This window comes from Rummeliibacillus sp. SL167 (assembly GCF_007896505.1).
Taxonomy (GTDB): Bacteria; Bacillota; Bacilli; order Bacillales_A; family Planococcaceae; genus Rummeliibacillus; species Rummeliibacillus suwonensis.
Window position 1 is genome coordinate 1 of the sequence record NZ_VCBM01000002.1, and the last position, 430751, is coordinate 430751.

The 430751-nt window shown below is 36.2% G+C and carries 381 protein-coding genes, 7 tRNA genes, 1 other RNA gene, 3 pseudogenes and 8 riboswitches; of the genes and pseudogenes, 286 read left to right on the top strand and 106 right to left on the bottom strand.

The features are described 5' to 3' along the window. The first annotated feature begins 120 nt into the window (after positions 1 to 120). The 9 genes from FEZ13_RS11485 to FEZ13_RS11520 all read left to right on the top strand — a co-directional run bounded on the left by FEZ13_RS11485 (position 121) and on the right by FEZ13_RS11520 (position 1913). Positions 121 to 197 (top strand) — tRNA-Asp (locus tag FEZ13_RS11485). 26 nt (positions 198 to 223) lie between these two features. Further along, positions 224 to 299: transfer RNA gene (locus tag FEZ13_RS11490), tRNA-Phe, on the top strand. 7 nt (positions 300 to 306) lie between these two features. Next, positions 307 to 379, top strand: a tRNA-Thr gene (locus tag FEZ13_RS11495). 9 nt (positions 380 to 388) lie between these two features. Further along, positions 389 to 472, top strand: a tRNA-Tyr gene (locus FEZ13_RS11500). 8 nt (positions 473 to 480) lie between these two features. After that, positions 481 to 557, top strand: a tRNA-Ile gene (locus tag FEZ13_RS11505). 9 nt (positions 558 to 566) lie between these two features. Beyond that, positions 567 to 643: transfer RNA gene (locus FEZ13_RS11510), tRNA-Asn, on the top strand. A 1-nt stretch (position 644) separates the two neighbouring features. Then, a tRNA-Glu gene (locus FEZ13_RS11515) sits at positions 645 to 716 on the top strand. A 678-nt stretch (positions 717 to 1394) separates the two neighbouring features. Further along, positions 1395 to 1553 (top strand): hypothetical protein, encoded by a 159-nt coding sequence (locus tag FEZ13_RS19560; protein ID WP_186725887.1) that lies wholly within the window; start codon positions 1395 to 1397, stop codon positions 1551 to 1553. Between the two features lie 63 nt (positions 1554 to 1616). Beyond that, a complete protein-coding gene (locus FEZ13_RS11520; protein WP_146552823.1) occupies positions 1617 to 1913 on the top strand; it encodes a hypothetical protein in 297 nt (98 codons plus the stop codon). Positions 1914 to 2019: 106 nt separating this feature from the next. Here the strand turns inward: FEZ13_RS11520 and FEZ13_RS19565 are convergent, their stop codons facing one another. Further along, positions 2020 to 2160, bottom strand: coding sequence for a hypothetical protein (locus FEZ13_RS19565; protein ID WP_186725888.1), 141 nt, complete (start codon positions 2158 to 2160; stop codon positions 2020 to 2022). Positions 2161 to 2455: 295 nt separating this feature from the next. Between FEZ13_RS19565 and FEZ13_RS20495 the strand changes: the two genes are divergently transcribed. From FEZ13_RS20495 to FEZ13_RS20500, 3 genes are all read left to right on the top strand, one after another. Continuing rightward, positions 2456 to 2656, top strand: coding sequence for a hemolysin III family protein (locus FEZ13_RS20495; RefSeq protein WP_146552824.1), 201 nt, complete (start codon positions 2456 to 2458; stop codon positions 2654 to 2656). Between the two features lie 442 nt (positions 2657 to 3098). Next, positions 3099 to 4346 (top strand): MFS transporter, encoded by a 1248-nt coding sequence (locus FEZ13_RS11530; RefSeq protein WP_146552825.1) that lies wholly within the window; start codon positions 3099 to 3101, stop codon positions 4344 to 4346. A 220-nt stretch (positions 4347 to 4566) separates the two neighbouring features. Beyond that, on the top strand, positions 4567 to 4923 hold the full coding sequence (locus FEZ13_RS20500; RefSeq protein ID WP_222434424.1) for a GNAT family N-acetyltransferase: 357 nt from the start codon (positions 4567 to 4569) through the stop codon (positions 4921 to 4923). 395 nt (positions 4924 to 5318) lie between these two features. Here the strand turns inward: FEZ13_RS20500 and FEZ13_RS11535 are convergent, their stop codons facing one another. Next, entirely contained in the window at positions 5319 to 6203 is an 885-nt protein-coding gene (locus FEZ13_RS11535; protein ID WP_146552826.1) for a LysR family transcriptional regulator, read from the bottom strand. 132 nt (positions 6204 to 6335) lie between these two features. On the opposite strand from FEZ13_RS11535, the gene FEZ13_RS11540 reads away from it, so the two are divergent. From FEZ13_RS11540 to FEZ13_RS11645, 23 genes are all read left to right on the top strand, one after another. Next, the gene (locus FEZ13_RS11540; protein WP_146552827.1) at positions 6336 to 7037 is read left to right on the top strand and encodes a CoA transferase subunit A; all 702 of its coding nucleotides are present in this window, start codon (positions 6336 to 6338) and stop codon (positions 7035 to 7037) included. Positions 7038 to 7060: 23 nt separating this feature from the next. Further along, a complete protein-coding gene (locus FEZ13_RS11545; RefSeq protein ID WP_146552828.1) occupies positions 7061 to 7714 on the top strand; it encodes a 3-oxoacid CoA-transferase subunit B in 654 nt (217 codons plus the stop codon). A gap of 130 nt (positions 7715 to 7844) precedes the next feature. Continuing rightward, positions 7845 to 9029 (top strand): acetyl-CoA C-acetyltransferase, encoded by a 1185-nt coding sequence (locus tag FEZ13_RS11550; RefSeq protein WP_146552829.1) that lies wholly within the window; start codon positions 7845 to 7847, stop codon positions 9027 to 9029. Between the two features lie 295 nt (positions 9030 to 9324). Next, positions 9325 to 10755, top strand: coding sequence for a GntP family permease (locus FEZ13_RS11555; protein ID WP_146552830.1), 1431 nt, complete (start codon positions 9325 to 9327; stop codon positions 10753 to 10755). Positions 10756 to 10796: 41 nt separating this feature from the next. Further along, positions 10797 to 11582 (top strand): 3-hydroxybutyrate dehydrogenase, encoded by a 786-nt coding sequence (locus FEZ13_RS11560; protein WP_146552831.1) that lies wholly within the window; start codon positions 10797 to 10799, stop codon positions 11580 to 11582. Positions 11583 to 11629: 47 nt separating this feature from the next. Continuing rightward, positions 11630 to 12571: a 3-hydroxyacyl-CoA dehydrogenase family protein gene (locus FEZ13_RS11565; RefSeq protein WP_146552832.1), complete on the top strand. Its 942-nt coding sequence runs from the start codon at positions 11630 to 11632 to the stop codon at positions 12569 to 12571. 390 nt (positions 12572 to 12961) lie between these two features. Beyond that, positions 12962 to 13147, top strand: coding sequence for a hypothetical protein (locus FEZ13_RS11570; protein ID WP_146552833.1), 186 nt, complete (start codon positions 12962 to 12964; stop codon positions 13145 to 13147). A 506-nt stretch (positions 13148 to 13653) separates the two neighbouring features. Next, the gene (locus tag FEZ13_RS19570; protein ID WP_186725889.1) at positions 13654 to 13818 is read left to right on the top strand and encodes a hypothetical protein; all 165 of its coding nucleotides are present in this window, start codon (positions 13654 to 13656) and stop codon (positions 13816 to 13818) included. A gap of 946 nt (positions 13819 to 14764) precedes the next feature. Next, positions 14765 to 15649 carry a LysR family transcriptional regulator gene (locus FEZ13_RS11575; RefSeq protein ID WP_146552834.1) on the top strand — a complete coding sequence of 295 codons (885 nt, stop codon included), beginning with the start codon at positions 14765 to 14767 and terminating at the stop codon, positions 15647 to 15649. A gap of 152 nt (positions 15650 to 15801) precedes the next feature. Then, positions 15802 to 17130 carry an LLM class flavin-dependent oxidoreductase gene (locus FEZ13_RS11580; protein ID WP_146552835.1) on the top strand — a complete coding sequence of 443 codons (1329 nt, stop codon included), beginning with the start codon at positions 15802 to 15804 and terminating at the stop codon, positions 17128 to 17130. 60 nt (positions 17131 to 17190) lie between these two features. Further along, positions 17191 to 18204 carry an LLM class flavin-dependent oxidoreductase gene (locus tag FEZ13_RS11585; protein ID WP_146552836.1) on the top strand — a complete coding sequence of 338 codons (1014 nt, stop codon included), beginning with the start codon at positions 17191 to 17193 and terminating at the stop codon, positions 18202 to 18204. Positions 18205 to 18391: 187 nt separating this feature from the next. Then, positions 18392 to 18664 (top strand): glutaredoxin family protein, encoded by a 273-nt coding sequence (locus FEZ13_RS11590; RefSeq protein WP_146552837.1) that lies wholly within the window; start codon positions 18392 to 18394, stop codon positions 18662 to 18664. 391 nt (positions 18665 to 19055) lie between these two features. Further along, complete coding sequence (locus tag FEZ13_RS11595; RefSeq protein WP_146552838.1) at positions 19056 to 19808, top strand: amino acid ABC transporter ATP-binding protein; 753 nt, start codon at positions 19056 to 19058, stop codon at positions 19806 to 19808. A gap of 98 nt (positions 19809 to 19906) precedes the next feature. Next, the gene (locus FEZ13_RS11600; protein WP_146552839.1) at positions 19907 to 20725 is read left to right on the top strand and encodes a transporter substrate-binding domain-containing protein; all 819 of its coding nucleotides are present in this window, start codon (positions 19907 to 19909) and stop codon (positions 20723 to 20725) included. Positions 20726 to 20758: 33 nt separating this feature from the next. Beyond that, complete coding sequence (locus FEZ13_RS11605; RefSeq protein WP_146552840.1) at positions 20759 to 21463, top strand: amino acid ABC transporter permease; 705 nt, start codon at positions 20759 to 20761, stop codon at positions 21461 to 21463. Between the two features lie 12 nt (positions 21464 to 21475). Then, positions 21476 to 22183, top strand: a complete 708-nt coding sequence (locus tag FEZ13_RS11610; RefSeq protein WP_146552841.1) for an amino acid ABC transporter permease — start codon at positions 21476 to 21478, stop codon at positions 22181 to 22183. Between the two features lie 176 nt (positions 22184 to 22359). After that, positions 22360 to 22638, top strand: a complete 279-nt coding sequence (locus FEZ13_RS11615; RefSeq protein ID WP_146552842.1) for a glutaredoxin family protein — start codon at positions 22360 to 22362, stop codon at positions 22636 to 22638. Positions 22639 to 22721: 83 nt separating this feature from the next. Beyond that, complete coding sequence (locus tag FEZ13_RS11620) at positions 22722 to 23654, top strand: ABC transporter permease (protein WP_146552843.1); 933 nt, start codon at positions 22722 to 22724, stop codon at positions 23652 to 23654. A gap of 3 nt (positions 23655 to 23657) precedes the next feature. After that, a complete protein-coding gene (locus FEZ13_RS11625) occupies positions 23658 to 24551 on the top strand; it encodes an ABC transporter permease (protein ID WP_146552844.1) in 894 nt (297 codons plus the stop codon). Positions 24552 to 24563: 12 nt separating this feature from the next. Beyond that, positions 24564 to 26588 carry an ABC transporter ATP-binding protein gene (locus tag FEZ13_RS11630; RefSeq protein WP_146552845.1) on the top strand — a complete coding sequence of 675 codons (2025 nt, stop codon included), beginning with the start codon at positions 24564 to 24566 and terminating at the stop codon, positions 26586 to 26588. Positions 26589 to 26614: 26 nt separating this feature from the next. After that, positions 26615 to 28279, top strand: coding sequence for an ABC transporter substrate-binding protein (locus FEZ13_RS11635; protein ID WP_146552846.1), 1665 nt, complete (start codon positions 26615 to 26617; stop codon positions 28277 to 28279). Between the two features lie 67 nt (positions 28280 to 28346). Then, a complete protein-coding gene (locus tag FEZ13_RS11640) occupies positions 28347 to 29402 on the top strand; it encodes an LLM class flavin-dependent oxidoreductase (protein WP_146552847.1) in 1056 nt (351 codons plus the stop codon). 571 nt (positions 29403 to 29973) lie between these two features. Then, a complete protein-coding gene (locus tag FEZ13_RS11645) occupies positions 29974 to 30420 on the top strand; it encodes a hypothetical protein (RefSeq protein WP_146552848.1) in 447 nt (148 codons plus the stop codon). Between the two features lie 293 nt (positions 30421 to 30713). On the opposite strand, the gene ssrS is transcribed toward FEZ13_RS11645, so the two are convergent. Beyond that, a non-coding RNA gene (ssrS, locus tag FEZ13_RS11650) (6S RNA) lies at positions 30714 to 30906 on the bottom strand. Positions 30907 to 31466: 560 nt separating this feature from the next. On the opposite strand from ssrS, the gene FEZ13_RS11655 reads away from it, so the two are divergent. Further along, positions 31467 to 32066, top strand: a complete 600-nt coding sequence (locus tag FEZ13_RS11655; protein WP_146552849.1) for a nitroreductase family protein — start codon at positions 31467 to 31469, stop codon at positions 32064 to 32066. 21 nt (positions 32067 to 32087) lie between these two features. Continuing rightward, positions 32088 to 32582, top strand: coding sequence for a flavin reductase family protein (locus FEZ13_RS11660; RefSeq protein ID WP_146552850.1), 495 nt, complete (start codon positions 32088 to 32090; stop codon positions 32580 to 32582). Between the two features lie 88 nt (positions 32583 to 32670). Here FEZ13_RS11660 and FEZ13_RS11665 read toward each other — a convergent pair whose 3' ends face one another. Then, positions 32671 to 33309, bottom strand: coding sequence for a YfbR-like 5'-deoxynucleotidase (locus FEZ13_RS11665; RefSeq protein WP_186725890.1), 639 nt, complete (start codon positions 33307 to 33309; stop codon positions 32671 to 32673). 417 nt (positions 33310 to 33726) lie between these two features. On the opposite strand from FEZ13_RS11665, the gene FEZ13_RS11670 reads away from it, so the two are divergent. From FEZ13_RS11670 to FEZ13_RS11680, 3 genes are all read left to right on the top strand, one after another. Then, positions 33727 to 34164 (top strand): hypothetical protein, encoded by a 438-nt coding sequence (locus FEZ13_RS11670; RefSeq protein ID WP_146552851.1) that lies wholly within the window; start codon positions 33727 to 33729, stop codon positions 34162 to 34164. Between the two features lie 1609 nt (positions 34165 to 35773). Beyond that, on the top strand, positions 35774 to 36007 hold the full coding sequence (locus FEZ13_RS11675; protein ID WP_146552852.1) for a hypothetical protein: 234 nt from the start codon (positions 35774 to 35776) through the stop codon (positions 36005 to 36007). A gap of 211 nt (positions 36008 to 36218) precedes the next feature. Beyond that, complete coding sequence (locus tag FEZ13_RS11680; protein ID WP_146552853.1) at positions 36219 to 36476, top strand: hypothetical protein; 258 nt, start codon at positions 36219 to 36221, stop codon at positions 36474 to 36476. 301 nt (positions 36477 to 36777) lie between these two features. On the opposite strand, the gene FEZ13_RS19575 is transcribed toward FEZ13_RS11680, so the two are convergent. Beyond that, positions 36778 to 36939 (bottom strand): hypothetical protein, encoded by a 162-nt coding sequence (locus FEZ13_RS19575; protein ID WP_186725891.1) that lies wholly within the window; start codon positions 36937 to 36939, stop codon positions 36778 to 36780. A gap of 785 nt (positions 36940 to 37724) precedes the next feature. On the opposite strand from FEZ13_RS19575, the gene FEZ13_RS11685 reads away from it, so the two are divergent. Further along, complete coding sequence (locus FEZ13_RS11685) at positions 37725 to 38252, top strand: thioredoxin domain-containing protein (RefSeq protein WP_146550333.1); 528 nt, start codon at positions 37725 to 37727, stop codon at positions 38250 to 38252. A gap of 98 nt (positions 38253 to 38350) precedes the next feature. Here FEZ13_RS11685 and pbp4 read toward each other — a convergent pair whose 3' ends face one another. Beyond that, entirely contained in the window at positions 38351 to 40348 is a 1998-nt protein-coding gene (gene pbp4, locus FEZ13_RS11690) for a penicillin-binding protein PBP4(5) (RefSeq protein ID WP_146552854.1), read from the bottom strand. A gap of 121 nt (positions 40349 to 40469) precedes the next feature. Between pbp4 and FEZ13_RS11695 the strand changes: the two genes are divergently transcribed. Next, positions 40470 to 40946: a hypothetical protein gene (locus tag FEZ13_RS11695; protein ID WP_146552855.1), complete on the top strand. Its 477-nt coding sequence runs from the start codon at positions 40470 to 40472 to the stop codon at positions 40944 to 40946. A 306-nt stretch (positions 40947 to 41252) separates the two neighbouring features. Here FEZ13_RS11695 and FEZ13_RS11700 read toward each other — a convergent pair whose 3' ends face one another. Beyond that, positions 41253 to 42242 (bottom strand): S66 family peptidase, encoded by a 990-nt coding sequence (locus FEZ13_RS11700; RefSeq protein ID WP_146552856.1) that lies wholly within the window; start codon positions 42240 to 42242, stop codon positions 41253 to 41255. Positions 42243 to 42652: 410 nt separating this feature from the next. Here FEZ13_RS11700 and FEZ13_RS11705 point away from each other — a divergent pair, with 410 nt between their 5' ends. After that, on the top strand, positions 42653 to 43078 hold the full coding sequence (locus tag FEZ13_RS11705) for a hypothetical protein (RefSeq protein ID WP_146552857.1): 426 nt from the start codon (positions 42653 to 42655) through the stop codon (positions 43076 to 43078). 192 nt (positions 43079 to 43270) lie between these two features. Here FEZ13_RS11705 and FEZ13_RS11710 read toward each other — a convergent pair whose 3' ends face one another. After that, positions 43271 to 43780 (bottom strand): ferritin, encoded by a 510-nt coding sequence (locus FEZ13_RS11710; protein ID WP_146552858.1) that lies wholly within the window; start codon positions 43778 to 43780, stop codon positions 43271 to 43273. 1250 nt (positions 43781 to 45030) lie between these two features. On the opposite strand from FEZ13_RS11710, the gene FEZ13_RS11715 reads away from it, so the two are divergent. The 5 genes from FEZ13_RS11715 (at position 45031) to nrdF (ending at position 49938) form a co-directional block, all read left to right on the top strand. Continuing rightward, positions 45031 to 45558 carry a hypothetical protein gene (locus FEZ13_RS11715; RefSeq protein WP_146552859.1) on the top strand — a complete coding sequence of 176 codons (528 nt, stop codon included), beginning with the start codon at positions 45031 to 45033 and terminating at the stop codon, positions 45556 to 45558. A gap of 382 nt (positions 45559 to 45940) precedes the next feature. Next, a riboswitch (cobalamin riboswitch) is annotated at positions 45941 to 46123 on the top strand. Between the two features lie 158 nt (positions 46124 to 46281). Next, complete coding sequence (locus FEZ13_RS11720) at positions 46282 to 46512, top strand: glutaredoxin family protein (RefSeq protein ID WP_146552860.1); 231 nt, start codon at positions 46282 to 46284, stop codon at positions 46510 to 46512. After that, on the top strand, positions 46509 to 46880 hold the full coding sequence (gene nrdI / locus FEZ13_RS11725) for a class Ib ribonucleoside-diphosphate reductase assembly flavoprotein NrdI (protein ID WP_146552861.1): 372 nt from the start codon (positions 46509 to 46511) through the stop codon (positions 46878 to 46880). Before FEZ13_RS11720 ends, nrdI begins: the two co-directional genes overlap by 4 nt. Further along, positions 46877 to 48970 (top strand): class 1b ribonucleoside-diphosphate reductase subunit alpha, encoded by a 2094-nt coding sequence (gene nrdE, locus FEZ13_RS11730; protein ID WP_146552862.1) that lies wholly within the window; start codon positions 46877 to 46879, stop codon positions 48968 to 48970. Before nrdI ends, nrdE begins: the two co-directional genes overlap by 4 nt. After that, positions 48958 to 49938 (top strand): class 1b ribonucleoside-diphosphate reductase subunit beta, encoded by a 981-nt coding sequence (gene nrdF, locus FEZ13_RS11735; RefSeq protein ID WP_146552863.1) that lies wholly within the window; start codon positions 48958 to 48960, stop codon positions 49936 to 49938. Before nrdE ends, nrdF begins: the two co-directional genes overlap by 13 nt. Before the next feature lie 373 nt (positions 49939 to 50311). Here the strand turns inward: nrdF and FEZ13_RS11740 are convergent, their stop codons facing one another. After that, a complete protein-coding gene (locus FEZ13_RS11740) occupies positions 50312 to 51109 on the bottom strand; it encodes an HAD family hydrolase (RefSeq protein WP_146552864.1) in 798 nt (265 codons plus the stop codon). 363 nt (positions 51110 to 51472) lie between these two features. Here FEZ13_RS11740 and FEZ13_RS11745 point away from each other — a divergent pair, with 363 nt between their 5' ends. The 5 genes from FEZ13_RS11745 (at position 51473) to mprF (ending at position 57980) form a co-directional block, all read left to right on the top strand. Continuing rightward, complete coding sequence (locus FEZ13_RS11745; RefSeq protein WP_255473151.1) at positions 51473 to 52594, top strand: sensor histidine kinase; 1122 nt, start codon at positions 51473 to 51475, stop codon at positions 52592 to 52594. 326 nt (positions 52595 to 52920) lie between these two features. After that, entirely contained in the window at positions 52921 to 53124 is a 204-nt protein-coding gene (locus FEZ13_RS11750; RefSeq protein WP_146552865.1) for a hypothetical protein, read from the top strand. A gap of 163 nt (positions 53125 to 53287) precedes the next feature. Continuing rightward, the gene (locus FEZ13_RS11755) at positions 53288 to 53713 is read left to right on the top strand and encodes a helix-turn-helix domain-containing protein (protein ID WP_146552866.1); all 426 of its coding nucleotides are present in this window, start codon (positions 53288 to 53290) and stop codon (positions 53711 to 53713) included. 583 nt (positions 53714 to 54296) lie between these two features. Further along, on the top strand, positions 54297 to 55088 hold the full coding sequence (locus FEZ13_RS11760; RefSeq protein ID WP_146552867.1) for a LysM peptidoglycan-binding and 3D domain-containing protein: 792 nt from the start codon (positions 54297 to 54299) through the stop codon (positions 55086 to 55088). Between the two features lie 312 nt (positions 55089 to 55400). Beyond that, entirely contained in the window at positions 55401 to 57980 is a 2580-nt protein-coding gene (gene mprF / locus FEZ13_RS11765; RefSeq protein ID WP_146552868.1) for a bifunctional lysylphosphatidylglycerol flippase/synthetase MprF, read from the top strand. A 321-nt stretch (positions 57981 to 58301) separates the two neighbouring features. On the opposite strand, the gene FEZ13_RS11770 is transcribed toward mprF, so the two are convergent. Further along, a complete protein-coding gene (locus tag FEZ13_RS11770) occupies positions 58302 to 58625 on the bottom strand; it encodes a hypothetical protein (protein WP_146552869.1) in 324 nt (107 codons plus the stop codon). A 599-nt stretch (positions 58626 to 59224) separates the two neighbouring features. Between FEZ13_RS11770 and FEZ13_RS11775 the strand changes: the two genes are divergently transcribed. Beyond that, positions 59225 to 60340: an amidohydrolase gene (locus FEZ13_RS11775; RefSeq protein ID WP_146552870.1), complete on the top strand. Its 1116-nt coding sequence runs from the start codon at positions 59225 to 59227 to the stop codon at positions 60338 to 60340. A gap of 246 nt (positions 60341 to 60586) precedes the next feature. Here the strand turns inward: FEZ13_RS11775 and FEZ13_RS11780 are convergent, their stop codons facing one another. Beyond that, positions 60587 to 61831, bottom strand: a complete 1245-nt coding sequence (locus tag FEZ13_RS11780; protein ID WP_146552871.1) for a hypothetical protein — start codon at positions 61829 to 61831, stop codon at positions 60587 to 60589. Positions 61832 to 61929: 98 nt separating this feature from the next. Here FEZ13_RS11780 and FEZ13_RS11785 point away from each other — a divergent pair, with 98 nt between their 5' ends. Both FEZ13_RS11785 and FEZ13_RS11790 read left to right on the top strand, forming a co-directional pair. Next, positions 61930 to 63039, top strand: coding sequence for a mandelate racemase/muconate lactonizing enzyme family protein (locus tag FEZ13_RS11785; RefSeq protein ID WP_146552872.1), 1110 nt, complete (start codon positions 61930 to 61932; stop codon positions 63037 to 63039). Between the two features lie 15 nt (positions 63040 to 63054). Beyond that, entirely contained in the window at positions 63055 to 63735 is a 681-nt protein-coding gene (locus FEZ13_RS11790; RefSeq protein WP_146552873.1) for a GNAT family N-acetyltransferase, read from the top strand. 285 nt (positions 63736 to 64020) lie between these two features. Here FEZ13_RS11790 and FEZ13_RS11795 read toward each other — a convergent pair whose 3' ends face one another. The 5 genes from FEZ13_RS11795 to pepT all read right to left on the bottom strand — a co-directional run bounded on the left by FEZ13_RS11795 (position 64021) and on the right by pepT (position 70184). Then, on the bottom strand, positions 64021 to 64230 hold the full coding sequence (locus FEZ13_RS11795; RefSeq protein ID WP_146550315.1) for a hypothetical protein: 210 nt from the start codon (positions 64228 to 64230) through the stop codon (positions 64021 to 64023). Positions 64231 to 64275: 45 nt separating this feature from the next. Beyond that, positions 64276 to 65556, bottom strand: coding sequence for an Nramp family divalent metal transporter (locus FEZ13_RS11800; protein WP_146552874.1), 1281 nt, complete (start codon positions 65554 to 65556; stop codon positions 64276 to 64278). 948 nt (positions 65557 to 66504) lie between these two features. After that, positions 66505 to 67215, bottom strand: a complete 711-nt coding sequence (locus FEZ13_RS11805) for a hypothetical protein (protein WP_146552875.1) — start codon at positions 67213 to 67215, stop codon at positions 66505 to 66507. 725 nt (positions 67216 to 67940) lie between these two features. Continuing rightward, entirely contained in the window at positions 67941 to 68930 is a 990-nt protein-coding gene (locus tag FEZ13_RS11810) for a DMT family transporter (protein WP_146552876.1), read from the bottom strand. Between the two features lie 27 nt (positions 68931 to 68957). Then, entirely contained in the window at positions 68958 to 70184 is a 1227-nt protein-coding gene (gene pepT / locus FEZ13_RS11815; RefSeq protein WP_146552877.1) for a peptidase T, read from the bottom strand. A 498-nt stretch (positions 70185 to 70682) separates the two neighbouring features. Between pepT and FEZ13_RS11820 the strand changes: the two genes are divergently transcribed. After that, complete coding sequence (locus FEZ13_RS11820) at positions 70683 to 72371, top strand: MFS transporter (protein ID WP_146552878.1); 1689 nt, start codon at positions 70683 to 70685, stop codon at positions 72369 to 72371. Positions 72372 to 72786: 415 nt separating this feature from the next. On the opposite strand, the gene nfsA is transcribed toward FEZ13_RS11820, so the two are convergent. Both nfsA and FEZ13_RS11830 read right to left on the bottom strand, forming a co-directional pair. Continuing rightward, positions 72787 to 73518, bottom strand: coding sequence for an oxygen-insensitive NADPH nitroreductase (nfsA, locus tag FEZ13_RS11825; protein ID WP_146550309.1), 732 nt, complete (start codon positions 73516 to 73518; stop codon positions 72787 to 72789). Between the two features lie 259 nt (positions 73519 to 73777). Next, on the bottom strand, positions 73778 to 75250 hold the full coding sequence (locus tag FEZ13_RS11830; protein WP_370467693.1) for a DASS family sodium-coupled anion symporter: 1473 nt from the start codon (positions 75248 to 75250) through the stop codon (positions 73778 to 73780). A gap of 417 nt (positions 75251 to 75667) precedes the next feature. Next, a riboswitch (SAM riboswitch) is annotated at positions 75668 to 75783 on the top strand. Positions 75784 to 75945: 162 nt separating this feature from the next. Here FEZ13_RS11830 and FEZ13_RS11835 point away from each other — a divergent pair. Together FEZ13_RS11835 and FEZ13_RS11840 are read left to right on the top strand one after the other, a co-directional pair. Then, positions 75946 to 76585 (top strand): annotated as a pseudogene (locus FEZ13_RS11835) (PLP-dependent transferase); the annotation flags it as partial. 373 nt (positions 76586 to 76958) lie between these two features. After that, the gene (locus FEZ13_RS11840) at positions 76959 to 77945 is read left to right on the top strand and encodes a homoserine dehydrogenase (RefSeq protein WP_146552880.1); all 987 of its coding nucleotides are present in this window, start codon (positions 76959 to 76961) and stop codon (positions 77943 to 77945) included. Positions 77946 to 78103: 158 nt separating this feature from the next. Here the strand turns inward: FEZ13_RS11840 and FEZ13_RS11845 are convergent, their stop codons facing one another. Continuing rightward, entirely contained in the window at positions 78104 to 78334 is a 231-nt protein-coding gene (locus tag FEZ13_RS11845; RefSeq protein WP_146550305.1) for a MerR family transcriptional regulator, read from the bottom strand. Positions 78335 to 78616: 282 nt separating this feature from the next. Between FEZ13_RS11845 and FEZ13_RS11850 the strand changes: the two genes are divergently transcribed. After that, positions 78617 to 79318 (top strand): response regulator transcription factor, encoded by a 702-nt coding sequence (locus tag FEZ13_RS11850; RefSeq protein WP_146552881.1) that lies wholly within the window; start codon positions 78617 to 78619, stop codon positions 79316 to 79318. Between the two features lie 143 nt (positions 79319 to 79461). Then, the gene (locus FEZ13_RS11855; protein WP_146552882.1) at positions 79462 to 81669 is read left to right on the top strand and encodes a sensor histidine kinase; all 2208 of its coding nucleotides are present in this window, start codon (positions 79462 to 79464) and stop codon (positions 81667 to 81669) included. A gap of 220 nt (positions 81670 to 81889) precedes the next feature. Here FEZ13_RS11855 and FEZ13_RS11860 read toward each other — a convergent pair whose 3' ends face one another. After that, a complete protein-coding gene (locus FEZ13_RS11860; RefSeq protein ID WP_146552883.1) occupies positions 81890 to 83182 on the bottom strand; it encodes a helix-turn-helix domain-containing protein in 1293 nt (430 codons plus the stop codon). A gap of 587 nt (positions 83183 to 83769) precedes the next feature. Here FEZ13_RS11860 and FEZ13_RS11865 point away from each other — a divergent pair. From FEZ13_RS11865 to FEZ13_RS11930, 14 genes are all read left to right on the top strand, one after another. Beyond that, entirely contained in the window at positions 83770 to 84123 is a 354-nt protein-coding gene (locus FEZ13_RS11865) for a lmo0954 family membrane protein (protein ID WP_146552884.1), read from the top strand. 15 nt (positions 84124 to 84138) lie between these two features. Beyond that, complete coding sequence (locus tag FEZ13_RS11870) at positions 84139 to 84795, top strand: PspA/IM30 family protein (protein WP_146550300.1); 657 nt, start codon at positions 84139 to 84141, stop codon at positions 84793 to 84795. Positions 84796 to 85032: 237 nt separating this feature from the next. Further along, entirely contained in the window at positions 85033 to 85728 is a 696-nt protein-coding gene (gene liaF / locus FEZ13_RS11875) for a cell wall-active antibiotics response protein LiaF (protein ID WP_146552885.1), read from the top strand. Then, positions 85725 to 86774: a sensor histidine kinase gene (locus FEZ13_RS11880; RefSeq protein ID WP_146552886.1), complete on the top strand. Its 1050-nt coding sequence runs from the start codon at positions 85725 to 85727 to the stop codon at positions 86772 to 86774. The genes liaF and FEZ13_RS11880 overlap by 4 nt, the downstream gene beginning before the upstream one ends. Continuing rightward, a complete protein-coding gene (locus FEZ13_RS11885) occupies positions 86752 to 87384 on the top strand; it encodes a response regulator transcription factor (RefSeq protein WP_146550297.1) in 633 nt (210 codons plus the stop codon). The genes FEZ13_RS11880 and FEZ13_RS11885 overlap by 23 nt, the downstream gene beginning before the upstream one ends. Before the next feature lie 90 nt (positions 87385 to 87474). Then, the gene (locus tag FEZ13_RS11890) at positions 87475 to 88566 is read left to right on the top strand and encodes a metallophosphoesterase (RefSeq protein WP_146552887.1); all 1092 of its coding nucleotides are present in this window, start codon (positions 87475 to 87477) and stop codon (positions 88564 to 88566) included. 401 nt (positions 88567 to 88967) lie between these two features. Then, positions 88968 to 89795: an undecaprenyl-diphosphate phosphatase gene (locus tag FEZ13_RS11895; protein WP_146550295.1), complete on the top strand. Its 828-nt coding sequence runs from the start codon at positions 88968 to 88970 to the stop codon at positions 89793 to 89795. 685 nt (positions 89796 to 90480) lie between these two features. After that, the gene (locus tag FEZ13_RS11900; protein ID WP_146552888.1) at positions 90481 to 91383 is read left to right on the top strand and encodes a hypothetical protein; all 903 of its coding nucleotides are present in this window, start codon (positions 90481 to 90483) and stop codon (positions 91381 to 91383) included. A gap of 189 nt (positions 91384 to 91572) precedes the next feature. Further along, a complete protein-coding gene (locus FEZ13_RS11905; RefSeq protein WP_146552889.1) occupies positions 91573 to 92370 on the top strand; it encodes a retropepsin-like aspartic protease in 798 nt (265 codons plus the stop codon). Positions 92371 to 92380: 10 nt separating this feature from the next. Further along, positions 92381 to 93634: an MFS transporter gene (locus FEZ13_RS11910; RefSeq protein WP_146552890.1), complete on the top strand. Its 1254-nt coding sequence runs from the start codon at positions 92381 to 92383 to the stop codon at positions 93632 to 93634. A gap of 375 nt (positions 93635 to 94009) precedes the next feature. After that, on the top strand, positions 94010 to 94735 hold the full coding sequence (locus FEZ13_RS11915; RefSeq protein ID WP_146552891.1) for a response regulator transcription factor: 726 nt from the start codon (positions 94010 to 94012) through the stop codon (positions 94733 to 94735). After that, complete coding sequence (locus tag FEZ13_RS11920; RefSeq protein ID WP_146552892.1) at positions 94725 to 96083, top strand: sensor histidine kinase; 1359 nt, start codon at positions 94725 to 94727, stop codon at positions 96081 to 96083. The genes FEZ13_RS11915 and FEZ13_RS11920 overlap by 11 nt, the downstream gene beginning before the upstream one ends. Positions 96084 to 96156: 73 nt before the next feature. Further along, positions 96157 to 96759, top strand: a complete 603-nt coding sequence (locus FEZ13_RS11925; RefSeq protein ID WP_186725892.1) for a PepSY domain-containing protein — start codon at positions 96157 to 96159, stop codon at positions 96757 to 96759. A gap of 81 nt (positions 96760 to 96840) precedes the next feature. Next, positions 96841 to 98163, top strand: a complete 1323-nt coding sequence (locus tag FEZ13_RS11930) for a PepSY domain-containing protein (RefSeq protein WP_146552894.1) — start codon at positions 96841 to 96843, stop codon at positions 98161 to 98163. Positions 98164 to 98330: 167 nt separating this feature from the next. Here FEZ13_RS11930 and FEZ13_RS11935 read toward each other — a convergent pair whose 3' ends face one another. The 4 genes from FEZ13_RS11935 to FEZ13_RS11950 form a co-directional block, all read right to left on the bottom strand. After that, the gene (locus tag FEZ13_RS11935; RefSeq protein ID WP_146552895.1) at positions 98331 to 100022 is read right to left on the bottom strand and encodes a b(o/a)3-type cytochrome-c oxidase subunit 1; all 1692 of its coding nucleotides are present in this window, start codon (positions 100020 to 100022) and stop codon (positions 98331 to 98333) included. Next, a complete protein-coding gene (locus tag FEZ13_RS11940; protein ID WP_146552896.1) occupies positions 100019 to 100501 on the bottom strand; it encodes a cytochrome c oxidase subunit II in 483 nt (160 codons plus the stop codon). Before FEZ13_RS11940 ends, FEZ13_RS11935 begins: the two co-directional genes overlap by 4 nt. A gap of 24 nt (positions 100502 to 100525) precedes the next feature. Beyond that, positions 100526 to 100648: a cytochrome c oxidase subunit 2A gene (locus FEZ13_RS11945; RefSeq protein WP_146550288.1), complete on the bottom strand. Its 123-nt coding sequence runs from the start codon at positions 100646 to 100648 to the stop codon at positions 100526 to 100528. A 698-nt stretch (positions 100649 to 101346) separates the two neighbouring features. After that, positions 101347 to 102138 carry a TIGR00266 family protein gene (locus tag FEZ13_RS11950; protein WP_146552897.1) on the bottom strand — a complete coding sequence of 264 codons (792 nt, stop codon included), beginning with the start codon at positions 102136 to 102138 and terminating at the stop codon, positions 101347 to 101349. Positions 102139 to 102635: 497 nt separating this feature from the next. Between FEZ13_RS11950 and FEZ13_RS11955 the strand changes: the two genes are divergently transcribed. Further along, positions 102636 to 103808 (top strand): saccharopine dehydrogenase family protein, encoded by a 1173-nt coding sequence (locus tag FEZ13_RS11955; protein WP_146552898.1) that lies wholly within the window; start codon positions 102636 to 102638, stop codon positions 103806 to 103808. A gap of 57 nt (positions 103809 to 103865) precedes the next feature. Here FEZ13_RS11955 and FEZ13_RS11960 read toward each other — a convergent pair whose 3' ends face one another. Beyond that, on the bottom strand, positions 103866 to 105266 hold the full coding sequence (locus FEZ13_RS11960; RefSeq protein WP_146552899.1) for a polysaccharide deacetylase family protein: 1401 nt from the start codon (positions 105264 to 105266) through the stop codon (positions 103866 to 103868). Between the two features lie 139 nt (positions 105267 to 105405). Here FEZ13_RS11960 and FEZ13_RS11965 point away from each other — a divergent pair, with 139 nt between their 5' ends. Then, the gene (locus FEZ13_RS11965; protein ID WP_146552900.1) at positions 105406 to 106155 is read left to right on the top strand and encodes a threonine/serine exporter family protein; all 750 of its coding nucleotides are present in this window, start codon (positions 105406 to 105408) and stop codon (positions 106153 to 106155) included. A gap of 10 nt (positions 106156 to 106165) precedes the next feature. Continuing rightward, positions 106166 to 106630, top strand: coding sequence for a threonine/serine exporter family protein (locus FEZ13_RS11970; protein WP_146550283.1), 465 nt, complete (start codon positions 106166 to 106168; stop codon positions 106628 to 106630). Positions 106631 to 106825: 195 nt separating this feature from the next. On the opposite strand, the gene FEZ13_RS11975 is transcribed toward FEZ13_RS11970, so the two are convergent. Beyond that, the gene (locus tag FEZ13_RS11975) at positions 106826 to 108838 is read right to left on the bottom strand and encodes a bifunctional diguanylate cyclase/phosphodiesterase (RefSeq protein WP_146552901.1); all 2013 of its coding nucleotides are present in this window, start codon (positions 108836 to 108838) and stop codon (positions 106826 to 106828) included. 203 nt (positions 108839 to 109041) lie between these two features. On the opposite strand from FEZ13_RS11975, the gene FEZ13_RS11980 reads away from it, so the two are divergent. The 3 genes from FEZ13_RS11980 (at position 109042) to FEZ13_RS11990 (ending at position 113842) form a co-directional block, all read left to right on the top strand. Beyond that, positions 109042 to 109956 (top strand): DMT family transporter, encoded by a 915-nt coding sequence (locus tag FEZ13_RS11980; protein WP_255473174.1) that lies wholly within the window; start codon positions 109042 to 109044, stop codon positions 109954 to 109956. A 336-nt stretch (positions 109957 to 110292) separates the two neighbouring features. Further along, positions 110293 to 112026 (top strand): ABC transporter ATP-binding protein, encoded by a 1734-nt coding sequence (locus FEZ13_RS11985; RefSeq protein ID WP_146552903.1) that lies wholly within the window; start codon positions 110293 to 110295, stop codon positions 112024 to 112026. After that, entirely contained in the window at positions 112019 to 113842 is a 1824-nt protein-coding gene (locus FEZ13_RS11990; RefSeq protein WP_186725893.1) for an ABC transporter ATP-binding protein, read from the top strand. Before FEZ13_RS11985 ends, FEZ13_RS11990 begins: the two co-directional genes overlap by 8 nt. A 266-nt stretch (positions 113843 to 114108) precedes the next feature. On the opposite strand, the gene FEZ13_RS11995 is transcribed toward FEZ13_RS11990, so the two are convergent. Beyond that, positions 114109 to 115161 carry an acyltransferase family protein gene (locus FEZ13_RS11995; RefSeq protein ID WP_146552904.1) on the bottom strand — a complete coding sequence of 351 codons (1053 nt, stop codon included), beginning with the start codon at positions 115159 to 115161 and terminating at the stop codon, positions 114109 to 114111. 116 nt (positions 115162 to 115277) lie between these two features. Here FEZ13_RS11995 and FEZ13_RS12000 point away from each other — a divergent pair, with 116 nt between their 5' ends. Continuing rightward, positions 115278 to 116141, top strand: coding sequence for a GNAT family N-acetyltransferase (locus tag FEZ13_RS12000; RefSeq protein ID WP_186725894.1), 864 nt, complete (start codon positions 115278 to 115280; stop codon positions 116139 to 116141). Between the two features lie 263 nt (positions 116142 to 116404). After that, complete coding sequence (locus FEZ13_RS19580) at positions 116405 to 116545, top strand: hypothetical protein (protein ID WP_186725895.1); 141 nt, start codon at positions 116405 to 116407, stop codon at positions 116543 to 116545. A gap of 194 nt (positions 116546 to 116739) precedes the next feature. Here FEZ13_RS19580 and helD read toward each other — a convergent pair whose 3' ends face one another. After that, positions 116740 to 118971 (bottom strand): RNA polymerase recycling motor HelD, encoded by a 2232-nt coding sequence (gene helD / locus FEZ13_RS12005; RefSeq protein ID WP_186725896.1) that lies wholly within the window; start codon positions 118969 to 118971, stop codon positions 116740 to 116742. Positions 118972 to 119110: 139 nt separating this feature from the next. Here helD and FEZ13_RS12010 point away from each other — a divergent pair, with 139 nt between their 5' ends. Beyond that, positions 119111 to 119845 (top strand): glycerophosphodiester phosphodiesterase, encoded by a 735-nt coding sequence (locus FEZ13_RS12010; RefSeq protein ID WP_146550277.1) that lies wholly within the window; start codon positions 119111 to 119113, stop codon positions 119843 to 119845. A 424-nt stretch (positions 119846 to 120269) separates the two neighbouring features. On the opposite strand, the gene FEZ13_RS12015 is transcribed toward FEZ13_RS12010, so the two are convergent. Then, positions 120270 to 121292, bottom strand: a complete 1023-nt coding sequence (locus FEZ13_RS12015; RefSeq protein WP_146552907.1) for a DUF2804 domain-containing protein — start codon at positions 121290 to 121292, stop codon at positions 120270 to 120272. Between the two features lie 180 nt (positions 121293 to 121472). On the opposite strand from FEZ13_RS12015, the gene FEZ13_RS12020 reads away from it, so the two are divergent. Continuing rightward, entirely contained in the window at positions 121473 to 121952 is a 480-nt protein-coding gene (locus FEZ13_RS12020; RefSeq protein ID WP_146550271.1) for an amidase domain-containing protein, read from the top strand. Positions 121953 to 122070: 118 nt separating this feature from the next. Next, positions 122071 to 122649, top strand: coding sequence for a nitroreductase family protein (locus FEZ13_RS12025; protein ID WP_146552908.1), 579 nt, complete (start codon positions 122071 to 122073; stop codon positions 122647 to 122649). 282 nt (positions 122650 to 122931) lie between these two features. On the opposite strand, the gene FEZ13_RS12030 is transcribed toward FEZ13_RS12025, so the two are convergent. Continuing rightward, complete coding sequence (locus tag FEZ13_RS12030; protein WP_146552909.1) at positions 122932 to 124314, bottom strand: dipeptidase; 1383 nt, start codon at positions 124312 to 124314, stop codon at positions 122932 to 122934. Positions 124315 to 124474: 160 nt separating this feature from the next. Between FEZ13_RS12030 and FEZ13_RS12035 the strand changes: the two genes are divergently transcribed. The 3 genes from FEZ13_RS12035 to FEZ13_RS12040 all read left to right on the top strand — a co-directional run bounded on the left by FEZ13_RS12035 (position 124475) and on the right by FEZ13_RS12040 (position 127035). Then, the gene (locus FEZ13_RS12035) at positions 124475 to 125710 is read left to right on the top strand and encodes a hemolysin family protein (RefSeq protein WP_146552910.1); all 1236 of its coding nucleotides are present in this window, start codon (positions 124475 to 124477) and stop codon (positions 125708 to 125710) included. Between the two features lie 207 nt (positions 125711 to 125917). Further along, complete coding sequence (locus FEZ13_RS19585) at positions 125918 to 126076, top strand: hypothetical protein (protein ID WP_186725897.1); 159 nt, start codon at positions 125918 to 125920, stop codon at positions 126074 to 126076. Between the two features lie 410 nt (positions 126077 to 126486). Next, entirely contained in the window at positions 126487 to 127035 is a 549-nt protein-coding gene (locus FEZ13_RS12040; RefSeq protein ID WP_146550267.1) for an RNA polymerase sigma factor, read from the top strand. A gap of 603 nt (positions 127036 to 127638) precedes the next feature. Here the strand turns inward: FEZ13_RS12040 and FEZ13_RS12045 are convergent. The 6 genes from FEZ13_RS12045 to FEZ13_RS12070 form a co-directional block, all read right to left on the bottom strand. After that, on the bottom strand, positions 127639 to 128064 hold the full coding sequence (locus tag FEZ13_RS12045; RefSeq protein WP_146552911.1) for a MarR family winged helix-turn-helix transcriptional regulator: 426 nt from the start codon (positions 128062 to 128064) through the stop codon (positions 127639 to 127641). A gap of 24 nt (positions 128065 to 128088) precedes the next feature. Beyond that, positions 128089 to 128493 carry a transcriptional regulator Spx gene (gene spx, locus FEZ13_RS12050; protein ID WP_146550265.1) on the bottom strand — a complete coding sequence of 135 codons (405 nt, stop codon included), beginning with the start codon at positions 128491 to 128493 and terminating at the stop codon, positions 128089 to 128091. Positions 128494 to 128744: 251 nt separating this feature from the next. Next, positions 128745 to 129632 (bottom strand): YitT family protein, encoded by an 888-nt coding sequence (locus tag FEZ13_RS12055; protein WP_146550264.1) that lies wholly within the window; start codon positions 129630 to 129632, stop codon positions 128745 to 128747. Between the two features lie 345 nt (positions 129633 to 129977). Continuing rightward, positions 129978 to 131540 (bottom strand): ABC-F family ATP-binding cassette domain-containing protein, encoded by a 1563-nt coding sequence (locus FEZ13_RS12060; RefSeq protein WP_146552912.1) that lies wholly within the window; start codon positions 131538 to 131540, stop codon positions 129978 to 129980. Between the two features lie 285 nt (positions 131541 to 131825). Then, a complete protein-coding gene (locus FEZ13_RS12065; RefSeq protein WP_146550262.1) occupies positions 131826 to 132014 on the bottom strand; it encodes an SE1832 family protein in 189 nt (62 codons plus the stop codon). Positions 132015 to 132061: 47 nt separating this feature from the next. After that, positions 132062 to 133138, bottom strand: coding sequence for a PseG/SpsG family protein (locus FEZ13_RS12070; protein ID WP_146552913.1), 1077 nt, complete (start codon positions 133136 to 133138; stop codon positions 132062 to 132064). Between the two features lie 278 nt (positions 133139 to 133416). Between FEZ13_RS12070 and FEZ13_RS12075 the strand changes: the two genes are divergently transcribed. The 3 genes from FEZ13_RS12075 to abc-f all read left to right on the top strand — a co-directional run bounded on the left by FEZ13_RS12075 (position 133417) and on the right by abc-f (position 135877). After that, complete coding sequence (locus FEZ13_RS12075; RefSeq protein WP_146552914.1) at positions 133417 to 133980, top strand: NADPH-dependent FMN reductase; 564 nt, start codon at positions 133417 to 133419, stop codon at positions 133978 to 133980. Between the two features lie 116 nt (positions 133981 to 134096). Then, complete coding sequence (locus FEZ13_RS19590) at positions 134097 to 134237, top strand: RAxF-45 family protein (protein WP_186725898.1); 141 nt, start codon at positions 134097 to 134099, stop codon at positions 134235 to 134237. 101 nt (positions 134238 to 134338) lie between these two features. Next, positions 134339 to 135877 carry a ribosomal protection-like ABC-F family protein gene (gene abc-f / locus FEZ13_RS12080; protein WP_255473152.1) on the top strand — a complete coding sequence of 513 codons (1539 nt, stop codon included), beginning with the start codon at positions 134339 to 134341 and terminating at the stop codon, positions 135875 to 135877. Positions 135878 to 136265: 388 nt separating this feature from the next. Here abc-f and FEZ13_RS12085 read toward each other — a convergent pair whose 3' ends face one another. Continuing rightward, positions 136266 to 138455 (bottom strand): DNA topoisomerase III, encoded by a 2190-nt coding sequence (locus FEZ13_RS12085; RefSeq protein ID WP_146552915.1) that lies wholly within the window; start codon positions 138453 to 138455, stop codon positions 136266 to 136268. Between the two features lie 1046 nt (positions 138456 to 139501). Here FEZ13_RS12085 and FEZ13_RS12090 point away from each other — a divergent pair. Together FEZ13_RS12090 and ybaK are read left to right on the top strand one after the other, a co-directional pair. Beyond that, on the top strand, positions 139502 to 140155 hold the full coding sequence (locus FEZ13_RS12090) for a hypothetical protein (protein ID WP_146552916.1): 654 nt from the start codon (positions 139502 to 139504) through the stop codon (positions 140153 to 140155). 15 nt (positions 140156 to 140170) lie between these two features. Next, positions 140171 to 140653: a Cys-tRNA(Pro) deacylase gene (ybaK, locus tag FEZ13_RS12095; protein ID WP_146552917.1), complete on the top strand. Its 483-nt coding sequence runs from the start codon at positions 140171 to 140173 to the stop codon at positions 140651 to 140653. 293 nt (positions 140654 to 140946) lie between these two features. On the opposite strand, the gene FEZ13_RS19595 is transcribed toward ybaK, so the two are convergent. Further along, positions 140947 to 141120: a hypothetical protein gene (locus tag FEZ13_RS19595; protein ID WP_186725899.1), complete on the bottom strand. Its 174-nt coding sequence runs from the start codon at positions 141118 to 141120 to the stop codon at positions 140947 to 140949. 274 nt (positions 141121 to 141394) lie between these two features. Between FEZ13_RS19595 and FEZ13_RS12100 the strand changes: the two genes are divergently transcribed. From FEZ13_RS12100 to FEZ13_RS12110, 3 genes are all read left to right on the top strand, one after another. Beyond that, positions 141395 to 142591, top strand: coding sequence for a glycine C-acetyltransferase (locus FEZ13_RS12100; RefSeq protein WP_186725918.1), 1197 nt, complete (start codon positions 141395 to 141397; stop codon positions 142589 to 142591). 556 nt (positions 142592 to 143147) lie between these two features. Beyond that, complete coding sequence (locus FEZ13_RS12105; RefSeq protein WP_186725900.1) at positions 143148 to 144833, top strand: methyl-accepting chemotaxis protein; 1686 nt, start codon at positions 143148 to 143150, stop codon at positions 144831 to 144833. Between the two features lie 530 nt (positions 144834 to 145363). Further along, complete coding sequence (locus tag FEZ13_RS12110; protein WP_146550240.1) at positions 145364 to 145525, top strand: YezD family protein; 162 nt, start codon at positions 145364 to 145366, stop codon at positions 145523 to 145525. A 123-nt stretch (positions 145526 to 145648) separates the two neighbouring features. Next, positions 145649 to 145759: riboswitch (SAM riboswitch) on the bottom strand. A 123-nt stretch (positions 145760 to 145882) separates the two neighbouring features. Here FEZ13_RS12110 and FEZ13_RS12115 read toward each other — a convergent pair. Further along, complete coding sequence (locus tag FEZ13_RS12115) at positions 145883 to 147058, bottom strand: pyridoxal phosphate-dependent aminotransferase (RefSeq protein WP_146552920.1); 1176 nt, start codon at positions 147056 to 147058, stop codon at positions 145883 to 145885. Positions 147059 to 147221: 163 nt separating this feature from the next. Here FEZ13_RS12115 and FEZ13_RS12120 point away from each other — a divergent pair, with 163 nt between their 5' ends. The 4 genes from FEZ13_RS12120 to FEZ13_RS12135 all read left to right on the top strand — a co-directional run bounded on the left by FEZ13_RS12120 (position 147222) and on the right by FEZ13_RS12135 (position 151075). Then, the gene (locus FEZ13_RS12120; protein WP_146552921.1) at positions 147222 to 148019 is read left to right on the top strand and encodes a carbon-nitrogen family hydrolase; all 798 of its coding nucleotides are present in this window, start codon (positions 147222 to 147224) and stop codon (positions 148017 to 148019) included. Between the two features lie 150 nt (positions 148020 to 148169). Beyond that, a riboswitch (SAM riboswitch) is annotated at positions 148170 to 148269 on the top strand. A gap of 124 nt (positions 148270 to 148393) precedes the next feature. After that, positions 148394 to 149407: a methionine ABC transporter ATP-binding protein gene (locus FEZ13_RS12125; RefSeq protein WP_146552922.1), complete on the top strand. Its 1014-nt coding sequence runs from the start codon at positions 148394 to 148396 to the stop codon at positions 149405 to 149407. Continuing rightward, on the top strand, positions 149397 to 150089 hold the full coding sequence (locus FEZ13_RS12130; protein WP_146552923.1) for a methionine ABC transporter permease: 693 nt from the start codon (positions 149397 to 149399) through the stop codon (positions 150087 to 150089). Before FEZ13_RS12125 ends, FEZ13_RS12130 begins: the two co-directional genes overlap by 11 nt. Positions 150090 to 150235: 146 nt before the next feature. Then, positions 150236 to 151075: a MetQ/NlpA family ABC transporter substrate-binding protein gene (locus FEZ13_RS12135; RefSeq protein ID WP_146550235.1), complete on the top strand. Its 840-nt coding sequence runs from the start codon at positions 150236 to 150238 to the stop codon at positions 151073 to 151075. Between the two features lie 163 nt (positions 151076 to 151238). Here FEZ13_RS12135 and FEZ13_RS12140 read toward each other — a convergent pair whose 3' ends face one another. Further along, a complete protein-coding gene (locus tag FEZ13_RS12140) occupies positions 151239 to 151874 on the bottom strand; it encodes a hypothetical protein (RefSeq protein ID WP_146552924.1) in 636 nt (211 codons plus the stop codon). A 243-nt stretch (positions 151875 to 152117) separates the two neighbouring features. On the opposite strand from FEZ13_RS12140, the gene FEZ13_RS12145 reads away from it, so the two are divergent. Then, positions 152118 to 153065: an L-threonine 3-dehydrogenase gene (locus FEZ13_RS12145; RefSeq protein ID WP_146552925.1), complete on the top strand. Its 948-nt coding sequence runs from the start codon at positions 152118 to 152120 to the stop codon at positions 153063 to 153065. Between the two features lie 492 nt (positions 153066 to 153557). Here FEZ13_RS12145 and FEZ13_RS12150 read toward each other — a convergent pair whose 3' ends face one another. Then, positions 153558 to 153884, bottom strand: coding sequence for a YflT domain-containing protein (locus FEZ13_RS12150; protein ID WP_146552926.1), 327 nt, complete (start codon positions 153882 to 153884; stop codon positions 153558 to 153560). 240 nt (positions 153885 to 154124) lie between these two features. On the opposite strand from FEZ13_RS12150, the gene FEZ13_RS12155 reads away from it, so the two are divergent. After that, entirely contained in the window at positions 154125 to 155729 is a 1605-nt protein-coding gene (locus FEZ13_RS12155) for a long-chain fatty acid--CoA ligase (RefSeq protein WP_146552927.1), read from the top strand. A 217-nt stretch (positions 155730 to 155946) separates the two neighbouring features. Here the strand turns inward: FEZ13_RS12155 and FEZ13_RS12160 are convergent, their stop codons facing one another. Further along, the gene (locus FEZ13_RS12160) at positions 155947 to 156435 is read right to left on the bottom strand and encodes a QueT transporter family protein (protein WP_370467706.1); all 489 of its coding nucleotides are present in this window, start codon (positions 156433 to 156435) and stop codon (positions 155947 to 155949) included. Positions 156436 to 156457: 22 nt separating this feature from the next. Beyond that, positions 156458 to 156502, bottom strand: a riboswitch (PreQ1 riboswitch). Positions 156503 to 156799: 297 nt separating this feature from the next. Between FEZ13_RS12160 and FEZ13_RS12165 the strand changes: the two genes are divergently transcribed. The 3 genes from FEZ13_RS12165 to FEZ13_RS12175 are packed head-to-tail and all read left to right on the top strand — an operon-like array spanning position 156800 to position 159631. Continuing rightward, positions 156800 to 157801, top strand: a complete 1002-nt coding sequence (locus FEZ13_RS12165) for an ABC transporter substrate-binding protein (RefSeq protein ID WP_146552929.1) — start codon at positions 156800 to 156802, stop codon at positions 157799 to 157801. A gap of 17 nt (positions 157802 to 157818) precedes the next feature. After that, positions 157819 to 158841, top strand: a complete 1023-nt coding sequence (locus FEZ13_RS12170; protein ID WP_146550228.1) for an ABC transporter permease — start codon at positions 157819 to 157821, stop codon at positions 158839 to 158841. Next, the gene (locus FEZ13_RS12175) at positions 158834 to 159631 is read left to right on the top strand and encodes an ABC transporter ATP-binding protein (protein ID WP_146550227.1); all 798 of its coding nucleotides are present in this window, start codon (positions 158834 to 158836) and stop codon (positions 159629 to 159631) included. Before FEZ13_RS12170 ends, FEZ13_RS12175 begins: the two co-directional genes overlap by 8 nt. 298 nt (positions 159632 to 159929) lie before the next feature. Here FEZ13_RS12175 and FEZ13_RS12180 read toward each other — a convergent pair whose 3' ends face one another. Further along, positions 159930 to 160730, bottom strand: a complete 801-nt coding sequence (locus FEZ13_RS12180; protein WP_146552930.1) for an SMI1/KNR4 family protein — start codon at positions 160728 to 160730, stop codon at positions 159930 to 159932. A gap of 180 nt (positions 160731 to 160910) precedes the next feature. Here FEZ13_RS12180 and FEZ13_RS12185 point away from each other — a divergent pair, with 180 nt between their 5' ends. Together FEZ13_RS12185 and FEZ13_RS12190 are read left to right on the top strand one after the other, a co-directional pair. Then, entirely contained in the window at positions 160911 to 161747 is an 837-nt protein-coding gene (locus tag FEZ13_RS12185; RefSeq protein WP_146552931.1) for an HNH endonuclease, read from the top strand. Positions 161748 to 162653: 906 nt separating this feature from the next. After that, on the top strand, positions 162654 to 163184 hold the full coding sequence (locus FEZ13_RS12190; RefSeq protein WP_146552932.1) for a hypothetical protein: 531 nt from the start codon (positions 162654 to 162656) through the stop codon (positions 163182 to 163184). Positions 163185 to 163304: 120 nt separating this feature from the next. Here the strand turns inward: FEZ13_RS12190 and ilvA are convergent, their stop codons facing one another. The 3 genes from ilvA to FEZ13_RS12205 all read right to left on the bottom strand — a co-directional run bounded on the left by ilvA (position 163305) and on the right by FEZ13_RS12205 (position 165975). Next, positions 163305 to 164567 carry a threonine ammonia-lyase IlvA gene (gene ilvA, locus FEZ13_RS12195; RefSeq protein ID WP_146552933.1) on the bottom strand — a complete coding sequence of 421 codons (1263 nt, stop codon included), beginning with the start codon at positions 164565 to 164567 and terminating at the stop codon, positions 163305 to 163307. A gap of 346 nt (positions 164568 to 164913) precedes the next feature. After that, positions 164914 to 165606, bottom strand: a complete 693-nt coding sequence (gene bshB2, locus FEZ13_RS12200; protein WP_146552934.1) for a bacillithiol biosynthesis deacetylase BshB2 — start codon at positions 165604 to 165606, stop codon at positions 164914 to 164916. A gap of 15 nt (positions 165607 to 165621) precedes the next feature. Continuing rightward, on the bottom strand, positions 165622 to 165975 hold the full coding sequence (locus tag FEZ13_RS12205; protein ID WP_146550223.1) for a YojF family protein: 354 nt from the start codon (positions 165973 to 165975) through the stop codon (positions 165622 to 165624). Between the two features lie 709 nt (positions 165976 to 166684). Here FEZ13_RS12205 and FEZ13_RS12210 point away from each other — a divergent pair. After that, positions 166685 to 168130 carry a magnesium transporter CorA family protein gene (locus FEZ13_RS12210; protein WP_146552935.1) on the top strand — a complete coding sequence of 482 codons (1446 nt, stop codon included), beginning with the start codon at positions 166685 to 166687 and terminating at the stop codon, positions 168128 to 168130. Between the two features lie 106 nt (positions 168131 to 168236). On the opposite strand, the gene thiD is transcribed toward FEZ13_RS12210, so the two are convergent. Further along, positions 168237 to 169070 carry a bifunctional hydroxymethylpyrimidine kinase/phosphomethylpyrimidine kinase gene (thiD, locus tag FEZ13_RS12215; protein ID WP_146552936.1) on the bottom strand — a complete coding sequence of 278 codons (834 nt, stop codon included), beginning with the start codon at positions 169068 to 169070 and terminating at the stop codon, positions 168237 to 168239. A gap of 622 nt (positions 169071 to 169692) precedes the next feature. Between thiD and FEZ13_RS12220 the strand changes: the two genes are divergently transcribed. The 4 genes from FEZ13_RS12220 (at position 169693) to FEZ13_RS12240 (ending at position 172893) form a co-directional block, all read left to right on the top strand. Further along, positions 169693 to 170427 (top strand): DUF4230 domain-containing protein, encoded by a 735-nt coding sequence (locus tag FEZ13_RS12220; protein ID WP_146552937.1) that lies wholly within the window; start codon positions 169693 to 169695, stop codon positions 170425 to 170427. 6 nt (positions 170428 to 170433) lie between these two features. Then, positions 170434 to 171111 (top strand): uracil-DNA glycosylase, encoded by a 678-nt coding sequence (locus FEZ13_RS12225; RefSeq protein WP_146552938.1) that lies wholly within the window; start codon positions 170434 to 170436, stop codon positions 171109 to 171111. Between the two features lie 1097 nt (positions 171112 to 172208). Beyond that, positions 172209 to 172499, top strand: a complete 291-nt coding sequence (locus tag FEZ13_RS12235; RefSeq protein ID WP_146552939.1) for a YwdI family protein — start codon at positions 172209 to 172211, stop codon at positions 172497 to 172499. A 19-nt stretch (positions 172500 to 172518) separates the two neighbouring features. After that, positions 172519 to 172893: a DUF423 domain-containing protein gene (locus FEZ13_RS12240; RefSeq protein ID WP_146552940.1), complete on the top strand. Its 375-nt coding sequence runs from the start codon at positions 172519 to 172521 to the stop codon at positions 172891 to 172893. A 211-nt stretch (positions 172894 to 173104) separates the two neighbouring features. Here FEZ13_RS12240 and gerQ read toward each other — a convergent pair whose 3' ends face one another. Then, positions 173105 to 173503 carry a spore coat protein GerQ gene (gene gerQ / locus FEZ13_RS12245; protein ID WP_146552941.1) on the bottom strand — a complete coding sequence of 133 codons (399 nt, stop codon included), beginning with the start codon at positions 173501 to 173503 and terminating at the stop codon, positions 173105 to 173107. A gap of 20 nt (positions 173504 to 173523) precedes the next feature. Further along, the gene (locus FEZ13_RS20505; RefSeq protein ID WP_370467700.1) at positions 173524 to 173673 is read right to left on the bottom strand and encodes a hypothetical protein; all 150 of its coding nucleotides are present in this window, start codon (positions 173671 to 173673) and stop codon (positions 173524 to 173526) included. Positions 173674 to 174142: 469 nt separating this feature from the next. Between FEZ13_RS20505 and FEZ13_RS12255 the strand changes: the two genes are divergently transcribed. Further along, entirely contained in the window at positions 174143 to 174907 is a 765-nt protein-coding gene (locus FEZ13_RS12255; RefSeq protein WP_146552942.1) for an HAD-IIB family hydrolase, read from the top strand. Positions 174908 to 175094: 187 nt separating this feature from the next. Here FEZ13_RS12255 and hemQ read toward each other — a convergent pair whose 3' ends face one another. Continuing rightward, on the bottom strand, positions 175095 to 175862 hold the full coding sequence (gene hemQ, locus FEZ13_RS12260; RefSeq protein WP_146552943.1) for a hydrogen peroxide-dependent heme synthase: 768 nt from the start codon (positions 175860 to 175862) through the stop codon (positions 175095 to 175097). 367 nt (positions 175863 to 176229) lie between these two features. On the opposite strand from hemQ, the gene lipL reads away from it, so the two are divergent. Next, positions 176230 to 177063: an octanoyl-[GcvH]:protein N-octanoyltransferase gene (lipL, locus tag FEZ13_RS12265; protein WP_146552944.1), complete on the top strand. Its 834-nt coding sequence runs from the start codon at positions 176230 to 176232 to the stop codon at positions 177061 to 177063. A 109-nt stretch (positions 177064 to 177172) separates the two neighbouring features. On the opposite strand, the gene FEZ13_RS12270 is transcribed toward lipL, so the two are convergent. Next, positions 177173 to 177814, bottom strand: a complete 642-nt coding sequence (locus tag FEZ13_RS12270; RefSeq protein WP_146550211.1) for an RsfA family transcriptional regulator — start codon at positions 177812 to 177814, stop codon at positions 177173 to 177175. Between the two features lie 171 nt (positions 177815 to 177985). Here FEZ13_RS12270 and FEZ13_RS12275 point away from each other — a divergent pair, with 171 nt between their 5' ends. The 3 genes from FEZ13_RS12275 (at position 177986) to FEZ13_RS12285 (ending at position 180205) form a co-directional block, all read left to right on the top strand. Beyond that, a complete protein-coding gene (locus FEZ13_RS12275) occupies positions 177986 to 178246 on the top strand; it encodes a YuzB family protein (protein WP_146550210.1) in 261 nt (86 codons plus the stop codon). Between the two features lie 131 nt (positions 178247 to 178377). Next, on the top strand, positions 178378 to 179676 hold the full coding sequence (locus FEZ13_RS12280; protein WP_146552945.1) for an HD domain-containing protein: 1299 nt from the start codon (positions 178378 to 178380) through the stop codon (positions 179674 to 179676). Between the two features lie 22 nt (positions 179677 to 179698). After that, a complete protein-coding gene (locus FEZ13_RS12285) occupies positions 179699 to 180205 on the top strand; it encodes a YwgA family protein (protein WP_146552946.1) in 507 nt (168 codons plus the stop codon). Between the two features lie 299 nt (positions 180206 to 180504). Here FEZ13_RS12285 and FEZ13_RS12290 read toward each other — a convergent pair whose 3' ends face one another. Continuing rightward, the gene (locus FEZ13_RS12290) at positions 180505 to 180690 is read right to left on the bottom strand and encodes a 2-hydroxymuconate tautomerase (RefSeq protein WP_146550207.1); all 186 of its coding nucleotides are present in this window, start codon (positions 180688 to 180690) and stop codon (positions 180505 to 180507) included. A gap of 67 nt (positions 180691 to 180757) precedes the next feature. Between FEZ13_RS12290 and FEZ13_RS12295 the strand changes: the two genes are divergently transcribed. Further along, positions 180758 to 181270, top strand: coding sequence for a YwhD family protein (locus tag FEZ13_RS12295; RefSeq protein ID WP_146550206.1), 513 nt, complete (start codon positions 180758 to 180760; stop codon positions 181268 to 181270). Between the two features lie 421 nt (positions 181271 to 181691). Here FEZ13_RS12295 and FEZ13_RS12300 read toward each other — a convergent pair whose 3' ends face one another. Then, on the bottom strand, positions 181692 to 183746 hold the full coding sequence (locus tag FEZ13_RS12300; RefSeq protein ID WP_146552947.1) for a transglycosylase domain-containing protein: 2055 nt from the start codon (positions 183744 to 183746) through the stop codon (positions 181692 to 181694). Between the two features lie 614 nt (positions 183747 to 184360). Here FEZ13_RS12300 and FEZ13_RS12305 point away from each other — a divergent pair. The 23 genes from FEZ13_RS12305 to FEZ13_RS12410 all read left to right on the top strand — a co-directional run bounded on the left by FEZ13_RS12305 (position 184361) and on the right by FEZ13_RS12410 (position 213290). Continuing rightward, on the top strand, positions 184361 to 184798 hold the full coding sequence (locus FEZ13_RS12305; protein ID WP_186725901.1) for a YwiB family protein: 438 nt from the start codon (positions 184361 to 184363) through the stop codon (positions 184796 to 184798). Beyond that, positions 184798 to 186465 carry an arginine--tRNA ligase gene (argS, locus tag FEZ13_RS12310; protein ID WP_146552949.1) on the top strand — a complete coding sequence of 556 codons (1668 nt, stop codon included), beginning with the start codon at positions 184798 to 184800 and terminating at the stop codon, positions 186463 to 186465. The genes FEZ13_RS12305 and argS overlap by 1 nt, the downstream gene beginning before the upstream one ends. A gap of 679 nt (positions 186466 to 187144) precedes the next feature. Next, positions 187145 to 187332: riboswitch (cobalamin riboswitch) on the top strand. Positions 187333 to 187440: 108 nt separating this feature from the next. Then, entirely contained in the window at positions 187441 to 188406 is a 966-nt protein-coding gene (locus FEZ13_RS12315; protein WP_146552950.1) for an ABC transporter substrate-binding protein, read from the top strand. After that, positions 188403 to 189398 (top strand): FecCD family ABC transporter permease, encoded by a 996-nt coding sequence (locus FEZ13_RS12320; RefSeq protein WP_146552951.1) that lies wholly within the window; start codon positions 188403 to 188405, stop codon positions 189396 to 189398. The genes FEZ13_RS12315 and FEZ13_RS12320 overlap by 4 nt, the downstream gene beginning before the upstream one ends. A gap of 2 nt (positions 189399 to 189400) precedes the next feature. Further along, positions 189401 to 190876 (top strand): adenosylcobinamide amidohydrolase, encoded by a 1476-nt coding sequence (locus FEZ13_RS12325; RefSeq protein WP_146552952.1) that lies wholly within the window; start codon positions 189401 to 189403, stop codon positions 190874 to 190876. A gap of 1 nt (position 190877) precedes the next feature. Further along, positions 190878 to 191852, top strand: coding sequence for an adenosylcobinamide-phosphate synthase CbiB (cbiB, locus tag FEZ13_RS12330; RefSeq protein ID WP_146552953.1), 975 nt, complete (start codon positions 190878 to 190880; stop codon positions 191850 to 191852). Continuing rightward, a complete protein-coding gene (cobD, locus tag FEZ13_RS12335; RefSeq protein WP_146552954.1) occupies positions 191827 to 192906 on the top strand; it encodes a threonine-phosphate decarboxylase CobD in 1080 nt (359 codons plus the stop codon). Before cbiB ends, cobD begins: the two co-directional genes overlap by 26 nt. Further along, positions 192888 to 193466 carry a bifunctional adenosylcobinamide kinase/adenosylcobinamide-phosphate guanylyltransferase gene (locus FEZ13_RS12340; RefSeq protein WP_146552955.1) on the top strand — a complete coding sequence of 193 codons (579 nt, stop codon included), beginning with the start codon at positions 192888 to 192890 and terminating at the stop codon, positions 193464 to 193466. Before cobD ends, FEZ13_RS12340 begins: the two co-directional genes overlap by 19 nt. 15 nt (positions 193467 to 193481) lie before the next feature. Continuing rightward, a complete protein-coding gene (cobS, locus tag FEZ13_RS12345) occupies positions 193482 to 194258 on the top strand; it encodes an adenosylcobinamide-GDP ribazoletransferase (protein ID WP_146552956.1) in 777 nt (258 codons plus the stop codon). After that, positions 194231 to 194830, top strand: a complete 600-nt coding sequence (locus tag FEZ13_RS12350; protein WP_146552957.1) for a histidine phosphatase family protein — start codon at positions 194231 to 194233, stop codon at positions 194828 to 194830. The genes cobS and FEZ13_RS12350 overlap by 28 nt, the downstream gene beginning before the upstream one ends. Next, complete coding sequence (locus tag FEZ13_RS12355) at positions 194782 to 195180, top strand: bifunctional adenosylcobinamide kinase/adenosylcobinamide-phosphate guanylyltransferase (protein ID WP_146552958.1); 399 nt, start codon at positions 194782 to 194784, stop codon at positions 195178 to 195180. Before FEZ13_RS12350 ends, FEZ13_RS12355 begins: the two co-directional genes overlap by 49 nt. Positions 195181 to 195615: 435 nt before the next feature. Beyond that, a complete protein-coding gene (locus FEZ13_RS12360; protein ID WP_146552959.1) occupies positions 195616 to 196212 on the top strand; it encodes a cob(I)yrinic acid a,c-diamide adenosyltransferase in 597 nt (198 codons plus the stop codon). A gap of 352 nt (positions 196213 to 196564) precedes the next feature. Next, positions 196565 to 197767: a macrolide family glycosyltransferase gene (locus tag FEZ13_RS12365; protein ID WP_146552960.1), complete on the top strand. Its 1203-nt coding sequence runs from the start codon at positions 196565 to 196567 to the stop codon at positions 197765 to 197767. A 789-nt stretch (positions 197768 to 198556) separates the two neighbouring features. Then, positions 198557 to 200704, top strand: coding sequence for a (Fe-S)-binding protein (locus FEZ13_RS12370; protein WP_146552961.1), 2148 nt, complete (start codon positions 198557 to 198559; stop codon positions 200702 to 200704). A 325-nt stretch (positions 200705 to 201029) separates the two neighbouring features. Next, entirely contained in the window at positions 201030 to 202238 is a 1209-nt protein-coding gene (locus FEZ13_RS12375; protein WP_146552962.1) for an acetyl-CoA C-acetyltransferase, read from the top strand. Continuing rightward, complete coding sequence (locus FEZ13_RS12380; protein ID WP_146552963.1) at positions 202235 to 203086, top strand: 3-hydroxybutyryl-CoA dehydrogenase; 852 nt, start codon at positions 202235 to 202237, stop codon at positions 203084 to 203086. The genes FEZ13_RS12375 and FEZ13_RS12380 overlap by 4 nt, the downstream gene beginning before the upstream one ends. Before the next feature lie 406 nt (positions 203087 to 203492). After that, positions 203493 to 204626, top strand: coding sequence for an acyl-CoA dehydrogenase (locus FEZ13_RS12385; RefSeq protein ID WP_146552964.1), 1134 nt, complete (start codon positions 203493 to 203495; stop codon positions 204624 to 204626). A gap of 79 nt (positions 204627 to 204705) precedes the next feature. Next, positions 204706 to 205842: an acyl-CoA dehydrogenase gene (locus FEZ13_RS12390; protein WP_146552965.1), complete on the top strand. Its 1137-nt coding sequence runs from the start codon at positions 204706 to 204708 to the stop codon at positions 205840 to 205842. A gap of 78 nt (positions 205843 to 205920) precedes the next feature. Next, positions 205921 to 206472, top strand: coding sequence for a TetR/AcrR family transcriptional regulator (locus FEZ13_RS12395; RefSeq protein ID WP_255473154.1), 552 nt, complete (start codon positions 205921 to 205923; stop codon positions 206470 to 206472). A gap of 255 nt (positions 206473 to 206727) precedes the next feature. After that, positions 206728 to 209985 (top strand): fused isobutyryl-CoA mutase/GTPase IcmF, encoded by a 3258-nt coding sequence (icmF, locus tag FEZ13_RS12400; protein WP_146552967.1) that lies wholly within the window; start codon positions 206728 to 206730, stop codon positions 209983 to 209985. Positions 209986 to 210420: 435 nt separating this feature from the next. Beyond that, positions 210421 to 210579, top strand: a complete 159-nt coding sequence (locus FEZ13_RS19600; protein WP_186725921.1) for a hypothetical protein — start codon at positions 210421 to 210423, stop codon at positions 210577 to 210579. A gap of 378 nt (positions 210580 to 210957) precedes the next feature. Then, a complete protein-coding gene (rpoE, locus tag FEZ13_RS12405) occupies positions 210958 to 211527 on the top strand; it encodes a DNA-directed RNA polymerase subunit delta (protein WP_146552968.1) in 570 nt (189 codons plus the stop codon). Between the two features lie 170 nt (positions 211528 to 211697). After that, on the top strand, positions 211698 to 213290 hold the full coding sequence (locus FEZ13_RS12410; protein ID WP_146552969.1) for a CTP synthase: 1593 nt from the start codon (positions 211698 to 211700) through the stop codon (positions 213288 to 213290). Positions 213291 to 213969: 679 nt separating this feature from the next. Here the strand turns inward: FEZ13_RS12410 and FEZ13_RS12415 are convergent. Next, positions 213970 to 214488 (bottom strand): DUF2529 family protein, encoded by a 519-nt coding sequence (locus tag FEZ13_RS12415; protein ID WP_146552970.1) that lies wholly within the window; start codon positions 214486 to 214488, stop codon positions 213970 to 213972. Positions 214489 to 214646: 158 nt separating this feature from the next. Here FEZ13_RS12415 and FEZ13_RS12420 point away from each other — a divergent pair, with 158 nt between their 5' ends. The 14 genes from FEZ13_RS12420 (at position 214647) to FEZ13_RS12485 (ending at position 227345) form a co-directional block, all read left to right on the top strand. Then, positions 214647 to 215006, top strand: coding sequence for a response regulator (locus tag FEZ13_RS12420; RefSeq protein ID WP_255473156.1), 360 nt, complete (start codon positions 214647 to 214649; stop codon positions 215004 to 215006). Between the two features lie 94 nt (positions 215007 to 215100). Next, the gene (locus FEZ13_RS12425) at positions 215101 to 215955 is read left to right on the top strand and encodes a class II fructose-bisphosphate aldolase (RefSeq protein ID WP_146550180.1); all 855 of its coding nucleotides are present in this window, start codon (positions 215101 to 215103) and stop codon (positions 215953 to 215955) included. 89 nt (positions 215956 to 216044) lie between these two features. Then, complete coding sequence (gene fsa / locus FEZ13_RS12430; RefSeq protein WP_146550179.1) at positions 216045 to 216692, top strand: fructose-6-phosphate aldolase; 648 nt, start codon at positions 216045 to 216047, stop codon at positions 216690 to 216692. Positions 216693 to 216707: 15 nt separating this feature from the next. Then, positions 216708 to 218000 (top strand): UDP-N-acetylglucosamine 1-carboxyvinyltransferase, encoded by a 1293-nt coding sequence (locus tag FEZ13_RS12435; RefSeq protein WP_146550178.1) that lies wholly within the window; start codon positions 216708 to 216710, stop codon positions 217998 to 218000. A 93-nt stretch (positions 218001 to 218093) separates the two neighbouring features. Next, positions 218094 to 219062 (top strand): class II fructose-bisphosphatase, encoded by a 969-nt coding sequence (glpX, locus tag FEZ13_RS12440; protein ID WP_146550177.1) that lies wholly within the window; start codon positions 218094 to 218096, stop codon positions 219060 to 219062. A gap of 134 nt (positions 219063 to 219196) precedes the next feature. Beyond that, positions 219197 to 220480 carry a transcription termination factor Rho gene (gene rho / locus FEZ13_RS12445; RefSeq protein ID WP_146550176.1) on the top strand — a complete coding sequence of 428 codons (1284 nt, stop codon included), beginning with the start codon at positions 219197 to 219199 and terminating at the stop codon, positions 220478 to 220480. 196 nt (positions 220481 to 220676) lie between these two features. Further along, positions 220677 to 220877: a 50S ribosomal protein L31 gene (gene rpmE / locus FEZ13_RS12450; RefSeq protein ID WP_119414086.1), complete on the top strand. Its 201-nt coding sequence runs from the start codon at positions 220677 to 220679 to the stop codon at positions 220875 to 220877. Positions 220878 to 221076: 199 nt separating this feature from the next. Continuing rightward, positions 221077 to 221673, top strand: a complete 597-nt coding sequence (locus FEZ13_RS12455) for a thymidine kinase (protein ID WP_146552972.1) — start codon at positions 221077 to 221079, stop codon at positions 221671 to 221673. Between the two features lie 527 nt (positions 221674 to 222200). Then, entirely contained in the window at positions 222201 to 223280 is a 1080-nt protein-coding gene (prfA, locus tag FEZ13_RS12460; RefSeq protein WP_146550174.1) for a peptide chain release factor 1, read from the top strand. Further along, positions 223264 to 224130, top strand: a complete 867-nt coding sequence (prmC, locus tag FEZ13_RS12465; RefSeq protein WP_146552973.1) for a peptide chain release factor N(5)-glutamine methyltransferase — start codon at positions 223264 to 223266, stop codon at positions 224128 to 224130. Before prfA ends, prmC begins: the two co-directional genes overlap by 17 nt. A gap of 45 nt (positions 224131 to 224175) precedes the next feature. Further along, positions 224176 to 224796: a stage II sporulation protein R gene (locus tag FEZ13_RS12470; RefSeq protein WP_186725903.1), complete on the top strand. Its 621-nt coding sequence runs from the start codon at positions 224176 to 224178 to the stop codon at positions 224794 to 224796. A gap of 114 nt (positions 224797 to 224910) precedes the next feature. Further along, positions 224911 to 225948 (top strand): L-threonylcarbamoyladenylate synthase, encoded by a 1038-nt coding sequence (locus FEZ13_RS12475; RefSeq protein ID WP_146552975.1) that lies wholly within the window; start codon positions 224911 to 224913, stop codon positions 225946 to 225948. 203 nt (positions 225949 to 226151) lie between these two features. After that, positions 226152 to 227051 carry an anti sigma factor C-terminal domain-containing protein gene (locus tag FEZ13_RS12480; RefSeq protein WP_146552976.1) on the top strand — a complete coding sequence of 300 codons (900 nt, stop codon included), beginning with the start codon at positions 226152 to 226154 and terminating at the stop codon, positions 227049 to 227051. A gap of 12 nt (positions 227052 to 227063) precedes the next feature. Beyond that, a complete protein-coding gene (locus tag FEZ13_RS12485) occupies positions 227064 to 227345 on the top strand; it encodes a hypothetical protein (RefSeq protein WP_146552977.1) in 282 nt (93 codons plus the stop codon). 493 nt (positions 227346 to 227838) lie between these two features. Here the strand turns inward: FEZ13_RS12485 and FEZ13_RS12490 are convergent. Then, positions 227839 to 228406, bottom strand: a pseudogene (locus FEZ13_RS12490) (GNAT family N-acetyltransferase). Between the two features lie 201 nt (positions 228407 to 228607). On the opposite strand from FEZ13_RS12490, the gene FEZ13_RS12495 reads away from it, so the two are divergent. The 28 genes from FEZ13_RS12495 (at position 228608) to fabZ (ending at position 253920) form a co-directional block, all read left to right on the top strand. Then, positions 228608 to 229105 carry a manganese efflux pump gene (locus tag FEZ13_RS12495; protein WP_146552978.1) on the top strand — a complete coding sequence of 166 codons (498 nt, stop codon included), beginning with the start codon at positions 228608 to 228610 and terminating at the stop codon, positions 229103 to 229105. A gap of 56 nt (positions 229106 to 229161) precedes the next feature. After that, on the top strand, positions 229162 to 229602 hold the full coding sequence (locus FEZ13_RS12500) for a low molecular weight protein arginine phosphatase (protein ID WP_146550168.1): 441 nt from the start codon (positions 229162 to 229164) through the stop codon (positions 229600 to 229602). 2 nt (positions 229603 to 229604) lie between these two features. Beyond that, a complete protein-coding gene (locus FEZ13_RS12505) occupies positions 229605 to 230897 on the top strand; it encodes a methyl-accepting chemotaxis protein (protein WP_146552979.1) in 1293 nt (430 codons plus the stop codon). A gap of 415 nt (positions 230898 to 231312) precedes the next feature. Further along, complete coding sequence (rpiB, locus tag FEZ13_RS12510; RefSeq protein WP_146550166.1) at positions 231313 to 231756, top strand: ribose 5-phosphate isomerase B; 444 nt, start codon at positions 231313 to 231315, stop codon at positions 231754 to 231756. 25 nt (positions 231757 to 231781) lie between these two features. After that, a complete protein-coding gene (locus tag FEZ13_RS12515) occupies positions 231782 to 232330 on the top strand; it encodes a TIGR01440 family protein (protein ID WP_146552980.1) in 549 nt (182 codons plus the stop codon). Between the two features lie 21 nt (positions 232331 to 232351). Continuing rightward, positions 232352 to 233614, top strand: a complete 1263-nt coding sequence (gene glyA / locus FEZ13_RS12520) for a serine hydroxymethyltransferase (RefSeq protein WP_146552981.1) — start codon at positions 232352 to 232354, stop codon at positions 233612 to 233614. 124 nt (positions 233615 to 233738) lie between these two features. Next, on the top strand, positions 233739 to 235922 hold the full coding sequence (locus FEZ13_RS12525) for an EAL domain-containing protein (RefSeq protein WP_255473175.1): 2184 nt from the start codon (positions 233739 to 233741) through the stop codon (positions 235920 to 235922). 86 nt (positions 235923 to 236008) lie between these two features. Next, on the top strand, positions 236009 to 236638 hold the full coding sequence (gene upp, locus FEZ13_RS12530; protein ID WP_146552983.1) for a uracil phosphoribosyltransferase: 630 nt from the start codon (positions 236009 to 236011) through the stop codon (positions 236636 to 236638). Positions 236639 to 236654: 16 nt separating this feature from the next. Then, positions 236655 to 237779 (top strand): non-hydrolyzing UDP-N-acetylglucosamine 2-epimerase, encoded by a 1125-nt coding sequence (gene wecB, locus FEZ13_RS12535; protein ID WP_146552984.1) that lies wholly within the window; start codon positions 236655 to 236657, stop codon positions 237777 to 237779. A gap of 580 nt (positions 237780 to 238359) precedes the next feature. After that, the gene (locus FEZ13_RS12540; RefSeq protein WP_146550160.1) at positions 238360 to 238731 is read left to right on the top strand and encodes an ATP synthase subunit I; all 372 of its coding nucleotides are present in this window, start codon (positions 238360 to 238362) and stop codon (positions 238729 to 238731) included. Positions 238732 to 238759: 28 nt separating this feature from the next. Continuing rightward, a complete protein-coding gene (gene atpB / locus FEZ13_RS12545) occupies positions 238760 to 239473 on the top strand; it encodes a F0F1 ATP synthase subunit A (protein WP_146552985.1) in 714 nt (237 codons plus the stop codon). Positions 239474 to 239549: 76 nt separating this feature from the next. Continuing rightward, positions 239550 to 239762, top strand: a complete 213-nt coding sequence (atpE, locus tag FEZ13_RS12550; protein WP_066791746.1) for a F0F1 ATP synthase subunit C — start codon at positions 239550 to 239552, stop codon at positions 239760 to 239762. Positions 239763 to 239931: 169 nt separating this feature from the next. Continuing rightward, complete coding sequence (gene atpF / locus FEZ13_RS12555) at positions 239932 to 240456, top strand: F0F1 ATP synthase subunit B (protein WP_146552986.1); 525 nt, start codon at positions 239932 to 239934, stop codon at positions 240454 to 240456. Next, complete coding sequence (locus tag FEZ13_RS12560; RefSeq protein ID WP_146552987.1) at positions 240453 to 240989, top strand: F0F1 ATP synthase subunit delta; 537 nt, start codon at positions 240453 to 240455, stop codon at positions 240987 to 240989. Before atpF ends, FEZ13_RS12560 begins: the two co-directional genes overlap by 4 nt. Positions 240990 to 241017: 28 nt before the next feature. Next, entirely contained in the window at positions 241018 to 242538 is a 1521-nt protein-coding gene (gene atpA, locus FEZ13_RS12565; RefSeq protein ID WP_146552988.1) for a F0F1 ATP synthase subunit alpha, read from the top strand. Between the two features lie 53 nt (positions 242539 to 242591). Beyond that, positions 242592 to 243452: an ATP synthase F1 subunit gamma gene (gene atpG / locus FEZ13_RS12570; RefSeq protein WP_146552989.1), complete on the top strand. Its 861-nt coding sequence runs from the start codon at positions 242592 to 242594 to the stop codon at positions 243450 to 243452. Between the two features lie 48 nt (positions 243453 to 243500). Continuing rightward, a complete protein-coding gene (atpD, locus tag FEZ13_RS12575) occupies positions 243501 to 244916 on the top strand; it encodes a F0F1 ATP synthase subunit beta (RefSeq protein WP_146552990.1) in 1416 nt (471 codons plus the stop codon). Positions 244917 to 244940: 24 nt separating this feature from the next. Continuing rightward, a complete protein-coding gene (locus tag FEZ13_RS12580) occupies positions 244941 to 245345 on the top strand; it encodes a F0F1 ATP synthase subunit epsilon (RefSeq protein ID WP_146550153.1) in 405 nt (134 codons plus the stop codon). 162 nt (positions 245346 to 245507) lie between these two features. Further along, a complete protein-coding gene (locus FEZ13_RS12585) occupies positions 245508 to 245753 on the top strand; it encodes a DUF1146 family protein (RefSeq protein ID WP_146550152.1) in 246 nt (81 codons plus the stop codon). Positions 245754 to 246210: 457 nt separating this feature from the next. Then, positions 246211 to 247509 carry a UDP-N-acetylglucosamine 1-carboxyvinyltransferase gene (gene murA / locus FEZ13_RS12590; protein ID WP_146550151.1) on the top strand — a complete coding sequence of 433 codons (1299 nt, stop codon included), beginning with the start codon at positions 246211 to 246213 and terminating at the stop codon, positions 247507 to 247509. A 155-nt stretch (positions 247510 to 247664) separates the two neighbouring features. Beyond that, entirely contained in the window at positions 247665 to 248675 is a 1011-nt protein-coding gene (spoIID, locus tag FEZ13_RS12595; protein WP_146552991.1) for a stage II sporulation protein D, read from the top strand. Positions 248676 to 248685: 10 nt separating this feature from the next. Next, a complete protein-coding gene (locus tag FEZ13_RS12600; RefSeq protein ID WP_255473157.1) occupies positions 248686 to 249351 on the top strand; it encodes a M23 family metallopeptidase in 666 nt (221 codons plus the stop codon). Positions 249352 to 249434: 83 nt separating this feature from the next. After that, positions 249435 to 249716: a sporulation transcriptional regulator SpoIIID gene (locus FEZ13_RS12605; RefSeq protein WP_146550148.1), complete on the top strand. Its 282-nt coding sequence runs from the start codon at positions 249435 to 249437 to the stop codon at positions 249714 to 249716. A 246-nt stretch (positions 249717 to 249962) separates the two neighbouring features. Beyond that, complete coding sequence (mreB, locus tag FEZ13_RS12610) at positions 249963 to 250964, top strand: rod shape-determining protein (protein WP_146550147.1); 1002 nt, start codon at positions 249963 to 249965, stop codon at positions 250962 to 250964. Positions 250965 to 251338: 374 nt separating this feature from the next. Continuing rightward, a complete protein-coding gene (locus FEZ13_RS12615) occupies positions 251339 to 252178 on the top strand; it encodes a flagellar hook-basal body protein (RefSeq protein ID WP_146552993.1) in 840 nt (279 codons plus the stop codon). A gap of 114 nt (positions 252179 to 252292) precedes the next feature. Next, positions 252293 to 253132, top strand: a complete 840-nt coding sequence (locus FEZ13_RS12620) for a flagellar hook-basal body protein (protein WP_146552994.1) — start codon at positions 252293 to 252295, stop codon at positions 253130 to 253132. A 27-nt stretch (positions 253133 to 253159) separates the two neighbouring features. Continuing rightward, positions 253160 to 253447, top strand: coding sequence for a DNA-directed RNA polymerase subunit beta (locus tag FEZ13_RS20130; RefSeq protein ID WP_255473158.1), 288 nt, complete (start codon positions 253160 to 253162; stop codon positions 253445 to 253447). Between the two features lie 26 nt (positions 253448 to 253473). Beyond that, positions 253474 to 253920, top strand: a complete 447-nt coding sequence (gene fabZ / locus FEZ13_RS12630) for a 3-hydroxyacyl-ACP dehydratase FabZ (protein WP_146552995.1) — start codon at positions 253474 to 253476, stop codon at positions 253918 to 253920. 318 nt (positions 253921 to 254238) lie between these two features. On the opposite strand, the gene FEZ13_RS19605 is transcribed toward fabZ, so the two are convergent. Beyond that, complete coding sequence (locus tag FEZ13_RS19605) at positions 254239 to 254412, bottom strand: hypothetical protein (protein WP_186725904.1); 174 nt, start codon at positions 254410 to 254412, stop codon at positions 254239 to 254241. Positions 254413 to 254599: 187 nt separating this feature from the next. Here FEZ13_RS19605 and FEZ13_RS12635 point away from each other — a divergent pair, with 187 nt between their 5' ends. Both FEZ13_RS12635 and FEZ13_RS20135 read left to right on the top strand, forming a co-directional pair. Then, positions 254600 to 254974, top strand: coding sequence for a hypothetical protein (locus FEZ13_RS12635; protein WP_146550142.1), 375 nt, complete (start codon positions 254600 to 254602; stop codon positions 254972 to 254974). Between the two features lie 122 nt (positions 254975 to 255096). Continuing rightward, positions 255097 to 255228 carry a hypothetical protein gene (locus FEZ13_RS20135; protein ID WP_255473159.1) on the top strand — a complete coding sequence of 44 codons (132 nt, stop codon included), beginning with the start codon at positions 255097 to 255099 and terminating at the stop codon, positions 255226 to 255228. 123 nt (positions 255229 to 255351) lie between these two features. On the opposite strand, the gene FEZ13_RS12640 is transcribed toward FEZ13_RS20135, so the two are convergent. Further along, a complete protein-coding gene (locus tag FEZ13_RS12640) occupies positions 255352 to 255789 on the bottom strand; it encodes a YwpF family protein (RefSeq protein ID WP_146552996.1) in 438 nt (145 codons plus the stop codon). 251 nt (positions 255790 to 256040) lie between these two features. On the opposite strand from FEZ13_RS12640, the gene FEZ13_RS12645 reads away from it, so the two are divergent. Further along, the gene (locus tag FEZ13_RS12645; protein WP_146552997.1) at positions 256041 to 256502 is read left to right on the top strand and encodes a single-stranded DNA-binding protein; all 462 of its coding nucleotides are present in this window, start codon (positions 256041 to 256043) and stop codon (positions 256500 to 256502) included. 610 nt (positions 256503 to 257112) lie between these two features. Here FEZ13_RS12645 and FEZ13_RS12650 read toward each other — a convergent pair. Then, positions 257113 to 259887: a DEAD/DEAH box helicase gene (locus FEZ13_RS12650; RefSeq protein WP_255473160.1), complete on the bottom strand. Its 2775-nt coding sequence runs from the start codon at positions 259885 to 259887 to the stop codon at positions 257113 to 257115. Then, the gene (locus tag FEZ13_RS12655; protein ID WP_146552998.1) at positions 259884 to 261455 is read right to left on the bottom strand and encodes a hypothetical protein; all 1572 of its coding nucleotides are present in this window, start codon (positions 261453 to 261455) and stop codon (positions 259884 to 259886) included. Before FEZ13_RS12655 ends, FEZ13_RS12650 begins: the two co-directional genes overlap by 4 nt. A gap of 367 nt (positions 261456 to 261822) precedes the next feature. Between FEZ13_RS12655 and FEZ13_RS12660 the strand changes: the two genes are divergently transcribed. The 9 genes from FEZ13_RS12660 to FEZ13_RS12700 all read left to right on the top strand — a co-directional run bounded on the left by FEZ13_RS12660 (position 261823) and on the right by FEZ13_RS12700 (position 274084). After that, complete coding sequence (locus FEZ13_RS12660; RefSeq protein ID WP_146552999.1) at positions 261823 to 262287, top strand: IDEAL domain-containing protein; 465 nt, start codon at positions 261823 to 261825, stop codon at positions 262285 to 262287. Between the two features lie 926 nt (positions 262288 to 263213). Further along, positions 263214 to 267614, top strand: a complete 4401-nt coding sequence (locus tag FEZ13_RS12665) for a S8 family peptidase (RefSeq protein WP_146553000.1) — start codon at positions 263214 to 263216, stop codon at positions 267612 to 267614. 480 nt (positions 267615 to 268094) lie between these two features. Further along, the gene (locus tag FEZ13_RS12670; RefSeq protein ID WP_146553001.1) at positions 268095 to 268844 is read left to right on the top strand and encodes a hypothetical protein; all 750 of its coding nucleotides are present in this window, start codon (positions 268095 to 268097) and stop codon (positions 268842 to 268844) included. Between the two features lie 60 nt (positions 268845 to 268904). After that, positions 268905 to 269014, top strand: a riboswitch (TPP riboswitch). 108 nt (positions 269015 to 269122) lie between these two features. Then, complete coding sequence (locus FEZ13_RS12675; protein WP_255473161.1) at positions 269123 to 270118, top strand: ABC transporter substrate-binding protein; 996 nt, start codon at positions 269123 to 269125, stop codon at positions 270116 to 270118. Between the two features lie 236 nt (positions 270119 to 270354). Further along, positions 270355 to 270648 carry a thiamine-binding protein gene (locus FEZ13_RS12680; protein WP_146550133.1) on the top strand — a complete coding sequence of 98 codons (294 nt, stop codon included), beginning with the start codon at positions 270355 to 270357 and terminating at the stop codon, positions 270646 to 270648. Then, entirely contained in the window at positions 270645 to 271397 is a 753-nt protein-coding gene (locus FEZ13_RS12685; protein ID WP_146550132.1) for an ABC transporter permease, read from the top strand. Before FEZ13_RS12680 ends, FEZ13_RS12685 begins: the two co-directional genes overlap by 4 nt. Before the next feature lie 4 nt (positions 271398 to 271401). Then, a complete protein-coding gene (locus FEZ13_RS12690) occupies positions 271402 to 272148 on the top strand; it encodes an ABC transporter ATP-binding protein (RefSeq protein WP_146553003.1) in 747 nt (248 codons plus the stop codon). 18 nt (positions 272149 to 272166) lie between these two features. After that, positions 272167 to 272931: a TatD family hydrolase gene (locus FEZ13_RS12695; RefSeq protein WP_146553004.1), complete on the top strand. Its 765-nt coding sequence runs from the start codon at positions 272167 to 272169 to the stop codon at positions 272929 to 272931. A gap of 445 nt (positions 272932 to 273376) precedes the next feature. Beyond that, positions 273377 to 274084 carry a YqjF family protein gene (locus tag FEZ13_RS12700; RefSeq protein WP_146553005.1) on the top strand — a complete coding sequence of 236 codons (708 nt, stop codon included), beginning with the start codon at positions 273377 to 273379 and terminating at the stop codon, positions 274082 to 274084. A 135-nt stretch (positions 274085 to 274219) separates the two neighbouring features. Here FEZ13_RS12700 and sda read toward each other — a convergent pair whose 3' ends face one another. Next, positions 274220 to 274429, bottom strand: coding sequence for a sporulation histidine kinase inhibitor Sda (gene sda / locus FEZ13_RS20510; protein ID WP_146553006.1), 210 nt, complete (start codon positions 274427 to 274429; stop codon positions 274220 to 274222). Between the two features lie 1001 nt (positions 274430 to 275430). On the opposite strand from sda, the gene FEZ13_RS12710 reads away from it, so the two are divergent. Further along, the gene (locus tag FEZ13_RS12710) at positions 275431 to 276591 is read left to right on the top strand and encodes an aminotransferase class I/II-fold pyridoxal phosphate-dependent enzyme (RefSeq protein ID WP_146553007.1); all 1161 of its coding nucleotides are present in this window, start codon (positions 275431 to 275433) and stop codon (positions 276589 to 276591) included. 376 nt (positions 276592 to 276967) lie between these two features. Here FEZ13_RS12710 and tagD read toward each other — a convergent pair whose 3' ends face one another. Both tagD and FEZ13_RS12720 read right to left on the bottom strand, forming a co-directional pair. Then, the gene (gene tagD, locus FEZ13_RS12715) at positions 276968 to 277357 is read right to left on the bottom strand and encodes a glycerol-3-phosphate cytidylyltransferase (RefSeq protein WP_146550126.1); all 390 of its coding nucleotides are present in this window, start codon (positions 277355 to 277357) and stop codon (positions 276968 to 276970) included. A gap of 231 nt (positions 277358 to 277588) precedes the next feature. Then, positions 277589 to 278749 (bottom strand): CDP-glycerol glycerophosphotransferase family protein, encoded by a 1161-nt coding sequence (locus FEZ13_RS12720; protein WP_146553008.1) that lies wholly within the window; start codon positions 278747 to 278749, stop codon positions 277589 to 277591. A 510-nt stretch (positions 278750 to 279259) separates the two neighbouring features. Between FEZ13_RS12720 and FEZ13_RS12725 the strand changes: the two genes are divergently transcribed. After that, positions 279260 to 281401, top strand: a complete 2142-nt coding sequence (locus tag FEZ13_RS12725; RefSeq protein ID WP_146553009.1) for a bifunctional glycosyltransferase/CDP-glycerol:glycerophosphate glycerophosphotransferase — start codon at positions 279260 to 279262, stop codon at positions 281399 to 281401. Between the two features lie 117 nt (positions 281402 to 281518). After that, positions 281519 to 282538: a UDP-glucose 4-epimerase GalE gene (galE, locus tag FEZ13_RS12730; RefSeq protein ID WP_255473162.1), complete on the top strand. Its 1020-nt coding sequence runs from the start codon at positions 281519 to 281521 to the stop codon at positions 282536 to 282538. A 575-nt stretch (positions 282539 to 283113) separates the two neighbouring features. On the opposite strand, the gene FEZ13_RS12735 is transcribed toward galE, so the two are convergent. Then, positions 283114 to 284337 (bottom strand): MFS transporter, encoded by a 1224-nt coding sequence (locus FEZ13_RS12735; protein ID WP_146553010.1) that lies wholly within the window; start codon positions 284335 to 284337, stop codon positions 283114 to 283116. An 808-nt stretch (positions 284338 to 285145) separates the two neighbouring features. Here FEZ13_RS12735 and dinD point away from each other — a divergent pair. The 3 genes from dinD (at position 285146) to FEZ13_RS12750 (ending at position 288194) form a co-directional block, all read left to right on the top strand. Beyond that, on the top strand, positions 285146 to 285991 hold the full coding sequence (gene dinD / locus FEZ13_RS12740; protein WP_146553011.1) for a DNA damage-inducible protein D: 846 nt from the start codon (positions 285146 to 285148) through the stop codon (positions 285989 to 285991). Between the two features lie 187 nt (positions 285992 to 286178). Further along, on the top strand, positions 286179 to 287147 hold the full coding sequence (locus tag FEZ13_RS12745; RefSeq protein ID WP_146550115.1) for an L-lactate dehydrogenase: 969 nt from the start codon (positions 286179 to 286181) through the stop codon (positions 287145 to 287147). Between the two features lie 798 nt (positions 287148 to 287945). Then, positions 287946 to 288194, top strand: coding sequence for a hypothetical protein (locus FEZ13_RS12750; protein WP_146553012.1), 249 nt, complete (start codon positions 287946 to 287948; stop codon positions 288192 to 288194). A gap of 214 nt (positions 288195 to 288408) precedes the next feature. Here FEZ13_RS12750 and FEZ13_RS12755 read toward each other — a convergent pair whose 3' ends face one another. From FEZ13_RS12755 to FEZ13_RS12770, 4 genes are all read right to left on the bottom strand, one after another. Further along, positions 288409 to 289623, bottom strand: a complete 1215-nt coding sequence (locus FEZ13_RS12755) for an MFS transporter (RefSeq protein ID WP_146553013.1) — start codon at positions 289621 to 289623, stop codon at positions 288409 to 288411. Beyond that, positions 289620 to 291554, bottom strand: a complete 1935-nt coding sequence (locus FEZ13_RS12760; protein WP_146553014.1) for an FAD/NAD(P)-binding protein — start codon at positions 291552 to 291554, stop codon at positions 289620 to 289622. The genes FEZ13_RS12755 and FEZ13_RS12760 overlap by 4 nt, the downstream gene beginning before the upstream one ends. A 351-nt stretch (positions 291555 to 291905) precedes the next feature. Continuing rightward, positions 291906 to 292109: a tautomerase family protein gene (locus tag FEZ13_RS12765; RefSeq protein WP_146553015.1), complete on the bottom strand. Its 204-nt coding sequence runs from the start codon at positions 292107 to 292109 to the stop codon at positions 291906 to 291908. Positions 292110 to 292111: 2 nt separating this feature from the next. Then, a complete protein-coding gene (locus FEZ13_RS12770; RefSeq protein WP_186725905.1) occupies positions 292112 to 293326 on the bottom strand; it encodes a YbfB/YjiJ family MFS transporter in 1215 nt (404 codons plus the stop codon). A gap of 122 nt (positions 293327 to 293448) precedes the next feature. Here FEZ13_RS12770 and FEZ13_RS12775 point away from each other — a divergent pair, with 122 nt between their 5' ends. The 11 genes from FEZ13_RS12775 to thpR all read left to right on the top strand — a co-directional run bounded on the left by FEZ13_RS12775 (position 293449) and on the right by thpR (position 302633). Further along, positions 293449 to 294339, top strand: coding sequence for a LysR family transcriptional regulator (locus FEZ13_RS12775; protein WP_146553016.1), 891 nt, complete (start codon positions 293449 to 293451; stop codon positions 294337 to 294339). 301 nt (positions 294340 to 294640) lie between these two features. Then, positions 294641 to 295690: an FMNH2-dependent alkanesulfonate monooxygenase gene (gene ssuD / locus FEZ13_RS12780; RefSeq protein WP_146553017.1), complete on the top strand. Its 1050-nt coding sequence runs from the start codon at positions 294641 to 294643 to the stop codon at positions 295688 to 295690. A gap of 227 nt (positions 295691 to 295917) precedes the next feature. Then, positions 295918 to 296340, top strand: coding sequence for a GNAT family N-acetyltransferase (locus FEZ13_RS12785; RefSeq protein ID WP_186725906.1), 423 nt, complete (start codon positions 295918 to 295920; stop codon positions 296338 to 296340). 14 nt (positions 296341 to 296354) lie between these two features. Next, on the top strand, positions 296355 to 297131 hold the full coding sequence (locus tag FEZ13_RS12790) for an ABC transporter permease (RefSeq protein WP_146550106.1): 777 nt from the start codon (positions 296355 to 296357) through the stop codon (positions 297129 to 297131). 11 nt (positions 297132 to 297142) lie between these two features. Beyond that, positions 297143 to 298177, top strand: a complete 1035-nt coding sequence (locus tag FEZ13_RS12795; protein ID WP_146553019.1) for a taurine ABC transporter substrate-binding protein — start codon at positions 297143 to 297145, stop codon at positions 298175 to 298177. A 15-nt stretch (positions 298178 to 298192) separates the two neighbouring features. Continuing rightward, positions 298193 to 298996: an ABC transporter ATP-binding protein gene (locus tag FEZ13_RS12800; RefSeq protein ID WP_146553020.1), complete on the top strand. Its 804-nt coding sequence runs from the start codon at positions 298193 to 298195 to the stop codon at positions 298994 to 298996. A 278-nt stretch (positions 298997 to 299274) separates the two neighbouring features. After that, positions 299275 to 299550: a hypothetical protein gene (locus FEZ13_RS12805; RefSeq protein ID WP_146550103.1), complete on the top strand. Its 276-nt coding sequence runs from the start codon at positions 299275 to 299277 to the stop codon at positions 299548 to 299550. Continuing rightward, positions 299531 to 299914 (top strand): retropepsin-like aspartic protease, encoded by a 384-nt coding sequence (locus tag FEZ13_RS12810; RefSeq protein ID WP_146553021.1) that lies wholly within the window; start codon positions 299531 to 299533, stop codon positions 299912 to 299914. The genes FEZ13_RS12805 and FEZ13_RS12810 overlap by 20 nt, the downstream gene beginning before the upstream one ends. Before the next feature lie 241 nt (positions 299915 to 300155). Further along, positions 300156 to 300488 (top strand): hypothetical protein, encoded by a 333-nt coding sequence (locus FEZ13_RS12815; RefSeq protein WP_146553022.1) that lies wholly within the window; start codon positions 300156 to 300158, stop codon positions 300486 to 300488. A gap of 306 nt (positions 300489 to 300794) precedes the next feature. Next, positions 300795 to 301388: a TetR/AcrR family transcriptional regulator gene (locus tag FEZ13_RS12825; RefSeq protein ID WP_146553023.1), complete on the top strand. Its 594-nt coding sequence runs from the start codon at positions 300795 to 300797 to the stop codon at positions 301386 to 301388. Positions 301389 to 302063: 675 nt separating this feature from the next. Beyond that, complete coding sequence (thpR, locus tag FEZ13_RS12830; protein WP_255473163.1) at positions 302064 to 302633, top strand: RNA 2',3'-cyclic phosphodiesterase; 570 nt, start codon at positions 302064 to 302066, stop codon at positions 302631 to 302633. 250 nt (positions 302634 to 302883) lie between these two features. Here thpR and FEZ13_RS12835 read toward each other — a convergent pair whose 3' ends face one another. Beyond that, positions 302884 to 303519: a PepSY-associated TM helix domain-containing protein gene (locus tag FEZ13_RS12835; protein ID WP_146553024.1), complete on the bottom strand. Its 636-nt coding sequence runs from the start codon at positions 303517 to 303519 to the stop codon at positions 302884 to 302886. A 783-nt stretch (positions 303520 to 304302) separates the two neighbouring features. Here FEZ13_RS12835 and yidC point away from each other — a divergent pair. Then, a complete protein-coding gene (gene yidC / locus FEZ13_RS12840; RefSeq protein WP_146553025.1) occupies positions 304303 to 305067 on the top strand; it encodes a membrane protein insertase YidC in 765 nt (254 codons plus the stop codon). Positions 305068 to 305507: 440 nt separating this feature from the next. Here the strand turns inward: yidC and FEZ13_RS12845 are convergent, their stop codons facing one another. Then, on the bottom strand, positions 305508 to 305687 hold the full coding sequence (locus tag FEZ13_RS12845; protein WP_146553026.1) for a hypothetical protein: 180 nt from the start codon (positions 305685 to 305687) through the stop codon (positions 305508 to 305510). Positions 305688 to 305925: 238 nt separating this feature from the next. Here FEZ13_RS12845 and FEZ13_RS12850 point away from each other — a divergent pair, with 238 nt between their 5' ends. Further along, positions 305926 to 307005, top strand: coding sequence for an NAD(P)/FAD-dependent oxidoreductase (locus FEZ13_RS12850; RefSeq protein WP_146553027.1), 1080 nt, complete (start codon positions 305926 to 305928; stop codon positions 307003 to 307005). A gap of 335 nt (positions 307006 to 307340) precedes the next feature. On the opposite strand, the gene FEZ13_RS12855 is transcribed toward FEZ13_RS12850, so the two are convergent. The 4 genes from FEZ13_RS12855 to FEZ13_RS12870 all read right to left on the bottom strand — a co-directional run bounded on the left by FEZ13_RS12855 (position 307341) and on the right by FEZ13_RS12870 (position 310656). Next, a complete protein-coding gene (locus tag FEZ13_RS12855) occupies positions 307341 to 307757 on the bottom strand; it encodes a DUF1284 domain-containing protein (protein ID WP_146553028.1) in 417 nt (138 codons plus the stop codon). Positions 307758 to 307920: 163 nt separating this feature from the next. Beyond that, positions 307921 to 308166: a ferredoxin gene (locus FEZ13_RS12860; protein ID WP_146550095.1), complete on the bottom strand. Its 246-nt coding sequence runs from the start codon at positions 308164 to 308166 to the stop codon at positions 307921 to 307923. 173 nt (positions 308167 to 308339) lie between these two features. Beyond that, on the bottom strand, positions 308340 to 309350 hold the full coding sequence (locus tag FEZ13_RS12865) for an NAD(P)/FAD-dependent oxidoreductase (RefSeq protein ID WP_146553029.1): 1011 nt from the start codon (positions 309348 to 309350) through the stop codon (positions 308340 to 308342). 514 nt (positions 309351 to 309864) lie between these two features. Further along, entirely contained in the window at positions 309865 to 310656 is a 792-nt protein-coding gene (locus FEZ13_RS12870; protein ID WP_146553030.1) for a TatD family hydrolase, read from the bottom strand. 413 nt (positions 310657 to 311069) lie between these two features. Between FEZ13_RS12870 and FEZ13_RS12875 the strand changes: the two genes are divergently transcribed. Together FEZ13_RS12875 and FEZ13_RS12880 are read left to right on the top strand one after the other, a co-directional pair. After that, entirely contained in the window at positions 311070 to 311585 is a 516-nt protein-coding gene (locus FEZ13_RS12875) for a YehS family protein (RefSeq protein WP_146553031.1), read from the top strand. 95 nt (positions 311586 to 311680) lie between these two features. Further along, positions 311681 to 312742, top strand: a complete 1062-nt coding sequence (locus tag FEZ13_RS12880) for an LLM class flavin-dependent oxidoreductase (RefSeq protein WP_146553032.1) — start codon at positions 311681 to 311683, stop codon at positions 312740 to 312742. Between the two features lie 166 nt (positions 312743 to 312908). Here FEZ13_RS12880 and FEZ13_RS12885 read toward each other — a convergent pair whose 3' ends face one another. Next, positions 312909 to 313481 carry a cupin domain-containing protein gene (locus tag FEZ13_RS12885; RefSeq protein ID WP_146553033.1) on the bottom strand — a complete coding sequence of 191 codons (573 nt, stop codon included), beginning with the start codon at positions 313479 to 313481 and terminating at the stop codon, positions 312909 to 312911. 481 nt (positions 313482 to 313962) lie between these two features. On the opposite strand from FEZ13_RS12885, the gene FEZ13_RS12890 reads away from it, so the two are divergent. From FEZ13_RS12890 to FEZ13_RS12905, 4 genes are all read left to right on the top strand, one after another. Then, positions 313963 to 314847, top strand: coding sequence for a phosphate ABC transporter substrate-binding protein PstS family protein (locus FEZ13_RS12890; protein WP_146553107.1), 885 nt, complete (start codon positions 313963 to 313965; stop codon positions 314845 to 314847). A gap of 94 nt (positions 314848 to 314941) precedes the next feature. Beyond that, positions 314942 to 315847, top strand: coding sequence for a phosphate ABC transporter permease subunit PstC (gene pstC / locus FEZ13_RS12895; protein WP_146553034.1), 906 nt, complete (start codon positions 314942 to 314944; stop codon positions 315845 to 315847). After that, positions 315837 to 316784: a phosphate ABC transporter permease PstA gene (pstA, locus tag FEZ13_RS12900; RefSeq protein ID WP_146550086.1), complete on the top strand. Its 948-nt coding sequence runs from the start codon at positions 315837 to 315839 to the stop codon at positions 316782 to 316784. The genes pstC and pstA overlap by 11 nt, the downstream gene beginning before the upstream one ends. A gap of 514 nt (positions 316785 to 317298) precedes the next feature. Further along, on the top strand, positions 317299 to 318954 hold the full coding sequence (locus FEZ13_RS12905) for a methyl-accepting chemotaxis protein (RefSeq protein ID WP_146553035.1): 1656 nt from the start codon (positions 317299 to 317301) through the stop codon (positions 318952 to 318954). 158 nt (positions 318955 to 319112) lie between these two features. Here the strand turns inward: FEZ13_RS12905 and dapA are convergent, their stop codons facing one another. Both dapA and FEZ13_RS12915 read right to left on the bottom strand, forming a co-directional pair. Continuing rightward, a complete protein-coding gene (gene dapA / locus FEZ13_RS12910; protein WP_146550084.1) occupies positions 319113 to 320006 on the bottom strand; it encodes a 4-hydroxy-tetrahydrodipicolinate synthase in 894 nt (297 codons plus the stop codon). A 124-nt stretch (positions 320007 to 320130) separates the two neighbouring features. Continuing rightward, a riboswitch (Lysine riboswitch) is annotated at positions 320131 to 320313 on the bottom strand. Between the two features lie 381 nt (positions 320314 to 320694). Beyond that, positions 320695 to 321495, bottom strand: a pseudogene (locus tag FEZ13_RS12915) (IS4 family transposase); the annotation flags it as partial. A 234-nt stretch (positions 321496 to 321729) separates the two neighbouring features. On the opposite strand from FEZ13_RS12915, the gene FEZ13_RS12920 reads away from it, so the two are divergent. Together FEZ13_RS12920 and FEZ13_RS12925 are read left to right on the top strand one after the other, a co-directional pair. Next, a complete protein-coding gene (locus FEZ13_RS12920) occupies positions 321730 to 322281 on the top strand; it encodes a hypothetical protein (RefSeq protein ID WP_146553036.1) in 552 nt (183 codons plus the stop codon). Between the two features lie 61 nt (positions 322282 to 322342). Further along, positions 322343 to 323293, top strand: coding sequence for a hypothetical protein (locus FEZ13_RS12925; protein WP_146553037.1), 951 nt, complete (start codon positions 322343 to 322345; stop codon positions 323291 to 323293). A 182-nt stretch (positions 323294 to 323475) separates the two neighbouring features. On the opposite strand, the gene FEZ13_RS19610 is transcribed toward FEZ13_RS12925, so the two are convergent. From FEZ13_RS19610 to FEZ13_RS12935, 3 genes are all read right to left on the bottom strand, one after another. After that, positions 323476 to 323643: a hypothetical protein gene (locus FEZ13_RS19610; RefSeq protein WP_186725907.1), complete on the bottom strand. Its 168-nt coding sequence runs from the start codon at positions 323641 to 323643 to the stop codon at positions 323476 to 323478. Between the two features lie 489 nt (positions 323644 to 324132). Continuing rightward, entirely contained in the window at positions 324133 to 324849 is a 717-nt protein-coding gene (locus FEZ13_RS12930; RefSeq protein WP_146553038.1) for a 4'-phosphopantetheinyl transferase family protein, read from the bottom strand. Between the two features lie 4 nt (positions 324850 to 324853). Continuing rightward, positions 324854 to 327871 (bottom strand): non-ribosomal peptide synthetase, encoded by a 3018-nt coding sequence (locus tag FEZ13_RS12935; protein ID WP_146553039.1) that lies wholly within the window; start codon positions 327869 to 327871, stop codon positions 324854 to 324856. A gap of 154 nt (positions 327872 to 328025) precedes the next feature. On the opposite strand from FEZ13_RS12935, the gene FEZ13_RS12940 reads away from it, so the two are divergent. Next, positions 328026 to 329768 (top strand): methyl-accepting chemotaxis protein, encoded by a 1743-nt coding sequence (locus FEZ13_RS12940; RefSeq protein WP_146553040.1) that lies wholly within the window; start codon positions 328026 to 328028, stop codon positions 329766 to 329768. Between the two features lie 647 nt (positions 329769 to 330415). Further along, positions 330416 to 331756, top strand: a complete 1341-nt coding sequence (locus tag FEZ13_RS12945; RefSeq protein WP_146553041.1) for a radical SAM/SPASM domain-containing protein — start codon at positions 330416 to 330418, stop codon at positions 331754 to 331756. Between the two features lie 277 nt (positions 331757 to 332033). Here the strand turns inward: FEZ13_RS12945 and FEZ13_RS12950 are convergent, their stop codons facing one another. Next, positions 332034 to 333482 carry an aminotransferase class I/II-fold pyridoxal phosphate-dependent enzyme gene (locus tag FEZ13_RS12950; protein ID WP_146553042.1) on the bottom strand — a complete coding sequence of 483 codons (1449 nt, stop codon included), beginning with the start codon at positions 333480 to 333482 and terminating at the stop codon, positions 332034 to 332036. Positions 333483 to 333929: 447 nt separating this feature from the next. On the opposite strand from FEZ13_RS12950, the gene FEZ13_RS20145 reads away from it, so the two are divergent. From FEZ13_RS20145 to FEZ13_RS12960, 3 genes are all read left to right on the top strand, one after another. Next, positions 333930 to 334052, top strand: a complete 123-nt coding sequence (locus tag FEZ13_RS20145) for a hypothetical protein (protein ID WP_255473164.1) — start codon at positions 333930 to 333932, stop codon at positions 334050 to 334052. A 40-nt stretch (positions 334053 to 334092) separates the two neighbouring features. Next, a complete protein-coding gene (locus FEZ13_RS12955) occupies positions 334093 to 334641 on the top strand; it encodes a D-glycero-alpha-D-manno-heptose-1,7-bisphosphate 7-phosphatase (protein WP_146553108.1) in 549 nt (182 codons plus the stop codon). Positions 334642 to 334897: 256 nt separating this feature from the next. Beyond that, positions 334898 to 335998, top strand: coding sequence for an NADH-dependent flavin oxidoreductase (locus FEZ13_RS12960; RefSeq protein WP_146553043.1), 1101 nt, complete (start codon positions 334898 to 334900; stop codon positions 335996 to 335998). On the opposite strand, the gene FEZ13_RS12965 is transcribed toward FEZ13_RS12960, so the two are convergent. After that, positions 335940 to 336134 (bottom strand): hypothetical protein, encoded by a 195-nt coding sequence (locus FEZ13_RS12965; protein WP_146553044.1) that lies wholly within the window; start codon positions 336132 to 336134, stop codon positions 335940 to 335942. The two genes, FEZ13_RS12960 and FEZ13_RS12965, sit on opposite strands and share 59 nt — an antisense overlap. Before the next feature lie 285 nt (positions 336135 to 336419). Here FEZ13_RS12965 and FEZ13_RS12975 point away from each other — a divergent pair, with 285 nt between their 5' ends. The 5 genes from FEZ13_RS12975 to FEZ13_RS12990 all read left to right on the top strand — a co-directional run bounded on the left by FEZ13_RS12975 (position 336420) and on the right by FEZ13_RS12990 (position 342097). Further along, positions 336420 to 336575 (top strand): DUF1540 domain-containing protein, encoded by a 156-nt coding sequence (locus tag FEZ13_RS12975; protein WP_146553045.1) that lies wholly within the window; start codon positions 336420 to 336422, stop codon positions 336573 to 336575. A gap of 196 nt (positions 336576 to 336771) precedes the next feature. Next, on the top strand, positions 336772 to 336906 hold the full coding sequence (locus FEZ13_RS20150) for a hypothetical protein (protein ID WP_255473166.1): 135 nt from the start codon (positions 336772 to 336774) through the stop codon (positions 336904 to 336906). Between the two features lie 602 nt (positions 336907 to 337508). Continuing rightward, on the top strand, positions 337509 to 339041 hold the full coding sequence (locus FEZ13_RS12980; RefSeq protein WP_146553046.1) for an NADH dehydrogenase subunit 5: 1533 nt from the start codon (positions 337509 to 337511) through the stop codon (positions 339039 to 339041). A 2-nt stretch (positions 339042 to 339043) separates the two neighbouring features. Next, entirely contained in the window at positions 339044 to 341650 is a 2607-nt protein-coding gene (locus tag FEZ13_RS12985; protein WP_146553109.1) for a DUF2309 domain-containing protein, read from the top strand. 81 nt (positions 341651 to 341731) lie between these two features. After that, positions 341732 to 342097, top strand: coding sequence for a Na-translocating system protein MpsC family protein (locus tag FEZ13_RS12990; RefSeq protein ID WP_146550073.1), 366 nt, complete (start codon positions 341732 to 341734; stop codon positions 342095 to 342097). Between the two features lie 131 nt (positions 342098 to 342228). Here FEZ13_RS12990 and FEZ13_RS12995 read toward each other — a convergent pair whose 3' ends face one another. After that, on the bottom strand, positions 342229 to 343230 hold the full coding sequence (locus FEZ13_RS12995; RefSeq protein WP_370467705.1) for a M23 family metallopeptidase: 1002 nt from the start codon (positions 343228 to 343230) through the stop codon (positions 342229 to 342231). 362 nt (positions 343231 to 343592) lie between these two features. Between FEZ13_RS12995 and FEZ13_RS13000 the strand changes: the two genes are divergently transcribed. From FEZ13_RS13000 to ssuD (FEZ13_RS13040), 10 genes are all read left to right on the top strand, one after another. Then, the gene (locus FEZ13_RS13000; protein ID WP_146550368.1) at positions 343593 to 345488 is read left to right on the top strand and encodes a PrkA family serine protein kinase; all 1896 of its coding nucleotides are present in this window, start codon (positions 343593 to 343595) and stop codon (positions 345486 to 345488) included. A gap of 192 nt (positions 345489 to 345680) precedes the next feature. Beyond that, on the top strand, positions 345681 to 346856 hold the full coding sequence (gene yhbH / locus FEZ13_RS13005) for a sporulation protein YhbH (RefSeq protein ID WP_146553047.1): 1176 nt from the start codon (positions 345681 to 345683) through the stop codon (positions 346854 to 346856). Positions 346857 to 347540: 684 nt separating this feature from the next. Further along, on the top strand, positions 347541 to 348941 hold the full coding sequence (locus FEZ13_RS13010; protein ID WP_146553048.1) for a SpoVR family protein: 1401 nt from the start codon (positions 347541 to 347543) through the stop codon (positions 348939 to 348941). 696 nt (positions 348942 to 349637) lie between these two features. Then, positions 349638 to 350036: a riboflavin kinase gene (locus FEZ13_RS13015; protein ID WP_146553049.1), complete on the top strand. Its 399-nt coding sequence runs from the start codon at positions 349638 to 349640 to the stop codon at positions 350034 to 350036. A 17-nt stretch (positions 350037 to 350053) separates the two neighbouring features. After that, positions 350054 to 350329, top strand: a complete 276-nt coding sequence (locus tag FEZ13_RS13020) for a hypothetical protein (RefSeq protein ID WP_146550069.1) — start codon at positions 350054 to 350056, stop codon at positions 350327 to 350329. 168 nt (positions 350330 to 350497) lie between these two features. Then, positions 350498 to 350641, top strand: a complete 144-nt coding sequence (locus FEZ13_RS19615; protein WP_186725908.1) for a hypothetical protein — start codon at positions 350498 to 350500, stop codon at positions 350639 to 350641. Between the two features lie 487 nt (positions 350642 to 351128). Beyond that, on the top strand, positions 351129 to 351896 hold the full coding sequence (locus FEZ13_RS13025) for an ABC transporter ATP-binding protein (RefSeq protein ID WP_243881190.1): 768 nt from the start codon (positions 351129 to 351131) through the stop codon (positions 351894 to 351896). A 22-nt stretch (positions 351897 to 351918) separates the two neighbouring features. Further along, complete coding sequence (locus tag FEZ13_RS13030) at positions 351919 to 352908, top strand: aliphatic sulfonate ABC transporter substrate-binding protein (protein WP_146553050.1); 990 nt, start codon at positions 351919 to 351921, stop codon at positions 352906 to 352908. 3 nt (positions 352909 to 352911) lie between these two features. Then, positions 352912 to 353742, top strand: a complete 831-nt coding sequence (locus FEZ13_RS13035) for an ABC transporter permease (RefSeq protein ID WP_146553051.1) — start codon at positions 352912 to 352914, stop codon at positions 353740 to 353742. A gap of 102 nt (positions 353743 to 353844) precedes the next feature. Further along, positions 353845 to 354978, top strand: coding sequence for an FMNH2-dependent alkanesulfonate monooxygenase (gene ssuD / locus FEZ13_RS13040; RefSeq protein WP_146550064.1), 1134 nt, complete (start codon positions 353845 to 353847; stop codon positions 354976 to 354978). Positions 354979 to 355244: 266 nt separating this feature from the next. Here the strand turns inward: ssuD (FEZ13_RS13040) and FEZ13_RS13045 are convergent, their stop codons facing one another. Beyond that, positions 355245 to 356168, bottom strand: coding sequence for a DMT family transporter (locus FEZ13_RS13045; protein ID WP_146553052.1), 924 nt, complete (start codon positions 356166 to 356168; stop codon positions 355245 to 355247). Between the two features lie 145 nt (positions 356169 to 356313). Between FEZ13_RS13045 and FEZ13_RS13050 the strand changes: the two genes are divergently transcribed. From FEZ13_RS13050 to FEZ13_RS13065, 4 genes are all read left to right on the top strand, one after another. Further along, entirely contained in the window at positions 356314 to 357180 is an 867-nt protein-coding gene (locus tag FEZ13_RS13050) for a LysR family transcriptional regulator (protein ID WP_146553053.1), read from the top strand. Positions 357181 to 357235: 55 nt separating this feature from the next. Next, positions 357236 to 357757 carry a hypothetical protein gene (locus FEZ13_RS13055; protein ID WP_146553054.1) on the top strand — a complete coding sequence of 174 codons (522 nt, stop codon included), beginning with the start codon at positions 357236 to 357238 and terminating at the stop codon, positions 357755 to 357757. 621 nt (positions 357758 to 358378) lie between these two features. Next, positions 358379 to 361372 (top strand): S8 family peptidase, encoded by a 2994-nt coding sequence (locus tag FEZ13_RS13060; protein WP_146553055.1) that lies wholly within the window; start codon positions 358379 to 358381, stop codon positions 361370 to 361372. Between the two features lie 662 nt (positions 361373 to 362034). Beyond that, complete coding sequence (locus tag FEZ13_RS13065) at positions 362035 to 362226, top strand: cysteine-rich CWC family protein (RefSeq protein WP_146553056.1); 192 nt, start codon at positions 362035 to 362037, stop codon at positions 362224 to 362226. A 48-nt stretch (positions 362227 to 362274) separates the two neighbouring features. Here the strand turns inward: FEZ13_RS13065 and FEZ13_RS13070 are convergent, their stop codons facing one another. Continuing rightward, positions 362275 to 363948 (bottom strand): ribonuclease J, encoded by a 1674-nt coding sequence (locus tag FEZ13_RS13070; RefSeq protein ID WP_146553057.1) that lies wholly within the window; start codon positions 363946 to 363948, stop codon positions 362275 to 362277. A gap of 664 nt (positions 363949 to 364612) precedes the next feature. Then, on the bottom strand, positions 364613 to 368068 hold the full coding sequence (locus FEZ13_RS13075) for a S8 family peptidase (RefSeq protein WP_186725909.1): 3456 nt from the start codon (positions 368066 to 368068) through the stop codon (positions 364613 to 364615). 249 nt (positions 368069 to 368317) lie between these two features. Here FEZ13_RS13075 and FEZ13_RS13080 point away from each other — a divergent pair, with 249 nt between their 5' ends. Next, positions 368318 to 368767, top strand: coding sequence for a universal stress protein (locus FEZ13_RS13080; protein ID WP_146553059.1), 450 nt, complete (start codon positions 368318 to 368320; stop codon positions 368765 to 368767). Between the two features lie 410 nt (positions 368768 to 369177). Next, a complete protein-coding gene (locus FEZ13_RS13085; RefSeq protein ID WP_146553060.1) occupies positions 369178 to 369654 on the top strand; it encodes a flavin reductase family protein in 477 nt (158 codons plus the stop codon). A gap of 190 nt (positions 369655 to 369844) precedes the next feature. Here the strand turns inward: FEZ13_RS13085 and FEZ13_RS13090 are convergent, their stop codons facing one another. The 3 genes from FEZ13_RS13090 to FEZ13_RS13100 form a co-directional block, all read right to left on the bottom strand. After that, positions 369845 to 370591, bottom strand: coding sequence for an amino acid ABC transporter ATP-binding protein (locus FEZ13_RS13090; RefSeq protein ID WP_146553061.1), 747 nt, complete (start codon positions 370589 to 370591; stop codon positions 369845 to 369847). 15 nt (positions 370592 to 370606) lie between these two features. Beyond that, complete coding sequence (locus tag FEZ13_RS13095) at positions 370607 to 371266, bottom strand: amino acid ABC transporter permease (protein ID WP_146553062.1); 660 nt, start codon at positions 371264 to 371266, stop codon at positions 370607 to 370609. A 122-nt stretch (positions 371267 to 371388) separates the two neighbouring features. Further along, positions 371389 to 372168, bottom strand: a complete 780-nt coding sequence (locus tag FEZ13_RS13100; protein ID WP_146553063.1) for an amino acid ABC transporter substrate-binding protein — start codon at positions 372166 to 372168, stop codon at positions 371389 to 371391. 569 nt (positions 372169 to 372737) lie between these two features. Between FEZ13_RS13100 and FEZ13_RS13105 the strand changes: the two genes are divergently transcribed. Further along, positions 372738 to 373907: an aminotransferase-like domain-containing protein gene (locus tag FEZ13_RS13105; RefSeq protein WP_146553064.1), complete on the top strand. Its 1170-nt coding sequence runs from the start codon at positions 372738 to 372740 to the stop codon at positions 373905 to 373907. 131 nt (positions 373908 to 374038) lie between these two features. On the opposite strand, the gene FEZ13_RS13110 is transcribed toward FEZ13_RS13105, so the two are convergent. Beyond that, complete coding sequence (locus FEZ13_RS13110) at positions 374039 to 374482, bottom strand: hypothetical protein (protein ID WP_146553065.1); 444 nt, start codon at positions 374480 to 374482, stop codon at positions 374039 to 374041. A gap of 193 nt (positions 374483 to 374675) precedes the next feature. After that, positions 374676 to 375599: a cysteine synthase A gene (gene cysK / locus FEZ13_RS13115; protein WP_146553066.1), complete on the bottom strand. Its 924-nt coding sequence runs from the start codon at positions 375597 to 375599 to the stop codon at positions 374676 to 374678. Positions 375600 to 376438: 839 nt separating this feature from the next. Here cysK and FEZ13_RS13120 point away from each other — a divergent pair. The 12 genes from FEZ13_RS13120 to FEZ13_RS13175 all read left to right on the top strand — a co-directional run bounded on the left by FEZ13_RS13120 (position 376439) and on the right by FEZ13_RS13175 (position 389677). Beyond that, positions 376439 to 376909, top strand: coding sequence for a YbaK/EbsC family protein (locus FEZ13_RS13120; protein WP_146553067.1), 471 nt, complete (start codon positions 376439 to 376441; stop codon positions 376907 to 376909). 154 nt (positions 376910 to 377063) lie between these two features. After that, complete coding sequence (locus FEZ13_RS13125; RefSeq protein WP_146553068.1) at positions 377064 to 377846, top strand: alpha/beta fold hydrolase; 783 nt, start codon at positions 377064 to 377066, stop codon at positions 377844 to 377846. A 738-nt stretch (positions 377847 to 378584) separates the two neighbouring features. Beyond that, positions 378585 to 378998: a protoglobin domain-containing protein gene (locus FEZ13_RS20155; protein ID WP_255473167.1), complete on the top strand. Its 414-nt coding sequence runs from the start codon at positions 378585 to 378587 to the stop codon at positions 378996 to 378998. Positions 378999 to 379014: 16 nt separating this feature from the next. Next, complete coding sequence (locus tag FEZ13_RS13135) at positions 379015 to 380310, top strand: methyl-accepting chemotaxis protein (RefSeq protein ID WP_255473168.1); 1296 nt, start codon at positions 379015 to 379017, stop codon at positions 380308 to 380310. Between the two features lie 349 nt (positions 380311 to 380659). Then, positions 380660 to 381265, top strand: a complete 606-nt coding sequence (locus tag FEZ13_RS13140) for a VanZ family protein (RefSeq protein WP_255473169.1) — start codon at positions 380660 to 380662, stop codon at positions 381263 to 381265. A gap of 51 nt (positions 381266 to 381316) precedes the next feature. After that, on the top strand, positions 381317 to 381469 hold the full coding sequence (locus FEZ13_RS13145) for a Fur-regulated basic protein FbpA (RefSeq protein ID WP_146550042.1): 153 nt from the start codon (positions 381317 to 381319) through the stop codon (positions 381467 to 381469). 137 nt (positions 381470 to 381606) lie between these two features. Continuing rightward, positions 381607 to 383433: an asparagine synthase (glutamine-hydrolyzing) gene (asnB, locus tag FEZ13_RS13150; protein ID WP_146550041.1), complete on the top strand. Its 1827-nt coding sequence runs from the start codon at positions 381607 to 381609 to the stop codon at positions 383431 to 383433. A 33-nt stretch (positions 383434 to 383466) separates the two neighbouring features. After that, entirely contained in the window at positions 383467 to 384474 is a 1008-nt protein-coding gene (locus tag FEZ13_RS13155; protein ID WP_146553070.1) for a C39 family peptidase, read from the top strand. Positions 384475 to 384616: 142 nt separating this feature from the next. Beyond that, on the top strand, positions 384617 to 385831 hold the full coding sequence (locus FEZ13_RS13160; RefSeq protein ID WP_146553071.1) for a carboxylate--amine ligase: 1215 nt from the start codon (positions 384617 to 384619) through the stop codon (positions 385829 to 385831). A gap of 2 nt (positions 385832 to 385833) precedes the next feature. Then, positions 385834 to 386538, top strand: a complete 705-nt coding sequence (cuyB, locus tag FEZ13_RS13165; protein WP_146553072.1) for a cysteate racemase — start codon at positions 385834 to 385836, stop codon at positions 386536 to 386538. A 623-nt stretch (positions 386539 to 387161) separates the two neighbouring features. Further along, the gene (locus tag FEZ13_RS13170) at positions 387162 to 388445 is read left to right on the top strand and encodes a DEAD/DEAH box helicase (RefSeq protein ID WP_146553073.1); all 1284 of its coding nucleotides are present in this window, start codon (positions 387162 to 387164) and stop codon (positions 388443 to 388445) included. 2 nt (positions 388446 to 388447) lie between these two features. Next, a complete protein-coding gene (locus FEZ13_RS13175; protein ID WP_146553112.1) occupies positions 388448 to 389677 on the top strand; it encodes an aminopeptidase in 1230 nt (409 codons plus the stop codon). A 336-nt stretch (positions 389678 to 390013) separates the two neighbouring features. On the opposite strand, the gene FEZ13_RS13180 is transcribed toward FEZ13_RS13175, so the two are convergent. Continuing rightward, positions 390014 to 390367, bottom strand: a complete 354-nt coding sequence (locus tag FEZ13_RS13180) for a magnetosome magnetite crystal formation protein family (protein WP_186725910.1) — start codon at positions 390365 to 390367, stop codon at positions 390014 to 390016. A gap of 1002 nt (positions 390368 to 391369) precedes the next feature. Here FEZ13_RS13180 and map point away from each other — a divergent pair. Further along, positions 391370 to 392122: a type I methionyl aminopeptidase gene (gene map, locus FEZ13_RS13190; RefSeq protein WP_146550034.1), complete on the top strand. Its 753-nt coding sequence runs from the start codon at positions 391370 to 391372 to the stop codon at positions 392120 to 392122. A gap of 82 nt (positions 392123 to 392204) precedes the next feature. On the opposite strand, the gene FEZ13_RS13195 is transcribed toward map, so the two are convergent. After that, complete coding sequence (locus FEZ13_RS13195; protein WP_146553076.1) at positions 392205 to 392933, bottom strand: tryptophan-rich sensory protein; 729 nt, start codon at positions 392931 to 392933, stop codon at positions 392205 to 392207. 154 nt (positions 392934 to 393087) lie between these two features. On the opposite strand from FEZ13_RS13195, the gene FEZ13_RS13200 reads away from it, so the two are divergent. Then, positions 393088 to 393858 (top strand): polyphosphate kinase 2 family protein, encoded by a 771-nt coding sequence (locus FEZ13_RS13200; RefSeq protein WP_146553077.1) that lies wholly within the window; start codon positions 393088 to 393090, stop codon positions 393856 to 393858. A gap of 72 nt (positions 393859 to 393930) precedes the next feature. Then, positions 393931 to 394476 (top strand): GNAT family N-acetyltransferase, encoded by a 546-nt coding sequence (locus FEZ13_RS13205; RefSeq protein ID WP_146553078.1) that lies wholly within the window; start codon positions 393931 to 393933, stop codon positions 394474 to 394476. Positions 394477 to 395040: 564 nt separating this feature from the next. On the opposite strand, the gene FEZ13_RS13210 is transcribed toward FEZ13_RS13205, so the two are convergent. The 3 genes from FEZ13_RS13210 to FEZ13_RS19620 all read right to left on the bottom strand — a co-directional run bounded on the left by FEZ13_RS13210 (position 395041) and on the right by FEZ13_RS19620 (position 397071). After that, complete coding sequence (locus FEZ13_RS13210; protein WP_146550030.1) at positions 395041 to 395604, bottom strand: beta-class carbonic anhydrase; 564 nt, start codon at positions 395602 to 395604, stop codon at positions 395041 to 395043. Positions 395605 to 395673: 69 nt separating this feature from the next. Then, a complete protein-coding gene (mreBH, locus tag FEZ13_RS13215) occupies positions 395674 to 396672 on the bottom strand; it encodes a rod-share determining protein MreBH (protein WP_146553079.1) in 999 nt (332 codons plus the stop codon). A gap of 258 nt (positions 396673 to 396930) precedes the next feature. Beyond that, positions 396931 to 397071, bottom strand: coding sequence for a hypothetical protein (locus FEZ13_RS19620; protein WP_186725911.1), 141 nt, complete (start codon positions 397069 to 397071; stop codon positions 396931 to 396933). Positions 397072 to 397652: 581 nt separating this feature from the next. Between FEZ13_RS19620 and motA the strand changes: the two genes are divergently transcribed. Both motA and motB read left to right on the top strand, forming a co-directional pair. Further along, positions 397653 to 398456, top strand: coding sequence for a flagellar motor stator protein MotA (motA, locus tag FEZ13_RS13220; RefSeq protein WP_146550028.1), 804 nt, complete (start codon positions 397653 to 397655; stop codon positions 398454 to 398456). Beyond that, positions 398440 to 399252: a flagellar motor protein MotB gene (motB, locus tag FEZ13_RS13225; protein ID WP_146550027.1), complete on the top strand. Its 813-nt coding sequence runs from the start codon at positions 398440 to 398442 to the stop codon at positions 399250 to 399252. The genes motA and motB overlap by 17 nt, the downstream gene beginning before the upstream one ends. Before the next feature lie 140 nt (positions 399253 to 399392). Here motB and FEZ13_RS13230 read toward each other — a convergent pair whose 3' ends face one another. Then, positions 399393 to 399614 (bottom strand): DUF1128 domain-containing protein, encoded by a 222-nt coding sequence (locus FEZ13_RS13230; protein WP_146550026.1) that lies wholly within the window; start codon positions 399612 to 399614, stop codon positions 399393 to 399395. 655 nt (positions 399615 to 400269) lie between these two features. Here FEZ13_RS13230 and FEZ13_RS13235 point away from each other — a divergent pair. Together FEZ13_RS13235 and FEZ13_RS13240 are read left to right on the top strand one after the other, a co-directional pair. Then, a complete protein-coding gene (locus tag FEZ13_RS13235) occupies positions 400270 to 400641 on the top strand; it encodes a YtxH domain-containing protein (protein ID WP_186725912.1) in 372 nt (123 codons plus the stop codon). Positions 400642 to 400666: 25 nt separating this feature from the next. Further along, positions 400667 to 401686, top strand: a complete 1020-nt coding sequence (locus tag FEZ13_RS13240; protein WP_255473171.1) for a YihY/virulence factor BrkB family protein — start codon at positions 400667 to 400669, stop codon at positions 401684 to 401686. A gap of 255 nt (positions 401687 to 401941) precedes the next feature. Here the strand turns inward: FEZ13_RS13240 and FEZ13_RS13245 are convergent, their stop codons facing one another. Together FEZ13_RS13245 and FEZ13_RS13250 are read right to left on the bottom strand one after the other, a co-directional pair. Then, on the bottom strand, positions 401942 to 403852 hold the full coding sequence (locus tag FEZ13_RS13245) for a heavy metal translocating P-type ATPase (protein WP_146553080.1): 1911 nt from the start codon (positions 403850 to 403852) through the stop codon (positions 401942 to 401944). A gap of 562 nt (positions 403853 to 404414) precedes the next feature. Next, complete coding sequence (locus tag FEZ13_RS13250; RefSeq protein ID WP_146550024.1) at positions 404415 to 404609, bottom strand: SE1561 family protein; 195 nt, start codon at positions 404607 to 404609, stop codon at positions 404415 to 404417. 615 nt (positions 404610 to 405224) lie between these two features. Here FEZ13_RS13250 and FEZ13_RS13260 point away from each other — a divergent pair. After that, entirely contained in the window at positions 405225 to 406412 is a 1188-nt protein-coding gene (locus tag FEZ13_RS13260) for an MFS transporter (RefSeq protein ID WP_255473172.1), read from the top strand. 274 nt (positions 406413 to 406686) lie between these two features. On the opposite strand, the gene FEZ13_RS13265 is transcribed toward FEZ13_RS13260, so the two are convergent. Further along, positions 406687 to 407349 (bottom strand): DUF1129 domain-containing protein, encoded by a 663-nt coding sequence (locus tag FEZ13_RS13265; RefSeq protein ID WP_146553082.1) that lies wholly within the window; start codon positions 407347 to 407349, stop codon positions 406687 to 406689. Then, complete coding sequence (locus FEZ13_RS13270; RefSeq protein ID WP_207893689.1) at positions 407342 to 407671, bottom strand: PadR family transcriptional regulator; 330 nt, start codon at positions 407669 to 407671, stop codon at positions 407342 to 407344. The genes FEZ13_RS13265 and FEZ13_RS13270 overlap by 8 nt, the downstream gene beginning before the upstream one ends. A gap of 742 nt (positions 407672 to 408413) precedes the next feature. On the opposite strand from FEZ13_RS13270, the gene FEZ13_RS13275 reads away from it, so the two are divergent. Continuing rightward, positions 408414 to 408773 carry a hypothetical protein gene (locus FEZ13_RS13275; RefSeq protein ID WP_146553083.1) on the top strand — a complete coding sequence of 120 codons (360 nt, stop codon included), beginning with the start codon at positions 408414 to 408416 and terminating at the stop codon, positions 408771 to 408773. A gap of 225 nt (positions 408774 to 408998) precedes the next feature. Here the strand turns inward: FEZ13_RS13275 and rlmD are convergent, their stop codons facing one another. Next, positions 408999 to 410378: a 23S rRNA (uracil(1939)-C(5))-methyltransferase RlmD gene (gene rlmD / locus FEZ13_RS13280; RefSeq protein WP_186725913.1), complete on the bottom strand. Its 1380-nt coding sequence runs from the start codon at positions 410376 to 410378 to the stop codon at positions 408999 to 409001. A gap of 70 nt (positions 410379 to 410448) precedes the next feature. Further along, positions 410449 to 411258, bottom strand: coding sequence for a polysaccharide deacetylase family protein (locus tag FEZ13_RS13285; RefSeq protein ID WP_146553084.1), 810 nt, complete (start codon positions 411256 to 411258; stop codon positions 410449 to 410451). 385 nt (positions 411259 to 411643) lie between these two features. Here FEZ13_RS13285 and recX point away from each other — a divergent pair, with 385 nt between their 5' ends. The 3 genes from recX to FEZ13_RS20515 all read left to right on the top strand — a co-directional run bounded on the left by recX (position 411644) and on the right by FEZ13_RS20515 (position 413027). Continuing rightward, positions 411644 to 412441, top strand: a complete 798-nt coding sequence (gene recX / locus FEZ13_RS13290; protein ID WP_146550021.1) for a recombination regulator RecX — start codon at positions 411644 to 411646, stop codon at positions 412439 to 412441. A 4-nt stretch (positions 412442 to 412445) separates the two neighbouring features. Then, positions 412446 to 412769 (top strand): YfhH family protein, encoded by a 324-nt coding sequence (locus FEZ13_RS13295; RefSeq protein WP_243881194.1) that lies wholly within the window; start codon positions 412446 to 412448, stop codon positions 412767 to 412769. 147 nt (positions 412770 to 412916) lie between these two features. Beyond that, positions 412917 to 413027 carry a hypothetical protein gene (locus FEZ13_RS20515; RefSeq protein WP_312755472.1) on the top strand — a complete coding sequence of 37 codons (111 nt, stop codon included), beginning with the start codon at positions 412917 to 412919 and terminating at the stop codon, positions 413025 to 413027. Between the two features lie 299 nt (positions 413028 to 413326). On the opposite strand, the gene FEZ13_RS13305 is transcribed toward FEZ13_RS20515, so the two are convergent. After that, positions 413327 to 414301, bottom strand: coding sequence for a metal-dependent hydrolase (locus FEZ13_RS13305; protein WP_146553085.1), 975 nt, complete (start codon positions 414299 to 414301; stop codon positions 413327 to 413329). A 121-nt stretch (positions 414302 to 414422) separates the two neighbouring features. Here FEZ13_RS13305 and mutY point away from each other — a divergent pair, with 121 nt between their 5' ends. The 4 genes from mutY (at position 414423) to FEZ13_RS13325 (ending at position 418479) form a co-directional block, all read left to right on the top strand. Then, entirely contained in the window at positions 414423 to 415502 is a 1080-nt protein-coding gene (gene mutY / locus FEZ13_RS13310) for an A/G-specific adenine glycosylase (protein WP_146553086.1), read from the top strand. Positions 415503 to 415706: 204 nt separating this feature from the next. Beyond that, positions 415707 to 415919, top strand: coding sequence for a gamma-type small acid-soluble spore protein (locus FEZ13_RS13315; protein ID WP_146550018.1), 213 nt, complete (start codon positions 415707 to 415709; stop codon positions 415917 to 415919). Positions 415920 to 416063: 144 nt separating this feature from the next. Continuing rightward, complete coding sequence (gene ntdP, locus FEZ13_RS13320) at positions 416064 to 416615, top strand: nucleoside tri-diphosphate phosphatase (RefSeq protein WP_146550017.1); 552 nt, start codon at positions 416064 to 416066, stop codon at positions 416613 to 416615. Between the two features lie 127 nt (positions 416616 to 416742). Beyond that, complete coding sequence (locus FEZ13_RS13325; protein WP_186725914.1) at positions 416743 to 418479, top strand: ABC transporter ATP-binding protein; 1737 nt, start codon at positions 416743 to 416745, stop codon at positions 418477 to 418479. Positions 418480 to 418983: 504 nt separating this feature from the next. Here the strand turns inward: FEZ13_RS13325 and FEZ13_RS19625 are convergent. Then, positions 418984 to 419145: a hypothetical protein gene (locus tag FEZ13_RS19625; protein WP_186725915.1), complete on the bottom strand. Its 162-nt coding sequence runs from the start codon at positions 419143 to 419145 to the stop codon at positions 418984 to 418986. 255 nt (positions 419146 to 419400) lie between these two features. Here FEZ13_RS19625 and FEZ13_RS13330 point away from each other — a divergent pair, with 255 nt between their 5' ends. From FEZ13_RS13330 to FEZ13_RS13350, 5 genes are all read left to right on the top strand, one after another. Next, a complete protein-coding gene (locus FEZ13_RS13330) occupies positions 419401 to 420429 on the top strand; it encodes an ABC transporter ATP-binding protein (protein WP_146553088.1) in 1029 nt (342 codons plus the stop codon). Next, the gene (locus FEZ13_RS13335) at positions 420395 to 421381 is read left to right on the top strand and encodes an ABC transporter ATP-binding protein (protein WP_146553089.1); all 987 of its coding nucleotides are present in this window, start codon (positions 420395 to 420397) and stop codon (positions 421379 to 421381) included. The genes FEZ13_RS13330 and FEZ13_RS13335 overlap by 35 nt, the downstream gene beginning before the upstream one ends. A 25-nt stretch (positions 421382 to 421406) precedes the next feature. Next, a complete protein-coding gene (locus tag FEZ13_RS13340; RefSeq protein ID WP_146553090.1) occupies positions 421407 to 423005 on the top strand; it encodes an ABC transporter substrate-binding protein in 1599 nt (532 codons plus the stop codon). A gap of 71 nt (positions 423006 to 423076) precedes the next feature. Further along, positions 423077 to 424081 (top strand): ABC transporter permease, encoded by a 1005-nt coding sequence (locus FEZ13_RS13345; protein WP_146553091.1) that lies wholly within the window; start codon positions 423077 to 423079, stop codon positions 424079 to 424081. Between the two features lie 13 nt (positions 424082 to 424094). After that, positions 424095 to 424985 (top strand): ABC transporter permease, encoded by an 891-nt coding sequence (locus tag FEZ13_RS13350; RefSeq protein WP_146553092.1) that lies wholly within the window; start codon positions 424095 to 424097, stop codon positions 424983 to 424985. Between the two features lie 280 nt (positions 424986 to 425265). On the opposite strand, the gene FEZ13_RS13355 is transcribed toward FEZ13_RS13350, so the two are convergent. After that, positions 425266 to 426360, bottom strand: a complete 1095-nt coding sequence (locus FEZ13_RS13355) for an FUSC family protein (RefSeq protein WP_146553093.1) — start codon at positions 426358 to 426360, stop codon at positions 425266 to 425268. Between the two features lie 897 nt (positions 426361 to 427257). On the opposite strand from FEZ13_RS13355, the gene bcp reads away from it, so the two are divergent. Together bcp and perR are read left to right on the top strand one after the other, a co-directional pair. Further along, a complete protein-coding gene (bcp, locus tag FEZ13_RS13360) occupies positions 427258 to 427731 on the top strand; it encodes a thioredoxin-dependent thiol peroxidase (protein ID WP_146553094.1) in 474 nt (157 codons plus the stop codon). A 429-nt stretch (positions 427732 to 428160) separates the two neighbouring features. Then, positions 428161 to 428607 carry a peroxide-responsive transcriptional repressor PerR gene (gene perR, locus FEZ13_RS13365; RefSeq protein ID WP_186725916.1) on the top strand — a complete coding sequence of 149 codons (447 nt, stop codon included), beginning with the start codon at positions 428161 to 428163 and terminating at the stop codon, positions 428605 to 428607. A 386-nt stretch (positions 428608 to 428993) separates the two neighbouring features. Here the strand turns inward: perR and FEZ13_RS13370 are convergent, their stop codons facing one another. After that, entirely contained in the window at positions 428994 to 429377 is a 384-nt protein-coding gene (locus FEZ13_RS13370; protein WP_146553096.1) for a YgzB family protein, read from the bottom strand. Between the two features lie 135 nt (positions 429378 to 429512). Between FEZ13_RS13370 and FEZ13_RS13375 the strand changes: the two genes are divergently transcribed. Beyond that, complete coding sequence (locus FEZ13_RS13375) at positions 429513 to 430388, top strand: nucleotidyltransferase-like protein (protein ID WP_146553097.1); 876 nt, start codon at positions 429513 to 429515, stop codon at positions 430386 to 430388. Positions 430389 to 430751 lie beyond the last annotated feature (363 nt).

Genomic DNA, 430751 nt, shown 5'->3' on the forward strand with positions numbered 1-430751 from the left:
GGAATACCCAAGTCTGGCTGAAGGGATCGGTCTTGAAAACCGACAGGCGGGTCAAACCGCGCGGGGGTTCGAATCCCTCTTCCTCCTCCATTTTGTTTAGATGTTTCTACATAAATAATTGGTTCGGTAGTTCAGCTGGTTAGAATGCCTGCCTGTCACGCAGGAGGTCGCGGGTTCGAGTCCCGTCCGAACCGCCATTTTTTATAATGTATAAATTTATAGTGGGTCGGTAGCTCAGTTGGTAGAGCATTAGATTGAAGCTCTAAGTGTCGGCAGTTCGATTCTGTCCCGACCCACCATAATTATGCCGGTGTAGCTCAGTTGGTAGAGCAACTGACTTGTAATCAGTAGGTCGAGGGTTCGACTCCTTTCGCCGGCATCGTCAGTTGGAGGGGTAGCGAAGAGGCTAAACGCGGCGGACTGTAAATCCGCTCCTTCGGGTTCGGCAGTTCGAATCTGCCCCCCTCCACCAAAGTATATGGGCCTATAGCTCAGCTGGTTAGAGCGCACGCCTGATAAGCGTGAGGTCGATGGTTCAAGTCCATTTAGGCCCACCATAATATGATTCCGAAGTAGCTCAGTTGGTAGTAGCATCTGACTGTTAATCAGAGGGTCGCAGGTTCGAGTCCTGCCTTCGGAGCCATGGCCCCTTGGTCAAGCGGTTAAGACACCTCCCTTTCACGGAGGTAACATGGGTTCGAATCCCGTAGGGGTCATATTAAATCCTTTAGAACTTTTAGTTCTAAAGGATTTTTTTGCGTGCACCCGGCATGGATGATTACTTGGTGGTGAAAGTCCATTATAGACTTGGCAGTAGTAGGAACTGTTAGTGAATGGCAAGGTGCTCATGGTGATATGGAACCTGAAGGAAGCCGGACGAAAATTCTCGAACTGACGAACAGAAATTATATACAAGGCTGAATGGGAATGGACGAGTTTACTAAACAAAACCAAGTTCAATACTGCCCGAACTCCATACAGTAAATATAGCAGTTACGTGAGAAGAAGGTAACCATTCTTACCTGGGGAGGAGGTCTCATGAGGGCTATTCCATTAGCCATTAAGTTAGAGATAACCTAATAATCATGAAAAATCAGCAGAGATCATAGTAGTTCTTAGAATGAAGGGCCGAATAATCTTTAATCTTGGAAAGCAAGGAAGGGTAGATATTCCGATTAAATGCAGCCGACATCGTAGTAAAGGCCGAAAGATGGCTACCTATGGGATGGATAAGTTGGAAACGGAAGAGTAAATAGGAGCTCATAGGGATATTGACATAGATATGAAAGAACAAGATGGTAGCCACTTGATGGATAAAGTCATCACAAACAATAATCTTTGGAGTGCATACAAGAAAGTGAAACAAAACAATGGTGTCACCCGGAGTGAATAGGATGACAGTGACACACTTAAAGTCACATATGAAGAAATACTACAAACCACTCCAAGAAAAATTAAAAGATGGATCTTATCAACCTCAACCAGTAAAAGAGTGGTTATTCCTAAACCTGATGGAACTAAAAGATATTTGGGAATACCATATGTCAGAGTAGTGCAACAAGCAATACTCTAAGTTATCGAACCAATCATTGACCCGCATTTTTCGGAGAAAAGTTTTGGTTTCCGAAAAGGAAGAAGTGCACATCAAGCAATCAAACAAGCAAGCAGAACACTATTATGAAGAGGGTTACCGAATAGTAGTGGACTGTGATTTGGAAAGCTACTTCGATGATCCATCATCAAAGATTAAGAGCCTATTTAGAAGAATTCATAACAGACAAAATGGTTCTAAAACTAATCTGGAAGTTCTTGGCTCAGGCATATTGGATAAAGATATCTATATTGAAACATCAGAAGGAGGCACTCCAAGGAGGGCCTTTATCTCACGTTCTAGCAAGTATCTACTTAAATAAGCTAGACAGAGAATAGAAAAATGAGTACATCGTTTCATAAGATACGTGGATGATTTCATCATTTATGTGAAAAGTAAGCGAGCCAGTGAAAGGATGATGAAAAGTGTTACCAAATATCAGGCGTGTTGATTATCCAATTTAATGCATAAAAATAGGGTGATTCGTTGATTTCCACTACGGCTTGCTCGCTTTCCTGCGGGCGAATGCTGAGGACAACATCTTGTTGGCCCGAACCAATTGGACGCATGCGGCAGTTGATCCCCTCTATCTTTCTCCGTTTCTCTCTATATCTTGAGAAGGGATCTTATGGCCCGTTAATGCGGGATAAATGATCCTAAAAATACAGAGCTTTTCAAAAATTACACTAAGTGGAGACCCTGATTTTTGTAAAATTAACACGCGTGATCAAATATATTGAAAAAGATTTACGTCTGGTAATCAATCAGCAGAAAAGTATTAACTCATGGCGTATCATTTTTGTTAGCAATTCCAGGATTAATATTCCTTATCGAAAAGGCGAATGAGAACGGTTCAAAATTGAATTGTTTAGTTATATTGTTTTTGGTTTATTAATAATGTTGTTGTTTTTATGTTCTGCGCTTTATCATAGCATTCCTACTCATAAGAGCTTTTTAAAAAAGATGGATCATTGTTCAACTTTCTTTTTAATATTGGGTACATATACTCCGAAAAAGTTGATAAAAGATATCAGAGAAGTTAATCTCATGTTAAGCAAATACTAAACGTTCAGAAAAAAATTTACAGTTGAGTAATAATAAAGTAATATAGTGCTAAGTAATATTAAGCGTTCAAAAAAAGTTGACAAGCGAAAATGTTACTAAGTATGATAACATCAAGCAAGGTCTAGGGTTTAAAAAGATTAACAGGAGAAGTTCATTAATAACACAGAAGATTAACTATGAACTATGGAAGAAGTAAAGTACAAGTATATCAAAGATATAGATTCATTAAAGAGCATAAGTGAACATACAAAAGGGTTAATATTCTATTAATTTTAAAAGTGATTCAAAATCTGCACAAGATATAGCAAAGGACACAGGAATTAATCGATCTAAAGTGAAAAATGGAATTATACAAAAATTCTATCTCCTGTTTTTATTTAAATTTAATATTCATACTTTTCTGTAATATATGAAAAACATGCACGTTCAATAATAATAGGCGGTGATTGAAATAATTAAAAACAGAGATTTTAATATTCTTTTTATCGGACGTTTAATCGCAAATTTTGGAGACAGTTTATACGCGATCGCTACAATGTTATTGGTTTATCAACTAACAGAATCCACATTATATTCGGGATTAGCTTTATTTTTAACTTCTTCGGTTGGAGTTATTCAAGTATTTCTTAGTCCAATATTTAATAAGATCAACATAAAAAAATTGTTGATTATGCTACAGATGGTTCAATCTATCTTACTCCTTTACATTCCTATTCAGCATATGTTACATGAATTGACCGTTCTGAAAATCTTAATTATTATGCCAATCGTCACATTACTGAACCAATTAATTTATCCAAGTCAAATCACATTACTTCCAAGAATTTTAAAAAGCAATGAAGATCTTTTAAAGGGAAATACATTATTCACTTTTGCTTACCAAGGAAGTGATGCTTTATTTAATGCATTAGCAGGTGTGATTATTAGTGGGATGGGTATTTATGCGGTTTATTTTCTGAATAGTTCGACTTTTATGGTGAACGCAATATTATTTATTTACTTATCTACCCAAATTTCTTCACCAAGTCAGACGGATATATCCACTCAAAAAAATGTTCTAAAGCAATATAAAAAGGATTTTAATGAGGGATTATCAGTATGGAATGATAAGATTTTACTACCACTTTTAATTGGAGTAATGGTCATCAACTTTGCGACAACTAGCATTTATGCAAATTTACCAGCATTTTCTCAAAATAATACACACTACAGTTTTCTGATGGCTTCTTCTGGAGTGGGAATTTTAATAGGTGGTTTGCTTTTAAATAAGTTCAAGTTAAACAAATTCAAATTAAATAAAATTTATATTATTTCTGTCTTTTTCATCGGAATATTCTGGGGTGCGACTACCTTCATAACAGATACTTCCCTTATAGGGCAACTGTCTATGGTCATACTTTTCTTACTAGGATGGATTCCTGTAGGTTCTTTAAATATTTTATCTCAAACAGTCATTCAATTGATGGTTCCACAAGAAAAAATGGGAAGTGCAATGAGTTCAATGATTGGATTATCAATTATGTTTTCTCCAATAGGAGCTTTATTTGGCGGTTATTTAGGTCAACAATTTGGTCCTTCTTTAGCAATACTTGTTAGTGGCATGTTTTTTATGGTAATAGGGAGTTTTTGGATTACTCAAAAGTCCATTCGCAGCCTTTCTAGCATTGAAAATATTTCAAATGGAGTGTAATAGAGATTGTAACAGAAGAATTAAGATTAAATAATCATGTTTATTTAAGAGAAGCTACTCTAAACGATGCATCTTTTCTACAAACTCTTTACCAAGATGCTGACATTCAATATTTAGCTTTAGAAGAGGAAGAACATATAGAAATTCATCTTGAAAGCATGCAAAAAACAATTTCATATTTTTTAGAAACCAACAATTCATTGTTTATCATTGAAAAAGATTGCACCTCAATAGGAATATTTATGATTTTGAAATTGAAAAGAAAATATTAAAAATCGGTTTAGTGTTAGATCAGGCTTATCAAAGCTCTAAGTTAGCTACTTTAATTATTAGTATGATGAAAAAGTACCTTTTTGATAACTATCCTATTACCCAAATCATTGGTGAGGTATTCGATTTTAATGTTAAAGCCATTGGTCTGATGAACAAATTAGATTTCAAAAAAATAGAGATCATTAAACATAAATTACTGAAAAGAAATAAGTACATTGATATGTATATTTTCAGCTTCCATAAAAGTCAACTTACACAAAATGGTTCTATTTTTTATGGAGGTGATTTCCATGAAAGAACGTAATATTATTATCATCATAAAATAATTAATTAATGAACATTTATTCCGTAATGGAGGTGATTTCCATGAAAGAACGTAATATTATTATCATCATAAAATAATTGATTAATGAACATTTATTCCGTAATGGAGGTGATTTCCATGAAAGAGCGCAATATTATTATCATTATTAAGTAACTGATTCACAGGATAAACCTATAATTCTCTTTAAAATTAAAAGGTTTTATAGGTTTATCTTAGCTTTAAGGTAATGATTTGGAATAAATCACTACTCTAAAAACTTCTTTCCAAAAATAAAGAATAAATAGAGAATAGGATGGCAACCAACTATAGAACACCATGTTTATTCTTTTTGCATGCCTATTGGATGCTTAATCTCAAAGAATCTTACATCCTACTCATTCGGATGGATTTTCTATAAGCATTTTTAGGAGTTCTCTCGTTGCAAAGGAGTGATAGGTGTCCTTTTTAGTGATAATGCCAAGTCTCCAATGAAAAACAGAATCTTTGATTGGAATCATTTTAACCTTTGGATGATTTTGTTTATAAAAGATTGATTTTGGCAAAAGGGCAATGCCCATCTTAGCTGAGACTAGTTCAGTGATTAAATCCCATTGAGAAGTCTTGTATGAAACATTTGGTTCAAATCCATTAGCTTTACAAGCATTTATGACTGAATCATGTATGGTGAAATCATCCGAAAACAGGATGAATTTTTCATCTTTTAATTCATTAATGGACAATTTTTCTCTGTTTGCAAGTGGATGCTCATCGTAAATAAATACTACAAATTCATCTGAAATAAAGGGATAAACGTTCAACTTTTCTTCACCCACTGGTAGTACACAAATCGCCAAATCAACCTCGCTATTTTCTACAAGCTGAACAATTCTTTTAGCACCTAATTCAACAAGTTGAAGCCATACTTTTGGATATTTTGCATGAAATTTAAGGGCCATATCGGGGAAAACAAGGGTACCTACTAATGGTGGTATGCCTATTTTGATTTTCCCTGTTTTAACATTTCTTAGTTCGTCTAATAGGATCTTTAGTTCTGAAAGAGATTCTAAAGATTTTTGACCTTGTTGATAGACAATTTTGCCGGCATCTGTTAACGAAAGGTGTCGTGTAGAGCGATCAAATAGTTCTACCTGCAATTCCTCTTCTAGCCTTTTGACAATTTTACTGAGGGAAGGTTGGGATAGGAATGTATGCTCGGCTGCTTTTGTAAAACTTTGCTGGTCTGCTACCTCCATAAATAACTGTATCTGTCGTAGATCCATGATATGTCCCCTCCATTTATTCACTGTATTCATACTATTTATTCTATTTATGAATTTTACTTATAAAAGGCTAAATTGTAAACTAATTTATGTAGTAATAAGAAGCTAGTATCCATGCAAAGGGGTAATTATATGAAGAAAAGTAAAGTGATGAATTCATTTGTGGAAGCGGTTTCTGATATTGAAGACGGATCTACTTTAATTGTTGGCGGTTTTGGACTTTCAGGGATTCCTGAATTTTCTATACAAGCACTTAAAGAAAAGGGCACAAAAGATTTAACTGTTGTGAGTAATAATTGCGGAGTAGATGATTGGGGATTGGGGTTATTACTTGCTAATCGTCAAATTAAAAAAATGATTTCTTCTTATGTAGGAGAAAATAAAACATTTGAACAGCAATTTTTAAGCGGTGAATTAGAAGTTGAGCTAGTCCCACAAGGTACTCTTGCAGAAAGAATTCGTGCTGGTGGAGCTGGAATCCCAGGCTTTTATACAGCAACAGGAATGGGGACGCCAATTGCTGAAGGGAAGGAAACCAAGGATTTTGATGGTAAAGCATATCTTCTTGAACGTGGAATTGTAGGAGATTTTGCACTAGTAAAGGCTTGGAAAGCAGATACACTTGGAAACTTAGTATTTCGAAAGACAGCTCGTAATTTTAATCCACTTGCAGCTATGGCGGGAAAAATAACGATTGCAGAAGTGGAGGAAATCGTTGAACCAGGAGAATTAGATCCTGATGAAATTCATTTACCAGGCATTTATGTACAACGACTTTTACTTGGAACGGATTATCAAAAACGAATTGAGAAACTCACAGTTGTGAAAGCTTAATTTAATAGAATGGAGTGTCGGAAATGAAAGATACACATCTTAAAATTGTGAAGAGAGCCGTTAAAGAAGTTGAAGATGGTATGAATGTCAATCTTGGTATTGGTATACCTACGCTTGTCGCAAATGAAATTCCTACTGATTTTAACGTTTTACTTCAGTCGGAAAATGGACTATTAGGTATTGGGGCTTATCCGTTAGAAGGAATGGAAGATCCAGATCTCATCAACGCTGGTAAGGAAACCGTTACAGCGGTACCGGGTGCATCCTTTTTTGATAGTGCAGAATCATTTGCCATGATTCGAGGAGGGCATATAGATTTAGCGATTCTTGGTGGTATGGAAGTATCTGAACAAGGGGATTTAGCAAACTGGATGATTCCAGGAAAAATGGTAAAAGGGATGGGCGGAGCCATGGATCTTGTGAATGGTGCCAAAAAAGTGATTGTTCTAATGGAGCATGTTAATAAACATGGTGAATCAAAGATTAAAAAAGAATGTACATTACCTCTTACTGGAAAACAAGTTGTACAACGATTAATCACTGATTTAGCAGTTTTTGATTTTACTCCGAATGGAATGCTTCTAATCGAAATACAAGAAGGGGTATCGATGGAAGAAGTGAAAACGAAAACAGAAGCTTCATTTACAGTATCGCCTGAGTTAGTTTCTACACGATGATCTTTATATAGACAGAACAAAGGGTGTTCAATAAAACAAGTCTAAAAGATTAGTATATTTTTTAGAAGAGAACGGCATATGACGGAGAAAAATAGCGTTTTAAACATGAAGAAATAAAGGGGATAACTATATGCGTGATGTTGTTATTGCAAGTGCTGTTAGAACACCAATTGGTAGTTTTATGGGTGCTTTACATAATACACCTGCTACAGAGCTAGGGGCAATTGTTATTAGAGAATCTTTAATTCGTGCAGGTATTCAAGGGGAACAAGTGGATGAAGTCATCATGGGGAATGTTCTTCAGGCTGGTCTCGGTCAAGGACCTGCGCGACAAGCCGCACTTAAAGCGGGATTACCAATTGAAGTAACTGCTATGGCCATTAATAAATTATGTGGTTCTGGATTGAAGGCTGTCCATCTTGCTACACAAGCTATCCAGACAGGTGATGCTGAAGTTATAGTGGCAGGTGGAATGGAAAATATGAGTATGGCACCTTACTTGTTGACAGAAGGACGTTCGGGGTATCGTATGGGCGACGGGAAAATATACGACAGTATGATTTTAGACGGTTTACAATGTTCTATTAATTCTTATCATATGGGAATCACTGCTGAAAATATAGCAGAAAAATACAATATTAGTAGAGAAGAACAAGACGAGTTTGCAGCTTGGAGCCAACAAAAAACAGAGGTAGCTATTAAGACAGGAAAATTCAAAAATGAGATTGTGCCAATAGAAATTCCTCAACGTAAGGGTAATCCAATTGTTTTTGATACAGATGAATTTCCACGTGAAGGAGTCACTTCTGAAAAGCTCGCTAAATTAAAACCAGCTTTTAAGAAAGACGGTACTGTAACTGCAGGTAATGCATCTGGTATTAATGATGGAGCAGCTGCATTGGTATTAATGAGTCGGGAAAAGGCAAAAGAACTGGGCGTTAAACCACTCGCGATCATTCGTGGCAATAGTTCAGCAGGTGTAGATCCAAAAATTATGGGGATTGGGCCAGTACCTGCAACAAAAAAGGCACTAAAAAAAGCAGGGCTAACGATGGATGCAATAGATCTTGTTGAAGCAAACGAAGCATTTGCTTCACAATCACTGGCAGTAGGGAAAGAATTAAACATTCCAAGAGAAATACTGAATGTCAACGGTGGTGCGGTTGCATTAGGCCATCCTATAGGTGCTAGTGGTGCACGTATACTGGTCACTTTGCTATATGAAATGCAACGTCGTCATGCTCACTACGGATTGGCTACCTTATGCATTGGAGGCGGCCAAGGAGTTGCGACTATTATTGAAATTGAAAAATAAAGTGAAACTCCATCAGTGGGGGTTTTCTTCATCCCCCACTGAACTAGAGGAACTCAGGTTAAAAGCGCCACGTCCTGTGGCAACACCTGAGGAACCAACATCTTGTTGGCCCAAACCAATCGGACGCATGCGGCAGTTGATCCCCCATCTATCTTTTTCGTTTCTCCCTAAATCTTGAGATGGGGTCTTACTGCTCGTTAAAGCGGGATAAATAGAGGCGCAGTATGAAAAGATAAGGGTTAAAAGTCTACTTGGATGGGGTTCATATGATGTTCAATTTTAAAGGGGGATCCTTATGGATTTATTGATTATTCTACTTGCGCTAGGACTTTTAATATTTTTTGCCTACTGGGGATATTCAGTTATATTAATGGCACCTATTTTTGCGTTACTAGCAGTTTTATGTATAGATCCAGCAAATATTTTGCCATTCTTTTCTGGCATATATATGGAAAAAATGGTGGGGTTCATTAAAAATTATTTCCCTGTTTTCTTATTAGGGGCGATATTCGGGAAAATCATTGAAATGTCTGGAATTGCTGAATCTATTGCAAAAACGATTATTCGTTTGATAGGAAAAAAGCAAGCGATGTTAACCATTGTCCTTTTAGGTGCCATTTTAACTTATAGTGGGGTTAGCTTATTTGTAGCAGTTTTTGCCATCTATCCGTTTGCTGTCCAATTATTTAAAGAGGCAGATATACCAAAAAGACTTATGCCAGCAACCATTGCACTTGGAGCATTTACATTTACAATGGATGCTTTACCTGGAACACCACAAATTCAAAACGTTATCCCTACTACTTTCTTTGGGACAGATATTTATGCTGCACCTGTTCTAGGAATACTTGGGGCCATTGTTGTCTTAGGTGGTGGCCTAGCTTATCTAGAGTTTAGAAGGAGACAGGCTAAAAAAGCAGGGGAAGGTTATTCTGGAATTGTAGATGAAACTGCTGCAACAGCTGAAGTGCCTATAAATGAAGAAAATTCTATTACGATAAACTCAAATCCATCTGTATTTCGACAAATCTTTGCGTTTATACCGCTTGTTCTCGTAGCAGTGATGAATAGATATCTGACTACGGCTATACCAAGATGGTATCCGGATGGCTTTGATTTTGCTGCTATTGGATTAGATAACTATACAGTGGATGTAAAGGCAAATGCTGCAATTTGGGCAGTTGAAATTGCATTAGTTGTCGGAATCGTTACGGCTCTTGCTTTTGGGTGGAATCGAGTAACGACAACGGTGAAAGAAGGGCTTAATACTAGTATTGGTGGTTCATTACTAGCGGTTATGAATACTGGATCTGAATATGGTTTTGGTGGAATTATCGCTGCACTTCCTGGATTTGCTCAAATCAATCATGCATTATCAGGTACTTTTTCCAACCCTTTAGTTAACGGAGCTGTTACGACTAGTGCTCTTGCTGGTGTTACGGGTTCTGCATCAGGAGGTATGGGGATTGCATTAAGTGCAATGGCCGAAACATACAATAAAGCAATTACTGCGGCTCATATTCCACCGGAAGTCATGCACCGTATTGTGGCAATGGCATCAGGGGGAATGGATACACTTCCACATAACGGGGCAGTTATTACTTTGCTTGCGGTAACAGGATTAACTCATAAACAATCATATGGTGATATTTTCATGATTACAGTTATTAAATCATTGGCTGTGTTCGTCGCTATAGCTCTTTACACTTGGTTTGGTATTGTATAAAAAATATATTCAGAGACATCCTTTATAAAGGAGGAGAAATAATGAGTGGAACATTAGAAGGAAAAGTAGCATTTATTACCGGATCGGCAAGTGGGATCGGGTTAGAAATTGCTAAAACTTTTGCAAAAGAGGGAGCAAAGGTTGCTATTTCAGATATGAATAAAGAAAAAAGTGATCAAATAGCATTAGAATTAAAGGAACAGGGATTTGAAGCTTTATCGGCTCCTTGTGATGTTACAGATGAAGAAGTCTATAAAAATAGTCTGGAACTTGCATATGAAACCTTTGGTAAACTTGATATTTTAGTCAATAATGCAGGACTTCAGCATGTAGCGCCAATCGAGGAATTTCCGACTGATAAATTCGAATTATTAGTAAAGGTCATGTTAACGGCACCATTTATAGGGATTAAATATGTGTTTCCAATGATGAAAAAACAAGGCTTTGGAAGGGTTATTAATATGGCTTCTATAAATGGAGTAGTTGGTTTTGCTGGGAAAGCTGCCTATAATAGCGCCAAACATGGAGTGATTGGATTAACAAAGGTTGCAGCTTTAGAGGGAGCTGAACATGGAATTACAGTGAATGCCTTGTGTCCAGGCTATGTTGATACACCACTTGTACAAAATCAACTCAAAGATATAGCAAAGACAAGAAATATTAGTGTGGATAAAGTTGTTGAGGAAGTATTTTTCCCGCTTGTCCCTCAAAAAAGATTATTAGATGTATCTGAGATTGCTGACTACGCTGTGTTCTTGGCAAGTGACAAAGCAAGAGGTATCACAGGACAAGCAGTCATTCTAGATGGCGGTTATACTGCTCAATAGTTTTCATATTAATTTTTTTGATCCGGGTAATTAGGAGGTTATATTAGATGAAAGCACAAGATATTCAAAACGTTGTTTGTGTTGGCGGAGGAACGATAGGAGCAAGTTGGGCAACCTACTATCTTTGGAAAGGGCTAAATGTAACCATTCAAGATATTAATGAAGAGGCATTAGCGAGAGCGAAAACTTTAATAGATTCTAACCTGGATTTCTTAGTTGAAAAAGATATTATAACAACTGAAGTGAGTAATGATGCTAAAGAACGAGCAGTTTACACTGTTGATATGGAGAAAGCGTTTACTAATGCTCAATTTGTTCAAGAATCAGCTTATGAAAGCTATGAAGTCAAGCAAAAAATTGTTAGTGAAGTGGATAAATACGCTCCTAAAGCTATCTATGCAAGCAGTTCTTCGGGTCTATTAATCAGTAAAATCCAAAAATTTTCTCAGTACCCAGAAAGATGTATAATAGCCCATCCCTTTAACCCACCACATCTTATCCCTTTAGTTGAGATTGTTAAAGGGAAGAAAACAAGCGATGAATTTGTATCAGTAGCCTATGATTTCTTTAAATCCATTGATAAAGAACCCATTATTCTTCATAAAGAAGTTCCAGGTCATGTGGCAAATCGTATTTCGATGGCAGTATGGAGAGAAGCTACTGATTTAGTTTTAAATGGCGTATGCTCAGTAAAGGATGTAGACAGAGCCGTTTGTTATGGTCCAGGGTTACGATACGCATTAATGGGACCACATTTAATTTATGAACTTGCCAATCCCGATGGTATTATTGGAACGATCCGTCATCTTGGTCCATCTATGAATTCTTGGTTAGAAGATATGAATGATTGGAAAAAAATACCTGATAATGCTGAAACAATCATTAATGAAGGACTTCAAGATGAAATGAAAAACATTTCTACACAAGAATTAATGGCATGGCGTGATGATAAGCTGATCGAAATCTTAAAGCAAGTAGGTAAACTTTAATTATATTGTTCAGCATTTTTATAGAAGAGGCTGTCCTAAAATGGACAGCCTCTTTTTGAATATGAATTAATACACTTTTACATATATGTTACGAGGAAATCTATACTGAAAAATATCACACAGGCTTTTAGGTTGAAAAGCCTTAATTGAACATAACATGCAAGCAGTTAGTTATAATGTAGATAATAACGATTTTGAATTTAAAACAACAGCTTTCCTATAATAAATGGAGCTGGAAATACCTATTTTTCTTAATCAATACTTCTGATAAAGTGAAACTCCATCAGTGGGGGTCTTACTGCTCGTTAACGCCGGATAAATTATAAAACTAAGTAAGAGAATAATTTGATAAGCATAACATTTCAATATCAATTATTATGGGGGGATTTAATGAATAAACTAGTATCATTAGCTATTGCGGCTCTAATTTTTTCGGTAATATTAGGAATTGCATTATTAATTGATTTTATTCATGAGGGAACTTTTAATAGACTATTAACAACCAATTCTATTTTATTATTCATTATAGGTATTATTTATCTTTTTTTAGGCAAAAGGCAGAAGAATAAAACTTGATAGAGGGTGAGCTTTAGGATTTTGATAATTTACAATGTTAAGTTTTAAAGTATTTTATTAATAGAATAAATGGAGATAATAATATACGAAACAAACCTAATAATATCCCCTCATTCATTAACTCAACTTCTCTGTACAAAGTGAAAGGATATTTCAATATCTTTGACCATTCTTAAATGTATATAAATTAAGATCTGCATTATAGTATTCTTTAAAGATGTCTTTTACAACTTTCGGTTGGTCACCAAAATCAATATTATTAATTTCAGAATATTGGACAGGAAAATAGGGGAATTCTCTAAAGTGTTGACCGCATTTTTAGCGGATGCATTAAAGGTAAACAGAGAAACAGATGAAATCAAGAAAGCACATAAAATAATTGCGATTTTTTTCATGTCTATATCTCCTCATTATTTGTATTTATTATTACAAAGCACTATTATATATAATGATAAGTATAGTTTACTACTTAACTAAAATATGTAATATAAAGGATGATATAGACCATGATGGATGTTATTATATTTTTTACATTAGGTGCGACATTTTTAGTAATAATATTGGTCTTATTTGTCATTTCTTTATTAAAAAGAAATAGTCAAAAAGAGGATTCTGAAATTTATAAAGAATTAAGAAAAATTCAAGATACTCTAGAAAAAAAATTAAAATAAATTTCTAATATTTATATTTGAATCAATTTTATAAATCATTTTCTTTTTAAAAAATACAAACATTTAACAATAACTAATTTTGATAGTTGTGGAGCGGAGGACGGCAACTTTTCGAAAACGCATGCGCATTTCCTTCGTGCGGTGTTAGTTCAAGGAGGATTATTCAAAGTCCTACGGGAAAAGCTTGAGTTAAAAAGCACCGCAGTAACCTTTTGAAGGACAAAGCTTAAGTTCGCCACGTCCTATGACAATGACTTCGAGGTCAACATCGTATCGATCCGAGGAGATTGAAGTCAAGCACGTGGAAAGCGCCGTCTGGAGCGGAACAAAAATTTCTGAATATTAATGTTTATATTGAATTGAAATGCTCACATTTTTTATCTAAATTTTGTATTATGAAATTGATTCATTTATATTTAAATCAAATATCTCGATAAATAAAAGATTAGCTCTTGACTCTACGCGACTTCATTTTGGAGCAGTTTCCATTTCTAGTAGCTTTGTTCTTACTTAGAATGTGGAGTAAATCAATTGTAAAGATTGTTTCTAAAAATATAGAGTGGAAATATACATGAGGCATCATTGATAAAGTAAAAAGCAGAACTAGGTAAAAGAAAACAAAGCGTGAAAAATGTAGTACAACACATTTTTCACGCTTTTGTTTTGCTTATTTTTAAGGGATTGTTCAAAAAAAGGGTGGTGGGATTCTTTAAAACTTATCCCGCATGAACGGGTAGTAAGTAGTACTCCTCCCTCAAGCTTCAGCGAAAGGAAAGAAGGTAGGAGGGAGAATGACTGCCGCATGCGCCCGATTGGTTCCATGGCATACCTATAGTGGTGAGAAAAAGAAGTCTCAACTGGATGAAATTTCATGCTATGAACATTGCAAAAAGGAAGTGAACATCGTAATGTTAAATAAAATCTAAAAAAAGAAAGGAGATAGACTATGAATATCGATCACCTAGAAGCATTTATGTATGTAGTTCATTTAAAAAGTGTCCATAAAGCATCTAAAGCGCTATTTTTATCTCAACCGACAGTGACTGCGCGTATTAAAACGTTAGAACGAGAATTGAGTACGAATTTATTTATCCGACAAGGGAAAAATTTAATCTTAACGTCACAAGGCAAGGAATTTATTCCATATGCTCAACAGATATTGAAGACATTAAGAGAAGGAAAGCTTCAACTAAAGCAGCAAACTGCTCAAAATGAAATTGTCATTGGTTCCAATGTTATTACTTCACAATATTTTATCCCGCATGCCATTACTTTATGGAAAAGGGCTCATCCTCAACTGCGCTTTAAACTTACGGCAACTACAAATGATGATTTGATTACTAAATTATTAAATCATCAAGTAGATTTTGCTTTTATGAGATTGATGGGGAATGAGGGAATTCATCAAGAAGCATTATTAGATAATTCAGTACGACTAATTGTTTATCCGGATCATCCATTTTTAAAGCATCAAAAAGTGACAGTAAAAGAATTAGCAAAAGAATCACTCGTTTTTTTTGAGTGTGGTGCATTCGATTGGGACTTAATTTATAAATTGTTTGAAGTGGAAGGGATAGAACCAAATATTGATTTCAAAGTAGATTATCTGGAGGTCGCTAAATCTTTAATCAAACATAAGCAAAGTATTGGTTTTTTACCTTATTTATGTGTGAAAGAAGAATTAGAAAAGGGTGAGTTATTTGAAATTGATACAACTCATTTACTTCAAATTAAACAGCACATCTATTTATCCTATATAGAACAGGATGCTGTCAGTCTACTGAAAGATAGTATTAAAGAGTCTGTTCAACAATTTAATCAATTGGATTGATAGAATTTTTTTATTGATCTAAAAATTTTTCTATCATAAAAGGTATTGTCATATGTCTCTTATAAATGTTAGGATTATTTTCAACAATAATTTCTTATAATTCTTATAAATATACTTAGAATTATAGGAAAATAAAAAATGGAGGGATTTATATGGCTGGACAAAGAAAGATTAAATTTGGCGCAATCATTCATGGGGTAGGGGGCAATATTTCTGGATGGAGACATCCAAAGGCATTAACAAATGCAAGTGTCAACATAGACTTTTATAAACAGCAGGCTTTAAAAGCAGAAGAAGGCAAATTTGATTTGGTCTTTATTGCAGATGGGTTATATATAAATGAACAATCGATACCGCACTTTTTAAATCGTTTTGAACCAATCACGATTTTGTCAGCTTTGGCAACGGTAACTTCTCATATTGGTCTCGTAGGGACAGTATCTACTTCTTATAGTGAACCTTTTACCATTGCTCGTCAGTTTGCTTCTTTAGATCAGATTAGTCATGGTCGTGCAGGATGGAATGTTGTGACAACACCACTTGAAAAAACAGCTCTAAATTATAACAAGACAGTTGAAGAACATCCTAATCATGCGAAGCGTTATCGAATAGCTGAAGAATATTTAGAAGTCGCAAAAGGTCTATGGGATTCTTGGGATGATGATGCTTTTGTAGCAGATAAAGAAAATGATATCTTTTTTGATCCTAAAAAATTGCATCATTTAGATCATCAGGGTGAATTCTTTTCCGTTGCTGGTCCCTTAAATATTGCACGCAGCAAACAAGGACAACCAGTTGTTTTCCAAGCGGGATCTTCAGATGCAGGAAAACGTTTAGCAGCGAAAGAGGCCGATGCTGTGTTTACAGGTCACCCAACGTTAGAAGAAGCACAAAGTTTTTATCAGGATGTTAAACAAAGAGCTGTTGAGTTTGGACGGAATCCAGATGAAATCGTGATTTTACCAGGCATAGCACCAATTATCGGTGATACAGAAGAAGCAGCAGAGCAAAAATACGAGGAATTAGCAAATTTGGTTTCAATTGATAGAGCCATCGCTTATTTAGGTCGTTATTTTGATCATCATGATTTTTCGCAGTATCCATTAGACGAACCTTTCCCAGAATTAGGCGAAATCGGTTCAAATAGTTTCAAAAGTCATACAGATCGCATTAAGAAAGAGGCAAAAGAGCAACATTTGACATTACGCCAAGTAGCTTTAAGAGAAGCAACACCACATACTGATTTTATCGGAACACCTGAAAAAATTGCAGATTTGGTACAAGAATGGTTTGAAAAACTTGGTGCAGATGGTTTTATTGTTGGCTCTACGCTTCCTGGTGGACTAGATGATTTTGTGGATAAGGTGGTACCTATTTTGCAACAACGAGGTATTTATCGAGAAGATTATGAAGCAGATACATTAAGAGGAAATTTAGGATTGCCCTTTAAAGAGAGTCGCTACGTGAAAGAAACTGTGTAAAATTTTTTATCGATAAAACCTAGTTAACAAATAGATATAGTAAATAAGGAGGGAATCTTAATGGGGTATAAAATCGGCATTTTAGATCAAAGTCCGGTAATTGAAGGCTTATCAAATCACGACATTCTACAGAGAACCGTCCAATTAGCGCAAAAAGCTGAAAAGTGGGGGTATGAAAGATTTTGGGTGTCTGAACATCATAACTCACAAGATGTACTTGGATCGGCCCCTGAAGTATTAATTCCTTATCTTTTGGCTAAGACAAATACGATTCGCATTGGATCGGGTGGCGTGATGCTGCAGCATTATAGTCCATATAAAGTGGCTGAGGCTTTTCAAGTATTGGCCACATTAGAACCGGGACGTGTGGATTTGGGTGTTGGTAAAGGACCTGGCGGATTACCATTATCAACGAGAGCATTACAATATGGTACAGTCAATACAGGTAAAGACTTTGAGGAACGTCTAACATTTTTGCAGCAAGTATTAAACGGCAATATACCAGCTGATCATCCGTTAGCAGGTATTCAAGCCATACCCAAACCGCCTAAACAGCAAGAGCTTATTTTATTGGGTGCAAGTCCAAATAGTTCTCGTCTGGCAAGCAAGTTAGGCTTAACATTTTCGTTTGCTCGTTTCTTTAATAGTGATGATCGTAGTCTAATAGAAGCGGCTAAAGACTATCGAGAAAATCATAAAGATGGCCATTTTATCTTAGCCGTTTCAGTTATTGCTGCGCCTACAACCGAGGAAGCAAAACAGCTTGCCGGCATTCAACAACTTGTTAAGATCCATTTGGCTAGTGGTCGAGTCTTAACACTTCAAAATGAAGAAGCAGCAGAAAAGTTCGGCAAAGAATCTGGAGAGGAATACGAAGTGAAAGTGCATGAGGCAAACTTCATTGCGGGCACGCCTGCTGAGGTGAAAGAAGAACTGGATCGCTTACATCAACAGCTTAATGTGGATGAATTTATCATTCATACGCCTGTCAAAGATGACAAAGCAAGACTCCGTTCATTTGAATTATTAAGCCCGCTTTCACTTTTTAAGGAAAAAGAATCTGTTACACTTTAAATTTTTCTCACATTACCGGATTGTAACAAATATTTCAAGACTTAAAGAAAAAACAGTGGGAGACTAATTGCCATAAAAGACGATTAGTTCAGCGTACACCCAGTGAGGGACGAGGAAAACCAACATTGGATGGGGCTCCACTTTAAATAATAAAAAAGATTTTTTACACATTAGGAGGAATAGGAACATGGCAGAAAATTTATCAATCGTCGTTTGGGCAAAAAAAGGTTGCAGTTATTGCAATGAGGTAAAGGAATATTTAACGGCAGAAAAGCAAGATTTTAAGGTAGTTGATGTAACAGATCATGATGAATTCCGAGATATTTTAGATATTAAATATGGTGTACGACATGTACCTGTTGTAGAGATCGGGCATAATGATACGTATCAAGCTGTCACAGAAGTAGGAATTGAACATTTACAAAAGGCTTTGCAAGAAGCAGATTTGGCAGTTCATTAGTTGTACCCCTATTAATAGGCACTAAGATTCCCTATCAAGAACCCAATAAAAAACAGGAGAATAGGTGGGGGAATTAGTTACTAGAAAAGTACGGTCAGTTCAACAAACACACAGTGGGGATCGGGAAAACTTTTCCACTGTGTGAAGTTTTATTTTATCCCGCGTTAACGGGCAGTAAGCCCCCCACCTCAAGGTTTAGAGAGAAACGAGAAAGATAGGTGGGAGATCAACTGCCCGTAAAAGCCCGATTGGTTTAGCTAACCATCAGTGGGGGATGAAGAAAACCCCCCACTAATGGAGGCTTCACTTTATCTGACATATAAGTGAACAATACTAGGTTTTCGGTTCAGGGTTACTTAAGCAAAAAATATTCAAGAGAGGGAGGGGTACAATGATTGATATTGTAGGGCTGAAGAAGAGTTTTGGACATAACGAAGTATTAAAGGGAATCAATATACACGTTGAAAAGGGTGAGATCATCTCGATTTTAGGGCCGAGTGGCTCAGGGAAAACAACGCTTTTGAGATGTCTGAATTATCTAGAAAGTCCAGATGAAGGGGAAATCATAATTGACGATGTTTCGATCAACGCACGAAAAGTAAATAAAAAGGAAGTCTATCAATTACGAAAAAAATCTGCAATGGTCTTCCAAGGTTATAATTTATTTCAACATAAAACGGCATTACAAAATGTAATGGAAGGGCTTGTTGTGGTGCAAAAAAAGAGTGTCAGTGAAGCTAAAAAGAAGGCACTTGAAGTTTTGCAAAAAGTAGGACTGAAAAATAAAATCGATGCTTACCCTAGTCAGTTATCAGGCGGGCAACAGCAACGCGTGGGAATTGCTAGAGCACTTGCCTTGAATCCAGAAGTTATCTTATTTGATGAACCAACTTCAGCTCTCGATCCTGAATTAGTAGGAGAAGTATTAGCGGTCATTGCTAAAATCGCTCGAGAAGGAAAAACAATGATTATCGTTACTCATGAGATGAATTTTGCGAGAGAAATATCTAATAGAATCATCTTTATGGATGGCGGTGTAGTGGTTGAAGAAGGTATTCCACAACAAATCTTTACAGAACAAAAAGAAGAACGAACGAAGCAGTTTTTAAAACGAATGACACCTGAATTGGATTATTCAATCTAAAATGGCATGGTCATGACCATTTTGTGCATAAATATATTACGTTTTCACTATAAATCATAGTAAACAAATTAGAATAATATAAATAAGGAGATGAATGGATGAAACATATAAAAAAACTTTGGATTGGAGTCATGATCTCCTCAATCGCTTTATTAGGTGCATGTTCTTCTAAAGCGCAATCAGATGAAAAGGAAAATGGAAGTTCTTCTAAGGTCAAAACCATTATTGTTGGGACAGGTACACAATTTCCAAATGTTTGCTTTATCGATAAAAACGGCAAGCTGACAGGGTATGATGTTGAAATTGTACGAGCAATCGATAAAAAGCTTCCAGAATATAAATTCAAGTTCAAAACGATGGAATTTTCAAACTTGTTATTAAGCCTACAAACCAAAAAAATTGATCTAATCGCACATCAAATGGAAGTCAATAAGGAAAGGCAAGAAAAGTTTCTATTCAACAAAGAACCGTATAATGTTTTCCCACTAAAAGTAACGGTTTTTAAGGGAAACAATGAAATAAAATCGATTAATGATTTAAAAGGTAAGAAAGTAAGTGTCACAGCAACTAGTAACTCCGCTGTGTTTATAGAAGATTACAATAAAAAACATCATTTAGGAGCCAAAATCGTGTATGGTTCTAGTTCAGCTGATAGTAATGAACAGTTGAAAAAGGGAAGAATTGATGCGCTTATTTCAACGCCATTTGCAGTGGATTTCAACAATGAGCAAGTAGATGCACAACAAAAGGTCGTTGGCGATACATTATTAAATTCTAAAGTATATTTCTTATTAAATAAAGATGAAACAACGCTTTCCGATCGAATCGATGAGGCATTAAAAGAGTTAAAAAAAGAAGGAGTCGTTAGTGAATTGAGTAAAAAATGGCTTGGGGCAGATTACTCGGTAGATTTTTAATATTGTTGAGAAAGCCCTAAAGGAGGTGAGTGGATGGGGAAAGCATTTGATCCCGCGCTAATCATTGAGTTTATTCCTATGCTCGTAAAATACTTAGGTGTGACCTTAGAAATTTTATGTTTCTCAATCCTATTCGGAACGATCATTGGAATAATCGTAGCTTTACCAAAACTCTTTCATGTTCCAATAGCAAGGCAGATCGTTACAGTATACATTTCATTCATAAGAGGAACCCCCATCCTTATTCAACTTTTTCTAGTCTATTACGGTTTGCCAGCATTTTTGAGTATATGGGATATTGATATCACTAGGATGGATGCTCTTTATTTTGTTATCATTACGTATTCATTAAGTCACGGTGCTATTTTTGCAGAGATTTTTCGAAGCGCTATTCAAGCAATTGACGTTGGGCAGACCGAAGCGGCCTATTCCGTTGGCATGAAACCTATCCAAAGTTTTTTTAGAATTGTATTTCCACAAGCGATTCGAATTGCCTTTCCGAATATGGCCAATTCGATTATTGGTTCTTTGAAAGATACTTCGTTAGCTTTCACTATTGGTGTGATGGATATGATGGGTAGAGGTGAAACGTTAATTGCATCTACAGCACATGCTTTAGAGGTATATATTTCATTATCAATCGTGTATTACGTAATAGTGCTGCTATTCGAAAAAATGTTCAGTGTTTCTGAGAGATATTTGAATCGTTATCATTCTCAGGGCATTTCTTCTTTTTGAGGGGGAAACAGTATGGTTATTGATTTTTCTTTTGTATGGATTGCTTTCAAAGAAATTTTAAAGGCGGTTCCTTTAACTCTAATACTTACATTTGTACCTATTGTGGTTGGGTTTTTGATTGGTTTAGCTGTAGCTTTGATAAGAGCTCATAACATAAAATTTTTAAGCCCAATAGCTAATTTCTATGTTTCCTTTTTTAGAGGTACGCCTGCAATTATGCACATTATGGTGATCTATTTTGGATTTCCTATTCTTTTAGATTCTGTCATCAAGAAATTCAATTTACCTTTCCAATCAAATCATGTGCCAATTGTAGTATTTGTGATAACAGCATTATCTTTGACTGCCGGATCTTACTTATCTGAAATTATTCGATCGGGGATCTCAAGCGTTTCAAAAGGTCAAATCGAAGCGGCTTATACAATTGGTATGAATACATTCCAAGTTGTAAAAAGGATTATCTTACCACAGGCACTCGCTCAATCTGTTCCGAATATAACGAATCTTATCATTGGCTTTTTGCATACGACATCCATTGCTTTTCTTGTTTCGCAAAAGGAAATTACTGGCGCCGCTAATATAGTTGCTTCAAAGAATTTAAAGTTTCTAGAAGCTTTTATAGCTGCTGGGATTATTTATTGGGCGATTACGCTGATCATTGAAACCATTGCTTATTTTCTTGAAAAGAAGGCAAAGTCCTATAGTAGAAGCGCATTTTAAAAGGCAAAGTCTAGATATTATTTGGCGGAAAAAAGGGATTTTATGGAGAGCATTATCACGATCGGTTCCTTGTCACAAAGGGCTATGCGATATTCTAGTTGCTAGCCATGGACATAAAGATAGTTACAAAAAATAGAAGATTGAGATAAACAAAATTTTGAACGGAGGAATTTTGAATGGCACAACAATTATCAATCGTCGTTTGGGCAAAAAAGGGCTGCAGTTATTGCAATGACGTAAAGGATTATTTAAAGAAACATCATTTGGCATACCAAATGGTCGATGTAACAGATCACGATGAATTTCGTGATATTTTAGATGTTAAATACGGCGTTCGCCATGTACCAGTCGTAGAACTTGGCGTTAACAACCAATATCAAGGTGTAACAGAAATAGGAATCGAACATTTAGAAAATGCATTACAAGCAGCAAGTGAAGTTGCCCCATCTAAATAGAGGGTCAATCCAAAACAGCATTTAGGATAAGGAATACGCAAATACTTTCTGCTGTACCTTGGTGGAAGAAAGGATAGTGGAAGATGTTAAAATTATTGATTAATCGTTGTTGTACCGCTCTATTTGTATTATTTGGTTCATTGCTCGCTGTTTTTTCTATCAATTATTTTTTACCAACGGATGTCGTGGATTCACTATCAGCATCCAATGCCTCGAATCCAGAGATAGCAGAAAATTTAAGAAAAGAATTGGGACTGAATCAGCCCTTTTATACACAATTTTCCCATTATATCATTGGTATTTTACATGGTGACTTTGGGGCATCCGCAATTGATGGAGAACCTGTTATCGATAAAATCATCACACAGTTTCCGGCAACTCTTTCGCTTACACTAACAAGCATTTTAATTGCTCTGATTGTTGGACTGACATTAGGTGTACTAGCAGCAGTACATCAAAATACAGTCATTGATTATGTGGCAAGAGTGATCGGTTTATTTGGTATTTCAATGCCAACATTTTGGTCTGGTATATTACTTATTCTTATTTTTTCAATTTCTTTAGGATGGTTTCCAGCAATGGGGTCTGAGGGCTTTTCCACTTTAGTTCTTCCATCCATTACTCTGGGGCTTGTAGGGGCAGGGTTCATCGTTCGAGTTGTTCGTAATAGTATGCTGGAAATTATTAGCGAGAATTTTATCCAGACTCTACGCGCAAAAGGGCTTTCTGAAAGAATGGTTATCTATAGACATGCATTACGTAATGCACTCATTCCGGCTATTACGATTATTGGTGTAATTATCGGCGATTTTTTAGGAGGAACTGTAGTCATCGAAACAGTATTTGCTAGAAAAGGGATTGGCCGTTTAGTAGCAGACGCTATCATCGCAAAAGATTTGCCAATTGTTCAGGGAGTCGTATTCTTCACAGCTATATTTTATGTTGTCATAAACTTATTGGTCGATATTTCTTACTCAGTTATAGATCCACGGATTCGTAGACAGATAGGGAGGTAATGTATGAGACAGGTTATTTCAGAGTATAAGAATCACAAGGATGTCACGATATTAAAGAAAAAGCCTATGATATTACATTCACCGAAGTTCAGCAATATATTCCTATGGTTGTCCATTCTCGTTATTATTTTTTTAGGTAGTTGTTCAATTATACCAGGATGGATCACATCATATACACCTACAACGATGCAGGCTGATCAAATTTTACAAGCACCATCGTTCAAGCATTTATTTGGTACAGATTATTTTGGTAGGGATGTTTTTAGTTTAGTTGTCTATGGTAGTAGGGCTTCTTTGTTAGTCGGCATTTGTGCAGTATTAGTAAGTAGTTTAGTTGGTAGTGCGTTAGGCATGATTGTAGGATATATTGGTGGATTTATGGATGTGATTTTCATGCGTATTGTGGAAATCATTCAAACCATCCCAAGTATTTTGTTAGCATTAGCTCTGGCTGCAGCAATGGGACCTAGCTTTATAAATTTGGTCATAGCTATTACAATATCAGCTATTCCCGGTTATGCAAGAGTCATGAGAGGACAGATATTGAGTGTTAAAAATCGCCCTTTTATATTAGCTTCTCGATCCATCGGTACACCGAGCTATATTATTTTTTTAAAACATATTTTGCCTAATTCTTATTCACCATTGATCGTAATGGCAACAAATGGTTTAGGAACTGCTATTTTAACCAGTGCAGGATTAAGTTTTTTAGGGTTGGGTGTGATAAGGGATATACCAGATTGGGGGCTTCTGCTCTCACAAGGCCGAAACTATTTAACTGCTGGTTGGTGGATCGCTACTTTCCCAGGACTTGCGATTGCTCTATTTGTGTTAGCTGTCAACATCATTGGTGATAGTTTAAGGGATTATTTTGATCCGAAAAAAAGAATAGAGTAGAGGGGATGCACCTTGGGGAAACCATTATTAAATGTAAGCGAGTTAACAGTAGATTTTAAAACAAAAAGAGGCTTATTAACAGCCATTTCTAATATTTCTTTAACCATTAAACCTAGTGAAACAATATGCATAGTTGGAGAATCGGGAAGCGGCAAATCCGTAACTTCAAAAGCGATCATGCGCTTAATAGATGATGAAAATGGTGTGATTTCGAAAGGATCTATTCAACTGGAAGATCAAGATTTAAACCTATTAACTAAGAGAGATTTAAATCGTATTCGAGGCAAAAAAATCGCTATGATTTTTCAAGAACCTTCATCGGCTTTTGATCCTGTTTTTACAATAGGCGATCAGATTGTTGAAACGATTGTGAAGCACTTGAAACTTTCGAAAAAGGAAGCTTGGCAAAGAGGCATCGAATTATTAAAAAAAGTTGGGTTATCTGAGCCTGTAATCAGGATGAAGCAATACCCAAACGAGTTATCGGGTGGAATGCTACAACGCGCTATGATCGCTATGGCTCTATCCTGTAATCCTGATTTGCTGATTGCGGATGAGCCGACTACTGCCTTAGATGTGACCATTCAATCGCAAATTATTGAATTATTAAATTCTTTAAAAAAGGAATTTCATATGGCTGTGCTATTGATCACACATGATTTAGGAGTGGCTGCACAGTTGGCCGACCGAATTGTTGTGATGTATGCTGGCACAATTGTAGAAGAGGGAAAGGTTGAACAAATTTTCTCGCAACCACATCATCCATATACAAGCGGATTGCTGCAATCCATTCCAAAACTAGATGCTAAAAAGGAAACCAAATTATTCTCTATAGAAGGAACGATTCCTAGTTTATCAAATATGCCGAGCGGTTGTCGTTTCCATCCAAGATGTCCCTTTGCAACGGAAAAATGTCGTTTAGAAAGTCCGCCGTTAAAAAATATTGATGGGCAACAGAGTGCATGTTGGCATACGAGTGAACTGATCAATCATGAAAATAAGTTTCACAATGAATCACAACTGGGGTTAACGCAAGAAACGATCCCTATTCAACAAGAAGTCACTGAACAGGAGCCATTGTTCGAGGTTCGCGAGCTAAGTAAGTATTATCCTATCAAACATTCTCATAAAACAATTAAAGCAGTTGATCATGTTTCCCTAAAGATTTATAAAGGAGAAACATTTGGATTGGTAGGGGAATCGGGCAGTGGTAAATCGACATTTGGCCGAACACTTTTACAATTGGAAAAACCTTCAGACGGTGAAGTGTTATTCGATGGCCAATCTCTAGCTGCATTCAATCATCGTGAATTACGCCAAAAGCGCCGAGAAATGCAAGTGATTTTTCAAGATCCGTATGGCTCTCTTGATCCGAAATGGACAATCGGCAGTATTATTGCGGAGCCTTTAAAAACGCATTTAAAAAAACAAAGTAAAAAGGAAATTATAGCGGCTGTAAAGGAACTTATGGTGAAAGTAGGCCTAGAACCAGAATGGATTGACCGACATCCGCATGAGTTTTCTGGTGGGCAACGGCAAAGAATTGGTATTGCCAGAGCCATGGCAGCTAATCCCTCATTTGTGTTAGCGGATGAAGCTGTTTCTGCTTTAGATGTTTCGGTACAAGCACAAATTATTAATCTTTTAAAAGAATTACAGCAATCATCAGGATTGACCTATCTGTTTATCGGGCACAACTTAAATGTCGTTCGGCATATTTCGGATCGTATTGGTGTGATGTATTTAGGGAAAATAGTTGAAATTGCTTCAAGCGATGAATTATTTGAAAACCCTTTACACCCATACACATCAGGTTTGATCAAATCTATTCCAAGTATTGAAAAGATCGGTACACATCAAATAGATACATTGAAGGGCGAAATACCATCACCCTCTGATCCACCATCTGGCTGTGCGTTTCGTACAAGATGTCCATTTGCTACAGAATTATGTCATAAAGAAGTACCTACGTTAAAGGAATATCAAACAGCCCATTTTGCGGCATGTCATTATGCAGAAAAAAGGAAGATCGATTGAAAAGATCGTTGAGAGGATGAATAGTTATGTTGAAAACAAGAAAGTCTTTATTATCCATATTTTTATTGACCCTGAGTCTAGCGCTCTTACTAGCGGGATGTTCTTCTAATGGAGATGCAGGATCAAAGACCTCTAGTTCTAATAATACACAGGCTGATGAAAAAGAAAAGGCTCCAAAAGAAGGGGGAGAACTTACTTACGCTTTAGCGACTGCACCGGATACTTTAGATCCTCACGTCAGCGGTATGGCGGTTGCAACGCGTGTCATTAAGAGCATTTTCGAATCACTTGTTTATAAAGATGAAAATAATGAAATCCAACCATGGCTTGCTACTGAGTGGAATGTGTCTAATGACAAAAAGACCTATACTTTAAAATTAAGAAAAGATGTAAAGTTCCAAGATGGAGAGCCATTTAATGCAGAGGCAGTAAAATATAATTTTGAGCGAATTGCTGATCCAGCTACGAAAGCACTTACTGCTAGTGTTTATACAGAGCCAGTGAAGTCAGTAAAAGTAGTAGATGATTACACAGTGAAAATCGAACTGAAACATCCATCTGCTAGTTTCTTAGCTATATTAGCTCATTCTAATTTATCCATCGTATCACCTAAAGCTGCCAAAAAATATGGAAGTCAGTTTGGCTTGCATCCTGTAGGAACAGGTCCATTCAAGTTTGAAGAGCTTTCAGCAAATAACAAAATCGTACTATCTAAGTTTAAAGATTACCACGGACAATACCCTCTTGCTCAACATGAAGGTGCAGCTTATTTAGATAAATTGACATTTAAAATTGTATCAGAAGAGGCAACACGTATTGGTAGTGTACAGAGTGGGCAAATAAAGGCTGCAGAAACAGTACCGCCACAAGATATTGTTTCGATTAAAAAAGGCAAACAATTAAAGCTATGGGAGGCTGAAGCAGCTGGGTTATCTTATACACTTTTTGTCAATAACACGGCCGCTCCTTGGAATGATATAAAAGCTCGCCAAGCATTAAAACAAAGTATTGATGTTGATCGTATTGTTAAAACGCTCTATTTGGGTACCTACAAAAGAGCTTGGTCTGTTATTACACCTGCAACTCTTGGTTATGACAATACTTTAGAAAATCAAAAGACTTATGATGTTGAACAAGCCAATAAAGCATTTGATGAATTGGGCTGGAAAAAGGATTCAGATGGATTTCGTAAAAAAGACGGTAAAACTTTAACATTGAGAATTCTTGATGATGCGGTAAACCGAGAAAAACGCCAAGATATTTCATTGATGGTGAAAGAACAATTGAAAGAAGTAGGGGTTGATGTGAAGATTCAAACTTCTACAGAGGTTCAAGCGCTTCTTGCTGATAAGACAGCATACGATTTACGAGGCAATAGCCGCGTAGCTCTTGATCCAGAAGATTTGACGCTATTCTATCATTCTAAACAAATATACGGCAAAGGCGGTATTAATATAGGATGGTATAAAAATAAAGAAGTTGATCATTTGCTTGAACAAGCATCCGTTGAATTTGATGTAGAAAAACGAAAAGAACTTTATAAGAAGGTTCAAAAGATATTGATTGATGATGTGGCAAGTATTCCAGTATATGTATTCCCATATACAGTGGCGACAACTCCAGATGTACAAGGTCTTCAATTCGATTCAATTGGTTATCCATCATTCTATGATGTTAATTTAACCAAATAAGATGATAGATGATTAATCTTTTTAGAATCGTTCTTCAAGTTACATTAAAAAATGGAGGTTATTAAAAATGAAATTTGTTCTATTTAACTTGCTTCAGAATATTCCCAATAAGTTAACAGGCGAAACAATCACAACGCAACAATTTCTTCAAAACACAATCCAACAAGCTAAATTAGCTGAAAGTCTTGGATATGATGGTTATGGCGTAGGGGAAAGACATGGTACACCGTTTCTTTCTTCTTCACCAGCTGTTTTGCTAACAGCTATTGCAGCTAATACATCAAAAATTCGTCTATTAACGACTGTTACAGTATTGAGCATACTCGATCCAGTTCGTGTGGCTGAGGATTATGCCACACTTGATCATCTGGCTGGTGGACGATTGGATTTGATGATTGGAAAGGGAAATGATCCACGCCACTATCCTCTATTTGGTATTAAAGAGGAAGAACAATGGGAAGCATTGGCTGAAAAGTATGATCTATTCAAGAGACTATGGCATGAAGAAAATGTGACTTGGGAAGGGAAATTCCGGACACCTTTAACGCAGGTAACAACCGAACCTAGACCATTGCAAAAAAATATCCGCATTTGGCATGGCAGTGCATCAAGTAAGCTTTCTACGGAGCTTGCTGCCAAAAATGGCGACCCTATTTTTTCATCCAACACATTCCATCCACAAGCGAAGTATAAAGCGTTAATCGATCATTATCGTGAACGTTTAGACTTTTATGGTTATGATGCTAAAAATGCTATTGTCGGGGCAGGAGCTAGAGGGTTATATCTAGCAAATACTTCAGAAGAAGCTATAAAGCGTTATCGCCCATACTATAATGCGTATATGAATACAGAGGCTTCTAAATTTAATGAATCACCATTTAAAGATTTAGAAGATCATATTCAAAACGGATCGGCATTAGTAGGTAGTGCTGATCAGGTTATCGAAAAAATATTGAATTATTATGAAGCTTTTGGTCACCAAGTTCAAGCAATCAGTGTGGAAGGTCTAACTGCAGAAGAACAGCAAGAACAACTTGAAAGATTCGCCACGGAGGTCATCCCTGTTTTAAAACGTGAAATCCCAAGTACAGTTTGGGATGAAAAGAGCCCAATTTTAACTTAAAGGGCGCTAAATGTTCTGAAAGTTACTACATGAGCATTATCTACGATCCGTTACAAAAGCCTGCTATATTTTTGAAATAGCAGGTTTTTGTTTATTTCACAATATATAATTTTTGTAATAAAAAGGATCATGAATCATGCTATTATTTAAAATAATATTAAGAAATGTCAGGCATGTTGATTATCCAATTTTCTCCATAAAGTATTTATTCGCCCTTTGAGATAATTTATTTGCTCTCTCAGGGATTTTATTCGCTCTTTCAAAAGATTTATTCGCCCTTTGAAACAATTTATTTGCTCTCTCAAAAGATTTATTTGCTCTTTTAAAGACTTTATTCGCTCTTTCTGCAGGATATTGGATTGTTTTTTATCGAATATGTGCTGCACAAAAGGAACGAGCAAGCCGCAGCGAAGATCTATATAAATGGTCCGAAAAATGCAGGTTTTCTCAAAAATCGTGCCACAGACGGCCTAATTTTTGTCAAATCAACACGCGTGAAGAAATGTATTATTATGTAGGAGATAGAGAGGATGTAATTTAAATAAAAAAGGTCACAATTTTAAGCTTTATCATGATTTTAAGCATTGTTGTTGTGGGTTGTATTGGTGAAAGATACGAATTTAAACCTCCGAAAGCGACAATTGGTGATAATAGCCAAGCATTAGTTGAAGCAAACGTATCTTGGACTGGTGAAGATAATAAGGAAATAGAGCATAAAGTGGACGATCCTCAACAGTTAGCTCTTTCCCAAAAACCGATGAACGTTTCATCAAACGCTGACAATACTTTAAATTTTTCTGTACATGATTCTAATAAGTCTCTTAGCTATGAACCCCAAAAAGTAACCATCACATTTTGGAAAGATGGCCATAAGATAGCATCGAATGATATGGATGTAAGTGATATGAATTCATTTCAATTTAAAAATCCTTCTGGGCCAGGGAGTTATGTAATTGAAGTCAATCTAGATACAGATAATGGAAAGGCCCAATATGTAGGTAATCTTATAGTAGAGTAGGGAATAAAAAAGCGACCATATTAACGGATTGTTCACATGAATGAAGTCCTACTCACAATCCTAATATTAATAGCAATTTATGCCTAAAATAAGTTAAGGTAAGATGATCTCACCAATAAAGAGCATTTTCTCAACCTCCAAAATTAACGATCTGAAAAGTTTATATTCATAACATTATTCTCAATAATTATCATATAATATGGTGAATTTTAACCCCAATTTAACCCCACCATCAAAAATGCACCTACCATAAAGGTAAGTGCAAAGTATGATAAATACTTATATGACGCTGTTTAGAAGCCGCTTTTGCCGTAATTTTTAATATCGAAAGTTTTAAACCACCACTCCTCAAAGTGGGTGTTCGCAGAGTCTTTCATGTTCGTCCACATCAAAGTGGATGTGGCATACCAATCCGTACTCAATTAAAACTCCCTATTACAGTTCAAAGGTTAAAACTTAATATTATTACGCACAACGCAGCTTGTATTCATATATTACTGCATAAGTGAATGATCTGCAAGGAATCATACTTTATTTATAATAGGTGAAAGAAATATCTGTTAGCAAGTATGTGCGGAAGTATGAAAAAACCTATATTTTATGCTCGCAAAATATTATAAATTTTTACCTTGTGTGCCTTGTAAAGTATATGCACCGATGTTAAAATGTACATATATTTTATTATTCATATTGATTAACTATGTTTTAACTTCTAATTAGCATTATATGTTGATTGGAGTATAGTAGGATATTATTGATGATTCAAGGCTTTATTTAAAAGTGTGATGGACATTATTTTGCTGAAGACAGGTATTTCTGTAGGCGAACGGATGGGTTTCCTTTGTTGCGCTAAATTCATATAAAAAAATTTATTTCTTCGTTATTGTACTGGTTCCTTAGTGGAGCAGTTTTTTCAATGCTGTACGTAGAGTTTCCTACAAGGCCTCATCTGACAGAAGCTTTGTCCTTCGCTTGATAAGAAGATCCATATATCCAATCACAAGGGTATTCAGAAAAAACTTGAGTAAAAACAGGGAGGAATAAATATGACAAAGAATTTTTATGAAGCAGTTGAAAATAGACATTCGATCTATGGATTATCCGATGAATTTGTTATTTCCGATGAACGCTTACAAGAGGTATTACATATAGCAGTAAAGCATGCACCATCTGCTTTCAATTCCCAAACAGCACGTTTAGTGGTGTTATTAGAAGATCAAAATCAAGAGTTCTGGAAACAAGTTTTTGATGGGATTAAAGATGGTCTAAGCGAAGAACGATATGAACGAAATAAAAAGCGCTTTGAAGGTTTTGCGAGTGGTCATGGAACCGTTCTTGTTTTCGAAGACGAAAAGGAAATCGCTACCTACCAAGAAAAATTCTCTGATTTAGCAGATGTATTTCCTATTTTTTCACAACAATCATCTGGTATGTTGCAATATCTCGTTTGGACGACACTTGAAAATGAAGGATTTGGTGCTAGCCTACAGCACTACTATCCACAATTATCTGAGGAATTAAAGAAACAATGGGGCATTCAAGAAGGATGGAAACTGATTTCGGAAATACCGTTTGGTGCACCTACAGAATCGCCAAAGCCAAAAGAATATAAACCAGCAGAAGATATGGTGTCCATCGTAAAATAACAAGGGAAAGGTAGATGTGAAGTGGTACAAAAACAAGATGATTTTAAAAAAGCATTAGGAAATTATCCAACAGGTGTAACAGTTGTTACAACATTTGATAAAGAAAATCATCCAGTCGGTCTTACGGTTAATTCATTTGCTTCTGTATCATTAGATCCATTATTAATTCTCTGGTCAATTGATAAAAAGTCGAAGTCCTTATCTGATTTTACAAACAGCAGAAAATTTGCAGTCAATATTTTGGCTAGCGATCAAGAAAAAATATGTTTCCTTTTTTCAAGCAAGGAAGTAGATCGTTTTGGACAATGTGAATGGCAGCGTTCAGAAAATAATTTACCGGTTTTGGGGGATGTCGCATCCGTCTTAGAATGTGAAACAGTTCAACAAATAGAAGCTGGAGATCATATTATATTGATAGGGCAAGTTCATCATATAGTGAATGCGGATAAAGCACCTTTACTTTATCATCAACGAAATGTGGGAGAAATTCCGAGAACATTTTATCAAACAATATAAACGGGTAAACTGCAGGCAATGGATGAAATAGATTGTTTGCGGTTTATTTTTGAGTAAAATAAAAAAGCATATGCCTTAGTTGTAAGGCTTAAGCTTCTGATAGTACTTCCTTGGTCAATGCAGTAATATCAACGGATGTTTTTTCCGTTATAACGTCTGCCAGAATGACGTTTTTGAAGTAATCTACACTTGAAGGTAGGGGAATGACGAGTAATTTTTTTAATGCTTCTTGATACATGCTGATAAACTCATTGTCGGAATTGCCTCGTTTCAGCTCTGCAAATGCCTCGTAAAATAAATCCAGTTTATCTGCAAATTCCAGTAAACGCCCTTCTACCGTAGCATCCTTTCCTTCTTTCATACGTTCAAAGAAAATTTCTTGGAACTCCTCTGGAATTTCATTGAAGATAAATTTTTCCATCATTTTTTCTTCTACATGAGAAATCATCTGCTTTAGTTCTGGCGATGCATGTTTGACAGGTGTTTTAATATCTCCGATAAATACTTCAGCAAAATCATGATTGATGGTTTTTTCATATAATGATTTCCAATTAATAATGGATCCATTCATTTCTTCAATCGTTCCAAAAAACAAGGCGTATTGTGATACTTTCCATGAGTGGGCTGCTACATTATGTTCTTCGAATTTGAAGCGGCCTGGACAACGTATGATACGCTCTAAATCATTGAGACTAGTAAAAAATTTATGAATACCTATAGCAATCATCTCCTTTAGATTATATAGCTAAATTGACCGTTTCGTCATGATCATAAGGAACAGAAAACTGCCAATAAAAGCTTAGTGTGTTTAGAAATACAGACATTGTCAAAGAAAGTGTTGTCTGAATTTCTGCGGACATCAATAGTAAAGAGAAAGGTTTTTGGGTGAAAGGTTTGTTTATTTATTGTATGTTACTTTATCAAGAATGTGATTAGGATGTCCACTAATTCCTCCTTGATACAGATATTATTATATAATATTATTTGTGTTGCATTTGCTTATTTACAAAGAAAACAAGTTATCTTTACACTGTGTTACAAAGTGCCAAGTCGTCAAAACATGTTCATTTTTTTGTCCATTGCTTGTATGTGTTATTTCCTATATTGTTGAGGTAAGAATTATATATGCAAAGGAAGCTTATTTATGCTCTATTCAACAGTATTATTTATACATGTATTTAGTGCAGTATTATCGATTGGTCCTTTTTTTGTACTCATTCCTATGTTAAAGAAGATGAAAATCGCTAAAACTCATGAAGAAATGACCGCTTATGTTACAACATTTTCACTTGCGGTTCAAATCGTAAAACATGCAGGACATATTCTCATATTATCGGGTATTTATCTTTTATGGAGTGGAGGCTACTCTATCACTTCACCATTTATTGTTATGACCATTGTCTTACTCATGGCATCCATTGTATTTTTAGCTAGAGCGTTTAAGCCAACGATAAGAACTTTTAATACACCAGAGTATCATCAACAATTATTTGTCGCAAAACTTAAAAAGGCTGTTTGGATTTATACGATTTTGTTGCTGATTATGCTATGGTTTATGGTAACAAAGCCGCCTTTATGGTAAATTCTTATAGAGGCGTTCATCCTTTTGTATAAAGTAGAATGGTGGATTTAGAGGTTAATGCAAAAAGCCTCCTGCATGTTGATCTGGTAACATGCAGGAGGCTTTTTAGGTAGCATCATCAAGAACGATAAATGTCATCGCAGCATCGCTTGAAAAAGGGCGTTTGAGAGGTGCGAATTTTAACAGCTATGAAATGAATACAGTGTTGGAGGATTTAAGAAAAATAAGTGAGTGAAAAAAGATCAAGGGTAAAACGATAGTATATGGTAATGTGAGTTTTCAAGATGAACCAATAAGCTCATCAGTTTACAATTGATAAAGACTCAGATTCTAAAGAGTTATTTGGTTTAAATGGGTACAAACAGCATCTTAAATATAGCTCGTACAGCACAATGAAAAATACGGTTTTATGTTAAAATTGAAATAATAGGTGTGGTGTTAAATATAAAGAAAATATACTTTATAAAATTGCCGGGAGTGTATATATATTACTTTCATTAATGTACTTGGGGGTAATCTTATTTTTTATTCAAAGACGAACAAATTTATTTTAATAGGTTTATTATTTTTATTTTTTCATTTATACCCTTAAATTTTGTAGTAGGTGCGTACTATTTTAAACTCCATACTATTGATTACGTTAGATTAAATGATAATGAGCTTTCCATTTATAAAAGCTTGATTTTGCCTAGAAAAAAACTCAATATCTCAGAAATTGAACAAGGTAGAATCATTGGTGAAAAACTTATCTTAATTTTAAAGAATGGTAAAGAAGTCGCGATAAGTTTCAAATTATTAACTATTACAGATTCTGAAAATTTGTTAATTAAATTAAAAGAATTCTTTTTAGTTGAACAAGCATTTGTAAAATAATGTATTATTAAGTAAACATTTACTCGCAATAACGGGCAGTAAGACCCATCTCAAGATTTAGAGAGAAGCGAAAAAGATAGGTGGGGGATGAACTGCTCGTAAAAGCCCAATTGGTTCAGGTCAACAAGTTATTGGTCACTCAGGTGTTATCATAGGATATGGCGTCTTTCACTTCCGTTCCTCTAATTCAGTGGGGGATGAAGAAGACCTCCACTGATGGAGTTTCACTTTATCATATATCACTTATCACACAGAAAAATAAGTACCTTCATAAGCCGCTCCTATGTTTCACTTTATCATATATCACTTATCACTCTTCAGCAGTCCTAAATTCACTTAATAATTGTAATAGATAATGAACAGTGAAAAAAGGCATAATTACTTTTTGAAAATTTTTAACAAAAGTGAAAAAAGTAAGTAAAAAAGTGCGATGTTAAGTAACAAACCTAACCACATAAAACTGAATGTTCCATCAGAATATAAACCTAACCATTCGGCAGGAAAACCATAAAAGCGTGATTTATCATCATCAATTCTGTAGCCGAAGTCAAAAATGAAAGAAAAGATGAGAACTAGTATAATACTCAAACTCAATAAATATATTTTTTTAGTTTTCAAAAAAAAATCTAACTCCTATCTAGTATTTTGGAATCTTTAAAAGTATGATACAATATATATTAAAAAATATATAAAAAGGATAATTTTACATAAAAAGTATATTTTTATCTGGTGTTTTTTGATTGGTAGCAGTGTTTTTGCCTTTAGTAATACCGCTTATACAAATTCTGAAACACCTACAATTATCAATGATACCACATCTGTTAATCCAGAAAAATCTAAAGTCACAATGAATGATATACATAATGTTGTAAATCAAACAGATGCTTTAGAACTAATAGATGTAAAAGATTTACCTGAAGAAGCACCCTTTGTTGAATTTGATAGCCTTGAAGAGTTCCAAAAGCAGTAACAGATTTAGAAGAAGAAAATAATAATACGTTAATTTCTGATGAATTACCTACAGGATTTAATACGATTTCTAGTAGTTCTAACAGCTTAGCAAGCGGGGAATCAACTACTTAGCTGTTGCTAAGAGTAGAACGGATGTCTTAATTGTATTTGTAAAGCCTTCATGGAATCCTTTAAAATCAGTTACACAACCAGCTAGTATTACTGTTAATTTGACATATAAATATAAGAGTGGAGCATTTACTAAATTAAGTAAAATAACATCTCACAGTTTAGGTATTCCTACGAGTTGGGTTCAAGAAAATTATAATTATAAATTTTATTCCTCTAAAAAAGGAATTGACGTAGAACTTAATGGATATAACGTGGTGGGTGTTGCTATTAAAGGACAAGCAATAGGCGCAAAAATAAATGATACTGTTACTTTTAAATATGAACTCGGCGGTAATAAGAGAATAGCTGAATATTAATCTGAAAAAACAGATAAGAAAACAATCTCTCTTTGGACTAACCTAATAAGACAACATAAAACACCTTCGAATAGGGCGTATCGGGAAATATGACCTATCGAAGGTGTTTTTTGCATAGGCAAAAATAGATATACATCAGATCACGCGTGTTGATTTGACAAAAATTAGAAGTGTCTGTTTAACATAGTTTTTGAAAAACTCTGTATTTTCAAGACCATTTATATAGATCTTCGCTGCGGCTTGCTCGAGTCCTCGAAAATGCAAGCATTTCCTTCGTGCGGTGTGATTCGAGGAAGAAAATTCAACGTCTCGCGGGAAAAGCGAATAGATGAGACCCCGCAGCGCAAGCGATTAAGGAACGGAGTTGTAGTGCGCCACGTCCTGTGGCAACGACTCCGTGACCAACATCCTGTTGCCCCCAGTATTCGCCCGCATGAGTCGTGCAAGCCGTAGCGGAAATCAACGAATACACTATATTTTGTAGGAAAAATTGGATAATCAACACGCTTGATATAGCATAAACTAATTTATCTATATGGAAATATAATCATTATATATATACTTTACTATCCTTATTTTAACAGGCGAAGCTCTCATAACTAAAACTTTGTCGTGACATTATAATAATTGATCACAAACGTTAAACGGAAATATGGATTGTAACGTTTATGATGAAAAATCTAACGTTAAGTATATAGACGACTAAAAATAAATGGATTTCTTTACGAGGACACAGAATGGGGAATCGTCAATCGAATCCTTGTTATTTTAAATAAGTCAAAGGTACAATTCACTCCGATGAATGAATCATTTATATCGATTGTATGATGAGCATTTGAATCGTCTTTTTTGTGGAAATGGTATTGAATCGATGATCATACAGTAGTATATTAAATTTATATAAATGGATAGGAATAATAAGGAATAGAAATGAACAGATGTGTATTTTTAGTTGTATGATTAATCCCGCTTTAACTGGCAGTAAGACCCCCATCTCAAGATTTAGAGAGAAACGAAAAGATAGATGGGGGACTAACTGCCCGTAAAAAGTCCGATTGGTTCCACTAACTATCAGTGGGGAATGAAGAAAACCACCGCTGATGGAGTTTCACTTTATCAGAGTTCTTTCCTATTATATTGTTTACAATATGTTCAAAAGATTTGCTATGGCAGTTTGAAAGATATGGTCTTTTCGTTTTTAAAGTTCCTATCTTTTTTAGAGAATAAATATGGAAAGGATGATTACACATGACAGCGATAAAAAATAAGTATTTAACAAAAGGGAGCGAGGATGCACCTTTAAAACTAGAGGCCTTTTTAAATTTAGCTTGTCCGGGAAGTGCAGCTTTTTATAATTATGCAAAGGAAATACTGCCTACGTATATTGAAAACGGGCAAATTCAGTACATTGTAAAATTGTATGATAAACCACGTGAAGAATTATTACCAGGTACGCTTGTCCATCTTGCATTGGATTATTCAAAACCTGAGGAAACATTCCAAATCATTGACAAATTATATGCAACACAACCTGAGTGGCGCGATTTGCCAGATAAAGAGATTAAAGCATTGCTGATCCGCGAATATAATCAACAACAAGAAGAACGAAAAGAAAATACAGCAATCAGTTTGTCTATTACGGGTGAAGCTATTGAAAGAGATGTACAAGGCGTTCCGACGATCTTCATCAATGGTGAACGTAAAGCTTTAACATTCCCATTACAAGAAGAACAAGTCAAAACAATTATCGAAGAAGAAGTAGCAAAATTAAAATAAGCATTTATAAAAAGAAGAACAAGGCAGATCTTTGTAAGGATCCGTTTTGTTCTTCTTTCATCATGTAGTCGTTAAGGATTACATGGACTGCAGTGTCATTATTTTTCCAATTCTTTGATTAAAGGTTTTGCTAGTTCGGTTGCTGTTTTGCCGATTTTTTGATGGTCCTCTATGACAGATAACACTAAGAATTCTTGGTTCTTTTTCGTGTCAAAGGCTACGATGAAGCTATTTTCTTGTCCTTTTGTTCCTTGTGTTTGTTTCAGTTCAGCCGTTCCAGTTTTGGCAGCTAAAGTAGAGCTGATACCATTTAAAATATGTGCCGTTCCGTTTGGATTTTGGATGACCTGTGTCATTGCCTGATGGACGATTTCAGCAGATTTTGAGCTAACAGCATCTTTTGCCTTTGTTTTTTCATTTGCTAATAGATGTCCATAAATGATTTTACCGTTGTTAGCAAAAGCACTATAGGTAATGGCCTGTTGAATTGGAGACATTAATACTTGACCTTGCCCATAAGCAGTATCTGCTAATAGAATTTGCGATTTAAATGATGTTTTATTGGAAATTTGAGCAGGTTCCATTGAAAAAGGTAAGTCTAATTTTTCACCAAAGATAAACTGATTGAATCCTTTACGTAATACCTTTTCGCCCATTTCAAGCCCTGTTTGAGCAAAGAAAATATTATCAGAATAGATGAAGGCTGTTTCTAAATTGACTTTAGGAACGTTGGAAACACGTGTGATATAATAATTGCCCCATGATTTATCTTTTTGCCATTTCAATCCGCTGATCGTTCGTGTCTTATCTGTTGTTAATGTGCCAGCATCAAGTGCAACACTGGCCGTTACAGTTTTCAAGGTAGAACCGGGTGCATATCGTTGCGTAAAGCGATTGGCGAATGGTTTTCGTTCGTCATTTAGGTAAGCGTCATATTCTTTTTGTGAAATGCCACGAATCATTAGGTTTGGATCGTAAGAAGGTTTGCTGACAAGTGCTGATAGCTCACCTGTTTTGGGCTGCATGATGACAGTCGCACCTGTAGCATTGTCAAGTGCATTATATGCTTTTACTTGCGTGTTCGCATCAATGGTTAGTTGAAGATCCTTGCCATCCTCGCGATATGCTTCTAACAACACTTCTTTTACTTTGCCGTTTTGATCGATAAGTGAAATCTTACCACCATTTTTTCCACGTAATTCTTTATCATAAGCTCTTTCTAAACCACTTTTTCCAATATTCGCATCAGCCGATAGTGTTTTGTCCTTTTTTAAATCCTCTGCTGTTACTTTTCCAGTATAGCCGATCATGGTTGATGCAGCTTTGCCGAGTGGATAATAACGAATATCGACCGCTTGATATTGTACAGCTGTCATCTTTTTGATCTGATTATCTTCAACGACTTTCAGAGGAACAAACAAATCTTCTTTTACCCATTTTTGGTCAAGCTTTGCTTCAATTTCCTTTACGCTGATGTGAAATTGTTGAGCAATGGCGTTTATATTTTCTGTTCTTTCAGTGCCTTTACCAAGTTCTTTAGGAATGATCCCAGCTTGGTGGAATTCAGCATTGGTTGCAAGTGCGCTGCCATTTTTGTCGAGAATCTTTCCACGAACGGCATCATCTTCTGTGTAGGATATTTTATCGGTCGCTTCCATGTGGGGGAAGATTAAATTTGGTTGCCAGTCAATGACATAATCTTTTCCTTGTTTGATAAGTTTTCCTTTGTAGGAGAGGGTAGGTAATTTACCTAATCCTGTGGCTAAATTTAGTTTGTATGAAAATTGAAATTGTCCATTTTTTATTTTGGAGATTTTCAAATCGCTTGCTTTTAGATTTTCTGCACCAATACCGTTAAATATATTGGTATATTTATCAATGAATGTTTGTTTGGTGTAATGTGCTTTTTGCAGTGATTGGTTGGATACGACAGATGGCAATTGATCAAATTGTTGTTGTGTGAGGATTTGAATAAATTGTTTTGCTTTTTGTGTTGCCTTTTGTTCGGCATTTTTGTGTGCCATATAATAAGAGCCACCGGATATCGCTAGAACGAGTACCACAATTATTCCGATAAGCAATGGTTTCTTTTTCATCATACGTTCCCCCTTCTTAACGTTATTATCGATGATATTAGGCAAAAAGTATATAGAATGAGCACATAAATGTTAAAATGGGAAAAGAAAATATCAATATAGCAACAGAAAGAGGCATCATATGAAAAAAATGAGGATTGGTCTTATCTTTATTGCGATTGTCCTAATCATTCTTGGATGGGGAGCACATAAAGAAAAGGTACAAAAACAACAAATCAATACGATTCTAAATAATCAACAGGATGTCAATCAAATAGTGGTCATGAATTATCAAACGAATAAAGAAAAAGAACTGAACAAAAGCGAAGCAGCACAATACAAGGAAGAAAATCCATTAAGTCATATTGAAAAATTGGATAGCGGAGATCGCAAATTATTTGCGGATAAGGCTGACTACAGCATTACTTATCGAATAGATAGCAAAAAATTATACTCTGTTGAGATATTACGTTTAAAGGGAAAAGAGGCAGCCATTTCAGATGAATTGCGCCCATTTCTTTTTGAAGTAAATGGGAAAAACTATATGATCTATTGGCCTGAGCAAAACAAAGTATTGGAGCAATCAGAGAATACTAAAGAACTGCTACGACATTTGTGATCTGGCTGATGGAGTGTATATGATTCATTCTTATGAAAATACCTATAAATGTAAATCAAACGGATATTAACGCGGGCATTGAGATTCAAGTAAACTTTCATGAGGGATTGCTCCCAACCCATAAAGTTTTTACACAGAAAAAAGCGGGCGGATAGGCAGGGAGAGTGACTGTCTGTAAAAGCGGAGGGTTCAATTTATATACAATGGGTATGAAGAAATTCTCCATTATGTGAAGTTTCACCTTATTGAATAGTAGGTGGTGAGAATTACTTAAAAATTTCACTTTCTTTTTATAAGATTGAATCACTATAACCAAGGCTCAATCGCAAATATTTTATTGTTAATGGTATCTAATCTTATGTTCTTTCCAATAGCAAGTGGAATCATTGGTTGTGTGTGACAGCTATCGAACTCTGCTAAAATAGGAATATTTTTATCATCTAATTGTTCTAGTAATAAATCCAAAGGGGTTTTCCCAGTATTTAAATCATTAAATTGCTCGTGTTTTCCTAAAATGATTCCACTGATTTTGTCAAAAATCCCATGCAATTTTAACATTGCAAAATTCTTTTCGATAACTGAAGCATCTTTCATTGTGTCTTCAATCAATAAGATATCCCCATCTTTTATTTCAGGAAAATAGGGTGTACCAATAAAGCCATACATGGCATTATTGTTTCCACCAATCAATCGACCTTCTACAATTGCTTCATTAACACTTATCCATTTATTTGAATAAAGTTCTTTTTCTTTTGTTTTTTCTAGCCAATTCACCAACTCATCTGACCAATAGGAAGGTTCTTGTATTTCGTAGGGAAGAGATTGATCAGCACAAAAATAGTGTTCAAAATATGTATATGTATCATTAACCAAGGGTTCGAACTCTCCAAAAGAAGGTACAATCGCTGGACCATAATATGTTGTTATGTTTGTTTTGGCATATAAAGCAAGTAATATTGCTGTTGCATCGGAGTAACCAACAACAAATTTTGGATTTTTATAAAATGCCCTATAATCGATATATGGAAGTATACTGTTCGAGTTTGTTCCACCAATCATCGACATGATCATTTTGATAGATGGATCGCCCAATAACTCATTTAATTCTTCTGCACGTTCTTTCGGGCTGCCAGAACGATAAATATCTTGTTGACCAGTTAATTTTCCTTCTACAATTTGAAATCCCTTGTTTTCTAAATAAGCTTTTCCTCTTTCATATCGTTTTTTCGCTGTGACTGATGCAGGAGACGAAGGTGAAAATATGCCAATTTTATCTCCTTTTGTTAATGGAATCATTAGCGTTGCTCCCTTTGTAATATAAATTTATGATTATTATATCAAAATTTGATATTGACAGTAACAAGTTATTTATCCCGCTTTAACGGTGAGTAAGACCCTCATCTCAAGATATAGAGAGAAACGAAAAAGATAGATGGGGGATCAACTTCCGCATGCGTCCGATTGGTTCGGGCGGGCAGGATGTTGGTCCCTCAGGTGTTGCCATAAGACGTGCGCTTTTAGCCTGAGTTCCTCTATTTCAGTGGAGGATGAGAAAAACCCCACTGATGGAGTTTCACTTTATTGTGAATTTGGGTAAGATTACTTCAATAGTAGCATTTTATTCAAGAATGCAAAGATAGAGCAAACTAGAGGAATATGCAAAAAAATTAAAATATTTAATTTTTTAGAAAGGAAGGTAATTTAGGATGATGCGACTGTTAGGGATCTTATTGCTTTCTTTAGTCATAGTGGCATGTGGAAAGGCTGATGATCGTGTGAATACTCTAAATAAGATCAAAGTGACGATTAAAATCGAGGATCATGTTGATTATGAACAAAATTATTTAATTAGCATCTCAACCAAAGGAAAACATACAAAAGAATTGGCAATACTACCCAAAAACATTTCATTTATCACAGATGGAAAGAAAGAAAAAAATGTGAATTTATATACTGATGTTCCTTATACATTACGTGTCTATAAAACGGACTTCAAGTCTATGGATGAATACTTTCAAAAAACAAAGACAGGAGGTTTGAAAAAAGATGAGATTAGTGAGGATAATCCACTATATAAAGAGACGTTTATACCTACAAACGATACTAAGACAATAACAATACTAGTTGATTAAGAATAGACTTTTTTGATAGAATTTGAACTTAGTAAATATTTTATGATTAATTGAATTTATTTAGATAAGTTAAACAAATACAGAAAGAGATGGTATAAAAGATTCTAATATACCATCCCTTATGACATATGATTTTTATTTAAATTAATCACAAATCTTGAAAAGTCTATCTTATGTTAAATAGGCATTTAATTATGCTTCTTGAGCTTCCGTAAAAGTGCGATTACCTAATTCAGCATCTAACATGAAAATAGCGTTTGAATCGTTTTCGATACGTTCAAATTTATGAATAATAGTATCTAAAGTAGATTCTTCTTCTACTTGTTCATCGATGAACCATTTTAAGAACGCCATCGTAGCATGTTCACGTTCATCTAAAGCAATATCGGCAAGTTCATAAATTCGATGTGTTACCTTTTTCTCATGTTGAAGTGCTGTTTTGAATGTTTCTAAAACGGAGGAAAAGTCATTTTTAGGGCTTTCAAATCCTTCAATTGTCACGCGATAGCCCATATCATTTAAGAAATTATAAAATTTCATCGCATGGAAACGTTCTTCTTCAGCTTGTACTAAATAGAAATTAGCAAATCCATCGTAATTTTCATTTGTACAATAAGCAGCCATAGCTAAATAAGTATGTGCGGAAAAGAATTCAAAATTCATTTGATCATTAAGTGCGGCATGAAGCTTTTCAGATAACATAAAAAGCCCTCCCTGTCATATTATTATTTAGAGATTTTCTCTTTCTAGTATACAACCGTCATCATCAAGTATTCGAAAATAATTTGGGGAAATAAGGATTGTAATGGGAATCAGGCATATTGATTATCCAATTTTATCTATAAAATACAGAGCAATTGTTGATTTCCTACGGCTTGCACGACTCATGAGGGCGAACGCCGAGCCGCTTCCTTCGCTTGCGCTCCGTGCAGGGTCTCATCTGTTCGCTTTTCCCGCGGGAGTAGAGCAAGCCTCCGCTCCAATCTATGCAAATGGAGCTAAAAATACAGGATTTTAGGATGATTCTAGCAAATATATATCCTATTTTCTCCCTAATTAACACGCCTGAATAGAAATAAGAAAATCATTTGTTCCTCATATTCTTATAGAAAATAATAACTTTCCTATGACTATTATTATAACATTTTTCCTTTTAAAGTACACCGGATAGATGTATGTTCCTCATAATTTTCCTTTAAAAGGTAGTGCGGAGGGATAGAAAACTATTTTAGTTGAAGCGATTGGGATTTCTACAGGCAATTGATTTCTAAGATTAACAAGGCATCAAGAATGTTTACGGATTAGGAAAAAACAAGAATTTGCTAGAAAAGAGTAAGATAAAAATTGAAGAGTTAGGCTAGTACCAGTCATCGAAATAATTAATAGAGTTCAGTTAAGCTATGCAACTTTTACGCATAATGATGGTCAAATCATAGAAAACGCAAAATATAAATATTGGGAGTTAATGATGAAATATATTAGACTACTTTTAATCAATATTTTAGCTGTTGTAATTGTATAATGCTGCTGTTTTTGGATAGCGGATATCACAAATGATGTTATTTATGAAGGCAATGCATATCTTATTGCGCTCGTAACACCTTTTCTCTTATTTATCGTGAATTTTTTAATGGAAAAAAAGAAGAGGAATGCTGTACATAGTAGTTTATTTTTTATTTTAGTCGGAAGTATTGGTGGGATGTTTTTATATTTCAAACTGAACAGTACCCCATTTCAAAACGGCTTTCCTTATATCCAAGTACAGACAATGAATCAAATGGGCTTTCGATACTTTTATATAAGGCTGTTTTTTTCCAATGCTTGATAGGAAGTGCTCTTTATGAATGGACATTGCATAAAAAGAAAAATACTTCATGGTAATATTTTGATGGATTGATTTTTTGGGTTCATCATCAGTAGAAGTTGCTATCTAGGAAAGGAGATGCACTATTATGATTGATTGGCGGTGGAATGAAGTTGACATAGTGGAAAGTCAAGAAAGATGGTATGAAGCAAAATCATTCCTCACAAAAAAGTGGAAGCAGAATCCTGAAAATTTGAAAATTCTTATTAGGCTTGGTTTCTTTTGCTGGTATGTTTTGGTCGAAGAGGACTGTATAGGGGGCGAAAAATTAGATTCTAATGAGTTAGAGATTATGCTAAATGAAGTCACATATTTTGGTTTGACCAATTTTATGGAAAATGAAGATTTTCTTTGGTGTTTTGGTTATATGATTTCACAGTTTCCGTATTACTTCGGTGATTATGAACATTGGGAAGAAAAAGGAATTTCGATGTTAAAACGTGCTTATGAACTATGTCCTGATGACCCAGTGTATCAATATTCTTATTTAGGTTCTCTCCCTGATAGTGGCGGAAAACTTAAAGTTGAATTACAACAAGTACAAACTGTTCTTGAAGATAGATTTCAAGGAGAAGGCATATTATCCGATTATTTTAAAGATGTATGGCAAAATTAGTAGGTAAATTAATAAGCTAAAGAGTTCATTTAATAGGAATGTGGAAACTTTATTTTATAGAATTTCTATATATTTGCAGACTCTTTTAATCTATGCAAGTGGCATATTTTTTTAATATTTTCATTTTTCAATGTCACTTACAATTTTGGATTCAAAAGTAAAATATATTCTCACGCGTGATATTTTATAAATGAAATTGGATAATCATGACACCTGATTCCTACGCAGGTTTGAAGAGAAACAGTAGTTTATAACTAATATTTGAAGCAGGACTTTTTGGATAGACCCGTATATTCTTGAAACAATTTAAAGTTTAAAAACAAACTTTAGTCGCTTGTACAAAAAGCGGGAAGATGATATTATTAGAATAACATCACAATATATAGTATGTTGTTTATCTTGGTTCTACTATATGTAGATTAATAGGGAAATCAGTGAGAATCTGATGCTGTCCCCGCAACTGTAAATGTGAAACGAATGTCAATAGCCACTATGTTTTTACATGGGAAGGTGACTAGTAGGGTGAAGCATAAGCCAGGAGACCTGCCTAATAAACAATTGCACATTTTTTCGGGGGCTAGGAAATGGGGGCAAATAAGTCTGCATTTCCATCGACCTAATTGTTTCCATTTTGAAATAAAGCTATTCCCGATAAGAAGGGGATAGCTTTTTGTGTTACTTATGTAAAAGTGTAAATTACTTTTTAAAGAAAGAGGAGATCTTATGAAACTTTATACGAAAACAATTTGCCCAAAATGCATGTTTGTAAAGTCATTTTTAAAAGAAGCAGGCTTTGAGGGAAAATATGAATTAATTAATGTAGATACAGATGAACAAGCAAAACAACAAATAGTCGAAGCAGGCTTTTTATCCGTTCCAATTTTAGAGTTGAATGGGGAACTAATCCAAGATGTTGCGCAAATGAACGAAGAGATTAGTAAGATCGCCATATGATTGCATTTGCCAGCAGAACGGGAAATGTTCGATCCATCATTCATCGGCTAGGATTGCCTAATGTTGAAATAACAGAAGATTTGATGATGACAGAACCCTTTTTCGTTTTTACTTATACAGACGGATTGGGCGATGTGCCACCAATTGTTGAGAAATTTCTTCAAAACAATCATTCTTTTTGTAAAGGTGTGATCGCTAGCGGAAATTCCAATTTTGGTCACTCCGTTTTTTGCAAATCAGCAGATACAATCAGCAGAAAATACCATGTGCCTATTATTCGAAAAATAGAACTACGGGGATTTCCACGGGATTATGCGGCAATCGTTGATCAGTATCAAAACGTTTTTGAGAGAGAGGTTTCTTTATGAAAGAATACTTAAAATTAAACAATGAAGTGTTAAATAAATATAGTTCAACAGGAACCATTGATTTGCAAAAAGATAAAGAAGCTACACGCAAATATTTTTTGGAAAATGTCAATGTCAGAATGCGCTATTTTATCGACTTAGAAGAAAAAATAAGCTATTTAATGGAGGAAGGATATTACGAAGAAGACTTTTTGAAAATGTACTCCATGAAATTTATCAAAAAATTATTCAAATATGCTTATGATTATCATTTTCGCTTTCCATCCTTTATGAGTGCCAGTAAATTTTATGAAGGGTATGCCATGAAGAGCCGAGATGGAAAGGAAATTTTAGAAAAGTATGAGGATCGTATCATCATCATTGCCCTCTATTTAGCACAAGGCGACGAACAGCTAGCTGAAAAGGCTGTTCATCATATGATGGAATCGTATCAGCCTGCCACACCGACAGCTTTAAACAGTGGTAAAAAAGCGCGCGGGGAGTTGGTCAGTTGCTTTAAATTAGCGATGGATGATACGATGAACAGCATTGCAGAAAACATTGGCTATTGTTTAGAACTCTCTCGCTTAGGAGGTGGAGTTGGTACTTTATTAACCGATTTGCGCCCATTAGGGGATCCAATCAAAGGGATCTTAAATCGTGCAAGCGGTGTCATGCCCGTTGCGAAGTTATTAGAGAATGCCTTTTCTTATTCCAACCAATTGGGACAACGAAATGGCTCCGGTGTGGTCTATTTAAATATTTTCCATGGGGATATTGAAGAATTTATCTCATCGAAAAAACCAAATGCGGATGAAAAAATTCGTCTTGCCACATTGTCAACAGGCATCATCATTCCAGATATTTTCTTCGAATTGATGAAAAAAGATAAAGATATCGTTTTATTTAGTCCTTATGATATTTATAAAGAATATGGTAAGCGCATGAGTGAAATCAGTATTACTGAGATGTATTATGAACTATTGGATAATCCCAATATTCGTAAATTAAAACGCTTAAATGCACGGAAATTATATACAGAAATAAAGAAAACACAATTTGAATCAGGCTATCCATTTGAAATATTCGATGACAATGTAAATCGTGTTCATCCTTTAAAAGGTCTTGGTCGGGTGAAAATGTCCAATCTTTGCACGGAAATTCTGCAAGTTCAAACGACCAGTATTATTACAGACATGGACAAGCCAAACGAATATGGCTTAGATGTATCTTGTAATTTGGGTTCTTTAGACATTCATCATGCGACAGAAACAAATAACTTTGAAGAACTAGTTGATACAGCTATGCGTCTACTGACAAATGTTTCTCAAATGACGGATATCGTCAATGTCCCTTCTGTTGCAAAGGCAAATAAATTGATGCATTCGGTTGGATTGGGAACGATGAATCTTCATGGACATCTTGTTACGGAAAATATTCTATATGGTTCAGATGAATCTATCGAATTCGTTGATTTCTTTATGGAAGCATTAAATTACTACTCCTTAAAAGCTTCCATGCTAATTGCAAAAGAAAAAGGCGAGACTTTTTATGGATTTGATAAAAGTGAGTATGCAAATGGCCAATATTTTGAGCATTACATCCATAAACAAGAAAAAATGCCAACTGAAAAAGTACAAAAAGCACTAGGAAATGTGCCGATCATTACAGCGGATATGTGGAAAAAGTTAAAGAAAAATGTTATGAAATATGGCGTATTTAATGCATATCGTCTCGCTGTTGCACCAACAGGCAGTATTTCCTACATTCGTAGTTGCACAGCATCCATTGCTCCATGTACGGAAAGAGTAGAAATTCGTGATTATGCGGATAGCCGGACCATTTATCCAATGCCTTATTTAAATAATGAAAATCAGCATTTATATGTAGAAGCTTATGATGTTGATAGTTATCGTATGATTGATTTATATGCAACAGCTCAAAAACATGTTGATCAAGGTATTTCAATGACATTATATGTAACGGATCAATGGACAACTGAGCGCCTTGCGAAACTTTATATTTATGCATGGATGCGCGGCATTAAGTCGATTTATTATGTTCGCCAACGCTTGCAAACATTGGAGGAATGTGTGTCATGTTCAATATAGGACCATTTGAAGCGGTCAATTGGAATAAACCAACGAGTGATTTGGCTAAAACATTTTGGGATCAGCAGTGGAAACAAATGTGGTTTCCTGAAGAAATTGCAGTTAGTAAAGATTTGAAGCAGTGGAAAGACTTCGAGTTTCGAGATACGTATACAAAAGTATTCGGCGGACTTACTTTACTGGATACGCTTCAAACAAATATAGGGATGAACGAAATTGCTAGATACCATGAAGACCTACAAGAAAAGGCTGTACTAACAGTGTTTGACGCATTTGAGGCTATCCATGCAAAATCCTATTCTTATATTTTCACAACATTGTGCAATAACGATGAAATTGATGAGATCTTTGCTTGGGTCAAGAAAAATGAATTTCTACAATATAAAGCGAAAAAAATCGCTGATATCTATTCTTCTATTAAAGAAAACGACCCTGAAAGTTTATGGAAAGCTATGTTTGCGTCTGTTATGCTTGAATCGTTTTTATTTTATTCCGGATTCTTTTATCCTTTATATTTGGGTGGACAAGGAATTTTACGAAATAGCGCAGAAGTAATTTCTCTTATTTTAAGGGACGAATCTATTCATGGTGTGGCAACAGGATATTTCGCTCAAAATCTTTTTAAAAAGTTCTCAAAAGAAAAACAGGACGAATTAAAAGTATGGGGCTATGAGCTTCTGCTAGATTTATATGAAAACGAAATGAAATATACAGATGATATCTATGCGGAAACAGGTTTAAGTCCAGAAGTGAAAGCCTATGTACGCTATAACGGCAATAAAGCACTCATGAATTTAGGGTTAGATACGATGTTCCCAGAGGAAGAGATCAACCCTATTGTTATGAATGGCATTCGAAATGAAGGCTCCACCTATGATTTCTTCTCACAAAAGGGATCTACCTACGCAATTGCTAAAGTTGAACCTATATCCGACGAGACCTTTAACTTTGATTTTTTAAAGAAATAACCGTGATCTAAGGTGTCGAAACGAAACAATTCGGACAATAAAACAATTGAAGGTCCTTAATCTCTTTGGAGGTTAAGGATTTTTTGGTTTAGGGCTGAAAATATGGAGTGAAGATGATCCAAATACCTTCCGCTCGAATGTCATGAAAAACGACCAGTTAAAAGAAAACGTGAAAATCTATTGAAATTAGTTGGTGATATATTTCACAAAGTGGTAATCCAGATAAAAAGAGATAGCCTCGTCTCTTAAGAAAGCTAGAGCGAGGCTACCGAAAGAAAACTTTGGGTCGGATGCTGGATGTAGAAACGAAAATCTAGGAAATAAGAATTTTGTCATAATATATTTCCTGAGAAATAATATTGTCGATAAAGGTCTAATGGAATATCTGTTGTAGTTGATGATATAGACCGTTTTGATCGTTTGTATATGTTGTTACTTCATCTGCTTGCAATTGAACTTCTTGACGTGCATTTTTCATGGCGATACTTTTTCCGACTTTTTCAAATAATGGGATATCGTTACCTCCATCACCAAATGCTATGACATCTTCAAAGCGAATCTGTAATTCAGATAGTAAAGTGGTAACCCCAATAGCCTTTGTTGCATTGGCTCCGTTCACATCTATTAAATCAGATGAAGATAATGCAGCGGAAAAAGCATAGTCTTTTTGTAGTTGTTTTATTGTCTCGAACCACTCAGCAACAAGTGATGTGTTTTCATCAAAGAATAGTATTTTTTCGACATGATTGGCATGTAGTGCAGTTGTCCATTTTACATTTTCGTGTCTGTGAGATATCGATGTTGAAGTTTCTGTTTGGAAGGGCGTTATTTGTGCGGTTAATGTTCCATCTTTGTGATAAATTTCATGATAGATCCCAAATTCAATTGATTCTTCTATTAAATGCTGAACAGTGTTTGCAGGAATCTCACTTTTATATATCTGTTTCTTCCCAGCAAAAACATTCATCCCATTTGATGCGACGATTCCATCCACAACAAATTCTTTTGGGAGAATTCGTTGAACTTCAAAAATAGTACGACCTGTTGCGATAAAGACCAATAGTCCTCTTTTTCTGAGTGTTTGTATATATTGAACTAATAACGGATGAACAGTTTTCTTACTTGTTAAGGTTGTTCCATCTAAGTCTAAAATGATTCCTTGTGAATCCATTGTGCCATCTCCAGTGTAAAAGTTTAAGAATGATTTAATGATTTGGCTTTATTATAAATATGGGATGTTTCAACTCTAATCAGTAAATGAGAGCAGGTCAAGCTTCCTTACCGAACATTGTCGAGAATGCTTGATGTTCATTCACAGAAAAGAGCTCACCTGTGATGAATCGAATATGTCATCAATATGATTAAACAGAGCTAATCATTAAAAGTCAAAAAATTATATAATTAAGACTTGCCATTTTTATTGTAGTAAAAATGATGATTATGTAAAGGGTCTATTGTAACAATAGGGTAGGGTCAGGGCAAAATAACCATTCTTTGATATAATGGAAGTAGCTAAAAGGCGGTGAAAGTTTACGTGACAAAATGGTACAGTGTCTTTCCAAAAAATCCAGTGATGAGTATGATCGCATGGATTGCGTTTTGCTTTATCCCGTTTTATTTAATATTTCATTCGGCATCAAAGCTTGAAGGGTCTATCGCACTTGCAGTTCTCATCATGTATTTAATCTGTTTTCGTTTTGCTTATAGTGCGACAAATGGGCTTGTCTATATGTGGATTGCCCTTGGAATGGTTATTAATGCAGCCATGACAGTATTGTTTGGATATATATATTTTGCTTTTTTTACGGCATTTTCTATAGGAAAAATCCGCCATACAGTAGGATTTTATATTATGTATGGACTTCATATTGCAATGACGGTTGGTTCAGTCATTGGAGGATTCTTTATCGAAACAGATCTATTTATTCAAGAGATTCCCTTGATCGTTATTATTTTATTTAGTGCGATTTTGGGTCCTTTCTATCTTTATAGTGAAAATAAAAGTAAAAGACTTGAGGGCGCATTAAAAACGGCAAATGCACGCATTTCCGAATTAAGTGTATACGAAGAGAGACAACGAATTGCAAGGGATCTGCATGATACGTTAGGTCAAAAGCTTTCGATGATTGGCTTAAAAAGTGACTTGGCTGTACGGTTAGTCAAAAAGGATCCAGAGGCTGCTATTCAGGAATTGCATGATATCCGGCAAACTTCTAGTATGGCCTTAAAGGAAGTTCGTGAGATGGTATCGAATATGAAAAAGGTCAAACTACAAGAGGAAATCACACACGTACAACAAATATTAAAGGCAGCGAATATCCAGCTGAAATTGGAGGGGAATCCACAGTATGATCGTATTCCCACGATGCTTAGTAATTCGTTAAGTATGTGTTTAAAAGAAGCGATTAATAATGTGGTGCGTCATAGTCAAGCGACAGCATGTAAAATTAAGATATTGCAAACCACTGATTTTATCGAAATGATCATAAGTGACAATGGTATCGGTCTTTCAAAAAGTACTAAAAAGCCATCAAGTAATGGGTTGAATGGTATGAAAGAACGTGTTGAGTTTGTGAATGGTGAATTAGAATTACTAGAAAAAAAAGGAACTACAATAAAAATTACCATTCCTATTGTCATTACGCACAATGAATAATGGACTACATGAGTTGGTCTGCTTCGTAGAAAAATATCCAGAGTATTTTGGATCCCTTTTTCATGCAAGAATACAACTTTTCCTGAATCTTTGGATCATTTTTTTAAATTTAGTCTTCCTTTTGAAGATAAAAATTTAGGAAAGGAAAAGGATTCATGTGATCGACGTCGAAATGTAAATACTATGGAAATTTTAATTTTTTCGGAAGAAGTCCCACTTCTATGAAGGATAAGATGAATGTAGCTTTTTATTTGCCTTGCATGAACGGGCGGTAATACTCCTCCTCAAGATTCAGTGAGAGCAAAGAGGTAGGAGGAGAACAACTGTTGTATGCGCGCCCGATTGGTTCGGGCCAACAACATGTTGGTTACTCAGGTGTTGCCACAAGACGTGGCGCTTTTAGCCTGAGTTCCTCTAGTTCAGTAGGGGATGAAGAAACCCCCACTGATGAAAGTTTCACTTTATCTCGCATCAAGAGGTATGTAAAAAGTGGGGGGAAGATAAGTAAATGGGCGATCGATTGGCTGTGAAAACTCGATTGATTGAACGAACAACAATGTAAGTTTGAAGAAACCCTCACTGGGTAAAGTTTCACTTTATTTTCCATAAAAGTGGATGGGTAAAGTAGAAAACTTTTCAGAACACATGTAAGCGTTTGATATGGGTATGATTAACACAAGGGAGAGATGGCAAATGTTTAATCCGCGTGATTTTGGTGAAAAGTTAAAAGAATTACGTATTCAAAATGGATATTCGATGTTATCGTTGGGAAAAGCAATTGGTACATCAGCAAGTCGTATCAAAAGCTGGGAAATGGGAGAGAGTGTGCCTTCTGCTAGCTGGATCGTCAAGCTAAGTAATATTCTACATGTTTCAGCTGATGAGCTATTACTGAATATCATCGATAAAACACCGTTAAAAGGAGAAAAGGTGTTTCTTAAAAAGCGAAATGTTATTTTAAATGATCTGACTATTTTATTGCATGAATTAGATAAAAAAGACCTTTGGGAACTTTATACATTAGCTGAAGTAAAGGTTATGCAAAAAGATGTGTCGTTACAGAACGATCCATATAATATTGAACTAGAGGAAAGAAGTCCCAAGGCTCATTTGCTTTGATCTTCTTTGAGTTATCTGCTATCTAAAAGAGCTTTTCTAAAAGAAGAATATGTTCGTATACAGGGCACAGAATACTGTTTCATCGGTATTCTGTGCCCTTTTTGCAAGGAATAAAGATAAACCTCTTCCTTTAGAAAGTTTCTTTTGCCCGTTTTGAACAATTCATGATGTTTTCTAGTAATAATAGGTATATTATTTACACAAAAAGGGAAAAATAATTTTATATGGGAGTCCTTTTGTAATATTTCGACGCCAAAAAGGGTATTTTTTTTCGTGAAATCAACTGATTTTCTCTTTTTTACGAAAAAAAGAGAAAAAATTTTTAAAAGTTATCTCTTTATTTGTATAAAAAAGGAAAGAAGGATAAATAGATAGTTAATTTATTCCACATAACACTAGCCTAGTCATATCAATAGCTATGAAAATTTTAATTAAAAAATTTTCATAATGATGTATGAAATATCAGAAAATTGGCAAAGATTGTAACACGATTGTTACAGTGCATACATTGATTAGCAACAATTATGACATGTGACGATGGTAAAGTAAGTCGTGTTAGTACAAAGGAGGTCGTTTTTTAACGATGAAAAAATATTTAATTGCACTAGCAGGTGTTTTCGCACTAGGAACTGCAGCTCTATCAACTCAAGCATCTGCTGCTAGTTACAAAGTGGAAAAAGGAGATACACTTTGGGGCATTTCCCAAGACGAAAAAGTATCAGTAGAAGATTTAAAAGAAATGAACAATCTAAGTTCAAATGTAATTGTCCCATCACAACAGCTAGAAACTAGCCCTAAAGCTAAAACATATAAGATTAAAAAAGGCGACACATTATTTAAGATTGCTAATGAAACAGGCGTTTCTGTAGGAGACTTAAAATCTTTCAATAATCTAAGTGGCGATCTAATCTATGCAGGTGAAAATCTTGCATTAACAGGAGATCCAAATCGTCATAATCTTGCTTCTGTTTCAACTAAGCAAACACAAACACCAGCTAATACACAACTTGCCAATAAACAGGCAACAAATAAACAAGCGGCTTATACAAAGCCATCTACAAGTCAGTCTGCACCACAATCGTCAGGAAAGACTTTGACTGTTACAGCAACAGCATATACACCTAATTGTGCAGGTTGCTCGGGCATCACTGCTACAGGAATTAATGTAAAGGCTAATCCTAATATGAAAGTTATTGCAGTAGATCCTAGCATCATTCCATTAGGCTCAAAAGTATGGGTTGAAGGATATGGTACAGCGATCGCTGGTGATACTGGCGGTGCCATTAAAGGTCATAAAATCGACTTGTTAATGCCAAGTAATGGACAAGCTAATAGCTGGGGCGTACGCACAGTGACCATCAAAATATTGAACTAAATGATGACCAGCTAGAGAATAGTTATCCAAGAAAGTCTTTTGAAAAGAAGAATATTGTTTAAATAAGAAGCACAGAATGTTATTCAATCAGCATTCTGTGTTTTTTTATGGAATTAAGCTGGATCACTACTTTGTAAAAAAGAAAGGGACAAATAAAATGATTTCAGACAGTTTTTATGTCACACTACAAGACGCAAGTAATTAAACAAATCTTTTACAAAAAATCATGAAATTGAGTAATATGAACTGCATAAATTTAGTCATAACTGTATAGTAGAGAGTATATGAAGATAAAAAATTAGGTGGATATGGATGAAAATCAATAAGTCAACGATCTTTCAATGGCTAAAAGTCATTTTACCAATTTTGCTGATGATTTTTGCAATTCGTGAGATTGGTGCAATCTTAAGAAATGCAAATGGTCGCGAAATGACAGATAAATTAGAGAGTTTAGATGTCAGAACAATTGCATTAATTGTTTTATTGTCATTAATACTTGTTTTTCCGATGTTTTTTTATGATTATTTTATTATGAAAAAATTAAAGTTAAAGCGATCTTTGCGCCGTTTGATGAAGGAATCATTGATTATTAATTCTTTTTCCAATCTTATTGGCTTTGGAGGATTAGTGGGTGTATTGTTACGCACACACTATTTTAAAAAGAAAGAAGTAGATAGTGCTGCTTTTTTTAAAACGATTACATCAGTCACATTATTTTATCTAGCAGGAATTTCTCTATTTACTTGGATGTTACCGATATTCTATAGGGATTTCCCATTATTTAAAGAGCATAAAATTTTAGTCATAGCGGTAAGTGTTATTGGATTATATGTGCCATTTCTTATGGTCAAAGCATTTATACAATTGTATAGGGGAACAACGACCAATCGCCGCTTGATAGATGATCTAGCATTGGTTGGTGTTTCCATTTTAGAATGGCTTGGCGCACTTACGTTTATGACAGTATTAGTAAATATTTTGCATATTCCGATGAGTGTCCAAAATCTACTTCCTATATTTATCGTTGCTTCCTGTGCAGGGATTGTGAGTATGATTCCTGGTGGTCTTGGTTCTTTTGATTTGGTGTTTATTTGGGGAGCGCAAAGTCTACAAATTTCTGAAGAATCCATTTTAGTATTGTTGCTATTTTATAGAATCGGCTATTATGTAGTACCGTTCTTGGCAGGATTAGCTTTATTCATCCGTGAATTATGGAGAAGATTTAATGTGGGACTTAATGCGATCCCACGATTCTTCTTAGAAAAAACAAGTCATATGTTAGCGACGGCATTAGTATTTTCCGCAGGGCTGACACTTTTATTGTCATCGGTAGCACCAGGAGCGATTGAGCGAATTCGCTATGCAAAAGAGTTAATGGCGTTTCCTATTATTAATATTTCACATCAATTAGCAGTTGCGACAGGTTTTGTGTTACTTGCGTTATCAAATGGTATTTCTTATAAAGATAAGAATTCCTACCGAATGACGGTATTTGTGCTGCTCTTTGCTTCAGCCCTTTTTATTATTAAAGGTATACAGTATAAGCAGGCATTATTTATGCTATTTGTAGCAGGCTTGTTGTATTTGTCACGCCGTCGATTTTATCGAGAAAGTTATATTGTGACGTGGGGAAGAAGTATTTTAAATACAGTGATTATTTTTGTCATTTTATTGCTTTATATGATGATTGGGTTCTTTGTTAATCCATCTATAAAATACTCTATTCCAGAAAGCGTAAAGCCATATTTGACGACGGATTCGGATGATTTATTTAAAAGTGCATTTATGGGACTCATTGTAGTGACGATCGTGGTCACTTTTGAAATTTCGCTCAGAAAGCTTACTCAATTTACCAAGACATCATCTTTAGAATACGAAGAGGAGATTTTCCTTCATCTCAATAAATACGGTGGTAAGGAATTATCTCATTTAATCTTTCTTCATGATAAGTATGTTTATTGGAATAAAGAAAAAACAGTCCTATTCCCATACCAGGTAATCGCAGATAAGTTAGTCGTGCTAGGAGATTTGGTTGGGAAAAAGGAAGATTTTAAAAAAGCAATCGAAGAGTTTATGACATTTGCGGATGACTATGGTTACACACCGATTTTCTATGAAATCAGTGATCAATTTGTGCCGTACCTTCATGGATATGGTTATCGATTTTTCAAACTGGGAGAAGAAGGGTACATTGACTTGTCAAAGCTGCCATATTCAAAAGTGGTTATGCGAAAGGCGGAGAACATAAGCGAGACCTTCCTAACAGAGGGGTATTCTTGTGAAATCATGCAACCGCCTTATTCGACTGAAGTGATGACTCAATTACGAGATATTTCTGATGAATGGTTGGATAATCGAAAGGAAAAAGGATTTTCACTCGGCTACTTTGATGAAGATTATTTACAATTTACGCCCCTTGCTGTTTTGAAAAATAATGATTTTGAGATCATTGCTTTTGCTAACTTGATTCCATTGTATGATGAAGATCGTACAGCCAAAATCGATCTGATCCGCTCTAAGAAAGGCGCTTTGCCGGAACAGGCCATGGATTATTTATTCTTAAATATTTTCTCAGCTTCTAAGGCCAAAGGATTCGAACGATTAAATGTTGGTTTGACGCCGCTAGCGCGTGTAGGCGTTTCAAAGTTTGCTGGCATAAGCGAGAAGATTGCTACCCAAATAATGGTTGATGGTCAGGATAGTTATACTTTTCGCAATGTACGAAATTTCAAAGAAAAGTTTGCAAATGATTGGCAGCCCAAATACCTTGCGTATCGGAAGAAACCTTCTCTACCGTTTACGATGTTGCAAATTATGATGTTAATCGAGGACAATAAATATGCAACCATGAGGAAACAAGTTTCAGAAGCCAAGCAATCGAGAAGGCCTTAAGAGAGTCGTAAATTGCAGAGAAATTGAATATAATTTTCGCCGGTCAGGTTCCGGGACCTTGTTAGGAGATTAGTTAGTAATGTCTATGTAAGATGGAGTATGTATGTTACTGATAGTGGATGAGGCAATAGGATAATCTGGTACGACAACTGCTGTAGATTCTTTTCGTATACTGCGGATAGTGATGAGGTAATATAGTCTTTTTTGTGGCGAAAAATAGATTTGTGTAAGCTGAAAACAAAGTGATTTTTTATAAATTTCCGAAAATAGAACCGTATGAAAACAAGTTTTATCGATTTGATTTCATGCGGTTTATTTATTTTAGTCAGGCTTTGTCCCCGCTTCTTTTGGTTGGCTGGGATCAACATTTGAAAGAGGGTCAATTCCAGAACCTAATCTAGGTTGCTTAAAGTCCAATAATTCATCTTTAGTAGAAGCATTGCTCTGGATTTGTTGTAGCTCTAATCGAAGCTTTTCGTTTTCCAACAAATAATTTTTTTGTTTGATCTCTTCTAGTTTAATCTCATCTTTTAGTATATTGTATTGTAATTCTAAACGCTTGTTTTTATTTTTAACAATTGTTCTAATAACGTTAGCTCCTACAGCTATTAATACGATTAAAACAACATATAGCATGTCCTGCAAGTCCAATCACCTCGTTAAATTTAAATGTTCAGTATATATACATAATGGTCAGGAAAAAAGTTTCATGTTTGTTGAAATTATTTGGATTTTTCTAAGCCGTAATATAATGGTACAGAAAGAGCTGTTAATTCATTAATGCTAAAAGTCTATGCCCAGGTCAGGTAAAAAATAAAAGACATAAATTGTTGGAATAGTGAATAAATTTGCCGAAGGAGCGAATAAAGTCTTCGAAAGAGCGAATAAACCTTATGAGAGAGCAAATAAATCTTTCGAGAGAGCGAATAAACCTTTCGAAAGAGCAAATAAACCTTCCGAGAAAGTGAATAAGTTCTTCGAAAAAGCGAATAACCCCTCTGGAAGACGAACAAATCAGCTATCATTGAAATCTAAAATGATTTGAGGTAAAGTTATCCATAGTCCTAAAAATCCTTCTGCTGGTTCACTTGTCGTTGCGTAGACTTTAATCAGAGAGGGATTCTTTTTTCATTTTTATCTCACATGAGTGGGCAATAAAATCCTACTGTGTGAAGTTTTACTTTATTTAGTGTGTTAGATTAAAAGCGTGAGACTTCTATGAAAAAAACAAGAGGTGTAAGCAAATGACAACGGATGAACAAATCTTAGAATGGTTCGATTATTTTCATAAATATCCAGAAATCAGCTGGAAAGAGCATAAAACAACGGAGAAAATTGCAAGTATTTTAGATGATCTGCATATTTCTTATCGATTATTTGGTGATGTGCCGGGGCTGGTTGCTGAAATAGGCGAAGGAGAAGAAATTGTGGCTGTGCGTGCAGATATCGATGCGCTATGGCAAGAAGTGGATGGGGAATGGAAAGCCAATCATTCATGTGGACATGATGGCAACATGTCAATGGTGCTTGGTGCGTTATTACGTTTAAAGGATCAACCTTTAATGCATAAAGTACGCTTTATCTTCCAGCCCGCTGAGGAACTGGGAAATGGTGCGATTGCTGCATTTGAACATGGTGCAGTGGATGGGGTATCACATCTTTTTGGTGTACACTTGCGACCAATTGAAGAATTAAAATTAGGAAAAGTATCTCCAGCCATTCATCACGGAGCTGCAATTTTTCTGGAAGGATCTATTCATGGTACGGATGCCCATGGAGCGAGACCACATCAAGGGCAAAGTGCGATTGATGTCCTAGTGGCTATTCAACAAATGATCAAAAACATCTATGTATCCCCATTTGAGCCGCACTCTGCAAAGCTAACGAAAATTGTAGCAGATGGAGGAAGTATGAATATCATTCCTGGAAATGGGAGTTTTACAATGGATATTCGTGCGCAAAAAAATACTATTTTAAATGAAATACAGGTGAAAATTGATGAAGGATTAAAGGCTATAGCACAACAATTCAAAATAGATTTGGACTGGAAATGGGTTGACTATACACCAGGTGCAGAAGTTTCAGAGGAAGCAGCTAAAATGGCAGAGAAAGCCATTGTTGAAACTTTGGGAAAAAATCATTTAGCACCACATGTGATCACATCTGGAAGTGATGATTTTCATTTTTATACAGTAAAAAAACCACAACTAAAAGCAACCATGATCGGAATTGGAGCGAATCTATCACCAGGACTACATCATCCGAAAATGACCTTTAACCATAAGGCGTTATTAGATGCTTCAAAAGTGTTAGCAGCTGTATTAGCGAAAGATCCCTCATCTCACATGAGTGGGCAGTGAGTTCTTCACACCAAGGCACAAACGAGAATAATCAATTGCCTTCAACCTTAAACATGAAAGAGATGTGGCCAATGGCTTGTAAAACAACGATTGGTTTGCTAACAACCAGTGGAATGGAGAACCCCTTCATTAGGGGGAATTGCATTTTATAAAGTTATTGAAGTCAAGTCATCTGGCCTTGTCGTCAGCCAGTTTCCCATTTGGATCATGCATCCATAAAAGGGCGTATCCAAAATTTTAAGCCAATCAGTGATAAGTGGAAAAGTTCAGTTCATAAATAGCACGTGGTCTACCTTGATGATAGGACATTTCTTCCCCAACCACTTTGGCATAGCCGTGTTCAACTAATTTTTTTAATATGCGTTCAGTCGATCTTCGTGTCACTTGTAGATATTCTGCTAAATCGACAGCTGTAAACTGTAAGGATTGCCTTGAAACACTAAAAGCCATGATTTTCGAAATATTGAGTGGACTCAATTTTGTTTCTTTTGCCATCTGTAATATATAAGGATCCTTTGTTTGCAAGGACAAAATAGTAGGCTGATTTGGGAATGGTCCCTGTAGTTCTTTATTTTCATTCATAATATAGACGACATTGGGTGTTGCAAAATTTAATGCTTGCCGCGCATTTTTCTGTGCTTCTAAAATCGAGCCGCCGTAGCCAAAAGTAAGCTTAATCGGGTTTTTGGTTATGTTGAAAAAAGATTCTACTAAATGATGTTGAAAGGCATTTTGGATATGACCAAAGGTAGTAAATAATTCAAAATGATGATCATCTATTTTTTGATAGGATGCATGCGTAGTCTCAACGATTTGTTGTAATACAAGTTGATCATCCTCTGTGGATTGGGAGAATTCTAGCATTCCGACAACTGCTCTTGCAGATTCTGATTTCGTCATTTTTGATAATGCCTTTGTCTGCTCTAAACAATGGATAATGGAGCTATTGGGATCGTGCATACGCATCGCGGGAACTTCATCTGCGGTAAGCGCATCGTATACACTATGAATACTTGTGATAACAAATTTGATCTTACCATTTAACCATAGTTGTTTATGCTTTTGATAAATTTGGTCAAAGGGTCGTTCCATATTGATTTCTTGTATAAAAGGTAATGCTCCCTCATACTGTATATCGTTGAAAACATTTTTGATATGCTGTGCATTCATCACATCGATTGATAGCTGAGAAAGCTGTAGATTCTGGTTGGCTAGAACAGATAAAATTGATGTCGATATCGCAACCTCGTCTTGCTTTAAATACGTCCATGGTATTGGCCAATTGGACAAAAGAGGCTTGGCGTATAAATAGGGCAATGTACCGGATAATAATAAGACATCACATGGCTTAATCTGCTTCATTAATTGGGGTGTTTCATCTGGCATTTTATAAATGTAAAATTCTAATTGGATATTCTCCATTTCTTGTGCGATACTTAGTAAACGATCCCTAAAAGCAAGAGAGCTAATGACTGCAATTTTTGTAGGCATTAAAACGACTCCTTTGTTGTTTTTTAATCCTTAATAACGACTATTTAACGACAACTATATCAAGAGGAATTCTAATTGTAAAGAAAGAGTGAAAAAATATGGAAATAACCGCAGTGGAAATTTATGCTATTCAGTTACCGTTAATTGAACCTTTTATTATTAGTTACGACAAATATGATACAATGCCCTCTATTATTGTCAAAATAACTACCAATGAAGGGATCATTGGTTACGGAGAAGCTGTGCCCGATGAACATGTGACGGGTGAAACATGGGAAAGTACGTATATGATTCTTAAACATCAACTGGCTCCTGCAATTATAGGAAAAGATCCTCTTTGCTTTGAGAAAATCCATGATTTGATGGATCGAACAGTCTATCAAGTGCCGGCTGCAAAGGCCGCCATCGATATTGCTTGTTTTGATATCGCCGGTAAAAAACTAAATGTGCCTGTTTACCAACTCGTCGGTGGCCGATATCATGAAAAATTTCCAATTACACATGTGCTAAGTATTGGTACACCAGAAAAAATGGCTGAAGAAGCAGCAGAACGTGTGGCAATGGGATATCGATCATTTAAGATGAAGGTCGGTACAGAAGTAATGAAAGATGTGGAGCGCATTCAAGCAGTACGTGAGAAAGTAGGAGATTCGATCAATATTCGGGTGGACGTCAATCAAGGCTGGCATAATGTCTCTACAACTTTAAAAGGATTACGCGCATTGCGAGATGTCCATTTAGATTGGCTAGAACAGCCGGTAGATGCCGATGACATTGAGGCTATGGTTGAAATAAAGTCTAAAACAGATGTCACATTGATGATTGATGAAGGATTACATGGTCAGAAAGAAATGCGTGAAATTATCGCAAAGCGTGCAGCAGACAAAGTGAATATAAAATTAATGAAATGTGGGGGTATTTATCCCGCTATGAAATTGGCCAATATGGCGGAGATGGCAGGAATTGAATGTCAAATCGGTTCAATGGTTGAATCTTCCATCGGTTCAGCGGCAGGATTTCATGTAGCCTTTTCAAAGAAGATCATGAAAAGTGTAGAACTGACAGGTCCTCTTAAATTTTCAAAAGATGTCGGTGATCTTCATTATGATATACCATTTATCTGTCTAAATGAACAACCTGGATTAGGTGTAAATGTAGATGAAGAAGTAATACAAGAACTTTGTCATCAATCATGCATTGTTCGCTAGAAAGGAAGGATTATCATGACTAATATTACCCAAGGTTTTCTTGGCGAGACACTTTATAGAGTCCAAGTATTAACGAAGAAGGACATTCCCCAACTTTTAAAATTACAGGATGAGGTAATGGCTGCGCTATCTGATCGTCATACAGTGCAGCCTCTTAGCGTAGGAGAACTGAATAATATTTTAACAGGTAATGGTTTAATGATCGGGATATATGTAGAGGATGAATTAATCGCATTTCGTGCAGTACTTAAGCCTATAATTGATGAAGAACATTTGGGAAGAGATTGCGGCATTCCTGATGAGGAGCTATCACGCGTACTCTATCAAGAAATTTCGAATGTTTCCCCACGCTATCGTGGTTATGGATTACAAAAAAAGATGGCACAAATTATTATGGCACAGGTCGACTTAAATCGTTTTGATTATATTTGTGCTACAGTGCAGCCATTAAATATCCCTAGTTTAAAGGATAAATTTTCCCAAGGACTAATGATTGCTGGATTAAAAGTAAAGTATGGGGATAAATTGCGTTACATTTTTTATAAAGAGTTGAAGGGGGAAGTACCTACTTTTTCTGAAGCTCGGGCTTTACGCATGTCCGATATCACTGGGCAACAACAATTATTAAAAGAAGGTTTTCTTGGAACGGATATGTTTGAAATGAGGGATCATTGGTTTGTAACATATAGAAAATAAAGTAAAAACTTAATGGAAGAAAGGATTGGTGTTGGTACAGTCTAATTGTGTTTTTACTTATTTTTACATTAGAGATTACTTTATCATATTTCGTTTTCTTTATGTACGATTTTTATAATTTTAAATAATGGCATAACTACAGTCTCCATCTAATTCCTCTTATATTAAACGGATTAACATCCAGTAGAGATCAGGTGCTATAAAAGCCTGATTAGTTCAACTAACACACAGTGGTGACGAAAAATCTCCACTGTGTGAAGTCTCACTTTATGGGAGAAAATCTTTTTATGAAGTCCAATCTCCGTTATACTTGTCATCTAATTTTTCTTTTTCTAAATCTTTCGTTTGTGCTTCCACAGGGATTGGGTCCACTGTGTGCATATCTTCATGTAGATCGTAAATGCTAATATTCTCTGAATTCATCATATCTGGGCGATCTTTATAAGGAAGATCAGCAATTTTTCTTTTGTCTTTCGGCACAGAATCTTTGTTCATTTTAGTACACTCCTTTTAAAAGTAGTATGGACTAAACAACTGGTGTTATGCGCCAAAAGCTGTTTGATAAAGAAGATATATATTTAAAGCTACCACAATGGCGGCTACAATCCAGCCAAGAATAGTTGTTAGCTTATGATTGACTAATCCCCCCATGATTTTCTTGTTACTTGTAAACATGATGAGTGGGATTAAAGCAAAAGCGATACCGAATGATAATATGACTTGACTCCATACAAGCGCTTTTGTTGCATTAGCGCCAAAAGCAATGATTAAAAGAGGTGGAATCATGGTAATAGCACGTCTTAAATAAATAGGAATACGTTTTTTGATAAAACCTTGCATTACGATATCGCCAGATAATGTACCCACAGATGAACTTGCAAGACCGGCGATCAGTAAGCCTAAACCAAATAAGATAGCTGCCGTTGGACTAACCATATCATGAAGTGATTGGAAGGCAACGTCTAAGTCTTCCACATTCATGCCTTTTGAATGAAATACAGCAGCAGCAATGATTAACATACTCATATTGATAGCACCTGCAATAATCATCGCTATTATAATATCAATGAATTCAAATTTAAAAATTTTACGTTTTTCTTCATCATTTTTACCTACGATACGATGTTGGGTAAGTGATGAATGAAGGTAAATAGCGTGTGGCATAACTGTAGCACCTAAAATGCCTGTTGCAAGTAAGATGGAATTGACATCATCAAATTTTGGTATAAATCCTGCAGCAATTGCACTAGCATCTGGATGTGCCAAAAATGTTTGGAATGCAAAAGCTAATACGACCATCATCACCATTCCAGAAATACCAGCTTCAAATGGACGCACGCCACGGCGTTGTAGCTCTAAAATAGCAAATGAGCAAACAGCAGTGATCAAAGCAGCTGGGAGCATCGGAATATTAAATAATAGATACATGCCGAGTGCTGCACCGATAAACTCTGCTAAGTCTGTTGCCATAATAACGAGTTCCGCTTGAATCCATAATAAGATAGACGTCTTTTTAGAAAAGTTTTCACGGGCAACTTCAGGCAAATTTTTTCCCGTTGCAATACCTAGTTTTGCAGAGAGTGATTGAATCAATACGGCCATTAAATTTGAAAAGGCAATGACCCATAATAGTAGATATCCATATTCAGAACCCGCAGTAATATTCGTCGCGAAATTTCCTGGATCTATATAAGCTACAGCAGCTATAAAAGCAGGGCCTAAGAAGGGAAGCACGCTTTTATAGCCATGTACTTTACCATTTAAAACATCCTCGGCAGCTATACGATTAGTCCTTGGATTTTGTACTTTATTATTACTCATGTTTTTCCTCCATTCCCAAAAGTGTTATTGCTGAAATAAAATTTCCTTTAGGAAAATTTGGTGTATATAGTGTAATTCAAGTATTAGAAAATGTAAAGATGTTAGAATAATAATTTACTTTATTTTTAGATTCTATTTGAATCAATTTCATAATGCAAAATTTAGATGAAAAACACGAACATTTCGAATCAACATAAACATTAATATTCAGAAGTTTTTGTTCCGCTCCAGACGGCGCTTTCCACGGGCTTGGCTTCAATCTCCTCGAGTCAACACGATGTTGACCCCAAAGCCGTTGCCACAGGACGTGGCGAACTTAGGCTTTGTCCCTTAAATTGTTCCTGCGGGGCTTTCAGCTCAAGCTTTTCCCGTAGGACTTTGAATAAACTTCCTGAACTAACACCGCACGAAGAAAATGTGCAAGCCTAATCGAGGAGTCGCCGTCTTCCGCTCCACAACTATCAAAATTAGTTATTCTTAAATGTTCGTATTTTTTAAAAAGAAAATGATTTATGAAATTGATTCATTTAAAAAAAGATTGAGATTTATTGGATTTCGTTAAGGAGGAACGCTTTTTTTCATAGTAATTAAGAGACGAGTTCTGCTTTCGTCAAAAAATTTTGTTGTGAGATCTTATTTTTTAATTGAGAAAATACAGAAAAAATCGATTAAGAGATAATAAAATGGATATCTGTCATTTTTCAGAGAGTTGCTTGCTTGACATCATCAACTATTGTTTCAAATTTATCTAAAACGAAAAATCGGTCATAACATACAACAGAGTTTAGCTTAAAAATGGAGTGATTTTTTGCTGGATGGAATATAGAGCTTTGTCCCATATGAAAGAGCAGCAAGACCCCTGCATCAAGGTTCAAGTAACCAGCAAGCAGATGGGGATCCGGACTGCTTGTAAGAGTTGGCCTATTCATACAGAGTAACGGATGAATCTTATTTTAACGGACAGAATCCACATTGCATCCATCCGGGAATATCCTTAGAAAAACAACAAGTTTTACGGACGGGGATATTAATTAGTTTTGAAGGATGCATCCCCCCAGTATATTCTTTAAAATATGAATGCTTTGCAAAAGAGGACCATAGGGAGTCATTTTCTAATAAGGCAACAGCGATCTCAGCTTGTTCTTTTGTACCGGGATTAGAAAGTAGTATATGAAAATGCCATAACATATAACCAAAAACGTTTTCCCATAGCATTTTAGGTGATACAGAGGTGACTTTACGAAGCTGCACAAAAATTTTGTGACATTGCTGTTCTAAAATTTTTTGAATGTGAGCTTCTCGTTCTTCTTCATCAATCCATTGCCAATCGGAGGATTGGGTAAATGTACACAAAGCTTTCTTTCCAAATTCCTCTTTAACGCCGAATTTTAAATGATTGAAGGAACCACCCCATACTTCGTCGTACATTGTCATCATATAAAATTGCATAGCGATAAACATACCATAACGACGAGTAAAATAGGATATTGCGATAACATCTGATGGAGCCTGACTAATGGATTTTATAAGGATTAAGAAATCCTCTAAAAACTCATCTGTTTCAAGTTGTTGTAAGTTAAAGATAGTATTTGTTGAATCATCTGCATAAATACTAAAAGACTGTAATTGCCGTAATTGATCCTTCGATAGAGTCCTCATTAAATCACCTCTTATTTATCCCACATTAACGTGCAGTAATACTCCCACCTCAAAATTTAGCGAAAGGAAAGAAGTTGGGTGGGAGATTGACTGTCGAATGCGCCCGATTGGTTCAGGCGGGCAAGATGCTGGCTACTCAGGTGTTGCCACAGGACGTGGCGCTTTTCACTTCCGTTCCTCTAGTTCAGTGGGGGATGAAGAAAACTCCCACTGATTAAAGTTTCACTTTATTATTAAACAATAATTATGTAATTTTTTTAAAAAAGTGTTGACAATTCAATTGATAATGATTATCATTGTCATATAAAGAAATAAACCTCCTCTAAAAATGCAAGTAGAGCAGGGTTCAATTAGCTACTTTTCTCCAAAATTTAGCTAATCATGATATTTCTAAACTAACCCCCCCTCAAAAGTTTGGGAATGTTTAACAAGACTGTGGCGATAAGATTTCATCGATCTTATCGTTTTTTTATTGATTCAGTAAAAGACTTTGACATCTATAGATAGTGAGATGAATGCTGTTTTTCTTCATTCAGCGGGTGTATAAACGCCTGCTGAATCAAGATAAAGTCTCCGACGGATGTCACGGATTTTGAAAAGGAGTTTTTCGAGCGAGCTCAAAAAGATCCGGACGCTGGTTAGCTGGAGGTGTAATTGATGTCATCATTTTGCTGCTTAAAAAATCACCCCAAAAGTGAGTAATCCAAATTTTTAGGGTTCATCTATTAACTATGATTTTTTAATTCAGTAGTCGTTTGGCGTGATTGCACAACAAGGCTGCTTTTTTTCTTCAATAGCATAGTGTAATAGCTATGTAATGACATCCCAATGATAATGATAGCTATCCCTAAGAGAGCAAGAGGCTCTGGTAGCGGAACGTTTAATAGCACCATTTCACCTATAATCACAAACAGGATTTCGGTAGATTGTGTCGCTTCAACAGCGGCTAGCTTTCCTTGGTCATTATGGACGCGATCCGTTGCGATGAAGAAGAGCACAGTCGCGATCACACCGGAACTTATACCGACAATTAAAGATTGTATCATCTGACTCACCGATGGAAGTCCAACAGTGAGAAGGGCATAAATGGCAATGATGATCCATCCAGGCATAGATGCAATAGTCATTCCTAGCACACGTTGAAAAGTATCTAGTGTTCCATTACATATATCCATCATTTTACGATTTCCAAGGGGATATGCAAATGCAGCGATTATGACAGGAATAATCCCAAATAGTAAACTTTCTATTGAGATTCCTTTTGCACTTGGAATTTGTATGAAAACAATACCAATCAAAATAACACTGGAAATGACTAATGACACGAGCGGTATTTTTTGTCTTATGGCTTTACCATCTACATATTGCATAAAAAAGGGTGCAAGTAAAACGCCTGCTATAATTGTGAATTGCCATGTTCCTGATACAAGCCATCCGGGACCATATGCAGCAGCGAAAGTAAGGGGAGCATAGAAGAGCACAAAGCCTACAAAACTCCACAGTAACCACGCTCTTGGTCGCATTTTAATTGCTTGTGTAACTGCTGAAAGCCCCTTGCGCGACACCACGATAATCAGTAAGAAGGGGAGCATGAAGAAATAGCGTAAAGATGAACTCCATAACCAACTCCCACCCTCTAATTCCATGGAGTGATTCAAAATAAACGTTACCGCAAAAAATAAGGATGCTAAAATGCCCAGTACAATCTCTCTCACCATATCACCTGCCTATGAATTCACCAACTATGCTTTTTGCTCAAACAATTGAACGATTTCTATGATGACTTCTGTTGCTTTGACCATCGTTTCAGCAGAAACATATTCATATTTACCATGCATATTTTCGCCACCAGCGAAGATATTAGGGGTTGGAAGTCCCATATATGAAAGTTGAGATCCATCCGTCCCACCACGAATTGGTAAAATTAAAGGTTTAATATCTAGATTTTCCATTGCTTTCTGTGCAATGTCAACAATTTCTTTTACAGGTAGAATTTTTTCTGCCATATTGTAGTATTGATCATGAATGTCTACTGTGATTGCATCTTCGCCATATTCGGATTTGATTGCTTTTTCAGCTTCTTTCATGAGTGCTTTTTTCGCTTCAAAGGCTTCACGGTTATGATCGCGTACGATATAAGAAAGTGTTGTTTTTTCAACTTCACCGTTGAAGTTCATCAAATGGATGAAACCTTCACGATCTTCTGTAGCTTCGGGAACGGCTTCTTTTGGTAGCATTTCTTGGAATTTAATCGCCATAGTAATAGAATTGACCATTTTTCCTTTAGCAGAACCTGGGTGCACATTTGTACCATGAGTTGTTACTTTGGCGGCTGCAGCATTAAAGCTTTCGTACTGAAGCTCTCCCAGTGGACCACCATCTATTGTATAAGCATAATTTGCATTAAAACGTTCTACATCAAATTTATGAGGACCACGACCGATTTCTTCATCAGGCGTAAATCCTACACGAATTTTGCCGTGTTTTACTTCGGGATGTTGGATCAAATATTCCATAGCAGTGATGATTTCCACGATCCCAGCTTTATCATCAGCTCCAAGTAGGGTAGTTCCATCTGTTGTAATTAATGTTTGACCAATATAATTGACTAATTCAGGTGAATTTTTGGGTGATAATACAACTTCTGCATTCAGTTGAATGTCGCCTCCATCATAATTGTCATGACGTTGAGGTTTTACATTTGTCCCTGTATAGTCAGTTGCTGTATCGACATGGGCCAAAAATCCGATGGTTGGGATTTCTTTGTCAGAATTTGAAGGTAGTGTTGCAAATAAATAACCATTTTCATCAACTGAGATTTCTTCCATACCAATTTCTTTTAATTCGTTTTCTAGTATATGGATCAGATCCCATTGTTTTTCAGTAGAAGGTGTCGTTTGGCTTTCTTCATTTGATTGTGTATCAATTTTTGCATAGCGAACTAATCGTTCGATAACAGTTTCTTTCATGAATTTGAATCCTCCTTTTATTTGAAGCATTGTCATCATTCTAACACTTTCTTTCGGACTACGGAATAATTTCGTACACTCATCGCGAAGAAAAACTAGCTTATCATAATCGGTGCATCTGCCACCTGAGCATCTATGATAAACTTTATTCATGGCTAAGATTGGAATGAGGAGATAAATGATGTAGTCTCCATCATAATAAGTGTAGGTGAATATGTTTGCACATCAGCCATCCCATCATTTAATCATAGCGTAAATCATCATGCTATATATGATTATCCGATCTGAATACATTTATCCCATATTAATGGGCAGGACAGTAAGATTACTACTGTAGCATTCTGGTAAAAAATAGAAAATGGATAGGAATGAAGAAAGACCATACTGGATGAAGCTTCACTTTACCTCAAATGATTTGAACCATTATATTTGAGCAAAATCTCTACGAAACTTTCTTTGAGGTTGTTCGTATTTTAATATGAGAAAGGATGAATAACTATGACAACAACTTTGCTTATGTCTGCAATTATGGCCATTGTAGCGGCAATTCTAATCACACCATTAGCTAGTAGAGCAAATGATGGTGATTTTAAGACAAAGTTTAAGATACAATTTGGCATTATCGTATGGATCTTAGCTTTTGTTATTACTGCGACAATTTTTTATATCACGAAAGTTGATCAAAGCTGGTCGCTTTCATGGTCAATCATTTTTGTGATTGCCTTGATCGGTACTCTATTGGCAAATGGGTTTGAAAGAAAGATTAAAGGAATAATAACTTTAGCAAGCTTGGTTTTTGGTGCTTATCTTTTATCTGCTCCATTATTTAATGCTCATCAAAAGTATCAATCTGCGGAGATGACAAAAAAAGTTGAGATCAAGGCGTTCGATGATACAAAAACGCCTGCTAGTGTACCGCCTAAGTATGCTCGCAATAAAATGAAAAAAGCATTTAGTCAAGTGCCTAACACCAGTTATTATGAGTTAGGTAACTTACAAATTCAAAAAGTAAAAGGTGAGTATGTTTATATTGCACCAGTAGAATTTTCTGATTTCTTCAAATGGATGAAAGGGAAAGAATCACCAGGGTATTTAACCATGAGTGCAACCAATTCATCTGATAATCCAAAGTTTGTGAAATCGCCAATGGTTTATACGACTTCCGCCTATTTAAATAATAATGTGGAACGCCATGTGCGCTTGGCGAATACACAGAAAATTTTTTATGGTGATGCTCAGTTAGAGGTTGATGACAATGGAAAGCCATACTATATCCGTACTTACGGTGATTTTATCTCAGGACGTAATGGCTTTGATCCAAAAGGGATTGTGATGATCGATGCAAAAACAGGCGATTCTAAAACTTATGCATTAAAAGATGTTCCTGAATTTATCGATGGTGCGATTTCTCCCGAAGCTGTAAGTCGACAAAATGAATACTTTGGCAAATATGTTCATGGTTTCTGGAACAGTATGTTTGGTAAAAAAGATGTGAAGATTCCATCAGATGAAGGAACAGAAGCCAATGTCAGTCCAGTATTTGATGAAAACGGAACGATGTATTATTTCACTGATTTCACAAGCCCTAAAGAGGGTGTAGATTCAATGCTTGGTTATTCACTCACAAACGCTCGTACAGGTCAAGCAACCTACTATTCGGGAAATAAAGATGAAGCTTATATGGATTCACAAGGTGCTATTCAAATTATTGAGAAAAAATTTATCGAAAAAAAATGGCAAGCTTCTATGCCGATTATTTATAATTTCTATGGTGAAGCAAGCTGGTTAGTGCCAGTGCTTGATTCCAATGGATTTTTACAAAATTATTCGATTGTCTCAGCAGCCAACCCTGAACTTTCAGTCTCAGCAGCTACTCCAAATGAAGCGCTGCGACAATATAAAACATTGATCAATCGCTCCGGTAACAGCTCTTTAAATAGCAGTTCTTCAAACGAAGAAAAAACAGTAAAAGGGAAAGTATTGCGTGTTTATAAAGAGAAAAATAATGATTATACAACTATTTCTTTCCTATTAGACAATAAAGAAAATTATATTGTAAGTTCAGAAGTATCGCCTCTTGCAGTGTATTTAAAAGAGGGAGACAAGGTAGAAGTAAAATATGTAAACTCAACAGACGTTTTCTTACCTGTTAAAGAGATTGTGATTGAAGATATCGAGGAAAAGTAAGCTAAATTGGATTTAATTTGTAGGGGATTGTTTAATAACTTTCTTTTAATAAGAGGAAGACTATAGAATCGCAAAGCACAAATGTTGATTGAACAGCATTTGCGCTTTGTGATTTTTTATTGTAGAAGTTTTTGGGTGGATGTTTTCGCGCCACTATTGCGAAGCCTTTTCTTATCTGTAGGTCATTCGCTTCACCAATCTTTTATCCCGCTTTAACGGGCAGTAAGATCCCCATCTCAAGATATAGAAAGAAACGAGAAAGATAGATGGGGGATCAACTTCCGCATGCGTCCGATTGGTTCGGGCGGGCAGGATGTTGGTCTTTCAGGTGTTGCCACAGGACGTGGTGTCTTTAACCTGAGTTCCCTTAGTTCAGTGGGGGATGAAGAAAACCCCCGCTGATGGAAGTTTCACTTTATTTCCAAGTAAATCCTTTTTTTGCTAAAAAGTCTTTGATAAAAGGGCGACGTTGTTCAATTAGGAAGTCAGCCATTTGTTTCGTCCAATTGGCTATTTTCTGATTGGATGAACGACTTGCGTAATATTGTTCTAAAGTTGCATCATAGGCATCTAATAGCTGATCGTATTTTTCTACATCATAGCTATTTTCATGTAGTACAGCATCTAAAGGGAGACGAGGTTTCGCTTCGTTCCGCTTTGTAGGTGTACCAATTGTCATGGCGAATAACGGGAAGACGTAATCAGGTAAATCGAATAACTCGCTGATTTCTTCGGGGTTATTACGGGCACCACCAATATAGCAAATACCATAGCCCTCTGATTCAGCCGCGATCACGAAGTTTTGTGCAAAAAGAGCAACGTCAGCAACACCAACTAAGACGTTTTCAGCTGAATCTGCTACGATTTCTACTCCTTGCTTTTGACCAGCAATTTGTAAACGTTTGAAATCCACACAGAATAGAAATGCTGCGCCGGCAGTCTGGAATTGGAAAGGATTATTGGATAATTCTCCAAGCTTTTGTTGTTTTTCTTCATCAGTTACCCAAATAACGCTATAAGCTTGAACAAAGTGAGATGTTGCTGCCATTTGAGCAGTTTCAATCAAATCTTGTACGGTTTCCTTTGAGATTTTTTCACCAGTATACTTCCGAACAGAGGTATGACTACGTAATAGTTCCTTGACCATTAGAATGTCAACTCCTTTATAATAGGTATCTATTTCACTATAAGGGATTTTGTAGAAAGTTACTACTGAAATCTTTTTTCATAGATATCGTCAATAAAATATGATATACGAATAAATTATTGTACTGAATATTAGAAAGAGAAAGTGGGTACTTAGAAAGGCAATCGATTATTAAGAGCAAAAAAGTGCAATTCAACGTTGATGTTGAATCACACTTCTTTTACATTTCGAATAGCTACTTATTTGTAACAATCTATCCTTAGAGTAGTCCAATCCATTTCCAATAAGTCGCACTAAATAATAGAATGAGTAGATAGCCGATCACTGTAAGGGGTATACCTGATTTTAAGAAGTCTTTAACAGTGAAAGCACCTGTACCATAGGCAAGCATGTTTTGCGGTGCACTGACAGGTAGCAAGAAACCAAAACTAATGACAAATTGTTGGATTAATACGAAACCAACATTGTTGACATCAAAGTGAATGGTGGTCGTTAATGCGATGAAGATAGGAATTAACGCAGAAGAAAGACTTGTTGCACTTGCAAAGCCAAGGTGAATGAGAATATTAAATGCTGATACTAAAGCGATCGTTGCTAGAATGGGCATATGTTCTAAGCCAAGTGAGCCGAATACTTTTGTAGATAGCCATTGGGCGCCTTGTGTATCAAGTAACACTGTGCCAAGTGCGATGCCCACTGCAAATACAATGATTGTTCCCCACGGAATAAGCCCTTCCACCTGTTTCCAATTGAAAACACCTACTTTAGGAGCCAATAAAATAGCAATAGCAACAATAGTAACGGTTGTTGTATCAAATGGGTGTAATTTACCTTCTGTTGCCCAGAAGAATAGTAATACCAAAGAAATAATAATCAGACGAATTTCAGATGCTTTGACAGGTCCTAATTCTTTCAATTGAGACTGGATCAAATCTTTACCACCCTCAATTTTTTGCGTTTCCGGTTTAATCAAATGAATCATAACGAAAAATAGCACGATTGACATAATAACCGAAAATGGTGCTGCATACATGAACCATTCACTCCAAGAAACATCTGTTTGGAATTCCTTATTGATAAAGCTTAATGCGACCATATTTTGAGCAGCGGCTGTTTTAATCCCCACATTCCAAATAGAGACAGCTTGTACAGAAGTAATGACCAATAACGCTGCAAGTTTACTATCTTTTGGAAGACCAAAAGCTGCGACCATACCTAGTAGGATTGGTACTACAGCTCCTGCTCGAGCGGTAGCACTTGGTACGAAAAATGCTAAAATAATAGATACAATAATGGCTCCGAACACAATGCTTTTTGTTTTCGTACCGACCATCGACAAAATCCATAAGGCAAGTCGTTTATGTAAATTTGTTGCTTGCATGGCAGCGGCTAAAAAAAGAGCAGCGGCAACGAGTGCAACGGCAGAATTACTAAAGCCGCCTAAAGCCATTTTTAAAGCATTAGCAGTACCGTATTCTAAAGAAGGATCTTCAATCGTTGGCGCTAGACCGATTGATACGGCTGTGATGGCGATAATCATAGCGGCACTAACTGGATAAGAAACCGCTTCTGTTACCCATAAAATAACGGCGAATCCAAGAATAGCTAGACTTCTTTGGCCAGCTACAGGTAAATCTCCACTGTTTGGCCAAAATGTAATAATAATTAGTACAGCAAAAGCTAGTCCAATCCATAATGGTTTTAAATTTTTTTTCTCTTTCGCTTTATCCATTCTTCTCATCCCTTTCTTATAATTCCATTATAAGGTGAAAACATAGGATAAACATATGGAATTATGTCGAAAAAAGGAAAATATATGAAAATATTTTATTTGGATAGTAAATGTTTGACCTATCAAATAGAGCCTTCAAAATCGTGTAAAAGCAAAAGAAAATAAGAATGTAAATGTAAAAATATTGTATTGGTAAAGTAAAAATAAAAATGAATACAGATAGATTTTCTTATCCGATGCTCAGGTAATGCCTCAATTCAAGTCACAAGTAAGAGGCAAGGGATAAAGTGTGAATGGAAAAATTTTCTATGCAAAATTTTACTTTATTAAAATAATTAATAATTTTGAAAAATTTATTGACTTTTCATCCGAGTATCTTCTATACTTACGACAATAAGATGGAACAAAATCAAATAACCTTTATCAAGAGCGGCGGAGGGATAGGCCCTGCGATGCCCAGCAACCAGTGAGTGTATGTGTACTTGCTACGGTGCTAATTCCTACAGATTTTACTCAAATCTGAAAGATAAGGGGAGGAAATTACGAATCAACCCTCTTCTTACAGGAAGAAGGGTTTTTATTTTTAGGTTCTATACGGAAAAGAAAGATATTGAGGTAAGTGTACGATTAATATTTTGTTTGCTAACTCTAACATTTTACATAGAACTTTTTATCCCACTTTAACGGGCAGTAAGACAATCGCTGATGTAGCAGTTGATGCTGGTACATTTGATTGGACTCGCGGTAAATTTCCTGATTATACAGAACCAGATGTGTCCTATCATGGTTTACGCTACGGAATCGATACAGCAAATGTAGCGTTTGCTACGCGTTTACGTGTCCAATTATTGCGCGATTTCGGCCCAACACTTAGTCCAGAAGCAGCATTCCAACTACTTCAAGGACTAGAAACATTGCACTTACGTGTTCCTTACTATAATGAAAATACGCGAAAAGTGGCTGAGTACCTTCGCCAAAATGATCAAGTAGAATGGGTTCATTTCAATGGTTTTGAGGATAGCGAATTCGCTCCACTAGCTAAAAGATATTTATACAATGGTTATGGATCAGTATTAACATTTGGTATCAAAGGTGGTCGTGAGGCAGGGCGTCAGTTGATCGATCATATCGAATTGTTCTGCCATGTCGCAAATGTTGGGGATGCTCGTTCACTCATTATTCATCCAGCATCTACAACTCATCAACAATTGAGCTATAGAAGAATTAGAAAAAGCTGGAGTTCCAGAAGAATTAGTACGTCTTTCGATTGGATTTGAATCAGCAGAAGATATCATCGCTGCATTAGAAGTGGCATTTGCAAAGGTAAGTAAGTAGGTACATTGAAAGCTGAGAAAGAATAAAAATCTTTTTGTGAATACTATAGAAAGGGTGACGTAGTGGCGGCGTTTACTCTTTTCTTCTCTGTTGTCTAAAATAATTTTTTTATTTTTTTTGAAAATGAGAAAATTTGATAAAATCAACGATGTAAGCGTTTTTCATGACCTCCCAGAAAAAACATTTGTCCTTCTCAGAAAGATTTTCCTTGTAATCTGTCCGCATGTAAGCTAAAATCATCATTAAGTTCAATAATTGAGAATTTCTTTACATGTACGGGTCACATATTCATGATACAAAATGATCATTTGAATACGTATGATGTGGTTCTGCGTATTTTTAGATATAGAGAAAAAATTTGGAGGCGAATAATATGACAACGGTGAAGGTAGCAATTTTAGGTTTCGGCACAGTTGGTCAAGGAATTTTTCATATTGTTAATGAAAAGCGAGAGCAATTTAAACATACTTTAGGAGTAGACATTGAAATCGCTAAAATTCTTGTAAACAATGTGAATAAGCCGCGTCCGCATGCTCCAAAAGAATTACTAACAGATAATTTTGAAGATATTCTTGCAATCCCTGATTTAGAGGTTGTTTTTGAGGCAATTGTTGGAGAGGAGCCTGCATTTAGATATTTGTCTAAAGCTATTGAAAAAGGTTGTAACATTATTACAGCAAATAAAGTGATGTTTTCTAGGTATGGTTTAGCCTTACAAAAAAAGGCAAAAAAATATGGTGTTCAGGTTGGGTATGAAGCGACTGTGGCTGGTGGTGTACCAGTTATTAAAACAATGCAGAACATCCTACGTGTAAACGAAGTAAGCCATATCCAAGGTATCTTAAATGGAACTTCCAACTATATCCTAACGCAAATGCGTAGTGAAGGCTTACCATTTGATAAAGCATTACGAGATGCACAAGATTTAGGCTATGCTGAAGCTGATCCATATAATGATATCTCAGGTCAAGATCCATTCCGTAAGTTAATGATTTTAAGTGCATTAGCATTTGGAGAACAACCGAATTGGGATGATGTAGATGTCGTGGGTATCACTGGAATAACAGCCAAACAAGTAGCAGAAGCAAAAGCAAAAGGATTACGTTATCGTCACATAGGAGATGTTCGCCGTGATAAAGTAACGGGTAAAATCGTTGCGACAGTTGGACCACAATTAGTAGGTCCGGAACATCCTCTCTATAATATTGAAGGTGTGAATAATGCAGTGGCATTAGACACAAATTATATCGGAACACTTACGCTTGTAGGTCCAGGAGCTGGTATGTTTCCAACAGCAAGTGTAATGGTTGAAGACTATGCAGATATGTTGGTGAAAACACCTGCTGTCGTTTCGATTTGACCATTAAAGAACTTTGTTATACAAGAAGGTTTCGTATCAGGTAGTAAAGCTCCCATATAAAAAAACTTCCATTGATGAAGTTTCATTTTATCAAAATCTGCTTATTCTAATTTTAGAGATAAGCAGATTTTTTTGTTTTTGGGACATGTTATTACAGTTTAATCTTCATCTTTAATATCAATATCCTCAGGTATAGGGGTATTTTTCCATATTTCAATTTCTTCTTTTATTCTTTGTAGTTGTTCGTGATAACGTTCGAATTGATCACTACTAATTAGCATCTGTTCACCATCATAGACAGCACGAATCCGGCCTTCTAACACATAACGCATCACTTGCTGTTCTGGCATAGAAATATCCTTTGCCGTTTCCGCCACTGATTTGTACATCACGCAAGGCCTCCTTTTTCCCTTTTATCCTTCACATTATAATCAATGAAAGTACAATCCTCAACTTTTTATAAAAATTGTCAAGGTTATTCATGGAAAATATTAACAAATTATTGTTAAATCGGTTTTAAAAAATTTTTTGGAAGAAACATGGGAATCCTGTAAACTATAAGTAACTATATAGAAAATCTTAAGAATTTCTTCATTTTTATGATGACTACTTTTTAAGATTTCATCTGTAAGATGATACCCATAAGGAAATAAAGAAATGAGGTGTAAGACGTGGAATCTTATACAATTCTAGTAACAGATGATGATCAGGATATACGAGATGGTATTGAGATTTATTTGAAAAACGAAGGATATCACGTGTTAAAGGCTGCAAATGGTGTGGAAGCACTTGAACGATTAACGGAAAATGAAGTACATCTCATTATTCTAGATATTATGATGCCTGAACTTGATGGCATCCAAACCACTTTTAAAATTCGAGAAGAGCGCAATATCCCGATCATTATATTAAGTGCCAAAGTGGAAGATTCAGACAAAATTCATGGCTTGTCTGTTGGAGCAGATGATTATGTGACGAAACCATTTCATCCGTTGGAATTGATGGCTCGGGTAAAATCCCAACTGAGACGTTATGTAAAATTAGGTACTTATAGTGAACATCCAGGGAAAATAGTAGTTGGTGGTTTATCGTTAGATACAGAAGCGAAAGAATTGTTACTTGATGGCGAACCTATTAAATTAACGAAAATCGAATATAACATTACAGAGCTTTTATTAATGAATGCAGGTCGCGTTTTTTCCATTTCCGAAATTTATGAGCGAGTATGGCAAGAACCTGCCTATAACGCAGAAAATATTGTTGCGGTACATATTCGTAAAATTCGAGAGAAGATTGAAGTAGATCCTAAAAATCCAAGATATTTGAAGGTGGTATGGGGAATTGGCTACAAAATGGAGAAGTCATCGTCGTAGTACGTTTATTTGGTCGGTCATTGCACTTGTGATGGCCCTATGTAGTTTGCTCTATTGCTGTACGTTTATTTTTCAATTGATCGATTTTAGTCTGATCAAACAAATGGCCCGACTCACACGAATGATGATAGGGAGAGTGTAATATGCGAAAGTTTAAAAACATCCTAATATTGTCATCCATTTGTATCATTCTGATAGGAGCAATGACATTATTCGAATATCGTCATCAATTTATGAATAATTTTTTTGAATCAGATCGATCAGATTATTCAAATTATACAAGCCGATTAGGAGCACTTGTGTTAAATCCAATGGATACTGATAAAGTGAGAAGAAATATTCAAGTGAAGAACAAGGAAATAGAGGATTATCGCCATTATAATGGTAGTCTAAGTGAGCAAATCTCGGATATTAACGTCCATTATAAAGAAAAAATTGCTGAAGCGAAAGATGCAAAAGCGACTTCTGTTGTAAAAGCATTAACGGCAGAACGAGATAAAGAAATAAAGAAAATCACAAAAACATTTGAAGATGATAAGTATGTTCGAGCACAAATTAAAAAACTTAAAATAGAGGAAATCGATCGCTATGCTAAAAATTTGGAGGAGGACAAGCAAGAGTTTTTAAATAATTTTGACTACGTGGCGTATGAGCTAACAGATTTATCTACAGGGCAAACTTATACCCATGGGAATATGCAAGATCCAGCGCTTTATACACAAAAATACGATGGAAAACAACAAGTTTTGGAACTGCCAGGTATTGATGATGAATCCAGTTGGACGACATCTAATGATATGACGACAGAAAGTAGAGGAATATCGTATGATTTAACAGACATAGTCCCAAGTGTCTCGCATTCCTATAAAGGTGAAATTCGTGTTTCTAAGACAGCTTTTCAAAACTCACCACAGTATCAAGAATATCAAAGTTTTTATATCCATAAAATATTATTAATAGCACTATGGATATTGAGTGTGATCGCTGTTTTAGCTTTAGTCCGCAATAGACCTTTGAAAATAAACGTCAACAATGATCATTTTTTATTCCATACGATTCATAAATGGCCAATTGATATACGACTGGCTATTATAGGTGTGAGCGGAATGGGTATGATCATGGATTTATTTATATTGTCTGATTTTCTTGCCAACTCATCTTTTACTATGCTTGCAGAGTATTTCAAGATCATGATAGCGATTCTCATTCTCTATTTGTTTGTGTGGTTCATCACAGCACAGCTTCAATTATTGATAGAAGATATGAATACAGAAGAAAAAAGACTAAGTGCTTATAAAAAAACATTATGCTTTCGTATTTTAGAGGGTATTCGCTATTTATTTTGGTCCATGAGTCTAATCTTACAAGCAATGGCACTTCTAATTTTTATCTTTCTAGCAGGAGTCGGGTTTGCAATAGCTGCACTGTATGCAAATGAGCTGATAGGCATTTATTTCTTTTTATTCATAACGGTCGCTATACCAACGATCATTATTTTCTTACATCGTATCAGCTATATCAATGAAATCATGAAACAGACAGAAGAAATGGTAGAGGGACGCTTAAATAGTGAGATAAAAGTTCGTGGTAGATCCGTTTTTGCAAAGCATGCTGCTAATCTGAATCGATTGCGTGAGGGGGTTCGTATCTCTTTGTCTGAACAAGCAAAAAGTGAGCGTTTAAAAACGGAATTGATTACGAATGTCAGCCACGATTTAAGAACGCCGCTTACTTCTATCATTACGTATACAGATTTACTCAAAAATCCTGATCTATCGGAGGATGAACGCAATAGCTATATAGCAATTTTGGATAAAAAATCACAACGTTTAAAAACATTGATAGAAGATTTGTTTGAAGTATCTAAAATGACTTCTGGAAATATTGAATTGCAAAAGCAAAAGGTCGATTTAAATCAGCTATTGCAACAAGCACTTGGTGAGCATGAAGAAGATATGGAAAAAGCAGATATGACATTCCGTGTCCATATAACAGATGAAATAGTAATGGCATATGTAGATGGTCAAAAATGGTGGAGAGTGCTGGATAACCTGATTATGAATGCTTTAAAATATACAATGGAAGGGACAAGAGTATATATTTCTTTAGAAAAAGTTGGTCAAGATGCTCAATTTGTCATCAAAAATATTACGAAATATGAATTGGGCGATCAAAACATAGAGGAACTGTATGAACGCTTTAAACGTGCAGATGCGTCACGCCATACAGACGGCTCCGGCCTAGGATTAGCGATTGCTCAATCGATTGTTGATCTGCATGGTGGCCGTATGGAAATAACGGTAGATGGTGACTTGTTTAAAGTCACCGTCACTGTCCCGATCGTTAGTTAGAAATAAAGTGAAACTTCACACAGTGGGGAGATTTTTTATCCCTCACTGTGTATGAGGTGAAACAATTGGACTTTTGCAGGAAGTGATGCCTAATTTGATCTTCTTGCTTTTGACTGAGGTCTTGCGGTGGAATCATAATGCCTTTAATAGGAAATACATTAAAAATAAGAAATTAATCAAAAATTATCTCTTAACTAAAGAATTTACATGTATTTCATCACTATAAGTCTTCCCATGTTGTTATTTTTTTCATAGCATACATTGCTTTATTTGCTTTTTGATAATAATGTGTCGCCTTTTGGTATTCTTCTCGTTCGCATAATAATGAACCCAGTAGAATAGTGTATTTATAAACATTTTGGTAATCCTGATTTTGGTCGAAAAAGTTAATAGCGTTTATGAGCAGTCTTTCATCAAAGTGACTTTGTTGATGTGATATTTGAAAAATTTGAAAATGGTAGATATAATCTTTCACTTCCTTTTCAATATGGTTTTTTTTGATGATTTCTAGACCTTTTTTACACCATATTTCTACCTTTTTTACATTTTTAAGTTTTGAATATTCTTTTACTATGGAGTAAATGTTCATCAGATTACGAACAGGGTCCTTTTTGATAGCCAGGCTTTTTCTATAGTAAGAAATGGCCTCTTTTGAATTTCCTTCTAATGCATAACTATAGCCTAAATTTTGAAATATAATGCTATAGTTATTCTTTAAGTTATATTTTTCACATATATGATAACAATCATGAAAAATTTCGAGAGAACAATGATAGTGACCATTTTGAATATGAGAAAGTCCTAATCTGATAGAACAATTTACGATTTGCTGAGGATATTCTAATTCTGTGAATAATTCTAGAGCTTGCTGTGCATATTCGATGGCACTAAGTGTACGATATAGCTTATGATGTGCAGAGCTTAGCATGTAATAATACTCAGCTTTTTCGATCTTTGAAAGTTGGATTTTTGAAACAAATAAACTAGCTTTTTCGAGAAAAGATAATCCAATTTGATATTGATGAAAACGATAGTAATAGAGAAAACAATTTCCGTAATAGAAAAATTTTTGCCGGTCAGTTAGATTTTCTTCCACTGCTGAAAATGCTTTGAGGAGGGGATCTATTTTTTCTAAAGGTTCCTTGGCCAATAAAAACATTCGAAGTAGTCTTAAATTAAACGTATAGAAATTTTCAACACTGCTAAATTCGAGATTCATGGATCGATAATAATTTAGTGTTTTTTTTATTTGTAATGGGTCGCTTGTCATAAGTGCATTTTGAATGATTCGGTAGCTTTCTTTCATAAATTGTTCTTCATCCACATTGAGGTAATGCTCTAGGTTAACTTGCAAGCGGTTGAGGAGTGCATTTTTAACTTCATCTTGAGGGATTTGTTTACCACTTTCAATCTTACTTAAATAAGAAGTAGAACAAATGTCTTTGGCTAATACTTTTTGCGTTATATGTTGTTTCAAACGTTCTATTTTTATGATATTTCCGATATTTTGCATGATAAACCTCTCAGTTTTTGTGCTGTTTTTAGAATTATTGCATGATTCAAACAGAAATAAAATCGGCTGAAAGGTCTATTTCGCTTATTTAATTTACAATTTTGTGAAATTTTTATTATATAATGGAAAAATTATGGAAAATAAACTCATACTTTTAGCATTGTTATCAGTTATGTAATTTAGTCTTTTGGCTTTTACCATCTTTAAAATATAAGGAGAAAAGAACCTTTTGTGTGAAGATGGTTTTATGTATATATCCTCGTATTTATCATGCTTAGTGTTTTGAGCTAATTCGTCTTTTACAGACAGCAGATTTTAAACTTATCCCGCTTTAACGTGCAGTAAGATCCCATCTCAAGATTTAGAGAAATGAAAAAGATAGATGGGGGATCAACTGCCCGTAAAAGTTCGATTGGTTCGGGCTAACAAGATGTTGATCACTCAGGTGTTGCTTGTTTGTAAGGAATAAATAGCTAGGCTGATGCGCACTCAGTCTCTAGACCTAGATGAAAATCCATTTCTAGCCCGTTTGGACAAACTAAATTTCTACGTATTATAGAGGTACAAACGAAGGGAGGAAGTAACCAATGAAAAAATTTGGTTTATTTATCATCGGTATCACAGCCGCTATTACAATTTTATGTTCTCTAGGTGCTTTAGCAGGTTTAGCGATCTCAGCAGCAATCCTTTATGTGGGAATTCACTTCTATTTAAAAAGTACTTCTACTTTTTCAAAGGTCGTGTGGGCGCTTGTTGCCATCGCTGGATTACTAACAGCTACTGCAAATATCCCAGGGTTCATCGGTTTAACTGCAATTGTTGTCTTATGGTACATCTTACGCAAATGGGATGGATCAAATAATCAACAATCTTTCGCAGCACCAAAATCAGATGACCCATTCACCAATTTTGAAAACCAATGGAAAGAACTAACAAAATAACAGGGGGTACCGAAAATGGTCAACTTATTACAACGTTTAAAATATTCTATTGAAGCAGATCTCAATCAATTTTTTGATAAGAAAGAAGAAAAAAATCCAATCGCTATGTTAAACCAATATATTCGCGAAGCGGAAAAACAAACAGAAGAAACTGGGAAATGGTTAGAAAGACAAAGTACTTTAAAACAAAAATTAGAACAAGAACTTGAAGTAACAACCGAGATGCTTGCTAAACGAACGAAACAATTAGATCTCGCCAAATTAAGCGGTGAACAGGATTTAATCAGCTTTGCAGAACAAGAAATTCAAGCTTATGAACAACGCAGTATGGTGTTGCAAAATAGCATCGACAAAACAACGGAAGAACTATTTGGGCTAGAACGTAAATTTGAAGAGATGAAACATAAAATCAAAGATATGAAAGTTCGCCAATTACAGCTTATGGGAAAGGAAAATGTCGTTCGCGCACATCATCAAATGGATCACGTTCTACATCCAGAAACAGCGGGCAATATTAGTGAAAGACTTGAAACATTTGAAGCAATGGAAAGCTATATTGAACACCTTGGTCAAAAAATCGATCAGCAGCATGAAATTACTTCTATGGAAGAGCGCCTTGCACAACTTGAAAAACAAACAGTGAAAAAAGAAATACTTGAATTACCACAATAACTAGACTTCCACAGGACGATCGTTATACTAAAAAAGAGAAGGAATTCCTTCTCTTTTTAGCTTATAGTGAAACTTCCCCCAGTGGGTTCTCTTCATCCACTGGGGGCTAGTAGAACCAATCGGGCATATACAGGCAGTAACCCCCCACGTATCCTTGTTTTATGTGGAAGTCTTGAAATAGAAAGTAGTCATACTACTGCCTGTTGATGCGGGATAAACTTTTAGGAGGGGACATCTATGATGCAATTCTCAACAAACAAACTAACCATGCTTATTATTGTTGCATGTCTACTTGTTTTTATAGAAGCAACATTTTTTGAAAATGGCAGTATTATGTTTGTGGTTCTCGGCGTATTTTTTATTTATATAAGCATGCGGAAAAGACGAAAGTGGCTTTTTTGGTCTGGCATCATCTGTATAGCGATCGCGCTTATGTCCATGTGGAGTTTGCGAATCATTGTTATAGTTACATTGTTTTATATATTATGGCAACTAAAAAAGGGAGATCCTATTCAGCTATCATTTTCGAAACCATCAGCACAGCAAACAATAGATCAACCTGTTAAAAATAAATTTTTTTCATTTCAAAGCACACCATTGCAATCCTACGAATGGCAAGACGTGCATATTCAGAGTTTGGTAGGGAACTTGCATATTGATACGACACAAACAGTTTTACCGAAAGGAACTTCTCTCATCTCGATCCGTCAAGGATTTGGAAAGGTCAAAATTATTGTCCCATATGAAATACCTGTACGCCTTCATTACAATACATTTATTGGGGATGCTAAATGTTTTGAAAATACTTATTCCCGAATATGGAATGACACGATTACGTTGCGGGATGGATATGAACATATCGAGGAAGCGTCTACTGAATTGATCATTTCTGTGTCAACATTATGTGGAGATATCGAGGTGATTCGTCAATGACAAAACTTCTTGCACGAACCATTAGCACCTTCCTATTCGAGATTATCATACTTGCTATCATCTTCTTTATGCTATACGGGACAAAACTGTCGAGATGGGAAATGCTTTGGACATCACATTATTGGAATTTACCAATTGCTATTTTATTTGTGACCTTATGTTTTATATTTAGTATTTGTATTGCGATGTGGAGCATTTTTTTAACTCGTCAAAAAGAACAGCAATTTGAACAAGCTTTACAAAATGTATTAAAAAGCGACAATGTCCCACAAGAAACATTCGATGTCAATGTAAGCCTGCAAAAATCATTGACCACAACAAGAGAATTAATCAGTACGCAGCGCAAGAGTTTGCAAAAACTAACAAATGATAAAGCTGTCAACCAAGATCAAATGATTCAAGAGCGAATTATTCAGGAACGGCAACGATTAGCTAGAGAATTACATGATTCAGTTTCTCAACAACTGTTTGCTGCTTCTATGTTACTATCAACAGTAAATGAAACCGCATCGGAAGATTTACCTGAGCATACGAAGAAAACACTGCTTCAAACTGAACAAATTGTTCAACAGGCACAACTGGAAATGCGAGCGCTATTACTTCATCTCCGCCCTGTTGCATTAAAAAACAAGTCCATTATGCAAGGATTAGAAGATTTATTAGTTGAATTACAACAAAAAGTAACATTTAAGATTCAATATCGTCTAGAAGAAGTACATTTATCAAAAGGGGCTGAGGATCATTTATTCCGCATCGCACAAGAAACTTTATCGAACACATTAAGGCATGCGAAAGCGACCGAATTAGAATTATTGTTAGTTGAACGTAATGAACGTGTTATTTTTCGTGTACGTGATAACGGTGTTGGCTTTAGAATGGGCAATGAAAAAGCAGGATCTTATGGTTTACACAATATAGAAGAACGTGCAGTTGAAATCGGTGGAACCTGTAAAATTGTCTCTGTCCCAACACAAGGTACAGTCGTCGAAGTACAAATACCCGTAGAGAAGGAGACGTTAAAAGATGATTCGAATTCTATTAGCTGATGACCACGAGATGGTACGTATCGGCGTTTCTTCATACTTACAAGCACAGCCTGACATGGTGGTTGTGGCGGAAGCTTCAAATGGTCAAGAAGCTGTCGACCTAGCATTAGCACATCGTCCAGATATCATTCTAATGGATATGGTTATGCCTATTATGACGGGCGCGGAAGCTACAGAAGCCATTATCAGCCAATGGCCAGAAGCTAAAATCATGATCGTCACCAGTTTTTTGGATGATGATAAAGTCTACCCGGCTTTAGAAGCTGGAGCTATTAGCTATCTACTAAAAACAACAAATGCCAAACAAATTGCCAATGCTATTCGAAATACTTATAATGGTCAACCAATATTAGAACCAGAAGTAACCAATAAAATGATGCAAAGGATGCGCCATAAAGAAAAACCGCTTCATGAAGATTTAACGGAACGAGAATATGAAGTTCTTCTTTTAATGGCTCAGGGTAAAACGAACCAAGACATCGCAGATGAACTATTTATCGCCTTAAAAACAGTTAAAACACATGTTAGCAACATCCTTTCAAAATTAGAAGTACAGGATCGTACCCAAGCAGTTGTTTATGCTTTTAACCATCAACTCGTTAAAAGCTAATGAGGTTTTTCAAGTTTGAAAATGACAACAAAAGCTTTCGAATATTTACGAGGTGATTGAAACTTTTCTTCAGGAAAGGGGACTACATGGATGCGTAATAAAGTAGTGGCCGGTGTCATATTTTTGGTCATATATAACGCTATTGTTTTTTATCTTGGTTGGAATGTATACCAATGGTTGAGGATCGTATTTCATATGGATTTCCCAATCGTTTTTTCAATTATTTGGTTGTATTGTGCCTACAGTATCGTGCTTAGTCATATCAATCAACGTTTTCGGATGACAAAGGTAGTGAGTTGCTATTGGATGATTATAATGGAGTATGGTCTATTGTTATTTCCAATTGCCAATTTGTTGTTATGGTTCATCCCTTCTATACATATAATTTGGATAGGCTATATCATTTTGGGTCTATTTGTTGTGATCATTGGGTTTGGTTCATATATGGCTTACTCACCAATTGTTCGAACCAAAACCATTCAAGTAAAAAAACAAAAGGGAGAAAAGGAAAGTTTTCGAATGGTGATTGCTTCCGACTTTCATCTCGGCATATTGTCCAATAAAAAACTTTTACAAAAATTTGTATCGAAATCGAATGCGGCTAAACCGGATCTTGTATTTCTAGTAGGCGACATTGTGGATGATCATCCTTATTGGTTTAGAGCTTACCAAATGGATGAAGTTATGAAAACATTAACTTCTACATATGGTGTTTATGGCGTATTGGGTAATCATGAATACTATGGTAAACAAATTCCATTATTTATAGATGAGATGAAAAAATCAGGAGTAAGGATTTTACAAGATGAAACAATTTGTATAGCCAATTCGTTTTATGTAACTGGAAGAGAAGATAAAACCAATAAGAATCGTCAATCTTTAGAACAATTATCGAAGAGGGCAGAGCATCAATTGCCATGGATTGTTATGGATCATACACCATCGGATTTAATAACCCCTGTCAAGCTTGGAGTGGATATACATCTCTCTGGTCATACTCATTTAGGACAAATGTGGCCGAATCAGTGGATTACACGTAAAACTTTTGAGTTAGACTATGGCTATTTATTGAAACAGACCACTCATATCATCGTTTCTTCTGGGTTTGGATTTTGGGGTCCACCAATTCGTACCAATAGTCGTAGTGAAATGTGGGTCGTTGATGTCGAATTAGTGGATTAACGAAATTTAATGAAACTTTAAGAAAGCTTTTCTTTCAATATGTTATGATAGTTTTGCTAGAAATGAGTGGAAGCTGGTCATTGGAATCTTTCTCGTTTTGTTATACCAATTTTTACTGCGCCAGTTTCGCTTGGTATATCAGGTAGGAGAGTTTACTTCACCTGATGAAAAAGTTCCACCTATACTTTGAGTAAGACCACTGAAAAAATCATTTCACCTCCGAAAGTTTGATAAAAATCAGCTTTAGTTAGCAAGATGAAAGAAAAGATGGATGAATATCCATAAAAATAGGGGTGTTATAGCTTTTCATTGACCTCGCTTTGTATAAAAGTGGAGGGACAATCCCGCTTTAACGGGCAGTAAGTTTCACTTTACAAACATAAAAAGAATAAGGAGATACTATGGACTTTTTAGAGTTATTAAAATCCATTATTTTAGGATTTGTAGAAGGAATGACAGAATTTGCTCCAGTATCGTCTACAGGTCATATGATTATCGTGGATGATATGTGGTTGAAGACAGAGGAGTTTTTAGGAAAATCTTCTGCCAATACATTTAAAGTGGTTATTCAGTTAGGATCTATCCTAGCGGTTGTTGTTGTTATGTGGAAACGAATGTTAAGTCTTATTGGTTTATATCATTTTGAGGGACAAAAACCACATCATCGATTTAATTTGTTGCACGTCATTATTGGCGTTATTCCAGCAGGTGTTTTAGGCGTATTATTGGAAAATTTCATAGACAGCCATTTATTTGGCATTGAAACGGTTATTTTCAGTTTGTTCTTTGGTGCCCTATTCATGATTGCAGCAGATAAATTTGGACCCAAAAGACCAAGGGTTACATCACTTGACGACCTATCTTATGCTCAAGCCTTCAAAGTTGGCTGTATTCAATGCTTATCATTATGGCCTGGATTTTCCCGTTCAGGAGCTACGATATCAGGTGGGGTATTGCTAGGATTAGACCATCGTACGGCTTCGGATTTCACCTTTATCATGGCTGTACCGATTATGGCAGGTGCAAGTTTCATATCATTATTGAAACATGTAAATGAGATTAATTTTGATGATATGGGCTTTTATGTTGCGGGATTTATCAGCGCGTTCGTCTTTGCACTTATTTCTGTAAAATTCTTCTTGAAGCTTATAGCCAGAGTAAAATTAGTCCCATTTGCCATTTATCGTATTGTCTTAGCCATTGTACTTGCCATCATCGTGTTTATGTAATGGATGATTATAAGTACGAATTGTGCCAAAAATATTATCTGAAAAAGTAGTATGTGAGGTTTTCTCATATGCTGCTTTTTTGTTGCCCTCGGTATTATGGATGATCACTTGGTGGTAAAAAAGGCCACTGTTGGCTTGGCAAGAGAAATTGCGAGTGAAAGCGAGAAAGGTAAAGGATGCCCGCCCTGGTGACACATAATTGAGGAAAGTCGGACGCAAAATCTCAAACTGAAGGAAACTATATTAAAGGTTGAATTGGTGCGGATGAGTTTGCCAAACAAAACGAATTCTCTTAGTAGAACAATATTTTTAGGCAGCTAATGTTTGTTGATTTTTCTTCGATAAGTTTAGCCATAAATTTAGAAACAGTTTAGTTAAATTCAAAAAGTGTTAGCTCAATCGAATGATTTGTTAAGATTAAAGTTGAGTTGAATAAACAGTAAAATTAAATCATAGGGTACTTAATACCTGTGATTTAGCAAATTGAGAAGTAGATGATAATTGAAAATTCCCCTTAATTATTGAATTTATGTAAAAATAATATTTAAAGAGAGATACTGTATAAAACTAAATATTTTATGGATTATAAAGTTAAAAATGAGAATATTGTAATTGAACAAAAAGTATTATATGATAATGGAAAAATATATTTTTAATAATAAATTTTACATAAGGGATGACAAATTTGAAAGTAGAACAAGTATTGGATATTTTAAATATAACTAATCAAGAATATATTGAATTTACTAATATTATAAATTCTGTTAATTCTAAATTTTCAATTAAGAATTTAGGCTTCCTCAAAAATGATGCTCCATTAATCTCAAACAGCATCTATTCTTATTATCCACTTATGTTTAAAAATATAATGAATATGGGAAAAGATAATTTACCGTTTCTCATTGAATTTTCTCATCTTCATTTCATAAGTTTATTTTTATTGGATAAAATCTATGATGAACAAAAATTTTCAAACTCCCTTGATCTACTTGTACTTTTAGATTTATATCATGAAAATCAAAACAATCTAAATATGATTACTACATATTATCCTGATATTAAGGAAGAAATACAAAAATATTTATCTGTCACCAAAGAAGGTTTTTTTAAAGAAAAGTATATTTATTCTTACGAGAATAGTTTGAATATTTCTGAAATAGAAACCTATTGTTATAATAAATATTCTTATGCAAAAATAGCCCTGTTAATATACGAGAAATTTTGTAACACGTTTTTAGATAAAGAAATTATTGATGTTTTAAAAGAATCGCATGATTATTTTGCTGTTGGAAGGCAGATATTAGATGATTTAGATGATTACATGGATGATTATTCTCACAATTCTTATAATATTTATACAAATTATTATTATAAGAAGAATAATCTCTCTAAAAATCTTACTGAATCAAAGCCATTACAAGAAGAATTGACGACTCTATCAATCGAATACCTCAAAAAATCTTTAAACATGGTTAAGGACTACACTGAATCTGGGTGGTATCGATACATTTCATTTTATTTAAATCAAGCATTGGGAAAAAGGAATTTAATGCTTAACATAAAGAATAAGATTGATCGATTATATTGATCAATCTTATTCTTTATTATTAACTACCAAGTGATAACAACACGAGGGTTTGATTCTGTTTCAACAACAGAGTCGATTGTTTTTGTTATATTTTCCATAATATCTTCATCTCCCTTATTATTGGATTACTTACATTATAAGTTATAAATCAGAATTTTTCAAATATTAAGAATAGTGAGGTAACTTCAAATGATTATAAAAAAATTGATTAATTTGTTCAAAAAAAGAGGAAATATGATAGTTTTACCTATACTTATCGGTGAAGAAAAATATATATTCTTAGTAGATACTGGATCTGAAAATTCTTTTATATCACCTAAGAAAAAATTAATTCATTTTAAAGAAAAATTACCTTGTAACTTGAAAGTAAAAGGTATTGGTGAAGATACAATAACGAAGTATAAATACTCAATTCCAGTAATTTTTTTGGGTGATATAAAAATAAAAAATGTTTCGTTTATTGAGAAGAAAGATAAAAATATATTGTTTAAAGTTTTAAGAATCGATGGAATAATTGGATGGGATATATTAAAGACTATAGACTTTCAATTAAATTTTGAATCTAGTAAATTAGAAGCTATTGATATAGAAGATTGGGGAACTGCAAAAGATTCTTGTGAATTTAACCTTTTGTTAGATACAAATTTACCGATTTATAGTATAAAAAATTCCGATGATATAGTCCAACATTTTTTAATTGACACCGGGTCAAACTTTTCTTATTTATATATACCCATGTATGAGGGAAAAGTTCAAATGTGTCATTCATTTTCCATAGGAATTAATGGTATCCAACTTAATAAATTATTTTTAGTGCAAAATTATTGTATACCCTCGAATGACAATAGTTTAAATGGATTTAGTGTTAAGAAATTATTTATTGAAAAATGCTATAGTAAGACACCGCTTATTCTAGGGTTAGATGCTTTTTATGGTAAAAAAATTAGGTTTGTAAATAGTGAGGGAATGTTATATATAGAGTTTTAGGGGGGATTTTATGAAAAGTATAGAGAAAGCATCACGTCAACAAATGATCAAGGTATTGTTGAGTACTTTAACAGGAAATTTAGGTAGTGGTATATTATCTTTTATAATTGGTTTACTAATTTTAAAAAGTACAGATTCTGCTCTTAGTTTTGGAATTTCACAGGTAATTGGTCCAGTTGTAAGCCTAGTATTACTCCCCTTTACAGGAAGTATTGTCGATAAATTCGATAAAAAGAAAGTGCTTGTTGCTGCGCAATTATTAAGTATTATAAGTTTATGTATATATGGCATTATGATTTATTATTATGGTTTTGAACATTTAATTTTTACATATCTCTTATTGATCTTCTTAAAAATTTCTGACCAATTTTTAGTGACATCGTTTACAGCATCTATCGTGAATATTGTGATAGACGAACATATCCAAAAAGTGAAATCTCTACAACAAATTTTAAGTTCACTTACTTTGATTGCTGCTCCTATTTTAGCCGCTTTTTTATATGACTTTGTACCACTTTTATATTTGGTCGCTTCAGAAATAGGACTAGAAATCATGACGATTTTCATTATGCTATCGATTAATTTTCATCTTACTAGCATTGTCATGGATGAAGAATCTACTCAGGAAGAGAATATACTTATTTTATTTAAACAAGGTTTAGACTATATGATCAAGAGTAAAAAATTGTTTTTTGCATTAATCTTCGCCATGTTGGTTAATTTTATGTTTGGTGCTGTGAATATAGGGATTCCATTTATCCAAATCAATATTTTGCATTTTTCAAACAATATTTATGGTTTTACCGAAGCTATATTTTCATTTGGAATGATTGTTTCAGGAATTATTTTATCTGTTTCTAAAAATATTTCTTATCCATTGTATAGTTCTTGGTGCATGATTAACGTAATTGGATTATTATTTGTAGTTTTAGGGATTCTCTTAGGAATAATATTGGAAAAAATTTATTTTATTATTATCATAAGTATATTTAATCTTCTCATTGGAATGGCTATTACTTGGGTGAATGTACCTATAACCGTTTGGATGACCAAGGAAATTCCTAAACACTATCAAGGAAGAGTATTCAATATCTTAAATACTGGTGCACAATTATTAACACCATTAGGCATATTGTTTTTTTCGGCCTTATTCGACCATTCTAACAACTATTCTATTTTTATGATTTCTGGATTTATAATTTTATTGGTTACTCTAACTTATCCTCTGCTGTTCAAAATTAACTTGAAGGAGAACCAAATCTAATTTGGATGATGAATAACTGTTAGAGGAATTCTGTTGATCTATACGAACATGAGTAGTGTAAACCAGAGCATGGTTTGTGCTATTTTTATAGTAAAATAAAAAGCCACGAATAACTCTGGGGAATAATGAGAAGTTAAGTCAGAAAATATACTCGCTATTTTTAAAGAATGTTTATAGAAACACTATGATCGTTATTATAGTGTGTAGATTAGAAAATAGAATAAATATTTACTGAAAACAAAGTAGTGGCTCTGTTTCGATAAGTTCTTCTCATCATATTTTCATAAAAACATGTTACGATAAAAGGAAGAATATTAGACTATTTCAATCCTGTTCATGGAGAAGGATATAAAGAAATTTGGCAGGTGAAGATGTTTGGCAGAACGGGAACGGATTTTGATCATAGAAGATGAAGAAAAAATTGCACGTGTATTGCAATTGGAATTAGAGTTTGAAGGATATGAAACGGGTATTGCTTATACTGGATCGGATGGACTTATTTTATATCGTGAACAGCAATGGGACTTAATCTTATTGGATATTATGCTGCCGGTTATGAGCGGGATTGATGTTTTAAAAAGAATACGAGCAACCGAATATTCAACGCCCATTATTATGTTAACGGCAAAAGATGAACTGGAAGACAAAGTAACAGGATTAGACTTAGGTGCAAATGATTATATTACGAAACCCTTTGAAATCGAAGAATTGCTGGCTCGTATCCGAGTGACATTAAGATTTCAAAAGAAAAATCAAGCACCCAGCTCGATTCCTCCCAAAAAGGATCCCTTTTTACATGAATATGGTGGTCTTTCCATGCACGAAAAAACGCGGGAAGTGATTAAAAATGGTGTTTCCATCGATTTGACTCCTCGTGAATTTGAACTACTCTTATATTTAATCAAACATCCAAAACAAGTATTAACCCGTGAACAAATATTAGATAGGGTCTGGGGATATGATTATTATGGAGATACCAATGTTGTTGATGTTTATATTCGATATGTACGTCAAAAGATAGATAAGGGCAGTAATCATCCACTCATCCAAACAGTGCGCGGTGTGGGGTATGTATTAAAGGAAAAAAACTATGAAGCTTAAAACAAAAATTCATATTTTCTCAACGATCTTAATGCTCCTTATTTTAGTTTTGATGACAATTGGCATCTATTTTATGTATGAGAAGATGGCCTATGATACAGAGTATAAACAATTATTAGATGAATCACAGGAGCTTGTAACGTCTATTAGTCAAACGAGTAATATCAACGATCCAGCAACTATTTTAAGAGCATACATTCCATCTAACGGTGCTATTCGAATCATGGATAAAAATGGTAAAATGATTGTCGCTGTCCAATCAATGGAAGGTCTCGAGCCTTACAAGCCTAGATTGCAATTGGAAGATTACCAAGTAGAAACATATAAAGAAACGGCTATTTTGTCTTTTAGTGTACCAGTAGTATGGACGGATGGTTCTATCGTATATGTTCAAATGATGCAATCGATGAAAAGTGTAGCAAGCACGCTATCTTTGCTAAGGCTTGTACTGAGTGGAATGTTTATTTTAGCAGCTATCTTTGTTGTATTATCCAGTATGACACTAGGTGAAATCGTTCTGAAGCCTATCCAACGTTTAACAGCTACGATGAAAAAAAGTAGCCAATCAGGGACCTTTGAAAAAATTGATATACGAAAGCAAGGAAAAGATGAGTTGAGCGAAATGAGTCAAACATTTAACGATATGATGGCGCAGCTTGAACAAAATTATCGTAAACAAGAGCAATTTGTCTCGAATGCTTCACATGAGCTAAAAACGCCTCTGACAGTTATTGAAAGTTATGCAAGACTATTAAAACGTAGAGGCTTTGAACATAAAGAAATCGCAGAAGAATCAGTAAATGCTATTCTAAGTGAATCGGTTCGAATGTCTGAAATGATCCAACAAATGTTGGATCTTACTAAAAATAAAGAAAGAATGCCCCTGCAAAAAGAACATATAGATATTCATCATTTACTTCATCAAACATTACAGCAAATGCATCAAACTTATAATAGAAATTTTTATTTACATGGCGAGGGACCCGTATTTCTTACTACAGATGAACAGAAGATGAAGCAATTATTCTTTATTTTTCTTGAAAATGCAAGACGCTATAGCAGTGAGGACATCCATGTATATTTATCTGAAAATCCTATTGTAGTCAAAATTCAAGATAGTGGTGAAGGCATTGCCAAAGCACATATACCTCATCTTTTTGAACGCTTTTACAGAGTAAGTCAAGATAGAAATCGGAAAACAGGGGGAACCGGACTAGGTTTAGCAATTGCAAAAGAAATCGCTGAACAATTGAACATCGATTTAACCGTAGAAAGTACAGTAGGAATGGGTACGACAATGATATTAACTTTTAAAGAACAGGAGGAGGAGCAAAATGTGGAAATATAAGCATTGGACACTCCTCACGTTCATCATACTCCTCTTTGTTGCTATCTTCACCGCTTTTTTTATGTGGAATCACATGTCAAATAAAGATAAAAAATCGACTATAGAAGTTTATAAAAATATTGAAACAATGTATGGTGGAGAGATTACATCATTTGAAAATAATGGTGGTCAATATGCGATGGAGCTTTCAAAAAATGGGGCAGTCTATCATATTGAAGTGAGAGCAAAAGACGGTAAAATTTTGCACATGAAGAGAACAGATTTAGGGCGCTTAAAGAAAAGAGATTTACTTTCTAAAGAAAAAATTAATCGGATTATTCGAAAAAACTATGATGGAAATATTGTCAGTGAACTTTTAAATACATGGAATAATATAACAGTTTACCAAGTGCGAGTAACAAATCGAGATAAAAAGTTGAGTATTATCGTTGATGCAGTTACGGGCGATATTTTATCGGAAACGCGTATAAATGCTCATTCGGAAAACATTGCAATAAGTAAAAAAGAAGCTCAACGAATTGCTAAGCAAAAAATGAAAGGGACCATTCAGCATACAAGTTATTTTGAAACAAGTAGTGGGGGCTATTATTTAGTAGAGATGAAAGCCAAAGGACATACGAAAACGTTCCAAATTCATGCTGTATCAGGAAAAATAATGTCGATTACAAATGATTGATTTTCTCATTAAATTCTCATCTTTTTCTTCTAGTATTTTCATTTTCATCCTGTAAATTGTAGTTAAAAGGAGGGCGAAATTATGAAAAAGACGATAATTGCATTAGCGATTACGGGTTCTATAGTCATTTCAGGTGTTGTTGCGGTAGCAGCGCAAAACTCAAACAAGCAAGATGTTCTATCATCACAGGAAATTTCTAAAAAGGCTCTAAGTTATGTGAAAGGCAAAGTGTATAAAATCGAACTTGAGCAAGAAAAAAGCGGTCCAGTGTATGAGATTGATGTGAAGGGGACTAAGGCGGAGTACGAGTTAAAATTAGATGCTAAAACGGGTGAGTTATTAAAAAAATCAACCAAATATAATACGTCTAATCTAACAGGCAAGAAAATTGGTATAGCAAGGGCAAAACAAATTGCGCTGAATTCTGTTAAAGGTAAAATTCGGAAAGCAAAATTAGATAAAGAAGATAACATATACGAAATCGAAATCATCAAAGGAAAATATGAATATGAATTTGATATTCATGCTTATACAGGCAAAATCCTAAAGAAAGATAAGGAAAAAATAACATCTGCTAAAAAGGGTAACGTGATTAGTTTAAGAAGAGCCAAACAAATTGCGCTCCGTTCGGTTAATGGAGTCGTGCAACAAGCACAATACAATCAAAACAATGGCTTATATGAAATTCATATTGTCAAAAATTCAAAAACATACAAATTAAATATTGATGCGCATACAGGTGCAATTATTAATCAAAGAGATGGCAATTCAGTATATACAGCATCAAATGGCAGCATAATCGGGCTTGAAGAAGCCAAACAAATCGCTTTAAATGCTGTTGGTGGGGTAGTAACATCTGCCAATTTAGACAACGAAGATGGCGTTTACGATGTGGAGGTACAAAGCGGCGAATTTGAATATGAATTTGAAATCAATGCACATACAGGTGCGATTGTTAAACAACAAAAAGAGTCTATTTCACAAACATTCGCTAGCATCGGAGCAAATACGATTAGTATGGAAAATGCCAAACAAATCGCTCTATCCAAGGTATCTGGAACGATATTGTCTGCAAACTATGAACAAGCTAGTAATCTATATGAAATTTCAATCAGTGCCAATGGCTACGAGTACGAATTTGATATTCATGCACAAACTGGTGCAATTGTAAAGCAAGATCAAGAACCATTAGAAAATACTGCGATTAACAATGATGCTGCCATCATCAGTTCACAAAAAGCATCCCAAATTGCACTATCAAAGGCAAAAGGGACAGTTACGAAAATCGACCTTGAAGAAGGTATATATGAAATAGAAGTAAAAGATGGCACATATGAGTATGAGATAGAGATTGATGCAAAGACAGGAGATATCCTAAGCTTTGATAAGGAATATGAAGACTAAAAAGCTATAAGAAGAGGATAGGTGGGGAGTCAACTGCCTGTAAAAGCTCGATTGTTAATACTTAAGGGGACAATCTGCAAATATTCGTTGCCATTTAACTTGGTGAAAAATTCAACATATAAAAGAATGACAGTTCATTGTAGAAATGAACTGTCATTCTTTTGCTATTACCAGAGTTTAAAGCCTTTCGAGCCTAATGGAGAATTTTCGATAATACTATAAATAGGGAATGTATAAGCGATAAGGATTAAAGCAGTTAATACGACGATCCAAACTTTGAAATTTTCTAAAATTGGCGGTGTCCGTTCAGCTTGTGGGGCTACCTCTGCGATAGGGAAATCCTGCTCACCTTTAGGTGCAAACCAAATGAGTTTTACACTGATGTAGAGGAATAAAACAATTCCTATGAATAGGAGAGTACCCCCAACTGCTTCAGCCAGCTGATAGGAAGCCCAAGTTTTTGCAATTTCTGCTCCACCATAATCAGAAAAGGTGGAGCGTCTAGGTGCACCCGTCAATCCTTCGAAATGCATTCCGAAAGACATGATTGCCATACCAATGGCCCAACAAACCGTTTGAATAATACCTAATACATTTAATGACGATGTAAAAGTGCGTCCCGTTAAATGAGGTATCAGCCAATAGGAAGCTCCAAAGAGAGTTAAGATAACAGTAGTCGCAAGGGTTAAATGAAAATGTCCAGTTACCCAAATGGTATTATGGACAACTTGGTTCATTTGGAAAGAAGCATTGATGATACCACCTGCACCACCGGGAACAAAAGCTAACATGCCAACAAAAGGTGCAAAAAAGCGAGCATCTTTCCATGGCAGCTTCCTTAGCCAGCCAAACAATCCTTTGGCTCCAAGTTCACGCCCACGCATTTCAAATGTCGCCAGCATTGAAAAGGCTGTGATTAAGGATGGGATAACGACCATCATTGTTAAAACAACTTGTATATATTTAGAAAAGCTATCGATACCAGGTTCGGTTAATTGATGATGTAGTCCAACTGGAATCGAAAACAATACGAACATGATAAATGATAAGCGAGCCAAACCGTCAGAGAATATTTTACCTCCAATGATCTTAGGAATGACGCAATACCAAATCATATAGGCTGGTAATAGCCAAAAGTAAACAAGCGCATGCCCAAAATACCAAAAAAGTGTTCGAGTTAATAAAACATTTACACGCTCTATGAATCCTAATGACCAAGGTAATAGGAAGAAAACGACTTCGATGGCAACCCCTAATGTTGCAACAAACCATAATAGACTATTACAAACTGCCATATAAGACATTAACGGAGAAGTCTGATGTGGGTGTTCTTTTCGCCATTGTTCCCATCTCAAACAATGTCCCAGACTGTCAATCCATGAACCAACAACGACAAGTGCTAATCCTAGATAAAAGATCCAATGTGCCTGCAATGGAGCATAGAAGGTGTAAAGGACGGAGGCTTGATTGGTCAAGATCATGATGGAAGCCATAATTGTGCCGATTGTCATCATCCAAAAACCAATCCACCCGATGATCCTTTGCTTAGTTGAAAGCGCTCCGGAGGTTCTACTCACAGACGCTGCTTGAAAGCCCATGATAAAAAAGGTGGTGAAGATAAGTGCTAATAACACGCCATGAATCGTTAAAATTTGATAATACCCAAATGGTGCTGGAAGCTCAAAAAGTCCTGAACGAACAAGCACTTGCAAGAGTCCAGCGGCTCCTCCTAGAAACAGTGCAAGAAAAGCTACATACATATGTGCCATCACCAAACGAGCATCTTTTTCATTTACCTTCAAGACGCCTGGTGTTTTAGCCGTAAATTTTTCTGTTGGTTTTTGTTTTTGCTTTCTCATTTAGAATCCACCACCCTTAACATAGAATGCATTTGAGCATGACCTACACCACAATATTCACTACAAACAATTAAATAATCACCGGCCTTATCGACTGTTGTGGTGTATTCAGAGATATAGCCAGGCTCTGCCATCATGTTGACATTTGTTCCAGTTATTTCAAATCCATGAACCACATCTTTTGAAGTAATGATGAATTTCACTTTTGAACCAACAGGCACCTTCAATTCAGGTGGATTATAATAGAATGCTGAAGCTACCAATACGACTTCATAATCCCAATCCTTTCCTGATACCTTATGAACACCTGGTTTGTTGAATGGAGCTATTTGTTCCACTTGTTCATAGTTAATCGTTTTTTTGGCGCTTGGTGGGTGACTTCCATAATGGAACGCCATAATACCTGTAATTAGAAGGAAGAGCACAAGAGAGGCTCCACCAAATATCAGCCAGTATCTTTCATATTTATGCAGATGCATTTAGTTTCCTACTTTCTTCTTGATTTAGAAACGATCAAAATACAGGTTTAATACTAGTGACCAAACTACTATAATAAAAATCCCCAGAACTACAACCAAAAAGAGAGTTCCTTTCAGATTTGCATCTGGTTGTTTTTTGTCTCCCATAATCTAATTGACCTCCATACTAAATTTTTATTCTGTAAATAGACAGTAAGCCTCGACCGACGCAAGATTTCAAGAATTCTATGGAAGATAGGAAGAGGAATCCAACGCCAGTAAAAGTTCAATCTGAAGTACAGGTGTTACTATAGGTAGCCTGTGTTCCTTTTACTCTTAATGGAAAAAACTTTACTGAAGGAAGCTTGCTTTATCCCACATAGCAGGAAGTACCTCCACGCCAAAATGCAAGTCATGAGCAGACGATAAGTGAAGGGGAAAGAAAATCCCTACTGTGTGATTTTATTGGAATCTATTACAGGAATCTTTGCCTACATACTTCCCATTTTGGGAAAAAATCATTCAAAAAGCTGTTATTTAGTAAGTGAAGCTACATGATAGGGATACGTGGGGGCGATTTCCAAAGAAGCTTTGTTAGAGGTTTTATTAAAAAAGTATCCATTTATATTAAATTGAATATATACACGATGAAGCAGAACCTTAGAAAAAATAAAAGCTCCCCATTATTGCTGTAATAATGGGGAGCAAATCATTTAATTTATTCCTTTATCTTGCACTAGCAGGAGTACGGTTCCTACCTCAGTAAGATAGGGATCAACTACCCTTCAGTGAGAGTGAGGGCCGACAAGAATCTTACTAAGGAAGCGTTCCTCTTATTGTAGAATCCGAGCTATTGATTTTTTTAGTTAATCATCACTAAACAAGTCAAATAAGCCACCGATACCTTTTTCATCGGTAGAGCCTCCTGGTGTTCGAGGAGCCGCTGCGAATACTCGGCTCGCTAAGCGACTGAATGGCAATGATTGAATCCATACGGTCCCTGGTCCATTAAGTGTTGCAAAGAACAGGCCTTCACCGCCAAATAACGCAGTTTTTACACCACCAACGGCTTCGATATTGTAATCCACAGAGCTTGTCATGGCAACGAGACAGCCTGTATCGACACGCAGTTTTTCTCCTGGTTGAAGTTCTTTGCGAACGATTGTACCGCCAGCATGAACAAATGCCATGCCATCACCTTCTAATTTTTGCATGATGAAACCTTCACCACCAAAGAAACCAGTACCCAATTTTCTTTGGAATTCAATTCCTATGGAGACACCTTTGGCCGCTGCAAGAAAAGCGTCTTTTTGGCAAATGATTTTGCCATTAAGGGTACTCAAATCCATTGGAATAATTTTGCCGGGATAAGGGGCTGCAAAAGAAACATGTTTTTTGCCTGCACCCTCATTAGTGAATGTAGTGATAAATAAACTTTCGCCAGTAATTAAACGTTTACCAGCACCCATTAGCTTACTCATGAATCCACCGCCGCCACTTCTTGAACCATCCCCAAATACAGTTTCCATACGAATACCATCTTCCATCATCATCAAGGCGCCAGCCTCGGCAATAACTGTTTCATTTGGATCTAGTTCTACCTCAACAAATTGCATATCATCACCATGTAGTTTGTAATCAATTTCATGATTATTCATTTTAATACCTCCGAATCATTTGATGACCTCAATCTAAGTATAAATACGTAGTAAAAATAAAAAAAGTTTCAACTTTTTAAACTTATCGTTAATTGTAAAAAAATTATTTAGAAAATAAATTGAATCAATTTCGTAACATGGAATTTATATAAAAATTTAATAAGCATTCACGCTTTCATAATTACGTTTTTGCATGAAATTTTCTCTAAGGAGGTTCCTTATCCTCTACTGGGTATCTATGGAGCCAATCAAGCTTAAAAGACAGTGTCTCCATTATTTTCTACTTCATGCCTGAGTCTTGAGGAGGATGTCGCCTATTGCCTGTTACGAAAGTAAAAATATAGAATTTCTCTGCACCATTTGCATATGAGGAGTTGGGGGATGGTCATGGAGTGTTATGAGGGCATGAGGTCATACCGTTATGCATAGAGATATAAAGAGCACTTAGAAAAGCACAAAGTTATACAAGTGACATCAAATAAGGGGAGGAATATAGTATGAAGATTGTCGTATTAGGTGCTGGTTTAATGGGGAAAGAAGCTGCTCGTGATTTAGTAAAAAACCCTAAGGTTGGGAAAGTTTTTTTGGCGGATTTAAACGTAGCACAGGCACAGCAATTTGCAGATACACTTCAAACGAATAAGATTGAGGTCTTAAAGTTGGATGCTACAGATGACCAGCAGCTTAAAATCGTGATGTCCAAGGCAAATGTTGTCGTGAATGCACTATTTTATAAGTTCAATGAAAAAGTGGCTCGAACTGCCATTGAGGTAGGGGTCCATTCTGTTGATCTAGGTGGACATATCGGAGGAATAACAGATGAAATATTGAAGCTGAATCCTGCGGCAAAAGCAAAAGGATTGACACTTATCCCAGATATAGGCGTTGCACCAGGGATGGTCAATATTTTAGCTGGATTAGGTGCTTCTAAATTGGATAATGTAAAATCGATCAAAATTTATGTAGGAGGTATTCCTGTTGAGAAGGAGCCACCTTTAGAATACAATGTTGTCTTTTCGTTAGAAGGTGTTTTTGATCACTATACAGATCCATCACATGTTGTTCGAAATGGGGTATTACGTGAAATTCCATCCTTGTCTGAAATTGAACCTTTCTATTTCAAAGGGTTTAGTGGGTTGGAAGCGTTCCATACATCAGGGGGATTATCGACATTGGCACAATCTTATCCAGGTGTTCAAACATTAGAATATAAAACGGTTCGTTATGCAGGGCATGCGAAAAAGTTCCAATTATTAGTGGACTTAGGTTTAACAAGGAAAGATACAGAAGTAAATATTAATGGTCAAACGGTGAAGGTAAGAGATGTATTGCGAGAAGTATTACAAAGTAAAATTGCGCTCGGCAATAAGCAAGATGTTGTCTTATTACGTGTCGTAGTCAAAGGCGAACGTAATGAGGAAGCAGTGACCTATGAATACGAAATGATAACGTATAGAAATCAGGAAAATAATGAAACTGCCATGGCTTTAGCAACAGCAAATTCTATTTCAGTAGTTGCGCAGTTAATAGGGGATGGCACCATCAAGGAGCGGGGAGTGTTACCACCAGAAAAAGTTGTCCCAGGAGAAGCCTATATTCGTGAAATGAAAAAAAGAGGTATTACGATTACGGAAACAAAGCACCGTTCTACAAATATCGTGAAGGGGTAAGAGGAATAGAAAAAAGGGCATCTAAAAATTCAAAACTGAATTTTTAGAATGCCCTTTTTATTTTTCCTTTTTCATCTTATTAAGTTCGGAAGCCGTAACAAATGTATATCCTTCTTTTTCGAGATAAGTAAGAACTGCATCGAGCCCATTCGCAGTCGGCATATGGATATCATGCATTAAAATAATAGCTCCAGGATAAGTATAGTGTTTAACATAGGCTAGTAGTTTGTGTGCATTACGATGCTCCCAATCTCTTGTATCGACATTCCATAAAATAACAGGTAGTTTTGTTTGTTCTCGAACTCTTTTGTCACATGATCCATAGGGAGGTCTAAAGACGGTTGGATTATGACCGGTTGCTTTTTTGATGGCCTTATTTGTTCTGGATATTTGACTTTTAATTTTTGCATTTGAAAGTCGCTTTAAATCAGCATGTGAATAGGAATGATTGCCAATTTCATGTCCTGCATCGTAAACTTGTTGAGCTGTTTTTGGATGCGCATTCACTTGAGTGCCAACCATAAAAAAAGTTGCCTTTGCATGATGTTTTTTTAATATTTTTAATACTTTGGGTGTTACAGAATCGCTTGGTCCATCGTCAAATGTTAGCGCTACAAATTTTGTCGGCTTTTTCTTAACCGATTTTTTGATTTCTACTTTATATGGCTGTGCAAGTATGTTATTAATAGAAGATAAAGGAATATGAACCGCCTTAATTTCGACTATATTTTTAGATAATGCGCGACCATCATAGTAAACGGTAAATGTTTTGTCGGATAGAGAATATTTGGCAAAATTTGTCCAAATAGGTTGAGTCGATTCTTGAATAACGACCGTTTTCATCAATTTTTTTAGTTCTGTATCTTTACTCATCTCTTTTTTGACGGCTTGTGATAATGGAGTCAAATTTTTTTGAGATGGAATTATATCTTGGAGCAAGATTTGCTTTTTATTTTTTTGATCATACGTAAAAGTTTTTATACTTTTTTGTTTAGAGTCTGTACCATTGTATATGGATTGTGTTAAAACAAATGAGTAGTAATTTTTTTTATGTACGATCGTTTTGTATGAAATCGTTAGACTGCCAGCAAGCTTGTCGTCCTTATGGAGTAATTTTTCCATATCCTTTAAGTATTGATCACGTACTGTATGTATAGTATCTGTTACAGATTGGTTGAATGCTTTACTTGATGTACTAGGATATTGGAGTGTATAGGGCGCCTTTTTATCGGATGATTTCTCAGTAATTGTATGTATACCGTTATATTTTGTTTTTTCTTTCACAACTTTCACAGCGTCTGATGGTGTCGCTAATGCAATATTTTCAGAATCATTGGAAGAGATATCTTTATCTCTTGCATTAACTAGAAAAATAATAAGGGCGGTCAATGTTAGGGCGGAACCTATTAATATAAGATCAACCCAACGATGTTTCTTCTTAAGATGAATAGTAGCCACTTTCCAACGGCCTCCTTTATACTTGATGACTCTATTCTAACTTATTTGACATCAAAAAAAAGCAAGAAATTTTAAAAAATTACATTTTTATTAAAAAGTTTTCAAAAAAATTAAATTTATGTTGGAGGTGAGAGGGAAAATGATTGAAACCACACAAGAAGAATTAGCGATTGATTGTTTTCTTCTCGCAGGGCGTTTGTTAATCCAAAGTGGTGCAGAAACGTATCGAGCAGAAGATACGATGCTAAGAATGGCAAGTTCTCAAGGATTAACGGATGCTCAAAGTTTTGTTACACCTACTGGCATTATATTTTCTGCTGGTCATAAAAGACCTACAAGGATTGCGCAAATTTCGAGTCGTACAACGGATTTAGAAAAGATTGCCTTTATTAATTCGGTCTCTAGGAAATTAACAGCGGGTGCAATTACGCTCGAAGAAGCTTATCAAGAATTGATAAGAATCGAGCATACCAATCTGTTTTTTCCGATTTGGGTACAAGTTTTAGCTTCGGCAATTGCCAGTGGCTGCTTTTTAATTATGTTTAATGGCATATGGAATGATGTTCCATATGCTATAGTAATCGGTGGAGTTGGATATCTCATTTTTTTAGCGATGCACTTTTTAACAAAAGTAAAATTTTTTGCTGAATTTACGGGCTCGTTATTTGTGGGTTTACTTTCTGTTTTGGTGTATCAGGCAGGCTTAGGCTATCAGCTTGATAAAATCATCATTGGCTCGGTTATGCCGTTAGTTCCTGGTCTGCCAATAGCGAATGCTGTACGTGATTTAATGGCGGGGCATTTTGTTTCGGGTGTTGCAAAAGGAATGGAGTCACTTCTAACTGCCTTTGCTATTGGTGCTGGTATAGCTCTTGTATTGTCATTTTAGGAGGAGTTTTATGGATTGGATCGTTCAAGGTGTTCTAAGTTTTCTAGCGACGGCAGCATTTGGTGTTATTTTTAATGCGCCTAAAAGAACATTGTTTCATTGTGGATTAGTTGGTATGACTGGATGGATGATTTATTATGCCTTTATTCGCCAAGGTGTAGATGAAGTGTTTGCGTCATTTATAGGCGCTTTTGTCATTTCAATTGTTGCGCATATGCTTGCACGACAATTCAAAACACCGATGATTGTATTTAGTGTGGCTGGAATTATTCCTCTAGTTCCAGGAGGGCTTGCCTATAATGCGATGAGAACAATCGTAGAGAATGATTATGCAAAAAGTATTCAATATGGTGCAAGAGTATTTATCATTTCAGGAGCCATTGTTATGGGGTTAGTGTTTGCTGAAGTATTTATGCAATTGATTTTTAATGCAATACGTAAAAGAAAGGCAAGATTGGCAAAGGTCTCTTCATAAATAAGCGGAGGTTTGTTTAAAATTTTGTTGTTCCGTTAGGTATTGGAAAAGGGAGGAACAGAAAGAGTCAGCGAATTTTCCTCATTCCTTTGCCAAATATTTGACATAGAATTGAAAATGCAAAAGGTACAATCCATCATCAAATCGATGCTGATGAATTGTACCTTTTGGCTTTTCGGATAGATCTGTTTTTAATTATAGTAATTTTTCGACTTCTGATGCTTCGATTGGGTGGCTTACATGGAACCCTTGAATGGCATCACAATCGTATTCGGCGAGAAGATCTTGTTGTTCTTGTGTTTCAACACCTTCTGCAAGGACACGCATATTAAGTGATTTTACAAATTGTATAATTCCTTGGACCAATTTTTGACTTTTTGGTTGATATTGAATAGAAGAGACAAATGTTTGGTCAATTTTGATTTGAGATAATGGTAACAACTGCATATAGCGGAATGATGCATAGCCAGTACCAAAATCATCAAGCACAAACGAGATCCCATCATTTTGTAATTGCTTCATTTGTTTAATAATGGAAGCTTCTGCCTCAGCCTCTAATGCAAATTTTTCTGTTATTTCAATACGAAGTAATTTTGCAGGGCAACCAGTTTCTTCAAGGATTTTGCGTATCTGTTTGACCATATTTTTATCGCGGAATTCCCTAACAGATGAATTGATGCTAACCTTTATATCGATTCCCTTTTTGTACCATTCAGCAGCCTGTTGACACGCATTTTCTAGCATAAAAGAACCAATATCATTGATTAATCCCGTTTCTTCTGCAATAGGGATTAAAACATCCGGTGCAACAGTTCCAATTTCTTCATCATCCCAACGAACTAAAGCTTCTACAGTTGTAATTTTTCCTGTTTTTAAGTCCAACTGTGGTTGATATAAGACTTTTAAATCTTTTTTATCTAATGCAACAAGCAGTCTTTTTTCAATGATTGATTTTGTATGTAAAGCTTTGTGATCAGCTTTTGTTAGGCTGACAATGCTGCCGCCGCCTTCAGCTTGCACTTTTTGAATCGTAGCATGTGAGGCTTTCATCAAATGTGTAAAGGAAATTTGATCATCTGGATATTTTGTGATTCCACCACTTATTGAAAGCGGGAGAATGGTGTTATTTACGTATATTGGGTGCTGTTTTAAGTATGTTAAAAAACCTTGGATAAACCATTCACCAAGTGGTGTTAGCACAACAAACTCATTGATATTTACACGGGCCATGGAACTATCTTGGAAATACATCTTCATTCTTTGCGTGAATTCTTGGAATATTATTTTTTCAGCTTGATTGTCATATAGCTCTTTTAAGGAGTAAAATTTATCGATGCTAAAATAGACAAAAGTAAAATGTTGATTGTTTGAAATCATTTTATTCACAATTTGTTCCAAACGATAACGGTTCATAAGTCCAGTTTCTTGATCGATATAAGCGATTTTTTCGAGTCGATTCTGTAATCTCTTTTTTTCGGTAATATCGTTCTCTAATGTTAGAAAGCTGGAAAGTACTTTTGCAGAAGTATAAATTGGAATTGCGATCAGGTCTACCCAATAGGATTGACCATCTTTCGTAATTTTTTCAACTTCACCTTTCCATTGTTTTCCGTTTTGTAAGTCTTTCCAAATAACATCAGCTATAGATGAGCCATCTGCGGCTTGAGGAAACATTTGCCAGAAGCTTTTTCCAATTATTCGTTTTGGTGTCCAATTGCTATATTTCAGAAATAAATCATTCGCATATGTAATTAATCCTTCTTGATCGATAGAGAGCATCATAAAAGAGGATTCTAAACCTTCTCGGATGCTTGAAAACTCATTAAAGGATACGATTTCTCTTTGTTCTGCCGAAATCAATAAAAATTGACAATAAACGAAACGACTATTTTCAATTGTAAATGATTTAAATATAATAGGGACATTCATGCTTTCCCCTTTTTTAGTATGCAAAGCCATGGAATCGAGTTGTATTGAATCGACGGAGTGAATAATTTTTTGCCATAGACCCTTATAAAAATTTTCTTTTTCTTTTTCTATAAAGGGAGTAAAATTTCCGATTATTTCTTCCGAAGCATAGCCGAATGTCTTTTCTGCTTGTCGGTTCCAAGCAACAACTATACCTTCAGCATTCAAAATCATCATAGGATATGGTGTTTGGTTTAATACAGGATTTGCAGCTTGAAAAATTGTTTGAATATCATTCATGAATTCTACGTCTCCTTGAATTTTCTATATTATTATTATAGTAAATAGAAAGTGATAAGTCATTAGTAATAGAGAGTAAAGTGAAAAATATTTTTTTAGGACATAAGAATATAAAATTAATAATGTGTCATAAATTTTTTTGATAAATACAGTAATATATGTTCATAAAGAAGGGATTCGTGTTGAGTAATACGTCATATAGAATGAAAGGAATTGTGATGATTATATCAGGCGCAATGCTTTGGGGCGCCACTGGTCCGATGATGGAATGGGTGCTGTCTCATAGCGGTTTGACCGTACCATTTATGTTAACAATTCGCTTATTTTTTGCTGGATTATTATTGTTAGCATATTTGATTGTCACTAAAAAAGATGTACTAACGATTTGGAAATATCCTGTATGGTGGAAAAAGCTTATTACTTTTGGCGTGTTTGGCGTGTTAGGTGTTCAATATACGTTTGTAGCAGCAATCAATGCTAGTAGTGCAGTATTGGCCACTCTATTACAATTTTTAGCCCCTATTTTTGTTGTTTTATTCGTGTCGTTTTCCAATAAAATGTTGCCGCCAAAGTACCAGGTTTTTGGTATATTAGGGACTTTAGTTGGTTTGTTTTTGCTGCTGACTAATGCATCGATGGCGAATCTACTCGTTAGTAAAGAAGCACTTGCGTGGGGAGTAGGTGTTGGTATAACATTTGCCTTTTATACTTTGTATCCCGGTATTTTGATGAAAGAGTGGGGAGTACTGCTTGTAATAGGGTGGGGAATGTTGATAGGTGGCGTCATACTAGGGACAGCTACGAATGTTTTGGGCTCTAATTTATGGTACATCCTTTTAGATCCAGTGGTTGCTGGCATGTTAGTAGGGATTATATTTTTTGGAACAATTGCTTTTGTTTTATTTTTGGGGAGTATGAAATATATATCACCAGTTGAGACAAGTATTTTATCAAGTATGGAGCCATTAACAGCTATGGTCATATCTATTTTTTGGTTTGGTGAAACACTTGCTTTGTGGCAAGCAATCGGCGTGGTGGTCATGCTAGTTTGTGTAACATGGTTATCTATCGAAGGAAATCGCCAACAAAAAGTAAAAGATGTCAGGCGTGTTGATTAGGAAAAAATAGGTGACAAATTTAGCATAATTCTATAAAACATGTATTTTATCTCCATCTATGAGATCTTCGCTGCAATCAGCGAATACACTATATTTTGTGAAAAAAATTGGATAATCAACATGTTTGAAAAGATGTAGATAGTAGATAGCGGTCAATTCCTAATAATTCTAGTTGATTCCAATGCATCAGTGTATAAGTACAGGTGTGCTGTTATGGGCTATCCTGTACTCTTTTTATAATGGATGAGGGGGAAATAAGGTTTATCTATTTTGAAGACGAATAACTATGGAATAATTAGATCATATGATACATTTTGAATAGAAAGGGGCTTTCTATTGAAAACGATATTCCAATACATAAAAACATATAAAGTATCTGCTAGTATAGCTTTTATACTTATGCTAGTGGAGCTTACTGTCGAACTGACACAACCATTATTAATTCGAAAGATTATTGATGATGGCATTGTTGAAAAAGACAGTCATACCATTTGGCTCTGGGGCTCTATCATGATGTTATTGGCATTGCTGGCTTTTCTTGCTGGAATCAGTAATTCCTTTTTTGCAGGATATGCAGCGCAAAACTTTGCATATGATCTACGTAATGCATTGTTTCAAAAAATCCAATCATTTACAATGACCACTTTTCTGCGCTTCCCTTCTGCGAGTTTAATCACGCGGCTGACCAATGATGTATCTCAAGTGCAGCAAGTATTTTTTATGAGTTTGCGGATTATGCTTCGAGCTCCATTAGTTGTTCTGGGGAGTTTAATCATGGCATTTTATGTGGATGCATCATTGGCTATCTATTTAGGGATCGTGCTACCATTCCTCGCAATTTTTATGTTGATGATGGTCAAAAAGAGTATTGTCCAATTTTCAGCCGTACAACGGAGAGTGGACCGTGTTAATCGAATGATCCAAGAGAATTTACAAGCAATGCGGCTAGTGAAGGCTTATTTACGAGGGTTATATGAAGCTAGTCGTTTTGAAAAGGTGGCAAATGCATTAAAGAAGGATACTTCTAGTGCTTTGCGTTTAATGGAATATATTCAACCTATTTTACTAATTGTCATGAACTTGGCGATGTTGGTTATTCTATGGTTTGGAGCAGGACAAATTCAAAAAGAACAAACACAAATTGGTGATATTGCGGCAATTGTAAACTATACCATGCGTATAACAGGATCTTTTTCAATGTTTGCCTTTATTATTACTTTATTTTCTCGGGCAAAAGCATCAGCCGATCGCATGGAAGAAATATTGTTGATCGAGGATGGGGTAGAGAATGTTATTTTACATCCTCAAATAGAAGTACCAAGTAAAAAGGGCGAGCTCGTATTTGAAAATGTTTCTTTTCAATATCCACGAACGGATCGGTATGTATTGAAGAATATTTCGTTTACTTGTAAGCAAGGTGAAAAAGTGGCCATTATGGGCGCAACAGGTTCAGGAAAATCTACGTTGTTACAACTGATTACAAACTTTTATGAAGTTGAAGAAGGACGTATCTTAGTAGATGGGTTAGATTTGAAGAAATGGAATGTAGAAAAACTCCGTCAGATAATTGGCTATGTGCCTCAACGTGCACTGTTATTTACAGGAACCATTTTTGACAATATTACATGGGGAAAAACGGATGCAACGCTTGAGGAAGTGATGACGGCAACAAAACAAGCACAGATTCATGATTCTGTCATGCATTTTCCAAATAGTTATCAAACACGTGTAGGACAGAAAGGTGTCAACTTGTCTGGAGGTCAAAAGCAAAGATTATCAATTGCAAGGGCAATCTTGCGCAAGCCTGAGTTTCTTCTTTTTGATGATAGTACAAGCGCTTTGGATATAAAAACGGAGTCTGCATTATGGGATGCATTAGCTGATGAACGGGCGACCATGCTTGTTGTGACACAGAAGATCCAAACAGCAAAAGATGCTGATCAAATTATATTGTTAGAAAATGGTGTTCTTTCTGCATGTGGAACGCATGATGAATTGATGACAAGTTCCACTTTATATCAAAGAATTGCGCAATCTCAAGCAGATCTGGGGGAAAAGAGTGATGATTAAATCATGGCTTCAATCATATGTATATGAACCTGTTCTAACGAAGGAAGATATTAAGTCTTCAAAAAAGAAAAAAGGTGCACGAGCAAGTAATTGGCGAAAAGTATTAGGACGTATTTGGAAAATTGTTGATGAGCAACGAGGTTTGCTAGTCATCGTACTATTAATGGTCATTTTGAGTTCTATTTTGTCACTATTAGGTCCATATTTAATCGGTAAGATTATTGATGATCATATGATGAAAGGAGAATATGCAGGCTTAAAGGAAATGATTTTCGGTCTAGTATTTATCTATATGGGGCTATCCATTTCAATATTTTTGCAAAACTATTGGATGATTGGGATCGCACAACATACAGTCTACCAAATGCGGACAGGACTATTTTCAAAGCTACAACAATTACCAATTGCCTTTTTTGATAAAAGACAACATGGTGAATTAATGAGTCGGATGACGAATGATATGGATAATATTAGCTCGACTTTAAATAGTACGTTTATACAAGTATTTTCAAGTGTTCTAACATTAGTTGGGACGGTTGTAGTTATGCTGACGATGAGTCCATTTCTCACATTTTTAACAATGTTGATCATCCCGATCATGTTTATTTCTACTCGTTGGATTACAAGACGAACAGGAAAGTTATTTAAAACTCAGCAGCAAGCGTTAGGCGCACTGAATGGCATGATTGAGGAAACCATTTCCGGTCAAAGAGTCGTGAAGGCTTTTTCTCAAGAGCAGCGGATGATTGATGAATTTACAGAGAAAAGTGGTTATTTACGCAGAGTTGGTTATTGGGCAAATGTTTATTCGGGAGCGATTCCTAAAACGATGAACCTATTGAATAATTCAAGTTTTGCTATTGTTGCAGGAGTAGGAGGATTACTCGCGTTAAAGGGTTATGTTTCTATTGGGACAATTGTTGTATTTGCAGAATATACTCGACAATTTACAAGACCTTTAAATGATTTGTCCAATCAATTTAATAATGTATTGTCTGCTATTGCTGGAGCAGAACGTGTATTTGCCATCATGGATGAAGAAGAAGAACAAGATCAAGGGAAAAATGAAGCGAAGCACACAATACAAGGTGATGTTAAATTTGAGGATGTATCTTTTCGATATGATGTAAAAGAAGATGCGCCAACCATTTCGCACATTAACTTCCATATCCAAAAGGGTCAAACAGCTGCCTTAGTTGGTTCTACGGGGGCTGGTAAAACAACAATTATGCAGCTGCTCGCTCGTTTTTATGATAGCCAACAAGGGAAAATTTTAATCGATGATCGTCCAATTCAAACAATGTCTCGTCAAAATTTACGTAGTCAAATGGCTTTTGTTCTTCAAGAACCTTTTTTATTTGAGGCGACCGTTAAAGACAATATCCGATATGGTCAATTACAAGCAACAGATAAGGAGATCATGGATGCAGCTAAAAAGGCGAATGCGCATGATTTTATCATGTCGTTGCCAAATGGTTATGATACCTTTTTAACGGCAGATGGAGGCGAAATTAGTCAAGGGCAAAAGCAATTATTATCTATTGCTAGAGCACTAGTGGTCAATCCGTCTATCTTATTGCTAGATGAGGCGACGAGCAGTATTGATACAGTAACCGAATTAGCCATTCAAGAAGCATTAGAGCGATTAATGAAAGATCGCACAAGTTTAGTGATCGCGCATCGTTTAAATACAGTAAGAACAGCTGATCTTATCCTTGTTATGGAAGAAGGAAAGCTAGTAGAGTCCGGAATGAGAGAAAAATTAATCGCTGAGAAAGGAATATTCTATCAAATGTTGCAGCAGTCCACTTTATAATGCGAATCATCACTTATTGCCTGAAGCAGTTCAGCACTTGTCAGTAGGAAAGCGAACGATCCGTAGCGGAAGCCAGTCGGTAAAGGAAATTGTTATGGACAAAATGAAATCATGAAATGTTGAAAAAGAAAAGATACAATTCAGATCGACGTTGAATTGTATCTTTTCTTTTTGAAATAAGTTTTATTGTGGTGAAAGTTAAATGAGTTGTTTTGTGAATAGCCAACTGAAAAATAGCAACGATATCTGCTAAAAATAAACGGCTTTCAGGATTTTGCCCATTTTTTGGATCGGAAATTCCCCATTAATGGAGAGACATAAGGCAAAAAACGTTGTACGATAACAGAGATAATCAGTGGGATGATTAGGCAAATCAGTGTATACCCAAACAACCCATATTCAATGAAATCATTCATAAACTTATCTACTGATATATGCAGATACATGATGGCTATAGAGTGCATTTCGATAAACTCTAATATCTTAAAGCGAATATATTTTGTTATCAATTGGAAAAATCCAAAAATGACAAGTAAGAATGCCATTGGAAGAGCTAAATCCAATATGGGATGACTATAAAGAATAAACTTCATACTAAGATGATAGTCTAATTCCTCATTCCAAGTTAACCGCATGGCCATTAACGTGATGGCTATACAAGTAATCCATAGTGGAAAGCGGACATGTAAGAAAATCTCTTTTGCATAGTAGCCGATTGCAAAATAAACGATTGCAATCAGCACAACATCTAAATCCCAAGGTACTAATATTGTTTGAGATGCTTCATCTACATTGCCACCAATAACATACACCACATAGAAGCTTTCAAGTTCGGCAAGTATATAACATAACATAAGGAACAGAATTTGATTTACTCGATTTAAATAGCGTGTCACAAATAAGAAGGCAATATACGTAAAGAATAAGGTCGTGATAAACCAAATAACTCCATAGGACCCTCGAGCAAAGCGTCCGCCAAAAAGGATTGTAAGTAAATCATGTTTATAATAGTCAAAATCTACGGTCCCATTTATAAAGGCTAGTACATAGCGTAAACATGTTATGATGAATATAAAGAAAATATATGGGACTAATAATTGTATAGATCGTTTTTTTATGGATTGCCACATGCTGATATTAGAGTCTGCTGGTCTAAAAAATAAACCGCTGAGAACAAAAAAAGCGGGCATATGAAACCAGTAAATGTATGTTAGTAAAGGGTGGTCCAATTGTTCTGGTTTTGGATAATGTCCAATTACTACTAATATCATTAAAAAACCTTTTGTCGCATCGACCCAGGTTAATCTTTTCTTAGTCATTATTTCATCCTCCAGAGCGTTATTCTAAACCTTTAGTTTTAGGATTAAAAGTAGGAGAAAATAATATTTTTATATCATTTATATTTCAAAACGATTACAAAATGGAGGACTTATGGATGAATATCTTTTTAATGAGCGCTTCTTTTCCAATTGATCATTTAACCATTCAAGAAATGGAAGATCTAATAAAAATGGCGAATACAAGAGATGAACAAGATGTTTCTTTTTTAATGAATACGAAGGATTGGAAAGATGATAGAAACACAGGTTTTGTTATCTTAGCATATAGTGAACAAGATGAGCTTTTAGGATTTTTGGTTGCCTATGACTTATTTGGACTTAATACTTATGAATGGAGCATCGTTGTGCATCCCGATGTTCGTAGACGGGGAATCGGCTCCGCACTTGTCCAAGGTTTACAAAACTCTTTAAAAGAACGAGGTGCTTTAGGAGACATGGCTTTGTCATTCACAGACGAAATAGGACACCAATTTTTACATCAAACAGGATACGCATACAATTCTTCAGAAGCAACATTACAAGCGGTTCCAGAAAATAGTGATCTTACTAAAAACATTTTTGTTCGAACATTTAAAGAGGAAGACAAGGATCAATTCATTCAGTTAATGCAAGATGGCTTTGGGGATATGCCATATGAAACAGAAGAACTCATCTCTATTAATACGACTGTCCAAGGACGTACGCTGTACATAATAGAACTCGACCAACAAATTGTCGCCACTGTTTCGCTAGTAGAAAACGATATGGGTATTTGGGTTACAGCGTTTACCGTAAAACAGTCCCTTCGTGGTCAAGGAATCGGTTCAAGTGTTTTACAATGGGTAAAAAATGATGCATATGCAAGACATCAACCAAAAGTGCTATTAGAAGTCGAAATCGATAATAAGGATGCACTTAGTGTATACAAAAAAGCAGGATTTACACCAATACATCAAGTAGATTATTTCACAAGAACGTGAAAAGTATACAAAATTTACCCCACATTAACTTGTTAGTAAAAGGGATGAGAAGTAACGAATTGTGCATGGAAAAAGGCGGATGAGATCAGTCATTATGGAAAATTTAAGTTGATAAAAAAAGCTGTAGTATTAAAATAGAGATAGAAGTATTTTAATAAACGTGATTAAATGTAATTTCAAAATAATTCCTAATTTATGTATATACCTTTAAAGGAAAGACATATTATAGAAGTAGATGCCATTTACTTTTAGGAGGGATTTTAATGAGACTACCCGCATTACAAAAAGTAGAAGTGTTACACAAGAGCTTGATTAGTCAAATTCTAAGCAAAATGGTAAGACGAAATTTAAGTAAGCTAGATAGTCAAAAAAAGCGTTATTATCCTATTTCTTATCGAAGGTAAAAAACATGGAAACATCATGAAGTTGGATGTTTCCATGTTTTTTTACGTACATTAACGAGCAGACAGCAGGATTCCAACTATAGATTTTAGCAAAAAGTAGGGGATAAGGGGGATTCACTGTTTGCCAAATCAGATTGGTTTCGACTAATGTTCAGCGTGGGTATAAAGAAAATATCATGCTTTGAAGTTTTCTTTTAAGATTTTAATAACAGGTCTTCTTTCTTAGGAGCCAACAAATGCAACTCATGCATGGCACGGGTCAATGCTACATATAAAAGTTTGCGGTCAATAGGTGTATCTCGGAATGGTTGATCTATAGTCGCAATGATAACAGCATCAAATTCAAGACCTTTGGCGAGATGGCTTGGAATGATAAGAAGAGCCTCTTGGTCGATTTCGGATGCCTCTGATAATGTTTGTATTTTTATCTTTGTTTTTTGCAATGCTTTTGTTGCTTTTTTGACCTCGTCTGTTGTTTTACAAATAAGAGCAATTGAACGATGACCTTTAGCTCGAATTTGTTCATAAATTTCAACGATTTTCGCCACATCAAAGTTTTCCATTTTATGAAAAGTAGGGTCTTCTCCATGACGAACAACAGGTTCTACTAAAGGTAAATGATCATCCATTTTTGCTAAAATATTATTAGCAACTGCCATGATTTCAATGGTCGTCCGATAGCTTTTTTGTAAGGTTTTATAGCTAGCTCTTGGAAAGAGTTCACGTACAGGAGCCCAGTCTGTCAATGAACGATAGCTATGAATACCTTGTGCAAGGTCACCAACCATTGTGAACATATCTGTTTCGAGACCTTCCTTTAAGGCAGCCAATTGGAATAAACTATAATCCTGCACTTCATCGATGAAGACGACCTTCATCTTCCATTCATCTTTTATCCCCTTAATCTTGGCGTGTAAATAAAAAATTGCGGCCAAATCCTCTAAAGCCCACACCTCTTTCTTGTGAACTTCCTCAAACTGATTATGCTTTTCCTCTGACCATTCAGGTGCTAATTCTTCTTGTAAAACTCTATTTGTCAAAAATTCGCGATAAAGTGCTTTAATTTTATATTTTTCAAAGCGTTTCATATAGCGTGTCACAACGGTTTTTGATTCCTTTTCAACGGCGGGGAGCCTTTCGTCACGTTCATCAATCCATTTTGTTACAACTTCTTTTCGTTTTGCATCATCATGGATACCAAATAATGCTTTATCTAAAACAGCATCATAGCGTTTTTTGAGCGTATAAAGGATTTGCTTACGTTTTTGACGAACATGATTTTGCATGACGGAACGAATTTTGGCTAGCCTTTTTTCTAAAGGTAAATAATTGTAATCTTCGAGAAATAGTCTACGCAAATGAGAGGCTTTTAAAATGCGATATTTTTCAATGAAAATATCTTCAAATTGATCTGCTATTTCACGTTCCATTTTGGCAATATATCGTGCCATAATATCTCGATATTCAAGTGTTCCTTTCATTTTAGATACCCATAGCATTGTTTCATCAATTTCATCTTGTTGTAAGATGTCTTCGAGTTGTTTGTTTGGATCTTGGAGCTTCAGTTTGATATGGGTAGCATTTTGTACATATTCGGCAAAGGTTGTTTGACAAATTTGTCCAACGCCAAGTTCTGGTAATACATCCGCGATATAATCGATAAATAATTTGTTTGGGGCTAAAATCATTAAATCTTGTGCTCGGAAGTGTTCTCCCATTGTGTATAAGAAATACGAAATCCTATGTAGGGCAATCGTTGTTTTACCACTACCAGCAGCACCCTGAACAAGGATAGGCTGCTTCAAATGTGCACGTATGACCTCATTTTGCTCTGCTTGAATCGTTGAGACGATTTCTGTTAAGCGAACATCCGCCTTCCCAGCTAAAGCTTCTTGTAACAGCTCATCATTTGCCGTGAGGTCGATATCACGGATCTCAAGTAAACGACCCTTTTCAATTTTGTATTGTCGCTTGGAAAAAAGGTGCCCCTCATGTTCCTCACCATTTACTTTATATGTTAAATCACCAAGTCGTCCATCATAATAGACGTTCGCTACTGGAGAGCGCCAATCAACGATAATGGGTTCTTGCGTTTCACGATCAAAGAGTGATGTTTTTCCAATATATAGTTTTTCAGCAGGTTCGTTTTCTTTTTGAAAATGGATACGTGCAAAATAAGGCTTCTGACGGATCGCTTCTAATCCTTCACGTTGATTTTTCGCCATATCAAAGAAACGAGCATTTGTTAAGATATTTTGATAGCTTAGACTTGAATCTAAATAGTCTAAGTCAGCCATTGCAGTCCGAATATTTGCTTGTGCATTTTGTACATCTTGTTTTGATTCTTCTAATAATTTTTGCATATAATATTTTGTATAAGCTAAATGCTGCTCTTCTTCTTTAAAATCAGGATGTCGTGTCATCAATTTGGCCTCCCTTACTCATAGGGTGATTATTAATAACTATACGCTTATTACTCATTTAAATGAAGTTTAACATTGTTTAAAAGCTGCCAGAGCGGTAGGATAAAAGTGATAAGTAAAAAAATCGCTGGAGGAAAATCAGATGAATATATTTGCGCATCGTGGCGCATCAGGTACCTATCCGGAAAATACATTACTTGCATTTAGAGAAGCAGCTAAAATGCCAATTTACGGTGTTGAATTAGATGTTCAGCGTACAAAAGATGGTGTCTTAGTCATTAATCATGATGAAAAAATAGATCGCACATCAAATGGCAAAGGCTATATTCGGGATATGACGTTTGAAGAGATTCGTTCCTATGATTTTGGCATATGGAAAGGCGAGCAATTTGCAGGCGAAAAAATACCTACACTTGATGAAGTGCTTGATGTTTTCAGAACGACACATCATATGATCAATATTGAATTGAAAACAGATGTCTTCGAATACCCCGGTCTTGAAGATGATGTGATCGAAACAGTGAAGTCACATGATATGATGGAGCGTGTATTATTTTCATCATTTGACCACGAAATCGTAGAAAGAGTTCTCGAAAAAGCGGCCTACAATGAAGTCGGTGCATTATTTATGAAGATTTTAGTGAATCTTGATGCGTATGGACAAATGCTTGGTACAAATGCCCTTCATATTTCACTCGTTGCTGCTAAGCGTGAATCTGCGAAGAAAGCGATAAAAGCTGGAAATAAAGTGCGAGTATACACCGTCAATACACCGGAGGATTATGACTTTTTAGAGAGTATGGGAGTAGATGCTGTATTTACGGATTATCCAGAGCTATTATATCGTCACGCATTTAGCAAAAGATATGAATGTTAAAATGGACAAGGGTAATAGAAAGCTTTTTTGAAAATAAAGGATATTAATGAATAAAAATTAGTTTTTTATAAGAATCTAAAAAGTATTTTACTACTTCAAGCATCAGCTAAGAGGGGATGGTTCATCTATCCTATTTCATGCTGCTTAGTGTGCAAGACAAAGGCAGGATAATCTGATCTGAAAAAGTAATACTTCTGCTACATTATGTGAAAAAGAAAGAGCGTAGAATGGCATTGAACCAATATTCTATGCTCTTTTACTGATGTATAGAAGTTTCATTTGATCCTGTCGTGTATAAACAGACAGCGAGCTTCTCCTTTAAAACATACAATAAGAGAAGGGAGCAACTATCAATAAAAATCTAATCGTTTCAACTAACATCCAGTAGTAAAGGGAATACACTGGGGGAAAGTTTCATATTATATTACCATTTTGCAATATGCTCTTCTATTGTTCCAAGTAATTGCTGAATAGGGATATATCGGTCATTTTCTAAACGGATGCGGCCATTATAGTAGCCTACCATTTGGTGAACAGTAGATTTTATGAGTTTTATATCCGTTGTCGCTTCACGTTCAAAAAATGGTGTAAATGTAAGATGTACATCATGTGTGAATTTTGTTTGAATATACCAAGGCTGCATGAAGTTTTTATTATTATATTTAAAGATGACATCTTCATGGATCTTTTTCATCTTGCCATCAATAAAAATAGCGTTTTCAGTCATGCCTGTTCCATCTGTCCATTGACCACCGAAGTTTAAACCAATACGATGATTACCGTAACGTTGCGATGCCATTCCCCAATTCCAAATGGCTTGTCGGGGCCATACACCTCGTCCATAGTCGAGAACTGCAAAACAATCTTCTTCATGAAAGCTATAGCGTTTATCTCCAATTTTCACATATCCACTTGCAGGAAGAGAATGATGCTTGGCTGTAAATTGGAAAGTTTGGCGGTTCCACGGAATAACAACATTTAGTGACTCATCTTCCTGTGGATGTTTAATGGTTAAGTCAGCATGCAAGAGATCATCATCAAAATCGGGTATTGTCACCGTCATTTGTGTTTCTCCTTGGGAATACAGTATTTGAAGTTTCAGATCATTATTAGTAAGCGAGATCGTTTCTAAAACATTCTCGGGCATCTTCAACCTACTACCAAGAGGGATTGTCACCGTTTTTTCAAAATACCTCTGGGTTTCATATTCTAAGAAATAAACAAAACAAACTGCTACATAATCTAGGTGACTAATGGTTGCCGAAAACATAATATCATCACCAAATATACACCAATAATTCCACTTTTTCTTGCGCATGAAATGACCCTTTAAATTACATTGAATGATAGGCTTTCTAGCGTAACCGATAGCAGCAGGATTCAAGTTGCCTTTTTTATCGCATAGTAATGTTGTGTCAACAATCTCTTTTTCAGCGTGCTGAGTCAATTCAAACATCCTTTCGAACAAAAATAAGAGATATATAAAGTTAGTTGTTCTAATTGTACCAAAAAATATGTGATTTTGGTCACTTCATTACGGTAAATATAATTAGTTTGTTGCTAATCTTTAGAAAAAGTATCAATCGGAGCTGTCCAAACATAAGGTAACTACAGGAGGTTATGGACTATGTACAATAGGCAAGCGGCTGTTGACTATGCTAATCGTTGGTGGAACAACTTCAATCCTGCATTTCCAAAATTTGATGATGATTGTACCAATTTTATCTCGCAATGTTTGTTAGCAGGAGGGGCACCAATGACAGGTGCACCCAATCGTGCAAAAGGCTGGTGGTTGAAAGGAGGCACCTGGAGTTATAGCTGGACTACTTCGAATGCACTTCGCTGGTATGTGGAAACTTCTAAAAAAGGGTTAGTCGGGAAGAGGGTTTCAAGTGTCAGTGAGCTACGTTTAGGTGATCTAATCTTTATCGATTTTGATGGGGATGGAAGAATCAATCATTCATTAATCATCACTAGTATTGTTAAAGGGGTACCATATGTGAATGCACATACGACAAATAGTTATCATCGATTATGGACATATGAAGATTCAAGTGCATATACGCCAAATATAAAATATTATTTCTTTCAAATAGATGTAATTTAAACAAGGTGACGGTGTTCTTTTTTTATATTTTAGACGGATTGTGGTAAGGTGAAGAAAGATAATATACATACAAGTATATTCACCATAAAATTATGTTCGTTTTATAGGAGTGATGATAATGAGTGAACAATCTTTAACAGTTAAAGAAGCAATTCGTGGACGTCGTTCTATAAAATTATTCAACGGTCAGCCAGTAGATCGTGAAGATTTAATAGAAATCATTAACACAGCAGTATGGGCGCCAAATCATGGCAACCGTCAGCCTTGGCGTATCATCTTGGCATGTGATGCGGGCTTAGATGCTGTAAAAGAGCTGATTCGCGAATATGCAGTACCAGAGTGGAAAGAACTTTCTGAAGAAGTGCTTGCGAAAAAAATGCAAAAATTCGCTACACCAGGGGCTTATGCATTTGTCATTGTACCTCAGGATGTTCGCCAAAAAGAACGTTATGAAGATTTTGCAGCGGCTAGCAGCTTTATTCAAAATATACAGTTGTTAGCGTGGGATGAGGGGATTGGTGCATGCTGGAAAACACCAAACTGGATTGATCATCCAAAATTCCGTGCATCATTAGGTGTAAAACCAGAAGAACGAATTATCAGCATGCTTCAATTCGGTTATTTTGATACGATTCCTCACGAAAAACCACGTAAATCTGCTGAAGAAATCGTTACCTTCTTTGGAGAAAAAGAATAATTTCATCAGTGATCATTCGCTTTAAAGAAATAAATATAGTGTAATCAGTGTTCAACGATGTCACCCGAAATCTGTAATTGTTCACCTTAATTTAGGTCAAAAATTAATATAGTTGGTGTTTCACCGTTGAAAAAGCAAAAGTACAATTCAGATTGTTGCTCTATCCTGAATTGTACTTTTTTCCTTTTTAGACGATCTTAAAGTTTTGCATTATAGTTGGATCTGCACCAAAAGTCGTGGTCGATGTTTAATCATAAATCACAAGCTATAATGGTGAACTAATTATTTTGGTAAATTAGCGATTTCATCATAATAATTACTAACAACCCGAAGGCCTTTATCAAAGTTTTCTAAATGAAAATGTTCGTTTGGTGCATGGAAGTTTTCAGTTGATAAAGCAAAGCCCATCATAATGACGGGTACGCCTAAAATTTCATCAAATGTAGCAACGATCGGGATGGATCCACCGGCACGAATATAGGCTGTTTTCACATGATATTGTGTTTCATAGGAGCGGCCAGCAGCTTGGATGTAAGGGTGGTCAAGTGGTGTGATAAAAGGTTTTCCTTTATCAAAATCAGTCACTGTGATATCGACACCTGCTGGTTTATGTTTTTCAATATGCGCACGTAATTGTTCTACGATTTCTTCAGGATCTTGATCTGGAACTAAGCGGCAAGTAATTTTAGCGCCAGCAGTTGCGGGAAGAACCGTTTTAATCCCTTCACCAGAAAAGCCACCAAACACGCCGTTTACTTCTAAAGTTGGACGAGCCCAAGTTCGTTCAAGATACGTATAGCCTTCTTCACCATATAATTCTTTTACACCGGCTTCTTTTTTAATGCTTTCTTCGTCAAAATCTAAGGCTTCATAAGCCGCTTTTTCAGCAGCTGTAATCGGACGAACCTTATCATAGAAGCCTTCTACTGCAATAGAGCCATGCTCATCGTGGAATGATGAAAGAATATCGGCTAGAGCATGTATAGGATTTTGAACACCACCGCCATAAATACCTGAATGAAGGTCTCCCTTTGCAGCACGAACATCAATTTGAACACCTGTTAATCCACGTAATGCATAACATACAGCTGGACGCCCTGGTGCATAAAGGCTTGTATCTGAGATCAATACTAGGTCTGTAGCAAGTTCATCTTTGTGTGCTTCAACAAATGCAGGAAGATGTACGCTGCCGATTTCTTCTTCGCCTTCAATTAAGAATTTTATGTTGACAGGTAATGTACCATTTTCTTTCATGAAGCCTTCAATGACTTTTACATGCATGAACACTTGTCCTTTATCATCGCTTGATCCACGTGCATATAAAATATTGTCACGGATCTCAGGTTTAAAAGGATCACTATCCCATAATTCGATAGGATCTACTGGTTGGACATCATAGTGACCATAAACTAAAACAGTTGGCTTGCCCTCAGCATGTAACCAATTGGCTGTTACAACTGGATGCCCTGCTGTTTCATGGATTTTCATATTTTCTAGTCCAGCATTTTTCATGGAGTTCCCAAGGAAAGCAGCGGCTTTTTTCATATCTTCTTTATGTTCAGATAAAGAACTGATGCTTGGGATAGATAAAAATTGTTTCATTTCTTCGAGTTGTTGATCACGATGTGTAGTAAAGTAAGTATCTAATGCTTCCAATTGACTCACTCAAATCCCTCATTTCAGTATTTCGATAATAGAATTATTATATCACAGCCAGCTTTTTATTGAGAAAGTGCAGCCCTCTGAAACACAGGAATCGTTAAAATATGGTATATTATAAAGTATATATTTTGTGCGGAAGAACAGTCTTTTGGGAGGAATATAGTTGGAATTTTTCGGGTTAATCATCTGTTTGCTCATCTCATTTTTCTCTTCGGGAAGTGAAACAGCTCTAACAGCTATCAGTAGGATGAAGATCCAATTGCGGGCAAACCAAGGGGATCGTATGTCTCAAAAACTCAACCTTTTAATTGCTCAACAGGATCGTATGATCACGACGATATTAATTATCAATAATACAGTGAACATTTTGATGCCGACATTATTGACGATTATTGCCTTGCGTCATGGTTGGAAAGTTTCAGTGGCTACGACGATTTTAACGATTATTATTATCGTATTTGGTGAAGTATTGCCGAAGACGATTGCTGTTACATTTGCTGATCGACTTGCCTACGTAGTAGCGCCGATTATTGCATTATGCGTCAAAATCTTTACGCCAATTACTTGGATTTTGCAGCGCTTTACGAATATATTTATCCGTATTATTTCAAATGGGGCAGTGACTAAAGCGACTTTAACAAAAGAAGAATTAAGAGGAATTGTTGATGTTGCGTCAACAGAAGGTACATTTGATGAAAGTGAATCTGATCGATTGAAGGAAATGTTGGATTTTCCAGACAAAGATGTATCAGATGTAATGAGTACACATCGTACGGATGTTATTGGTTTAACAGTTGACGCTACATATGACGAGGTAAGAAATACGATTTTAGAGTATTCGTTTACTCGCTATCCAGTTTATGAAGAAAGTTTAGATAATATAGTGGGGATGTTTTATTCAAAAAAATTCGTAGAATGGTCATTAGATCCATCAAAAAAACTGGTTGATTTCGTGGATACAGAACCCTTATTTGTCGTTTCCACTGTGAGTGTTGAAAAGGTATTTACGATGATGCTTACACAAAAGAAACATTTAGCGATTGTATTAGATGAGTATGGCGGTACACTTGGAATCGTTTCACATGAAGACATAATTGAAGAAATGATCGGTCTAGAAATCGAAGACGAGTCGGATGAAGAAGAAAAGTCATTAGTTTACGAATTAACAGGAGATAAGCTAGTATGTCACGGTCGATTAGAGATCGAAGAAGCCAATGAAATCTTCCATGTTCATATTCCTCAAGATCACGAAACAGTTGGCGGATTTGTGCTTGAACAAAGCCTGCATATTCCTGAAACAGGTGAATCGTTTGATTTTGAAAATCTTCATATCGTTGTCAATGAGGTAGATGATAACCGAATTACCAAATTGACCATTACAAAACAACCGATAAAGTGAATTTGGATACAGTAATCCAAACAGTGTCAGGTAACATAGAGGCGATAGCTTATTTTAAATAAATTGCTTCTTTATACATTTTTTATTGCTTTATGATAAAAATGTAGATAAATTATTGATTTCAGATGAAGGATTATTTTGAAAAAAATATAAATACGCAAGGCGTGTTGATTATCCGATTTTGCCCATAAAAGCAGGAAGAATTTGTTGATTGCAGCGAAGGCTTGCACGACTCATGCGGGCGAACGCTGGGGGCAACAGGATGTTGGTCACGGAGTCGTTGCCACAGGACGTGGCGCACTACAATTCCGTTCCTTCAATCGCTACGCTGCGGGGTCTCTATTCGCTTTTCCCGCGGGACATTGAATGGACTTCCTCGAATCACACCGCACGAAGGAAATGCTTGCATTTTCGAGGAGTCGAGCAAGCCGTGGCGAAGATCTATATAAATGGTTTTAAAAATACAGAGTTTTTCGAAAATTGTACCAAATATGCATTCCTAATTTTTGTAAAATCAACATGTGTGATAATTTTAATTGGGGGAAACTAGCTAAAAATAATTTTGCCTCCTAACAATGCTATATAGATGGCATTGGGTAAATCTCAGATGGCTTTAAAACCCTTGAGATCATTCATATAAAACGAATATTACATCTTTCATTTACAAACCTTACATGAATGTAATAAAATTGAAAGTTAATCCGATAGAGTGAAAGCTTTGTTTTTGCGAAAATAGGTTTATCAAAGCAAGATGATAAACCCGGAGGATGTTAAAAATGAAAACTACACTTGAACAAGTTTATGAAGAATACAATCGTTACATATATCATTTATGTTTGAAACTGACTCGCAATAGTGCAGAGGCAGAAGACTTAATGCAAGAAGTTTGGGTAAAGGTTGTCCGTTATGAATCATATGTTGCAGAAGTTGAACATGTGAAAGCATGGCTTACTACTATTTGTATGAATACTTTTCGTGATCGCTATCGAAAAAATGTTCGCCGCAGCAAATATATGATGAGTCAACCTGAAACATTAGACGTACCAGTATTAGATTTGGTTCCCAATGAAGACCCATCTACTGAAACAGTGGTGGAACAAGAAGTTATTTCTAAAATTGTACAAGATAAGATCAGCCAGTTAGATAGTATCTATCGCAATACGCTTTTGTATTTCTATGTAAATCAATATTCTTTAGTAGAAATTGCTGAATTGATGAAAGTGTCAATAGGAACCGTGAAGTCTCGTCTGTTCCGCGCTAAACAACGTTTAAAAGATCTTATGATGTCTGATGCAACATCAGCAGAAGTCGTACTACCAGCTTAGAAATTCATTTAATCACTGCAACACACAATCTATGCAGAGGTTGTTGGCTGTGAATAAAAATACAAGAAGGAGTTGTCTCTTGATTTTTTGAGGGATAACTTCTTTTTTGCAATGATAGCTGGGGGAGATGTTTATATTCAATTGAGAGTGGAAAGTGACGACTTCTCGAAGATGCATAAGGATCTCCTTCATATGGTGGGTTGTTGATTAGTGAAATCAATTCAAGGGCCTATGAGAAAAGTATGAGTCTTGAAATGCCGGTCATAGCGAAAGGGGAGGCTCAAACCCACAGCCTAAGAAAGCAAGCCATAGCGGAAATCAGCTAATACTCTATATTGAAATGGATAAAATTGGATAATGGACACATCTGATTAAAAGCAAAAAGGCACCATTCATCGCTATATTTCGTCATATAAAACACCCCAAAAGTTAAGTCTTTTACTCTAACTTCTGGGGTGCAGTACCGAATTGTACTTTTTTATTTTTCAAACAGCTACTCTTGCATCTTGGAGGCACGCCTTTTTTGTTCTAAATAATTGCTTTTTACAAAGATATAATAATAAAATTTCACATGGTTTATAAAAACAAGGATTTTCTTTTGCCTTATCCAAGTAAGCATTTAGAGAAAATAGATCGCAAAGAATCAATCTCTTCTTCTGTGAGCATTCCAAACATACGATCAACAATATTGGTAATATGTTCATGAGCGGTTTTTAAAAGTTCATGTCCTGTATCAGTAATCTCAAGTTGAGAAGCGCGGCGATCGGTTTCGTTTTGTGTTTTGTTAATATAACCTGCTTTTGTCAACTTAGTAGTAAGTACAGTGACTCCACCTGTCGTAACATGAAGTTTTTCTGCTAGAGCAGAAGGACGCATAGGTCCTTCTGCATCAAGCAAATCAAGTATGAATATATGTGTTTTAGACAATCCTATTGTATTGTGACTATTCCACTCATTTGCCCATTTTCTTTCTAGCGAAGATACGATTTCAAAAAGGGAAGTGATACTTTCTCTTCTTGCCTCATTCATAATTTTCATCTCCAAAATGTATCATTAGCTTTCGTATGATAAACGTTGCATTTCATACAGTTCATAAGCGCGGACTTTTCGTGGGATAAAGCGGCGAATGTCCATTTCGTTATAGCCAACTTGAAGACGCTTGTCATCTAGAAGGATAGGGCTGCGTAACATTTTTGGATGATCTTTTATGATGCTATACAGTTCTTGTATAGACAGTTGTTCAATGTCACAATTTAAGTTTTTAAAGTCTTTAGAGTTTTTTGAAATGATTTCATCGGTACCATCTTCAGTCATGCTTAGGATGCGTTTGAATTCTGAAAGTGTCAAAGGTTCAGATGTAATACGTTTTTCTTTATAAGATATATCATTGTCCCGTAGCCATTGTAAAGCTTTTTTTGACGAAGTACAGCTTGTTTGAGTATAAATTGTAACTGTCATATGGATTCCCACTTTCTTTATCTTTATTATATTTATATCTTACCAGTAAGATATAAATAAATCAATAGAATTTTAAGAAAAAAAGAGTGAAATTTATGAAAAAATGAGCAAATTCGCGAAATGTTTATTTTATCAGTTTCTCATAGGAATCTACATGGGGTGTTTTTTGTACCTCAAAAAAAAATAGTATGCTAGAAGCGATCCTAGCATACTTTTTTTATCTTTGGGACAATCCCATGCTATGAATAAAGTTAGTGAATATCCTTTTTCTTAAAATTGCCACCTAGAATTTCAGTCATATTGCTGAAGGCCAAGAATGCCGTTGGATCAACGTCTTCTACAATGGATTTTAGTTTTGCTTCTTCTAATCGGTTAATGGCACAGAAGATAACTTGTTTGTCATCTTTTGAATAGCCACCTCTACCGTTAAGATAAGTAATCCCATGACCTAACCGATCCATAATGGCTTCACCAATTTCTTCTGCTTGGTCACTAATAATCCAAATTGACTTTGTTTGGTTGAAGCCTTCTGACACAAGATCAATTGTTTTAAAAGCTATGAAGTAAGCGATTAAAGAATACATGGCACGGTCGAAGCCGAATACAAATCCAGCACTCCCTAAGATGAATAGATTCATGAATAAAATGATTTGTCCAACAGAGAATGGTAGCTTTTTATTGAATAAAATAGCTAATGTTTCGCTACCATCCAAACAGCCTCCAGCACGAATAGCGATCCCAACACCTATGCCGAGCATAATCCCACCGAGCACGGTTGCTAAAAGCGTATCATTTGTAAATACTTGTCCATGTGGAAAAAAAGATGTTGCAAGAGATAATACGACAATTCCATATGCTACTGAAATAGCAAAACTTTTGCCAATTTGTTTATACCCTAAATAGAGAAATGGTAAGTTGAATAAAAAGAGGAATAGACCAAGAGATATGCCTGTTATGTGAGATGCCATCATAGCAATACCCGTAACACCGCCATCAATTAAATGATTGGGGATCAGTACTCTTTCAAGACCAATAGCCATGATTAAAGCACCAAGAGTGATAAAAGCAAAGCGCAAAATAATCCTTTTATGTTTTGCTTTCCTTTTCGATATACTATCTGATTTGTCATTGTTGCCCATAGAAACACCATCCTTATATCTTTTTTACCATGAATAATTATACGTTTTCAAGTGATAGGTATGGAAAATAAAAAATTTTTTCATAGGAGACTTTAATAAAAAGAATGATGAAGCATATAAAATATAGAGTTGTTCAAAGTTTAATATAAAAACTCAGGCGTGTTGATTAATTTTGTTCATAAAAATAGGGAACTTCGTTAAACGCTTATCGAAAATGAAACGAGCATCCCAAAAAGCTTTAAAATAACCTTTAAGAAAGCTCGCTTATATAAGTGTATGAGACAAATCTGATCATCGCCATTTTCGACAAGCAAATATGTTTTCTCTAAAGAAATGTTGTCGTTATTATTGATGTCCTTGAGCAAACCACTCTGCGACATTCCATACTTTTGTGACAAGGCTATCATAGAATTCTGGTTCGTGGCTGACCAAAACGATGGTTCCCTTATATTCTTTCATGGCCCGTTTTAGTTCGTTTTTGGCATCGATATCTAAGTGGTTTGTTGGTTCGTCGAAAAGCATCCAGTTACTTTCTTCCATCATTAATTTACACAATCGAACTTTTGCTTGTTCGCCACCGCTTAATTGGTTGAGTGGGCGGGAAATATGTTCATTTTTTAAGCCTGTTTTCGCAAGTAATGCTCGAACCGTTGCTTGTTCTAAAGAAGGGAAAGCATTCCATACATCATCAATGGGTGTAATCGATTCAGCTTTTACTTCTTGCTCAAAATAAGAAGGGAATAAGAAATCACCATGGTCGACTTTACCGCCAAGTGCTGGGATTTTGCCTAATATAGTTTTTAATAATGTCGATTTACCAATACCATTCATCCCAACGAGGGCGATTTTTTCACCACGTTCAATCTGGAAAGTAAGTGGCGGAAGCAATGGCTTATTCTTGTCATAACCGATTAGTAAATTTTCAGCCTCTACCACATAACGACTAGAGCTACGAGCTTCTTTAAAGGAAAATTGAGGCTTCGCAGCTGTTTCAGGACGATCAATCCGCTCCATGCGATCCAATTGTTTTTGACGAGATTTTGCACGACCAGTAGTTGAAAATCGAGCTTTGTTTTTGGCGATAAAGGTTTCTTGCTTTTTGATAAATTCTTGTTGCTTTTCATAAGCATCTATATGTTGGCGCTTATTGATTTCTGCAAGCTCAAGGAATTTTTCATAAGTCGCAGTATAACGTGTTAGTTTTGAAAATTCCAAGTGAAAAATAACATTGACGATACCATTCATAAATTCTGTATCATGTGAGATTAATAAAAAGGCATGCGGATAATCTTTCAAATAATTACTTAACCAATTGATATGTTCTTCATCTAAATAGTTTGTTGGTTCGTCTAATAGTAAAACTTTTGGCTTTTCTAAAAGGAGTTTTGCAAGTAAAAGCTTTGTACGCTGACCACCAGATAGTGCAGTAACATCACGATCCAAACCGATTGCATCAAGGCCAAGTCCCCGAGCCACTTCTTCGATTTTCATATCCAATGAATAGAAATCGCCGGCATCTAAGGCATCCTGTATAACAGCCATATCTTCAAGAAGTTTTTCTAATTCTTCAGGTGTAGCATCAGCCATTTTAGCTGTAATTTCGTTAAGTTCTTCTTCTTTTTTGTAAAGAGGTAAAAAAGCATCACGTAATGTATCATGCATAGTTCTACCAGGTGTCAATACAGCGTGTTGGTCTAAATAGCCATAGTGTGTGCCTGGAAGCCATTCCACACGTCCTGTATCGTGAATAAGTTTTCCTGTTAGGATATGCATCAATGTGGATTTACCAACACCGTTTGCACCAACAAGACCAACATGTTCTCCTTCTACAATTCGAAAAGAGACATCTTTGAATAGGGTACGATCGCCAAAAGTATGGCCTAATTTTTCAACTGTTAATATACTCATTGATTTTGGGTCCTCCGTATCCATGCATAGAGTATGCATGGGTAGTGTAATTAGTAGTGTATTGGATAAAGCGAACTTCATTCAGTGGTGGATTTTCATCTTCCTCACTCACCGTGAATGGGTTGAACCGATTCGATCTAGCTTATACAGACAGTCGCTTCATACAACTTTTGTTTTACGGGAATTACAGAGTAGGTCTTGCTGCCTGTTTATGCGGGATAAAAGGTATCTATTTAAAATCCATCGAACAGTAAAAGCGCCTCTGTGAAGGCAGGCGCTTGGGGATTATTCATAAGCTTTTAACTGTTTGTTTAATTCAGCTAGCTGTTGCTCCATATCGGCAAGTCGTTTTTCAGCTTTTTCAATCAGTTCAGGATATCCTGTAGATTCTAACTTTTCGATATCGCCTTGTTGACGAATATAGTCGCTTTTTAATTCAGCGATTTGGAATAGTATTTCATCTTTCATTGGCATGTTCAATCTCCTTTATGGATAAGATCAATTGAAGTTCTATCTTTTTGTTATTGTATCATACCACTTGTTTTTTTGGCTTGCTCTTCTACTAAAAAAGCAGTTGATTTTGTTCGGCTGGAGATAAAACTTTTTAATAATGACTGAATGTATTGATTATTGCGATTTAAATCAATATTGAGTTGTTTACGAACCGCATGTTCGCGCCTTGCATCATGTAACAGAAATTCCATGACTGCATTTTGCAAGAGAGATTGTTTTAGTTTTTTACCCAATCCTAGATTAATAAAACCATTCGTTTCAGTAGGGAAAATATGCTGCATATCTAATTCATCTTGACAAGTTACAATACAAGGGATACCGATTGTCGCAACTTTATAAGGGGTATATTTTGCACCACAAATAACGATATCTGCCGTGCCTAGTAACTCATAAAAGGCATTGTTTTTTTGGATGATCTTAATATTTTTTCGGCTAAGTGCCATTAATTTAAGTTCATCTATATCATGTGCATAACTAGACTGTATGATAACCGATATTTTAATAGGAATTTGCAATTGTAATAAATGGCGTAAAACACGATAACTGGTGTTGTCCGGATCCATACCTTCGATTGCCACAACAATATGAGGTTTGTCGGATGAATCATTTGCTGTTTTTTGGATCGCCTGTAATTGCTTTGGTACAACATATGAAGAAGGGCCAATTAAAAAATGTGGTAATAATTTTTCACGCTTTTCTTGATAAAGTGTTTGAAAAACACAGTTTGCAGCTGTTCCGCCATCTCCAAAATCATCAAAATGAAGAATTGTGGGAATAAACGTCTTTAAATGATCGACCAAAGGCAATTCAGTACTCCCTGCATCATGAATAAGTATATCAGGGGAGAGCCTAGAAAGTTCTGATATCAATTGTTTTTCGTTTTTATAAACAATTGGATTGAAACCTTTTTGAATAAGAAAATCAATCGCTTGTTCGTCGTGTTGAACAAGTATCTGAGTTTGCTGTTTATCGAACATTGTAGAGAGCGTAATGATTCTTTCGATCGGGTAAAGATTGTGGCAAGAAGTTACAGCTCCTACAAAGGCTATCTTTTTCGTTGTTTCCTCATTATTTTGATATTTCATACATCTCCATCCTTTCCACTGCTCTTTTCAATTTATGGGATGAAGATGTGTAATATGTATAAAATCATCGTGAAACTCTAGGAACTTTGGATACTCTCCATAAGAAGCAAAAATGCTCGTCCATCCTGACTTACAAAAAATCTATATATAACTGTAAAAATGATTTTATTTTTCCGTCAAAAGACTGATTTATTTGTTATTTTAAGCGTGACACCTTATATAGGGCTGCTGCATTTGTTACAATAACTTTAGGAATTCTGAATTGGAGGAAACAACTTATGAAAATCTTACTTGTTGACGGCACCATCATAGGACGAAAAACAGGTGCTATTTTAGAGCAAGTTGAGCAATATATTAAAGAATTTGACCATCATTTAGAAATTGAACAATTGCATTTAGCTGATTTTGATCATCAATTCGTGGATGGCCGCCCATTTGACGAATACAATGATGATATGAAAAAATTGGTAAAAACAATTGAGGGAGCAGATGGCTATATTTTTGCAACACCCATTTTCCAAGGCTCTATCCCAGGTGTTTTAAAGAATACATTTGACTTTCTTCATCCAAAAGCATTGCGATATAAACCAGTTTCAATCGTTGCAAATGGAGGCACTTATCAACATCATTTAGTAGTGGAAAATCAGTTAAAACCAATTCTTGATTATTTCCGCGCATTAGTAACACCTAACTATGTTTATACACATGCTGGTCATTTTGATAAAGAGTACAAAATTATTGATGAAGACGTCCATGAACGACTTCGTGAAATGGCACGTGTCTTTGTGAAATATTGCAGATTAAGTGAGGATCTACCAAAAGAAACGATTGACCAACATTAGATGCAACAATAAGTTACTCTAATTAAAAAGCATAACGATCCTTTCCTGTATAAGATTGTTATGAATTGGATGATATGCTATAATTTATTTAATAGATTTGAATGGAGGTGAAAAGAATGAAAAATTCAGCTATGGTGACAAGTGTAAATGTAGATACAGCTATGTATTTTGCACGTGTCATTACTTTTGATTTTGCTCATAACGGGATAACTATGTCCTTTTTTAAAGCAAATCAAATAAAAAACGTAGCTGATTAACCATTCTTTTCACCTATTTTTAAAAAGAAGAGACTGCTCGTTAATGAGCAGTCTTTTTTGTATGTGAAGACTTTTCCGCTACGTATTCGGAGGGAAAGAAAATGTCTATAAAGGCAGAAAACATCACCAAGTCATTTGGTGGTCATATGATTTTTGAAAATCTAACAGTTGAAGTTCAGACAGCTGAACATGTAGCTATAGTAGGGAATAATGGATGCGGGAAAACAACATTGTTACAATTATTAGCCGGTGTAGAAATACCTGATGAAGGAAGGATCATAAAAAAGAAAGATCATATGATTGGCTATTTGCATCAAATTCCTTTTTATCCTGATTATTCAGTAATAGATGTCTTAATGGAAGCATTTTCTCCACTATTGACGATTCAGCGCAAAATGGCAGAACTTGAGCAACAAATGGCAGTAGCAGAAAAACTTGAAAAAGTATTAAATGAATATGGACAATTACAGGAACAATTTATGCAATCAGGCGGTTATGAAATAGAGTCCAAGATAACAAGTGTCGCCAATGGCTTAGGAATTTATCAATTGCTGGAGCAGCCTTTTGAAAATCTGAGTGGTGGCGAAAAAACAAAGGTTATGCTAGAACAGCTTTTGCTTCAAAATCCTTCTATTTTGTTGTTAGATGAGCCGACCAATCATTTAGATTTACTAGCTATTGAGTGGTTAGAGGAATATATCAAAAATTTTACTGGTACAGTACTTGTTGTTTCGCATGACCGCCAATTTATGAATAATGTTGTACAAAAAGTAATCGAGCTAGAAGATGGAGAAGCGAGTATTTTCCATGGAAATTATGATGACTATGTAAGGGGAAAAGAAGAACAGATTGCTCAACAATTTGCCCAATATCAGGAGCAACAAAAAAAGATTAAAAAAATGAAAGAAGCCATTAAACGTCTAAGACAATGGGCGAATGAAGCATCACCGCCCAATCCAGATTTATATCGTAAAGCAAAGAGTATGGAAAAAGCTCTGGCTCGAATAGAATTAGTTAAAAAGCCAAAAAACAGTCAGAAAATGCGCTTACAATTAGAGGCCAAGGATCGAAGCGGTAAAGAAGTCATTTCCGTTAAGAATGCTACAAGGATTTATAAGACAACATTGCTGAAAGACGTTAGTTTTTCTGTATATTGGCAAGATCGTTTAGCGATCGTGGGCGAAAACGGTACAGGAAAATCCACCTTACTCAAAATGATGCTTGGGGAGGTGAAGCCAGATAGAGGACAGTGTATCATTGGTCGTAATGTGAAAATTGGTTATCTTGCTCAACAATTTGAAACGTTTGATGACCAAGCTAGATTAATCGATGCCTTCCGTGAAAATATCTCTATGACTGAAGGAGAAGCAAGGCATGTACTCGCACAGTTTCTATTCTATGGCTTTGATGTATATAAAAAAGTGTGTGATTTAAGTGGTGGGGAGAAAATGCGCTTACGGCTTGCTCAACTGATGCAGCAAGATATCAATTTATTGATTTTGGACGAACCGACCAATCATTTAGATATTGAATCGCGAGAAGTATTAGAGGATAACCTTCAAAATTTTACAGGAACCATCATTGCAGTAAGCCATGATCTATTTTTTACAAAAAATTTTTACGAGGATTGCGTGGATTGAACACCAAACCGTGACAATTCATCAAGGCGATTATCAATGGGCGAAGGAAAAGCAACAGGCAAAAAGTTTCCAGTTTAAAAACAAACGCGACTAAAGTGAAAAAAGATAAATCTTTTGTTATCCAAGTAACCAATTAAAAATGTAATTGGGATGCAAAAGTCTAATATATCTAGCTATACAATAAGAAAAGGGAGTTACGAATATATTCATGGATATTCGTAACTCCTTTGTCTTTGCATTCAAATTATTTTTATCTATATGAACAGAACGTAAACTCCTCACTTCAAACTTCAAATTAAAAGCAGGGAGCACTGATTGATTCAACGCATATGCAGTAGAGAATGAAGAAAACCGCTACTGCGTGAAATTTCCTTCATTAGAAAATCATTTAGTCCAGCTTCATGTCTTTTAATAACTCTGCAAATGGATTATTAGCCGCTTCTTCTTTTTGTTGTTTTTTTAAATACTTTTGCACACTTCGTTTATCCACTTTTCCGTTACCTTCCTTTTCGCGGCGGGCTTTAAAGGCAGATAGTTTTTCTCGATAGCCACATTTGCATGCAAAGAATTGACCTTCACCCTCTCCTCGTAGCTCCATTTTCTTTTTACATTGAGGGCAGCGAGCATTAGTGATACGTGATACATTTTTTCGATAACCACATTCCCGATCTTGGCAGACGAGCATTTTGCCTTTTTTCCCATTGACTTCAAGCATTGGCTTCCCACAATCTGGACAGCATTTAGAGGAAATATTGTCATGCTTATATTTTTTGTTACTTTTTTTAATTTCCATAACGATTTTTTTTGTATGATCCTTCATTTCATTGATGAACAGGTCTTTTTTGAGCTTTCCTTTTGCAATTAGCTCAAGTTTTTGTTCCCATTCTGCTGTTGTTGCGGGTGATTTTAATTCTTCTGGCACTAAGTCCAGCAACTGCCGTCCTTTAGAGGTGATAAAGATCTCTTTGCCACCTCTTTTTTCGATTAGGAATGAGTTGAATAATTTATCGATAATGTCGGCACGCGTGGCAACTGTACCGAGTCCACCTGTTGATCTTAGTGTATCTGCTAACTTTTTATCGTTTGATTCCATATATTTTGTAGGGTTTTCCATAGCAGATAGTAAGGTAGCTTCTGTAAAACGAGCTGGTGGTTTTGTTTGACCAGACGTTTGTATAATGGATTTTGTTTTTAATATATCGCCTTTTTCAAGCTGAGGTAACCGTTGTTCTTTTATATCATCCGTTGTTTCTTCATCATCAAAATGATTGGCGTATATTTCTTTCCAACCAGCATTGAGGATCAATTTACCCTTAGCGATAAATTGTTGCGTACCTATTTTTGCTTTTACAGTTAATTGTTCATATTCAAAGGCAGGGTACAGCACTGCTAAAAAACGTTTTATGACAAGGTCATATATTTTACGTTCATTACTTGAAAATTTTGCTAAATTTACATACCCTTCAGTTGGGATGATAGCGTGGTGATCGTTTACTTTTTGATCATCTACAAATGCTTTCGTTGCTTTAATCGGTTTTACGGCTATTTTATGAGCATAAGAGCGATATTCTCCTATACCGCATGCTTTTAAACGTTCTGGAAGCGTACCTACGATATCTGAAGACAAATAACGCGAATCCGTACGAGGATAAGTTAAAACTTTATGGTGCTCGTACAATTTTTGCATGATATTTAATGTTTCCTTGGCTGAAAATCCAAAAATTTTGTTGGCATCACGTTGAAGTTCTGTTAAATCGTATAAAGCAGGTGCAAAGGTTTTCTTCATCTTACGTTCAACGGAGAAGATCGTTGCATTTTTATGTTCAAGTGATTGAATGATCGTATCCATCTTTTCTTTTGAAAAGCTGCGACTGCTACCATTTGCATCTTGCCATGTCAATTGAAGTCCATCTGTTGTTTGAATTTCGATGCCATAGTAAGTTCGAGGTTTAAAATGTTTTATTTCATCTTCACGTGCGGCAACCATTGCAACTGTTGGCGTCTGTACACGGCCGCAGTTTAGTTGGGCGTTAAACTTTGTTGTTAAGGCACGACTGGCATTTAAACCGACATACCAATCCGCTTCAGCACGTGCTACTGCCGCAGTATATAAATTTTCATAGGCTTTGCCAGGCTTCAAATGGTTAAATCCGTCTTTAATCGCTTTATCTGTAACGGAGGAGATCCATAATCGCTTAATCGGTTTACGAATTTTGGCTTTTTCAATGATCCAGCGAGCGACTAATTCTCCTTCGCGCCCTGCATCCGTCGCGATAATGATTTCATCGATGTCATTACGATGTAATTGTGCTTTCACAGCATGGAATTGTTTTTGAGTTTGTTTGATAATCACTAATTTCATATGTTGTGGAAGCATAGGAAGATCGTTTAAATTCCATGTTTTATATTTAAGATCATATTCTTCAGGATCAGCTAAAGTGACTAAATGTCCTAAAGCCCACGTAACGATATAGTTGTTTCCTTCCAAAAATCCATTGCCCTTCTTTGTACACTTCAAAACATTTGCTATATCACGTGCAACAGAAGGCTTTTCCGCAATTACAATTTTTTTTGCCATTTTTCGAACTCCTTTACTAACCATGTCCCGTCTACTATACCATAGTTTTAGAGAAGAAAATGTGACGACACCTTACAGCAATGAAAACTTGATGGTCTACCTATAGAAAGGCTATCTACAGGAAAACAAAAGTACTAACTGTCTTGAGAGACAAAGTCCTCCTATTAAGTTTTACAACAATGCATTGTTTCTTTTGATGAGAGTTGACTGCAATGGAAAGTGTAATTCTTCGAAATGACATTGCATTTTCTTCGTGCGATGCTGACTCTATGTGGTTCATTGATAGTCTTATAGGAAAAAGTGCACGAGATATAGTAAAGGAATCTTGCAAGCACTGTGAATATGCTTTTGATGAAGGCAATGATTTGAATTTGTCTGCGAGAAGCGTCCATTTGTTAGTGGAAATGAACAATAGGGGTTAACAGGTCAGAGCATTCATCAAAAGAAAACTAAGCCCCTTTTCTTGTTGGTTAGGTATCTTTGACTATTCTTACTTGGAAGAATGAATTTATGTTTGAGGAAGAAGTATCATTTTTAATTTTTACAATACTGGATCCAGAATATTGTTAAAGGTTTGGCAAAAAGAACCGATTATTATTAATAATATGATTGTTTTTCTAAAAAACAGAAAAATATATTAGAATGAGCTACAAAAGTTTAGATATGATTATAATAGGGATACACTGCTAAATTTACTTGAAACAAGCATTATGTGGTAAAAATATTGGATGTATTTTTGTATGTTCATATGGTCATACAGAAAACGGTCAACTTTTGAAGATCGTAAAAAATGATCAAGTCATACTAAAGTAGCTAAACGTGATATTCAAAAGTATAGGAAAAAGAAAAAAGAGCCAATCGATAATGCTAGGGTCAAAGCATTACAAAATCATTTAGATATAAAGGTTTAATAGAACCACCAATAAATAGTTATATTTTCCCTTGTAATATTATTGGTAGATTTGAGAAAATAGACATTTTTATCTCTCATATATTGTTGCTAATATGATAATAACTATATAAATATTTGAAAAGAGGTGATTGACATGAATGTGACTTCTCTTGTAAATGATCGTTATATTGAAATGGAGAATCGTAAGAGAGCGCTTCGTCAGAAAACGGCAGATGATGCTTACAGAAAAAACGCTCAATATTTTAAGCCTAAATTTAATCCAGCACTCGAAGAACTGGTAGATTTATTGACAGGAAAAAAAGAAAAAGAGCATCAACCAGAAGTTCAAGCGGCTATTCGCGATTTACAACAAAGGAAAGACTATGTAGTACAAAAAGAAGATCCAAGTTTGACTGCGAAAAATGAGGTATCTTCAAATCAATTAACGAACATGGCATCCCATGAGGATACTTATGCTCAAACGCTTGCCATTTTAGAGGATGTACGTGATGCAGCATTAGCTTCTGAGAACCCGAGCGAACAAGATTTACAAGTGGCTGCAACTACTACCGAAACAATTCAAAAAGTACAAGGTCAATCTATTCCAAAAAGCGAATTATCAAATGTTATACAATTGAGTGGGCATGAAAAGTCTGATAGTACCACTGCAATGGATAGTGCTACAATCGCACAAGAAAAGGGGAAACAGCGTCTTTTTAAAAAGGCCATTTCTTTATATTCCTTCCACATGCAAATGGCTAAACAACGATTCCAATTTACAGAGCCAACCATTTATCGTGCTGTCTAGAGGAAGTGATATTCTGTGGCAAAACATAAAATACAAAAAACAAACGCAGTGAGGCTCTTGGATCAACAAAAGATCCCATATATACTTGCGGAGTATGAAGTAGAAGAAGGAAAAATAGATGGTGTTTCGGTTGCTGAGAAGATCCATCAACCTGTAGAAAAAGTTTTTAAAACACTCGTGGCTACGGCTGGTAAAGGAAATCTTTATGTTTTTGTGATCCCAGTAGCTGAAGAATTGAATTTAAAAAAAGCAGCAAAAATTGTTGGGGAAAAGAAGATTGAAATGCTTCATGTAAAGGATTTGCTCCCTAACACAGGTTATATCCGTGGTGGTTGTTCACCAATCGGCATGAAAAAGCATTATCCAACATTTGTCGATATTTCTGCTGAACAAGTGGAAGAAATGTATGTGAGTGCAGGGAAGATCGGTATGCAAATTCTTATTACACCAGAGAATCTAGTCAAAGCAGCAGATGGAAGATTCGCGTCACTTACTTGAATTTCATCTTTATCTTGATAATATTAAAAATCAGGGGTAGCGTGCTAAATACTTGTCTCTTTAAAAGGAGTTTCCCAGAAAACAAGTGGGAGACTCTTTTTTTGTCGATAAAAGATGTAATTATTAACAGTTGTTAAATAGTTTTTACAATTGATTTCTATATTTGAATCAATTTCATCAATCATTTTCTTCTTAAAAAATACGAACATTTAATAATAACTAATTTTGATAGTTGTGGAGCGGAAGACGGCGACCCCTCGAAAATGCGTGCATTTTCTTCGTGCGGTGTTAGTTCAGGGAGGTTTATGCAAAGTCCTACGGGAAAAGCTTGAGCTGAAAGCCCCGCAGGAACAATTTAAGGGACAAAGCCTAAGTGCGCCACGTCCTGTGGCAACGATTCCGTGACCAACATCCTGTTGCCCCCAGCATTCGCCCGCATGAGTCGTGCAAGCCTTCGCTGTAATCAACGAATCTCCCTATTTTTATGGATTATATTGGATAATCAACACGCCTGTTAAATTCTTTTACTAGAGCCATTTAAATAAAATTAACGACTTTTGAAGTGAGAAGTAACGCTGATTTTCTATAAAAGTATTGTGTTCAAATACAACTGTATTTTTGGGGAGAACAATAAAAGATGATTTATAAAGGAATACAAGTAATATTTTTATAATAGTTCTTTTCAGGTGTACAAAATGATAAAGGTATATGCTACAATATCGGTATACTCGTATGAAAGGGATGAAGACCTTGTCAAACGTACTCAATACGTTCGTTAATAAGAATTTACAACAGCTTCGCGACCAAGGCTTATATAATGAAATAGATCCTGTAGAAGGTGCTAATGGTCCAATTATTCAAGTACGTGGTAAGAAACTAATCAACTTATCTTCTAATAACTATTTAGGTTTAGCTACAAATCCGGAATTGAAGGAAATTGCTAAGAAAACGATCGATGTTTATGGTGTAGGTGCAGGGGCTGTCCGTACGATTAACGGAACGCTCGATTTACACGTTAAATTAGAAGAAAAATTAGCTGAATTTAAGGGAACAGAGGCTGCGATCTCCTATCAATCTGGTTTTAACTGTAATATGGCAGCTATCTCTGCTGTTATGGATAAAAATGATGCGATTCTTTCTGACCAATTAAATCATGCTTCTATTATTGATGGTTGTCGTCTCTCAAGAGCAAAAATTATTGCATATAATCACTCTGATATGGAAGATCTTCATAAAAAGGCAAAAGAAGCAACAGAATCCGGTCTTTACAATAAAGTCATGGTCATTACTGACGGTGTTTTTTCTATGGATGGTGATATTGCAAAGCTTCCTGAAATCGTTGAAATCGCAAAAGAATTCGACCTTATTACATATGTCGATGATGCGCACGGCACAGGTGTAACAGGTAAGGGAAAGGGGACTGTTAAGCATTTTGGTTTACAAAATGACATCGACTTCCAAATCGGTACATTATCAAAGGCCATTGGTGTAGTTGGTGGATATGTAGCTGGTAAGAAAAACCTAATTGATTGGTTAAAGGTCCGTTCACGTCCATTCTTATTCTCCACAGCTCTACCACCAGGTGACGTAGCTGCGATCACTCGAGCAGTTCAAATGTTAATCGATTCAACAGAGCTTTGTGATAAGCTTTGGGAAAATGGAAATTACCTAAAGGCAGGTTTGAAAAGGCTTGGCTTTAACATCGGTCATTCTGAAACACCGATAACGCCATGTATTATCGGCGATGAAAAACTAACACAACAATTTTCATCTCGCTTAATCGAAGAAGGAGTCTATGCAAAAGCTATTGTTTTCCCAACTGTGCCTAAAGGTACGGGACGTGTACGCAATATGCCAACTGCTGCACATACAAAAGAAATGCTGGATAACGCGCTTGCTATTTATGAAAGAGTAGGAAAAGAGCTTGATGTTATCTAAAAATCTATCCAAGCGATTTAATCGTTATGACAAGATGTTTTCATCTGTCATAACGATTTTTTTGTTCATTTTAATCATCATTTTTTACATCTGGATTTATATGACATATGATGTTAATTTGTCATATGTGAAATTGTAATAAGATCACTATTATGGATCAAAAAGTTCACAAAATGTTTGCGCATACAACTACATGATCGTTTATAAAACGTATATATATTAATATATTAAAATAATAATTAAATGAAGTTTAACAGTTAACATATCAATGATAGGTATATATAGATTTTGTAAGTGTTATAAAATAACTATAATAAAAATAGGTTTTAATAACTATATATTAGATGTTTTATATAAAATAAAAAGATTTTATGTGAAAAAAGAATCAGTTTATCATTAAAAAATTCATTCATCCAATAAAGTTAAAAATTTTTAAATAATTTTAAAAAAGAATAGAAATTATATTATTAAATTGATATAGTAATTAATATCTATTTTCTTTTAAAATGTCATGAGTAATCAGTAGGCCGTGACAATTATAATGGGGGGCGACAGTATGAGTATTAGTAAAAAGCTATATTTAGCATTTTCCATATTGATTATTTTTATGGTCGTTATTACGATTACTGGATATGTACAATTAAAAAATATACAAAATACATATCATGAGATTTTAGATCAACGTGTAGCAAAAACGATGACGATTAAAGAGATTAAATACGCCTCTGCTATGCAAGGTACATTTGTTACTTCATATGCATTAAATCCGATCCAAGACAATTTAGATAGCTTAAAGGAGCAGCAGGAGCATGTCTCCAAAATTATAAAAGAAGTTGAACTTGGCTTAAAATCAGGACCAATGAAACAAGAACTAGAAAATATTAAAAATAATCAAGATATCTTTTTAAAAAGTACACAAAGTGCTATTGAGATGGTTGATAAAGGAAATAAATTTCAAGCGGCGGATATCATCGCTAGTGAATCTCGCCCTGCTAATGAAATGATTTTAAGTAGTGTAGAAAGAATTGTGGATGATCAAACAAAGCTGATGAATGAAAGTCGTCAAGCAGCAGAAGATAGCGTACAACAGGGGATCATCATAATGTTAACAGCTGCATTCATCGGTCTATTAGTTGCCATTGGATGCTCATTATTTATAACGAAAAAAATCACGAAATCTATACGTGCTTTAGATAAGGCAGCTATTACTATTGCAAAAGGAGATCTAACACATCCTGATATCATCGTTCATACAAAAGATGAGATCCATTCTTTAGCACAATCATTCAATTCCATGAAAACCAATTTACAGGCATTAATTTCAGAGGTAATGGAAAATGTTGAACATACAACGGCTGTTGCAGAAGAATTAACAGCTAGTACGGATGAAGTCGCAGTTACCTCTCATGATGTCGCCGAGAAATTGGCGATGATTCACGAGGGAGCGAATTCAACGTCTAAAGTGGGGAATGAATGTGCAACTGCTATAGAGGAGACTGCCAGCAGTGTGCAAACCATTGCGAATGCTACCCAAGAAGTGCATAGTAAAGCCGTGGAGACGCAAGAAATAGCGCAAAAGGGAAATGGAACATTGCAAACAACTTCCAACCAATTAAAAGTTATTCAAAAATCTTCATCTATGACAAGAGATAAGATTCGAAAACTAAGCCAACAATCAGCAGAAATTGGCAATATCACGAAGGTCATCACGGAAATTACAGATCAAACGAATTTACTTGCTTTAAATGCAGCGATCGAAGCAGCTCGTGCAGGTGTGCATGGAAAAGGTTTTGCAGTAGTAGCTGATGAAGTAAGAAAATTAGCAGAAGCATCTAGAAATTCTGCTGAAAAAATCGTTCATCTAACGTCGGTTATTCAATCGGATACAGCAGAGGTTGAGGATGCTGTCGAAGTGACAGTATCAAATGTTGATGATGGTGTTAACTTTATACAGAAGGCTCAGCAAGCATTCGATGAAATTTTAAATTCGGTGGATGACATGACACAGAAGACGGAACATATATCGTCAGCAACACAACAAGTATCCGCTTCTACAGAGGAGGTTGCCGCATCTGTTCAAGAAATGGCGCAAACTGCAAATGTTGCAGTAAATGAAACAGAAACAATTGTTGCTATTACAGAAGAACAAGTTGCGACAATTGCAGATATTAACGCTGCCTCTAAAACATTGACAGCTAGTACAGTTCACCTACAAGAGCAAGTTCAACGCTTTAAAGTATAATCATTGCGTATAAATTTTGGATGTCAGTATATCTATGGGATTAGAGTCAAAAAGGAAAGTTTATTCAGTATTGACATTTTAGATGCTACTGGATAAAAGTTGAACCAAAATCGCCTTTTACAGGCAGCACCTCTACTTAACTTCTGGGTGTTACTAGAGTGATGAAGAATGGGCTTGCTACATGTTAATGTAAGATAAAGTTTAAAAATGGATCGTGTGAGTAAAGAAATGAAACTCACATGGTCTTTTTTGTGTTGGCTAGGTTGATTAGAAAAATAGGATATGTATTTTTAATTTAAAATGTGTCATAGGATGCAATTTGATACTTTAGTATTTAACTAGGAATTATAAGAATTTGTATTGACTTTTTAGTTGTTAATAATTATAATAAATTTCAAAATAAAATAAAAAACGGAAAATATTTGTTTGGTTCTTTTAACAATAAAAACACTAGAATAATAGAACTTGAACGTAAATCATTTTTAATCTCAAATAGTACGGAAAAATCAATTTGTAAAGGAGAAAATCATATGACCCAACAGTTGAATGAGGACTCAGAACAAATTAGAGCCATTTTAAATGCCATTAAAGGACTTCAATTTGGAGAAGTGCATATTACGATTCAAGATGGAGTAATCGTACAGATTAATCGCCTTGAAAAGCAACGATTCAGCAAATCAAAAGCTAAATAATATGAGTATGCTTAGGTAAGTTTGGTCATTAACTAGAAATAGCAAGATCGATCCATCATGTTTCATAAAAAAGCCCCTCTTTCTTTTAAAAGTAAGAGGGGCTTCACCTTTGTGAGTTCACCTCTCTTATCGATCAAAACATTTTTCATGTTTTGCAGGAATTAGCACCTTTCCTCAATATGGGAAGGTTGCCGAGCTTCATAGGGCCAGTCCCTCAGCTACTCTTGATAAGAGATTATTTTTAAATTTACGATTATTTAGTCTAAAGTAAAAAGTTAGTACATTGAAATACTGTTTTCTGTAAAAATAAATTAGGATAATAGAAATATTGGTCTTCATTCATTAGCCAATATTTTTTTATACCGTTTCTTTAAATAAATTGAGTTGTCCAATTCTTTTGATTGCTTCTGTTAATTTTTGTTCATCTACTAATAATCCTACACGTATATAACCTTCACCGTGTTTGCCAAAACCATTACCAGCAGCAACAGCGACATCTGCTTTCTCTAAAAGAAAATCAGCAAATTGTTGACTTGTGAATCCTTTTGGAACAGGAAGCCATGCAAAGAAAGATCCCTTTGGAGCTGTTACAGGCCATCCTACTTCTTTACATGCTTTGATAAGAGTATTTCTTCTGCTTTCATAAATAGCTACTTGTTCTTTGACACAAGATTGATCTCCAGTTAATGCTTCAACTGCTGCTAATTGTATTGCTGGGAATAGGCTAACAAAGAGGTGATCTTGTATAAGGTTTAATGCTTCAACAATTTGTGCGTTGCCGATGGCGAAACCAACACGCCAACCAGCCATGTTAAATGTTTTTGATAGCGTATAAACTTCAATGCCTACTTCTTTTGCTCCTTCCGTTTGGAGGAAACTGATGGGTTTGTTGCCATCAAAGCCAATTGCACCATAGGCAAAGTCTTGCAATACGGCTATATTATTTTCTTTTGCTAGTTTGACGGTTTCTTCATAAAATTCTTTTGTAGCGATACCACCTGTTGGGTTGTTCGGGTAGTTCAAGTACATTAATTTAGCTCTTTTTTTAACATCTTCAGAAAGCTGTTGATAGTCTGGAAGAAAATCATTTTCAGCTAATAGTGGCATCGTTTCAAATTTTACATCTGCCAATGTTACACCAGATAAATAATCTGGATAGCCGGGGTCTGGCAACAACATTGTATCCCCAGGATTGAGGATCGCTAAAGGCAGTTCAACAAGTCCAGCCTTGGCACCGAAAAGAATAGACACTTCTGTATTAGGATCAATGTCTACATTGTATTCTCTTTTGTAAAATGTAGCGATGGCTTCTTTTAATTCAGTTAATCCTCGAAATGGGGAATATTTATGCGTTTCTGGATTAGCCGTTGCTTCTTGCATTGCTTTGACAATATGTGCTGGGGTTGGTTTGTCAGGATTACCCTGCCCCAGATTGATAACATTGCGACCTTCTGCGACCGCTTGATTTACTTGCCTTACAAGGTTTGCGAAAAATTGTTTAGGTAAATTTTGTAGTTTTTCAGATAACTCCATCGTATAATTCCCTCCAAGTCTCTCATAAATGTATTAAGACGCTGTACTATACATTTGAATTAGAAATAGCTAGAATAATATAAAGCTTAATTTTCAGAATAAAAAAATGATTTAGTAAAAATAGTATAACCTTTTTAAGAAAATGTCTATAGGTGGTGCAAAAATGAAAGTAGGATGTATTCAATTAAATGTAGCTTTTGGGGATGTTGAAAAAAATTTTACAAGAGCAGAGAAATTTATTCGCCAAGCAGCAAGTAAAGGGGCTGAACTCGTCATTTTACCGGAAATGTGGAACACGGGTTACGCTTTAGAAAAATTAGATGAACTTGCAGATGTGAATGGTGAAAGAACAAAGAAATTTCTTCAATCGTTAGCATCAGAGCTCCATATTCATCTTGTGGGTGGTTCAGTAGCAACCAAAAAAGAAAAGGGATTCTTTAATACGATGTACACCGTTGATCATCATGGTGAATTAGTAGGCGAGTACGATAAAGTCCACTTATTTCGCTTAATGGATGAACATCTGCATTTATCGGCAGGGGAGACACAAAACAATTTTGTATTAGGCGATTTGCCAGCAGCTGGCGTGATCTGCTATGATATTCGTTTTCCAGAATGGCTGCGACTTCATGCATTAAAGGGAGCTAAAGTCTTATTTGTATCGGCGCAATGGCCAACTGCAAGAATCGATCATTGGAAAGTGTTATTGCAAGCACGCGCTATTGAAAATCAATGCTTTATCATTGCAGTTAATCGGATCAGCCACAAAGAAGAAAACTTTAATGGTCAATCGATGGTTATTGAACCATGGGGCGAAGTGTTATGGATCGGCCAGAAGGACGAGGAATTGTCCATAGTCGATGTGGACTTTTCAAAAGTGGATGAAGTACGTAAGAAAATTCCAGTGTATGATGACAGACGCCCAGAATTATACAAGGATATTTTAAACAGAAATATTTAACCTATATATGAAAGAATAGGATTTTAATGGTGCAATATATACAATTCTACAGATGATGAATAGAAGTCATATATAAATTTTTAAAATTCATTGACAAATGGCTTAAAAGGAAATATGATGAGTATCATAAACTTACAACTTGACAAATGGAATTTATCATGAGCGACTGAGGGAAAGGCCCTATGAAGTCCAGCAACCCCCATTAGGGAAGGTGCTAATTCCTACAGAATTTATTTCTGAAAGATAAATAAATGTCGATAAAAAGATACGTCTTTCAGTAGAAAGGTGTATCTTTTTTTATAAGAATACGTAGTTTACTGATAGATTATGTATATTTTATACAATAGCAATTTGATAGGATTAGAGGGATGTATGTGCTGGAAATACAAAATGTATCAAAGGTATACAAAGCAAAAAAGAAATCAATAATTGGTGTAGATCATGTTTCTTTAACGATTAGAGATGGAGAAATATTTGGTATCGTTGGTTATTCCGGGGCAGGAAAAAGCTCTTTATTGCGCTGTATTAATTTGTTGGAACAACCAACGGATGGACAAATCCTAATTGATGGACAAGATTTAACAAAGCTAAAGGGCGAGAAGCTTCGTCAGGCACGCTTGAAAATCGGTATGATCTTCCAACACTTTTATTTAATCAGCCAAAAAACAGTCGGTGAAAATATTGAATTTGCACTGAAGGCTGCAAAATTACCAAAGGAATCGCGCAATGAACGAGTTGAAGAATTGCTCAATATGGTAGGACTGACAGATAAAAAAGATGTGTTTCCATCTCAATTAAGTGGTGGACAAAAGCAACGTGTAGGGATAGCAAGAGCATTAGCTAATAATCCATCTGTATTGCTTTGTGATGAAGCAACGTCAGCACTTGACCCAACTACTACCACCTCTATTTTACGACTATTAAAGAAAATTAATCGTGAACTTGGTATTACGATTATTCTTATAACCCATGAAATGGATGTTGTAAAAGAAATCTGCGATCGTATGGCGATTATGCAGAATGGTAAAGTGATAGAAGAGGGCCCTGTTTATGATATCTTTGCCAATCCAGAAAAGCCGTTAACACAAGAATTTATTAGCAGTATCGTATCTTTCGATATTCCATCAGTGATTCTACAAAATGTCCAAGGACAGATTGTTAAAATTTTGTTCAAAGGTGATATAGCTGGTGAAGGAGTCATTTCGGACATGCTTCAGCAATTTAAAGTACAAGGTAATTTCCTTCATGGCACGATTGAATATATTCAGGAAAAACCACTCGGCATTTTTCTAATGGAGTTGGATGGACAAGTAGCAGATATAAAACGTTCGATTTCTTATATGGAAAGTCGAGGAGTAACAGTGGAGGTGTTAGACCATGTTATTTGATCCAAGTCATTTTGCTGACATGCTTCCAGATATTTGGAAAGCATTTGGTCAGACCCTTCTAATGGTGGGCATTGCCTTATCAATCGCTTTAGTGATTGGTTTACCACTTGGGTTACTACTGTTCATCACCAGTAAAGGTCTATTTTCTACAAGTAGATCAGGACTGCTTGGGAATCGTTTCATTAATATAGTTGTTGGTTTTATCGTCAATTTAATTCGCTCGATTCCATACATTATTCTTTTAGTAGCATTATTCCCATTCACAAAATGGTTAGTAGGTGACACGATAGGACCGATTGCTGCAAGCGTTTCTCTATCTGTTGCATCGACGCCATTTTTTGCAAGACTTGTTGAAACATCTCTTCGTGAAATTGATAAAGGAGTCATTGAAGCATCAATTGCTGTTGGGGCAACACGTTGGATGATTATTAAAGACGTATTGCTTCCTGAGGCAAAATCAGGTGTGATTCAAGGGGTTACGATGACGATTATTAGCCTAGTTGCTTCTTCAGCGATGGCAGGAATTATTGGTGGTGGCGGTATCGGTGACTTAGCCATTCGATTCGGCTACTACCGTTATGACAATACCATCATGATTGCAACAGTTGTTATTTTAATCGTGATTGTCCAAGTGATTCAATTAGCTGGTGATGCAATAGCAAAAGTAGTAGATAAACGTTAAGCGGAAATGGCTCGTTCAGTTGCGACAGTTGTTTTAGGAGCTTGAAACAAAAGCGTCATCTTCGTTTTTGACGGAAAGCGACCTTGAGCAGTTGGAAAATGATAAGTCAGAGATTTTCATAGATAATAATAGGAGGCTTTACAATAATGAAGAAATTTTTACTTGTTTTATTGACTTTAGTATTAGCTACAGCTTTAGCTGCTTGTGGCGAAGATAAAGCAAAAAAAGACACAGACAAAGCGACAGAAACAAAGGATATTAAAATTGGAGCAACAGCTGGCCCTTATAGTGATATGCTAAACAAGGCAATTGTTCCTGAACTTGAGAAAAAAGGTTATAAAGTAAAAGTAGTAGAATTCAGCGATTATATCCAACCAAACAAAGCTTTGGATTCAGGAGATATTGATGCAAACTTGTTCCAACACTCTATATACTTGGAAAACTTCAATAAACAAAATGGTACAAAAATCAAAGGATTAATCATTGTACCAACTGCACCAATGGGCTTCTTCTCTAAGAAATATAAAACAGTAGCTGACATTAAAGACGGTTCAACAATAGCAATTGCTAATGACCCTTCAAACTTAGCTCGTACTTTAAAATCATTACAAGAACAAGGTTTAATCAAAATTAATGATAAAATCGATGAATTAAAAGCTTCTACAAAAGATATTACAGAAAACCCTAAAAATTTAAAATTCAAAGAAATTGAGGCAGCAGGTCTTCCTCGTGCTGTTGAAAGTGCTGATATAGCCGGCGTACCAGGAAACTTTGCATTAGCTGCAGGTATGAAATTACAAGACGCTGTTTTTCTTGAAAACATGCCAGATCAATTCCGTAATGTTGTAGCAGTACGTCAAGCAGATGAAAATTCACAACTTGCAAAAGATCTTAAAGCAGTTGTAGAATCTGCTGAATTTGAAAAAGTAATCGATTCAGACTTCAAAGGATTTGGTAAACCTGAATGGATGAAAAATAGAAAATAAGCAAAATCAATGAAATCAATAAAAAGATGGTATATGTAGTTTACTTAAGGAATCTTTTTCAAGAAGAATATGTCAATACAAAAGGCGCAGAACACTGTTTGATCAGTATTCTGCGCCTTTTTCTCGTATATTTTAACCAAATGAAACGTCATAACCAATTTACTTACTTCAATTTCTCCCCCAATTTTCGAAAATTATGAACGAGCAAATACTTTTGAATGCCCCTCGCTTGTTGAATGGCCTTTGTAGCATGATGTTTAAAATTTTCGCCATCCTGCTGTTTAAAGGAAATCAAGCTTTCAATGGAAGGTGACATCCAGTTTTCTGTAAGCTTCGGCATTAAGATTTTCGCCTGTTCAAAGTTTCCTAAATAGGCTTCACTATGTGCAATCATGTAACTTTGAAAAGGCTCTTTTGTAATTTGCTTTGCTTCTGATAAAGCACGATCATAATCTTTTTCAAGAATTGCTAATATAGAAGCATAATTGTGTTTTATATAGGGTTGCTGATGGGAGGTAATAATCTTTTGTAGGGCAGCTCTTTGTTCAACTACAGATTGGTTGGCGATCGCATATGGATATGCATATAAGGATCGGTGTTTATTGGCTTTAAGAAAACGTTCAACTGTCTTGAGATTATTTGTCCATAAAAGCGCGTTGAAGTAAGGGTACATGGTGAATGAAAAAACATAAAGAAAAAGCAAAATGAAAATTAGCCATTTTGGAATATCCATTAACAACAAAAAAGTACAAGCGATAATGGCAAATAAATAAATCAGCGTTAATTTCCATAACTGCATAAATTTCACTCCTTTTTACTCATTATAATCAAAACTTTCAAAAAAGTCTTTTTATATGTATGTTCACTGAAGAAAAACAGATATTGTATTTTTTAAAAATACATTATATAATTGCTGTAATAGAAACACTGATTAAACGCAAATTAAATAGAATAAATTGTATTTCTGAAAAACACAATTGTATTTATATAAAACGTGTATATTCCAGAAGTACATTTGTAGCTAGCAAGAGGAGGAAATAAAATGAAAAAAATTATGATCACTGGTGCATGCGGTCAAATTGGTTCAGAGTTAGTAGCGAAGCTCCGTGATGAATATGGTACAGACAATGTATTAGCAACAGATATAAGAAAGGTTCCCACACAGGCTGGACCTTTTGAATTATTAGATGTCATGGATGCACAGCGTATGCATGATATAGCAAAAGAGTTCGGCGCAGATACGATGATGCATATGGCAGCGTTATTATCCGCAACGGCAGAGGCAAAACCTTTAATGGCTTGGAATTTAAACATGGGTGGGCTTGTCAATGCATTAGAGGTTTCTCGAGAGTTAGGTTTACAATTCTTCACACCAAGTTCTATTGGCGCATTTGGACCATCAACCCCAAAACACAATACACCACAAGATACATTACAGCGTCCAACAACGATGTATGGTGTCAACAAAGTGGCTGGTGAATTGCTGTGCGATTATTATCATACACGATTTGGCATAGATACTCGCGGTGTTCGCTTCCCAGGCCTAATCTCTTATGTAACGCCTCCAGGGGGCGGTACAACAGATTATGCTGTAGATATTTATTACAAAGCCGTACAACAAGGAAAATATACATCTTATATAGCAAAGGGTTCATATATGGATATGATGTATATGCCGGATGCATTACAAGCAATTGTTGATTTAATGGAAGCAAACCCGGATAAGTTAATCCATCGTAATGCCTTCAACTTAACAGCAATGAGTTTTGAGCCAGAAGAGATTGCAACATCGATTCGTAAGCAAATGCCAAGTTTCAAAATGGATTACGATGTTGATCCAATTCGTCAAGCAATCGCAGATAGTTGGCCAGATTCTCTTGATGCAAGTGCTGCAAAGGAAGAATGGGGATTTAACGCTCAATATGATTTGGATGCAATGACCATTGATATGCTTAAAAAGCTAGAAAAAAAAATTAGCCATTCAGCCTAATTGAATAGTAGGGTAAAGTGAAACTCCATCAGTGGGGGATTTTCTTCACCCCCCACAGATGGTTAGCTGAACCAATCGGACTTATACGGGCAGTTGCCCCCCATCTATCTTTCTTGTTTTTTCTAAATCTTGAGAGGGGGAGTTTTACTGCCCGTTAAAGCGGGATAAAGTNGAACCAATCGGACTTATACGGGCAGTTGCCCCCCATCTATCTTTCTTGTTTTTTCTAAATCTTGAGAGGGGGAGTCTTACTGCCCGTTAAAGCGGGATAAATTTAAAAAAGCAACTTATAAGCGGGGGATAATCTCAACTTATAGGTTGCTTTTTGTCCCACATTGATGGCAGCAAAATCTATCTCTTCAAGACACAAATAACGAACGAAGAAATAAGTGGGGATCAACTATATGGAAAGTCTGATGTTCAACTAACACACAGTGAAGAAAATCCCCCGCATTAGGTGAAGTTTCGCTTTATTCATTAAAATAAATACAATCATTGTAATGTTCTGGCGATAATAATGAGTTTTCCTTGATCTAACTCTTTTTCCGCTTGAGCGGCTTCTTCTTTACTCAAACCAACAGCTTCCATTTGACTGCGAAGCTCGTTACCACGGGCAACTACATAATTTTTCATGAATCTGAAAAATCCTTGTTCTTTGATACCTACCTCGGCTGCATGGAGTGCATCTGCAATATCTTCTTCGCGTTCATCACCATGAGCAAAAATATAAATATTATCGCGGCTCAAACCTTGTGATTCTAACTTCTCAATTTGATTTTTTGCTTGTACTGCATTTTCTACAGAAATGTTACTGATCATTTCAATCTCCTCCTATTTTAGATGTTACTTATGGTATTCCCCAAAATGAAAAGATTAAACGTTTCTATTTTTAGTTAAATCATATCGTTTATTCATAAATTTTTTTTAAAATCATAATATCAATTAGATGAATAGAATTTTCTGCACTAGTTGAGCTGATAGTTAGAAAATTGAAATGTTCTTATGGATTGATGATGGATGATTTTAAAAAATGATCACAAATAAGGGGATGGTTGAGTTATGATGCAGACACCACTAGTATTAACAGATTTTATCAAGAGAGCAGAACGTTATTTTCCAAAGAAATTAATCATTTCACGAACAGCTGAAAATACGATCCATCGCTTCACATACAAAGAATTTGGGCAACGTACTCGAAAATTAGCACATGCGTTGACCAAATTGGGGATGAAAAGAGGAACGAGAGTGGGTTCCTTTGCATGGAATCATCATCGACACTTAGAAGCTTATTTTGCTGTTCCTTGTGCAGGAGCTGTCCTCCATATGGTTAATATACGTCTATCCCCAGAACATATTATTTATATTATCAATCATGCAGAGGATGAAATATTATTAGTGGATGGGGATTTGTTTCCATTAATAAAGAAAGCGATTCCATTATTGAAATCTGTGAAACATATTGTGGTCATGCAAGATGGCCTGGAACTACCTGAATCAGCACCAGATAATATTCATTCATATGAACAGTTGATAGCCGATGCAGAAGAATATGAGTTTCCAGAAGATTTAGATGAAAATATGCCAGCGGGAATGTGTTATACGAGTGCAACTACAGGATTTCCGAAAGGTGTTGTTTATACACATCGCAGTATAGTGCTGCACAGTTTAGCACTTGGTTTAGTAGATTCATTTGGACTTCACGAGAATGATATAGCAATGCCTGTTGTCCCTATGTTCCATGTCAATGCATGGGGAATACCATTCGCAGCTGTTAATTTTGGCACAACTCAAGTATTGCCTGGACCTATGTTCACACCCGCGTTGCTGTTAGATCTAATCGAGCAAGAAAAGGTGACCTTAACGGCGGGTGTACCTACGATTTGGCTAGGCGCATTAAAAGAATTAGAAGAAAAACCAAGAGATATATCATCCCTGCGTGCCATTGTTTGTGGTGGATCTGCATCACCAAAAGGACTCATCAAAGCCTTTGAGGAAAAATATAAAGTGCCATTTATCGTAGGATACGGGATGACGGAAACAACGCCAATTGTCAGCCTGTCTACTTATACATCTGAAATAGAACAATGGTCAAAAGAAGATAAACTAAATATTCGTGCAACCCAAGGTTTAACAGTACCATTAATCGAAACACGCATTGTAAATGATGATGGAGATGCTCCGTGGGATGGTAAAACGATGGGCGAGTTAGTCATAAGAGGACCATGGATCGCGGATAAGTATTACAATGATGAAAGAACCGCGGAAGCATTTAAAGATGGCTGGTTATATACAGGTGATATCGCGGTGATCACACCAGAGGGTTATATTAAAATAACTGATCGAGTAAAAGATCTTATTAAAAGCGGAGGAGAATGGATCTCTTCAGTGGATCTTGAAAATGCTTTGATGACACATGAAGGGGTGTTTGAAGCCGCAGTGATTGCAGTGCCAGATGAAAAATGGCAAGAAAGGCCACTTGCCTGTGTAGTTCTAAAAGATGGGAGCACAGCAACAAAAGAAGAGCTTTTTTCCCATTTAGAAGGACAATTTGCTAAATGGTGGATACCTGATGATATCGTTTTCTTAAAAGAGATTCCCAAAACATCTGTAGGAAAGTTCTTGAAAGCCAAACTTCGTGAGGATGTAAAAGGACGTAAACCATGATAGATTATGTATGCATTCATAGATTTATCCCACCTTTAACGGGCAAGTAAGATCCCCATCTCAAGATATAGAGAGAAACGAGAAAGATAGATGGGGGATGAAGAAAACCCCCACTGATGGAAGCTTCACTCTATTAGGTTTTTCAGATATCTACAATAAGAAAAAGAGCATTTCAATGAAAGTTTCAAAGAAATTGCTCTTTTTGCGTGTAAACCGTCTATTCTTCTATCAATTTATTAAAATGAAGGCGCTTATTTAATAGCATCATCACAGGAATACCTACAGCCATGACTGCAAATTCACCAGCCGCGCAAGTAAGCCATGTCAATAAGAATGGTTTAAGTGCAAATGGGATATCTCCCACAAGTTGGATCTCTATGGCGATTAGGAACATCATAATCGTAAATACGATCGTATTAAAGATCATACGTGTTGCCTGTCCTTTAATAAAGCGAGCTGACCAAATAGTAATGGCAAGCGATAAGATCGATTGCCCAACACCAAATGCTAAATCATACATACCAAGCGGTGAAAACAGATTGGCGATGAAGACTCCTAAAACAATACCTATCATATACTTTTTGTTAAAAACAACAAGATGATTGAACATTTCTGATAGACGAAATTGTATAGCATTGTAGCCAAAAGGTTGGACAAGCATTGTTACAGCAATATATAGTGCTGCAATAATCCCGTTGATAACCATTGATTTTACTTTCAATTTTTAGTTCCCCCTAGTTTTTTTACGTGGGATGGTTTCGAACCGCGATATTGTTAGAAATAAATTTACATTGTAAATATATTAAATGGAAATGTCAAATCATATTTTTGAAAATAGAAATGTATAACGCAGTAGATTGTTTAAAAGATTCACAAAACGGACACATTTTATAAAATGTATGGAGAATCCTTATAAACAAGCATTTCATCGCAGTGAAGCGTTGAAGTTCAACGCGATAAACTAATTTAAACATTCATAATATTATTGACGGTTATAAAAGTCTTCTGTAATAATTACTGTGTTTAGTTACTAAAAGAATAAGAGACAACAAGAATTTGAGGGGGATATTATGAAGAAAACGAAAAAGTACGCATTGCTTTTGATGACAACTATCATCGTATTAGCTTTAGCTGCGTGCGGTAGTAAAAATAATTCGTCATCTGATACAAAGGATTCTAATGCAACAGAAGGCAAAACATATAAAGTCGGAATTACACAAATTGTAGAACATCCATCATTAAACCAAGCTACAAAAGGTTTTAAAGCGGCTCTTAAGGATGCAGGATTAAAAGTTGAATATCAAACTGAAATCGCTCAAGGGGATCAAAGTGTTAATACGACAGCTGCCAATAACTTGGTAGGAAGCGGCGTCGATCTAATCTTTGCTAACTCTACACCAAGTGCACAAGCGGTAGCTGCGGCAACATCTGATATTCCAATTGTTTTCACATCGGTGACAGATGCAGTTGGTGCAGAACTTGTAAAATCAATGGAAAAACCAGGTGGTAATGTAACAGGTACGGTTGATACACATCCTGATGCTATTCCAAATACAGTTAAATTTTTATCAGAACAATTAGGTGCTAAAAAAGTAGGAATGGTGTTTAACTCAGGTGAACAAAACTCTCGTGCACAAGTAGATATTGCGAAAAAAAAAGCAAAAAAAGCGGGCATCACAATTGTTGAAGCGTCAGCATCAACATCAGCAGAAGTAAAACAGGCGACAGAATCATTAGTTGGTAAAGTGGATGCCTTTTATATCATTACTGATAATACAGTTGTGTCAGCTCTTGAGTCAGTACTAGACGTAGCAAATGATAAGAAAATTCCTGTAATGGTAGGGGAACTTGACTCTGTAGCACGTGGTGGTCTTGGAGCATATGGCTTTAACTATTATGATATCGGTTATGAAGCAGGTCAAAAAGCAGTGGAAATCTTGAAAAATGGTAAAAAACCAGCAGATATCCCTGTTGCATATCCTACAAAATTAAAACTTGAAATCAACAAAACAACAGCAGATAAAATTGACGTAGACGTCAAAGATGAATGGAAAGCAGAAGTAGTTAAATAGATAGGAGATGATTCTTTATGTTTACAGCAATTTTCGGCTCAGTCGAGCAAGGGATCATCTATGCAATCATGGCACTCGGAGTGTATATTACATTCCGAGTGTTAGATTTTCCTGATTTAACAGTAGACGGTAGCTTTGTAACAGGTGCCGCAACAGCAGCAACAATGATCACATTAGGATACAATCCGATCATTTCCACAATATGTGCAGCATTGGCTGGCTTTGCTGCTGGTTCCATTACAGGTCTTTTGCATACGAAGGCAAAAATCAATTCACTATTATCAGGGATCTTAATGATGATTGCTTTATATTCGATTAATTTACGAATAATGGGGCTGACAATAGATACAGCTGTTGGACGACCCAATATTCCACTTGCCAATTCCGATTCATTATTCACAGCATTCTCTGAATTCTGGGGAAAACTAGGAATCGATAAAGCTTTCAATGGTATGTTATCAAACATGGGAGTTGAACATGTTCCAAATACTTGGGGCACAGTTTTCATCATGTTTATTTTGACTTTTGCGATTAAGTTTGTCCTTGATTGGTTCCTCAAAACAGAAATTGGTTTAGCTATTCGTGCAACAGGTGATAATGGCAAAATGATCCGCAGCTTTTCTGCAAACACCGATACATTAACCATCTTAGGCTTGGGGTTATCCAATGGTCTAGTTGCACTATCAGGCGCTTTGATCGCACAATACGGTAAATTTGCAGATGTTGGTATGGGCATTGGGATGATTGTGATTGGATTAGCTTCTGTTATCATCGGTGAAGCTATTTTTGGTACCAAAACAATTGCTCGTACAACGTTTGCTGTTATTTTCGGAGCCATTATTTATCGAATTGTTCTTGCACTAGCATTGCAAGTTGAATTTTTAGATACAGGTGATATGAAGCTAATTACGGCTGTTATAGTAGTGATCGCGTTAGTTATCCCAACTTTAAGAGCAAAGCAAAAAGAGAAATCCCGCATAGCTAAACGCCGTGCTGAACATGCTAGAGCAGTGAAACAGGAGGGGAAGAGGAGTGCTTAAATTAGAAGGGATCAATAAAATCTTCAACGAAGCGACACCCGATGAAAAAATTGCTTTAGATAATATTCATTTAGAGTTGAAAACAGGTGATTTTGTCACTGTTATTGGTAGTAATGGTGCTGGTAAATCTACGATGATGAATATGATTTCAGGGGCCTTAACACCAGATCTTGGGAAGATTGAGATTAATGGCAAGGATGTCACTAGACTGCCAGAACATAAACGGTCGCATTTTATCGGTCGTGTATTCCAAGATCCAATGGCAGGTACAGCGCCAACAATGACGATTGAGGAAAACTTAGCAATCGCTTATTCACGTAATCAAAAAAGAACGCTTCGAATAGGTGTAGATAAAAAGCGCCGAGAATTTTTCAAGGAATCATTAGAAACATTGCATCTTAATCTTGAAAATCGTTTAAATGCCAAAGTTGGTCTGTTATCTGGTGGAGAACGCCAAGCTCTGTCATTATTGATGGCTACCTTTACAAAACCAAATATCCTTTTACTAGATGAACATACAGCTGCTCTCGATCCATCAAGAGCAGAGTTAATTACTAATTTAACAAAACAGCTTGTAGAAAAAGATAAACTAACAACGTTGATGGTTACACATAATATGCAACAAGCCATCGATTTAGGAAATCGTCTAATTATGATGGATAAGGGACAAATTATTTTAGAAGTCGAACCATCTCTGAAAAAAGATTTACAAATAGATGACTTGATGCTTCAATTCCAACACATACGCGGAGAGAAAATGGTATCCGATCGAACTTTATTAAGTGTGTAAAGTATCTAAAGAGCCTTGTAATCGGTAAAGATCTATTTGGAAAAATAAAAAGATCATTCGGAGAGATACTGATGGACGAGGTTTTTAAAGAGTTGAATATTATATCAAATTGAATATTAGGCGACTCTCTCGGTGTTAAGAATCCTAGGTTAAATAGGGTTCTTAATACCGAGTTTTTCTTTGCTGGCTGTAATAATGAATCCACGCTATAATGCGATCTTTATATGCTTTGTCATGAAATTAACTGTAAACAAGACTTTTTATAAGTAATTATTGCACTCATCGATGGTAAAAAATATTATCTTATTTTTTCTTGCAATATTTCAACAGAACTTAAAACATCAGGATCCGTATCATTCTTTAGTATGTTTATTAGTTTATAGAGTATATCTTTATCTAGTAAATAGTCCAATGTATTGGCGGCATCAATAACCGATATTCTTATTTCACTATCGCTATGATGAGCTAGTTGTATTAATTTTTCTGTATACCAATTTAAGTCTATATGATCCATTTCTTCTATATCTTGAGCAATGATATTTATTGCATCAATTATTTCGTCGATATTGTTTTCTTTTATAAAACGTTCTACCTCTTCTTGGGATGTTTGAGGAGCTCCATACTTTTCGAGTAAGAGTTCCCCAGTATTTTCTTGAATAAATAATTTTGAAATAAATTCACTAAAAGAATTAGCTATAGTTATGATTTCATTACTGTCATTATTGATATAAATAATGGGAGGTTCTGTTTTGGTATTTCGGTAATCAAAAGCAATCCATTCTGAACCATCTCCACTAATTAAGACAATATTTTTAGGCATGTCCCACTCTTCTAAATAATAGGGTGTTTCCAATATTCCTGAATCTTTACCAATTCCTAAGATGTGATCGATATACCCGGAAGTATCATCCCATGCAGTAGGTTTTGGACTGTGGAAAGCATTATAAATAATTTCCCCACCATTCTGAACTTTGAGTACATCAATATATTCTTTTGGTAATTGAATGTCAAAAAATTTTTCAGTTTTCTTAATATCAGAATTTTTCAGCTTTTTTAATTTGTATGTATCTTCAGGGTTACTTGCCCAAAATTTATTCATACGAAATTCATCCCTTCACATAAAAAAGTATTATAGACACATTATAATGTAAAATTTTTATAATTTAAATATTATTTTAAATTTTTGTTTACAATTATATGTTTTTAATGTAATTTATATTACGTTATCCTTTTTTGTAAAAATATATAAAAAATATTTTATAAGGAAAAGAGATGTTATATGAAAAAATGGTTTAAAATTACTATAAACTGTATGATTCTTATTTTATTGTTTAGTCTGATTCTTCCTAGCTATGCAAGTGCGGAATTGGATTCATCCGAGACTGAAGTTGATAAATATTGGAAATATGAAAATGGAGATTTAGGATTATTATCCGTTCCTAGGACCGGTAATTTATCCGGTTATGTTAATACATCAAGTGGACTACAAATATATGACGAGGTTGTATTTGATGATCCTTATTTAATTGATAACACATCTTCGGAAGATTTAAATTATAATGATACAGATAATCTATCATCATATTCAAAGATAGAATTCGAAGATACTACCTCACCGATTGATAGTGAAGATAATTATTTGGAATTATCAAAAGCGTATGATTGGATAACACCAGCATTAAAAGCAGCAACTTATGTTGTTGGAGCAAAAATATATGTTAGACAATACTTGAAGGAAACAACTAAAAAAATTCTTGTTAGGAATGGAAAATTAGCAGGGAAAAGCCATCCTAAAACTAATGTTAAATTTACTAAAAATGGTTTCCCAAAGTTTGAACATAAATATCAAGTTAAATTACCAAAAGCATATTGGAAATCGTCAAATACTAGACAATTTAACTGGGCTAATGAAAGGCTAAAAAGAAAAATTGAGATAAATTCTATTTATAGTAATAAATTTACTGTATATCAGCAATTGGAAATCAGATCTGGAAAGACTCCGTCAGGGTATGTATGGCATCATCATGAAAGAACAGGATATTTGCAGTTAGTAGATAAAAATGTGCATAAGAGAACTGGACATACTGGAGGAAAGTCTATTTGGGGTTCATTATAATTTGCTACCAAAAAAACCATTTTTCTTATCATTATTGATGGGCACTTTTATAACATCAAACACATTCATGGACGTAGTTTTTAAAGAGTTAGATATTATATCAAATTGAATATTAGGCGACTCTCTCGGTGTTAAGAATCCTAGGTTAAATAGGGTTCTTAATACCGAGTTTTTCTTTGCTGGCTGTAATAATGAATCCACGCTATAATGCGATCTTTATATGCTTTGTCATAATGACTAAAAACGGTCTTATATCTTAGAATATAGAAATAGTTTTCTAGCCATATAAAAAAATTCTATAAAAACCTTCTAAAACTTTTAAAATAGAGGCTTTGCCAAAACATGTGCTTGACGAAATGAATAGGCATATTTATTGGTAAAAGATAGTGTTTAATAGTTAATTTTAGCTTTAGCTAGATCTTCGCTGCGGCTTGCTCGAGTCATCGAAAATGCATACGCATTTCCTTCGTGCGGTGTTGATTCGATGAAGCCAATTCAATGTCCCATGGGAAAAGCGAACAGATGAGATCTTGCACGGAGCGATTTAAGGAACGAAATCTAAGAACACCACGTCCTGTGGCAACGACTCCGTGATAACATCCTGTTGCTCCCAGCGTTCGCCCGTAGGAAAGCGTGCAAGCCGTAGCGGAAATCAGTAGGACATCTAATTTTTATGCCAAGAACAGATTTTGGTGTAGAGTCTAAAAATATCAATTTTTTAAGTTTAATATCCAATTAAAGCTCAATTCTTTAATATCCGCTATAATAGAATCAACTTAAAATAATAGAGAATGGATGACCATTTTAATTTTTAAAAGATACATTTAAAAGTTACGATAATGGCTGTAAAATAGATGAAATAACATTGATAGAGAAAATCCTATATGTAAAGCTGGGAGCATTTAGATGAATAAATTTTTGCCGAATATGTGGAGTATTTGTTTATTACTGATTTTTGGTTTTTTAACGATCATCGGTGTCGTTGCACAAATAGCCAGCAATCCAGATTTGAATAGTTGGACGTGGCGTCAAATAGTGATGCTCGTTATAGGTATCGTCGTTTACTTTTTGTTTTCATTTTTAGGTTTTTATTACTTGATCGCGCGTATGAAAATGCGAGGGATCTGTTGGGATGAAGAAGGGGTATATGTAGATTTTAGCCACCATAAAATATACTGGCATGAAATTGAGGGTATCTATTGTACAAATTATCCTGGCGTCGGTAAAGCAACAGTGATCGCTACATCTACAAATTCTAAAAAAGACATCCAAAAGCGTCTTGATAAATTGAAATCGCCAGTTTCAAGGTATTCCTTTGATATTTTTTGGATCAGTGTACAAAAGTCCAAAATAATGCATGAGCAGCTTCTTTATGACTTTGAACAATATAAAAAAAGTCATATGGCTGCCTATCATAATGGTTATTTCATACAATAAAACCTCCAAAGATCATGGCTTCTTTGGAGGCTTTTTTACGATTATTTACAAAGGAAGATTTTCATTTTTATGCTTATAAGGAGAAGTTTTCTTAGGTATTGGCAGTGTTTATGACCAATTTTATACTAACAATGCAAACAATGTACGATCATTATTCACAACTTGGAATGAGAAGTTGTTGTTCTTCATACGTTCAAGTAATCCAGCATAATCTTCTGGACGTTTCAATTCAATCCCGACTAGTGCAGGGCCGCTTTCTTTATTGTTTTTCTTTGTATATTCGAAAGTTGTGATATCATCTTCAGGTCCCAAAACTTGAGTTAGGAATTGACGAAGTGCTCCTGCGCGTTGTGGAAAGCTGACTAGGAAATAGTATAGCAATCCTTCGTGGATAAGTGATTTTTCTTTGATCTCTTGCATACGGCTAATATCGTTGTTACCACCGCTAATAATACAGACGACGGATTTACCTTTGATTTGATCTTTATAATAATCGAGTGCAGCAACAGGCAGAGCACCAGCAGGCTCTGCGATGATAGCATGCTTATTATATAAGTCCAAAATTGTTGTACAATCTTTTCCTTCTGGCACAATAATGATATCATCTAAATATTTGTTACAAATTTCAAATGTTTTTTCACCCACACATTGAACGGCAGCACCATCAACAAATTTATCGATATGCGGTAATTCTACAGGATGACCTTCTGCAAGTGCTTTTTTCATACTTGCAGCACCAGCAGGTTCAACACCAATAATAGATGACTGTGGTGAAACATTTTTCACATATGTGGCAATTCCAGACATCAAGCCACCACCACCAATAGTACCGAAAACGTAATCTAAAGGCTCTTCAATATCGTTCATAATTTCAACAGCGACTGTTCCTTGTCCGGCAATAATCTCTGCATCATCAAATGGGTGGATAAAAATATGTCCATCTGCATCTGAGAATTCTATTGCACTTTTCGCGGAGTCATCGAAAGTATCTCCAGCTAAAATAATTTCGACGAATTCACGACCAAACATTCGAACTTGGTCAATTTTTTGTTTTGGAGTGGTTGTTGGCATGAAAATATGTCCATGAATACCTAAATGGGCGCAAGCGTATGCAACACCTTGTGCATGGTTTCCTGCACTAGCACAAACAACACCTTGTTCGCGGGCTTCTTCCTCGATTGTTTTGATTTTATAGTAAGCGCCTCGTAATTTAAATGAGCGTACGTGTTGCAAATCTTCACGTTTTAGGTAAACATTACACTCATATTTTTCAGATAGATATTCATTCTTTTGTAAAGGTGTATGCACGACGACGTCTTTCAAAAATTGATAGGCGATTAGTACATTCTCTACCTGTACAGTATTTTCTTGTTGTACAGTCATCTTAAAACCTCCTGCTTTCAGTAGTCATCAAAATAGTTTAACTTATTATATCTCTAAAATCGCAAAATTTTAAGTTAATTCTAAATATTTTATATAATAATTACGAAAATGAAGAAAATGGATGGAGTAAGTGGCTTTTTATCATAATCAATGTTTTGAAAAAAGGGCTATACATCTACAATTTCTGGGGACACTGAAAAATAATAATTTCGCCATTTTTATTGATAAACGTTTAATCCCTTCTTCTGTTTTAAGAATTAAAGCAGTCATTTATCACATTTTGGGAGATGGGTTGAATTTTTCAGTGTCTTTATCTTTTCGTGTAGTGTAGCCCTTTGGATTTTAATTAGAAGCTAGCTTCAAAATCTTCATGCCAGCGGTAAGAATACATACGTTCAATTGTGAGCCAGTTATCCTCATTTGTAGCACCTTCGTTTTTTCGTTTGGCTTCTTCTTGAAGGATCCAGCCAGTTTGTGAAATATGTGCATGCATGGAATTCCATTTCGCCTCTTTTACATCGCGTATGTCATTCACAATATCTGGTTCGCCAAGCCCTTTTAAAGTATCGTTAGCAAATGCGACACCATATAGGCGAGGACGATTTTCTTCAGGTATGCGCCGTACTGCTCGAACAATAGCTCTTGCAGTAGCTTCATGATCAGGGTGTACTGCATAATTTGGATAAAAGGTGATGATGAGGGAAGGATTTAATTCATCGATTAGATCCGTGATCATTTGAACCATTTTCTCATCATCTTCAAATTCAACAGTCTTATCCCGCAGACCCATCATACGTAAATCTTTGATGCCGATCGCGTCACATGAGGCTTTTAACTCCTCTTTACGGATAAGAGGCAGTCCTTCACGTGTTGTAAAAGGTGGATTTCCAAGATTACGTCCCATTTCGCCAAGAGTAAGGCATGCATATGTAATGGGTGTACCAACTTTTGCGTATTGTGCCAATGTTCCAGATACTCCAAATGCTTCATCATCTGGATGAGGGAATACAACTAGTATTTGACGTTCAGGTTGTAGCATGAAATTCAACTCCTTTTAGTATGCAAATGGTTTTTCGCTAATTTCTAAAGCGACAGCTAATTTGCCGTCATAGCCGTGTCCAGCCATCAATAAGCGACCCAGTTCATCTAATTCATAGTGTGTAATACCTTGTGCATAGACCCAGCCATTGTCGTGTAATTTCAAGCCAATACGATGCGGGGAATCTGGTGTTACTTTCCCTAGTTCATAACGTAATTTGACATTACGTATAAAGGCGCTGGCATTGAATACTTTTTCATCGAAGTGACTTGCATAGGCACCGTTCGTCGTTTCTAAGTGTATATAGACTTCCTTATTAGCAAAGGAATTTAAAAGTTCTTGAAGCTTTTTTGTATCTACTATTTCCATCAAAATGCTCCTTTCAAGGGATAGAATCCTATTCTCCTAGTATAGTGAATTCTCTATATAAATGCGATTACTAAGTATCTTTTGGACTGATCACGCAATCACAAACAGTCAGTCTCCACATCAAGCCGCAAGTAAAAACAGGAATGAGAAACAAATTGTCTGTAAAAGTCCGAGTGGTTCAACCAATACTCATTGAGAGATAAAAGGACTCCTCAATAGTGAAGTTTCACTATATAGCAGTCTATTTATTTTGGTGTTCATGTGAATCAATTTCATAAATCATTTTCTTTTTAAAAAATACGAACATTTAAGAATAACTAATTTTGATAGTTGTGGAGCGGAAGACGGCGACTCCTCGAAAATGCATGCATTTTCTTCGTGCGGTGTGAGTTCAAGGAGGCTTTTCAAAGTCCTACGGGAAAAGCTTGAGCTGAAAGCCCCGCAGGCACATTTTAAGGGACAAAGCCTAAGTTCGCCACGTCCTGTGGCAACGGCTTCGGGGTCAACATCGTGTCGACCCGAGGAGATTGAAGCCAAGCCCGTGGAAAGCGCCGTCTGGAGCGGAACAAAAACTTCTGAATATTAATGTCCGTGTTGATTCGAAATGTTCGTGTTTTTCATCTAAATTTTGCATTATGAAATTGATTCATGTAAATGTTGTTTATAAAAAAGGCTATAATGGGAATAATAGCTATGGGAGGCGAGAAGGGTGAACTTTACATTACCAAGTGTGGACGAAGAAAGTAAGATTTCAAAAGCATTGATGACGTCTATGATGCCTTTTTTATTTGTCGCTAAAAAAGATAAGGAATTGTCAGAAGAGTTATTAGCAAATGGTTTTAAATTTTTTGATCTGCAAGATGAAACACAGGAATCTGCCTATTATGGAGATATCCACATTTCGAACATTGCACTGAATCAACATTTTTTGCCGTACATAGAACGCCGTCTTTTTCCAAGTAGTATGGATGAAGATGCTTTCCATCGTTTTTCGAAAGCGATTCCGAAAAAAGGTGAATTAGTCATTCATGAACGTCATTATCATTTTCAAATATTAAGTGTTGATGTGATCCTTTGCCCATTTGGTGTTGGATTCGTCAATCTGCGTATTGAATTAGACAGTGAGTATTCATTATCCGAAGCATTGGATTTTATGCATCATTTTCGAATACTAGAACCCAAAACATTGGATGAAAAAGGCGTTCGACTTTTTGTTTCATCTTATACATTTCATACGATAAATGATTTCATCATGATGTATATTTGTCCAGAGATTCAGCCTTTTACCATTCATGATGAAGTACGAAATGGCTATTATGGAAGCTTGCCTTTTTTTGAAGATGAGCGGATGCTTGTTTCCTCCTATATTGAAGTCGATGAAGATGAATTGCCTATTGAGCAGATTTATCGAGCTAGTCAATTAGACGGCTATACAGAAGATGGCATTCCGTTAGTTTCTGCAGGAAATAAAGAACATATGAAAGACTATTTACAAACGAAGGTCAATAATCGATACATGCCAAAATTATGCGATATCACGACAGAACATGTTCAGACAACGATTGTTTTTCGGCAAGCGGACGATGTATTGAGAAAGAAAGCAAGAGCTCGATTTATGGGCGTTCATTATTACAATGTATTATTACACTATTTTTATAAACTAACATTATTAGAATTATCCTTTCGATATAGTGAACTTTCTTGGAGAAAGGATGAAATATATGTCGAAAAATTAATGAAACAAATTACCATGTTTTCTTCTAAATTTTATTTCCAAGAAGTTAGCAGTCGATCATCGAGTAGGGAAACGGCTAAAAGATTACGTAATATTTTTAGGATTGATGAGTTATTTGGAGATGTTGCCAAAACATTGGATGCCCTCTATGTTAATCAGGAAAAAAAAGCAGATCAAAGACAAAACCAATTACTATTTATCTTAACGATGTTCTCAGTGATTTCTGGCATTTTTGGGATGAACCTTGTTATAAATGAATGGGGCAATGATTATAATTGGATGAAAGTTTTCGAGTATTCCATATACGAATGGATTTGTCTCATAACAGCGGTGTCAGGACTTTTGATGTCTGCTGGTTTATTATTGAGCACCGTTTATTTATGGTGCCGACGCAAAGTACAATTAAAAAAATGGTATTAAAAATGATGAAAAAAGCATAATTGAATTTTGTCCTATCATAAAGTATAAAAAAGCTTCCACCTATAAGAATAGAGTGGAAGCTCTCTTTTGTCTGCTCTTTTAGTTATTAAATTTCTGTTACTGTAATTTCTGGAGCTCCATAAACGGCTTTTGCACCATGCATAACAGGTCCAACAAATTGGTTTAATTTCCAACCGTGAGTAATGGCAGCAGCTACAAATTCTTTTGCTTCAATAATGGCTGCTTTTGCATCAAGACCATTTGCAAGGTTTGCTGTAACAGCCGCAGCAAACGTACAACCTGCGCCATGATTATAAGTTGTATTGATTTTTGGTGTTTCCAATAAATAATGTTTTTCACCATCATAGTATAAGTCGAATGCTTTGAGGGGATCGATTGAGCGACCACCTTTGATGACAACGTTTTTCGCACCGAGGGCGTGAATCTTTTCAGCGGCTTCTTTCATTTCGTCAATATTTTTAGGTGTTTTGATGCCTGCTAATTGACCTGCTTCAAATAAGTTTGGAGTTGTCACTAAAGCAAGTGGAAGTAAGTATGTAATCATGGCATCAACATTTCCAGGGTTCAACACTTCATCTTCCCCTTTACATACCATAACTGGATCAATGACAACATTTTGTACACCTGAAGCTTTAATGGCTTCACCAGAAGTTCTAATCACCTCTTCTGTTGATAACATACCTGTTTTAAGTGCATCGATACCTGTAGAAAAAGTTGTTTTTAGTTGTGCTTTAAGAGTATCGATTGGCAATGTATAAACGCCATGAGACCAGTTATTATCTGGATCCATTGTAGCGATTACAGTAACAGCGGCCATACCGTAAGTTCCGTGTTCTTCGAATGTTTTTAAATCTGCTTCTAAACCAGCACCACCTGATGCATCAGAACCAGCGATTGTTAATGTTTTTTTCAATGACATAGTTAAAAAACTCCTTTGTAAATGGAATGATCAAATTTTTCGGATAACAGCTATTATAGCTTGTCCTTTTATCGCTTTTTCATAAGCGGAATATGCGCAATTCTATCGCTTCTTATTATATGTATTAAACTGAATAGAAGAAAATAGTCAAAAAGCATAAATTTAATATGGTCAGTTTTAACTTGAAAGAGAAACTGACTGAATCATTTCCCACAAAAAATAACAACATTGATTGTGATAAAAGCTATGATCGTTGCTATAATATAGTGATTTTGGTGATAGAGCCCATCACTAAAGCAATAAATACAACCATCATGATCAAAAAGAGCAGGTAAAAGAAAATCATTCCTACTGACTCCACCTTTTCAGGTACATATGCTTTATTTTTTGTATATCAGTCATTATTTTTCAACTGTATGGCATAGTTGCTTTGGATTTTATTTGCTCCATTCAGCTGTTTTTTATTGATGTAGGTTGATAGAATGAGAAAAATAAATGATATTGAAACTTGATGCTTCGACAACTAGTCTATTATTTCGCTACAATAACTTAAAAATAGATAAATAGAAAGATATAATAAGATTAAGAAAGATATAATAAGATTAAGAAAAGAGGGATACTTATGAAAAAAAATAAAGAGTTAGAAAAATTACTAAGGAATCTTCATGTAGAGGAAGAACAGGCAGCCACCATTATGGAGGCTGCACAAGGTTCTCAAACTCATTTTCAAAATAGATGGGGGATAAAATCATTAAATATTTGGAAAATGTGGGGTATTTTATTTATTATTTTAATAATTTTAATCGTACCGTTTGTAACATGGAACCTTATTCAAGGAAATAGTTTCGCAGAACAAAAGGGCTCATTTGTAGAGCGAATACAAGATCTAAATGAGTTAACAACAGTAGAAGTATATACGAAGGCTGTGGTTGAGCAGGAAGATAATAAACTGTTTGGAAAAGAAATTGGAATGGATTTGCCTGGAATAAATAGTAAAGTATTGGTAATTGTCCCTGGTGGTGTTAAAGCAGGTGTTGATTTTTCAGGTGTAACCGAAAAAAATATAGAAGTCGATGAGAAGAAAAAAACAGCTACAATTACTCTACCAGCTGCTAAAATACTAGGAGAACCAGAGATTTATCTTGATAAAGCACAGGTAATTACGGATACAGGCTTATTCCGTAGTAAGCCAGATATTAAAAAGGGCTATGATTTAGCAGATGAGGCAAAAAAACAGATGATTGAAGAGGCAACAACACAAGGTGTGCTTAAAATTGCTGAGAAAAACGCAAAAAATTCAGTAGCGGATATGTTCTCACTAGTCGGGTACCATGTCACAGTAAAATTTAAGGAGTAGTAGTAAATGACAAAAATTATTTTTGATAATGATTGGCAAGCTGTATTAGGAGAAGAATTTGATAAACCATATTATTTACAATTGCGTGAGTTTTTAAAACAAGAATATTTTACGCAAACAGTTTATCCACCGATGCAAGATATGTGGAATGCCTTTCGTTATACACCTTATCATAAGGTGAAGGTAGTCATCCTAGGGCAGGATCCTTATCATGGCCCGGGTCAAGCTCAAGGAATGAGTTTTTCCGTGCGACCAGGAGTACCGCATCCACCAAGTTTACAAAATATATTGCAAGAATTACATGATGATTTGGGGTACGATATACCTCGTGATGGTACATTAATCAAATGGGCACAACAGGGGGTTTTGTTATTAAACACAGTACTCACTGTTCGTGCTCATCAAGCCCATTCACATAAAAATCAAGGTTGGGAACAATTCACGGATACAGTGATTCAAAAATTATCTCAAAGAGAAAAACCAATCGTCTTTGTGCTATGGGGAAGACCTGCACAACAAAAAGAAAGACTGATTGATACCAAACGTCATGTTATTATCAAGGCACCACACCCAAGCCCTTTGAGTGCACATAGAGGCTTCTTTGGTAGTCGTCCTTTTTCCAAGATCAACCATCAGCTTATTGCATGGGGTGAGGAGCCAATCGACTTTGATTTGACAAAATAGCCATCTAAGGAAAATCCCACTTTATATCAGGGAAAAAAGGTTTCTATTTCAGGGAAGAAATTGCTTTTTATCCACGGAAAATAGTATCCACGGGAAATAGGACTTTATCCATGGGAAATACGATTCTATCCATGGAGTAATACATTCCATCCACGGAAGTCGCTCGCTCATCCACGGAAAAATGAATTGTATCCACGAACGAGAAAATTTAAGTCTTCTCCCGTTTCATTCAAAGGACTAAAAATGAATGATTATTCCCAAAAAGTAATACTAAAATAACTTGAAAACAAGCTATAAATAAAGTCTTCAATCTCCATCGAGGTTGAAGGCTTTTTAAAATCCGAATGATTTTAATTAGATTCATTATTATTTAAATGAGATGTAATCAACGGAGATGCCGAGTTTCTTGCCAAGTGGATATCCTACGCATTAGAAACTCTTAAATTATCGCAGTGGAAACCAAAGGATTAGGAGCCGTAACGAAGACAGGAATGCTCATAGCCAAAGCCACTGTCCAAGCAGGCGTCTGTCCTGTGCGACTATTCATCTTTATGGTCAATCAGCGGGGATGAGGAAAACCCCACTGATGGATGCTTTACTTTATTTTTAACGTAATTGGACCTACAAAAACGAAATTCAGTCAAACAACTTTTGTTGTACCTAACTCTCAAAAAATAGATAGAATAGATATTTCTTTTGATGAAAAAGGTTATAAAATGTTAATAGAAACGCTTTATCAATAGCCAACTAAGAGAAAGAAGAAAAGTATCATTTCTTTGCTGTATACTTATTTTGTTTTTGAGTGATATAATTCAATAAAAAGCTGCCCACAGTATGTTGCCAAAAAGAAAAGGAGCAGTTATTCCACACAATAAAACGATCAAAAGTAAAAATGGAGCACTGAAGAAGGAGAGGGGATGTATGATGCAACAGAGTTGTTTTAAATGTAGACACTTTTTCATCACCTGGGATCCGCAAAATCCTAGAGGGTGTCGTGCTTATCAATTCAAAAGTAAAGCGATCCCTTCAATTATCGTAAAAAACTCGTCAGGTATGGATTGTTTAAAGTTTGAGCCGAAAGTGAGAGGAAATGTACAATGATTTCTTATGAAGTAGTTGTAGCAGAGATAGCCAAGCATGTTGTTAAAGCTCAATCCGCCATGAATGATACACAAATACGTGAAGAACTTTCTGCTATTCGCGCATTATGTGATGTGGCATTACATGTCGAAGGATCAAAGCCATCGTCTACGAATCATATTCCTAAAATGATGATAAGTACTGAGCCCCAATTACCACAGCAACCTTCTGTACAAGCTACTCGGACTTTAAACGCCAACAAACTGCAAGAAGACGATGCAAATGGTGATTCAATTTTTGACTTTTAGAAAGGAATGTTAAAAGGTTATGAAATTTAATATGATTGCAGGTGCTGTATTTGCCCTCCTATCAGTGGCATTTGGTGCATTTGGTGCCCACGCTTTAAAGAATGTATTAACAGAACATTATGCAGCTGTATGGGAAACTGCTGTACATTATCAAATGTTTCATGCCATCGGTTTAATCGTGATTGGCATACTAATGAGTAAAAGTCTTCTGGGTCCTACATCAATGCTATCACGTGCAGGAATTCTTATGTTTATCGGAGTTATTCTATTCTCAGGGAGTCTATACGTGTTATCTATTACGCAAATAAAAGTATTAGGCGCGATTACACCAATTGGCGGTGTATTATTTTTAGTGGCATGGCTAATGGTCATCCTAGCTGCATCGAAACTATAAAAGCGGAGCCGGCTCGAACAGCTGCGACAAGCACTGGAAGCTTCGAATCGAAAGTGTCTTTTTCACTTTCGACCGAGAAGGTGAAGTGACCTCGAGCGGCAAGCCGGTGCAGCTAGACAAATAAAAGCGGTGCCAGCTCGAACAGCTTATTAATTTCTAAAATGAAAAATGCCATGTGCTATTTTATAACACATGACATTTTTTTGGTGTTTTATGGTGTTTGGTCAAAGTAACTCATTTGCTCATCAAATTCGGCATAGTCAAAATAAATCATAGGGAAGAGGAACCGATGATTTGTTCTGATGTCACGTAGAATAACGTGATCTCGACCCGCAGCCTCGACAACACCCCTTATGGCAATCGTATTTTCTCCAGCTGCTACTGCATGTTCGAAAGAAAAGTGGAAAGTTCCAGTTTTCCCACGATTTAAGCGCAAAATGTTTTCAATATATGATTGTTCTCGACCTTGAACAACAGGGCTAGCAACAGGTGGTGTTCCAGATGAGGTTTGAGAAGCGCCGGTTGGGTAAGGCGTGCTACCCGGATAAATAGTACCACTGGGATATGGCGTAGCCCCTTGATAATTTGGTGTCCAATAATATTGAACCATTACATCTTCCTTTCAAAATATTATACTTGTGGGCAATCATCAACTGACGGTGTAAAAAGCCAATGTGCTTTAAAACGGTCGATGTTCCACTGACCGTACCAATCTGTTGGACAATTACCTACCGGTTGGAAAAAACCATAATACTCGGGTTGCTGGGTGGAATCGTTCACCATTCGTAACACGTTGGGCTAAATGACGATCTTGCTCTCTGGTCAAAGTAGCTTCTGGTTATATTGCTTCAAAACTATCGGGACTTTGAAAAACATTCGTTCTATGATCGTATCTCGAAAGTCCAAATAATCGCCTAAAACTTGATTAGCACCAACGTTGCCAACCATTAGCATACCAAGATCACCGTCACTTTCTACTTCTGCCCTCATGAGTCGAGCTAGTCAATCAAGTTCTCTTGAGGTTGATTTCACAACAGGCATTACATAACCTCCTCTTCTTTATATATGACAGTTTTCTAAAATAAGAACCCATAGATCATGTATAAATTTGTTGGAAGAAGGGAAATAATTTAAAACTGAGATGTCCCTATATGTAATAGGACAGAAATAAGCTGAATACCATTATCTATTTTCAACTAGAGGTTTAAAAATCCATGATGTAAAAATATAGAAAGAAGTGTTCATTCATATGCAATTTGTTTTTGACTTAGATGGTACGATTTGTTTTGAAGGAAAGCCTGTTACTGAACCTATATTATATAGTATGGAGCATTTAACAGAGAAAGGGCATGAAGTCATTTTTGCTTCTGCTCGCCCAATACGCGATATGTTACTGGTTTTACATAAAAGATTTCATGGCTATAAAATGGTAGGAGGCAATGGTTCCCTAATATGTATGAATGGAAATGTGAAGCAAAATGCGGAGTTTGATGATAGGACTTTAAAGCAGATAAAAGTACTAATAGAAGAATATCATGCTACTTATTTAATCGATGGAGATTGGGATTATTCTTATACAGGTCCAGTAGATCACCCCATTTTAAACCATTTAGATACCCAAAAACTTGCAGTCAATAGACCATTAGAAAGATTAGAACACATCGTCAAAATAGCAGTTTTAACATCGTTTAATATGGAGAGTTTAAAGAAAAAGCTTGAAAACCTAGATGTCATTATACATACTCATCATCAAGAGGGTATGTTAGATATTAGCCCTTGTGGAATTCATAAATGGAGCGCTCTTCAAAAGCTAGGTGTTCAAAAAGGAAAATATATCGCTTTCGGCAATGATGTCAATGATATAACGATGTTTGAGAATGCTCAACACAGTGTGATGATTGGTCAACATCCCATATTGTCTCATTATGCGGATGAAAGTATTGAAAAAGACTCGATAGTAGAAGAGAAAATAATTGAAAAACTAGCAGAGCTAGATAAACGTTTTGCCTATTAAAAAAGCCCAGCTCCTTTTATTCGTGTAAAAGAAGAGCTGGACTTTTTCTCCGTTAAAGTCCGATTGGTTCGGGCCAACTGGATGTTGGTCCCTCAGGTGTTGCCACAGGACGTGGGGCGTTTTTCACCTGAGTTCCTCTATTCCAGTGTGGGGATGAAGAAAACCCTCTATTGATGGAATCTTTACTTTATTTTACTTCTAAGAATTTAACTAATTTTTCTTTATCCATAATGTTACCAACAAAGAATTCACCAAAGTCAGCGTAGCGTGCTGAAACTTCATCGAAGCGCATTTCGTAGATTAGTTTTTTAAATTCAAGAACGTCATGTGCAAATAGTGTAACGCCCCATTCATGGTCATCAAATCCGATTGAACCAGAAATAATTTGTTTTACTTTTCCTGCATAACTACGTCCGATCAAACCATGAGAACGCATTAATTCACGACGTGCCTCCATTTCTAGCATATACCAGTTAGCGCCTTTTTGACGGCGTTTATCCATTGGATAGAAGCAAATATGTTCCCAACGTGGTAATTCGGGATATAGGCGTGCTCGAACATGTGGATTTTGATATGGATCTTCTACAGGTCCATCACCGTTTTGTTTGCTTGTTAAGTAGTTAGAAAGTTCAACTACAGATACATATGAATATGTTGGAATTGTAAAATCAGCAATCGCTAGTTTATTGAATTCGTTTTCAAGATCTTGCAGTTCTTCCATTGTTTCACGCATTGTTATTAACAAGAAGTCGGCTTTTTGCCCTAAGATTGAGTAGAAAGCATGGCTACCCGTTTTTGCAATATCTGCTTCGTTGATTTTTTCTAGATAGTTGATAAATTCATCAACAGCTGCTTGGCGTTCTTCTTCAGAAACTAATTTCCATGAAGCCCAGTCAATTGAGCGAAAATCATGTAATGCGTACCAACCGTCTAGTGTTTTTGCTGCTTCGATCATAATTATGGACACTCCTTCTTATTGAGAATCATTCACGCTTATTTTAACATAAAAGCTTGATAGGAGTACGTAGAACGTTTGAGTTTCACGAATTTGACATGAGATGTTTGGACAAATCATGTATGCTTAATATAAAGTGAAACTCCATCAGTGGGGGTTTTCTTCATTCCCCACTGGAATAGAGGAATGGAAGTGAAAAATGCGACGTCCTGTGGCAGCATCTGAGGGACCAACATCCTGCCCGCCTGAACCAATCGGATTTTAACGGGCAGTAAGACCTCTTTTTCGTTTCTCTCTAAATCTTGAGATGGGGTCTTACTGCCCGTTAAAGCGGGATCAATATAAAATAATTTCAGGAGATTGAACGATGAAGAATTATTTACAACAATCCGTATGGCGTTTTTGGGATCAATCTATCAGCGGTATAGGGCATTCGCCATTAGAATCATTTGCCGCCGATGACACACTTTGTCATCTCGTAGGGCAAGGGCAATCACCAGCTACTATTCGGACATGGGTCCATGATCAATCCGTTGTGCTTGGTATACAGGATCATCGATTACCACATATTCAAGAAGGAATGGCATTATTAAAAAAAAGAGGATTTGAGCCAATTATACGCAATTCTGGTGGACTAGCGGTTGTGTTAGATTCGGGTGTATTGAATATATCACTTGTTTTATCTGAGCGGGAGGAAAAAATTGATATTAACACAGGCTATGAGATTATGGTCACATTGATTAAGCGATTATTTCCACAGGTTGCGGATAAAATCGAAGCTTATGAGATTGTAGGATCTTATTGTCCCGGTTCATATGATTTAAGTATTGCTGGCAAGAAATTTGCAGGGATTTCACAACGTCGCTTACGCCAAGGGATTGCCATACAAATTTATCTATGCATAGAAGGTAGCGGAGTGGAAAGAGCCATGCTTGTACGAGATTTCTATGAGGTTAGCTTGCAAGGAGAGAAAACAAAGTTTCAATATCCTATTATAAAACCAGAAGTAATGGCTTCTTTAAACGAATTATTAGATGAATCGCTAACTGTGCAACAAACCGTTCTCACATTACACCAATTATTAATCTCTTTAAGCGATGAGGTGAAAATAGGAACATTACAGACAGGCGAAATGGAACTGTATACTTTCTACTTAAAGAGAGTGCTTGAAAGAAATCAATCGATGCTATCTAAGAATTAGAGCCTCAAATTGATGCAAATAAAACAAAATAAGACTGTAAACAAATTTTGGAGTTTGTTTACAGTCTATTTTTGTATTTATCCCGCATTAATGGGCAGGAAGTTTCACTTTATTCCTCTATACCTACGGATGCATCTTCTTTTTTGACAAGATTTCCGTTTCGCTCCATTGTAAAGACAGGAGCAATATGCTCATCTTCTGTGCCAAGCGTCATTAAACGTCTTGCACGGTTCATCACTTGCATAAATTGATCATAATCTTTTTTCATATTACGATGTTCTTTTTCTAAACGAAGTACTTCTTTTTCCATTTTCGCTGCCTTGTCATTCGCAATATTTGCTAAATGCCGCCATCTTGATATTTCCTCATCATGGAAGTTACTTTGTTGTAAACGCATTAAATAGGCAATTACAAGGTCAATGGACATTGCAGAAAGAGGAATCGTGCGTGTGACTTCATTATGCTTTTCGTTTGGTAGCAGATAAAGCCCTGCTGTTCTTCTACGAGCAGAAGCACCATAAATTCGCATTCTTTCCTTTCTCTCTTTTTTAGCAGAAGCTAGTTCCTTCTCATAGTTTTTGCGTACTACCGCATTCCATCGGAAACCACAAGCAGCAGCGGTACGGTTCAGCGCATCACCTGCTTCTTCAAAGGCGGTAAGCTGAGTACTTCCTTCTTTCACATGGCGTAAAACAGCTTCTGCCAATAATTCATCATTCTCTGGTAACCAAGCATCTTGTCTTGTTTTCATTGTTTTCAAACCTCCTATTTCATTCATAGGATTAGCCTAGACAGTTTTTATATTTTTTATTCATAAACTTGTAATAGCTTTATTAGATAAAATATCTTGAACGAAAGATAGGAAATACGATACACTAATAGATAGACTTAAAACTGAAATATAGAAAGGGTTGTAGACAAAATGGCAAACGAATTCCGTGTTTGCGATGAATGTCAGGCCGTTAATTTAAAAACATTAATTCCTAAACTGAAAGCAATCGATCCTGATGCTACGATAGATATTAAATGCCAATCATACTGCGGTCCTGGACTTCGCAAAACATTTACAATCGTCAACAATCGTCCATGCGCGGCGCATACGGAAGAGGAATTAATACCAAAAATTATCGCCAAATTGAAATCACAAAAAAGATTACCAGAAAGTTATCAAGAAAACGAATGAAAATAAAAACGTATCATTATTTTTTTCATAACACGACTTTTTCCACCTTTCAATAAGGTGGTTTTTTCGTTTATAATGTTGAAATATATAGATTACGGAACTTTAAAATAGAAAGAGTGGAAGTGCTTGAATTGAGTTATGCGACTAAAAAGCTAGACGAAGAGAAAGTATTCAAAGATCCGGTTCATCGCTATATACATGTGCGCGATCAAGTGATATGGGATTTAATAGGTACAAGAGAGTTTCAACGTTTACGTCGTATTAAACAGCTCGGTACGACTTATTTGGTGTTTCACGGCGCAGAACATAGCCGCTTTAGTCACTCTTTGGGGGTCTATGAAATTGTCAGGCGAATGGTCGATGATGTGTTCAAAGGTAGAAAAGAATGGGATGAAAGCGAACGCCTAGTAGTGCTTTGCGCGGCGTTATTGCATGATTTAGGTCATGGACCATTTTCCCACGCATTTGAACATGTTTTTGATTTAGATCATGAGGAGTACACAAGAGCGATCATTAAAGGTGATACAGAGGTAAATCAAGTATTGAGCCGTGTCGCACCTGATTTTCCACAAAAAGTGTCAGATGTCATCGCTAAAACGTATGTCAATAAACAAGTTGTTAGTATGATTTCAAGCCAAATTGATGCGGATCGTATGGATTATCTACAAAGAGATGCCTATTTCACAGGTGTTAGTTATGGACATTTTGATATGGAGAGAATCCTTCGTGTGATGCGTCCACAGGAAGACCGAATTGTGATCAAATCAAGTGGTATGCACGCGGTTGAAGATTATATTATGAGCCGCTATCAAATGTACTGGCAAGTTTATTTTCATCCAGTTGCTAGAAGTGCTGAGGTCATTTTAAATAAAATCCTTCATCGTGCAAAAGAGCTAAGTAAAGAAAATTATCAATTTATCCACGAACCTACACATTTTCAAGCGTTTTTTAATAACCATATTGAATTGGAAGATTATATATCATTAGATGAAAGTATTTTACTAACATATTTTCAAATGTGGATAAAAGAGAAAGATCCAATATTGAGCGATTTAAGTCGCCGTTTTATCAATAGAAGATTATTCAAATATATTGAATTTGATCCAGCAAATGAATATGAAAAATTAAGAGATTTAGAAGACTTATTTATCCGAGCGGGGATCAATCCCAAATATTATTTAGTACATGATTCTACATCGGATTTGCCTTATGATTTCTATCGTCCTGGCGAAGAAGAGGAAAGAGTGCCCATTCAATTATTAATGCCGAATGGGGAAATTAAAGAGTTATCACGTTGTTCTGAAATCGTTGATGCAATATCAGGTAAACGTCGATCTGATCACAAATTATATTTTCCAGAAGATGCATTGTTGAAAAATGGAAAGCAAAAAACATTAAGAAAACAAATATTAAATGTATTGAGAGGTTAAATCTTCTCGAAAGGAGAAAAACGTGCTAGAAGAACATGCGAAAGTCGTACAATTTGTGTCATTGGCGGGACAAGTTACTGGCCGAAAAAAATTGCAAAAAATGGTTTATATCGCTAAAAAAATGCAATTTCCATTCCACGAAAAATATCATTTTCATATTTACGGTCCCTATTCAGAAGAACTTACATTACGTGTAGAGGAATTATGCACGATGGGTTTTTTAACAGAGCAAATGGAGGACAAGGGTTCATATGTTCAATATTGTTATGAAGCAACCGAAAAAGGAGCGGATTTTTCCGAAGCTTTGTGTGAGGAACCACAAAACTTAAAAGAGGTTGTCCATATTTTAAACAACAAGAGTGCAAGATTTTTAGAACTTGTTTCAACACTCCTATATTTTGATGAATTGCCAAAGACAGAGCAAATAGAAAAAATTCATGTTGTCAAAGGAAAATTGAATTTTACCGAGCAAGAGATGGAAGATGCTTTTGAGCTGATCGATATGCTCAATCAATATAAAGTGAACTAAATAGTCATTAAAAATGGTATGCGAAAAAGTTCATAAGTTCGCATACCATTTTCATTTTATTGAAGGTTATTTTCGAAAGCCTGTTATTTACCCCGCGTTAACGGGCAGTAGAACCCCCACCTCAAGGTATAGAGAGAAACGAGAAAGATAGGTGGGGGATCAACTGCCGCATGCGCCCGATTGGTTTGGGCGGGCAAGATGTTGGTCCCTCAAGTGTTGCCACAGGACATGGCGACTTTAACCTGAGTCCCTCTACATCAGTGGGGATGAAGAAAACCCCCACTGATGGAAGCTTTACTTTATTGTTCGCTCTTTCGCACGCCACCAACTGCATAATGCTCTTTCTTCATTTCTTCAATAATAATAGTGACATTTTCTTTTGGTGCATTGACCGTTTCAGAAATCGCTTCGGTCACCTTTTCAACAAGATTGTGTTTTTGTTCATCAGTACGTCCTTCGATCAGTTTAATCGTAACTACAGGCATTGTAAGCCCTCCTCGTGTAAAATATAGTGTATATTCGTTATAATAACAGAACGGAGGGATTTAGCGTATGGCAAATGAAGAAAAACCTAAAAAAATGGAATTTACGATTCTAAAAAATAATCCAACTGATGGTCATAAAGGATTTGGCATCGGATCCATATCACTTGAGAACGTATCACCGGTTATTATCGATATACAAGAAAAAACGGCTGAGGTGGATATTGGCGCTATGCATGCTCGGAGTGCGGTAGAAAGAGGTATCAAATTTACAACAGACCGTACTGATTCAGAAGGTGGCAAACCTTATTGGCTAGTATGGGTGACCATTGAGCAAAAACCAGAAGGTGCATATTATGCTGGTGTAACAGCATGCGAAATGGTCGTCAATCGTGAAAAAAGACGTGGCTATAAAATATTAGCAGATCATGTCAACAAAATGGATAAATCGATGAAACGCCATATAATTGTTGAACATATGGATGACTCTTCCAAACATGTTCTAGGAGAGTTTTTAAAGAACTTTAATGAGGATATGTGGAAAAGTAGTGATGTTCAATTACGTACAGATTTGGGATTTTAACCACCTAATTATTGAATAATCTATGACATTTTCTAAGCGTTTTCAAATACATAGTTGAAACCGTCATAGAAAGGAAGTAAACTGAAATAAAGCTTACAAAGGTAGGCTAGGACAAAAACTTATTGATGATGATGGGTGTCATGTGGCATTTTGTAAGGATCAAGCTTAATGCCACATGATTCTCATATTCAGTAAGTAGTAAAGCTTTCATTCTAAAGGATAACGGACTCCAATAGAATGGAAGCTTTTTTAGTTAGAAGATCATTTTGGTTGATAAGGAAAATACATACTCCATCATGGTTCGCAACTCACTCGCAGTAAGGGTGCAATCAATTGATCCATCATATGGTTAATAAGAAAAAACGCTTTTCTAAAAGGATTCAATATTCCTCAAAGAAAAGCGTTTTACTTTTAAATCATATTATTCAAAGAATGAAAAAGGAAAAAGGCTCCATGAATCATTCGTATCTCTTGTTAAATCTTTTACGATTGATGGATCTGTACATTTTTTCTTCGGTATATCCTTTTTCTTTAGATAGACAACCCGTTGTCTGCTACAGCTTTTGGTTGCAATGCCACCTGTTTCTACATCAATGATAGCCGCTTCTACACCATCTGGCGCTATAAAAGGTTCACTTGGCAAATCTTTATGGGCATTTTCCATGAAGTCAATCCATATTTGCTTGGTTGCACGGCTATCAGCAGTATCTGCCATTTGTTTTCCTTGGTCATAACCATTCCAAACGCCTGCTGTTAGCGAAGGAGTGAATCCAATCATCATTTGATCTGTTAATGTCGTTCCTGATTTTGCAGCATATGGACGTGTTTGCTTATTGCGAATGCTAACACCGGTTGCTGGTGCATAGTCATTAAATACGGGATCAAACATACCTGTCATTAATTGCGTCAGGATAAAATTATCATCTTTTTTCAACACTCTTTTAGATTCTCTATGTTTTTTCATTTTGTAAAGTACTTTACCATTAGAATCTTTAATGGAGAGAACGGTGATCGGTGTTCTCTTTACACCGCCTGCTGCGATAGTATTATAGGCGGAAGTAATATCCTTTAAAGAAACTTCGGTGGTGCCTAAAGCAACAGATGGCGTGTTTTGTAAAGATCCACCTAAACCAAAGCGATCTAGCATTTGTCTAAATTTACGATAGCCTACTTCTTCAAAAGTTTTCACTGCATAAATGTTATCTGAAATGGCAAGTGCTTGTGCCAAAGAAAGTGGGTGGTTCGCAAATTTACCATTAACGTTTTTCGGCTCGTATTCAGAGCGCCCACCATCATAAGTGAAAATGGTTTGTTCGGCATCCATGAATGTTAAAGGAGAAAAATTATCCTCTAAAGCAGTGGCATACAGCAATGGTTTAATGGCTGAACCCGGTTGTCTCTTTGCTTGTGTGACACGGTTAAATGGACTTTTCGTATATTGACTACCTCCAACTAATGCAGTAATGTAGCCTGTTTTGGGATCCATACTCACAAATCCCACCTGTAGACCTGAGTTTGGCAAATTCTTTTTAATCGCTTCTTCAGCTGCTATTTGATGTGTAGGATTTAAAGTTGTTTGGATCGTCCAACCGCCTTCTTCGATACTTCGACCGTTCTTCTCCAATATTTTTTGCGCTTCTGCCCAAACAGTATCGATAAAATAGGGAGCGTTTATTTTTCCGCTGTCCCATTCATCATATTTGAACGCAAGCTTTTCTTGCTGAGCTCGCTCTTTAGCGTCTTTTGTGATCATATTTTGTTGCTCCATTAATGATAGAATCAGCTGTTGTCTTTGGTGGTTCTTTTCTTCATTTGCCAGCGGCGAATAAATACTTGGCCCTTTTGGTATAGCTATTAAAGCCGCAGCTTCTGGAAGTGTTAAATCTTTGGCTGATTTTGCAAAAAAGTATCTGCTCGCAGCCTCCACACCGTACATGCCATGTCCAAAATACACTGTATTCAAATAACCCTCTAATATTTGATCTTTATCATAAAAAGTTTCTAAACGATAGGCATATAGCGCTTCATTTATTTTTCTGACCCATGTCTTATCATAAGTAAGATATAAATTTCGAGCATACTGTTGAGTAATCGTACTTGCTCCTTCAACTTTTTTCATCGCTTTTATATCTTTCAAGAGAGCTCCGGCAATACGTGTATAGTCAAAACCATGGTGGCTATAAAAATTTTGATCTTCCGTTGCAATAAGTGCTTTTGTTACAAAGGGAGAGATTTCATCAAGATCGACCCAGTACCGTCGTTGCTGGGAGAATTTATCTCCTATTTGCTTTCCGTCTGCGTCTAAGAAAACCGTTGCTTTAGGGACGGTTAAAGAAGGAGCTCCTGTAATTTGAGCATATATTCGGAGTGACAGCAGAGCAGATGCAAGTGCTGAGCCACACACGATAACCCAAATAACGATTTTCCGTAGTCGTAGCTTTTTTTTTCGCTGCCGTTGATATTCAGCTCTATTCATCCCAATCGCTTCCTTTCTTCATCGTTGAATCTAGTATGTGATGTCTTTAGATAAACTAAACGAAGGAAAAACACTAATTTTGTCGAATAAAACAATTTCACAAATTTAATGTTTGAAGGGATTATATTCGTGTTTTTTGTATGAATTTGGAGTTATGAAATTGATTCGAATAAGAACAGGTGAGTTGTGCATTGATAAAAGCTGGGAAGTGTGAAAGACTCCATATTTTTCATGCCGTTTTATAAATTGCAGCGGAGGCTTGCTAGAGTCCTCGAAAATGCATGCGCATGTCCTTTGTGCGGTGCCCACTCAATGAAGCTCATTCAATGTCCCGCGAAAAAAGCTAGCAAGCCGTAGTGGAATTTAGTGAATTGTCTATAAGAAGCTGTCACGGATTTTGAAGCGGAGCTTTTTGAACAAGCTCGAAAAAAGTCCAGATGCAGTTATACTGAGGCGTAATTGATAAATCTATGTATTTTAGTCTGCTTTATCATACTGATCTATTGTTAAAAGAAAATAATAAACCATCATTTGAATGTTGCATCTTGAAAACAAGTAGATTCCTATCCTATAATAAAAAGGTTACATCAAAAAGAAAACGGAGGCGTCATAAAATGTCAGATGTACTGACAGCACCCGTAAAAATAAAAATTATAACAACGATTACACAACAAGATACAGCACCGGAGAAATTTGAACTCTGGTCTGAGGGCACAATTATGCAAAAAAACGATCAAATCTATTTACGATACGAAGAAGTACAAGAAGATCAACATAGAAATACAACTTTACGATTTGGTCAAAAAGATGCGGTTATCATTCGAAATGGTGACATTAAAATGCGAATGCCATTTGTACTTGGACAAGCAAGAAAAGGTCATTATAATAGTAATTATGGTCAAATACCCATTGTAACATTGACAAAAGAGATGAAATTTGAATCGTCTGAATCTATTCAAAACGGTCGATTTTATGTGCAATATGAATTATTAGTAGGCGAACAATCTGTCGGAGATTATTGTCTAGAACTGAACTATACGGAGGGAAATTAATGAACGCAGTAGAACAAGTACAACAAACCATTAAAGAAGCGCTTGTTGTAGCGATTCAAAAAGCAAATCTTGTAGAAGATGCAAATGCATTGAACATTCATCTAGAAGCACCAAGAAACAAAGCGAACGGTGACTATGCAACGAATATCGCTATGCAATTAACAAAATTAGCAAAAAAACCACCACGTGCTATTGCAGAAGCCATCTTGGAAAACCTTGAAACCGAGGGCACAAATATTGAAAAAATCGATATTGCAGGGCCAGGCTTTATGAATATTACTTTACGAAAGGACTACTTGGCCGAAGTTGTGGCGACTGTTCTCGATCAAGATGTTAATTATGGTCGTACCGATGCGGGGCATAACGAAAAAATTCAAGTCGAATTTGTATCCGCAAACCCAACTGGAGATTTACATCTAGGGCATGCTCGTGGTGCTTCTGTTGGGGACTCTTTATGTAATGTGTTAGATTTTGCAGGGTATGATGTATCACGTGAATACTATATTAATGATGCTGGTAATCAAATTACAAAATTGGCCAAATCATTAGAAGCACGCTACCGGGAAGCACTAGGTTTAGAATCGGACATGCCTGAAGATGGCTACCATGGGAAAGATATCATTGTTATTGCGAAAGAATTATCTGCAGAATATGGTAAAGATATATTAGAAAAACCTGAAGAAGAGCGTTTTGAATTTTTCCGTGAACACGGTTTAAAACACGAATTTGGCAAACTCCAAAAAGATTTAAAAGACTTCCGTGTCGATTTTGATGTCTGGTTCTCTGAAACATCCTTATACAAAGAAGGAAAAGTTCAAACAGCACTTCAAAAATTAAAAGACAACGGTCATGTATTTGAACAAGATGGTGCTACTTGGTTCCGTTCTACTACGTTTGGTGATGACAAAGACCGCGTATTGATCAAATCAGACGGTTCCTATACTTATCTAACACCAGATATCGCCTATCATGAAGACAAATTACGTCGTGGTTTTGACAAGCTGATCAATATTTGGGGTGCCGATCATCATGGTTATATCCCACGTATGAAGGCTGCGATCGAAGCACTTGGCTATGATCGTGATGTATTAGAAGTGGAAGTAATCCAAATGGTTAATCTTCTACGCAATGGTGAAAAAGTCAAAATGTCAAAACGAACGGGGAATGCAGTTACTCTTCGTGAACTAGTTGAGGAAGTTGGCTTAGATGCTGTACGCTACAATTTCGCAATGCGTGCAGGCGATACGCATTTAGATTTCGATTTAGATTTAGCTGTGAAGCAATCAAACGAAAATCCAGTGTACTATGCTCAATATGCTCATGCGCGAATTTGTTCGATCTTACGTCAAGCATCAGAAAAAGGTTTTGCGGTTTCAATTGATCATCTTGATACATTGTCATCAGAAAAAGATATTGAAGTATTGAAAAAAGTAGGGGACTTTCCACAAATTGTAGCAGATGCAGCACGTGTACGCGCACCGCATCGTATTGCAAACTACATCCAAGAACTAGCAGCAACATTCCACAGTTTTTATAATGCAGAGAAAGTTTTAGATGACGACAACAAAGAACGTTCTGAAGCACGACTAGCCCTAATTACAGCAGTGCGCATCACATTAGCAAATGCTCTAAAATTGATTGGTGTATCAGCACCGGAAAAAATGTAATTTTTAGTGCATTGGTTACATCAGAACAAAATATCCTTCTGTTTTTGTTTGCGGGGTTAAAATGCATACTAGTTAAGCAATTTTTCTGCTCAACCATTATTAATAGAAAATAGTCAACGAAATCGCTGTTTCGTTGGCTTTTTTCTGTTGACTAAATTTTATCCCGCTTCAAAGGACAGTAAGCCACCTATGTCTCAAGATTTAGAGAAAAACGAGAAAGATAGATGGGGATCAACTGCTCGCAAAAGTCCGATTACTTCGGGCTAACAAGATGTTGGTCACTCAGGTGTTGCCAAAGGACGTGACGCTTTTAGCTTCCTTTCCTTAATCGCTTCGCTGTGGGGTCTCAACTGTCCGTTTTTCCCGCGTGATATTGAATGGGCTTCACTAAACTGGCACCGCACGAAGAAAATACGTATACATTTTCGAGGAGTCGAGCAAGCCGCAGCGAAGATCTATATAAATGGTTCTAAAAACACAGGGCTTTTCAGTAATTATGCCAAATAGGGGCACCTGATTTTTGTAAAATCAACATGCGTGAAATTTTATATTAACAGTACAAATATCATTACTAGTAAAAAATAGCTATAAGTATCAAAAATATATACTAAAAAATTCTCAATATCTCATCGCCTGTCTTTTACAAAAGCAAAATATTCGGTATAATGATAAGCAATTCAATAGAAAATCAATGTACGGTTCTTGACACTGCTAAAATGTTGAGTGAAAAGGGAAGTCGGTGAAAGTCCGATGCGGTCCCGCCACTGTAAGTGTGAGTGATTCGTAAATAGCCACTGAAAAATTTTTGGGAAGGCACGATGAGCGTTGAACACAAGCCAGGATACCTGCCGTATAGGATCACGCCAACAATGACTACGAGGATAGGATGGGTGACAGTGTATGCACTACACTGGAATCATGATGCCTCTCGAATGAATTGAGAGGTTTTTTATTATGCTGAAGGAGGTACTTTTCATGAAAAAAATATGGCAACTAGTAAGCGTGTTGATGATGGCATTTGTTTTACTTGTTGGGTGTAGCCAAGGAGATACTCAGCAATCGTCTACTGATAAAACAAATACCACTTCTCAAACCAATGACAAAACATCTACATACCCAATGACGGTGAAAGATGCACTTGGTAATCATATAGAATTCAAAGAAACACCCAAAAGAATTGTTTCATTAGTTCCAAGTAATACAGAAATCTTATTCGCATTAGGTTTAGAACATGAAATTGTAGGGGTAAATGATAACGATGATTATCCCAAAGCCGCTACTAAAAAGACAAAAATAGGCGGTATGGAATTCAATGTTGAAAAAGTATTGAGCCTAAAACCTGATGCAGTATTTGCACATGAATCTAATGCAAAATCAGTAGAGGCTGGATTACAACAGTTAAAAGATGCAGGTATTCCTGTCTTTGTTGTAAAAAGTGCGACAAGTTTTGAAGAAACCTATAGCACGATCAAACAGCTTGGCCAAATTACAAACAAAGAACAAAAAGCAGATCAAATTATTACAAGTATGAAGGAAAAAGTAAAAGATGTTCAAGCTAAAGTAGCGAATGTAAAACAACGTACTGCCTTTGTGGAAACGGCAGATGAACCGGATATTTTTACGGCAGGTAAAGATACATTTATGCAAGAAATCTTTGACTTAGCGAAGATTAAAAATGTGGTAGACGATCAATCAGGTTGGTTTAAAATTGATACAGAAGAAATCGTTAAACGTAATCCTGATACCATTATTGTAATGGAGGACTATGTTCCAAATATCGTAGAGAAAGTGAAAAAACGCCAAGGCTTTGATAGTATTACAGCTGTTAAAAATGATGCCGTAGTAAAAGTGGATCAAGATTTGACAGCTCGTACAGGTCCTCGTCTTGCCGATGGGCTAGAGGAAATAGCAAAGGCTGTTTATCCAGAGGCATTTAAATGAGAAAAATGGTAATGGGATATATCGTAGCGCTTATCATTTTATGTATAAGTGTATGGCTCGGTATTTCCATAGGCTCAGTAGAGGTACCAATCAGTACGTTATGGAATACTGGAGCTGATGAAACGGCAACAAATATATTATGGAAAATTCGTATGCCACGTGTCATACTAGCAGGACTTGTTGGGGCGGCATTAGCGATTGCAGGCGCTGCTTTTCAAGGATTGTTAAAAAACCCGCTTGCTGATCCGTATACGTTAGGAGTGTCATCTGGCGCCTCAGTGGGGGCTGTGGTGACGCTTTTTTTCGGTATTACGACACCTATTTTAGGCATTTATACATTGCCAATATTCAGTATGATAGGTGCTCTAGTATCATTGTTTATTGTTTTGGGCTTTGCAAAATTGGTCGATCGCATGATGAAGATGGAAACACTGATTTTAACCGGCATTATCGTCAGCTCATTTTTAAGTTCTATTATCTCCCTGATGATTGCTTTAACAGGAGAAGAACTTCGTCAAATTATTAGCTGGCTGATGGGGAGTGTATCTATGCGCGGTTGGCCTTATGTCAAGATGATTTTCCCCTTCATCATAATTGGTTCATTGATGCTATGGGTCAATCGTCGTGAACTTAATGCTATGTTATTTGGAGAGGAACGGGCCAAATATTTAGGGGTCAATGTAAAAAGAAGCAAACGTCTTCTTTTGCTTGGAGGTTCTATTTTGACTGGTTCCGCAGTGGCGGTATCGGGAACGATCGGCTTTGTTGGCTTGGTCGTTCCACATATGACGAGATTAATGTTTGGAGCTGATCATCGCCATCTATTGCCCTTATCTTTTATCAATGGGGCATCATTATTGATTCTTTGTGATTTGCTGGCGAGAACGATTATTGCACCAACGGAATTACCGATTGGTATTATTACATCCTTTATTGGGGCACCAGTTTTTGCTTATATTTTCTTCCGTCAGCGTAGAACGAAGGGGGCATAGGAATGCTTATTGTTGAACAACTTAGTGGTGGTTATGACCCTAAAAAAGAGATTATAAAAAATATTTCATTTACAGTGGAAAAGGGACAATTTGTTGGTATTCTAGGACCGAATGGGAGTGGAAAGTCAACACTTATTAAACTGATTAGTGGAATCATAGAAGCAACAAGCGGCACAGTTTTGATAGATGGGAAGAATCGAGAAAATTATGACACAAAAGAATTAGCACGCAAAATGGCTGTATTACCCCAATTGCATGCCTATTCTTTCTCACATTCTGTTCGTGAGACGGTATCAATTGGACGTTATCCATATCAAAATAGCTGGCTTCAAACATGGACAAAAGAGGATGAGGAAGCTGTCGTCACAGCGATGGAGCAAACGGGAGTCACCATATACAAAGATCAACCGTTAGAATTTCTTTCCGGTGGTGAACAACAGCGTACCTTTGTGGCGCAAGCATTGGCACAGCGCTCGGATCTATTGCTGTTAGATGAGCCAACCAATCATTTAGATATCGAACATCAACGAAAACTAATGGATATGATTCGATATGAAGTCGTGCATAATGGATTGACAGTCATTTCTATTTTTCATGATATGAATCTAGCTTCTCTTTATTGTGATCGATTGCTTTTACTTGAAAATGGACAAATTAGCTCAATAGGTGAGCCACATGAAGTTTTAAAAGAGAAACATGTGATGGATGTTTACCATACAAGAGTATCCAGCTATCCGCATCCCGTATTGCCGAAACCACAGATTACGTTAATACCAGAATTACAGGAAGAGAGACAAGCTTCTTCTGTCATCACTGCCCAGCAAATAAAGATTCGTGATGAATTTGTTGAATTACAAACATCTTTTCCGTTGAAAACAGTTTCCTCTGCTGTTCACAATGCGGGATTTGGTTGGTTCCAATCATTTATCAATCGTTCAGTGGATAAAGAGTATATGTGTGAGGATGCCCATGAAGAGTTAAGAAGATATCTTGAAAAGCATGGCTTTTCACCATCTAATACAGTAGCTATGATGACAGCAGTGGCATCAGAACACGTTGTCATTAGAGATTTTTCGTCTTTGATCGGCAGTATTGTTGTTGCTGTCACAGCAGGTGTGGGAAACGCGGTCGATGTTTCCAAAGTCTATGAACGTTCTGAAAAGCCACATATTGGAACGATCAATACGTGGGTCTTCATCAATGGTACATTAACGGATGAGTCTTTTATGCAAGCGATGATAACGGCAACGGAAGCGAAAGTAAAAGCATTAGCAATGGAGGAAATTCAAGATAAAGTTTCAAATACGATTGCAACTGGAACGTCAACAGATAGTGTACTAATTGCAGCTACACAAATAGGCCCCTTCTTTGAGTATGCGGGAACAATTACGGGTATCGGAAAACTAATTGGTCACGGTGTATATGAAACGACACGTATTGCATTACAAGATTATAAACGAGCGAAGGGGATGCTATAAAATGTTCGTATTAGCACACTTAATCGCTTGTACAATCGGTGTGATCCTTGATCGATTAATCGGTGATCCACCTAAGATGCCCCATCCAGTGAGGTGGATCGGTCATTTTATTCAATGGTTAACCATCGGGCTCAATAAAGGACAATTCAGAAAGACGAAAGGGCTTTTTCTGGTCCTTTTAGTGGTTGGCGTGACGACAATTGTCGCTTATCTGATCGTGATTGCCGCATATCAGATAGGAACAGTATTTGGAATATTGGTAGAGGGCGTTCTGATTGCGATTGCTTTAGCGCAAAAGAGTCTTCAGCAAGCAGCAATGGATGTCTATACACCACTGATTAAAGGGGATATAAAAGAAGCACAAGTCAAGCTTTCTTGGATTGTTGGACGTGATACAGACCAGTTATCTGTACCAGAAGTGACTAGGGGCGTTGTTGAGACCGTCTCAGAAAATACAAGTGATGGCATCACAGCACCATTATTTTGGGCATTTTTATTTGGGGCAACAGGAGCCTGGATGTACAAGGCAGTGAATACACTTGATTCGATGGTAGCCTACAAAAATGAAAAATATGGTGATTTCGGGTTTGTCGCAGCGCATACGGATGATTTTTTTAATTACATACCGAGTAGAGTAACCGGCTTTCTTATGCTCATCGGCACTAAAAAAGAGTCCATGCATACCTTTTCTTACCGCTATAAAGGGTGGTTAAAGGATGCCAAAAAACATCCAAGTCCGAATAGTGGATTTTTGGAGGCGGCCACAGCTTATCAGCTTGCTATTCAATTAGGTGGTACAAATAGCTATAAGGGAATTATTTCTGAACGAGCAAGGATGGGAGTGCCAGAAATAGAACTTGCGCCACGACATATTAAACTAGCGATCCAACAAATGCATGTAGTCACCATATGGTTCTGGCTGGCTGGAGCTTTGATAGGAGGGATTTATATTGTCATTACCCAATCATGGTGCTAATCCGCATCGTTTATACGAACAGCTATCTATTCAAAAGCCATTGCAAATTATAGACTTTAGTGAAAATGTGAATCCTGCGGGACCGCCCATGTTTATACAAGAAAATTGGGGGGAGCTGTTTCATCTTATTTCACGCTATCCAGATCCACAGGGGCAGCCGTTTCTCTCAGCTGTAGCCGATTTTCATGGAGTGAGCGAGGCACAGATTTTATTAGGAAATGGAGCGGCAGAAATCTTTTCATTATTGGCTCTATTATTCCATCAAAAAAGGGCGATTGTGATTGATCCCACATTTTCTGAATATGAAGCGACTTTGGCAGTAAATGATGTTGAAATCATTCACCTAGAAGTGGAAGATATAGCGACTTGGAAGCTCCCCATTGAATCTATCATCAGGGCTATGCAGCAAGCGGATGTTTTATATCTTTGCACACCCAATAATCCAACAGGAGTGCTGCCGTCAAAAGAGGATCTACTTTCCCTAATGGAGGAAGGAAAGAAAGTGAATTGCTCTATTGTTTTAGACGAAGCGTTTATTGATTGGATAGGCGAGGATGCCTCCATGATTCCTTATATAAAAGATAACCCGCATATTATGATAGTCCGTTCTATGACGAAAATGTATGCGATTGCAGGAGTTCGGCTAGGCTATATGGTTGCATCACCTACTATCATTGAAAGGCTGCAACAAAAAACTTCTCATTGGCATATCAATGGTCTAGCCGCAGCTATAGGTGCAGCTTGTCTAAAGGAAAGTAAATATCGGGACGAAGCGATTCGTTATGCGCAGGAAAGTAGAAAAGAATTGACGTCCTTTCTACAACGCCATGGCTGTCAAACAACTAAGAGCATGACAAATTACGTTAGCTTTCAACTACCTCAACCAAAACAATCTAAGCTTTTCTTTCATGCCATGCTGGAAAAAGGAATCGTTCTTCGACATACAGAGAATTTTAGAGGCATGAATGGCGAATGGTTCCGTGTAGGGATGAAGGATGAAAAAGCAATGCAGGCATTACAAAAGGAGATGGGTTCATGGCTGAAGCAGAACTGATCTTTATAACTGGTGGTGTTCGGAGTGGAAAAAGTGCCTATGCAGAACAGCAGCTACAATTGTTAGCTGAATCGTACCATGCGAAACGGCTCATTTATGTAGCTACGGGTGTAGCCTTTGATGATGAAATGAAAAAACGCATCACAAGGCACCAGCTTGACCGTCAAAAGCACCCACAAAATTGGGTTACGTTAGAACAACCGACTGATTTACATCAACTTCTTTCAACCATTCAGCAGGGGGATGCAGTGCTATGGGATTGTGTCACAACATGGCTGACGAATGAGTTTTATGAAGGATTTGAAACAGGGATATGCAACTGGCAAAGGCCCTTGAAACTTGAAAAAAGAATGGCTGAAATGAAAGCCACCATTTTACAGTTACATGCGATGCAAATTCCGCTTGTGATCGTTTCTAACGAAGTATTGGACGAGCCTGTATCGAACAGCGTAGAGGTAAAGCTCTATCAACAACATCTAGGGCATCTTCATCAATGGTTTGTACAGCAGGCAACACAAGCCATTGAAATGGAATATAGCTATGTACACGAATGGAAATAAGGGAGGTGTATTGGAATGAAAAACATGGTCAATGGAATATTATTAGCATTTCAATTTTTTACTGTATTGCCCATTCATAAAGAGTTGCCATTAACCAAGAAAACCATTACCGCCATGTTTTCTTTTTTGCCATGGCTTGGTGCGATCATGGGTGCAATAATAGCAGCTATATTTTATATGCTTCAAACATATACCGATATTAGTCCAATGTTGACGGGATTTCTTCTTGTATTTGGCTATATCATTTGGACGGGCGGATTACATGTAGATGGTTTTGTTGATATGGGGGATGCTTATTTTTCGTATCGTAATGTAGAAAAACGAATTGAAATATTAGATGATCCCCGTATTGGAGCTTTTGGTGCAATGTCATTAGTTTTTCTGATATTAACAAAAATATTTTTTATTTCAGAATTAGTTGGTCATCAAGATTTCAATGTGATTTGGCTTATAATTGTGCCATTTCTATCACGATTAGGAATGTCTATTTATTTTATTCAGACGAAGTGTTCAAAGGAAAAGGGATTAGCCTATTTTTTTAAACAACATTTACAGACGAAATCATGGCTGATCAATACCATTATTTCAACAATAGTCGGTACGGTATTGATTGTTTGGATAAGCGGTCAATGGCAGTTGATGGTGGCTCTTCTTATCATTGTCATAGCCGCTGCATTCTTTTATAAATGGTGGACGATCCGAAATTTCCGCGGTAGCTCAGGTGATTTACTTGGTGCATTTATAGAGGGGATGGAGGCTGTCTTATGGATTACGCTGTTACTGTTTACCTGATTCGCCATGCAAGGACAAAAAGCAATGTTGAACATCGTTATTTAGGATGGACGGATGAAGAAATTTTACCAAATCAGGATTTGCCAGTTATTAGTCGCTATGGAAAAGTTGCTTTTGGAAGCGATCTAAAGCGCTGTAGACAAACGGCTAAGCTCTATTTTCCAAGTGCAGCCTATTATAGCGATGCTGGTTTTAGAGAAAGTAATTTTGGGGAATTCGAGGGGAAAACGTATGATGATCTAAAAGAAATTCCTCAATATCGGAAGTGGATTGATGATCCCACTCATTTGGCTCCACCAGCAGGTGAGACCTTGGTAGAGGTTACCAAGCGTTGTATGGCCGCTTTTAGAAGATTACCAAAGGATTTTGATCTATATCCACTCCTTTTACACGGTGGTACCATCCGTACATTGCTGGTTCAATTGGCGCCAGAGCCTAGTGAATTTTGGGATTGGCATGTGTCACATGATGAATTGTTCAAGCTTCAATGGACCACGAAGGAAGATTTTAAGGAGGGAAAACGATGCACGTCTTTATCGGTGGTGCCTATAACGGCAAACATGAATATGTAAGGCGGTGGCTAAAAGAGCAGCAGCTGAACGATGTAGAATGGTATATTGGACAGTTGCCTCAAAAACCGACTAGCCAAGTCGTTGTTATCTCTGGACTGGAAAAGGTTATCCAACCATTACTTGAACAAGATGAAATATCACTTGCTAGTAAAATAGCAGAAAAGCTACAATCATTAGATAAAACACATCAAATAATTGTGATTGCAACAGAAATGGGGAGAGGTATTGTACCTGTTGATCCACAAGAACGCCGATTAAGAGACACTCTTGGAAGATTGTATCAACAACTATTTGCAACAAGCAAGCATGTCACAAGAATTTGGTATGGATTAGCTGAACCACTGAAGTAAGTTCATAAGCGATTATTTCCAGTCTATGTGAATCAATTTCATAAATCATTTTCTTCTTAAAAAATACGAACATTTAAGAATAACTAATTTTGATAGTTGTGGAGCGGAAGACGGCGACTCCTACGGGAAAAGCTTGAGCTGAAAGCCCCGCAGGAACGTAGTGACGAGGAGATTGAAGCCAAGCCCGTGGAAAGCGCCGCCTGTAGCGGAACAAAAAATTATGAATATTAATGTTCATGTTGATTTGAAATGTTCGTGTTTTTCGTCTGAATTTTGCATTATGAAATTGATTCATGTATGAAAAATTTTTACACAAAAAAGCATTACTGCTATAGAATAACACACGTGTTGATTTTACAAAAATGAGGAATACATGTTTAGCGTAATTTTTGAAAAACCCTGCTAAAAAATATCAAAAAGAAAGAAGGATGACGGATGAATTTGTATACACGTACAGGAGACAAGGGAAAAACAAGTATTATAGGTGGAAGAGTAGATAAAGATGATTTAAGAGTAGAAGCATATGGTACAATTGACGAACTCAATTCTTTCATCGGTAAAGCAGTAACAGAGTTAGATCCAGATAAATTCCAAGATTTATTGCAGGATTTAGAAAACATTCAAAACGAACTGTTCGATTGTGGCGGCGATTTGGCAAATGTGATGAAAGAACGCCATTATAAAATGACAGACGAACCTATAGAATTATTAGAAAAAAGAATCGATATTTTAATGGATGAACCTCCTTTACTTGAAAAGTTTATCTTACCTGGTGGATCATCAGCAGCTGCAACACTGCATATTGCAAGAACAATCGCCAGACGTGCAGAGCGTCAAACGGTAACATTATTGAAAAATGCAAAAGAAGGGGACGTCCCTACAGTTGTTCAACGTTATTTAAATCGTCTATCAGATTACCTATTCGCAGCAGCACGTGTAGTAAATGTCCGCTTGAATGTGGCAGATGTTGAATATATTCGAGGTGCTAAAGTGTTTAGAAATGGTGGCAGAAAAGATAAAGCAAAGGATTAGAAGTCTTGTTCTACAAAAATCTGCTCCATCCAATTGGGTGAAGCAACTGCTTATAAAATTCCAATTGATTTAACTAGCATACAGTGGGGGGATAAAGAAAACCATCACTGTGTGAAGTTTAAATTGATTGGGTTTTTTTCTTTAAAGATCATGGTTTAAAAAGCAAAAATGGATTTTATATTGAACTATTGTGCCAATGATGCGAGCTAGCTCAAAAAAGATTTAAATTTGAGATTTTCAAGTATTGTATTATGATGAATTTAATTCAATTAATTGAGTCAGGTAAGGATATGTAGCAGAGATCTATACTCATACAAAATCTAGAAAACATTTTTCCTAAGGAGTCGTTATAATGGCACGTGTTTTATTTATTAATGGTGGATCAGAAGGGCATATTAACCCAACGCTTGGTGTTGTACAAGAGCTTATTTTACGTGGAGAAGAAGTCGTCTATTTTACATACGAAGATTTTCGCGAGCGCATTGAGAAGACGGGGGCTACAGTGCGAACATTCGATGTCCAAAAATTTATCAAAGCCTTTATCTCAGGTGGGAGGAATTCTATTCTCGAAAGAGTCAATGGCCTTTTACTTACTGCAGATATTATGATACCTAGTGTTTTGGAGCAAATCGAAGGCGAACACTTTGACTATATCATCCACGATTCTATGTTTGGTTGTGGATATTTGCTCGCGCAAAAACTGAAGCTTCCAGCTATCAGCTCCTGCACTACTTTTGCGCAAACAAAAGCATCATTTGATAAATTGTTGGAGCAATTTTCTAAACAAAATCCTGCAGAAGTTGTTCAAGCTAAATATGGTGAATTTCAAAAATTGACGGAACGGGTGAAGGAAAAATATGGCGTAGAAATCCATTCTCCATATGAAGTATTTTGTAACCCTGCTTCACTGACTATTGTATATATCCCTAAAATGTTTCAGCCATTTAGTGAAGAATTTGATCAAACATACAAGTTTGTAGGGCCATCTATCTCTTCGCGTGCAACTCAAGAAAACTTCGACCTTTCAGCAATCAAGGGAAAAAGCCTCATTTACATTTCACTGGGTACCGTTCGTAATCAGGCAATAGACTTCTATAAACTTTGCTTTAAAGCATTTGAGGATACGAAACACACGGTTGTCCTATCAGTTGGTGCACAAACAAAAATAGCAGATCTAGGAGAAATCCCTAAAAACTTTGTGGTTCAAAATTATGTTCCACAAACCGAGGTGTTGAAATATACTAAATTATTCATCACACATGGTGGAATGAACAGCACCTTTGAAGGCCTTTATAACGGGGTTCCGCTAGTTGTCATTCCACAAAGCGCAGATCAACCGGTAATTGCCGAACAGGTCGCCAAAAATGGAGCAGGTATCCAATTGCAAATGCAAGGCTTGACTGCAGATCAATTACATGAGGTTGCAGACCAAGTGTTAAACAATCCATCATTCCACAAAGCTGTTGCAACAATTAGGGAATCTCTAAAAGAATTGGGAGGCTATCGTCAAGCTGTTGATGAGATTTTTAAATTCAAAAGTCAATATGATAGCTAAAGGTAACAATCTCGAGCTGCCATTATTGTGATTTTTTCTAAGCGATAATGGCAGCTCTTTTTAAATCCAGCCGTGGAGCAGGAAATGATTATAAAGTGCCAGGCTGTGAAAATGGCTCAGTGCTTGCCCATGGAAAGCGAGCAAGCTTTCGCTGCCATCAACAAATCCCCCTATTTTCATGGATTAAATTGGATAATCAACACGCCTGATATTAAAAGTATAAACGTGAAAACTTGTGCGTATTTTTATCTGGATTTTGCATGAGGAAATGGATTTAATTATATAATTCATCACGCGTGTTGATTTGACAAAAATTAGGTCGTCTGTGGCGTGATTTTGAGAAAACCTGTATTTTTCGGACCATTTATATAGATCTTCGCTGCGGCTTGCTTGTTCCTTTTGTGCAGCACATATTCGATAAAAAAACAATCCAATGCCCTGCGGAAAGAGCGAATAAAAAAGTCTTTGAGAGAGCGAATAAATCTTTTGAAAGAGCGAATAAAATCCATGAGAGAGCAAATAAATTGTCTCAAAGAGCGAATAAATACTTTATGGATAAAATTGGATAATCAACATGCCTGATAATTCATACAACTATTAAAATTCATTGCTAAAGTAGAAATATTAATATTTTTAGAGAAATTATTATAGAATTTTATAAAAAATAAGATTGACTGAATGCTCATTCATATTTTACAATGATTAAAACAAGGTATTTTCTAGAAACTACTATTAAACCAAAATAGTAAAAGCAAAGGTGGAAGGAGCAACTAAGAGGGGGGAAATGAAATGTCTGCATTATTAATCATTAATTGGCTATTATTTTTAGCTGTAGTTGCTTATGGATTAGGACTATTCACGTATTTAGTAAAGACACGCTATCAATTTATTAAAATGGGGAAAAAAGTTGAATTTGATAACGATGTTAAAGCACGGTTACGAAAAATCGGTGTATATGTTTTTGGACAAAAGAAATTATTAAAAGATAAAAAGAGCGGTGCCATTCATGTCATGTTTTTTTACGGATTTATATTGGTTCAGTTCGGGGCTATCGATTTTATCTGGAAAGGTCTAAAGCCAGGTTCACATTTACCGTTTGGGCCACTGTATCCATATTTCACCTTTTTTCAAGAAATAGTGACGCTTGTTATTTTAGTCGCTGTTGTTTGGGCATTTTATCGTCGTTATATCGAAAAGCTTGTTCGACTAAAACGGGGGTTAAAGTCGGGACTTGTTTTAATTTTTATCGGAGGTTTAATGGTTTCTGTACTTGTTGGTAATGGAATGGGAATGATTTGGCATGGGGAAGAGGCTTCTTGGTCAGAGCCGGTCGCTTCTCTAATCGGCACGGTGTTTGGATTTCTACCACCTGTTGCTGCGATTACTATATTTTTCATCATGTGGTGGATTCATTTAATAATTCTTATGACATTCTTAGTTTATGTACCACAATCTAAACATGCCCATTTAATCGCTGGTCCTGTAAACGTTTACTTTAATCGTTTGACGCCAGCTGGTAAATTAACGCCAATCGATTTTGGAGCATTGGAAAATGAAGATGAAGAATCAGAGGAAGTACCATCTTTTGGTGTTGGAAAAATAGAAGACTTCACACAGCTTCAATTGATTGACCTCTATGCCTGTGTTGAGTGTGGGCGTTGTACGAATATGTGTCCTGCCAGTGGCACAGGAAAAATGCTATCGCCAATGGATTTAATGACAAAACTTCGTGATCATCTGACTTTTACTGGTGCAGTACAAACCCATCAACAACCATGGGTACCGAAAATGTTTTTCAAGAATACGCAAGGGAACCAACTTGCTATTGCAGCTGGGGCAGAGGGGGCGACTGTTGAAGACATATACAGCCCTTCATTGATCGGCGATGTTATCACAGAAGAAGAGATTTGGGCATGTACTACTTGTCGTAACTGTGAAGATCAATGTCCAGTTATGAATGAACATGTTGAGAAAATCATTGACTTGCGTCGTTATTTAACAATGACAGAGGGCAAAGTACAATCAGATGCTGGACGCGCAATGACAAATATTGAACGGCAGGGAAACCCTTGGGGAATCAATCGTAAAGAAAAGGAAAACTGGAGAGATGCACGTCCAGACTTGCATATCCCTACGCTGAAAGAGGCTTCAAAAGCAGGTGAAGAATTCGAATATCTATTCTGGGTAGGGTCTATGGGATCTTTTGATAATCGTTCACAGAAAATTGCTTTAGCGTTTGCTCATTTGATGAATGAGGCTGGGGTAAAATTCGCTATTTTGGGCAATAAAGAAAAGAATTCTGGGGATACGCCACGCCGTTTAGGAAATGAGTTTTTATTCCAAGAACTTGCTGAAGCTAATATAAAAGAATTTGAAAAAGCGGGTATTAGCAAAATCGTAACGATTGACCCACATGCTTATAATATTTTCAAAAATGAATACAGCGATTTTGGATGGAGCGGAGAAGTATACCACCATACAGAACTGTTATATGATCTAGTTCAACAAGGGCGTTTAAAACCACAATATGAAATCAACGAAACCATTACATTCCACGATTCTTGTTACTTGGGTCGTTACAATAATGTATATGATGCACCACGTGAGATTCTTAAAGCGATTCCAGGAGTTAAACTGGTTGAAATGGAACGCAATCATGAAAATGCCATGTGTTGCGGAGCAGGTGGTGGGCTGATGTGGATGGAAGAACATGTTGGGAACCGTATCAATGTAGCTCGTACAGAACAAGCGTTGGCAGTGAATCCTACGATTATTTCTTCAGGATGTCCTTATTGCTTAACAATGCTGTCAGATGGTACGAAAGCAAAAGAAGTAGAAGATCAAATAAGCACATATGATATCGCAGAATTGTTAGAGAAATCTGTTTGCGGGAAGGCTCAAGTCACAAAAACAGATATAGAAGAAACAATACAATAAGCAGAAAAAAATATGGCATTGCATAACATTTAAAACTTTTATACAATATTTATAAAGCAAGGCTTCACATAGCGAGGGGGAGTTGGACCAATCAAGCTTTTTACGGGCAGTTGTTCCTCTTGCTGATCTTCCTACTTTTTATTTGCGTTTGGAAGTGGGTTACTGTCCATTAATGAAGGATAAATGGAGAAGAGAGAATAAAACCTTCTCTTTTTTTCCAAGATTTTATTGAGTGAGCGTTCAGTCAATATGGAAATTCGAGCACTCATTTTCTTTTTATGATCCATGTAAGCGTATTCAATGACAAATTAAAGGGGTGTTTAATTTGCAAAAAGCGGTAATTATTAATGGAGCACGGACAGCTTTTGGAAAGTTAGGCGGTAAACTGAGTTCTTTATCGGCCAGTGATTTGGGTGGTGTAGCCATAAAAGAAGCATTAAGGCGTTCCAATATAGGGGTTGAGCAAGTAGATGAAGTCATTATGGGAACGGTTTTACAGGCAGGGCAAGGCCAGATCCCTTCTCGTCAAGCCGCTACAAAGGCTGGAATACCATACTCTGTAAAAACAGAAACGATTAACAAAGTTTGTGCATCAGGATTACGTAGTGTAACACTTGCAGACCAACTCATTCGATTGGGTGAGGAACAAGTAATAGTAGCTGGTGGAATGGAATCCATGTCTAATGCACCGTACTTATTACCAAAAGGTCGATTCGGCTTGCGAATGGGGGATGCAACGCTGGTCGATGGGATGGTTTATGACGGTCTTTCATGTGCATTTCATCCGAAACATGTACACATGGGCACATATGGTGATGAAACAGCAGAGAAATTTGAAATCTCAAGAGAAAAACAAGATGCATGGGCATTGCGTAGTCATCAAAAAGCAATAGCTGCAATAGAGGGAGAGAGATTTGCGAAAGAAATCGTATCAGTGACAATCCCTCAAAGAAAGGGGGATGCCGTTGTCGTTGATACAGATGAAGCTCCACGAAAGGATACGTCAATCGAAGTATTGGGTAAATTGAGAGCGGCATTTAGTCCAGATGGTACGATCACAGCTGGTAATGCACCGGGCGTCAACGATGGAGCTTGTGCAGTAGTTGTCACAAGTGAGCAATATGCAAAAGAACATCAGTTATCACCACTTGCATATATCATTGGTCATGCAGAAGTAGGAGTAGAGCCAAATGATTTTCCACAAACGCCAGGGCTTGTGATCAACAAAATCTTAGAAAAGACTGGTAAGACGATAGCGGATATTGATCTATTTGAGATCAATGAGGCTTTCGCAGTTGTAGCGCTTGCAAGCAGTCAAATTGCAGGGCTCAACCTAGATAAAGTAAATGTCAATGGTGGGGCTGTAGCACTGGGGCATCCAATTGGGGCATCGGGAGCAAGAATCATTTTGTCATTAGCTTATGAACTACAACGTCGTGGCGGTGGAATCGGTATTGCAGCTATTTGTTCAGGGGGTGGTCAAGGGGATGCTATCATGATTGAAGTTCCAACACAAGGGGGAGTAGAAAAATGACAATTCAAAAAGTAATGGTAATCGGCGCAGGGCAAATGGGTTCGGGGATTGCTCAAGTCTGCGCACAGGCAGGATTAGACGTCAAACTAAACGATATTAGTGAAGCATCTTATGTTAAGGGAGTTCAAACCATCGCCCAAAATCTTTCAAGGAATGTCGTGAAAGGACGAATAACGGAAGATGAAAAAGATATCATTTTGCAAAGACTGACAAAATCATTATCGATTGAGGACGCAGCAGACGTGGATTTAGTAATAGAAGCAGCTGTAGAAAATATGACAGTCAAGCAATCTATTTTTAAACAACTAGATGATATCACTCCACAACATACTATTCTCGCTTCTAATACGTCATCACTGCCAATAACAGAAATCGCAGCAGTAACCAAAAGACCTGAGCAAGTAATCGGTATGCATTTTATGAATCCTGTGCCAGTGATGAAATTGGTTGAAATCATTCGAGGCTTAGCTACTTCCGATGAAGTGTATAACGATATCGAAGAGCTAACGAAAAAACTCGAAAAAGTACCAGTGGAGGTAAATGATTTTCCTGGATTCGTTGCCAATCGAGTGTTAATGCCAATGATCAATGAAGCTATCTACACACTTTATGAAGGTGTGGCAAGCAAAGAAGCCATTGACCAAGTGATGAAATTAGGGATGAATCATCCGATGGGACCGTTAACTTTAGCAGATTTTATCGGTTTGGATACATGCCTTTACATCATGGAAACATTATATGAAGGCTTTGGTGATAGCAAATATCGTCCTTGCCCACTATTGCGAAAATACGTTAAAGCTGGATGGTTAGGAAAGAAAACTGGCAGAGGGTTTTACCATTATGATTAAAATAAATGCTGAGCACTTCTTTTGTTAATAAGGATATCAGGCGTGTTAATTAGGAAAGCTGAAGACAATCCAATGTTCCACGGAAAGAGCGAATAAAGTCTCGGAAAGAACAAAAGACCTTCCGAGAGAGCAAATACTCCTACGAAAAGAGCGAATAAATCCGTGGGAAAAGCGAACAGTTGAGACCCATATGAACAATTAAGGAACGAAGTCTAGGAACGCCATGTCCTGTGGCAACGATTCCATGACCACCGTCCTGTTGTCCTAAGGTGGCTCAGCGCTCACCTACAACAAAGCGTGCAAGTCGTAGTGGAAATCAACGAATACACTATATTTTATAGGAAAAATTGGATAATAATCAATACGCTTGTAAGGATATAAATGCATGATAAAGGAGAGATTCCTCATGGATTTACAGTTCACAGAAGAGCAATTGATGATGCGCGATATGGTTCGAGATTTTGCAAAGGATGTCGTTGCCCCACAAGTCAACAATATGGAAAATGGGGATTTTCCACGTGATATTCTAGCTAAGATGGGAGAGCTAGGACTTATGGGGATTACGGCACCAGCAAAATATGGCGGTTCCGAAATGGATTTTACGTCTTATATTATGGTCATTAACGAATTATCAAAAGTGAGTGCAGTCATTGGGGTGATTTTGTCTGTGCATACATCGGTTGTAACAAATCCAATCCTCTATTTTGGCAATGAAGAACAAAAACAACGTTTCGTTCCCAAACTGGCTTCTGGAGAATATTTAGGAGCATTTTGTCTAACAGAACCCTCATCAGGATCAGATGCAGGTTCCTTAAAAACGACAGCGAAAAAAACAGGAAAACATTATGAACTGAATGGTTCAAAAGTTTTTATCACTAATGGTGGAGAGGCAGATATCTATCTTATTTTCGCCTCTACAGATCCATCAAAAGGTACAAGTGGCATTTCAGCATTTATCGTCGAAAAGGATACAAAGGGGTTAATCATTGGTAAGGATGAAAGAAAAATGGGGCTACATGGTTCGAGGACAGTCCAGCTCACATTCGATCAGATGAAAGTTCCTGCGGAAAATCTACTTGGTGCAGAAGGGGAAGGCTTTAAAATAGCTATGGCGAATTTGGATGTTGGACGCATTGGCATAGCTGCACAAGCATTAGGAATCGCAGAAGCGGCTTTAGGAGAAGCAACAAAATATGCGATAGAACGAAAACAATTTGGAAAACCAATTGCTGAAAACCAGGGAATCTCCTTTAAGATAGCTGATATGGCAACATCCATCGAAGCAGCTAAATTACTTATATATAGAGCAGCAAACTTGCGAGCAATGGGGGAATCTTGTCGAAAAGAAGCGTCAATGGCAAAGCTTTTTGCTTCCAAAACAGCTGTTGAAGTGACGACAGAGGCAATTCAAATATTTGGGGGCTACGGCTACACCAAAGAATACCCAGTAGAACGTTATTTTCGAGATGCGAAAATCACAGAAATATACGAGGGCACCAATGAAATTCAACGAATGGTTATTGCAAGATGTTTATCTTGATTCAGCAGCACTACGATATAAAACATAACAATCACAGAGGGCTTTTTTATAAAAATAAAACACAAAGGGGATAATTGATATGAACTTTAAACTATCTGAAGAACACGAAATGATTCGAAAAATGGTAAGAGATTTCGCGGTAAATGAGGTTGCTCCTACTGCAGCAGAACGTGATGACAACGAAAAATTCGATCGTGCAATTTTTGATCAAATGGCTGAGCTAGGTTTAACAGGTATACCTTGGCCAGAAGAATACGGCGGCATTGGCTCCGATTATTTAGCCTATGTGATTGCTGTTGAAGAATTGTCACGTGTTTGCGCATCCACAGCTGTAACACTTTCAGCACATACTTCGCTTGCAGGCTGGCCTTTATATAAATTTGGTACCGAAGAACAAAAACAAAAATATCTACGCCCAATGGCTGAGGGCAAAAGAATCGGGGCTTATGGGTTAACAGAGCCAGGTTCAGGCTCTGATGCTGGCGGTATGAAAACAACAGCGAAACTTGATGGCGATCACTACATTTTAAATGGTTCTAAAATCTTTATTACAAACGGTGGTGTCGCAGATATTTATGTAGTTTTTGCTGTAACTGATCCAGAAGCTAAAAAGGGCACATCTGCCTTTATCGTAGAAGCTGATTTTGAAGGGTTCTCAGTAGGGAAAAAAGAAAAGAAAATGGGCATTCGTTCATCACCCACAACAGAAATTATTTTTGATAACTGTCGTGTACCTAAAGAAAACTTGCTTGGTGCAGAGGGTGAAGGCTTCAAAATCGCGATGAAAACACTAGATGGTGGCCGTAATGGGATTGCCGCTCAAGCAGTCGGTATTGCACAAGGGGCATTAGATGCAGCTGTAGATTATTCAAAAGAGCGTGTTCAATTTGGTAAACCGATATCTGCTAATCAAGGCATTTCATTTAAATTAGCAGATATGGCAACTGCTACGGAAGCTTCCAGATTATTAACTTATCAAGCAGCTTGGTTAGAATCAAATAATTTACCATATGGTAAACAATCAGCTATGGCAAAGCTAATGGCTGGTGATACGGCGATGAAAGTAACGACTGAGGCAGTTCAAGTCTTTGGAGGTTATGGTTATACAAAGGAATATCCAGTAGAGCGCTTTATGCGTGATGCTAAAATTACTCAAATATACGAGGGGACACAAGAAATTCAACGTCTCGTAATCTCTCGGATGCTTTTAAAATAATAGATGGCAAAAGAAAATAAAAGGCTAGTTCACACCTCCATTAAAGATGAAAATCTCATCGACAAAAGACGAAAAGAAATGATCCAAGCGGCAATCCGTCTCTTTAAAGAAAAAGGTTTCCATCGAACAACAACACGAGAAATTGCGAAAGCAGCGGGTTTTAGTATTGGTACATTATATGAATATATTCGAACAAAAGAGGATATTCTCTATCTAGTTTGCGACAACATCTATTTAGAGGTTCTCAAAAGATTAGAACCTTTGCAGCAGCAAGAAGCGACTATTAAGGGGTTAGTATCTGCAATCTATCAATATTATCATCTTGTAGATGACATGCAAGATGAAATGCTTGTCATGTATCAAGAATCGAAATCTCTGCCAAAAGATGCTCTCGAATATGTATTGTCGAAAGAAATGGAGATGGTTGGGCTTTTTAAGGCTTTGCTAATAGGCTGCGAGAAAAAAGGGGAACTCCAAATGTCTATAGCAGAGCTCAATCTTCTGGCTCACCAAATTGTTCTTCAAGGTCAAGCGTGGGCATTTCGCCGTTGGGCATGGCGGAAGAATTTAAACATAGAAGACTATATCAAGATGCAAACAAAGATATTACTAAATGGTATTCAAGTATAAGTGAAGCTTCAACTTAGTAGGTTTTTTCACCCCTCACTGAGAGTTAGAGTTGAACGAATTGGCATATAAAGCGGTGTTTTCGTGGATCTTCTGCTTTTGCTTGAGTCTAAAAGTAGGGGACTTACTGCTTGTTAACGCGGGATAAAGTTTTTAGGGATGCAAGGAAGAAAAATACGGACAGTAGTAATTGCCGTTTCTTTCCTTGCATTTTCTATCTGGGGGAAATGTTCTGATGCAAAAAGGGGGAATTTTTCAATGACAACAAAGTTAGAAATGCAAAAGTATAGGCCACAACACCATGTAAGGTTTATAACAGCGTCAAGTCTATTTGACGGTCATGATGTATCTGTTAATATTATGCGTCGTATCCTACAAGCGAGTGGAGTAGAAGTCATACATCTTGGTCATAACCGTTCTGTGGAGGAAGTCGTCAATGCTGCGATTCAAGAGGATGTACAAGGAATTGCGGTATCATCCTACCAAGGGGGTCATATGGAGTATTTTAAATATATGCATGATCTTCTAAAGGAAAAGGGTGCACCTCATATTGGGATATTTGGCGGTGGCGGAGGGGTTATTTTACCGAAGGAAATTAAAGAGCTTCAGGATTATGGTGTAAAAAATCTATTCTCGCCCGAGGATGGTCTTGCCCTTGGATTACAAGGTATGATCAATAAAATGATTGAAAAAAGTGATTTCTCAACGATACAAGGAGATCTGATCGATAAAATTCATCAGCTGACAACTGAAAAGCCTGAAATACTAGCACAGCTCATCACAGCAGTTGAGGAAGGAAAATATCCAAAAGTGGAAGAGTTGCTAGACGCAGCAAGAGGATTGTCTAAAAAGACACCTGTTTTAGGAATTACCGGTACAGGTGGAGCAGGGAAAAGCTCATTGACGGACGAACTTATTCGGCGCTTTCTTCATGAATTCCCAGATAAGAAAATTGCAATGATCTCCATTGATCCAACTAAGCAAAAAACAGGTGGCGCTTTACTTGGGGATAGGATACGCATGAATGCGATTTTCAATAATCGTGTTTACATGAGAAGTTTGGCAACACGCAATTCACATACAGAATTATCTGCCGCGCTTAGCGATGTTTTAGACATTGTGAAAGTCGCAGGATTCGATTTGATCGTTGTTGAAACAAGTGGTATAGGTCAAGGGGATGCTGCCATTACGGAGGTGTCTGATCTATCTATGTATGTGATGACTAGCGAGTTTGGCGCTCCTACACAACTTGAAAAAATCGATATGATCGACTTTGCAGATCTAATCGTTATCAATAAATTCGAAAGAAAAGGCTCAGAAGATGCACTTCGACATGTGCAAAAACAATATCAACGTAGCCATGAATTATGGGATCAAAATGTGGATGAGGTGCCTGTCTTTGGTACCATTGCAAGTCAGTTTAATGATAAAGGTACCAATTCTTTATTTGCAGCATTAATCCAAATTATCAATCAAAAGTATGGATATAATTGGGATACTTCCTATGAGCAATTTGTCAAAACGCAAAAACAAAATGTCATTATTCCCAATGATCGCCGTTATTATTTACGGGAAATCTCTGATGCTGTAAGGACTTATCATAAAAAATCGGTGCAGCAAGCAGAGGTAGCAAGAAAGTTGTTCCAATTAGAAGGTACGTTAAAATTAATGCAGGAAGAATCACTTGATACTACGTTTGTCCCATCATTACAACAGTTACTAGATGGTGTGAAGAATCAACTATCAACAGAATCAAAACAAATCCTTAATAACTGGCAAACATTAAAAGAAAATTATCAAGGCGATGAACTTGTAACAAAGATCCGTGATAAAGAAATTCGTACAATTTTAACAACTACAAGTTTATCAGGTCTTAAAATTCCAAAAGTTGTTTTACCAAAATTTGTAGACTATGGGGAGATTCTTCACTGGGTTTATGCAGAAAATGTTCCAGGCTCGTTCCCTTATACGGCAGGCGTTTTTCCATTTAAAAGACAGAGAGAAGATCCCAAACGGCAATTTGCTGGAGAAGGGACACCAGAACGTACGAATCATCGTTTTCACTACTTATCCAAAAATGATGATGCGAAGCGTCTATCAACAGCATTTGATTCTGTAACATTATATGGAGAAGATCCAGATGAACGTCCAGATATTTACGGTAAAGTGGGTGAATCAGGTGTAAACATTTGCACATTAGAAGACATGAAAAAATTGTATGCTGGATTTGACTTGTGTGCACCATCAACATCCGTTTCAATGACGATCAACGGACCAGCGCCTATTATTTTAGCTATGTTTATGAATACGGCAATTGATCAACAAGTGCAAAAACGTGAAAAAGAACTGGGCAGGACTTTAACGGTGGAAGAGTTTACAGAAACTAGAGCCAAAACATTAAATATTGTTCGTGGTACAGTGCAAGCAGATATTCTAAAAGAAGACCAAGGGCAAAATACTTGCATCTTTTCAACCGAATTTGCACTTCGTATGATGGGGGATATTCAACAATATTTTATTGATAAGAAAGTACGTAACTATTATTCGGTATCGATATCTGGTTATCATATTGCTGAAGCGGGAGCAAATCCGATTTCACAACTTGCTTTCACGTTAGCAAATGGTTTTACGTATGTAGAATATTATTTGAGTCGTGGCATGCATATAGATGATTTTGCCCCAAATCTTTCGTTCTTTTTCTCAAATGGTCTTGATCCGGAGTATAGTGTTCTGGGACGTGTTGCACGGCGCATTTGGGCAGTGGCAATGCGTGATCTATATGGCGCAAATGAACGCAGTCAAAAATTAAAATACCACATCCAAACATCTGGCAGAAGCCTGCATGCACAAGAAATTGACTTCAATGATATTCGTACAACATTGCAAGCACTGATGGCCTTGCATGATAACTGTAACTCTTTGCATACGAATGCCTATGATGAGGCCATTACGACACCAACAGAAGAATCTGTTCGACGTGCGATGGCTATCCAAATGATTATTACAAAAGAACATGGGTTGACCAAAAATGAAAATCCATTGCAGGGCTCTTTTATTATCGAAGAGCTAACAGAACTTGTGGAAGAAGCAGTACTTGCAGAGTTTGATCGGATAAATGATCGTGGTGGTGTGCTGGGAGCAATGGAAACTCAATATCAAAGAGGAAAAATCCAAGAGGAATCCATGTACTATGAATCCCTAAAACATTCAGGTAAACTTCCAATAGTAGGGGTCAATATGTATTTAAATCCTAATCCGCCATCAGAGGAAGCGGTCAATAGTATGGAGATTGCACGTGCAACGAAAGAGGAGAAAGAAGCACAAATCCAAAATTTGCGAAACTTCCAGCAACAACATGCAGAAGAAGCAGTAATAGCATTACAAAAACTAAAAGAAGTAGCCAAACATGGTGGCAATATCTTTAAAGAACTAATGGAAACTGTCAAAGTAGCAAGCTTAGGTCAAATTACCAATGCGCTTTATGAAGTTGGGGGAAAATATAGAAGGAATATGTAAGCATCCATTTCTTCATTTGTGGTCACAATACAGGTATGTTCCATCAAAAAGTCAAAGTCTAAGAAAAGTGAAAATTCACCCAGTGATGGCTCTTCATCCTTCACTGGGTGTTCGTTGAATAGATGGGGCTTTTACAGGCAATTGGATCCCAGCTGATCCTCTTTTTTCCTTGTGTTTTAGGTGTGACCATACTGCTTGTTTATGCGAGAAAAAGCAAGATAACAATCGTCACTTCCAAAGTAATCGTGCCATCATTTTTTATCGTTCTCCTACTTTACGAATAAGCGATAGAGGAGTATGCTTATTCAACAGAGTAAATTTGATAGAAGAACTTATGACTTTTGATATAATTACGGAGTGTCTAGTCGTTTGATTAGGCCTTCTTTTTCGCATTTATCCCGCTTTAACGGGCAGTAAGACCTCCATCTCAAGATTTTGAGAGAAACGAAAGAGATAGATGGGGGATCAACTGCCCGTAAAAGTCCGATTGGTTCGGGCCAACAAGATGTTGGTCACTCAGGTGTTGCCGCAGGACGTGGCGCTTTTAACCTGAGTTCTTCTATTTTAGTAGGGGATGAAGAAAACCCCCACTGATAGAGTTTCACTTTATCTTGATTCAATGGGGGTACAAACGTTCGCTGAATCAGAAGGATTTTTCAAGCAAGCTCGAAAAAATCCAGACAGCTGGTTAGCTGGAGTGAGCGTGAGTGATTTGAAACACTGACTAGACTATTTTGAAGGAAGTGACAGTACAGTGAAAATCGTGATGCATTTCATGATTATTATATTGTGCTTAGTACTGACCTATTATATATATGATAAGCAATTAGGAGCTATATCATTCCTTCTACTCGCTATATACTTGTTTATTTATGGGTATTATCGTTTAAGAATAGAAAAAAAGAAGAATTGATTGTGGCAAAAATAAAGTATAATTGTTTATAATGGATATTATGTTTATGAAGAAAGGACGTGCACGTATTGAATCCTCGTGATTTAACTCAAGAACAATTAATAGAAGAATCCTTAATTAACTTAGCATACGCTATTTTAGAAGAAAACCACAAACCAATGTCATTTGCTGAAATAATTCAGGCAATCATTGACTTAGGTGCTCGCACTTCAGAAGAAATGAAAGCAGCATCTATCCAATTTTATACAGATATCAACATTGATGGACGTTTCCTTGTATTAGGGGAAAATCGTTGGGGTATTCGCGAATGGTACGCGATCGAACAAGTAGAAGAAGAAACTGCACCAACTGTTAAAGTCCGCAAGAAGAAAGCAAAAGCGCCAATCGTTGATGAAGATGTTGTCGCTGAAGATGATGATGACATCATATTTGATGAAGATTTTGATGAATTTGTTGATGATGACGATGACGATGAAGAAAATGATGAAGAAGAAGACTTCGATTCAGCTGACATTGAAGATATTGATGATAATGATCTAGATGAAGATATTGAAATCGACGATGAAGATTTTGATATTGAAGAAGACTTAGATGAAGAAGACGAATTAGAAGAAGACAAAGAGAAATAATAACATCTTGACAATTTAAGTAATTTCGTATACCCTTTTACTTGGGCTCCTCAAAAAAGGAGAATGACCGTATAATTAATACGCTCCCTCTGCAATTATTTGCAGGAGGAGCGTTTTTTGTATTTTTTATAAGTGTATACGAAACACTTACTATAGAGGAGGAATTTGCATTGACCAAATATATTTTTGTAACGGGCGGTGTAGTATCATCACTAGGAAAAGGTATTACAGCAGCATCATTAGGAAGATTATTAAAAAATCGTGGTTTAGAAGTGACAATTCAAAAATTTGATCCATATATCAACATTGATCCCGGAACAATGAGCCCATATCAACATGGCGAAGTATTCGTAACTGATGATGGGGCAGAAACAGATTTAGACTTAGGTCACTATGAACGTTTTATTGATATCAATTTAGGCAAACATTCAACTGTTACTTCTGGTAAAGTTTACTCAACTGTTTTGAAAAAAGAACGCCGTGGTGATTACAATGGTAGAACGGTTCAAGTCATTCCGCATATCACAGATGAAATCAAAGACCGTATTCAACGTGCCGGTCGTGAAACAAATGCAGATATCGTTATTACTGAAGTAGGTGGAACAGTAGGCGATATCGAATCATTGCCATTCCTTGAAGCTATTCGTCAAATGAAGCGCGATATTGGCAATGACAATGTATTATATTTACACTGTACGCTTATCCCATATATTGCGGCAGCTGGTGAATTAAAAACAAAGCCAACTCAACACTCTGTAAAAGAGTTACGTTCTTTAGGTATTCAACCAAATATTCTTGTTGTTCGTACAGATCGTCCAGTACCTCAAGAAATGAAAGAAAAATTAGCTCTATTTTGCGATGTAAAACCTCACGAAGTAATCGAATGTGTAGATGCAGAGCATTTGTATGAAATTCCGTTGAATCTACAATCTCAGGATTTAGATGATATCGTGCTTGAGCATTTCGGTATTCATGCACCAGAAGCAGATATGACAGATTGGAAAGTACTTGTAGATAAAGTGAAGAATCTTAAAAAATCTACAAAAATTGCACTAGTAGGTAAATATGTTGAACTACAAGATGCGTATATCTCTGTTGTTGAAGCCCTTAAACATGCAGGCTATGCATTTGACACGGATATTGAAGTAAATGCTATCAACGCAGAAAATGTCACAACTGAAAACGTGAAGGAATTACTAAAAGATGCAGATGGCATTCTTGTACCAGGTGGATTTGGTGATCGTGGTGTAGAAGGTAAAATTTTAGCTATACAATATGCTCGTGAAAATGATGTACCATTCTTAGGTATTTGCTTAGGTATGCAACTTGCAACAGTTGAATTTGCCCGTCATGTACTCGGTCTTGAAGGTGCGCATTCTACAGAATTAAATCCAAATACAAAATATCCAATCATTGATCTGCTACCAGAACAAATAGATATTGAAGATTTAGGTGGTACGCTTCGTCTTGGCTTGTATCCATGTAAACTAAAAGACGGATCTCGCGCGGCACAAATTTATAATGATGAATTAGTATATGAACGCCACCGCCATCGTTATGAATTCAATAACGAATATCGTGAGGCTATGGAAGCAGCAGGCTTAGTATTTTCTGGTACTTCACCAGATGAACGCTTAGTTGAAATTATTGAATTACCAGATAAGAAATTCTTTGTGGCATCTCAATTCCACCCAGAGTTCAGATCTCGTCCAAACCGTCCTCAACCATTATTCCGAGAATTTATTGGAGCAGCGGTTAAATAGAGAGTGATTTGAAAGTAGATGGTGCTTTCCTAAAATTCATCTCGTATTAACGGGAGGTGAGATCCTCACACCCAGACTCAAGGAGTAAATAGAGAATGAGTGTGTGGACAGCTGCCTGTATAAGAAAACCTTGATGGGTTCAATTACCGTGGGATAAAGAAAACCACTACTGAGTGAAGTTTTAACAAAATAATACGGAAACAAGTTAGTAAAAAATCTGCTCATTCTCATGTTAGATATGAGCAGATTTTTTGTAATGAGTACGAAACAACAGGAGTGAATCGGTTGGGGAGAAAACACCTTATCAACTGAAGCGACAGGCGGTGAGTTTTGACATATGTTGATTGAAAAAATAGGTGATAAATGAAGACAAATCCGACGTCCCATGGAAAGAGCAAATCAACCTTCCAAGGGGGCAAATAAAGTCTCGGAAAGAGCGAATAAACCTTTCGAAAGAGCGAATAAACCCACGAAAAGAGCAAATAAACCCGCGGGAAAAGCGAATAGTTGAGACTCCACAGCGCAGTGAGGGAGGATGCTCAAGCCACGCCCTCATGAAAGCGAGCAAGCCGTAGCGAATACATTATATTTTATTAATCAAAAAAGGTGTGTTATTAAGTGAAAATTTCAGTTTCTAAGCATCTAAAAAAATATAAAGGTTCTTAGAGTAAAAGCAAATTTACACTCCTGCTAGTATTTCATCGTAAGATAATTTAATGGCTTCATAGATAAATAATGCCGCCAGCGTATGTGGTAAAACAATTCGCTCGCCTAATTCATTGGGTAACAATCCTTTTTTTATACCTATTGAAATATAGGTGTATGCCAAGTCAGCCATTTCACCTGCATCTTCTTCTTTGTCATTTGCAACAACTGCAAATGGGATAAAAGCATCATACAATTGATGAGCCAGTGCCAATGCATCTGGCTGATTTGCATGACGGGTGAAAATACAGACACGATCTATATCCGTTATTTCCACATGTTTTGTCCAAGGACGCAATTTTTTGAATGGTTCAGTGGCTTTTAACGCATTCAATTCGATTGCTTGTAATTCATCAAAACAAGCGAAGTAAACAGTACCTTCGAAGGCGCCAGCTTGAGCGAGTAAGCGAGCGGACTCTTCTATAGCTTCTTCTTGATTAGCAGCGATTTGAGCAAGCAAACCACCAATTTGCGTCGATAGCATTTTTAACATTTTATTTCACCTCATGATTTTTATTATAAAGATGGCTGATTTTAATTGCAAAATCATCTTGAAAAATGAGTATTTGTTTTTTACAATTTTATGCAGGACATAAAAGGGACAGGCACGAATACTATATATTGGATGTTAAAATAAGGAGTAGTGGTTCTGTGAAAAAAATATTAATCGTTGATGATCAACAAGGAATTCGATTATTACTGAATGAAATTTTCAAAAACGAAGGTTATGAGACATTTTTAGCTTCTAATGGGATAGAAGCAGTTCAATATGTAGATAATAATGTGATAGATTGTGCTTTACTTGATATGAAAATTCCTGGCATGAATGGTCTAGAAATTTTAAAACATATCAAAAGTTTGTTCAAAGAATTACCAGTTGTTATGATGACGGGAAATGGGGATACAGACTTGATCCATCAAGCAAAAGAGCTGGGTGCGAACCACTTTTTTACAAAGCCATTTGATATTTTTGAAGTAAAGGACACGATCAACAAATTAATACAAGAATAAGTATAGACGGTAGTCAATGCTTATTCTTTTTGTTATTATGATAGTGTCATTATTCAAATTTATACCATGCTACATCCTAAAGGAGGATTTACTGATGGCTTTGGTTACAATGAAAGAAATGTTAATTACTGCAAAAGAAAATGGTTATGCTGTTGGTCAATTCAACATTAATAACCTTGAATGGACACAAGCAATCCTACAAGCAGCAGAGGAAGAAAAATCACCTGTCATTTTAGGCGTTTCTGAAGGGGCAGGCAAATACATGGGCGGCTTTGTTGCTGTTGTTAATATGGTTAAAGGTCTTATGGAAAGTTATAAAACAACTGTTCCAGTAGCAATTCACTTAGATCATGGTTCAAGTTTTGATAAATGTAAAGAAGCAGTAGATGCAGGCTTTACATCTGTGATGATCGATGCTTCTCATTACCCATTTGAAGAAAATGTTGAAATCACTTCAAAAGTGGTAGAATACGCACATGCACATGGTGTTTCTGTTGAAGCAGAATTAGGAACAGTTGGTGGCAATGAAGACGGCGTGATCGGTGGAATCATGTATGCGGATCCAGAGGAATGTCGTAAGTTGGTTGAAGCGACTTCTATTGATTGTTTAGCACCAGCACTTGGCTCAGTTCATGGCCCTTACCAAGGCGAACCAAATCTTGGTTTTAAAGAAATGGAAGAAATATCAAAATTAGCGGGTCTTCCACTAGTATTACACGGTGGTACAGGTATTCCTACAAAAGATATTCAACATGCTATCTCCTTAGGAACTGCGAAGATCAATGTGAATACAGAAAACCAAATCGCTGCTACAAAAGTGATTCGCGAAATTTTGGACAAGGATAAAAAGGTTTATGATCCACGTAAATTCTTGGGACCAGCACGTGAAGCGATTAAAGCAACGGTCATTGGCAAAATACGCGAATTCGGTAGCTCTCAAAAAGCTTAAGCATATATTTTTAGTAGAGAGAATTGGGAGAAGACGTCGATGGAAAATCGAATCTTCTCCATTTTTCCATCATTCAGGAGGAATATAAATTGAAATTTTTTATTGATACAGCCAATTTTGAAGAAATTAAAGAAGCCTATTCTTGGGGAATTATCTCTGGTGTTACGACCAACCCATCATTAGTAGCGAAAGAAAAAAACGTTTCATTTCATGATCGTCTAAAAGAAATCGCTGAATTAGTTGATGGTTCAGTAAGCGGAGAAGTTATTTCATTAGATGCTGAAGGTATGATCAAAGAAGGTCATGAATTAGCTAAAATCGCTCCTAATATTACGGTTAAACTACCAATGACACCAGATGGATTGACAGCATGTTCTGCTCTTTCAAAGGAGGGCATCCAAACCAATGTCACATTAATCTTTAGTGCAAATCAAGCATTATTGGCAGCACGTGCTGGCGCAACTTATGTTTCTCCATTCTTAGGTCGCTTAGATGATATTGGTCAAGATGGTACAGAATTAGTACGTGAAATCGCTGAAATTTTCGCTATTCATGAAATTCCAACTCAAATTATTGCAGCTTCCATTCGTCATCCACAACATATCACAGATGCAGCCCTTGCAGGCGCGCATATTGCTACTACACCATTTAAAGTCTTAAAACAATTATTTAATCATCCTTTGACTGCCAAAGGAATTGAAGGCTTCATGAAAGATTGGGCAAATAAAGATAAATAATATAAGGAGATTTACATGGACGTATATAAAATTGCAGGAGAAAAACATCTAAAAGGTACCATTAAAGTAAGCGGTGCTAAAAATAGTGCGGTTGCTTTAATCCCGGCATCTATTTTGGCTAATTCTCCTGTAACGATTGAAGGATTACCAGAAATCTTAGATGTTTGGACATTAAAGGCCTTGCTTGAGGAAATTGGTGGAAAAGTTGAATTTAAAGATGGGCATATGGTAGTAGATCCTCGTCTAATGATAGATATGCCCTTACCAAATGGCAATGTAAAAAAATTACGTGCCTCCTATTATTTAATGGGTGCCATGTTAGGACGTTTCAAAAAAGCGGTAATTGGTTTGCCAGGAGGATGTCATTTAGGACCTCGCCCCATCGACCAACATATTAAGGGATTTGAAGCATTAGGTGCACAGGTAACAAATGAGCATGGTGCCATCTATTTGCGTGCTGAAGAATTGCATGGCGCGAAGATTTATTTAGATGTGAGCAGCGTAGGAGCAACGATTAATATTATGCTTGCGGCTGTACTGGCTAAGGGGAAAACCGTTATTGAAAATGCTGCCAAAGAGCCAGAAATTATTGATGTTGCCACTTTATTAACGAATATGGGTGCAAAGATAAAAGGTGCAGGTACAAATGTTATTCGAATCGAAGGCGTCGAAGAATTACATGGTACAAATCATACAATTATACCGGATCGCATAGAAGCCGGAACATATATGATTTTGGCTGCCGCAGTAGGGGATGGTGTCATCATCGATAATGTCATTCCGCTACATTTAGAGGCAGTGACAGCTAAATTACGTGAAATGGGCGTAAAGATTATTGAAGAAGAAGAACGTATCATCATTCCCAAAACGGAAGCTTTAAAATCAGTCGATATTAAGACACTTGTTTATCCTGGATTTCCAACAGATTTACAACAACCCTTTACGGTTCTCTTAACACAAGCAAATGGTTCTTCTATTGTTACAGATACTATCTATTCTGCGCGATTCAAGCATATTGATGAAATCAGCAGAATGAATGCAAATGCTAAAGTAGAAGGACGTTCCGCTATTATAACAGGTCCAACCAAGTTAGAGGCTGCAACAGTAACTGCGACAGATTTACGTGCAGGAGCTGCGTTAATTATCGCGGGATTACTCGCAAAAGGTGAAACAGAAATCCATGATATCTATCACATTGAGCGTGGCTACAGCAATATAGTTGATAAATTACAAGCATTAGGTGCAGATATCCGTAGAGAAACGATTGAACCCAACCGCAAAAGCAGTGTGACGAATAGATTAAACTGAAAAAAATCCGCAGATAATGTTCGGTATGCTATAATGGTTTTAGTGTGAAACGATTCCGGTCATAAGGCAGGAAAACGGGAGGAACAATAAAAAATGAAACGCAGTTTATCAATGGAAGTAGTTCGTGTAACAGAAGCGGCAGCAATCGCCTCAGCAAGATGGATGGGCCGTGGACTCAAAATGGAAGCAGATGACGCCGCAACTACAGCAATGCGTGAAGTATTTGATTCAATTCCAATGAACGCAGTGGTTGTAATTGGTGAGGGAGAAATGGATGAAGCTCCTATGCTTTACATTGGCGAAAAACTTGGATCTGATCCAGAAGGTCCTCAAGTTGATATCGCAGTAGATCCACTAGAAGGTACGAACATCGTAGCGGCAGGAAGTGGCAATGCTTTAACTGTATTAGCCATTGCTGATCGTGGTAACTTACTCCATGCACCTGATATGTATATGGAAAAAATCGCAGTTGGCCCAGAAGCAGCAGGTAAAATCGATATTGATGCACCCGTTATTGACAACTTACGTGCAGTAGCAAAAGCAAAAAACAAAAATATTGAAGATGTCGTGGCTACGTTATTGAACCGTGAACGTCATCAACCAATCGTTGATCAAATTCGTGCAGCTGGCGCACGTATTAAATTTATCTCTGATGGTGATGTAGCAGCAGCTATCAATACGGCATTTGATGAAACAGGTGTGGATATTCTGTTGGGTACAGGTGGTGCCCCAGAAGGTGTAATTGCAGCTGTTGCATTAAAATGTCTTGGAGGAGAATTCCAAGGTAGACTGGTTCCTTCAAATGATGAAGAAATAGAACGTTGCCACAAGATGGGCATCGAAGTAAATAAAGTTTTAAAAATGGATGATTTAGTTAAAGGCGATGATGCCATCTTTGCAGCTACTGGAGTAACAGATGGAGAATTGTTAAAAGGTGTACAATTTAAAGGTAGTTTTTGTACAACAGAATCTGTCGTAATGCGTGCAAAATCAGGAACTGTTCGTTTTATCGAGGGCAGACATAGTTTGACGAAAAAACCAAAACTATATATACAAGACTAAACTTCCAATCTTTACTTGCCCGGCATATGCCGGGCCTCTTCTTAATGCATATTCCATTCAAAAATTCGCAAAACTCACATATCATCATTTGATTTTTTTCTTAATAATATTATATAAAGAGTGGTGTTACGCCTATGACGACAAAGACTATTTCCCAACTAGAAGATATGAAATTAAAGGACTTGTATGCGCTTGCACGTGAATACAAGATTTCATACTATGGAAAGTTAACAAAAAAAGAATTAATTTTTGCGATATTAAAATCACGTGCCGAAAGTGAAGGCTATTTCTTCATGGAAGGCGTATTAGAAATTATCCAACAAGAGGGTTTCGGCTTCCTACGACCTATTAACTACTCTCCAAGTTCAGAAGATATTTATATTTCGGCATCACAAATTCGCCGTTTTAGTCTTCGAAATGGTGACAAGGTAACGGGCAAAGTGCGCCCACCTAAAGAAAACGAGCGATACTATGGGCTTTTACATGTTGAAGCCGTGAATGGGGAAGATCCTGAGGTAGCAAAAGAACGCGTGCATTTCCCAGCACTTACGCCACTATACCCAGATCGACAAATCAAATTGGAAACAACTCCTACTAAACTATCCACACGTATTATGGATTTAGTTGCACCAGTTGGATTTGGACAACGCGGTTTAATTGTTGCTCCTCCAAAAGCGGGGAAAACGTTATTATTGAAGGAAATTGCCAATGCAATTACAGAAAAATATCCAGAAGCAGAGTTAATTGTTTTATTAATCGATGAACGACCTGAAGAAGTGACAGACATTGAACGTTCTGTTAAAGCGGATGTAGTGAGTTCAACATTTGATGAAGTACCTGAAAATCATGTAAAAGTAGCAGAACTTGTTTTAGAAAGAGCAATGCGTCTTGTAGAACATAAAAGAGATGTTATTATTTTAATGGATTCTATTACAAGACTTGCACGTGCATACAATCTAGTCATTCCGCCAAGTGGTCGTACATTATCAGGTGGGATTGATCCAGCGGCGTTCCATAGACCCAAACGATTCTTTGGTGCTGCCCGTAATATTGAAGAAGGCGGAAGTCTAACTATTCTAGCAACAGCCCTTATTGATACAGGCTCACGTATGGATGAAGTGATTTATGAAGAATTTAAAGGTACAGGTAATTTAGAGTTACATTTAGATAGAAGTCTAGCAGAACGACGTATTTTCCCAGCCATTGATATTAGACGATCAGGCACACGAAAAGAGGAATTGTTGATTCCAAAAGATCAACTTGATAAATTGTGGGCAATTCGAAAGACATTTTCAGATTCTCCAGACTTCGCAGAACGTTTCTTAAAAAAATTGCGTAATACAAAGACAAATGAAGAATTTTTTGAAACATTGAATACCGATATGAAAGCAGCACGAAATGGTAAAGGTCTGATATAGTTTATATGGATGGAACCGCTGTTTACTGCGTGTTGGTTCCGAACTTTATATTGCACTTTTTTTGATTTCTTGTTATACTACGGATAATGCATTTCATATGCGTTGCATATGCGACAGATTAATTGGGGGTCGTGTAAGGCAACAGTTCTTATAATACTCTGTTCCGGATGGTTCAGGGCGAGAGGAGATACCAAACATGAAACCAGGAATTCACCCAGAATATAAAGAAGCAACAGTAACTTGCTCTTGTGGTAATTCATTTAAAACAGGTTCAGTAAAAGAAAATATCACTGTTGAATTTTGCAGTGAATGTCATCCATTCTATACTGGACGTCAAAAATTCGCGTCTGCTGATGGACGTGTAGATCGTTTCAACAAAAAATACGGTCTTAAATAGTAATGTTAATTTTAAATACCTGCCTAGCATTTCATTGCGAGGCAGGTATTTTTTCTTCTTGCTTCAATCAGTATTTTTGTGTAGTATAAAGCAGTTGCTTATATTAAAATTTATGCAATGAATATATGATGAATTATATAGAAAACCATGGAACAATATTTTTTTAATGATAGATGTATAGTTGAAAGGAGTCTAGTTGATGTACACAATGACTCAAAATGGTTGGATCGAAGTAATTTGTGGAAGTATGTTTTCAGGAAAATCGGAAGAATTGATCCGACGTGTACGAAGAGCTCAATTTGCTAAACAAAAGATCGCTGTATTTAAACCCAAAATTGATAATCGTTATAGCGAAGAAGCAGTTGTCAGTCATAATGGCGCCACAATCATTGCACACCCTATTGAAAAATCAGGCGAAACGTGGAATTATATTACGGATGATTTTGATGTGATTGCTATTGATGAGGCACAATTTTTTGATGAAGATATTATCGATACAGCTCAAAGCTTAGCAAATCATGGGTATCGCGTCATACTAGCCGGACTCGATCAAGATTTTAAGGGTATTCCATTTGGTCCAATGCCTAAATTAATGGCAATTGCCGAACAAGTAACTAAGTTACAAGCTGTGTGTAGTGTCTGTGGTGCACCCGCTAGCAGAACGCAAAGATTGATCAACGGACAACCTGCCAACGCTGATGATCCTGTTATCTTGGTTGGTGCTGCAGAAGCCTATGAGCCTCGCTGCCGCCATCACCATATCGTACCAACAGGAAAAGTGCATATGGAAAAGTAGAGTGAACCATCATGCAATGAGGGTTTTTTCTATTATGTGTTAGCTGGATCAATGAGGTTTTTACAGGTAGAGAGTAATCGTCTACTTGTCACTTGAGTCTTGAAGTGAAATTCTACAGACCTTTAATGTAATAGAAAATGAATAAGACAGCGATTGTCTAAGAGTTATTCTACAAAACAATACGAAATCTATTGAGTAAAAATCTGCTTGTTCTAATTTCTAGATAAAAGCAGATTTTTTTGCGAGGAAAGCAAAGCTTTAAAATTCATTTTTGTTTAGGTAGTTCAATGCTTATTTCCTAAAAAAGTAGCGATAGCGACTTTTTTTCATTATACTATTTAAGGAGCGTATAATTGGAAACAGCTCGTTATCATACAGTGAGTACGAACTAATGGACTATATGTACTAGCTATATGAATCCAATCCATTAAAAAGTGTATCGTTTATGCGATTGAGTCAATTAAATAGATGAAATTGATTCGACTAATAAAATAATCAATGTTTATAGAAAGGTTCAGGTGAAAAAAATGTTTGATCGCCTACAAGCTGTTGAAGATCGTTATGAAAGGCTAAATGAACTTCTAAGCGATCCAGATGTGGTATCTGATTCAAAAAAATTAGCAAAATATTCAAAAGAACAGTCTGATATTCAAGAAACGGTAGATGTTTATCGCGAATATAAATCTGCAAAAGAACAGTTAGCAGAAGCTAAAGAAATGTTAGAAGATAAATTGGATACAGAAATGAAAGAAATGGTAAAAGAAGAAGTTAATACTTTAGAAAAACAAATCGAAAATTATGAAGAACGTCTTCGTATTTTATTGATTCCAAAAGATCCGAATGATAACAAAAACGTCATTATGGAAATCCGTGGTGCTGCTGGTGGAGATGAAGCAGCGTTATTTGCAAACACACTGTTCCGCATGTATAGCAAATATGCTGAAGCACAAGGTTGGAAAATCGACATCATGAATGCGAATCCAACAGAACTTGGTGGATACAAAGAAATCATCTTTATGATCAATGGTCAGGGCGCCTATTCTAAATTCAAATATGAAAGTGGTGCACATCGGGTACAACGTGTACCAGAAACAGAATCACAAGGTCGTGTCCATACATCTACAGCTACTGTTGTAGTTATGCCAGAGGCGGAAGAAGTAGAATTGGATCTTCAAGAAAAGGACATCCGAGTAGATATTTACCACTCATCAGGTGCAGGTGGCCAACATGTCAATAAAACCGCATCTGCTGTTCGTATGACACATATTCCAACAGGTATCGTTGTTGCTATGCAGGATGAGCGTTCTCAACTGAAAAACCGCGAAAAAGCGATAAAAGTACTTCGTGCACGTGTATATGATAAGCTGCAACAAGATGCACAAAGTGAAATTGATGCAGAGCGTAAATCAGCTGTTGGTACAGGGGATCGTTCGGAACGTATCCGCACCTACAACTATCCTCAAAACCGTGTAACAGATCACCGTATTGGTTTAACCATTCAAAAACTCGACCAAATTATCGAAGGTAAATTAGATGAAATCATTGATGCATTGATTTTAGAAGAACAAGCCAAAAAATTGGATGCACTGAATGACACAGCAATTTAAGTTTATTTATGAGGTCCTGAATAGGGCTTCTTCTTTTTTACGAGATAATGGTCGAGAAGAAATTGCCGCAAGACTTCTTTTACAACATATATTAAAAAAATCATACACAGACTTATTAGTTAGTCTGCAAGACGAGATCGCGGAAGCTGATTGTCAAGTTTTCTGGAAAATGGTTGAATCCCATGCAAAGGGAATGCCCATTCAATATATTCTTGGGGAAGAAGAGTTTTACGGACGGACTTTTAGGGTCGATGAATCTGTTCTCATCCCAAGACCAGAAACAGAAGAACTGGTCTTAGAAGCAACTAAACGCATCAAACGTATTTTTGGAGAGCAGCCAGTCATTCAACTAGCTGATATAGGAACTGGTAGTGGTGCCATTGCTATTACGATGAAAAAAGAAATCCCATCTTTACTTGTAACAGCAACAGATATCTCAGAGGATGCTTTAAAGGTAGCTAAAAAGAATGCAGAACTGTTAAATGCCAAAATCCATTTTGAAGAGGGCGATTTGACAGCACCGATCGAGCAACAAAAATGGCAAGTTATATTATCCAATCCACCATATATTGCATACGACGAAGCAAAAGAAATGTCTGAAGTTGTATTGGATCATGAACCACATACTGCCCTTTTTGCAGATGACGAAGGACTAGCATTTTATAAAAGACTGGCAAAAAATCTACCAAACTTGATGGCGAAGCCTAGTTTTATAGGGGTTGAAATTGGCTATACGCAAGGACCAGCTGTGGCGAATTTATTGAAAGAAAGTTTTCCACAAGCAAAAGTTGATATACTGCAAGATATAAATAGAAAAAATCGCATGGTTTTTTGTGAACTAGGTGAATAATTAGTAATCTCGTTGTCCATGATAGAGTCATGGAGGGGATATAAGATGATAGAAGATTACTATATGATAAAACAACCACAAACATGGACATATGAAACTATTAAACAACCAAAACGACCATCACAAGCAACGATTTTTTTGCGATTTATCACAGCGCTTTTATTGATACAGTTAATCCTTATTGTGATTCAGGGATTTTTAACAGAGCAATATAGTGTGGAATTAGAACAACCAAGATTTCGTATTATTGCGAATAGCAATTCTGCAGAAGACCAACAGTATAAACATCAGCTAGTCAAAGAAATTAAACCCATCTTAGATCATGCAGTACAAAATTCATCGACAGATCTGAATCTATCAGCAATTGAAAAGGAAATTAAAAATAAATTAGCGACCAAAATGGAAAATGAAAACATTCAAATCACAACTGGAGCTGCATTATTTCCACCAAAACGTGATGAGGAAAAATTGTATGCTCAAGATAAGTATCAAGCAATCATTGTGAAGATTGGTGCAGGCAAAGGAGATAATTGGTGGTGTGGTTTATTTCCTAAAGTTTGTTATCATGATGAAGAAGAAAAGAAAGAAGAGAAGAAAGAAGAAAAGGCAGAGGAAAAGCCAAAATTTTTTATCATTGAATGGTTGAAAGACTTATTTAAAGATTAAAGATAAAGATTAGAGTTACCCACAATATTTGGTAAATTGTCCACAATTCAAGCAATGTTATCAACAAATTGTGCATAACTTTCTGAAAACTCTTCTATAATGGGGGGAAACGATATGGAAACACAACGTCTAATTGTGGATAATCATGTGGATTCCGAAAAAAGTTATTCACAAGCTGTGGATTTGTTAAATGCGGGAGAATTAGTAGCATTTCCAACAGAAACGGTTTATGGTCTTGGAGCAGTAGCAACAAATGACACGGCCGTCAAAAAAATCTATATAGCAAAAGGGAGACCGTCTGATAATCCATTAATCGTACATATTGGTACTGTCGATGAACTTGGAAAATATGTAATTGATATTTCAGATAAAGCAAGAAAATGTATGGATGCATTTTGGCCGGGGCCCTTAACAATAATTTTCAAGGTAAAACCCAATGTACTTGCAAAAAGTGTGACCGCCGGGCTTGATACTGTTGGAATCCGTATGCCTAGTCATCCTGTTGCATTAAAATTACTGCAAAAATTAGGGAAGCCAGTTGCTGCTCCAAGCGCCAATCGTAGTGGAAAGCCAAGTCCTACGGAGGGCATTCATGTTGAACAAGATTTAGCAGGAAAAATCCCGATGATTTTAGATGGTGGAGCTACGGGCGTTGGAGTGGAATCTACGGTCATTGATCTAACATTAGAAACTCCTGTTATTTTACGACCAGGTGCTATTACAAAAGAAATGCTTGAAAAAATAATCGGACCTGTCAAACAACCAACACATATGGAACAAAAAGAAGGTGCTCCGCGTGCGCCAGGTATGAAGTATACGCATTATGCACCAAACGCACCTGTTTTCTTGATAGAAAAAGATGAACAGCAAGTTGCAGAGGCTCTTCAAGAATTACATCAAGATGGTCATAAGGTGGCATTATTAGCGCCGCAAAGGTTTGAACAATTAGCGCCGGATTGGTTCTTTACGTTGGGGGAAAGTCAGGACGATATGGCAGCCAATCTTTTTCATGCGTTACGTGCGTGTGATTTAACGACCGCAGATATCGTTTTAGCAACAGTTACCACAACACAGGGAGTCGGCGCAGCTATTATGAACCGCCTTGAAAAATCCGCAGGTGGAAAATGGTATGCGAAAGACTTTCAAAAGTAAAAAAGATTTAAACAAATTAAATAGGATTGCTTTTATTGAAAGGCTATTTTGTGAGCTTGATTCAAATTCGAATGCTATCTTAAAAACATACTAATGTTAGTAGTACAAACCCAATGTTTGTGCTACTATTTTTTTACATGTGTTATAATTACCTTTAATGCAAATGATTTCACATTGGGCAAGAAATGGGAAGGTGATGCAAGGTGAAAGAATTATTGAATCATACAGACATTTTATTAAAAGCTAAGAGTAAAGCAAAATGGAATACGACTATTAGTATATTGTCGATTCTTTTATTGATTGGTCCGGTCATGTACTTATTATCCTTAACCTATTATGCAATTGGAGATAGAGCCAATAAGCAAATACTGGCACTTGAAACTTTATATTCATTAACGGATCCTGCCATGGCGATTAATGACAAAAAAGTTGGAAGTTCAATTTCTCCTTTTTTTGGTTTGACTATCGATGCACCAATCATACAATCGTACAACTCGACAGAATATAATATTGGATCACATGAAGTGACCTATAGATTTGGAAAAGTAATTTCTCAAAAGAAGCATTTGAATATTCCTAACGAGTCATCTGAAACTTTTCCACAAACAATTATAAATAAGGATTTAGAAGATTCTATAAACGAATTGGATAAAGACAGTACTGTAAATGCCTTTGTCGTTTTTAAAAATAGTATCCAATATGATCAAATGTCAAAATTCTTGGAAGAATATAAAGCGAAATCTATTTGGAATGCGGTCGAAACAGGAAAAGAGAAACAAGCTTTAAATGATAGTACACGAGGAACAACTCTAATTGGTTTTCCAACTGACAATAGAGCTCCCGAAAATTCTGATTTTACAGAGGACTCTGTACCGGCTCAATTATTTTATGAACAATTAGCATTCATTTCTTCTAATTCTAGTATGATTGATGAGTTAACTTGGCCAATAACTTTAAAAATAAAAGAAAGAATAAACTACATCAAAGATAATGGTTTGAAACTTTATGGTGCGACACTATCCATTAAAGTAAAAGATCTTGAAGAGATGATAAAAGGCAAAAAAATATCCGGTGTCAAAATAATTACACCAATCATGCATTAGGAGGGAATAAAAATGACTTCTGAAAAATCAATTACTATCTATTATTCAATAGGTTTAGTATCTGTATTATTGAGTTTGATAAGTTTAGCTTTTCTTAATTTTAGTTTGTTCACCAACTCCATGCTTACAATAGCGTATCCTTTGCCGTTACTAACAGTTATATTATCTATAATTGCTTTATTTAATAAAGAAAGTAGAAAATATGGTTTATATAGCTTAGGACTATCCATCTTTACGTTTGTATTTTTAGGTCTAGTGGTCGTAATGGAACTCAGTATAAACTATCATCCTTAAATAAAAAACTCGTTAGGTTTTAATAACCTCAACAAATATATCAGGCACGTTGATTATCCAATTTTCTCCATAAAGTATTTATTCGCCCTTTGAGACAATTTATTTGCTCTCTCAGAGATTTTATTCGCTCTTTTAAAGACTTTATTCGCTCTCTGAAGATTTATTCGCCCTTTGAGACAATTTATTTGCTCTCTCAGGGATTTTATTTGCTCTTTCAAAAGATTTATTCGCTCTCTCAAAGACTTTATTCGCTCTTTCCGCAGGACATTGGATTGTTTTTTTCGAATATGTGCTACACAAAAGGAAAGAGCAAGCCGCAGCGAAGATCTATATAAATGGTCCGAAAAATACAGATTTTCTCAAAAATTACGTCACAGACAACCTAATTTTTGTAAAATCAACACGCGTGCAAATATATATTAATATTAGTAGCAATAAAGAAATAATCAAACAAACTGCTCTATGAGAGGCTCTCTTTTGTATAGTGCAATTACTAAAAATCCCCATAAATTTCTTCATTCTTCAATCTACTCATTATAATAGTATGATAGTAATTCCCATCAGATAGAAGTTTGTCCTTTTTTAATATTCCTTCTACTTCAAAATCGTATTTTTGATACAGCATAATGGCTTTATCATTTGTTTCAAGAACATTTAAAATCATTTTTTTTATGCCAGTTGAATCTGCCCATCGAATGGATTCTTTTAATAAGTTACTGCCCCCATCCATATCCCAGGCATTCCTTTAATATGCAGACTCCAAATTCCGCTTTATGTGAAGTTCTTTTCAAATTGTTTCCTTCACATCTTGAAAATCCTACAATCTTTTTATGGGCTTCCACAACTAAGAATAGATTATGAGGACTTTCTGTATCATCTCTTATCATTTTTTTAAAGCCGATTTTATCTATGTACGCTTCCCCTTTTTCTCTATCTAAATTTTCTGTTTCGCCATCTATTTGTAATCTTATAATAGACAGATCTTGAGCATCCTGTTCATTTGCCGATCTTACAATATAATTTAGATGGTGAAGATGAAATTCTTTTGATTGGATTTTCATGATCATTTCCTCCTATGATTCATTCCACGATATATATAAAATCTTATTCGCTTTTTATTGTTAAAAGCCTTTAATTGAATTTTTAAATGCGTCCATAAATGATGGAGTCGTATTCTGATGATTCTAACCACAAAATTCCAGCATAACGGATAAAGTCCAAAACATAGGATAAAAGAGATTCCTATAGAACGGAGGGGCGTTGTGACTGAAATTGTTGCGGCTATTATCACAGCTATGGATGTGTTGACAATATACTTATTGATACCACACGTGAAATATCGCTTTTGGCTTTCACTCTGGACAGGTGCTCTTCATATGATTTTTCCTTTTATTGGTTTTCATGTTGGCGAATGGCTCATATTATATATATCCAATCTTGCACAGAATATTTCAGGTATATTATTAAGTATGATCGGTGTACAACTATTATTAGCAGTAAAGGAGCAGAAAACTGCCCATATCCCCGTTATATTATTAGCAATTACTACCAGTTTAGATACCTTTTCAGTTAGTATATCTTTTGGTATGCTTCAATTAAAGGAATCACTACTTGTTTGTAGCATGGGAGTATTTGCATTTGCATTTTCATATATTGCATTAGCTCTAAATAAAAAGATCCCCATAAAAATAGGAGTATATTTACAGGTAATTGCAGGGATTGTATTACTTTTGATGGGTATTATTTCTCTCGATTTGTAAAAAAAGTGAGTACTATTGCTTCATTTTATTATATAATTGAAAGGTAAGGATGTCCGATGAATATTTATTTTATATGTACTGGAAATACTTGTAGAAGTCCAATGGCAGCAGCTATTTTAAAATCAAGAAATCTGCCGAAAACTGAAGTGAAGTCAGCAGGAATTTACGCTATGGCTGGTAGTCCTATGTCACCAAATGCAAAAAACGTATTAGAAGAGCAGCACATTGATTACGAACATATTTCGCAACCAGTTAGCTTAGAGGATCTACGCTGGGCTCATTTGATTCTAACGATGACAACTGGACACAAGGAATCCCTTTTGCAATTATTTCCACAAGTGGCGGATAAAACTTTCACATTGAAAGAATACGCGATTGAATCTAGTGATTTAGATGTATTAGATCCGTTTGGCAGGGATATATCAGCATATCGTCAAACATTTCAAGAACTTAGCATATTGATGGATGAACTTGAAAAGAAATTATTGGAGGAGTAACCATGACAAAAAAAAGTGTTCAACATTCTTTTGGTTTAAAAAAGAAACTTATTCTATTTGTAACTTGTTTGGCAGTCATTACATATAGCGTTAGCTTCTTCTTTATCGAGTATTTGCAACCTCATTTTTTTCCAAATGTTAAAGAAATCGTATTTCAAATCATTACATATACTTTAGGCATCATATGGTCTGGTATTTTAGCTGGAGTCTTTAGTTCTCTATTAGTCAAACCGTTGCAAAAACTGGAAGATGTAGCGATTGAAGCTGCCGAAGGAAAAATTGGCAAGGATATAGAATTACCAAATAGTTCAGATGAAATCCGTTCATTGTCAGAGGCTTTCCAAAAAATGCTTGTCAGTCTGCGCCAAATGGTTTCAAGTATCAATCAAAATTTCCAAACAACCAATAAAACAGTTATCAATTTGTCTGAAGAAACGGGACAAGCATCTAAGCAAACAGAGTCAATTGCTGAAACAATCTCTAATATTTCAGAAGGGGCTTCAAACTCAGCACGGGCTATTCAAGAAACAGCAGAAGCTTTAGAAGATGTTCGGTTATTGGCAGAAAAAGTGAATCAACATGCAATAACGTCATCTAGTCAATCTACACAGATGATGAGTGAATTGAAACATACGACAGGTGCTATCAATCAATTAGTTGATGGGATTAAAAAAATTGCATCTGGTAATCAACTGGCGCTTCAAGATATACATCAGCTTGAACAAAATGCATTGAAGATAGAACAAATTATCCAATTAGTAGGAGATATTGCTGAACAAACAAATCTTTTAGCATTAAATGCTTCCATCGAAGCAGCAAGAGCAGGGGAACATGGTAAAGGATTTTCTGTTGTAGCGGAAGAAGTACGTAAACTTGCAGATGAAAGTGCAGAGGCTGTAAAAGGAATTACAGAGTTAATTCAAACGATTCAATTAGATGTTCAGACAGTCGTTGGTAAAATGACAGAACAAGTTGATTTTGCGAAAGGTGAAGTAGCACGTATTTCGGAAACAACTTCTGCAGTGGATGGAATGACCTCAACGGTTAGTGAAATGGCAGATTCTATTGTGGAGATTTCTGAATTTATTAGCAAGCAGTTGCATAATATCGAAAAAACTGCACACCAATCTCAGGAAGTAGCTGCTATTGCAGAACAAACATCCGCAGGCGCAATAGAAGTACAAAGTGCAACTGATGACCAAGTAAGATTCATTGAGCAAATTGACGAGTTAACTCAAATTTTAAAGAAACAATCCGAAGAATTATATCAAGTGATTCAACAATTCGAACGTTAATGTAAAAAAACATATTTCCAGTGACAAGCGTTTAAGCAAAAAAGAAGCTTATTCCAAAATAGTATGCTAGAGGTGCTCCCTAGCATACTATTTTTTGATCTCAGATGAGTTGATCAGGAAAAAATCAGGATCTATATTTACTTCAATTCTAAAAAGCCCTGTATTTTTAACTTCACTTACAGAGATTGAAATGTAGTCTTACAAAATCTATTCAATCGCCAAATTACGAATTTACAATGATAAAATGACTTATATATTCGTAATTTCATAACAATATATCATATAATTCATCTTCAATCATAAAATTATTCGTATTTTATCAAACTAACCCTCGCATTTGAACGAAAAATATGTCATTATACATATAGAAGTGGTAAACTGATGATGAATAGAACAATTGAAAAGAGGGAACTCATTGAAAGTTGCAATTTCATCAGATCATGGTGGCAATCATTTAAGAAAAGAAATCATAGCTTTACTGGAAGAACTAGGGATCAGTTATGAAGACTTTGGACCAAAAACATCTGATTCAGTCGATTACCCAGATTATGCTTTACCAGTTGCTAATGGCGTAGCCAGTGGCAAGTTTGACCGTGGTATTTTAATCTGTGGAACGGGTATTGGGATGTCTATAACAGCCAATAAGGTAAAGGGTGTTCGTTGTGCATTAGTCCATGATGTATTCAGTGCAAAAGCAACACGTTGCCATAATGATTCTAACGTGTTGGCGATGGGTGAAAGAGTCATTGGTCCAGGACTTGCACGTGAAATCGTTCAAACTTGGTTATCAACAGATTTTGAAGGTGGACGCCATGAACGTCGTATCAACAAAATCAAGGCTTTAGAAGAACAAGAATAACTGACAGGATTCGAGGTCTTAAACGATGAACTTACAGCAAATAGAAGAACAGCTAAAAACATTGCTTTCTGAATTTGAACAACAGGTTACCTTTCGTAAAGGGCAAATATTTGTCATAGGTTGCTCGACTTCTGAAGTAAAAGGTAAAAAAATTGGAACTGCAGGTGGTTTAGAAATTGCTGAAGTTTTGTATAAACCATTCGCAGCGTTTGCTGAAAAACATCAACTTTATTTAGCGTTTCAAGGTTGCGAACATATAAATCGAGCCTTAACTATAGAAAGAGCTGTAGCTGAACAATATGGATTAGAGCCAGTCTCTGTCGTACCTGTTCAAAAAGCTGGTGGCTCAATGTCTACGTATGCGTATAGGCAATTTCAAGACCCAGTTGTGGTTGAAGAGATAGAAGCGCATGCAGGCATTGATATTGGTCAAACATTAATCGGTATGCATTTAAAGAAAGTGGCAATTCCTGTTCGCACTTCTATCTCACATATTGGAGATGCAGTTGTGACAGTTGCAAAAACTCGCCCTAAATTGATTGGTGGCGAGAGAGCAGTATATAACAAAGAGTAGAAATTAGGAGGAATAGATGTAATGGAAAATCTTGCAGCACAAGAACAATCAACTATTGCGTCACAAGACAAAGCAGTATTTGAAGCAATTGAAAAAGAATTTGCTCGTCAACAAGCGAATATTGAGTTAATCGCTTCCGAAAACATTGTTTCTAAAGCAGTATTAGAAGCACAAGGTTCCGTATTAACGAACAAATATGCTGAAGGCTATCCAGGTAAACGTTATTATGGTGGTTGTGAGTACGTAGATATTGTAGAAAATATTGCTCGTGATCGCTTAAAAGAAATCTTTGGTGCTGAGTATGCCAACGTACAACCACATTCAGGTGCACAAGCTAACATGGCGGTGTATTTTACACTTCTACAACCTGGTGATACAGTTTTAGGGATGAATTTATCTCATGGTGGTCATTTAACTCATGGGAGCCCCGTTAACTTCTCAGGTATTCAATATAACTTTGTAGAATACGGTGTTACAAAAGATACAAACTTAATCGATTATGAAGATGTCCGCCAAAAAGCTCTAGAACATAAACCAAAACTCATTGTAGCAGGTGCATCTGCATATCCACGTATCATTGACTTTGCTAAATTCCGTGAAATAGCTGATGAAGTTGGAGCTTATTTCATGGTTGATATGGCCCATATTGCTGGTCTTGTTGCTGCAGGTTTACATCCAAATCCTGTACAATATGCAGACTTTGTAACATCAACTACGCACAAAACGCTACGTGGTCCTCGTGGTGGGTTAATCCTTGCCAAAGAAGAATGGGGCAAGAAAATCGATAAATCCATCTTCCCAGGTATTCAGGGTGGTCCGTTAATGCATGTCATCGCAGGTAAAGCTGTAGCGTTCGGTGAAGCACAACAACCTGAATTTAAAGAATACATTGAACAAGTAGTCAAAAATGCAAAAGTATTTGGGGAAGCATTGCAAGCAGAAGGCGTCAAACTTGTATCAGGTGGTACAGATAACCACTTATTACTATTAGATGTACGTTCTCTAGGTCTAACAGGTAAAGTTGCAGAAAAATTACTTGATGATGTGAACATTACAGCCAACAAAAATACCATCCCATACGATCCGGAAAGTCCATTTGTCACTTCTGGTATTCGTGTTGGTACACCAGCTGTAACATCCCGAGGCTTTAAAGAAGAAGATATGAAAGAAGTTGCGTCTATTATAGCTGCAGTATTAAAAAATCCTGAAGATGAAGCAGTAAAACAAGATGCTATTAAACGTGTAAAAGCCTTAACAGATAATCACCCAATTTATTCAAAATAATAAATAAACGAAAATGACTACTTTTGCTATAATGCAAAAGTAGTTTTTTTGATTATCTATTTAGTATAATAGTTATATCAATGGTGTTCGTTATTTTGACAACGGGGAGGAAAATCTTGTGAATATGCATTCACCTCAATTATCCGATGAATTAATGGATTGGCTTCAAAACTTTAATGATGAACAGAAACATGGAGTTATTGGGGGAGTAGTGGTGTTTGATGCAGAAAGTAATGATTACCCAATAGTATTTGCAAATAGTAGCTTTACCAGATTAGCTGGATACAATGAACAAGAAGTAATAGGGGCGTCTTTATTTTCGTATCAAATGCCATCAGAAAATCAGGCAAAACTGCAAGAAATACAGGGAAAAATTTCTAAAACAAACCATCCATTTATGACGAAAATGTATATCATAACAAAGGAAAATAATATAGTACAATGCGAAGTAACATTTTGTCCGTTGCAATTTGATGGAAACGCAAAAACATTATACATGGCTACTTTTTATAAAATAACAGAACAGACCAAAAATGAGATGTTATATGATATTTATCGAAGAACTATGCAAAGTTATAATCAGGATAAAGACCCTAAAATAATATTATCTGATATTTGTAAAACAATAGAGCAGCGATATGCACCTAGCGATATTGCTTGTAGTCTCATACTTTATGACGAAGACGATACGGCACAAAAGATTTTATCAGAAAAGTTTTCGCAAAAAATAATTGATGCATGGAATAAAGTTGAAATGTCTACATGTATCAGTTATTTAAAAAAAACATTGAGAAAAAATTCTACATATACCATAGAAAATGTTTTAACGGAACCATACAGCTATTTATTAAATGATGATCGTACTCATTATGATAAAGCTATTTTAATAGCCATCCATGATAAACAAAAATTAATGGGTACATTTATGATTGCATATTCACACAATTTAGTATTAGAAAAAATGGATGTATCATTTTTCCAACAATTATTTGTGGTTATTAAAGCTGTGGATAAATATAATCGGCAACAAAAGAAGTCATGGAGATATATTTATAGAGATCCTAATACTGGATTGTATAGCTTGGAGTATTTTAAAAGAAAGATACAAGAAAAAATCTCAAAATGTCCAAAAGGTTATATTAGTATAATATCCCCTAAAGAATATGATGACATTGTGAATATATATGGTCGAAAAGCAGGATATGCACTATTGACACAGATAGCGAATAGAATGGCATCGTTAAAGGCAAATGAGAATGATGTAATCGCATCTTTTGTAACAAATGCATTGATCATCTATACTTCAGAATCAAGTGACCGATTTAATTGCTATAAAAAGATAAAATCTCTTGTAGAAAGCCCATACATAATAGAAAACTCTGAAATTTATATCACCATAAGTGTAGGAGTGTGTCCAATAGACAATGATCATTCTTTAGAAGAGTGCATCAGACATGCTGATCAGGCATTTTCAAAATCGATGGAAAAACCGGGCGATTACATTCAACTTTTTAATGATGAAGAAAATGACAGAATATATCGACAGCGAAAAATATATAACCAAATCATTTATGGATTGAAAGAAAAGGAGTTCAAGGCATATTTACAGCCAAAGCTTTCTCTTCAAACAAAGAAGATTATTGGTTTTGAGGCTTTAGCCCGTTGGCAGATCCATGATGGGAGTATGATTTATCCAGATGAGTTTATTCCAGTTGCTGAACATACAGGTAAGATTATTGAAATCGAGGATATGATTTTAGAAGAAGTATTAAAATGGCTATTTAATCGAAAATATTTGAATTTACCTTTATACCAAGTAGCAGTAAATGCATCACCGCAACATTTTTACAAAAAAGATTTTGTTGATAATCTAGTAGCAAAGTTACGTCAATATCAAATCGACCCTTGTTATATTAAAATAGAGATTACCGAAAATATAGGTCTAGCTGATTTTAAAAAGGCAAGTACCATTATCAGCTGTTTGAAATTACATGGCTTTGAAACGTCAATGGACGACTTTGGAAAGGGATTCTCTTCCTTGAATTACTTGACTGAACTAGCCTTTGCAGAGATAAAAATCGACAAAAGCTTTATCGATCATATTGATCATCCGAAAACATTCGCTATTATTCGTACGATTGTGCAACTGGCAAATAATCTAAATATAAATACAGTGGCAGAAGGAATCGAATATAAAGAACAATCAGATATATTAAGTGATATTGGATGTGATGTAGGTCAAGGTTATCATTTTTATAAACCGATGACGATGGATCAAGCAAACCAATTATTAAGCGAACTGGGATAATTAAAAAAAGAAAAATCAAAATTACATAAGACCGGTTTTTTTCTGCTATAATAAGCAAGATAAATATAAAGTAGGGAGAGATCTTTTTGGGTAAAGTATTTGTATTTGACCATCCATTAATCCAACACAAACTAACATATATTCGTGATAAAAACACAGGAACAAAAGAATTTCGCGAGCTAGTGGACGAAGTAGCAACACTTATGGCATTTGAAATCACACGTGATATGCCAACTGAAGAAATTGAAATTGAAACACCTATTACCAAAACGAAAACACAAGTTTTATCAGGTAAGAAAATTGCTATTGTACCAATTCTTCGTGCAGGTTTAGGGATGGTAGATGGTGTTTTAAAGCTAATTCCAGCTGCCAAAGTTGCTCATATTGGTTTATATCGAGATCCACAAACTTTGAAACCTATTGAATATTATGCGAAATTCCCAGCAGATTTAGAAGAACGTGACTTTATCATCGTTGACCCAATGTTAGCAACAGGTGGCTCGGCTATAGAAGCGATTAATTCGCTAAAAAAACGAGGGGCAAAAAATATTAAATTTATGTGTTTAATCGCAGCTCCAGAAGGTGTTAAAGCCATCCAAAAAGAACATCCTGATATCGATATCTACATCGCATCTTTAGATGAAAAATTAAATAATCACGGTTATATTGTGCCAGGTCTTGGTGATGCCGGGGATCGTTTATTCGGAACAAAATAATAGAGGGGGTGCTGAAATGTCTAAAAAGTGGAAAGTTATGACTGTTTTTGGAACTAGACCAGAAGCCATTAAAATGGCACCACTCGTATTAGAGTTAGAAAAGCATCCCGATGAAATCGAAACAATTGTTACAGTAACAGCTCAGCATAGACAAATGTTAGATCAAGTTCTTGAAACCTTTCAAATCACACCTGATTATGACTTGAATATTATGAAGAATCGTCAGACGCTTCTTGATGTGACGACAAGAGGGCTTGAAGGACTTGATGCTGTTATGAAAGAGGCGAGACCTGATATTGTTCTTGTACATGGTGATACGACGACAACATTTATTGCAAGTTTGGCCGCATTTTACAATCAAATTGTGATTGGACATGTAGAGGCAGGACTACGAACCGGTAATAAGTATTCACCTTATCCAGAAGAAATGAACCGTCAACTAACAGGAGTGATGGCGGATATTCATTTTGCACCTACTGAACAAGCAAAACTCAATCTATTGCATGAAAATAAGGCAGAAGAAAGTATCATTGTAACAGGTAATACAGCGATCGATGCGTTGAAAACAACGGTTAGTCATCACTATGAGCATCCGGTACTAAAACAAATCGGTCAAGATCGAATGATCCTACTAACAGCACATCGTCGTGAAAACTTAGGGGAACCTATGCGTCATATGTTTAAAGCGATCAGGCGCCTATTAGCGGAGTTTGATAATATTCAGGTTGTGTATCCAGTGCACTTGAATCCAGTTGTTCGTGAAATTGCTAATGAAATACTAGGAGATGAACCTAAAGTCCATCTCATCGAACCTCTTGAAGTATTTGATTTTCACAACTTTGCTTCAAAATCTTATATGATTTTGACAGATTCAGGTGGTATTCAAGAAGAAGCACCTTCACTTGGTAAACCTGTTCTTGTCTTAAGAGACACGACTGAAAGACCAGAAGGCATTGAAGCAGGTACATTGAAATTAGTAGGGACCAATGAGGATACAATTTATCGTGTGGCAAAAGAATTATTGGTAGATCAGCATGAATACCAAAGAATGGCGCAAGCATCCAATCCTTATGGTGATGGACATGCTTCTGCAAGAATTGTAAAAGCATTGCTCGATTACCTATCACAAAATAATAAATAGATAGATAAGGCTTCCCAAAAAGTAAAATAGTATGCTAGATAATATTCTAGCATACTATTTTTGGTATACAGAATAATTACTTATGAACACACCTCATAATTTATAGTTCTTTTTTAACAATTTTATATTTTTTATCGCAAATGAAAAATTCTGAATTGAAATGTTTTGTTCAAAATTTGTCTACAATTTGACAAAATAACATTGCTTGTGAAGTTTTTCACTCTAACCAATTGACATGAAATATTCACTATTGTATGCTTACAAAGGGTAAGAATGATAAGGGTTTCATGGCTCAAAATCATAATGGAAACTCTTTAGATACCAAGTTTCTACTAATTTTGCAGTAAAAATTATTTTCTGTAAAATTTTAGCGGTTTTTGTACGTCTATTAGATGTCCTTATGAGGCGGTAGTTTATCATTAAAGCTTATCTCTCACCATTTGGATCCGATTCAACTCAAATGTGAGTTTAAACGGCTTCCACCTCTAGTGTAGTTTTACACTACTTATCCGACATCCATTCGGTGGTCAGTTATACTTCCATCATTCGAAGAAAATAAGATTCAGGAGATTAAAGACCAATGCTAGAATTGCATCAAATTTTTGCTAAGCAGAAGAAGGCTGTCTTTTTTTTGCTCGCATTTTTTGCGTTAGGCTGGGGATTTACGGCATATAAAACTGTATTTGCTGGTCTCGCAGTGGGTGTGCTTTTTGGTCACTATAACTTTTGGATTCTCGTCCGAAGAATGGAACGCTTTGATCAGGCATTAAGTGAAGGCAAAAAAGTACCATCTATGGGATCGGGCTTACGCTTTGCATCTGGTGTTGCCTCTGTAGCAGTGGCAATTACTTGGCCAAAGTATTTTCACTTGGTGAGTGTGGTCATTGGGCTAATGATTCCGTACGTTCTGCTTTTAGTAGACAGGATCGTATTTCATGAAAAAAACCAATAAGCACATTTGAAAGTGAGGTGAATGCAAAGTGCAACATGGAAATCCACATTTTGAGTTATGGGGATTAGGATTTAACCCAGCAAACATTTTAGTATTACTGGTTACCGCTGTAATTGTTTTCTTAATTGCTTTCATTTCTACTAGGAATCTGAAGTTAAAACCAACAGGCATGCAAAACTTTATGGAGTGGATAATGGACTTCGTAAAGAATATCATCAAAAGCAATATGGACTGGAAAACTGGTGGAAGGTTCCATGTTTTAGGGATCACACTGATTATGTTCATCTTTGTTGCGAACATGCTGGGTCTTCCTTTCTCAGTACAGGTAAATGGAGAACTATGGTGGAAATCACCAACAGCAGATCCTACAATCACAATGACTCTAGCCGTAATGATTCTAGTATTATCAAACTATTATGGAGTTAAACTACGCGGTATGAATCATTATATCGGGTCGTTTACTAAACCAATGTTTTTCTTGTTCCCATTGAAAATCATTGAAGAGTTTGCCAATACATTGACATTGGGTCTACGACTTTACGGTAACATTTATGCAGGTGAAATTCTACTAGGTTTACTTGCAGGTCTAGGTACTGCATGGTCAGGCTGGGGCTTCCTAGCAGCAGCAGTTCCAACTCTAGCATGGCAAGGATTCTCCGTTTTCATCGGTTCAATCCAAGCATTTATTTTCGTTATGTTAACAATGGTTTATATCTCTCACAAAGTGAGCGAAAACCATTAAGTATAAATTGTTTAGCTCTTTGCTAGACAGCTGACAACCAAAAAATAAGAACTATTTCCAAGGAGGAAAATTTACAATGGGTTTATTAGCAGCAGCAATCGCAGTTGGTTTAGGTGCACTTGGTGCAGGTATTGGTAACGGATTAATCGTTTCAAGAACAGTAGAAGGTATCGCTCGTCAACCAGAAGCTCGTGGCGTTCTTCAAACAACTATGTTCATCGGGGTAGCATTAGTCGAAGCCCTTCCAATCATCGCGGTAGTTATCGCATTTATCGTTATGAATAAATAATCGTCTGTAATTGTTTTATGAGGTGGCGAAGAAAATTTCATTAGGAATCCTTCGCCATTCCTTTATGCCTTTAAATTTATAAGGCAAAATTCCTTTAGAATTTATATCTAACAAAGATTCCAATCATAAATGATTTGAACTCTAAGCTCTTGAAGGGAGTGAAACAATCGTGTTTTTAGACTATCTATCACTAGGTGAAGCAGTGCACCCTGGTGTGAACTGGGGAGATATCCTAGTTACTTTGATTATTTTCATCGTCCTAATGCTTCTTTTGAAAAAGTTCGCATGGGGTCCTTTGATGGGAATTATGCAACAACGTGAAGAACAAGTTGCTGGTGACTTAGAAACAGCTGAAAAAAGTCGTCAAGAAACGAAGAAATTATTAGAAGAACAACGTAGCCTTCTTAAAGAAGCTCGTGTGGAAGCGCAAGCAATTGTTGAAAACGCTAAGAAACAAGCAGATCTTCAAAAAGAAGAGATTGTTTCAGCAGCTCGTAATGAAGCAGCACGTTTACAAGAATCTGCGAAACGTGACATCGAGACTGAAAAAGAAAAAGCAATTACCTCTCTTCGCGAAGAAGTGGTTTCACTTTCTGTTCTTGCCGCTTCTAAAGTGCTTAACAAAGAAGTTTCAGAAGAAGATAATCGTTCTCTAATTGAAGAAACGATTGCGAAGGCAGGGGAAAATCGATGAGTCAATCGACTGCAGCGAATCGCTATGCTAAAGCTTTGTTTCAATTAGCACAAGAAAAAAATCTTTTAAAAGAAGTAACAGAAGATTTGCGTGAAGTGAAAGTCGTTTTTGAAGAAAATCAAGAATTATTCAAATTACTTGATACGCCAAAAATCGATGCTGACAAAAAGAAAGCAATCCTTTCTGAGTTATTCGCTTCCGTACAACCAATTATTATCAATGCTTTAAAACTTTTAATTGATAAAAAACGTATACATGAAGTAGTAAGTGTTATTGATGCATTTATCAATCAAGCAAACAATGCTCAAGGTGTTGCAGATGCAGTCGTATTCTCAACACGTGCACTTACTGAAGAAGAAGCAAACCGTATTTCTACTGTATTTGCTCAAAAAGTAGGAAAAAATGCGCTTCGTATTACTAACGAAATCGATGCATCACTACTTGGTGGAATTCGAGTTCAAATCGGAAACCAAATTTACGATAACTCTGTCGCAACAAAACTTGCTGGCTTAAAACGTGAATTGATCGGTTAATCCAATAATTATTTGAGAGGTGACAAACGTGGGCATCAAAGCTGAAGAAATCAGTGGACTTATTAAAAAACAGATGGAAAATTACCAATCTGAATTGCAAGTTAGCGAAGTCGGTACAATCATCACTGTTGGTGACGGTATCGCTCGTGCTCACGGCCTAGACAACGTAATGGCTGGAGAATTATTAGAATTCTCTACTGGTGTTCTTGGTATGGCACAAAACCTAGAAGAAAATAACGTTGGTATCGTTATCCTAGGCCCAGCTAAAGGCATCAAAGAAGGCGATGAAGTTCGTCGTACAGGTCGTATTATGGAAGTACCAGTCGGTGAAGAACTAATTGGTCGTGTTGTAAACCCACTAGGTTTACCAGTTGATGGACAAGGTCCAATCAATACTACTAAAACTCGTCCTGTCGAAAGCCCTGCTTTCGGTGTAATGGCTCGTAAATCAGTTGATACACCATTACAAACAGGTATTAAAGCAATTGATGCTTTAGTTCCAATCGGTCGTGGTCAACGTGAATTAATCATCGGTGACCGTCAAACAGGTAAAACATCTGTTGCAGTCGATGCAATTTTAAACCAAGCTGACCAAGATGTAACATGTATCTATGTTGCAATTGGACAAAAAGAGTCAACCGTACGTGGCTTAGTTGAAACTTTACGTAAAAACGGTGCTTTAGATTATACAATCGTTATTACTGCAGGCGCTTCTTCTCCAGCACCATTATTATACTTAGCTCCTTATGCGGGTGTATCTATGGCTGAAGAATTAATGCTTCAAGGTAAAGACGTATTAATCGTATATGATGATCTTTCTAAACAAGCAGCTGCTTATCGTGAACTTTCATTATTATTACGTCGTCCTCCAGGTCGTGAAGCCTATCCTGGTGATGTATTCTACTTACACAGTCGTTTATTAGAACGTGCTGCTAAATTGAACGAATCTTATGGTGGCGGTTCAATCACTGCTCTTCCATTCGTTGAAACACAAGCAGGAGACATCGGTGCTTATATTCCAACAAACGTAATCTCCATCACTGATGGACAAATCTTCTTACAATCTGACTTATTCAACTCAGGTGTTCGTCCAGCAATCAACGCAGGTCTTTCTGTATCACGTGTTGGTGGTTCAGCACAAATCAAAGCAATGAAGAAAGTTGCTGGTACACTACGTCTTGACTTAGCTGCTTACCGCGAACTTGAAGCATTCGCTGCATTTGGTTCTGACCTTGATGCCGCTACTAAAGCGAAACTTGAACGTGGTAAACGTACAGTAGAAGTGTTGAAACAAGATCTTAACAAACCAATCAAAGTTGAAAAACAAGTTGTTATTTTATATGCATTAACTAAAGGATTCTTAGATGATATCCCAGTTCAAGATATCGTTCGTTTTGAACAAGAGCTATATGCTTGGTTAGATGTTAATGATGAAAATGGCGCCGGCGTTTTAAATCAAATTCGCACTACTAAAGGTCTTCCATCTGATGAGGATTTAGCTTCAACAATCAATGCTTTCAAAAAAACTTTCGCTTCTTCAGCTGAGTAAGATGGCATAGTTTTGTGAATTTTAAAATAAAACGGTAAGGTGGTGAAATACCAGTGGCATCATTACGTGAAGTAAAACAACGTATTAAATCTACAACTAGTACTAGTAAGATTACGAACGCTATGCAGCTCGTGTCATCCTCAAAAATGTCACGTGCTGAAGCAAATGCGAAAGCCTACGTTCCATATATGGATAAAATTCAAGATGTTGTTGCCGCAATCGCAGCAGGTACACCAGATGGTTCACATCCAATGTTGATCGCTCGTCCTGTGAAAAAATCTGCTTACTTAGTGATCGCTTCCGATCGTGGTTTAGCAGGAGCATACAACTCAAATGTTATTCGTGCAGCACTAGATGGAATGGATAAACGCAATCAAACAAAAGATAATGTTGTTATTTTTGCAGTTGGTCGTGTAGTTCGTGATTTCTTTAAAAAACAAGGTTTTAACGTAATTGACGAAGAAATTGGTCTTCCCGACCAACCTTCATTTGCAGATATTAAACAAATTGCTCGTAAAGCTGTTGGTATGTTCACAGATGGTACTTATGATGAACTTTATATGTACTATAGTCACTTTATCAGTGCAATTTCTAACGAACCAACGGAGAAAAAAGTACTTCCAATTACTGATCTTACTCCAACAAGCACTGTAACAGCTTCTTATGAATTCGAACCATCAGGTGAAGCAATTCTAGAAGTGTTATTACCACAATATGCGGAAAGCTTGATTTATGGTGCGTTACTAGATGGTAAAGCGAGTGAACATGCTGCACGTATGACAGCAATGAAGAGCGCTACAGATAACGCTCATGACTTAATAAATGATTTAACAATTCTGTATAACCGTGCACGTCAAGCGCATATTACACAGGAAATTACCGAAATCGTTGGTGGAGCTGCAGCCTTAGAATAGGCTCTCCCTAACCTTTTGTAATTAGTTTGATAGGAGGGAAATACAAGTATGAACACAGGACACGTTCTTCAAGTAATGGGTCCAGTTGTCGATGTACAATTCGATAACAACACATTACCAGATATTAATAACGCGCTAACTGTAGAAATCAAACGTCCTAATGAAGATGTTGTAACACTTACATTAGAAGTAGCTCTTCATTTAGGCGATAATGCTGTTCGTACCATTGCAATGTCATCTACAGATGGCTTACAACGTGGCGCAGAAGTAACAGACAAAGGTGCTGCAATTTCAGTACCAGTTGGTGAAGTAACATTAGGTCGTGTATTCAACGTACTAGGTGATACAATCGACTTACAAGATCCAATCCCAGCAGATGCTCGCCGTGACCCAATTCACCGTGAAGCACCTCAATTCGAAGAACTTTCAACAAATGTTGAAGTACTTGAAACAGGTATTAAAGTAGTAGACTTATTAGCACCATATATCAAAGGTGGTAAAGTCGGATTATTCGGTGGTGCTGGTGTAGGTAAAACCGTTTTAATCCAAGAATTGATCAACAACATTGCTCAAGGACATGGTGGTATTTCCGTATTCTCTGGTGTTGGTGAACGTACTCGTGAAGGAAATGACTTATTCTATGAAATGAGCGATTCAGGTGTTATCAATAAAACAGCGATGGTATTCGGTCAAATGAATGAGCCACCAGGTGCTCGTATGCGTGTAGCCCTAACTGGTCTTACAATGGCTGAATATTTCCGTGATGAAATGGGACAAGACGTTCTATTATTTATCGATAACATTTTCCGTTTCACTCAAGCAGGTTCAGAAGTATCTGCCTTACTAGGTCGTATGCCTTCTGCCGTTGGTTACCAACCAACACTTGCTACTGAAATGGGACGTTTACAAGAACGTATCACTTCTACAAACAAAGGTTCTGTAACATCTATCCAAGCGGTTTATGTACCAGCCGATGACTATACTGACCCGGCTCCAGCTACAACATTTGCTCACTTAGATGCTACAACAAACCTTGAACGTAAACTTTCTGAAATGGGTATCTACCCAGCTGTTGACCCATTGGCTTCAACTTCTCGTGCACTATCACCTGAAATTGTGGGGAAAGAACACTATGATATTGCTCGTCGAGTTCAAGCAACATTACAACGTTACAATGAATTACAAGATATTATCGCTATCTTAGGTATGGATGAATTATCTGATGAAGATAAATTGATTGTAGCACGTGCTCGTCGAATTCAATTCTTCTTATCTCAAAACTTCCATGTAGCTGAACAATTTACAGGTCAACCAGGATCATATGTACATGTAAAAGATACAGTTCGTGGCTTTAAAGAAATTCTTGAAGGTAAATACGATAAATTACCTGAAGATGCATTCCGTCTTGTAGGTACAATCGAAGAAGTTGTTGAGAAAGCAAAAGATATGGGCGTAGAACTTTAATACTAGGGACTTGGAGGAAAAAATATGAAGACGACTGTAGTCAACATTGTCACTCCCGACGGCCCAGTATACGATTCAGAAGTTAGCATGGTTATCGTAAAAACTGTAACTGGTGAAATGGGTATTCTGCCTGGACATATTCCAACAGTTGCTCCTTTAGTAGTTAGTGCTGTTCGTCTAAAAAAAGACAATAACACGGAAGTCGTGTCAGTAAGCGGTGGCTTTGTTGAGATTCGTCCCGATAAAGTTACTATTTTAACTCCTTCTGCAGAGCTTGCCGATAATATCGACATTGCTCGAGCAAAAGAAGCAGTTAAACGTGCTGAACAACGACTTCAAAGTAAACAAGATGACATTGATTTCAAACGTGCAGAACTAGCTTTAAAACGTGCGATGAATCGTATCAACGTTAAAGAGGGTAACATCTAAGTAGTGGATTAACTGTAAAGCGAGCAGAATTTTATTTCTGCTCGCTTTTTAAAATAGGGCTGTTAAGTCTTGGTTGATCAGTAAAAAGTATTTACTTAAGTAAAATCAGATAAACAACAGTATTTCTAAACAGAACCTTTAAATAAAAAATGGGGGAAAAGTATGGAATCAATATCATTTGGAATCGGACAAAATGCTCTAGTAAGTACCTGCTCACATATTTTCTTTATCGCTATAACATTTTATGCATTACAAGCACTCATGTATGAAAAGGTTTTTAAAAAAAATCATGTTTTTCAAATTCAACTTTTACTTATTTTATTAAGTATCGCGATTGGATCAACTGTATCCAATTTTTTCATTGATATTTCAACATGGTCAAGACAATTACCATATTTATTCAATTAAATATATGCTGTATGCAAAAGAAATAACGGCACAAACTTATTGTACAAACAGTAACAAAATTAATCAGCACTTTGGTAAATTTTATATTACAATAAGGGTATGTGCGTTTTTAAACACATTATGTGTTTATATTATTTCTTTTGCATATAGCATAACCATTGCCCAGGAAATATTTTGGTGAAACTTGTTTAATTTTCTCAAGAATTGTGTTTCTTCATAATGAAGAGAAACAGAAATTTACTAACACACTTCTAGCATTTTAACGTAATATAGTATTACTATAGTTATTTATTCGTAGAAATTTAAAATAGTGTAATCGGTTCTTGTCAACAACATGAAAAACGGGTATTATGTAAGTTGTTTTGTTACTAATTATTGACATTGATCAACTAAAAAAGAATTTTATGAGCTGAAATATAAGAGAGAGTTATTTAGATTAAGTTCGGAGGGACATATTGTGGAGAAAATTGTTGTAAAAGGCGGCAAGGTTTTACACGGAATTGTAAAAGTAGAAGGAGCAAAAAATGCAGTTCTACCTGTTCTTGCAGCATCATTATTAGCATCTGAAGGAAAAAATATTATTAAAAACGTGCCGAACTTGGCAGATGTTTATACAATTGATGAGGTCTTAAAAAGTTTGAATGTACACCTCACATTCTCAAGCGAAGAAAATACTGTTGAAATCGATGCATCTAACCAAATATCATCTGAAGCACAATTTGAATATGTGCGTAAAATGCGTGCATCTATTTTAGTAATGGGGCCACTTTTGGCACGTAACGGTTATGCAAGGGTTGCAATGCCTGGTGGATGTGCTATTGGCTCTCGACCAATTGATATACATTTAAAGGGCTTTGAATTAATGGGGGCAAAAATTTCTACAGGACATGGTTATGTCGAAGCCTCAACAGAAGGACGTTTAAAAGGTGCTAAAATTTACCTTGATTTTCCTAGCGTAGGTGCCACTGAAAATATTCTTACAGGGGCAGCGCTGGCAGAAGGTACAACAATTATTGAAAATGCCGCAAAAGAACCTGAAATAGTGGATCTAGCTAATTTCATCAATGAAATGGGCGGAAAAGTAGTTGGTGCTGGTACAGATACCATTCGTATCGAAGGTGTTGAGAAATTATATGGTACAACACATTCAATTATTCCTGATCGAATTGAAGCTGGAACATTTATGGTAGCTGCTGCTATTACTGGTGGAGATGTCTTAATCGAAAATGCAGTGCCTGAACATATGACAGCACTTATCGCCAAAATGAGAGAAATGGGTGTTGAAATCGAGGAAGAAGTAGCAGGTTTACGTATTTGTGCAACACATCCTTTAAAGGCAGTAGATGTAAAGACAATGCCACATCCCGGATTTCCAACGGATATGCAATCACAAATTATGGCTTTGATGCTTGTGGCGCAGGGAGCAAGCGTTATTACAGAAACCGTTTTTGAAAATCGATTTATGCATGTCGAAGAGTTCCGTCGAATGAATGCAAATGTAAAAATTGATGGACGCTCCGTTATTATTGATGGTCCATGCAAGCTACAAGGCGCAGAAGTAGCTGCAACCGATTTACGGGCAGCAGCTGCATTAATTCTTGCAGGATTAGTTGCAGAAGGTATTACATGTGTTTCTGAACTAAAACATTTAGATAGAGGATATGTCGATTTCCATAAAAAGCTGGCTGCTCTAGGTGCGGATATTGAACGTGTCTCATCTGAAGAAGTATTCGAAAAAGAGCTTCAACCAAATTAGTCATTATGGCGGCTTATACAATCCAATCGTTTGATCAAACCCACTACATACTTATGTTTGCAGTGGGTTTTTATATTCAAAAAACATAAAAATTTTTTATGATAAAAATGAAAGAAACCAATCATAAAAAACATTTCGATAGCATACCTTTGAATATGAAAAAAATACATCTCTATATTCTAATTTTTATAGCTATCTTATTCATATTGCCCACTTTTTTTGCGATGGACAAGGAGTATGTGTCAATTCCGACCTCTGGTACTGTGGCAAAGGGACAGAGAGAGGAAAATACAGTAAAGGACGAAGAATGCAATATCCAAATACAAATACAAGGAGAAAAAAAGGCATACTCACTGGAAGAGTATCTCGTTGGGGTTGTAGCTGCAGAAATGCCTGTTTCTTTTGATTTAGAAGCATTAAAGGCACAAACTATTGCTTCACGCACATTCGCCTTAAAACGAACAAATTTAGGCGAAAATTCGATAGAGCCAAATGTCTCAGCTCAGGCTTTTGCTGACGAAGCACAAAGAAAAAAAGATTGGGGAAAAAACTTTGAAAAAAATGAAAAGAAAATTCGAAAAGCTGTACAAGCAACAAAGGGACAAGTATTAGTTTATCAAGATGAGTTGATTACGGCTATGTTCTTTTCGACTAGTAACGGCCAAACTGAAAGTGCGAAAAGTTATAGTGGTCATTCCATTCCTTATCTACAATCTGTCACAGTTCCAACTACTGAAAAAGAATCTCCAAGATATGAAACTAATTACAATTTTACACTACAACAATGGAATACAGCTTTCCAACAGCAATGGACAAAAGTACAAATACAAAATATCCAAATCTCTCATAATGATTCAGGAAGAGTTGAAACCATTAAATCAGGAGATTTTAAATGGTCTGGTAGAGAAGTACGTGAAAAGCTTCAATTGGCTTCTACAGATTTTACGATTAAATGGAATGCTGAAAAGAAAATCGTTCAGGTCAAAACGACGGGTTATGGTCATGGTGTAGGGATGAGCCAGTATGGTGCCAAGGCACTTGCAGAAAAGGGGGCCACTGCAAAAGAGATCTTGCAACATTTCTATCAACACGTAAAAATAGAAAAACTAAAAAAATCTTCTTCTCTATGTTTAAACTCTCAAGCTATTGACAACAATAGCAAATGAGGTGATGAAAATGAGAGAGGATAATAAGCAAAAACCTACTCCACAAAAAACAAATGTTACAAAACAACGCTGGTTTTGGCCAGTAATCTATGCAAGCTTTTCCATTCTTTTAGTTGCAGGTGTTTGGGGTTATTCAGCATTAACGAACTCTCCTAAAGAGACAGGGACTAGCCAATTGACAGCTACTAATGATAATAATGAAAGTCCAACAGTAGAAACAAACGCAACTGCCGAGTCCATGAAGTATCCATTTAAAGAAGCACTTTTAAAAGATGCAAAAGTAATCCAGGACTACTATGATGTTGAAGCAAACGAACAGTCTAGGGAAGGTGCATTATTGGTATTTAACCAAACCTTTACGACTAGTGAAGGTATTGCTATTTCAGTTAATGGTGAAGGCTTCGATGTACTTGCTGCTCTTAGCGGAACAGTAGAAGAAGTAAAAGATGATGCATTTGTTGGAAATGAAATTACAATATCCCATTCTAACGGTATGACCACTAAATACAGTTCCGTTGGTGATATTGCAGTTAAAAAAGGTGATAAAGTAGATCAAGGACAAGTACTTGGTAAAGCCATCTCCAATGAATACAATCCAAATGCTGGTACACATCTTTATTTTGAAGTAATGCAAGAAGGTAAACACATCAATCCAAAAAGTTTACTTGCATTTTAGATAATTCGGCTGTCTAGGTTCTAAGCACAAGGTTTTAGACATAAGGTGAAGAAACGTTCGTACATTGTGGAAAGGAAGAGAATGTGCACGAACATATTCGCAATCGATGTCTAAAACTTGGTTTAATGCTTAAAGAGTCGCAACAGACTGTGAGAGCCTTAGCTCAAAAAACTGGATATTCCAAGAGCACGATTCATAAGGATCTCACTGAAAGATTGTCACAGGTAAACGAGGAATTAGCGAAAGAAGTAAGCGAAATTTTGGCTTACCACAAATCCATCCGGCATATTCGTGGTGGAGAAGCGACACGCCAGAAATGGCTTTCACGCAATACAGAAAAAAAGACACCTTCGCAGATTGATTAGCGGGTGTCTTTTTCTATCTTTTATTTTAAAAGAAGATTGCTAACACAATTTTGTTTTCCATATCCATTCCATATTGTTAAAAATTGATATAGAAAAATATTATGTGAAAATTCTTACGATATATACAAAATTGCCTACAAATTAAAGAAATATTAGATGTAATTAATTCAGTGCTATGTTAAAATATTCTAGATACATATTCATTACTATAGGCAGATATTGATACACAAAGAAAGGGGAAAATACATGTTTTCTAAAGATATAGGGATCGATTTAGGAACAGCAAATGTACTCATTCATTTAAGAGGAAAAGGGATTGTCCTAAATGAACCATCTGTTGTAGCGATTGACAAAGATACAAAAAAAGTGTTAGCCATTGGTGAAGAAGCTCGTAGAATGGTCGGTAGAACACCCGGAAACATTATTGCGATTCGTCCATTAAAGGATGGAGTTATTGCTGATTTTGATGTAACAGAATCAATGTTAAGGTATTTTATTAATAAATTAAATATTTCGGGTTTTATGTCTAAACCGCGCATATTAATCTGCTGTCCTACAAATATTACCAGTGTTGAACAAAAAGCGATTCGTGAAGCAGCTGAAAAATCAGGCGGTCGAAATGTTTTCTTAGAAGAAGAACCAAAAGTAGCGGCAATTGGTGCTGGAATGGAGATTTTCCAACCTAGTGGGAATATGGTTATCGATATTGGTGGAGGTACTACCGATGTTGCGGTGTTATCAATGGGGGATATTGTAACATCTGAATCCATCAAAGTAGCCGGGGATTTATTTGATAATGATATTTTGCAATACATCAAAAAGAATTACAAGTTATTGATCGGTGAACGTACTGCAGAAAATATTAAAATTTCTATTGGGACAGTTTATCCTGAAGGTCGAGATGAAAGTATGGAAATTCGTGGACGTGATCTCGTTACAGGGTTGCCTCGAACAATTGAAATTCACTCAAATGAGATCGAAAAGGCATTACATGAATCAGTGGCTCTAATTGTTCAATCTGCCAAGAACGTACTTGAAAAAACACCACCAGAGTTATCAGCAGATATTATTGATCGCGGTGTGATGGTCACAGGTGGCGGAGCATTATTGCATGGTTTAGATCATTTATTAACAGAAGAATTGAAAGTACCTGTATTTATCGCAGAAAATCCTATGAACTGTGTAGCGGAAGGAACAGGTCTTATTTTAGAAAATATTGATAAAGCACCAAAACATCGAAAAAAATAGCCGAAATAATATAAAAGGACCTATATAGACAAAGATTTTAAATGAACAGACGTGTTGATCAGGAAAAAACTAGGATGATTATATGAGGCGTAATATTAGAAAATCCCCTGTATAGCTCCATGCATATTGATCGGAGTGGAGGATTTACTTGAGTCCTTGGAAACGTATGCGCATTTCCTTCGTAGGGTGCCCGCTTAGTAAAGTCCATTCAATGTCCTGTGGGAAAAGCGAGCAATCTGTAGTGGAAATCAGCCAATCATCTCTATCTTTGCGAATACATATAGCCAATCAATCAACACACCTATTAAATTAGTATTGTTGTATAAACGAATGTTTGTTTTTCAAATTTTATTTTTATTGAAAGGGTGAAATCGATGTTTCGTGGTTTTTATACAGTTGCTTCGGGTATGATCGCTCAACAACGTCGTACAGAACTTTTATCAAACAACATTGCAAATGCGAATACGCCCGGCTATAAAGCAGACCAATCGACGATTCGCTCGTTTCCAGAAATGCTCTTATCACGTATTACAAAAAGTGGACCTGCAAATGTGGAAAACGGCTTTGAAGGTAGCTCATCAAAACAAATTGGGGCGGTTGGGACAGGTGTTTATATGCAAGAGACATTACCTGATTACTCCCAAGGGCAAATTACAGAAACAGAATTACCTACAGATGTAGCATTAATAGATGGCAATCTGCCTGTTAATAATGCAACAGGAAAGCCAGGCGCGATCTTCTATCGTTTACAAGATCCTACTGGTGGAGAAGCGTATACTCGTAACGGGAATTTTACATTGGACGCAGCAGGTAATTTAGTGAATGCACAAGGGTATTATGTGCTGTCAGACCAAGGTGAAAAGATCACTTTACAAAGTGATGATTTTCAAATTACAGCAGATGGTTATATTACAGAGAATGGTCAACGAGTCGCACGTCTAGGTGTATCTTATTCAGCAAATCCAGATACATTGGCAAAACGTGATACAGGTTTATTTTATACAAGTGACGCGCAACCATTGCCATCAGCTTATAATGTAAATAACGTAAGTTTTTCATTAAAACAAGGCTTCATAGAACGTTCAAATGTTGATGCAGCACGTACGATGACAGATATGATGACAGCTTATAGAGCTTTCGAAGCAAATCAGAAAATACTTCAAGCATATGATAGAAGCATGGACAAAGCTGTAAATGAAGTTGGAAAGGTATAGTCCTTTCAGCAGTTGTCATAGCTTCTGAAAGGCAAAGGCAATTTTAAATGGAAAGGCAATTATGTCAAGGCTTTTTGATTGAAGTATTTTAAGGTTACTTAGGAGGTATACTGAATGATACGTACTATGGTTTCAGCAGCAAATACAATGTCCCAGCTACAACAGCAATTAGATACCATTGGTAATAATATGGCAAATAGTAATACACATGGATTCAAAGCGAAAGAAGCTAAGTTTGGTGAGTTACTGTACCAAGAATTTAAAAATGATAAACAAGATAAAACAAAACGTCAATCACCAGTTGGTATCCGAATCGGGGTTGGTGCTCGTCTGGCACAAGCACAAATAAACTCAAAACAGGGTGGCATTCAACAAACGAATCGTTCACTCGATTTCACTTTTACAAAAGAAAAACAATATTTTAATATATTAATGCCGGATGATAATAATGGTACAAAAACGGTTTATACAAGACAAGGTAATTTTTATCTTTCCCCATTAAATAATGGTAATGTAATGCTAGTCAATGGGGACGGTTATCCAGTTGCAGATGCTAATGGTAATGCTATTGTATTAAAAGATGATGCGAAAGACTTTGCTGTTACAGCAGACGGAACACTAAATGTTCGGTATAATGATAATACAAGCGCTAACATTCAAATGGGTGTCACACAGATTAAAAAGCCTCAGCTAATGGAGCACATCTCGGATACGTACATTGGATTACCTGATAATTTCAATCAACTTGGTGTTGCACAAGCCGATGTTTTACAAAACTTGCAAGGTGCAAATCGAAACCAAGTAGCCATGCAAAATGGTGGTCTTGAAATGTCTAATGTGGATATTTCAAAAGAAATGACAGAGCTTATCAATACACAACGCTCCTATCAATTCAATGCACGAACGATCACAATGGCCGATCAAATGATGGGGCTCGTTAACGGAGTAAGATAAGTAATTGTTTATAGAGGAGAACAAGTAATGGCAAATAATTCAACACAAAAGAAAACTGAAAACCAATCTTCACCACGTACTCGCCAAGAAGCCAAGCAGAATAGAAAAGTAGTAAATGAACGTGTAGGAAGAAATTGGATGACAACGGGAATATTATCAATCAGTTTTAAGCTTATCATTGTTGTTGTTTTACTTGTCGTTGTCGCGATTACTGGCTCTATGGTTGGGTATAGCATAATTGGAAATGGCAAGCCTCTAGCTGTTTTCAATCCATCAACATGGCAACATGTGTTTGATATTATGAATGGCAAATAATCCATATAAGCAGTAGGAGGAAGAACATGCTAACTGCAGATCAAATTCAACAAATATTACCGCATCGTTATCCTTTTCTTTTAGTAGATCGTATTACTGAAATAGAAGAAGGTAAACGAGCTGTAGGGATAAAAAACGTTTCTATCAATGAACCATTCTTTACCGGTCATTTTCCTGGTTATCCAGTCATGCCGGGTGTACTAATTATTGAAGCAATGGCGCAAGTTGGTGGCGTAGCGCTCTTGAAATCGGAAAAATTTCAAGGCCATTTAGCATTTTTGACAGGTGTTGATCATGCACGTTTCAAACGTCAAGTAATCCCTGGAGATCAACTCCAAATTGAAGTTGAATTCACAAAACTTCGTGGAGTGATGGGCAAAGGTCATGGGAAAGTAACAGTAGATGGCGAGCTTGTCAGTGAAGCCGATATTCTATTTGCCATTGGACCAGCTCAACAAAACGAAGACAAATAAATCTCTAAAACAAACCATTTCGGACATACTAGTCTGAAGTGGTTTTTCATTTTAGATCTTGTTTAATTATGCTGTTGTCGCTTTTTACTGATGGAAAATCCTACAAAAGAACACGATTTAAAAAGGATACAACCTTGGTAAGGGTAAGGTCAAAAAATGATGTATTTCATCACATGTGTTGATTTTACAAAAATTAGGAATACTCGTTTAGCGTAATTTTGAAAAACCCTGTATTTTTAGGAATATTTATATAGATCTTCGCTGCGGCTTGCTCAAGTCCTCGAAAATGCATACGCATTTCCTTCGTGCGGTGTGGATTCAGGAAGTAAACTCAATGTCCCGCGGGAAAAGCGAATAGATGAGACCCCACAGCGTAGCGATTAAGGAACGGAGTCTAAGGGCGCCACGTCCTGTGGCAACGACTCCGTGACCAACATCCTGTTGCCCCCAGCGTTCGCCCGCATGAGTCGTGCAAGCCGCAGCGGAAATCAACGAATCCCCTTATTTTTATGGATTAAATTGGATAATCAACACGCCTGGTATTTCATTTTATTATCCCCAAACAAGCCAAAATCATTTTTTAATCTCAAGGATAGTTTCTTTTTTTTCGCGCATGCTATTTTTGAATCGCACACAGTGTGTAGTGGTTTAAAAATGGTGGAAGGAGGAAAACAAAAAAATGTGGAAGCAGTCAGCTGCAATCTTACTTTTTTCTGGACTCTTATTGGTTGGATGTAACAATAAAGCAGTCGAGGATACTCGTACCGAAACACCTATGGAGGATGTTAACAGAGGTGTTAACGAAGGGGTAAACGATGACGATGGTATAACTGAAGATGGCGTAAACGACAGCGTCAATCATCCAGTTGAACGAGGTATCAATGAGGGTGTAAATGACATTGAAAAAGGCGTCAATGATGTAACAGAAGATGTTAAACGTGGCGTCAATGATGTTACACCAGATAATGATACTGTTGTTGAAGATCGAACCATTGTTGATGATAAAGCTTCAAATGGTTACGATGTTCATCATGAAAAAGATGACAACAAATAATAGCAACTTGGCATATCCTTGTTAAAAGGTGTGCCAAGTTTTTTAGTTATTCGGATTTAACGGGCAATAAGATCCCCATCTCAAGATATAGAGAGAAAGATAGATGGAGGATCAACTGCCGCATGCGTCCGATTGGTTCGGGCGGGCAGGATGTTGGTCCCTCAGGTGTTGCCACAGGACGAGGCGCCTTTAACCTGAGTTTTTCTCCATCAGTGGAGGATGAAGAAAACCCCACTGATGGAGTTTCACTTTAACCCACATAAAGTTGTAATTTCACGCATCAAGATCCTCAAAAACAGAAGATTGGTGAAAAAACAACTCTCAATAAGCTCAACTAATTCCTATTAGAGAATGAAAAAAATTCCTTGAAGGAAGTTTTACTTTGTGGAATTTCTCAATCGAGGTCTAGCACGCATATCCGATTTGAATTTTTCGAGTAGATCATCACCTGTTAAACCTTTTTCAACAAGTTCTAAAAGTAATTGTTCAGCATATTGTCGTCGTCCTGAATCTAACGTTCCTTTTAATAAAACTGAAACATGCTCATGATCTGGCATTTCTACAATGTCTTGAACAACAACACGAAAAGGCGCAGGTTCATTATCTGGATAAGAAATAACGGCACGGACATTTATTATAGTATCAGTACCTAAATATGGGACAAAATCAGCGGCATATTGTCGATCCATATACATTTCTAAAATCCAAGACTTATGGCTATTTTCTTGATTGATAATAATTCCATCGGTTAATGGATATGATTGTAATTTTTCATCTTTCAATAGTTCCAACGATAACATTTTAAATGTCTTCACTGAACGGGATCACCTATCTTTCGACGAATTTCGTAAATTAATTATATCATATAAAAAATCAGCTAAAATAATATTTCACATGCTTTTTGAAAATTAAGAAAACAAGGAATGACGCGATTTGTTCAAAATTAGGCATTTTCAAAATGCAATTTCATATTCAAAAATCAATATAAAATCGCTATTTCGTGATTTTGCACAAAACTTGTAATTTTCCTATGATAGGGATACTTCAAAGGAGAGGAGGTGATCGCTTGAATCAGGTTGCTCTTGTAGGAAGAATTACAAAAGATCCAGAATTACGGCAACTATCGGAAGGGAGGGTGCAAACAAATTTTATCCTTGCTATCAATCGAAATTATAAAAATTTAAATGGTGAGATTGATGCTGATTTCATGCCCTGTTCTGTTTGGGGAAAGCTCGCTACAAATGTAGTAAAGTATTGCGGGAAAGGCTCATTAATTGGGGTTGGTGGCCGACTGCAAACAAGATCTTATGAGCGTGAGGATGGAAAAAGAATATTTGTTATCGAGGTAGTTGTAGAAGATGTTCGTTTCTTAGTATTAAAAGAACGTGAGGATAAGGCAATTCAAAAACATAACAATTCGGATGGATCAAAGCAGCCAACTTCGCAGAATACTTCTGAACAAACGCAAGAAATACCTGCAGGCTTTGCATTACCAAAAGAAGAAGTACAAGGGTTGCCAATAAGATAAAGTTTTTCGTGGTGTGAAGAAGTGAGGATTATGTGATGACAGCCGGTCCTATTGGGAAGACCGCACCAATGGGTTTGATGAATTGATCCAAATAAAATTTAACCAAGTCGATCATCCACTGGAACAATTCAAAATGGCCGCCTAAATAGCAAAAATTCGTTATGCATAACACATACATAACGAATCCATTAGTAAAGGTTAAAAATAACAATAACAGTATATGGGGATATACTATATAAAAGCTGAATGGGAAAAGGTATATTTTTACTGTCTATGGGGAAGACAGCGGATGAAGCCATCATTAGTATGGCTTTATCTGTACATAACAATTAAATTTAAAGAAGTGTCCCAAAGGAATTTTCATCCTTCAGGACACTTTTTAGATTGCGAAGAAAAGAATCTATGAAAATTTCCTTTATCCACTATCCACGGGAAATGCAGTTTAATCCACGGGAAATAACGCCTAATCCACGCAAAATTGTATCCAATCCATGAAAACCTTCATCCAATCCACGGAAAATCAAACTGTATCCACGAAGGGAAAAACTTAAGTCTTATTCACAACGACCATTCATGAAGAAAAAACAATATCCAGCCAACTCAATGAGTTCTAAAAACTAAATGAAAGTAAATCCATGATTTCTTCATCTTTCAGTTCTGTAATCCATTGACTAGATTGAATCAATTCTTCTGATAATGCTTGTTTTTCAGAAAGCAGTGTATCGATTTTTTCTTCTATAGTTCCTGTTGTGATGAATTTATGAACATGCACAAATTGAGTTTGACCAATACGATATGCGCGGTCTGTAGCTTGGTTTTCTACTGCTGGATTCCACCAACGATCGGCATGAAGTACATGGTTTGCAGCAGTTAAGTTTAAACCTGTTCCTCCTGCTTTTAAGGACAAGATGAAAATGGGAAACTCACCTTTTTGAAAGGATTCAACGAAATAATCACGCTGTTGTTTTGGCATACTGCCTGTCAAGAATGGTGCATCAATATCGTAAAGCTCAGAGAAGCAATGTTGCAATAGATGCCCCATTCCAATATATTGCGTGAAGATTAAGCATTGTTCCTGATTGTTGGCAATATCGGCAGCAAGTGTCACGATCCGATCTAGTTTTTCCGAACGTTTCAGCATCTCCTCAGAGCCTTCAAATGGCTCTTTCAAATAGAGAGCTGGATGATTACAAAGCTGTTTCAGCTTGCTCAACATTTTCAATATAAGACCTTTTCGTTCAAAACCAGATAATGTTTTCAGCTTTTGCAAAGTTTCTTGTATAAAACTTTCATACAGAACGGCTTGCTCTTCAGTAAGTGGACAATATTCCCGTTGTTCAAGTTTATCCGGTAGATTTAACATAAGGGCTGGATTTTGTTTTGTACGGCGCAATAAAAATGGCTGAATTTTTTTTCTTAATCGTATCTTATGATTTTCCGAGTCATCACGTTCAATCGGTGCGATGAATTCCTCTTGGAAGCGGGAAAAGCTACCAAGATAACCTCTGTAGATAAAGTCAAAAATAGCCCAGAGCTCAGATAAACGATTTTCAACAGGTGTCCCTGTTAAGGCAATATGATGCTTCCCATGTAATCGTCTAATGGCTTTTGATTGTTTGGTATGCATATTTTTAATATTTTGGGCCTCATCAAGCGTAATATTTGTCCAACTCCGATGTTCGAGCATGTCAATATCTTGTGTAATAGTGCCATAAGTAGATAAAACCACTTGAGGCTTTTCTTTATGAAGATAGGCATCAAAATTTTCATCTTTTAGACGGTTCGATCCATAGTGCAGATACACTTTCAAGGATGGAGCAAAACGTTCCAATTCTTTTTGCCAGTTTCCCAGTACAGATGTAGGGCAAATGATTAGAGTAGGTGGTGCATCTATTTCAGCATCATATACATGTAGTAAGTAAGAAATAAGCTGGACCGTCTTCCCAAGCCCCATATCATCAGCAAGGCAAGCACCGAAGTTTTGTCCACGCATGAAGACGAGCCATTCAAAGCCTTCCTGTTGATAAGGACGCAAAGAGGCCTTTAGGTGATCAGAAACCTTTATGGCAGGCATTCCCTTCTTATCAACCAATGTTTGTACGTAATCCCGCAAAGATTTTTGCATTTCAAATTGGAAGAAAGGGTCGTCACGATCCTCATCATTTTCCTCTTCAATTGGAGCGGTGAGTTCTTCCGGTAACTCTTGGAATAACAAATCTCGAATCGTCCAATTTTCATTTTCTGCTTTGTCCATCAATTGTCGAATTTCCTGCATCCAAGCTGCATCTACTTTTACCCATTCCGTACCAGCACGGATAAATTCGCGACTATCATTGACCATTTGCTGAAATTCTTCGATTGATATGTCTTGACCATTTAAGGATAATTTCCAGTCAAATGTTAAAATTTCTTGTAAACCTGCCGCAGATTTATAATTTGATGCAGTACTTGCACTGGCACGGACCTTGATACGAGAGTCTTTTATATTTTTGAGCCATGCAGGGAGTACAATTTCAAAACCAAGCGCTTGCAAACGAACGAAATCTGTGCGTAAAAATTCGCGAACATCAGGGTCTTTCAAATGCAATGAAAGAAAATAGTTTGGATCTGTGTCCTCCATGTAATCCCTTGTATGCAATAATTCGATAATCTGTTGTTGTAATTGTTTGATGCCTTCAACATGATGTTTCCACTTTTCTGGCAATGCATAGTCAATTGGAAGCTTGCGTTTTCGCATAGGAGGTGTCCAATAAGTAGAACTTTTCTTATTGCGAACCACTGTTTCGAGAAACCATTCATCTTGATCTTCTGCAGGCTCACGTAAGCGCAAGCCCACATAGATTTCATCATCTACGATTTTCGACTGAATAGGCCAACCGCCATTACGGAAAAATGGAAGCAATGGTGGTATATCATGAATAGTGAGTCCTGCTTCCAGTAACTTTTGAATAAGTGCCATTTGAAGTAGATTTTCCGTTAGTTCATCAATTGGTAGATCTAGTATAAAAGCATCATTGTCGATTTGGATATGTTGCCATAAATCTTTGCTATACCAATAGGTAGAAGAATGAAAAGCAGCTTCTAGCCAATGGCTCGCATTTTCGTCGATTCCGACATAAGTAATAAATGGATGCTTTTGCTTTTCGGAAAATAACTCCACCATTTCAAGTGGTGAAAGAGTAACATGAAAAGATGAATGGTTTGCAGTAAGCCCATAAAAAGCGGGTTCATATTGGAAAAAAAGAAAGGTAAGCCATTCTGTCACAAGTATAGGTGTGCCATTTTGCTCGTGTGCTTGCAAAGTGAAGGATTGTCCTGTTTCAGTTTCTATGCTAAGTTGGATGGTTTTCAAGAAGGTATCCGGTACATTTGCATTCATTGTCATAGCTTCAAGTTTCCTTTCTCAATTTCTTCTTGTAATGCACGAAGACGTTTATATTGTTGACGAGTCTGATCAACGTAATGATTCCAAAATTCCGTTTTTCCACTTTTTTTTGCAGCAGTTTTCATCTTTTTCCAAACACGTACAGCTTGTTTATAATGTTGCCGCGATTTTTGATTTAATTCGGACATAGCAAGAGCGTGATATAAAGGTAAAAGAGCATCTGGTTTTTTTTCAAATACAGTTTTTAAACCACACAGTTCTAAATAGGCTAATGATGAAGGAAAACGATGATGAAGTGCTGCCCACTCTGTGTAACGACCACGTTCTATTAAAAATAGAGAATAGGGTTGCATACCGTACATACCAAAGGCGGAAAATAAAACTTCAGCTTCTTGGTCATTAAGATGGACTTTTGAACATAATTTATTGAAAGCGTTGACAAATGCTGAGCGATACCGAGTTGATAACCAGGTATTGATGAACGGATTTAAACAAGGAAGCATTGCGCGTACAATCATTGAAAGTGCCTGATTATCCTCATTGCGATCTGCAAAACGTGCCAAATCCATCCAGACAAGCATATCTGCTTCGTTGATCTCCGCAAGCTTATGCTCAAGTTCATCGTATTTTTTCAACATGATTAAAAACATAGATTTAATACTTTCTAATTTGACATCATCTGCAATATGGCGATCATTTTCGATCAAAGCTAGTTCCGATTGACGTCGAGATTTTTCGTTGAACATAGACTCCCAGAAAAAAGTATAAATATATAAACGTTGTTCAAAATAACCCGTTTGATGTAACAGAAAATAATTAACAATTTTTTGTAATGTATCATAGAAAGGATCTGTAGCAAAAAGACGGGACTTTGAAGAAGTCAATCGAATATGTTCTTTCACTTTTTCCGCTTCATGTTCGATAAATTGATTGTAATAGGTTCTATAAGACTCATTCGTTGGTGTCAAATGCTTCCAAGTATGAGACAATAATGCCATATGGGTGAATAACTTATACAAGTTTTGCCACTCGTGTTCGAATGGAGTATGCTGGAAAACTTGCCTTTGCATATCAGAGAAAATGCTCTCTACAAGATAAGGATTCAGCACGGGTTGATTGTATAAATTTGCTTTATAAATATTTTGCACAAGTCGCAACCAAGACTCAGGAGATCGCTCATCTTTTAAAAAGTTCATCTGTACCATCTTTTTCGCACGAAATCCCTCAAGCCATGTGGATAAGGAATCAATATATTGATATAGAACAAACAAGGCCGCCAACTTATGACGGCACCAATGTTCTTTTGGACAATCGCAAGTTAGATTGCTTGTGTTTATATGAAGGGTTACGCTCGTAGGTGTTGCATCTTGAACTACGAATGAGATGACGTTACGTTCTTCACTATAAGTACTAATTTTCACATAGTTATGACGAGCTAAAAATGCAGCACGTCTCACCAATTCATCATCTTCAGTGTTTGTTGTGTGAAGATCTAAACTTATTTGAGCCATTTGATTGCGAATAAAATCCTCGTAACTTTTGGCAATATCAGAAATATTCGTATTCATATCATTCGCTCCTGCAAAAAAACTTTCCTTTCATTATAAATCTTTTTGATACCATTCGTAAATGCAAAAGGAAATTTTTCACGATAAAGCTTTCATATATGAGCAAATTTTATCTTGATTCACTAAGGAGACATCTACCTCTAGAGATGGAGGGATGAATGCGATTTTAATCCATATCCTGTTGTACAAAAGCTTGTTGAAACAATAAAAATCGGGGCTAAAAGAGCAAGCTCGAAAAAACTGTGGGTGGGATTGATAAAGATTGTGGGAATGTTTAGAAAAGGCGAGAAATATTTTTGTGTCAATTATCAGTATTTCATGATATTATATTAATAATCAGAATATTCCTTCAAAGGAGGGAGCTTGTATGTTAGAAGTGAAAAGAATGGAACCATTCTACACGAAACGAGATGGGGCACGACTTAAAATGGTTTTTGCCTATCAATACTTCACCATTGTAAAGGATGAAGAACTATTTCATTTCATCCCTGTAGAAGGAAAAGAAATAGTGATTAATTTAACGTCATTACAAATTGAAAACCTGTCTGAAGTTTTCGTATTCCAAAAAGGAACTCGTTTTATCCGATTGCCATTATATCAATTACTCTTAGTTTCAAATATTCATGATCACCTAGAACTTATTCTAGACGAACTTGAATTGAAATCTGGCGAACAACTTTTAGAAGCACCATCAGAGACAGACTTACTAATTGTAGAACTAGAAGATTCTAATCGTTTACGACTGATTGATCAAGCTTTAGAGCAAAGAGATAAAGAATTATTTTACAAACTCACCGAAGATTTAAAACCTACGGAGGACTTAAGAAATTGAACATGCAGCACTCATAGAAAGCACCTTTTCATCAATTGTATGATTAGGTGCTTTGTTTTTGCCCATCATCATCTTCTCATTTAAAATCAAACAATATCTTAAAATAACATCCCTGAAATTTCACCTTATCTTCAATAAACAATTGCCTATCGTAGAATGCTGACTTTTTCCTAATAACACGCCTGTAAATATATCTCCAAAATCCTAACGTTCGACTCAATTTCGACACAAATAAGAATTGGAGTACATTAAAAAGACACATATCAATACTTTCTAAAATATAAAAATGAATATTTAATCCTGTTTTTATAAAAATATGCACCCGTATTTACCTATGTTGGTAAAAATTATATTTACTCAATTTTTTTCTAAAAATAAACATTCCATCTTACGTTGATTCTTTCAGTGAGAGATGAAGAAAACCCCCACTGATGGAAGCTTCACTTTATCTATTAAACTAGTTCTATTGACCTTATTTATAAACTATAAATCTAATATATAGCCCTTTATCTTTCCATTTAATGAGATAAAATGCGCATTTTTTGATCAATAGTAGAGTCATAGTTTTTTATGATAATTATTCATAATCCCCATAATTCCAGTGATATCAAGAGTTTTGCACATACTAATAGATTTTTCAAAGACCTCTATTTTGTTCATTTAATTACTAAAGTCCCTTTTGAAATTAGGATATAAGTATTAATTTTTAGAATAGTTAAAAAAATCGACACACTATAGCAAAATTTTCATTTCTGTTAATTTATAGTAACTATAACAACTAGAGATTTTTTAGAGCACCTTTGATTCTGTTACCTAAATGCCATTTTAGGAAAGGAGGAAAGGTTTTTTCTTTCGATTATTTTTTACTTAAATTTCCGCTGTGCTGGAAATGGTAGTATCTAAAAAAGGAAAAGGGAGGAATGTAAATGAGAAAGAAAGAAGGTTTTGTCAAAGCATTTAGTATTGCGACATCTGCGCTTATAGCACTTTCACTAATTTCACCAAATATTGCAGGAGCAAAAACGAATGATCTTTACCAGTCTTTCAGTGACTCCAGTCAAAATGCGATTGTTGTAAAAAACAAAGTAAGTAGTAGACTCCTTGAAGACTTTAAAGATGATGAAAAATTAACTTTCTTGATCAAATTCAAAGAAAAAGCATCTGTTGGAAAAATAGCTACAGAAGCTAGAAAAAATGCAGAGAAGAACAAATTGTCAGCACAACAAACAAAATTTGTGCAGCGCTCTGCAGTGGTATCAGATTTGAAGGCAACATCACTTGAATCACAGGAATCCGTAAAGCAATACCTTGAAAAGGAAGTAGATAAAGGCAATGCAAAAGACATTGAATCTTATTTCATCGTAAATGGAATAGCTGTTACAGCTACAAAAGAAGTGGCTGAAAAAGTTGCCACTTTCGATGAGGTCGAAAAAGTATTGCCAAATGAAACACGCCAGCTCTATACAACGAAAACAAGTACAGAAGAGGTTTCAAAAACGAAATCAGTAGCAACAAAAACAGCTACGGATAAAAAATCTAAAAGCGCCTCAGAGGAAAAGGCTAAAACTTCAAGTATCGAATGGAATGTCGAGCGAGTGAAGGCTCCAGAAGCATGGGAGCTGGGGATAGATGGAACTGGAACTGTCGTGGCAACTATTGATACAGGTGTTCAATGGGATCACCCCGCACTTAAACAAAAATATCGCGGCTACAATGCTTCAACCGGACAAGTTTCGAATGATTTTAACTGGTTTGATGCAACCTCAGCTGGACGAGCTACACCATATGATGATATTGGACATGGAACACATGTAACTGGAACAATGGTAGGGAGTGAACCAAATGGCTCTAACCAAATCGGTGTTGCCCCAGGTGCAAAATTCATTTCTGTCAAAGCATTTACGGAAGATGGTGGAACGGATACAGATCTTTTAGAAGCTGCACAATGGATATTGGCGCCTACAGATTCAAGTGGTAACGCACGCGTTGATCTGGCACCAGACGTTGTCAATAATTCATGGGGAGGAGGCCCAGGGCTTGATGAATGGTATCGTGATGTTGTACGAAACTGGCGCGCAGCTGAAATTTTCCCTGAATTCTCTGCGGGCAACACGACTTTAACCAATCCAGGTGGCCCTGGATCTGTTGCAGCACCAGCAAATTATCCTGAAAGCTTTGCCACTGGTGCAATTGATATTAACAATACAGTAGCAAGTTTTTCTTTACGAGGCCCATCACCATATGATGAAATCAAACCTGATATTTCCGCTCCAGGTGTTAATATTCGTTCATCTGTACCGGGCAGTGCATATGAAGGGGGATGGAATGGTACATCAATGGCGGGGCCTGCCGTCTCTGGTGTAGCAGCTCTTCTTCGTCAGGTGAATGCAAGCTTAACTGTTGATGAAATGGAGCAAATCCTCATCGATACAGCAACACCTTTAACAGACTCCCAGTATCCGCAAACGCCTAATCATGGCTATGGCTATGGTTTAGTAGATGCGTATCAAGCTGTATCTTCGATTGCTTCAGGTCTTGGTACTTTGCAAGGTCAAGTGACAAAACAAGGTGAAGATAACGAAGCACCAATATTAACACATACAGCGCCAAAAGAAACTTATGCAGGTATGGATTTTGAACTGACAGCTTCTGTCACTGACAATATCAGCATCTCATCTGTCGTCTTGAAATATAAGGATACTGATGGGGAATGGCAAAGTATCGATGCAAGCCGTAAATCAGGCGATTATAAATCAGGTGAGTTTAGTGTTACCGTTCCGGGTGAACAAATCGCAGTCGGTGATTTCAAGTACAAATGGGTCATTAATGACTTTGGAAACAATGAAGTGGTAAGTGATGAATACACTGTAAAGGTAAAACCAGGCATTACAGTTGGCTATTTTGAAGATTTGGAGTCCCAACCAATCGGTTGGACATCATTTGGCAACGAAGATAGCTGGGAATGGGGAAAACCAACTTCTGGTCCAGGGAATGCAGCATCTGGTGAAAAAGTATATGCAACCAATTTAGAAGGAAATTATGCAAACAATATGAACGCAACATTAGTAATGCCTCCTATCGATTTGCCAGAAGGCAATGCTTATTTGCAATTCAAGCAATGGTATAATTTTGAAAAATCATCTTCTGGTAGAGCATATGATTATGGCAATGTCTTTGTATCGACAAATAAAGAAGATTGGACACAGTTGCTGACAGTCTCCGGTACGTCAACTAGTTGGGAAAATGCAGAGGTGGATCTATCTGCATATACTGGTCAACGTATTTACATCGGCTTTAATGCATTTTCAGATTCTAGCATCGTCAAAGATGGTTGGTATATTGATGATGTAGCACTAGCAGATGTTTCCCAAACTGGTAAAGCGACAAAAGGGAAGGACAAAGCAATAAGTATTATTAATGGAAAAGGAACAGATAAAGAAGCGAAAAAAGAAGCTGTCGATCCGAAAAAAATTACACCAGTATTACCTAAAAAAGAATCTGCACCTAAAGAAGAAAAGGTCGTAAACCCAACACTCCTACCATTAGGGGCACAAATAAATATTCTTGAATCGAATCGTTCTGTTTATTCCGATCCGGCTACTGGATCTTATTCATTGAAAAACAGTGCAGGTACTTTTACTGCGAAAGCGGAAGCTTATGGATTCAAATCGAAACAGCAATCCGTCACAATCAGGGCAGATGAAACGACAACAGCCAACTTCACACTAGAAGAAATCGCTCAAAACACAGTGAGTGGCAAAATAACAGATGAGTCTACAGGAGAAGGCGTAGAAGGTGCGACCATTCTACTTGAAGAAGATGCGAATATCACGCCTGTAACTACAGATGCTGAAGGCAATTACTCTTTAAATGCCTATCATGGAGATTACACATTAAAAATAGTTGCTCGTGGCTATCATAGCCAAGAAATACCTGTTACGATCGGTACAGAAGCGACAACAAAGAATGTCAGTCTAAAACCATTCTACACGTATCCAGGTGGAGAAATAGGTTACGATGATGGTACTGCAGAAAATGCACACGCCTTTAATGCTTCTGGCAATGCATGGGCTGTGAAAATATCACTTCCAGAAGGAAAAGAACAAGCTATCGTAACAGATGGCGTATTCCGATTCTGGGATACAACATGGCCAACACCTGGTGATACGGCATTTGAAGTTGAAGTATGGGATGCAGGTGGAACGGATGGTACTCCTGGTAAAAAAATTGCCGGTCCTTTTGACGCGACTGCTCTACGAAATGGAGAATGGACAGCTGTTGATCTAAGTGAGCATAATATCATTGTCAAAGATGATTTCTTCATGGTATATCGTCAAACAAACGCACATCCAAACACACCAGGACTTGCAACCGATGAAGACGGCCAAAATGCTGGAAGAAGTTATCAAAGCGTTTCAGGAAGTTGGTCAAAATCACCAGCTGATGAAGGAAACTATATGATTCGAGCACGCGTAAGCTATGAAGTGAATAATCCAGTCATTACATCTCCAACCGCAAACAAAGTGACAAATGAAGCAGCTATTCAGGTTGAAGGTACGGCTTCGCCAACAACTGAGATCACGCTCAAACAAAACGATCAAGAAATAGGACAAGCTGTTGTAGGCGATGATGGCCAATTCTCGATTCCAGCTACATTACAAGAAGGTGCTAATACATTCTCGGCAGTCTCTAAGCTAGACGGTAAAGTAACTGGTGAATCTGAATCTGTCAAAGTGATTCTAGATACAAAAAAACCATCCCTAACCATCGATAGTCCAAAAGATGGTTCTAAGACAAATCGAGAGACGGCTACCGTTGAAGGTTCCATTAACGACGAAAATCTTGATTGGGTTCGAGTAAATGGAAAAGATGCTAAAGTGACGGATGGCAAATACACTCTTCGTATTCTTTTAGATGAGGGAGTCAACGACATTAAAGTTATGGCAAAAGATAAAGCTGGCAATAAAGTAACGAAAAAAGTTTCGATCGCTGCGGATTATTCAGCACCCGTTATTGAAAATTTAACGCCTGCGGATGACATTACGCTGACAACTGGTAAAACAGTTAAAATCACATTTGATAGCGAGCCAGATTTAAAATCAACATTCTATATTCATATGCCGTTAACGAATGTGAACGGTACCGCACAAAATGCAACAGAATTACCACTATCCGAAGAATCACCAGGACATTATGTAGGATACTGGACTGTACCAGAAGGAACCGTAGCGGATGGAGCGGTTATCGAAGTAAAAGCAGTAGATAGCTTTAAAAACGAAACACTTCAAAAAGCTGCAGGCAAACTTTATATCAACATTTCAAAATAATGAAAAAGCCTCTGATTGCTTAGGAGAACACTGAAAAACTATAGAATCTCTATTTTCATTGATAAAAATCCATCTTTTCTTTAATTTTATGAACTAAAAAAGATTATTTTTATCATTTTTTTGAAGATGCATTGACTTTTTCAGTGGCCTCATTGCTTAGTCAGAGGCTTTTTACTGCATTTATGCTTCCCCACCACATCAGTACTTAAGTAAAGTAAGAGATCGATTGCTTGGGAATAATAGACCAATTGATCTCAAACAATAGAGAGGAATGGAGAAGATTCTCACTATGTCGAAGCTACAGTTTATGAATTTTTTAAGTATTATCTAAATAAAACTCACTTTTCTTTTACATATGATTTCTAGCTTTTCATTTGATTAACTTTCAAAAAATCCATGGAATTTTATGAATGACTATCACATCTAACTATTTCTCACCTCCATACCACGCATACAATACGGTAAAAAGGTGGGTAGATAATGGATGAATTTGAACAATTATTGGAGAGTATATTGCCACCAACAGCCACTATTTTGAAAATACAAAACGCCAATAACAGACCTGCAATATTATTGGCAGATATAGATGGCGACAGATTAAAGGAGCTAATTGTTGCATATGAGTTTAAAGGTGAAAATTATCTACTATTACTAAAAAAATCTTATAATTTGTGGTGCCCGATGATTGAAATAAAAGGTAAAGGTTACGCAATTACTGATTTAATGGCTGTCCCACTGACTACTCAAGGTGTTAACTCATTAGTAGTGGGGTGGCAAATAGAAGGTATATGGTCACAACTTGTTTTGCTGCAATGGAAAGTCTATGGTTTTATCAGTTTACTAACAAATTACGTATATTATAGTAAGCTTTTTGTAGAAGACATGCCCGGAAGATTTGGTAAAGATGGCCAATTTGAGTTGGCTATATGGATTCATGATACTGGAGAGGCTAACATGGTGGAGGTTTATCGCTATAACGGTACAGATCTGGAGATTGCTCAAGAGGTATATCCATACTATTTCAAAAAAATGGTTGCTTACTATAAGCGACTATTACAGAAATATGATTTCTCATGCTATTGGTATTACTTGGCAGACGCACAACTGAAGGCGGATGAAGCGGATCAAGCGCTTGTTTCAATTGACAAAGCATTAACTTCTGAAATACTATATCCATCCAAAAAACAAATGTTAGAACTAAAAGAACGAATATTGCATAAAACATCTTAAAAGATGTTCCTTCCTATTTTCATTCATTTTGATATAATGAAACTGAAAAGTTCATATGTATGAAGAATGTAGGGGGGCTGGTGATGCCAGCTGAGAATGTATCCGATAGATACTGACCCTTAGAACCTGATCTGTTTAATATCAGCGGAGGGAACATCAATTAAAAATCATGATATATTATAATAAACGATTTTTTAAATGTATGTTAACGTCCGGAATGGTTCCGGGCGTTTTTCTTTACTTTGAACTAGTCAAAAAACAAAATGGAGGCAAGAAAGTTGAAAAAATTTTATATGTTTCTATTAGTATGCATATTAGTATTGGCGGGTTGTCAGTCCAACAACTCAAAAGATGCAAAGGAAACCTCAAAGAAAAAATTGAAAAAGGTAACAGTTGTTTTGGACTGGACACCAAATACAAACCATACGGGACTATATGTAGCGAAGGACCAAGGATATTTTAAAGAACAAGGCTTAGATGTAGAGATTATCCAACCAGGCGATACAGGGGCAGATCAACTTGTAGCATCTGGAAAAGCTGATTTTGGGGTAAGCTATCAAGAGGGAATCACACAAGCTCGTGTACAAGGGGTTCCTCTCGTATCGATTGCAGCAGTTATTCAACATAATACTTCTGGTTTTGCGTCACCAGTAGCCAAAAACATTCAAACGCCAAAAGATTTTGAAGGAAAAACTTATGGTGGATGGGGTTCACCCGTTGAAAAAGCCGTTATCGATTCATTGATGAAGACAGAAAATGCAGATGTTAAAAAGGTAGATATTATCAATGCAGGAGATGCAGACTTCTTTACAATGGTCAAAAAAGATGTAGATTTTGCATGGATTTACTATGGTTGGACAGGTGTTGAAGCAGAACTCCGTGGTGAAAAACTAAATATGATTTATTTAACAGATTACAGTAAAAAATTAGATTACTACACGCCTGTTCTAGCAACAAACGAAAAAATGATTCAAAATGATCCAGAAACAGTAAAAGCATTCGTCAAAGCTGCATCTCAAGGCTATCAATATGCGATTGATCAACCAGATAAAGCGGCAGATATTCTCATCAAAGCAGCACCAGATTTAGATCCTAAATTGGTAAAGAAAAGTCAACAATGGCTTGCTGACAAATATCAAGATGACGCTAAACAATGGGGCGAACAAAAGCTTGAAGTTTGGGAAAACTATGCAAATTGGATGGATGACCATGGTCTACTAGAAGGAAAATTTGATCCTAAAAAAGCATTTACAAACGACTTTTTACCGCAATAATAGCAGGACACTGAAAGTCAATTTAGCTCTAAGAATATGATAAAAATAAACTTTTTCACTTATAAAATGAAAGAAAAAGCAGATCTTTATCAATGAAAATGGCAGTTCTATAGTTTTTCATTGTTCTCTAATAACAGTAGTGGGGGCTGCTTCATCCCCTTCTATATGTTAGTAGGTTTTAAGAGGAGATCTTACTGCTAGTAATGAGTCAATGAGGAATAAAGGAGGAAATCATCATGGCCAATTCTTTAATTAGTGTGCAAATTTTACCGAAAACAGAAAATTACGAGGATGTAATTCCTTTTGTGGATGCGGCGATTAAGGTGATCGACGAATCTGGTGTCAAATATGAAGTGCATCCCCTTGAAACAACGATGGAAGGGGACATATCAGCATTAATGGCGATCATTAAGAAAATGAATGACAAAATGATTGAACTCGGATGTGTCAATGTGATTACGCAAGTAAAAATTTTGTACCAACCCACAGGGATTACAATGGATACCTTAACGGAGAAATACCGCTCATGAAATGGTTGCGGAGCAATGGGGGAGCGATTATTGTCCTCCTTTTTCTTTTAGGTCTTTGGGAAATCATTGTGAAAATCACAGGCACACCAGCGTGGCTATTACCAGCACCCTCTCAAATATTTTCAGAAGGATTTAAAGTGATTCCTAGTTTTTCAACAGATATTTTGGCAACGACAAAGCTTGCCATTCTAGGACTTGTTATCGGTAGTGCTGCTGGTTTTATCATTGCTGTTATTCTACATATTTTGCCGATCGTACAAAAAATGACTTACCCTTTGCTTATTTTATCGCAAAATATTCCGATTATTGTTTTAGCACCTTTGCTGATCATTTGGTTTGGATTCGGTCTTTTGCCAAAACTGATTGTTATAGCATTAGTTTGCTTTTTCCCGATCGTTGTTGCAGCACTAGATGGCTTTAAAAACACAGCGCCCGAACTCAAATATTATATGCAGATGGCAGGCGCTTCGAAAACACAAATGTTTTGGAAATTAGAATTGCCTTATGCTCTTCCTTCACTGTTTTCAGGTCTTAAAATCTCAGCAACCTATAGTGTCATGGGAGCGGTTATTTCAGAGTGGTTAGGTGCAAAACAAGGAATTGGGGTTTATATGACCTTATCTCAAGCATCCTTTCGTACCGATCATGTATTTGTAGCAATCTTTACCATTATGCTTTTAAGTGTACTGTTGTTTGGTCTTATTCAAGCATTTGAAAAGCTATTCATCAAGGGGAAGATAGAGAGGTAGGGAAATGTTATTAAACATTGAACATGTCAAAAAAAGCTTTGCTGAAACAGAAGTTTTACGAGATATTTCGCTCCATGTAGAAGAGGGGGAATTCGTTGCCCTTCTTGGACCATCTGGAAGTGGTAAAAGCACTATTTTTAACCTAATCGGAGGGATCATGGAGCCAGATGATGGAGCGATTACATTAAATCATAAAGTGATCCACGGTAAACGAGGATTAATCGGCTATATGCCGCAGCAGCCATCGCTATTTCCGTGGCGAACAGTCCTTGAAAATATTGTACTTGTGCAAGAACTTACGGGTAAACCCAATAGACAAGAAGCGAAAGAATGGCTAGAAAAAGTGGGGCTACAGGAATTTGAAAATGCTTATCCTATTGAGCTGTCAGGCGGTATGAAGCAGCGTGTTGCCTTTATACGGGCCATGCTGAGCAAACAAAATCTGTTGTGTTTGGATGAGCCATTTTCAGCTTTAGATGAATTCACACGGATCAGTATGCAAAAATGGCTGCTTTCTGTATGGGAAACAAATCGAAAGTCCATTTTATTTGTAACGCATAGCATTGAGGAAGCACTATTTTTAGCAGATCGCATCTATATTTTAACGAAGCGTCCCACAATGGTGAAGGAGGAGGTTATTGTACCGTTTGCGAGACCTAGGGATGAAAGCCTCCTTAATACAGAGCCATTTTTCCATTTAAAACAAAAGATTTTTAAACAATTAAAAGATGAATTAGATGAAGGATTGTAGAAGGGAGAGGAGCAAAGTATGATCATTGATGCGCATATTCATTTTGACCAATACACGAAAGAGCAGCAACAGCTTATTTTAAATGACATGCTGCCAAACAAAATAACACATCTTATTGCTGTTTCGACTGATCTACAGTCATGTATCGCCAACTTAGCTCTTTCACAGCAGGATGATCGTATTTTACCAGCTTTCGGTTTCCATCCGGAACAGCTATTACCAGATCAAGCGGCTCAGACGAAGCTATTCGATTGGATTCGAGAAAATAATGAGCATATGGTTGCAATTGGAGAGGTAGGTTTGCCTTATTATTCAAACAAGGAAAAATCAGTTTGCTATGGACCTTATCTTGAATTGCTCGAAAAATTTGTCGTCCTTGCAGCAGAATTAGATAAACCCATTGTTCTACACGCTGTTTATGAAGATGCAGATCAAGCAATTGAACTATTAGAGAAACACCAATTGACCGCTGCACATTTTCATTGGTTTAAGGGAAATCCACAAACTGTAGATAGAATGATTGCTAATGGATACTACATCTCTGTCACACCAGATCTTCTATATGAAGAAGAGATTCAACAACTCGTTCAGCGTTATCCATTGGAACAAATAATGGTTGAAACGGACGGTCCATGGCCATTTGAAGGCCCTTTTAACGGACAGATGACCCACCCCAAAATGATCAAAGCGACCATTGAAAAAATAGCAGAAATCAAGCAACGATCAGTGGGAGAAGTGGCAGACATGCTTTATAAAAATACATGTCGTTTTTATCCCGTATGAACAGGCAGTGTCTCTACTAAAAGACTTAAGCAATCAGTGAAGGATCAATGGGAATTGACTGCCGGTAAAGGCATGGTCGAACTAATAACACCCAATGAGGATGAAGCGAATTCCTACTGGGTGAATCTCACTTGATCGATTCATAAGAAAAACTTCCTTGGATGATGAATCGAGGGAGTTTTTCTTTTTTTAAGATTGCTGATAAAGAATATATTCTGTCATTGAAAAAATAGGCTGGAGCGTTCTAAGTAGTATATATTGAAAAGATTAGCAGTCTATAAAAGAAAGAAGCGTGTTATTGACTGTTTCAGTATCTTTCTAGCACTGCATCATTATCACCACTGTTTTTTTCACTCTAGCCAAGAAATGACGTTATTTGTTTGAATCTAACCGCTTTAGTAAATACTAATTGTACAACTCTCCTAAAAAAGAAAGGGGCTAGACTATGAGTAGGTTACCATGGGTGATGACACAAGAGTGGCATGATGTATGTTTTCTCCACTGGCCGATTGCACCGGAGGATATACGTCAATATGTACCAAAAGAATTGGAGATTGATACGTTTGATGGAGCGGCTTGGTTAAGTATTGTCTATTTTCAGATGAAGGAAATGAGAGTGAGATTTATGCCGGCGATACCGCGTATCAGCTCTTTTTTAGAATTAAATGTGCGAACCTATGTGAAATTTAAGGAAAAATCAGGTGTTTATTTTTTTAATTTAGATGTCAATCAGGTGCTAGTTGCTAAGTTTGCAGGTATAGGAGGTATTTTACCCTTTCAATATGCGAATATATATGAAAAGAGAAATCATAACATTTTAACATTTCAAAATAGAAGGGAACAAGATGGTCAAACTCCAGAGATATTGATCGCATCTGTAAAGCCTACATCTGAGCCTATTATGAAAACACCATTAGATTTTTGGCTGACAGAACGACATTATTTATGGACAAAAGCGATGGGAATGTTAATCCAACAATATAATGAACATACACCATGGATTTTACAGCGTGCTCATGGTATCGTTCATGAAAATACGATGGTTCCATTTTTAATGTGCCAAGTACAAGTGCAACAACCAATTGTGCACTATGCTGAGTATAAAAAGGCTTTCCTTTATTTGCCGATGAAGGAAAGCCATGCAGAAAAATAATACTGATATCTATATGAACTTTTAAAGATGAATCATCCTTAAATAGACAAAATAAAACAATATTTTACATAAAAAGATAACAGAATTTGAAAAAATTATTTCACGATTACCCATTAACATATATCGCTTTATAAGTTAGGCAAGATTCAAATATTCATTGACTTCGTTAGTATCAATACAAGATTTGATATATGTTATGTCAATCGTTTTTGATTCTGCTAGCATTTTTGCGATAATGCGGCGAAGAATTTCGCTTTTTAACAAATGAATGAAATCAGCATTTAAATGATACGCTTTTGCATCATTGTATGCTTCGATCAATAATTCATCTGATAATGTATCCAATTGTATTTTCACCTCCAAAAATAAACTACGTATAATATATGAAGTGGAAGAATATATTAATAGTTGCTAAGTTTGTACACTTAATTTACCAAATTGTTGGATAGTAGACAACCTGCCATTTATCCACAAAGAGCAGTGGATAACCTATGATTAACCTGTGATTAACCTGTGTGTATAAACATCTAAATGCATTTAAAAGAGTGTGGAAATTGTGCATAAACTTATCCACAGTTTAAGAATCAAGAAAAATTTGTCGAAAACTTTTTGTGAAAACTTCGCTTACAATTGTTATTTCGAGTGAATCTACCATAGGAAGAAAGATTACGAATCGCCTCAATCTCTTCATATACAGGTTGATTCAAAAGTTTAAACACTTTATCACGCATAAACAGGGATCCCCCATTCTGAAAATCAAATAATCAGTAAAAGTAAGAGGATTTGAACAATTACCAGTAAAATCTCGATTGGTTCACCTGATACTCGGTGGAGGTGAAAAAACCCCATTGTGTGAAGTTTCATTTCACTTTGTGATTATTGGTAGATTATTACGGTCAATCCATTAAAAAAGCAACCTCATGAGAATCCCATAAAGTTGCGACGATCACATGTGTGAATAAGTTCCTGAAAGTGACTTCTCACCACCCTATGAATGAGAAAAAACATAAGTTCTTCGCAATGGACAAGTTCACTATAGCATAAACTCTCTTTGGACAAAAAGAAATTTTGTTATTTACGCATGTACAATTTTTTGAGAAGGAAAGGGTAGGTACCTCTCTCTTATTTCGAATAAATATTTAAAAACTACTTGATTCAAAATAAAAAGTTTAAAGAAAGATAAAATCTCCTCTATTTTAATGTCTATTTTTTCTGCCAAGGTCATATTTCAGTAACTTATGCTGAAAAAAGTAAAAAAATAAGTAATAAAATATTTCATTTTTCTGATTTGTGAGTATAATATATACAATGACTAAATTTAAACAAACGAAAGAAGGATTTTTCATATGTCTTTATCTATGAACCCACGCATGGCCGAACTAGGTTTACCTGGAATTCGAAAATTTTCAAATCAATTGGTTAATTATCCAGATGCGATTAACTTAACAATTGGTCAACCAGATTTTCCAGCACCCGAATTAGCAAAACAAGCAGGAATTCAAGCAATTGAAAATAACTTAACAACATATTCTGCAAATTCAGGTATATTTGAACTACGTAAAGCCGCGGCCGCCTTCTTCGAAGAAAAATATAATTGTCATTACAAACCGGAAAATGAGATTGTTGTAACAAATGGAGCAACTCAAGCCATTGACTCTGTTTTTCGTACCATCTTGGAACCCGGAGATGAAATTATTTTACCAGCACCCATTTATTCAGGATATGAACCCATTATTACATATTGTGGGGCAAAATCTGTTTACTTAGATACAACGGATACGAACTTCCAGCCATCTGCTGAACGCTTAGCAACATTGATTACACCAAAAACGAAAGCGGTTTTATTTAACTTTCCATCCAATCCGACTGGTGCAACGATCTCTCATGAACAAATGGATGCTCTAGCAGATGTTTTAAAAGATCAAGAGCTTTATATTATTTCAGATGAAATTTATAGTGAAAACACATTTGTTGGGGAACATCGATCATTTGGATACTATCCGAAACTAAAAGACCGTTTATTCCTCATTCATGGGCTATCTAAATCACATTCTATGACTGGCTGGCGTATCGGCTTTTTAATGGCAGATGCAAGATTGATAAGTGAAGTGACAAAAATTCATTCATTCAATGCCATCTGTGCGGCACTTCCTAGCCAATATGCAGCAATTGCAGCATTAACCAGCTGTAAGGATACACCACAAGAGATGAACAGAAGCTATATTAGACGTCGCGATTATGTTTTTGACCGTCTTACTAAAATGGGCATTGAAGTAAAAAAACCGAATGGCGCCTTTTATATCTTCCCATCCATCAAAAAATTTGGTCTCACATCCGAAGAATTTGCACTTCGTTTGATGAAAAGACAAGAGGGCGGCGTTGGGGTTATTCCAGGCTCTGTCTTCACACCTTATGGCGAAGGGTATCTCCGTATTACTTATGCATATTCAGATGAAGAACTAAGAGAAGGTATGGATCGTTTGGAAGCGTTTATCCAAACATTATAAAATTCTGACCAACTTTAAAAACCCCAATTCGTAGCTTATGCTGCTACCGAATTGGGGCTTTTAGCTGGTAGTTGAATTGTTTCATAGACAGTTGCTGAACGAGGATATAAGAATGATATAGAAATTTAATGTTGATTCTTGTGAACAAAATCAGCAAGCACCCATAACAAGGTTTAAATAGTAAGCAGAGGGTAAGAGATGGATCAACTATCTGTAAAAAACAATTGTTCCTCCTAACAAACATTAAGGAATACAGAAACCCCATAATATTTTTCCTCTATTCTCAACAGAGTTATAAATAAAAAAGCTCTTCGTTGAACACTATGGATTCAACATAAAGAGCTTCATGAGTGGAAAATATTTTGAAAAGAAAAATCTATTTTGCCATTAAATCTTTCTTAATCTTTGTTGTTGAAATACCTTCAGTACGTGGTAGATAGATGACTTCACAATAATCTTTTAGAAAATCGAATTTTCCTTCCCAGTCATGTCCCATTACAAAAGTATCAATGTTGTGTTCCTTTACATCTTGGATTTTTTGTTCCCAAGTGTTTTCAGGAATTACTTCATCTACATATTTAATGGCTTCGAGAATCGTTTTACGATCTTCATAACTATAATAAGCCTTTTTGCCTTTTAATGCATTGAATTCATCAGATGAAATAGCTACGACTAAGTAGTCGCCAAGTGCTTTGGCACGTCGAAGAATATTGACATGACCAACATGCAGCAAATCGAACGTACCATACGTAATTACTTTTTTCATAATGTGCCTCCATAGATATACTAATGCGTATTATATTACACTTTATTCGAAAATAAAAGAACTCTTGAAATGGCTTCTTTTATCCTGCATTAACGGGCAGTAAGACTCCCACCTCAAAATTTAGATAGAAACGAGAAAGATAGATGGGGGATGAACTGCCCGTAAAAGTCCGATTGGTTTAGCTAACCATCAGTGGGGGATGAAGAAAACCCCACTGATGGAAGCTTCACTTTATTTCTGTTTGTTTAATAAATAATCGACTAACTTGCTACTTGCATGACCATCAGAAAATGCATTCCATGTTGTAGAAAATGCTTGGATTTGATCTAGGTCAAATTCATTTTTTTGCAATACGAATACAAGTTCATCATCTGTTGATACTACAGGTCCGGGGACTAACTGGTCATAGGCGGTCCAAAAGCCTCGTTCCATTTCGTATTTGTCTAAATCATACGGATAAAAAATTTGTGGCTTCCCTAATAGTGAAAATTCAAATGGTATCGAAGAATAATCACTAATGATATAATCCGTTACACATAATAGTTTATTGACATCCACATCATTTTCTACTGAGACGATTAATGGATGGCTAAAGTTCCCTATATTTCGTGCAACAACTGGATGCAGTTTAATCATCATTATATAGTTTTCACCAAGTTGTTCGATAATATCCTCAAAATCTAGAGGGATGCTTTGTTCATCAAGCTGTTGATCACGGAAAGTAGGTGCATATAAAATAACTTTTTTGCCATTAAGCATCGGGTATTTTGCAAGCATTTCACGTTTTGCCGTTTCCATTGCAGAGGGATTATAAAAGAAATCTGTACGCGGGATTCCCAATCGCAAAAATTGATGATCTTGCATGTCAAAAGCCGCTTTGAAAATGGTTACCATTTCATCTGAGCCGACGACTACTTTATTCATCCGACTGTAAACACGTTTAAAACGGCGAATAGCAGCAGGGGAACGGAAAATGACATTTGGATCTTTCAGCCCAAACTTTTTCACTGCACCTGCTGCATGCCATAGCTGTATACATTCAACACCTGAACGAAAATTTGTGATACTGAGTATAGCGAAATAGTTATCTACTAAAATGGTCTCAGCTGTTGCCAAATGATAAAGACCTTTTATATAGTCAAGCAAATGGGTTATTTTAAATGTCAACACAGTACGTGCACCAGATGTTATAAAACTTTTCTTACATTTGCCGGTTCGCAATACAACAATTTCTTTAAAGCCTCTATTGACAAGTTCCTCTATGACAAAGCTTGCATTATCTCCAAAATCACAAAGAAAAACAATTTTCTTTTTCAAAGGAAATAAATTGAATATCGAAAAAACACATCTATTAAGTAGTAAAAATAGTCCTATTAACCATTCTTTTCTCATTCATTCACCCAATCTAGAAATTCTTTTCTATAGCTACAAATTATATCATATTTCGCCATTCATTTTCTAAAAGAAATTAAATACATGCCGAATGATAACATACTTTGTCCTCAATTAACGGTAGTATGCATCACATTTCAAGATGAAAGTAGCAGAGGGATAAATATGGATCATCGATTGATTCAAGAGAATGGGGAAAACACTCTCTATGTGAGAAGTTTCACTTTATTGAATAGGATATTTTTGGAATTAATTTAATTCTTTTTGCACAATAGTTTTTTGCCTACAAAATTATCATGTTTTCTCATCAAAATCTAATTTATAAATGAGATAATCGAATGTAGCTAGTAGACTGCACTTTAGCCTGCCTAGAGTTTTTCTTTCAATTCAATATTCCTTCTATCTTCTAAAATCAAAATTTTATCAGGATAGACGTTTGGTCTTTGGGTGAAGAGGAAAATATAACTTATGGAATTAAATGCATCAAGTAAAAAGGGGTGTCCCAGATAAATGAAAAAAAGCGTAAGTGTAATTGTACCCGTTTACAACACTGAAGAATTCCTAAAAGAATGTTTGCGATCCATAGTAGATCAAACCTATAAAAATTTACAAATTATTGTGGTTAATGATGCTTCCACTGATCAATCAGCAAAAATTATCGATCAGTTTGTGGCTGAAGATAATAGAATAGAGTGTATCACAAACAGTGAAAGAATGGGTGTTGGCTATTGTCGTAACCTAGCTATTGAACATGTAAAAGGTGATTATGTATATTTTGTTGATAGCGATGATTTACTTCATAAAAAAGCCATCGAATATTTACTTCTACTGCAAGGTGATGAATCCGAAATCATCTATACTAGTCACATTGTGAAAATCAATAAAATGGATGAGATTGAAGAATCACTGAAAGAACAGGAAAAGGAAGAAGACTTGCTTCATACAAGATTACTACCAGATTTCGGTTTTTATAAGCGAATGACAGTATTAAGTGTGCTCTTTCCACTTCATTTGATTCAATCATTGCGTTTAAAATTCGATGAGGAAGTGGATAGCTATTCAGAGCTTTCTTTTTTAATGCCTATTTATCAGCAATACAAAATTGTAGTGGGAAAGAATTCATATTATTTTTATCGGCTACGCAATGATCCGATTACGAATCCATCATTATCTCAACGCGGCTATGATCTCTTGCTTCACGATTTTGCCCATATTTATGACCGATTAAAAAATAGGTATGCTAATAATGAAGAGATCTGCAAATATTTAGATAAACAGTTGATCCGATTATATCGTTCCAATTTCATCTTATTAATGAAAGAAGATAAGAAGAAAGAGGCTTTTGATAAACTTTCGAATGTCATGAAGTTGCTGTCAGAAAAACAAGTGAAAAAACAAAATGTAGTGATTCGTGGTGAATTACGTGCCTTACAAAAAGGGCAATATAAAAAATATACACGCATTTTAGGTTTTCATCATTTCGGCAGAGATACGAGAAAATCCTTAACAAGCCTGAATAAGCTGTATCGTCAGATTTATCGTGACGTCTTTATGAAAATGCCACTTAATGATAAAAAAATTGTCTTTGCTAGTTTTTTGGGTAAACAGTATGCAGATAGTCCAAAGGCCATTTATGAATATATGGTAGAACATTATCCTGATTACGAATTTGTATGGGTTTTCAATGAAACAGGTAGAAAGCTTCCTGGCAATGCGAAACAAGTTAAGCGCTTAAGTCTTGCTTATTATTATCATTTAGCTACAGCAAAATATTGGATCAGTAATATGCGACAACCACTTCATTTGAAAAAAAGAGAAGGTAATGTCTTTCTCGAAACATGGCATGGTACACCGTTAAAACGACTTGTCTTTGACATGGATGAAGTCTATTCAGCAAATCCAAAATACAAAAAGAATTTTTATCAACAATCGCGTTTATGGGATTATCTCATTGCAGCGAATCCGTATTCATCTGAGATTTTCAAGTCTGCCTTTAAATTTGATAAGAAAATGCTGGAATACGGTTATCCACGAAACGATACACTGTATCAAAATAACAACGAAGATTATATCAGTAAAATAAAAAAATCATTGAACATGCCATTAAATAAGAAAGTGGTATTATATGCTCCGACATGGCGAGATGATGAATTTTACGAAGCTGGTAAATACAAGTTTGATTTAAAATTAGATCTCCAAAAGCTACGTGAAAAACTGGGGGATGACTATGTCATCATTCTTCGTATGCATTATTTTATTGCGAACAACTTGAATATTGATGGTTATGAAGGATTCGTCTTTAATATGTCAAAATATGATGATATTGCAGATTTATATTTGATTTCAGATATCCTCATAACTGATTATTCTTCCGTGTTTTTCGACTATTCAAATTTGCGAAGACCGATTATTTACTATGCATATGACTTGGAAAAATACCGAGATCAATTGCGTGGTTTCTACCTAGATTATGAAAATCAAATGCCAGGACCAATCTTAAAAACGACCGATGAAGTCATTGATGCTATCCAACATATCGATCAAATCGAAGAAGATTATAAAGAACGCTATGATGAATTTTATGAGAAAATATGCTGTTGGGAAACTGGACACGCTACAGAGAAAATTGTTCAAGAAGTATTCAAGAATTAATTCATCATCAATTCTTATGCACTTAGATTTTGCATAGTAAGCATTAGGGGGTTCATCCATAAAGGTTATATCGCCAATATACGGTTTGAGCCTATCGGAAAAGTGAGGGAATTTATTTTGAATGGTAAACATATTTTAGTAACAGGGGCAGCAGGATATATCGGATCGCATGCATGCATTGAATTGTTAGAAGCTGGCTTTCAAATTATTGCACTCGACAATTTAAGCAATAGTTGTCAAATATCTCTTCAAAAAGTACAGGAGATTACCGGCAAGACGTTTCCTTTCATCAAAGGAGACATTCGAGACAAGTCAACACTTGATCAGCTTTTTACTGACTATGAAATCGATGGTGTCATTCATTTTGCTGGATTAAAAGCGGTAGGAGAATCTGTTGAAAATCCACTTGCTTATTATGAAAATAATGTGTTAGGATCCATCAAATTACTGCAAAGTATGCAGCAACATCAGGTGAAAAAAATTGTCTTTAGCTCATCAGCAACTGTCTATGGCATACCAGATGAAGTTCCAATTGATGAAACGTATCCATTAAGCGCTATTAATCCATATGGTCAAACGAAATTAATGATTGAACAAGTGTTACAAGATATCGCTCATGCTGATCCTGAATGGCATATCGCATTATTACGCTATTTCAATCCAATCGGTGCACATGAAAGTGGTAAAATCGGAGAAAATCCATCAGGCATTCCCAATAATTTAATGCCTTATATTACGCAAGTTGCCGTTGGAAAACGACAAGTACTTTCTATTTTCGGCGATGATTACGATACACCGGATGGTACTGGAGTACGCGACTACATCCACGTGGTCGACCTCGCAAAAGGGCATTTAAAAGCACTAGAGTATCTGTCAGATCACAAAGGAATCGCTGCCTTCAATCTAGGAACAGGTACTGGTCATAGTGTGTTGGAACTTGTGCATGCTTTTGAAAAAGCCACTGGAAAGAAAATTCCCTATCAAATCGTCGATCGCCGTCCCGGGGATAGCGCCGTTTGCTATGCAGACACAACAAAGGCAGAACAACTACTCCATTGGAAAGCACAATTCGATATCGAAAGAATGTGCAAAGACTCCTGGCGATGGCAATCCAACAATCCAAATGGTTTCGAATAACATGCTGGTCACGAAAAACAACCTTTTTTCGTGACCTTTTTTCTTGCACTGTTGAAAGTTAAACCCGAAGAGAGCGAATAAGCCTCTGAAGAAAGCGAATAAATCTTCGGAAAGAGCAAATAAATCCCTAGAGAGAGTGAATAACCTCTTCAAAATCCAATCCATGGGAAATACTCTTTTATCCATGGGAAATGGTCCCTTATCCACGGAAGAAGAGGTTCTATCCACGAAGGTGACTCTTCTATCCACGGAAAAAAGAATTGTATCCACGAACAAGAATATTTACGTCCCCAATTTCTCATTTAAAGGCTTGAATTAATAGTATATTTTAAAAAAATAGTATTAATCAGGTTTTTTCATCATTTGAATTCTATAAAGTTTATCAAATAACCCTGAAGAGAGCGAATAAATCTTCGGAAAGAGCAAATAAATCCCTGGAGAGAGCGAATAACCCTCCGGAGAAAGCAAATAAATCTTCGGAGAAAGTAAATAAATGGAAGTCAACTGCCTGTAAAAGTCCGCTTCGATTAAAGAAGACCCAGTAGGGGAAAAATTCCCTACTGGGTGAAATTTTTTTATGGCTTTGAAAGCATCTCTTCTTCCGCTTCCTTTGGTTTCATATGATAGAGTGGTAATATCATGATCAGCCCGATTACAAATAAAACGGCGGATGTTTCTATAACCGTCACAATGGATAATCGCTCCATCATTTTCCCTGAAATGCTCATGGTCAATACCATGGCTCCCATGAAAAGAGGCGTTAATGTTCCATTGACTCTTCCGATAAATTCAGACTTTGTATTTTGTAAGATCAAGGTATTGATCCCTATTTGAATGGAAGGGAAGAATAGTCCGCAAATAAATTGTGCCGCAAGGGTAATGGGTAGACTTGTTGAGAATCCAATGATACTCAATGCAATAGCATTTGCAAGCATACCACTCATTAGCATTCTTTGCGGTGGAGTTTTTTTGGAAAACATGATGGAAATAGCTCCGCCCAATATCATGCCAACCCCGTTTGCGACAAGTAGCCATTGTAGGTTTTCCTTTGCCAGCCCTAATAAATCTGTAACGATAAATACATTAAGTGGTTGAATGAACCCTAAAGCCAGTCCTGCTAATAAGAAGCACAATCCAAGAAGTTTTAATTCTTTTTTGCTCATTACATATTGAATGCCACTTTTCATCTCATCTAATAATGAGGTAGATTTTTGCTCTTTTTCCGCCGCATGGTCCTTTGGGATAAAAGAAAGCATCAAGGCTGAAAAAAGGAATGCAATCCCAGTAATTGCGATGGATACTTCAATTCCGAAATTTTGATAAACCACTGTGCCGACTACGGGTCCGAATACCATGAATATAGCAAAAATGGTTTGGTAGATGGACATAGCTGATTGGATCAAATCCATACTTAAATGCATTTTAAAAAGTTTCATACCTGAAGGCTGAGAAAATTGCGATAGAATGGCTGAAATGAGTGTAACGAAAAAGACGATTTTCCAAGTACCAAAATGGAGCGTGAATAATACAGCAAACACCGAAATAGCACTTAAAATATCACACCAAACCATCGTTTTCTTCGGTTTCCAACGATCGGCAAAAGTACCACCGATAAATGAAAAAATAAAAATTGGCGCAAACTCAGCGACAGAGATCATAGAGATCGCCAAAGGGTCCCCATCTGTCTTCTCCATAACAAATAATAAAATGGCAAAATTTCGTACCCAAATCCCTATTTGGAGAAACAAAGCCGAAAACAAAATGGCTCGAACAAAACGATTTTTCAATAATTGCGACATAGTATATGCCCCTCTCAAAGTAATATTTAACTCTTAACTGAACTCAATAGATTCCTTGTGTCAAGCACGCTTCGTTTACCGATATTTCTTATACTACTTGTACAATAAAAAACCTCCATCCGTCATTTTTGGATAAGAGGTCTTGGTCTTATAGCCATAGAAAAAGATATCATATACAAGAAACTAACAAACACCTTTTTCAAAAAATATAGACTAGTCCCACTCAAAAAATGACTTCGATATTTATCCCGCATCAACGAACAATAATACTCCTCCTCAAAATTCAGTGAAAGTAAGGAAGTTAGGTGGGAGATAAATTGCCGCATGCGTCCGATTGGTTCAACTAATAATCAGTGGGGGTTTTCCCAATCCCCACTGATGAAAGTTTCACTTTATAAACGAATGTACTTTTGAAATAGGATTAGTCAATCATCTTTTCATGGCCACCTTTTCATATTTGGTGAGTTTATATTACATGGCTTTCACTGCTTTTACAAGTTTTAAAGTGAAAGAATTTACAGAATTAAAATATATCAAATGTGTTGATTATGAAAAAATTTTGAAAAGATTGCGGAAATTTGCGAAAACCGTAAAATACTTGATTAATGCTCCTATGTTACAATAGTAGATAATCAAAGAAAACAAATATACCTTGATTTTTTTATGATATGTAAATCCTTGAAGGAAGAACCAATTGATTGAAAAGTATGGCTAGCACTTAGTATTTAGAATAGGTTTTAATAATTGGAAACATAGATAAAAAGTATTTGAACGAGTTTGGAATGTAATGATGATAAGGGGGGTTCATATGGCGGACATTGAGAAATACAATGATCGAACATTTGAGCATTATAAACAGATCAACGAGTTCGGAGGAGATTTTTGGTATGCGAGAGACTTACAAAAAATCCTTCAATACAAAGAATGGAGAAATTTTAGAAAGGTAATTGATAAAGCAAAAGTTGCTTGTAAGGGAAGTGGGATGGAGGTTGCCGATCATTTTGTTGAATTCGATAGAATGATTGATTTGGTAAAAGGTGCAAAGCGACAGGTTGATGATTTTATGCTATCTCGGTATGCCTGCTATTTAATCGTACAAAATGCAGATCCGAGAAAGAAAATAGTGGCACTCGGTCAGACGTATTTTGCTTTCCAAGCTCGCAAACAAGAATTACAAGGACAATTTGAAACATTAGATGAAGATAAAAAGAGACTAGCTATTCGTGAAGAACTAAGAGAACACAATAAATCACTAGCAAGGACTGCCAAAAATGCGGGGGTTGAAACACCAATCGACTACGCCATTTTCCAAAACCATGGATATAGAGGGCTTTATGATGGTCTAGGAGCGAAAGAAATTCGTCAACGAAAAGGTTTACAAAAGGGTCAGCAGATCTTGGATTATATGGGGAGCACAGAACTTGCTGCTAATCTTTTCCGAGCTACACAGACAGATGAGAAGCTAAAGCGTGAAAACATTCAAGGTAAGGAAAATGCCAATCAAACGCATTTTGAAGTAGGAGCAAAAGTAAGGCAAACGATTCAAGAGCTTGGTGGAACAATGCCAGAAGATCTGCCAACTCCTGGTACAAGCATTCAAGAAATTGAAAAATTGGAACAAAAGAAGAAATTGTCAGATAAAAAGAAAAAGTAAGAATACTGCCGATGAAATGAATGGACAAAACCAATAAGTTCCGCGTTTATACTATCATTTTTCTAAAAAATCAAATGATTCTAGCGGAGGACAATCATTTTCTTATGGTGTGAGCACTAGATGGAACAGGAGAAACTCCCTTTAAAAATGAGTAGGGATTAAAACATATTTGAGAGAAGGATTTGTAATGAAAAGAAATAAGTTAGTCATTGTAGGATTGGGTCATGTAGGCTCTTATGTTTTAGCAGATGCGATGAAATTGGGGCTTTTTGCAGAAATAGCTGTTATTGATGCTGATAACAATGTTGCTTATGGAGAAGCACTTGATCAAGCACATGCAACGGCTCTTACTTATATGTCTAATACGACAGTACATGCTGGAGATTATTCTGAATGTGAGGATGCGGATGTGATTATCTGTGCTGCTGGTCCAAGTGTACTAAAGAGTGAGGAAGATTCGATGCCAGACAGAGCACAATTGGCAGCTGTTAACGCAGAGGTCATTCGTGAAGTCATGACTGGTATCACAAAATATACGCAAGATGCCATTATTATTTTGATCACAAATCCATTAGATACGATGGTTTATATAGCAGAAAATGAATTCGATTATCCGAAGGGGCAACTATTTGGAACTGGGACAATGCTTGATTCTGCACGTCTTCGAAAGGTTATTGCAACCAATTATAATATTGATCCAAAAAGTGTGACTGGTTATATGATGGGGGAACACGGTCATACGGCTTTTCCTGTTTTAAGTCGTTTAAATGTACAAGGATTCGGAGAAAAAGAATTAGATCAAGTTTTTAAAGGGAAAGAACCTTTGAGTCGAGAAGGCATTAAAAAGCAAGTAGTAAAAGCAGCCTTTGATGTGCTAAATGGAAAAGGCTGGACAAATGCGGGTGTTGCGCAATCTGCTGTAACGTTAGCCAAAGCGGTTATGCTAGATGAACGTAGTGTGTATCCTGTATCCACAACTTTACACGGACAATATGGCTATGATGGCGATGTTGCTTTCAGTATGCCATGTATTATTGGTAAAAATGGTGTAGAACAACAATTAGAAGTTCCACTTGATGACCAAGAATTAGAGTGGCTTCATCAATCTGTTGAATATATTAAAGAAGCGATGAAAGTAGCAAAGACAGGAAAGTAAATTCATCATCAAAATGACAGGTAAGTTTCCTTGTATCTTTCCTTATTCAAAAATAAGAAAATCGCTTTGCTTCCACTAAATGCCTGTCCCACCATAGATGGATTTTTCCAACAAAGGGGGACAGGCATTATTATTGAAAGATTAAGTCCGTATAATTGTGTAAAAAGAAAAAGGGTCAAATTAATCCCTCACGGTTACAATGTTATCACGACAATAAACAATGTGGAGGAATTAATCATGACCCAACTTCAGTTTAACCAAAATATGGACACTTTAAAATAAGTATATACCTGAATCAATTTCATAAATCATTTTCTTCTTAAAAAATCCGAACATTTAATAATAACCAATTTTGATAGTTGTGGAGCGGAAGACGGCGACTCCTCGAAAATGCATGCATTTTCTTCGTGCGGTGCTAGTTCAGGAAGTTTATTCAAAGTCCTACGGGAAAAGCTTGAGCTGAAAGCCCCGCAGGAACAATTTACGGGACAAAGCCTAAGTTCGCCACGCCCTGTGGCAACGGCTTCGGGGTCAACATCGTGTCGACCCGAGGAGATTGAAGCCAAGCCCGTGGAAAGCGCCGTCTGGAGAGGAACAAAAATTTCTGAATATTAATGTTCATGTTGATTTAAAATGTTCGTGTTTTCTATCTGAATTTTGCATTGTGAAATTGATTCACCTATACATTCCTTAATGTGCATGCTTATATAAACTATCTAGCTTATTAATAGTTATCCAAAATTTTGAAACTTTTTATCATTTCCATTCGTAGTAATGTTGAAGAAAGGAGGAGTTCAGTTGAAAAAGAGTCTATTGTTTGTAGGGATTTTTGCGGTAGCATTTATTGTAGTACAATTTTTGACGGGAATATTATTAACCATTTTCTATAAACCAAGCGCAAGCACTTCAGGAAAAGTTATCTCCAATCTATCTTCTCAAGTTGAATTTGGAGATGTTCATACAGTTCCATCATTAGTGATTGCTTTATTGGCATTAGGAATTGCTTATGGAGTTACAAAACGATTTGGAAAAAAGACCGCTCATTAATGGGCTTCTGACAAAAAGAATTTAGTTGGTCTTATAAACACACGGTCTCATGACTAACAACATCCTGTCAACTCGAAGCCATTTAACACATGCGAAGTTATTGGAGCGGGAGAGGAAATCAATATCTTAAATAGATAAAATTGAATCACCAACATACCTAATAAAATAAAAAGTTGGAACCTCTCAATTGACTATGAGAAGTTCCAACGAGAAATTATTGTATTTTTCTAAGTTCAATATTTTTAACTTGAGGGGAATGCTCTCTAGGTTCCAATTTATAGACTAGTATGACGGAAAGCAAAGCCAGTGCTCCAGCAACTGTCATTGTAAACCACGCTACGGAAGATCCGAAAAAAGTAAATATCCATCCAAATAACAGCGGGCCTAATGCGGCACCAATGGAAACGCCCATTTGGCTAACAGAAGTTGCCTGCCCCTCATATCCAGGATAGGATTTTCCTGTTACATAATGTAACAGGCCTGCCCATCCCCAACCAGCACCATACGCTAGAAGAGCGCCTAAAATTTGTCCAATCCATGAGGAAGTTGCCAATAAGCTTGTCCCGAACATACCAAAAACGAACATTCCAGCTAGTAGCTTTTGCGGTGATACCTCAGACTTATCTGTTATAATTCCTGCCATTATCCGTACGATAACGCTTGCCATTGCGGCTATTGCAGCTATTACACTGGCGTGAGCTAACGAAATTCCATTGGAAGAAAGAGAAGAAATCAGGAAAGCTCCTAAACTATTTCCAATCATTGCACCAAATGCACCGCAAAAAGCTAATAACAGCAGATGCGGATTAAGCGGCAAGGATTTTTTAGTTTTATATTTAACTGGCGGTTGAACTGTTTTATCGGAAAATGAATATTTGATCATGATAAGACTATAAATCAACAAAAGGATAGATATAATGGCAAATATATTTCTCCAACCAAACGGTATAGCTAGTAGCGGCACGGTAATGCTACAAAAAAGTGTGGCAAGAGGTATAGACGCTTGTTTTAATCCAAAAGCGAATCCATGAATACGATGATCGCATTTTTGAACGATCAACGTATTTGTATAGGGCTGACTATAGCCATATACTAGTCCTCCGACGAATGCTCCTATCCATAAACCTATTTGTGGATAAACATATATAATTCCCAATGCCAATGATGTTACTAAAAGAGAAAAATTTAACTTTTGTTGAATAAAAAAATGGTTATTCGTGCGTTTACTGATATAGGCCCCTATTATGGATCCTAACCAATATAAACTAAAGACAAAGGCTATCTCATTTGCCTTTATATCTAAATCCTTACGAATAAGATCATTCGTCGCTCCAGGAAGAAATATAGGCGTTGATGTTACAATGGTTATAAAAGCGACATTTCCTGCCTGTAGAAATCCCTTTTTTGGTTTATAAAGCTTGGTTGTCATTTTGATATTAACTCCAGATTATCTACTTTTGTTGATAGACCTAAGCATGATCGAGCAATTGCATCAGATTCCATCAATGTAACTGAATTGACTCCCGGGCGTATCCCTGCTGCTGTTACCCAATGGACACCTTCAGTTGGAATACCAAAAACAAAACGATTTGGATTTGGGGTACCGTTGCTATTTACTAGTTTATTAGGGGGCTCTGTGACCGTAACCCCTCCTGTAACATATTCAGTACCGTCATTATTCAGAATGGTAAATGGTTTGCATTGATTTGTTTTTAACAAATAAGCTAATAGAGGATCCTTACTTTTTAATAAATCAAACTCTGGTAAACGTGCCTCTACCAAAGCATCTACTTCTATTTTTTCATCAGGCAATACTGTGGAATAAGCTAAAAACTTGAAGTTTTCAGTTTTTTCAATCTTTAAATCTGGTCCCAATAATTCCAAGACGCCGGATTCTAAAAGAGCAATCATTTCTTCAATTCGAGAAGCAGGAGGTCCAATAGATAAAAATGCATTGATAGGAGTATACCATTTTTTAACATGATTTTCATAAGAGTCTCCAATCACCCCACCATGATTAACAAGTAATCTAACCTCATTTCTTAGATCTCTCATTACATCTAGTGCAGCTTTTAATGGTCCGGAAACATTTCCTTTTTTAGCCTCGATAAGGTCATTTTTTAGATAATCGATCAGCCACCCATTATACTCATCCTGATTATTAAAAGTTAAATTTTTATATGGAAATAAAAGCTTGTCCCAGTTCCAATAATCAGCTTCTTCTATAGCATATGCTTTCAATATATTTCTTTCTTCTTCACTATTCCCAAACGCATTTTTGTATTCATTTATAAAACGTTCGGCTGTGCAATCACATTGGTCGACTTTAAGCATAGTGGCATAGTATACAGTTTCCACTTCTTTGGCTACTAAAGGCCATATTTCATCGTAAAAATTAATTTTCTGTCCATTATCCACTTTTTTACGAAAGTTTTCAATGACTTCTTCAGTAATGAACAAAGGATTATGTCGGATGGCTACGCCTTTTTCATTTTCGCCACGAGCATGGTAAGGTATCCCACGTCTAGAACCTGCATAGAGTTTCGGTTCATTGCCTGATTTTTTATATTTTAATTTTCCATTTTCACGTGTAAAAGCTCCACCACGTCCTACTGTAAACAAAGCCATATAATCAAAAAAGTTTAATCCGAGTCCTCTTAATAGAACGGGTTCATTTTTATTGATGGAATTTAAATCAACATCTGCGGGATTGTTTGTTGGGATATATATAAGGTTGTTTTTATTGGCAAAATGAATAAGATCATTTTCTTCTTTTGACTCTTTTATATCTACATGTCCCAGAGCAAGAATCACTTTATCTATGATCAGAGGATTCACTTCATTTTCTAATAATAATACCTGTTTTCCTTCATTATTTTCGTCTAAAGATACGGCCTTAGTATTGTACAAGGAAATCTTTACATTGGTTGGTGCGTTTTCAATGACGTAATTAAACACCCACTTGAGATAGCATCCATAGAAAGCTCTCGTTGGATATGAATCTGGCTCAAGTCTTTTGGCTTCCTCAAAGATTGTACGATCATAATCTTTTTCAGAGCTAAAAAATGTGATCAAGCGTGCCCAATCATAAAGGCTTGGACCATCATTAATAGGTCCACTGCAATCTACACTAGAATCTGTAAATAAGGTGATTTGAGAAGCAACCGTATTCATCAATAAGCACTTGGATTGATCGGTTCTCCATACCTTTCCTGCTCCAAATGAATAAGGGTCAACTACGCATATTTCAATGTCTTGTTCAAGTTTGTTTTCGGCAATATTACTAATTAATCGTTCTAACACAGATAAACCTCTTGGTCCTATACCTATAATAGCAATCTTTAAACGATCATTTGACATAAAAGCACCTCATCTTTATCTTATTTACTATTTGTACTATGAAAATCAAAATATTCAGAATAAAATATGGGGGATTCAGTCAAACAAAGGTAATATTGCTACCCTTATCTCGTATTAACTGGCAGTATGCGCCCCACCATACCTAAGAATGATGGGGTCCCAACTGCTAGTAAAAAACTCGATTAGTTCCGAAACACAGACATTGTCACAGAAAATAGTGATCTGGGCTTGTGTTCCTTTTACTATCAGTGGTGATGAAAAGAAAATCTACATCAATAGAAATTTCACTTTTCAATGCTAGGGGGCGGATCCTTATGATATTGTCCGTCTATGGACGAATAGTTATTTATATCATTGTCCATTTTGTCTACGGACGGTGATGGTTTCTCCAGCGATACCCCAATTATCTGTATTCACTTCATCAACAACGACTACTGTTGTATTGGGGTTTTTATTAAGCACATCTACTAATAATTGAGTTGCACCTTTAATCAGTAAGGCTTTTTTTTCCGGCGTAACATTTTCATTTGTAATTTTAATATTTACATATGGCACATTTATTCCCTCTTTCCCTGTAATTCTTCATAGTTTATAGGCTGATTTTCATTGCCTGTTTTTCTGTCAAATTGAATGCCGCTTAGCAGCAATAAGCCACCGACTAAAACTACGCTGGAAGCTCCTATTAAAGCAGAATTATAGCTTTTGGTGTAGGATGATAAAACACCAGCAATAGCTGGTCCAACCATTTGTCCTATAGCATAAATGGCAGTAAGATATCCTATGATCTTGCTGCTATTTGATGGGCTCATTTGACGGGCAAGTGTTGTGGCAAGTGTAGTAATCCCCATAAATGTAGCCCCAAATAATAAAGCACTTATGAATAAGCCATTTTTAGAGATTAGAAAAACAGGTAGTGCGATCCCAATCGATTGCAATAGCATTGCAACTATTAAAGATTTTATAAATCCCCATTTTTTTGCAAGAGATGACCAAATGATACATGAAGGGATTGCAGCCACTCCCACTACTAACCAAACTAGAGTAGCATTGCCATCAAAGCTGGATGTTTTCTCTGCAATGGATACGATAAAAGTGCCCGTGACAATATAACCTAATCCTTCTAGCCCATAAGCTATGATGAGCCAAGGAATCCACTTTGTGGGGGGAACCTGTATAGCAACATCTTGTTGAGTTTTTGAAACAGCAATGGGAGAGTCATCTTTTAACCAAATCCATACAAAAAGAGTGAAAATGGCGCTTATAATGGCTAATCCTATCCATGCACCCTCCCATTTGAATGCACGATCTAAAGAGGGAATGATTAAACTGGTTAAAAAGATTCCTGTTCCTACTCCTCCATAGAAAAGTCCTGACCAGTCTGTCTTATTTTTAGCAGCAAGCTGATCTAGTACGATACTAGAAGCTAAAACAAAGACAAAAGAACTAGCTACACCTGAAAGAAAACGTAGTACATACCAAAGAAAATAAGAATGGAATATGCCCATACATGCAGTAGTGATAATACTAACGATTAGACTGAATCTTAAGGAGACCGCCCGATGATTTTTTAGTGGGATAACTCCTGCTAAAACGGCTCCCAATAAATATCCTGCATAATTACTGGTGGCCAGGTAACCAGCAACTGCATTTGAAAAAGAGAGGTCATTTTGCATCAACGGGAGAATAGGCGTATAAGCAAATCGGCCAATTCCCATTGCAATGACTAAAGACAATATCCCACCAATTAAAAAAAGAAATGGTTTTCTATCCAAATATTCACCTCCTTTAAAAATTTTACAAATCTATAATAGCCTTTTTTTGTTATATGGTATAATACATAAAACCGATACCTGCTATCAGTTATTTAGATAGCACAAAAAAAGGGGGCATTTCAGTGGATTTACAAGCTTTGAAAATTTTCAAATCTGTTGCAGAGCTTGGGAGTATTTCTCAGGCTGCACAAAAATTGAATTATGCTCAATCTAATATCACTACGCGTATTCAACAATTGGAAACATCATTTGAAACGACTCTATTTTTTCGACATCACCGAGGCGTTACCTTAACTGCTAAAGGGAAAGTATTATTAGCATATACAGAAAAAATATTTCGTCTTATAGATGAAACGAGCAAAGTGATGAAAGACCACCAAATACCAAGGGGCCCTCTCATTATCGGATCTATGGAAACGACTGCTGCTGTCCGCTTACCATCCCTACTTTCAAAGTATCATCATGATTATCCGGAGGTAGAGCTCACATTAAAGACTGGACCTACTGAAGAAAACATCCAAGGGGTTTTGAGATATGAACTTGATGGGGCATTTGTAGCTGGCCCTGTTGAACATTCTGATCTTATCCAGCAGACAGTGGTAGAGGAAGAACTGGTACTTATAACCGATACCGTCCATCCCCCTTTGTCATCGATTAAAGATATTCAGAATCGAACTCTTCTAGTATTTCGTTCGGGCTGCTCTTATCGGGCCAAACTGGAGCAATGGCTACATCAGGAAGGGATAGTACCTAATAAGACGATGGAATTTGGTACATTGGAAGCGCTTCTTGGTTGTGTATCTGCTGGTCTTGGGATCAGCTTGCTGCCTTTTTCGACTGTTGAGCCATATGTCCAACATGAAAAGATCAGATATCATTCTATTCCAAGCATGTTTTCAACCGTAGAAACGGTATTTATTTATAGAAAAAATGAATTTATGAGTACAGCATTTATAAAATTATTAGATGTGTTAAATGAAAACATGATGAAAAAATCGATTATCACTATTTAAAATTAGAATATGATTTTTTAAACTGTTCAGTATTTAAATAATAAAAACTCAAAAACATACTTGACCTATAAGAATTATATAATATAAAATACTATTAGTAGAATAATAATAAGCTGATTAGACAACTAAAGGCTTCCTGAATCTTTTGATTAGGAGGTCTTTTTTTATTTTCATTCAGCAAATACCCTTGGAGCGAAAGTAAAATGTTAGTCATAAAAAGATGCCATCTCAATAGATAATGAGATGAATATGAATCAATCAGTAGGTACCAAGCGCCCACTGAACTAAAGGAGGAATTTTAATGGACATTCTATGGTTTATGCCGACATCAGGTGATGGGCGATATATTGGTACGGAAAAAGGTAAACGTGAAGTCGATTATGGATATATGAAACAAATAGCGATTGCAGCAGATGAACGTGGATATGACGGTATATTAGTACCCACGGGGAAAACTTGTGAAGATGCTTGGGTGGTTGCTTCATCTCTTATACCATATACCAAAAAATTAAAATTTTTAGTTGCTTTACGACCAGGCCATATATCTCCAACAGTGGGGGCACGTATGACTGCGACATTCGATCGCTTGTCTGAAGGTCGCTTGCTCATCAATATAGTAACAGGTGGAGATCCAGTTGAGTTAGCAGGAGATGGACTTCATCTAGATCATGATGAACGTTATGAGCAAACGGCTGAGTTTTTAGATATTTGGAAAGGTGTGATGGCAGGTCAAAGTGTCGATTACAAAGGAAAATATTTTGATATCGATCAAGCATCCTTATTATATCCTGGTGTCCAAAAACCATATCCGCCGTTGTACTTTGGAGGGTCTTCAGAAATGGCTCATCATATTGCAGCAGAGCATATAGACGTTTATCTGACATGGGGAGAACCTCCTGAAAAAGTAAAGGAAAAGATTGCAGATGTTCGTGCAAGAGCACAAAAGATTGGCAGAAAGGTTCGTTTTGGTATTCGTTTGCATGTCATTGTTCGTGAAACAGAAGAAGAGGCTTGGCAAGCAGCAGAAAAATTAGCAGAGAACATTGAAGAAGACGCTATACAAGCAACACAGGCAGTTTTGACACGTCAGGATTCAGTTGGTCAGCAACGTATGACGGCATTGCATCAGGGTTCGAAGCGTTCACTAGAAGTTAGCCCAAATCTTTGGGCAGGCATCGGATTGGTGAGGTGGGGAGCAGGTACAGCACTAGTGGGAGATCCTAAAATCGTGGCTGAGCGTATTCGTGAATATGAAGCACTTGGGATCGACACGGTAGTATTGTCCGGCTATCCACATCTAGAAGAGGCACATCGAGTAGCTGATCTATTATTCCCGTATTTAAAGAGATAAAGTGAAACTCCATCAGTGTGGGGTTTCTTCATCACCCACTGAACTAGAGGAACTTAAGTGAAAAGCGCCACGTCCTGTGGCAACACCTGAGGGCCCAACATACTGCCCGCCCAAATCAATCGGATGCATGCGGCAGTTGATCCCCCATTTATCTTTGTCGGTTCTCTCTCAATCTTGAGATGGGGAACATATTGCCCGTTAAAGCGGGATAAAGGAGTCATATGAAGATGTTTTTTCAAGAAATAGATATCCAACAACAGCAAAATGAATATTTTCCTTTATTGCAGCAACTGTATCCTTTTTTGATAAAAGAGGATTTTGAGGTTTTGATTGTACATATGCTTGATGGCGGGTATAAGCTGATTGGATTGTATGATCATAGCAAGTTAGTAGCAATTGCAGGAATTTCTATTGCGTTTAATTTATATGATGGGAAACATTTGTACTTATATGATTTAGTTTGTGATGAAAATTATCGGTCGAGAGGCTATGGAAAAAGAATGGTGGAATATTTAGAGCATACTGCGAATGAAGCAGAATGCAGTAGCATTGTTTTATGTTCAAAATTTGAGAGAGTCGATGCTATTCGTTTTTATACTGAAAAATTAGGATTTAAAAAAACAAAATACGTAATAGAGCGAAAACTTTAGAAAGTGGCGACAAGATGAGAGAAAGAAAATATCTAATAAAACTAGTTTCCTTAGTATCTATCTTTATCTTTTTCCTTATTTGGACATTGATTACACATTTTAAACTTGTAAGCCCAGTGTTTATTCCTTCTCCTATTTCGGTTTGGAAAGCTTTTGTCGATGTTGTACAAAATGGTTACAAGGGAAACTCGTTGTTTTCTCATGTTTTTGATAGTTTATATCGTTTATTTACAGCTTTTTTATTGGCACTTATAACAGCCATTCCATTGGGGTTGTTGAGCGGTTCAGTAAAGTGGATACGTGCGATATTAGATCCTTTTATCGAATTTTACCGACCATTACCACCACTGGCCTATTACACACTGCTTGTTTTATGGCTAGGGATTGAGGATGTTTCAAAAATCGCATTACTTTATTTAGCAGCGTTTGCGCCACTTTATATTGCAGCGATGTCGAGTGTTCAAAAAATTCCACAGGACCGAGTCAGGGTTGCTTATTCACTTGGAGCAAATAAATGGAATCTATTTTCAAAAGTAATCTTTCCATCTACGTTACCAGATTTATTCACTGGCATTCGAACAGCAATTGGATTTACATACACAACATTGGTTGCTGCGGAAATGGTAGCTGCAACTACAGGCTTGGGATGGATGGTGCTTGATGCAAGTAAATTTTTAAAAAGTGATTATGTGATAATGGGCATCTTTATAATGGCTATTTTGGCAATGCTATTAGATGCAGTTGTCAGAAGTTTAGAGAAAAAATTAGTACCTTGGAAAGGGAAAGAATAGGAAGTGTTTTGATGAAAAAGAATATTTTCATAGTATTTATATTGGTGTTAGTGCTTGTTATGAGTGCTTGTTCAAACACAAAAAGTAGTAATGGCAACAAAGAGGGAAAAGAGAGTGGAACAGCAGATTATCCTGAAAAAGTGACAATTGGTTATCAAATCATTCCCAATGCGGAATTATTGGCGAAAGAACTTAAATTAGTAGAAAAAAAGTTTCCGAATACAAAAGTGAAATGGGTTCAATTCGAATCTGGCCGCGATGTAAATACAGCTATGGCTTCAGGCGATATTGATTTAGGGTTGGCAGGAACTGTCCCTGTTGTAACGGGGATTGCAACTAACTTACCATATCAAATTTATTATATTCATGATGTGATAGGTGAAGCAGAATCATTAGTGGTGAAAAAAAATCTAAAGATTAAAAGTTTCAAAGACCTAAAGGGAAAACGTTTAGCAGTCCCATTTGGCTCTACAGCTCATTTTAGTTTACTAAAGGCTTTAGACAGTAATGGCATCAATCAAAATGAAGTGAAAATTTTAGATATGCAGCCACCAGATATTTTGGCTGCATGGAAACGTGGCGATATAGATGGAGCGTATATTTGGCATCCTACATTAGGCAAGATAGAAAATACAGACGGTCAAGTATTAACGACATCTAAAACATTAGCAGATAAAGGAATCATCACAGCAGACCTTGGCATCGTTAACAAAAAGTTTGCGCAAAATTATCCAAAATTTATAGCAGATTATAAAGATGTCTTAGATCAAGCCATTGCAAAATATAAAGAAAATCCAAAAGAAGTAGCACAATCATTAACGACTATATTAGGCGTTGATGAAACTGAAACTTTAAATCAAATCAAAGGATTAATCTGGATCAATTCAAAAGAACAACAATCTTCAAAATATCTTGGCACAGAAGATAAAAAAGGAGATTTAGCAAAGGTTTTAGAAGATACAGGAAAATTCCTAGTAGACCAAAAAATAATTACATCAAATCCAAAACTATCAGCTTATCAAGAAGCTATTTATAGTGGAAAGTAATGAATGAGGGAGTGAATGGGCTTGGTGATTGCTCCATCTGAACGAACCAATGAAATGTCACGAGATAAAACATTGATTCAACTTCGCGATATACAGTTGGTGTATGGCGTAAAAAAATCAACTAGAACAGTGCTGGACCATATAAATTTAGATATTCAAAATGACGAATTTGTTTGTGTACTGGGTCCTTCCGGTTGTGGTAAAACATCTCTTTTGAAAATCATCGCAGGATATGAAAAACAAACTGCTGGAAATATTCTTATCGATGAACAACCACATCCTGGACCAGGGCCCAATATCGGCGTAGTGTTTCAACATGCAAATTTGTTTCCATGGCTTACGGTCGAAAAAAATATCAGCTTCGGTTTAAAAATGAAGAAAATATCTAAAATTGAACGAAAAAAAATAGTAGAACAATATATTCAGATTGTCGGTTTAAAGGAAGCGGCGACCCTATTGCCTCATGAGCTATCCGGAGGAATGAAGCAAAGAGTTTCCATAGCTAGAGCACTCGCTCCTAATCCAAAAATTATTTTAATGGATGAACCTTTTGGTGCGCTTGATTCTATTACAAGGCAGTCATTGCAAAACGAATTGCGTCATATTTGGCAGCAAACCAATAAAACAATCTTTTTTATAACACATGATGTGGATGAAGCAATAACATTAGGAAGCCGAATAATTGTTTTGAATGGCAAGCCAGGCAGAATTGTATTAGATGAAAAAAATCCACTCGTTAGCAACAATGATATTGATTGTCGAGAACTAGATGGTTATAAAGAATTCAGACATAAACTTATTCTGAAACTTGAGCAATAGATAAGGTTAGGATTTGGATATGTGAAGTAATTCTTAGAGAAAAATTTGGAAGATGAATTCAGAACCTTTTAAAAATGTCCAATAGCTCATTCTATTAACAAGTGTGTTAATTAGAAAAAATAGTGTGAAAATCGGCTAGCAATGAGACAATTATTCTTATAGATGGACTTTTGATGCGCTTGCTAAATTTCTCAAAAATATATGGTTGATTTTTCTATATCTACACCAACATGATATAATCATAAAAAACAATCATGAAAAGAGCGGAGGCGTATGGAATGAACTGGGCAGAAGTTCGTCAACATTTTCCGAATCGTTGTGTCCTTGTGGAGGCTCTACAGGCTGAAACGAAGAGTAATCAGAGAAAGATAGAAGATATGTCAGTGATCGATGACTTTGATAATGGAAATGCCGCTTGGAAAGTTTATAAAAAATTACATGGTGATAATCAGAATCGTGAATTATATATTTTTCACACAAATAATGAAGAAACAACAGTAATTGAGCAATCTTCTATAGGAGTTCACCAAAATAATGAAGTTTATAATGGATGACGGATTACCCATAGTGTCTGCGGAAATTGCATATAATGACAGGAGAATGAGGTTTGATAATCTTTTGATTGATACTGGCTGTGCTTCTACTATTTTAGATACAGATTTAGTTGAGGAAATCGGTCTATTATTGGATCTTGAAAATGCCATAACAAGGAGAATGTACGGAGTTGGAGGCACTGAAATTTGTATTGAACAAAATGTAGAGAGCCTTTGGATCAGTGATCTTGAATTGGAAGACTTTCCTATTCAACTAGGGGATATCCGGCATATGTATGGATTCGATGGAATCATTGGCAGTGATTTTTTTGTCAAACATCAGTTAATGATTGACTTTAAGAACATGGAAATTAAAAAGATCTAACAAAATTAATGGGCAGCGTATGAAAATTAAATTTTATAAGCACATGAAAAAGTTTCTTACGCGATATAAAGAGTCGATTTGGCATTGCTGAATTGACTTTTTTGATGTTTTTTTGTTTACAACTCAAGTTATATAAGGTTTTACTTTACTGTTGGCTTCTTGCTTTCACCATTTTGTAATATTAAAATTTGATTGAACGATCAAAATAAAAAATGATTAATCAAAAATGGAGTGCTTTTAAATGGAGCAGAAAGTAGATGGCTATAAAAACCTTCCTCGGTGGCTTCAATTGGTAATCCCAATCATCAACATGATTTTGGCAACAATAGCGGCTGCTTATATTAATAATCTTTTTGATCAAGAATCATTGGGGTTTGTACAATGGATGAGAATCGTAATATTTAGTATCATGATAATGCTGTTTTTAGGTTCCACAATTATTTATCTTTTTCATAAAGAATTATCTTGGAAATGGTTTGTTAGTGGTGTGACTTTATTGCCAATCCTATTGATACTTCAACTTGTAGTGCTATTGATTAAAGTCATTAAAACGTTTATTACTTCTATTTTCTAAGGAAGTCTTCCAAAACCACTTCAGCAGTTTACCGAAAATTATCCGAGTAAATTTGATGTAATTATTTTATCCCGCGTTAACGGGCAGTAAGACCCCCACTTCAAGTTTTAGAGAGAAACGAGAAAGATAGGGTGGGGAATCAACTGCCCGTAAAAGCCCGATTGGTTCAGCTAACCATCAGTGGGGGTTGAAGAAAACCCCACTGATGGAAGCTTCACTTTATCTGTTCTTTTTATTATTGGAATTGTGTGGATTATTGATAAACTAAAGAGGAGAAGGAAATAGCAGATAAACGGAGGAATTAATATGGGGGATCAACCATCCTTTATAGCAGAAGCAAGAAGAGAACAAATTATAAAAGCAACGATTGAAACACTCGATGAAATTGGATATGTCAATATAAGCCTTGCGAAGATTGCGAAGAAGGCAAAAGTCAGTACAGGTTTGATTTCGTATCATTTTAAAGATAAGGAAGATGTGATCAACCATACATTAACTTATCTATTAGAAAAACAATTTGAATATATCCAAAAGAGCGTTTCAACAAAGAAAAAAGCGTATGATCAATTGGTTGCTTTTATTGATGCTTTGGTCATTTATCAAGCCACCTATAAACAAAATAATGTTGCGCTGATCGAAATTATTTTTAATGCACGTACAGAAGACAATATTCCTTACTACAAATTGTCAGATGATGAGGAAGATCCATTATATATTTTTTTACAAGATATTTTACGTTATGGACAGGAAACAAAAGAATTTACGGATTTTGATGTGAAAAATATTTCTGTTATGATACAAGGTGCTATCTCTGAAAGTATGTTGATGAATGATCAAAAATTGAATATACAATCTTATAAAAATGATTTAGCAAAAATGATCATGAAGGTAGTGAAATAAGTTAGTAGGTATGTTGAGAAGGGAAAAATCAGGATAGATGGTTTAAGAGTGATAGGGAAGGATCAACTAATAAAATCCTTTTTTGAAAATTTAGATGTTAAAGATAAAAATATATAATATCAGGCGTGTTGATTAGGAAGAAATTAGGAAATATTTTTGATATAATTTTTAAAAAAACATGTATTTTTCGTTCCATTTATGTAGATCTTCGCTGCGGCTTGCTCGACTCCCTCTTAAAATGTTGTTATATCAACGTTTGCTAGAGTTTTTTCGTGTGAAAAAAATTTTTTCTTGGCCAAGATAGAGTGAGAACTAGTTTGATATTTCCATTTGTTTAAATAAATAACAATGTTAGTGTACGCTACGCTAAAGCTAATTGGAAATGAATTAACTCTATTGCCATTATTTGATGCACATTAGATCTCTGCGATGCTCCCGCGGGAAAAGCGAGACAGTTGAGACCCTGCACGAGCGTAGCGAAGGAAGCGGCTCAGCGCTCGCCCGCATGAGTCGTGCAAGCCGTAGCGGAAATCAACGAATTTTCCCTATCTTTATGGAGAAAATTGGATCATCAACACGCGTGATATAATATGAAGCTTTCCAAAATAGTATGAATACGGTGAATGAAATAGAAGTTTGAAGCTTGGCATCCATTAATGAAGGGTGAGGGATAAGGTGAACCATACAAAACATTATTTTTGGGCTGTTCAATTACCAGAAGTCATAAAAGAAAATATGTATCGAGAGATGAAGAGGATTCAACCATTCTTTCCTTTTAAGAAGTGGGTATATATGAGTGATTATCATATCACCCTTGCTTTTCTTGGATCAATGGATGAACAGAGGCAGCATTTGGTTATCGATCTAGTTAGTAATGCGCTGAAAGATCAAAAAGCTTTTCAGCTGCAGATCCAAGGACTTCATATTTTTGGAAATACGAAATCACCGCGAATTTTTTGGAGTGCAGTCAATCATGAAAATAGTCTATTTCAGCTTCAAAGAATGGTTCATCAAAAATGCCAGGAAGCTGGATTCACATTGGAAACTCGTTCTTATCAGCCACATATTACATTAGCAAGAAATTGGATAGGAGATCAGGAATTTGATACGGCGTTATTAGAAAAATGGAATCCTTTTCGTGATCAGCCCTTATCGTTCTTAGCCAATAAAGTCGTATTGTATAGAACAGATATCGATAAAATCCCAAAATATGAACCGATTGAAACGCTTTCTTTAAGGAGTTGATAAACTTTATAGAATCCAGATGAGGGAAAAACACCTGTTTTCTCTCTATTTTTAAAAAATATTCCATTAATTTAAGCCTTTAAATGAGTAATTGAAGACGTAAATATTCTCGTACGTGGATACAATTCTTTTTTCCGTGGATAGAAGAGTCACCTTCGTGGATAGAACCTCTTCTTCCGTGGATAAGGGGCCATTTCCCGTGGATAAAAGAGTATTTCCCATGGATTGGATTTTGAAGAGGAGTCAAGTCCTATATTTTGTGTAAAATTAGATTCAATGTTAGACCCGTGAAAATAATGATGATCATTGGGAGCGTAATAATTGTCCCAACAAGGGCATGCCATTTTTTATTTTTTTGATGATGGGATGCATTTTGTTTTTTCTTCCATGCCTTTCCTTTAAAAGCCATGTAAACACCTGAAAATAGTAGGAATATAGCCCAACAAGCGGCCAATTCTACTAAATAATTGACGACTGTTCCACCAACAAATAAGGAACTATGAAAATTTCTCATAACATTCGAAAATGTATATTTTGCATTTTGACTTCCGACGATTTGATAATTGTCATCTAAGAATACATATTTTTCGTCGCCATTTCTGTCATCCATTGTTAAGCGTGTATTATAAGGGTCCTTAAGAACGATGACTTTCGATACGGAATAGCCTTTAAATTGCCCCTTGGCTTTTTCTATTCCTTCATCGATCGTCAATTTTTCAGTATGCGCACTCTTTCCAAAGAAATAATCATCATAAGCTTTATTTTCTACATTGGGATAAAACAAGTAGCCAATACCACTAAGTGTTAAAGTGAGCAATAGTGGTGTGATAAATAATGCGGCGTAAAAATGCCATCGCCAAAAACGATTGTATAATCCTTTGTTCATTTTTTCCTCCTATACATTCAAAGATTTTTAGGGAATGATACTATTCTATAAAATGACTGTGAAGTTTGAATGAAGATATTAAAAAATTTTAGAAAAAAATGATCCCTATTGATAATTAGAAAAATAAATGAAACAAATTTGTTTATACATACGTAAATAAAGTGAAACTTCCCAAAATGGGGGATCCTTCATTCACGCTGTTGAAGCGATCGGATCAGCAAAACAAGTGAAATGGGCTGAAGACAATCCTTCATTCACGCTGTTGAAGCGATCACTTGTTTTTTACATCTCTATTTAGTGTTGCGGAGATTTTGCTGATTGTGAACGCTGAATGGACGAAATACGAATGTACTGGACTTGAAATAGAAAAGAATCATCAGAGAAGAATATGGATAGATCCAGTATCAGCAACTATTCACATGTATCTATTGGTTATAAACATACATACGATTCGATAAAGGAAAGGGATGATGAAGATCGATATTTATCTAAGTTTAATGGATAGCATATATCTATATATGTGTATATCTAGCTTCATCGTCCTTTGTGGGCTGTTGGTCTACATTGGTTTACTGATGAATAATGGGACTTTTTTAGGTGATATACAAGAACCTAAAGGTGAAGCCCATTACGATGAATGCCCTGTTCATATTTCAAATTTATGGTTTGTGCCATTTCTTCACTGGATGATTAAATGTCATTATTTCTCGACTCTTCATGATGATAAACCGCATAGTGCCTTCTATTTTTAGATAATTACTAAAAATAGAAGGAGATTCGTATATGAAACAAATTGGATTTATCATTTTTTCGCTATTCATATCTATCGTATTATCTGGTTGTACAAATACAGATAGTGCGGATTCTAATATTTTCTTTCAATTATTTGTCATTCCTGTTGAACACATTATTCATTTTTTATCGGAAAACTTTCATGGAAGCTATGGATGGGCAATCATTGTAATTACTTGTGGTATTCGATTACTTCTAATGCCCTTTATGCTTCATCAAATGAAAAAGCAAAAAGAGATGCAAAAGCAAATGGTGCAAGTAAAACCGACGTATGATTCTTTACAAGAAAAAATCAAAATGACGGATGACATGGACAAAAAGATGGAGTATCAGCAGGAGTTGTTGAAGTTGTATATGAATAACATGCCTATTACTACCAGAGGGTGTTTACCTTTCTTGCTGCAAACACCGCTTTTAATGGGTCTCTATTATGCCATTCGATATGATCAAACCATTGCATCACAGCCATTTTTATGGTTTAACTTAGGAACGCCAGACATTGTTCTTACTTTGATCGCCTGTCTTCTGTATTATTTGCAATCTTATTTTTCTCTGCGAACCTTAAAGGAGAGTCAGCGTAAGCAAATGAAATATATAGGATTTATCTCACCTATAATGATTGGCTTTATTAGTTTAAATAGTGCTTCAGCGCTCTCTTTATATTGGTCAACAAGTGCAGTACTTTTGATTGTGCAACAATTGATCGCTATCAAACTTTATTCTAAGCATGAAGTAGCAAATGAGGTTCAAAGCTGATGATAGATTGTTCGAGAAGTCTTTTTATAGGAGATGGATGCCTTTTCAATCAATCACCTGACAAGAGAAAGTTGGCAACCATTAAGAAAAAACGAGAAAACAATGGTTGTTTTCTTTGAAAGTGAAACGGTAGGAGCAAAGCTTTTAGCAAACAAGGAGCACTAAGATATAGCAACGGCTAATCTCACTTGTAATGGATCAACTATATTTCAAATGAGCCTAGCAGAAAAATATATCCATAAAAGAGCGCGGAATGTTGTTAAATCAGTATTCCGTACTCTATTTTTTAGGTCTCCGCATCCTAATGGATCAACAACTCTCGAACGAACGAGGGAAAAACCTTGTGTTCCACTTGTTTCTAATTGAAGCCTTGAGTCAATCAACAGCTCCCAAACGAGGGCAAAAACTCTGATTGCTCTTTATTTTTTTTGGAAAAAACTTCAAATGTTTGGAGTTCTAAATAAGCAATCGGTGACGTAAATATTCTCGTTCGTGGATACAATTCGTTTTTCCGTGGATAGGAGAAACAACTTCATGGATAGAATCTCTTTTTCCGTGGATAGAAGAGTCACTTTCGTGGATAAAGCCCCTTCCTCCGTGGATAGAAGATCATTCCCCATGGATAGAGTATTTCCCGTGGATAGGATTCTGAAGAGGAGTTTTCGGGCAAGATCGAGAAGCTCCAGACGTAATTACACGAGGGCGTAATTGATCTTGAAACATATTTAAGAAAGTTTGAGAATAATTTTAGCAATAGGTAGCGATTCCATTAAAAATTATTTTTATAAAAATGTGTAAGAGCAAAGTTTGATAGAAGTGCTAAAATTAAATTAATCATAATTTGAAGGAGGACTGTTTATGCAAAAAATTGCAATTATTGGTGGAGGACCAGCAGGGTTGATGGCCGCAATCGATGGGGCAAAGAAAGGATTATATATAGATTTATATGATCAATACAATATTGGAGACCATATTCGATGTGCAGAAGGATTTTTTGATACATTAAATATACTAGGCGAACCAAAATATGGAGTTCGGTTCAAAGTAAAAGAAATAGAACTTGAAATCAAAAAAGACTATGTATTTCCATGTGATGAAAAAACAAATATTTGGATGATCGATAGACGCGAATGGCAAATTGGATTGGCGGCAGAAGCAAGAGAATTAGGTGTGCATATATATGAAAATTCGCCAGTTTCTAAAGAAAAACTAAAGGAACTTTCGCATGACTATGATTGGGTGATCGATAGTTCTGGGGTCCCATCTGTTACCTCAAAAGTATATGAGTTCAACCAATTTTATAAAGAAACATCAGGTATTACCGTTCAATATACCTTATTGGGTGATTTTAGTGATCGATATGGAAGTATAAAAGCGGCACTGGAAGAACATTATGATGGATATTATTGGATTTTCCCAAAATCAAATAACGAAGCAAATGTAGGATTGATCTTCTTTAGTGAGAATCATTTAAAACCATGGGAAGAGCTAGAACGGATCATTGAAAAAGAAGGATTATCTACTTACACAAAAACAAGAAAATTTGGTGGTATGTGTCCTGTTGTAAGACCTGAAAAATTAGTTTATGACAATATCATCTTAACGGGAGATGCAGCTGGTTTAGTTTCTGCATTACATGGTGGAGGAATTGATAATGCATGTATTTCTGGTCAATTAGCGATTCAATGTATTGCAGCTAACAATGTGGAAGCTTATGAAACAGAGATTGATCGGGTATTAGGCGATAAGTTAAAAGGTGAAAAGGATCTTGCGGATTTAGTGTATTCTATGAATCTAGGTGTATTAGACGGTATTGTGAAAATGGTACGCCATACCAATAAATCAATTGGTGATTTTGGTTTTTTAAATGGTCATGCAGGTGCGTTTAAAAAATTTGCCATTCTCAAAGGGCTAATGCCAAAAGTATTTCAAAAGTAATCATCTTGCGTGATCAGTGATCCATAAATGATTTCCTTTCCATTTGAAATCTAAATATTAGTTGATTTCATAGCTTATAGTGTGTCGTATAGTAAACAAAGGACGCTTCTTTCAACATAAACGATCCACTTTTGTTCTCGCGTTAACAATTCTATCACACCAACACTCAATAAGTAGGGGAATCAATTGTAACAGCTTGATGAATTCAATTCATGCATAGTGGGGGACGAAGGAAACCCTCACTGTATGTAAATTCATTTGATAAAAACTAAAAGAAACCATCTCCATTTGTTCAAAACAAAAGAGAGGTTTCTTTTTACAAAAGGGTAGAGAACTTATTCTATTTTTTTTAAGCCCTGTCCGTTCACGATTAATTGAATTCCTTCCTCACAATATCCGTAAGAACGCCAAGAACAGGTTTTACAGATTGTTTGAATATCTGAAGGGATAACAGATTTTTGAATGTGTAATTCAATATCCTTCCATCTTAAAACTTGACCAATTTTTAACCCTATCTTCTCCAGAATCACAGCATCCCTTTCATAGATGTTGGTATCTTGGCAATGATATTCCCCATTATTTGGATACTTTTCACATAATTGATCTGGTCCATTGACAAGCTGGACGAATGTCTCTGGGTTGACTCTCAAAGTTTGATATAAACGTGTCATATTTTCAGCATATTCTTTAGAATAGCCCATTCCCCGATAACCTAGAAGACAAAAAATATGATGTCCTCGCAACCTATACATAATTTTCCTCCTAGCTGAATCAGACATTTAGTTAACTAAATAAAATAATTGATTAACCTATTATTTTTTATCATAACATATTGAATCAATAAAAAGTGACCGTTTCTAAAATTATCATGGAAGTGCCAAAAGAGTTTTAAACCTCTCAGTGTAGGAGAATAGTTTAGTCAAATTTTTCTGCATTTCCATAAAAAGCTTCGTTCGCTATTTTAATAGATTCACTTGGACATCCTTCATAAGCATCTTCGAGATCATCGTAAAGTTTTTCTGGTACTGCAGTAGTTCCTTGATTATTATCTAATATGACATGAGAGTTTCCTTTGACATCGTGTCCAAAAATTTCAGGTGCAACATCATTGCATGCGCCACAGGCAATGCAGGTTTCTTTATTAACAATTGTATATTTCATGATTTTTCCTCCTAATTTTTATCTCGCGTTAACGGGCAGTAAGACCCCCACCTCAAGGTTTAGAGAGAAACGAGAGATAGGTGAGGGTACAACTGCCTGTAAGGTATCGATTGGTTAATCAACACACAGGGGAGATAAAGAATACCTTCTCTGTTAAATTTCACTAGCATCTATCATATTGTTTTTCCTTTCATTAAACTCGTGCTATGAAGATGAAGTGCTTGCATATCTGCAGTGGGATCAATATAAACTTTTGCACTACTGACAGCGATAGGTGCTTCCCCAAATCCAGTTGCGATTAGCTTAATCTTGCCTTCATATGTGCAAATGTCTCCCGCTGCAAATATTCCTTCTATATTCGTCGCTAATCTGCTGTTGACAACGATTGAATTATTTTCAATTTCTAGTCCCCAATTTTTGATAGAGCCAAGGGAGGAAGCAAATCCATAATTGACGATCACAGCATCTGTATCTATGGTCATTTTCCTAGTTCCCCGCACCTCTTCAAGTACGACCTGTTCAATTTCATCTTCTCCAATTAGTTCAACTGGAGCAAACGGTGTTACCATTTCAACTGTCGAATTTTTTAATTTTTCTACACTCTGTTCATGAGCGCGAAATGTTTCTCTCCTGTGTACTAATGTGACATGCTTAGCAATCGGCTCTAACATTAAAGCCCAGTCAACGGCTGAATCACCTCCACCAAAAATGACCACTTGTTGTCCTGCAAATTTGTTTAGGTCATCAATAAAGTAATACAGATTGCGACCTTCATATTTTTCTATTCCTTCAATCTGTAATTTTTTGGGTTTAAATGCACCATTGCCAGTTGTGATTATGATGGCTTTTGAATAATGAGCTTCAGTATTTGTCGTTAGCTGGAAAATACCATTAAATTGCTTTTCAATATGCTCAACAGATTGTTCCAGACAAATGGTAGGTGTAAATTGCTCCATTTGTGCTTTTAGGTTATGGATAAGTTGTTGAGCACGGATTTTTGGGAAACCCGCAATATCATAAATATATTTTTCTGGATATAATGCCGATAATTGTCCGCCTAACTGTGGAAGACTTTCAATCATTTTTACTGATAGTTGTCTCATTCCAGCATAAAAAGCAGTGAACAATCCTATTGGTCCTCCTCCAATGATAGTGATATCAAAAACTTGATCCTTTCGTGACATTTGCACACGCTCCTTATCGGATATCTATTTTTTATTTTGGATCTGTTAACCATACTGTTATGATTCGTTTAGAATTTCATCTAGGATCTAGGCCATTTCCCAAAATTACCAAAAGGGAAATACAACAAATAGTTAAAAACTAAGGCAAAAAGTCCATTTAGATAAGTTCTTGGCAGAGATCAACGATATTTTATGCCAAAGCTTTGTTTTTATTTTTATGAATAGATCAGCAAGATTTGTATGATGAAAGTAATCTATAAGGGCTACTCACTTGCTTTATATGGATTATTCTAATGAGGGAAAATGAAAATACCGTGAAATTCATTCAATAATGTGTAAATAAAAAATACATTAATCATTTACATAAAGTGGTTGTGCGAGAAGGGCAAATAAAAATGCGGATAATGCAGGCTTACCCCATGTTAACAGGCAGTAAGCCCACTTAAAGATGAAAGAGAAAAGCAGGAGGAGAAGTAGGGGGATAATGGCCCCCCCTACTGCGGGAAGATTCACTTTATCCCAAACGGAAGAATCGTTTCGTATTTTCAGTGGAATGTTTTGCTACTTCTTCTGGGGAAACGCCCATATATTTCGCTATTTCAGTTACAATATGCGGAAGATAGGCAGGTTCATTTCTTCTATGTTTGGGTTTTGGTTGCAATGTTCGAGGAATTAAATAAGGGGCATCTGTTTCAACCATTAGTCGATCAAGCGGAATGTATTGTACAGCTTCTTGTAGTTCTTTCCCTCTTCTTTCATCACAGATCCAACCGGTAATACCGATATAAAAGCCCATTTCTATTAATTCTTTTACTTCAGTTTTATCTCCTGTAAAACAATGAACAACTGATTTTTCAATTTGATCTTGATGATTTTTCATCATATCAACAAAGCGTGCATGAGCATCTCGAACATGTAAAAAGAGAGGCATGTCCATTTCTTTTGCTAAATCTAGTTGTGCTTCAAAACATTGTTCTTGGATGGTTTGAGGAGAGAACATTCGATTAAAGTCTAGTCCGCATTCCCCAATAGCTACGACTTCCTTTTGTTTGGCTAGCTGCCGCAGTTCATTGATAGAACCCTGATGGAATTCACTAGCATCATGAGGATGTATTCCTGCTGTTGAAAAAAGTACGTGGGGATATTGTTTGGCAATTTGTAGCCCCTCTCTACTTCCTTTTACATTCGAACCTGTAACAATCATTTGACCAACATTGTTTTGAATGGCTCTTTCAACGACCTCTGCTCGATCTGTTGTAAATTGTTTATCTGTTAAATTAAGACCAATATCTATGAATGACTGCATCCAAATTTCCTCCTAATAGTTCTTTAGATGATCCCTCTCTATTTTAGTGAATTACATCGAGTGTGTATACCAATCGTTATTAAATAGACTTTTTCATGGAAGGCCTTGTTTCAATCTCTGTGATTCATTCTATTTTAAAGGTGGATGGCTTTTGCGAGTATAGTTAGAGTTTTTAGTTTGCCAGCAATTTTTTTCCTGTCGCTTCGTTTCTATAGTAGAAAAAATGATGTGTTTATCCCGCTTTAACGGGCAGTAAGAACCCCGCCTATTTATTTTTCCAATAAATCTGTTAATAATTTAAACTTAAAATAAGCGCATTCCTTGTAAAGAATATAATTAGTTGTTATGTTTTAGTTAGTTATGAGGGTAAATGTTCATGATGAAAAGATAAAAATCCAGATAGGGGCTTATAAATGCAAAATAACGATATATTAATTAGATTGAGATATGCTTTAGATATTAGAGATAAAGATATGGTCGAGATTTTTAAACTTGGTGGGGTAGAAGTTACAAGAGACGAAATGCGAAAGATTCTTACAAAATCAAAAGATACATATGAAGACGAGGTTGATGTAGAAGAATCTGAGGATCAGATTAAATGCAATGATGAAATGCTTGAGTCTTTTTTAAATGGTTTTATTACTTTTAAAAGAGGACCACAACCACCTAGACAAGAACAATCTAAAAGTGAGAGTACATCGGAATATAGCAAGGACCATATCAATAATATGCTTCTAAAAAAATTAAAAGTAGCACTTCAATTGAAAACGGAAGATATGCTAGATATTCTTGATGACGGAGGAATTATTGTTTCAAAAGGTGAATTAGGTGCTATCCTTAGAAAACCTAGTCATCGAAATTATAAAGAATGTGGTGATAATTTTGCACGTAAATTTTTAAAAGGATTGGTTGCAAGATATAGAGGATAAGCCAAGCGAACGACTAAAAAATCAAAAACATCTTTTTTCCTGAAAGGGATTTATGCTTTTTAGACGATACTAATCGGAACAGGGAGGAACTGCTGATGGAAATTGGTATTACAACTTTTGTAGAAACAACACCAGATGTGTCAACGGGTGAAGTGAAAAGTCATGCGGAACGTATACGTGAAGTAGTAGAAGAAATTATACTAGCTGATCAGGTAGGATTGGATGTCTTTGGGGTTGGGGAACATCATCGCGCTGATTATGCATGTTCTGCGCCTGCTGTTTTACTTGCAGCAGCTGCATCACAGACGCAACATATTCGATTGACGAGTGCTGTTTCTGTGTTGTCCTCTGATGACCCGGTGCGTGTCTATCAAGAGTTCGCAACGCTCGATGCGCTTTCGAATGGACGTGCTGAAATCATGGCAGGTCGAGGGTCATTTATCGAATCGTTTCCATTATTTGGTTATGATTTGCAAGATTATGACGAATTGTTCGATGAGAAATTAGATTTATTATTGAAAATTAGAGAATCTGAAAAAATAACCTGGAATGGAAAGCATCGTCCGTCTATCGATAATCGGGGCGTGTATCCTCGTGCTACCCAAAATCCTTTACCAGTATGGATTGCGAGTGGAGGAACACCTCAATCAGCGATACGGGCAGGCTTTCTCGGATTGCCGCTCGTTTTAGCGATTATTGGTGGAAGTCCATTGCATTTTGAAAATGTCATTCATTTATATAAAAAAGCAGCAAAACAGGCGGGACACGATGTTTCAAAATTAAAGATTGCTTCGCATTCTCATGGCTTTATAGCTGAAACGACAGCGATAGCCAAAGAAAAATTTTACCCATCAACAGCACAAGCAATGAATGTTTTAGCGAGAGAACGCGGTTGGGGACCATACACGCGCCAAACCTTTGACGAAGCAAGCAGTTTGGAAGGCGCTTTATATGTAGGAGACGTAGCAACTGTAGCAGAAAAAATTATTTTTCTTCGTAAAAACGTTGGGATCACGCGGTTCATGCTTCATGTACCAGTCGGTTCAATGCCTCATGAAGATGTGTTAGATGCAATTAAATTATTAGGTACAGAAGTCGCACCAATCGTAAAAGATGAAATCAATCGATGGGAAGCAGAAACAGAGGATACATTGTAGAAAATAGATTTTTCTTGAAATGCGATAGAATTCTGTTAGATGATGATTTCAAAAAAGAGGAGCTGCTTGAAAGGCAATCTTTACACGTGAATGATCAAATAGAGCACGAAGAATGTTGTCAATCAACGTTCTTTGTGCTCTATTTTTGCTGTTTGAGCGATTTTCTTTAATGTTTTTCTTCCGCTTCTGCAATTGCTTTTGTTTGTTGAACAGTGCCATGCGGATGTTGTACGGGTGCATAGATAGAATACAATTTAATAGGCTTATCACCTGTGTTCGTAAGATTATGCCATGTGCCAGCAGGTATGAAGAATGCAAACCCATCATATACTTCTCTTTGGAAATTTAAGTTGTCTTTATGATTTCCCATTTGGACAAGTCCTCGCCCCTCTTCAATCCGTATAAATTGATCGAGATGAGGGTGAATCTCCAAACCTATATCTTCTCCAACATTGATGCTCATCAATGTAAGCTGCAAATGATTACCTGTCCATAAGGCAGTACGATACGTATTGTTTTGTTCAGTGGCTTTCTCTAAATTAACAACAAAAGGCTTTGGACCATGATCCTCTAAAGCAATTAAATGATCAGGTGATGCTATGCCCCCAAATGGATGTGGGGCAAATTGATAAGAGTAGGGATTATTATAAAATGGAGTGAAGGAAGGATACCCATTATAATAACCTAAATTTTGCATGGCTTGCGAATAACAATAAGGACATGAATACGAACTATACATACATCCCATCCTTTACTTGGGCTTCTTCACTATTGTATTCGCTATCTTGGAAAATGTGATTCAAGTATTTGTGGGCACTATAAAAAGATCGCTAAAAAGTTAAAAGTATTTATTGCCATCAGCTATAAATGGAGAGATATGAACTTATCCCGCTTTAACGGGCAGTAAGACCTACATCTCAAGATTGAGAGAGAAACGAGAAAGATAGATGGGGATCATACTGCCGCATGCAGAAGGATTCTATTTTTTGCCGTTGTAAATGGATTTATAAATATATATCAAGAAACATTGGTTTAGCAATGTATAGGAGATAAAAACAAAAATACATTTACATTTTCGAAAATACATTTACTTTAAATTAATATTCTGTACACAGTAGGATAACAATTCACCTTTATGATAGGGTTGTAAGTTGGAATGAAGAGAAAAAAGATGGATTTAATAAAGGGAGGAAAAAAAAGTGAAGTTTTCAGGTTTAAAAATGTCAATGGTTGGATTAATCTTAGCAGGTGCTTTAGCCGGGTGTGGAAATGCTAAAGACAGTGATAGCACTACTTCTGGTTCTGATGACTCCAAAAAAACAGAGACTTCAACAGAATTAACAGGAACAGTTACAGCTGCTGGATCAACTGCACTTCAACCTTTAGCTGAAGAAGCGGCAAATGAACTTCAAAGTTCTAATCCAGAACTTACAGTTACTGTACAAGGTGGGGGAAGCGGAACTGGTGTAAACCAAGTAGCCTCTGGCGCTGTCGATATCGGTAACTCTGATGTTCCTTCAGCAGATAAATTAGAAGATAAAACAAAAGCGGACAAGCTTGTTGATACGAAAGTAGCAGGGATTGCCTTTGCTATGGTAGTAAATAAAGATGTTAAAGTCGAATCTTTGACTGAAAAACAAATTCAAGATATCTTCTCAGGAAAAGTTAAAAACTGGAAAGATGTTGGAGGAAACGATGAAAAAATCAATGTTATTAATCGTCCAGCCTCTTCTGGTACTCGTGCAACATTCGAATCCATTCTTATGAAAGATGCTAAAATTGACGATAGCCTTGGAACAGCTCAAGATTCAAACGGTGCAGTCGAACAATCAGTTAACTCAACACCAGGTTCTATTAGTTACCTTGCAATGTCTTATTTAGTAGGAGACAAAAAGGATGCTTTAAAAGTTTTGAAGATTAACGATGTTGAACCAACTACTGAAAATGTTGCAGCAAATAAATATCCATTCTGGGCATATGAATATATGATTACTGATGGTGAACCTAAAGATGCTGTAAAAGGATTTATTGACTTTGTATCTGGTGAAGATTTTGCTGATACAGTGGAAAAAATGGGTTATATCCCAATGTCAGAATTAAAATAATCAGTTTTTGAATGAAAATAACGGATAAAAAGAAGAGGCGGGCGGGGCTACTGGCCAGCCTCTTCCTTTTATTTGTCAGTAAGGTGGTAATAAGATGAAGGGGCAGAAAAAATCGATCAATTATTTTGTAAATGAGTATATTGGCAAAACGATTGTAACCATTTGTGGGTTGCTCATTGTTGTTGCAACTATTTCAATTATTGCTTTTATTTGTGGTAAAGGTCTTCAATCATTCTTACATGGCAATATTTCACCGTGGGAGATGCTAACATCTACGGATTGGAGTCCAAATGATCCAAAGGATAAATCATATGGCGCATTGATTTTTATCGTTGGTTCTACTTTGGTATCGATTGGCGCTACATTAATCAGTACACCAATTGCACTTGGGATTGCTATATTCAATAATTATATTTCGCCGAAATTTGGCTCTACTTTTGTAAAACCTGTTCTTGAATTATTTTTAGGTATCCCCTCTGTTGTTTATGGGTTTTTGGGGGTTACAATTCTTGTTCCATTTTTACGGAATCAATTGGGTGGAGTAGGCTTTAGTTTACTAGCAGGGATTATCGTGCTAAGTGTTATGATTCTACCTACTATAGCAAGTATTTCGGATGACGCGGTTAAAGGAGTTCCATTTGAGTTTTTGGAAGGTTCTTATGGTTTGGGTTCTACTCGTTGGCAGGCGATTTATCGTATCATTATCCCAGCTGCCAAAAATGGTATTTTAACTGCTATCGTATTAGGGTTGGCCAGAGCATTTGGTGAGGCATTAGCTGTTCAAATGGTTATCGGTAATACTGTCAAATTACCAGATAGTTTGTATAGTCCAACTTCTACTTTAACAGGAATACTAACTATGGACATGTCTAATACCCTAAATGGTACAGCATGGAATGATGCTCTATGGAGTTTAGCAATGATCTTATTGATCATTTCCTTCTTATTTATTTTAATCATTCGAATGATTGGTAAAAGGGGTATGCAAAATGAACAATAAAAAAAACCATAACAATCAAGCTCGGATTGTCAACAATGTCTGGACAGCTATCTTTTATGCAATAGCTATTTTAGTCATTGCCTTGTTAGTATTTATAGCTGAAAAAATTATTACAATGGGATGGGGATTTTGGGATACTGATTTCCTTTTTGGAGCCCCTAGTAACACGATGGCAGGTGGTGGGATTGGACCACAATTATTCAATTCCTTTTATTTATTAGTTATTTCTCTAATCGTATCTTTCCCATTAGGATTGGGAGCTGGGATCTATCTATCTCAATATGCGAAAAAAGGAAGATTTTTAAACTTTGTACGACTTTGTATCGAAACAATGGCATCACTACCATCTATTGTTGTAGGACTGTTTGGTTTGCTAGTTTTTGTAACATTAGCAGATTGGGGGTATACATTAGTAGGTGGTGCGTTAGTGCTGACTATTTTAAATCTCCCAAACTTAACGAGAATTTGTGAAATGGCGATTAGTTCAGTTTCAGCAAGTGTAAAGGAAGCAAGTCTTGGGTTGGGCGCAACTAAGTGGCAAACCATCACAAAAGTATTGATTCCTACTGCTATTCAGGAAATTATTACCGGTGTTATTTTAACTGCTGGAAGGATTTTTGGAGAAGCAGCAGCACTTATTTACACAGCTGGTTTAACGACTCCTACACTAAATGCGGCAGCTCCTCTTGATAGCCCTGTTAATCCTTTTAATATATTTAGACCTGCTGAAACTCTTGCCGTGCATATTTGGAAGTTAAACTCTGAAGGTATTGTTCCAGATGCTCGTGAAATCGCGACAAAATCAGCAGCGATACTAATTATTATGGTATTTGTATTTAATATTGCAGCACGTTTAATTGCCAAATTATTGGATAAACGTTTTAAAGGCTCGGTAGGCGCAAAACCAAAAAAGGTAAAAAGTAAACTAATAAGCTAACTTGTTACAAACATAAAACGCACTTTATTAGACTACTATATCTCTAAATTTTAGAGGAAAGTAGTCTTTTTAGTAAGTGTTGTGGATAGCAGTTATCCCACTTTAACGGGCAGTAAGACCCCCACCTCAAGATGTAGAGAGAAACGAGAAAGATAAGTGGGGGATCAATTGCCCGTAAAAGTCCGATTGGTTTGGGTCAACAAGATGTTGGTTCCTCAGGTGTTGCCACAGGACGTGGCGCTTGTAACCTGAGTTCCTCTAGTTCAGTGGGGGATGAAGAAAACCCCCACTGATGGAAGCTTCACTTTATTGGAAAGCGGGCAAGTCTTTGTTGCAATCAACGAATTTCCCTTTCTATGGATTAAATTGGATAATCAGCACATCTATTTTTTATGTTTAATAATAAAATGATACCAGCTTAATATTCGTGTGGTTAAATATGTTAAATGAAATTATTTGAACGTTCTATGACAAAAAGAAATAAAGTCGACTAATAAAAGAGGGAATTGAATCTATGTTAAAAATACATAAATTTAGCTTTCGAATAATGTTGATGGCTCCCATTATTTTAATTATTATTTTATCTTCTAGCATTATTGCATTTGTAAGTTACGATAAAAACAAGAATGTTATCATTCATTCTACTGAGCAACAGATGCTTTCTTCAGCCGAAGTGATCAATCAAAAAATCACCATGTTAAAATCGACATCCACTGCAGAAGAATTTGATCATAAATTAGCCTATGCACTAACTCAAAATAGAAGCAGTTTTAAGTCAGCGTCCTTAACGCCTATGCAATTTAAAATAACAAAGGAAGGAAAGGCTGAGCCTTTTAACCAATTTAAGAGTGAGATACCAAAACTTTCTTCTAGCTTTGCCAAGAAACTTTATCAACAAAAAAATGGAATCATACATGATAACGGGGTGACTTATGCCCTTTCTTTTCAAGTAGAACTAGATCAATCTGTATATGTCATTGCATTAAACGACCAAGAGTATTTAAAGCCTGTATATAGCTATAGAAATTTAATGATAGGTATTACGCTTTTTACGGTGCTAATCGCAAGCATCATCGGATTTATGTTGATCAGTAAAGTGACCAAACCAGTTATTTCTTTAAAAAAATTAATGGATAAGATATCTCAAGGAGATTTGCAAGCAAGGATAAAGATAGGTCAATCTAGTAAGGAAATCTATGCATTATCCACTGGGTTTAACCAGATGGCAGATCGACTTCAATCTTTAATGACTCATGTAGAATCGAGTGCAAAACAGGTAACGCAAACTTCTGATAGATTAAAAATCACTTCTTCAGAATCTAGACAGGCTATAGAACAAGTCTCCATAGCAATTGAAGAAGTAGCGAGTGGAACAGAAGTACAAGTTGAATCTGCGACACAAGCTTCAGGAAAAGTTTCTCATATCTCAACTAAAATGACTCATACTGGTCAATCTATTCATAGCGTCGAAAATTCAATAAATAGCGCATTACAAATAGCAAATTCAGGAAACCAGTTAGTGAATAATACGGTCGAGCAAATATCCTTAGTCGAAAAAACGGTTGAAAATACAGCTGAGATGCTGGAGTCATTACAGCTAAAATCAAAGGATATCGATCAAATTTTGAATTTAATAAGTGAAATATCCAGTCAAACCAATCTTCTATCATTAAATGCGGCAATTGAAGCTGCACGTGCAGGTGAACAGGGAAAAGGTTTTGCTGTTGTTGCACAAGAGGTTCGAAAACTCTCTGATCAATCAGAACAAGCAGTTATGCAAATAAAAGAAATAACCGATAAGATAAGAGAAGAAACAGATGATGTCGCGCTATCGATGAATCAAGGATTAAAAGTATTAAAAGAAGGCATTATAATGGTCAATCAAACCGAAGAATCTTTTGAAAACATTGTAAAAGCCGTTCAAAACGTCACGAACGAAACCAATGACGTTTCGTCTATCGTAGATAATGTAAGTGTAGAAACAAAGAATATGGTCGACCGAATGAAGGAAATCTCTTCGATTTCAGGACAATTCGCTGGAACAATGCAACAGATTTCAGCTGTCACTGAAGAACAATTAGCATCTATGGATAATGTCACAAATGAGGCACTTGCATTAAATCATTTGGCGAAGGGTCTGGAAGATATCATCAATGATTTTAAAGTATAAATATTTGAGATGTGTAAATATATTGATGTATTGATGCCTAAATTATTCTATGTTTTAGTGTGAGAAAAGGCGACATACGAAAATCCCCCATACAGGAATGAATGTATGGGGAATGTGTCATTTTTTATGAATATGGATAGGTTCGTTCCGTTAAGATTTTATAAAACAACTTCTTCTTTTTGATCTACTACTTTCAATACTTCTTGTAATGCACTCAATTCATCAGTGTTTAAAGGAAGAATCGGTAAGCGGACGCCGCCGACAGAAACTCCTTTTAAATTTAATGCTGCTTTAACAGGTGATGGATTTGGCGCTGCGAATAATCCTCTGAAAATAGGAAGAAGTCTACGGTGTTCCTGTGCTGCTTCTTTCAATTTTCCATTTTTAAAATTGTTCACCATTGCTTGCATTTCATTTCCAATGATATGGGATGCTACTGAAATAACACCTGCACCACCGATTGATAATATTGGTAAAGTTAAACCATCATCACCACTATATAGTGAGAAATCTTCTGGTGTCTGTTCAATGATTTGTGCCATCGCATCCAAATTCCCACTTGCTTCTTTAATGGCAACGATGTTAGGGATTTGTGAAAGACGAACGACTGTATCCACAGCCATATTGATAACACTTCTTCCAGGGATATTGTATAAAACAATTGGAAGTGTAGTTGCTGCAGCAATTGTTTTAAAGTGTTGGTATAAGCCTTCTTGAGAAGGTTTGTTGTAATATGGAACAACAAGCATGATTGCGTCAACACCAGCATCTTCAGCTTGTTTTGTTAATTCGATTGAAGCTTTTGTATTATTTGAGCCCGTTCCAGCAATGATTGGTACTTTTCCATTGACTACTTTTACGACAAATTTAAATAATTCTACTTTTTCTTCTGCGGATAAGGTAGGAGATTCTCCAGTTGTACCAGCAACTACAATTCCATCCGTACCGTTTGAGATTAAATGATGAATTAAATTTTCTGTAGCGGGAAAGTCAATTTCCCCGTTTTGATCAAATGGCGTCACCATGGCGGTTAAAACTTGTCCAAAATTCATTACTTCTCCACATCCTTCATGATTTTTTTTATCAACATAATAGAGGGAGAAGGGCAATTAGTAAGATAACGCAAAAAAGCAACAACGAGGCTACGTTGTTGCAGTAGAAACAAAATCATTTCTGTGCGTAGATAGCCCTCCATATAGTTTTCTACTACATGACAGTTCTGTATTTATTCAACAACAGAACCAGCTTTGAGAAGAATGAGATTCTCTCCACTTCGGCAAATTCCCCTTTCCACAATCATCGACGGATCCCATTATCCTCCAATTGTATACTGATGGTCTTTGCTCCTCTATCCTTACTTCAAAGAAATATTGAAATAAGTAAATATTTAAATTAAAGATATCTTAGCACTCCTTTAGAGTTTTTGCAATACCTTCATTGAAAATTTTAGAAAGTTAGATATTTGTATTAGAATGAATGCTGATCTAACCATAAATAATACGGAACACTGATGAAAGCTTTTTTAAAAGAAAGGGATTAGTAAAACACAACGTGAATGGATGAAGATATCGAAGTAATTTATAATTTTATAAGCACTAGTGTTGCATAAAAATGTTAGAAAATTCAAACTTTTTATTTTCAGGGTTTTACGGCCAAAAAGTTAAAGCTTTATCAAAATTGGTCCATCAATTTGGCTATTATTTACAATTATGCTTATGCAACAACGACGATTTTTATTGTTTAAGGTACAGCTTTTTCTTTAATTTTCCGAAGCCAAATATGTGCTGGCTTCCATAATGCTGCCCTCAAATAACGGCTGATTTGTAGAATTTTCCGTTCACTCTTTGTATCCATTTGAGCTAACACATTCAAGCAGAAAACAATTAGTGCCATAAATACTTGGCTGTCAATCGCATTTTCGCTTTGACCATAGAACTTTTTGATATTCAGATGTTGTTTTATCCATTTAAAAAATAATTCGATGGCCCAATGAGATTTGTACATTTCTGATATTTCTTCTGGCTCTAAATCAAAACGATTGGTGACCAGATGAGTACATTTCCTTTGGTATCTAGCACTTTTACTAAACAAAAATAGTTTTCAGCTCTATTTTAAGTAGTACCCATCAATACCATTTGGTCAGACAACACATCCGAATCCTCGGGTATTTTAAAGTCGTACACTTGTCGAATAACGGCATTTTTCCTTAGCCTGGAAAGAAATAGGCCTCATCGGTCATGCGATCAAATCGCTCGTAATCTAAATAACCACGGTCAAAACATACATGCAATCCCGATCGTCTACCATGACTTCTAGCTCATTCCAATCATGAACTTTCGCGGAAGTAAGTATAGCCTTTTCTGGATAAGATTCACCTTTTTCCATAAAGACAAGGCGTAAATGGAGTTTCACGCCTGTCTTGGTTTTACGAAATTGAGCCCATTTATGATTTGTTAAATGAAGTGGCAATGTGCTGGAATCAATAATTTTTAAGGGCATAGTTCTTTTCGAATAGTGAGTTTTTGTATGAATCTGTCCCATGCAAAGTTCCTTTTTTAGTGGATTTGGACGGGTGATCACTTGCTAAATCCATTATAAAGGAATTTTTTATGGTTAGAATTAAATAATTGAAGATTATGAGTATTTTTAATCTTCAGTTAAATGCAATGAAATGTAAACTTTTATAATAATTGTTAAAATATATTTGAAATAAATGAAATTTATATATATAATATATTTGTTCCAAATAATTTAAAAAATAGGAGATGAGAACGCATGAAATTTAAAAGCAAATTGACAGCATCATTGGTAGCTTTAGGTGTTTTAGCAAGTTCAAGTTTTTTAACAGATGTATCGGCAGCAGAAACAACTTCAACATATTATGATAGATTTGGTGACTCGGTAGTAGAAACAACAACATATGATTCTAGCGGTAATCCAATATCCGTAAGTGTTGAAAAATGGAAAGTAACAGCTAAAGCACCATATTGGAGTGCAAAATCTGATATCAGTCGATCATATGAATTCCCCAATGTTACAGTTACTTTAAATGGAACAGGTACATCTGGTTCATATACCAGTAAATCTAAAAGTAAATATTATTCTATAGACAAAATAGGTGTTTCAACAACATTAACTAGTGGCGGTACTGTAATGGCTACTAAATCGAAAACTAATGAAGATTCAGGTTATGCTGCAGCAACTGCAAGAAAATCTAACGTTCTTCTCCCACCTGGTAAATACAAGGATACATCAAGTCATACGTTCGAGCATGCAGGGTACAATAGTTGGTATCCAAATACTGAAGCTACAGATAAATGGTCGTAAAATTTAAAGAAGCATATTGGGTAAAGCCTTTATGCTTCTTAGTATTTTTTGGAGGTGTAATTTGAGTAAAAGAGTACTGTTATTTTGTCTTCTAATTACAAGTTTGTTTTTTAATTTAGGATGCCAAACTAATGCATCAAGCCAAACTGAAGGAGAGGATACAGAATATTCAAATAAGGAACTTCCTATAGCGAATTCTGGCGAAGGTTTTAGTCTAGGATTTTTTGATAATAATCAAATAGTAAAAGAAAGAACATTTAAATTAAATAATAAAGAAAGCAACTTCAAAAAAAAGATAATATTAGGTAATAAAACATCAAAAGAACAAGAATTTATTCTTCTAATTTTTGATCATGCTAAACAAATGACATTCTCAGTAGACGGTAAATCGAAAAATTTTTATATCTTTAAAACAAAAAAAGATGCATATAAAGCAATGAATGTAGAGATAAAGGGGCTATCAGATGGTTTCCATTCAATTAGTTATTTAATATTAAGAAGTCCTAATAAGAAAATTACAAATTTGGAGCAATCACTAGCATATTCACAAGTATTTAGTGTTAGAGTAAATATTCTTAAGAACATTAATGAGATTCCAACCAAAAACAAATTAATAAGAACTAATAATGAAATTACCAATAATGGAGCTATTTCTGGAGTTTTTTTAGGTGAATATAACAACAAATATAAAGGAAAACTAATTCAAAAAAAATCTAGTTTTAAATATAACTTAGTTTATGGTAATCAATGGGACCGTGAAGTTGATTTTTATATAGTGTCTCTACTAAATTGGAGACAGATAAATGTTAGCAATAAAACACCATATATATATGATAAATTAAAATCAGGTCAAGAAGTTTCAGTACCAACAACAATGAGTAAAAAACAATTAAATAAGGATAAAAACATTATAGTTAGCCTATTTCTACCTACCCCTTTTAAAGATTTGACACCGGATTCTCCTTTTATTGATGCGAATATAGTATCTAGTAATCGAATCTATATTGAATAGTTATAATAAAGTACCTATAGTAATGGGAGTAAACCATTTAATTGAGGCTCTCAATAAAGCATAGTCTGTTGTTTTAAAGTATATAATAAAATAAAAAACCTGATTTTCTAATTCATGAAAATCAGGCTTTTTTAGTACATTGATAAACTGTTATGCAATGTTAAAACTTAATTATTAATAACTCAACTTTCGGACATAGAAAAACTCAATGAACCTTTGATGGAACTTGGCAGGGACTCAAACCATTGTAGTAATTGACCATTTAAAGTTTCCGTGCTTAAAGAAACAGCGCCTTTTGGCAGGGTTTCAAATAGTTCTAGTAACTGCTGTAAAGCCGTAAGCATATCCAAATCTTTCACCTCTTCGCACATCAAGAAAAAGAGGAATCCGATTGTTTTTGGATCTTGTTCATTTCTCCTGTTCCATTCAAGAAGGATATATCGTGTGAAAACTAGGGTTGTATGGCTAATCATAGAATCGTAGGATCTACCCTGAAATTCCTTTGTGAGCTTTAACATGGATTTCGTGCATTTGAAAAACGTTTCGATCCCTTATTATTTCTTAGAGAAAATTTTTGAACTGAAAAATATATGGGGAAGTAGGATAACAGATATAGAATAGAAATTTTGCATATCAGTCGTGTTGAGTAGGAGAAATAGGATGAATATTTGGTGTGATTCTAAAAAATTTTGCATTTTTGGTTCCATCTATATAGGGCTTGCTCAAGTCCTAGAAAATGCATGCTCAATTCCTGCGTACAGGTGTCAATTCCGATGGAGCAATTCAAATTCGTAAAGTATAAAAAGCTGTAATGAAAAATCAATACAGCTTTTTAATCTCTATAATAATTCATCTAAAAATGATTGGTGATTTATTTGATAAAATTGAATGCGTGGGACGACTTTTCCAGAAATTGAAACGGAAACTCGGGTATTTCTGTTATCCATGCGATACGTATATAAAGTACTAACGCCAGTAAGTCCGTTATAAGTAAAACATTCCTCATTATTTTTAAAACGATTGTTAAAGGACAGAGAGGTGGGATTTGTCTTAATGAATCCACTTCCTAGTTCCTTTAGATAAGCTTCCTTTAATGTCCATATCGTTAACAAATAATCAAGAGCAGCATGTCTATTTTGTATGGATCGAAATGAACTCCATTCATTTTCAGATAAAAAAATAATCTCTGAACCCTTTATCAATGGGAAAGGATTCAGATCTTCAATGTCTACTCCAATATTTCCATGGGTACTTATTCCTGTCAATATCCATTCTTTAGAATGAGAGATACTAATACCCCCAACCCAGTTGACAGCTTTGGGTTTGCCGTAACGATTTTTGATGATCGTTATATTTTTTTCAAAATTTGTTTTAAAACAATATTTTAATTGTGTGATAGCTAGCAAAGAGCGCAATTGATCTTCTTGGTGTTTGTAGGCAAAGACTGATTTTCGCTCATCTATTGTACATTGATTCAAAAGGGCAGAAAAGCTTTGCTCGGCAATTGGAATGTATCTTGTCAGAGCTAACACAACCATGTTTTGATGACCTTCCATTGTTCTAGAAAGCAAACTCTTTCCTTTTTAAAATTGGAAAATATCCGACATTTTCTCCATGTTGAACAAGCAGTGAAAGATAATTTTTCTTATCAAAGGAAATTCCGCTCGTATAATTTTGTGTTTGGGTGCAGTCCCAGCGGAATAACGAATCCTTTACACCCTCTCCCTCTAAGATACTTACGGCTAATTGAAGGTCTTCTTTACTTAAACCTTTTTCTGGTAAGAATAAATCGGAGAAGGATTTCTTATCGACCAAGTCTATTTCATAACCAAGCTCTTTCAGATAGTTCATAAACTGAACAAATGATATGGGTTTAGGATCAACGATATGAAATGTTCTTCTGATCGTTTCATGATTCATAGCTATCTCCACAATGGATCTACTAGCAAGATCTACTGGTGTAAGATCAATCAGAGAAGTGAATTTAGGCATTTTTTCTAGCGTCATGGCTGCTTTTAACATGCGATAGAATGCATTGGCATTGATATTCTTTTGGAATTTTCCGGTGACAGAGTGACCAGTTAGATTTCCCATTCGGCAAACCGTTGCTAATGCACCTTTTTCCATAGCATCATAAACTAGTTTTTCAGCTTCAAATTTGCTACTTGTATAAACATTTTCAAGAGCATGAGAAAAATTTGTAGGTTTAGTATTGATATACTCTTCCCATAAGTTTGAATGTGCTAAATCATCAGGAATACCAATTGTAGAAATATAAATAAATCGAATGCTCTTATTTTCTTCAATAAGCTTTAATAATGCTTCCGTTCCATTCACATTGGTATGATTAAAATGACTTTCATCCCCAAAATGTCTTACATCAGCAGCACAGTGAATCACCATGTCTAGGTGAACTATTAGTTCTTTTCTTGTTTTGGCGCCAAGTCCCAAAGCATTTTTTGAAAGATCCCCGATAATCGGATAAATGCGTGATAGCCAAGATTTTGGGTAATCATCGAAATAATAATTTAATGTTTCTTCTAATCTTGTTTTTGCTTCTTCTATACTTTTCGCTCTAGTTAAACAAAAAATTTGGGCCGCTGTATTTTTTAATAAATCATATAAAATATGGCTACCTAGGAAACCTGTAGCTCCTGTTAAAAGTATAGTATTGATCTTTGCTTTCATTTGTTGAGAACAGTCAACAAGAGGTTCTGTGTAAATTGGATGTTCGATGAGATTGCTTTTAACTAGCATCCCTTCATCGTTGGCATGTCTATCATGAATAGCTGTATCCGTCAAAATAAATTGAGCTATTTTTTCAATTGATCTGTATTGGTAGAAGTCTTGAATACTGATGTTAGGATAATTTGGTTTTAATTTCACTAAAACATTTAACACTTTCAAAGAATTTAATCCATTTGTGAACAAATCCTCTGTCGTATCGATTTTTTTTATCTCCAATTCATCACATATCGCCTGCGCCAGTATATGTTCTGTTTCATTTCTTGGCTCCATGATATTGGCAGATTGAAGTTGATCATAATCAAGGATTGCTAGAAGCTTTCTGTCTATCTTTCCAGTTGGAGCAATAGGCATTTCTTCTAGTTGGATAAAATAGCTTGGAATCATGTAATCTGGTAGTGTATTTTTTAGTTCTTGAAAGATTGTACTCTTATCTATTGTTGTGTTTGTTTTAGAAGTATAAAAGGCAAATAATTCTTTTTCCTGATTCTTTACTTGTTTTGGTATAACAGCAACTTCTTTTAAAAATGGAATCTTCAACATTTTATCTTCAATTTCACCAATTTCAACTCTATGTCCTCGAATCTTCACTTGATGATCGTTTCTTCCAACAAATTCTATATTGCCATCATCTAATAATCGAACGATATCTCCTGTTTTATAAAGTTTTGTATCTTTTTTAGTTGGATGGTCGATGAATGCTTGGGCTGTTTTTTCTGGTTTGTGAAGATAGCCGACTGATAACCCAGGCCCTTCTATTAAAAGTTCTCCAGATTCATTTGTTTTACACATTTCCCCCGATTCATTCACAATATATAGATGAAAATCTTGAATCGGTTTCCCTATTGGTACATTTGCCATATCTTCCGGCCATTTTCCTTCAATATCATAGAAGGATGCCATGACAGTTGTTTCAGTAGGTCCATAGAAATTGCTTATTTTGATGGAGTAACCAAATTTTTGTTGCCAAAGTCGGACCATCTCGCCAGTCAGAGCTTCACCCGCAAGTGCAATCACTTTTAGAGAAGATAGTTTTGGTAAATCTTCTTCTTTCAATAAAATCGTCATATTACGGAAATAAGCAGTCGGCAATATCATATTGGTGATCTGCTCGTCAGAAATTTCATCGATCAAACGAATAGGATCCTTTCTAGAATCCTCAGATAAAATATGTAAACGAACGCCATTTAAAAGGGCTTGGAAAATATCGATGATAGATGCATCAAAGCTAAAGGAAGCAAATTCAGAAATAACAGTAGCGTCGTTAAAACGATAATGTTCTCCTAGCCATTCTGCTAAGTTTAGAACACCTTTATGTTTAATCAGAGTTCCTTTTGGATTTCCTGTAGAGCCAGAAGTATAGATCACATAAGCTAGATCTGATTCATCTAGTTGAGAGCATTGGATATTTTGAGCGTTTGCTTCTATATGATCGACAGTATATACTTTTTTATCAAATCCGATATTTTTCAATTTTCCGTGATGAAGAGAATTTGTGATGACTAGTTTGCAGGATGTATCATCCATCATATATTGAATTCTTTCATCCGGGTATGCTGGGTCAATTGGTACATAGACAGCACCTGTTTTCATAATGCCTAATAGACTAATGATTCCCTCAATGCTTCTATTGAGGAATACGCCCACAAAGTCTCCCTTTTGAATACCTTGTGCAATGAGATGGTGAGCAATATTGTTTGACAGCTCATTCAAGTCATTATAGGTCAAAGATTTATCTTTCATAGAAATGGCTGATTTTTGTGGCGAATCGCCTACAATTTCGTAAAATTTGTCGATAATCGTCATATGTACTTTTTTATTATTTGAAATCATACTTTATCCCTCTTTTTATTCGTGAAATTTTTAAGTCCATTTTATTGTATATTAGAAAAAATATAAGACTATTTTATTATAAAAGAATACAAAATCACATGTAGTAATAGTATAATGGGTTTGCTGTTATTTTTAAAGAGTAAGGAGAAAAGTCATGAGAAAAAGTAAATCATTTGTTTTCAGAAATATTTCTATTTCAGTTGTCATTTCCATATTCATCGCTGTAGCCATTAGCCTTTCTAGCTACTTTGTTTTCTCAAGCATCTTAAAAGATGACATTACAAAAGAAGCAAAGAAAATTTCGACAACATGGGCTAAGGAATTGGATGTCGATATGATCCAAAAGGCAATGAAGGAAGATTCAGATTCAGAAGACCAACAAAAGTTAATGGGGTTTTTTGATAATATTTCAAAAACCAATAATAAAGTTGCACAAGCTTATGTTTTTAGCTCAGACATTGTTGATGGAAATAAGACACCTCTAGTCAGTGCTCCAACTGGATTGATCAAGGCTTTAAAAGAAAGTGATGTCAATATAGGGGATCCTTATCCACAACCAGATGTCATTGTTTCAGCTATTAAAAAAATGAAACAAGAAAAAGCAATGGTTTCAACGAAAATTTATAATGATTCTATTGGTACATGGATTACAGAACTATATCCGCTAAAAGATGAAAATGGTAAAATCTTTGCGTACTTTGGAGTGGATGTAAACGCAAGCTTATTCCATGAAAGTCAAGTGAAATTATTGCAAATGACACTATTTGTTTTCTTACCGGTCTTAATCTTAATCATCATTCTACAAGTGTTACATACCAAAAAATCGTTTAGACCACTGGAAGAGTTGGTAAGAGGATTAAACGAAGTGGGTAATGGGAACTTCGATATCAATTTAAAGGTAGAAAAGGACGATGAATTTGGACAGATCGTCAAGCTCTTTAACAAAGTCATTCATAATATAGAGCAGCTTATATCTAAAGTGAAAGAAACCTCAGCTCACATTAACAATGCAACTTCTGTTTTACATCAAGGGGCACAGCAAACTGAAGAAGATTCTATCCAAATTACTCGCGATATTGAGAATATGAACCAGGGAATGAATACCCAAAAGGAATCTATTTCTCATACGGTCATTGCAATAGATGGGGTGGCATCTTCCATCCAAATCATTGCTGGAAATTCTTCGGATGTTAGCAGTTCTTCTATAGAGATGAATGAAATAACAAAAGAAGGGTCCAAATCAATCAATAATCTAGCCGAACAAATGGAAACGATTAATACATCGTTTAAAAAGACATCAAATGCAATCGTTCAACTTAAGGATCGTTCACAATCGATTCAAGATTTCCTTACAATTATTAGTTCTATTGCTGATCAAACAAATCTTCTTGCTTTAAATGCTGCAATTGAAGCAGCACGAGCTGGTGAAGCTGGTAAAGGATTCTCAGTTGTAGCAGAAGAGGTCAAAAAATTAGCAGAAGAGTCAAGAGGCTCTACAGAAATGATCGCTAAAATTATTGAAGAAATTCAAACTGACACAGATACTGCGGCTAAATTGATCGAGCTTGGAAATAAGGACATTGTTCAAGGTGTAAGTATTGTTCAAGATACCGGAAAAATCTTCGATAAGATTCAAACCTACACAAACGAAGTGGCAAAAGATATTTCAGAAGTATCAGCATCTGCTCAAGAAATTTCTGCAAATGCAGAAGAAATCACGGCTACTTCTCAAGAATTAGAGAATATTTCTTTCACCAACAAAACGATTTCTGATTCTATTAGTGAAAAAATGCAGGCTCAAGAGGAAAACGTTAATAATATGTTCAACGCTTCTAATAAGTTATTTGAACTTTCCGGTGAATTAGAAAAATTAGTAGAAATTCTTAAAGTAAAATAATGTTCTAAATAATAGAAGAAAAAACTGCAATGATCATGCATCATTGCAGTTTTTATCATTACATAAGAAAAGCAATTGGGTTATAAAACTTTTGATTTACTTAGCATATTTTCATTTTTCTATCATAATTTATTGGATGGTGGAGTATAGTGTTATGATAAAGTAGAATTGCCTATAAATGATGGCTTATCATTTTCTTTGAGCAATATATTGTGTAATGTTTTTTTTTGCTTTATTATAAATAAGCTGTATTTGCTTTTTTTAGAGCAAATTTTAACATTTTGCATATGTTTAAGCCCACATAAACAGGCATAAGCTCCTTATTATAAGATTCAAGAAATACTGAAAAAATTAATTTCTCTCCAAAAACTTGATCATTCGGATTCGTAAAAGAAAATCTTTATCGATAAAATGGGGATGTTATAGTTTTTCAGTACCCTCAAGTAGAGGATAATAGAAGACCATTGCCTATAAAAGCCCAATTGATTCAATTAATATGCAGTATACAGTGGGGAATGAGGATCCCCGCTGTGTGAAGTTTCACTTTATTTTATTCAGTTCAGATGAAATATTTACTATTTTTAAAGATCCAATTGACATCTTATGATGATATAGATGATCAATCATGTAGAGGGGGGAATGGAATTATGGAGAACAAGAATACATATATTCCATCAAAATTTAACGCATTGTCTAAAACGGATGATGGTGGCGTTATTTTATATAATAGTTATACAGGCGCCATTGTTGACTTTTTACCAGAAGAAAAAGAAGAGGTAATGGCCTCTTTGAAAAGAACAGGTACTAGTGAATTAAATACTGAAGTAAAAAAAGCTTTGTTTGATAATGGTTTTTTAGTTCCGGGTCATGTGGACGAAAAGAAAAGAGCACAGTATTTGCACCAATCGATGCATCGTACAGATATGCTGCATCTAATTCTTATGACGACAGAACAATGTAATTTCCGTTGTACGTATTGTTACGAAACATTTGCTCGTGGAAAAATGACAGATGAAACAAAAAGTGGTGTAAAAGCATTAGTGAAAGAACGTGCTTCTACTTTAAATAATTTGCATATTAGCTGGTTTGGCGGTGAACCATTACTTGAATTGGGCATTATAGAAGAATTATCTAATACATTTATGCAAGAAGCAAAAGAAAACAAAATAGATTACTCTGCCGATATCGTAACAAATGGCTTCTTTTTAACAAAAGAAGTATTTGAAAAATTGCTATCATGGGAAGTGCGCCAATATATGGTAACAATCGATGGTGTTCAAGCAGTACATGATAGCCGTAGACATATGGCTGGTGGTCAAGGTACATTTGAGAGAATTGTTGAAAATCTAAAAGCTATTAGAGATGTAGATGGTCAATTTGATATGACTATCCGTGTCAACTTCGATGAAGACAATTTACGAGAAACAGGCGAATTGATCCAGTTCTTAAAAGACTATTTTGCTGATGACAAACGTTTTGGTCTATTCTTCCGTCCTGTTGGCAGATGGGGTGGAGAACATAATGATGAAATCCCTACTTGTACACATATCACAGCCAACAAAAAAATCTGGGAATTTACTGAAACAGCGATGGATGAAGGACTTAGCATGAGTAATATGATCACAGGTGCACTTATGCCAACAGCCTCTGTCTGCTATGCAGCAAAACCAAATGCGATGGTCATTGGCTCCGATGGGCAATTATATAAATGCACGACCGTATTAGATGAAGAAGTAAACCACGTGGGTCATATCCATGCAGATGGTACGATGGATCTTGACTATGATAAGATTGCTTCATGGGTAATGTCTGGAGAAGAAACCGATTCAGTCTGCCAATCTTGCTTCTATCGTCCAGTATGTCAAGGAAATCACTGTCCATGGTATCGAGTAGTATCTGGAGAAAGACCTTGTCCATCTGAAAAGAAAAATATTAAAAAAGTATTGAATCTTGTTTGGCGAAATAGCTTACAAAAAGAAACTGTCTAACTAGATTTCTATAGAAGAAGCTTCTCGACTAAATCCGATTAATGTTAAGATGAAATAGAAGGCTCTAGCTTTAAGTCAACAATTGGAAAGGGGGTGAGAGGAATGCGCGTTCTACGCCCTGCAACTTCTCCAGTATGCAAAGTGAAATCTGGAAGAATCATGAAATCAGTACCTGGTAACTTGAAATAGTTCTTGTCAACAAAGAAAAAACTCCTAGCAGTATATAACACTGTGTAGGAGTTTTTCTTTTAGTTTGATGTCTAAGACAAGGATCGCTCTAATCTTTCATCGCTTCATAAACAACGAGCTTTCCATCCTTTAAAGCCGTTCCACCGTGAAAGTGGGAATGAAGGGTTATTAGATTTTTTAATGTATTTATTTTTTCTTCAGTGATTAATTCCCCAGACATTATGAGTGGGATTCCGGGAGGGTATGGAATCACCATTTCCCCAGAGATTTTTCCAATGGCCTTATGTAAAGGTACTTGTTGTTTGATTGCCTGTTTCATATCAGAGTATGACATAGATAGTGATGTAATTTCTTCTAGAGCATTCCTCCAATTACAGTCGTTTATGGCTTCACCACTCTGGCCTTTTACAGCCTCTTTCATTTGATTGATCGTTTGCTTAAAAGGATAGTCTTCCTCTTTTTTTAATAGAGGCAATACAAATAGTACATTTTGAGAATCTGCTAATTCAGTATAGACACCTTTTGTTTCAAGTAATTTTTGTAACTCATAGCCACTAAGTCCGCATTTTGACTGGATCGTCAGTTTTAAAGGATCAAGCTCTGTGCCAACTGGAGGTTCTAATATTTCTATTTCAGGAATAGACGCTAATTGGGCTGTAAACTGAGCGATCTTTCTTATTAACGAATCTACATCCTGCTGAGAATATGAAGCTAAATAGGCTCTAGCTAGATCAAGTGAACCCATTATCGGATAGGAGGGGCTGCTCGATTGTAAGATATGCAAATATAATTCAACTTGTTTGATATCTATCAATGGACTATTGACATGTAAATAAGATCCCATTGTCATGGCTGGTAACGTTTTATGAGCAGAGTGCACAACTATATCTGCCCCAATAGCAAGTGAACTTTTGGGAAAGGGAGTTCCGATGATAAAGTGTGCGCCATGTGCTTCATCAACTAGAACAGGTATGTTTTTCTCATGAGCTAAAGCTATAATTGGGCTTATCTCTTCGGCAAGACCATAATAATTAGGATAAGTTAAAATAATTGCTTTCGTATTTGGATAGGCTATTAATGCTTCTTTCACAATTTTAAGATTTACCCCACTAGCTATCCCCCAGTTTTCGTCATATTGTGGAGCGATAAAAACGGGTTTGACATTGGCTAACATAAGCCCATGAAGAATCGATTGATGGCAGTTGCGCTGCACGAGGACGGTATCTCCTTCTTGACATGTGGCTAAAATCATTGTTAGATTTCCCACGGTCGATCCATTAACAAGAAAATAACTTTTTTTAGACTGATAGAAGTCTGTGAGAAGTTCTTGTGCTTCAAGTATAGAGCCTTCTGGTGCATGCAAGTCGTCTAGCCCTGTCAATTCTGTAGCATCAATGGATAATAAAGATTGATAGAAGGGTTTTCCTTTTTCCAAAAAAATCTTTCCATTTTTATGACCTGGAACATGATAGGAAACTTTTTCTTTTTGTTGAAAATGTACTAAAGCATCGAATAAAGGTGTTTGTGATTGATTCATCGGTATCTTCCTTTAGTTGTGTATTCATTTTTTTATCCCGTTTTAACGGGCAGTAAGATCCCACCAAGGATTAAAGAGAAACGAGACAGGTGGGGGATGAAGAAAGCCTCCACTGATGGAAGAAGCCTCACTTTATTTTATCAAACAAAAGACTGCGAAGAGAAAATAAAATGGAAAAAAGAGCAAATAAACCATTAGAAAGAGCGAATAAAATAGGGAAAGGGGCAAATAAATCATTAAAAAGAGCAAATAAAGTCTCGGAAAGAGCGAATAAATCTTGAGAGATGGATTAACTGGCAGTTAAAATCCCCACTGTATAAGACCTTGTATAATAACAGAATTGATTGATTTATCCCGCTTTAACGGGCAGTAAGACCCCCATCTCAAGATTTGGAGAGAAACGAGAAGATAGATGGGGGATGAACTGCCCGTAAAAGTCCGATTGGTTTGGGCCAACAAGATGTTGGTCCCTCAGGTGTTGCCACAGGACGTGGCGCTTTTAACCTGAGTTCTTCTATTTCAGTGGGGGATGAAGAAAACCCCCACTGGTGGAAGCTTCACTTTATCTAAGAAAGAGAGCTTACTAATGATAATGGAGGATGTGATGAAATTGAAAAAAGCTGTGTTTTTAGATCGAGATGGCGTTATAAATGAAGTTTTAACAGAACGAGTGAAATTTGTAAATTCTCCAGAGGATCTTTACTTCTTACCAGGTGTCCCGGAGGCTATCCAAAAATTAAATGCTCATTTTGATTATCTATTTGTTGTGACCAATCAGGGGGGAGTTGGTCTAGGGTTTATGTCAGAAAGGCAACTTATTCACATACATCAATATATGATAGATGAATTAAAGAAAAACGGAGCGACTATCGATGAAGTGGCTTATTGTCCTCATAAACCAAGGGCAGGTTGTGCATGCCGCAAACCAAATAGCAAACTCATTGAAGATCTTGCTCAAAAATATCATGTGGATTTGACAAAGTCCTATATGGTAGGAGATACCGATACAGACATTATTGCTGGTAAAAAGGCAGGTACGAAAAGCGTATTTTTAGGTGAAAATGATCTGCTTGCGGATGCTATATTTCCTGATTTATGGACTGCTGCTGATTGGATGATTGAGGATGCTGAAAAGAATAGCACGATTGAAGACATTTAAGAAAGTAATTATTGATGATTATATCAGCCATGTTTTGAAAATGATTGCTTAGATCAATTACTTCGCATAAAATGGATGTTCTTCATGAAAATTATTCTTAATAAACAGCTAGTTTTGCTTTTTTTAAAGCTAATATAAGATAGATTTTTTTCATCAAAATGGTGCTCAATCTAATCTTTTGACATAAAGTGTTTGGACGAATACGATAGAAGAAGTAAACAACTTCCAACTTAAAATTCTCTTAAGGAGCTGAGAAATGATGAATTTATTTGAAAGCTATACATTTTCAAATGGTATTTCTTTGAAAAATCGTGTTGTAATGGCACCGATGACGAATTATTCGAGTAATGCTGATGGTACAGTATCAGATTCAGAGGTAGCATACTATGCGCGTCGCTCAAAAGGTGTTGGTCTGGTTGTGACAGCTTGTACGCATGTTACAGAAAATGGAAAAGGATTTCCAGGTCAATTTGCCGGATTTTCAGATCAATTTATTCCAAGTTTGAAACGAGTAGCGGACGCTATACATGAAGGCGGAGCAAAAGCAGTATTACAAATTTATCATGGCGGCAGACGTTCTATTCCTGAAGAAGTACCGAATGGTGAAATCGTTAGTGCTAGCGATGTCGCATTTCCAGGCAATGCGACGCCACGCCCTTTAACAATAGAAGAAATTAAAGAAATTGTTAAAGCATATGGTGAAACAACTCGTCGTGCGATTGAAGCTGGGTATGACGGTGTTGAAATTCACGGTGCAAATACGTATTTACTTCAACAATTCTTCTCAGGTTATACAAATCGACGTACCGATGAATACGGTGGTTCACTCGAAAATCGTATGCGTTTTCCATTAGAAGTTGTCGATGAAGTAAAAAAAGCTGCAGAAAAATACGCTAAGGAACCATTTATCGTTGGATATCGATTTTCTCCAGAAGAGGAAGAAGAAACTGGGATTACAATGGATCAAACAGTAAAGCTTATTGATGCTCTTGCAGGTAAGGAGTTAACCTATTTACATGTATCACAAGGAGAATTCTTCACAAAACCTCATCGTTTTAGTGGAGATAAAAATAAAACACGTGTTGAAATCTTGTTGGATACGATTCATGGACGTACCCCGTTAATCGGTGTTGGCTCTATCTATTCATTAGAAGATGCTGAAAAAGCAAGTGAATCAGGAATCGATTTGCTCGCTCTAGGAAGAGAACTTTTAATCGAACCAGATTGGGTACAAAAAGCTGAAGCAGGAAATCACAATATCCCAACAAAAATAGATAAATCAAAACAAAAAGAACTGGTCATTCCAGACCCAATGTGGAAAATGCTACATAGACCTGGTTGGATTCCAGGAATGTAAAACGATAAAGTGAAACTTTCATCAGTGGGGTTTTTTCATCCATCATTGATGGAGAGGAACTCAGGTTAAAAGCGCCACGTCCTGCGGCAACACCTGAGGGACCAACATCTTGTTGGTCCGAACCAATCGGGTGCATGGGGCAGTTGATTTCTTCCCTAACTCCTTTACTTTTGCTGAATTTTGAGGTGGGAGTACTACTGCTCGTTAAGGCGGGATAAAAATTGCATATTCAAATAAAGAATTGGAAACAAAAAGATCATAGGTCCATCATCTATGATCTTTTTGTTTGGTTAATTTTTTAAGACGAAAAATTTCTTTTTATGGGCTCCAATGATCCTAGTCATCAAATAATGGGCACTTTCTTTGAGCGTATCAACTTTTGTATTCCTGTCAATACTAGCTACAAAGGAGGTGTTGTATGATGGCAAAGGATGTTCTTTGTGAAGTAAGCAATTGTACGTTTTGGAAAAATGGAAATCAATGTTCTGCTCATGAAATCTATGTAGTCAGCAATAAAGGGAATCAAGCCTCTACTACTGAAGAAACAGATTGTAAAACATTTGAACCAACAAAATAATTTTGCAATTATTATTAGGATAACCTTTTCGGGTTATCCTTTTATATCTATATTATTGATAATAATTATCATTTTCATACAAAAAATATTTTATAATTAATGATTTAATTGCTTTAGAAGTTGATTTACATGTTTAAATAGTATCCGATTTGACTTTAGAAAATAGCTTTCGATCCACGAGAAATGTTGCCCATCTATGGAAACTGCCCTTCGATCCACGAAAAAGTTGCCATCCACGGAAACTGCCCCTCCATCCACGGGAAATATTGTCCAATCCATGGGGAATAACCTTCCATCCACGATAATTGCCATCCAATCCACGGAAAAATAAATTGTATCCACGCTTAGAACAATTTAGTTCATACATACAAGGAATCTACTTCCATATTTATTCTGTATTACAACAATGACGAATATTGGCTAACTGTTTTAATTTACACCTTGACAGAATCCTTTATGAACATTAGAATAATAATCAATAAACATGTCTTAAGAAGTAATTGATTATATAGAATGCTTTAGCAAAGCGTTATATACGAATATGATGATTTGAAAAAGTATGTCCATATACTAATATTACAGCTATTTCAAGGTACTTCTATGCTATTGCTGGAAGACTGTTATAATAGGTAGGCTATTTAAATCCCAAACAATGGGCTAGTTAAAAGTAAACCGATGATTTCTAAATTCTAATGATGAAAGATCGTTAGAATGAGAGATTGTCGGTTTTTTTATTTGATTAGATTGAAAATAATGCTACTGAATCAATTTCATAACGTAGAATCCAGATAAAAAACGAACATTTTTCTTATATACATTCGATAGTCAGATTCCAAAATTATTAAAATAAATGTTCGGATTTTTCAAGGAGAAAATAACACTATTAAAAGAATTTTGATTTTACCTTTCATCAATTTCACAGGAGGAAGTTGAATGTTTAATTTATTAGGTTCCATTTCATGGTCGACAGTATTTTTTTTATTGTTAATGCTTTCCATATGCAGTGCTTTTATTATTTTAATCCCAAAAGTTCCTGTCAATTATGTCCATGTTCATATAGGTATCATTGCTTTATCGCCAATCGTTGCCTTCATGGCATTAGTTTTTAACAATGAGAATGTGATAATAGGGCCTTGGCATTTTGATTCTTTATCATGGCTATGGTCGACATTTGTTTTAACAATCGGACTCATTGTACAACGTTATTCAGTTCATTATTTACTGGGGGATCGATCTTATCGAAAATATTTTGCGCTTTTAACAGCTACAACAGTTGTAGATTCACTTGCCTGGCTAAGTGACGATCTGCGGTTGCTTTTGATCGGATGGGGTCTTACACTTCTAGGATTAACATTACTCATAGGATTAAGAAAAGAATGGAAGGTAGCTCGTCATGCTTCTAAAACTTCAGGGCGTTATTTTGTCATTAGTTGGGTGATCTTGCTGGTCGCAATTGTATGGATTGAACAAGTGACGGGACATTGGCAGTTATCTCAAGTCCTTCGTCAGGATAGTCTTTCACGGTTCAATGTATGGGAAAAAACGGGTATCAATCTATTGTTACTCGTATCGACGATTATTCCAGCAGCACAATGGCCTTTCCAACGCTGGTTGTTAGACTCGGTTGTAGCACCGACGCCTATATCTGCAATCATGCACGCGGGCATTGTCAATGCAGGTAGTATGATGCTGACACGCTTTGCACCTCTTTTCGATGGGACTTCAGTGCAAGTTGTGTTACTTGTATTGTCCAGTGTGTCCGTATTAGTCGGCACAGGAATCATGCTTGTACAAGTTGATTACAAACGCCAGCTTGTAGGTTCTACTATTGCGCAAATGGGTTTTATGTTGATCGAATGCGCTTTAGGAGCCTATTTAGCGGCTATTACACATGCAGTGTTACATGGTTTGTTTAAATCAACATTATTCTTACAAGCTGGTTCTGCTGCTGGGCAACATGAACCGGTCACATATAAGGTTCAGCCATCTTCATATGTATGGATGATGATTGGTGGAATTTTAGGGTTATTATTGGGCGTTGCCTTTTGGCTGACTTCTCCAACTGAAGGCTATCAATTAGTAAGCGCTTTAATATTAGGGTGGTCTGTAGTACTTGCTTGGATACAGCTTATTGCTTTTGGAACGGGTCATATTGGACGGATTACCGGGATTATTTTATTCATAGGAGCAGCCACTGTATTCCAAATGGTGCACATTACCTTTGAGCGGCTTTTGCAAAATGCGCTCCCAGTTGGAATCCAACAATCTATTTCAATGGGGATTCTACTCTTAGTCATCTTATTAGTGGCTAGCGTAATGGGAACATGGTTCATTCGTAAAAATTCAAAAATTTCATTGACCATTTATCTCTGGCTCATTCGATTAGGTGAACCAAAAAGAAATTTAGTAGAAAGTCATCCACAGTATCTAACACAATTACTATCTCGAGGAGGGAATGTACATTGAGCATGGCAACAACATTAAACTATGACAAAGAACCTGATGATTCTTATTGTGATATAAATGAATGGGTGAAATCAGCTAGTAAGGTAATCGTACCACTTGGACCTATTAACCAATTCGCAGCTCGAAGTCCTTGGGCAGGGTTAGAACAACAAACCTTTGAACAAGTAGCACGCCGACTGAAAGATAGTTGTGATGTTGACATATACCCAAATAATGCGTTATTAATAGATGCCTATAAAAAAGGAGAGATCGATAAACAGTTTTTAGAAGAGGGAATGAGAAAATGGCTAGCTACACAGGCTTTAGATTTATCGAAAAATGTAGCAGAACAGTTTTGCCGCAATGCGCTGGCACTTGATCAGCAGCCTTTTCATCCTTCAGAAGGGCGGCGTTTCAAAAAAGTAGCACAGGAACTGAGTCACTATCAATCGCAAATTCCTAATAATCATACGATTCATGCATATAAGCAATATGTAGAACAAGTGGGAAAAGGGGAGTTTGCGGATGAACTAAATCTTCATATCATCAAATGGTGTAAATTATATTTAGATGAGTCACAGGCAGTTTGGTCGATGCCTCACCGTGAAAAAGGATTTTATCAAGCTTGGAAGATGATGGTTCCATATGATCCAGCACTCAGCTATAGTATGCGCAAACAATTACAATCCTTGCCAGAGAATCCGGAACGTGCTTTAGTCAAAGGATTAATAGCATTAGAGATTCCTCCATCTGAAGCGCAAGATTATTTTGAAGCACATTTACTCTCATTACCGGGTTGGGCTGGAATGATGCTTTGGCGTTCCCAACAGTCTACTAAAGAGGAAAAGCTATTCTTAGAGTATTTAGCCGTTCGAATTTCGCTGGAATGTGCTTTGTTGCAACCATATTTACCTTTACCTAAGCTAAAAGCAGAAAAGCAAGGGCTAATAGAATCGTTGCTAACAAGATGGATGAAATGGGGAGATACGCCAATAGAAGATTGGGAGAATTTATCCCCTGAAGAAATAAAGGCTCGCTTGTTATTGGCCAATCGTTTTGATCGGTTTGTGCGCAGTCGGCTTTGGTTAGAAGCATGGGAGAAAACATATGAAGTTCATATAAAAGAAATGATGACATCCCCACAGCCTTCAATCGTTCAACCAACGATGCCAGTATTGGCGCAATTTGCTTTCTGTATTGACGTGCGTTCAGAACCTTTTCGTCGTCAACTAGAAAAAATAGGTCCTTTTGAAACATTTGGAACAGCTGGTTTTTTTGGATTGCCAATTGAAACGACAAAGCTTGGTAGTACACATAGTCATGACTCCTTACCAGTAATGTTCAAGCCTAAACACAAAGTCATCGAATCATCAACAGATGACGATTTAAAACAGTATAAACAACGTGAAAACACTATCCATTCAATAAGTCATACATTCAATAAATTGAAGCATAATATGCTAACCAATTTGTTATTGCCAGAGATTAGTGGTCCTTGGCTAAGTTTGCAAACATTGGCTCGCAGCTTTGTACCGCAAAAAACAGGTTATACGATGAGAAAATTACGAAAAAAGTGGTCGCGTAAACCAGCCACTAAACTTTCACTTGACCATATACACACTCTAGATTCACTATTGCCCGTAGGATTTTCTGAAAAAGAGCAAGTGTTTTATGCAAATCAAGCATTGAGAATGATGGGGCTGACAGAGCATTTTGCTCCTTTGGTCGTCATCTGCGGTCATAGTAGTCATAGCACAAACAATCCATATTCCTCAGCATTAGATTGTGGTGCATGTGGAGGGGCATCAAGTGGTTTTAACGCACGTGTTTTAGCAACTTTGTGCAATCTTCCAAAAGTAAGAGAGGCATTAGAAAAAGTAGGAATTGTAATACCGAAAGAAACTGTTTTTGTAGCGGCTGAGCATATTACGACACTTGATGAACTTCGTTTCATCTATGTTCCTGAACTTTCGGAAGCTGCACAACGATCATTGGAATGTGTACAAACAAAATTGTCAAAAGTTCGTGATGAAGCAAATGCAGAACGAATTGTACAGTTACCAACATTGCATTCGCATTATAAAAATTCCAAAGGTGAGGTGCAACGTTTGGCTGAGGACTGGAGTGAAGTGCGTCCAGAATGGGGATTGGCTCGTAATGCGGCTTTTATCATTGGAGAGCGGACACTTACGGCAGCATGTAATTTAGAGGGACGAGCATTTCTTCATAATTATCAGTGGAAAAATGACGACAATGGGGATATACTTGCTAAAATTATTGCTGGACCAGCCAAAGTTGCACAATGGATTAACCTCCAATATTATGCGTCTACCGTTGCACCACATTATTATGGCAGTGGAAACAAAACGACTCAAACCATAACATCTGGTATTGGCGTGATGCAAGGTAACGCGAGTGATTTACTGTTTGGACTTCCATGGCAGTCAGTTATGCAATCAGACCAAGAGGCATATCACGAACCATTGCGTTTACTGGTAGTGATCCAAGCACCAAGAAAACATATTGAACGACTAATGGATCGTGATTCTGCTTTTCTTCAAAAAGTCCAAAACGGTTGGATCCGCTTAGCATCTATCGATGATGAGGGTTGCTGGGAAAGCTGGTCCTAGCTTTAATCATAATTGAATAATCAATGAATTTATGTTTGTTCATTAATCACATTTAATTGAATAGGGGATGAAAATGATATTATGGATAAAACAAAAGGAAATATTGAATCAGAAATAAGTAAAGCATTAACTCATTGGGAAAAAACTTATTTAGGAAGAGGCTCGGTTTCTGTCAAATCAGATATCTTGCGAGACATGATTATTATTGTACTACGCGGAATTTTAACACCCGCTGAATATTCAGTATGTAAGAATAAAGAAGGATTGCTGTCCGTAAAAACACATCGAAATAGTTTAGTAGAATCAGGTTTAGAAGAACTGAAACAAATTATTCTAGATATAACGGGCGAAGAAGTGATCAGTTTTCATACGGATCTTAGTACAAAGACTGGAGAGCGTGTTATCCTTTTTAAGCTTTCAGAGGATTTGCAAAGTAAATTATCGTAGAAGGCTAGGAAAATGTTTCAAAAGTATTTGTGAAATGGGTTTAAAAAGAGAGTTGTCCAAAGAGATGGACAACTCCTCTTCATCTAACCATCAGTGGGGCATAAAGAAAAACCCACTGATGGAGTTTCACTTTATCGACTGCGTTTTGCTTCTTTCGTTTGTCGCTCCCAAAGCAAAAGGGATGGATATGGATCAAATGCCCATTCAGTACGGCCATTGAATTTATAGATGCCGTAATGGAGATGTGGAGGAAATTTACCAGATGTACCCTCTTTACCATAGCCAGAACTGCCGACAAATCCGATTACTTTTCCAGGCTCTACGATATCTCCGATTTGAATGTCCTTGCTATAAGAAGATAAGTGAGCATAATAATGATACGAATTATTTTGATCTCGTATGCCAATGCGCCATCCGCCGAACTGGTTCCAGCCTTTTGTTTCAACTACACCATAGGATGCGGACAACACGGGTGTGCCATAATCTGCAAAAACGTCTGTTCCTTCATGGATTCTTCTTCCTCCCCAACCACGGTTGGCTCCCCAAGTACCTTTGAAGCTATAGTTGTAGCTAAGTACTACTGGAAAAGAATGTTTATCCAAATCGATTGTGTTGAAATGCTTATATAGCTTTGCATTTGTTAAAATTTGATTGACCACTTTTTCACTTTTGTAGTATTCCCATAAAGCCGATTTAAAATCTTTTTCAGAAGGACCATATTGGCTTAGAAAATTTGCCATTGTAAACATCACATCATCATCATCATCTAAATTGGCAATTCCATCCTGATCACCATCAAGTCCCATTCCTCCGAAATAGTCAATGGTCGTTGGTGATGTATCCTGAGCCAAAGGATTGAAAGGACCCGCCCAATACTCTTCAGAAAATCGGATAGCAATTACACTATCACGTTTGGGAATATCGCGACGAACTGATTGTATATTACGTTCATATTGATCAATCGCAGCTAAAAAGTACCAAGGTACAAGTAAATCCTCAAATTGGACATAATAAGTCATTCGCTGCTTCAAAACTTCTTCCCTTGAAGGTTCTTCTTTCGCAGATGTATTCATGGAGAAAATAGTGCTAAAAAACATGGTGAAGGCTAATAAAGGAATTAAATTTCGAACCAAATTTACAAACACCCTCCTTTCGATCTTACTTAGAATAACCGAAATTTTATATTCCATGAGTACAGCTTATATATTTGATGATGCTAATGGAACAAGTGACATCTATTCAAGCGTAAATCGCTATACAATTGGCTATAAACAAAATTTGTTATTGACGGAAATCATAAGGAGGAAGTCATACTGCCCGTTTATGCAGGATAAAAAACGGACAAAAAATTTTTTCAATAGCTTCAACCTATCTAAAAGGAACTGTTTGAGTGATTTTTATTGAAAGAAAATTCACCAAAAAAATAGTAATGGTTATCATTAATTCTTTAACTTCATACTATGTTATAAAACAGGCCTGAATGGAGGGAAAAACTATAGACATCTTAAATAAGTTTAAAAATTATCGTGAAGAAGAAAACAGGCTGAAATGGGAAGGAACTTTTGCTGAATATCTAGACATTATAAAAGAAAGACCAGAAGTAGCTCAAACAGCACATTCACGCGTGTACAATATGATAAAAAGCTCAGGATTAGAAGAAAGAGATGGAAAAAAATTATATCACTTTTTTGGAAAAGAAATATTTGGACTGGAATCAGCCATTGAAAGATTGGTAGAAGAATATTTTCATCCAGCAGCTAAAAGATTAGATGTTCGAAAACGTATTTTATTATTAATGGGACCTGTAAGTGGTGGGAAATCGACTATTGTTACTTTATTAAAAAGAGGATTGGAACAATATTCAAGAACAGATGAGGGAGCAGTTTATGCGATAAAGGGATGTCCCATGCATGAAGATCCACTTCATCTTATTCCTCACCACTTGCGCAATGATTTCTTCGAAGAGTTTGGTATTCGAATTGAAGGAAATTTATCACCATTGAATACAATGCGGCTTGAGCAGGAATATGGCGGTCATATTGAAGATGTTCTAGTGGAACGAATTTTCTTCTCTGAAGATAAACGAGTGGGTATTGGAACATTCACACCATCCGATCCCAAATCTCAAGATATTGCTGATTTAACGGGAAGTATCGATTTTTCTACCATCGCAGAATTTGGTTCAGAATCAGATCCGCGTGCATACCGCTTTGATGGTGAGTTGAACAAAGCAAATCGGGGTATGATGGAATTTCAGGAAATGTTAAAATTAGATGAAAAATTCTTATGGAATCTTTTATCTTTAACACAAGAAGGAAATTTTAAAGCAGGGCGCTTTGCATTGATTAGTGCGGATGAACTGATCGTTGCTCATACGAATGAAACGGAATATCGTTCTTTCATCTCCAATAAAAAGAATGAGGCACTTCACTCAAGAATTATTGTCATGCCGATCCCGTATAATTTGAAAGTTAGCCAAGAGGAAAGAATTTACGAAAAAATGATTAAAGAAAGTGATATGAAGCATATCCATATTGCTCCACATGCGTTAACGACGGCCGCCATCTTCTCTGTCTTGACTCGACTTGAAATCCCGAAAAAGCAAGGGATTGATCTAGTCAAGAAAATGCGTCTTTATGATGGAGAAAGTGTTGAAGGCTTTAACTCCGTTGATGTAGAGGAATTGAAAAAGGAATATCCAAACGAAGGCATGAATGGAGTCGATCCACGTTATATTATTAACCGAATTTCTTCCGCTATTATCCGTAAGAAAGTCCCATCTATTAATGCGTTAGATGTGTTGCTTTCACTTAAGGATGGACTCGATCAACATGCATCGATTAGTCAGGAAGATAGAGAAAAATATATGAATTATATTGCTGTTGCAAGACGGGAATATGATGAAATCGCTAAAAATGAAGTGCAGAAAGCATTCGTCTATTCATATGAAGAATCCGCAAAAACGTTAATGAACAACTACCTTGATAATGTAGAAGCTTTTTGCAATAAAAATAAGCTGCGAGATCCACTTACTGGTGAGGAACTAAATCCAGATGAAAAACTGATGCGATCAATAGAAGAACAAATCGGCATTTCGGAAAATGCAAAAAAAGGGTTCCGTGAAGAAATACTTATACGTATTTCAGCTTACGCAAGAAAGGGAAAACGATTCGATTACAATTCTCATGAAAGATTGCGAGAAGCAATACAGAAAAAATTATTTGCAGATCTAAAAGATATCGTGAAAATTACAACATCATCGAAAACGCCAGATGAATCGCAGCTTAAGAAGATCAATGAAGTTGTCGCTACATTGATAGACGAACATGGATATAACTCGACTTCTGCAAATGAATTGCTGCAATACGTAGGAAGCTTATTGAATCGATAACATATAAATAGGAGTGTCCAAATAATTTTAAGGACACTCCGTTTTTTTATCCTAAAAAGTTAAATAATTTTAAAAGCTAGCATAGTATAAGAAAAGAGATTTTTTTAGCATCAAAGATTTACTTAATGTAGCATTTTATAGAAAAATGTTTGTTTTAAAAACTTTTTAATAATAGATGGGTGAGGATAAAAAATGACGGAAAACTCAAATAAGCACTTTGTCATCTCTCAGGAAAATTGGTCTCTCCATCGTAAAGGATACCAAGATCAACAACGCCATATGGAAAAAGTAAAAGAAGCCATCCAAAATAATTTACCAGATCTAGTAAGTGAAGAAAGCATCATTATGTCAAATGGTCGTGATGTTATAAAAATCCCTATCCGCTCCTTGGATGAATATAAGATCCGTTATAACTATGGAAAATCCAAGCATATAGGTCAAGGAAAAGGTGATAGCAAAATAGGAGATGTGGTGGCACAAGATGGCAGTGGAGAGGAACAACAAGCCGCAGGAAAAGGAAAAAAGGCGGGAGACGCTGCTGGTAAGGATTACTATGAAGCAGAAGTAAGTATAGAAGAAATTCAGAATGAGTTATTTAAAGAACTAGAGCTGCCGAATTTGCAAGAAAAAGAAAAAGCGGATATTACAACAGAAAAAATAGAATTTAATGATATTCGTAAAAAAGGGCTTATGGGGAATATAGATAAAAAGAGAACAATTCTGAATGCCATTAAACGTAACGCAATGAAGGGAAAAGCACAAATTACACCTATTCATAATGATGATTTACGTTTCAAAACATGGGATGAAGTGATAAAGCCCGAATCTAAAGCAGTAGTACTTGCTATGATGGATACGAGTGGGTCAATGGGCAGCTTTGAAAAATATTGTGCAAGAAGTTTCTTTTTCTGGATGACAAGATTCTTACGCTCTAAATATGAAACAGTTGAGATTGAATTTATAGCACATCATACAATGGCAAAAGTCGTGACAGAGGAGGAATTCTTTACAAAAGGGGAAAGTGGAGGAACGATCTGTTCATCTGCCTATGTAAAAGCATTAGAATTGATAAAAGAAAAATACAATCCAACACGATACAATATTTATCCTGTTCACTTTTCAGATGGAGAGAATATGTCAACAGACAATGAATCCTGTGTCCGATTAGTTCAAGAATTGATGAAGGTTTCTAGTATGTTTGGTTATGGGGAAGTAAATCCACATAATCGTTTCTCTACTCTCATGTATAACTATAAAAAAATAGAAGATAAGAAATTCCGACATTATGTTTTAAAAAGTAAAAGTGATGTATATGAAGCATTAAAATGCTTTTTCCAAAAAGAGCAGCCTGAAGCTGAAATAAGATAAAGTCATTTTATACTGGATGAAAGGCGAAACATCCATTTCAAAACGAAGTCACAGAAAAACGATAACGTTATTATTGTGAGTGAAAAATACATGTTTTTTTAATCAACATGCCTGTATTTTCAATAAAATGCTGATATTTTTATTGAATTTTCGGTAGTGAAATGACTTTCTTAGTGATCTTCTTGCAAGAGGCAAGTATATTTTCATTTTTATGAGCGATTGCTCCAATCCTTTTTATGAAAAAGCTTTTACACAGCAATCGAAGGCGTGAAGGATCAACTGTTGGTCGATTCAACTAACACACAATAGGGATGAAGAAATTCCTTATTGTGTGAAGTTTCATTTTACTTTCGGCTTTGTTATATGATATTGCTGATTTTTTCATATATCTATTTCTAGAGAAAGCGGCGACTCTTCAAAAATACATGTGCCCTTCCTTCTGGCATATCGATTCAGTGAAATAAATTCAAAGTCCGCAGAAAAACGAGAGAAAAATGAATTTTGATTCTGATAAATTGATATTTTGCCATTTTTCAATGTCCTAGAAGTCAGCTAGATGAGATCACGAAATAAGCGTAGTGAATGGGTTTGTACATGAAAAAATCCGTCTGTGGAAAAGATGAATATTAACAGTATTGTAAAACAAAGCTTATTATTTAAAATATACGCGGGGGGATTCAATAAATGGAAAAGGAGCTTCACAAAGCAATAGATGAAATTACAGAAATTGCGTTAGGATTTGGTTTAGACTTCTATCCAATGCGTTATGAGATTTGCCCAGCAGAGATCATCTATACATTCGGAGCATATGGTATGCCTACTCGTTTTTCCCATTGGAGCTTTGGAAAACAATTTCACAAAATGAAGCTGCAATATGACTTAGGGTTAAGCCAAATTTATGAGCTTGTCATTAACTCCAACCCTTGTTATGCATTTCTATTGGATACAAACACATTAACGCAAAATAAATTGATCATTGCCCATGTGTTAGCGCATTGTGATTTTTTTAAGAATAATATCCGTTTCTTAAATACAAGGAGAGATATGGTCGAAAGCATGACAGCAACCGCAGAACGAATTTCTCATTATGAAATGATTTATGGTAAAGATGAGGTAGAACAATTTTTGGATGCTGTTTTGTCTATACAGGAGCATATCGATCCCTCCCTAGTACGCCCTAAATTAATGTATAACGATTATGAGGAAGATGATGAGAAAATTTCAACTCCCAAAACGCCATATGATGAACTATGGAGTTTGGATCAGCCGAAAACAGAAGAAAGTAAAATTCGCTATAAAAAGAAGAAATTTCCCCCAAGACCTGAAAAGGATTTATTACTTTTCATCGAAATGTATAGCCATGAGTTAGAAGAATGGCAACGAGATATATTAACGATGATGCGGGAAGAAATGCTTTATTTCTGGCCGCAATTGGAAACAAAGATTATGAATGAAGGATGGGCGTCTTTTTGGCATCAGCGAATTATGCGGGAACTCAACTTAACGTCAGATGAAACGATCGATTATGCAAAACTAAATGCGGGTGTCGTTCAACCATCAACAACGTCCATTAATCCATATTATTTAGGTATAAAGATATTTGAAGATATAGAAAGACGCTATGATAACCCTACTGAAGAGATGAAGGAAATGGGGATCAAACCAAACTCTGGTCGAGAAAAGATCTTTGAAGTACGGGAAGTGGAATCGGATATGTCCTTTATCCGTAATTACTTAACAAAAGATCTAGTGAAGCAAGAAGATCTGTATTTGTTTAATAAGCAAGGATCAGAGTATCGAATTACAGATAAGGACTATAGGGCTGTGCGGGATCAATTAGTATCTATGAGAGTAAATGGAGGATTCCCATACATTGTTGTGGAAAATGGGGATTATTTGCGAAATGGCGAATTATATTTAGTGCATCAATATGAAGGAATGGAATTGGATTCACACTATTTAGACCATGTCCTCCCTTATATTTATCAATTATGGGGGCGGCCTGTTCATTTAAGAACAGTTATTGAAGAGAAGTTTGTCCTCTACTCATATGATGGGAAAAAGCATTCCAAGAAATATTTGTAATCGAGCTTTTCAAAAGCGGTATTTGCTAATTTTGACGGTTTGTTTGCTGATTTCGGAGACTTATTTGTTCTTTCCGAGGTTTTATTCGCTCAATGCAAGGATTTATTTATTTGCTCCATTTTGAATTGTATTCACTCTCTTGCTAATTTACGTCCTCATTTTCAGCGATGAAGACTAATTGGAGATCTCCTAAAGGGCTATCTTGATTCAACAGAAGGCGGCCACTTCTATAGATGGCGAAATGAATGTGATTTTAATCGTTATTCTATTGAGTAGGGGCTACAAACAAACGCCCATTATCAATCGGGATTAACAGGCAGTTGATCACTCACTTTCTCTCCTGCTGGTTATTGGAGTCTTGAAGTGGTACTCATACTGCCTGTTAATGCGAGAAGAAATAAAAATTGCTGCTGAGAATGGTTAAGATACGAATTTAGAGAAATCTGCCCATGAAATTATTTGCGCATAAACCTTAAATAATCAGGAATTTCTCACCATTAAGGGGTGAGATTGAAGCGTTTGTTTTAGCGAAAAATCACTTAAATAAAGGTGAATTTTTATGCTTTTTTAAAAATATACTTGAATACTAGGATTAGTTGGGATTATAGTATTATTAATCAACTTTTTTGAGATTAAGCAAGCAAACAAGAAGATAGTACATCAAAAACTTTATAAAATATTTAAAAGGAGGCCACTATGAACGCTTTACATCAGTTTAATGAATATCTTTTTGTAGGACATGTTGAAAAGGGAAAACAGTTAGGAAGGAAGATTGGATTTCCCACTGCAAATTTGAATCTAGTAGAAGAACTTATGATAGACAAGGGTGTTTATGGCGTTTATGTATATCACCATTCCAAGAAATATTTAGGCATAATGAATGTAGGGAATCGCCCAACTTTTAATGACGGAGATTATCAAACATTTGAAGTGCATATTTTGGATTTTCATGAGTGCATATATGATGAGTATCTAACGATTGAAGTAATGTTTTATATTCGGAATGAAATAAAATTTGACCAATTGCAAGATTTAATCAATCAATTACAAGCGGACGCATTTTATGCACGTAAAAAGTTTCGCTTACTTCAATGATTAAGGAGAGTATGGAGATGGAAAATTATAGGCATATTTTCAACTTGCCAGATTTGAAATTTTCCCAATTTTGTGAACGAAAATTTTCTTTGAATAAGGGGATTTATAATACCATTGATAATTGGTTTTACACGAAGGGAATTACCAATATTCTAGACAGAAGAGAATTAATGGTACAGTTTATGATCTTTTGTTGTTCAAGTGAAACAAAAGTTAAATTCGGACCTGGTGGTTTAACAAAAAAATTAGAAATTTTTTGGGATTATCAAACAGACACATTACAAGTCCATTAATCTCTTTATAAGTACGTATTTCAATTGAAATTGGAAGCTTTAAGTTCAACTTTTCAAATAACCATCTGTGCTAATGACTAATGGGACTTCACACGTTTCAATTCCTTGTATATAGATAAGAATAGTAATTTTATAAGTTCATGATTTTGAATGGAGGAGGAAATGAAAATGAGCAACAGGACATATCCAAATGAGCAGTTGTTAAAAGATGCTAATTGGCTTCATGAACATATAAATGATGAAAATCTGGTGATTCTTGATGCAAGAGTTTCAAAAGATAAAAAGATTACTAATCTTCTAACAAAGTATTGACAGCATAAAGTTAATCATATTATATTAAACATATCAAATTAATAAGAATTAAATAATTTGCTTACTAGATAACTAGAGGCTTCGAATTTGTTGGATGAATTCGAAGCCTTTTTGTTTACCCATGAATAGAAGGTAAGCACCACCACATCAAGAAGTAAGTAGCTAAGCAAAGGTTAAGTGGATCAACCGCCTATAAAAAAAGATTGGTTCAACTAATACATAGTGGATGGAGAAACTTCTCCACTGAGTGAAGTTTTATCTTCAATGATGTCGAAATGGTAGTAAGTGGAATGAGGTTAATTTGAATAATTTCAGTTTTAAGTTGATAGGAGGAGGTAAGTGATACCTGTTAATAATACTAATTAAATATTTGATAGCAATGGTCTTCATGGGTTGAAAAATGATATAGGCGAAATACAATTTATGCTTGTAGACTATAAGATTTGATATTTAATCTAAAATGTTTTTCAAGTAAGGAGGTATGAACTTGGCAGTACAAATTCAAGTAGATGAAAAAGCATTTCAAATTGATACAACCAAAAAAGTTGTACTGGATGGCATTGAACTAAAGATTGAAGAAGGGGATTTCCTTACCATTATTGGTCCGAGTGGATGTGGTAAAAGTACGTTATTAAAAATTATTGCGGGTTTAGATACAGAGTATCGTGGTTCCATTGAGATTAACGGTAGAAATGTGACAAAGCCGGCTATCTCACAAGGATTTGTGTTTCAAGAGCATCGGTTGTTCCCATGGATGACCGTCGAAAAAAATATTGCGGCTGACCTGAATTTGAAGGATCCTACCGTTCGAAAAAAAGTGGATGAAATGATTGAGATCGTTCGATTAAAAGGGTATGAAAAAGCATATCCCAGCGAAATATCAGGCGGAATGTCCCAAAGAGTAGCGATAGCAAGAGCACTCATTCGTGATCCTGAGGTATTACTTCTTGATGAACCTTTTGGCGCGCTAGATGCTTTTACACGTAAGCATCTGCAGGATGTCTTGATCGATATTTGGCAAAAGAAGAAAATCACGATGGTACTAGTCACACATGATATTGATGAGTCTATTAGTTTAGGAACAGATATCGCCATTTTACGTTCAAATCCTGGGCAATTACAAAAGTTAATACATGTTGAACTAGCATATCCAAGAAATCGTACCAATCCTTCATTCCAATATATCAGACAACAAGTATTACAAGAATTCGAGAAAACAGATACAGTAGGCTACAAAGATGGAGAAGGTATTTGAGATAAGGGAGGAAATTTAATTTATGAAATTACGTGCAATTGGTTTATTCGTTATAGTAGGATTGTTATTCGTACTCGCAGGATGCTCAAGCAAGGCTGAAAGTAAAGATGGAAGCAAACAAGATACAGTGCGGATTGGTATTCAGCAATCATTAAGTCCGTTATGGATTGCAAAAGAAAAAGGTTGGTTTGAAGAAGCATATAAAAAAATTGGCGTAAAAGTAAAGTGGATAGAGTTCCAAAGTGGCCCTCCTCAATTTGAAGGGATTGCGGCGAATAAGCTAGATTTTACAGAGGTCGGTAATACACCTGTTATAGGCGGTCAAGCGGCGGATGTGCCATTTAAAGAAATCGCTGTAACAGCTGATGGTTATTTAGGAAATGGGATCCTTGTGAATAAAGACAGTAATATTAAAACGATTAAAGACTTAAAAGGAAAGAAGATTGCGGTAGCAAAAGGAAGTAGTGCATTCGGTTTCCTATATCAAGTGTTAAAACTTGCGAATATTGATCCAAGCGATGTAGATATTATTCAACTACAACCGGATGAAGCAACGCCAGCATTTGAAAACGGTTCGGTAGACGCTTGGAGTATTTGGGAGCCATTTATCTCTATCGAAACAATTCAGAATAATGCAAAAATATTAGTGAATGGGAAAGACATTCATATTTCTTCACCTTCCTTTGCAGTAGCACGTCAAGGAATCATTGATGACAATCCAGAGTATGTAGATACATTCCTAAAAGTATTTTCCAGAGCAGCAGAATGGCGTGCTAAGAATCAAGATGAGGCAGTAGAGTTTTATGCCAAAGCACGCAACCTTGAGCCAGAAGTTGTACGAAGTGTTTTAAATAATACCAACTCATTCGCAAAACCTATAACAGATGATTTTGTTGAAGGGCAACAAAAAGTGGCAGATTTACTAACAGAGCTTAAAGCAATTGAAAAACCAATTGATACCTCTAAAGTGACAGAAAATCAATTTGTCGAAAAATTACAGAAAGGAGAATGATAGATGAAAGTTGATTCCCTACAAATTCCTTATTCAAAAGCCGACACTCCGACAAAAAAACAGAAAGGGAAACTTCCACTTTGGCTTAAAGGACTTGTTTTACCAGTCATTGTGATTGCGATATGGCAAACCGTCTCTGGATTAGGTTATGTATCAGAGACAGTACTACCCAGCCCACTGTTGATCGTTCAATCATTTATTGAATTGGTTTTGAGTGGGGAGATATTTGAACACTTGAAAATTAGTATACTCCGTGCGCTAGGTGGCTTTTTGCTTGGGGCAGGGATAGGTTTAGCTTTAGGCTTGATCGTCGGGTTTTCTAAACCGTCAGAAACATATGTAGATCCAACAATGCAAATGTTACGTACAATTCCAAGTTTAGCAGTAACACCATTGTTTATTTTGTGGTTCGGGTTTGATGAGCTATCCAAGATTTTACTTATTGCATTTGCTTCATTTTTCCCTATCTATATCAATACATTTAATGGAATCCGTTCAGTAGATGCAAAATTATTTGATGTTGCACGGGTGTTGGAATTTAGCAAACGTAAGCAATTAACATGTCTCATTTTTCCTGCTGCATTAAGTCACATTTTACTAGGTATTCGTTTATCACTTGGTACAGCTTGGTTAAGTTTAGTTGTAGCCGAATTAATGGGGTCTAGTTCTGGTGTAGGGTACATGATTATGGATGCTCGCCAATTCTCACAAACGGAAAAAGTATTTGTTGGGATTATTATCTTTGGTATCGTGGGAAAATTAACAGATTCGTTTGTAAAAGTACTAGAAAAACGATTATTAAAGTGGCGCAATAGCTTTGAAGGGGTTCATTAGAAGAGGTTCAGGTTCATAAATAAAAGCCTTGTTACACTCAACCAATATCCGTAAAAAGTAACAATGGAACATAACAGAGCTTAAATAAGAGGAGTGATTTGAATGGAAATCTTATGGTTTATTCCAACACATGGTGATGGTCGATATTTAGGGACAACAAAAGGTGGTCGTGAAACAAATTTTCCATATTTAAAACAAATTGCACAAGCAACAGATGAATTGGGATATGCAGGAGTTTTGATTCCAACAGGTAAATCCTGCCTTGATCCGTGGGTACTAGCCTCTGCACTTGCAACACATACATCAAAGTTAAACTTTTTGATTGCAGTTCGTCCAGGTCTAACGAAACCATCTGTTGCAGCACGGATGACCGCAACACTAGATCAAGTAAGTAATGGTCGATTACGTATCAATGTTGTTGCAGGTGGAGACCCAGTTGAGCTTGCAGGGGATGGATTATTTTCTTCACACAGTGAACGATACGAAGAAACAGATGAATTTCTAGATATTTGGCGTGAACTATTAGCTGGTGAAAAAGTTGATTATCAAGGTAAACACTTAGAAGTCAAAGGTGGAGAGCTTCTTTATCCAGGCGTTCAGCACCCACATCCTCCTATTTATTTTGGAGGTTCATCAGATGAAGGCATTACAGTAGCTGCAAAACATTCAGATGTATATCTAACGTGGGGTGAACGTAAAGAAGACGTGATAAAGAAAATCGAAAAAGTGCGCAAAGCGGCTGCAAAAGAAGGCCGTAGCGTGAAGTTTGGCATACGTTTACATGTCATTGTTCGAGAAACAGATGGAGAGGCATGGGAGGCAGCTAACGAATTGATCCAATATGTTGATGATGAAGCCATTAAAAAAGCACAGTCAGTTATTAATCGCTTTGATTCAGTTGGTCAAAAAAATATGGCAAATCTTCATAAAGGGGATCGTAATAACCTTGAAATTAGTCCCAACCTTTGGGCAGGCGTCGGTTTAGTTCGTGTCGGTGCGGCGACGGCACTAGTTGGTAGTGCTGAAACAGTAGCACAACGTATTCGTGAATATCAAGAATTGGGTATTGAAACATTTGTTTTTTCAGGTTATCCGCATCTGGAAGAATCCTATCGATTCGCGGAGCTTGTCTTTCCATTGCTTGGTTATCATCAAAAAGAAGGCAAGGAAACTGTGGCACCATTAGGTGAAGTAGTTGGAAATGAATACCGACCATCTGCATTAATTAAGAGTTAGTCATAAAGGAAAAGGTGATAATAACTGTTGATAGACGATCCTGCATGAGAGGGCAGTAAGTAAGACCCTATTTCAAAACATAAACTAGTGGAAAAAGGAATCAACTGCCTGTAAAAAACTCGATTGGTTCAACTAATACCCAGTGAGGAATGGAGAAATCCTCACCGGGTAAAATTTCACTTTATGATCACCTTGATTTTTTCATGTGTAATCTAGGTTTCATAATATTTATAGTACTTTAGAAAGTTGAAGGCATTCGTGAATACTTACTCGCATGGAACTGATTTTTTGCAATGATTTTGCTGATCGACATGCTGTTTTTTTGTGATTAATTTTTTGAAATCTACTTCAGCGATGATGACGCCAAGCAGTACGAGGCAAGCACCGATATAGCCCTTTGTTGTTAAGACTTCACCTGCAAAAGCAAAGGCAAAAATAGCTGCAAAAACAGGTTCTAAAGAGAAGAGTAGACCTGTATGCGTAGGCGTAGTATATTTTTGAACGGTCGTTTGTGCTACAAATGCGATCGCGCTACATAATACGCCTAGACCTAAAACAGAAATCCAAGCATTTGTCGTGCTTGGTATTTTGGGTGATTCAAATAATAAAGTAAATAACAATCCCCATATGCCTGTAAAACCTAGTTGTATAACACCTAGAGATATGGCATCTACCCCGGGCTTCTTTGTAAATTTGCCAGTTAAAATGATATGCGTAGCATTAAACAATGCACATAAAATACATAGAAAATCGCCACTGCTAATTGTGAAAGATTGTTTTAAGGTTAAAAAACCGATTCCGATAAGAGCCACAGTGACACCTAAAAGAACCCTTTTTTCAGGTATTTTTCGCACAAAAATGGCAACAAGTAAAGGAACAAAGATTACTGTAAGGCTCACCAAAAATCCTGCATTAGAAGCGGATGTTGATTTCATGCCAAAAGTAAGTGATACGAACACTAAAAACAAAATAGTGCCTAGCAATAGTGCATATTGAACGGTTCTAAAATCCGCATGAATAGCGCGACGGTAAAACACAACTCCTGCTAGGATAAATGCAATGATGAAGCGTAATGCAATAAGATTAAACTGCTGCAACTCAGTAAGTCCCATTTTTATAAATAAATAAGATGAGCCCCAGAACATGGTTACTAGTAGCAACAGTAGATTGGCTTTTATTCGAGTACTCATAACTGCTCCCTCCTATGAACGAAATCATACAATTATGTTAAATCCATATTGTCTACTTTGTATTATAGTTGTATCTTTTATATAAGAAAATTGAATGTTATTAATGATTTAAATGAAAAAGATTCATATAAAGGAGGATGTAAGTTTGTCATTAGCGAAATATGGGATTTTTAATACAGTTGTTGAATTAGGGAGCTTAACAGAGGCAGCAGCAAAGCTAAATTTAACACAATCAGCTGTCAGTCATGCAATTGCTAGCTTGGAGTCAGAATGGGGATTTTCCATCCTGAGTAGGGGACGTTCTGGTATCCATTTAACAAGTAACGGTGAACAAATGTTGCAATATATTCGTGAAATCTTAAAATGGAATGAACAAATGCAACAGCAAGTCGCTAGTATTAATGGGTTAGAGATTGGAACAATTCGTATTGGTACTTTTTCAAGTGTGTCGATCCAATGGTTGCCAGAAGTTTTAAGTCATTTTAGTGAAGCCTATCCATCGATCGATATTAAATTGTTCGAAGGGGATTATGATGAAATTGAATCTTGGATTACAAGTGGCGTTGTTGACTTTGGTTTTTTATCGTTACCAACTTTAAAATCGCTAGATGTCATTCCACTAAAAAAAGATCGAATGCAAGTGATTGTTTCAGACGATCATCCACTAGCGAAACAAGATGAAGTAAGTTTTCAGCAGATCGAAGAAGAAATGTTTATCTTACCTAAGATCAGCTGTGATAATGATGTGAGAAGAATACTAAAAGAAAACAAAATTACCCCGCATATTAAATTCGAACTGGCAGATGATCAAGCCATTATTTCAATGGTCCAAAATGGAATGGGGATCAGTATCTTACCAGAAATGGTTTTATATCAAGCTATGAAAGGGATTCATGTTCTTCAGCTAAAAGGAGACCATTATCGTTCGATCGGTATGGCTTCGATGTCTTTTAAAACCATATCACCAGCAGCTAAAAAATTTGTGCGATATATGAAAGAGTATTTAAAATAGTTTAGCGGTTTAACGTGAAAAGGAATTTTTATAAACCTTTCTTTAGAAAAAGACAGTGATTACTTATGCATCCAGTCAATCCATGGAAGAAAAGGTCCAATCCACGGAAGGAGAGATTCCATCCACGGAAGGAGGGGTCCAATCCACGGAAGGAGAGATTCCATCCACGGAAGGAGGGGTTCCATCCACGGAAGGAGGGGTCCAATCCACGGAAGGAGAGATTCCATCCACGGAAGGAGGGGTCCAATCCACGGAAGGAGGGGTCCAATCCACGGAAGGAGAGATTCCATCCACGGAAGGAGGGGTCCAATCCACGGAAGGAGAGATTCCATCCACGGAAGGAGGGGTTCCATCCACGGAAGGAGAGGTCCAATCCACGGAAGGAGAGATTCCATCCACGGAAGGAGGGGTCCAATCCACGGAAGGAGAGATTCCATCCACGGAAGGAGGGGGCCAATCCACGGAAGGAGAGATTCCATCCACGGAAGGAGGGGGCCAATCCATGGAAGAAAGGACTCAATCTTTGTTAATGAAATGCCAAAAAAATCCAGTGGTTAAAAGTGATAAAAGTTGGTAATCAGTTCATGATTTGTCCTTAAAAATTATATATTAGTTCAGGCGTGTTGATTAGGAAAAATAGGTGACAAATTTAGCATAATTCTATAAAAACATGTATTTTATCTCCAGCTATGTAGATCTTCGCTGCGGCTTGCTCGACTCCCGCGGGAAGAGCGAATAGATGAGACCCCGCAGCGTAGCGATTGAAGGAACGGAATCTAAGAACGCCACGTCCTGTGGCAACGATTCCGTGACCAACATCCTGTTGCCCCCAGCGTTCGCCCGCAGGAAAGCGAGTAAGCCGGAGCGGAAATCAGCGAATACACTATATTTTGTGGGGAAAATTGGATAATCAACACGCTTGATATTAGTTTTACTTTAGTAAAGTACATACCTGAATACTAATAATAGAAGCGATAAACTTGATACTATTAGAAAATAGCGAAACCTTTCCATTTTTAGGACGTATGTTGTAGAGGAAAAAGAAAATGACCCGTAAATTTTATTAGATAGCTATGATTTTCTTTAGGAAAATAGTTTAAATTGTAGCATAATGGTAAGATTACTTTGAAGTATCTAAGAATTATAGATATGATAAGTTAGGTAGTATTTTCCTGAAAAAATAATAGGAGGTTATTAAGTGAAAATTCAAAAAACAAGTAAAATAGCAGTATGGTTGCTTATTTTTGCATTGATCTTTGGATTTACAATACCAGAGAAATATCATGCAGACGCCGTTTCAGCGACATCAATCGATGAAGCAGTCACTATTACAGAAGGGAATGTGATGGATGGAACATTCGATTCCCCGGGCATTCATTGGTATAAGCTGACTCCAACACAAGATCAGCTTTCAAAATATTCTCATATGAAATTGACCGTCAATAGTGATCAAGTTGTCAATGTCTCTGTGTATTCTAGCAAAGAAAAAGCACAAGCAGATGAAACATTCGAACAATATACTACAGGAACAATACCTGGTGAAGCAGCTACTATTCAGTTTCCATATGCTTGGGAAGGCTCTTACTACATAAAAGTAGAATACAACGGCATGGTGGATTATTCAGATGAAGATTCATCTGAATATACAGAAACGCAGCCGGTGGAGGATATTGACTTAGGACCTGCTAGCTACACGCTTCAAGAAGAATCTGTAAAACTTCCTCCGTCTGTAGGGGAAACAACAGGTTCCACATGTCCTGTCGAATATAGCGTAAATGGTACAAAAAGTGCCAAAGAAATGCTAAAAGAGATCCGTCTTTTCCGTGATGGAGTGCTTTCAAAAACAAAAGAAGGCAGAGAATTGTCATCTTTGTATTATAAAGCAGCACCATTTATCGTAGCAAAGATGGCTTTCAACAAAGATGTAAAACAAGATCTTTATAATGATTTAGTTACGATTCAACCACTAATTACAGAGTTAAACAAAAACGGTGGAAGTAGCTCAGCCGTTATTAGTAAGGAAGAAGCAAAGGCAATTGATGAACTATTTCAGATTGTAAATGGTGCTGTACCCTCTAAATTAAAAACACAAATGGATAGTTTGGCAAAGAAAGTAGGGCTTTCTTCCAACCTTGCGGGCGAAAGATTAGTAGGTGTTGCTAGTAAGGCAATTACTGAACTTCCTGAATATACTACAGGTGGCAAGTATATTCTTAAACTAAAAGATGGTAAAACATTAAAATCTGTACAATCTAAGATAAATGGCAATAATACTTTATCTACACTATCATCTACAGATCAAAATGATGAAATTTTCGATAATATGTATGTTGTTAATTTGAATAATGATCAAAATTCAGGAATGAGTGCTAACGCACAGGCAAAAGCATTTAAAGCAACAGTTGCACAAGTCGAAAAGCTTCCTGAAGTTGAATACGTCGAACCTGTGAGAACTTATCATGCCTTATCCAATGATATTCAATCATCTTATCAATGGTCATTAAAAAATCTCGGCGCAGATGAAGGAAAAAAGAATGCGGACATTGGCAATGAAAAGCTTCAACAATTGATAAGCAATAAAAAAATTCAAGACACATTGATTGCTGTAGTTGATACAGGGGTTGATTATACGCTGGCGGATTTGAAAAATCATGTTCGTACAGATATTGGTAAAAACTATATAGATAAAGATTTACCACCTATAGACGACAATGGGCATGGCACACATGTTTCAGGTATTATTACAGCACAAGCGAATAATGGCTATTCTATAGAAGGTATCGATCAGCATGCTAAAATTATGCCTGTCAAAGTACTAGATGCAGAAGGTTCAGGTGATACAGAACAAATTGCTAAAGGTATCCTATATGCAGTTAATCATGGCGCTAAAGTGATTAACTTAAGTTTGGGCGGAGATTACAGTCGCACATTAGAATATGCATTGCAATATGCAGCTTCTAAAAATGTTGTCGTTATTGCGGCAAGTGGAAATGATGGTCAGTATGGTATTTCTTATCCTGCATCATCAAGATATGTGATCTCTGTTGGGGCAACCAATCCATTAGATATTGTTTCTAACTACTCGAACTATGGTGAAAAATTAGATTTAGTCGCACCAGGTACGGATATTCCAAGCCTTGTACCAAATGGTAATGTCACCTATATGAGCGGTACATCCATGGCAGCTCCACATGTCACAGCTGTAGCGGGATTACTTTTATCAACCAATTCAAAATTGAAGGTAGCAGATATTAGAGCTCTTTTACATGAAAGTGCCGATAATGTCGCATTTAAAGAACTAGACAATGATGGTGAAAGTGGTAGCATACTTGATTTAATCGGCAGTGGACTTAGTGGCATGGATCCAGAAGAATTGGATCTTCCTATTGGCAGTGATCTTGTTTCAGGTTATGGGCGATTAAATGCATATAGTGCATACAGTGCTATTGATCTAAAAGTGAAGGTCAATCCAATCATTGAAAAGAAAACAACAGTTTCAGGAACGGCTGTTAAAGGTTCAAAAATCGAAGTAAAAAAAGACAAAAAGGTGATTGGAAAAGCAACAACATCTTCTAAAGGAACATTCTCTGCTAAAATTCCTGCACAGAAGAAAAACCAAAAACTCCAAGTAACTATAACAGGATCAACCGGTGTTGCAAAATCAACACTTACGCTTTATGTAGGAAAAGATTTATCACCGGCAGCTCCTAAAGTTAAAACGATTAGCAACAGAACAACATATGTAACAGGTACTGCAAAATCTAAACTCACAGTAGTGATCAAAAATGCATCTAAAAAAGTGATTGGACAAGGTAAAGTAAATAGCAAAGGCCAATTTAAGATTAAAATCAAAAAACAAAAGGCTGGAACGAAACTTTATATCACAGCTGTTGATTCGGCTAAACGAACAAGCAAAATTGTCAAAATTACTGTAAAAGATAAAATTGCACCATCCACACCAAAAGTGTATAAAGTAACAAGTCATTCAACAATTGTTAAAGGAAAAACAGAGAAATATGCTACTGTAACAGTAAGAGCGAAAGGCAGAACGATTGGGAAAAGCAAAGCAACAAGTAAAGGAAACTTTTCGGTAAAAATTAAAAGACAAAAAGCTGGCACAGTTGTTTATGTAGCAGCAAAAGATAAAGCTGGAAATACAAGTAAAGCAAGAAAAATCACTGTAAAGAAATAATATAAGTATTTTCTAATATCACATACAGAACCTTGAATATTAGTCATTTACATATGGCTTTGTTCAAGGTTTTGTTGTCTGTACGATATTTCGTTCGCAGTGAAAATCCACCTCTTTATAATTCAAGTAACAACAGAGGGGAATTGAGACAATCAACTGCCAGTATAAGTCTGATTAATTCAACTAATGTTTAGCAGGGGATTAAAAAATTATTTAGGGAGGCTTTTCACTTTATACTTTTAAAAAGTGCCAACCACTCATACGATTTAAGTTTTATTAGATGCAGTTTTGCTCAATATTTTACAATATAAATTAAATTTGGAACAATTTAAGCCCGAAAAAGTCTGTCCGCCGCATATATTTGGCATAATCCATGCTTTCGTAGGACTTAAGAATTCTTGTTCGTGGATACAATTCATTTTTGCGTGGATTGGAAGGAAAGTTCCGTGGATAGGGGCATGAATTCCGTGGATAAAACAGTATTTCCCATGGATTGAACGATATTTCCCGTGGATAGCACCATTTTTAGGTGAATTCAGTTGGATAACGAGCAAACGGTGTATTTAACTCAGTTAACCATTAATAAAAGTGTATAATTATATTCATAGATAAAATGTCAGCCAGAGCATGTCCCCAAAATCAGATTTAAAGGAGATGAAACTATGCAGCATGATGAAAAGCATTGTCCACTTTGTGGGCAAGAAAATCATTGCATGGCAGGTACAGGAGAAGAAAATCATTGTTGGTGTATGACAGCAAAAATTCCTAAAGAGATTCTGGAATTAGTTCCTCAACATCTAAAGGGAAAACATTGCATTTGTCAAAATTGTGTTGAGAAGTATCGGGAAAAATAAAAAGAATCAAAAATCGCTTATACCGCAGTAGATAGCAATGTTTGAAATTTAGATTTCAATGATAATCGGTAGAATCATCGGCTTTCTCTTAGTTTGAGCAAATAGATATTGACCAACTGCTTTTTTGACTTTCCTTTTAACAACATTCCATTGTTTTGCTTCACCTTCCTGAATGTCCTGCACAGTTGTGACTACTAAACGGTTAACATTTCGAAGTAAATTTTCAAAGTCTTTTGCATAGACAAAGCCGCGTGAAATCGAATCAGGTTCAGAAATGATCGTACCATCTGCTTTGCTGATTGTTAATACAATGACGAGCATACCATCTTCTGCAAGCTGTTTTCTATCACGCAACACAATTTCTCCGACTTCCCCGATATCGATACTATCTACATACGTATCACCAGCAGGGATTTTGCGTGTTTGTTTGGCTTCGCCATCTTCAATATCGACAACATCCCCATTTTTGATGATGAATGTATTTTCTCTTTCTACTCCAACTGATTCGGCTAGCTCACGATGAAGGTAAAGCATTCTGAATTCACCGTGGATCGGGATAAAGTATTTTGGTTTCATCAGTGTAATCATAAGTTTTAAATCTTCTTGGTAGCCATGTCCTGAAACATGCATCCCCGTAATACTTGAAGAACCATAAATCACTTTAGCACCGAGTTGAAATAAGTGATCTACAACACGTGAGACGTCTTTTTCATTTCCTGGTATAGGGGAGGCAGATAAAATAACAGTGTCATCAGGTAGTATTTGTACATCTCGATTATCTGAGTTAGACATGCGGGATAGAGCAGCAAGAGGTTCGCCTTGGCTACCTGTGCACAGGACGACGACTTCTTCTGAAGGAAGGCTCATGACTTTACGTGCGTCTATCAGCATCCCAGGTGGAACGTTTAAATAACCATTTTCGATGGCTACAGAAACGACATTGACCATACTACGGCCCAGTAATGCAAGCTTACGATTGGTCATTTTGGTTGCTTCCACGATTTGTTGAATACGATTAACATTTGATGCAAAAGTAGAAATAATGATTTTTTGCTGCGCCCCTAAAAAAGCTTCTTCGATATGTTTTCCAACTTTTCGCTCTGATGGTGTTGAACCAGGACGTTCTGCATTAGTACTTTCAGAAATCAGTGCTAAAACACCGTTTGTCCCAATTTCAGCCATTTTATGAATATCGGAAATCTGGTCATTAACAGGTGTTAAATCAAATTTGAAATCCCCTGTATGCACAATAACTCCTTCTGGCGTATGAAAAACGATACCGAGACAATCTGGAATACTATGGCTTGTTTTAAAAAAAGTAACGAAAATATTGCCAAGATCTAGTTTCGATTCAGAATCAATCTGTATAAGTTCTGTTTCCCTAAAAATTTTATGTTCTTTTAATTTGATCTCGATCAAACCTAAAGTAAAACGAGTTGCATAGATAGGTATATTTAATTTCTTTAGAAAATAAGGAATACCGCCGATATGATCTTCGTGACCGTGTGTAACGACAAGAGCACGAACTTTTTCTTTGTTTTCAAGTAAATAAGTAATATCGGGGATAATCAAATCGATTCCCAATAAATTCTCATCTGGAAATTTTCCTCCACAATCGACAAGGACGATATTATCTGCATATTGAATAGCATACATATTTTTGCCGATTTCGTTTATCCCGCCTAAGGCATAAATAGATAACACATTTTTTTTCGTAGCCAACAGCCATTCCTCCAACTTTCCATTTCTATTTCAGTAGTGGGTTTTGAAATACTGTGAGTTTTGTTGAATACTCAATTATTTTTTAGTATAGCTAGCTATTCTTAGTCCTATACGAAAACTGTTAGAAATCACTCTACGTTATGACTGTATTTCAAATTTAGAGCGTTGCGATAAAATATAAAAAATAGCAATGACTCATGATTTCCTAACTGAGAATGTTGGAGGCTCATAAAAAATAGGGGATGAAAATCGAACTGATTTTCATCCCCTAGTTCAGGCGTGTTGACTATCTAATTTAATCCATAAAAATAGGGAGATTTGTTGATTGCAGCGAAGACTTGCACGACTCATGCGGACGAATGCCAGGGGTAACAGGATGTTGATCACGGAGTCGTTGCCACAGGACGTGGCGCACTACAACTCCGTTCCTTAATCGCTTGCGCTGCGGGGTCTTATCTATTCGCTTTTCCCGCGGGACATTGAATTTACTTCGTCGAATCGACACCGCACGAAGGAAATGCGCAAGCCTAATCGAGGACTCGAGCAAGCCGCAGCGAAGATCTATATAAATGGTCTTAAAAATACAGGGCTTTTCAAAAATTACACCAAACAGACACCCCTATTTTTTTGCAAAATCAACACGTATGCCCCTAGTTGATTTTTCTTATTTAAGTTTTAAAGATAGTTTATAAGGATCGATGGAGGCGCGTCCTTTTTGATCGCGAACCTTCACATAATAGGTTCCCTTTGTCAGCTTCAAATTTAGAATTTCTTTATCACCCTGTGCGTAAATATCAGATGCCGCCACTTTTTTGCTATTACGATATACTTCGATAACCCCATCTATTTCTTTTCCTGCATCCAGTGTAAGGGTTGCCTGATTTGTTTTTGAGGATTTATAAATATACCAATCAGAATCCCCATTTTCATATCCAGCATTGAAGAAGCCAGTAGCAGAGTATGATTTGCTGCTATTCTTCTTTAATTTTAATGGTTTAGATGGCTTGTTTTTTGTTATTTTAGATTTCGCATCTTCATCTGATTGATTGACAGCATTGATTTTTAATTGATATGGCCACAGCGTTAGTCCTGCCATTGAATCGATTTCGGCATATGTTGTGACAAAATAAGATTTGCCCTTTTTCGCTTCAAATGAACCAGTAGTTGTACCATCTTCAGTGACATTTAAAATATAGGATGTGCGATCCATATCTTGTTCATCGAGCTTGTGATTTTTATTGACATCTTCTGAGATTTCAACATAGCCATAATAGGGTGCCAATAATTCTTTCGGATATTTGGCTTTCAATGACGATGTTAATGTTGCTCTTGAGAATTTAACACCATACACAGCGCTTTTTGATGCAGTGAAATAATAAGTATCTACATCATTTGTCGTAGCAAAGTTTGCCGTTACACCATTTGTAGGGAAGTTTTTCGCTTTCTCTGGTTCATTATTATTTTCATATTGATCACTAGGATTATTGACCAACAATTTTGAAGTTATTTGATAGCCGTCATATGGAATTTGAGATGTTTCAGAATTTGGCGCAATCGACATAAAATAAGTCTTATCCGCTTCTAAGCTAGCCGTAAAATTATTTTTGATCCAATCTTCCCAAGAATCCCAATCTTCATTTGTTGCAACTGTTGACAGATACTTGAATTCTTTTCCGTCTTCATCTTTTTCAGTGACGACTTCATAAATCGAAGCATAAGGAATATTTTTTGCTGGAATCGGTAATTCAAATTTATATATACCGCTATCAGTTGGATTTAATTTGAACCAATCTTCATCTTCTGTATTTTGAAGATATCCTTGTGTAGAGCCTCCTAGTGTATAAGGAAGTGCATTAGATTCTAGTTGGTCAATAAACTCAGACTCATCTTCTACTCCTCCTAGCACGATGGAAATAATTGTTCGATTACCAGCATTGACAACGGATACTGAATCGTCCTCTTCTGAAAAGTCCGCGCTATAATTGTCTTCATCTTCTGGAATCGTCTTTCCAACGAGTTTTACGCTATACGGAATAGCAGATTGAGCAGGTTCTTGATCCAAATTAAAATTACCGAGTAGTTGAGAAATATCAATATCTAAAAAAGAAAGACTGTTAGAAACTTTTACATAATACTCTTTGTTCGGCTCTGTTTGGAATGATACCTCTTCACCTGCACCGATGCCATTGATATTACTTGAATTTAATGGTGCTGCTTCTTCTGAAGGAATCTCTGAAGATTCATCAGTAGGAAGAGGATTACCATCTTCATCAGTTGCTGGTGGGAAAAGCTGTTCTTTTTCATAGACAGCAAGTCCTACGTCTACTCCTGGGATTCCAGTCGTGCTGAATTGCATAAATTGTGCTTCTTTTGATGTGAAGTGGAAGTAGTCTTCATCACCTTCTACACCTGTCATATAGAGATCCTCTTTGTTATATGGCAAACTTTCAATTTGAATAGGTTCTTCAAGTGTCGATTCGTCTTGGGGTAGTTGATCTAGTTTCTCTACTTTTAGTGTAGCATGTGCTTGTTTGGCACTTGAATCATCGTAGCTACCATTGACATCTTTTATACCGATTGCAACTGTTCCGCTAAATGGTGCTTGGATTAGTTTTGCCTCAGCTTTTCCTTCGGTTACATCATTGATTTCCGTTTTTTGTTGTTGATTGTCACCAAAAAATTGGATATTCAATTTGTAGTCATACTGTGAAGCGCCAGTTAAAGAAGCTTGAATGTATTGTCCTTTCTCCACATGAAGTTTTACCCATTTTTGTTCGGATGGTTTGGTAAAGTTATACTTGATCTCTGCTGGAGCTGTAATTTGTTCTGCATTATTTAAGATTGTCGTTTCATCCCAATTCTCTGTTACGAGTGAAGGAATCTTTTTTACATTGAATTTAAGTGCCGCTACTGGATTGACTAATCCATTTCCATACTTATTGTCAAACCCTTTTCCACCTAGATCTGTTGCTGTTTTTTCAAGAACATATTCAACTTCTGCAGGCTTTAGGTTTGGATATTTTGATAATAATAAAGCTACTGTACCGGCTACAACAGGTGATGCCATAGATGTTCCGCTTATTTTTGTGAAAGTAGATCCCTTTTGATAATCATAATAAGAAGAATAGACATCTTCACCAGGTGCTACTAAATCTGTTGAAGAACCATATGATGAATAATCACTTAATTTTTTATCTTTGTTGATAGAGCCTACACTGATAACACCCTCAAACTTTGCGGGGTAAACATCTGCATCAGAGGCTTCATTTCCAGCGGCCGCAACAACTACGACACCTTTGCTGATGGCTTTATCGATGGCTTCTTTTAAGATTTCGGAAGGGTTGCCTCCTCCTAAACTCATGTTAATGACATCTGCCCCTTGATCGACAGCTTCAAGGATTGCCTTGGCGATTGTATAATCGAATGTCCAATCACCGCCATCAAATATATCTAAAGAAAGAATCTTAGCGGCGGGGTCTAATCCATAACCACCAATGCCATTATCTTTTTTTCCTGCGATAATACCTGCGACATGGGTACCGTGGGTATCAACAGTCGTTGGATTCATAGGATTGATGATATTTTCACTTTTGATGATGCTTCCCTTAATTTCAGGATGATTTTTATCAAGGCCTGTATCAATAACAGCGACTTTTACTTGATGTTTTCCCGCAAGCTTTTGGGCATCTGATGTTTTCAGTAAACTATGCATATACTGTTCACTTATTTTAGGATCAGTTGTACCAAAAAGTTTATATTTAGGACTTAAACTGACAGAAATAACCTTTTTATTCTTTTGATAATTTTGAATGACTTGTTGCAGCTTTTTTTTATTTTTCACTTTAACCGCCATATATTTTAAACTGGGGATTTGTTGAAGAACCGTACCTCCAGCTTTTTGGTGTTCTTTTTGGGTCAACGGACTTGAATATTTGAGAATAATGGTGTCATCACTATAATTATTCGTTTTCTTGTTGATCTTTTGTTCGGGTTGACCAAGTTTTTGAAGTACGGTTGAAGCAGAACCCGTTTTAGTGGTTGCTGCAAAACTACTGATGGGTGTTAACGCTATTGCACAACTTAAACCAGCAGCTACGAATTTTTTTGATATCGATTTCACAAGATTCCTCCTAAATGGAACAACTATATGATTATAGAAATATAGAGTTCCTGTAATGTTAATATATACCATTATAATCTATTAGTTTTTTAAAAGATAGGCGTATTTTGGGATATTATTAATATTATTTTACTAGTTTTGCAAAAGTGAGTGTATTTTCAACAAAAAAATTAAATCTTAAAAATTTAGTACCTGTGGATATTATAGAAATGTTATAATTTATTTAATTAAAAAGGGAGGTATGAAGTTATGGCACTCGATTATAAAAATATTATTGTTGGTATTGATGGTTCAAAAGAAGCTGAAGCTGCATTCAAAAAAGGTGTAGAAATTGCAAAAAGAAATCATGCAACGCTGCATTTGGTAAATATCATTGATTCTCGTGTCTATTCAACACTTGAAGCTTATAATTTCACAGAAGAAAAAAGACGCGCTGAGGAATTTGCTACAAACTTATTAGAAAACTACAAAAAAGCAGAAACCGCTGGCTTAGAAAATGTTAATGTTATTGTACAATACGGTTCTCCAAGAACTGCCATTACAAAAGATGTTGCTAAGGAAGTAAAAGCTGATTTAATCATTTGTGGTGCTACAGGTCTTAATGCAGTTGAGCGCTTTTTAATCGGTAGTGTTACAACAGGTATCGTCCGTTCAGCAGATTGTGATGTACTTGTCGTACGTCCTGAGGAAGAAAAATAAGCGTAAGCGTATAATTTGGTTGTAACTTTCCAATAGTTATGCAAGAAGGGCTATCAGAAAGAGTGAAAACTTCTTTCTGATAGCCTATTTTATCTCGCTTCAAGGTTTAGAGAGAAACGCGAAAGATAGGCGGGGAATCAACTACCGCATGCGCCCGATTGGTTTAGACTAACAAGATGTTGGTACTCAGATGTTGCTATAGGATGTGGCGTTTTTCACCTGACTTCCTCTAGTTTAGTAGGGGATGAAGAAAACCTTCACTGATGGAAGCTTCGCTTTATAAAAAAACTTGGTTATCTTAGTCAAAAGTTATTGCAAGTACTTTAGCTATAGAGAAAATTTGATGTATAATAGGATACGTAAAAAATGGTTATTTCAAGAATATTTCAATAATGAGGGGGAAGTAATGGATGGATGCAAAATTGAAAAAGAGTGCATTACGAGGAATCACTTATGGATTATATCTTGTCGGTACAAAGGATGAAAGTGGTTTAAATGCTTTTGTTGGAAACTTTTTAACACAAACCTCCTTCGAACCACCATTGGTAGCTTTAGCAGCAAAGGCAGGTACGCGTTCACAACAACAAATTGCGAGCAGCGGTGTATTTAGTGTGAATGTTTTAGAGTCAGGTCAAAAAGATATGGTTATGGCATTCTTTAAATCATTTGAAACAGAAGACAATAAAATGGCAGGTTTTGAATTTTCTACAGAAGAAACAGGCTGTCCGATTTTCAAAGAGGCTCTTAGATATTTTGAATGTAAGGTAGTCGATAAAATAGAAAAGGGAGATCATTTTATCTATATAGGTGAAGTCATCAATGCAGGTGTTAATCGCGAGGGTGAACCATTAGCTATGAAAGAAACAGGCTTCTATTATGGGGGCTAATAAAAATTTCTAGCAACGTAATTGAATGGCTTTAACGATAATCATGCATTGCTAAAAGTAAAAAAGTACATTAGGAGAAAATCCTGCTGTACTTTTTTACTATTTCATAAATACCTTATTTCTCTAAAGTATGAAATTCCCGCTGGGGGAATTTCATTTCCTGCATCTGATAAAACAACTTCGAACCACACTATTTTAAGCTACGTTTAAGAAAGGCTTTCGTACGATCGAATTTGGGATGATCAAACAATTCTTGCGGTGTGCCAGATTCAAGAATTTCCCCATTGTCCATAAAAAGGACACGATTAGCCACTTCTCTTGCAAATCCCATTTCATGCGTAACCACAATCATGGTCATATGTTCTTCTGCTAAATCTTTCATCACCTGAAGCACTTCACCAGTTAACTCAGGGTCAAGTGCTGAAGTAGGTTCGTCGAATAACATAATGTCTGGATTCATCATAAGCGCTCTAGCTATTGCCACACGTTGTTTTTGACCACCTGAAAGATTTGCAGGATATGCAGAAGCCTTGTCAGCAAGTCCGACTTTTTCTAATAGTACCATGCTACGACTACTAAGATCTTTAGCGGATTCTTTTTTGACAAGTCGAGGAGCCATTTCGAGATTGTCTTTCACCGTTAAATGCGGGAATAGATTAAAATGCTGAAATACCATGCCCATTCTAGAAGTAACTCGTCTGATTTCTTGTGGTTTTGAATAGACGCCATTTTTCACAAGATTATCACCGGCAACCACGATACTTCCTCCATCAATTTTTTCAAGATGAACAAGACTTCTAAGCATTGTGCTTTTACCAGATCCAGAGGGTCCAATAACCGCTACAACATCATTTTTATTGACATCAAAGGTAATTTGCTTTAACACATCTAGATTACCGAATGATTTTTTTAGTTTGGAAACTTCAATGATAGCCATATCGACCACTCCTCTCTATTCAAATGTAAATCGGCGTTCAATCCATTTAAAAATGAGCGTAAGGACAAGTGTCATGATCAAATAGATGGCACCTGCAACGAAGAATGGAAAGATCGTAAAATCACGATTTACAGCGGTTTCTGCATAGTGTAATAATTCAGGGACAGCCACGGCATATAGTAGTGCAGTGTCTTTTACAAGTGTCACTGATTCGTTTGCTAAAGCTGGAATAGCGATTCGGAACATCTGAGGCAAAATGATACGGGTAGTCGTTTGAAATTTGTTTAATCCGAGTACTTGTGCTGCTTCATATTGTCCTTTATCGATCGCTAACAAACCACCACGGAAGATTTCAGCAAAATAGGCAGCATAGTTAAAGATGAAGCCGATACATGCTGCAGTAAAACGGTCTAATACTAAGTATTGGCCAATGCCCGGAATCATAGGTAGCCCAAAGCAAATAATCAATAATTGAAGTAAAAGTGGCGTACCTCGCATTATATAGATATAGGCTTGTGCCAGCCAGGATAGTGGTTTAAATCTACTGTTTACCGCCAATGTTAACAAAAAACCAAGAGGTATAGATAACACGATGGAGATAAAAAATAGTAGTATCGTCATTTGAGATCCTTGGAGCATCGGCTTCAGGATCGACGTGAAATAATCTAAGCTCATACAAGTGCTCCTCCTAATGAAATTCGTTGCTCACTATTACCGGAATAGGAACGATTCCAATATGCATGTTAAAAACAAAACAGGTTTCCAAAAAAGGAAACCCGATTTTGCCCATATACATTTTACTTTAATACTTTATTTTCGCCAAACCATTTTTTAGAAATCTCAGCGGCTGTGCCGTTTTCATTCATTTTATCAAGCGCTTTTTGTAACTTGTTTAATAATTCATCGTTGCCTTTTTTCACACCAACACCATATTCTTCAGGAGCAAGTGATTCATCAAGAATTTTGAATGTGTCTTTTTCTTTTGACATATAGTAGTCAATAACAACCTCATCAATAACGACTGCGTCAGTACGACCATTCTTTAAATCATTTAGTGCCATTACATTATCAGAGTATTCACTGACATTTTTTAGTTTTGATTTAATAGAACTTGCATTTAAAGCATCAGCTGCTGAAGATTGAGCTTGTAAACCAACAACTTTTCCTTTTAAATCATCTAACTTAGCGATTTTGGAATCTGCAAGTGTAACGACAACTTGAGCATTCTTTAAATATGGCTTTGTAAAATCAACTTTTTTCTTACGTTCGTCTGTAATTGTGTAGCCGTTCCAGATCAAATCAATTCGACCACTGCTCAACTCAGACTCTTTTGTTTTCCATTCGATTGGTTGAATTTTTACTTTGTAGCCCATTTCTTTAGCGGCTGCTTTTGCATAGTCAATGTCAAAACCAACGATGTTGTTATCCTTATCACGGAATCCCATTGGGGCAAATTCATCATCAACACCGATTACTAACGTTTTGTCATCTTTTGAAGCAGATTTATCAGATGAACATCCGGTCATAATACTAAAAATAGCAACGACGAACATTGTCATAATTGCAAAACGTTTCATACTTTAGAAAACCACCTTGTTCTTATTATTAAGTTTTTCATTTCACTTTAGTTTGCTAATGCGTTAATATATTATCAAGCTAATAAATTATAACATTTTTCAATAGCAAAAAACAATAACTTTTTTGATATATTGATTCCTATATAAATAGTAGAAAATCTTCCTCTCTCGACTGTATTAATTGTCGATAAGCTCATGGATTGTCTGAAAAGCAATGAGCAGGAAAAATTTTTTTCTTTCAGGTGATGTGTTCGTTAAGAAAAAACCAGGATGAAAATCTGTGTAAACTTCTACGGGAAAAAGCTATGATTAAAGGAATGGCGGTAATTTACTGGGTGTGCTAGTTTAGAAAGAAAAGCAAGTCGTAGCGGAAATCTGTTGACGATTTTTCTTTTGTATACAAAATGTATATCAACAAGCCAACGATAGCTACTTTCGTGATAAAATGGAATAAACAGTACAAGCGTTAATCTACTTAAATTTTCTTAAAAATATTGACAATTTCCAATGTTTTGTGATTTGATATAATATAAAAATATAAAGAGTGTAGCAAAGAAGGAGAATGGATTATGGTACAAATTTTTTCTGATCGAATGTTAAAAACAGATAGCTCATTTATTGCGGAAATTATGCGATTGACTGAAGCAAAAGATATTATTTCTTTCGCAGGAGGGTTGCCAAATCCAATTTCTTTCCCAGTGACTGAATTTCAGGAGTCTATGGATCGAGTATTACAAACATCAGGTGAAAAAGTATTCCAATATGCAGGTACTCAAGGATATTTGCCATTACGTCAATGGATTGCTGATCGATATAAAAAAAGATTCGATATAGATGTTTCAGCAGATAATATTTTGATTACAACAGGTTCTCAACAAGGACTAGACTTGATGGGAAAAGTGTTGATCAATAAAGGTGATCGTGTAGCTGTAGAAAGTCCCTGTTATCTTGCTGCTATCCAAACTTTCTCACTTTATGAACCGAACTTCTTATCAGTTAGCCTTGAAGATGATGGCTTAAATTTAGAAGAGTTAGAAGAAACATTAAAAAATGATGATGTCAAGTTATTATATATGGTTCCTAATTTCCAAAATCCTACGGGGTTAACCTATTCAAGAGAAAAACGTGAAGCTATTTACGAAATCATCAAAAAGACAAATACGATCTTGATTGAAGATGATCCATATGGCGAACTTCGTTTTGCAGGTGAATCATTGCCATATATCGCGGGCGGTAAATTAGATAATAGTGTACTATTTGGTTCATTTTCGAAAACATTATCACCAGGTATGCGTGTCGGTTATTTATGTACGACCAATAAAGAATTGATGGGGCACTTGATTGCTGCGAAACAATCATCAGATTTGCACACAAATGTCATTTCTCAATATGCTATTTATGATTATCTAGTTCATAATGATTATGAAAAACATATTAGCCAAATTACAGACTTATATAAGAAACAATGTAACGCCATGATTGCTGCTATGGAAAAGTATTTACCAGCACATGTTACATTCACAAAACCAGAGGGCGGAATGTTTTTATGGGCTGATCTAGGGGAAGGTGTTTCATCCGTAGAAGTCTTTAAACGTGCGATCGAAAACAAAGTAGCATTTGTCCCAGGAGATCCATTCTATACAAATGTTAAAGGTGCCAGTACATTGCGCTTAAATTATACAAACTCAGAACCCGCAACAATTGAAGAAGGAATTAAAAGATTGGCAGCGGTACTGTAAAAAAGAGATTTTTCCAGAGTTTTTTCATAATAGGAATGGCAAAGCTAAAAAGTGTGAATGTTGGTGAGCAAAGCACCCATTCACACTTTTTCATTTTCTAAGCCATTTGATAGAGATTAAGCCTGAATTGTTTACATACTACCTTGTATGTTTTGTCTTCGCTTCATATGTAGTATAGACTTTTCAATATAATAAATGAATATGATAAAAACAGACATAATAGCGAAATACTTGATGATTACTCCTAATGCACTTGCGCTTTCAAATTGGCCTTTTCCTCCATGAAAGTTCCTCTTTAGGGATGCTGATCTATCTCCATTTTCAACATCATTACTCAGTGACGGTTTTCCATTGTCTCCGAAATCACCTCCGGCGGGAAGATCCGGTTTTCCAGATTCAGCAAAACCTTCGTGCGCAGAATCATGTCTTTCTCCAGTATTAAAACCTTTTCCCTCCATATTAGAAGATGGATTGAATATTTTGGAAACTCCTTCTAGGTGCATTAAAAAATTTGTAGAGTATATTTCATAGCTTCCAAATATCAATAATGCAACGGTTGCCACTCGAGCTGCCACTTGAAAACTTCGTTTAGATTTTTTGATTTTCACGATATTTTTGAAATAATAAAAGAACCTAGCCATTATGAATGGAACTAGGTTCTTTTTTCGGCATTCATCATAATCCTCTGTTGCAAGATTACAATAAAAATGACCTGATCAGGTTCGACTCACATAAAGCAGGAATCCCCCTGCTTTGCGAAGTTTCACTTTATTCTGGGAATAAGTCAGAGGATAAATAGCGTTCTCCAGTATCTGGTGCTAAGCATAGAACGTTTGCAGATGATGGAAGATTCTTTGCTACTTGGATGGCCATATAAGCAGAAGCAGCACCTGAAGCTCCAACAAAGATCCCCTCTTCAGCGGCAAGACGTCGTGCCATGACTTGTGCATCTTCATCTTCAATGTGGAGAATATCATCATAAATTTGTCGGTTTAAAATTTTAGGGATAAATCCCGGACCTGTCCCTGGGATTTTGTGTGGTCCAGGTTTACCACCAGATAGCACTGGAGATCCAGCAGGTTCAACAACATAAATTTTCAAATTAGGAATTCGTTTTTTCAATTCTTCCCCTGTACCTGTTACAGTACCACCAGTTCCAGCTGTTAATATGAATGCATCTAATTGACCATCAAATGTATCCATTATCTCTACAGCTGTTGTTTCACGGTGTGCGTCGGCATTTGCTGGATTCTCGAATTGCATGGGAATAAAGTGATTTGGAATGTCTTCTGCAATTCGTTTTGCTTCATCAATGGATCCTTGCATACGTAGGGCAGAAGGTGTTAGATGAACCTCAGCTCCATAAGCTTTCATAATTTTAATACGTTCTTTTGTGGCATTGTCCGGCATTGTAATAATGCAGCGATAGCCTCTTGTAGCACAAACCATAGCAAGACCAATACCTGTATTTCCTGATGTTGGTTCAATGATCGTACTTTTACCCGGAATCAGTTTTCCTTCTTTTTCCGCTTGTACGATCATGTTTAAAGCTGCACGGTCTTTAACACTTCCACCAGGGTTAAAAGACTCTAATTTAATAAAAACATTTGCACCGTTCGCATCTGGTATTTTATTTAATTTTACGATAGGTGTTTTACCGATCAATTCAATGATTGAATTATAATATTTCAATTGTGTCACCCTTTCGTTTAGAAGAGAAATGTCTATATAAATAAACTATACTTATCTATAAAAATATAGAGTATTTGCTGATTTCCGCTACGACTTGCTCGCTTTCCTGCGGGCGAGCGCTGGGGGCAACAGGATGTTGGTCACGGAATTGTTGCCACAGGACGTGGCGCACTACAATTCCGTTCCTTCAATCGCTGCGCTCGTGCAGGGTCTCAGCTGTCTCGCTTTTCCCGCGGGACATTGAATTGACTTCCTGAATCCACACCGCACGAAGGAAATGCGCATGCATTTTCGAGGAGTCGAGCAAGCCGCAGCGAAGATCTATATAGATTGGAGTTTACAATGAGGAATTTTTCTCATTTATACTCATATAGTTATTCTGATTTTTTCCTAATCAACACACCTGTTATACTATATAAGAATAGTTGGTTTACATTATTTTATTATAAACGACTGTTAAAATAAATCAAATAACATTAAACTGTTTCCTCCATTTAAAAGGAAAATAAGTGAGAAGCAACGGATAGTATAAGATCAATTGGTTTAACTAACGCACAATGTGAGATAAAGTAAGCCTCACTGAGAGAAGTTTTACTTTATGTTAAGATTTAATAGGAATGAGTGTTTGACAATTGATAAGAAGAATATATAATTAGACTAATAATTCCTATATAATGGCTATGATTTATAAAAATAACAAGAAGAAGATATATTTTCCTTGTGCGGTGTCGATTTAACGAAGCTTATTTGTAGTTTTGGGTATTCAGAACGTCATGTATTTCGAATAATCTATTATTAATATGTAGGTAGCTATTATATTAGTTCATGGGGTGGATAAAATGGCAATCGAATTAGTAAAAGAACATTTCAAAAAATACGGATTGGATCATAAAATATTGGAATATGATGCTTCAAGCGCAACAGTTGAACTCGCTGCAAACGCATTAGGAGTAAAACCAGAGCGCATTGCAAAAACGCTTGCTTTTAAAAGAGATCAAGGCTGTATCTTAATAGTGGCGGCAGGGGATGCAAAAATAGATAATGCAAAATTCAAGCATAAATTTGGTATAAAAGCAAGAATGCTGTCGCCAGATGAAGTATTAAACCAAGTAGGTCATGCAATTGGAGGCGTTTGTCCATTTGGAATACCAGAAAATATTCCTGTTTTTTTAGATGAATCACTTAAACGATTTGAAACAGTATTTCCTGCATGCGGCAGTAGCAATAGTGCAATTGAACTTAGCTGTGAAGAAGTGTATATTTATTCGAATGCTCAGGAATGGGTGAACGTATGTAAAGGTTGGCAATAGTATAATGATGTAGATGAAGAAGCTTGAACAAAAAGAGTTATCCTAAAATAAAGGATAACTCTTTTTGCTTTTTAAAATGCTATGAAGTGAATTCACCATACGTATCTTATATGAATATTTTATGAAGGAGATAGTCGAAGGATGGTGACATAAATTGGGGTATTATGTAGCGGTTGAAAAAGACGTCAGACTATATGTGGAGGATATTAACCCAACCGGAGAAAAGACCATTTTGTTTTTACATGGATGGCCGTTAAATCACCAGCAATTTGAATATCAGTTTAACGTCCTTCCAGCAGCGGGGTATCGCTGTATAGGAATTGACTGGAGAGGATTTGGTCAATCAGATAAGCCAATGGATGGATATAACTATGATCGATTGGCAGATGATATTGCTACAGTGATTTCTACGCTTCATCTGAACAATATTATTTTAGTTGGACATTCCACAGGAGGAGCTATAGCTCTCCGTTACATGACAAGATATGAAGGATATGGAGTTTCTAAACTTATTCTTATTGCTGCTGCTGCACCGACGGGTTTTACAGCAGAAACGGCAAGAAGATTATTAACAGAGACCTATAATGATCGCCCTAATATGATAAGAGATGTGGTAGATACGTTCTTTTTCCAATATATTACGAAACCCTTTTCTGATTGGTTCTTTCAAATGGGATTGCAAGCCGCAAGTTGGTCTACTGCAGCAATCATTAAAACGCTTCGAGATGAAAAAATTGAAACGGGACTCCATACGATATCTGTTCCTACTTTGATTGTACATGGTGTACATGATAAAGTGATCCCATTTTCACAAGCAGAAATTTTAAATAATAAAATAGCAGGATCAACACTTATGCCATTTCAATATAGTGGACACGGATCTTTCTGGGAAGAACGTAAGAAGTTTAATGAGGCATTGATTGATTTTACATCCTAGGCTTCAAAAGTAGATAACCCCCTTGCAATATAACGATCGAAATAAATGTGTCTAAAATATGAACAAATTGTTGACAAATTGTGTCCACAAGTTGTATCATAATGTCATAAAGTTGTCACAATTAAAAACAGATTCATAAGGGGGATGCCAGATGAATTATACTGATATATTTTTAATTGCTATTGCGTGTATGAGCATTCCAATGGTTTGCGCAATTTTCTTCGATGCATTTTACGCTGAGAAAAAAAGAATTTCCTTCTCATTGAAGAGGGTTTCATGTTGGTATGCATTATTTTTTACTTTATCTTTTGTACCTGCACTACTATTTATAGTACGATAACGATGACTATCAATATAAAAGAAGGATCTTGTTCTGCAAGATCTTTTTTTATTTGCAAAAAAATAAAATATATAGTGTATAATTGACTTTTTTTATAATTTTCAGATGTTAACACTATATTCGAAGTGTAAAAGGTTGAAATGAAAATGTGTGTAAATACCTATTTGTGTATTATAATGATTACAAGATTCTATTTATTTTTCAGGATTCATGACTTTTTTACTGTATGCAATTTTATTTATGCAGAAAATGTATGTAAAAGTAAAACATAAAAGAGCGAGGTAAACGGATGCGAACGTTTTTAATTTATTTTGGAATTTAATAATTTTTTTAGTAATTATTAACAATATAAAGATATACCATAAATAATTCTAATTATATGAGGAGAGTAAGTAGTTATGTTTGTTAAACCAAAAAAACATTATCAATATTCTGCAGAACAATTGGAATCTGATATTAGTGTAAATGAACGCTTTCAAATGAAGTTGGATTTTCTTGCATTATCTTCTACTAATCGGGCTTCTGTCCAGCACTTACGAGATTTATATGAAGCACATAGTGAAGAAATCTTAGATACTTTCTATAGCCATTTGTTGTCATATGATAAATTTAGAGAAATTATTGAGAAACATTCAAATGTAGATCGTTTAAAAAGAACCTTTGACGGTTATTTTAAGAGCTTATTTGAGGCTAAATTAGATTTACAATATATATTTGCTCGTAGAAAAATAGCTTATGCTCATACCAAAATAGGGGTACTGCCTGATTGGATGATTTCAGCCTATTATTCCATTGATTGCAGAAAAATATAAGCATGACCGATTTAAAATGCTAGATGTACTTCTTGCTTATGAATCTCTTGTCAGTATCGATCAACAAATTATTATTGAAACATATGTTGAAATACAAGCTGGCTCCATTATTAATGGTTTAGGGGGGATTATCGCATATAATACACAACTAGATCAGATGAAAAAATTGATTCAATTTGAAGAACAGAACAAACAAGATGTTATTTCAGCCAATGGCTCGATGGAACAGTTAAATGCAAATATCGAAGAAATTTCTGCTTCAATACTCAGTATATCCAGTGATACTCAAACTTCATTGGAAGATTTAAGCAAAGGAATTCAATCTTTGCAACAAGTCAATGGAACCTTGAAGGAAACCAATCATGAGCATAAGAATGTGAAAACAAATGTCAATGAATTAGTAAGCAGAGTCAATAATGTCGCACAATTAGTTAAGTTTATACAAGGCATTGCGGAACAAACCAATTTATTAGCGTTAAACGCATCAATAGAGGCAGCTCGTGCTGGAGAAGCTGGCAAAGGTTTTGCGGTTGTAGCAGAGGAAGTCAGAAAATTAGCCGATAATACCAAATCATCTGTACAATCGATTCATGAGGATATTCAACAACTTTTGGAGATCACCAAAAACATTAGTACACATACAACTCAGACTGCTGAAGATTTACAAAAAGGCGTAAAGGATACAGCTGAAATTACGTCAACTTTATCTGCAATAAATGAAAATTTACAGCATCAAGGAGCTAGCATCGAACAAATCGCTGCTGCTTCACAGCAACAAGAAGTCGCTGCTAATGAGGTAACAGCTAAGAATTATAATATTGCAGAGAATGCGAAAAAAAGTAAAGAAATTTCAAATAACACAGGACAAGCCATATATAATTTAAGCAAAATGATTAATGAATACCGTGTAAAGACGATTTCCAAAAACTTCATCATCAGTCAGGAAGATATTATTTCTTTAACGATCACGGATCATCTTTTATGGAGATGGCGTATTTATAATTTATTATTAGGCTTTGAGAAAATGACAGTTGACGATGTGGCATCATACAAAGAATCCCGCCTTGGAAAATGGTATTATGGAGAGGGTAAAAAGTTACTTGGTGATGAACCTGTATTTAAAGAATTAGAGGAACCACATGCACAGGTTCATGAAATAGCCAAAAAAGCAGTGCAGGCTTACAATGACGGAAATGCAGAGTTAGCAGAAGAATATTTAGTTGATGTTGAAAAGTATTCAAACATTGTCATTGAAAAGTTAACAAAATTAAAAGAAATTATTATTGCATCCAAAGAGCCATATTTACACTAGATTTCTCAGTAAATAGAACCGTTTGTTTATAAAGAGCAGCTTCATGTGAAGAAACAAACATGAAATTGCTCTTTTATATTATCGTTGATGTTCAAATTTTAAGTTTCTTTTGTTTGCGTGGGAAGTTTCTTACTGCTGGAACTCCATCTTATTTTTTAAAAGAAATCGATGAATATTCTAGGATGAATTTTGAAGAAAAGGTAAAATAGTTTTGATACGTAGTCGGATGGAATATGGTATCGTAGAAGTTAGATAACACAGTTATAAAAGAAGATTGTAAAAGAAATTTAATGTTTTTTTGCAACTTATTGTTATATAATTTGTCCTGTTATGTAGAAAGAAGAAATGAGTGACGAAGTTGTCCTATATACTTCAATATACACTCGATATGATGATTGTAATGATTATTGCAATTCCATTTGTTGTGTATTTGCGCTTTAAATCTCGGAAAAAACGAGATGTCGGTCTAAATAATCGTTGGCATGAAGTTGGGATTATGGCGTTTTGGGTCTATTTGATTGGTCTGTTTTATGAAACGATTGTCCCCAAAAACGGTGTAAGTCTTCAGTATGCAGGCATGAGACTTCATCATTTAGATTCACTGGGTATTAATTTTCGATTGTTTCGTGTTTTTACGGATGTTTACAATGCCATACACTATCTAAACTTATGGCAACCGTTTTTCATTAACTTTCTCGGTAACATCGCAATCTTTATGCCAATTGGTTTTTTACTACCGCTATTATGGCGTAAGATGGAGAAGTTCTTCTTTGTATTATTTACTGGGCTGGGATTGTCTTTGTTTATCGAGACAATGCAACTTCCTCAATTTCGAAGTACAGATGTAGATGATTTATGGCTAAACACATTAGGAGCCGTTATCGGTTTTGTTGTCTACAAGCATCTAGTAAAACGAATACCTAAATTGAAAGAAAAGTTTAAAGTATTCCCTTAGATGATGTATTGAGGAAAATAGCATTAAGCAGTAAGGTAAGAAGGGGATGCAATGAACAACCAGAAGGTAACTGCTGAAGAAAGAAAAAAAGATCATGTTATTCAACATCTAATGAATCTAGGTATATTCAAAATAAACGGCAAACAACTTTATCAGGTTCCATTAGAAGAATTGATAAAGGAATATAAAAGGCATACAAATTAACAGATTGCTATACTGTGGCGATATGTTTTAAGATAAGTCAAGTAAAAAAGAGTATAATCAAAAGATATCGAGTGCCATGATAGGTATTCTCATACGTGTAGTGGAATAGATGAAATAGAGATAGGAGAATAAAATATATGTGTGGATTTACAGGATTTATCGGTGAAGTTTCAAACCCGGACTTGGTGTTAGAAAATATGATGAACCAAATCATTCACCGTGGACCAGATTCAGCTGGAAAGTTTACAGATGGTCTTGCAGCTCTAGGCTTCCGTCGTCTAAGTATTATTGACTTGGCAAATGGTAGCCAACCTCTTTATAACGAAGATCAATCATTAGTATTGATCTTTAACGGTGAAATTTATAATTTTAAAGAAATCAGAAAAGACCTTCTTGCAGCAGGTCATATTTTTAAAACAGATACAGATAGTGAAATATTACTTCATGGTTATGAAGAATACGGTACAAAATTAGTACAAAAATTACGTGGCATGTTCGCGTTTGTTATTTGGGATCGTAACAGAAAACGCTTATTTGCTGCGCGTGATATGTTTGGTATTAAGCCATTCTACTATGCACATATGAATGGTACATTATTCTTTGGCTCAGAAATTAAAAGCTTTTTACCACACCCACATTTCGATAAAGTATTAAATGAAAAAGCATTAAAACCATATTTAACTTTCCAATTTCCAGTGTTGAAGGAAACGTTCTTTAAAGGCGTATTTAAATTACCAGCAGCCCATTATTTAACCTATGAAGATGGAAAATTAGAAATTACTCGTTATTGGGAACCAAGATTCAATCCTGAAGAACGTTCACTCGATGAAATTGTAGAAGAAATCGATACAACTGTTCGTGAATCTATTAAAGCTCATGAATTCTCTGACCCTGACGTTCAAGTAGGTTCATTCCTATCTTCTGGGGTTGACTCAAGTTATGTAGCTTCTGTATTGAAACCTGATAAAACATTTTCAGTCGGCTTTAGTGCACAAAACTTTTCGGAAATTGATAATGCGAAAGAATTATCGAAAGAATTGGGGATCGAAAATGTAAATGAAGTGCTAGATCCTGAAGTATGCTTCAACAAATTAGATGAGATTCAGTATATGATGGATGAACCTCATTCCAATCCATCTATCGTCCCATTGTATTTCTTATCAGAGCTTGCTAGTAAACATGTAAAAGTCGTTCTTTCTGGTGAAGGTGCTGATGAATTATTCGGCGGCTATGCGGAGTATGATGAACTTCCTGCTATGCGTAAATATAAAAAAGTACCACAATTCATTCGTCGCCCAATTGCAGAAATAGCAAAAACACTTCCTGAAATGCGTGGAAAACACTTCTTGATGCGTGGTGGTCTCCCAGTTGAACAAACATTTATCGGACAAGCACATATATTTGAAGAACAAGAAGCATCTGCGATCTTAACGGATGAATATAATCATGCACCATCTGTGGCAGATATTGTGATGCCGATATACAAAAAAGCAGCTGGTGAAGATGATTTAACTAAAAAACAAATTTTAGACTTAAACCTATGGTTAGTGGATGATATCCTGTTGAAAGCAGACAAAATGAGTATGGCTCATTCCATTGAACTGCGTGTACCATTCCTTGATCGTGAAGTGATGAAAGTGGCTTCTAAAGTACCTTCTCACTATCGAGTTAATGAAATCGATACAAAATATGCATTCCGTCAAGCATCTCAACGTGCATTACCAGATGAATGGGCGCATCGTAAAAAAATCGGATTCCCAGTACCTATTCGTCTTTGGTTAAAAGAAGATAAATACTTCAATCAAATTAAAGAAACATTTGAATCAGCTGAAGCCGCACAATTCTTTGATCAACAAGCTATTGTTAAACTATTAACAGATCACTACGAAGGTAAAGCGAAAAACCAACGTAAGGTATGGACAATTTACATGTTCTTAGTATGGTACAAAAAATATTTCGGCTAATGATTCCTTTAGCTTAAAAAGGGGATTGTCGACATGTTGAAGAGAAGTAAATGGCCTTGGCATTTACTCCTCTTTTGCTTTGTAATGCTTTTTGCCAGTATTGCAAGTGGTTGTACAAATATACTGCCAGCAAAAGATGAGGATATGGACGAGGGGATAAAAGTGCTGATTGTTGCATTTGGAAGCAGAGAACCTATTCCTGATATGAAAGTTACCGTAAGAGATATGGATACAGATCAACTGGTTACGACGGCTATCAGTGATTCTGAGGGACAAGTGACATTGGCAGGATTAGAAGTGGGAAAACGTTATTTATTTGTACCATCATCCGTGAGTGATTCGAGCCCAATGAGTAATAATTCAAGTGGTGTGGCGAAAATAGTAAAGGTACAAAAAGATACTTCATATATAGTACTTGAAACGTACTATCAAAAGGAAAATCAGAGGATTGAAGTGCCTGTCGTTTTGCAAAATCCACAACTTCCTCATGGCTGTGAAATAACTGCAATGACAGCCTCCTTTAACTATTATGGCTTAAATCTTTCAAAGATGAAGATGGCAAAGAAGTATTTACCCACAAAAGCAATTATTGAAAAGGACGGAAAACGAACCGGTCCAGATCCGAATAAAGCGTATGCAGGCGATCCTAGCAATGAATTGACGGGGACATATGTTTTTGCACCAGTAATTACAAAAGCCGCAAGAAAAGTAGCAAAAGATTATAAAACAAACTTAAAAGTGACCAATCTTACAGGTGCTAGTCAAAAAAAAATAATAGAAACAGTGCAGCAAGGTATGCCTGTGATGGTGTGGGTAACACTAGATCTCTCAAAGCCAAAGACAAAAGAAGGCTGGTATATTGAGGAAACCAATAGCAAACCGAAAATGTATCGCAATTTACATGTAGTAGTGCTCACTGGATATGAAGATGGTAAAGTTATTGTTATGGATCCATTGCATGGCTATGTTGCACATGATGCGACAAAATTCTTCTCTAGCTATAAAGATATGGGTTCGCAAGCAATTGCGATTGAAAAGTAAATGAGCGATCGCCATTGGATTAAAATAAATCAAAAATTTATAAAAATAAGCTATATCAACTAAGAGTTTATTCGTTTATAAAGTTAAAATATGATACACTAATGGCATTAAAATAAGTACAAAATAAGCGAGATGATAAGAGATGGTAGAACAACCATTTTTACCAATACTAATAGGATCAGATATGAATGCATATGGTATGGCACGTGCTTTTTATGAAGCGTATGGCATTAAAGCAATCGTAGTTGGCCGAGCGCATTTAACAGCAACACAAAACAGTCATATTCTACATTTTAAACATGTTCCCAATATAAAAGAAAACTTTGTAGAAGAATTGAAAAAAATAGCAACGGAATACAGCCATAAAGACTTACTTTTAATGGGATGTGGCGATGATTATGTCAAACTCATTATTAAAAACAAACCAGCTCTTGAACAATATTTCACTGTTCCTTACATCGATGAATCATTAATGGACCGCATTTTATTGAAAGAAAACTTCTATAAAATGTGTGAAAAATATAATTTTAGCTATCCTAAAACGGATACTTGTACGTATGAAACATATGAAAACTTCCAAGTGAAATTTGACTATCCAATCATTATTAAAGCATCTAATTCAGTTGCCTATTGGGCATGTCAATTCCCCGGTAAGAAAAAAGTATTCGTAGCGCATGATGAGGCTGAAAAAGATGCTATTTTAAAAGCAATTTATAGTTCATCTTACAAAGATCACTTAATCATTCAAGAGTTCATCCCTGGTGATGATTCATATATGCGCGTACTGAATGCATATGTTGCAACAGATGGTCAAGTGAAGCTAATGTGTTTAGGCAATCCTATTCTTGAAGAACATTCGCCAGAAGGTATAGGAAGTTATGCAGCTATTATCACTACTTATGATAAAGATTTAATGGATCAGGTTCGTTTCTTCTTAGAAGATATAGGTTTTACAGGAATCGCAAACTTTGATATGAAGTATGATTATCGCGATGGACAGTATAAATTATTTGAGATTAATCTACGTAATGGTCGTAGCAGTTATTATGTAACAGCTGCTGGTTATAATTTGATGCAATATGTTGCCGATGATCACATGCTACATATTCCACAGGATTGTACTTATGCAAACAATGAGCATTTATGGAGCATCATTCCGAATGGCGTATTATTCAAATACGCTCAAAATAAAGAGTTAAAAGCAAAAGCCCGTAAGCTTATCAAGGAAGGGAAAGCGACAAATTCTTTATTTTACAAAGAGGATATGAATTTTAAACGTTGGTACAAGCTAACCTTGAATAGCTTAAACTACTACCGTAAATATAAAAAATATTTTAATCATAAAGGTCTGTCTTAGATATGGAAAAGAAAGTACTTGGTATTATTGGAGGAGTAGGGCCGTTAGCAACCATGTTGCTTGGCGAAACAATTGTCTATCGAACGAAAGCGTTTAGTGATCAAGAGCATATGCATTTTATCATTGATAATGATACAAGTATTCCTGATAGAACAGCCTATATATTAGATCATTCAAAACCAAATCCTCTTCCTGTGATGGTAGCAGATGCTAAAAAACTTGCTCAAGCAGGTGCAGATATCATTTGTATTCCTTGCAATACAGCTTATCGATTTTACGATGGACTACAAGAAGGTTCTCCTGTCCCTGTGCTGCATATGATTCAGGAAACAGCGAAAAAAGCTCGTCTATTAAATGCAAAACGTGTAGGGGTACTTGGTACAATTGGTACTTTGACATCTAATATGTATCAGGCTGCGTTAATAGAGGAAGGTATAGAGCCTGTCGTTCCAAATGAAGCGATGCAGCAAGATCTGATGACAGTGATTTATGGCTATGTAAAGGCAGGAAAGAAAATTTCAAAAGAACAGTGGCAGCCATTTGAAGCAGCTATGAAAAAGGCAGGCTGCGATTATATTATTTTGGGATGTACGGAGTTATCTGTTGTGAATCGCGAATTATCGCTAGATCGAAATCTATATATAGATGCACTTATAGTTTTAGCAGAATGCGCTATAACTAGTTGTGGTTATGAATTATTAGACTAATTGTTGAGTGGGGTTGTCAGCAAATTGATCATTGTCATATTTTTGGACAGGAAAGACAGTAAAATCCTACTTTAAGTAGATAGCAATGGAAGATCGATTAGTTGGAAAAAATTGATCGGTTTAACGAATACACAGTGGAAGTTGAGAGCCACACTGAAATTTTACTTTATCCCGCGTGAACGGGCAGTAGGACTAGGACCCTCACCCTCACCTCAAGATTTAGAGGAATAGGTGAGGGATTATTGCCCGTAAAAGCCCGATTGGTTCGGGGCAACAAGATGTTGGTCAGTTGGTCACTCAGGTGTTGCCAAAGGACGTGGCGTTTTTAACCTGAGTTCCTCTAGTTCAGGGAAAGAAAACCCTCACTGATTAAAGTTTCACTTTATACGATAAAAATCCGCTACACTTTCCGTGGGCAAGACACGAGCTACATCACTCGCTACGCTACCTGCTGATTTTCGTGTTCTTGTCTCTTTCGCAGAAGTCTATGCGGATTTTTACTTATATATCAAAAAAATTAGAATGATAGAATTACTTCTAGCATACAGTTTTTAATATTTTTTAGGACAACCTTTTTTGTATGAAAATATAAAAAATAAACACGAGAGAAGGTGTAGAAAACAATGTCATTTTTAAATTTATTAAATGAAGACTTACAAAAAAAATGGACTTTTCCATCCATTATGCCCATTCAAAATCAAATGATTCCTGCATTATTAGAAGGCAAGGATGTAGTGGCTGAATCTCCCACAGGTACAGGAAAAACATTAGCTTATCTATTACCGATATTTCAAAAAGTAGATGTTACAAAGAAGGCAACGCAAGCTTTAATCGTTGCTCCATCGCAAGAGCTATGTATGCAAATTGTGGATGTTATTCGCTCGTGGATTAGTGGAACAAATATTACAGTTGTCCCATTAATAGGAGGAGCAAACCCTCAAAGACAAATTGAAAAGCTAAAGAAGAAACCGACTATTGCAGTAGGCACTCCTGGAAGATTAAATGAACTTGTAAAAGAGAAAAAATTGAAATTACATGAACTAACCACTATCGTCTTAGATGAAGGGGATCAACTATTAAGTCGAGATTATCGGGTGATCGTCAAGTCATTTATCGATGGTGCAGACAACAATCGACAAGTTGCTGTTGTATCCGCTACGATTACGGATGAAATCGAATTAGTGGCGAATCGTATGCTCAATGATCCTGTAAGACTTCAAGTCAAAGTAGATGAAACATTATTAGGTGGCAGTAAAGTTGTACACTCTTTTGTTAAGCTTCAACAACGTGATAAAACAGAATTTCTTCGTAAATTTTCACATATATCGGGTGTAAGGGCTCTTGCATTTGTCAATAATCTAGATCAAGTATTAATGAAAAAATCAAAACTAGAATTTCGTAATGCTCCGATCGTTGCCCTGCACTCTGAGATGAAGAAGGATGAAAGAAAAGCTTCTTTGGATGCTTTTCGTAAAGGAGAAGCACGAATCTTAATCGCAACAGATATTGCCGCTAGAGGGTTAGATATTGCAGGATTAACGCATGTTATCCATGTAGATGTACCATATACGAAAGAACAATATGTGCATCGATCTGGTCGTACTGGTCGTGCAGGAGCTGATGGCGAGGTTGTGACATTACTCGCATATCATGAAGAGCAAGCTTATTATAAGCGCGTGAGAGAACTATCTTTAAAGCCGATAGAAAAGATTTTATCTAATGGTCAATTGATAGAAGGTCATGCAGAAACAAAATCATTTAGAACAAAGAAAACCAATAATCAGCCGGTCGTATCAAAAGCTAAAAATAAAAACGAGAGTAGTTTGTTTGGAGCTTCTGTCAAAGATTCTGGAAAGAAAAAGTTTTTTGGCAAGAAAAATCGAATAAATAAGAAAAGAGGTAACTGATGATGACGTTTGAAGAAAAGTTGGAACAATTTGCAGAACTAGCCGTTAAAGTTGGGGCGAATGTTCAAAAAGGACAAACAATGCTGATTAATACAACTACAGATACTGTTGATTTTACACGTCTAGTTGTAAAAAAAGCTTATGAAGCTGGTGCAGCTCGTGTAACAGTGAATTTTTCTGACGACGTGATTAATCGTGAATTTTTCGATCATGCACCAGACGATGAATTTGCAAAATTTCCCCGTTGGATCAGTGAACAACGTGACGAATTAATCGAACGTAAAGGAACATTGCTATGGATCGATGCTGCTGATCCAGATAGTTTAACAGGCGTACCCGTTGAGAAACTATCAGCATATCAGAAGGCATCTGGCAAGGCGCTAGAAAATTATCGCGATGCTGTTATGAACGATAAAATCGCGTGGTCCATTATTGCTGTTCCTTCAAAAAAATGGGCTGCGAAGGTATTTCCAAATTTAGAAGAAGATCAGCAAGTGCCAGCTTTATGGGAAGCCATTTTCAAAACGGTACATATTGGTGAAGGAAATGTTATTGACAACTGGACACATCATTTGAAAGCTTTAGATGAACGTGCAGCAATCCTCAATGAAAAACGTTATGCAAAATTACATTACACAGCACCGGGGACAGATTTGACAATTGAACTTCCAGATAAGCATATCTGGTGTACAGGCGCTAGTTATACACCTGATGGTACATCTTTTGTTGCGAATATGCCTACTGAAGAAGTATATACAATGCCATCAAAATATGGTGTAAATGGCTATGTTTCAAATACAAAGCCACTTGCTTTTCAAGGAAATATCATTGATCAATTCAAGATCACTTTTGAAAATGGTAAAATCGTAAAAACTGAAGCGGGTGTAGGTGCTGAACTACTTCAAGAATTAACAAAAGCAGATGAAGGTTCTCAATATCTTGGTGAAGTCGCGCTAGTACCACATGAATCACCTATCTCTATGTCAAATATATTATATTACAATACATTATTTGATGAAAATGCTTCCAATCACTTAGCAATTGGTGAAGCCTATCCAACATGCTATGAAGGCGGAAGTGAACTTACAAAGGAACAGCTTGAAGAAAAAGGGATTAATGCATCCATTACACATGAAGACTTTATGGTAGGTAGTGGAGAAATGGATATTGATGGTATTCTACCAGATGGCACCGTTGAACCTATCTTTAGAAAAGGAAGCTGGGCATTTTAAGAGCATATGTTACTCCAATAACGAATAGGCCAGAGATCAACTGCCCATGAAAGTCTGTTTTTTTATTAGCATAGAGGCTGTAAAAAAACATCCGCTTGAAAACTGGTGTTCAAATATTAAAAGCAAGAAGCGCAATTCAAATGGATGAATTGCGCTTCTTTACGTTATTTTTTTACTGGGGATTTTTTCTTTTTCGCATCAATTGCCTTTATAACGATTGGATAAACGATCGGGGCAATTTTAATAGCAGCTTTTACGATTTTTTTAACTTGCATGGTGAGCACTCCATTCTAATCGATATTCTGTATTACAATTATATACTCATCCTATAATATCTTAAACTTTAAGTACTTTAATACCTTGAACAATATTCCAAATAAAGACTACAAGGGACAGTACGGCTTCTAAAACAATAAAAAGTAACCAGGCAATCATGAGCAATCCATCGCCAGTGAAGCTATTTGATCCAAAGTGGTTTGGCTCAAAACCATAAAATATAATCACACCTACAAAAATGATTATTCCGATAATAGTGGGTACAAGTAACAATAGATGAGAAATGAATGCACGTTTTGCATGCCTTTTAACGTCTGGCTCATTTACTACAAAGAAAACAATTAAGGGTAAAATAAATCCAGCAAAAAATATACTAAAATAACAAAGGGACGATAATACACGATTATTATTCAACAATAGCACCTCCATTTATCCTGCTTTAACGGGCAGTGAGCTCCCCTATCTCAAGGTTTAGAGAGAAAAGAGAAAGATAGGTGGGGGATCAACTGCTCATAAAAGCCCGATTGGTTTGGGCCAACAAGATGTTGATCCCTCAGGTGTTGCCACAGGACGTGGCGCTTTTAACCTGAGTTCTTCTAGCTTAGTAGGGGATGAAGAAGATCCCCACTGATGGAAGCTTCACTTTATAATAATCTACGTTTAAAAGAGGACAAAAGATTCGTTTGTTTTCTTCATTTTATGAGATAAATGACAAACTAGAAGTTCCCATACATTAAGTTTTAGAATGGTTGAAAAGCCAAAAAATGATTTCCTATTGTTTTTCCATCTTAAGTTAAGTACATACTCAATCATCTATAACGGTTCTTATATGATACCAGACATCATCTTAACAATCATTGTTGCAGCATTACTCTTCACAACTGCACCAAAATTACTAGAACATAAGTGATCAGCGAATCTTTAATTATTGAGGCTTTAGAGTTGGGTAAATTGAAACTTTATACAGTGGGGAGTGCCTTCATCCTTCATTATGTTTAAGTTGGAGCAATTGAACTATTACAGACGGGGGATCAAGAAAACCCCCACTGATGGGAGCTTCACTTTATACTTTGCTGAAGATAATGAACCATCAAAAATGTATTCGCATTTTTCCGTACAGTGTTATTCAAAAAAAGCAAATTCAAAGCTATAAGGGAAAACAAGCTGTAGCGGAGTAGGCTAGTTATGTATAGTTGAATGCTTAAAATTGGATAATCGACATACCTAATCCTGAATAATCTAGGGGAAATCTATGAAGGTTTTCTGGAGGAATCATAGGCGACCAATCATAAGGGTTTTTTGAAGAAGAAAGATGCAATGTTTCTAATCAATAGCATACAATAAACAGACAAACGTAATTTTTTTTAAAATTATGGTATAGTTAATATAGATATTAATGAGAAGGGATCGTTAGAAATGATTGCAAAAACGCAAGAAGAAATAGATGCATTATTAAAAGCTGGTCGTGCAATGGCTGAAATTCGTAATGCATTGAAAGACGCAACAAAACCAGGTGTTACTACAAAAGAGTTAGATGACTTAGCAGGTCGTTTATTTGAAGAAAAAGGTGCCGTTTCAGGACCAAAGGCAGAATATGATTTTCCAGGATACACTTGTATCAGTGTAAATGAACAAGTTGCACATGGTATTCCGAATCATCATAAACTAAAAGCTGGGGACTTGATTAATATTGATGTATCAGGTCATGTGAATGGCTATTATGCAGATACAGGGATTTCATTTATCGTAGGGGACGTTGAAAAGCCAGAAGTTCAAAAAATATGTGATATTGCCCAAAGTGCATTTGATCGTGCCATGACAAAAGTTAAAGCTGGTTCTCGTTTAAATCAAATCGGTAAAGCTGTTGAACGTGAAGCACATGATCATAAGTTATCAGTCATTATGAATTTGACGGGACATGGTATTGGCCATTCTTTACATGAAGAACCACAATATGTTTTAAATTATTATGATGCTTGGGAACGCACAATTTTGAAAGAGGGAATGGTGTTGGCTGTAGAACCATTTATCTCACAAAAGGCTGAGCATATAGTAGAATCAGGTGATGGATGGACTTTTGTCACTCCAGATAAATCACTTGTGGCTCAACTTGAACATACAATCATCGTTACGAATGGTGAACCAATTATTACAACAAAAATTGACTAATACAGGTAGTATTACTTTATAGAAGTATAAAAGGGTATCTTAAAATTTAAATACTTCAAGATACCCTCTAAAGCTCTCTGATTTATTCAGGGAGCTTTTGTTTTTTTATAAAAATGATTCCAACCACTAATACGCCACTTAAGAAAAGTGCAGCAGCCGTTACAAGTAATTCTTCAAAGCCATTTTTAAATGCAATTCCTATAAAAACCCAAATATAGACAATAGAAAAAAGTATATCATCATAATGAAACCGTATGTGAAGTGCAATCGCTGTTCCAAATGTAAGGGTGATGACAGCCCATAAAGGATCGCTTAGTCCTAAAAAGCTCCAATGATTATGAGTAAAGAGAAAAGCGATGTTCATAAAGGCTACAATACTTTCCCATGCAAGGTAAATCGAAATTGGTGACCGTCCATCCCATGAGCGATGTGATGCAGGATAAGTGAAATACAACCCTATTAATGATAAGAGCATTAAAATAATAATGGCAATCGACCATGTAAAATATTCATAATGCCACAAGTAAATCCATAATATATTAAATACCGAACTTGCTACAAAATAGATAGCTTGTATGGATGTCATATGATGTTCGGAATGGCGATTTTTCCACAATAGATAAATCCAATAAGCTAAGATGAGATAGACAAAAACTTGAATAATATAAACATACCCTGCAGGACTAAATAGGACAGTATAGCTGTTGGAGATTTCACCCGTTGTATGACCATTCAGCGGAATGATATTAGTAGCTACGCTAAAGACAACCATGGTCATATAAGCAATGGTAACGATGAACAGTCTACCCAATAAAATCTCCTCCTTCAAATAAAATTGATGAAACGTAGAATCATTATATAAATCGGTCACTTCTTAGTATACAATCGTTTTACTCTAACAACAAATACCATTTTAATGAATTTTGGAGTAAAATATAGTTACAATAAAAAAGGAGAGGATAAAAGTGGTTAAGCGCATAGAAAATTTGAATCTAGATAAAAAACTAGATGGAAGTATTTCCTATAAAAAGGAACTGAAAAAACTACAGTTTGAAATGCTCAATATTCAACAGTTCTTATTTAGACATGAAATTGGTCTAATAATTGGATTTGAAGGAATGGATGCAGCTGGAAAAGGCGGAGCAATCAAAAGATTGACACAGCGTTTAGATCCACGAGGATATGTAGTGCATCCTATTGCAGCCCCAACTTCTGAAGAATTGAAATATAACCATCTCTACCGGTTTTGGAAACGCCTTCCCGCACGTGGGCAAATTGGTATTTTCGACCGCACATGGTATGGACGGGTACTTGTAGAAAGAATCGAAGGATTTGCTACACAAGAAGAATGGAAACGTGCTTACGAAGAAATCAATCAATTCGAAAAATTATTAACAGATGATCATTACATCATGTTAAAGTTCTGGATACAAGTTTCGAATGAAGAACAGTTAAAAAGATTTAGGGAACGTGAACAAAATCCATATAAAAAGTGGAAACTAACAGAAGAGGATTGGCGTAACCGCGATAAATGGCCATTATATACTGAAGCTGCTAATGATATGTTTGAAAAGACGGATAAAAAGAATGCGCCATGGGTCCTAATTGAAGGAAACGATAAAAATTATGCACGTATCCAAGTTCTAAAAGAAACTATTAAACATATAAAAAAAGAGTGTGAATCTCGTGGATTACAAATTGTAGATCCAGCAGAGTTCACAACTCAAGGGATGTAATGCTGACGTTTACATAGCTTGTGAAGAAACGGATGACTTCATGATACTATCGCAAAGGATGGGTAATGTTGTATGGTATTTTTAGAGGGGCAACAATGTTATTTACGTACATTAGAGATAGCGGATGTAACACCATATACACAGATGGTTGCCCGTAATATGCATTACTGGTCAATCCATGAGCCATTACATCCACCTGAATATTACACGGAAAAAATTCAATTAAAGAAAATTCAAGAATCTGTTCGACAAATGCATGCGAATCGAGAATATAGTTTTGGGATTTTTACGAGTGGAACTACTGAGATTATAGGTCATATCTCTGTCTATTCAATTAGACGCCTACCATTTTCGAGTGCCTTTGTAGGTTATTCCATGGATGAAGCATATACGGGAAAGGGAATTGTATCAGAAGCACTTTCTCTCGTTTCTAAATTTGCTTTCGAAGATTTATGCATCCATCGTTTAGAAGCATATGTTTCACCTAAAAATGCGGCTTCTGTACGTGTATTGGAAAAAGCAGGTTTTCTGAGAGAAGGATTATTACGTAAACTTCTATATATTAACGGGAAATGGCAAGACCATTACTTATATGCCTTAATGGATGAAGATTATTGAAAAGGAAAGGCCGCTTGGCGGAAATGGCGAAGTGGATTTCGTAAACTTTTTAATAATATGTAGAAACTGTTGATAAATTTCCCGGAAAATATGTTGATATTCAACGATAAACTATCAAAGGAGAGTATCTGAAGGTTTTACAAGGAAATCCTTTTTCAGGGAAAACATGCTACGTTCTTCCTGCAAGCAAGATCATTTTGTTTGCTGATGTTCTTGTTGTTGCTGGATTTTGTACCCTTTTTTGAAAGGAGTTATGCGTATTTTTGCCTGTAATCAAAAAATGAGTATGCTAGGAGGCGATCTTAGCATACTCATTTTACTTTTGGCGTTTCATCATATAAAGGGATGCACTTTTTATCCCGCTTTAAAAGGCAGTAAGAACCCCTCGCAAGATTTAGAGAGAAACGAAAAGATAGATGGAGGAACAACTGCCGCATGCGTCCGATTGGTTCGGGCGGGCAGGATGTTGGTCCCTCAGGTGTTGCCACAGGACGTGGCGTTTTTCACTTCTGTTCCTCTACTTCAATGGGAGATGAAGAAAACCCACACTGATGGAGCTTCACTTTATTTATGAGAACCATCTATAATGACGTCTAGCTTTCCTGTCTTAGGATCAATTACTAAACCGTGGACAGGTATAGAGTCTATTACTAATGGATGGTTTTTGATCATTTCAACACTATGACGCACATTTTCTTGAACATCGTTAAATCCATGAAGCCATTCAGTCAAATTAACACCAGAATAGTTCAATAAATCAAATGTATCTTGTTTAATACCACGCTCCATCATCTTTTGAAGCATTTTCTCTGGATTCACGGCACTCATACCACAGTCATAATGACCTATAACGAAAACTTCATCTGCTTGTAATTCATATATTGCGACAAGTAAACTGCGCATAATGCCACCAAATGGATGGTTGACGATTGCACCAGCACATTTAATCATTTTAACATCACCATTGCGAAGATTCATTGCTTTAGGCAATAATTCGACAAGGCGTGTATCCATACAAGTTAAAATCACAAAATGTTTGTCAGGATATTTACTTGTAATGTAAGGCTCGTATTGTTTTTCTTCTACAAAAGTTTTATTGAAAAGAACAATATCATTTAAAATAGACATAACAGTACCCCCCTCTTCCTCTTTTCTAATTGTAAAATAACTCAATAGAAAAAGGAAATACTGAAAATTTTATTTTTTTAGTAAATGGATGGTGTCGAGTGCTTTTCCGGTTCCTACAGCAACAGATTCTAGCGGTTCAGCGGCCAAATGAACGGGAACATCTAGTTCTTTCGCAAACCATTCTGTCATGCCTTTTAAGAGGGCCCCGCCACCAGTTAGTACAATACCACGATCAACGATATCACCAGATAATTCTGGAGGACAGCTTTCTAATGTTTTTTGAATTAACTCTAAAATGGCTAATAGGCTTTCTTTTAGACAATCTTGGATTTGCAGCGAAGTAACTGTAATTGTTTTAGGTAGACCTGTTACAATATCACGTCCTCGTATTTCCATTGTTTCAGATGGATGTTCGATTAATGCATAACCGATTTCTTGTTTGATTTTTTCTGCAGTAGGTACGCCGATTAATACATTAAACTTTTTACGGGAAAATTGAATAATTTCATCATTCATATGATCGCCACCAAGTTTCATAGTATTGGAGGTAACAATACCACCGAAAGAAATAATCCCCACTTCTGTGGTACCGCCACCGATATCAACGATTACACTTGCGATTGGATCACTGACAGGTAATTCTGCTCCGATTGCTGCTGCAACGGGTTCATCGATTAGATATACTTCTTTTGCCCCACATTGTTTCACGGCATCTTGGATAGCGAGTCGTTCAACAGATGTAGCGCCAGATGGGGTACAAACAACGACATTTGGTTTGCGTAGTGAGGAACCCAATTTTTTGGATGCCTTCTCCAGCATTGCTTTAATCATAGCTGTTGTCATATTAAAATCAGCGATGACTCCATCTTTTAATGGATTTATTACTTCAATGGTTAAAGGTGTTTTACCAACCATCTCTTTTGCTTCTTTACCAATAGCAATAATTTCATTTGTATTCACATCATAAGCTACAATGGATGGCTCATTGACGATAATTCCTTTATTTTTTGTATATACTAACGTATTGGCTGTGCCCAAATCGATCCCGATTGCGGTTGTCGAAAACATACGTATAATTCCTCCTCTAAAATGCCTTAGGTTATCTTAGTATAAAATATATTTTTCTTAAAAAGTATGTTATTTTATGGTATATAACAATCGTTACATTCTAAAATAAGCAAAAGGTTAATAGGAATATATAAATAATGGAATAACAATAGTAGAAAGGATTTTAAATGTTATAGATTTGTCAAAGAAATGTGAGGAGAATTTATTTAAATATTAAAAAGAGCTACTTGCCTTTTTTTGCAAGTAGCTCCTTTTATATTAGAATTTGTTTTTTGGTTTTGGATCTACGATATGAGAAGTAGAGGAATCAAGACCAACTCTTAAATAGTGAACGAAAAGACCGCCTGCAACTATGAGTAAGCCAAACATGCCACCTACTGTAGCGATAAATGATGCCATTATCGATAACCCTCCCTATATATAAATTGTTCATTAACTATCAGTATACATGATTCTAACCTTAAAGATAAGAAGAAAATAAAAATTCTACAAATCTTTTAAAGAAATATAGAACACTATTATCATAACACTTTTAATGAAAAAATAAATGGTTATTTTTGGCGAATAAAATCTTGGAAAAAGCGAATAACCCCTCAGAAAAAAGCAAATAACCCTTCTGAGAGAGCAAATAATCCTAGGAAAAGAGCGAATAAACCCTCGGGGAAAGCGAACAGTTGAGGCGCAGCAGCGCAGCCATTTAAGGAACAGAGTCTAAGAACGCCATGACCTGTGACAACGATTCTGTGGCCAACATCCTGTTGCCCTCAGCATTTGCCGCATGAGTCGTGCAAGTCATAGTGGAAATCAGCGAATGGACTATATTTTGTAGAAAAATTGGATAATCAACGTGTTTGAAACTAAGTAATTTTACTTATTTTTCTTATTTTCACCAAATATCCTCTATTGTTCGCTATTGAATATTAATATTAAGAAAAAGTAGCCGAAATAATAAGAAGAATGACGACTTTGGAGGTACAAAAATGGATTTATCATCGGTTGTGGGTCTTATAATGGGATTAATCGCAGTGTTTGTTGGGATGACCTTAAAAGGGGTTACTCCTGATAATTTGCTTAATCCGGCTGCTATTTTGATCATTCTTTTAGGAACAGTAGCGGCTGTTACGATTGCGTTCCCTAAAAGCGAGCTAAAAAAAGTTCCAAAACTATTTAAGATTTTATTCACAGAGCAAAAGTTAGTAAGCGATGTTGAAATCATTAAATTGTTTTCCGAATGGGCTGATTTAGCACGTCGTGAAGGATTATTGGCTTTAGAAGGTAAAGTTTCTGAAATTGACGATCCTTTCTTGAAAAATGGTCTTACTTTAGCGATAGATGGCCAAAACGCAGACTATATTCGCGATGTATTGACTGAAGAAGTGGAAGCAATGGAAGAAAGGCATACGGCTGGAGCACAAATTTTTACGCAAGCAGGTACATATGCTCCTACATTAGGGGTGCTCGGTGCGGTAGTTGGTTTAATCGCAGCGTTAAAAAATATGAATGATGTTGACGCGCTTGGACATGCGATTTCAGCTGCCTTTGTTGCCACGTTGTTAGGGATTTTTACAGGTTATGTTTTATGGCATCCATTTGCGAACAAGCTTCGACGCAAATCGAATATTGAAGCACGTCAAAAAATGATGATGATTGAAGGAATTCTTTCAGTTTTAGAAGGGGAGGCTCCTCGCGTAATTGAGCAAAAACTTGCTTCATATTTAACAAAAGAAGACCGCAAACAAATTATGGATGAAAGCGGGGCGAGCGGCCTTGGCAAAGAAAGCTAAAAAACGAAAAAAAGAACCAGGTGAAATTCCGGAGTCTTGGTTGCTTCCTTATTCCGATCTTCTGACATTATTGTTAGCGCTATTTATCGTATTGTTTGCATCTAGTTCAATAGATTCCCAAAAGTTTGCCCAGTTGTCTGCGGCATTTAATGCTGTGTTTGATGGAGGAAACGGAGTAATGGATAACCCATCGCCAGTGGAACCTATGAATCCAAAAAGTGACTCATTAAACAAAAATGCAGCATATTTGGAAGATCAGAAATCACTTTCAAAAATCAAAGGAAAAGTTGATGATTTTATCGCTGTCCATGAGTTAGAAAAACAATTTGAAACAAAGATGACCGATGATGGTCTTCTTGTTACAATTCGTGATAGTGTATTATTTGATCCAGGTAAAGCAGATGTAAAGGAAGAATATAAAGCTACTGCAAAGGAATTATCAAAACTGCTAGTTTTTAATCCAAAGAGAAGTGTGATTATTACTGGCTATACTGATAATGTCCCGATGAATAATGCGGAATTCTCTTCTAACTGGGAGCTTAGTGTCATGCGTGCAGTGAACTTTTTAACCTTGATTGTGGATGCCAATCCAAAACTAGATTCGTCTTATTTCAGTGCTAAGGGTTATGGCGAAAACAATCCAATTGCATCAAATGATACAGCGAAAGGTCGTGCGAAGAACCGCCGTGTTGAAGTACTTATTCAACCATTAGTTAAAAAAGATGGGACATCAACAAGTTCTTCAACTAAAACGGATTCAACATCAACGAAGCAATCTCAATCTAACAGTAAATAAGGGAAAAGGCTATCCTAAAAACTTAGCCAAGAATCATGAACGTATTCTTATATAGAAAAATCTGCTCAATCTATTTTTAGAATGAGCAGATTTTTTTGCGAAGAAAGCAAAACGACAGGAGCACGGTGTTCTGTCTTGTATTATTTACGCAATGATCCGAGTTCTGCAACAATTGCTTGCATTTCACTTGGGCTAAAGGCATTTCGTTTCATGACCATTTTGTACAGAAATACTAAATCTTCGTAGTTATCGGTATTAAAATGTTCAGGTTTCATCGCATCGGCATTAACCATACGAAGTTTATCTTTTATACCTTTAATGATAAAAGTTACATTCTCTGTAGACGGTTGAGTTAAATTCAAAGGGATTCCTCCTACCTTTTATTTCATTCTTATTATACAGTATCACTTCATATAGAATTCTGAAAGTCAATTTGAGTTGCATCTTTCTAATAGAATCAATTTCATAATGCAAAATCCAGATGAAAAACACGAACATTTCTAATCAACATGAACATTAATATTCAGAAGTTTTTGTTCCACTCCAGACGGCGCTTTCCACGGGCTTGACTTCAATCTCCTCGGGTCAACACGATGTTGACTCCAAAATCGTTGCCACAGGACGTGGCGAACTTAGGCTTTGTCCCTTCAATCGTTCTTGCGGGGCTTTCAGCTCAAGCTTTTCCCGTAGGACTTTGAATAAGCCTCCTTGAACTCACACCGCACGAAGGAAATGCGCAAGCCTAATCGAGAAGTCGCCGTCTTCCGCTCCACAATTATCAAAATTAGTTATTATTAAATGTTCGTATTTTTTAGAAGAAAATGATTGATGAAATTGATTCAATAAGATATTATTTTCTTTTCACTTCCTCCATACATTGGATTGAATTTTGAAGTAGCTAGAAAATATATAGCGTGGATTAGTTTATGAAAAGAAAATGCATTTGATATTGAAACTGTTTTACTTAGAAAGTAGTGGGGTATAATAATATATATAGATGTTTGGAGGAGGATAATTATGTCTAACAAATTAGTGACAGGAATTGCACTAGGAGCAGTTGCCGGAGCAGCTTTGAGCATGCTGGATCGCCGTACTCGTGAAACGGCAGTAAAAAAAGTGAAGCATTTTGTAATCGATGTGCAGTATTATGCATATAATCGTCAAGAAATAGTGGATAAGATCAAGTCGACAACAAGCACAGCCCAATCAATGTATAAGACTTTTATGAAAGACAAGGATTTCTATTTAGAAAAAATAGATGAAATTCAAAAACTTACTCCTCAAGTAAAGGATATTGTTATGGAAACAAAAGATGTCTTTACGGCTGGAATCGAAAAAGGTAAAGAAACTGAAAAAGAAGCACAAGTAGAATCTGTTATCCATTTATAAGTTCCCATTCAAAGGGGGAGCCGTTATGAAGAAGCATAAAAGATCTAAAAAAAGATACAAACTTTCAAGAAATTCAAAAACGGCGGTTAGGAGAAATGGAAAATCCTCTGAAATGTTTGATAAGATGAAATTGATGCAGATTGAAAAAAAAAATAGGTTAGTTCAAAAATATGATGTTACAGAACCAAAGGGTTTTATATTGGCATTTATCCAACGGTTGAAGGATGCGGATATTACAGGATTTGGCGCACAACTAGCTTATTTCTTTTTATTATCATTATTTCCATTGCTCATCTTTATTATGACATTATTGCCGTATTTGAATTTTCCACCAGATCTTATTTATACATTTTTGGAAGCCTTACTGCCAAAGCAGGCATATACTCTAATTGAGGGAACAATCGTAGAAGTTCTTGAAAAACGGAACAGTGGTTTGTTGTCGATTGGGGTGATCGGTACAATTTGGTCGGCTTCGAATGGTGTAGATGCATTAATAAAATCATTGAATCGTTCTTATAATAAAGATGAAACAAGACCTTTTGTAGTTGCAAGATTTATGTCTGTTGTGTTTACCTTAATGTTGATCCTATTAATTGTAGTGGCTTTAGTTTTATCTGTATTTGGTCAACAAATTGGACTGTTTTTATTTTCAACATTTGGATTAGCAGCGGATTTTTTAAGTATTTGGAATAAATTTCGCATTATCCTGCCACCAATCTTGATCTTTAGTGTTTTGACATTAATGTATTGGATGATGCCAAATATTAAATTATATTTAAAAAGTGTATTAATAGGTTCGTTATTTTCGACAATCGCATGGTTAATTGTTTCATATGGTTTTTCTTTTTATATAAACAATTTTTCAAACTACTCATCTACATATGGCAGTATCGGTGGGATTATTATCCTTTTATTATGGTTGTATGTGACAGGTATTATTTTGATGGTAGGTGGGCAGCTGAATGCTATTATGCAACAAAGAAGAGAATTACTAGAGATGAAAATAAAAACAGATAAAAAAGCAGAGAAATCTAAGAAGCCTTGATGAGATCTATATAAAGGGATTATCGAAAGTTCATTTCAAAATAGAATACTTCAATCAATAAGTAAAAATCTGCTCAATCATAATGATATGAGCAGATTCTTGTTTGTTCTGTAATAATAGATAGTAAGCCAAGCCCTCACATGAAGCCCTAGTAAAAAGCAGGACGATAAGTAGGAGAGCATCTACCTGAAAAGTTCGATTTGTCCAAGTGATACCTAATGAAAGAAGAAAACCATACTGTAAGAAAGTTTTAGCCTATATGAATCCATTATTTTTTAGCATTCTTAGACCATTCAAGATAACTAGAATTGTACTACCTTCGTGTCCAACTACACCAAGTGGTAGATCGACAGCTTGCAAGAAATTAAAAATGATTAATAGAGCAATAATTGAAATAGAGAATACAATGTTTTGTTTAACGATTTGTTGCATCTTGCGTGATAACTTAACAGCATAAGAGATTTTAGAAAGATCATTTTTCATCAATATGACATCAGCTGTTTCAAGTGCAACGTCAGTACCTTCCCCCATTGCAATTCCTGTTGTTGCAGTCGCTAAAGCTGGAGCATCATTAATACCATCACCAACCATACCAATATGATGATATGTTTTCATCAAATCTTTAATATGATTTACCTTTGTTTCAGGTAAACATTCTGCAATATAAGTATCCACACCCGCTTCTTTTGCAATTACTTTTGCTGTTTTTTCGTTATCGCCAGTTAGCATAACTGTATGAATACCCAAGCCTTTTAATAGTGCAATGGCATTTTTAGCTTCTTCACGAACTGTGTCCTTCATCGCAGCAAGAGCAACAATGCCGTCTTCATCCGCTAAGAAGATAACTGTTTTTCCTTGTTCAGCAAGTTTAGGAGCAATACCATCAGCGAATGTAGAGGCAGCATCGCGCCCTACAAAATCTGTTTTTCCTACTTTATAAGATTTTCCATCGACGATCGCCTTTAACCCCCAGCCAGGTACATCCTCTATTTGAGCTTGATGGAACGTTGTAAGCTCACGTTCAGTGGCATAGGCAATTATAGCTTGAGCAAGAGGATGGTTTGATTTTGCTTCAATGCTTGCTGCAATGGAAAGCATTTGTCGTTCATCTGCATCGTTACGAACAATAAAGTCTGTGACAACTGGTTTTCCTTGTGTAAGTGTCCCTGTTTTATCAAAAGCTATTGCTTTTAAGACACTTAAGTGTTCAATGTGCAAGCCGCCCTTAAATAAGATACCATTACGAGCACCATTTGATATAGCAGACAATGTTGCAGGCATAATGGAAGCGACAAGTGCACAAGGAGAAGCGACAACTAATAATACCATGGCACGATAGAATGTTGTGTTCCAATTCCAATCAAGTAGGAAATGGGGGACAAACAACATAAGTCCAACTGTTGCCAGCACACCTTTCACATAAGTACCTTCAAAACTTTCGATAAATTGTTGTGAAGGGGATTTCTCGCTTTGGGCAGATTGAACAAGGTTGATAATTTTTTGGAAAAGCGATTCAGAATTTGGTTTAGTCATTTCCATTGTTACAGCACCTGTCATATTGACAGTACCTGCAAAAACATCTGCACCAACTAATTTTGTAACAGGGATCGATTCGCCTGTAATCGCAGCTTCATCAATCGAAGTAGCTCCTTCAATAATGACGCCATCTGTTGGCACTCGTTCACCAGGTTTGATGAGTAGGCGGTCACCTAATTCTAGAGAGGAAACAGCTACACGTTCTGTGTCACCATTCTCTTTGATCAACCACGCTTCTTCTGGTTGTAAATTCATCAAGGCTGAAATTTCTTTGTGGCTTTTATTCATAGCATAGGTTTCTAATGCACCACTAACAGCAAAGATGAATATAAGAATTGCTCCTTCTGTCCAATACCCAATGATTGCTGACCCAATGGCTGCCAAGATCATTAAGAATTCAACATTTAACTCTTTTTTAGCGATTGTTTCTTTAACACCTTCTTTTGCTTTTGCAAAGCCGCCAATAGCAAAGGCTAGTAAATAGAAAGTAACTGAAGAAGTAGAGGTGCCATATTTTCCTAATAACCAAGCTATCAATATGAAGATACCTGATGCTATTGCAGCAATCAATTCACCATGTTCTTTTATTTTCTCAATTAGATGATATTCATTCTCTTTTACTAATTCCATTCGCAGTCCCTCCTGATAATGAAAATCAATTTCAAAACCCTTATATAATGCTTATTATGGGCGATAATGATTTATATAAAAATATCTTTATATTTATTTTTAATTTAGAATGATTATAACATAGAGTTATGCAGGATGAAAGTGCAATGATGAATATTTTATTAAAGGAATAAAAAATGTGACAAAAGGAGGAGGTGTTTTAAAAACCATATTTCTGCCGAATAAATCATTTAGAACGAAAAAAACACGAATGCTGTCATGTCAACATTCGTGTTTTTGTAAGTTTCTTTTTTAAAAAGGAATGTATAATGCGAAACTTCATCAGTGGGGGTTTTTTTCATTTCACTCCACTGAAAGAGGAACTCAGGTTAAAAGAGGCACGTCTTGTGGCAACACCTGAGGGACCAACATCCTGCCCACCCGAAACAATTGGACTTTTACGGGCAGTTGATTCCCCATCTTTATCTTTCTCGTTTTTCTCTAAAGCTTGAGATGGGGGTCTTACTGCCCGTTAAAGCGGGATAAAACTTCATATGAATATTTAAGAAAGATAGCAATTATTTTAGATTTCCATTTCAGGGCGATTTTTAAACTGCTCCATTTTTTCTTCTATATCGTTCATCATATCAATAAGGCGATCGATATCTTGTAAATCTGCAGTTTTGGGATCAATAGCATCTAATACTTCCACAAAAATTTGCAGACGTTCCTTTAAATATTTGACTTGTTGTTCTTTATCTGTAATTGACTTGCTCATCGTTACACCTCATTTCGTCTTCATCATCGTATATGATTTTATTAATTTTTTCAATTGTAAATGCAAAATTATAGGTCAAAGGATATGTTTTAGTTTTTGATAAGTTAAGAAAATTTACAAAATTAATATATGGTGTTAACATGATATTAACCTAAAAGAAAGGAGGAAAAGGGCGTAATTACTGAAGTAATCATTCATTCGTAGGAGAAGGCCTCTTGACCCATCAATGTAGCATGTTCCATAATTAAAAATTAGGAATGTTCTAAATTTTCAAAAAATCGGAGGCGGATTCTGACAAATAATATTTTCTAATTTAGAAGCAGTTTATTAGAATGTATAGAATGATTTTCTGCTACAAATGGGAAAGAAGTAGGCGCCTATAGACTCGCAATTTGAAGGGAGGGAGTTAAACGGATTCTCGGTTCGTGCTAGACCGATAATGAGTTTAATGTAACATCGTATGATCATAAGTATTTATTGATAGACTCAGTACACAATCAATTCATTATGTGGGCTGAGTCTTTTTATGCGTTTGAAAACAATTCACATGTCATGTGAGATTATGATAAGATGATACAAGTATCAAAATACATAATAAGTAATTTGGAGGCAGCCGTGGAACTTAGTCATCGTGTAGGGCAACAGAGATTTTTGATTTTAGTGATTATTGTATCGATCTCAGGAATTTCACAGGGAATGCTGATGCCCCTCATATCTGTTATTTTTGAACAAGATGGCGTTTCTTCATCACTGAATGGTTTAAATGCCACAGGACTTTATATTGGAACATTGATCATATCCCCCTTTATCGAGCCGCCATTACGAAAATTTGGGTACAAACCCCTCATTTTAGGTGGTGGAGCTGTAGTCTTTCTAGCATTGTTGTTCTTCCCTTTGTGGAAAAATGTATTATTTTGGTTTATCCTTCGCCTGTTAATAGGGATTGGTGATCATTTACTTCATTATTCAACACAAACGTGGATTACAAGTTCTTCACCAGAGTATCGACTTGGCAAAAATATTGCCATATATGGATTGTCATTTGGAATAGGATTTGCTATCGGCCCGTTGATCGTTCCATTGACAAAGATTTCCGAAGCATTGCCATTTATCCTTTCTTCACTTCTTTGTCTATCAGCGTGGTCTCTTGTTTTCTTTTTGAAAAACGAAAGGCCAGAATCTATACATACCAAAAGTGTTGAAAATAATATACTGAAACGTTATACGGTAACCTTAAAATACGCTTGGATAGCTTGTTTACCTTCACTCTGCTATGGATTTTTAGAGTCTACTTTGAATTCATTGTTTCCTGTATATGCTTTGCGAAATCATTTTGCGGTTTCAATGGTTTCTTTTACCTTAGCTGCTTTTTCAATTGGCGGGATTATTACGCAAATTCCCCTTGGTGCATTAGGAGACAAAATTGGGCGTAGGAAAATTGCTTTGTCTATTTTACTAGGTGGAGGAATTTTTTTCGGTTTAGGTAGTTTAGTGGAATCGTTCGAGATATTAGTGGCTGTATGTTTTTGTTTAGCCGGAATGTGTTGTGGCTCCATGTTTTCACTTAGCATTTCATATATGAGTGATTTAACACCAAAAGAATTGCTTCCAACTGGAAATTTAATATGTAGTATTTTCTTTAGTACAGGTAGTTTAACGGGACCTCTTCTTGGTGGATTATATTTGCAATATGTTCATCATGTAAGTTTCCTATTACTGATATCAACTGTTTTGCTTATTATATTTTTGATTAGTTGGATTTTCGGTCGTAGCCAAACTATACAAAAAGAGCATATTCAGTAAGATTAAAGGGATTGTTAGTAATTAGCATAGGGAGAGTAAGTGCTATCTTGGCTATAAAAATAGAGCATAGAATGTTGTTTGATCAACATTCTGTGCTCTTTCTAATTTTTCTTATTTTAAGGTTAATAATGATACGGATTCCACATGGCACGAGAGGACAGAATAAATGTCATTTGAGATATGTCCGTTCTCGGAAACATATCTATCGCAAATTTTGCACTTACGGTAGACGGGAACGCGTCGACTTAGCAAAATCAAATTAAGAAAATCTCATTTACGCTCTTTCACTTATAATTTTCCAAATAACAAAAATCAATATGACAGTTATTGCTGCTAACCATAAAGAAATATTCACTGCAATGGTTCTAAAGTATACATTACTCAATCTCATAGCTGCCAAAACAGCTGCAGCAATAAACCACGCTTTTAAAAAAGAAACTACTTTTTTTTCTTTCTTTGCACCAAATGCTGTTTTAGTAATATACAATACAATCACATTTGCTATAAGGATAATTGCAAGTCCATTTATAATATCCCCAACGGTTAAGATAAACTCAAACCCAGCTTTATTTGAAATTAAGCTAATTATAAAGTTTTTAGCTAAAGAAATAACACCTAAAACCCATAGTGCATGAAGAGACATATCTAAAAAATCCATCACCTTATCTTTTTTTGTCTTCTTAGGCATAGCTTCGATAATCTGATCACAGATTTCCTTATATCTGCCTCCCATGACTTTTTTAATATTATCGCCTCGTTGCTGACCATCAATAATTAGTTCAATAATATCTCCTCTTACAACTTCTTGATTGTACTCTGATAAATCAGAACCCCGTAAGTAGACAATCATATTTGTATAAATTTCTTTGTTTTCATCAAATATCGCTTTTTCCCTATTATTATTTTTCTTTAATAATTCCTTTGCTAATTTATTCATGTTCTTTTCCTCCCATAAATAATTGATTAACCGCATGATCTAGTTCTTGCCAGTTAACTTTAAATTCACTTAGACTAATAACCCCCTTCTCAGTTAAATGATAATATTTGCGCTTCGGTCCGCTATTAGAGTCTTGTAAAGTAGCTTTCACAAGTTCACTTTTCTGTAGGCGCAAAATAATAGGATATATTGTTCCTTCAGATATCTCTCCAAATCCATATCGCTCTAACTGTTTCGAGATTTCATATGCATAAGTCTCTTGTTTTCGGATTATCTCTAAAATGCATCCTTCTAACACACCTTTTAACATTTGTGAAGGAATCATAATAAAACCTCCCATTTAGTATCTTGCAATGCAATATACAGGTATATTGTATTGCAAGATACTAACTTTGTCAAGTTTCTTTTTGCTCACTCTAAATGATAACATCATTCTCAATAAATTGATTTTTTATGAGCTATTAATAAAACGAAACCGCCAATCAAGAGAATTCATCTCCTGATCAGCGGTCAGCTCAATATATTAAATTCAATATCACCAATTTTTACATCTATCCTATCTCCACAACTCTATGACGTTATCTATTCTATCAACTCGACCCTACTTCATTTTTCGGTTCTTTTTCTATCCATCGATATGTTCCCGCGGACGCATTTAAAACTATACGTCAGTAACGATCCTGATTATGTGAGATTAGAGATAAATGATAATTATGGACTTGCCATCTACCACAAGGATGGAGGCGATCCTGTACCTCTACGATCAGCTGGTTTTGAGCATGTAGTTGCACTTGCACTAATTGGTGCATTGCATAAGAATGCACCGCTACGTGGCCCTGTCATTATGGACTCACCATTTGGCCGACTCGATCCTACGCATAAAGAGAACATAATAAAAGTCCTACCGTCGTTATCCGAGCAAGTCGTACTTCTAGCATACACACACGAAATAGATGAGCAAAGAGCTAGGGAAACTCTTGGCTCCTCGCTGAAAAAGGAATACCGTCTCACACGTCAGACATCCTTCTATACACGTATCGAACCTAATCAGGAGGTGAAATGAAATGGCTGATCTAATAAATTTCCGTTTGTCGAAGAAAGCGAATGAGGTGGCAGAACTCCTTGCAACAAGCGGATATTTTGACTTTGCGGTAACTGCTGCAAAGTTCGCATTAGCTTATGCAATCAAGTACCATTTTGACGAGATCAACCCGGCTACATATACCCCATCTGATAGCGATGGCAGTAATTATGGTATCGGTAGCCTTGATAGCGATGGTCAAATTGCCATTCTTCTTAAAGCGATTTATCCTGATTGCACAACACCATACTTATACGCACGAAACTTAATGGTTTTCGGTCTTTTGAAAATTGGGGAACGGATCGAGAATGAAGGGCTAAAGTCAATTAGTGCGTTTTTATAACGCGGGTGATTGACTCTTCATATTTACATCTATTCTGTCTCCTCAACCCCTATGAAAAAAGGCCGTTATCTAATCTGTCAACTCAACCCTATCACTTTCAGGGCGGTTGATATGTTCCCGCAAACAATAAAAATAAGGGTTTCCTGACATTGTCACTTCAGGCTAAACAGCCGAAAGAAAAATTCAATGTCTGGAAACCCTTTATTTTTAAACATTTTTAGCGTTTTATTTATCCACCCTTGACATCAATACTACGCACTCAACGTGTGCTGTTTGAGGGAACATATCAATCGGTTGTATATAATCAACATGATAATTTGAAGTCAATAATTGTAAATCTTTTGCCAATGTAGATGGATTACATGAAGTATACACAACTTTTTTGGGCTTTACTTTTAAAATGGTTTTGATAAGGCTAGGTGCCAAGCCTGTACGAGGAGGATCGACTGTTAATACGTCCGGAATAAATCCCTCTTTTTGCCAAATATCTAACCATTTTTCAGCTGTGCCAGTTACATATGTGGTATGTTTAAAGCCATATTTTTTCGCATTTTCCTTTGCATCATGGATACTTTCAGGAATAATATCCATCCCACGTACTTCTTTCGCATCTTTGGCAAGCCATAATCCAATTGTTCCAACACCACAATAGGCATCTACTATGGTTTCTTTTCCTGTCAAAGCAGCGGCCTTTTTGATTTGATTGTAAAGATGAACAGTTTGCTGTGGATTCAATTGAAAGAATGCACGAGCTGATAAATCAAAGGCCAATTCTCCAAGCTCCTCATGGATGGTCTCTTTGCCTGCAAGAATAATGGAGCGATTTCCAAAAATAAGTGAGGTCTTATCTTCATTGATATTTTGGACAATAGAAACAATTGCTGGATTTATTTGCTTTAATTTTTCAATAAGTAGTTCTTTTTTAGGAAAGTCCTTGCGTGTGGTAATAAGGACTAGTTGGACTTCCCCAGTTCGAATACCAGCACGTACAACAATTGTTCGAATAATTCCCTTCATAGAATGATCATTATATATTGGAATATTCAAATCGTCGATTATCTTTTTTGTTGCATTTGTGATTTTCGTGGTGATTGGAAATTGTACGAGACATTCATCGATATCCAATAATTTATGGCTATTTTCCGAATAAAGACCAGCCAGTACATGTTTGCTGGGTTTTCGAACTTGAAATTGGCTCTTATTTCGGTAATGCCAAGGATTTTCCATACCAATTGTTGGACGAATCGGAATATGTTTTGCTTCTGATCTCACGTATTTATGCAAGGCTTGAACAATGACATCACGCTTAGCTGTAAGCTGGTATGAATAGGTCATATGCTGTAATTGACATCCTCCGCATTCATCGTAAATTTGGCATGGGGGTATTTGTCGAACTTTTGATTTTTTATGGATCTTGACTATTTTTGCTTCTGCAAAGTTACGGTTAACCTTTATGAGTTCAGCATAAATTTCTTCTCCGGGAAGGGCTCCCTTTACAAATACGACATTGCGTTTATAGTAACCAATCCCTTCTCCGTTGATGCCGAGTTTTTTGATTGAAAGTGGGATTTTTTGTCCCAATGTCATCGTAGGTTGTTGTGCCAAAACTTACACGTCCTTTTCACTTCATCTTATTATTATAGCGAACGGTGTCGTGTAAGGGAAGGATCAATCATCAGCTTGCCTTTTCGCCATTAGCGAAAAAAGATGTATCGTTAACAAGATTATTAATGGAATCGAATCGATAGCCCTTTTTCTCCGCATCTTTGATAAACTTTGGAAGTGCTGCAGCATTATCAGGAGATACTGTATGCATAAGAATAATTGCTCCTGGATGAATTTGCGACATTAAGTTGTCGTATGCATATTGCCAGCCTTGAGGTTTATCTTTTATCCAATCTTTAAATGCAACAGACCAGAAAATATGGCGATAGCCTGCTTCTTGACCCGCTTTGAGTAATTCTTCACTGAAAACACCTTCGGGAGGTCTTGCATAAACTGTTCTTTCAACATCAGTAAGTTCAGCTAGTTTTTTGTCAAATCTTTGCCATTCATCGAGCATTTGTTGTTTTGTAAGTCTAGCCATATTTGGATGTTTATCAGAATGATTTCCAATTTCATGACCTTCATTGATCATTCGTTTTACTAAAGGAGTGGCACTTGTTAAGTAATGCCCAGTTAAGAAAAACGTTGCTTGGATATTTTCTTTTTTCAATGTATCTAAAATGGATTCGGTATAACCATTCTCATATCCGCAATCGAAGGTAAGATACATTACTTTATCATCACTTTTGCCTTTATAGACGGCTCCGTATTTTTCAAGCAATTGGTCGAAATTGGCGCCAGCTTCAGGTGGTACTTCGTTCTGAGCCTTTTTAAATCCCCAACTAAATTCCTGCGCAGAGGCATTGAATGGGTTTGCAATAATACCAGTGATGATAATAGACATCGCAATTATAATACCTGTAGCATGCTGTTTGATCATATTAAACCCAACCTTTCTTTTTTGATAGGTTGCGTTGTTTTTTTGAATTTATGTATAGAGAGTTTTGAAAGGACTTTGAAGTATATGCAGATCAGGTTGATATGCGTTAGTTTCAAGACAGCTGGATGCTTTTTGCGAGTTACAGTGCAGTTCGTTTTATTCAAATGGAAGGATGAAGAAAATCACACTGTGTAAAGTTTTCTTTTTAATAGCTATTTCCAACAATTTTTTTATGTTTATGTAAAATCAATTATGAACATATAAGTAAGAACCGATTAAAAAGGTTGCCGATTTTAAGCAATAGCTAGGTGAAGGTATTCGTAAGTACTTTACATGATATTATCATAGTAAAGTTGTATACTAAGCATAGCAAAGGAGGGATTAGATGCCACGAATTATCACAAAAATTAGTCGTCAAAAACGTAATCAGGAACGTTATAATATTTATCTAAATGAAGAATATGCGTTTAGTGTAGATGAAGCTATTTTAGTTCAGTATGGTCTAAACAAGGGCAAGATTTTAGATGATTTAGCGGTAGATGAGATTGCTTTTGATGATGAAATTCAAAGGGCATTCAATCGGGCACTATCCTTTTTGAGTTATCAAATGCGGAGTGAATACGAAGTATATGAAAAGTTGAAGGGTTTAGAATTTGGAGAAGCAGTGATTCAAGAAACATTGCAAAAATTAAAGAAACTCAACTTTTTAAATGATGAAAGCTACTCGCAAGCTTTGTTAGAAACGAGAAAGAAAACAGCTAAAAAAGGTCCTCGTGCCATACAGAAGGATTTAGAAAAAAAGGGCATTGACAAAAAACTACAACAAAAGGTTCTACAATCATTTTCTGAAGAAGAGCAAGTACAGATTGCTTTGCAACTGGCAGAAAAGATAGTTGCCAATGAACATCAAAAAACACCGATCCAGATCAAGCAGAAAGTTCAAGAACTGCTGATGCGAAAAGGATATTCCTTTACAATTATGGAACAAGTTTTAGACAAAATTGAACTGTCGAAAGATGATGAGGAATGGGCTGAGATTATACAGCAACAGGGTGATAAAATTTGGCGCAAGTATGCGCATAAATATAGTGATTATCATTTAAAGATGCGCGTTAAGCAAGCGCTCTATCAAAAAGGCTTTCCAATTGAAAAAATTGATACTTATATAGAACAGAAGGAATGAAACAATGGATAAAAAATTTAGTGAAATGACACCAACTGAATTACGAGAAATAATTGCAACATTAAAGGAAAAAGCGCGTAAAGCTGAACAACTCGGTATTTTAAATGAGTTTGCTGTTTATGAAAGAAAAGCATTATTGGCGCAAGCTTATTTATTAAATCCAGATGATTTCAAACCGGGTGAAATTTATCGAATTGAAAATGATCCAGGAATGTTCTTCCAAATCGACTATTTAAAAGGCGTTTATGCTTGGGGATATCGTTTAGGAGGAAATCAATATGAAGAAGCTTTACCTATTTCAATGTTGACTCCTGTCAAGGGATTTTAGTGGAGCAAAAGATCGATGAATTAGTGATCAAATTGAGTACCAAAAATCCAGCTATTTCGGAAGAGAAAGCACGAGTTTGAATTGAGCCTTTGGTCAGATTTCGAATCTACATAGGCTAAGGCAGGATATCAGTATCGTGGTGCTGAAATGACCAAGAAAATCATTTCGGCAATGGACCGCAAGCTATGGGGGGCACAGTTGCATAAGTTTGTTGCACGCAATCCGAAATATGCACATCTATTAAATAAAGCAGAGTGAGAAAATGATTTCGTTTATAAAGTATTGTTTTCAAATCTTGTAGGTTTCATTTAAAAAAGCCGAAGAAATTCACTTCCTTTTTGCAGATAAACAACTTAGTTTTATGCACACAAACCAGTGTAACATGCGAAACTTAACTCATTTGTTTTTCCACTGAAGTGTTGTGAATTTTCCTAGCATTGTTATAATTTGAAATATTATTTTTAGTTGTTTTTGGAATTTTATCTCGTAAAAGCTTGATTGGTTTAGCTAACCATCAGTGGGGGGTGAGAAAAACCCCCACTGATAGAAGCTTTACTTTATATAACTAATTTTTTTTGCAATTTATCTTCACTAAAAATCCAGCCAGTAAAGGATTTCACGATTTTATAATCTTGTGTAAGATGGGCGATCGCAACGAATGGATAGCGATTATTACTACGATACCTCAAGTCGATTAGTCTTACTTCGATTAAATCGTCTTCAATTTCTGAAACTTCCCATCTATATAATGGTGAAAAGGAAACGAATGTTTTAAAATTTGGATCCTTCATGACAGCTTTGATTTCAGGAGATTCTGGTAATGGCTCGATTAAAAATTTATCATAAATCGTGATGGAACGCCCATATGCCCGTCCAACATAATGATATAAGGATGAGTTTGCCGCTACTCTATATTGAAAAAAACGGGATGTAGGGGACAAAATAATACGTTCAGCATCTGGAATTGTGTTCAAAACAGCCTGCTTCACAGATTTTTGAAGCAAATAACGAATGATATAATAAATAAACATGACCCCATATAATGTAAACATCGTTGGAACGGGGTTAGCACCAAAAGCCCAAAACAGTAAAGCAATAATATGAAGTGCAAAAATAATCGGATCAAATGTATTGATCCATCCCAGTGCGATCCATTGTCTTGAAAATGGTCTTAATGCTTGTGTTCCATAAGCATTGAAGATATCTACAAAGACATGTAAAAATACGGCAAAAAATGTCCATAGCCAAAGATGTAAAAGATTCGCTCCAGGGAATATAATAGAAAGAACTCCTGTTATTAGAATAGGCCATAAAATGACTGCCGGAATAGAGTGAGTAATCCCTCTATGATGGCGAATATAAACAGCATTGCTACGTAATTTTAAAATGGTATCGATGTCTGGAGCTTGAGAACCGACAATCATACCAGCGATGACGGCAGTAGTCGTTGGTGCATGGTTAGCGACAACCGGGTCGACCATTGCCAAGCCGCCCAAAGCAATGCCCATAACAAGGTGTGTGCCTGAATCCAAGATGATCAACTCCTTATGTTTTGGGGAGAAATGAAAAATAACAAAAGTATCTTCAGATATAGTTTACACTATAATACCCACTTTTTATATGAAATAAAATCGAAATAATTAGGAGAAAATTGTGTATTACCAATATAAAAAACAATTTCAACAAGCATTAGTCGAATGGTTTCAAGATGAGAAAAGAGATTTACCATGGAGAAAGACCAAAGACCCTTATAAAATCTGGGTTTCAGAGGTCATGCTTCAACAAACAAGAGTCGATACAGTGATTCCATATTATAATCGTTTTATGAAAGAATTCCCTACACCTGAAGCATTGGCAAACGCTCCAGAAGAAAAGCTTTTAAAACAATGGGAAGGATTGGGATATTATTCAAGAGTACGCAATTTACAAGCCGGAGTCCGTGAAGTTGTTGAAACCTATGGAGGGAAAGTACCAGATAACCGTCCTGAAATTTCAAAACTTAAGGGAGTAGGTCCATATACCGCGGGTGCAATATTAAGTATTGCCTACAATAAGGCGGAACATGCAGTAGATGGCAATGTTATGAGAGTACTAAGTCGAGTCTTATTAATAGAAGAGGATATTGCAGTCCCTAAAACTAAAAAGACATTCGAAAACGCAGTAATGGAGCTAATCGATACAAAACACCCATCAGAATTCAACCAAGGATTAATGGAATTGGGTGCATTAGTATGTACGCCAACATCACCCAAATGTTTACTTTGTCCTGTAAGAGAATTTTGTACAGCCTTCAACGAAGGAGATCCAGAAAAACTTCCTATTAAAACAAAAAAAATCAAAACGAAAAGCTTCTATTATGATGTATTTGTTGTACAAAATGAATATGGGGAAATTTTATTAGAAAAAAGACCTGAAAAAGGTTTGCTCGCAAACATGTGGCAATTTCCGATGCTTGAGCAAAATAGTCATGCTGAACACACGAATGAATCTGTACTTGCCACTACTTATCAAATAGAGCTTATTAGTCGTGAAAAACTGATCTCGTTTAAGCATGTTTTCTCCCATCTTGTGTGGAATATGGATAGCTATATGATAAATTCAAAGCAAGCTGGCAGGAAACTTGAAAAAGGTGAATGGTTTACAATGGAAGAAATGCAGCGATTGCCAATACCTGTACCTATGCAAAAAATTTTACAGCAGTATAGCAAAATCGATTCCCACACGGCATTGTAAAATAATTGCTCGATTTTTTGATGATTTCTAAAAAATATGATTTAGCATAAGCATGTGCAAATAGGGAAAGGCTTATGGCATAATCAAATCACAAAAATGCTTCGCTTGCAAAGACATGACCTCTACGATTAAACAAAACTTTAACAAATCATGAGTATAAAAAAAATCTCGATGCACAAGTTATATTGCGTGGAGGTGATACTCATGGCAAAGAAATTCAAAGGAGCAACAGATGCTCAAGAAGTAAGACAATTAAATCAACAAGCTGAAAGCAATAAGCAACAAGCTTCTGGGAGTTTTGGTCAACAAAACACTGAGGAGTTTGGTGCTGAAACAGATGTTCAAGCAGTAAAAAACCAAAACCAACAAGCTGAACGTAATAAACAACAAGCTTCTGGCAAATACGGAAACAAATAAAATGATTTTTAATCCATGAATTACTTAGTTGGTGAAGGAAATATACCTTCACCAATTTTTTGCTACACGTTTTCCGTTGGGATTGTTATAATGTTACAAAAGAACGCTCATAGAGGAGTGTTTATTAAAAAAGGTGGGCTTTTAATGGCAATACCGTCAGAAGGGGAAATCATACAAATACATAGCTATAAGCACAATGGCAATATTCATCGAGTTTGGCAGGAGACCATGGTTTTAAAGGCTACCAAAAACATCATTATCGGTGCAAACGAACGAACATTAGTTATTGAATCGGATGGGCGTACTTGGGTTACAAGAGAACCGTCAATTTGCTATTTCCACGCAGAACATTGGTTTAATATTATTTGTATGTTAAGAGAAGATGGAGTATATTACTACTGTAATATGAGTTCACCTTTTGTGTTCGACCATAATGCAGTGAAGTATATTGACTATGATTTAGATGTTAAAGTATTTCCAGATATGTCTTACACACTGCTCGATGAAGATGAATATGAACAACATAAAAAGGCCATGGGATATCCACCTGTTATTGATCATATCTTGAAATCGAATGTCGACAAACTTATAAGCTGGATTCAACAAAGAAGAGGTCCATTTGCTCCTGATTTTATAGAAGCATGGACAAGTCGGTATGAGTTCCGAAGACAGTTGCATGAAAATAATGATGAGTAGGAAAGGAATGTCGCATGAATTTTTATTAATGTGACAGCGCCTGTTAATCGAAGATTGTTAGGAGTTGCCCAAAAGTGGTTTAGAGGGCAGCTTTTTTGTTTGAAAGGACCGGATTATTTTGGAGAGTATGAAACGCTATTTGCAATTCGTTAAACCGTATCGCTTAGAAATATTTTTAACTTTTATTATTGGTGTCCTGAAATTTGCTATTCCTCTTTTTACACCTGTACTGATAAAAATTGTGATAGATGATATCATCAATGCTCATCACTTAACTAGTGATGAGAAAACGATGGAATTATTTTATTGGCTTGCTGGAACAACTATTTTGTTCTTCGTTATTCGACCACCTGTTGAATATTACCGCCAATATTTAGCGCAAAAAGTAAGTAACAAGATTCTTTATGATATTCGTCAGAAGTTGTATGGACACCTACAAAAACTAGGTTTAAGTTATTATGCCAATACACGTGTAGGCGATGTTATTTCTCGAACGATCAATGATGTTGAACAAACCAAAGAATTTATCATGACAGGACTTATGAATGTATGGATTGATCTATGCACAATTATGATAGCGATCGGCATTATGTTGAAGCTTGATGTGAAGCTTACGATCGTTTCACTAGTCGCATTTCCTTTTTATGCAATTAGTGTTCGCTATTTCTTTGGACGCTTAAGAAAGTTAACAAGAGAGCGTTCGAGAGCCTTAGCTGATGTTCAAAGCTATTTACACGAACGTGTACAAGGAATCAGCATCATTAAAAGCTTTACTTTAGAAAAGCATGAACAGCAAATTTTTGATGGAACGAACGGTCATTTTTTAACCAAAGCATTAAATCAAACAAAATGGAATGCCAAAACTTTTGCAGTCGTCAATACGATTACCGGTATCGCGCCACTTGTAGTTGTGGGCTATGCTGGATACCAAGTAATTCATGGGCATTTATCCGTTGGAACAATGGCTGCGTTTGTAGCATATATAGACAGTTTGTATAACCCATTAAGAAGACTTGTCAACTCATCGACTACATTGACACAGTCGGTAGCATCTATGGACCGTATGTTTGAATTATTTGATGAAAAATATGACATTGAGGATAGTAAGGACGCGAAGGTGTTACCTACCGTCAAAGGTCAAATTGATTTTGAAAATGTGACTTTTCGCTATGAAGAAAAGGGGAGAGATATTCTAAAAAGTATCAATCTTCATATTTCACCTGGGCAAACTGTGGCATTGGTCGGAATGAGTGGTGGTGGGAAATCTACTATTATAAGTTTAATCCCACGCTTTTATGACGTCATGACAGGAGCGGTTAAAATCGATAATATAGATGTCCGACAATTAACCATTCATTCTTTACGCTCGCAAATCGGAATTGTATTACAGGATAATATATTGTTCAGTGACTCGGTCAAGGCAAATATTCTAATGGGAGATCCTAATGCAACAGACGAAGAAGTCATTGCTGCTGCCAAAGCTGCTAACGCACATGACTTCATCATGTCATTACCAGAGGGTTATGAAACAAAGGTAGGGGAACGTGGTGTTAAACTTTCTGGAGGGCAAAAACAACGAGTGGCTATTGCCCGAGTATTCCTGAAGAATCCGCCAATTCTCATTTTAGATGAGGCTACATCTGCCCTCGACTTAGAGAGTGAGGCATTGATTCAAACATCACTAGATCAGCTTGCACATAATCGCACAACAGTCATTGTGGCGCATCGACTATCGACGATTACACGTGCAGATCAAATTTTTGTGATTGATCATGGTGAATTGAAGGAGCAAGGTACTCATGAATCATTGATGAATCAAAAGGGGATTTATCACGATTTGTTCCAAATTCAAAAGTTAGGCTAATGTGAATAATTGTTTAAGGAATGCCAAAAGTTTTTCTTACATAGAGAAGTTATTGTAGCTTTTGAAGTAAGAATGTGCAAAGTGAAACCTCCCCTAGAAGTTTTCATCATCTTCTACTAGGTGTTTAATAGAACAATTGAGTTTTTTATAAATAGTTGATCCCCATCTTTCCTTCTCTCCCTTGCGACTGAAGCAAGGTTTTTATTGCCCATTAATATATGGTGACAAGCCAAAAAGTACGAATGTTGATTAATACAGCATTCGTACTTTTTTTAAATAAAGGACATATACGATCATTATCTGAATCAATTTCATCAATCATTTCCTTCTTAAAAATACGAACACACGCGTGTTGATTTGACAAAAATTAGGTAGTCTGTGGCGTGATTTTTGAAAAAACCTGTATTTTTCGGACCATTTATATAGATCTTCGCTGCGGCTTGCTCGACTCCTCGATTAGGCTTGCGCATTTCCTTCGTGCGGTGTTGATTCGATGAAGCCAATTCAATGTCCCGCGGGAAAAGCGAATAGATGAGACCCCGCAGCGTAGCGATTGAAGGAACGGAATTGTAGTGCGCCACGTCTTGTGGCAACGACTCCGTGACCAACATCCTGTTGCCCCCAGCATTCGCCCGCATGAGTCGTGCAAGCCTTCGCTGCAATCAACAAATCCCCCTATTTTCATGGATTAAATTGGATAATCAACACGCTTGATATTATAAAATATTTTTTGAAATGAAAACGCTTTTGTAAGGCATTTCCTTACATGATTCGATATAGTTAAAAAAGAAAGCCAATACATATTTTCCAAATTTCTATTGCATTCTCATTTTTTATATTTATAATAAATCGAAAAGAAATAATTTTTCGATAAATCTAATAATATTTAATGATTAGATATTAAAAAGGAGAGTGCCATGGATGGATGATCGTAAAGAATTGCTGAAAGTTGAAGCATTAGAAACAACCTTTTTTACTGATGGCGGTGAAATCCCTGCGGTCGATCATATAGACTTTTCTTTGAAAGAAGGAGAAATCTTAGGGATTGTAGGAGAATCAGGTTGTGGAAAGAGTGTAACTTCCTTGTCTATTATGGGACTCTTACCCTCACCACCTGGCAAGATTACAGGTGGAAAGATTTTATTAGATAAAAAAGATTTAACAAAACTATCGGAAAAAGAGATGCGCAAAGTTAGAGGGAAGGATATCGCAATGATATTCCAAGAGCCCATGACATCGCTTAACCCATTATTTACAATTGGCAATCAGCTTACTGAAGCTATTTTGATCCATCATAAAAATTGGACAAAAAAACAAGCAAATGCACGTGCAGTGAAAATGATGAAGCTTGTTGGTCTACCAAGAGCAGAGGAATTATTAAAAGAATATCCTCATCAATTATCTGGAGGTATGCGGCAACGTGTCATGATTGCAATGGCGCTTGTTTGTGATCCCAAAGTATTAATTGCAGATGAACCAACAACAGCTCTTGATGTAACGATTCAAGCTCAAATTCTGCAACTGATGAAGGAACTTAATAAACGTTTAAAGACAGCAGTTATGCTGATTACCCATGATTTAGGTATTGTGGCTGAAACATGTGAACGCGTTATTGTTATGTATAGTGGACAAGTGGTGGAGGAGGGGCCAGTCGATGTTATTTTTAAAGACCCTCAACATCCTTACACACAAGGATTGATTCAATCAGTACCGGATATGCGTCATAAAAAGGATCGATTATATTCCATAACAGGCAGTGTACCGAAACCGGGTTCTATAAAAGTGGGCTGTCGCTTTGCTGCACGCTGTGAATTTGCCACAAAAAAATGTATAGAAGCAAGTCCAAAGTTATATCAAACATCTGACGCACATAAAACAAGGTGTTTTCTGCATGAGGGAAAGAAGGTGTCTTCAAATGACAGAGCCATTGTTGAAAGTACAAGGACTTAAAAAGTATTTTCCCATTCGTTCAGGCATATTCGGACAAATCACGGGGCAAGTAAAGGCGGTCGATGATGTTTCGTTTTATGTCAATGAAGGAGAAACGCTTGGTATTGTAGGAGAATCAGGCTGCGGTAAATCTACTACGGGGAGAATGCTAATGAGATTGCTAGAACCAACAGAAGGAGTAATCGAGTTTCAAGGACAAAACCTTGCAAAACTATCTCCTTTTGAAATGAGAAAAGCACGTCGTGATATTCAAATGGTTTTCCAAGATCCATATGCTTCTCTGAATCCAAGACATTCTATTGGGCAAATTCTAGAAGAGCCGCTTATTGTTCATGGGATTGGCGATGCTAAAGAACGTAAAAAAAGGGTGAAGGCATTATTAGAAATTGTCGGATTGAGTGATGATCATGCCAAACGATATCCACACCAGTTCAGTGGTGGACAAAGACAACGGATCGGTATTGCTAGAGCATTAATGACAAATCCAAAACTGATTATTGCTGATGAACCAGTTTCTGCATTAGATGTATCTATACAAGCACAAGTTTTAAACTTAATGCAAGATTTGCAGAAAGAATTAAAACTTACATATATATTTATCGCCCATGATTTAGGGGTTGTACGACATATTAGTGATCGGGTTGGCGTGATGTATTTAGGAAAAATAGTTGAGCTATCAGAAAGCGAAGAATTATATGCTAATCCACTACATCCATATACAAAAGGTTTGTTATCTGCTGTGCCTATACCAGATCCGGATTTTAGGAGACAACAAATCATAATAGAGGGGGATGTTCCAAGTCCTTCAAGTCCTCCAAAAGGATGCACTTTCCATACAAGATGTCCGTTTAAAATGGATATTTGTACAAAATCAGTCCCGCAATTGACTGAGGCTCAACATGGTCATTCTGTAGCTTGTCATTTATACAATGAAAAAGCGAATGATAAATAAAAAGAAGATGGGGGAAATGATGTTTATGAGAAATAGGAAATTATTATCCTTTGGTCTGTTTTTAGTACTGATATTTTCAACAGTGCTAGCTGGATGTGGATCTGGCGATAAGAAGGGAACATCGAGTGATAGTAATGGAGGAAAAACGCTCATCTATGGTCGTAGCGGTGACTCAGTATCACTTGATCCGGCGGTAGTAACAGATGGCGAATCATTTAAAGTAACAACCAATATTTTCGAAACATTAATCAACTTTGGTGAACAAGATACTTCGTTGCAGCCAGGATTAGCGAAAAAATGGGAAGGTTCGAAGGATGGACTTACCTATACTTTCGAATTACAAGAAGGGGTTAAGTTCCAAGATGGTACAGATTTTAACGCTGATGCTGTAGTTAAAAACTTTGATCGTTGGATGAATGGGAACGCAGATAAATTTCCGTATTTTGTATCCATGTTTGGCGGTTTCAAAGGGGACAAAAACGCAATCATTAAAGAGGTAAAAGCGGATGGTGACAACAAGGTGGTCATTACATTAAATAAACCACAAGCACCATTCCTCAAAAATTTAGCCATGACAGCATTTGCGATTGCTTCTCCAACCGCATTTGAAAAAGAAGGAGACAAATTTGGTGATAACCCAGTTGGGACAGGTCCTTTTAAATTTGTTTCTTGGAAACGCAATGATTCAGTGACTATTGAGAAAAATAAAGATTATTGGCAAAAGGGTCAGCCTAAGTTAGATAAATTAATATTCAAATCCATTACAGATAATTCCGCTCGACTTAACGCTTTAAAAACGGGCGAAATCGATTTAGCTGATGGTATCAACCCAACAGACGCAAAAACGATTGAAGATGATAGTAATCTTCAATTATTGAAACGTCCATCTATGAATGTTGGCTATCTAGGATTAACATCAACTCGTCCTCCGTTCGATAACGTAAAAGTCCGCCAAGCTGTAAACTATGCAATTGATAAAGAGGCAATTATCAAAGCATTTTACAATGGTCAAGCTGAGGTTGCCAAAAATCCAATGCCTTCTGTTATTGAAGGTTATAACGATGATGTAAAAGGTTATGATTATGATCCAGAGAAAGCCAAACAACTATTGAAAGAAGCAGGTTATGATGGTCAAAAAATTGAACTTTGGGCAATGCCAGTAGCGCGTCCATATATGCCTGATGGTCAAAAAATTGCCGAAGCTATTCAAAAGAACTTAGCTGATGTCGGGATTCAATCAAAAATCGTTTCATATGAATGGGCTACTTATCTTGAAAAACTAACGAACGGAGAAGCAGATGCATTCTTGATGGGATGGACAGGTGATAATGGTGATGCCGATAACTTCCTGTTCACATTATTAGATGAAACAACGATTGGTTCTAACAACTATGCTTATTATAAAAATGCAGAAGTTCACAAATTGTTAGCAACTGCTCAATCAGAGACAAATGAAGATAAGCGTAATGATTTTTACAAAAAAGCACAGGTGATTATTTCTAAAGATGCACCATGGGTACCACTTGCTCATTCAACTCCACTATTAGCTGGTAAGAGCACTATTCAAGGATTCGTTGCTCATCCAACGGGCACTGATAAATTTAATAACGTAGACATTAAATAGAAGAAATGGAGGTCCCTGCTTTAGGGCAGGGGCATATTTTTAGCTAATACAGGATGGAGAGGTGAAGAAGAATGCTTCACTATATCGGCAAACGATTATTACAGTTGATCCCCGTTTTGCTTGGAATGACTTTTATAGTATTTATGATCATCCGTGCAATTCCTGGTGATCCCGCGAAAGTGATCTTAGGGCAACAGGCCACTAAAGAGGCAGTCGCGGCGTTGCGTGTAAATCTAGGATTAGATAATCCATGGTATATTCAATACTTTCATTATTTAGGCGGTTTATTAACAGGCGATCTAGGTGAATCTATGCGTACAAAGGTTCCGGTATCTACTGAGATTTGGCCTTATTTGGCTGCTACTTTGGAGCTTTCATTATTCGCAATGATTCTAGCAATTGTAATAGGTGTCAATGCAGGGATCATTTCAGCTTGGTTTCAAAATTCATGGTTTGACTATACGGCAATGGTTTTTGCATTAGTAGGGGTGTCAGTTCCTATTTTTTGGTTAGGTTTAATGGGACAATGGACCTTTGGCACTCAACTTGATTGGCTACCCACTACTGGGAGAGAAGATACAAGAGATCCTGTTACGGCAATAACGCATTTGTACATACTGGACACGATCATTCAAGGGAGATTTGATCAATTAATCGTTGTGTTAAAACATTTGATATTACCAGCTTTTGCACTGGCGACGATACCGATGGCGATTATTGCTCGAATGACCCGTTCTAGTATGCTCGAAGTTATGCGATCTGACTATGTACGTACAGCTCGTGCAAAAGGTCAAAAGATGTTTATCGTTATTTATAAACATGCATTAAAAAACGCTATCATTCCTGTATTAACGGTTATTGGTTTACAAATGGGACTATTGCTCGGTGGTGCTATTCTTACAGAAACCATTTTCAGCTGGCCGGGAATTGGTCGCTATGTGTATGACGCAATCAGTTTCCGTGATTATCCTGTTATACAATCAGGGATTTTAATCATTGCATTTATCTTCGTCATGATAAATTTAATCATTGATATTTTATATAGTGTTATTGATCCAAGAATTAAGTATAAATAAGGGGGAGTCCAATATGTCTGAAGTTGTTGCGAATACGACAGGGAATTTAACAACTCATAAGGAAGTTGGACCATGGAAAGAAGCTTGGCACAACTTTAAGAAAAGCAAAGCTGCTGTAGTTGGAGCAGGTATTGTGGCGTTCTTCATCATATTAGCTATCTTTGGATCATGGATTGCTCCACAAGGGGTGAACGAACAAAATTTAAGTGAACGATTAATGGCGCCATCAGCTAAGCATTGGTTCGGTACAGATGACTTTGGACGAGATATATTCTCTCGTGTCGTATATGGTGCACGGGTTTCGCTATGGGTTGGTTTCTCATCTGTCATTGGTTCAGTGATTGTAGGGAGTATTTTAGGGATTGTGGCAGGTTATTATGGTCGCTGGGTAGATACAATTATTTCTCGATTATTTGATATTTTATTAGCTTTTCCAAGTATTTTACTAGCTATTTCAATTGTGGCAGTTTTAGGACCTTCTTTACAAAATGCACTCATCGCAATTGCCATCATCAATGTACCGAACTTTGGACGCCTTATTCGTTCCAAAGTATTGAGTATTAAACAAGAAGAATATATTATGTCAGCGAAAGCAATTGGGATGAATGACTTTCGCATTCTTTTTAGACATATACTCCCTAACTCAATGACGCCCGTTATTGTACAAGGGACTCTTGCCATTGCTTCTGCAATTATTGAAGCAGCTGGGTTAGGATTTCTTGGTCTAGGCGCACAAGCACCAACTCCAGAATGGGGAAAAATGTTGTCAGATGCTAGAGTATACTTAGTCAATGCTCCGTGGACGATGATTTTTCCTGGTTTAGCTATTATGCTTACTGTTTTAGGCTTCAATCTGATGGGAGATGGATTGCGTGATGCACTCGATCCCAAAATGAAAAATTAAGAAAAAACCGCAATATCTTTGACTATAAAGATATATTGCGGTTTTTCAAAAGATTTTTATCCCGCGTTAACGGACAGTAAGACCCCCACCACAAGGTTTAGAGAGAAACGAGAAAGGATAGGTGGGGGGATCAACTGCCGCATGTGCCCAATTGGTTTGGGCGGGCAAGATGTTGGTCACTCAGGTGTTGCCAAAGGACGTGGCGCTTTTCACTTTCGTTCCTCTATTTTAGTGGAGGATGAAGAAAACCCCCACTGATGGAAGCTTCACTTTATTGATATTACATAGTTCGGTCTTCTATTTCTACTTTTAAGAGCTCGTGTGAATGGTGATTCTGATAAGCCATGATCAGTGTGTCGAGATGTTCAAGATTTTCCTCATAATCTAAAATGCGAGAAAGAATATGCAACAGATGATAGCTTGAAAATTCTTCTTCATTTTCATCTGCATGTGCTAAGACAATGTGTTCGGCGAATATATCCATAACCTCATTACGCTGTAGATATTCTTCTTGCCCTACCCATGTGATATGCTCAGGTTTAAGTTTTCCTGTATATTTTAAAAATAACTGTTCATGATAAGTTAACAAATAATCTAATCGTTCTTGAATCATAATCCGAAAACGTTCTGGTAAATTGGTTATTTCATTTTCGTGCAAATGCAGACGGTTTAATACTTCAATGCTTTTTTTCGTCGTTAAAATCATTTGTCGATAGACGACCAATTTACGTGCTTTTATATATTTCTTTTTGCCAAAATATGCACGCTCTTCTTTATATAGATGATATAAAGTATTGATGCGCTCGTAACGCTGTTTCAATGCTCTCAATGATTGCTTTGTAGAAGTATGCTCTGAAGCTTGACGGACAGCCAAGCGAATCCATCGAATGATATCGTCTTGTAAAATATTGATAGATGTGAAAAGTCGTGTTTCATATCTGGGCGGCAAGAATAGGAGATTCACCACAAAGGCAGCTAATACACCTATCATTATGGTAGCAAAGCGAATAAGACCAAACATAATAAATTGCTCGCCTTGAACTTCCATAATAACAATCATAGTAACAAGGGCTAGCGAGATGCTATCTTCAAGTTTAAATTTAATCATAATCGATAATGTAACAATAGCTGCTAATCCAACAGCTACATATTCATGACCAAAAATAGAGCCGAATGTAACAGCGACGACTGCACCAATCAGATTTCCTTGTAATTGTTCGATAATTGTTCGATAAGAACGATAAAGGGAAGGCTGCAATGCGAAAATAGCAGCGATTCCTGCAAATATTGGAGATGGACAATGTAATGCTTTAGCTACAAATAAAGCCAATACAATGGCAACTCCTGTTTTTAATATTCGGGCACCTAATTTCATATGAAAATGGGTAACCTCACTTTCTATGTTTTATATTCAATTTAATGATAAAGCCTCCGGTGGATGTCACGGATTTTAAAGAGGAATTTTTCGAGCAAGTTCGAAAAAAATCCGGACGCCAGTTAACTGGAGGCATAATTGATCCCATAGCACTATCAGCCAATAAGTTTCCACTTTAAGATGTAAGAAACAAGCAGAGAATAAGTGAAGGTTTAGCTTGTTATAAAAAAGCTTGATTAGTCACCTAACACCTAGTGATGAAAATTTTCGCTGGGGAAAGTTTTACTTTATCCCGCGTTAACGGGCAGTAGACCCCCACCTCAAGGTTTAGAGAAAAACGAGAAAGATAGGTGGGGGATCAACTGCCGCATGTGCCCGATTGGTTCAGCTAACCATCAGTGGGGGATGAGGAAACCCCACTGATGGAAGCTTTACTTTATTCCGCACTAGCGGGTAATAAGCTCCCATTTCAAAGATACATGGAAAAGGCAAGAAGATAAATAGGTAACTGCCTGTAATGTAAGATTGTTTCAATGATCATCCAGTGAGGATGGAGAAAATTCTCCACTGGATGAAGTTTCACTTTATTACATAGGTTTGTATCTTTTTATCCCGCGTTAACGGGCAGTAAGACCTCCACCACAAGGTTTAGAAAGAAACGAGAAAGATAGGTGGGGGATCAACTGCCGCATGTGCCCGATTGGTTTGGGCGGGCAAGATGTTGGTCACTCAGGTGTTGTCACAGGATGTGGCGCTTTTCACTTTCGTTCCCCTATTTCAGTGGGGAATGAAGAAAACCCCCACTGATGGAAGCTTCACTTTATTGTAGTCAATTATTCTACAAAGTGCCAAATAAATTGTTACAATATAGAAAGTATATGAAATGGAGGAGTTAACATGACAATGTTGGAAGGTACACAAGCACCAGTATTTTCATTACACAATGAAAAAGGGGAGCCGGTTTCTTTATCTGATTATAAGGGAAAAAAATCAGTCGTACTCTATTTTTATCCTAAAGATTTAACCCCTGGCTGTACAACAGAGGCGTGCGATTTTCGTGATGCGCATAAAGATTTTTCAGATTTGGACGCAGTGATTTTAGGTGTAAGTCCTGATGATGAGAGTAAACATGTAAAATTTATCGAAAAACATGGACTACCTTTTTCTTTACTTGTAGATATAGATCACAAAGTAGCAGAGTCTTATGGCGTTTGGAAGCTGAAGAAAATGTATGGTAAAGAATATATGGGGATTGAACGTTCTACATTTTTGATCAACAAAGAGGGAATTATAGAAAAAGAATGGCGCAAAGTACGCGTCAAAAACCATATTGAGGAAGTATTAAACTATCTTCGTGATAAAGAGGAATAGTTTGCCCCACTTTAAAACAGGCAGTAAGTCCCCCACCCCAAGCTTTAGAGAAGCGAGAAAGATAGGTGGGGGACTTACTGCCGCATGCACCTGAATGACCAACAAGATTATTCAAAATTTTAAGGCAGCAAGTACTCCTTTTGGCGAATGTGAAGCAAATTGTGAATAAACAACTATCATTATCGTCATTTAATTGAGAATTCAATGAAGAAGGCAGATGTTTTTACATAGTGAATTTCATTGGATTATAAAGGAAATTCACCTTGATAGCATATAAAGTGAAAACCTCATCCAACGAGGTGCTTACTGCCTATAAATGAATAGAAAACCGCAATAATGGCTAGAAATATTGACATTTGCACTACTTATTAAGTAAACTAATTATAACGATTATAAATAAATAATATTTATGAAGTGAGGTGCATGGCGATGTCTGAACTACATTTAAAAAACGCGCTCGACACGCTAAAGAAAACTGGCGTAAGGATTACTCCTCAACGTCATGCGATTCTTGAGTATTTGATCGAATCAATGTCACATCCTACGGCTGACGATATATATAAAGCATTAGAACATAGATTTCCTAATATGAGTGTTGCCACTGTATATAATAATTTACGCGTTTTTCGTGAAGCAGGTCTTGTCCGAGAATTGACATATGGTGATAATGCTAGTCGTTTCGATTTTGTAACAAGCAAACATTATCATATCATTTGTGAATCCTGTGGCAAAATTGTAGATTTCCATTATCCTGGTCTTGATGAGGTAGAACATCTTGCCGCCCATGTGACCGGTTTTAAGGTCAACTCTCATCGATTAGAAGTATACGGAATATGCCCAGAATGTGCGAAGAAAGAAAGTCAAACAGAAGAATAATAGTTTAAGCAATGGACTGTCCAAGAACATGGATTCATCAGCTTCATCATATGAAAAAATAGAGCACAGATTGCTGCTAAAACAGCATTTTGTGCTCTTTGCATTGTATCTTCTTCTATTTAAGAGTTGACATTCTGCGATAGAATCATATATTGAATAGAACTATCTATTTTGAATGACCACGATCTTATGGTTCACATTTGAGGCTTGTTGTCGCAAGCATGTCAAATTCAAGCTAGTTCCTCCGTCGAAAACTATAAAAGGAACTTTTCAAGCAATTTCGAAAAGATTTGGAAGCTAATACGATGGACGCATTTAATAGAGAAAATTCCGATGTAAATTGAAATTAGATAGTTAAATCACAAATCCTCGAAAAAATCATTCTATTATTCTTGACCATTTTTTTTATGTTTTTCTCTTTTATTGTTATAATCTTGATTGAACTCTTTACCTTCTAATGACTTGTCCAATGTTAAAGGCTCATTACAAAACATGCACATATCAACGCGACCTAGCATCTTTGTATGTTTATGACAATTCGGACATTCGACCATAACAGCTTGTGTTGATAATAGACCAATCCAAGCGTAAACAACCGTACTAGCAATAATACAAAGCATACCCAAAGCTATAAAAATCATCGCTGCCCACTTATGGTCTCTAAAGATAATAGCACCATACATGATGATAAAGCCAATAAATATCAATGATAAAGCAAATGTACGAATTTTATTAATTTTACTTTTATAAGGTTTCTTATTGGATTTCATTTGCAAGCCTCCTATTCTAAAGCATACTAAAAACAGGAACGTAAGGCAATACGAATTGAAACTTCAAAGAGGAATCTAACTTCAACTGTCGAAAGATAATTATTATGAAAGAGATTTTATTCTAGGAGGATATTAATGGAGCAATTACTTCGTCCAATATACCAAGAACGTGCAAGTCAACCTAATACGTTAGGGATTATTATAGTAGAGAAAAGAGAAAAAGTAAGTCCGATTACAGATACCTTTGATACGATCCTTTTAGTCATTGCAAAAGAGAACCGTGTGCCTGTTTATACAAAACATTACACTTTTGAAAATCAAAAAGCAGCTATGCATATTATCACTGAAAAGCAATTACATAAATGGTTACTGGTTGGTACCAATAAAAAATTAATTGATTGGATATTATTTGGAAAAATAGTATTTGATCGAAATGAATATGTGAGTAATTTAAAACAAAATCTAAAGGACTTCCCTTTCTATGGAAGAAACATCAAAATGGGCATCGAATTTGCAAAATTGATTCGTCATTATTTAGAGGGGAAAGTGTGTTTAGAAGAAACCAATTACTTAGATGCATACAATCATGTTGTTGAATCGCTACATCATTTGGCACGATTGGCAATATTGGATAAAGGATTATATCCAGAGGTAACTGTATGGTCACAAGTAAAACAAATTGATCCAGAAATTTATAAATTATATGAAGAATTAATAACGAGCGAAGAGTCTATCCAGAAAAGATTAGAGCTGTTGTTTTTGGCTAGTGAGTTTTTGATTCATTCCCGCATTGCTGATGGAGCTCGCCATATCGTCAATGTTATGTCCAAAAAGGAATATTGGACAATTCAAGAAATGCATGAGCAAGAAGAATTGAAAAATTACTCTGTCGACTTAGAAGTATTTGTTGAATTTCTAATTAGTAAAGGATATATTCTTGTTGAACAAGTAGAAACAAAAAGTGATATGATCTTCCACAGACTATATAAGGTTGAACAATCTGCCGATTAGTTGTATATTAATGAATACAGTGTTTAGATTATATGAAATAATTTCATAAAAGTATTGACCATTATGAAGGAATTATTGTAAAATATCATATGTCTTTGAAAACATGTGGAAGATTGAAAGTTAAGCTTCTGAAAAAACTTTTTCAAAAAAACATTGACATTAAAGAAGTTTGATGTTAAGATTTAAAAGTCGCTAAGATGACAGCAAGATATGAACCTTGAAAACTGAACGAGCAAGACGTTAATCAATAAAATTTGTTTACTAACCTCTGTTAGTGACAAAGACAAAATAGATATCATCTTCGGATGATACGCTAGCAAAGCAAATGAGCTTTCAAACTTAACTTTTATGGAGAGTTTGATC

Bases quoted from the DNA above. Each gene is read 5' to 3' on its own strand.
- FEZ13_RS19560 (WP_186725887.1), top strand. From the start codon at position 1,395: ATGACAGTGACACACTTAAAGTCACATATGAAGAAATACTACAAACCA.
- FEZ13_RS19565 (WP_186725888.1), bottom strand. From the start codon at position 2,160: ATGCGTCCAATTGGTTCGGGCCAACAAGATGTTGTCCTCAGCATTCGC.
- FEZ13_RS11535 (WP_146552826.1), bottom strand. From the start codon at position 6,203: ATGGATCTACGACAGATACAGTTATTTATGGAGGTAGCAGACCAGCAA.
- FEZ13_RS11540 (WP_146552827.1), top strand. From the start codon at position 6,336: ATGAAGAAAAGTAAAGTGATGAATTCATTTGTGGAAGCGGTTTCTGAT.
- FEZ13_RS11545 (WP_146552828.1), top strand. From the start codon at position 7,061: ATGAAAGATACACATCTTAAAATTGTGAAGAGAGCCGTTAAAGAAGTT.
- FEZ13_RS11550 (WP_146552829.1), top strand. From the start codon at position 7,845: ATGCGTGATGTTGTTATTGCAAGTGCTGTTAGAACACCAATTGGTAGT.
- FEZ13_RS11555 (WP_146552830.1), top strand. From the start codon at position 9,325: ATGGATTTATTGATTATTCTACTTGCGCTAGGACTTTTAATATTTTTT.
- FEZ13_RS11560 (WP_146552831.1), top strand. From the start codon at position 10,797: ATGAGTGGAACATTAGAAGGAAAAGTAGCATTTATTACCGGATCGGCA.
- FEZ13_RS11565 (WP_146552832.1), top strand. From the start codon at position 11,630: ATGAAAGCACAAGATATTCAAAACGTTGTTTGTGTTGGCGGAGGAACG.
- FEZ13_RS11570 (WP_146552833.1), top strand. From the start codon at position 12,962: ATGAATAAACTAGTATCATTAGCTATTGCGGCTCTAATTTTTTCGGTA.
- FEZ13_RS19570 (WP_186725889.1), top strand. From the start codon at position 13,654: ATGATGGATGTTATTATATTTTTTACATTAGGTGCGACATTTTTAGTA.
- FEZ13_RS11575 (WP_146552834.1), top strand. From the start codon at position 14,765: ATGAATATCGATCACCTAGAAGCATTTATGTATGTAGTTCATTTAAAA.
- FEZ13_RS11580 (WP_146552835.1), top strand. From the start codon at position 15,802: ATGGCTGGACAAAGAAAGATTAAATTTGGCGCAATCATTCATGGGGTA.
- FEZ13_RS11585 (WP_146552836.1), top strand. From the start codon at position 17,191: ATGGGGTATAAAATCGGCATTTTAGATCAAAGTCCGGTAATTGAAGGC.
- FEZ13_RS11590 (WP_146552837.1), top strand. From the start codon at position 18,392: ATGGCAGAAAATTTATCAATCGTCGTTTGGGCAAAAAAAGGTTGCAGT.
- FEZ13_RS11595 (WP_146552838.1), top strand. From the start codon at position 19,056: ATGATTGATATTGTAGGGCTGAAGAAGAGTTTTGGACATAACGAAGTA.
- FEZ13_RS11600 (WP_146552839.1), top strand. From the start codon at position 19,907: ATGAAACATATAAAAAAACTTTGGATTGGAGTCATGATCTCCTCAATC.
- FEZ13_RS11605 (WP_146552840.1), top strand. From the start codon at position 20,759: ATGGGGAAAGCATTTGATCCCGCGCTAATCATTGAGTTTATTCCTATG.
- FEZ13_RS11610 (WP_146552841.1), top strand. From the start codon at position 21,476: ATGGTTATTGATTTTTCTTTTGTATGGATTGCTTTCAAAGAAATTTTA.
- FEZ13_RS11615 (WP_146552842.1), top strand. From the start codon at position 22,360: ATGGCACAACAATTATCAATCGTCGTTTGGGCAAAAAAGGGCTGCAGT.
- FEZ13_RS11620 (WP_146552843.1), top strand. From the start codon at position 22,722: ATGTTAAAATTATTGATTAATCGTTGTTGTACCGCTCTATTTGTATTA.
- FEZ13_RS11625 (WP_146552844.1), top strand. From the start codon at position 23,658: ATGAGACAGGTTATTTCAGAGTATAAGAATCACAAGGATGTCACGATA.
- FEZ13_RS11635 (WP_146552846.1), top strand. From the start codon at position 26,615: ATGTTGAAAACAAGAAAGTCTTTATTATCCATATTTTTATTGACCCTG.
- FEZ13_RS11640 (WP_146552847.1), top strand. From the start codon at position 28,347: ATGAAATTTGTTCTATTTAACTTGCTTCAGAATATTCCCAATAAGTTA.
- FEZ13_RS11645 (WP_146552848.1), top strand. From the start codon at position 29,974: ATGATTTTAAGCATTGTTGTTGTGGGTTGTATTGGTGAAAGATACGAA.
- FEZ13_RS11655 (WP_146552849.1), top strand. From the start codon at position 31,467: ATGACAAAGAATTTTTATGAAGCAGTTGAAAATAGACATTCGATCTAT.
- FEZ13_RS11665 (WP_186725890.1), bottom strand. From the start codon at position 33,309: ATGATTGCTATAGGTATTCATAAATTTTTTACTAGTCTCAATGATTTA.
- FEZ13_RS11670 (WP_146552851.1), top strand. From the start codon at position 33,727: ATGCTCTATTCAACAGTATTATTTATACATGTATTTAGTGCAGTATTA.
- FEZ13_RS11685 (WP_146550333.1), top strand. From the start codon at position 37,725: ATGACAGCGATAAAAAATAAGTATTTAACAAAAGGGAGCGAGGATGCA.
- pbp4 (WP_146552854.1), bottom strand. From the start codon at position 40,348: ATGAAAAAGAAACCATTGCTTATCGGAATAATTGTGGTACTCGTTCTA.
- FEZ13_RS11695 (WP_146552855.1), top strand. From the start codon at position 40,470: ATGAAAAAAATGAGGATTGGTCTTATCTTTATTGCGATTGTCCTAATC.
- FEZ13_RS11700 (WP_146552856.1), bottom strand. From the start codon at position 42,242: ATGATTCCATTAACAAAAGGAGATAAAATTGGCATATTTTCACCTTCG.
- FEZ13_RS11705 (WP_146552857.1), top strand. From the start codon at position 42,653: ATGATGCGACTGTTAGGGATCTTATTGCTTTCTTTAGTCATAGTGGCA.
- FEZ13_RS11710 (WP_146552858.1), bottom strand. From the start codon at position 43,780: ATGTTATCTGAAAAGCTTCATGCCGCACTTAATGATCAAATGAATTTT.
- FEZ13_RS11715 (WP_146552859.1), top strand. From the start codon at position 45,031: ATGATTGATTGGCGGTGGAATGAAGTTGACATAGTGGAAAGTCAAGAA.
- FEZ13_RS11720 (WP_146552860.1), top strand. From the start codon at position 46,282: ATGAAACTTTATACGAAAACAATTTGCCCAAAATGCATGTTTGTAAAG.
- nrdI (WP_146552861.1), top strand. From the start codon at position 46,509: ATGATTGCATTTGCCAGCAGAACGGGAAATGTTCGATCCATCATTCAT.
- nrdE (WP_146552862.1), top strand. From the start codon at position 46,877: ATGAAAGAATACTTAAAATTAAACAATGAAGTGTTAAATAAATATAGT.
- nrdF (WP_146552863.1), top strand. From the start codon at position 48,958: ATGTTCAATATAGGACCATTTGAAGCGGTCAATTGGAATAAACCAACG.
- FEZ13_RS11740 (WP_146552864.1), bottom strand. From the start codon at position 51,109: ATGGATTCACAAGGAATCATTTTAGACTTAGATGGAACAACCTTAACA.
- FEZ13_RS11755 (WP_146552866.1), top strand. From the start codon at position 53,288: ATGTTTAATCCGCGTGATTTTGGTGAAAAGTTAAAAGAATTACGTATT.
- FEZ13_RS11760 (WP_146552867.1), top strand. From the start codon at position 54,297: ATGAAAAAATATTTAATTGCACTAGCAGGTGTTTTCGCACTAGGAACT.
- mprF (WP_146552868.1), top strand. From the start codon at position 55,401: ATGAAAATCAATAAGTCAACGATCTTTCAATGGCTAAAAGTCATTTTA.
- FEZ13_RS11775 (WP_146552870.1), top strand. From the start codon at position 59,225: ATGACAACGGATGAACAAATCTTAGAATGGTTCGATTATTTTCATAAA.
- FEZ13_RS11780 (WP_146552871.1), bottom strand. From the start codon at position 61,831: ATGCCTACAAAAATTGCAGTCATTAGCTCTCTTGCTTTTAGGGATCGT.
- FEZ13_RS11785 (WP_146552872.1), top strand. From the start codon at position 61,930: ATGGAAATAACCGCAGTGGAAATTTATGCTATTCAGTTACCGTTAATT.
- FEZ13_RS11790 (WP_146552873.1), top strand. From the start codon at position 63,055: ATGACTAATATTACCCAAGGTTTTCTTGGCGAGACACTTTATAGAGTC.
- FEZ13_RS11795 (WP_146550315.1), bottom strand. From the start codon at position 64,230: ATGAACAAAGATTCTGTGCCGAAAGACAAAAGAAAAATTGCTGATCTT.
- FEZ13_RS11800 (WP_146552874.1), bottom strand. From the start codon at position 65,556: ATGAGTAATAATAAAGTACAAAATCCAAGGACTAATCGTATAGCTGCC.
- FEZ13_RS11805 (WP_146552875.1), bottom strand. From the start codon at position 67,215: ATGAGGACTCTATCGAAGGATCAATTACGGCAATTACAGTCTTTTAGT.
- pepT (WP_146552877.1), bottom strand. From the start codon at position 70,184: ATGAAAGAAACTGTTATCGAACGATTAGTTCGCTATGCAAAAATTGAT.
- FEZ13_RS11820 (WP_146552878.1), top strand. From the start codon at position 70,683: ATGACAACAACTTTGCTTATGTCTGCAATTATGGCCATTGTAGCGGCA.
- nfsA (WP_146550309.1), bottom strand. From the start codon at position 73,518: ATGGTCAAGGAACTATTACGTAGTCATACCTCTGTTCGGAAGTATACT.
- FEZ13_RS11830 (WP_370467693.1), bottom strand. From the start codon at position 75,250: ATGGATAAAGCGAAAGAGAAAAAAAATTTAAAACCATTATGGATTGGA.
- FEZ13_RS11840 (WP_146552880.1), top strand. From the start codon at position 76,959: ATGACAACGGTGAAGGTAGCAATTTTAGGTTTCGGCACAGTTGGTCAA.
- FEZ13_RS11845 (WP_146550305.1), bottom strand. From the start codon at position 78,334: ATGTACAAATCAGTGGCGGAAACGGCAAAGGATATTTCTATGCCAGAA.
- FEZ13_RS11855 (WP_146552882.1), top strand. From the start codon at position 79,462: ATGCGAAAGTTTAAAAACATCCTAATATTGTCATCCATTTGTATCATT.
- FEZ13_RS11860 (WP_146552883.1), bottom strand. From the start codon at position 83,182: ATGCAAAATATCGGAAATATCATAAAAATAGAACGTTTGAAACAACAT.
- FEZ13_RS11865 (WP_146552884.1), top strand. From the start codon at position 83,770: ATGAAAAAATTTGGTTTATTTATCATCGGTATCACAGCCGCTATTACA.
- FEZ13_RS11870 (WP_146550300.1), top strand. From the start codon at position 84,139: ATGGTCAACTTATTACAACGTTTAAAATATTCTATTGAAGCAGATCTC.
- liaF (WP_146552885.1), top strand. From the start codon at position 85,033: ATGATGCAATTCTCAACAAACAAACTAACCATGCTTATTATTGTTGCA.
- FEZ13_RS11880 (WP_146552886.1), top strand. From the start codon at position 85,725: ATGACAAAACTTCTTGCACGAACCATTAGCACCTTCCTATTCGAGATT.
- FEZ13_RS11885 (WP_146550297.1), top strand. From the start codon at position 86,752: ATGATTCGAATTCTATTAGCTGATGACCACGAGATGGTACGTATCGGC.
- FEZ13_RS11890 (WP_146552887.1), top strand. From the start codon at position 87,475: ATGCGTAATAAAGTAGTGGCCGGTGTCATATTTTTGGTCATATATAAC.
- FEZ13_RS11895 (WP_146550295.1), top strand. From the start codon at position 88,968: ATGGACTTTTTAGAGTTATTAAAATCCATTATTTTAGGATTTGTAGAA.
- FEZ13_RS11905 (WP_146552889.1), top strand. From the start codon at position 91,573: ATGATTATAAAAAAATTGATTAATTTGTTCAAAAAAAGAGGAAATATG.
- FEZ13_RS11910 (WP_146552890.1), top strand. From the start codon at position 92,381: ATGAAAAGTATAGAGAAAGCATCACGTCAACAAATGATCAAGGTATTG.
- FEZ13_RS11920 (WP_146552892.1), top strand. From the start codon at position 94,725: ATGAAGCTTAAAACAAAAATTCATATTTTCTCAACGATCTTAATGCTC.
- FEZ13_RS11925 (WP_186725892.1), top strand. From the start codon at position 96,157: ATGTCAAATAAAGATAAAAAATCGACTATAGAAGTTTATAAAAATATT.
- FEZ13_RS11930 (WP_146552894.1), top strand. From the start codon at position 96,841: ATGAAAAAGACGATAATTGCATTAGCGATTACGGGTTCTATAGTCATT.
- FEZ13_RS11935 (WP_146552895.1), bottom strand. From the start codon at position 100,022: ATGAGAAAGCAAAAACAAAAACCAACAGAAAAATTTACGGCTAAAACA.
- FEZ13_RS11940 (WP_146552896.1), bottom strand. From the start codon at position 100,501: ATGCATCTGCATAAATATGAAAGATACTGGCTGATATTTGGTGGAGCC.
- FEZ13_RS11945 (WP_146550288.1), bottom strand. From the start codon at position 100,648: ATGGGAGACAAAAAACAACCAGATGCAAATCTGAAAGGAACTCTCTTT.
- FEZ13_RS11950 (WP_146552897.1), bottom strand. From the start codon at position 102,138: ATGAATAATCATGAAATTGATTACAAACTACATGGTGATGATATGCAA.
- FEZ13_RS11955 (WP_146552898.1), top strand. From the start codon at position 102,636: ATGAAGATTGTCGTATTAGGTGCTGGTTTAATGGGGAAAGAAGCTGCT.
- FEZ13_RS11965 (WP_146552900.1), top strand. From the start codon at position 105,406: ATGATTGAAACCACACAAGAAGAATTAGCGATTGATTGTTTTCTTCTC.
- FEZ13_RS11970 (WP_146550283.1), top strand. From the start codon at position 106,166: ATGGATTGGATCGTTCAAGGTGTTCTAAGTTTTCTAGCGACGGCAGCA.
- FEZ13_RS11975 (WP_146552901.1), bottom strand. From the start codon at position 108,838: ATGAATGATATTCAAACAATTTTTCAAGCTGCAAATCCTGTATTAAAC.
- FEZ13_RS11980 (WP_255473174.1), top strand. From the start codon at position 109,042: ATGAAAGGAATTGTGATGATTATATCAGGCGCAATGCTTTGGGGCGCC.
- FEZ13_RS11990 (WP_186725893.1), top strand. From the start codon at position 112,019: ATGATTAAATCATGGCTTCAATCATATGTATATGAACCTGTTCTAACG.
- FEZ13_RS11995 (WP_146552904.1), bottom strand. From the start codon at position 115,161: ATGACTAAGAAAAGATTAACCTGGGTCGATGCGACAAAAGGTTTTTTA.
- FEZ13_RS12000 (WP_186725894.1), top strand. From the start codon at position 115,278: ATGAATATCTTTTTAATGAGCGCTTCTTTTCCAATTGATCATTTAACC.
- FEZ13_RS19580 (WP_186725895.1), top strand. From the start codon at position 116,405: ATGAGACTACCCGCATTACAAAAAGTAGAAGTGTTACACAAGAGCTTG.
- FEZ13_RS12010 (WP_146550277.1), top strand. From the start codon at position 119,111: ATGAATATATTTGCGCATCGTGGCGCATCAGGTACCTATCCGGAAAAT.
- FEZ13_RS12020 (WP_146550271.1), top strand. From the start codon at position 121,473: ATGTACAATAGGCAAGCGGCTGTTGACTATGCTAATCGTTGGTGGAAC.
- FEZ13_RS12025 (WP_146552908.1), top strand. From the start codon at position 122,071: ATGAGTGAACAATCTTTAACAGTTAAAGAAGCAATTCGTGGACGTCGT.
- FEZ13_RS12040 (WP_146550267.1), top strand. From the start codon at position 126,487: ATGAAAACTACACTTGAACAAGTTTATGAAGAATACAATCGTTACATA.
- FEZ13_RS12045 (WP_146552911.1), bottom strand. From the start codon at position 128,064: ATGAATGAGGCAAGAAGAGAAAGTATCACTTCCCTTTTTGAAATCGTA.
- spx (WP_146550265.1), bottom strand. From the start codon at position 128,493: ATGACAGTTACAATTTATACTCAAACAAGCTGTACTTCGTCAAAAAAA.
- FEZ13_RS12055 (WP_146550264.1), bottom strand. From the start codon at position 129,632: ATGGGCAACAATGACAAATCAGATAGTATATCGAAAAGGAAAGCAAAA.
- FEZ13_RS12060 (WP_146552912.1), bottom strand. From the start codon at position 131,540: ATGAGTATATTAACAGTTGAAAAATTAGGCCATACTTTTGGCGATCGT.
- FEZ13_RS12065 (WP_146550262.1), bottom strand. From the start codon at position 132,014: ATGCCAATGAAAGATGAAATACTATTCCAAATCGCTGAATTAAAAAGC.
- FEZ13_RS12070 (WP_146552913.1), bottom strand. From the start codon at position 133,138: ATGAAATATCAAAATAATGAGGAAACAACGAAAAAGATAGCCTTTGTA.
- FEZ13_RS12075 (WP_146552914.1), top strand. From the start codon at position 133,417: ATGAAAATCTTACTTGTTGACGGCACCATCATAGGACGAAAAACAGGT.
- FEZ13_RS19590 (WP_186725898.1), top strand. From the start codon at position 134,097: ATGAAAAATTCAGCTATGGTGACAAGTGTAAATGTAGATACAGCTATG.
- abc-f (WP_255473152.1), top strand. From the start codon at position 134,339: ATGTCTATAAAGGCAGAAAACATCACCAAGTCATTTGGTGGTCATATG.
- FEZ13_RS12085 (WP_146552915.1), bottom strand. From the start codon at position 138,455: ATGGCAAAAAAAATTGTAATTGCGGAAAAGCCTTCTGTTGCACGTGAT.
- FEZ13_RS12090 (WP_146552916.1), top strand. From the start codon at position 139,502: ATGAATGTGACTTCTCTTGTAAATGATCGTTATATTGAAATGGAGAAT.
- FEZ13_RS12100 (WP_186725918.1), top strand. From the start codon at position 141,395: ATGAAGACCTTGTCAAACGTACTCAATACGTTCGTTAATAAGAATTTA.
- FEZ13_RS12105 (WP_186725900.1), top strand. From the start codon at position 143,148: ATGAGTATTAGTAAAAAGCTATATTTAGCATTTTCCATATTGATTATT.
- FEZ13_RS12110 (WP_146550240.1), top strand. From the start codon at position 145,364: ATGACCCAACAGTTGAATGAGGACTCAGAACAAATTAGAGCCATTTTA.
- FEZ13_RS12115 (WP_146552920.1), bottom strand. From the start codon at position 147,058: ATGGAGTTATCTGAAAAACTACAAAATTTACCTAAACAATTTTTCGCA.
- FEZ13_RS12120 (WP_146552921.1), top strand. From the start codon at position 147,222: ATGAAAGTAGGATGTATTCAATTAAATGTAGCTTTTGGGGATGTTGAA.
- FEZ13_RS12130 (WP_146552923.1), top strand. From the start codon at position 149,397: ATGTTATTTGATCCAAGTCATTTTGCTGACATGCTTCCAGATATTTGG.
- FEZ13_RS12135 (WP_146550235.1), top strand. From the start codon at position 150,236: ATGAAGAAATTTTTACTTGTTTTATTGACTTTAGTATTAGCTACAGCT.
- FEZ13_RS12140 (WP_146552924.1), bottom strand. From the start codon at position 151,874: ATGCAGTTATGGAAATTAACGCTGATTTATTTATTTGCCATTATCGCT.
- FEZ13_RS12145 (WP_146552925.1), top strand. From the start codon at position 152,118: ATGAAAAAAATTATGATCACTGGTGCATGCGGTCAAATTGGTTCAGAG.
- FEZ13_RS12150 (WP_146552926.1), bottom strand. From the start codon at position 153,884: ATGATCAGTAACATTTCTGTAGAAAATGCAGTACAAGCAAAAAATCAA.
- FEZ13_RS12155 (WP_146552927.1), top strand. From the start codon at position 154,125: ATGATGCAGACACCACTAGTATTAACAGATTTTATCAAGAGAGCAGAA.
- FEZ13_RS12160 (WP_370467706.1), bottom strand. From the start codon at position 156,435: ATGGTTATCAACGGGATTATTGCAGCACTATATATTGCTGTAACAATG.
- FEZ13_RS12165 (WP_146552929.1), top strand. From the start codon at position 156,800: ATGAAGAAAACGAAAAAGTACGCATTGCTTTTGATGACAACTATCATC.
- FEZ13_RS12170 (WP_146550228.1), top strand. From the start codon at position 157,819: ATGTTTACAGCAATTTTCGGCTCAGTCGAGCAAGGGATCATCTATGCA.
- FEZ13_RS12180 (WP_146552930.1), bottom strand. From the start codon at position 160,730: ATGAATAAATTTTGGGCAAGTAACCCTGAAGATACATACAAATTAAAA.
- FEZ13_RS12185 (WP_146552931.1), top strand. From the start codon at position 160,911: ATGAAAAAATGGTTTAAAATTACTATAAACTGTATGATTCTTATTTTA.
- FEZ13_RS12190 (WP_146552932.1), top strand. From the start codon at position 162,654: ATGAATAAATTTTTGCCGAATATGTGGAGTATTTGTTTATTACTGATT.
- ilvA (WP_146552933.1), bottom strand. From the start codon at position 164,567: ATGACTGTACAACAAGAAAATACTGTACAGGTAGAGAATGTACTAATC.
- bshB2 (WP_146552934.1), bottom strand. From the start codon at position 165,606: ATGCTACAACCTGAACGTCAAATACTAGTTGTATTCCCTCATCCAGAT.
- FEZ13_RS12205 (WP_146550223.1), bottom strand. From the start codon at position 165,975: ATGGAAATAGTAGATACAAAAAAGCTTCAAGAACTTTTAAATTCCTTT.
- thiD (WP_146552936.1), bottom strand. From the start codon at position 169,070: ATGTCATTGAAAAAAACATTAACAATCGCTGGTTCTGATGCATCAGGT.
- FEZ13_RS12220 (WP_146552937.1), top strand. From the start codon at position 169,693: ATGAAAAAAAATAAAGAGTTAGAAAAATTACTAAGGAATCTTCATGTA.
- FEZ13_RS12225 (WP_146552938.1), top strand. From the start codon at position 170,434: ATGACAAAAATTATTTTTGATAATGATTGGCAAGCTGTATTAGGAGAA.
- FEZ13_RS12235 (WP_146552939.1), top strand. From the start codon at position 172,209: ATGATTTCTTATGAAGTAGTTGTAGCAGAGATAGCCAAGCATGTTGTT.
- FEZ13_RS12240 (WP_146552940.1), top strand. From the start codon at position 172,519: ATGAAATTTAATATGATTGCAGGTGCTGTATTTGCCCTCCTATCAGTG.
- gerQ (WP_146552941.1), bottom strand. From the start codon at position 173,503: ATGGTTCAATATTATTGGACACCAAATTATCAAGGGGCTACGCCATAT.
- FEZ13_RS12255 (WP_146552942.1), top strand. From the start codon at position 174,143: ATGCAATTTGTTTTTGACTTAGATGGTACGATTTGTTTTGAAGGAAAG.
- hemQ (WP_146552943.1), bottom strand. From the start codon at position 175,862: ATGATCGAAGCAGCAAAAACACTAGACGGTTGGTACGCATTACATGAT.
- lipL (WP_146552944.1), top strand. From the start codon at position 176,230: ATGAAGAATTATTTACAACAATCCGTATGGCGTTTTTGGGATCAATCT.
- FEZ13_RS12270 (WP_146550211.1), bottom strand. From the start codon at position 177,814: ATGAAAACAAGACAAGATGCTTGGTTACCAGAGAATGATGAATTATTG.
- FEZ13_RS12275 (WP_146550210.1), top strand. From the start codon at position 177,986: ATGGCAAACGAATTCCGTGTTTGCGATGAATGTCAGGCCGTTAATTTA.
- FEZ13_RS12290 (WP_146550207.1), bottom strand. From the start codon at position 180,690: ATGCCTGTAGTTACGATTAAACTGATCGAAGGACGTACTGATGAACAA.
- FEZ13_RS12295 (WP_146550206.1), top strand. From the start codon at position 180,758: ATGGCAAATGAAGAAAAACCTAAAAAAATGGAATTTACGATTCTAAAA.
- FEZ13_RS12300 (WP_146552947.1), bottom strand. From the start codon at position 183,746: ATGAATAGAGCTGAATATCAACGGCAGCGAAAAAAAAAGCTACGACTA.
- FEZ13_RS12305 (WP_186725901.1), top strand. From the start codon at position 184,361: ATGTCAGATGTACTGACAGCACCCGTAAAAATAAAAATTATAACAACG.
- argS (WP_146552949.1), top strand. From the start codon at position 184,798: ATGAACGCAGTAGAACAAGTACAACAAACCATTAAAGAAGCGCTTGTT.
- FEZ13_RS12315 (WP_146552950.1), top strand. From the start codon at position 187,441: ATGAAAAAAATATGGCAACTAGTAAGCGTGTTGATGATGGCATTTGTT.
- FEZ13_RS12320 (WP_146552951.1), top strand. From the start codon at position 188,403: ATGAGAAAAATGGTAATGGGATATATCGTAGCGCTTATCATTTTATGT.
- FEZ13_RS12325 (WP_146552952.1), top strand. From the start codon at position 189,401: ATGCTTATTGTTGAACAACTTAGTGGTGGTTATGACCCTAAAAAAGAG.
- cbiB (WP_146552953.1), top strand. From the start codon at position 190,878: ATGTTCGTATTAGCACACTTAATCGCTTGTACAATCGGTGTGATCCTT.
- FEZ13_RS12340 (WP_146552955.1), top strand. From the start codon at position 192,888: ATGGCTGAAGCAGAACTGATCTTTATAACTGGTGGTGTTCGGAGTGGA.
- cobS (WP_146552956.1), top strand. From the start codon at position 193,482: ATGAAAAACATGGTCAATGGAATATTATTAGCATTTCAATTTTTTACT.
- FEZ13_RS12350 (WP_146552957.1), top strand. From the start codon at position 194,231: ATGGATTACGCTGTTACTGTTTACCTGATTCGCCATGCAAGGACAAAA.
- FEZ13_RS12355 (WP_146552958.1), top strand. From the start codon at position 194,782: ATGCACGTCTTTATCGGTGGTGCCTATAACGGCAAACATGAATATGTA.
- FEZ13_RS12360 (WP_146552959.1), top strand. From the start codon at position 195,616: ATGAATTTGTATACACGTACAGGAGACAAGGGAAAAACAAGTATTATA.
- FEZ13_RS12365 (WP_146552960.1), top strand. From the start codon at position 196,565: ATGGCACGTGTTTTATTTATTAATGGTGGATCAGAAGGGCATATTAAC.
- FEZ13_RS12370 (WP_146552961.1), top strand. From the start codon at position 198,557: ATGTCTGCATTATTAATCATTAATTGGCTATTATTTTTAGCTGTAGTT.
- FEZ13_RS12380 (WP_146552963.1), top strand. From the start codon at position 202,235: ATGACAATTCAAAAAGTAATGGTAATCGGCGCAGGGCAAATGGGTTCG.
- FEZ13_RS12385 (WP_146552964.1), top strand. From the start codon at position 203,493: ATGGATTTACAGTTCACAGAAGAGCAATTGATGATGCGCGATATGGTT.
- FEZ13_RS12390 (WP_146552965.1), top strand. From the start codon at position 204,706: ATGAACTTTAAACTATCTGAAGAACACGAAATGATTCGAAAAATGGTA.
- FEZ13_RS12395 (WP_255473154.1), top strand. From the start codon at position 205,921: ATGATCCAAGCGGCAATCCGTCTCTTTAAAGAAAAAGGTTTCCATCGA.
- icmF (WP_146552967.1), top strand. From the start codon at position 206,728: ATGACAACAAAGTTAGAAATGCAAAAGTATAGGCCACAACACCATGTA.
- FEZ13_RS12415 (WP_146552970.1), bottom strand. From the start codon at position 214,488: ATGTTAAAAATGCTATCGACGCAAATTGGTGGTTTGCTTGCTCAAATC.
- FEZ13_RS12425 (WP_146550180.1), top strand. From the start codon at position 215,101: ATGGCTTTGGTTACAATGAAAGAAATGTTAATTACTGCAAAAGAAAAT.
- FEZ13_RS12435 (WP_146550178.1), top strand. From the start codon at position 216,708: ATGGACGTATATAAAATTGCAGGAGAAAAACATCTAAAAGGTACCATT.
- glpX (WP_146550177.1), top strand. From the start codon at position 218,094: ATGAAACGCAGTTTATCAATGGAAGTAGTTCGTGTAACAGAAGCGGCA.
- rho (WP_146550176.1), top strand. From the start codon at position 219,197: ATGACGACAAAGACTATTTCCCAACTAGAAGATATGAAATTAAAGGAC.
- rpmE (WP_119414086.1), top strand. From the start codon at position 220,677: ATGAAACCAGGAATTCACCCAGAATATAAAGAAGCAACAGTAACTTGC.
- FEZ13_RS12455 (WP_146552972.1), top strand. From the start codon at position 221,077: ATGTACACAATGACTCAAAATGGTTGGATCGAAGTAATTTGTGGAAGT.
- prfA (WP_146550174.1), top strand. From the start codon at position 222,201: ATGTTTGATCGCCTACAAGCTGTTGAAGATCGTTATGAAAGGCTAAAT.
- prmC (WP_146552973.1), top strand. From the start codon at position 223,264: ATGACACAGCAATTTAAGTTTATTTATGAGGTCCTGAATAGGGCTTCT.
- FEZ13_RS12470 (WP_186725903.1), top strand. From the start codon at position 224,176: ATGATAGAAGATTACTATATGATAAAACAACCACAAACATGGACATAT.
- FEZ13_RS12475 (WP_146552975.1), top strand. From the start codon at position 224,911: ATGGAAACACAACGTCTAATTGTGGATAATCATGTGGATTCCGAAAAA.
- FEZ13_RS12485 (WP_146552977.1), top strand. From the start codon at position 227,064: ATGACTTCTGAAAAATCAATTACTATCTATTATTCAATAGGTTTAGTA.
- FEZ13_RS12500 (WP_146550168.1), top strand. From the start codon at position 229,162: ATGAATATTTATTTTATATGTACTGGAAATACTTGTAGAAGTCCAATG.
- FEZ13_RS12505 (WP_146552979.1), top strand. From the start codon at position 229,605: ATGACAAAAAAAAGTGTTCAACATTCTTTTGGTTTAAAAAAGAAACTT.
- FEZ13_RS12515 (WP_146552980.1), top strand. From the start codon at position 231,782: ATGAACTTACAGCAAATAGAAGAACAGCTAAAAACATTGCTTTCTGAA.
- glyA (WP_146552981.1), top strand. From the start codon at position 232,352: ATGGAAAATCTTGCAGCACAAGAACAATCAACTATTGCGTCACAAGAC.
- FEZ13_RS12525 (WP_255473175.1), top strand. From the start codon at position 233,739: ATGCATTCACCTCAATTATCCGATGAATTAATGGATTGGCTTCAAAAC.
- wecB (WP_146552984.1), top strand. From the start codon at position 236,655: ATGTCTAAAAAGTGGAAAGTTATGACTGTTTTTGGAACTAGACCAGAA.
- FEZ13_RS12540 (WP_146550160.1), top strand. From the start codon at position 238,360: ATGCTAGAATTGCATCAAATTTTTGCTAAGCAGAAGAAGGCTGTCTTT.
- atpE (WP_066791746.1), top strand. From the start codon at position 239,550: ATGGGTTTATTAGCAGCAGCAATCGCAGTTGGTTTAGGTGCACTTGGT.
- FEZ13_RS12560 (WP_146552987.1), top strand. From the start codon at position 240,453: ATGAGTCAATCGACTGCAGCGAATCGCTATGCTAAAGCTTTGTTTCAA.
- atpD (WP_146552990.1), top strand. From the start codon at position 243,501: ATGAACACAGGACACGTTCTTCAAGTAATGGGTCCAGTTGTCGATGTA.
- FEZ13_RS12580 (WP_146550153.1), top strand. From the start codon at position 244,941: ATGAAGACGACTGTAGTCAACATTGTCACTCCCGACGGCCCAGTATAC.
- FEZ13_RS12585 (WP_146550152.1), top strand. From the start codon at position 245,508: ATGGAATCAATATCATTTGGAATCGGACAAAATGCTCTAGTAAGTACC.
- spoIID (WP_146552991.1), top strand. From the start codon at position 247,665: ATGAAAAAAATACATCTCTATATTCTAATTTTTATAGCTATCTTATTC.
- FEZ13_RS12600 (WP_255473157.1), top strand. From the start codon at position 248,686: ATGAGAGAGGATAATAAGCAAAAACCTACTCCACAAAAAACAAATGTT.
- mreB (WP_146550147.1), top strand. From the start codon at position 249,963: ATGTTTTCTAAAGATATAGGGATCGATTTAGGAACAGCAAATGTACTC.
- FEZ13_RS12615 (WP_146552993.1), top strand. From the start codon at position 251,339: ATGTTTCGTGGTTTTTATACAGTTGCTTCGGGTATGATCGCTCAACAA.
- FEZ13_RS12620 (WP_146552994.1), top strand. From the start codon at position 252,293: ATGATACGTACTATGGTTTCAGCAGCAAATACAATGTCCCAGCTACAA.
- FEZ13_RS20130 (WP_255473158.1), top strand. From the start codon at position 253,160: ATGGCAAATAATTCAACACAAAAGAAAACTGAAAACCAATCTTCACCA.
- fabZ (WP_146552995.1), top strand. From the start codon at position 253,474: ATGCTAACTGCAGATCAAATTCAACAAATATTACCGCATCGTTATCCT.
- FEZ13_RS12635 (WP_146550142.1), top strand. From the start codon at position 254,600: ATGTGGAAGCAGTCAGCTGCAATCTTACTTTTTTCTGGACTCTTATTG.
- FEZ13_RS20135 (WP_255473159.1), top strand. From the start codon at position 255,097: ATGCGTCCGATTGGTTCGGGCGGGCAGGATGTTGGTCCCTCAGGTGTT.
- FEZ13_RS12650 (WP_255473160.1), bottom strand. From the start codon at position 259,887: ATGACAATGAATGCAAATGTACCGGATACCTTCTTGAAAACCATCCAA.
- FEZ13_RS12655 (WP_146552998.1), bottom strand. From the start codon at position 261,455: ATGAATACGAATATTTCTGATATTGCCAAAAGTTACGAGGATTTTATT.
- FEZ13_RS12660 (WP_146552999.1), top strand. From the start codon at position 261,823: ATGTTAGAAGTGAAAAGAATGGAACCATTCTACACGAAACGAGATGGG.
- FEZ13_RS12665 (WP_146553000.1), top strand. From the start codon at position 263,214: ATGAGAAAGAAAGAAGGTTTTGTCAAAGCATTTAGTATTGCGACATCT.
- FEZ13_RS12670 (WP_146553001.1), top strand. From the start codon at position 268,095: ATGGATGAATTTGAACAATTATTGGAGAGTATATTGCCACCAACAGCC.
- FEZ13_RS12680 (WP_146550133.1), top strand. From the start codon at position 270,355: ATGGCCAATTCTTTAATTAGTGTGCAAATTTTACCGAAAACAGAAAAT.
- FEZ13_RS12685 (WP_146550132.1), top strand. From the start codon at position 270,645: ATGAAATGGTTGCGGAGCAATGGGGGAGCGATTATTGTCCTCCTTTTT.
- FEZ13_RS12690 (WP_146553003.1), top strand. From the start codon at position 271,402: ATGTTATTAAACATTGAACATGTCAAAAAAAGCTTTGCTGAAACAGAA.
- FEZ13_RS12695 (WP_146553004.1), top strand. From the start codon at position 272,167: ATGATCATTGATGCGCATATTCATTTTGACCAATACACGAAAGAGCAG.
- FEZ13_RS12700 (WP_146553005.1), top strand. From the start codon at position 273,377: ATGAGTAGGTTACCATGGGTGATGACACAAGAGTGGCATGATGTATGT.
- FEZ13_RS12710 (WP_146553007.1), top strand. From the start codon at position 275,431: ATGTCTTTATCTATGAACCCACGCATGGCCGAACTAGGTTTACCTGGA.
- tagD (WP_146550126.1), bottom strand. From the start codon at position 277,357: ATGAAAAAAGTAATTACGTATGGTACGTTCGATTTGCTGCATGTTGGT.
- FEZ13_RS12720 (WP_146553008.1), bottom strand. From the start codon at position 278,749: ATGAGAAAAGAATGGTTAATAGGACTATTTTTACTACTTAATAGATGT.
- FEZ13_RS12725 (WP_146553009.1), top strand. From the start codon at position 279,260: ATGAAAAAAAGCGTAAGTGTAATTGTACCCGTTTACAACACTGAAGAA.
- FEZ13_RS12735 (WP_146553010.1), bottom strand. From the start codon at position 284,337: ATGTCGCAATTATTGAAAAATCGTTTTGTTCGAGCCATTTTGTTTTCG.
- dinD (WP_146553011.1), top strand. From the start codon at position 285,146: ATGGCGGACATTGAGAAATACAATGATCGAACATTTGAGCATTATAAA.
- FEZ13_RS12745 (WP_146550115.1), top strand. From the start codon at position 286,179: ATGAAAAGAAATAAGTTAGTCATTGTAGGATTGGGTCATGTAGGCTCT.
- FEZ13_RS12755 (WP_146553013.1), bottom strand. From the start codon at position 289,623: ATGACAACCAAGCTTTATAAACCAAAAAAGGGATTTCTACAGGCAGGA.
- FEZ13_RS12760 (WP_146553014.1), bottom strand. From the start codon at position 291,554: ATGTCAAATGATCGTTTAAAGATTGCTATTATAGGTATAGGACCAAGA.
- ssuD (WP_146553017.1), top strand. From the start codon at position 294,641: ATGGACATTCTATGGTTTATGCCGACATCAGGTGATGGGCGATATATT.
- FEZ13_RS12785 (WP_186725906.1), top strand. From the start codon at position 295,918: ATGTTTTTTCAAGAAATAGATATCCAACAACAGCAAAATGAATATTTT.
- FEZ13_RS12790 (WP_146550106.1), top strand. From the start codon at position 296,355: ATGAGAGAAAGAAAATATCTAATAAAACTAGTTTCCTTAGTATCTATC.
- FEZ13_RS12795 (WP_146553019.1), top strand. From the start codon at position 297,143: ATGAAAAAGAATATTTTCATAGTATTTATATTGGTGTTAGTGCTTGTT.
- FEZ13_RS12800 (WP_146553020.1), top strand. From the start codon at position 298,193: ATGGGCTTGGTGATTGCTCCATCTGAACGAACCAATGAAATGTCACGA.
- FEZ13_RS12805 (WP_146550103.1), top strand. From the start codon at position 299,275: ATGAACTGGGCAGAAGTTCGTCAACATTTTCCGAATCGTTGTGTCCTT.
- FEZ13_RS12810 (WP_146553021.1), top strand. From the start codon at position 299,531: ATGAAGTTTATAATGGATGACGGATTACCCATAGTGTCTGCGGAAATT.
- FEZ13_RS12815 (WP_146553022.1), top strand. From the start codon at position 300,156: ATGGAGCAGAAAGTAGATGGCTATAAAAACCTTCCTCGGTGGCTTCAA.
- FEZ13_RS12825 (WP_146553023.1), top strand. From the start codon at position 300,795: ATGGGGGATCAACCATCCTTTATAGCAGAAGCAAGAAGAGAACAAATT.
- FEZ13_RS12835 (WP_146553024.1), bottom strand. From the start codon at position 303,519: ATGAACAAAGGATTATACAATCGTTTTTGGCGATGGCATTTTTACGCC.
- yidC (WP_146553025.1), top strand. From the start codon at position 304,303: ATGAAACAAATTGGATTTATCATTTTTTCGCTATTCATATCTATCGTA.
- FEZ13_RS12845 (WP_146553026.1), bottom strand. From the start codon at position 305,687: ATGGGGAATGATCTTCTATCCACGGAGGAAGGGGCTTTATCCACGAAA.
- FEZ13_RS12850 (WP_146553027.1), top strand. From the start codon at position 305,926: ATGCAAAAAATTGCAATTATTGGTGGAGGACCAGCAGGGTTGATGGCC.
- FEZ13_RS12855 (WP_146553028.1), bottom strand. From the start codon at position 307,757: ATGTATAGGTTGCGAGGACATCATATTTTTTGTCTTCTAGGTTATCGG.
- FEZ13_RS12860 (WP_146550095.1), bottom strand. From the start codon at position 308,166: ATGAAATATACAATTGTTAATAAAGAAACCTGCATTGCCTGTGGCGCA.
- FEZ13_RS12865 (WP_146553029.1), bottom strand. From the start codon at position 309,350: ATGTCACGAAAGGATCAAGTTTTTGATATCACTATCATTGGAGGAGGA.
- FEZ13_RS12870 (WP_146553030.1), bottom strand. From the start codon at position 310,656: ATGCAGTCATTCATAGATATTGGTCTTAATTTAACAGATAAACAATTT.
- FEZ13_RS12875 (WP_146553031.1), top strand. From the start codon at position 311,070: ATGCAAAATAACGATATATTAATTAGATTGAGATATGCTTTAGATATT.
- FEZ13_RS12880 (WP_146553032.1), top strand. From the start codon at position 311,681: ATGGAAATTGGTATTACAACTTTTGTAGAAACAACACCAGATGTGTCA.
- FEZ13_RS12885 (WP_146553033.1), bottom strand. From the start codon at position 313,481: ATGTATAGTTCGTATTCATGTCCTTATTGTTATTCGCAAGCCATGCAA.
- FEZ13_RS12890 (WP_146553107.1), top strand. From the start codon at position 313,963: ATGTCAATGGTTGGATTAATCTTAGCAGGTGCTTTAGCCGGGTGTGGA.
- pstC (WP_146553034.1), top strand. From the start codon at position 314,942: ATGAAGGGGCAGAAAAAATCGATCAATTATTTTGTAAATGAGTATATT.
- pstA (WP_146550086.1), top strand. From the start codon at position 315,837: ATGAACAATAAAAAAAACCATAACAATCAAGCTCGGATTGTCAACAAT.
- FEZ13_RS12905 (WP_146553035.1), top strand. From the start codon at position 317,299: ATGTTAAAAATACATAAATTTAGCTTTCGAATAATGTTGATGGCTCCC.
- dapA (WP_146550084.1), bottom strand. From the start codon at position 320,006: ATGAATTTTGGACAAGTTTTAACCGCCATGGTGACGCCATTTGATCAA.
- FEZ13_RS12920 (WP_146553036.1), top strand. From the start codon at position 321,730: ATGAAATTTAAAAGCAAATTGACAGCATCATTGGTAGCTTTAGGTGTT.
- FEZ13_RS12930 (WP_146553038.1), bottom strand. From the start codon at position 324,849: ATGGAAGGTCATCAAAACATGGTTGTGTTAGCTCTGACAAGATACATT.
- FEZ13_RS12935 (WP_146553039.1), bottom strand. From the start codon at position 327,871: ATGATTTCAAATAATAAAAAAGTACATATGACGATTATCGACAAATTT.
- FEZ13_RS12940 (WP_146553040.1), top strand. From the start codon at position 328,026: ATGAGAAAAAGTAAATCATTTGTTTTCAGAAATATTTCTATTTCAGTT.
- FEZ13_RS12945 (WP_146553041.1), top strand. From the start codon at position 330,416: ATGGAGAACAAGAATACATATATTCCATCAAAATTTAACGCATTGTCT.
- FEZ13_RS12950 (WP_146553042.1), bottom strand. From the start codon at position 333,482: ATGAATCAATCACAAACACCTTTATTCGATGCTTTAGTACATTTTCAA.
- FEZ13_RS12960 (WP_146553043.1), top strand. From the start codon at position 334,898: ATGATGAATTTATTTGAAAGCTATACATTTTCAAATGGTATTTCTTTG.
- FEZ13_RS12965 (WP_146553044.1), bottom strand. From the start codon at position 336,134: ATGCACCCGATTGGTTCGGACCAACAAGATGTTGGTCCCTCAGGTGTT.
- FEZ13_RS12975 (WP_146553045.1), top strand. From the start codon at position 336,420: ATGGCAAAGGATGTTCTTTGTGAAGTAAGCAATTGTACGTTTTGGAAA.
- FEZ13_RS20150 (WP_255473166.1), top strand. From the start codon at position 336,772: ATGGAAACTGCCCTTCGATCCACGAAAAAGTTGCCATCCACGGAAACT.
- FEZ13_RS12980 (WP_146553046.1), top strand. From the start codon at position 337,509: ATGTTTAATTTATTAGGTTCCATTTCATGGTCGACAGTATTTTTTTTA.
- FEZ13_RS12985 (WP_146553109.1), top strand. From the start codon at position 339,044: ATGGCAACAACATTAAACTATGACAAAGAACCTGATGATTCTTATTGT.
- FEZ13_RS12990 (WP_146550073.1), top strand. From the start codon at position 341,732: ATGGATAAAACAAAAGGAAATATTGAATCAGAAATAAGTAAAGCATTA.
- yhbH (WP_146553047.1), top strand. From the start codon at position 345,681: ATGACGGAAAACTCAAATAAGCACTTTGTCATCTCTCAGGAAAATTGG.
- FEZ13_RS13010 (WP_146553048.1), top strand. From the start codon at position 347,541: ATGGAAAAGGAGCTTCACAAAGCAATAGATGAAATTACAGAAATTGCG.
- FEZ13_RS13015 (WP_146553049.1), top strand. From the start codon at position 349,638: ATGAACGCTTTACATCAGTTTAATGAATATCTTTTTGTAGGACATGTT.
- FEZ13_RS13020 (WP_146550069.1), top strand. From the start codon at position 350,054: ATGGAAAATTATAGGCATATTTTCAACTTGCCAGATTTGAAATTTTCC.
- FEZ13_RS19615 (WP_186725908.1), top strand. From the start codon at position 350,498: ATGAGCAACAGGACATATCCAAATGAGCAGTTGTTAAAAGATGCTAAT.
- FEZ13_RS13030 (WP_146553050.1), top strand. From the start codon at position 351,919: ATGAAATTACGTGCAATTGGTTTATTCGTTATAGTAGGATTGTTATTC.
- FEZ13_RS13035 (WP_146553051.1), top strand. From the start codon at position 352,912: ATGAAAGTTGATTCCCTACAAATTCCTTATTCAAAAGCCGACACTCCG.
- ssuD (WP_146550064.1), top strand. From the start codon at position 353,845: ATGGAAATCTTATGGTTTATTCCAACACATGGTGATGGTCGATATTTA.
- FEZ13_RS13045 (WP_146553052.1), bottom strand. From the start codon at position 356,168: ATGAGTACTCGAATAAAAGCCAATCTACTGTTGCTACTAGTAACCATG.
- FEZ13_RS13065 (WP_146553056.1), top strand. From the start codon at position 362,035: ATGCAGCATGATGAAAAGCATTGTCCACTTTGTGGGCAAGAAAATCAT.
- FEZ13_RS13080 (WP_146553059.1), top strand. From the start codon at position 368,318: ATGGCACTCGATTATAAAAATATTATTGTTGGTATTGATGGTTCAAAA.
- FEZ13_RS13085 (WP_146553060.1), top strand. From the start codon at position 369,178: ATGGATGCAAAATTGAAAAAGAGTGCATTACGAGGAATCACTTATGGA.
- FEZ13_RS13090 (WP_146553061.1), bottom strand. From the start codon at position 370,591: ATGGCTATCATTGAAGTTTCCAAACTAAAAAAATCATTCGGTAATCTA.
- FEZ13_RS13095 (WP_146553062.1), bottom strand. From the start codon at position 371,266: ATGAGCTTAGATTATTTCACGTCGATCCTGAAGCCGATGCTCCAAGGA.
- FEZ13_RS13100 (WP_146553063.1), bottom strand. From the start codon at position 372,168: ATGAAACGTTTTGCAATTATGACAATGTTCGTCGTTGCTATTTTTAGT.
- FEZ13_RS13105 (WP_146553064.1), top strand. From the start codon at position 372,738: ATGGTACAAATTTTTTCTGATCGAATGTTAAAAACAGATAGCTCATTT.
- FEZ13_RS13120 (WP_146553067.1), top strand. From the start codon at position 376,439: ATGGCAATCGAATTAGTAAAAGAACATTTCAAAAAATACGGATTGGAT.
- FEZ13_RS20155 (WP_255473167.1), top strand. From the start codon at position 378,585: ATGTTTGTTAAACCAAAAAAACATTATCAATATTCTGCAGAACAATTG.
- FEZ13_RS13135 (WP_255473168.1), top strand. From the start codon at position 379,015: ATGCTAGATGTACTTCTTGCTTATGAATCTCTTGTCAGTATCGATCAA.
- FEZ13_RS13145 (WP_146550042.1), top strand. From the start codon at position 381,317: ATGAACAACCAGAAGGTAACTGCTGAAGAAAGAAAAAAAGATCATGTT.
- asnB (WP_146550041.1), top strand. From the start codon at position 381,607: ATGTGTGGATTTACAGGATTTATCGGTGAAGTTTCAAACCCGGACTTG.
- FEZ13_RS13155 (WP_146553070.1), top strand. From the start codon at position 383,467: ATGTTGAAGAGAAGTAAATGGCCTTGGCATTTACTCCTCTTTTGCTTT.
- FEZ13_RS13160 (WP_146553071.1), top strand. From the start codon at position 384,617: ATGGTAGAACAACCATTTTTACCAATACTAATAGGATCAGATATGAAT.
- cuyB (WP_146553072.1), top strand. From the start codon at position 385,834: ATGGAAAAGAAAGTACTTGGTATTATTGGAGGAGTAGGGCCGTTAGCA.
- FEZ13_RS13170 (WP_146553073.1), top strand. From the start codon at position 387,162: ATGTCATTTTTAAATTTATTAAATGAAGACTTACAAAAAAAATGGACT.
- FEZ13_RS13175 (WP_146553112.1), top strand. From the start codon at position 388,448: ATGACGTTTGAAGAAAAGTTGGAACAATTTGCAGAACTAGCCGTTAAA.
- map (WP_146550034.1), top strand. From the start codon at position 391,370: ATGATTGCAAAAACGCAAGAAGAAATAGATGCATTATTAAAAGCTGGT.
- FEZ13_RS13205 (WP_146553078.1), top strand. From the start codon at position 393,931: ATGGTATTTTTAGAGGGGCAACAATGTTATTTACGTACATTAGAGATA.
- FEZ13_RS13210 (WP_146550030.1), bottom strand. From the start codon at position 395,604: ATGTCTATTTTAAATGATATTGTTCTTTTCAATAAAACTTTTGTAGAA.
- mreBH (WP_146553079.1), bottom strand. From the start codon at position 396,672: ATGTTTTCGACAACCGCAATCGGGATCGATTTGGGCACAGCCAATACG.
- FEZ13_RS19620 (WP_186725911.1), bottom strand. From the start codon at position 397,071: ATGGCATCATTTATCGCTACAGTAGGTGGCATGTTTGGCTTACTCATA.
- motA (WP_146550028.1), top strand. From the start codon at position 397,653: ATGGATTTATCATCGGTTGTGGGTCTTATAATGGGATTAATCGCAGTG.
- FEZ13_RS13235 (WP_186725912.1), top strand. From the start codon at position 400,270: ATGTCTAACAAATTAGTGACAGGAATTGCACTAGGAGCAGTTGCCGGA.
- FEZ13_RS13240 (WP_255473171.1), top strand. From the start codon at position 400,667: ATGAAGAAGCATAAAAGATCTAAAAAAAGATACAAACTTTCAAGAAAT.
- FEZ13_RS13245 (WP_146553080.1), bottom strand. From the start codon at position 403,852: ATGGAATTAGTAAAAGAGAATGAATATCATCTAATTGAGAAAATAAAA.
- FEZ13_RS13250 (WP_146550024.1), bottom strand. From the start codon at position 404,609: ATGAGCAAGTCAATTACAGATAAAGAACAACAAGTCAAATATTTAAAG.
- FEZ13_RS13265 (WP_146553082.1), bottom strand. From the start codon at position 407,349: ATGAATAAATTAGCAAAGGAATTATTAAAGAAAAATAATAATAGGGAA.
- FEZ13_RS13275 (WP_146553083.1), top strand. From the start codon at position 408,414: ATGGCTGATCTAATAAATTTCCGTTTGTCGAAGAAAGCGAATGAGGTG.
- FEZ13_RS13285 (WP_146553084.1), bottom strand. From the start codon at position 411,258: ATGATCAAACAGCATGCTACAGGTATTATAATTGCGATGTCTATTATC.
- recX (WP_146550021.1), top strand. From the start codon at position 411,644: ATGCCACGAATTATCACAAAAATTAGTCGTCAAAAACGTAATCAGGAA.
- FEZ13_RS13295 (WP_243881194.1), top strand. From the start codon at position 412,446: ATGGATAAAAAATTTAGTGAAATGACACCAACTGAATTACGAGAAATA.
- FEZ13_RS20515 (WP_312755472.1), top strand. From the start codon at position 412,917: ATGACCAAGAAAATCATTTCGGCAATGGACCGCAAGCTATGGGGGGCA.
- FEZ13_RS13315 (WP_146550018.1), top strand. From the start codon at position 415,707: ATGGCAAAGAAATTCAAAGGAGCAACAGATGCTCAAGAAGTAAGACAA.
- ntdP (WP_146550017.1), top strand. From the start codon at position 416,064: ATGGCAATACCGTCAGAAGGGGAAATCATACAAATACATAGCTATAAG.
- FEZ13_RS13325 (WP_186725914.1), top strand. From the start codon at position 416,743: ATGAAACGCTATTTGCAATTCGTTAAACCGTATCGCTTAGAAATATTT.
- FEZ13_RS13330 (WP_146553088.1), top strand. From the start codon at position 419,401: ATGGATGATCGTAAAGAATTGCTGAAAGTTGAAGCATTAGAAACAACC.
- FEZ13_RS13335 (WP_146553089.1), top strand. From the start codon at position 420,395: ATGACAGAGCCATTGTTGAAAGTACAAGGACTTAAAAAGTATTTTCCC.
- FEZ13_RS13340 (WP_146553090.1), top strand. From the start codon at position 421,407: ATGAGAAATAGGAAATTATTATCCTTTGGTCTGTTTTTAGTACTGATA.
- FEZ13_RS13345 (WP_146553091.1), top strand. From the start codon at position 423,077: ATGCTTCACTATATCGGCAAACGATTATTACAGTTGATCCCCGTTTTG.
- FEZ13_RS13350 (WP_146553092.1), top strand. From the start codon at position 424,095: ATGTCTGAAGTTGTTGCGAATACGACAGGGAATTTAACAACTCATAAG.
- FEZ13_RS13355 (WP_146553093.1), bottom strand. From the start codon at position 426,360: ATGAAATTAGGTGCCCGAATATTAAAAACAGGAGTTGCCATTGTATTG.
- bcp (WP_146553094.1), top strand. From the start codon at position 427,258: ATGACAATGTTGGAAGGTACACAAGCACCAGTATTTTCATTACACAAT.
- perR (WP_186725916.1), top strand. From the start codon at position 428,161: ATGTCTGAACTACATTTAAAAAACGCGCTCGACACGCTAAAGAAAACT.
- FEZ13_RS13370 (WP_146553096.1), bottom strand. From the start codon at position 429,377: ATGAAATCCAATAAGAAACCTTATAAAAGTAAAATTAATAAAATTCGT.
- FEZ13_RS13375 (WP_146553097.1), top strand. From the start codon at position 429,513: ATGGAGCAATTACTTCGTCCAATATACCAAGAACGTGCAAGTCAACCT.